Origin of the sequence: Streptomyces sp. NBC_00377, assembly GCF_036075115.1 — a bacterium.
GTDB lineage: Bacteria > Actinomycetota > Actinomycetes > Streptomycetales > Streptomycetaceae > Streptomyces.
Map to the genome: position 1 here is coordinate 7,041,159 of NZ_CP107958.1, position 457,807 is coordinate 7,498,965.

Below are 457,807 nucleotides of genomic sequence, written 5' to 3' on the forward strand. Positions count from 1 at the left end.
CCGAGCAGCTTCTGGAGCTCGGCCATTCCCTTCGAGGTCTGGCTCTTCACCGTACCGACCGAGACCCCGAGGGCGAGCGCCGTGTCCTTCTCCGAGAGGTCGAAGGCGTGCCGCAGCACCACACAGGCCCGTTTGCGGAACGGCAGTCTACGCAGTGCCGACCGGACGTCCACCGCGCCGGCGATGTCGGGGTTCTCCGTCTTCTCCTCGCGCTGCGACCAGAACAGGGCGACCCTGCGGCGCTCACGGACGGCGCTGCGGATGCGGGTGCGTGCGAGGTTGGCGACGACGCCACGGGCGTACGCCACCGGGTGGTCGGCCGCGCGCACCCGGTCCCAGCGGTTCCACAGCGCGAGAAGGGCGTCCGCCGCGAGATCGTCGGCGGCGTCCGGCTCACCGGTCAGCAGATGGGCGAGGCGGGACAGTTCGGCGTAGTGGCGGTCGAAGAAGGCATGGAATTCCACGGAGGCGGCGTCGTCGACGACTGTGCCCACGGGTGACCTCCTCTCGGTACGACTGGTACGGCTGGCAGGGCGGGTACGGCCGGCGGGGCTCGTGGCGCCCGACGGGCCCGCCTGTGCGTGTCATGCGAATGACATGGGGAGGCTCCGGGGAGGCGGCCGGGGCGAGATCGGGAAGCGTAGCAGTGAACGACTGCTCGGCTTGGTGCGGGGGTTCGAACATCATGTGGCAGGCCGAACGACTCCGGAGCCCGATTCCGTAACACGGCGAAAACCTGAGCACGGTTCAACGCGTGAACAATCCAGCCAGCATCCGCACCCAGATCCTTCAGGCACCTAGGAGCACCAGCCATGTCCGAGACGAAGAAGGCGGCCGGCCGGCCGAGCACCTCGCCACCCGCGGCGAGCAGCGTCGACCGGTTCTTCCGGATCACCGAGCGGGGATCCACCTTCGGCCGGGAGATACGCGGCGGCTTCGCCACGTTCTTCACCATGGCCTACATCCTTGTCCTGAACCCCATCATCCTGGGCAGTGCCAAGGACAAGTTCGGGCACCAGCTCGACACCGTCCAACTCACCACCGCCACCGCCCTGGTCGCCGCGGTCATGACGATCGTCATGGGCGTGGGCGGCAACCTGCCCCTGGCACTCGCCGCGGGCCTCGGCCTGAACGCGGTCGTCGCCTTCCAGATAGCCCCGCTGATGAGCTGGGACGACGCGATGGGCCTCATCGTCCTCGAAGGACTGCTCATCTGCGTGCTGGTGGTGACCGGTCTGCGCGAGGCCGTCATGCACGCCATCCCGCAAGGGCTGAAGCAGGCGATCAGCGTCGGCATTGGTCTGTTCATCGCCTTCATCGGCTTCGTCGACGCCGGTTTCGTCAGCCGTATCCCGGACGTGGCGGGCACCACCGTCCCCGTGCAGCTCGGGGGTACCGGCACCCTCACCGGCTGGCCGGTGCTCGTCTTCTGCCTCGGCGTGCTGCTGACGATCGGACTGCTGGCCCGCAAGGTCAAGGGCGCGATCCTGATCAGCATCGTGACGATGACGGTCCTCGCGATCGTCATCGACTCCCTCGCGGACATCAAGTCCTGGGGCCTGACCACACCGTCGTTGCCCGACAGCGTCGTCGACACCCCGGACTTCGGGCTGATCGGTCACTTCAGCCTGTTCGGCGCGTTCGGCGAGACCGGCGTCATCACGGTCGTCCTGCTGATCTTCACCCTGGTCCTGTCGGACTTCTTCGACACCATGGGCACCGTCGTCGGCATCAGCGCGGAGGCCGGCCTCCTGGACGAGAAGGGCGACGTTCCCCACCTCGGCCGGGTGCTGCTCATCGACGGCGCGGCGGCGGTGGCGGGCGGCGCCGCCTCGTCGTCCTCCGCGACCTCCTACATCGAGTCGGCCGCGGGCGTCGGCGAGGGGGCGCGCACCGGCTTCTCCAACCTGATCACCGGCGGCCTGTTCGCCCTCGCCCTGTTCCTGACCCCGCTGCTCACCATCGTCCCCCTCCAGGCCGCCGCCCCGGCCCTGGTCGCCGTCGGCTTCCTGATGATGACCCAGGTCAAGAGCATCGACTGGGACAAGTACGAGATCGCCATCCCGGCGTTCCTCACCATCGCCGTGATGCCGTTCACGTACTCGATCACCAACGGCATCGGCGCGGGCTTCGTCGCCTACGTCGTCATCAAGACCGTGCTCGGCAGGGCGAAGGACGTCCACTGGCTGCTGTGGGGGGCTTCTGCGCTGTTCGTGGTGTACTTCGCGATCGACCCGATCAAGCAGATCCTCGGCGTGAAGTAGACGCCCCGAAGAGGCGCGCGGGAAACCGCGTGAGCGGCCCACGGCGGACCCGTGGGCCGCTCACGCGGGCCACCTCAACGCTTCAGTGCCGCTTGCATCATCGCCTTCGCCACCGGAGCGGCCAGCCCGTTGCCGCTGACCTCGGAGCGCGCCGCGTCGGACTGTTCGACCACGACCGCCACGGCGACCTCCTTGCGGGAGGAGCCGGACTTCCCGTACGACGTGAACCAGGCGTACGGCGCCTTGCTGTTGTTCTCGCCGTTCTGGGCGGTGCCCGTCTTGCCGCCCACCGTGACGCCGTCGATGAGCGCGTTCGTGCCCGTGCCCTTCTCGACCACCGTCTGCATCGCCGACTGCAACTGCTCGGCCGTGGAGGCGCTGACGACCTGGGTGGCCGACGCCTTGTCGTCGTAGTCCTGGAGGACGTCGCCTCCGCCGTCGGTGATCTGCGCGACCATGTGCGGCGAGACGAGCTTGCCGCCGTTGGCGATGGCGGCCGACACCATGGCCATCTGCAACGGCGTCGCGGTCACGTCGAACTGGCCGATCCCGGTCAAGGCCGTGGAGGAGGCGTCCATGCCGGACGGGTACACGCTCGGGTACGCCCGCACCGGCACGTCCTGGCTCTCGTCGTCGAAGCCGAACTTGTCGGCCGTCGCCTTCAGCTTGTCCTGCCCGAGCTGGACCGCCATGTGCCCGAACACGGTGTTGCAGGAGTACTGCAACGCGACCCGGATCGTGGCGTCCTCGCAGGGCGCGGACGTGTTCTCGTTCCTCAGGGGCGTCCGTGTGCCCGGCAGGGTGTACGGGGTCGGGCTGTCCGTCTTCTCGTCCACCGACGAGTACAGCCCGTCCTCCAGCGCGGCCGCCGCCACCACCAGCTTGAACGTCGAGCCCGGAGCCAGCGGCTGGCGCAGCGCCCGGTTGGTGAGCGGCTTGTCGGAGTCCGCGTTGAGCTTCTTCCAGGCGGTCCCTGCGGTGTTGGCGTCGGTCAGCGACGACGGGTCGTACGACGGGGTCGACACGACCGCAAGGATCCGGCCCGTCGCCGGGTCGATCGCGACGGCCGCGCCCTTCTTGTCGCCGAGCGCGTCGTACGCCGCCTTCTGCACGGCCGGGTCGATCGTGGTGAGCACGTCGCCCGGGTCCGCCCGCCGGCCGGTGACCGTGTCCAGCGCGGTCTTCAGACGGATGTCCGTGCCGTTGAGCAGGTCCGCGTAGATGCCCTCCAGCTGGGTCGGCGCGTAGCTCTGCGAGGCGTAGCCCGTCACCGCCGCGTACAGCTCGCCGTTCGTGTATGTGCGCTTGTATCTGAGGTCGCCGCCCGTGGTGACGGCCGAGCCGGTGATCGCCTTTCCGCCCACGATGATGTTCCCGAGCGGCTCCGCGTAGGTCAGAATCGCGTTGCGCCGGTTCTTCTTGTCGTCCGCGAGTGCCTGGCCCTCGAAGAACTGCACCCAGGTCGCCCGGAGGAGCAGGGCGAACACCAGCAGCAGCGCGAAGACCGAGGCGCGCCTGATCGTCTTGTTCATTGCGAACAGGTAGACGAACGGGACGGTGGAGATCGTTCCCTTCGCCCGGCATTCTCATCGTGCACTCATCCGGGACCGGACCGGGCGACGGCCGGCCGCGACCGGCCCGGAACCGAGCCGCTGACGTGCCGGCCGGTGACGACGGGTCCAGACGTCGGCGCTGCGGCCGCGGCGGGTCCGGGCCGGCCGGTGTGTCCGCGGCCGGTTCAGGTCTCCAGGCGCAGCACGATCTCCTCGATCTCGCCGCCACGCGCCTGGGCGTAGCCGGTGGCCCGGGCGGTGGGCCGGAAACCGCACTTCTCCAGGACCCGGAGAGAGCCGGCGTTGTCGGCCGCCGCCCGCGCGAACAGCGGCCGCTCCGGGACCTCGGACACCAGCGCCCGCAATGCCTGTGTGGCGATGCCGAGGCCCCAGTAGGCACGGTCCACCCAGTACGTCACCTCGCGCTCGCCCGGCTCCCCGTACACCGCGGCGCTGCCCACCACGTCCCCGTCGGCCAGGATCGTGCGCGGCACGGCGGACGAGGCGCGGATCTTCTCCCAGTGGGCGTCGAAGGCGTCCCGGTCGGCCGGTTCCTTCGCGGTGAACGCGGCCATCCGCAGGGATTCGGGGTCGTTCTGCTGCCGGAAGAACACCGGCAGATCGCTGTCGTGGACCTGGCGCAGGGTGATCAGCATGCGTCAGAGCCTACGGGTCGCCAGGGTGAGCCGGTCGCGCGCGTCGAACAGCGCGTCCTTCACCAGCTGCTCGTGCGCGGGGGTGAGCCTCGCCACCGGCACCGAGCAGCTGATCGCGTCCCGGGCCGGCGTGCGGTACGGGATCGCCACGCCGAAACAGCGCAGGCCGAGCGTGTTCTCCTCGCGGTCCACGGAGAACCCCTGGTCGCGGATCTGGTGGAGCTCCTCGATGAGCTTCTCGCGGTCCGTGATCGTGTGCTCGGTCAGCGCCGGCAGCGTCTCCGGCAGCAGCTTGCGGACCTGCTCGTCGGTGTACGTGCTCAGCAGCGCCTTGCCCAGGGAGGTGGAGTGGGCGGGCAGCCGGCGGCCGACGCGGGTGAAGGGGCGCAGGTAGTGCTGGGACTGGCGGGTGGCGAGGTACACGACGTTCGTGCCGTCGAGCCGGGCCAGGTGGATGGTCTCGGTGGTGTCGTCCGAGAGCCGGTCGAGGGTGGGGCGGGCGGCGGCGACCACCTCGTCGCCGTCGATGTAGGAGGTGCCGACGAGCAGCGCCCGCACTCCGATGCCGTACCGCGTGCCCGTCGCGTCCGTCTCCACCCAGCCCAGCTCCACCAGGGTGCGCAGCAGCATGTAGAGGCTCGACTTGGGGTAGCCGACGGCCTCCTGGACCGACGCGAGTGAGTGCATTCCTGGGCGGCCGGCGAAGTATTCCAGCAGCTCAACCGTCCGCACCGCGGACTTGACCTGTGCTCCGCCCCCCGTCTCGCCAGCCGACATCGCCCTTGACCCCTTCGTTCGACGGGAAATACGCTCCGACAGCATATTCATCATCAGAGACAGCGTTCAGTATATCGAACAACCCTGGTGAATGAGCCAGTACCAAACGTGGTCAGAACCAAGCGTGGAGGGACCCGCGGTGGCAGCAGCACCAGTCTGGAGTGTCGACCCCCGAACCGGGAAGCAGCGTGAACAGGTTGCGGTGGAGGCCACGGCCCAGGAGGTCGACGCCGTCGTGCGCGCCGCCCAGGACGCGCGCGGCTTCCTCGCCGACCGTACCGTCCGCGCCGCCTTCCTGCGTTCCGCCGCCGACCGGCTCCAGGCGGCCAAGGACACGCTCGTCGAGGTGGCCGACGCCGAGACCGCGCTCGGTCCGGTCCGGCTGACCGGTGAGCTCGCGCGCACCTGCTACCAGCTGCGCGCGTTCGCGGACATCGTCGACGAGGGCGCGTTCCTCGACATCGTCATCAACCACCCCGACGACACCGCCACCCCGCCCATCCCCGACCTGCGCCGCTACAAGGTGCCGCTCGGGGTGGTGGCCGTGTACTCGGCGTCCAACTTCCCCTTCGCGTTCTCCGTCGCCGGCGGTGACACCGCGAGCGCGCTCGCGGCGGGCAACCCGGTCGTCGTCAAGTCGCACCCCGACCACCCCGGCCTGTCCGAACTGGTCGCCAAGGTGGTGCGCACGGCCGCCGCCGAGCACGGCATCCCGGCGGGCGTGCTGGGTCTGGTCCACGGCTTCGAGGCCGGCGTCGAGCTGATCAAGCACCCGCTGGTCGCCGCGGCCGGCTTCACCGGCTCGATCCGGGGCGGGCGCGCGCTGTTCGACGCGGCCGCGGCCCGGCCGGTGCCGATCCCGTTCCACGGCGAGCTGGGTTCGCTGAACCCGGTGGTGGTGACCGAGGCGGCCGCCGCGGAGCGGGCGGAGGCGATCGGGACCGGCCTCGCCGGATCCATGACGCTGGGCGTCGGCCAGTTCTGCGTGAAGCCCGGACTGGTGCTCGTGCCGTCCGGCGCGGCGGGCGACGGGCTGGTCAAGTCGCTCACCGACGCGGTCAGCGACACCGACGCGGGCGTGCTGCTCGACCACCGGATGCGTGACAACTTCATCGCCGGGGTCGCCGAGCGGGCCGGGCTGCCCGATGTGGAGTCGCCCGTGACGCCCGGTGCGGGCGGGGAGCACACCGTCAGCGCGGGCTTCCTGACCGTGCCCGCCTCGCGGCTGGCCGCCGAAGGCGCGCACGACCTGCTGCTCGAGGAGTGCTTCGGCCCGGTCACCGTCGTGGTCCGCTACGACGACGAGGGCGAGGTCAAGGCGGTGCTGTCGCGCCTGCCCGGCAACCTCACGGCGACCGTCCAGCTGTCCGAGGAGGAGGCCGCGGGCGAGGGCCGGGGCGGGGAGATCCTCGCCGAGCTGACCCCGCTGGCCGGACGCGTGCTGGTGAACGGCTGGCCCACGGGTGTCGCCGTCGCGCCCGCCCAGCATCACGGCGGGCCCTACCCGGCCACCACCTCCACGTCCACCTCGGTGGGCGGAACCGCCATCGAGCGGTGGCTGCGGCCGGTCGCCTACCAGAACGCTCCCGCGGCGCTGCTGCCGGTGGAGCTCCGGGACGACAACGAGCTGGGTCTGCCCCGCCGGTTCAACGGGCGTCTGGAGCGGTAACGCTCCACCCGGTGCCGTCGGGCACCGTGGGGGGCGCGGTGGTTCGGCGCAGACACGTCCGTCGTGGCTTGTCGCGCAGTCCCCGCGCCCCTTGGCCTCTCGGCTCCCCTGAGATGATGAGGCCATGGACGTTTCCCTTCCCGAACTGCCGTTTCCCCTCCGCACCTACGGGCCCGACGGTCACTGGTCCCATGAACACGGGGTGCTCACCGGGTGGGCCGGGGCCCGGCAGGACCGGTTCGTGCCGCCCACCGGGGACGGGGTCGACCCCGCGGCCGACGCGCCGCGGCTGCTGGGGGCGCCGGAGGGCGACTTCCAGCTCATCGCGCGCGTCACCGTCGGCTTCAACTGGGCGTTCGACGCGGGGGCGTTGTACGTCCATGTCGGTGAGCGGGCCTGGGCCAAGCTCTGCCTGGAGTACTCCCCGGACGTGGCCACCGTCTGCACCGTGGTCACCCGTGGGCACTCGGACGACGCCAACTCCTTCATCGTGGAAGGGAGTTCCGTCTGGCTCCGGGTGAGCAGGACCGGGCGCGCCTTCGCCTTCCACGCCTCCCGGGACGGCCGGCGCTGGACCTTCGTCCGGCTGTTCACGCTGGGGGAGGAGAAGGAGACCGGCGCGGCCCTGGTCGGTTTCATGACGCAGTCCCCGATGGGCGAGGGATGCGTCGTGACCTACGACCACCTCGAGTTCAGGACCGAGTGGCCGGACGATCTCAGAGACGGAAGCTAGTGCCGCGGCGGGCAACGTTTGCCCGTCAAGGAGCGGCGTCCGGTGCGTGCTCTCGGCGTGCCGGCCGGAAGTCCTCGTACTGGACGTACCTGGGCTTTCGGCCGGTGCGGCGAGAGTGCGTGCCGGGCGTCGCGACGGGGCGAACGTTGCCTGTCGCGGCACTAGACCGCACGGTTCCCGGCCGCCCGGAACCGGCGACACGGCCGCCCCGTCCTTCCCTGCATGATCGAAGAACGCGAGACCGGACACCGGACGATCCGCACCGCCGTCCCCGCCGAGGCCGAGAAGGTCGCCGCGCTGCACGCGCGTGCCCGGGCCACGTACTACCCCGACGGGCTCCCGCAGGACGGCACCGACTGGCTCGCCGTCTGGCGCACCGCCATCGAGCGGTCCGACGGCCAGGTGCTGTGCGTGGTCGAGCGGGGCCAGATCGTCGGCCTCGCGTCGTTCCGCACGCCGGAGGGCGCTCCCGCCGACACGGTCAAGCTGTTCCAGTTCCACGTCGACCCCGGCCACTGGCGGGCGGGGATCGGGACGGACCTGCACGTGGCCTGTGTCGAGCAGTGGCGGGCGGACGGCCGACGCACGGCCCTGCTGGACGTGCACGTCGACAACCGGCGCGCCCAGGCCTTCTACGCACGCCAGGGCTGGCGTCCGGACCCGGACAACCCGCCGGCCGAGGGTGACCACCATCTCTGGCTGAGGTTCGAGGTGACCGGGGAATGAACCGTCCTGCTTGAACGTTCATGCACTCGGCGGAGGGAACCTCCGTGCGGGCCCCGCCGGGAGTCCCCGTACCAGTCGCACGACCTGGAGAGAGCCGAGACATGCGCGTCGAGATCTGGAGCGACATCGCCTGCCCCTGGTGCTACGTGGGCAAGGCCCGCTTCGAGAAGGCGCTCGAGGCCTTCCCGCACCGCGACCAGGTCGAGGTGGTGCACCGCTCCTTCGAGCTGGACCCCGGCCGCGCCAAGGACGACATCCAGCCCGTGCTGACCATGCTCACCAGGAAGTACGGGATGAGCGAGGCGCAGGCGCAGGCCGGCGAGGAGAACCTGGGCGCCCAGGCCGCCGCCGAGGGGCTCGACTACCGCACCCGGGGCCGCGACCACGGCAGCACCTTCGACATGCACCGCCTGCTGCACTTCGCCAAGGTGCAGGGCAGGCAGGACGAGCTCATCCAGATCCTCTACCGGGCCAACTTCGCCGAGGAGCGGTCCCTCTTCTCCGAGGGCGACGACCGGCTCGTGGAGCTGGCCGCCGAGGCCGGTCTCGACGCCGGCGCCGCCCGCGAGGTCCTCGCCGACCCCGACCGCTATGCCGACGAGGTTCGCGCCGACGAGAGCGAGGCCGGCCGGCTCGGTGCGAACGGCGTGCCCTTCTTCGTCCTCGACCGTGCCTACGGCGTCTCCGGCGCCCAGCCCGCCGAGGTCTTCGCGCAGGCCCTCACCCAGGCCTGGGGCGACCGCTCCCCGCTGAAGCTGATCGACGACGGCGGTGCGCAGGCCTGCGGTCCCGACGGGTGCGCGGTGCCGCAGCACTGAGATACCGCAGGTGAGGGCACATCCATAAGCGATCCTTGGCGGAATCACGTAGGAATCGGCAATGGACGAGGGGAGGCCGGGGTCCCACAGTGGACCCATGGAAACCTTCGAGAGCCTCGTCCGCGCCGAGTTCACCCCGAAGACCACATACCTGAACACGGCGAGCAACGGCCTGCTCCCGGCCCGCACCGTCGCCGCCCTTCACGAGGCGGCGCTGCTGCGCGCCGAGGGCAGGCCGCTGACCCCGCTGCACGAGGACGTGGAGGCGTGCCGGGCCGCGTACGCCCGGCTGGCCGGCGTCCCCGCGAGCCGGGTGGCGCTGGGTGCCTCCGTGGCCGCCCACACCGGCGTGATCGCCGCCTCGCTTCCCGCGGGCGCCGAAGTGCTCACCGCCGAGGACGACTTCACCTCCGTGCTGAACCCGTTCCATGTCCGCGGGGACCTCAAGGTGCGCGCCGTCCCGCTGGAACGGATCGCCGAGGCCGTGCGCCCCGGCACGGCGCTGGTCGCGGTCAGCGCCGCCCAGTCCGCCGACGGCCGGCTCGCCGACCTGACCGCCCTGCGCGAGGCGGCCCGGGCACACGGCGCCCGCACCTACGTGGACTTCTCGCAGTCCGCCGGCTGGCTCCCGACCGACGCGGACGCCCACGACTTCTCCGCCGCGGTCTCCTTCAAGTGGCTGCTCGGCCCCCACGGTGCGGCCTTCCTCGTGGTGCCTGAGGACTTCGGCGGGCTGTCCCCGGTCCTCGCGGGATGGGTCGCCGGCGAGCGGCCCTGGGACAGCTGTTACGGCCCGGTGGCCGAACTCGCCCACTCGGCACGCCGCTTCGACCTGACGCACGCCCTGTTCAGCTACGCCGGGCTGCGCCGCTCCCTCGAACTGGTGGAGGAACTCGGTGTGGCGGCGATCGGCGCCCACGACCTCGCCCTCGCCGACCGCTTCCGCGCCGGCCTGGCCACGCTCGGCCACCGCCCCGTCCCGGCGCCCGGCTCCGCGATCGTCTCGGTGCCCGGACTCGGCTCCCGCCAGCCGGAGCTGGCCGAAGCCGGCATCCAGGTCTCCGACCGCGCCGGTCATCTGCGGGCCGCCTTCCATCTGTTCAACACGCCGGCCGACGTCGACCGCCTGCTGGACGCCCTGGCCTGAGACCGGGGCGTCCGGTGCTCGACGGGCCCGGGCCCCCTCACCCGCATCGGGGGGAGGGGGCCCGGGCCCGTCGGCGCGTCCGGCGCGGGACAGGAAATTCAGCGCACCGGCGTGAAGTCCCGTGCGCCGATGAACTCCGGCCTGCGGATCGGCGCCGCGAACGGCTCCACGGCCGTGTTCTCCACGCTGTTGAACACGATGAACACGTTGCTGCGCGGGAACGGGGTGATGTTGTCGCCGGACCCGTGCATGCAGTTGCAGTCGAACCAGGTCGCCGAACCGGCCCTGCCCGTGAACAACTTGATGCCGTGGTCGCCGGCCATCGCGGTCAGCGCCTCGTCCGACGGGGTGCCCGCGTCCTGCATCTGGAGCGACTGCTTGTAGTTGTCCTTCGGCGTGGCGCCCGCGCAGCCGAGGAACGTCCGGTGCGAGCCCGGCATGATCATGAGCCCGCCGTTGGTGTCCAGGTTCTCGGTCAGCGCGATCGACACGGACACGGTCCGCATGTTCGGCAGGCCGTCCTCGGCGTGCCAGGTCTCGAAGTCGGAGTGCCAGTAGAAGCCCCCGGCCCCGAAGCCCGGCTTGACGTTGATCCGCGACTGGTGGACGTACACGTCCGATCCCAGGATCTGCCGGGCCCGCCCGACGACCCGTTCGTCACGGACCAGGGCGGCGAAGACCTGGCTGAGCCTGTGCACCTCGAAGACGGACCGGATCTCCTTGGAGCGCGGCTCGACGATCGACCGCTCGTCCGCCCGGATCTCCGGGTCGGCGACGAGGCGCTCCAGCTCACGCCGGTACACGGCGACCTCGTCGTCGCCGATCAGTTGCTCGACGGTGAGGAAACCGTCGCGCTCGTACTCCTGGAGCGCGGTCGTCGGGATCGGGCCAGGCGTGTCGGGGGAGCCCCACAGGACGGGGTCCTTGCGGGGGACGGACACCTCGGTGGTGCCACGGGTGGGATAGAGATCGGTCGGGGTGGTCACGACGCTCACACCTCCTCGGGCTCGGTCAGCAGGGGGTACACGCCGTTCTCGTCGTGGTCCTCCCGCCCCGTGACGGGCGGGTTGAACACGCAGATGCAGCGGAAGTCCTCCTTGACGCGGAGCGTGTGCCGCTCGTGCCCGTCGAGGAGGTACATGGTGCCGGGCGTGATGCGGTGCGTGAGCCCGCTCTCGTGGTCGGTCAGCTCGGCCTCGCCCTCGACGCAGACGACGGCCTCGATGTGGTTCGCGTACCACATCGACGTCTCGGTGCCGGCATACAGAATCGTTTCGTGCAGGGAGAACCCGACCCGTTCCTGGGCGAGCACGATGCGCTTGCTCTCCCAGGTGCCGGACGCCGCCCTCACATGCCGGTCGGTGCCTTCGATGTCCTTGAACGAACGGACGATCACGGTGCTGCGATGCCTCCTAGGTCGGGGAAGGATGAACGGGGCCCGAGGGCGTCAGACGGTCTCCCGTACGGCGCGGGCGACGACGCTGAGGCCCTCGTCCAGTTCCTCGGGGGTGATGGTCAGGGCCGGCAGCAGTTTGACGACCTCGCTCTCCGGACCGGACGTCTCGATCAGCAGCCCGAGTTCGAAGGCGCGCTGCGCGACCCGCCCGGCCCGCGCCTTCTCGTGGAACTCCAGGCCCCACACCAGGCCGCGGCCCCGGTACTCCTTGATGTCGGCGAGGTTCTCCTCGGTGATCGAGATCAGCCCCTGCTCCAGCTGCTCGCCGCGCGCCCGGGTCTGCTTCTCCATGGCGGACCCGTCGGCCCAGTAGGTCTCCAGGGCGGCGGTGGCGGTGACGAAGGCCGGGTTGTTGCCGCGGAAGGTGCCGTTGTGCTCACCCGGCTCCCACACGTCCAGCTCGGGCCTGAACAGGCAGAGCGACATGGGCAGTCCGTAGCCGCTGATGGACTTGGAGACCGTCACGATGTCCGGGACGATGCCGGCCTCCTCGAAGGAGAAGAAGGCCCCGGTGCGCCCGCATCCCATCTGGATGTCGTCGACGATCAGCAGCATGTCCTGCCGCTCGCACAGCTCCTTGAGCGCCCGCAGCCACTCCGGCCGCGCCACGTTGATGCCGCCCTCGCCCTGCACCGTCTCGACGATCACCGCGGCGGGCTTGTTGAGCCCGGAGCCCTGGTCCTCGAGCAGCCGCTCGAACCACAGGAAGTCGGGGATCTGGCCGTCGAAGTAGTTGTCGAACGGCATCGGCGTGCCGTGCACCAGCGGGATTCCGGCACCGGCCCGCTTGAAGGCGTTGCCGGTCACGGCGAGCGACCCGAGGGACATCCCGTGGAAGGCGTTGGTGAACGACACGATGGCCTCGCGTCCCTTCACCTTCCGCGCCAGCTTCAGCGCGGCCTCCACGGCGTTGGTGCCGGTCGGGCCCGGGAACATGACCTTGTAGGGCAGGTCGCGCGGCCGCAGCACCAGGTCCTGGAAGGTCTGGAGGAAGGACCGTTTGGCGACGGTCGACATGTCGAGCCCGTGCGTGACCCCGTCCCGCATCAGATAGTCGACCAGCGCCCGTTTCAGCACGGGGTTGTTGTGGCCGTAGTTGAGGGAGCCGGCGCCGGCGAAGAAGTCCAGGTACCGGTGACCGTCCTCGTCGTACATGCGGCTGCCCTGCGCGCGGTCGAAGACGGCGGGCCAGCCGCGGCAGTAGCTGCGCACCTCGGACTCGAGGGTCTCGAAGACGCTGAGGTCGGGCTGGGTGATGGTCACGACGAAAAACACTCCTCGGTGGGGGTCGGAAGGAGGGCGGGAAGGCTGCGGGGCGTTGCGGGAGGCGCGGAGGTCAGAAGGAGAGGGGGCCGATGCGGTACAGGACCTCGGGGTCGTGCGGGCCGTCGGGGAACAGCCCGGCGTCGAACAGCACCTCGCGGGTGACGGTCGCCCCGTGCCGCTCGGCGTACGAGGCGAACAGCCGCTCGGAGGCGGTGTTGCCCGGCGTGATCGTGGTCTCCACGGTGGTGAGCGGGCGTTCGGCGGCGAGCCGCGCGGTCAGTTCGTCCAGCAGCGCGGCGGCGAGGCCGCGACCGCGCTGCGCCGCGTCGACGGCCACCTGCCAGACCAGCAGGGTGTGCGGGTCCTCCGGGCGCACGTACCCGGTGACGAAGCCGACCGGCTCGCCGCCTTCGGCGCGTGCCACGGCCGAGGTGGCGGCGAAGTCACGGCACCACAGCAAGTAGCTGTAGGAGGAGTTCAGGTCGAGCGTTCCGGATTCCTTCGCGAGACGCCAGAGTGCTGCTCCGTCTTCCACCGACGGTCGGTCGATAAGTAGGTCTGCTTGTGCGGCAGTCATGCGGCTTGAACTTACCCAGCGGAATCAAAAAAGGCATGGAGAGGCCGTGGTGATTCCGTGATGCCGCAGGGACGTGTCACCGTTTCATCCCTTTTTGCACCGCACAAAAAGTGCATATTACTCTGCTTGTGCAATGCGTCACGCGCTGGTGACCCACTCGAAATTCCCTGCGTTTAGGTCAGGGAAATCCGGGCAGGAGAACTCGGGAACGCTATCGCCGAGAAAGTGACGGAGAGGATTGCCGAGGGAATACGAGGGGAAATTCACAAATCATCGTGAATTCAGGCTCCGGTAACCCGTCGATGAACTCACCGAGAATGCCCGCGTGACCGTCGCGCCGGGCGTACTTCCCGATCATTTCGATCATGTGGAGCACACCCGGCGGAATGCGGCCGGGCGCCGGGCGGTCGGGCGGCCGGCCGGTCGTGGGGGCGCCTAGGGCGTGTCTGACAATTCCCGCCGGACGCCGCGCGCCCGGCGGGAATTGTCAGACACGCCCTAGCGCCAGGCGGCTTCCACGCCACGGCGGGCTGCCGCGAGGTCCACGTCCTGTCCCCGCTCCGCCAGTGCCGCGCCCAGCGCCGCCAGGCACCCCTGCACCACGCCGACGGTCGCATCGCCGCCGTAGTGGTTGACCCGGATCATCTCCTCGGCCAGCGCGCCCCCGCCCGCGGCCAGCGGCAACGCGGGGTCGCTCGCCAGCGCCCGGGCCACCAGCTCCGAGGCCACCACCCCCGGCGGCGTCCGCAGCGTCGTGGCGACGGGCGCCGCCTCCGCCGCGTCGCGCACGTACGGCTCCAGACCGCCGCCCAGCGCCACCGCGCCCGCCCGGGTCGCGGCGGCCGCGGACGCGTGGCGGGCCATCACCGTCTCCAGCCCCTGCGCCTCGATCCGCTCGACGCACGCCTCCAGCGCCAGCATCTCCAGCTGCGCCGGGGCGTGCAGCAGCGCCTTGCGACCGCCGTCCACCCACCGCTGCTTCCAGTCCAGCAGGGACAGGTACGAGCGGCGCGGAGCCCCCGGGTTCGCGGCCATCAGCGCCCACGCCCGCTCACTCACCGACACCGCCGAGACGCCCGCCGGGCCGCCCATCGCCTTCTGTGCGCCGATCACGCACAGGTCCACGCCCCACGCGTCCGGCAGCACCGGCTCCGCACCGATCGAGGCCACCGCGTCCAGGTAGAACAGCGCGCCGTGCTCCCGCACCACGTGGCCGATCTCCGCGACCGGGTTGGTGTTGCCGGTCGCCGCCTCCGCGTGCACCAGCGACACGAAGTCGATCTGCGGGTGCTCGGCGAACGCGTCCCGGACCTGCGCGGCCGTCACCGCCGTGTGGAAGGGCACCGCGAGGTCGATCACCGTGGCGCCGCAGTCGCGCAGCCAGTCGCCGAAGGTCTGCCCGTACGGGCCGGTGATCACGTTCAGCGCGGTCGTACCGGGTCCGGCCGTACCGCGGATCGCGCCCTCCAGCGGCAGCAGCGCCTCGCCCTGCATGATCACGACGTCCTGCCGGGTGTCCAGCAGCCGGGCCACCCGGTCCTCGATCGAGGCGAAACGCGCGGCGCTCAGCGGTGCGAGGTCCAGGAACGGGTGTGTCACGGCGGTGCTCTCTTCACTCACGGGGTAGAGGTGACGAGACTAACCGGCACGCACCCCACCCTCCCCGCCCTCCCCACTGACCACCACCTCGCCCCCTCACCGGTGACTTCCCAGGCCGAACGACCTCGTAGCCATCGGTTTGGTTTGAGAGCCTCAAACTTCTCCTTATAATCGGAACCCATAGTTCTCTTACAGGAAGGCCCGCCGTGAACACCCACCCCGGCCGCCGGACCCGCGTCCTGGCCGCCACCACCGTGACGGCCGGGCTGCTGCTCGTGGCCGCCTGCACCTCCACCGATGACGGCGGCAGCGGGTCCAAGACCGCCGCCGGCGGGGTCGAGCTCGCCAAGGCGGGCCAGCTCACCACCTGCACCCACCTGCCCTACCCGCCGTTCCAGTCGGAGATCGACGGCAAGGTGCAGGGCTTCGACGTGTCCCTGATCGACCTCGTCGCCAAGAACCTGGGGGTCGAGCAGGAGATCCTCGACACCCCCTTCGAGAATTTCAAGACCGGCGCCTTCCTCAACTCCGGCACATGCGACCTGGCCGCCGCCGGCATGACCATCACCGACGAGCGCAAGAAGAACGTCGACTTCTCCGACCCCTACTTCGACGCCACCCAGGCGGTCCTGGTCGACAAGGGCGCGGGCGTCACCTCGCTCGCCGACGTGAAGGCCAAGGGTGTCAAGCTGGGCGCCCAGGCCCAGACCACCGGCGAGGACTACGCCAAGAAGCAGGGCTTCGACCCGGTCTCCTTCGAGTCCTCCGACGCCGTGCTCAACGGCCTGCGCACCGGCCAGGTCAAGGCCGTGATCATCGACTACCCGGTCGTCCAGGGCTGGCTGAAGACCAAGGCGAACGCCGACGCCTTCAAGGTCGTCGACAACCTCAACACCGGTGAGCAGTACGGCTTCACGGTGAAGAAGGGCAACACGAAGCTGGTCGCCGCGATCAACAAGGCACTGGCGGACGCGAAGGCCGACGGCACCTACAAGAAGCTGTACGAGAAGTGGATCGGCCCCTACGACGAGTCGGCCGCGTCCCCGTCGGCCGCCGCCTCGGCCTCCTGACCCCATGGCCGGTACCGACGTACGACTCCAGCCGAGGAAAAAGGGCCTGACCCGACGTCAGAAGCGCCGCCTCTCACGCGGCGCGCAGTACGTCGTCTTCGTCGCCGCCGTGATCGTCTTCGCGGTCACGGCGGACTGGGGCCGGCTGAAGAACCAGTTCGCGCAGTGGGACATCGCCCGGCAGATGTTCCCCGACGTCATCACACTGGCGCTGAAGAACACCGTGCTGTACACGGCGTCCGGCTTCGTCCTCGGTCTGGTGCTCGGGCTGGTCATCGCGCTGATGCGGCTGTCCTCCGTGGGCCCCTACCGCTGGCTGGCCGGCGTCTACATCGAGATCTTCCGCGGTCTGCCCGCCCTGCTGATCTTCGTCTTCATCGGCGTGGCCGTGCCGCTGGCCTTCCCCGGCACCGAGATCGTCGGTGGCACCTACGGCAAGGCGGCCCTCGGGCTCGGCCTCATCGGGGCCGCCTACATGGCGGAGACGTTCCGCGCCGGCATCCAGGCCGTGCCCAAGGGGCAACTGGAGGCGGCCCGGTCGCTGGGCTTCACGCCCGCGCGCGCGATGGTCTCGGTCATCATTCCGCAGGCGTTCCGGATCATCCTCCCGCCGCTCACCAACGAGCTGATCATGCTCTTCAAGGACTCCTCCCTGGTCCTGCTGCTCGGAGTGACGCTGGAGGAGCGCGAACTGTCCAAGTACGGCCGTGACCTGGCCAGCACCACCGCCAACTCCACGCCGATCCTGGTCGCCGGCCTGTGCTACCTGCTGGTGACCATCCCGCTCGGCTTCGTCGTGCGGCGCATGGAGGCGAAGGCCCAGGAGGCCGTGAAATGAGCCGACCGGAGATCGAAGTCCGCGACCTGCACAAGTCGTTCGGCACCAACGAGGTGCTGCGCGGCATCGACCTGGAGATCGGCCAGGGGGAGGTCGTCTGCGTGATCGGCCCGTCCGGATCCGGTAAGTCGACGCTGCTGCGCTGTGTGAACCTGCTGGAGGAGCCGACCAAGGGCCGGGTTCTCGTCGGCGGCACCGAACTCACCGACCCCGACGTCGACATCGACGCCGTACGCCGCCGTATCGGCATGGTCTTCCAGCAGTTCAACCTGTTCCCGCACCTGACCGTGACCGAGAACCTCACGCTGCCGCAGCGCCGGGTGCTCGGGCGCGGCAAGGCGGAGGCGGCGAAGGTGGCAGCCGAGAACCTGGAGCGGGTGGGACTGTCGGAGAAGGCGGGAGCCTACCCCTCCTCCCTCTCCGGCGGGCAGCAGCAGCGCGTCGCGATCGCCCGCGCGCTGGCCATGGGCCCCGAGGTGATGCTGTTCGACGAGCCCACGTCGGCGCTCGACCCGGAGCTGGTCGGTGATGTGCTCGCGGTCATGCGCATGCTCGCCGACGAGGGCATGACGATGATGGTCGTCACCCATGAGATGACCTTCGCCCGCGAGGTCGCCGACCGGGTCGTCTTCATGGACGGTGGGGTGATCGTGGAGGACGGCGCCCCCGACGAGGTCATCGGCAACCCCCGTCACGAGCGCACCCGCCATTTCCTCTCCCGGCTGCTGGACCCGGCGATGGCCCGGCTGGCCGAAGCGGGGGAGGACTCCCCGGGCCAGGTGGGCGACCACAAGGGCGAGCCGGAGCAGTAGCTAGTGCCGCGGCGGGCAACGTTTGCCCGTCAAGGAGCGGCGTCCGGTGCGTGCTCTCGGCGTGCCGGCCGGAAGTCCTCGTACTGGACGTACCTGGGCTTTCGGCCGGTGCGGCGAGAGTGCGTGCCGGGCGTCGCGACGGGGCGAACGTTGCCTGTCGCGGCACTAGGGTGCACCGCATGAGCGATCGCGCGGTGCTGCACGTGAAGGGCCGGATCCTGACGGGATCCGACGAAGTCCGCGACGCGTTGTGGGTCGTCGACGGTCGGATCTCCTACGACCGTCCCGTCGGCGCCCACGACGTCCGGACCGTCGAGGGCTGGGCCCTGCCCGGCCTGGTCGACGCCCACTGCCATGTGGGACTGGGCGCGCACGGCCCCGTCGACCGGGACGTCGCCGAGAAGCAGGCGCTGACCGACCGCGAGGCGGGCGCCCTGCTGATCCGTGACGCCGGCTCGCCCTCGGACACCCGCTGGGTCGACGACCGCGAGGACCTGCCGAAGATCATCCGGGCCGGCCGGCACATCGCCCGCACCCGCCGCTACCTCCGCGGTTTCGCGCACGAGATCGAGCCCGACGACCTGGTCGCGTACGTCGCGCAGGAGGCCCGGCGCGGCGACGGCTGGGTCAAGCTGGTCGGCGACTGGATCGACCGCGAGGTGGGCGACCTGGCCCCCAGCTGGCCGCGGGAGGCCGCCGAGGCGGCCATCGCGCAGGCCCACAGCCTGGGCGCGCGGGTCACTGCGCACTGCTTCGGCGAGAACTCGCTGCGCGACCTGGTCGAGTCGGGCATCGACTGCGTCGAGCACGCGACGGGCCTCACGGACGACCTGATCCCGCTGTTCGCGCAACGCGGTGTCGCGATCGTGCCGACCCTCGTCAACATCGCCACGTTCCCGCAGCTCGCGGCGGGCGGCGAGGCCAAGTTCCCGCGCTGGGCGGCCCATATGCGCCGCCTCCACGAACGCCGTTACGACACCGTCCGCTCCGCCCACGACGCCGGCATCCCGGTCTTCGTCGGCACGGACGCCGGCGGCACACTGCCGCACGGTCTGGTCGCCGCCGAGGTCGCGGAACTGGTGACGGCGGGCATCCCCGCGGTGGAGGCGCTCTCGGCCACCACCTGGGGCGCACGCGCGTGGCTCGGGCGCCCCGGTCTGGACGAGGGCGCCCCGGCGGACCTGGTGGTCTACGAGACGGACCCGCGCGCCGACGTGCGGGTGCTGGCGGCCCCGCGCCGGGTGGTGCTGAACGGCACGGTGGTGAGCTGAGAGCGGTGCGCCGCGGGCGGCCACAGGGAACGTACGTGCCGATGGATTCGAAAGCATGCACGGAAAGCCCGCGCTGGAGTGAACCACCCCCGGCGCGCTGGCCGTTCACCCCTTGTACGTAACTCTTGCGGGCGGGTCCGGGCACCTCCGCTGCCGTTGCCGCTGCCACCGCCGTTGCAGCTGCCCCTGCCCCTGCCCCTGCCCCCGCCCCTGCCCCTGCCCCCGCCCCTGCCCCTGCCGCTGGCGGAGCCCTGCCGGGGGCCTGCGCGGTTCCCGCCCGTGTTCGGACTGCGCCTTGGCCCGGGACCGTGTCCGGGCCCTGCGCGGGCTCGTGCCCGTCGGTGTCCGGACCGCGCACTGCTCAGGGCCCCTGTCCGGTTCCGTGCCCGTCGGCGCCCGGGTCCAGCCCGGCCGAGGCATCCCCCGTCAGCTGCCCGTCCTCACCCCCGGGTCAGGGCCAGAGCCTGGTCCAGTGCCTGGAGGAAACGGTTCACCGTCGCCCGGTCCCGGACCGCAAGCCGCAGCCACTCCTCGTCGAGACCCGGAAAGGTGTCCCCGCGCCGGACCGCGAACCCCAGCGTGCGCAGCCGTCGGCGGACGGCGTCGGCCCGGGGCAGCCGTACGAGGACGAAGGGGCCCTCGGCGGGTTCGGCCACCCGCACCCCGTCGACGCCGAACTCCTCGAGCCCGGCCACGAGATGCGCCCGGTCCGCGGCGACCCGGTGGGCGGCGTGGGCGGCCTCCGCCAGCGCCTGGGGGCCCATGCACGCCTCCGCCGCCACCAGTGCCGGCGTGGACACCGGCCACAGCGGTTGCGCCCGTTCCAGGTCGGCGATCGTCTCCGGGGCGGCGAGGACGTAGCCGATCCGCAGTCCCGCCAGCCCCCAGGTCTTGGTCAGACTGCGCAGCACGACCAGACCGGGCACGTCCGTGCACCCGGCGAGGGCCTCCCGCTCGCCCGGCACCGCGTCCATGAACGCCTCGTCGACCACCAGCGTCCGCCCGGGCCGGGCCAGCCGCCGGATCGTGTCCGCCGGGTGCAGCACCGACGTGGGGTTCGTCGGATTGCCGATCACCACCAGGTCGGCCTGTTCGGGTACGGCCGCCGGATCCAGCCGGAACCCGTCCTCCTCGCGCAGTACCACCCGGTCCACGCTGTGCCCGGCGTCCCGCAGCGCCGCCTCCGGCTCCGTGAACTGAGGGTGCACGACGACGGGCCGCCGGACCTTCGGGGCGCGCGCCAGCAGCACGAACGCCTCGGCCGCGCCCGCCGTCAGCAGCACCCGCTCGACGGGAAGTCCGTGGCGCGCCGCGACCGCCGCCCGGGCGGCCCGCCCGTCCGGGTAGGCCGCGAGGCCGCCCAGGGACGCGGCTATGCGCTCCCGCAGCCAGCGCGGGGGCGTGTCCGCGCGGACGTTCACCGCGAGGTCGACGAGCGCCGAGCCGTCGTCGCGCACCTCGGCGTCCCCGTGGTGACGCAGGTCGTGGCCGCCCGCGCCCCCCTGGGCGGCATCCTGCCGACCGCCGGGGTGCCCCTCGGCGTCCCCTTCAGTGCGCATGGGAGTGCGCGTGTCCGTGATGGTGGTGGCCGTCGTGGTGGCCCTCGTCGTCCGGGTGGAAGTGCGGCTGCTGCGGCTGTCCCACCTTGTCCTCGAAGCCCGGCAGCGCGATCCGGTACACGCACGAGTCGCAGTTCATCCGCAGGTCGCCCTTGACGGCCTCCTCGTACCGCTCCATCACCAGGTCCAGCAGCTCCGGTTCGGGACCGATGACGTCCGCCGACCGCACCTCGACCTCGGGATGCGCGGCCGCCCAGTCCTCGGTCTGGTGCCGCACCCGGTCCGGCAGGATCCCGGTGAACAGGAAGTAGGGCAGGACGACGATCCGCCGCGCCCCGAGCTTCACGCAGCGGTCGAGCCCGCTCGGCACGTCCGGCGCGGCCAGCGACACGAACGCTGTCTCCACGCCCGCGTACCCGCGTCCCTCCCACAGCAGCCGCGCCGCCTTGTGCACCTCGGCGTTGGCGTCCGGGTCCGTCGAGCCGCGCCCGACCAGCAGCACGGTGACGTCGGCCAGGTCCTCGGAAGTGCGGCTCCCGGCGCCCAGCGCCTCGTCCAGCCGCCGCTCCAGCACGTTCAGCAGCGCCGGGTGCGGCCCCAGCGGGCGCCCGTAGGTGTAGGAGATGCCGGGGTGCCGCTCCTTCTCGCGGGACAGTGCCGCCGGGATGTCGCCCTTGGCGTGCCCGGCGGACACCAGCATCAGCGGAACGGCGGCGAACCGCCGTACGCCACGCTCCACCAACTCCGTCACCGCGTCGCCGAGCGGCGGCGGGGACAGCTCGATGAAGCCGCCCGCGACGGGCAGTTCGGGGTGGCGGCGGCCCAGCTCCCGTACGAAGTCACGGAACGCCTCGGCTCCGGCCTCGTCCCGGGTGCCGTGGCCGGCGATGAGCAGGGCGGGCGGCGGGGTGGTCACTGTTTCTCCTCGGAGGACGAAGCGGGGGACGAAAGGGCGGTGTACAGGAGGGCGTTGAGGGCGGCGGCGGCGACCGCCGAGCCGCCCTTCTCGGACACGTTGCTCACGGCGGGCAGCCCGCTCTCGCGGAGCGCGGCCTTCGACTCGGCCGCCCCGACGAAGCCGACGGGCAGGCCGATGACCAGCGCGGGGGAGGCGTCCAGCGTCAGCAGCTCCTCCAGGGCGGTCGGCGCGCAGCCGATCACCCAGAGGGCGCCGGGCCCGACCTCCTCGTAGGCCAGCCGGATCGCGTGGGCGGACCGGGTCAGCCCGGGTCCGGCCGTGGCGTCCTTCAGACGGCAGACGGTCTCCCGCCGGGTGATTCCCGCGGCCACCATCTCCACGTCGACGACGACGGGCGCTCCGGCGTGCAACGCGCGGTGCGCCTTCGCCAACTCGCTCTCGTCCAGCACGAGATCGCTCGCGTACTCCAGATCGGCGGCGGAGTGGATGACCCGCTCCACCACCGCCCGGCTGAGCGGCGCGAAGCGCGAGGTGTCCAGGCGGGCACGCAGCCGCCGGAAGGACTCCTGCTCGATCGGATGGACCACACGGTTCACAGGGCGCCCTCCGGGGAGCTGTCCTGAGCGCTGTCGGGCGAGCTGTCGGAGGAGTTCTCCTGCCAGCGGTAGCCGCGGGGCGTGACCATGCGCCCCGCGATGTTCCGGGTCGCCGTGTTGCCCACGGTCACGACCGTCATCATGTCGACCCACGCCGGGTCGAGTTCCCCGAGGGTCGTCAGCCGTGCGGTCCCGTCCGGGCGCGAGGCGTTGCGCACGACGCCCACCGGCGTCGTCGGCTCCCGGTGTTCCGCGAGGATCGACAGCGCCTTGGGCAGCTGCCAGTCACGGCCCCGGGAACGGGGGTTGTAGAAGGTGACGACGATGTCCGCCTCGGCCGCCGCCCGCACCCGCCGCTCGATGACCTCCCACGGCGTGTGCAGATCGGACAGGCTGATCGACACGTGGTCGTGGCCCAGCGGCGCGCCGAGGATCGCGCCGGCGGCGAGCGCGGCGGTCACCCCGGGGACTCCGACCACGTCGATGTCGTCGGACGCCTCGGCGAGCGCCGGGGAGGCCATCGCGTACACGCCCGCGTCCCCGCTGCCGATCAGCGCGACGCTCAGCCCGCGCCGGGCCTGCGCCACGGCGGTCCGGGCCCGCTCCTCCTCGGCGCCGAGCCCCGACTCCAGGATCCGGGTGCCGGGGCGCAGCAGGTCGCGGATCTGGTCGACGTACTGGTCGAGGCCGACGAGCACCGAGGCCCGTTCCAGCTCGGCCTTCGCGCGGGGCGTCAGCAGGTCCCGCGCGCCGGGACCGAGCCCGACGACCGCGAGCCGCCCGCGCGCGGGGCGCCGTACGACGGCACAGGTGGCCATCGCGGGCCGCCCGTCCGCCCGTTCCGACTTCCGCTTGGGAACGAGGAGTTCGCCCCCGCCGACCAGGGCGGCGGCCTCCGCGACGGAGGGTGTGCCGACGGCCGTGAGGGGAGCGTCCGAGGGGTTCGGCACCTCGACGGCGGCCAACTCCTCGGCGGAGTACGTCACCACGGGCACGCCGAACCGCCGGGCCGCCTCGACGATCCCCGGCTCCTCGGCCTTGGCGTCGACACTGGCCAGCTCGGCGATGCTCGCGGGAGACAGTCCCGCGTCCCGCAGGGCGCCCGCCACCAGGTCGAGCACCTCGTCGACCGGGGCGCCCCTGGACGCGCCGACCCCGACGACGAGGGACGGCGGACGCAACAGCACCTCCCCGGCCGCGGGTTCGACCGCACGGTCCGTCAGCCGCACGGTGTACGACCCCCGCTCCGCGAACGGCACCGGCGGCAGCGGCCACGGCACCTCGGCGGCCAGCACGACCGGTTCGCCGTCCAGCAGAGCCCGGGTCACGCCGGCCACATCGCCCTCCACCGGGAGGCCGAGCGTGTCGAGGCCGGGGATGCCGACGGCGTCCGTGGCCGTGGTCACCACCGGCAGCGCGCCCAGCAACTCGCCGACAGCCAGGGCGAGTTCGTTGGCGCCCCCGGCGTGCCCGCCGACCACCGGGACGGCGAACCGCCCGGCCTCGTCCACGCACACCACACCCGGGTCGGACGTCTTGTCGGACAGCAGGGGCGCGACCAGCCGGACGACCGCCCCGGTCGCCAGGAAGCACACCAGCTGCTCGCACTCGGCGAACGCCCGCCGGACGGCGTCCCCGACCGGGCCGTCGTACACGCGCGTGCGGTCCGGCCAGGCCGCGGCCAGCCGGTCGCGTGCCGCCGCCCCCGCCGCGGTGGCGGAAATGAGGCCGATCACAGGGCTACTCCTTCTCGATGGACAGGGTGCGCGCCGACGGCGTCTCTGACACCCCACAGCAGGAAAACGGGATTGGTCGCGGCCAGCCGGGTCACCTCGCCCGGCAGCGGAGCGAGCCGCGAGGAATGCAGCAGCACACCGCCGCAGTCGAACCCGGCGTCGCCGAGTGCGGCACGCACCGCCGGGACCCGGTCCAGCGCGGCCATCGCGACGACCACGCTGCGCCGGGCCCGCCGTGCGCACTCGGCGACGATGCCGGGCAGCTCACGCCCGCCGCCGCCCACGAACACCGCGTCGGGATCGTCGAGTCCGGCCAGCGCGCCGGGCGCGCCGCCGTGCACCACGTGCACGTCGACGCCGTGCGCCTCGGCGTTGGCGCGGATCCGCTCGACGCCGTCCGCCGCCTTCTCGACCGCGCTGACGGCGGCGCCGAGCCGCGCGCACTCCACGGCCACCGACCCCGACCCGGAGCCCACGTCCCAGACCAGGTCGCCGGGGCGCGGCCCGAGCCGGGCCAGCGCCAGCGCCCGCACCTCGAACTTGGTGATCATCGAGTCGCGGTGGGCGAACGCGCCCTCGTCCAGGGCCCACCCGGCGGGCCGGATCCCGGGCCCGGCCAGCGTCCGTACCGGACCGAGCGCCCGCGCCTCGTCCAGACAGAGCACGACGCTCACCGCCGTGCCCCAGTCGCGTCCGGCGGCCTCGTCGGGGGAGACGCGCTCCACCCGCTCGCCCGCCGGGTCGCCGAGCGCGCAGGCCACGACGAGCACCCGCCCGGGCGCGCTGCGCGCGAGCGCGGCGCCCAGTTCGGCAGGTCCTGCGCCCGGACCGGTCAGGACGGCGACCTTCGGATGCGCCCGGCAGACATTGACGGCCGTCCGCGGATCGCGCCCGTGCGCGCTCACGACGACGGCGTCGTCCCAGGTCAGTCCGAGCCGGGCGAAGGCGGTGGCCACGGAGGAGACACCGGGCCGGACGTCCAGCAGCTCCGGCCCGAACCGTTCGGCCAGCGCCCGCACGATCCCGAAGAACCCGGGGTCGCCGGAGGCCAGCACGACCACGCGCCGGTCCGTCTCGACGTACCCCGCCATGGCGTCCAGGGCCGGCGCGAGCGGACCGAGCACGATCCGCTCGACCGACGCGGGCAGTCCCGCGGCCTCCAGGTGCCGCCGTCCGCCCACGACGAGCTCCGCGCCGGCGAGGACCTCCCCGCCGGGCGCCGTCCCCGTGCCCGTACCGACGACGGTGATCAGCCCTCTCACGTACTGGCACCCCGGGTCCGCAGCGCCCGGCGCGCCTCCGGGTCGGCCTTGCGGTAGCCGTGGAAGTGCCCCGGGTGGTACAGGTGCGAGCGGGTGCCGTGCGCGTCGAGGGCCGGGCCGACCAGGAAGAGGGTGTGCTTCCAGAGCTTGTGCTCCTTGACCGTCTCCTCCAGCGTCTCGATCGTGCACTTCACGACCAGTTCCTCCGGCCAGGTCGCCTGGTGGGCGATGACCACCGGGGTGGCGGTCGGATAGCCGCCCTCCAGCAGCTCCCGCACCAGCTGCCCGCTGCGCGCGGCCGACAGGAAGATCGCCATGGTCGTGCCGTGCCGGGCGAACTCCCGCACCTCCTCGCCGGGCGGCATCGGCGTCTTGCCGCCGCCCAGCCGGGTGAGGACGACCGACTGCGCGACCTCGGGGATCGTCAGCTCGCGCCGGGCCAGGGCGGCGACGGCCGAGAAGGAGGACACACCGGGCACGATCTCGGTCTCGACGCCGATCTCCTCGCACCGGTCCAGCTGTTCCTGCGTACCGCCCCAGAGCGCGGGGTCGCCGGAATGGATACGGGCGACCTTCAGCCCCTCCCGGCGGGCCCGCTCGTAGACGGTGACGACGTCCTCCAGGGACATGGTCGCCGAGTCGAGGATCTCCGCGCCCTCGCGCGCGTGGTCGAGAACCTCCGCCTGGACCAGGCTCGCGGCCCAGATCACCACGTCGGCGTCGGCGATGGCACGCGCCGCGCGGAACGTCAGCAGGTCGGCGGCGCCGGGGCCGGCACCGACGAAGGTCACCTTGCCGGTGGGGGCATCGGCCATGGATTCAGGTCCTCTCATAGCGGGCTTTGTCCGTGTTTTCCGGGGTCAACCGAGAGCGCGGATGTGCGCGATCGGGGGTTGATCGGATAGCAAGGGCCTATGGCGGTCTTCGTCGCGCTCGGCGCGTTCCTCATGACGCTGGCCGGCGGCTGGACGGCACAGCGCGTCACCGACCGCCGCCACCTGGTCCTGGGCCTGGCCGGCGGCCTGATGCTGGGCGTCGTCGGCCTCGACCTGCTGCCGGAGGCCCTGGAGGCGGCCGGTACGGAGGTCTTCGGTGTCCCGGCCGCGCTGCTGCTCTTCGTGGCGGGCTTCCTGGTGGCCCATCTGGTGGAACGGCTGCTGGCGGCACGCCAGGCCGCGCACGGCGCCGAGGAGCACGCCTGCCCGGTTCCGCCGCACGAGCACTCCGGCCGGGGCGTCCCCGGCGGCCGGGCCCCCGAGGTCGGTCTGACGGCGGCCGCCGCGATGGTCTTCCACAGCGCCATGGACGGCGTGGCGATCGGCGCGGCCTTCCAGGTGGGCGGCGGCATGGGACTCGCCGTGGCCCTGGCGGTCATCGCCCACGACTTCGCGGACGGATTCAACACCTACACGATCACGAGCCTGTACGGGAACGCCCGCCGCAGGGCCCTGGCCATGCTGTTCGCGGACGCGGCGGCGCCGGTCCTGGGCGCGGCCGCGACGACCTTCGTCACCATCCCGGAGCAACTGCTCGGCGGCTACCTGGGCTTCTTCGGCGGCGCGCTGCTGTATCTGGCGGCCGCCGAGATCCTCCCCGAGGCCCACCACGAACACCCCGCCCGGTCGACCGTGCTGTGCACCGTCGCGGGCGCGGCCTTCATCTGGCTGGTGGTGGGCCTGGCCTCGTGACCCGGGACCCCGTGACCCGGAAGCGGACGGACTCACAGCTTGCCGCCCCGGCCGCCCTCGCGCCGCGCGGGCGCGATGAGCGTGGAGAGGTAGGGAAGCGGCTCGCCGTCCAGCTCCCCGGCCGGCCGGATGGACTCCTCGGCGAGACCCAGAGCCGATCCCCACACGGCGTCCCCGAGCCGCCCGGTCTCCCGCAGCGCCTCGGCGACCTCCGCGGCCTGCCGTCCGAACTTGTACGCGACGACGGTCCCCGGCCCGGCGAGCGCGTCCTTCAGCACCGCCGAACCCGCGGTCACCGGCACCAGCGTCAACGGCTCGGTGCCCTCCGTCAGCACGGCGCCCGACCGCGCCGCGAGATCCTGCATGGCGGTGATCCCCGGGACCGTCTCGATCACCACGCCCGGCACCGACTCCGCGACGGTCTGCGCGAGATACGTGAAGGTGGAGTACACGTTGGGATCGCCGATGGTCGCGAAGGCCACGCTGCCGTGCTGCCGCAGCAACCCGGCGACCCGTTCCCCGGCCGCGTCCCAGGCGGCCTCGCGCCGCGTGCGGTCGGTCCGCTCGTTGAGCGCGAAGACGACCCGGACGACCTTCTCCTGCGGCACGTAGTGCAGGACGGTGGCCTCGGCCCGCCCCCGTTCCCCGCCGTCCATCACGGGCACGACGACGATCTCGGCGGCCCGCAGCGCGTTGACGCCCTTGACGGTCACCAGCTCGGGATCGCCGGGCCCCACCCCGACTCCGACCAGTCTGCTGTCGCTCATGACGTCCGGCACCTCTCCACGAACCGACGGGCCACACCGGGCTCGGACGCCCAGTGCGTGTGCAGATAACTCGCGTGCACACCGCGTTGCACAAAGCCTTCGACCTGCCGCGGGACCCGCACCCCCCAGGCGGGAGCCGCCCCCGAGCCGGGCTCGACGACGGTCCGGTGGAACTCGTGCCCCCGCATCCGTGTCCCGGCCACGGCCAGCACACTGTCGCTCACGGCCACGGCGTCCCGGTAGCCGAGCGTGAGCCGTTCGCTCATCCGCGCGGTGGCGTCGAGCACCCCGCACATGGGCCGCCCGTCCAGTTCCCGGCACAGGTAGAGCAGTCCGGCGCACTCGGCGGCGACCGGAGCGCCGGAGTCCACCAGCGCGGCGACCTCCTTGCGCAGCGGCTCGTTCGAGGACAGCTCGGCGGCGTACACCTCGGGAAACCCACCCCCGATGACCAACCCGGCGGTCCCTTCCGGGAGCCGCTCGTCCCGAAGCGGATCGAAAACGACGACCTCGGCCCCGGCGGCCCTGAGCAACTCGGCGTGCTCGGCATAGGAAAAGGTGAACGCGGCCCCGCCCGCAACGGCAACCACCAGGCCGTCCGGCGTTTGAGGACGAGGCCCGTTCGGGGCCGACAGCTGGGGGCTGGGGGCGGCAGCCCCCAGGGCCGGGACGGGAAGGGGCGGCGGGGGCGAGGCGACAAGCGCCTCGGCCGCGTCCCACGCCGTACCCGGCAACACCCCCGCCGACCGCGCCAGCGCAGCCAGAGCCTCGAGATCGCACCCGTGCGAAACCTGCGCGGCCATGGCCGCAACCGCCTCCACCGCGGCGGCCCGCCGCTCGGCGACCGGCACCAGCCCCAGATGCCGGGACGGCGTGTCCACCTGGGCCACCCGCCGCAGCACACCCAGCACCGGCACCCCGGCCGACTCGAGCGCCTCCCGCAACAACTCCTCGTGCCGGTCGGAAGCGACCTTGTTCAGGATCACGCCCCCGATCCGCACCTGTGGATCCCAGGAGGCGAACCCGTGCACGAGCGCGGCCACGGACCGCGACTGCGACGAGGCGTCGACCACGAGGACGACCGGCGCCCGCAGGAGCTTCGCCACCTGCGCGGTGGAGGCCAGTTCGCCTTCCCCGGCGGCCCCGTCGAACATCCCCATCACACCCTCGATCACGGCGATGTCGCACCCGTGCGCCCCGTGCGCGAACAGCGGCCCGACCAGGTCGGGCCCGCACAGATAGGCGTCGAGGTTGCGCCCGGTCCGCCCGGTCGCGAGCGAGTGGTAGCCGGGGTCGATGTAGTCCGGCCCGACCTTGTGCGGGGACACGGTGAGCCCCCGCGCGGTGAGCGCGGCCATCAGCCCGGTGGCGACGGTGGTCTTGCCGCTGCCGGAGGAGGGCGCGGCGATGACCAGCCGGGGCACGGAGCACGCCGACGCCGATGACGCCGGCGACGAGGAGGAGTTCAGCACGGCGTCACCACTCGATACCTCGCTGCCCCTTCTGCCCCGCGTCCATCGGATGCTTGACCTTGGACATGTCGGTCACGAGGTCGGCGCACTCGACCAGCTTCCCGGGCGCGTTGCGCCCGGTGATCACGACATGCTGGGTGCCCGGCCGGTCCCGCAGCACGGAGACGACCTCGTCTACGTCGACCCATCCCCAGTGCATCGGATAGGCGAACTCGTCGAGCACGTACAGCTTGTACGTCTCGGCGGCGAGATCGCGTTTGACCTGCTCCCAGCCCTCGCGGGCCTTCTCCTCGTTCGTGGAGTTGTCACCTTGGAGGTCCCGCTGGACCCAGGACCACCCCTCGCCCATCTTGTGCCAGTCGACGGAACCGCCCTCGCCGGAAGCACCCAGCACCCGCAGCGCGTTCTCCTCGCCGACCTTCCACTTCGCCGACTTGACGAACTGGAACACCCCGATCGGCCACCCCTGGTTCCAGGCGCGCAGCGCCAGCCCGAACGCGGCGGTGGACTTGCCCTTGCCCACCCCCGTGTGCACGACGACCAGCGGCCGGTTACGGCGCTGCCGGGTCGTCAGTCCGTCGTCCGGCACCACACTCGGCTGTCCCTGAGGCATTACGCGGCCCTCCTCGAAGTCCCCTGCACGTCCCTGACCAACCCGGCGATGGAGTCCGCCCGCAGCTCGTCCAGCGTCACCGCCGTACCCGCCAGCTCGCCCGCGAGCCGCCCCGCGAGTCCCAGCCGCACGGGCCCCGACTCGCAGTCGACGACCACGGACGCGATCCCCTCGGCGGCGAACAGCCGTGCCGCCCGACCGGCGAGAGCGACCGGCTCGGGACCGCCGGTCGCCCGCCCGTCGGTCACCACGACGACCAGGGGCCGCCGCGCGGGATCGCGCAGCCGCTCCACCCGCAGCACGTCGTGGGCCTTGAGCAGCCCGGCGGCGAGCGGCGTCCGACCACCGGTGGGCAGCGACTCCAGCCGTACGGCGGCCGCGTCCACCGACGAGGTGGGCGGCAGCGCGACCTCCGCGGCCGCCCCCCGGAAGGTGACGAGACCGACCTTGTCGCGCCGCTGGTAGGCGTCGAGCAGCAGCGACAGCACGGCGCCCTTCACCGCGCTCATGCGCTGCCGGGCGGCCATCGACCCGGAGGCGTCCACGACGAACAGCACGAGGTTGCCCTCGCGGCCCTCCCGGGTCGCCTGACGCAGATCGTCCCGGCGCACCACGAGTCCCGGCCCGGACCGCCCCCGCGTCCGCTGATGCGGGGCGGCGGCCTGCACGGTCGCCGCCAGGTGAAGCTTGGTGAGGGCGCCCCGGGGCCGTCGGGCCCCGGTGGTCCGACCGTGCTCGGTCCGCGCCCGAGACCGCCGTCCGGTGGCGCCCTCGCCGATCCCGGGCACACTCAGCACCTTCGTACGGAACGGCTCGGCGGCCCTCACCGCGGACTGCTCCCCGGCCCCGGAACCGGCCGGCTGCGGCTGCCCGCCCTCGCCGGCCCCTTCGCTCCCGCCGGCCTCCTCGGCCTCGGGAGCGGCGCCGGTGTCGTCGCCCTGGGGACCGTCACCGTCGCTGCGCGGCGGCGGCCCGCCGTCCCCGCCGCCCGGCCCGTCGGGGTCGGGATCGGGCTCCTCGTCGTCCGGGCCCGCGAACTCCTCCAGGGTCTCGTCGAGCTTGTCCTCGTCGAGCCCGGGCGCGTCGAACGGGTTGCGGCGCCTGCGGTGCGGCAGCGCGAGCAGCGCCGCCTGCCGTACGTCCTCGGCGAGCACGTCGGTCCGCCCGGCCCAGGCGGCCAGCGCGACCGCGGTCCGTGCCATCACGATGTCGGCCCGCATACCGTCCACCTCGAAGGCGGCGCAGGTCGCCGCGATCTGCCGCAGCGCGCCGTCGCCGAGCCGAACCGACGGCAACAGTCGGCGCGCGGCCACGATCCGCCCGCGTACGGCGCTCTCCTCCTGCGCCCACCGCGCGGCGAACCCGTCCGGATCGTCGTCGTAGGCGAGCCGCCGCCGGACGACCTCCACCCGCTGGTCGGGCTCGCGCGAGGCGGCCACCTCCACCGTGAGACCGAACCGGTCGAGCAACTGCGGCCGCAGTTCGCCCTCCTCCGGGTTCATGGTTCCCACGAGCAGGAACCGCGCGGCGTGGCGCACGGAGACGCCCTCGCGTTCCACGTACGAGGCGCCCATCGCGGCCGCGTCGAGCAGCAGGTCGACCAGGTGGTCGTGGAGGAGGTTGACCTCGTCTACGTAGAGGATCCCGCGGTGCGCGTCCGCGAGGAGCCCCGGCTCGAAGGCCTTGACGCCCTCGGCGAGCGCCCGCTCGATGTCGAGGGCGCCGACGAGCCGGTCCTCGGAGGCGCCGACGGGCAGCTCGACCATCCGGGCCGGCCGGGTCTCGAACGCGCCCGGCTCGTGCGGGCCGTCCGGGCAGGCCGGGTCGGGGGAGTCCGGGTCGCAGGAGAACCGGCAGCCGGCGATGACGTCCAGCGTGGGCATGAGCGCCGACAGGGCGCGCACGGCCGTGGACTTGGCGGTGCCCTTCTCACCGCGGACCAGCACACCGCCCACCTTCGGCGAGACGGCGTTCAGCAGCAGCGCGAGCCGCAGGTCGTCCTGGCCGACGACGGCCGTGAACGGGAACGGGGTACTCACTTCTCGTCGCCCTCCAAGTCGCCTTCCAGCTCCAGGTAGGTGGCGCGCAGCCGCTCGATCGTCTCGGCGTCCGGCTCGGCCCACAGCCCGCGGTCGGCGGCTTCGAGGAGCCGCTCGGTGATGCCCCGCAGGGCCCACGGGTTGGACTTCTTCATGAAGTCCCGGTTCTCCGCGTCGAAGACGTACTCGGCGCTGAGCTTCTCGTACATCCAGTCGTCGACCACCCCGGCCGTGGCGTCGTAGCCGAAGAGGTAGTCGACGGTCGCCGCCATCTCGAAGGCGCCCTTGTAGCCGTGCCGGCGCATGGCCGCCATCCAGCGCGGGTTGACCACCCGGGCCCGGAAGACCCGGTGCGTCTCCTCGCCCAGGGTGCGTGTCCTCACCTGGTCCGGCGTCGCCGAATCACCCACGTACGCCTCGGGGCTGGCGCCCGTGAGGTGGCGGACCATGGCGACCATGCCCCCGTGGTACTGGAAGTAGTCGTCGGCGTCGACGAGGTCGTGCTCGCGGGTGTCCACGTTCTTGGCGGCGACGGCGATCCGCCTGAACGCCGTCTCCATGTCCCCGCGCGCGGCCCGTCCGTCGAGTCCGCGCCCGTAGGCGTAGCCGCCCCAGACGGCGTACACCTCGGCGAGATCCGCGTCCGAGCGCCAGTTGCGGGCGTCGATCAGCGGCAGCAGCCCCGCCCCGTAGGCCCCCGGCTTGGAGCCGAAGACCCGGGCCGTCGCGCGCCGCCGGTCGCCGTGCGCGGCGGCGTCCTCGTCCACGTGGGCGCGCACGAAGTTGGACTCGGCGGGCTCGGCCAGCTCGGCCACCGCCCGCACGGCGTCGTCGATCAGCCCCACCACGTGCGGGAACGCGTCCCGGAAGAAACCGGAGATGCGGACGGTCACGTCGATGCGCGGCCGGCCGAGCTCCGCCAGCGGCACCACCTCGAACCCGGTCACCCGGCGCGAGGCGTCGTCCCACACCGGGCGGCAGCCGAGCAGCGCCAGGATCTCGGCGATGTCGTCGCCCTGGGTGCGCATCGCCGAGGTGCCCCAGACGGTCAGGCCGACGGACTTGGGGTACGCGCCGGTGTCCTGGAGGTAGCGCTGCACGAGGGAGTCCGCGAGAGCCTGCCCGACCTCCCAACTCAGCCTGGACGGAATGGCCTTGGGGTCGACCGAGTAGAAGTTGCGCCCGGTCGGCAGCACGTTGACCAGCCCGCGGGTCGGCGAGCCCGACGGGCCGGCCGGGACGTAACCGCCGTCCAGGGCCTTCAGGATGTGCCCGATCTCGTCGGTGGTACGGGCGAGCCGCGGCACTACCTCGGAGCACGCGAACTCCAGCACCGCGACGGCGTCCGGGAGTTCGACGCCCAGCACCTCACGCACGAGGTCCCGGCTCCCCGAGACCTCCCACCCGCGTTCCTCCGCGCCCTCCGCGATCCGCCGGCACAGCTGCTCCAGCAGGTCGACGGCGTCGGCGCCGGTACGCGCGGGCCCCTCGACGAGGTCCGTCAGCTCGACCGGCACCTTCACCGGCGCACCCGGCTCGGCGAGCAACTCCTTCTCGGCCAGCCCGAAGTGCGCGGCCAGCGCGGCCCGCAGACCCGGCAGCGCGTTCGCCTGCCCGCCCCACACCTGTGAGGCGCGCAGCACCGCCAGCACGAGGTTGACCCGCGCCTCGCCGACCGGACCGCCACCGAGGATGTGCAGCCCGTCCCTGATCTGCACGTCCTTGATCTCGCACAGATAGCCGTCGATGTGCATGACGAACGAGTCGAAGTCGTCGTCGCCCGGCTGCTCCTCCACATGCAGGTCGTTGTGCAGCTCCGCCGCCTTGACCAGCGTCCAGATCTGCGCGCGCACGGCCGGCGCCTTCGTCGGGTCCAGGTCGGAGACGAGCGCGTACTCGTCGAGGAGCTGCTCCAGCTTGGCCAGGTCGCCGTAGGTGTCGGCGCGCGCCATCGGCGGCACGAGATGGTCGACGACGGTGGCGTGCCCGCGCCGCTTGGCCTGGGTGCCCTCACCGGGGTCGTTGACGATGAAGGGGTAGACGAGCGGCAGATCACCGAGGACGGCGTCCGGGGCACAGCCCCCGCTCAGCCCGAGCCCCTTGCCCGGCAGCCACTCCATCGTGCCGTGCTTGCCCATGTGGACGATCGCGTCGGCGCCGAAACTGTTCTCCAGCCAGCGGTAGGCCGCCAGGTAGTGGTGCGAGGGCGGCATGTCGGGGTCGTGGTAGATCGCGATCGGGTTCTCGCCGAAGCCGCGCGGCGGCTGGATCATCACGACGACGTTCCCGAACCGGAGGGAGGCCAGCACGATGTCGTCCCCGTCGACGTACAGCGAACCCGGCGGCTCGCCCCACGCCTGGAGCATGCCGTCGCGCAGCGCGGGGTCGAGCTTGTCGAACCACGCCCGGTAGTCGGCCAGCGGCACCCGCGCGGGCGCGGCGGCCAGCTGCTCCTCGGTGAGCCATTCGACGTCGTGACCACCGGCGTTGATCAGCCGGTGGATCAGCTCGTCGCCGTCGTCGGGGTGCCCGCTGACGCCGTAGCCCGCGTCCCGCAGCGCGTCGAGGACCCGCACCGCCGAGGCCGGGGTGTCGAGGCCGACCGCGTTGCCGACCCGCGAGTGCTTGGTCGGGTAGGCGGTGAAGACGAGCGCGAGTTTCTTCTCGCTGTTCGGCTTGTGCCTCAGCCGGGCGTGCCGGACGGCGATCCCGGCGACGCGTCCGGCCCGCTCGGGGTCGGCGATGTACACCGGGACGTCGTCCGGGCCCTGCTCCTTGAAGGAGAAGGGGACCGTGATGATCCGCCCGTCGAACTCCGGGATCGCGACCTGCATCGCCGCGTCCATGGGGGAGAGGGCGGCGTCGGACGCCTCCCACGCGCTCTTCGACGAGGTGAGGCAGAGCCCTTGCAGGACGGGGACGTCGAGGTCGGCGAGAGCGCCGATGTCCCAGGCCTCCTCGTCCCCGCCCGCCGAGGCATGCGAGGCGTGCGTGCCGCCGGCGGCCAGGACGGTGGCGACGAGGGTGTCGGTCCGCCCGAGGATCTCGTACAGCCCCGGGTCCGCACCGCGCAGCGAACCGCAGTACACGGGCAGGGCGTTGGCACCGCGCGCCTCGACGGCGTCGCACAGCGTGTCCACGAACGCGGTGTTGCCGCTCAGTTCGTGCGCCCGGTAGAAGAGCACCCCGACGGTCGGCCGGCCTTCCACGAAGGGACGCTCGCCGTGGACGCCGTACTCGGGCATCTTCCGCGGCTCGACGAACCCCTCGCCGGTCAGCAGCACGGTGTCGGAGAGGAAGCGCGCCAGTTCGGTCAGGTTGGCCGGGCCGCCCTCCACGAGATAGCGCAGCGCCTCCGCCACCACACCGGCGGGCGCCGACGACTCGGCCATCAGCTCCGCGTCGGGCACGGTCTCGCCGCCCAGCAGCACGGTCGGCACGCCGGACGCCCTGAGCGCGGCGAGCCCGTCCTCCCAGGCGCGCTTGCCGCCGAGCAGCCGGACGACCGCGATGTCCGCGCCGTCGAGGAGCGCGGGGAGTTCCGCGGCGACGTCCACCCGGGTCGGGTTGCCGATCCGGTACGAGGCACCGGTGGCGGCCCTCGCCGCCAGCAGATCGGTGTCGGCGGTCGACAACAACAACACTGTGCTCATGCGGGCGCTCCCGGTGGAATGAAAGGCAGTCCTTGTGGCGCGCCCGACTCGATGAGCCGCCAGAGCGCGTCGGTGTCCGCGTGCTGTTCGATCAGGTCGCCGAGCCGGTCGAGCTGCTCCTCGCGCAGCGCGGCGAACGAGGTGTCGGCGGCGGGCACGAAACGACGGCCCGCGGCGGCCGCCACCTCGCGCAGGAAGGCCCGCCGGAATCCGTCCGACTCCAGTGAGCCGTGCCAGTGCGTGCCCCAGGTCTGCCCGACCCGGCAGCCGTCCAGGGCCTGCCCGCGGCCGTCGGAGAGGAACGGCTCCCCGCCGGTGACGTCGGCGACCCCGTGATGGATCTCGTACCCCTCGACCCGCTCGCCGAGGGCTTCCCCGACCGGCCGGGTGAGGGTCTTCTCGCGGGCGAACCGCACCCGGACCGGCAGGACTCCGAGGCCCTCCACCTGTCCGAGCCGGCTCTCGACCTCGTCCTCGATGTGCTCGCCGAGGATCTGGAAACCCCCGCAGATGCCGAGGACGGGCCGCTGCTCGGCGACCCTGCGCAGGACGGCCTCGGCCAGCCCCCGCTCGCGGAGCCACTCCAGGGCGCGCACGGTGCCCCGGGTCCCCGGGATCACCACCAGGTCCGCGTCGGCCAGTTCCTCCGGCCGGTCCACGAACCGCACGACCACGCCGGGTTCGGCGGCCAGCGCGTCCACGTCCGTGAAGTTGGACATGAGCGGCACCGCGCAGACGGCGACCCGCAGCACGTCCTCACCGACGGGCGGGGCGGTGTTCGACTCCCGCACGGTCCCCCGCAGCGACACCCTCAGGCCGTCCTCCTCGTCGATCCCCAGCCCGTGCCGGAACGGCAGTACGCCGTAGGTCCGCCGGCCGGTGAGCCCGTGCAGCATGTCCAGGCCCGGCTCCAGCAGGGAGACGTCCCCCCGGAACTTGTTGACCAGGAACCCGGCGACCAGCTCCTGGTCCTCGGGCGAGAGCAGGGCGACGGTCCCGAAGAAGGAGGCGAAGACGCCCCCGCGGTCGATGTCGCCGACGACGAGCACGGGCAGCCGCGCGCCGCGCGCGATCCCCATGTTCACGATGTCGGTCCGCCGCAGGTTGATCTCGGCCGGACTGCCCGCCCCCTCACAGATCACCGCGTCATACGTGCCCCGCAACTCGGCGAGGCAGTCGAGAACGGTTCCGAGGAGCCGTTGCTGCCGCCCGCCGTGGTAGCCACGGGCGCTCATCTCGCCCACCGGCTTGCCGAGCAGCACGACCTGGCTGCTCTGCTCTCCGCCCGGCTTGAGCAGCACGGGGTTCATCAGCGCGGTCGGCTCCACCCGGCAGGCCTGCGCCTGCATGGCCTGCGCCCGCCCGATCTCGGCGCCCTCCCGCGTCACGAACGAGTTGAGGGACATGTTCTGTGCCTTGAACGGTGCGACCTTCACCCCCTGCCGCACCAGCCACCGGCAGATACCGGCCGTGACGACGCTCTTGCCGGCGTCGGAGGTGGTGCCGGCGACGAGGAGACCTCCGCCCGGACCCCCGCTCATGACGTACCGCCCTTCAATGGGTCCTTCGTGACGGAGCGCGTGGCGGCGACGCGTGGGGTGACCGCTCGCGCGGCGACGGTCACGCCGAGCGCGAGCAGGCCGACGCGGCGGGAGAGCCGTGCGGCGCGTTCGATGTCGCGGACGACGACGGGCCGCCCGGCGGTCCCGTTCAGGACGGGCCGGTGTTCCACCCGCCCGGCGTACGACAGGGTCCCGCCCAGCCGCACTCCCAGGGCGCCCGCGAAGGACGCCTCCACCGGCCCCGCGTTGGGACTCGGATGCCGGCGGGCGTCGGCACGCCAGGCGCGCAGCGCGCCCCGCGGATCGTCCCCGGCGACGGCGGCGAGCGCGGCGGTCAGCCGGGCTCCGGGCCAGCCGGCGACGTCGTCGAGGCGGGCGGCGGCCCACCCGTAGCGCAGATACCTCGGCGAGCGGTGCCCGACCATGGCGTCCAGGGTGTTGACGGCCCGGAACCCCAGCAGCCCCGGCACCCCGCCCACGGCGCCCCACACCAGGGCACCCACGACGGCGTCGGAGGTGTTCTCGGCGACGGACTCCACGACCGCGCGGGCGATCCCGTCGGCGTCCAGTGCCTGCGGGTCACGTCCGCACAGATGGGGCAGCCGCTCCCGGGCGGCCTCGAGATCCCCCGCCTCGAGGGCCCGTCCGACGGCCCGGGCCTCGCGGACGAGGGAACTGCCCCCGACGACGGCCCAGGCGGCGGCGGAGACGAGAGCGACGGAAGCGGCGGGGGAGCGCCGTACGGCCTTCTCGGCCACGGCTCCCAGGCCCGCGGCCCCACCGGCGCAGACGACGGCGTGGAGGGCGCCCCATCCCCGGTGGTCACGCCACAGCAGCCGCTCCACGGCGCCGGCGGCCCGCCCGAACGCGGCGACCGGATGCCCGCGGCGCGGATCGCCGAGCAGCAGGTCGCCCAGAAGGCCGGTGGCGGCGCCGTACGCGTAGAGGCGATCGGCACGCATCGGCTCAGCCGGCCGTGCGGTCGGGCAGCGACCTTGCGGGGTACCTCAACGGCCCAGCGAGCATGGCGATATGTCCTCACTCAGGGTGTCCACGCCCTGGTTCGACGAGACCGGCGGCGAGAGTTCCTGGCTCCCGGGGGTTTCTACCCCGGTGACAGTGGCGGGACCGCGCCGGATTCACACCGGCTTCCTCTTCTGCCGCCGTACATGGCCCGGGCAGTCCACCACGGGCCCGGAAGGGCCGTCAACTTGCTGTTGACCTGCGGGGGGAGAGTGTGCAGAACCCCACACGGGCCCGATCGGCGGGGTCACAGGCAACGGGTCACGACGAACGAGGGGTGCGGGACGGTGATCCGTCCCGCACCCCTCGCTCGTCGATGTGATGTGTCAGGCGACGATCAGTGAGATCCCGTAGGCCACCGCCGCCGCGCAGGCCGCGAAGCACGCGTACGCGCCGGTCACCGCGAGGGTGGCCGAGCCGCCCTCGGCCGTCGCCCGTTCCTGCCGCGACAGGCCCATGACGCCGAGGGTGAACAGGGCCACGAGGCCCACGGTGACCACGAGGCTGACGCCGAAGACGGAGCCCAGGGCTGCCCAGTCGATCTTCATGCTGCTTCTCTTCCTTCGTACCGGGTGCGCGGACTCAGACGGCCGCGGCCGGGGGAGCGGCGGGGGTCGCGGGCTCGACGGCGGGGCCGGGGATCGTGGCCGTCAGGTCCGTGGCGAGGTCCTCGGCGAGGATGCCCACGGGCGGCGGGGTGACGACGGCGATCGCCGTCGTGATGACGCCCGCCGGCTCCTCGGCCGCGTTGACGTTCGAGGCGTCGACGACCTCGCGCCGGGAGATCTTCCAGATGGCCGCGCTGGAGGCGATCAGGAAGACCGCGACGACGGCCGTGCCCCAGTCGCCGAGGTCGGTGACGGACTCGGCGAGCGCGCCCACCAGGGCCGCGGCCGGGAGCGTCAGACCCCAGGCGACGAACATGCGGGTCGCCGTCGACCAGCGGACCACACCGCCCTTGCGGCCCAGTCCCGCGCCCATCACCGCACCGGAGACCGAGTGGGTGGTGGAGAGGGAGAAACCGAGGTGGGAGGAGGCCAGGATGACCGTGGCCGCGCTGGTCTGGGCGGCGAAGCCCTGCTGCGGCTGGAGGTCGGTCAGGCCCTTGCCCATGGTGCGGATGATGCGCCAGCCGCCGAGGTAGGTGCCGAGGGCGATGGCCATGCCGGCGGAGAGGATGACCCAGGTGGGCGGGTCGGAGTCGGGGGCCACGGCGCCGCCGGCGACCAGGGCCAGGGTGATGATGCCCATCGTCTTCTGCGCGTCGTTGGTGCCGTGCGCGAGGGACACCAGGCCGGCCGAGGCGATCTGGCCCGTGCGGTAGCCCTTGGCCGCCGCCTTGCCGTCGGCCTTCTTGCCGAGGGTGTAGGACAGGCGGGTCGCGAGCATCGCCGCGACTCCCGCGACGATCGGTGCCGCGATCGCCGGGATCAGCACCTTGGTGACCAGGGCGTCACCGTGCACCGCGCCCGTACCGGCCGAGGCGATGGTGGCGCCGATCAGACCGCCCATCAGGGCGTGCGAGGAACTGGAGGGCAGGCCCACCAGCCAGGTCAGCAGGTTCCAGAGGATCGCGCCGACCAGGGCGGCGAAGATGACCTCGGGACGGATGCCGGTCTCGTCGACGAGACCCTTGGAGATCGTGTTGGCGACCTCCACCGAGAGGAAAGCGCCCACAAGGTTCAGCGCGGCGGACATGGCCACCGCGACCTTGGGCTTGAGTGCACCGGTCGAGATGGTGGTGGCCATCGCGTTGGCGGTGTCGTGGAAACCGTTCGTGAAATCGAACGCGAGTGCGGTTACGACCACAATCGCGAGGATCAGCGAGAAGCTTTCCATTTACCCAGGCAATCGTTCGAAGTCATTGGCAGGTCGACCGTAGGCAATCTGGGTGAACGGAAGATGAACTGAGCAGGGCGTCCGGGTGTCCGTGCGAGGGGGTCGGCGGGAGCGCCCCGGCACCCGGCGCGGGACGGGGCAAGCGCCGTACGGACGCCTGCCTTTCGCGAACCCCGACGGCTCGCTCCAACGGCACCCCGAGAGACATCGGTCACCCCGTGACGGGCCGCCCACAGGGCGTGATCCGCGGCGCACCGACCCCCTGGGAGCGGCTGCCCGTCCGTGCGGCGATCCCGCCGTCCCGGCGCCGGCCGACGCCACCGCCTTCGCGGCCGCAGCCACCGCATGACGGGACCGCCGCCCTCGTGCATGAGGCCCCTGTCGTCGTGTCGGGTCCGCGCCCGTCGTGTACGAAACGACGTGTCCCGGGCTCCGTGTCCGAGCTCCCCTCCGGCAGGGCGGCGCAGCAGGCGGCCGGGAACAGCGAGGCGGCCGCTTTCCGGCCCGCACACCCACGGCCGGCGGCAGCCCCCTGCGGCTCCTGGCAGGATCGCGGCATGGCTGAGCAGCGACGCGAGCAGGGGGACACCCGGGATCACCGGGACGGCGTACCGGGCACGGACGGGCGGCGCGGCAGACACGCCGTCCCCGAGGAGGCACGGGCCTGGGAGGCGCTCGTGACGGCGGCCCGCCGCACCGTGGCCGACCGGCTGGTCGTCGGCACCTCGGGCAACGTCTCGGTACGTGTCGGCGACACCGTGCTGGTCACCCCGTCGGGCGTGCCCTACGACCGGCTCACCCCGGACGACGTGACGGGCGTCGACCTCACCGGCCGGCAGGTGCTCGGCGGCCTGCGCCCGACGAGCGAGCTGCCCATGCACCTGGCCGTCTACCGCACCACGGACGCCGAAGCGATCGTCCACACCCACGCCGTCCACGCGACCGCCGTCTCGACCCTCGTCACCGAGCTCCCCAGGGTCCACTACATGGCGGGCGCGCTCGGCGGCCCGGTCCGGGTCGCCCCCTACGCGCTCTACGGCACCGACGAGTTGGCCGAGAACGTGCTCCGGGCGCTCGAAGGACGCAGTGGCTGCCTCCTTCAGAACCACGGCACGCTCACCCACGGCACCACCCTCGACCAGGCCTACGACCGCACGGCCCAACTGGAGTGGATGTGCCGCCTGTGGCTGACGGCCGCGTCGGTACCGGGCCTGAGCCCCTCGCTCCTGACGGAGGAACAGATCGGGGAGGCGGGCGAACGGCTGCGCGGGTACGGGCAGCGCCACTGACCCGCCGCCCGGCCGCCCGGACAGGCGCGGACGAGCGGTCCTCACCCGGCCGCGCCCGGCCGCGCCTGCCCCCGGGCCCCTTCGGCCGGGCTCCACCACTGGCCGGGAGGAGGGCGGGCCAGGACACTGGACGCGTGCGCACTGTCAGAGCGACGGCCGCCGCCGTCACCGCAGCCCTGGCCGCGGGAGCCGCCAGCGTCGCCGCCGGCCGGCTGGCCAGCGACGCCGCGCTGAAGGCACCGCCCGGCCGGCCCCTGCCCACCGAACCCCGGCTCACCGTGCACGGCACGGCCGCCGGCCAGATCACCCTCACCCGTGACCTGGCCACGCTGCGCCCCGGCACCTACGGCCTCTCCGGCAAGGGCTCCCACGCGGTCCTGGGCCCCCTCCTGCCCACCGCCCCGCACTCCGCCGACACCGTCGTGCGCCGCCTGGAGCGGGTCACCCACGGCAGCCTGAACCCCGGCGACGCGGTCTGGCTCACCCCCAACCTCCATGTCGGCAACCCCTCCAGCGCCCTCGGGCTCGACCACGCCGACGTCGACATCCCGGGCGAGCTGGGCAACCTGCCCGCCTGGTTCGTACCCGGGGCGCGCAACACCTGGGTGATCGCCGTGCACGGCCTGGGCACCACCCGGGAACACGCCCTGAACCTCATGGGCTTCCTGCACCGCCGCCACTTCCCCGTGCTCGCCCTGGCCCACCGCGGCGACCTCGGCGCACCCCGTTCCCCGGACGGCCTCAACCACCTGGGCGAGACCGAGTGGCGCGACCTGGACGCCGCGATGCGGTACGCCGTCCGGCACGGCGCCCGACGCGTCGTCCTGCTCGGCTGGTCCACCGGGGCCACCATGGCGCTGCGCGCCGCCGCCGACTCCGGGCTGCGCGACATCGTCTCCGGGCTGGTGCTGGACTCCCCGGTCCTCGACTGGCGGACGACGGTGCGCGCCCTCGCCGCCGCCCGGCACACCCCCGGCGCGCTGCTGCCGCTGGCCGTCCGCGCCGCCGAGGGCCGCACCGGCCTGCACACCGGCCCCGGAGGCCGGGGCCCCGGTGGTCACGCCGACACGGCCGCCGACCCCGGCCGGCTGAAGGTCCCGACCCTCGTGCTGCACGGCCCCGACGACGCCGTCGCTCCCTGGAGCGCCTCACGCCGCCTCGCCGCCCGCCGCCCCGAGCTGGTCACCCTGCACACCGTCCGCCACGCCCCGCACGGCGCCATGTGGAATCCCGACCCCGCGGCCTACGAGGAGGCACTGCGCCGCTTCCTGACCCCGCTGATGTGATCCGGCGCCGTGCGTGGGGCTCGTCCGTGAGTCCGCTCCGGTGGGTTCGCGACGGGTTCCTCGACCGCTGCCGACGGTTCCGTTCAAGCCCGTACCACTGGCCTGAAGGCGTCTCCCCGTCCCGCGCGAGAGCCGGTGCCTTGGCCAGTCCCGTAGCCCGCCGTGACATTCCGTTTGGGTTTTCGGACCGTCAACCGGAAGACTGCACCCGTGACGTCCCGTATCCCGCGCGACTCCAGGCTTCGACTCGTCCGCCCGCGACCCCTGGCCGCCGCACCCTCAGCTGTGAACGAGCGGCGCCCGCGCCGCCCCGCCCCCCGCCCCCCGGAGGGCACCCCGGCCCCGGCGGAGCTGGCCAGAATGGCGCGCTCCGGACTGGCCGCCGCCGCCCGCGTCGCCCGCTGGGCCGACAACGCCCTCGGCCCCGGCCGGGACGCGGCCACGGCCGACGGCAAGGCCACGCTCTCCGACGCGACCGCCGAACGGGCCGCCGCCGATCTGGGCCTGACCACGGATCGGATCCGCGCCGACTGGGACACCGCACGCCTCGCCGGGCTCGTCGAGGTGCACGGCGACAGCGCCCGGCCCGGCTGGCGGCTGCGCGCCTGGAACCGCGACGACAGCGCCGTCCTGCGCGGCTGGGTCGCCCTGTTCGACGCGTGGTCGCTCGCCTCCCCGGAGCCGGAGGACCAGGAGCCCGGCGCCGTCGCCGAGGTCGTCTCGGCCATGCCCCAGGTCCTGTCCTTCCTCCAGCTCTCCGCCGGGCCCGTCCCCGTCGAGCAGCTCCTGGACCTGCTCCGCCAGCGCGTCACCGAACTGCGCACCGAGCGCTGCGAGGTGCCTTACAGCGCCGGCTCGGAACCCGCGACGCCGATCGCCCCGGTCCTCTCCGCCGACGCCGACCCGGCCGAGCCCGCCCAGGACGCCGAACTCGCCCCCCTCCTCGACTGGGCGCTGCACGCCCTCGCCGCCGTGGGCGCCCTCACCTGCGGCGGCGGACAGGCCACGCTCACACCGCTGGGCAGCTGGGCGGTCTGGGTCAAGCTGGAGCAGATCTGCGTCGCCGCGCAGAGCCCCGCCGGCAACATCGAGCAGTCGGCCGAGGCCATGCTCCGCGGCTGCGCCCAACTGCGTCCGAACGCGGCCCGAGCCGAGTACCGGGCCTGGCTCGCCGCCCGTACCGTCGGCAGCGCCGTCGCCGAACTGCTCCTCGCCGCCCGCGGCGACGACGCCCTGCTGCGCGGCCTCGCCTTCGAGGCCTTGCGCGTCGTCGGCGCCCCCGCCGAGCCCGATGTCCGCGCGGTCGTCGACGAACCGGCCCTGCGGCCCTACGCGCTGCTCTGGCTCGCCGAGCACGACGGAGTCGACCCGGAGGACGCCCACGAGGTGCTCACCCGCCAGGAGGCCACCTGGCTGTGGGTGGACACCGCCGCGGCCGTCGCCGACCACGGGGAGGCGCCGATGCTCGTGCGTCACCTCGAGTCGGCCTTGCAGCCGACGGTCCCCGCGCTGCTGACCGAGGTGCGGGCCGTCGGGCATCCGCGCACGGTGCAGGTACTGGTGGCACTCGCCGCCGCGCACCCCGACCCGGCGCTGGCCAAGGCCGTACGCCGGGCCGCCTTCCAGGTGCACACCGGAGGCAGCTGAATCAGTTCCGCACCCGCCTCCGCACGCTCGCGGAGCGGCCCGCTGGGGCTCCGGAGCGGTCGTCAGCCCTGTATCTCGGGGGCGTAGGTGCCGAAGCTCCAGATGTTGCCCTCGAGGTCTCTGGCCATGTAGTCCCGGGAGCCGTAGTCCTGGTCCGTCGGGGGCATGAGGATCTCCGCGCCGTGCTCCACGGCCCGCCGGTGGTGTGCGTCCACGTCGTCCACCACGACGTACACCCCGGCCGGACCCGCGTCCTTCATCGCCGTGTCGAAGACACCGCCGCGGCCCTTCGAGCCGAGCATCACCGCGCCGTTGCCCTGCGCCAGCTCGGCGTGCACGATCGAGCCGTCCTCGCCCTCGTACACGGACAGCTCCGTGAACCCCAGGGCCTCCGTGAGCTGTCTGACGGCCGCCTTCGCGTCGGCGTACAACACCGTCGGGCAGATGCCGGGCCGCGCGCTGGTCGTGCCTGCCATACGGATCACTCCCTCGTGATCGATGCCGGTTTCGTCACCCGCTGCCCAGTCTCGCACCCCCCACCGACAACGCCGCCGGGACGGGAATCCGGCAGGAGCACGGAAACCGGACGCAGGGAGAAGCGGACGCCGGAAGCGGACCCACGGGGAAGCGGCGGCCCGTGAAGATCGAACACCTGAACCCAGAAAAAGTGCTTGCACGATCCCGTTAGACTGGCCTCATGGCCATTCTCCTCGCGCACTAGACGGCGGGAACGTCCTCAGCCGCCCAACCCGCCAACGACCTTCGCACTGGAGTCTGTCCGTGATCTCCGCCTCCGGCATCGAGCTGCGCGCCGGTGCCCGCATCCTCATCGAGAACGCCTCCTTCCGTGTGGCCAAGGGCGACCGCATCGGTCTGGTCGGGCGCAACGGCGCCGGCAAGACCACGCTGACCAAGGTCCTGGCCGGTGAGGGCATCCCGGCCGCCGGGCAGGTCACCCGCTCCGGCGAGGTCGGCTACCTCCCGCAGGACCCCCGCACCGGCGACCTCGACGTGCTGGCCCGCGACCGCATCCTCTCCGCCCGCGGCCTGGACGTCCTGATCCGCAAGATGCGGGAGAACGAACAGCGGATCGCGAACGGCTCGGGTGCCACCCGCGACAAGGCGATGCGTCAGTACGAGCGCCAGGAGACGGAGTTCCTCACCAAGGGCGGGTACTCCGCCGAGGCCGAGGCCGCCACCATCGCCGCCGCGCTCAACCTGCCCGACCGGGTGCTCGGCCAGCCGCTGCACACGCTCTCCGGCGGTCAGCGCCGCCGCGTCGAGCTCGCCCGCATCCTGTTCTCCGACGCGGACACGCTCCTCCTCGACGAGCCGACGAACCACCTCGACGCCGACTCGATCGTCTGGCTGCGCGACTACCTCAAGACGTACCGCGGCGGTTTCATCGTCATCAGTCACGATGTCGACCTGGTCGAGACGGTCGTCAACAAGGTGTTCTACCTGGACGCCAACCGCTCCCAGATCGACGTCTACAACATGGGCTGGCGGCTCTACCAGCAGCAGCGCGAGTCCGACGAGAAGCGCCGCAAGCGCGAGCGGCAGAACGCCGAGAAGAAGGCCGCCGCACTGCATTCGCAGGCCGACAAGATGCGTGCCAAGGCCACCAAGACGGTCGCCGCGCAGAACATGGCCCGGCGTGCCGACAAGCTGCTCTCCGGCCTGGAGGCGGTCCGCCAGTCCGACAAGGTCGCCAAGCTCCGCTTCCCCGAGCCCGCGCCCTGCGGCAAGACGCCCCTGATGGCCGAGGGCCTGTCGAAGTCCTACGGCTCGCTGGAGATCTTCACCGACGTCGACCTGGCCATCGACAAGGGTTCGCGCGTCGTCATCCTCGGCCTGAACGGCGCCGGCAAGACGACCCTCCTGCGGCTGCTCGGCGGCGCCGAGAAGCCCGACACCGGCGAGGTCGTCGCAGGCCACGGCCTCAAGCTCGGCTACTACGCGCAGGAGCACGAGACCCTCGACCCGGAGCGCACGGTCCTGGAGAACATGCGCTCCGCCGCCCCGGACCTGGATCTGGTCGAGGTCCGCAAGACGCTCGGCTCGTTCCTGTTCTCCGGCGACGACGTCGACAAGCCCGCCGGCGTCCTCTCCGGTGGTGAGAAGACCCGGCTGGCGCTCGCCACCCTCGTCGTCTCCTCGGCCAACGTGCTGCTGCTCGACGAGCCCACCAACAACCTCGACCCGGCCAGCCGCGAGGAGATCCTCGGCGCGCTGCGCACCTACAAGGGCGCGGTCGTCCTCGTCACCCACGACGAGGGTGCCGTGGAGGCGCTCCAGCCCGAGCGGATCATCCTGCTGCCCGACGGTGTCGAGGACCTGTGGGGCGCCGACTACGCGGATCTGGTCGCCCTGGCCTGACCGGGCACCGGCGGGGGGCCGTCAGGCGGTCCGCCCAGCGGTCCGCCGGAGGGTCCGCCGCGTGCCCCGCACGGTGGTTCGCCGCGTGATCCACGGGGGTGGATCATTCGTCTGGATCATTCGGCCCACCGGTGATCCATCATCTGTGTGAGATCTCCTCGTATCGAGGTGTGTCCTACATCGATTTCACGGCCGATCCCTTTGTCGACAAGGGATCGGCCGTCGCGCGTCTCTGACCTGCCACTTCGCAGGAGAACCCGTTCGGCCCCACGAACAACACCCGTTGGAATCACAGGTTCCGTTTGTGGGGACGCGCTCCTGTCGTCAAAAGCCTGTGGCACGGACCTTGCCGAATGGGTGGCCATCGCGAGCCGGAGGGGTGATCATGAGGAGGACCAGAGCGCACTTCCCATGAGGAGGCACGGGTGGCCGAGACTCTGAAGAAGGGCAGCCGGGTGACCGGCGCCGCGCGCGACAAGCTCGCGGCAGACCTGAAGAAGAAGTACGACTCCGGTGCGAGCATCCGGGCGCTGGCCGAGGAAACCGGTCGCTCGTATGGCTTTGTTCACCGGATGCTCAGCGAGTCGGGCGTCACGCTGCGTGGGCGTGGCGGGGCGACCCGAGGCAAGAAGGCCGCCTCGTCCTGATCCGGGACGGCTCAACGCCTTCGGTGACCACCCGGTCGTTCTCCCTCCTGGCCTTGAAGGGGCCCGGCGGGACATCGGATCGACCGGGTGGTTACTGTGCAGTCACTTAGCCGACCGCTAGCTGACCGCACCATCGGAGGCGCCTCATGGCCACGCCCGGCCAGGAACTCGTTCCCCTGCTCGACAAGGACGGCGTACGGCTCACCGTGGACGACGCGCTCGCCACGGTGACGCTGGCCAACCCGGCCAAGCGCAATGCGCAGAGCCCCGCGATGTGGCGGGCGCTCGCCGAGGCCGGTCGGCTGGTGCCGGGCTCCGTCCGCGTGGTCGTGCTCCGCGGCGAGGGCAAATCCTTCTCCGCAGGGCTCGACCGGCAGATGTTCACGCCCGAGGGGATCGACGGCGAGCCGTCCTTCATCGAGCTCGCACGCAGTGGCGACGCCGAACTCGACGCCGCCATCGCCGGGTTCCAGGAGGGCTTCACCTGGTGGCGGCGCAACGACCTCGTGTCCATCGCCGCGGTCCAGGGCCACGCCATCGGTGCGGGCTTCCAGCTGGCACTCGCCTGTGACCTGCGCGTCGTCGCCGACGACGTGCAGTTCGCCATGCGCGAGACCAGCCTCGGCCTGGTACCGGACCTCACGGGCACGCACCCCCTCGTCTCCCTGGTCGGCTACGGCCGCGCGGCCGAGATCTGCCTGACCGGCCGGTTCGTGCACGCCGAGGAGGCGGTGAGTTCCGGGCTCGCCAACCTCGCCGTGCCCGCGCAGGAGCTCGACACCGCCGCTCACGAGCTGGCCGCGGCGATCCTGGCCGCGCCCCGCGAGGCCGTCATCGAGACCAAGGCGCTGCTGCGCGGCGCCGGGGACCGGACCTACGACGAGCAGCGCGCCGCCGAGCGCGCCGCCCAGGGCCGCCGCCTGCGGGACCTGGCCGGCATCGGCGAGTGAGCCGGGTCCTCGCGGACCCCGGTCACTCCACCGCCGTGACCAGCACGGTCACCGTCGGGTGATCCCGTAGCACCTCCGACACCACCCTGCGCACCTCCCGGGCCACGTCCACGGCCCGGTGGTGCGCGTTCACCGCGATCTCCACGCGCGCGTGACGGCGCGGCAGGGCGGTCGCGTGCTCCCGCTCCTCGATGCGTACCGCCCTGCCGATGACATCGGTCAACCGGGTCACCCCCGGCACGGACAACGCGGCGACGGTCGCACGCGCCTCGTCGCCGTGCTGTGCCGTCCTGACGGGCGGCGGCTCCGGAGCGGGCTGTGCCGCCTCGGGTTCCGGGTCCTCGTCCAGCAGGGCCGTCACCCGCAGGTCCACCTTCGACACCGCCAGACCGAGGCGCTCCGTCGCGGCCGCCGCCAGCGCCGAGCGCAGACGCGACGCCGTCGCCGGCAGCGGCTCGGACGCGTACGCGGCGATGTCGGCCGTCACCCGCAGCGGCCCGGGCGGCAGGGCGCCGGGTGGGGGCGGCACCGCGGGCTCGTACACCCCCGCCGGGTCGGCCCCCGCGATCTCCAGCGTGCCCAGCCGCACGCCCTCCACGCTCCGCGCCGCCCGCCGCAGCACCGCCTCGGCCGCGACCCCCGTGATCCACGCGCCGTCCCGCGGCCCGCCCAGCGGCAGCAGTCTGCCGAGGGCCAGCTGATGCCGTACCGCGCTCGTCCATCCGTCCGCCGTCATTGCTCCAGCCTGCCGCATCCCCGGGGCGCATCGGGGCAACCGCGCTTACCGTGGTCGAAGGGGAACGAACGAACCGGACGTAAGGACGTACGGCGATGACCGAGGCAACGGAGCAGCAGCGGACGCAGATGCCCGACGGAGGCACCGAGCCGCTGGGGACCCGCAAGACGACCAGACGCGGCGGTGGGGACCCGTCCACCCGAGGACGGACCACCATCGCAGACGGGGTCGTGGAGAAGATCGCCGGCCTCGCGGCGCGGGACGTCCTGGGCGTCCACGCGATGGGCAGCGGACTGAGCCGCACCTTCGGCGCCGTACGGGACCGCGTGCCCGGCGGTTCGAAGTCGGTGACCCGAGGCGTGAAGGCCGAGGTCGGCGAGGTGCAGACCGCGCTCGACCTGGAGATCGTCGTCGACTACGGCGTGGCCATCGCCGATGTCGCCCAGGCCGTGCGGGAGAACGTGATCGCGGCCGTTGAGCGGATGACAGGACTGGAGGTCGTCGAGGTCAACATCGCCGTGAGCGACGTCAAACTGCCCGACGAAGAGGACGAGGAGCCGGAGCCCCGGATCCAGTGACGCACGGACGGCCGGGTGACCGGACCGCCGAGGGGAGATCACCTTGAGCATGGCCGTGGCCGGCATGATCGCCGGCATGGCACTGGGCTTCGCCGGATACTTCGGCGGGTTCGGGGCCTTCCTGCTGGTGGCGGCACTGGGCGCCATCGGGTCCGTCGTCGGCCGGTTCCTCGAAGGGGACCTGGAACTCGGCGACTTCTTCCGCACCCGCGATGACCGGCGCCGGTGACCCCCGTGGACGAGGGGAGCGTCGCCGCGGGGCGACGCCCGTCCGCCGTTCCCCCGGGCGAACGCGGCGCGACCCGCATCGCCGACCGGGTCGTGGCCAAGATCGCGGCCCAGGCCGCGCGCGAGGCGGTGGGCCCCCTGCCGGGCGCCGCCGCCGGCCCGCACGCCACCGTTGTCGTCCACCATGAGGCCGCACGCGTCCGGGTCCACCTCGAACTCGGCTACCCGACCGATATCGGCGGACGCTGTCACCGTGTGCGTCGGCATGTCACCGAGCGGGTAGGCGCGTTGGTGGGAATGGAGGTTCCGGAGGTCGCCGTCCAGGTGGAGCGGCTGCACCTGACAGAGACCTCCGGCGTGGCGCACGGGAGGACGCGATGAGCGAGCCCGGAGGCTTGCAGGGCACAGTGCCCGTTCTGGAGAAACCCACGCAGGACGACGGCCCCGGCGCGCCGGGTCCCGCCGAGCACCGCTTCTGGTCGGCGCGTCGCGTTCCGGCCGGTGTCGTCGCGGCACTGCTGCTGGTCGTCGCCGGGGCCTTCCTCTACGACGTGGCCGCCGTCCGCGCCCACCGCTCGGCGTCGGCCTGGCGGAGGGGACTCGCCCGGCAGCTCGCCGAGCGTCCCCTCGACGACATCTGGGTACTGGTGGGCGCCGGTGTCGTGGCGGCCCTCGGGCTGTGGCTGATCCTCCTGGCCGCCACCCCGGGCCTGCGGGATCTGCTGCCGATGCGCCGTACCCACCCGGACGTCCGGGCGGGCCTGCACCGGGGCGCGGCCTCACTGGTGCTGCGCGACCGGGCCATGGAGGTCGCCGGCGTGCAGTCGGTACGGGTGCGCACGGGCCGCCGCAGGGCCGACGTCCGCGCGCTCTCCCACTTCCGCGACCTGGAGGACGTCCGCGCCGACCTGGACGCCGTCCTCGACGACGCGATCCGCGGTCTGGGACTGGTCAGGCCGCTCAACCTGACCCTCCACGTACGGCGACCGGCGAAGAAGAGGTGAGGATGATGCCGGGAACCGTGAACCGCGTGCTCCTCGCACTCGTCGGACTGGTGCTGCTCGCCGTGGGCGGCGCCGTGCTGGCCGTGGGCCTGGGCGTCCCGGCGCCGTCCTGGTGGCTGCACGACGGACCCCACGACCGCCTGCTCACCGCCGCCGAACGCACCCGCTGGCGCGCCGACGCCTGGTGGTGGCCGACGGTGATCGCGGTCCTCGCCCTTCTCGTCCTGCTGGCCCTGTGGTGGCTGACCGCGGTTCTGCGCCGTCGTCGCCTCGGGGAGCTCCTGGTCGACACAGGCGACGGCGCGGGAGCGCTGCTGCGGGGCCGCGCCCTGGAGGGCGTACTCGCGGGCGAGGCGGGGCGACTGGACGGCGTGGCCCACGCCCAGGTGGCCCTGACGGGCAGCAGGGAGGCGCCCGCCGCGCGGGTCCGCCTGCTGCTGGAGCCCCACGTGGACCCGGCGACGGCCCTGGACCACCTGACGGCGCGGGCCCTGACCCACGCCCGGGAGTCGGCGGCGCTGGCGAGGCTCCCGGCGGAGGTGCGGATGCGGGGCGCCGGACACAAGGCGCCAAGGGTCAGTTGAGGGACCTGGACACAAGACCCGAAGGGTCGGTCGAGGGACCTGGACACAGGGCGCAAAGGGTCGGTGGAGGCACCCCTGAGCGCGGGGCTGCGCACGTCCGGGGGCAGGTGAGCCGCCCCCGGAGCGCGGAGCGGCGTCGGCGGCGGACCGTCAGAAGCCGTGCCGCATCCCGCCGTCGACCGGCACCATGAGGCCCGTCAGGTAGGAGGCGGCCGGGGACAGCAGGAACGCGGCCGTCCGGCCGAACTCCGCCGGGGTCCCGTACCGCCGCAGCGGGATCCGGGACTCGTTCGCGGCCCGGGTGGCCTCCGGGTCGGCCGACAGCCCGTCCAGCTCCCGCACGCGGTCGGTGTCGATCCGGGCGGGCAGCAGGCCCACGACCCGGACACCCCTCGGCCCGAGTTCGTCGGAGAGCGACTTCGCGAACCCGGCCAGTCCCGGCCTCAGGCCGTTGGAGATCGTCAGCCCGGGAATCGGTTCGTGCACCGACCCCGACAGCACGAACCCGATGACGCCGCCCGCCTCCAGCTCGGCGGCGGCCGCCCGCGCCAGCCGGACCGCCCCGAGGAACACCGACTCGAACGCGGTCTGCCACTGCTCGTCCGTGTTGTCCGCGACGAACCCGGGCGGCGGACCGCCCACGCTCACCAGCACCCCGTCGAACCCGCCGAAGGCGTCCCGTGCCGTCGCGATCAGCCGTGCCGCCGCGCCGGGGTCGGCGTTGTCCACGGCGACCCCGACCGCGTTCGGCCCCAGTCCGGCCGCGGCGTCGGCGACGCTCTCCTCGTTCCGCCCGGTGAGGACGACCTTCGCGCCGTCCGCCACGAGCTCGCGCGCGGCGGCGTGGCCGAGGCCGCGGGTGGCCCCGGTGACGACGTACACCCGGTCCTTCAGTCCAAGATCCATGGCTCCTATCCTGCCCCCTCGTCACCGAACAGGGCGAGGGCGGTGTTCACCAGACCGATGTGACTGAAGGCCTGCGGGAAGTTGCCGAGGTGCCGGCCGGCCGTCGGGTCGTACTCCTCCGCCAGCAGCCCGACGTCGTTGGCCAGGCCCACCAGACGATCGAACAGGGCACGTGCCTCGTTCGTCCGGCCCGTCATGTGCAGCGCGTCCGCGAGCCAGAACGAGCAGGCCAGGAAGGTGCCCTCGTCGCCCGGCAGGCCGTCGACGGCCGCGCCGTCCGTGCTGTAGCGGCGCAGCAGACCGCCGTGCCCGAGCTCCTCGCGGACCGCGTCGACGGTCCCGACCACGCGCGGGTCGTCCGGCGGCAGGAAGCCGACGCGTGGGATGAGCAGCAGCGAGGCGTCCAGCTCGTGCGAGCCGTAGTACTGCGTGAACGTGCGCCGCACCGGGTCGTAGCCCTTCTCGCACACCTCGCGGTGCACCTCGTCGCGCATCGCCCGCCAGCCCTCCAGATCGCCGCGCAGCCCGGGGTACTCCTCCAGTGCGCGCACGGCCCGGTCGGCGGCCACCCACACCATCACCTTGGAGTGCACGAACTGGCGACGGCCGCCGCGTACCTCCCACAGTCCCTCGTCCGGCTGCCGCCAGTTCTCGCAGAGCCACTTCATCAGCGCGCACTGAAGCGACCACATGTGCGGCCTGGGGGACATGCCCGCCGTCCTGGCCAGCGACAGCGAGTCCATGACCTCGCCGTAGACGTCCAGTTGCAGCTGGCCCACGGCTCCGTTGCCGATGCGTACGGGCCTGGAGTCCGCGAAGCCCGACAGCCAGGGCAGCTCGCACTCGGGCAGCCGGCGCTCGCCCGCCAGCCCGTACATGATCTGTAGGTCCGCCGGATCGCCCGCGACGGCGCGCAGCAGCCAGTTGCGCCAGGCCTCGGCCTCGTCCTGGTAGCCGGCCGCCAGGAGGGCGCCGAGGGTGAGGGTGGAGTCGCGCAGCCAGCAGTAGCGGTAGTCCCAGTTGCGGACCCCTCCCGGCTCCTCGGGCAGCGAGGTGGTGAGCGCGGCGACGATACCGCCGGTGGGAACGTAGGTGAGCGCCTTGAGGGTGATCAGGGAGCGTACGACGGCGTCCCGGTGGGGCCCGTCGTAGCGGCAGCGGGCGGCCCACGCCTGCCAGTCCTCGACGCTGACCCGCAGTGCCTCCCACGGGTCGACGAGCGGCGGGCGGGACTGGTGCGAGGGATGCCAGGTCATCACGAAGGCCACCGACTCGCCCTCGGCGACGGTGAACTGCGAGTGGGTGCCGAAGTTCTCGCCCCAGGTGGGCACCTCCGGCACGCTGCGGAACCAGACCGCGTCGGGACCGCCGATCGCCACCCGGTGCCCGTCGGAACGGCGCATCCACGGGACGACCCAGCCGTAGTCGAAGCGCAGCCGCAGCGTGCTGCGGACGGTGACCCGGCCGCGCAGCCCCTGCACGATGCGTACGACGTCCGGGGCCCGGTCGCGCTGGGGCATCAGGTCGGTGACGCGGATCGCGCCCTCGTCGGTCTCCCACTCGGTGTCCAGGACCAGGGTGTCGGGCCGGTAGGCCCGCCGTGTGCAGGGACCCTGCACGCCCTTGGGGGCGATGCGCCAGTGGCCGTTCTCCTCGTCGCCGAGGAGGCGTGCGAAGCAGGCTCCGGAGTCGAAGCGGGGCAGGCAGAGCCAGTCGACGGAACCGTCCGTGCCGACCAGGGCGGCGGTCTGTTCGTCACCGATGAGCGCGTAGTTCTCGATGCGGGGGTGCACGCAGTTCCGGGTGCCCGGCGGGCCCGGAGCACAATCAGGGCTGCGGCCGGGCGGGTGAGGGCGGGCCCACCCCTGCACCGGTGCCCCGTAGGACGCCCCCCGGGTCCGGCGGGGCCTGGTTCCGTTCCCGGGCGATGACGGGCGCACCTGCGTCCGCGGGCCGCCGGATCCGCCGGCCGGCCGGGCGGGACGGCGGCCACGACCTCCGACGGCGGCGAACACACCCGACGGCGGCGACGCCGTCCGACCCGGCGTCAGACCGGCGCAGGCTCCGCCCGCTCGGTCTCGCGGGCGGCTGCCTGGGCCCGGTCGCGGGCCTCGCGGCGGACCAGGATCACCCAGCCGACGGGCACGCCCGCGGAGAACAGCCACCACTGGATGGCGTAGGCGTAGTTCAGGGCCGCGTCCTCGCTGCCCGGCCGGCCGACCAGCTCCGGGCTGTCGCCCTTGGGCTCCGGCGCCGTCTGTGCGATGTAGCCGCCGAGCACCGGGACGCCGAGGCGCCGGGCCTCCTGCTCGCTGTTGATCAGCATGACCTGCCGGTCCGGCAGTCCCTTGAGGTCCTTGATCCCGCTCGCCGCCGTCGTCTCGTCGGGCATCAGCCGCCCGGTGACGGTGACCTGGCCGCGCGGCGGCGCGGGCACCTTGGGGAACGCGGTCTGACTCGGAGCGTCCGCGGGGATCCAGCCCCGGTTGACCAGCAGCACCTTGCCGTCCGTCAGGACGAACGGGGTGAGCACGTGGAAGCCGACCGTCTCGTCGGCGTTGACCCGGCGCCTGACGACGACCTCGTGCGCGGTGTCGAAGGAGCCCGTGGCGGTGACGCTCCGGTACCGCTCGTCGCGGGTGACGGTGTGCCCCGGGGTGGTCAGCCGCTCCACGGGCACCGCCTCGGCGGTCAGCGCGTCGGAGACCAGCTGGTTGCGCGCGGTGCGCTCTTCGTAGCGATGCATCTGCCAGAAGCCCAGCCTGATCATCGTGGGGATGAAGAGGAGGGAGACCAGCGTGAGGATCACCCACTGCCGGGACAACAGGAAGCGGTACACCCCACGACCGTACAACTCGGTCGTGGGGTGCCTGCGCCCGGGTACCGGAAGCGGGCCCTCCGGTGCCGGGCCCCGGAGCCTCCTGGGCCGGGCCCGTCCGGGCCGGCTCACACCTTGTCGACGATGCCCACCCTGCCCTCCGCGCGGGCGCAGTGCGCGCCGCAGTACCAGTGACCCTCCACCTCGACGCCCTGGCCGATGATCTGCACCCGGCAGTGCTCGCAGATGGGGGCCATGCGGTGGATCGCGCAGGAGAAGCAGTCGAAGACATGGATCGCGCCCTGCGCGTGCACTTCGAAGGTCATTCCGTAGTCATTGCCGCAAACTTCGCATCTCGCCATGCGCCACAGGGTGAGCCGTCGCTTCCCCGGGGGCGAGCGGACGGCGGGCGAGTCGCGCGGCAATCACCCGTACGCACGGGTCGCGGGCCGGCTTCGCGTACAGCCTCGCGTGCTGCTCCAGGTATGCGTGTACGGGTCACCCGTCGGCGGGCTCCACGTCCCGCAGGAGCTGCCCGAAGGCCGCCTCGTCGACGACCGGGGTCCCGAACTGCCGCGCCTTCACCACCTTCGACGTGCCCGAGTCGGGGTCGTTGGTGACCAGCAGACTGGTCAGCCGGGACATGCTCGTGGCGACGTGCAGTCCGGCCTCGGCGGCCCGGTCCTCCAGCAGTTCGCGCTCGACCGACGTGTCACCCGAGAAGGCGACCCGCATGCCCTGCTTGAGCCTTTTGCCGTCTTCGTACCGGCCCGGGTTGGGATGCGGACAGGCGGGCCTCTTGCGTGACGGCCGCCAACTGCCGGGCCGGTAGCTGCCGTAGCCGCCGCCCGGACCGCTCGCCTGCCGGCCGATCAGCGCCGACGGCCGGTCGGCCCACTCGGTGAGCGGCCGGCACTCGAGCAGGGGCAGCCGCACACCGCCCGCCGCCGCGGCCCGCAGGCTGGGACGGAACGCCTCCGCCAGCACGCGCGCGTCGTCCAGCGCGTGGTGCGCCCGCTGCTGCACGACACCGAAGTGGGCCGCCAGCGACTCCAGCTTGTGGTTGGGCAGCGGCAGCGCCAGCTCCTTGGAGAGCGCGATGGTGCACAGCCGCTGCCGTACCGGGGCCTCACGCTCCGCGCGCGCGTACTCCCGGGCGATCATCTGCCAGTCGAAGACCGCGTTGTGCGCGACGAGCACCCGTCCGTCGAGCCGGACGGCGAACTCCTCCGCCACGTCCCGGAAGAGGGGCGCGCCCTCGAGTACCTCGCTCGTCAGGCCGTGGATCCACACCGGGCCCGGGTCGCGCTCCGGGTTGACCAGCGTGTACCAGTGGTCCTCCACCTCGCCGCGCGCGTCCAGCCGGTAGACGGCGGCCGAGATGATCCGGTCGTCCCGGGCCAGGCCGGTGGTCTCCACGTCAACGACCGCGTACCCCTGGGGATACGCGGTCGGCCACTCCGTGGGGGAGGACGCTGTCGTCGTGTGGTCTTCGAGCATGGTCACTGAGGATACGGGCCCCCACCGACACCCCGCCGCACCCGCCCCGAAGAGGAGGCGCGCGAAGCCCTCACCGGCGTACGGCAGTTCGCGAGGCGCACACGCGCGTGAGGATGGCCATCGGCTGACGCCCGGCCAACTCCGTCCCCTCGCGGGGTGATTCGCCCCTGATGAGCCTATTGACCTCAATGTCGCCCGGTGCAGGCCCACCGTGCCTTCTTCCGTGAGCGTCGGTGCTGCGACCCTGCCCGCCCGGGTGCCATCCTCCGTCCTGTGACGGAACCCACCCACGCCGAGGCCCACAGCGGCTCGCTCGGATCACGGCTGAACTGGCTTCGCGCGGCGGTCCTCGGCGCGAACGACGGCATCGTCTCCACCGCCGGCCTCGTCGTCGGCGTGGCCGGCGCGACGGACGACCGTTCGGCCCTGGTGACGGCGGGCCTCGCCGGTCTGCTCGCCGGGTCGATGTCCATGGCGGCGGGGGAGTACGTCTCCGTGTCGACCCAGCGGGACTCCGAGAGGGCCGCTCTCGCTCTGGAGCGGCGGGAGCTGCGCGAGCAGCCGGAGGCGGAACTGGAGGAACTGACCGACCTGCTGGAGGAGCGCGGACTGTCCAGGGGCGTCGCCAGGGAGGCCGCCGTCCAGCTCACGGAACGGGACGCCCTGAAGGCGCACGCGCGCGTGGAGCTCGGCATCGACCCCGACGACCTCACCAACCCCTGGCACGCGGCGTGGGCGAGCTTCCTCGCCTTCACGGCCGGCGCCCTGCTGCCCCTGCTCGCCATCGTGCTGCCCCCGGCGGACCTGCGCCTGCCGGTGACCGTCGCATCGGTCCTGGTGGCGCTGGCCGGGACGGGGTGGAGCAGCGCACGCCTCGGAGCGGCGGCGCCGGGACGTGCGGTGCTGCGCAACGTGGCGGGCGGGGCGCTGGCGATGGGCGCGACGTATCTGGTCGGATCGTTGCTGGGGGCGGCGGGGGTGTGAGGCGCGGGCCGCCGGCGTGGCCCCGCGCCGCGGGGGAGCGGTCGCCCCGCCGGGGCCTTGCGCCGCGGACGCCGGTTGGCGGAGATCGCCAACAAGCAAGCGCATACCGTCGGTAATACTTGTGGGTAACAACGTCTAGCCGCAGCCCACCAGCGGTTCTACGGTGCCAGCATGCCGAACCTGCCCGATGTCGTGCTGTGGTCGATACCCGCATTCGTGCTGCTCACCGTGATCGAGGTGATCAGCGTCCGGCTGCATCCCGACGAGGATGCGGCCGGATACGAGACGAAGGACGCCGCGACGAGCGTCGGCATGGGGCTCGGAAGTCTCGTGTTCGACTTCGTCTGGAAGATCCCGATCGTCGCGATCTACACGGCGATCCACGAGCTGACCCCGCTCCGGGTCCCCGTCCTGTGGTGGACGGTCCCGCTGATGCTGCTCGCGCAGGACTTCTTCTACTACTGGTCCCACCGCGGACACCATGTCATCCGCGTGCTGTGGGCCTGTCACGTCGTCCACCACTCCAGCGAGAAGTTCAACCTCACCACCGCGCTGCGGCAGCCCTGGACCTCGTTGACCGTCTGGCCGTTCTACGTCCCGCTCGTCGCCCTCGGCGTCCACCCGGCCGCGCTCGCCTTCTGCTCCTCGGCGAACCTGGTCTACCAGTTCTGGATTCACACCGAGCGGATCGACCGGATGCCCCGGTGGTTCGAGTTCGTCTTCAACACGCCCTCCCACCATCGCGTCCACCACGCGTCCCAGGGCGGCTACCTGGACCGTAACTTCGGCGGCATCCTCATCGTCTGGGACCGGATCTTCGGGTCGTTCGTGCCCGAGGTCGACCGGCCCGTCTACGGGTTGACCAAGAACATCAACACGTTCAACCCGATCAAGGTGGCCACGCACGAGTACGTCGCCATCGTCAAGGACGTGAGGGCGGCGAGCGGTTGGCGCGAGCGGACGGGTCGGGTGTTCCGGGGGCCCGGCTGGCAACCCGCGTCGGCGTCGGCGTCCCCGTCCGTGTCAGGGGCGCCGGCGCCCGCTCCCGCACCCGCGGCCACCGCCGCCCCGGCCGAGGAGAGCACGGCCGCGTGACCCGCTCCCGAGCCTCCCGCGTCCTCCTCGGCGCGTTCGTCCTCGCGGCGGCCGTCGACCTGGTCGCCCTCGCGGTCGGCGCCGACGCCGGGCACACGGCCGCCAAGCCCCTGCTGATGCCCCTCCTCGCCGTCTGGGCGGTGCTGCGCGGCGCGCCACGCCTGCTCGTCGCGGCCCTCCTGTGCGGCTGGGGCGGCGACGTCATGCTGCTGCTCGACGCCGACCCCGCGTTCCTCGCCGGCATGGCGTCCTTCGCCGTGGGCCACGTCTGCTACCTGACGCTGTTCGCCCGCACCGGCCGGCCGGGCACGCGCGCCGCCCTCCTGGCCCCCTGCTACGCCATCGCCCTGATCGCCACCGTCGCGCTGCTGTGGCGGGACCTTCCCGCGGACCTGCGCCTCCCCGTCGCCGTCTACAGCACCCTGCTCACGGCCATGGCGTACTCCGCCGCCACCCGGTCCGGTCCGGTCGCGGGCGTCGGGGGAGCGTTGTTCCTGCTCTCCGACACCCTCATCGCCACCGGTGTCGCCGACTGGCCACAGCCGCCCCGGCCCGACCTGTGGATCATGCTCACCTACATCGCCGCACAACTCCTGCTGGTACTCGGTGGAACGAGCCGTCGAAAGGGCTTCCGCCATCGGCCTTGCGCCCCCGGCCTTCGGCCGCTGACGTCCAGCCCCTGACCTCAGCCCCTGCCGGGCAGCGGCAGCGCCGTCAACAGGCCCGACACCGCGACCACCACGCCCAGCGCGACGATCTCCACGCGCGCGGGCGAGCAGGCGGCCAGCGGGTCGGGGGCCCGGCGCAGCCTCGTTCGCGCCCACAGGGCGAGCAGGGCGACCGCGACCACGACGAGCACCTTGGCGAGCAGCACCCGCCCGTAGGCCGTCGTGGTGAGCTGGTCGAGCACCGCGTCCGACGGCAACCTGCGCAGTGAACTGCACAGTCCGGTCACGGTGACCCCGGCGAACAGGACGGCCGCCACGCGCGCGTAGAGCCCGAGCAGCGCGGCGCCCGTATCGGCGCCGCCCCACAGCCGAAGGGTGCGGAGCGCGCTCAGCAGTCCGCCCGCCCACACGGCCGAGCAGGTCAGATGCACCACCGTCAGCCCGGAGCCGATCAGCGGCGTGTGTTCGGTCGGCGGGTGCGCGCGCAGCGCCTCCGCGAGGACCACCGCCGCGAGCGGCCACACCTGACGGTTCGGCCGGCGGGTGAGCGCGCACAGCCCCGCAAGGGCGAACGCGATCGCCTCCAGAAGTGCGAGGACCCCGCTCCGCGAGCCGTGACCGTGCGGCGCCAGCTCCCCGGCGGCCGCCGCGGCCGCGGAGCCCACGACCGCCGCGTACGGCGCCCAGGCGACAGGGAGGTGGGGCGGGGCGTCGGGCACCCGACGGATGAGACCGGCCGTGAACAGCTCTCCCACCTGCACGCACAGGGCCGCGAACAGCAGCGTCCGCAGCAGTGCGACCAGCCCGGTGTGCGCGGTCGTGGACTCCCCGGTGCCGTGCGCGGCGACGGACGGCCCGAGCAGCGGGACCAGGGCCGCGAGCGCCACCAGGACGAGCAGCGTCACCGCCCGGCCGGGGCCGCCGGTACGGCGTGCGGATGTGGTTGCTTCTACTGCTTCGGTCGGTCGTATGAGGGCCATGGCAGGATCTTCACCACGTCCGTCATATCGGGCAACTCATCATGAATCGCAATGAATCATCCGAATGGTCAGGACACTCGGGCGGGAGCGGGCCGCCCGGGGGCTCAGAGCCAGCGCGCCGGATCCGACCCCCAGGGCCCCGGCGGACGCGCCCAGTCGCTCGGCCCGCCGTCGAAGGACACCGGCGGAAGGGCATGCCGCAGCCGCCCGAGAGGGCTTCCGGCCTCCGTGAGCCAGGGCTCCGCGCCGTGGCGCTCGTCGGCGCTCACCCCCGGCGCCACCGACTTGGTCATCCCTTTGCCCACCCCTTGGTCCATCCGGACACCTACGCTCCGGAGGCCCTCGCCCTCGCCCTCGCCCTCGCCGTCGCCCTCGCCCTCACCCGCCCCGGCTCCGTCGGTGAGCCAGGCCGCCGTCCGGGCCAGCGCCAGCCGAACGGACCGGCCGCCGCCGTCGTGCGACTGCTCGGTCAGTGCCCGTAGTACGGCCGCCGCGAGGAGATAGCCGGTGCCGTGGTCGAGGGCCTGGGCGGGCAGCGCGCCGGGCCGCTCCGAGGAGCCCTCGACGGCGGCGATGCCCGTGGCCGCCTGGACCAGGCTGTCGAAGCCGCGCCGCTCGCCCCACGGTCCGTACGCGCCCCACGCCGAGACCTGCGCGACGACCAGCCCGGGCCGGCGCTCGGCCAGCGCCTCGGGCGAGAGTCCGAACCGGTCCAGGGTGCCCGGGCGATAGCCGGTGACCACGACGTCCGCCGCTGCGAGCAGCTCCTCGAAGGTGCGCCGGTCCGCCGTCAGGTCCAGCAGCGCGGAGCGCTTTCCGAAGCCCGTGTCGGCGTGCTGGTCGGGCAGTTCCGGCAGCTGGGGCGCGTCGATGCGCAGGACGTCCGCGCCCAGCAGGCCGAGGGTGCGAGTGGCGACCGGGCCGGCGAGGACCCGGGTCAGATCCAGGACGCGCAGCCCGGCGGCGGCCAGCAGTGGACCGTCCTCCAGTGGCGCGAACGTGCGTGCGCGTGCCCCGTCCACCCGGCCCCGTTCGACCAGGGGGCGAGCGGCGATCGCGGACGACTGCTCGTGCGCCGCCCATTCCTCGGGTGTACGCGAGGCGACGGCCAGGCCCCCGGCCGCGTACACCGCGTCCTCCACGTCCAGGGCCGAGCGCTGGGTGAGCGATGCCCCGACGGCTGCCGGTGCGGCGTCCTCGGGCAGGGTCAGCGCCCTGAGCAGCCGCTCCCGGTGGTGCGGGTAGTTGGCGTGGGTGCGCACCCATCCGTCGGCCGTCCGCCAGAACCGTGACAGCGGGGCGAAGGCGACCGGCGCCCGTCCGTCGATCAGCAGGTGCCGCTCGCTGAGGAAGGCGGCGGCCACCGCCGCGTCGTCCACCCGCACGCCGGGCATCCGCGCCGAACCGGCCCGCCGCGCGCCCAGTTCGGCAGCGGCCAGCGCGCACACGCCCACGCAGGCGCGCGCCAGCTCCCGCACGGGCAGGCGCGCCGGAAGCGTGTCCTCCCGTACGACGGTCGACAGGCGCGCGAGGAGGGCGGGATCGCCGCCCAGCTCCGACCAGGCATACTTGATTCCAGTCATGACTGCACTATGCATCATTGATGCAATCAATATATGGCCGGGACGTGATCGGCCGGAGGCGCAGGAAGGGCCGGGCGGAAGTCCGCCCGGCCCTGGAACCGCCCGTCAGGAGTGCCTGCTCGCAGGCTTCTACTTCACGGCACGCAGCGCGTTCACGACACCGTGGCCGAAGAAGCCGTTGACGTGCTTGCCGCCCACGCAGGTCGCGTCCACGACCCCGTCACCGTTGCCGTCGTACGGTCCGGCCGGGCACGCCGTGCTGTCGGCCTGGAGCTTGAGCAGCTCCTGGAGTTCGGCCGCGTTCGCGCGCGGGTGCGTCGACTTCAGCAACGCGGCCACACCGGCGACGTGCGGGGACGCCATCGAGGTGCCCTGAAGGAAGCCGTACGCGTTGTTCGGCAGCGTCGACAGGATGCGGCCGTTGGCCGACGGGGTGTCCGGGATCTGGTACTTGTCGCCACCCGGAGCCGCCACGTCGACGACGCCCAGGCCGTAGCTGGAGTAGTACGACTTGGTGCCCTTGACGCCCGTCGCGCTCACCGTGACGACGCCCGGCAGCTGGGTCGGGACGTCGAAGCACTCGTGCGGGTCGACGGTCCGTTCGACCGGCGTGGAGTCGTCCGGGCTGGAGGCGTCGACCAGCGAGTCGGAGTCCAGGTCGTGGTTGGAGTTGCCCGCCGAGGCGACGTTGATCGTGCCCTTCTTCTGGGCGTACAGCTGGGCCCTGTTGACCGCGTCGACGATCGCCTTCTGGTCGGGGTCGTCCATGCAGTTGTACAGCCACGGGTCGACGTAGTAGCTGTTGTTCGTGACCTCGACGCCGTGGTCGGCGGCGAACACGAAGGCGCAGACGACGTTCTCCGGGTAGAAGAGGCCGTCCTTGGGGTCGCTCACCTTGATACCGGCGACCTTCACGCCGGGCGCGACACCCGCCACGCCGATGCCGTTGCGGGCGGCGGCGATCTCACCGGCCACATGGGTGCCGTGGTAGTCCTCGGTCGGGTTGTACGGGCGCCAGGCGCCGGGGGTGGTGTCCGCGACGCCGCCCACGCAGTTCGCCGACTGGGACGCGGAGAAGTTCGGCGCGAGGTCCGGGTGGGTGTCGTCGACCCCGGTGTCGATGACGGCGACCGTCACCTTCTTGCTGCCGGGGTTGATCGTGGCGGCCTTGTCGGCGCCGATCGCGCGCAGGTCCCACTGGTCGGCCTCGAGCGGCTCGCTCTGGCCCGCCGCGTCGGACGCCTTCTCGACCTTCGCGGCCTCCGCCTTGGTGAGGACCTGGGCAGCCCCCTCGTCGGTGGTCCCGGCGGCGCTGAGGGGCGCCGTGCGGGTGGCGCCGGCCGACTGCACGCCGCGCACCGCGCGTATCTGCGGGCCGAAGTCGGGATTCGCCGAGTGGACGACGAGCACGCCGATCTTGTCGTAGGTCGCGACGACCGTGCCGCCGGCCTCGGTGATCGCCTGCGTCACCTTCCGGATCGTGCTGTGGTTGGCCTTCACGTTGACGACGTACGCCAGGGTTCCGGCATCGGCCGCCTGGGTGGCGGAGGTCGTCACGGGGGCCGCGGAGGCCCCCGTCGGCAGGAAGCCGAGGGAAGCGGTCAGCGACAGCACGACGGGCACCGCGAGTGCGAGGCGGCGTCTGGAAGGCAGATGAGCCATGGGGTCTCCACATCATCCGGAAAGGGGACCTGACCCGAGCACAGGTGCTGCTGGGCAGGTACATGACGGGTGGTGCTGGCCCCGAAGCTATCTCCCTGACTCACCGGCCAGCAATGACTTCCAGGCGGCGAGTTTGCCGGCCCATGACCTGACGCTGCCCCTGATCGTTGGTCATGACCTGCCGGAGGTCACTTCGACAAACCCGTCCGACGCGTTGAACCCGCCCTCGTGCGGCGCCGTGACCTTGGGCAGGGAGCGAGAGGACACTCGCCTCCTTCGCCGTCCGACCCGCGTCCGCAACGAGGAGACTTCGTGGCCACCGAGACACCGCCCCCCTCGAAATCCCCAGCCCAACTCCCTGCCACCGAGGAGTTCGTCGCGGTGCAGGAGAGCGCGGAGTTCGGTGAACTGCGCAGCTCCTACCGAAACTTCGCCTTCCCGCTGACCGCCGCCTTCATCGTCTGGTACCTGCTGTACGTCCTGCTGTCCAACTACGCGGGCGACTTCATGGGCACCAAGCTGTTCGGCAACTTCAACGTGGCCATGACCCTCGGCCTCGGCCAGTTCCTCACCACGTTCCTCATCGCCTGGTGGTACGCGAGGACCGCCGCCGCGCGGTTCGACCCCAAGGCCGAGGCGATCAAGTCCCGGATGGAGGGCGGAGCATGAGCCCCGCACAGCAGACCCTGATCGCCGCGGGTGAGGCGAGCGAGCACCGCACGCTGATCATCATCCTGTTCTCGGTGTTCGTCGCCGCGACCCTCGTCATCACCGTCTGGGCAGGCCGCCAGACCAAGGACGCGGCCGACTTCTACGCCGGCGGCCGCCAGTTCACCGGCTTCCAGAACGGCCTCGCCGTCTCCGGCGACTACATGTCCGCCGCGTCCTTCCTCGGCATCGCGGGCGCCATCGCCCTCTTCGGCTACGACGGCTTCCTCTACTCGATCGGCTTCCTCGTCGCCTGGCTGGTCGCCCTGCTCCTGGTGGCCGAGCCGCTGCGCAACTCCGGCCGCTACACGATGGGCGACGTCCTGGCGTACCGCATGCGCCAGCGGCCCGTCCGCACGGCGGCCGGCACCTCCACCATCGTCGTCTCGATCTTCTACCTGCTGGCCCAGATGGCCGGCGCCGGCGTCCTCGTCTCGCTCCTGCTGGGCATCACCAGCGACAGCGGCAAGATCGGCATCGTGGCGCTGGTCGGCGTGCTGATGATCGTCTACGTGACGATCGGCGGTATGAAGGGCACCACCTGGGTCCAGATGGTCAAGGCGGTCCTGCTGATCGCCGGCGCCCTCCTGCTCACCTTCCTGGTCCTGCTGAAGTTCGACTTCAACATCTCCGACCTGCTGGGCTCGGCCGCCGACAACAGCGGCAAGGGCGCGGCCTTCCTGGAGCCCGGTCTGAAGTACGGCGCCACCGGCACCACCAAGCTGGACTTCATCTCCCTCGGCATCGCCCTGGTCCTGGGCACCGCGGGCCTGCCGCACATCCTGATCCGGTTCTACACCGTGCCCACCGCCAAGGCCGCCCGGAAGTCGGTCCTGTGGGCCATCGGCCTGATCGGCGCCTTCTACCTGATGACCCTCGCCCTCGGCTTCGGCGCCGCCGCGCTGATCAAGCCGGACGAGATCACCGCCTCCAACAAGGCCGGCAACACCGCGGCGCCCCTGCTGGCCCTCCATCTCGGCGGCGTCGACTCCAGTTGGGGCGCGATCCTGCTGGCCACCATCTCGGCGGTCGCCTTCGCCACCATCCTCGCGGTGGTCGCGGGTCTCACCCTCGCCTCCTCCTCATCCTTCGCCCACGACATCTACGCCAACGTCATCAAGAGGGGGACCGCCACCGAGAAGCAGGAGATCAACGCGGCCCGCTACGCCACCGTCGGCATCGGCGCCGTCTCCATCCTCCTGGGCGCGCTCGCCCGCGACCTGAACGTCGCCGGCCTGGTCGCCCTGGCCTTCGCGGTCGCCGCCTCCGCCAACCTCCCGACCATCCTCTACAGCCTCTTCTGGAAGCGGTTCACCACCTCCGGAGCCCTGTGGTCGATCTACGGCGGCCTGGTCACCGCGGTCGGCCTGGTGCTGTTCTCGCCGGTCGTCTCGGGCAAGCCCAGCTCGATGTTCCCGGACGTCGACTTCCACTGGTTCCCGCTGGAGAACCCCGGCATCATCTCGATCCCGGTCGGCTTCCTGCTGGGCGTCGTGGGGACCCTGCTGTCGAAGGAGGAGCCCGACAAGGCCAAGTACGCCGAACTGGAGGTCCGCTCCCTCACCGGCACCGGAGCACACTGAGCAGCCTCCGGCCACGCTCCCTTCACGCGGCCGTGTCGTAGATCCCTACGACGCGGCCGCGTCCTGCCGCACGGGATCCGGTGGGATCGGGCCCTGTCGTTGTCACCGGTGTCACGTAGGCTCGCAAGGGACGGAGAAGAACACCCGATCGCTACGAGGGAGGGGGCCCACGTGCTCATCGACACCTACGGCCGAGTGGCCACCGACCTGAGGGTCTCGCTGACCGACCGGTGCAACCTGCGCTGCACCTACTGCATGCCCGAGGAGGGTTTGCAGTGGCTCGCCAAGCCCGACCTCCTCACGGACGACGAGATCGTCCGCCTGATCGGCGTGGCGGTCTCCACGCTCGGTGTCGAGGAGGTCCGCTTCACGGGCGGCGAACCCCTGCTGCGCCCGGGCCTGGTCGGCATCGTCGAGCGGGTGGCGGCCCTCGCTCCCCGCCCCCAGATGTCCCTGACGACGAACGGCATCGGCCTGCGCCGCACCGCCGCGGCCCTGAAGGCCGCGGGTCTGGACCGGGTCAACGTCTCCCTCGACACCCTCCGTCCGGACGTCTTCAAGACGCTCACCCGCCGGGACCGGCACAAGGACGTCCTCGAAGGCCTCGAAGCCGCCCGCGAGGCCGGCCTGACCCCCGTGAAGGTCAACTCGGTCCTGATGCCGGGCCTGAACGAGGACGAAGCCCCGGATCTCCTCGCCTGGGCGGTCGAGAACGACTACGAGCTGCGCTTCATCGAACAGATGCCCCTGGACGCCCAGCACGGCTGGAAGCGCGAGGGCATGGTCACGGCCGGGGACATCCTGGCCTCCCTGCGCACCCGTTTCGACCTCACCGCGGAAGGCGAGGGGGAACGCGGCTCGGCCCCGGCCGAGCGCTGGCTGGTGGACGGCGGCCCGCACCGCGTGGGCGTCATCGCCTCCGTCACCCGCCCGTTCTGCGCCGCCTGCGACCGCACCCGCCTCACGGCCGACGGCCAGGTCCGCACCTGCCTCTTCGCCCGCGAGGAGACGGATCTGCGCGCGGCCCTGCGCTCCGGCGCACCGGACGAGGAGATAGCCCGCATCTGGCGCCTGGCGACCTGGGGCAAGAAGGCGGGCGCCGGTCTGGACGACCCGTCGTTCGTCCAGCCGGACCGCCCGATGTCGGCCATCGGCGGTTAGGACGAGCCTGCCTGTCCGCCTGCCTTACGGGCGGGCGGACCGGTGTCGGCGACCGGCCGGTCAGGATGCCTCCGGTGACTCCCACTCGGTCAGCAGCACGACGTCCTTGAGGAAGCCTCGCACGCCGAGGAACTGCGAGAGATGCTCGCGGTGCTCCTCGCACGCGAGCCACGTCTTGCGCCGCTCCGGTGTATGGATCTTCGGGTTGTTCCACGCCAGTACCCAGACCGCGTCGGCACGGCAGCCCTTGGCGGAACAGATGGGGGTCTCGTCACTCACGCAGTCGTCTCACCACACGCACACAAAGGCGACGCCGAGCAGCCACGGGGGGAGCTGCCCGGCGTCGGTCCGTCGCTCCGACGGGGGATGCGGAGCGCGTACGAAGTATGTCACGGCCCGCCACTCGGACGGCACTGGAACAACATGATTGATCTGAGCTTTTCCTGAGCTTGGCGCACAGTCCGCTCAGGGCCGGCTCATGGTTTCCGTTCGGCCGGATCGGGCGCCGGTTCCCTCCGGAAGGGTTCCGTGAAGCCCTCCTCTTGCGGAGCTCGCGGGCCGGGGTCCGGCTCCTCGTCCTGTGCGCGAGGCGGAGCGATCATGGTGCGCACCGGCACGCTCAGGAACGTGGAGGGGAGCGAGGGCACGTTCTCCCGCCCCGCGTTGGCGATCACCACCGAGACATAGGGGAGTACCACCCCCAGGACCAATGCCACGATCGCCACGTGCCGTTCCACGTTCCACAGTGTCGCCGCGAGGATCACGGACACCGTACGGATCGACATCGAGATGATGTACCGCCGTTGCCGGCCCCGTACATCGTCCTGGAGCCCTTGACGCGCACCGGTGATCCGGAACACCTGAACGTTCCCGCCGCCGCCCTGCTTCCGCATCGCATTCCACCGTCCGCCCGCATCGACCTCGCTCGGCCCCGGTCCGGCCCGCACCCGATCGGGGAGCCGCGCCCGGACACCGTCCACGGTACGCCGCGACTGCGCCGCCTTCGAGACCGGGTCGCCTCCCGTCAGGGCGAACGCTCTGCGCCGTCCCGCGTACGGCCGTACCCGACATGCGCCGTACGGCGAGCGGACCGAGACTGAGGGGCAATGCTCACGTAGAGGTGTACGAGGAGGCGGCCATGGGCTGGTTGTGGGCGATCATCGTGGGATTCGTGCTGGGTCTGATCGCGAAGGCGATCATCCCGGGCAAGCAGCACAGCCCGCTCTGGCTGACCACCATTCTCGGCATGCTGGGCGCGATCGTGGGCAACTCGATCGCCCGCGCGGCAGGGGTCGAGTCCACATCCGGGATCGACTGGAGCCGCCACGCCTTCCAGCTGATCGCCGCGATCATCCTTGTCGCCCTGGGCGACATGCTCTACATGGCGACGCTGGGCAAGAGGAAGTACCACGCCTGAGCCGGGCGCCCGAGAGGGGCGCGGGGAACTGCGCGACAAGCCACGGACGAAGCCACGGCCGACGGCAATCCCGCACCACTCCCTACGCGCACCCCTCCCTACGCGCACCCCTCACGGCGCACGCTCTCCGCACCACCGCAGGGCGTGAGCGCGCCGCTCAGACGTCGGTGACCTCGACGGCGGCCAGGTTCTTCTTCCCTCGCCGCAGTACCAGCCACCGCCCGTGAATGAGCTCCTCCTTCGCCGGGACGGCGTCCTCCGCGGTGACCTTGACGTTGTTCACGTAGGCCCCGCCCTCCTTCACGGTCCGCCGTGCGGCCGACTTGCTGGGCGCCAGGCCGGCCTCGGTCAGCAGGTCCACGACCGGACCGAGCTCGGCGACCCGGATGTGCGGCACCTCGGAGAGGGCCGCGGCCAGCGTCCGGTCGTCGAGGTCGCCGAGCTCGCCCTGGCCGAAGAGGGCCTTGGACGCGGCGACCACGGCGGCCGTCTGACCGGCGCCGTGCACCAGCGTGGTCAGCTCCTCGGCCAGTGCGCGCTGGGCGGCCCTCGCCTGCGGACGCTCCTCGGTCTGCCGCTCCAGCTCCTCGATCTCCGCATGGGACCTGAAGCTGAAGATGCGCAGGAACTTCGAGACGTCCCGGTCGTCCGCGTTCAGCCAGAACTGGTAGAACGCGTACGGCGTGGTCATCTCGGGGTCGAGCCAGACCGTGCCGGACTCCGTCTTGCCGAACTTGGTGCCGTCGGCCTTGGTGATCAGCGGGGTGGCCAGCGCGTGCACCACGGCGTCGGGCTCCGCCCGGTGGATCAGGTCGGTGCCCGAGGTCAGGTTGCCCCACTGGTCGCTGCCACCGGTCTGGAGCGTGCAGCCGTACCGCCGGAACAGCTCCAGGAAGTCCATGCCCTGGAGGATCTGGTAGCTGAACTCGGTGTAGCCGATGCCCGCCTCGGAGTTGAGCCGCCGGGAGACGGCCTCCTTGGCGATCATCTTGTTGACGCGGAAGTACTTGCCGACGTCCCGCAGGAACTCGATGGCCGACAGCCCCTGCGTCCAGTCGAGGTTGTTGACCATGACCGCCGCGTGCGGGCCCTCGAAGTCGAGCAGCGGCGCGATCTGCGCGCGCAGCCGCTCGACCCACTGGGCGACGACCTCGGGCGCGTTCAGCGTCCGCTCCGCCGTGGGCTTCGGGTCGCCGATCAGACCGGTGGCACCCCCGACCAGGCCCAGCGGACGGTTGCCCGCCTGCTGGATCCGGCGCATCGTCAGGATCTGCACGAGGTTGCCGAGGTGCAGGCTGGGTGCGGTCGGGTCGAAGCCGCAGTAGAACGTGACGGGACCGTCCGCGAACGCCTTGCGCAATGCGTCCTCGTCAGTGGAGAGGGCGATCAGCCCGCGCCACTTCAGTTCGTCGACGATGTCCGTCACGGTTCTCGTATCTCCTTGATGATCTTCAGGCGGTCCGCTGACCGTCTTCGGGCGGTCGAGCGACCACCGGCTACGAGGTTATACGCCCTGACTGACAGAGCTCATATTGAAGTCCGGCACCCTCAGCGCGGGCATCGCAGCCCTAGTGAACCAGTCGCTCCACTCCCGGGGCAGCGTCTTTTCGGTGCGCCCCGCCTCCGTCGCCCGCCCCAGCAGGCCGACCGGTGACTCGTTGAACCGGAAGTTGTTCACCTCGCCGACGACCTCGCCGTCCTCGACCAGGTAGACACCGTCGCGGGTGAGACCGGTGAGGAGCAGCGTCGCCGGGTCGACCTCGCGGATGTACCACAGGCACGTCAGCAGCAGCCCGCGTCCGGTGCCGGCGACCATCTCCTCCAGGGAACGGTCCTCGCCGCCGTCCAGGATCAGGTTGTCGGCCCCGGGCGACGCCGGAAGACCGGTCAGGGCCGCACTGTGCCGGGTGGTCGTGAGGTGCTTCAGCTCACCGGCCGCGATCCACTCGGTGGGCCGCACGGGCAGACCGTTGTCGAAGACCGACTGGTCGCCGCCCGAGGAGTGCGCGATGACGAACGGCGGGGACTCCAGCCCAGGCTCGTTCGGGTCGCTGCGCAGCGTCAGCGGCAGGTCGGACAGCTTCTCCCCGAGCCGGGTGCCGCCGCCGGGCTTGGAGAACACCGTCCGGCCCTCGGTCGCGTCCCGGCCGGACGCCGACCACATCTGGTAGATCATCAGGTCGGCCACCGCGGTCGGCGGAAGCAGTGTCTCGTAGCGCCCGGCGGGCAGCTCGATCCGCCGCTCCGCCCAGCCCAGCCGTACGGCCAGCTCGGCGTCGAGCGCCGCCGGGTCGACGTCCTTGAAGTCCCGGGTCGAGCGCCCCGCCCACGCCGAACGCGTCCGGTCCGGGGACTTGGCGTTCAGCTCCAGCGTCCCGTTCGGCTGGTCGTGCCGCAGCCGCAGCCCGGTCGACGTACCCAGGTACGTCGACACGAGCTCATGGTTGGCGAACCCGTACAGCTCGCGGCCGCCCCCACGCGCGCGTGCGAACGCCTCGCCCAGCGCGGGCGCGAAGTCCGCGAACACCGCCGACGAGGTCTCCGCGGGCGCCTCGGTGAATTCGGGCGACCGGTCCACACCACTGACCAGCGGCTGAGCGTCCTCGGCCGGACCCGCGCCCCGCGCGGCGGCCTCGGCGGCCCTGACGAGGGACTCCAGCTCGTCCGCGGTGACGGCGGCCCGCGAGACGACACCGGAGGCGGTGCCCTCCTTGCCGTCGACCGTGGCGATCACGGTCAGCGTGCGCCCGCGCGTGACGCCGTTGGTGGTGAGCGCGTTGCCGGCCCAGCGCAGGTTCGCCGTGGACTGCTCGTCGGCGATGACGACACAGCCGTCCGCCCGCGACAGCTCGAGGGCGCGCTCGACGATCTCGTGCGGCTTCTGCGCCTTGTTCCCCGCGCTCATCGACCGGCCTCCTGCGTGGTGTTGAGGATGTTGACTCCCTTGAAGAGGGCGGAAGGGCAGCCGTGCGACACCGCCGCCACCTGGCCCGGCTGGGCCTTGCCGCAGTTGAAGGCGCCGCCGAGGACATAGGTCTGCGGGCCGCCGACCGCCGCCATCGAGCCCCAGAAGTCGGTGGTCGTCGCCTGGTAGGCGACGTCCCGCAGCTGGCCGGTGATCCTCCCGTTCTCGATCCTGAAGAACCGCTGGCCGGTGAACTGGAAGTTGTAGCGCTGCATGTCGATGGACCAGGAGCGGTCGCCGACGACGTAGATGCCGCGGTCGACGCTGCCGATGAGACCCTCGGTCGACATACCGGCCGGATCCGGCCGCAGTGACACGTTGGCCATGCGCTGCACCGGCACGTGGCCGGGGGAGTCGGCGAAGGCGCAGCCGTTGGACCGCTCGAACCCGGTCAGCTTCGCGATCCGCCGGTCCAGCTGGTAGCCGACGAGCGTGCCGTCCTTCACGAGGTCCCAGGACTGGCCCTCCACGCCCTCGTCGTCGTAGCCGACGGTCGCCAGCCCGTGCTCGGCGGTGCGGTCACCCGTGACGTTCATCAGGTCCGAGCCGTAGCGCAGCTTGCCGAGCTGGTCGAAGGTGGCGAACGAGGTGCCGGCGTAGGCGGCCTCGTAGCCGAGGGCCCGGTCCAGCTCGGTGGCGTGCCCGATGGACTCGTGGATGGTCAGCCACAGGTTGGACGGGTCGACGACCAGGTCGTACAGTCCCGGCTCGACGCTCGGCGCCCGCATCTTCTCGGCGAGCAGCTCCGGGATCCGGTCGAGCTCCTCGTCCCAGTCCCATCCGGTCCCCGTGAGGTACTCCCAGCCGCGTCCCACGGGCGGCGCGATCGTGCGCATCGAGTCGAACTCGCCGCTCGACTCGTCGACCGACACCGCGTTCAGTGCCGGGTGCAGCCGGACCCGCTGCTGGGTGGTCACCGTCCCGGCCGTGTCCGCGTAGAACTTGTTCTCGTGGACGGTGAGCAGCGAGGCGTCGACGTGGTTGATCCCGTTCGCCGCCAGCAGCCGCGCGCTCCAGTCCGCGAGCAGCGCCGCCTTGTCCTCGTCCGGGACGGTGAACGGGTCGATCTCGTAGGACGAGATCCACGTCTTCTCGGCGTGCACCGGCTCGTGCGCCAGCTCCACCCGCTCGTCGGAGCCGGCGGCCCTGATCACCTGCGCGGAGAGCTTGGCCATCGCCACGGCCTGCGAGGCGACCCGCGCCGCCGCGTCCATCGTCAGATCCACGCCCGACGCGAACCCCCATGTACCGCCGTGCACGACTCGCACCGCGTACCCGAGGTCGGTCGTGTCGGACGATCCGGCGGGCTTGGCGTCCCGCAGCCGCCAGGACGCGCTGCGCACCCGCTCGAACCGGAAGTCCGCGTGCTCCGCCCCGAGCGCACGCGCGCGTGCGAGAGCGGCGTCGGCGAGGGCGCGTAGGGGTAGGGCCGTGAAACTCTCATCGATGCTATGGGGCACCTACGTCTCTCCCTGGTGTCGTCACGTGTGAAGGCCTCGATCATGTCGCGCCCGGCGGCCCCCGGACCACACCTTTCCGCCGCGCTTGCGCAAACTTTCTGTAGGGACCCCACAGCCAGTCCGGTGAGCCACTGTCGGTGCCCGAATGTCCGTCGCCCGAAGCGGACCGATAGGTTTCGAGGGAAGTCACCTGCCATCCAGTGTTCGGGCGGGTGCGTCAGATCCCTATCGAAAGGGTGATCCGTTGAGCCGCTCGGTTCTCGTCACCGGAGGAAACCGGGGCATCGGCCTCGCCATCGCCCGCGCGTTCGCCGACGCCGGCGACAAGGTCGCGATCACGTACCGCTCGGGCGAGCCACCGGCCGCCCTGACGGAGCTGGGCTGCCTGGCGGTCAAGTGCGACATCACCGACACCGAGCAGGTGGAGCAGGCCTACAAGGAGATCGAGGCACAGCACGGCCCCGTGGAGGTCCTGATCGCCAACGCCGGCGTCACCAAGGACCAGCTCCTGATGCGCATGTCCGAGGAGGACTTCACCTCGGTCGTCGACACCAACCTCACCGGCACCTTCCGTGTGGTCAAGCGCGCCAACCGCGCCATGCTGCGGGCCAAGAAGGGCCGTGTCGTCCTGATCTCGTCGGTCGTGGGACTGCTCGGCTCCGCCGGGCAGTCGAACTACGCCGCCTCCAAGGCCGCGCTGGTCGGCTTCGCGCGTTCCCTCGCCCGTGAGCTGGGGTCGCGCAACATCACCTTCAACGTCGTCGCGCCCGGCTTCGTCGACACCGACATGACCAAGGTGCTCACCGACGAGCAGCGCGCGGGCATCGTCTCGCAGGTCCCGCTCGGACGGTACGCGCAGCCGGAGGAGATCGCCGCGACGGTGCGGTTCCTCGCCTCGGACGACGCCTCGTACATCACTGGAGCCGTCATCCCTGTTGACGGCGGACTGGGAATGGGTCACTGATCACCATGAGCGGAATCCTCGAGGGCAAGCGCGTCCTGATCACCGGTGTGCTGATGGAGTCCTCCATCGCCTTCCACACCGCCAAGCTGGCCCAGGAGCAGGGTGCCGAGATCATCCTGACCGCGTTCCCGCGGCCCACGCTGACCGAGCGCATCGCCAGGAAGCTGCCGAAGCCCACCAAGGTCATCGAGCTCGACGTGACGAACGACGAGCACCTCGGCCGGCTGGCCGACATCGTCGGCGAGGAGCTCGGCGGCCTCGACGGCGTCGTGCACTCCATCGGCTTCGCGCCGCAGGACGCCCTCGGCGGCAACTTCCTCAACACGCCTTTCGAGTCGGTCGCCACGGCCATGCACGTCTCGGCGTTCTCCCTGAAGTCGCTGACCATGGCGTGCCTGCCGCTGATGCAGAACGGCGGCTCGGTCGTCGGCCTCACCTTCGACGCCTCGTTCGCCTGGCCGCAGTACGACTGGATGGGCCCCGCCAAGGCCGCCCTGGAGGCCACCAGCCGCTACATGGCCCGTGACCTGGGCAAGCAGAACATCCGCTGCAACCTGGTCGCGGCGGGTCCGATCGGCTCGATGGCCGCCAAGTCCATCCCGGGCTTCGCCGAGCTGGCCGCGGTCTGGGACGAGCGTTCCCCGCTGGAGTGGGACCTCAAGGACCCCGAGCCCGCCGGTCGCGGTGTCGTCGCGCTGCTGAGCGACTGGTTCCCGAAGACCACCGGCGAGATCGTGCACGTGGACGGTGGCCTGCACGCCATCGGAGCCTGAACCCCGGCACGTCGTCGACGCCCCGTTCTCCCGCCCGCGCGCGGGGAGCGGGGCGTCACCCGTTCGGCTCACCCGGCCGGGCGGGGGAGTGCCGCGGGGAGGCAGTCTGAAGTGCGGGTTCCTTACCGCGCTTTCCTCCCCAGCACGGCCGAGGAGGTCCCCTTGTGCGCCTGTCTCGCAGCCTGGCCCCAGTGACCGTCGCCGTCTGTCTCGTCCTGTCGCTGCCGTACGACGCGATGCCGCACGCACGCGTGGCGGCCCGGCCAGCCATCGCCGCGCCGGCCGAGGAACCCTTCGGCGCGGAGTGCCGCACCGAGGTCCGCGGCTCCCGTGTCGTCGCCTACTGCCACAACCCCTACGCCGACACCGACCGCGTCCGTCTGCACATCGAGTGCGACCGCTGGTGGGACCTCGACACCGACGGCACCCCTGCCGACGTGGGCCCCGCCCGGACGGTCCGGCTCACCGGCCGCTGCTGGAAGGAGGTCCGCTCGGCGTGGATCAGTCACCGGAAGGGGTGAACCGCCCGGGGCGGCACACCAGCGGATAGCCGGCCGCCTCGACGGCGGCGGCCTCCGCGTCGCCCGCGCGGATCGCGTCCACCAGCCGCGTGTGGTCCATGTACGTCTCCGGCGTGAGCTCGTCGCCGACGTCCTCGCGCAGCCAGTCCCGCAGCACCTCGCCGAGGTCCGCGTACATCGCCGTCATGACGTCGTTGTGGGAGGCCGCCACCACCGCCAGGTGGAAGGTCGCGTCCGCCGTCACGAACGTCTCGGCGTCACCCGACTCCCATGCCTCCTCGCGCCGCAGGAGGAGCGCGTCCAGCTGCTTGAGGTCCTTCTCCGTGCGGCGTCCGGCAGCGAGCTTCGCCGCGCTCGACTCCAGCGTGGAGCGCAGCTCGGCGATGTGCCCCGGATCGGCGTCGGCGAAGCGGCGGTGCATGACGCCCGCCAGCTCGCTGGTCGCCACGACATACGTGCCCGAGCCCTGCCTGATGTCCAGCAGCCCGTTGTGCGCGAGCGCGCGGACGGCCTCGCGGACCGTGTTCCGGGCGACTCCCAGCTGTTCGACCAGCTCGGGCTCCGTGGGGATACGCGCGCCGACCGGCCATTCGCCCGAGGTGATCTGGTTGCGCAGCGCGGCGATGACCTGCTCGGACAGTGCCGAACGGCGGGGATGGCTCAGTGGCATGGCACACCTTCGCACGGGCGGGGCGGTCGAGGGGGACCAGGGGATGGACAACCAATCATCCCATGATTCTATGATGGGTGGCATGGCGAGCGAGCAGACCCGGACGAAGACATCCCCGCCCCCGCGCCCTCCGCAAGAGGGTGAGCCGCCCCGAACGGCCACGCGCGCGGGGCGCCGGGGCGCACGGCTGCTCGTCGTCGGCATCGTGCTGGCCGCCCTCAACCTCCGGCCCGGCATCACGAGCCTCGGCGCCCTCCTCGAAGAGGTCCGTGACGGGCTCGGCATGAGCGGCAGCGTGGCCGGGCTCCTCACGTCCGTGCCCCCGCTCTGCTTCGCCGTCTTCGGCGTCACGGCGCCCCGGCTGGCCCGCCGCTTCGGGCCGGGCGCGGTGGTGTGCGCCGGCATGGCCGCCATCGCGGCGGGACTGCTGCTGCGCCCGTACGCGGGCGGCACGGCCGGGTTCCTCGCCGCCAGTGCCCTCGCCCTCATGGGCATCGCCGTCAGCAACGTCCTGATGCCGGTCATCGTCAAGCGCCACTTCCCCGACCGGGTCGGCTCCATGACCGGCCTGTACTCGATGGCCCTCGCCCTCGGCACCTCCACCGCCGCGGCGATCACCGTGCCCATGACCGAGGCGCTGGGCGGCAGTTGGCGGACCGGGCTCGCTCTGTGGGCGGCCTTGGCGGCCGCGGCCGTCCTGCCCTGGGTGCCGCTCGCCCGCAATCGTGGGACGGGGACCGCAGCCGACGGCGGCGCGGGCCCGGCGGGGGAGCGACGGACGGCACGGGAGCAAGGGACTGCGGGGGAGCAACGCAAGCAGGACCCGCAGCGTGCCGAGCCCGCCCCGCAGGGCCCCGAGCCCTCCCCGCCGGCCCACGGCCCGGGCCGGCAGCCCCACGCGCGGGTTCCGCAGGCGGACCCGGTTGTCCCGCAGCCCCCCGGGTCCCACGCGCGCGTGCCGCAGCCCGACGCGTCCGCCCCGCAGTCCCACGCCGCTGCACCGCAACCCCACGCGCGCATGCCGCAGCCGTCGGCGGCCCCGCTGCGCGTCACCCGCAGCCGGACCGCCTGGGCGCTCGCCGTCTTCTTCGGCCTCCAGGCCACCGCCGCGTACATCACCATGGGCTGGATGCCGCAGATCTTCCGGGACGCCGGGGTACCCGCGAGCACGGCCGGGCTGCTCCTCGCACTGACGATGGCCATGGGGGTGCCGCTGGCCTTCGTCATCCCGCGCGTCGCCGCGAGGCTGCCGCACCAGGGCCCGATCGTGGTTGCGCTGGGCGGCTGCGGCCTCGTCGGATACGCCGGCCTGTACCTCGCGCCGTCCGGCGGCGCCTGGGCCTGGGCCCTGCTGCTCGGCATCGCCAACTGCGCCTTCCCGCTGGCTCTCACGATGGTCGGGATGCGCGCCAGGACCGGCCCGGGAGTGGCGCAGCTGTCGGCGTTCGCACAGAGCACCGGCTACCTGATCTCCATCCCCGGGCCGCTGCTGGTCGGGGTGCTCTACCAGCACAGCGGCGGCTGGGGACTGCCCCTCGCGCTCATGGCGGCCCTGATGGTCCCGCAGACGGTCGTGGGCGTCCTGGCGGGCCGTGACCGCACGGTCGAGGAGGAAGCCGCCCGCTGACCCCGGGAGGACCGCCGCGAGGGCGGGGTGGGAGACTTGCCGTATGCCAGTGCTCGATCCGAACCCGCGCAACGGCCAGAAGAAGATGCTGCTCGTCTTCGGCTCGTTCCTCGCCATCTTCGTCGTCATCGCCGTGATCGCGACCATCGCCTCTCCCTGACGGGCCGGCCGTGACGACCCTGCCGAGCCCCTCGGCTCAGGGCCGGGGGTAGGGCTGGCACCCCCTCCCCTAGGGGGCCAGGGTCAGGGTCAAGTGGGTGGCTCTCCGGATGGGTTGGGGGCCGCCGATTACGTAACTTCGAGGGGTGACCGCGGCGCGCGGCTCACCTGCCGAGGTCCACGGACCACTCGAAGTCAGCGGAGGCACCCATGTCGGCCCCTACGCACACCCGGCCCCACCCGGCCGTCCAGGGCGGCGTCGACTCGCGGCTGCCCTGGTGGGCCCTCGCCCTGCCGATGCTCGCCTTCACCGTGCTGTTCGTGCTGATCCTGAACCCGGCCGACGCCCAGGCGGCCACCGGAGACCCGGCGATCACCCATCTCGTCGAGCGGGTGCAGCAGCTGGTCACACGCTAGGGCGAAGCCCGGGACCGCTGGTGAGGCCGCATGTCAACTCCCTGCGCCCCATGGCCTGTTTCATGCGAAGCTGGGACTCATGAGCGTCGCTGAACCCCGCAGGATCGTCCTCTTCCGCCATGCGAAAGCCGACTGGCCACAGGTGACCGACCATGAGCGTCCGCTCGCTGAGCGGGGCCGAAAGGACGCCGCCGTCGCCGGACGCAGACTGGCCGACACCGGCATCCCCATCGACCTGGCCCTCTGCTCCACCTCGACCCGCACGCGCGAGACATGGAAGCTCGCCGTGCAGGAGTTCCCGCAGCGGCCGAAAACCGTCTACGAGGAGCGGATCTACGAGGCCTCGCCCGGTGAGCTGATCGCCCTGCTCAACGAAACCCCCGACGACGTGCGCGACGTCGTCCTGATCGGCCACAACCCGGGCATCCAGGGCCTCGCCGACATCCTGTCCGGACAGGCCGAGGGCGACGCGGGCGAGCGGATGCAGCGCCGCGGCTTCCCGGCGGCGGCCTTCGCCGTCCTCACCCACGACGGTTCCTGGAAGTCCCTGGAACCGGGCGTGGCCACGCTGCGCGACTACTGGGCGCCCGAGGAGTAACCACCCGGCACGCGAGAGGGCCCGGCACCGCGACGGCGCCGGGCCCTGTCCATGATGTCGGTGTGCCCCGGCGCCTGTGGGCGCAGGTGACCCGTGGCTGCGTCCCGGTGCCCGGCCATCCGCCCGTGAGGGCGTCCCGGTCCCAAGGCATCCGCCTGCCAGGGTGCCCCGGTCCCCGGGCGTCCCGGTCCAACAGGGCATCCGCCTGCGCGGGTGTCCCGGTCCCCGGGCGTCCCCGTGTCAGGGCGTCCGGTACGGCCGTCGCCGGTGCTACCGCTCGTCGTGCGTCTCGGCGGCCTCGACCTCTTCGCGGGTGATCCCGAGCAGATACAGGACGGTGTCCAGGAACGGCACGTTCACCGCCGTGTGCGCCGCCTCGCGCACGACCGGCTTGGCGTTGAAGGCGACCCCGAGTCCGGCCGCGTTCAGCATGTCGAGGTCGTTGGCGCCGTCGCCGATCGCCACGGTCTGGGAGAGCGGTACGCCCGCCTCCGCGGCGAACCGGCGCAGCAGCCGCGCCTTGCCCGCACGGTCCACGATCTCGCCGGTGACCCGGCCGGTCAGCCTGCCGTCGACGATCTCCAGCGTGTTGGCCTGGGCGAAGTCCAGCCCGAGACGTTCCTGAAGGTCGTCGGTGACCTGGGTGAAGCCGCCGGAGACGACCCCCACCTGGTACCCGAGCCGCTTCAGCGTCCGGATCAGCGTGCGCGCCCCCGGCGTAAGCCGCACCTCGGTGCGGACCTTGTCCACGACCGAGGCGTCCAGCCCCGCCAGCAGCGCCACACGCGCGTGCAGCGACTGCTCGAAGTCGAGCTCACCGCGCATCGCGGCCGCCGTCACCTCGGCGACCTCGTCCTCGCAGCCGGCGTGCGCGGCGAAGAGCTCGATCACCTCGTCCTGGATCAGCGTGGAGTCGACGTCCATGACCACGAGCCGCTGGGCCCGCCGGTACAGGCCGGCGTCGACCACCGCGACGTCCACCCCCAGCGCCGCAGCGTCCGTGACCAGGGCGGTGCGCAGCGGCTCGGTCTCCACCCCGGAAACGGCGAACTCCACGGCGGTCACGGGGTATTTGGCGAGCCGGAAGATGCGGTCGATGTTCCCGCCGGCCTTGGTGATCTTCGCGGCGACCGCCGCCGTGGCCTCCGCGGTGAGCGGATGCCCGAGCACGGTGACCAGGGACCTGCCGAGGCCTCGCGGCCGGTTGTCACCGATACCGGAGATGATCTCGGCCTGCATCTTCATCGACTCGGCCCAGCTGTGGACCGTCGACCGCAGCTCGCCCTCCAGACCGGAGGACGGCTCGGTGACCAGGGCGCACAGCACCATCCGGCCTCGGGTCACGACCTGCTCGATGTCGACCACGTCGACGGAGAAGGCGGCGAGGGTGTCGAAGAGGCCGGCCGTGATGCCAGGCCGGTCCTTGCCGAAGATCTTGACAAGGAGCGTGGGGACGTCGGAGGACGAAGTCTGCGAAGCGCTCATGGTGTACCCACCGTATCCGGCACTCCGTGCCGCCCGCCGCCGAGGTCCGCCTGACGGACGGGTAACAGTGGAAGTCAGCGAGGTGGCGTGCACCTGGACGGCCGGTCTCGGGTTCAGCGGCGGGGGCCTCTCATCGGGACCCCCCGGGCGCTTTGGGCCCCCTCGGAGGGGCGGGCGGAGGCGGTGGCGGGGGCGGTGGGCCCTCCTCCGGGCCGGGCGGCGGTCGTTCCCCGGCGCGCGGCCCGGGCCGCGGGGCGGCGGGCCGGCGCGGTGAACGGGGCGGCGGCCCCATCGGCCGTACCACCGTCGGGGCGCCGTAGACGTCGTCCGGTCCCGGCGGCACGGCGGGAAGCCGCCCGCCACCCCGCCGGACCGCCGGCGGGGCACCCGACGGCGGCTCGCTCCGCCGGGAGCTCTCGTACGGCCTCGACGGCCCGGCCCCGTCGCCACCTGCCCGATCGGGCCGGGCGTCCTGAACGTCCCGCCCCTCCCGCAACTCCTCCGGCACCCGCAGGTAGGGGTTGGTCGCCGGGTTCGGCGGACGGTACGAGGGCGCCCCCGGTCCGTACGGCCCCGCCCGTCCGCCCGGGGGACCCGACGGCCCGCGGCCCCCGCCGGGGCCCGCCGCGCCGCCCCCCGCGTCACCCCGTGCCGGCGGTGCCGTCCGCCGTCCCGCGGCCCCCGTGGCCCAGGCCGACAGCGCACCGACGGCCCCTGCCCCCGCGCCCCACACGGCGCCCAGCAGCAGCGCCACACCGAGGTGCCCGCGCAGCTCGATCCCGGCCCCGAAGGCGTCGAACCCCAGCACGGACAGCGAGGCGTCCACGGACACGTTCGTCAGCCAGGCGATCAGCGGCAACGCCAGTCCCGTCGCCATCCCCAACCGCAGGGCGCAGCGCCCCACGAACCCGGCCACACCGACCCCGCGCCCGCCCGGTCCCGCCCCGGCGACCGACCCCGATCCCGCGCCCGCTCCCGAGGCCGGCGGAAATACCGGCGCCACCGGTGTCCGCACGGCCGTCAGCACCCCCGCGAGCAGCATCATCAGCGCCGCCGCCACGCCCAGCAGCCACACCCGTCCGTCCAGCCCCGCGAGGCGGTGCAGGGTCACCGACTGTTCGGTTCCGGCGCTCAGCAGATCGTCCAGGGGGTCCGGGAGGACGCCGGTCAGCGCGCCCGTCGCCCGTCCGTCCCACGGGACGAACAGACCGATCGGGATGCCCAGCCAGACCCCGTTCGGCGCGCCGAGCAGCGCCGCCCCCGTGATCCGCCTCGGGTGGTCGTCGCCGATCGCCGCGTACGCCGCCGCCGCGAACCCGGCCGCCACGGCCACCAGCAGCACGGTCACGACGGCGGACACCGCGGGCCTCACCACGCGGTGCACCGCCTCCCAGCCGGGCGGCAGCGGAGTGCGCCGCGAGGCCAGCAGGGCGATCAGCAGGATGCCGAGCGACCAGCCGAGACCACCGAGCAGCGTGGGTGCCGTGTCGACGGTGAAACCGACCGCGGCCTTCGCGTCGACGAGGTCGCCGAGCCGGTCGGGCAGCAGTCCGCCGATGTCCCCCAGGCCCGGGACCTCCAGTCCGCCACCGCCCCCGCCGCCCCCACCGGGCAGGTCGTCCAGTCCCAGCGCGCCCCCGTCCAGTGTGATGACGTCGTGCCCCGCCCAGGCCAGCCCGCCCAGCATCGCCACGTACAGCGCCACCACCGCGCCCACGCGCGCGAGGAGTTCGGCGGGGGCGATCACCGCTCCGGCCCCGCGCAGCGACCGCAGGAAGAACCACGACAGCAGCAGCGCGCCGACCAGGCTCACCCCCAGTGGCGTGATCTCGATGGCGGTGTTCGCCTCCGCGCCCGTGAGCCCGAAAGCGGACACGTCACCCGACGGAGTCACCGAACCCCCGGCGCCCAGCGCCACCACCGCTGCGGTCATCGGCCCCAACGAGCCCGCGGAGTCCGCCTCCAGCAGGTGCAGCCCCAGCGCCGCCGTACCCGCCATCCCGATCAACGCCCAGCTCACCGCGGCGATCGCGGCCAGCAGCACGTCCGTCCACGGCACGCCCCTGCCGCGCGCCACGCTCCCACTGCCTTCGACACCCGTACCGGCACTCATGCAGACCCCCCGATCCGCGGCGCGCGGCGGCGAAGATCGCCGCTTCCGTCCCCCTCGCGTGCTTTACCACTCTCCGGGCCGGTTTCAACCCCGTCAACGGGAACGGCCGATACGCTCGCACCCGCTCCGCACAAGGCCCGACTTTCGGTCAGGGGGCCGCTACTGAAATAGTTCCCCCCGATGTTCGACATCCCTAGACTCCCCGTTGATGGGGCTGCATCGGGGGACAACTCAGTGGGGCTGGAGTGCCGGAACTCGTACTGGAATTGAACGGACGCACCTGGACGCTCGATCCGTCCAGGCAATACACCCTCGGACGTGATCCGCAGGGGGACATCGTCTTCGACGACGCCAGGGTCTCCTGGCGCCATGCCACCGTCAGCTTCAACGGGCGCAGTTGGGTCGTCGAGGACCACGGGAGCACCAACGGCACGTTCACGCAGGGGCAGCGGATCCACCAGCTGGACATCGGTCCCGGCACGGCGCTGCACCTGGGCAACGCGACCGACGGACCGCGGGTGAACGTCTCGGGAGCGCAGGCGCCCGCCGCGCAGCCCCAGCAGCAGCCGTACGCCGCGCAGGCCGCGAACCCGGGCTGGGCCCAGCAGGCCCCGCAACCGCAGTCGCCGCAGGCCGGCTGGCAGCCGCCGCAGCAGGGCGCGCCGCACGTCCCGCAGCAGCAGGGGCCGGGCGAGCCGTATGTGCAGAAGGTGCCCGGCGGAGGCGCGGGGGCGCCGCCGGTCTACGGAGACCGCAGCCCGACCACGTTCCACCAGTTCTCCCTCGGCCGGGTGATGCGCATCGGCCGTGCCCTCGAGAACGAGCTGGTCGTCTCCGACCTCCAGGTCTCGCGTCACCACGCCGAGTTCCACTCGACGCCCGACGGCCGGATGGAGATCCGGGACCTCGGCTCGCACAACGGCACCTACGTCAACGGCCAGCCGATCCCCAAGGGCGGCTCGGTCCAGCTGGGGCCCACCGACGTCGTCGGCGTCGGCCACTCGACGTTCCGGATCGTCGCGGACCGGCTCGAGGAGTTCGTCGACACCGGTGAGGTCTCCTTCTCGGCCCGCCACCTGACCGTCACGGTCGACGGCGGCAAGCAGATCCTCAAGGACGTCTCCTTCGGCGTCCCGGAGAAGTCACTGATCGCGGTCATCGGACCGTCGGGTTCCGGCAAGTCGACCCTGCTCAAGGCGCTCACCGGCTACCGGCCCGCCAACCAGGGCGACGTCCTCTACGACAACCGGAACCTGTACAAGCAGTTCGCTGAGCTGCGTCAGCGCATCGGCCTGGTTCCGCAGGACGACATCCTGCACAAGGAACTGACCGTCAAGAAGGCCCTGAAGTACGCGGCCAAGCTCCGCTTCCCGGCCGACACCACGGCCGCCGAGCGTGACGCCCGCATAGACGAGGTGCTGCGCGAGCTGAAGCTGGACATCCACAAGGAGAAGAAGGTCACCTCCCTCTCCGGTGGCCAGCGCAAGCGCGTCTCGGTGGCCCTGGAACTGCTCACCAAGCCGTCGTTGATCTTCCTGGACGAGCCGACCTCCGGCCTCGACCCGGGCATGGACCGCGATGTGATGCAGTTGCTGCGCGGCCTCGCCGACGACGGCCGCACGGTCCTGGTCGTCACCCACTCGGTGGCCGAACTCGCGATCTGCGACAAGCTGCTGGTGATGGCTCCGGGCGGTGCCGTCGCCTACTTCGGCCCGCCCGAGGAGGCGCTGAACTTCTTCGGCTACGACACCTGGGCCGATGTCTTCTCCGCCTTCGAGAACTACCGCGACTACGACTGGGCGGGCCGCTGGAAGGGCTCGCAGCACTACCAGATGTACGCCGCGGACATCGACGCCATCGCGCCGCAGTCCGTACAGATGCCGCCGATGCAGGCGATGAAGCCGCCGAAGCCGCAGGGCTGGATGTCCCAGTTCGTCACGCTGGTGCGCCGCTACGCCTCGGTGATCGCCTCCGACAAGGGCTTCCTGGCCCTGACGGTGATCCTGCCGGCCGTCCTCGGCGCGGTGAGCCTGCTCATCGACTCCGGCAACAGCCTGCTGCCCAACCCGGTCAACCCGAAGACCGGCCGGATCATCCCCAACGGCACGGCCACCACCGTCCTGCTGATCCTCGCGGTCGGCGCCTGCTTCGCGGGCGCGGCCAACTCGGTCCGCGAGCTGATCAAGGAACGGGTCATCTACGAGCGGGAACGTGCCACCGGTCTGTCCCGCTCCGCGTACCTGATGTCCAAGGTGTTCGTGCTCGGCGTGGTCACCCTGCTCCAGGGCCTGATGGTCGGCGTCATCGGCTTCGCGAGCCGGGAGATCCCGAAGGAGGGCCTGGTCCTCGGCAGTGCCACCATGTTCGAGCTCTCCATCCCGATCATGGCGCTGGGCTTCACGTCGATGATGTTCGGACTGGTCATCTCGTCGCTGGTGAAGACGGCCGAGAAGACCATGCCGCTGCTGGTGATGTTCGCGATCATCCAGGTCGTCTTCACCGGCTGCCTGTTCACCCTGAACGGCGCGGTCGGCGTCAACGAGTTCTCGTATCTGATGCCCTCGCGCTGGGCGGTCGCCGCCGCGGGCGCCACGCTGGACTTCAACAAGATCAGCCCGCCCAAGGACGGCGGTGCGACGGACCCGCTGTGGGAGCACAGTGTCGGAGTCTGGGGCCTGGACATGGCCGCGCTGATCGTCCTCGGTGTGATCTGCGGCTTCTTCGTGGCCCGCTTCCTGCGCCGCCACGAGCCCGAGGTCATGCGCAAGTAGTCCCTTCGCCGTACGCCGATGGGCGGCACCCCTGGTACGGGGTGCCGCCCATCGGCGTACGGAGAGCGCTCGGCGCGCGGTCGCTCGGTACGCGGTCGCTCGGTACAGGATCGCTCAGTACGCGCTGTCGACGTTGTCGATCGTGCCGTACTTGTCGGCCGCGTAGTTCGCCGCGGCGGTGATGTTGGCGATCGGGTCGTAGATGTTCCAGGACGTCCCGGCGACGTGGTACGCGGCGAAGGTCGGCGGGATCACCTGGAGCAGGCCCTTGGAGGGGATGCCGTTGATGGCGTTGATGTCCCAGTTGTTGATCGCCTTCGGGTTGCCCGAGGACTCCCGGATGATGTTGCGGTGCAGGCCGCTGTAGGAGCCCGGGATGCCCTTGGACTTCATGATGGCCAGGGAATGCTTGATCCAGCCGTCGAGGTTGTTGGCGTAGCGCTTGACGGTGACCTGCTTGACCGCGGCGCGCTTGGCGGAGCGGCTCGCCGCCTCCTTGGCCTTGTGCGCGGCGGCGGCCTTGTGCGCGGCGGCCGCCTTGTGCGCGGCGGCGGACTTCTTGGCGGCGGCCTTGTGTGCGGCGGCGGCCTTCTTGGCGGCGGCCTTGTGCGCGGCGGCGGCCTTGTGCGCGGCGGCCGCCTTGTGCGCGGCGGCGGACTTCGCGGCGGTGGACTTCGCGGCGGCCGCGGCCGCCTTCTTCTTCGCCTCGATGGCGTCGATCTTCACGCTCTTCGCTGCCAGCTGGTCGGTCACGTCGGCCTTGACGTTCTGCACCGGCGCGGAGCTGTAGGCGACCCGGGCCGAGGAGACGGCGTCCGTAGTGGTCGTCTGCGCGTCGGCCGGCACCACGGAGAAGGCGAGGGCGGCGGCACCGAGCGTGGCTGCACCGGCGATCGCGATCTTGTGAGTGTTCTTGGGCATGCGGAAGGACCTCTTCGAATAGCGCGGAGGTCGCTCTCTTCGTCCGACGTCGGACAGCGGGTGCTTTCGGCACGAGCGCCGGAGGTGAACCCGCGGCGCTGAGCGACGTGAGCCATTCTTAGCGGCCGCAAAAAGGGCAGGCAAAGGTGTGACGTACGATCCTCGATAGTGGATCGGGGAAGGGCAAATCGGGACAGATAGAACCATCTGCCCCGTTCACCGCGTCCCCTTTGACTCCTATTGCCCGTAGTACGTGATCCGCGCCCTATGTGCGGGCTCACACGGTCGCCACCCCGTTCTCACGGATAGTTGCCCGAGCAATGCTCTGTGTCAGGACTCGTCGGGCGGCAGGAGGAGGTGCACGTCCCCGAACTCGTGCCACAGGTAGCGCCCTTCCAGCGCCGCGCCGTACCCACGGTCGATCGCGTCCCCTCCCGCCACCGCCTCCAGCATCAGCAGATGCGAGGCCTCCGGCTCGTGCAGCCCGGTCAGCAGCCCGTCCACCGCCCGCACTCCACGCTCGGGAGTGACGACGAGATCCGTCCAGCCCGCACACGCGCGTACGACGCCGCCGGCCCCGGCCGCCGACTCCACGGCCCGTACAGCGGTGGTCCCCACCGCGATCACCCGCCCGCTCGCCCGCCCGCCACCGGTACCCCGCACGGCATTGATCAGCCGGGCCGACGCCTCGGGCACCGCGAACCGCTCCGGATACGGCGGCTCGTGCACCTCCGCCGAGGCGACCCCGGTGTGCAGCGTGATCGGCGCGAACTGCACCCCCCGGCTGACCAGCTCCGCCACCAGCCCCGGAGTGAAGGGCCGCGCCGCACTCGGCATCTCCGCACTGCCCGCACCATCGGCCGAGGGCAGAGCGAACACCGTCTGGTACACGGACAGCGGCTGGTCCCGCTCGGTGTAGGAGTAACGGATGGGCCGCCCGTACGCCCGCAGCAGCCCCGGCACCGCCCCGGCCGGAGACACCCGGGCCCACCACAGCCGCCCGCTCCCCGGACTCAGCGGCTCCTCCGGCACCAGCCGCACACCACCGGCCAGCCGCACCTCGGACCCCACGGGCCCTCCGGCACGCGCGCGTGTGGTGCCGCTGCCGTCCGGATCACGCAGTTCGACCGCCCACCGTCCGTCGTCACCGCGCGTGGAGAAGTGCACCACCACACGCGCGTGCCCGACCCGTCCGTCCACGGCCGCCGCCAGCGTCGGCGAGGTGTTCACCACGAGCAGGTCCCCGGCCCGCAACAGCCCCGGCAGCTCCCGGAACCCGTGATGCGCCACCTCCGTCCCCCGCGACACCAGCAGCCGTACGTCGTCCCGGTCCCGCCCCGGCTCGCGCTGCTCGGCCGGCACCCGCGCCGACAGCTCCGCGGGCACCTTCCACCGCCCCCGGCTGCGCGCGTGCCCGAACACCCCCGTGGCCGGCGTCATCGCCCTTCCTCCAGCAGCGCCGTAGCCGTGTACCGCCCGCTCGCCGGACGCGCGTCCAGCAGCCGCAGGAAGGCCGGCGCCACCCCGGCCGGATCCGGCCGGGGACCGTGGTCGTCCGGTACGGCGGCCGCGTACAGGTCCGTGGCCATGTCCCCGGGATCCACCGCCCACACCCTCAGCCCCGGCTCCTCCTCACCGAGCACCGCCGCGAGATGGTCCAGGGCCGCCTTGGACGCCCCGTAGCCGCCCCAGGTCCCGTACGCCTCGGCGGCCGCGTCGGAGCTGACGGTGATCACCGAGCCCGCCCGCGCCCCGCGCAGCAGCGGCAGCGCCTCCTGGACGAGCCCCAGCGCCGCCACGACGTTCACCTCCAGCGCCCGTCGCAGCCCGTCCAGGGGCAGTTCCGCCAGCCGTACCAGCGGCTCGGCGCCCAGCGCGCTCGCGTTGTTCACCACCAGGTCGCAGCCCCCGAGCCCCCGCGCGGCCGCCACCAGCTCGGCCCGGTGCGCCGCATCCGTGACGTCCCCCGGGCGGGCCTCGACCCGCGTCCCGTGCGAGGCCACGGCCGCCGCCGTCTCCTTCAGCGGCTCCGGGGTCCTGGCGTCGAGCACCAGATCCCACCCCCGCGCGGCCAGCGCCCCGGCCAACGCCCGCCCCAGCCCCTTCGAGGCTCCCGTGATGATCGCTACCGGCATGACAACCGTCCCCTCGTCCGATCCGCCGCCGTCCGGCGGTGATCCCAACCTAGGAACGGGCTCGTGCCCGCCGCCTCGGACGCGGGACGCAAGCCGGGAGGGCCCTTCGTCCTACGCCCGCACACCCGGCCCCTCGCCCTGAGCCGCCGTACCGGGGACCTCCGACCTAGGACTTCCGCCCCGGTCCACGGCCGTCACAGGTCCGATCCGCGCTGTCACACCCCGCCGGTACCGTGAGGACATGAGTCAAGGCCCCCGGTCCGGCCTCGCCGCGGTCAGCACCGCGCTGCTGGCCATGAGCAGGCACCTCGAGGTCCGTGACGTCCTCAAGACGATCGTCGCCTCCGCCCGCGAACTGCTGGACGCGCAGTACGCCGCCCTCGGCGTCCCCGACGACCACGGCGGCTTCGCCCAGTTCGTCGTCGACGGCGTCAGCGAGGAGCAGTGGAAGGCCATCGGCCCGCTGCCGCGCCAGCACGGCATCCTGGCGTCGATGCTCCAGGAGGCCCGCTTCGAGCGGCTGGCCGACGTGCGCCAGGACCCCCGCTTCGAGGGCTGGCCGTCCGCGCACCCCGAGATGTCCGACTTCCTGGGCCTGCCCGTCCGCGACGGCGACGAGGTCATCGCCGCCCTGTTCCTGGCCAACAAGAACTGCGCCAGGCCCGAGGGCGGCTGCGGCTTCACCGAGGACGACGAGGAGCTGCTCTCGATCCTCGCGCAGCACGCCGCCATCGCCCTCACCAACGCCCGCCTGTACGAGCGCAGCCGCGAACTGACCATCGCCGAGGAACGCTCCCGGCTGGCCCATGAACTGCACGACGCGGTCAGCCAGAAGCTGTTCTCCCTGCGCCTGACGGCTCAGGCCGCCGCCGCTCTCGTCGACCGCGACCCCGCGCGCGCCAAGGACGAACTGCAGCAGGTCGCCGCGCTCGCCGCAGAGGCCGCCGACGAACTGCGTGCCGCCGTCGTGGAGCTGCGCCCCGCCGCCCTCGACGAGGACGGACTCGTGGCCACCCTGCGCACCCACATCCAGGTGCTGGACCGCGCCCACACCGCGCGCGTGACCTTCACCGGTCAAGGCGTCCGAGCGCTGCCCGCAGCCCAGGAGGAAGCCCTGCTGCGGGTCGCGCAGGAGGCCCTGCACAACGCGCTGCGGCACTCCGGTGCGCAACGCGTCGAGGTGACCCTCGGCAGACGCGGCCCCGACACGTTTCTGCGTGTCACCGACGACGGCGGCGGCTTCGACCCGACGACGGTCCGCCGGGCCGGCCGTCACCTCGGTCTGGTCTCGATGCGGGACCGGGCGAGCGGTGTCGGCGGCAGACTCACCGTGCGCTCGGCGCCCGGCGAGGGCACCACGATCGAGATGGAGGCTCCCGGTGGCTGACGCAATCAAGGTGCTGCTCGTCGACGACCACCAGGTCGTCCGCCGGGGCCTGCGCACCTTTCTCGAGGTGCAGGACGACATCGAGGTCGTCGGCGAGGCCGCCGAGGGCGCCGAAGGGGTCGCCCTCGCCGAGGAGCTCAAGCCCGACGTGGTCCTGATGGACGTCAAGATGCCCGGCATGGACGGGGTCGAGGCCCTGCGCAGACTCCGTGAACTGGACAACCCCGCGCGCGTGCTGATCGTCACCAGCTTCACCGAGCAGCGCACCGTGGTCCCTGCCCTGCGCGCCGGCGCCGCCGGGTACGTCTACAAGGACGTGGATCCCGATGCCCTGGCCGGCGCCATCCGCTCGGTCCACGCCGGCCACATCCTGCTCCAGCCCGAGGTCGCCGTCGCGCTCCTCTCCCAGGAGGAGGGCAACTCGGGTCAGGGCAGAGGCGGCGCGCTCACCGAACGGGAGCGCGAGGTGCTCGGCCTGATAGCGGACGGCCGTTCCAACCGCGAGATCGCCCGCGCCCTGGTGCTGTCGGAGAAGACCGTCAAGACTCACGTCTCGAACATCCTGATGAAGCTGGACCTCGCGGACCGCACACAGGCCGCGCTGTGGGCCGTACGCCATGGTCTGACCCGCTGAAACACGCTCCGGCGCACCACCGGCAGCGTCGCGGGGCGCTCCGGCCGGGCAACGCGGAAGGTTAACTTCCGATCCGAGATTCATACCGTCGTGGGAATGTCCCCCGGATGGCGCAACCTTCGTGGCCCGCCGCCGTTCTCCAGTGCGTGCCGCGGCGACTGCCGCGGCGATCGCTAGGAGGGCTCAGAAGTGAAGAACCTGAAGAAGGCAGCGGCCGTGACGATGGTGGCCGGTGGGCTGATGGCCGCAGGTGCCGGCATGGCCTCCGCCGCCGACGGCGCCACGGCCCTCGGCGAGGCCAAGGGCTCGCCGGGCGTCGTCTCGGGCAACCTCGTCCAGGCCCCGGTGGACGTCCCGGTCAACGTGGTCGGCAACAGCGTGAACGTCGTCGGCGTGCTGAACCCGGCCTTCGGCAACCTGGGCCTCAACCACTGAGGTCCGGTTCGCACCCTCGGTGACCCCCGGCCTCCCCTCGGCCCCCACCGGGGGAGGCCGGTCTGCTTGTCGCTCCAATGATCCGAACGAGGTGTCTTCCCGGCAGCCCCCGCACCGCCCCGAGCACTGCCGCGTTGGGCAGCGCACGACCCGCGGCCGGGTCGGACACGCAACCGCAGGAGGAACGCTTCTCATGAACATCGCCAAAAAGGCCGCCGTGGCCCTCACCGTCGCCGGTATCGCCGCGGGCGCCTCGGCCGGTGCCGCCGTCGCCGACGCGGGCGCCGAGGGCGCGGCCGTGAAGTCGCCGGGCGTCGTGTCCGGCAACGTCGTCCAGGTGCCGGTACATGTCCCGGTCAACCTCTGTGGCAACACGATCAACGTGGTCGGCCTGCTGAACCCGGCGTTCGGCAACACCTGCGTCAACAACTGATCCCGAAGCAGCACCACGGAGGGGCCCACCCGTCGACGACGACGCGTGGGCCCCTCCGCGCGCCGGAGAATCAGCCCGTCCGGCCTTGAGGACAAGGCCCTTTCAGGGCCGAAGAGGGCTGGGGGCCCAGCCCCCGCAGACGCTCGCTCCGCCTCACGCCGACCAAGAAGCCCCCCTCACCGAACCCCCCGCTCCCGCTCCTCCACAACGGAGTTGTACGCGGCGACCAGAGCCCGCCGAGCCGTCCGCTCCACCGGCCGCAACGCCTCCGCACGCACCACCATCTCCGCCGAGCTCACCGCACCCCCGGGCCCGTTCTCCCGGGCCAGGGACACCAGCAGCCCGACCCGCTGCGCCAGCTCCAGCACCCGCACCGCCCGAGGCGGATACCCGGGCGCCAGCACCTCCCGCCCCTGTTCGGCCCGCGCCCGGTACGCGTCGATCGCCGCCTCCGCCGCCGGCCCCGACCCTGCCAGGTCCAGCCGTGACAGCACGGCCGTGGCGTCCCGCAGCGCCTCCGCCAGTTCCCGCTCCGCCTCGCCCAACGACGGCACATCGGCCGGCGGAGCCTCCCGCACCGGCAGGCAGTGCCACACGACCTCGACATGCACATCACCGTCGGGCCCCGCCTCGTACACCTCGGGCACGAGCCCGTACCCGGCGCCGTGGCAGACCACCGCTTCCTCCGCCTCCAGCGCCCGCTTGTTGAACTCCGGCGGTCCGCTCAGCCCCAGCGGATGCCCCGGAGCAGGCAGCGCCACCCGCAGTCCGTTCACTCCGAGCGCCCGCAGCCGACCCAGCGCGAGCGTGAGTCCGACCGGCGCGGCCTCGCCGGGCAACCCCTCCACCCGGTGCACGGCGTCCTCACCGACGACGGCGATCACGGCGTCGTCCGGCGAGACAATTCCGGCCAACAAGGCATTTCCCCAAGCGGCGAGGCGACCAGAGCGCGGTTCCGAGAACATGCCTCCACCCTAAGGACCGGACCGATGGAACGGGCCGCCCGACCGGTGGCGTAGATTTTCCCGGAGAGCCGCGCCCACCCACGCGCGGCGGACCGAGCCACCGGCGCCCGCGACAACCGACCGGCCGCACTGCAAGGGGAGACAACGCGCTCATGAGCGATGTTCTGGAGCTTCAGGACGTATCCGTGGTCCGTGAGGGCCGGGCTCTGGTGGACCAGGTCTCCTGGTCGGTCAAGGAGGGCGAGCGCTGGGTCATCCTCGGTCCCAACGGGGCCGGCAAGACGACCCTCCTGAACATCGCCTCCACCTACCTCTTCCCCAGCGCGGGCACCGTCTCCATCCTCGGCGAGACCCTCGGCAGGCCCGGCACCGACGTCTTCGAGCTGCGCCCGCGCGTCGGCATGGCCGGCATCGCCCTCGCCGACAAGCTCCCCAAGCGGCAGACCGTCCTCCAGACCGTGCTGACCGCCGCGTACGGCATGACGGCCGGCTGGCAGGAGGAGTACGAGGACGTCGACGAGCAGCGCGCCCGCGCCTTCCTCGACCGCCTCGGCATGAGCGACTATCTCGAACGGAAGTTCGGCACCCTCTCCGAGGGCGAGCGCAAGCGCACCCTCATCGCCCGCGCCCTGATGACCGACCCCGAGCTGCTGCTCCTCGACGAGCCCGCCGCCGGCCTGGACCTCGGCGGCCGGGAGGACCTCGTCCGCCGCCTCGGCCGCCTCGCGCGCGACCCCATCGCCCCCTCGATGATCATGGTGACCCACCATGTCGAGGAGATCGCCCCCGGCTTCACCCACGTCCTCATGATCCGCCAGGGCAAGGTCCTCGCCGCCGGCCCGGTCGAACTCGAGCTCACCTCCCGCAACCTCTCGCTCTGCTTCGGCCTCCCGCTCGTCGTGGAACAGGTCGGCGAGCGCTGGACGGCACAGGGCCTCCCGATGGCCTGACCGCTCCCCGTGCGCCCTGTCCCCGGCAGGACATGCGGCTCTACCATGACGGTGTGAACGACATCGACGCGTGGGTGTGGTGGCTCGTCGGCGCGGCAGCGCTCGGTATCCCCCTCGTGGTGACCGCGATGCCCGAGTTCGGCATGCTCGCGGTCGGCGCGGTGGCCGCCGCCGTCGCGGCAGGTCTGGGCTTCGGCGCCGTTGCCCAGGTGCTCGTCTTCATCGTCGTCTCCGTCGCCCTGATCGCCGTGGTACGCCCGATCGCGACCCGGCACAGCAGACAGCGTCCGCAACTCGCCACCGGCATCGACGCGTTGAAGGGCAAACAGGCCGTCGTGCTGGAGCGGGTCGACGCCTCGGGCGGCCGTATCAAACTCGCCGGAGAGGTCTGGTCGGCGCGCGCACTCGACACCGATCGCGCCTACGACGTGGGCCAGGAAGTCGACGTCGTGGACATCGAGGGGGCCACGGCGATCGTCATCTGACCTTGTACAACTCCCGCACCACGCAAGTGAACAGAACACCTCCCGAGCCGTACGACGGTCTGTCACACTCGACCAGCAAGATCTTCAACAGGCATAAGATCTTCCGAAAGCGCCGAGGCGGAGAAAGGTACGGGGAGCCGCGATGGAACCGGTCATCATCGTCCTGGTCATTCTGGTGGTGTTGGTCTTCATCGCCCTGATCAAGACGATCCAGGTCATCCCGCAGGCGAGTGCCGCCATCGTGGAGCGGTTCGGCCGCTACACGCGGACACTCAACGCGGGCCTCAACATCGTGGTCCCGTTCATCGACACCATCCGCAACCGCATCGACCTGCGCGAACAGGTCGTCCCGTTCCCGCCGCAGCCGGTGATCACCCAGGACAACCTGGTCGTGAACATCGACACGGTCATCTACTACCAGGTGACCGACGCCCGGGCCGCGACCTACGAAGTCGCCAGCTACATCCAGGCGATCGAGCAGCTCACCGTCACCACGCTCCGCAACATCATCGGCGGCATGGACCTGGAGCGGACCCTGACCTCCCGCGAGGAGATCAACGCGGCGCTGCGCGGCGTCCTCGACGAGGCGACGGGCAAGTGGGGCATCCGCGTCAACCGCGTGGAACTGAAGGCCATCGAGCCACCGACCTCCATCCAGGACTCGATGGAGAAGCAGATGCGCGCCGACCGTGACAAGCGCGCCGCGATCCTCACCGCCGAAGGCACCCGCCAGGCCGCCATCCTCACCGCCGAAGGCGAGAAGCAGTCCCAGATCCTGCGCGCCGAGGGTGAGGCCAAGGCAGCCGCGCTGCGCGCCGAGGGCGAGGCCCAGGCCGTGCGTACGGTCTTCGAGGCCATCCACGCCGGCGACCCGGACCAGAAGCTCCTCTCCTACCAGTACCTCCAGATGCTCCCGAAGATCGCCGAAGGCGACGCCAACAAACTCTGGATCGTCCCCAGCGAAATCGGTGACGCCCTCAAGGGGTTGTCCGGCGCGATGGGCAACTTCGGTAACTTCGGCGGCGGTTCCGGCGGCAACAACGGCAACAACGGCGGTAACGGCGGCGGTTCGGAGCGCCGCGAGAAGCCCTCGATCGACTGACTCGGCCTCCGCACGACACAGGTTCCCCGCCACCCTCCAAGGGGTGCGGGGAACTGCGCGACCAGTCACAGCGGGCCCGCGGACAGAAGGCCGGCCCCGCGCGGAGCGCTACGCGGCCTCTCCGGCCAACCAGTGCGGCAGGGCGGCGAAGTCGTCCTGCCCCAGGGCCAGGAGCATCGCGTCAGCAGGCGTCGGCTCGAACGGCTGCCGCAGCAACGGCATCTCCGCCTGCTCCGGAGTCCGGTTCGCCTTACGGTGGTTGTCCTCCGCGCACGAGGCGACCGTGTTCAGCCACACGTCCTGACCGCCCTGCGCCCGCGGCACCACGTGGTCGACGGTCGTCGCCCGGCGACCGCAGTACGCGCAACGGTGCCGGTCCCTTATCAGCACACCCCGCCTCGACCACGGAGCTTGTCTTCGGAAGGGCACCCGTACGTACCTGCACAGCCTGATCACACGAGGCGCCGGGATGTCGACCTCGGCTCCGCGCATCCGCAGTTCGGGGTGGGCCTGCTCGACGACGGCCTTGTCCTGGAGCACCAGAACGACGGCTCGGTTCAACGTCACCGTCGACAGCGGCTCGAAGCTCGCGTTCAGTACCAGCGTGTCCCGCATACCAGCCCACCTCCTGTGTGCACCGGCCCACCCCCTGGCGGGCTGGGATCAACTCTGGCCGGGCACGCCGAGATGGACAACGCAATATCTGCTGCTCCACGGGAGGTGACCCCCGCGACCCCCGGCAACAAAAATGCCCGCCTCTGATCACTTCCAAGACCAGAGGCGGGCAAACGTTCAATGAACGATGAGCTGACTCATCACTCCGCCGGAACTTCGTACTCCCCGATCAACTGCGCGCGGGCGAGCGTGTGGAACCGCAGATTGAACCCCACGGCCGCGGGCGAGGCGTCGGAGTCCGGACCGAGCTTCTCCTGATCCACCGCGTACACCGTGAAGACGTACCGGTGCGGCCCGTCCCCGGGCGGCGGCGCGGCCCCGCCGAAGTCCTTGCTGCCGTAGTCGTTGCGCGCCTGCACGGCACCCTCCGGCAGCCCCTCGAACTTACCGCTGCCCGCACCCGCCGGCAGCTCGGTCACCGAGACCGGGATGTCGAACAGCACCCAGTGCCAGAATCCGCTGCCTGTGGGGGCGTCGGGGTCGTAGCAGGTCACGGCGAAGCTCTTGGTCCCGGACGGGAAGCCCTCCCACCGCAGCTGCGGCGAGGTGTTCCCCGCCGCGTGGACCTGGGCGTCATCCAGCGTCGCCCCCTCCCGCACATCCTCGCTCGTGACCGTGAACGACGGCACCGGCGGATGGAAATCGTGGGGCAGTGGCCGCCTTTTCAGCTCGGTCACGTCGACACCTCCTGATCGATCGGAAAGGCACTCCCTTCGGAGCCTACGACCTTCACGTCCGGCGCGAGCACGCGCAGAGGGCCCGGAGCGCCGTACGGCACTCCGGGCCCTCTCTCCGCGCGTGTCAGAACCAGTTGCGCTTGCTGCCGACCTCGGACAGCCACTGGTTGAGGTACGCCGCCCAGTCGGTCGCCCGGTAGTCGTTCAGACCCACCTGGAACGAGCGGAAGGTGTCACTGCCCTCGCTGAACAGCCCGGGCTTCTTGTCCATCTCCAGCACGACGTCCATCGTGTGCTCGTCGGCCACGAAGCTCAGCTCGACCTGGTTCAGCCCCCGGTACTGCGACGGCGGGAAGAACTCGATCTCCTGGTAGAACGGCAGCTTCTGCCGCGTACCGCGGATGTGCCCGCGCTCCAGGTCCGCGTTCTTGAAGCGGAAGCCCAGCTGGATGAAGGCGTCGAGGATCGCCTTCTGCGCCGGCAGCGGGTGGACGTTGATCGGGTCCAGGTCGCCGGAGTCCACGGCGCGGGCGATCTCCAGCTCGGTGGTCACACCGATGTGCATACCGCGCAGCGTCTGGCCGTCGATCGTGGTGACCGGCGTCTCCCAGGGGATCTCGAGCCCGAACGGCACCGCGTGCACAGCGCCGGCCTGGAGCTCGAAGGCGCCCCCGAGCCGCAGCTTGGTGAACTCGATGTCCTGCTTGTACTCCTGGTCGCCGCTCTCGACCTCGACCTTGGCCTGAAGCCCGACCGAGAGCCCCTCGATCTGCTGGTTGACGGACCCGCCCTGGATCCGCACCTCACCCTGGACGACACCGCCCGGAACGACGTTGACCTCGGTCAGCACCGTCTCGACCGAAGCCCCGCCGGCCCCCAGACTCGCGAGCAGCTTCTTGAACGCCATGTCTCTCCCTCTACGACCTTCTTCTTACGGGATCCCTCGACCCCTACATACGCGATCCCGGCGTGACCGGTTCCGCGTCCCACACCCTGGCAAGCCGGACGCCCGCTGACCACCCCGACGCACCCACACGTCTGCATTACGCTCGGAGGGCATGATCGCGACCCCCGACCGTACGCCCCTGCCCAGGACCTTCTTCGACCGCCCTGTCCTGGAGGTGGCCCAGGATCTGCTCGGCCGCCTCCTCGTCCGTACGACCCCCGACGGTCCGATCGCCCTGCGCCTCACGGAGGTCGAGGCATACGACGGTCCGAACGACCCCGGCTCCCACGCCTATCGCGGCCCCACGGCCCGCAACGGCGTCATGTTCGGTCCGCCCGGACATGTGTACGTCTACTTCACCTACGGCATGTGGCACTGCATGAACCTCGTCTGCGGTCCCGACGGCAGGGCGAGCGCGGTCCTGCTCCGCGCCGGTGAGATCGTCGAAGGGGCCGAAGCGGCCCGCAAACGTCGACTCTCGGCCCGAAATGACAAGGAACTGGCCAAAGGACCCGCCCGCCTGGCCACCGCCCTGGGCGTGGACCGGACCCTCGACGGTACGGACGCCTGCGCCGCGGGCGACACCCCCCTGAGGATCCTGACCGGGACCCCGGTCCGGTCCGACCAGGTACGCAACGGCCCGCGCACCGGAGTCTCCGGCGACGGATCGGTCCACCCCTGGCGGTACTGGGTGGCCGACGACCCGACGGTGAGCCCCTATCGCGCCCACGTCCCCCGGCGCCGTCGAAGTTGACTCGCTGTTGGCCGGCGCGTAACGTAGCCCGAGTCGCTTGAACCGGGTACGGCAATTGCCTGCAGCCGGAAGCGGCCAACCCACTACCTACGACGCCCCTCAGCGGGAGCGAATTCGGCATGCCCGCATGCCCGAATTCCAACCCGGTGGAACTCGATTATGAGTTGCGGAGGGAATCGGCTAACGTAGTGAATGTCGAAAGGCCGACAGGCGAAAGTCCAAAGCCGAAAGACAATCCCGCCGACAGGGAATCGGATCGCGAAAACGATCTGATAGAGTCGGAAACGCAAGACCGAAGGGAAGCGCCCGGAGGAAAGCCCGAGAGTATCGGGTGAGTACAAAGGAAGCGTCCGTTCCTTGAGAACTCAACAGCGTGCCAAAAATCAACGCCAGATATGTTGATACCCCGTCCCCGGCAGTGATAGCCGAGGATGAGGTTCCTTTGAAACAAAACACAGCGAGGACGCTGTGAACGGCCGGGCTTATTCCGCCTGGCTGTTCCGCTCTCGTGGTGTCGTCCCGATTACGGGAAAACATTCACGGAGAGTTTGATCCTGGCTCAGGACGAACGCTGGCGGCGTGCTTAACACATGCAAGTCGAACGATGAACCACTTCGGTGGGGATTAGTGGCGAACGGGTGAGTAACACGTGGGCAATCTGCCCTTCACTCTGGGACAAGCCCTGGAAACGGGGTCTAATACCGGATAATACTTCCACTCGCATGGGTGGAGGTTAAAAGCTCCGGCGGTGAAGGATGAGCCCGCGGCCTATCAGCTTGTTGGTGAGGTAATGGCTCACCAAGGCGACGACGGGTAGCCGGCCTGAGAGGGCGACCGGCCACACTGGGACTGAGACACGGCCCAGACTCCTACGGGAGGCAGCAGTGGGGAATATTGCACAATGGGCGAAAGCCTGATGCAGCGACGCCGCGTGAGGGATGACGGCCTTCGGGTTGTAAACCTCTTTCAGCAGGGAAGAAGCGAAAGTGACGGTACCTGCAGAAGAAGCGCCGGCTAACTACGTGCCAGCAGCCGCGGTAATACGTAGGGCGCAAGCGTTGTCCGGAATTATTGGGCGTAAAGAGCTCGTAGGCGGTCTGTCGCGTCGGATGTGAAAGCCCGGGGCTTAACCCCGGGTCTGCATTCGATACGGGCAGACTAGAGTGTGGTAGGGGAGATCGGAATTCCTGGTGTAGCGGTGAAATGCGCAGATATCAGGAGGAACACCGGTGGCGAAGGCGGATCTCTGGGCCATTACTGACGCTGAGGAGCGAAAGCGTGGGGAGCGAACAGGATTAGATACCCTGGTAGTCCACGCCGTAAACGGTGGGAACTAGGTGTTGGCGACATTCCACGTCGTCGGTGCCGCAGCTAACGCATTAAGTTCCCCGCCTGGGGAGTACGGCCGCAAGGCTAAAACTCAAAGGAATTGACGGGGGCCCGCACAAGCAGCGGAGCATGTGGCTTAATTCGACGCAACGCGAAGAACCTTACCAAGGCTTGACATACACCGGAAACGGCCAGAGATGGTCGCCCCCTTGTGGTCGGTGTACAGGTGGTGCATGGCTGTCGTCAGCTCGTGTCGTGAGATGTTGGGTTAAGTCCCGCAACGAGCGCAACCCTTGTTCTGTGTTGCCAGCATGCCCTTCGGGGTGATGGGGACTCACAGGAGACTGCCGGGGTCAACTCGGAGGAAGGTGGGGACGACGTCAAGTCATCATGCCCCTTATGTCTTGGGCTGCACACGTGCTACAATGGCCGGTACAAAGAGCTGCGAAACCGTGAGGTGGAGCGAATCTCAAAAAGCCGGTCTCAGTTCGGATTGGGGTCTGCAACTCGACCCCATGAAGTCGGAGTTGCTAGTAATCGCAGATCAGCATTGCTGCGGTGAATACGTTCCCGGGCCTTGTACACACCGCCCGTCACGTCACGAAAGTCGGTAACACCCGAAGCCGGTGGCCCAACCCCTTGTGGGAGGGAGCTGTCGAAGGTGGGACTGGCGATTGGGACGAAGTCGTAACAAGGTAGCCGTACCGGAAGGTGCGGCTGGATCACCTCCTTTCTAAGGAGCACTTCTTACCGATCCCCACGGGGTGAGGTCAGAGGCCAGTACATCGGCGTACGTCCGATGCTGGTTGCTCATGGGTGGAACGTTGATTATTCGGCATTCTCAGTCATCTCGGGCTGCAAGTACTGCTCTTCGGAGCGTGGAAAGCTGATCATGAGTGGCGAGGGTGCCGGGCACGCTGTTGGGTATCTGAGGGTGCGGCTGTGAAGCCGTCCTTCTGATGCCGGCCCCAGTGCACTCCAGCTCAGGTTGGGGGTGATGGGTGGCTGGTCGTTGTTTGAGAACTGCACAGTGGACGCGAGCATCTGTGGCCAAGTTTTTAAGGGCGCACGGTGGATGCCTTGGCACCAGGAACCGATGAAGGACGTGGGAGGCCACGATAGTCCCCGGGGAGTCGTCAACCAGGCTTTGATCCGGGGGTTTCCGAATGGGGAAACCCGGCAGTCGTCATGGGCTGTCACCCATACCTGAACACATAGGGTATGTGGAGGGAACGCGGGGAAGTGAAACATCTCAGTACCCGCAGGAAGAGAAAACAACCGTGATTCCGGGAGTAGTGGCGAGCGAAACCGGATGAGGCCAAACCGTATACGTGTGAGACCCGGCAGGGGTTGCGTGTGCGGGGTTGTGGGATCTCTCTTTCACAGTCTGCCGGCTGTGAGACGAGTCAGAAACCGTTGATGTAGGCGAAGGACATGCGAAAGGTCCGGCGTAGAGGGTAAGACCCCCGTAGTCGAAACATCAGCGGCTCGTTTGAGAGACACCCAAGTAGCACGGGGCCCGAGAAATCCCGTGTGAATCTGGCGGGACCACCCGCTAAGCCTAAATATTCCCTGGTGACCGATAGCGGATAGTACCGTGAGGGAATGGTGAAAAGTACCGCGGGAGCGGAGTGAAATAGTACCTGAAACCGTGTGCCTACAAGCCGTGGGAGCGTCGCGCATCGAGCTTGCTTGGTGCGTCGTGACTGCGTGCCTTTTGAAGAATGAGCCTGCGAGTTTGCGGTGTGTTGCGAGGTTAACCCGAGTGGGGTAGCCGTAGCGAAAGCGAGTCCGAACAGGGCGTTTCAGTAGCACGCTCAAGACCCGAAGCGGAGTGATCTAGCCATGGGCAGGTTGAAGCGGAGGTAAGACTTCGTGGAGGACCGAACCCACCAGGGTTGAAAACCTGGGGGATGACCTGTGGTTAGGGGTGAAAGGCCAATCAAACTCCGTGATAGCTGGTTCTCCCCGAAATGCATTTAGGTGCAGCGTCGTGTGTTTCTTGCCGGAGGTAGAGCACTGGATAGGCGATGGGCCCTACCGGGTTACTGACCTTAGCCAAACTCCGAATGCCGGTAAGTGAGAGCGCGGCAGTGAGACTGTGGGGGATAAGCTCCATGGTCGAGAGGGAAACAGCCCAGAGCATCGACTAAGGCCCCTAAGCGTACGCTAAGTGGGAAAGGATGTGGAGTCGCACAGACAACCAGGAGGTTGGCTTAGAAGCAGCCACCCTTGAAAGAGTGCGTAATAGCTCACTGGTCTAGTGATTCCGCGCCGACAATGTAGCGGGGCTCAAGCGTACCGCCGAAGTCGTGTCATTGCAGCAATACGCCCAACGGCGGCTGTGATGGGTAGGGGAGCGTCGTGTGCCGGGTGAAGCAGCACCGGAAGGTAGTTGTGGACGGTTCACGAGTGAGAATGCAGGCATGAGTAGCGATACACACGTGAGAAACGTGTGCGCCGATTGACTAAGGGTTCCTGGGTCAAGCTGATCTGCCCAGGGTAAGTCGGGACCTAAGGCGAGGCCGACAGGCGTAGTCGATGGATAACCGGTTGATATTCCGGTACCCGCTGTGAAGCGTCAAACATCGAGCATCGTGATGCTAAGGCCGTGAAGCCGTTCCGGACCCTTCGGGGAAAGGAAAGTGGTGGAGCCGCCGGCCCAAGCGGTTAGTAGGTGAGTGATGGGGTGACGCAGGAAGGTAGTCCATCCCGGGCGGTGGTTGTCCCGGGGTAAGGGTGTAGGACGGTGTGTAGGCAAATCCGCACGCCATATAGTCTGAGACCTGATGCCGAGCCGATTGTGGCGAAGTGGATGATCCTATGCTGTCGAGAAAAGCCTCTAGCGAGTTTCATGGCGGCCCGTACCCTAAACCGACTCAGGTGGTCAGGTAGAGAATACCGAGGCGTTCGGGTGAACTATGGTTAAGGAACTCGGCAAAATGCCCCCGTAACTTCGGGAGAAGGGGGGCCATGTCTGGTGAGAGGACTTGCTCCTCGAGCTGGGTGTGGCCGCAGAGACCAGCGAGAAGCGACTGTTTACTAAAAACACAGGTCCGTGCGAAGCCGTAAGGCGATGTATACGGACTGACGCCTGCCCGGTGCTGGAACGTTAAGGGGACCGGTTAGTCACTCTTCGGGGTGGCGAAGCTGAGAACTTAAGCGCCAGTAAACGGCGGTGGTAACTATAACCATCCTAAGGTAGCGAAATTCCTTGTCGGGTAAGTTCCGACCTGCACGAATGGCGTAACGACTTCTCGACTGTCTCAACCATAGGCCCGGTGAAATTGCACTACGAGTAAAGATGCTCGTTTCGCGCAGCAGGACGGAAAGACCCCGGGACCTTTACTACAGTTTGATATTGGTGTTCGGTTCGGCTTGTGTAGGATAGGTGGGAGACTTTGAAGCGGCCACGCCAGTGGTTGTGGAGTCGTCGTTGAAATACCACTCTGGTCGTGCTGGATGTCTAACCTGGGTCCGTGATCCGGATCAGGGACAGTGTCTGATGGGTAGTTTAACTGGGGCGGTTGCCTCCTAAAGAGTAACGGAGGCGCCCAAAGGTTCCCTCAGCCTGGTTGGCAATCAGGTGTTGAGTGTAAGTGCACAAGGGAGCTTGACTGTGAGACCGACGGGTCGAGCAGGGACGAAAGTCGGGACTAGTGATCCGGCGGTGGCTTGTGGAAGCGCCGTCGCTCAACGGATAAAAGGTACCCCGGGGATAACAGGCTGATCTTCCCCAAGAGTCCATATCGACGGGATGGTTTGGCACCTCGATGTCGGCTCGTCGCATCCTGGGGCTGGAGTCGGTCCCAAGGGTTGGGCTGTTCGCCCATTAAAGCGGTACGCGAGCTGGGTTTAGAACGTCGTGAGACAGTTCGGTCCCTATCCGCTGCGCGCGCAGGAATATTGAGAAGGGCTGTCCCTAGTACGAGAGGACCGGGACGGACGAACCTCTGGTGTGCCAGTTGTTCTGCCAAGGGCATGGCTGGTTGGCTACGTTCGGGAGGGATAACCGCTGAAAGCATCTAAGCGGGAAGCCTGCTTCGAGATGAGTATTCCCACCCCCTTTGAGGGGTTAAGGCTCCCAGTAGACGACTGGGTTGATAGGCCGGATGTGGAAGCCCAGTAATGGGTGAAGCTGACCGGTACTAATAGGCCGAGGGCTTGTCCTCAGTTGCTCGCGTCCACTGTGTTAGTTCTGAGGCAACGACTGTTGCCGGCTAGAGCTCGAAACAAGTGAAAAGTGTGCTTGTTCGCTCGAAACCATTAGGGTTTCGGTGGTCATAGCGTGAGGGAAACGCCCGGTTACATTTCGAACCCGGAAGCTAAGCCTCACAGCGCCGATGGTACTGCAGGGGGGACCCTGTGGGAGAGTAGGACACCGCCGAACAATCTTTGGAAGGACCCCTGGTCCCAGCGTTCAGCTGGGGCCAGGGGTCCTTTTGTTTTTCCGGAGCGCGCCGGGTACCCGGGTGCGCGAGAATGTTTGCGGTACCGAAGACAGGAGTTACCGATGTCCACCAACTCTCCCGACGACCGACCGGAGCGCGACCAGCGGCGACGGGACAATGGTGGGGACCGCGACAACCGCGGCGGCTTCCGGCGCGAGAACGACCGGGGTGGTGCCGGCCGCGACGACCGGGGCCGTACCGACCGTGGTGAGCGCGGGGGTTTCCGGCGTGACGAGCGTCGGGACGACCGGCGTGACGACAGCCGTGGTGGGTTCCGGCGTGACGACAACCGCGGTGGGTTCGGTGACCGTGACCGCGGGGGACCGGCCCGCCGTGACGATCGCCGTGACGGCGACCGCGGTTCCCGTCCGTCGTTCCAGCGTGACGACCGTGGCCCGCGCCGCGACGACCGCGGCGAGCGTCCCCCCTTCCGCCGTGACGACCGTGGTGAGCGTCCCGCCTTCCGGCGTGACGACGACCGTGGTCCGCGTCGGGATGACCGGGGCGACAACCGGGGCGGTGGCTACGGCCGTCGGGACGACCGGCGTGACGACAGCCGTGGTGGGTTCCGGCGTGACGACAACCGCGGTGGGTTCGGTGACCGTGACCGCGGGGGACCGGCCCGCCGTGACGACCGCCGTGACGACCGCCGTGACGGCGACCGCGGTTCCCGTCCGTCGTTCCAGCGTGACGACCGTGGCCCGCGCCGCGACGACCGCGGCGAGCGTCCCCCCTTCCGCCGTGACGACCGTGGTGAGCGTCCCGCCTTCCGGCGTGACGACGACCGTGGTCCGCGTCGGGATGACCGTGGTGAGCGTCCCCCCTTCCGCCGTGACGACCGTGGTGAGCGTCCCGCCTTCCGGCGCGATGACGACCGTGGTCCGCGTCGGGATGACCGTGGCGAGCGTCCCCCCTTCCGGCGTGACGATGACCGTGGTCCGCGTCGGGATGACCGTGGCGAGCGTCCCGCCTTCCGTCGGGATGACCGTGGTGAGCGTCCCGCCTTCCGGCGTGACGACGACCGTGGTCCGCGTCGGGATGACCGTGGTGAGCGTCCCCCCTTCCGCCGTGACGACCGTGGTGAGCGTCCCGCCTTCCGGCGCGATGACCGGCGGGACGACCGCAGGGACGACCGTCGTGATGACCGTCGGGGTGACGACCGTGGTGGTTTCGGTCGGCGCGATGACAGCCGGGGCGACCGTGGTGGGTTCCGTGGTCCTCGGGACGACCGAGGTGCCCGCGGACCCCGTCGGGACGACCGTGGTGGACGTCCCGGTGGATTCCGGGGCCGTGACGGGCGTGACGACCGGCGGGGCGGCGGGGATCGGTTCCGTGACGAGCGGGAACGTGAGCCGATCAAGCGGCTGCCGATCCCGGAGGACGTCACCGGTGACGAGATCGACAAGGATGTGCGGCAGGAGCTCCAGAGCCTGCCCAAGGGGCTCGCGGAGGATGTCGCCAAGAACCTGGTGATGGTCGCCCGGCTGATCGACGAGGACCCCGAGGGCGCCTACGGGTACTCCAAGGTGGCCCTGCGGCTCGCTTCTCGTGTCGCCGCCGTGCGGGAGGCGGCCGGCTTCGCCGCGTACGCCAACCAGAAGTACAGCGAGGCGCTCGCCGAGTTCCGCGCCGCGCGACGGATGAGCGGCGGTGTCGAGCTGTGGCCGGTCATGGCCGACTGCGAGCGTGGGCTCGGGCGGCCGGAGAAGGCGCTGGAGATGGCCGGGGCTCCCGAGGTGAACAAGCTCGACAAGGCCGGCCAGGTGGAGATGCGGCTCGTCGCGGCCGGCGCCCGGCGCGACATGGGGCAACTGGACGCGGCCATCGTGACCTTGCAGAGCCCCGAACTCGCCGCCGGCTCCGTCCAGCCGTGGACCGCGCGGCTGCGGTACGCGTACGCCGACGCACTGCTCGCCGCCGGCCGTGAGGGCGAGGCGCGCGAGTGGTTCGCCAAGGCTCTCGAGGCCGACCGCGACGGCAGCACCGACGCCTCCGACCGGCTCGCCGAGCTGGACGGGGTCGACTTCGTCGACGCCCTGGGCGAGGACGACGAACTCGACGAGTCCGAGTCCGACTCGGAGTCCGCGGTGACCGTCGTCGAGAAGGCGACGGAAGCGGCTGACGCCGGGGACCCGGCCGAGGACGAGGCCGGACCGGACGAGGTCGAGTTCGGTGCGGTCGATCGTGACGAGGACTGACGCAGGCCGGTAGCAGCGGCGAGGGGCGGGATCCGGTACCACCGGGTCCCGCCCCTTTCGTGCGTTCGGGGGTGTGCGTTCAGAGGTCCAAGGCGCGCAGGACCAGACCGGACGCGGGCTTCGGGCCGAACGACGTCGACTTGCGGGGCATCGTGACACCCTGGCGGGCGAGATCTCGGACGACCTCCTCGCGGACGGGGTGCAGGAGTACCGCAGTACCGCCGTCGCGTTCCGCCTTGCGTACCGTCGCGGCGGTGTCGTGGATGTAGGCGATGCGGGTGGGGTCGTCCTCGGGGATGTGCCAGACGTGCTCGAGGAGTGTGGCGTGCAGGACCGTCGCGTCCAGGGTGCGCCAGGCCTCGGGGAGATCGGCGGGGACCGTGCGCTCGACGAGCGCCGGGTCGGGCCGGTCGACGAGGTGGAAGGCGCCGTCGCCCGCCAGGAGGAACGCATTGCCCGGGCAGGCCGCGTCCGCCAGGGCGGCGAGAGCTTCCTGGAGGTCGGCGTCCAGGCGCCGGACGCGGAACCGGCCGTCGAGCGCGGCCAGCGCCTCCGCGACCGGCAGGCCGTGCAGGAGGCGGTGGATGGCGCGGACGCGCAGGGGATAGCGGGCCGTGTCGACCAGGAGGACCAGGCCGTGGTCCCAGGGGCTGGGGGACGGGTGCTCCGCGCGAAGGCGCAGGTACGTCGCCCAGCGGTGGTGGCCGTCGGCGATGAGAGCCTGGTGGCGGGAGAGGTCCGCCTGCACGCGGGCGGTCTCGGCGGGGTCGGTGATCGCCCAGAGCCGGTGGCTGTAGCCGTCCTCCGTGGTGGTGGACAGGAGCGGGGGGTGCTCCGCCGCGCGGTCCACGATCTCGGCCGTCGTGCCGTCGCCGCGGTAGGTGAGCAGGAGGGGTTCGAGGTTGGCGTGGGTGGCACGCATCAGGGCCGCGCGGTCCGCGACGATGTGCGGCATGACGTCCTCGTGCGGAAGGACGATTCCTTCCGACGGTTCCGAGACGCGCAGGGTGCCGATGAGGCCCCGCTGGAGCATGCCGTCCGCGTGCCGCTGCTCGTAGACGTACAGGGCGGGCTCGGGGTCGGTGGTCAGGACGCCCTCGGACAGCCAGCGGCGCAGGGTGTCGGCGGCCTGTTCGTTGCGGGCGGCGGGGGTGGTGGCCTGGGGGAGGATCAGGCGGACGATGTTGTGCGGATCCGCGTCCTGGAGGTGGTGCAGGCCGTCGGGGCGGACCACGACGTCGTACGGCGGGGAGGTGACGGCGGCGAGGCTGCCGACCCGGTCGGGGTCGTAGCGCAGGCCTCGGAACGGGGTGAGTTCCAGGCCTCGGGGCGCCGTTGCTTCCGAGTGACCTGCTGAGTTCATCCCGGCATCGTACGTCTGCCGGTGGCATGCGGGATGATCGGGGGAAAGCGGAGCGAACGAGGAGCGATGTGCAATGAGCCGGAGCGTCAGGACGAGGCCCGAGGGCAGTGGGCAGGCCCTGAGCGAGGCGTACGACACGGCGTTGCTCGACCTGGACGGGGTGGTGTACGCGGGCGGCAACGCGATCGCGTACGCCGTCGAGTCGCTGGCCACCGCCAGAGCCGGCGGGATGCATCTCGCGTACGTCACCAACAACGCGCTGCGGACGCCGGACGCGGTGGCCGGTCATCTGACGGAGCTGGGGATACCGACGGGCGCCGACGATGTCATCACCTCGGCGCAGGCCGTCGCGCGGCTGATCAGTGAGCAGGTGCCCGCGGGGTCGCGGGTGCTGGTGATCGGCGGGGAAGGGCTGCGGGTCGCGCTGCGCGAACGCGGGCTCGAGCCGGTGGAGTCGGCGGACGACGATCCGGCGGCCGTGGTGCAGGGGTTCGGCGGGCCCGATCTGCCGTGGGGCCGGTTCGCGGAGGCTTCGTACGCCGTCGCGCGCGGGGTGCCGTGGTTCGCGTCCAACACCGACCTGACGATTCCCAGCGGGCGCGGCATCGCACCGGGCAACGGGGCGGCGGTGGAGGTCGTGCGGATCGCGACCGGTGCCGAGCCGCAGGTCGCGGGCAAGCCGTTGCCGCCCATGCACCGGGAGACGATCCTGCGGACGGGCGCGCGACGGCCGTTGGTCGTGGGGGACCGGCTCGACACGGACATCGAGGGGGCGTTCAACGGGGAGGTCGACTCGCTGCTGGTCCTCACCGGTGTCACCGACGGGCCGCAGCTGCTCGCCGCGCCGCCGCAGCACCGGCCGACGTACGTCGACGGCGATCTGCGGGGGATGCTCACCGGCCAGCCGGAGGTCACCGGGGACGGTGGCGGGTTCCGGTGCGGTGGCTGGACCGCGACCGCGGGCACCGAAAGCCTGGAGCTGACGGGGGACGGCGAAGCCCTGGACGGGCTGCGGGCGTTGTGCGCGGCGGCCTGGACGGCGGCCGGTGAGGGGACCTGTGAGCTGGACGGAGGGAAGGCGCTGGCACGGCTGGGTCTGTGAACCGGCGGCCCGGACGACGGGTGGGCGGGGAGACCGCGCAGCGGTGGAGCCGGTACCAGGGATCGGGGCGTCTTGGCAGGGTAGGCTAACCTAACTGCGTGTTGGTCGACAGTGTTCCCGAACAGCGCGCGGAGACCGCCCCCGCGCCTCCTCGACGTCCGGCGATACGTTCCGTCGGGCTGCTCGCCGCCGTGGTGGTCCTGCTGCTGGTCGCGGTGGCGAGCATCGCCGTCGGAGCCAAGGAACTGTCCGTCGCCCAGGTCCTGCACGGGCTGTTCGAGAACTCGGGGACGTACGCGGACGTCGTCGTCGACGAGCGGTTGTCGCGGACCGTGCTCGGGCTGCTGGTGGGGGCCGCGCTGGGACTGTCGGGCGCCGTGCTCCAGGCGCTGACGCGCAATCCGCTGGCCGACCCGGGGTTGCTCGGGATCAACGCGGGCGCCTCGGCGGCCGTCGTCACCGCCATCACCTTCTTCGGCGTCACCAGCCTGAACGGCTATGTGTGGTTCGCCTTCTTCGGAGCGGCCGCCGTCGGTGCGCTGGTCTGGTTCCTCGGCGGCAGCCGCGGGGCCACCCCGGTGCGGCTCGCGCTCGCCGGCACGGCGATCAGCGCCGCGCTCTACGGCTATCTCCAGGCCGTGATGATCATGGACGGCGCGGCGCTCGCCAGGATGCGGTTCTGGACGGTCGGTTCGCTGTCCTCGGCGACCGCCGAGACCATCCGGCAGGTACTGCCCTTCCTGGTCGTCGGCGCCCTGCTCGCGTTCGTCCTCGCCCGGCCGCTTAACGCCGTGACGATGGGCGACGACACCGCCAAGGCGCTCGGCGCCGACCTCAACCGCACCCGGGCGCTGTCGATGCTGGCGGCGACCGTGCTGTGCGGGGCCGCGACCGCCGCCTGCGGGCCGATCGTCTTCGTCGGACTGATGGTCCCGCACATCGTCCGCTCGTTCACCGGGCCGGACCTGCGCTGGATCATGCCGTACGCGGCCGTCCTGTCGCCGGTGCTGCTGCTCGGCTCCGACGTGGCCGGCCGGGTCGTCGCCCGCCCCTCGGAGGTCCAGGTCGGCATCATCACCGCGATCATCGGCGGACCGGTCTTCATCTTTCTCGTACGACGGCGGAGGACGGCCCAGCTGTGAAGAGCGCGCCCAAGATCTCCCACGGACGCCCCCGGACGCTGCGCACCCCGGGCGGGTTCTCCGTCCGGCTGGAGCCGCGGACCCTGATCGTCGTCGTCCTTCTGGTGGTGGTCGCGATCGCCGCGAGCGTGGTGCTGATCGGGACCGGCGACTTCCCGATACCGGCCGGTGACGTCCTGAAGACGCTGCTCGGCGACGGCAACGCCGGCCAGGAGTTCATCGTCAACGAACTGCGGCTGCCGCGGGTCCTCGTGGGCCTGCTCGTCGGCGCCTCGCTGGGGCTCGGCGGGGCCCTCTTCCAGGCCGTGTCGCGCAATCCGCTGGGCAGCCCGGACGTCCTCGGGCTCGGGCAGGGCGCCACCGCCGGCGCGCTCGTGATGATCGTGCTGTTCTCCGGGAGCGCCGCCCAAGTGACCGTCGGCGCACTGGTGGGCGGTCTCGTGACGGGGGCGCTCATCTATCTGCTGGCGTGGAAGCAGGGGGTGCACGGGTACCGGCTGGTGCTCGTCGGCATCGGGGTCTCGGCCGTCGCCACGGCGGTCAACGGCTATCTGCTCACCAAGGCCGACTTCGTCGACGCGGCACGGGCGGTCGTGTGGATGACCGGCACGCTGGACGGCCGTGACTGGAAGCAGGTCTGGCCACTGCTCGTCCTGGCCGGTGTGCTCGTGCCGCTCGTTCTCGCCAACGCGCGCGGGCTGCGGATGATGGAGATGGGCGACGACGTCTCCCACGCGCTGGGCGTGCGCGTCGAGCGCGTCCGGCTGCTGCTGATGGTCTCCGCCGTGCTGCTCACCGCGGCCGCCACCGCGGCCGCAGGGCCCGTCAGCTTCGTGGCGCTCACCGCGCCGCAGCTCGCCCGGCGGCTGACCCGCTCGCCCGGGCCCAACCTCGTGCCGTCCCTGTGCATGGGCGCCGCCCTGCTGGTCACCGCGGACTGGGCCTCGCAGCGCCTCTTCGGCGGCGGGCAGCTGCCGGTGGGCGTGGTGACCGGAGTGCTGGGTGGGGTCTACCTGCTCTGGCTGCTCGTCACCGAGCGCAGGGCGGGGCGGATATGAGCGGCGCGCTCGGTGACGGCGGCCGCCGATCCGATCCGAACAACCGAAGGAGCACCGTGAACCGCCTGTCCGCCGAGAACGTCACTCTCGCCTATGACCAGCGGGTCATCGCCGAACAGCTGACGGTGGAGATACCGGACGACTCCTTCACGGTGATCGTCGGCCCCAACGCCTGCGGCAAGTCGACGCTGCTGCGGGCGCTGTCGCGGATGCTGAAGCCGAGCCGGGGCCGCGTGCTGCTCGACGGGCAGGTCATCCAGTCGATGCCCGCGAAGAAGGTCGCGCGGACGCTGGGGCTGCTGCCGCAGTCGTCGATCGCGCCCGACGGGATCACCGTCGCCGACCTCGTGGGCCGCGGCCGCTACCCGCACCAGGGCATCCTGCGCCAGTGGTCGGCCGAGGACGAGCGGGTCGTGCAGGAGTCCATGGCGCAGACCGGGGTCGCCGAACTCGCCGACCGGTACGTCGACGAGCTGTCCGGCGGGCAGCGCCAGCGTGTGTGGATCGCGATGGCCCTCGCCCAGCAGACGCCGCTGCTGCTGCTCGACGAGCCGACGACGTACCTCGACATCCAGCACCAGATCGACGTCCTCGACCTGTGCGCGCAGCTGCACGAGGAGCAGGGGCGCACGCTCGTCGCCGTCCTGCACGACCTCAATCACGCGGCCCGGTACGCCACGCACCTGATCGCGCTGAAGGGCGGCGAGGTCATCGCGCAGGGCGCGCCGAACGACATCGTCACGGCCGGGCTGGTGGAGGAGGTCTTCGGACTGCGCTGCCAGGTCATCGACGACCCGGAGACGGGAACGCCGCTGGTGGTGCCCGCGGCGCGCAAACCCCGGGTGCGGGCCCGGCGGGCGGTCGCTACAGAAGTGTCCTGAGCTGGAACAGATCGCGCAGGCCCGCGTCGAGCTTCACCCGCCCCGAACCCCAGGCCTTCGCGAAGTTCAGGTCGCCGTCGACCAGCGCGACCAGGTCGTCGCCGGTCATGGTCAGCCTGATCTGGGCCTTCTCCACCGGCGGCCCCTGAAGGGTCTCCTGCACGACGATCCTGCCGCCCGTCATTCTGCCGACGAAGGTGACGTCCAGGTCGGTGATCCGGCAGCTCACCGATCTGTCCAGGGCCGCGGCCGCACGGACGTCCCCCTCGGTGTCGCCCATGCTGTCGGAGAGCTTCTCGAGTGCGGCGCGGCACTCCTCGGTCGTGGCCATTGCGACCGACGGTACCCCAGGCGTTCGGAGTACCGTCTTGGCATGAGCGACACACCGCCGCAGACGGGGACGGAGACCGCGCCGCAGGAGCGGGAGCACGATCCCGCCGCCCCCGCCCCGCTGGACATCTCCCGCGCCCCGACCGGGAACGCCGAGGTGGATGTGCTGCTGGACCGGCTGGCCGACGCGGACCACCTCGCCACCGACGGACACGTCGAGGTGTACGAGGATGTACACAGGGGGCTGCGCGACGCGCTCACGGCGCTCGACGCCCGCCCGGGACCCCCGTCGCCCGCCCCTCACCCGACCACCCCCCGATGAGACCCTTCGGGGCACACCTTTCGACCGGCGTATGGCAATAGGAGCTGAACCGAACGTGGCAGGAGTCGCACGACGCCGTCTGGACGCGGAGCTGGTCCGCCGCAAGCTCGCGCGCTCGCGTGAGCACGCCGGCCAGCTGATCGCCGCCGGGCGGGTCAGCGTCGGCAGGACCGTGGCGACCAAGTCCGCCACCCAGGTCGAGACGGCGGCCGCGATCGTCGTGGCCGCCGACGGTGACGACCCCGACTACGTGTCCCGGGGCGGCCACAAGCTCGCGGGCGCGCTCGCCGCCTTCGGGCCGCAGGGGCTCGCGGTGGAGGGGCGGCGGGCGCTGGACGCCGGCGCGTCGACCGGCGGGTTCACCGATGTGCTGCTGCGGGCGGGAGCCGCACACGTGATCGCCGTCGACGTCGGATACGGACAACTCGCCTGGTCTCTTCGCAGCGATGAACGCGTCACCGTCAAGGACCGTACGAACGTACGCGAGTTGACGCTTGAAGCGATCGATGGGAAGCCTGTGGATCTTGTCGTGGGGGACTTGTCCTTCATCCCGCTGGGGCTGGTGCTGCCTGCCCTGGCACGCTGCACCGAGCCGGAGGCGGACCTGGTGATGATGGTCAAGCCGCAGTTCGAGGTGGGGAAGGAACGGCTCGGCAGCGGGGGTGTCGTACGGAGTCCGCAGCTGCGGGCGGAAGCCGTGCGGGGCGTGGCCGGGAAGGCGTGGGACCTGGGGCTCGGCGTGCGGGGTGTGACGGCCAGCCCGCTGCCCGGACCTTCGGGCAACGTCGAGTACTTTCTGTGGCTCAGGGCCGGGGCGCCTGCCCTCGACCCGGCCGACGTCGACCGTGCAGTTGCGGAGGGGCCGCGTTGACCCAGAACCGAGCTCGTACTGTTTTCCTGCTCGCCCACACCGGGCGGCCAGCGGCCATCCGCAGCGCCGAACTGGTCGTCAAGGGCCTGGTGCGTGAGGGCATCGGGGTGCGCGTCCTGGAGTACGAGGCCGCTGACCTGCCCCTGCCGGAGGAGGTGGAGCTGGTCTCCGAGGCCACTCCGCAGTGCCTGGAGGGGTGCGAGCTGCTCATCGTCCTCGGCGGCGACGGCACGCTGCTGCGGGGAGCGGAGTTCGCACGGGCGTCCGGGGTGCCGATGCTCGGCGTCAACCTCGGCAGCGTCGGCTTCCTCGCCGAGGCCGAACGCGACGACCTCGACAAGGTCGTCGACCGGGTGGTGACCAAGGCGTACGAGGTCGAGGAGCGGATGACCGTCGACGTCGTCGTGCATCGCAACGGGGACATCGTGCACACCGACTGGGCGCTCAACGAGGCGGCGGTGCAGAAGGCGGGCGCCGAGAAGCTGCTCGAAGTGGTCCTGGAGATCGACGGGCGGCCGGTCACCGGTTTCGGCTGCGACGGGATCGTGCTGTCGACGCCGACCGGGTCCACGGCCTACGCGTTCTCGGCCGGCGGGCCCGTGGTGTGGCCCGAGGTCGAGGCGTTGCTGATGGTGCCGATCAGTGCCCACGCGCTGTTCGCGAAGCCGCTCGTGACCTCGCCGAACTCGGTGCTCGCCGTGGAGCTGCTGCCCCACATTCCGCCGGGCGTCCTGTGGTGCGACGGGCGGCGGACCTTCGAGCTGCCTCCGGGGGCCCGTGTCGAGGTGCGCCGGGGCGCTGTGCCCGTCCGGCTCGCCCGGCTGCACCACGCTTCGTTCACGGACCGGCTGGTGGCGAAGTTCGCGCTGCCGGTCGCAGGCTGGCGCGGGGCCCGGCACTAGCCGGTCGCCCGCACAGGGGTGGTGGGGGACCCGCGGCGGACGCGGGTCCCCCGGCCGGTCGCGTGGTTCCCGGTTCTTCTCGTCCCCGGGCAACCTCACTCACCCGGGTGACAGGGTGCCTCGCACTTTCCGGCCCCGACCTCGTAAGGTCTTGTCCGTGTTGGAGGAGATGCGGATACGGTCGCTCGGAGTCATCGACGACGCGGTCGTCGAGCTGTCGCCAGGCTTCACCGCGGTCACGGGTGAGACAGGCGCGGGCAAGACCATGGTGGTGACCAGCCTCGGGCTGCTGCTGGGCGGACGCGCGGATCCCGCGCTCGTGCGGATCGGCGCCGAGAAGGCGGTCGTGGAGGGGCGCATCGCCCTGCCCTCGGACGCCTCGGTGGTGATTCGGGCCGAGGAGGCCGGGGCCGAGCTCGACGACGGGGCGTTGCTCATCAGCCGTACCGTTTCCGCCGAGGGACGGTCGCGGGCGCACGTGGGCGGGCGGAGCGTGCCGATGGGCGTGCTCGCCGAGCTGGCCGACGAGCTGGTGGCCGTCCACGGGCAGACCGACCAGCAGGGGCTGCTGAAGCTGTCCCGGCAGCGGCAGGCGCTCGACCGGTACGCGGGCGACGCGGTGACCGTGCCGCTCGCCAAGTACACCGAGGCGTACCGGCGGCTGCGGGCCGTGGCCGTAGAGCTGGACGAGATCGTCACCCGCGCGCGTGAGCGGGCCCAGGAGGCCGATCTGCTGCGCTTCGGGCTCGACGAGATCGCCGGGGTCGAACCGCGTGCCGGGGAGGACGTGGAGCTGGCCGAGGAGGCCGAGCGGCTCGGGCACGCGGAGGCGCTGTCGTCGGCCGCCACGGCCGCCCACGCCGCTCTCGCCGGCAACCCGGAGGACCCCGAGGGCATCGAGGCCACCACGCTCGTCGCGGGCGCGCAGCGGGCCCTGGAGGCCGTCAGGTCGCACGATCCGGCGCTGGCCGCGCTCGCCGACCGGATCGGGGAGATCGGGATCCTGCTGGGTGACGTGGCGGGGGAGCTCGCCGGTTACGCCGACGACCTGGACGCCGATCCGCTGCGGCTGTCGGCCGTGGAGGAGCGGCGGGCCGCGCTCACCGGGCTCACCCGCAAGTACGGGCAGGACGTGGACTCCGTGCTCGCCTGGGCGGAGCGGAGCGCCGCCCGGCTCACCGAGCTGGACGGCGACGACGAGCGCATCGACGAGCTGACCGCCGAACGGGACGCGCTGCGCAACGAGCTCGGCGGGCTGGCGCAGGCGCTGACGGACGCGCGCACGGAGGCCGCGGAGCGGTTCGCCGCCGCCGTGACCGCCGAGCTTGCCTCGCTCGCCATGCCGCACGCGCGTGTGTCGTTCGACATCCGGCAGACGGAGGACCCGGAGGGCGTCGAGGTCGGCGGCCGTCCGGTCGCCTACGGACCGGCCGGTGTCGACGAGGTCGAGCTGCTGCTCGCACCGCACCCGGGCGCGCCGCCGCGGCCCATCGCCAAGGGCGCGTCCGGCGGTGAGCTCTCACGTGTGATGCTCGCCGTGGAGGTCGTGTTCGCCGGCACGGATCCCGTCCCGACCTACCTCTTCGACGAGGTCGACGCGGGTGTGGGCGGCAAGGCGGCGGTGGAGATCGGGCGGCGCCTCGCCCGGCTCGCGAGGACCGCCCAGGTGGTGGTCGTCACCCACCTTCCCCAGGTCGCGGCCTTCGCCGACCGGCAGCTGCTGGTCGAGAAGACCAACGACGGGTCGGTGACCCGGTCCGGCGTGAAGGTCCTGGAGGGTGAGGAGCGCATCAGGGAGCTGTCCCGGATGCTGGCCGGCCAGGAGGACTCCGAGACTGCCCGGGCGCACGCGGAGGAGCTGCTCGCCACGGCCCGGGCGGACGGCTGACCGCGACAGGGCGCAGGCCCCCGGGGTTCCGCTCCGGGGTGAGGGCACGCTCCGGTTCACCCCGGAGGGGCCGGTGCACGCCGAGGGGGGCGGGGTCCGGTGGGGTCCGGCGTCCGTGGCGGCGGCCGGGCCCGGGGCGACGGCGGCGGTCCGCGCGCCGCGGAACGCGGGGGGCGGGCGCGCACGCGGGAGCGCGCGCACGACGCGGGGCGGACGGACGTTCGGTGTCCCGGTGACCCACTGTCCCGGTGACCCACGATTTCGGTGACCCACTGTCCCGGTGACCCACCATTCCGGCGTCCCGGCGCCCCGGCGGCCGTTCTGGTCGCGGCGGCGCTGCGAGGGAGCTGTCCGCCGTCGCGGTGCGAGCCGCTTCGGTCGGCAGGTGGCGCTTGCCGGCGCGCCTCTGCCCGCGGATCCGGCCGGGCGGGCGGGACGCCCGGCGGGGCGGGGCACACGCACTCGGCGTGCTGCCCGGGCGGTGGTGGCCGTCGGCGGCGGCCGTGGATGCCGTGCGGGCCGGGTCGCGCACGCCGGCGCCGTCGCGCGCGGCGTGGTGTTCGGGGGCAGGTGGGCGAGGCGACGAGGCCGACGCTCGCGTAATCGAACGGAACCCCGACTTCCCTCACCCGTGTGGGTGATGCAGAGGTGCTCATGACCGGGTGTCAGGGCGCTCGACGGCACGGAACACCCGTACGTCCTGGCATCCTTGGGAGCAGTGCGTGGAGGAACGCCAGCGGTCCACCCCTCCGCCCGGTCCTTCTGTACGTTTCTTCGTGACCGTCCGACGCCGAACCAGGAGCCCCGGCCACGTGAGCAGCCACTCACCGCACGGCCAGTCGTCGCTGCGCACCGTGCAGGTGCTGGGCGGCGGCAACGCCGGCAGCAGCGCGCACGTGCGCTCCCTGGCCGCGGGGCTCGTCGCGAGGGGCGTGCGAGTGACGGTGTGCGCCCCCGACGAGGCGGACGACACCTACGACTTCACGGGCGCCGGGGCCGAACACGTGCATGTGCCGCGCAGCAGCGATCCGGGGTCCGTGGCGGTGCTCCGGGCGGCCTGCACGGACGCCGACCTCGTCCATGCGCACGGACTGCACGCCTCCTTCCGCGCCGTGCTGGCGCTCAGCGGCCGGCGCACCCCGCTCGTCGTGACCTGGCACAACCGTGCGCACGCCGAGGGGGCCCGCGCCCATCTGCTGCGGCTGCTGGAGCGGCGGGTCGCGCGGGCGGCGACCGTGGTCCTCGGCACCACCTCCCATCTCGTCGACCGGGCCCGCAGGACCGGCGCGCGCGACGCACGGCTCGCGGCCGTGGCGCTGCCCCGGCGGCGCCGGGCCGAGGGGAGCGAGGAGGCCGAGCCGCCTTCGCCCAAGCTGCGGGCCGAACTCGGTGCCATGGGCCGCCCGTTGTTCGTGGCCGTCGGCTCGCTGGACCGCCACCGCGGCTACGGCCTCCTGCTCGACGCCGCACGCGGGTGGCGCGCGCTGGATCCCCTGCCGCTGGTCGTGGTCGCGGGGGAGGGGCCGCAGCGGGCGGAGCTCCAGCGGCGTATCGAGGACGAGGCGCTGCCCGTCCGGCTTCTCGGGCGACGGGACGACGTGAGCGAGCTGCTGGCCGCCGCCGACCTCGCGCTGCTGCCCGGCGCCGGTGAGTCACGGTCGGTGGTGGCGCAGGAGGCCCTGCACGCGCGGGTGCCGCTCGTCGCGGCCCTCGCCGACGGGGTCCGCGAACTCGTCGGCGACGCGGCCGAACTGGTCCCGCCGCACGACCCGGAGGCCTTCGCCGCGGCCGTCGTACGTCTCCTCGACGATCCGGGGAGGGCCGAAGCCCTGCGCGACCTGGGCACCCGGCAGGCGGCCGGCTGGCCCACCGAGGACGAGACGGTGGCCCAGGTCCTCAGCGTCTACGACGAGCTGACGCAGCCCCAGCCGATGATCTGAGCCTCACGGCACGTGCCGCCGCGCCCGCAGGGCCAGGCTCAACGCGAGGACCGTCTGCGGGTCGTCGAGGTCGGTGCCGAGCAACTCGCCGATACGGGCGAGGCGGTTGTACAGCGTCTGGCGGTTCAGATGCAGCTCCCGTGCCGTCTCCGCCTTGCGGCCGGCGTGCGCCAGATAGGTCTCCAGGGTGGGCAGCAGCGGCGGCTTGGCGCGGTGGTCGTGGTCGCGGACCGGACCGATCGCACGGTCCACGAAGGCCGCCAGGTCGGGATGGTCACGCAGCCGCCACAGCAGGAGGTCGATGTCCAGCCGACGGGCGTCGTACCAGGGGCGGTCCGGCAGACCCTGTGCGGCGGTCGCCGTCTCCGCCGCGTGCCGCAGGCCCGCCGAGGCCGCCGCCCAGCCGCCCGCCACCCCGACCACCACCACCGGCGGCTGGGCTCCCGGCCGTTGCATCCCGGCCCGTTCCACCCCCGCCCGCAGCGCCGCCGCGACCCGGTCCGCCACCGCCGACCGCTCCGACTCCGACCGCAGGCCCAGCAGCAGCGGCACCCGGCCCTCCACCGGCCGTACCCCGAGCAGCACGGGCACGCCGACCGACGCCAGCTCCTCCGCGACCGCCCGCGCCAGCACCGCCCAGCCGCCGCCGGGGGCGAGGCCGTCGCCCAGCCGCATGACGACCGGGAGCAGGGGAGCGGCGGCGGGCTTGAAGCCGAGGACCCGCGCCTGCGCAGGGGCGTCCTCCGCGGCGATCCGGCCCTCGGCGAGGTCGGTGAGGAAGTCGCCCCGGCCGCGAGCCGCGAGCTCCTCCTCCTGGCGGGCCTGCATCAGCACCACGGCCAGGATCCCGGCCGCCCGCTCGGCGGCGATCCGGTGCACGGGGGCGAGTGGGGCGCGCACGGGCAGCAGGACGAGCCGGGCGCGCACCGAACCCGTCCCCGGGCCGCCCCCCGGCACGTCCACCAGCACCGAGCCGGCCGGCGGCGGCGCGTCCTTGTGCGGCCCGCGCAGCCCTTCCCACACCTGGAGCGGGTCCGCGCCCTCGGGGCCGGCTCCGGCGGCGTACAGAAGCTGGCCCTCGGTGGTCTCCAGGAAGACGGGGTTGCCGCCGAAGTCCGCGAGGATGCCCAGGACCTGCGGTATGCCGCCCCCGCCGAGCAGGGCTTCCGTGCAGCGCCGGTGCACTTCCTCGGCCTGCTGGAGCAGCGCGTAGTGACCGTTGACGATCTCGGTGTGGATCTCCTCCGTGACCGTCACGAACGGCACCTCGCGGTGCAGTTGGACGAGGGGGAGCCCGGTCGCGCGGGCCGTCTCGACCAGGGCCGCGGGGAGACGGGTGAAGCGCGGGCCCAGCTCGATCACCAGGGCCGCGATGCCCCGCTCGGCCAGGGTGCGCACGAACACCCGCTGCTCGGCCGGACGGGTGCCGAGGCCGTAGCCCGTGGTCAGCAGCAGCTCGCCGCCCTTGAGCAGCGAGGCGATGTTCGGGACCTCGCCCGCGTGCACCCAGCGCACCGTGCGGCCCAGCCGGTCGGCGCCCGCGAGGATCTCCGGGAGGCCGCTGCGCAGGCCGGGCAGCTCCAGCGCGCGGCGCACGGTGATGCCGGCGCTGCGGCTGTCGAATCGGTGGTCGGGGCGGCTGTCCATGCAGCGGACGCTACCCGCGCGGACGTTGCGGCGACATCCGCACCCCGCATGCGGCGGGTGCCGCCGGGGAGCGGCCGCTCACGGAGTCCGGTGTGGCCGCCGCGGCCCGTGAGGACGACAGCCCGGCCAACGAGCCGCTGCGGGTCGCGGCGCTCGCCGACCGGCTGGGCCACCGGGGGGGGGTGTGAGCGGGCGGAGGGCCGACCTGGGACGCCTTCGTCCTCGCCGCGGCGCTCGGCCGCGTCACCGACCGGGCCGTGCTCACTGCGGGCCCGGTTCGGGCGTCCGTGCGCGACCCGTACACCCTCGCCCGGAGCGCCGCCGGCAGCCGCCGTCACCCGTGGTCGGCCGTCACCCGTGGCGGGGCCGTCGGGCGCGCCGAGGCCGGCGCCGACCGCGCCGAAGTGGTCCGCGCCCTGCCCCCGGCGGTGGCCGCCACCGTCGGACCGGTCGGCCCGCTCGGCGCGGTGCGCTCCCGCATCGACGCCCCCGCCGAGGCGGGGCTCGACGAGATCGCGCTGGTCCCGGCGACGGGCGCCGGTCCGGCGGGGAGCGGACGCCGACGGCGCCGGCCGCGACGGCGGGGCTCGGGACGGGCTGACCGGCGGGGCGGGCAGCTCTCAGGCCGGCTTGATGTTGTGGTTGAAGCGGAACACGTTGTCGGGGTCGTACCACCGCTTCACGTCGGCGAGCCGACGGGCGTTCGCCTCGCCGACGCCCGCCACGACCCGGTCGGCGCCCTCGTCGCCGATGAAGTTGAGGTAGACCGCGCCCGTGCTCCACGGCTGTACGTCGGCCCGGACGTCCCGGACCCACTGGATGCACCGCTCGTCGTCCGCCGGGTCCGCCCACAGTCCGAAGGGGTGTACGCCCCACGGCGCGTCGCGGTAGGGCACGGGGTACTCGTGCGAGCCCGTGCCGATCGCGCCGCCCTGCGGGAACAGCGCGTGCAGCGTGCCGGTCGGCACGGGCATGGCCCGGCCGCGCGCGCAGTACACGTCCACGAAGTCGTCCGGGGCGCCGGTCAGGTACTCCGCCGACCAGTAGTTCCGCATCCCTGGCGGATCGTCGAGCATGCACTGGACGTCGGCGTACGGCATCGCCCCGACGACCTCCGCCTCGTGCGGCAGCGCCAGCAGCGGCTGGGCGAGCTTGCGCATGTCCTCCTCGGCGCCCGCGTACGTCAGCAGCGCCCCGCACAGCAGCGAGCCGACCAGGTGCGGCGGGACGAACTCCTCGGGCGGGCCCGCCACGTAGAGCACCGCGCCGCCCGCTTCGTCCGGGCCGGCCGTGATCACGTCCCGGTAGGTGCGGGTGACCTCGGGGCCGAACTCCGGCAGGTAGAGCAGCAGCGCGATGGAGAACTCGGGCATCTCGTGCAGCTTCAGGGTGAGCGAGGTGGCGACGCCGAAGTTGCCGCCGCCGCCGTGCAAGGCCCAGAACAGGTCCGGGTTCTCGTCGGCGCTCGCGTGGACCCGGTGGCCCTCCGCGGTGACCAGCTCGACGCCGAGCAGGTTGTCGACGGCCAGGCCGTACCGGCGGTCCAGCCAGCCGGTGCCGCCGCCCAGGACGAAGCCGCCGACGCCGGTGGTGGAGGCCCGTCCGCCGGTCGTGGCCAGGCCGTGGGGCTCGCAGGCGCGGTCCAGGTCGCTCATGGTGGCCCCGCCCGCGACCCGTACCGCCCGGGCGACGGGATCGACGGTGACTGTGCGCATGTGACGCAGGTCCACCACCACGGCTCCGTCGCCCAGTGCCATGCCGGCGACGCTGTGGCCGCCGCCGCGCACCGCGACCGGCAGGTCCAGGTCCCCGGCGAAGCGCACCGCCCGCACCACGTCGGACTCGTCCACGCACTGGGCGATCACGGCCGGACGGCGGTCGATCATCGCGTTGAAGACCGTCCGGGCCTCGTCGTAACCGGGGTCCTGCGGGGCGAACACGTCGCCGACCAGATCCTCGCGCAGCGCGGCCAGAGCCGCGCCCGCCTTCGATGGGGATGCCATGAGGCGCCCCCTTCCGGAAAGGGGCTGTTGTCGGCTCCCAGCCTAGGCGGGCGGGCGGCGCCGGTCCTGTTCAGCCGCCGTAGGCCCCCGACGCCGTCAGGCGCAGGGCCGTGTCGATCAGCGGGACGTGGCTGAAGGCCTGCGGGAAGTTGCCGACCTGGCGCTGGAGGCGCGGGTCCCACTCCTCGGCGAGCAGACCGAGGTCGTTGCGCAGGGAGAGCAGCTTCTCGAACAGCTTGCGGGCCTCGTCCACCCGGCCGATCATCGCGAGGTCGTCCGCCATCCAGAACGAGCAGGCCAGGAAGGCGCCCTCGTCACCGGGCAGACCGTCGACGCCCTCGTCGCCGCCCGAGGTCGGGTAGCGCAGGATGAAGCCGTCCGGGGTGGACAGCTCGCGCTGGATCGCCTCGATGGTGCCGATCACGCGCTTGTCGTCCGGGGGGAGGAAGCCCATCTGCGGGATGAGCAGCAGGGACGCGTCCAGCTCCTTCGAGCCGTAGGACTGCGTGAAGGTGTTGCGTTCCTTGTCGTAGCCCTTCTCGCACACGTCCCGGTGGATGTCGTCGCGCAGCTCGCGCCACTTCTCCAGCGGTCCGTCGGCGTCGCCGGACTCGATCAGCTTGATCGTCCGGTCCACGGCGACCCACGCCATGACCTTGGAGTGCACGAAGTGGCGGCGTGGCCCGCGCACCTCCCAGATGCCCTCGTCCGGCTCGTCCCAGTGGTCCTCGAGGTAGCGGATCAGCTTCAGCTGGAGCAGGGAGGCGTAGTCGTTGCGGGCCAGGCCCGTCATGTGGCCCAGGTGCAGGGCCTCGGTGACCTCGCCGTACACGTCCAGCTGGAGCTGGTGGGCGGCGCCGTTGCCGACCCGGACCGGGCCGGAGTTCTCGTAGCCGGGCAGCCAGTCGAGCTCGGCCTCGCCCAGCTCGCGCTCGCCCGCGATGCCGTACATGATCTGGAGGTTCTCGGGGTCGCCGGCGACGGCGCGCAGCAGCCACTCGCGCCAGGCGCGGGCCTCCTCGCGGTAGCCGGTGCGCAGCAGCGAGGACAGTGTGATGGCCGCGTCGCGCAGCCAGGTGTAGCGGTAGTCCCAGTTGCGGACGCCGCCGATGTCCTCGGGCAGGGAGGTGGTGGGCGCGGCGACGATGCCGCCGGTCGGGCCGTACGTCAGCGCCTTGAGCGTGATCAGCGAGCGGATCACGGCCTCGCGGTAGGGGCCGTGGTACGTGCAGTGCTCGACCCACTCGCGCCAGAAGTCCTCGGTGGCCTGGAGCGACTGCTCGGGTTCCGGGAGGGCGGGCGGCTGCTTGTGCGAGGGCTCCCACGAGATCGTGAACGCGATCCGGTCACCCGGCGCGACCGTGAAGTCGGCGTACGTGGTCAGCGACTTGCCGTAGGTCTCGCACTCGGTGTCGAACCAGACGGAGTCGGGGCCGGCGACGGCCACGGTGCGGCCCTCGTGCTTGTGCACCCACGGCACGACCCGGCCGTAGGAGAACCGCATCCGCAGCGCGGAGCGCATCGGGACGCGGCCCGAGACGCCCTCGACGATCCGGATCAGCTGGGGAGCGCCGTCACGAGGGGGCATGAAATCGGTCACGCGGACCGTGCCGCGCGGGGTGTCCCACTCGGATTCCAGGATCAGCGAGTCGCCCCGGTAGGTGCGCCGGGCGGCGCGCGGCGGGGGCGCGTCGGAGGCGTGCGCGGGGCCGAGGCGCCAGAAGCCGTGTTCCTCGGTGCCGAGCAGACCTGCGAAGATCGCGTGCGAGTCGAAGCGGGGCAGGCACAGCCAGTCGACTGTGCCGTCCCGGCAGACCAGTGCGGCGGTCTGCATGTCTCCGATGAGTGCGTAGTCTTCGATGCGCCCGGCCACGTGCAACTCCAGTCGAACGGCCACGTCACCCCCGTCAGGAACGGGGGCTGTCGCTAGTGCGGTCAAGGGGTCGTTTGTATTGCGTCGTTGAGCGCTGAAGCAAAGCAGCCGCTCAGCCATATAGGCAAAACGCCGATTCATGCTCAACGAACTGACGAGCTCTCGTTGTTCCGGTGGGGGTACGGGCGGGGGTGTGCCGTCTTGCCGACCGGGCTCGGCAGTGAGTGTCCGAGCAGGATACGACGCACGTAGATGATCTGCGTGCCGCTCCCGGCAACGCGAGTGGGCCGAACGGGTGAGCAGCCGGTGGGAAACCGGTGCTCGGGGGCCACCCGTGTCGACCCGTGCGCGGAGAGTGGCCGGAAGCCATCTCTCCGAGGCGCTGATACCCTGGTAGCCCGTGGACCGGTGGTCTCGAAGCCCCCGAACCGCACCTCCGAATCGCGACCACGGGAGCCCCCTCTTGGCCATGACGCCCAAATCCACGACGACCAAGCACATCTTCGTCACCGGGGGTGTCGCCTCCTCGCTCGGCAAGGGTCTGACGGCCTCCAGCCTCGGCATGCTGCTGAAGGCACGGGGACTGCGGGTCGTGATGCAGAAGCTCGACCCGTACCTGAACGTCGACCCGGGCACGATGAACCCCTTCCAGCACGGTGAGGTCTTCGTCACCAACGACGGCGCCGAGACCGACCTGGACATCGGGCACTACGAGCGCTTCCTCGACCGTGACCTCGACGGCTCCGCCAACGTCACCACGGGCCAGGTCTACAACACGGTGATCGCCAAGGAGCGGCGCGGCGAGTACCTGGGAGACACGGTCCAGGTCATCCCGCACATCACGAACGAGATCAAGCACCGCATCCGCCGCATGGCGACGGACGAGGTCGACGTGGTGATCACCGAGGTCGGCGGCACGGTCGGCGACATCGAGTCGCTGCCGTTCCTGGAGACGGTCCGCCAGGTCCGGCACGAGGTCGGCCGGGACAACGTCTTCGTGGTGCACATCTCTCTCCTGCCGTACATCGGCCCCTCGGGCGAGCTGAAGACCAAGCCGACCCAGCACTCGGTCGCCGCGCTCCGCAACATCGGTATCCAGCCGGACGCGATCGTGCTGCGCTGCGACCGCGAGGTGCCGACCGCGATCAAGCGCAAGATCTCGCTGATGTGCGACGTCGACGAGGACGCGGTGGTGGCCTGTCCCGACGCCCGCTCGATCTACGACATCCCGAAGACCGTCCACGGCGAGGGCCTGGACGCCTACGTCGTCCGCAAGCTGGACCTGCCGTTCCGCGATGTGGACTGGACGACCTGGGACGACCTGCTCGACCGCGTCCACAACCCCGACCACGAGGTCACCCTCGCGCTGGTCGGCAAGTACATCGACCTGCCCGACGCCTATCTCTCGGTCACCGAGGCGCTGCGGGCCGGCGGCTTCGCCAACAAGGCCCGCGTGAAGATCAAGTGGGTCACCTCGGACGACTGCAAGACCCCCGCGGGCGCCAGGGCGCAGCTCGAGGACGTCGACGGGATCTGCATCCCGGGCGGCTTCGGCGACCGCGGTGTGCTCGGCAAGGTCGGCGCGATCCGCTACGCCCGCGAGAACCGCATCCCGCTGCTCGGCCTGTGCCTGGGTCTGCAGTGCATCGTGATCGAGGCCGCGCGCAACCTGGCCGACATCGGCGACGCCAACTCCACCGAGTTCGACCCGGCCACCGCCCACCCGGTCATCTCCACCATGGCCGAGCAGCTCGACATCGTGGCCGGCGAGGGCGACATGGGCGGAACGATGCGCCTGGGCATGTACCCGGCCAAGCTGGCCGAGGGCTCCATCGTCCGTGAGGTGTACGACGGCAAGGAGTACGTCGAGGAGCGGCACCGTCACCGCTACGAGGTGAACAACGGCTACCGGGCCGAGCTCGAGAAGAAGGCGGGCATCCTGTTCTCCGGCACCTCGCCGGACGGCAAGCTCGTCGAGTACGTCGAGTACCCGCGTGACGTCCACCCCTACCTGGTGGCCACGCAGGCCCATCCCGAGCTGCGCTCGCGGCCCACGCGTCCGCACCCGCTGTTCGCCGGCCTGGTGAAGGCGGCGGTGCAGCGGACCGTCGAAGCGGGGCGGAGTTCGAAGTAACACACCAGTTGTACGGTGGCCGGGGTGCAAACCTTCAAGGGTGGGTACCCCGGTTTTCGTTTGCGCACGTGGCACGTGGAAGGACGCATGGCATGACGATCAAGGACACCGCCGAGGCGTGGGAGATCCGGTCCAGCGAGACGCCCTTCGTCGGCAAGAAGACTGCCGTCCGCACGGACGAGGTGGTCATGCCCGACGGCTCGGTGGTCCGCCGGGACTACCAGGTCCACCCGGGGTCCGTGGGCGTCCTCGCCCTGGACGACGACGACCGTGTCCTGCTCATCAAGCAGTACCGCCACCCCGTGCGGATGAAGCTGTGGGAGGTACCGGCCGGGCTGCTCGACGTGCCCGGCGAGAACCCGCTGCACGCGGCCCAGCGCGAGCTGTACGAGGAGGCGCACGTCAAGGCCGAGGACTGGCGGGTGCTGGCCGACGTGTACCCGACGGCGGGCGGCTGCGACGAGTCGGTGCGCATCTTCCTGGCCCGCGGCCTGTCCGAGGCGGACGGGGAGCGCTTCGAGGTGGAGGACGAGGAGGCCGACATGGAGCACGCACGCGTGCCGGTCGACGAGCTCGTCCGGGGTGTGCTCGCGGGGGACCTGCACAGCAACTGCCTCGTCGTGGGTGTCCTCTCCCTGGTCGCCGCGCGCGCCGGCGACGGGCTCGACGCGCTGCGCCCGGCGGAGGCGCCCTGGCCGGCCCGCCCGTTCGAGGCGTGACGCGCCGTCCTGCACCCCTCCGGAGACCGTCCCGTCCCCGTCCCGTTTCCCCGTCCGGTGTGACGATCGGCTGATCCGATCGGGGGATGTCTCGTGGTCCCCGCCGTGCTCCTCCCGGAACGTCGCAGAGCGTGAACTAGGCTCGGGAATCGCCCGATCCGGAGTCCCGGCGGGCTTGCGCGTGCGGTAGGACGGGAGTGTGGCCCGTGACGGACCAGGCAGTGGACACAGGCGGCGTGCAGCTGTCGGGACACGCTGCGACGGAGGGCCATTTCCTGGGCCGTACCCGGGAGTTGAAAGAACTGCGCGCCGACATCGAGCGCGCCGGGCTGGACACCATCTCCGGGCGGAAGGCCCCACGCGCGCGCGTGCTCCTCATCGCCGGCCGGCCCGGCTCCGGACGCACGGCGCTCGCCGAGGAGCTCGTCCGCCAGGTCGGCGACCGCTACGAGGACGGCGTCCTGCGCGCCCGTCTCGCGGAGCCCGACGGCACACCCGTGCCGGTCGAGCGAGCCGCCCGAGAACTGCTCGCCGCGCTGGACGTGCCGGCCCCGCCCGGCGCCGACGAGGACGAGCTCGCGGCCCTCCTGCGCCGAGCCCTCGCCGAGCGCCGCGTGCTGCTCCTGCTGGACGACGCGGCCGGCGCCGAACAGGTCGACGCGCTGCTCCCGGACGCCCCCCAGTGCCTGCTCGTCGCCGTCTCCGCCGGACCGCTCACCGGCATCGCGGACGTGCGCCCCTGCACCCTGGGCGGCCTGGACACCAAGTCCGGCCTCGAACTGCTGACCCGGTACACCGGCTCGGTCCGTATCACCGTCGACCCGCGCTCCGCCGAGGGTCTCGTGGAGGCCTGCCAGGGGCATCCCGCCGCGCTGAACCTGGCCGGCGGCTGGCTCGCCGCCCGTCCCCAGGCGGCCGTCGCCGACCTCGCCAAGCAACTCCACGCGGAGGGCGACGAGGGGACCCCCCTCAGCCGGGTCTTCCGGCTCGTGCACGCGGCGCTGCCCGCGCCCGCCGCCCGGATCCTGCGCCTGCTCTGCCTCGCCCCCGCCGGCCTCGCCGACCCGCACACCGCCTCCGCCCTCGCCGGCTGCTCGGTGGGCGCCGCCCGCACCACCCTGGACGACCTCGCCGCTCTGGGCCTGCTGCGGCCCCTGGACTCGCCGCTGCCCCAGTACGAGGTCCCCGGATGCCTGTACCCCCTGCTGCGCGCCGCCGCCGAGACGCTCGACCGCCCGGCCGAACTCCAGCTGGCCCGGGCCCGCATGCTGGAGCGGACGGTACGGCTGCTCCAGTCCTGCCGGGCCGTCACGGAGACCGACAACCCCCAGGCCCGCGAGAAGCTCCAGGGCATGCCCAGCGCCGTGCGCTTCCCCACCCCGCGCGCCGCCGCCGAGTGGCTGCGCGCCCGCCGGCCCGCCCTGCTCGCCTCGGCCCGTCTCGCCGTCGGCGACGGGGAGCTGGACACCCTGGCCCGCCGGCTGATGTCCCAGCTGGTCAGGGCGATGGTCGCGCACTTCGGCACCCAGGCGGCGGCGCCCGACCTGTACGGCATCCACCAGCTCGTCCTCGACGTGGCCGAGCGCCGGAACCTGCCCCGTGAGAAGGCCGCCGCCCTGCTGAACCTCGCCGACGTCGATGCCAGGACCGGCCGCACGACGGAGGCGCTGGTGCGCTACCGGGCCGCGCTGGACGCCGGACGGGAGGCGAGCGACCCGTACGCGATCGGCCGCGCGATGGAATCCGTAGGCGGTGCGCACCTCCAGCTCGAGGACCACGACAGGGCCGCCGACTGGTTCGGCCGGGCCCTCGCCCAGCGCCTGGCCCGCGACGAGCGCGCGGACGCCGCCCGGCTCTACGGCCGCATCGCCACCGCCCACACCTACGCGGGCCGCTACGGGGAGGCGCAGCGGGCCTGGCGGGCGGCGGCGGCGGGACACCGCAAGAACGGTGACGTCGGCGCGTACGCGCGGGCGCTGAGCGAGCTGGCCCGGGTGCAGGAGTACGCGGGACGCCCCGAGGAGTCGCTGCGCACCTGTCAGGAGGCCGTGGAGTGGGCCCGGCGCGCCGAGGACACCCGCCTCCAGGCCGCCGTACAGCTGAGGCTGGCCGACACCCTGGAGCGCCTCGGCGATCCGGTGGCGGCCGGCCTGCACCGGAGCGCGGCCGAGCGCATCCTGGGAGAGGAGCTCCCGGACGGCGAGCCGAAGGCGGACCCGCGGCCGACGTCGGATCCGGAGCCGCAGCCGGGCGCCGGGCCGCAGCCGGGTGCCGGGCCGCGGTCGGAGACGAAGGCGGATGCGGGGCCTGATGCGGGGCCGGAATCGCAGGCGAATGCGGTGCCGGAACAGCCCGGTCACCTGGAACACCGCGCTAACACCTGCGAAATCCGCAGTACATCCGCAGAAGATTGATGCAATGAAAGGCTAGACAGCGGGAACGCCTTCATTAAACTGGCTCTGCCGCACGTTCTCCTGCGGTGCGTCCCGGTGTGCCCCGTATCTCCGGGAATGTCTTGCTGTGCCCCCACACCCTCTGAGCCAAGGACCGTGATCCACGTGAAGGTCGGCATCCCCCGCGAGGTCAAGAACAACGAGTTCCGGGTGGCCATCACCCCCGCCGGTGTGCACGAACTGGTGCGCCACGGCCACCAGGTCGTCGTCGAACGCAACGCCGGTGTCGGCTCGTCCATCACGGACGAGGAGTACGTGGCCGCCGGTGCGCGCATCCTCGGGACCGCCGACGAGGTGTGGGCCACGGCCGACCTGCTGCTGAAGGTCAAGGAGCCCATCGCCGAGGAGTACCACCGCCTCCGCAAGGACCAGACGCTGTTCACGTACCTGCACCTGGCCGCGTCCAAGGAGTGCACGGACGCCCTCGTGGAGTCCGGCACCACGGCGATCGCCTACGAGACCGTCGAGCTGCCGAGCCGTGCGCTGCCGCTGCTCGCCCCGATGTCCGAGGTCGCGGGCCGGCTGGCGCCCCAGGTCGGCGCCTACCACCTGATGCGCGCCAACGGCGGCCGCGGTGTGCTGCCCGGTGGTGTGCCGGGCGTGCTGGCCGCCAAGGCGGTCGTCATCGGCGGCGGGGTCTCCGGCTGGAACGCGGCGCAGATCGCCATCGGCATGGGCTTCCACGTGACCCTGCTCGACAAGGACATCAACAAGCTCAAGGAAGCCGACAAGATCTTCGGCACGCGGATCCAGACGGTCGTCTCCAACGCCTTCGAGCTGGAGAAGGCCTGTCTGGAGGCGGACCTCGTCATCGGCGCCGTCCTCATCCCGGGCGCCAAGGCCCCCAAGCTGGTCACCAACGAGCTGGTGTCCCGGATGAAGCCGGGAAGTGTCCTTGTCGACATCGCGATCGACCAGGGCGGCTGCTTCGAGGACTCCCGTCCGACCACCCACGCCGAGCCGACCTTCCCGGTCCACGAGTCGGTCTTCTACTGCGTCGCCAACATGCCCGGCGCGGTCCCCAACACCTCGACCTACGCGCTCACCAACGCCACGCTGCCCTACATCGTCGAACTCGCCGACAAGGGCTGGGTGGAGGCGCTGCGCCGCGACCCGGCGCTGGCCAAGGGCCTCAACGCCCATGACGGCAAGGTCGTTTACCGCGAGGTCGCGGAGGCGCACGGCCTGGAGCACGTGGAGCTGGACTCCCTGCTCGGCTGAGCCCCGGCCCACGCGGCCGGCCAAGTGACCCAAGGAAAAAGGCGATACGTCAACACGGTCGTCAACCCCGCGCACCAGGCCGGACCTTGCCCGACAAGGTCCGGCCGGATGTGTGTATGGTCACTTTGCGGCTCTCGGCCAACTCGCCTCGAACGTAACGCTTCGACCGATTCGTACACCGGCGAAACCTGCCGTGCGACGGCCGTACGCCCTTGACAGCGGGATGTTTCATTGCCGACACATCGGGCCGGGTCCGGCGGATTGTGTTGCTGCGGACACCCGACACGCCATAGAGTCGCCAACCGTCGGCATGGTGCCACGCTGACCTTGTCTAGAAGTTTCCTGGTCACCAAGGAGGTAAGACGACTTGTGAATGAGTCGACATTTGCTCCCGGGGGTGGTCAACCAGGAATGCCGACGCGGGCCCAGGTTTCCGCGGGGCCCGAGGCTGTCGGCTCCGTCGCTGTCCGAACCTTCGCAGCCCACCAGAGCCAGCGCAGCCCTCATATGGCTCTGTCAGCACACCAGAGCATGGATGGCCATTACGTGAACGCCATGGCCGGCGACGGAAGTGGCGCGCCCCACAACCAACTCGCCGACTACGACGAACTGCCCGAAGGGCACTTCTACGATCCCGATGCCGAGTACGAGCCGGACCCGGAATACGCGGCCACGCTCGCGCCCGACGCGGCCCGACAGCGCCGTGAGCGCGTCGGTCCGACCGGACGCCCGCTGCCGTACTTCCCGATCCCGGGCCCGCTGACCCAGCACGGCCCCGCGACGATCATCGCGATGTGCAACCAGAAGGGCGGCGTGGGCAAGACGACGTCGACCATCAACCTGGGTGCCGCGCTCGCGGAGTACGGCCGGCGCGTGCTGCTCGTGGACTTCGACCCGCAGGGCGCGCTGTCGGTCGGTCTCGGCGTCAACCCGATGGAGCTCGACCTCACCGTCTACAACCTGCTCATGGAGCGGGGCATGGCGGCGGACGAGGTGCTCCTCAAGACGGCGGTCCCGAACATGGACCTGCTGCCCAGCAACATCGACCTGTCGGCCGCCGAGGTCCAGTTGGTCTCCGAGGTCGCGCGCGAGTCCACGCTCCAGCGTGCGCTCAAGCCGCTGATGGACGACTACGACTACATCGTCATCGACTGTCAGCCCTCGCTCGGCCTGCTCACCGTGAACGCCCTGACGGCCGCTCACAAGGTGATAGTGCCGCTGGAGTGCGAGTTCTTCGCCCTTCGTGGTGTGGCGCTGCTGACCGAGACCATCGAGAAGGTCCAGGAACGGCTCAACCCGGAACTGGAGCTCGACGGGATCCTCGCCACGATGTACGACTCGCGCACCGTGCACAGCCGTGAGGTGCTCGCGCGGGTGGTCGAGGCCTTCGACGACCACGTCTACCACACGGTCATCGGGCGCACCGTCCGCTTCCCGGAGACCACGGTCGCCGGTGAGCCGATCACCACGTACGCCTCCAACTCCGTCGGCGCCGCCGCCTACCGTCAGCTCGCCAGGGAGGTGCTCGCCCGGTGTCACGCCGAGTGAGTCTGCCGGGGGCCGACGAACTCTTCCGTACGACAGGGGGAACGGCGCTTCAGCCGTCCGCGCCCCGGCGTCCCGCCAACGGCGAGGCCCGGGTGCCCGCGCCGGCCGGCGAGAGCGACGGGGTGGCGGCCGGCGGCGCGGAGGACGCGCCGCAGGCCGTGCCCGCGCAGGGCGGTGACGGCGGGGGCGCCGAGCACGTGGCGGCCGACTCGGGCCGGACCGACGCCGGGGAGTCCCGCACCCGGGGTGCGCCCGGAGAACGCTCCGAGGGCCGTCAGGGCCCGCAGGAAGGTTCTGCCTCCGCCGCCGCCGACAGCCAGGCGCGCAAGCGCGCACGGCAGGCGGCCCGCAGGCCCAGCGGCCGGGAGCGGCACGACGAGAAGATCACCGTCTATGTCTCCGCCGAGGAGCTCATGGACCTGGAGCACGCCCGGCTGGTGCTCCGCGGCGAGCACGGGCTGGCCGTGGACCGGGGGCGCATCGTCCGCGAGGCGGTCGCCGTTGTCCTCGCCGACCTGGAGAGCCGCGGGGACGCCAGCATCCTCGTACGACGACTTCGCGGGCGGTAGCGGTAGCCTGCGGGGCCATGACCTCGAACGACGCTCCCGCATCTGCCTCCGGCGGCTCAGCCGGCCGCAGGCGTGCGCTGGGGCGCGGGCCGGGGCCGGCTCCGCCGGAGCCGGTCGCCACGCCCGAGGCGCCCGAGGTGGTGTCCCCGGCGCCTGCCGCGCCGCCGGCCGAGCCCGCCGCTCCCGCCGACGAGCGGGGCGGCGGCGGGCCCGAGGGACGGCAGCCGTTCGACGCCGGGCCCTCGGGGCCTCCCGGGCCCTCCGAGCCCCCCGAATCCCCTGACGGGGTCTTCACGGTCCGGCTCGCCAACTTCGAGGGGCCCTTCGACCTGCTGCTTCAGTTGATCTCCAAGCACAAGATGGACGTCACCGAGGTCGCGCTGTCGAAGGTCACCGACGAGTTCATGGCGCACATCCGCGCGATGGGCCCCGACTGGGACCTGGACCAGACGACCGAGTTCCTCGTCGTCGCCGCCACCCTGCTCGATCTCAAGGCGGCCCGGCTGCTGCCCGCCGCGGAGGTCGAGGACGAGGCGGACCTGGCGCTGCTGGAGGCACGGGATCTGCTGTTCGCCCGGCTGCTCCAGTACCGGGCCTACAAGCGGGTCGCCGACATCTTCACGCAGCGGCTGGAGAGCGAGGCCCGCCGCTATCCCCGTACCGTCGGACTCGAGCCGCACCACGCGGAGCTGCTGCCCGAGGTCGTCATCAGCATCGGCGCGGAGGGGTTCGCGCGGCTGGCGGTCAAGGCCATGCAGCCCAGGGCCAAGCCGCAGGTGTACGTGGACCACATCCACGCCCCGCTGGTGAGCGTGCAGGAGCAGGCCGGGATCGTCGTCGCACGGCTCAGGGAGCTCGGCGAGGCGAGCTTCCGCACGCTGGTGGAGGACACCGACGACACCCTGACCGTCGTGGCCCGTTTCCTGGCGCTGCTCGAGCTGTACCGGGAGAAGGCCGTGGCCCTCGACCAGGAGAGCGCGCTCGGCGAGCTGCTGGTGCGCTGGACCGGTGGCGACGGGGAGGCACAGCCGGTGGTCACGGACGAGTTCGACCGGCCGCCCGAGGAGCCCGAGAAGGAGACGAAGACGTGACCGAGGAGACCGTCGCCGCACTCGACCTCAAGCCGGCCCTGGAGGCCGTCCTGATGGTCGTCGACGAACCCGCGACCGAGGAGCACCTCGCGAAGATCCTCCAGCGGCCGAGGCGCAAGGTCGCGGACGCGCTGCGCGAGCTGGCCGACGAGTACACCGTGCAGGGGCGGGGCTTCGAGCTGAGGCTCGTCGCGGGCGGCTGGCGGTTCTACTCCCGGCCCGAGTACGCGGCCGCCGTGGAGGGCTTCGTGCTCGACGGCCAGCAGGCCCGGCTCACCCAGGCGGCGCTGGAGACCCTGGCGGTCGTCGCCTACCGCCAGCCGGTCAGCCGCAGCCGGGTCTCCGCGGTGCGCGGAGTGAACTGCGACGGCGTGATGCGCACCCTGCTCCAGCGCGGTCTGGTCGAGGAGGCGGGCGCGGAACCCGAAACAGGTGCGATCCTGTACGTGACGACGAACTACTTTCTGGAGCGGATGGGCCTGCGCGGTCTGGACGAGCTCCCGGAGCTCGCGCCCTTTCTCCCCGAGGCGGAGGCGATCGAGGCCGAGATGCAGGAAGGGGTCCCGTCGTTCGATCCGGACGCACCGGATGCAGATGCAGACGACACGACGACGACGGAACTTTGATGCGAAGCAGTGGCAGCGGCAGTGGCAGGAACAACGGGCGCGGCAAGCCCCGGGGCGCCGGTGGGGGCGGTTCCCAGTCGAGGGGCGGCTCGGGAGGCCGCGACGACAGGTCGAGGGGCGGCTCCGGAGGCCGTGACGACAGGTCGAGGGGTGGCTCCGGAGGCCGTGACGACCGGCCCCAGGGCGGGGGAGGGCGCGACGACAGGCCGAAGCGCCCGAGCAAGCCCCGTCCCGAGGAGCGCCGCTACGACGTAGGCCCCGGCGCCACCCACGAGGGCCCGAAGGCCGGACGCGGCGGAGCGGCCCGCGGCGGCGCCAAGGGCGGCCCCAGGCAGGGCCAGCAGCGCGGCGGACGCACGGAGCCGGCGCGCTCCCGCGAGTACGAGACGCGCGCCGAGGAGCGCAACCGGGACCGGTACGCGGGCAAGCCGGAGATCAAGCTCCCCAAGACCTTCCCGGGCGCCGAGCAGGAGGGCGAGCGGCTTCAGAAGGTCCTCGCGCGTGCGGGTTACGGCTCCCGGCGTGCCTGTGAGGAGCTGATCGAGCAGGCCCGCGTCGAGGTCAACGGTGAGATCGTCCTGGAGCAGGGCAAGCGGGTCGACCCGGAGAACGACGAGGTCAAGGTCGACGGTCTGACGGTCGCCACCCAGTCGTACCAGTTCTTCTCGCTGAACAAGCCGGCCGGCGTCGTCTCCACGATGGAGGACAACGAGGGCCGTCAGTGCCTCGGCGACTACGTGACCAACCGCGAGACGCGGCTGTTCCACGTGGGGCGGCTGGACACCGAGACCGAGGGCGTCATCCTGCTCACCAACCACGGCGAGCTGGCGCACCGGCTGACCCACCCCAAGTACGGCGTGAAGAAGGTCTACCTCGCGCACATCGTGGGCCCGATCCCGCGTGACCTGGGCAAGCAGCTGAAGGACGGCATCCAACTGGAGGACGGGTACGCGAAGGCGGACCACTTCCGGGTCGTCGAGCAGACCGGCAAGAACTACCTGGTCGAGGTGACCCTGCACGAGGGTCGCAAGCACATCGTGCGCCGGATGCTGGCGGAGGCCGGGTTCCCGGTCGACAAGCTGGTCCGCGTCGCCTTCGGTCCGATCACCCTGGGCGACCAGAAGTCGGGCTGGCTGCGACGGCTGTCCAACACCGAGGTCGGCATGCTGATGAAGGAAGTCGACCTGTAGGACTGGTGAAGCTCCGGCGCCGGGAACTCCCGGGGCTCCGGGGCCTTGTGCGCGACCGCACCCCCTATTTATAGTCGAGATGACTATTAAGAGGGGGTGTTCGTCGTGCGGGGTTATGACAAGTACGCCCACGAACCCTTCGCCGTCACCGTCGATCTCGCCGTCCTCACCCTCCGCGCGGGCGCACTGCACGTGCTGCTCGTCGAGCGGGGCCAGGAGCCGTACGCCGGCCGGTGGGCGCTGCCCGGGGGCTTCGTGCGGCCGGACGAGTCCGCCGAGACGGCCGCCCGGCGCGAACTCGCCGAGGAGACCGGCCTGAAGGACGTCCGCGGACTGCACCTGGAGCAGCTGCGCACCTACAGCGAACCCGGCCGCGACCCCCGGATGCGGGTCGTGTCCGTCGCCTTCGCCGCACTGCTGCCCGACGCCCCCGAGCCGACGGGCGGCGGCGACGCGGCCCGGGCGGCCTGGCTGCCGCACGACGACGCGGAGCCGCTCGCCTTCGACCACGACCGGATCCTCGCCGACGCCCACGACCGGGTCGGGGCCAAGCTCGAGTACACCTGCCTCGCCACGGCCTTCTGTCCGCCCGAGTTCACCCTCGGAGAACTCCAGCAGGTCTACGAGACGGTGTGGGGGACGGAGCTCGACCGCCCCAACTTCCGTCGCAAGGTGCTCGCGAGCCCCGGGTTCGTCGAACTCGTGCCCGGCGCCGTACGTCTGACCGGCGGTCGCGGAAAGCCCGCCGCCCTGTACCGCGCGGGCACCGCCACCGCGCTCCACCCGCCCCTGCTGCGACCGCCCCGGGAAGGACGATCCGCATGACCACCTCGACCACCGTCAGGAAGCGCGCCACCGGGTCCCTGCTGGGACTCGCGCTGGGGGACGCCCTCGGATTCCCCACCGAGTTCAACGACGTTCCGTCGATCGTCGCCAAGTGCGGCCCCTGGCGGCAGATGGAACTGCCCGCGCGCGCATTCGTGTCCGACGACACCCAGATGACCCTCGCGGTCGGGCGGGCCATGCGGACCGCCATGGACCGGGGGCTGCTCGTGCCCACGGCGCTGGCCCGCCCGCTGCGGGAGGAGTTCGTGGCCTGGTACCGGTCGCCGGACAACAACCGGGCCCCGGGACGGACCTGTCTGACCGCCTGCGAACTGCTCGAGGACGAGCGCCGCGACTGGCGGGACGCCAGTCAGGCCGGCTCCAAGGGCTGCGGCGCCAACATGCGCGTCGCCCCCGTCGGCCTCGCCCCCGGGCTCAGCGAGGAGCAGCGCGCGGGCGCCGCCCAGCTCCAGTCCGCCCTCACCCACGGGCACCCCACCGCGCTCGCCGCCTCCGACCTCACCGCCCACGCCGTACGGCTGCTGACCCAGGGCGCCGAGCCGGCGGCCCTGACCGGCCTCCTGCGGACGTACGCCCTCGACAACCGTTCGCGCTACCACCACCGCTGGCTCGGCGACCTGTGGACCCGCAGCCAGGACCCGAGCCCGGAGCAGTTCATCGCGCGCGGCTGGGACGACTGCCTGGGCGTGCTGGAGCGTCTCCAGGAGGCCCTGCGCGACCCCGCGCCCGAGAGCGACCCGTGTCTGGCCACCGGGGCGGGATGGATCGCCGAGGAGGCCATGGCCACCGGCCTGCTGTGCTTCCTGCTCTTCCCCGACGAACCGGTGGCCGCGCTGCGCCGGGCCGCCTGCTCGTCCGGGGACTCCGACTCCATCGCCTGTCTGGCGGGCGCCTTCGCGGGCGCGTACGCCGGGGCCGACGCCTGGCCGACGGCATGGGCGGACCGGATCGAGTACCAGGGGGAACTGGTGACGCTCGGGGCGCTCTGGGACCAGTGACCGCCGCCGGGCTCAGGCCAGGTTGATCGCGCCGCCCTCGACCGTGATGTTCTTCGCGGGCAGCGGCTTGGGCGCCGGGCCGCCGGCCACCGAGCCGTCGGCGATGCGGAACTCGCTCTTGTGGCAGGGGCAGTGGATGATGCCGTCGGCGATGCTGCCGACGGTGCAGCCCTGGTGGGTGCAGACCGCGGAGAACGCCTTGAAGTCGCCCTTCGCGGGCTGGGTGACGACGACCTTCTCCTCCGCGAAGATCTTGCCGCCGCCGACGGGGATGTCGGTCGTCTTCGCCAGTTCCTGGCCGGCGGAGGCGTTCGAGGACTGCTGGGACGACGAGTCGTCCTTGCCGCCGTACTCGCCGCAGCCCGTGGCGAGCGCTGCTGCCGCGCCGCCCGTCGCCAGGAGAACCGTGCGCCGTGTCGCGGGGAGGGTCATGTCGTCACTCCGAAGGTGCGGAAGAACCAGAGGGCCGAGGTCAGCCAGATGATCGTCAGGACGGCGAGGACCAGCCCGCCGACGATCGGAAGCAGCCAGCCCGGGAGTCGCTCCGAACGGAGCAGCAGCATCTTGGCACTGAATGCGCCGAAGAAGAAACAACCCAGGAGGGAGTGCCACAAAACGCGCGTTTCGTATGTCTGATAGCCAAGCGCGTACAGGCAGTGCACCGCAACCGGGACCGCGATCAGAAAGGCCGCGCGGCCGGACCAGCGGTGCAGCGTGCCGGACCAGGCGGGCCCCGGCAGCTTTCCGTACAGCATCAGCGCCGAGACCAGCTGGATCAGCGCGAAGGACATCGCGGTCGTCGCCAGCCACGACTTGACCGCGCCCGTGCTGCTGAAGCCGGCCAGATTGAAGGCCGTCCCGGCCGGGTCGTGGACCTTGCCGTACACGCCCAGGGCGAGCGCCACCGCGGCGGCGACGAGCGCCGGGACCAGGTAGCGGGCCGGATGCGGATCGTGCCGCGCGGGCCCCGGGAATCCCTGGGTGGCGGCGTTCGGGTCGACGGTCATGATGGCTCCCTGCTCGAAGGGGGTCAGGGGGTTGCGGGGCGGGCCGTGAGCCGCTGTCCGTCGACCGTCACCGCGCCGGTCTCCGGGTCGATGCGGGGCGCGGGGGCGGGCTCGCCGTCGCGGGTGACGATGCCGACCTGGGTGCCGTCCTTCAGCACGATCCAGCCGCCGTCGATCTTCGCGGAGCGCACGGTGGCCGTCGCCCGCCACAGCCCGGACGGCTTCTTCGCCCGGTCCGCCGAGAAGGCGTGCCGCCCGCCGCCCACGCTGACCGTGCCGTCGACGCTCCTGCCCTCCTGGAGCGTGCCGTCGAGTGTCGCCCCGTGCTCGCCGGTGAGCCGCAGCGTGCCGTCGTCCTCCACGTCGCCCCTGAGCCAGGACTCCTTCGTGCGGCCGTCGCAGAAGTAGGCGATCGCCTTGCCGTCGCGGACGGAGACGGCGATCGCCGCCGCGTCGTCGTCTGTGCGGCCCGCGTAGTCGGCGTCGGCGGCCGGGACCCGGGAGGGCGAGGGGGTGGCAGTCGGTGAGGGGGAGGCCGCGCTCCGGGCGGGGAGCGGGCTCGGCGACTTCTCCTCGTACGAGGACGAGGCGGTCCTCGTCCCCGTGGTCGCGTTCAGTGTCAGCAGGCACAGGCCGAGCACCAGTCCCGCGAGAAGGGTGAGCAGGGGTCCTGGACGCTTCATGTCGGGCCTTCCCCGGTGCGGGCGTGCTGCCGTCGAGTGCCATGAGAGCGCAGGCCGCACCCGACGTAAAGGGCGTACGGGGGCGTACCCGTCTCGGCAAGCGGGCGGCGCGCCCCGGACCGGCGGGGGCTGACTAGGCTGGCTGCGTCAGGAGCCGTAGCCGGCACACCGGTGCCGGACTGCGTGAGTACGTGACTACGTGACTACGTGACTACGTGAGCAAGGAGCAGCGCCGTGGCGGTACGAGCGGTCCGGGGAGCCGTGCAACTCGAGCGGGACGAGGCGGGCCACATGGACGAGCAGGTCGGGGCCCTGCTCACCGCCGTCCTGGAGCGCAACTCGCTCAGCGCCGACGACCTGATCAGCATCTGGTTCACGGCTACACCGGACCTGCACAGCGACTTCCCGGCGGCCGCGGCCCGCAAGCTGGGCATCGTCGACGTGCCGCTGATCTGCGCCCAGGAACTCGACATCGCGGGCGCCATGCCGCGCGTCGTCCGAGTCCTCGCCCACGTCGAGTCCGACACGGCGCGCGCGGACATCAGCCATGTCTACCTCGGCGCAGCCGCCGCCCTGCGCAGGGACATCGCGCAGTGAGGACCGCGCTCGTCCTCGGAACCGGCCTGATCGGCACGTCCGCCGCCCTGGCCCTCGCCCAGCGGGGCGTCGTCGTGCACCTCGCCGACCACGACCCCGGACAGGCCCGCACCGCGGCGGCGCTCGGCGCCGGCACCGACGAGGAGCCCGAGGGCCCGGTCGACCTCGCGATCGTCGCCGCCCCGCCCGCCCATGTGGCCGGCGTGCTCGCCGACGCCATGCGGCGGGGGGTGGCCCGCGGATACCTCGACGTGGCCAGCGTGAAGGGCGGCCCGCGCCGCGAACTCCAGGCGCTCGGCCTCGACCTGTCGGCGTACATCGGCACGCACCCCATGTCCGGCCGGGAGAAGTCGGGCCCGCTGGCCGCGACCGGCGACCTGTTCGAGGGCCGCCCCTGGGTGCTGACACCGACCAGGGACACCGACACCGAGGTGCTGAACCTCGCCCTGGAGCTGGTCTCGCACTGCCGTGCCGTCCCGGTGGTCATGGACGCGGACGCCCACGACCGGGCGGTGGCGCTGGTCTCCCACATGCCCCACCTGGTCTCCAGTCTGGTCGCGGCGCGCCTGGAGCACGCCGAGGAGGCCGCCGTCCGGCTGTGCGGGCAGGGCATCCGGGACGTCACCCGGATCGCCGCCTCCGAACCCGGCATGTGGATCGACATCCTGTCCGCGAACCCGGGCCCGGTCGCCGACCTTCTCACCGACGTCGCCTCCGACCTGGAGGAGACGGTCCAGGCCCTGCGCTCCCTCCAGTCCTCCGACGATGCCAAGCGGCGCGAGGGCGTCGGCGGCATCCAGGACGTGCTGCGCCGCGGCAACGCGGGCCAGGTCCGCGTCCCCGGCAAGCACGGGGCCGCTCCGCGGGCGTACGAGGTGGTGGCGGTGCTCATCGACGACCAGCCCGGCCAGCTGGCCCGCATCTTCGCCGACGCGGGACAGGCCGGGGTCAACATCGAGGACGTACGCATCGAACACGCGACCGGGCAGCAGGCGGGTCTGGTGCAGCTGATGGTCGAGCCGAAGTCCGCGGTGGTGCTGTCCTCGGCCTTGCGTGAGAGGGGCTGGGCGATCCGGCAGTAGGCGCGTCCCGCGTCGCGGGCGCCCGGTGCGGAACGGGTACCGGCCGGACGAGTGACGCGCGGCCGGTAACCTGGTGCGGGGCACAGTCGCGCCCCGTACCTCCACCGCCTCGCACCAGGAAGGTGTCCCTCCGTGGAAAACGGCGCCGCCCAGCCCGTGATTGTCGCCATCGACGGCCCCTCGGGCACGGGCAAGTCGAGCACGTCCAAGGCCGTGGCCGCCCGGCTCGGGCTGAGCTACCTGGACACCGGCGCCCAGTACCGGGCGATCACGTGGTGGATGGTGAACAACGGGATCGACATCGAGGACCCCTCGGCGATCGCCGCCGTCGCCGACAAGCCGGAGATCGTCTCCGGCACCGACCCGGCCGGTCCGGTGATCACGGTCGACGGCACCGATGTGGCCGGACCGATCCGGACTCCGGAGGTCACCGCCAAGGTCAGCGCGGTGAGCGCCGTACCGGAGGTGCGGGCCCGGATCACCGAGCTCCAGCGCTCGCTGGCGGCCTCCGCCGAGCAGGGGATGGTCGTCGAGGGCCGGGACATCGGTACGACCGTGCTGCCCGGCGCCGACCTGAAGGTGTTCCTCACCGCGTCCCCGGAGGCCCGTGCCGCCCGGCGCAGCGGTGAGCTGAAGGGCGCGGACGTCCACAGCACGCGCGAGGCGCTGATCAAGCGGGACACGGCCGACTCCTCGCGCAAGACCTCCCCGCTCGCCAAGGCGGACGACGCCGTCGAGGTGGACACCACCGAGCTGACGCTGAACCAGGTCATCGAGTGCGTCGTCACCCTCGTCGAGGAGAAGCGGGCGGCGAAGTGACTTCTGGGTCCACGCCCTCGCTCAAGGGCGCCGAGGTCGGGCGGCGCATCGGCGTCGGCCTGATGTACGGGCTGTTCAAGCCGCGTGTGCTGGGTGCCTGGAAGGTGCCGGCGAGCGGCCCGCTGATCTTCGCGATCAACCACTCCCACAACGTCGACGGCCCGATGGTGATGGGCGTGGCGCCCCGGCCGACGCACTTCCTGATCAAGAAGGAAGCGTTCATCGGCCCTCTCGACCCGTTCCTGACCGCCATCGGCCAGCTCAAGGTCGACCGCGACACCACCGACCGGACGGCGATCACCCGCGCGCTGGGCGTGCTGGAGAACGGCGGAGTCCTCGGGATCTTCCCGGAGGGCACGCGCGGCGAGGGCGACTTCGCCGCCCTGCGCGCCGGTCTCGCGTACTTCGCGGTGCGCGGCGGGGCTCCGATCGTGCCCGTCGCCGTGCTGGGAAGTTCCGAACGGAGTGGACGGTTGATAAAGGCACTGCCACCGCTGCGCTCCCGTGTCGACGTCGTCTTCGGCGAGCCGTTCGAGGCGGGCGACGGCAGCGGGCGGCGTACCCGCAAGGCGCTGGACGCGGCCACCGAACGCATCCAGAAGCAGCTTGCCGCACACCTGGAAAACGCCAGGCGCCTGACCGGGCGCTGAGCGACACTGAATAACCGAGTAGTGGATCAACCCGCACAAAACGGCTGCTCCACCGATCACCACGAATGAACGACGAGGTACGGACTTCATGAACGACCACATCCAGCCCGACGGCTCGGAAGCCTTCGAGCACGATCACGGGGCGCTCGGCGACGCCGAGTACGCGGAGTTCATGGAGCTCGCCGCCGTCGAGGGCTTCGACATCGAGGACGTCGAGGGGGCGATCGAGGAGGCCGGCCACGGGCCGCTGCCCGTGCTCGCCGTCGTCGGCCGCCCCAATGTCGGCAAGTCGACCCTGGTCAACCGGATCATCGGCCGCCGCGAGGCCGTCGTCGAGGACAAGCCGGGCGTCACCCGGGACCGGGTCACCTACGAGGCCGAGTGGTCGGGCCGCCGCTTCAAGCTCGTCGACACCGGCGGCTGGGAGCAGGACGTCCTCGGCATCGACGCCTCCGTGGCCGCACAGGCCGAGTACGCGATCGAGGCGGCCGACGCCGTCGTGTTCGTCGTCGACGCCAAGGTCGGCGCCACCGACACCGACGAGGCGGTCGTACGGCTGCTGCGCAAGGCCGGCAAGCCCGTCGTGCTGGCCGCCAACAAGGTCGACGGCCCGAGCGCCGAGGCCGACGCGGCCTACCTGTGGTCCCTGGGCCTCGGCGAGCCGCACCCGATCTCCGCGCTGCACGGCCGCGGCACCGGCGACATGCTCGACGCCGTCCTGGAGGCCCTTCCGGAGGCTCCCGCCCAGACCTTCGGCACCGCGGTCGGCGGCCCGCGCCGCATCGCGCTCATCGGCCGCCCGAACGTCGGCAAGTCCTCGCTGCTGAACAAGGTGGCGAACGAGGAGCGTGTCGTCGTCAACGAGATCGCGGGAACCACCCGTGACCCGGTCGACGAGCTGATCGAACTCGGCGGCGTGACCTGGAAGTTCGTCGACACGGCGGGCATCCGCAAGCGCGTCCACCTCCAGCAGGGCGCCGACTACTACGCCTCGCTGCGCACCGCGGCCGCCGTCGAGAAGGCCGAGGTGGCGGTCATCCTGATCGACGCCTCGGAGTCCATCTCGGTCCAGGACCAGCGCATCGTCACCATGGCCGTCGACGCGGGCCGCGCCCTCGTCATCGCCTACAACAAGTGGGACACCCTCGACGAGGAGCGCCGCTACTACCTGGAGCGGGAGATCGAGACCGAGTTCGCGCAGGTCGCCTGGGCGCCCCGGGTGAACGTCTCGGCCCGCACCGGCCGGCACATGGAGAAGCTGGTCCCGGCGATCGAGGCCGCCCTGGCCGGCTGGGAGACCCGCGTCCCGACGGGCCGCCTCAACGCCTTCCTCGGCGAGCTGGTCGCGGCCCATCCGCACCCGGTCCGGGGCGGCAAGCAGCCGCGCATCCTGTTCGGCACGCAGGCGGGGACCAAGCCCCCGCGGTTCGTCCTCTTCGCCTCCGGCTTCATCGAGGCGGGCTACCGGCGCTTCATCGAGCGCCGGCTGCGCGAGGAGTTCGGCTTCGAGGGCACCCCGATCCACATCTCGGTGCGGGTGCGGGAGAAGCGCGGCGCCAACAAGAAGAAGTAGCACGGTACGGCTGGAGGGCGGCACCCGCGTCGGGTGCCGCCCTCCAGCCGTGTCCGCCGGTCAGAAGGTCCGCCGGGATCCCGGGGGGAGTGCCGCCGGGATGTGGTGCAGTGCGGTGGGTGCGGGCTGCTGGCCGAGCTGTCCCACCCGCTGCCACTGGGACTGCTGCCCGGACCCGTGCCGTGCGCTCTGCGCCCCCGCGCTGTAGGCGCTGTACGAGCTGCTGAACGATCCCGGGCGGGGCGCCGGGTAGGAGCTCGTGTGGTGCGGGATGTTCCCGAACGCGGTGAACCCCAGGTCTTCCTCGCCGCTGCGGTCACCCGGCAGCGAGCGGAACGCCTTGACGTACTCGGCGTAGAGCGCGTCGTAGATCGGCGTGGCCGATGGGCCGCCCTGGGAGTCCTGCGCGGGTCGCGCGGACGGGATCGACTGGAAGGACGGGCGGCGGGGGACGTCGTAGGTGTGCACGTATGTCCAAACGACGTGGCACAGGAAGGGATGCGGCTCCGCGGCCGGCCTCGGGGGGCGCGCAACCGCGTTCGGACACGGCCGGCCCGCGCCGGCGCGGACGCCGGCGAACGCACCCGGCCGCCGTCCGCCGACAGCCGCGGATGCGACCGCCGTCCGTGCACGGCTGCTGACCTGCCAGGGGCACCGCGGTGCTCAGCCGTCGTGGGCGTCGCCGGTCGCGTATGCGTCCTGCGGATGCGACCGCCGTCCGTGCACCACCCCTCCGGGCGCCGTGTGGCCCGCAGCCCCGCCTCGGCGGCCCGACTCAGGTCCCGGCGAGCGGGAGGGCGGCTCCGACCAGTTGTCCGTTGGCGGCGGCCTTGTCCAGGGCGTCCCGCAGCAGGTCCTCCCGGGGCTGACGGCCGATGGAGCCCACCGGCGCCGCGAACATCAGCACTTGCTGGTGCTTGTTGGCGGCGGCCCGCCACCCTTCCGTCACCTGCAACGGCTGGTGCGCCTGCCACCAGGCGATCGGCTGCCCGCCGTTCGCAGAGGGCTGGAGAACCGCGTGCAGCTGGCCCATCGCCAGCAGTACGGACCAGCCGTGCTGCACCGGCGGCACCTCGGTCAGCTGGGACAGCGGCATGAAGCCCTGCTCGATGAGCAGCGGCAGGAAGTCGTCACCGGCGCCGGTCGCGCCGGGCCGCACGATGGGCGCGGTCGGCTCGACGACCAGGGCCGGGTGCAACTCCCCGGCGATCAGCACGAGTCCGCTGGTGACGCCGAGCACCGCCTGCTCGGGTACGACCTTGCCGGGGTCCAGGTCGACGGTGTCGCCGCTGATGGAGCGGACCGCGCCCTGGAGCTGCTCCTCGGTGACCTGGACGACCTGCGAGGGCAGGCAGGTCGAGTGGGCGAAGGCGAGGACGGCGGTCTCGTCCCCGATGAACAGGACGGTGCTGGTGTGCTCGTTGTCGGAGTCGCCCGGGGTGCGGCAGGACGTGCAGTCGTAACTGCCCGGGGCGTTGTCTCCGGCGAGCAGCCGGTCGGCTTCTTCGTCGCCGATCTCGGCGCGTACCTCGTCGCTGACGTCGAGCATGCGCGGCACGGGTGACTCCCTCGGATGCGGTGCTTGGGCGAGGCGGGTGGCTCCCGGCTCGTGATCCGGGTCGGTCCCCGGCTCATGAAGAAGACAACGGGCGATCTGTGGCCAGGGTCACGCTGGACGGCGAACGGAATCGAACCATCCTGCGCGCGCGGTCACGATGTGTGCGGAATCCGCCACTCCATGTCAAGTAACGGCGAGGTCACGGAAGTTGATTCGGTGAGCTGACTCACAGACGGGGCAGGTGCCCGACCGACAAATCAGGAAATGGAGGAACGAATGAGGTGGCCTGAAATCGTCGCTACCTACGGTAACCAGTAACTGGCCTGGGGCGACGGCCGCTTGGTTGATAACGACCCGTCAGCTGCCTAGATTGCTCCGCCGTGTGCAACGAGCACCGCTCGGGTACGTCCGCCGGCCGCGCAGAGCCAGACACAGCGCAGCACCACCGCCGTCGGACGGGGCCGAGCGCGACGACCGCGTCCTCGCGCGGACGGCGCGCTCCGGCCAGGGGGAGCCTGGGTTCGTAGAGAGGGACCCACATGTCCGAATGTGCCGATATCCACACCCGCACGTCGTCGCGCAGGACGGCGGTCCTCGCCGGGGCGATACTGCTCGCCCCCCTCGGACTGCTGTCCGCGACCGGCAACGCCTCGGCGGCCGACAGCGGGGTGTGGGACCGTATCGCCCAGTGCGAGAGCGGCGGCAACTGGTCGATCAACACCGGCAACGGCTACTACGGCGGGCTCCAGTTCTCCGCCCAGACCTGGCGCGCGTACGGCGGCACCGCCTACGCGCCGACCGCCGACAAGGCCGGCAAGGCACAGCAGATCTCCGTCGCCACCAAGGTGCAGAACGCCCAGGGGTGGGGCGCGTGGCCGACCTGCTCGGCGCGCGCCGGAGCGTCCGGAAGCGCACCGGGGAGCGGATCGTCCTCCGCCGAGTCGAGCTCCGCCAAGTCGAGCTCCTCGAAGTCCGGTTCCTCTTCCTCTTCCTCGAAGCACTCGCAGTCCACGAAATCCACGAAGCACGCGCAGTCCTCGCGATCGGGTGAGTCGAGGGCGCCGGAGCGCTCGGCGGACCAGACGTCCCGCGGTGCGACCCGTGAGGACTACACCGTCCGGGCGGGGGACACTCTCAGCACCATCGCGGCCCGCAACGGGCTGACCTGGCAGCGGGTCTACGCCGCCAACAGGGCCGTCGTCGGCGGTGACCCCGACCTGATCGTGCCCGGACAACGCCTCATGCTCTGAGCGCCCCCTCGGAGGACACGGTGGCCCCACCCGGCGGGACGGCCGGGCGGGGCCACCGCGCGCGCCGTGAGCCACACTGTGCGCATGCTGGAGACCTCCGCCCGACTGCTGCGCCTGCTGTCCCTTCTCCAGGCCCACCGTGAGTGGTCCGGCTCCCAGCTCGCCGACCGGCTGGGCGTCACCGCGCGCACGGTGCGCCGGGACGTGGACCGGCTGCGCGAACTGGGCTATCCGGTCAACGCCAGCCCCGGCACCGGAGGCGGTTACCAGCTCGGCGCCGGCGCCGAGCTGCCCCCGCTGCTGCTGGACGACGACGAGGCCGTCGCCGTCGCGGTGGGGCTGCGCACGGCCGCCGGACAGGGAATCGAGGGCATCGGCGAGACCTCGGTACGAGCGCTGGCGAAGCTGGAGCAGGTGCTGCCGCACCGGCTGCGCCGCCGGGTGGGCGCCCTGAACGCCTTCACCGTGCCGATGCTGCGCGGCCCTCGGCCCGGCGGCATCGACCCGGCCGTCCTCACCGAGCTCGCCCACCTCTGCCGGGACGCCGAACGCCTGCGGTTCGACTACCGGGGGCACGACGGTACGGCGACCCGCCGCGCGGTCGAACCGCACCGCCTGGTGTGCACCGAGCGCCGCTGGTACCTGGTCGCCTGGGACCTCGACCGCGCGGACTGGCGTACGTTCCGCGTGGACCGTCTCACCCCGAGGCCGCCGCACGGGCCGCGCTTCGAACCGCGCGAGCCGCCCGCCGAGGACCTCGCCGCGTACGTCTCGCAAGGCGTCTCCACGCACGCGTACGCCACCCGGGCCACCGTCCGGCTCCTGGTGCCGCTGGCGGAGGCCGTCGAACGGATCTCGCCCTCGGCCGGGACGCTGGAGCCCGACGGCGACCGGGCCTGCGTCCTGCGCACCGGGGCCGCGAGCCTCGACGTGATGGTGATCCACGTGATGCTGACCGGCTTCGCGTTCGAGGTCGTGGAGCCCGTCGAGCTGATCGAGGCGATCAGGGCGGCCCGTGACCGGCTCGACGGCGCTCTGGCCCGGGCCGCGCGGACCGGGCCGTCCGGCGGCGCGTAGCGCGTCCGACCGCCCGGTCCGGTCGGCCCGCACCCGCCCCTTCCGACGCCCTGGGTCGGGCCCGCTGTCGCCCCGGCGGTGCGCGGAGGGTGTGTGGAGGAGCCGTGCATTTCCTATGGGCAGTCAGCTCTCGCGAAGGGGCGCGGAATCTTTGTGCGGCGGTGCCGGAAGGCGGCTGTCCGCGCGCTTTCCGCCCGGCAATTCAGGGACCCGACAAGGCGAGCGGGAATTGCGTTCGAATACGCGCGGAAGGCGTATGGAACCGCTCATACGTGTGATGGAGTTCGACCGAAACGCATGTCGTGATCCTGTGACAGAAGTGTGACCCGGGCGTTCCGCATCGCCGGCCCGGGGTTCCCGGAGCCGGGCTCGCGCCCTAGCGTGGCGGTATGGCACCGAATCCCGCTCCGCCAGCGGAGCCCCAGGACAATCCGGACGGATACGTCGGCCTCGACGTCGCACGGGCCGAGCGGCTCGCGCGGGAACGGGGGTGGTCGACGGTGCGTTCGCTGGAGCCCGGCACGATCCTCACCATGGAGTACCGCTTCGGGCGGCTGAACTTCGAGGTGCGCGAGGGGCGTGTGGCGCGCGCCTGGAAAGGCTAGGCCGCTCGGGGAGTACCGGACGGGCACGGCGAAGGCCCCGGTTCCTTGACTTCGGAACCGGGGCCTTCGGTGCGGAACCGGGTGGTGCGTACCGGGGTCCCGCCGCGGGAGTGGCCTGCGCGCAGGCGTCCGGGGAGGTCAGCCGCCGGTGAGCGGGCGGGCCGTCGAGGCCGCCGCGCCGCGGGGAAGACGGTCCGAGTGAGGTGGCCGGCGGCTGCCGACCGGGGTGACCGGGGTGCGCTCCGAGCGGGTGGAGTGCGGGCCGGGCGCCAGATAGACCGGCGCGCGCGGCGAACGGGCCGGAGCCGCCGCCTCGCGGGCCGCGGCGGCCTCGGCCTGGGCCGTTGTCGCCGTCGCGGCCGACGTGAACGACACGGGCACGGCGACGGGGGCGGCCGGGGACGGGGCCGTTCCGGTGCGGCGCTCGCGCCAGCGGTCGCGCAGGTCGAAGATCGCGACCTCGGCGCGCGCGATCAGCGGCTCGCACCAGGGCAGCGCCAGCAGGATCAGCAGACCGGCGGCCCAGCCGAGGACCACGTCGCTGAGCCAGTGCGTGCCGAGGTACACCGTGGCGAGGCCGACGCCGAGCGAGGTCACCGCGGACAGGGCGGACAGCCAGCGGCGGGCCCTCGGCGTGGAGGCCAGATACGCCAGGATTCCCCAGGTCACGACCGCGTTGGCGGTGTGGCCGCTGGGGAATATATCGCCGCCGAGGCCCATTTCGTTGGAGCCGATGGTCGTCGCGTAGTGCGGTCCGAGCCGGCCCATGCCGAGCTTCGCGGCACCGACGGTGATGTTCAGCAGCAGCAGAGAGGCGCCCAGCGTGAGGAGCGGGCGCAGGGTGTGCTGCCGCCAGGATCTCCAGCCGAGCCAGGCGGCGACCATCACCGCGGTGGGACCGCGCTGGCCGAGCACCACGTAGTAGTCGACGAACCAGTGGATGCCGGACCACTGCTGGTAGGGCCGGAAGAACATGACGAGCCAGTCGAGGCGGACCAGCCACGAGGTGATCACCACGAGCCACACGATCGCCAGATAGAAGGCCAGGGTCGCCGAGAACAGCGCGATCCGGTGCCTGCTCATCTTCGGCACGTCGATGTGTGCCGGTCGTTCCGGCTCCCGGTCCAGCCTGGCGAACACCCGGTCCAGACGGGTGAGGTTTCGTTCGGTACGCACCTAAACGACGTTACAGCGAGTGAGCTCGAGACCCGGCCGATTCCGCTGGTTTGTGATGACGATGTGATGTGGGATTGCTCTCAGAAGGGCAATTATTCCTACGGATTCAGCAATCGTCGAACACTGTTCCCTTCAATTCCTTTGATCATTCGAGGGGATAGTTTTAGAGAACGTAGAAAGGTTTCCCGAAAAGCCGGATTGCCCTTACGGGGGACCGCTGCCGTTCAGCCACCACGCGCCGTACGCGGCGGACGCCGCCGCGAGGCACCCCACCACCGCCGCGGACCTGGACGTCCGCAGCCGTGCCAGGGACCGGGCGGGGGGCAGCAGCAGCGGGAAGGCGGGCAGCAGCAGCCGCGGCTTGGAGCCGAAGTAGCTCGACGCGCACAGCGCGAGCACGAGGACCGCACCCGCGTACACCAGCAGCGGGAGCGGCTGGCGCTGCCGCACGCAGACGGCGTACAGCCACAGCAGCAGAGCCACTCCGACGATCAGCCCGAGGCCGGCGAGGGCCGACGGAAAGGACGTGAACTTGTCGGCGACGAAGCGGGCGAAGGCGTAACCGCCGTCGAAGCCGTTGCGCCATCCGGCTTGGACGTCGAGGTAGCCGAGGGGGCCCCCGCCCGTGCGGTGGCCGACCCAGAGGACGTATCCGGCGGTGCCGAGGGGGGCCAGGAGCATGCCAAGGGCGCGCGTGGCCGGTGAGGCGCGCCGGCCGGTGTGCGCGCCGGGCCCGGGCGCCGTCGCGCGGCTCGGCTCGAACGGGGGCGCCCGGCGAGCCTCCCGGTTGCGGCGGAAGGACATCGCGCCCGCCACCCATACGGACGCGACCACCGCGAGCCCCACCGGGCGGGTCAGCCCGGACAGCGAGGCGAGCACTCCCGCGGCCACCCACCGGCCGGTGAGCACCGCGTACAGCGACCAGGCGGCCAGCGCGGTGAACAACGACTCGCTGTACGCCATCGACTGCACGATCCCGACGGGCAGGACGGCCCACACCAGGACCGCGTACACCCCGGCGCGGCGGCCGTACACATGGTCGGCGACCGCGAAGACGCCCCAGGCCGCGGCGAGCGAGGCGAGCAGGGACACGACGAAACCGGCGTCGGCGAAGGACAGCGGGGTCGCCGCGTGCAGGAGCCTCTCCAGCCAGGGCAGCAGGGGGAAGAAGGCGAGGTTGGAGTGGATGTCGCCGTTCGGCAGGCGGACCCGGTAGCCGTACCCCAGCTCGGCGACCCTGGTGTACCAGAGGGCGTCCCAGCGGGCGGTCAGCAGCGTGTACGCGCTCTTGTCGCGGGCGGCGCTCCACAGGACCAGGGCGAGCAGACCCAGGGCGCGCACGGCCGCGTACCCCAGGAGGGCGGGGGCCGCCCGGCGCAGGGTCGCGGCGCCCGGGGGCCTCACGCGCGTCTCGAGATCGGTCACGGGCCCGATTATCGACGGCGTGCCCGGCGCCCGGGACCGCCGGGCTGCGGGGGCGGCCCGGGAAGGGGGCCCGGAGAAGGGGTACGGGGATGGGCGGGGGAGTGGCGCCGGAGTGACGGGGGAGTGGCGTACGCCACATGGTTGCCCCAGGACGGTGAGAGGTCCGCCACGTGGCCCCGGCGCGAACTCGCGTACGCTGCCTTCCACTCGTGTTCGTCTGCGCGGGCCGGAGATCACCGCTCCTCTCCGGCCGAGCCCCGGGGAGTCCCCACCCCGTGAGCCCGCCGAACCGAGGGATCACCTGGGAGGTACGTACATGTCCGGGACGACCACGGCCGCCGCTGGGCTGCGCCGTCGGGCGGCCGGGGCCGGTGCCAACCGCTGGGTCGTCCTGGTGGTGCTGTGCGTCAGCCTGCTGCTGGTCGCCGTCGACGCGACCGTGCTGCACGTCGCGGTGCCCGCCGTCACCGAGGACCTGCGGCCCGGCGCCATCGAGCTGCTCTGGATCGTCGACACCTATCCACTGGTCTGCGCCTCGCTGCTGATCCTCTTCGGCACGCTCGGCGACAGAGTGGGCCGCAGACGGATCCTGCTGCTCGGGTACGCCCTCTTCGGTGTCGCCTCCGCGCTGGCGGCGTTCGCCGGGAGCGCGCAGACCCTGATCGTGGCGCGGGCGCTGCTGGGCGTCGGCGGCGCGATGATCATGCCGGCCACGCTGTCGATCCTGCGCCAGGTGTTCCCGGACCGGCGTGAGCGGGCGCTCGCGATCGGCATCTGGAGCGCGGTGGCCGCGGTGGGCGCCGCGATCGGGCCCCTTCTCGGCGGCTTCCTGCTCGAGCACTTCTGGTGGGGCTCGGTCTTCCTCGTCAACATCCCGCTGATGCTGGTCAGTCTGCCGGTGGGACGACTGCTGCTGCCCGAGTCCCGGGGCACGGCGGACGGCCCCTGGGACGTGGTCGGCGCGCTGCTGGCGGCGGTCGGCCTGTTCGGCGTCGTGCTGGGCGTGAAGCAGCTGGGAGGCGGGGAACTCGGGCCGCTCACCGTGGTCCCGCTGCTGGTGGGCGCGGTGCTGATCGTGCTGTTCGTCCGACGTCAGCGGCGTCGCCGCCATCCGCTGGTGGACCTGCGGATGTTCCGCCGGCCGGCGTTCAGCACGTCGGTCGGCTGCATCGTGCTGGCGATGCTGGCGCTGGTGGGTCTCGAGCTGATCGCCGCGCAGTACTTGCAGCTGGTGCTGGGTCTGTCCCCCCTGGAGACGGGTCTGCGGCTGCTGCCCCTGACCTTCGCGGCGATGGCGGCCGGGCTGGCCGGGGCACGGCTGCTCCGGCAGGTCGGCCCGCGCCGGATGGTGTGCGGGGGGTTCGTCCTCACGGCGGTGGCGGTGCTGACGCTGACCGCGATGGGCGGGTCGGACAACACGGGACTGCTGCTGTTCGGGTTCCTGCTGCTGGGCTTCGGCCTGGAGACGACCCTGTTCGCGGCGTACGAGTCGATGCTGAGCGAGGCTCCGCCGGAGCAGGCGGGCGGGGCGGCGGCGATCGGCGAGACGTCGTACCAGCTGGGAGCGGGGATCGGGATCGCGCTGCTGGGAAGCGTGATGAACGCCGCGTACGCGCCCGGACTGAGGTCGGTGCCGGGAGTGCCGGCGTCGGCGTCGGACGCGGCCGGGCATTCGCTGGGCGAGGCGTACGAGGTCGCCGGGCAGCTGGGCGGGCCGGTCGGGGTCGCGCTGCGGCGGGTCGCGAGGGACAGCTTCGTGCACGGTCTGCACGTCACGCTGCTGGTGAGTGCCGGGCTGCTGCTGCTGGGGGCGTTGATGGCGTTGCGGCTGCCGCGGGTCATGCAGTGCGAGTCGCCTCCGGTGGGGGTGGAGCTTCCCTCGCCCCGGGAAGTGATGGAGTCCCGCGTCTCCGCGTGAGCCCCCGCCCGAGCGCCGCTCGTGGTCGGCCGACGGGCGAACGTTTCCGGTGGGGTGCTCCGCAGGCGGCGGCGTGCGGTAGCGTCGGACGGTAGTTAGCGGTGCTAGTTTTAGTGTGGCGGAGGGTTTGCCGATGTCTGCGTCCTCGAAGTTGCCCCCGTTCGACCCCGCCGACCCGCTCGGGATCGACGATCTGCTCGAACCGGAGGATCTCGCGATCCGTGACACCGTGCGGAGCTGGGCCGCCGACCGGGTGCTGCCCCGGGTCGCCGAGTGGTACGAACGCGGGGAGCTGCCGGAGATCCGGGAACTGGCGCGCGAGCTCGGCGCCATCGGCGCCCTCGGGATGTCGCTCAGCGGATACGGGTGCGCGGGCGCCAGCGCCGTGCAGTACGGCCTCGCCTGTCTCGAACTCGAGGCCGCCGACTCCGGAATCCGGTCCCTCGTCTCCGTCCAGGGCTCCCTCGCCATGTACGCCGTGCACCGCTTCGGCAGCGAGGAGCAGAAGCGGACCTGGCTGCCGGGGATGGCCGCGGGGGAGATCATCGGGTGCTTCGGGCTCACCGAACCCGATCACGGCTCCGACCCGGCCGCCATGCGGACGTACGCCAAGCGGGACGGCTCCGACTGGGTGCTGAACGGCCGCAAGATGTGGATCACCAACGGCTCCGTCGCCGGGGTGGCCGTCGTCTGGGCGCAGAGCGACGACGGCATCCGCGGGTTCGTGGTGCCCACCGCGACTCCCGGGTTCTCCGCGCCCGAGATCAAGCACAAGTGGTCCCTGCGGGCCAGCGTGACCAGCGAGCTCGTGCTCGACGACGTGCGGTTGCCCGCCGACGCGGTCCTGCCGGAGGTCACCGGGCTGCGCGGACCGCTGAGCTGTCTGTCCCACGCGCGCTACGGCATCGTGTGGGGCGCGATGGGAGCGGCACGCTCCTGCTTCGAGACCGCTGTCGCGTACGCGAAGACCCGCGAGCAGTTCGGGCGGCCCATCGGCGGGTTCCAGCTCACCCAGGCGAAGCTCGCCGACATGGCGGTCGAGCTGCACAAGGGGATTCTGCTCGCCCATCACCTCGGGCGGCGCATGGACGCCGACCGCCTGCGTCCCGAGCAGGTCAGCTTCGGCAAGCTCAACAACGTACGGGAGGCGATCGAGATCTGCCGGACCGCCCGTACGATCCTCGGCGCCAACGGGATCTCGCTCGAATACCCCGTCATGCGGCACGCCACCAACCTCGAGTCGGTGCTCACCTACGAGGGCACCGTCGAGATGCACCAGCTCGTGCTGGGCAAGGCGCTCACCGGACTCGACGCCTTCCGCTGACCCGGCCCGGAAGCCGGGGCAGGGCCGGTGAGCGGCCCTGCCTCAGCTCTGATTGAAGAAACCGTCCGTCCGGTGCGCGGACGGGTCCCCGTTCACGATCTCCGTGTTGGCGGGGCTCAGCAGGAACACCCGGGTGGACACCCGCTCGATCGAACCCCGCAGGCCGAAGATCAACCCGGCCGCGAAGTCGACCACGCGCTTGGCGTCGCCGGCCTCCATGGCCGTCAGGTTCATGATGACCGGCACGCCCTCGCGGAACAGTTCCCCGATCGCCCGCGCGTCCCGGAAGCTGTCCGGGGTGACGGTGCCGATGCGGCGGCCCTTCTCCTCGGCCGTGTCCGTCGCCACCTTCACGCGGGGGTCGGTCACCCAGGCGTCGCCGGAGTCGGTCCCCTCGGAATAGTCGTCGTCGTAGTAACGCTCGTCATCGTTGTCGTCGACGAGGCCAAGCCAGGCACTCGCCTTGCGCACCGATCCCATGGACGCCTCCTCTCACAGCGGTCTTTCTGCTTTCCGCATTCCCCATGGTCGTCCATGATGCGGATGTCGCGCCAAGTGGATAGACGCCGCGCGGGGGGTTTGTGACGGTACTGGTGCACAGCGGATCCGTCGAGAGCCCGCGTCTCCCAAGGGTCGTACCGGATACGGCTGCTGACTGTGAGTGAAATATGATTCTTTGTGGCGGATGGGTGACGGACGGTGCGTCCGGGTGAATCGAGTACCCCTCATCCGGCGCGACAATCGGTCGATAGCATGCGGCAGCTCAATGTCCCAAGGACGACGGGGGTTGTCGTGTTCGGAATCGTCAGGCCGTGCAGTCACCGGCTCGGAGAAGGTCTCAAGACCCAGTGGATGGCCCACCTGTGCGGGCTGTGTCTCGCGCTGCGCGGCGACCACGGGCAGTTCGCGCGGGTCGTCACCAACTACGACGGGCTGCTCGTATCGGTTCTGACGGAGGCTCAGGCGCCCCGCGTCACGGCCGACGGGTGGCGGCGCACGGCGGGACCGTGCCCGCTGCGCGGGATGCGTACCGCGTCCGTCGCGCAGGGCGAGGGCGCCCGGCTCGCGGCAGCCGTCTCGCTGGTCCTCGCCTCGGCCAAGGTGCGCGACCACGTCGCCGACGGGGACGGGCTGCTGGCGCGGCGGCCCGTCGCCGTGGCCGCGCGCCGGATCGCCGCGAGCTGGGGGCGGGCCGGGGAACGCGGCGGAGCCGCCGTCGGGTTCGACACGGCCGTCCTCGTCGACGCCGTGGACCGGCAGGTCGGCATCGAGGCGCTCGCCGGGCCCGGCACCTCGCTGACCGCCGTCACCGAGCCGACCGAGACCGCGACCGCGGCCGCCTTCGCGCACACCGCCCTCCTGGCGGGCCGTCCGGGCAACGCCGCGCCGCTCGCCGAGGCGGGCCGCCTCTTCGGCCGGCTGGCGCATCTGCTGGACGCGGTCGAGGACCGGGAGGCCGACGCGGCGGCCGGCGCCTGGAACCCGCTGACGGCCACCGGCACCCCGCTCACGGAGGCCCGCCGGCTCGCCGACGACGCCCTGCACGGCATCCGGCTCGCTCTGCGCGACGTCGCCTTCGTGGACGGCAGGCTCGCGCATCTGCTGCTGGCGCACGAGCTGGAGCGTTCGGTCGACCGGGCGTTCGGGACACAGTCGTGCGGACACACGCACACGCCGGAGGGCGCCTTCGGGCCGCCGACCGGGCCGTACGCCCCTCAGGGGCCGGTGGATCCACACGCGCCGGGCAACCCCTACGGGGGCAACCCCTTCGGTGGTGAGCCGCCCCGGCCAGGGAAGCGCGGCTTCTGGGCCGGCTGCGCGGTCGCCCTCGGACTGTGCTGCACCTGCAAGGCCTGCTGCGCCGACGAGTTCGAGGGGCCCTGGTCGCGGAAGAAGCGCGAGGGCTGGTGCCGCGACGGCTGTGACGGCTGCGATTGCTGCGACGGGTGTCAGTGCTGCGAGTGCTGTGAGTGCTGCTCCTGCGACTGTTCCTGCTGACACGGCGTCACTGATGCTGCCCGTGGCGCCCCGTGTGGGGCGCCACGGTGAGCGACGGGCATCCCCGGAACGTATCTCTGCTCGAGGACGCGGACTTCGTAGGGCCGTCCATCGGGACCGGCGGTCGGCCGTTCGCGCGCCGGAAACCCGCGGAGCCACCGCTCCGGATGCTCGAAAGGATCAATGATCATGCCCGGGCGCTCTGACAAAACCGTTCCGCTCGCCGTGAAGATCGTGGTGAGCGGTGGGCTCGGGGTCGGTAAGACGACCTTCATCGGGGCCGTCTCCGAGATCGACCCGCTGGACACCGATGCGCCGATCACCCAGGTGTCGGTCGGGGTCGACTCGCTCGAGGGCGTGGAGTCCAAGACCACCACCACCGTGGCGCTCGACTTCGGACGGATCACCCTCGACCATGCCATCGCGCTGTACCTGTTCGGCACGCCGGGGCAGGACCGGTTCGCCTTCCTGTGGGACGACCTCGTGGAGGGAGCGCTCGGAACGGTGGTCCTCGCGGACACCCGGCGGATCGAGGAATGCTTCCCTGCCGTCGACTACTTCGAGGCCCAGGGCGCGCCGTTCGTCCTCGCGGTGAACCGCTTCGACGGGGCCGAGCACTTCGAACTGGCCGAGGTACGGGCGGCGTTGGGACTGAGCGCCGAGGTGCCCGTGCTGGAGTGCGACGCGCGCGAGCGTGGCTCCGTACGGGACGTGCTGGGGGCGTTGATGGATCGAGTGGTCGGATTTCGCGCCGCCGCGGGGCGCAGCGCGATCGGGGCGCGCTGATCGCCGCAGGGCAGCGTGAGGTGCGGAGAAAGCGGTGGAGAAGGCGCATGTCGAGGGGAGGGCGCGGAGGTGAAGGCGGAGCTGCGGTGAGGGCAGAACGCGAGAAGGGCGCCCCGGGAGCGGGGGCCGCAGTGGGTCAGCTCAACAGGAACAGGACCACACGCGACCGAAGTCGATGTGGGAGCGGGTGACCAGACACTGCTGCGGATGCATGGGTCAAGTGGAGCAGGTCTCCGGTGGTGCGTCAACCGACGTGAGACGTACCGCTCACACTGTGGACAGCCTTGACAGTGAGCGGAAACGCCCACGTACTCTCGCCGCACGGCCCTGCTGAGGGGCTAGGCCGTATCCGCGCCGCGGCGCGCTTCTCATCCGGTGTGTGAAGGCACCTGCCCGTGTTCGATCCCAGCTGTCACGGAGCCTTCGCATGCCTTCCGAAACCCTCGACCCCGAAGCACCCGCCACCCTCGTGATCGTCGGGGCCGGGCCGCGGGGGACCGGCCTCATCGAGCGGATCGCCGCCAACGCGCCCGAGCTGTACGCCGGTTCGGGGCTAGAGATCCATCTCGTCGACCCGCATCCGCCGGGCGCCGGACGCATCTGGCGCGCCGCCCAGTCGCCGCTGCTGTGGATGAACTCGCACGCCGAGGACGTCACCATGTTCACCGACGAGTCGGTGCGGATGGCCGGGCCGGTGCGGCCGGGGCCGACCCTGCACGAGTGGGCGGGCATCGACGGGCAGACCTTCGCCGACCGGCAGATCCAGGGCTCCTATCTGCGCTGGGTGCACGAACAGGCCGTCGCCGCGCTGCCCCCGGAGATCACGGTCCGGCACCATCCGGGGCGCGCCCTGCGGGTGAGCGGCCCCCGGGAGGGGCGCCAGCAGATATGGCTGGAAGGCCGGGACCGGCCCCTGGTCGCCGACCTCGTCGTCCTCGCCCTCGGTCACCTCGACGCCGAACTGGACCAGGAACAGAGCGAGTTGGCGGCCTACGCGGCTGAGCACGGGCTCGTCCACCTGCCGCCGGACTTCACGGCCGACAGCGACCTGTCGGCGCTGGTGGCGGGTGAGCCCGTGCTGGTGCGCGGCTTCGGGCTCGCGTTCGTCGACCTGATGGTGCTGCTCACCGAGGGGCGCGGCGGCCGCTACGAAGGCGACACGTATGTGCCCTCCGGGCGGGAACCGGTGCTGTACGTCGGCTCGCGGCGCGGAGTGCCGTACCACTCGAAGATCGGCTACGACTGGACCGGCGAACGGCCGCCGCTGCCCCGGTTCCTGGGGCCCGCCGAGATCGACGGGCTGCTCGCCCGGCCCGGGGGCTTCGACTTCCGGCGGGACGTGTGGCCACTGGTGGAGAAGGAACTGGGCTTCGCCCACTACCACCGGCTGTTCACGGCCCACGCCGAGCGGACCGCGATCGCCTGGACCGACTTCGAGGAGAAGTACGAGGCCGCGTCCGCGGGCGCCGAGCGGGAGGCCCTGGTGGCGGCCGCCGTGCCCGACCCGCGTGACCGGCTCGACCTGGCCGCGCTCGACCGGCCGCTGGACGGGGTGACGTACGCGTCCTTCGAGGAGTTCCAGGAAGGGCTGCGCGGATATGTCGAGGGTGACCTGAGCCGCCGTCACGACCCCTCGCACAGCACCGACCTGGCCGTCTTCCTGGGGCTGCTGTCCGTGTACGGGCAGTTGGTCCGGCTCGGGGACATCGGCTCCTGGTGGCACGGGTTCTTCAGCTACCTGGCCTCCGGGCCGCCCGGACCCCGGTTGGGACAACTGCTCGCGCTGTCCCGGGCGGGGATCCTGAACTTCGTCGGCGCCGGCATGGCCGTCCACGCGCGGGACGGGGTGTTCCGGGCGTCGAGTGCGACCGTGCCGGGCTTCTCGGTCGAGGCGCGGGCGCTGGTCGAGGCCCGGCTGCCGGAGCCGACGCTCCGGCGCGCCCTCGACCCGCTGCTGCGGGAGCTGCACGCCGACGGCGCGGGCGAGACCCCGGACGGGCTGCTGCGGGTGGACCGGGCCGACGGGCGGGTCCTGGACCGGGACGGCCGGCCGCATCCACGGCGCTTCGCGCTCGGGCCGCACACCGACGGCCGTACGCCGGGCGCGTTCACCCGGCCGCGCACCGGCGGCCCCGCGTTCCGGCAGAACGACGCCACCGCCCGGGCCGCCCTGGTGTTCCTGCGGGACCTGGGCGCCGATGCCGTCGGGTGAACCGTCCCCCTTCGAAGCGTCACGGAAGAAAGGGTTCTCCCCCATGACCTCATCGCACGGCCGGGGCCCGCTGCACCTGGCCGCCGCCGTCGACCTGCCCGGGGTGTCGGACGCCGGTCCCCATGTCGAGCTGGCGCGGCTCGCCGAACGCGGCGGGCTGGACTTCGTGACGCTGGACGACACCTTCGCCCGGCCCGGGCCCGACGCGTCGGCCGTGCTGTCCCGGGTGGCGCCCGCCACGCGACGCGTCGGACTGGTGCCCACCCTCAGCACCACCCACACCGAGCCCTTCCACGTGCAGGCCACGGTCGCCACGCTCGACTGGGTCAGCCGTGGCCGGGCCGGCTGGCGGATCGACGTCTCCACCAGCGAAGGGGAGGCCCGTCTCTTCGGCCGCCGGTACGCCGCGCCGCCGGACGCCCTGTGGCGGGAGGCCGGTGAAGTCGCCGACGTGAGCGCGAAGTTGTGGGACAGCTGGGAGGACGACGCCGAGATACGGGACGTGTCCACCGGCCGTTTCGTCGACCGGGACAAGCTGCACCACGTCGACTTCACCGGCTCGGCGTTCTCGGTGAGGGGCCCCTCCACCGTGCCGAGACCTCCGCAGGGGCACCCCGTGCGGGTGGTCGACGCCACCGAGGGGCCCGCCCGGTCCACCGCCGCCCGCCACGCCGACGTGGCCCTCGTACGCGCGGCGGGTTCCGCGCAGGCCCGTGACGTGCGCGACCGGCTGCGCGCCGACGCGGCCAGGTCGGGACGCGACCCGAACTCCCTGCTCGTCCTGGTGAGTCTGCTGATCGACCTCGGGGACGGCGAGCACGCCGCCGAACCCGGCCACGGCGGGGGCGGCCCCCGGCAGACGGCGCGGGGCCCGCTCTACCGGGGCGGGCCCGTCGACCTCGCCGACCTGATCGCCTCCTGGTACGAGGACGGGGCCACCGACGGCTTCCACCTCATCCCCGTCGAACCGCGCCGCGACCTGGAACGGCTGGTCAACGGGACGGTGGCACTGCTCCAGCACCGCAGCCTGTTCCGCACCTTCTACCCGGGCAGCACGCTCCGCGAGCACCTGGGGCTGGCCCGGCCCGCCAACCGGTACGCGGGGGGAGCGGCATGAGCGCCCGGCAACCCGGCGGTCCGCGGCCGCCCGGCAGACGCCTGCACCTGGCCGCACTCTTCCCCGGCGCCGGCGACACCACGGTCTGGGCCGATCCCGACGCCAAGTCGCAGATCGAGTTCTCCTCCTTCGAGCGGTTCGCCCGGACCGCGGAACGCGGCCTGTTCGACTTCCTCTTCCTTGCGGAGGGGCTGCGGCTGCGCGAGCACAGGGGCCGTATCCACGACCTGGACGTGGCGGGACGGCCGGAGTCCCTCACCGTCCTGAACGCGCTCGCCGGGGTCACCGAGCACCTGGGGCTCGCCGCCACGGTCGACGCCGCCTTCAACGAGCCGTTCGAACTCGCCCGCAGACTGGCCACCCTCGACCACCTCAGCGGCGGCCGGGCGGCCTGGAACGTGGTGACCTCCGCGGACGCCCTCACCGGCGAGAACTTCCGCCGCGGTGGCTACCTCGACCACGCCGACCGGTACGACCGGGCCGCCGAGTTCGTCGCCACCGCGCGGAAGCTGTGGGGCTCCTGGACACCGGACGGGGTGCCCCGGCCGTTCGCTCACCGGGGCCGGCACTTCGACATCGCCGGGGAGTTCACCCTGCCGCGCTCGCCGCAGGGGCACCCGGTGGTGATCCAGGCGGGGGACTGCGGTGAGGGACGGGAGGCCGCCGCCGCCACCGCCGACATCGTCCTCACCCGGCACGGCACGCTGGAGGCCGGGCGGGCCCTCTACGCCGACGTCAAGGGGCGGCTGGCCAAGTACGGCCGCGGCCCCGGCGATCTGAGGGTCATGCCCGGCGTCACCGTCGTCCTCGGGGAGACCGCCGCCGAGGCGCAGGAACGGGCCGCCACGATCAGACGGCAGCAGATCTCCCCGCAGAACGCCGTCCTCGCCCTGGAGCAGATCTGGGGCCTCGACCTGTCGGGGTACGACCCCGACGGGCCGTTGCCCGAGATCGACCCGGTGGCAGGCTCGGGGCTCACGCGGGGCCGCACCCGGCGCGGGGACGCCGTCGCGACGGCGCGGAGGCTGCGGGCGCTGGCGAAAGAGAAGGGGCTGTCCCTCCGGCAGACCGTGATCGAGACGAGCGCCCGGCAGTCCTTCGTCGGCACGCCCGAGGCGGTCGCCGCCGGACTGGAGGAGTTCGTGCGCGAGGACGCCGCCGACGGCTTCGTCCTCGAACCGCATCTCGCGCCCGGCGGCCTCGACGGGTTCGTCGACCGGGTGGTGCCACTGCTCCAGGAGCGCGGCGTGTTCCGTACGGAGTACGAGGGAAGCACCCTGCGCTCACACCTCGGGTTGCCCGACCCCGTAGCCCCCTAGGGCGTGTCTGACAATTCCCGCCGGGCGCGCGGCGTCCGGCACGGCACCTCGCCGCGTTGTCGCATCACCCGAGTACATCCAGTACGCGGGCGATGCTCCGCCTTGCGATGCACCGCACCGCACCGGACGCCGCGCGCTGATCCGACGCGAATTGTCAGACACGCCCTAGCCCGGTAGCCCTCTAGGAGCTCTCTTACGGATCATGAGCGGAGATCCGAGTGCAGACCTGCTCGCGTTGGCAGAACTGCCGCCTGCAACGATGCGTCTGTGAGCTATGACCTTGCTGTATGGGACGGTGACCGTCCAGTCGACGACCGCCAAGCGGGCTCGATGTATGACGGGTTCTACGAGCGCTACCTGGAGTCGGACGATGTCGTTGTGCCTCCGGCGCCGCGCATCGTGGCGTACGTGGATGCCCTCGTCGCGCGGTATCCAGATGACGTCGACCACAACGTCGTGTGGGCGTCGACACCGGTCATCGATGAGGCATCGGGCCCGATCGTGTACTTGGTCATGTCTTACGCCAGGGCCGAGGAAGTGTCCGAGTACGCCGCTGAACTGGCGCGCGAGCACGGCCTCGTCTGCTTCGATCCGCAGAGCGAATGTCTCCGCCCCTGAGCTGGCTGTTGATCAGCGGGCGGACCAGAGGAAGATGCCCGCAAGGAGGAGGCCGGCGCGGTAGACCGTGGCGGTTTTCTCGTAGCGGGTAGCCAGGCCGCGCCACTGCTTGAGGCGATTGATGCAGCGCTCGACGGTGTTGCGCTGCTTGTAGGCTTCGCGGTCGAATCCGGGCGGGCGCCCGCCGCTGCGACCCTTGCGCTGGCGGTTGGCGATCTGGTCGGCAGGCTGCGGGATCACAGTCCGTACTCCGCGCCTTCGCAGAAGGTCCCGAATAGCTCGTGACGAATACGCCTTGTCGGCCAGCACCATGAAGGGCCTGGTCCTGGGCCTACCGATACGACGTGGGATCCGGATGGCAGCCATCACGTGATCGAACGCCGGCGCGTCTCCGGCCTGGCCGGGCGTGAGCACGAAACACAGCGGGCGACAGCGACTGTCAGCGGCGAGATGGATCTTCGTGGTCAGTCCACCACGCGACCGTCCGATCGCGTGGTCGGCGGGCTCATCAGCCGGGGCCCCTTTTTACGGGCCCCGGCGCCGTTCTGGTGCACGCGCACAACCGTGGAGTCGACCGCGACGACCCAGTCCAGCTCGCCGTCCGCATCGGCTTGGGCGAGCAGGGCAGTGAAGACGCGATCCCAGGTGCCATCGATCGCCCAGTTCCTCAACCGTGTGTAGACGCCTTTCCACGAGCCGTACTCCGCGGGGAGGTGCACCCATTGTGAGCCAGTCTGGAACTTCCAGGCGATCGCGTCGATCACCTGTCGGTGATCGCGCCACCGCCCGCCGCGCCTCGGTGTCCGGTCCGGCAACAACGGCTCTATCCGCGCCCACTGCGCGTCAGTCAACGGCACGGCCAGACCAACGATCCGATGATCGGTAAGAAACGCCCTAGCCCGGTTGGCGGCTCGGCGGCTCGGCGGCTCGGCGGCTCGGCGGCTCGGTGGGCCGGTAGGGGACCGGCGCGTCGCACGACGACAAGACGATCGCATGACGACAGAAGACGATCCCATGACGACAGGACTGATCCCATGACAACGGACACGGCGAAGGACCCGGCGACGGACGCCTCGGATGACTGGAAGCGGTGGCACGAGCGCCGCGTCGCGGCGGTCTCGGCGCCCTACGGGCCGCTCGGGCTCGTCGGCACCTACTGGCTCGAGGACTTTCCGGACGGCCGACTTCCGGACACCCCCGGGACCTGGGTGGCCGAGGGGGATGCCGTGGTGCTCACCGCGGGCGGCTCCGACGGGCTGACCGTGGACGGGAAGCCGTTCAGCGGGCGGACACGGCTCGGCGCCGACACGGGACCGGTGGACGCGGCCCGCGTCGCCCACGGTGGGCGGCGGCTGGTCGTGCTGGTCCGCGAGGGTGTCGTGGGGGTGCGCGACCACGATCCGGACTCCGCGGCCCGGCGCTGGTTCGCCGGCATCGACGCGACCCCGTACGACCCCCGCTGGTCGGTGCCGGGCCGCTTCACCCCGTACGGCGAGGAACGCACCGTACGGGTGCCGAACGCCGACGGGCGGGAGCGTGGTCTCGGGCTCGGTGGGGAACTGGCGTTCGTCCTGGACGGGCGGCGGCACACCCTTCGGGTGAGCGTGCAGGGGGACGGTTCGCTGTGGGCGGTGTTCGCCGACGCCACCAGCGGGGTGAGCAGCTATCGCTTCCGGTTCCTGTACTCCGGCGCACCCGATGCGGACGGACGCACGACGGTCGACTTCAACCGGGCCGTACTGCCTCCGTGCGCCTTTGTGGATGCATTCCTCTGCCCGTTCCCGCCGCCGGGGAACACATATGACGTGGCGGTCGAGGCAGGAGAGCGCAACCTGGTCTGAGCTGGGACAAGAGGCTGTAAGGGGGATCAACTCACGCAGTTCGTCGAAGGTCTGACGGCCGAAAGGCGCCCTTGCGCCGACCGGCCGTTCGGCCGAATACTCCCCCTCAGCGCTTGTCAGGGTCACGGCGTGTCCGAAATCCGGACGAATGCCTGTCCCTGGCTGCGCCTCACGGGCCCCGACCCCACACCACGGGCCCCCGACTTCCCCTGGGAGGGAACGAAACGTGAGGATCAAGCGCACCACCCCCACCACCCCCACGCGCGGTATCTCGAGACGGACCCGGCTGACCGCCGTGGCCACCGGACTCGTGGCCGCAGCCGCCATCGCCATCCCCCACGCGAGTGCGGCCGACAGCGCCACCTTCAGCAGCGCCCAACTCAAGAGCGCCGGAAACTCGGTGCTCCAGGCGGACGTCCCGGGCACCGCCTGGGCGGTCGACGCCAAGACCAACCGCCTCATGGTCACCGTCGACAGCACGGTCTCGGACGCCGAGATCGCGAAGATCAAGGAGCAGGCGGGCAGCAACGCCGGCGCGCTCACGATCAAGCACACCCCGGGCAGGTTCAACAAACTGATCGGCGGCGGCGACGCCATCTACGGCGGCGGCTACCGCTGCTCGCTCGGCTTCAACGTCGTCAGCGGGAGCACCTACTACTTCCTGACCGCCGGGCACTGCGGCGAGGTCGCCTCGACCTGGTACTCCAACTCCGGACAGACCACCGTGCTGGGGACGAACTCCGGCTACAGCTTCCCGACCAACGACTACGCGCTGGTCCGCTACACCAACACCTCGGTCGCCAAGGCGGGCACCGCCGGCAACACCGACATCACCAGCGCCGGCAACGCCACCGTGGGCCAGTCGGTCATCCGGGACGGCTCCACGACCGGTATCCACACCGGCCGGGTGACCGCCCTGAACGCGACCGTCAACTACGGCGGCGGTGACGTGGTCTACCAGATGATCCAGACCAACGTCTGCGCCGAGGGCGGTGACTCCGGAGGGGCGCTCTACACCTCCGGCGGTGTCGCGCTGGGTCTGACCTCCGGTGGCAGCGGCAACTGCTCCTCGGGCGGTACGACCTTCTTCCAGCCCGTGACCGAGGCCCTGAGCCGTTACGGCGTCAGCGTCTTCTAGTCCCAGGAGTCCCGGCACAGGAGTCCCGGCACACGAGTCGCCGCGCAGGAGTCCCGGCGCAGGGGTCCGGTGCAGGACCGCTCCACCTGGCCTGCGGCCGATCACGGGCGAGCCCCCGTACGCAACCGGCGTGCGGGGGCTCGCTCTTGCCCGGAGGGCGGGGTTACCGTCGGAGTACAGGGCAGTGATGCGAGGCAGCGCTGCGGGCAGTGCTGTGGACCCTTGGGGGCCGGCATGGTCGAGGAGCTGATGGCGGCGGGAGTCACGCTCGTGGCCGCCGGGGCGGTGTACGTGGCGGCGGCGGCGCGGGTCGTCAAGCAGTACGAGCGGGGCGTGGTCCTGCGGCTCGGGAAGCTCCGGCCCGAGGTGCGCGGCCCCGGGCTCGCGCTGATCCTGCCGGGCATCGACCGGCTGCGGAAGGTCAACATGCAGATCGTCACGATGCCGGTGCCCGGGCAGGAGGGCATCACCCGGGACAACGTCACCGTGCGCGTGGACGCCGTCGTCTACTTCAAGGTGACCTCGCCCGCCGAGGCGGTCATGCGGGTGGAGGACTACCGGTTCGCGGTCTCGCAGATGGCGCAGACCTCGCTGCGGTCCATCATCGGCAAGAGCGACCTGGACGATCTGCTCTCCGACCGCGAAAAGCTCAACCAGGGCCTGGAGCTGATGATCGACAGTCCGGCCATCGGCTGGGGGGTGCAGATCGACCGGGTGGAGATCAAGGACGTCTCGCTGCCGGAGTCGATGAAGCGGTCCATGGCGCGGCAGGCCGAGGCCGACCGTGAGCGGCGGGCGCGGATCATCAACGCGGACGCCGAACTCCAGGCGTCGAAGAAGCTCGCCGAGGCGGCGAAGGAGATGTCCGAGCAGCCGGCCGCGCTCCAGTTGCGGCTGCTCCAGACGGTGGTGGCGGTCGCCGCGGAGAAGAACTCCACGCTGGTGCTGCCGTTCCCGGTGGAGCTGCTGCGCTTCCTGGAGCGGGCACAGCAGCAACCGCTTCCTCCGACGTCCTCCACACCCGCGACGACTTCGACACCTCCGGCGGCCGGAGCGGAGTCGGGTTCAAGCCAGGACTAGACCTGTCGCCCCGTAAGTGGTTACTCACGCGTAGCGTTTGCAGTGCGAATTCTCCTGTGCCGACCGGGGGCCAGCCCGGGGTGGTGAAGGCGCGGAGGGCGCACGGTGTTCACCCTGTGCGCGTCCTGAAGTCGACCTTGTGTGCTCCCTGAGCGGTTCGGAAGAGTGGGCGCCCGTCGACCACCCTTCCGGCCCTGAGCGGTCCCCATAACCGCCCGGGCCGACCCCCCACAGGAGGACGCGAGTTGAAGCACCGACGCATATCCGGGCGGCGGACGGTCATGGCGGGCGCGGGTGTCGCCGCCCTCGTCGCGGCCGGAGTGACATTCCAGACTGCGAACGCCAGTGAGCCTGCGAAGGCCCCGCGGCCCACCCTCCTTTCGGCCCTCGCGGCCGGAAAGCTCGCCTCGACGCTCGGCCGGGACCTCGGCGCCGACGCGGCGGGCACGTACTACGACGCCAAGAGCAAGAGCCTCGTGGTGAACGTCCTCGACGCGGCCGCCGCGAAGACCGTCGAGGCGGCCGGCGCCAAGGCCAGAATCGTCGAGAACTCCCTCGCGGAACTGACCGGCGCCCGTACGACGCTCAAGGCGGACGCGTCCCTCCCGGGCACCGCCTGGGTGACCGACCCGACCACCAACAAGGTCGTCGTCACCGCCGACCGCACCGTCTCCGACGCCGGGTGGGCGAAGCTCGGCAAGGTGGTCGACGGGCTCGGTCAGGTGGCCGAACTCCAGCGCACCAAGGGAGAGTTCAAACCCTTCATCGCCGGCGGTGACGCCATCACCGGCGGCGGCGGGCGCTGTTCCCTCGGATTCAACGTGGTCAAGGGCGGTCAGCCGTACTTCCTGACCGCCGGGCACTGCACCGACGCCATCTCCACCTGGTCGGACACCTCGGGCGCCGAGATCGGGGCCAATGAGGTGTCCAGCTTCCCGGACAACGACTACGGCCTGGTCAAGTACACCGCCGGCGTCGACCACCCGAGCGAGGTCGACCTCTACAACGGCTCGGCCCAGCAGATCACCGGCGCGGCCGAGGCCACCGTCGGCATGAAGGTCACCCGCAGCGGCTCGACCACCCAGGTGCACTCCGGCACGGTCACCGGCCTGGACGCGACGGTGAACTACGGCAACGGCGACATCGTGAACGGGCTCATCCAGACCGATGTCTGCGCCGAGCCCGGGGACAGCGGCGGCTCCCTCTTCTCGGGCGGCAGCGCCGTCGGCCTGACCTCGGGCGGCAGCGGCGACTGCACCTCCGGCGGAGAGACGTTCTTCCAGCCGGTGACGGAGGCGCTGTCGGCGACGGGGACGCGGATCGGCTGACCCGCTGACGTGACCCGACGGAGGTCCCGCCCCGTGCGCGAGGGGCGGGGCCTCTCGCGTGCCGAGGGCCGCCGGGGGAGCCGTCGGGCGGGTCGGCGCCCATGGTCTGTTTCGTGTCCGCACCGGCCGCTATGTCATGTTCGCGCGGACCGGGGGCGGGGGTGTTTCCGCAGGTGGGAGGCGTCCGAATGGTTGTCGTACAGATGTTCGGGAATTGGTCTATGGTGGGGGTGGGAGAGCTGGGAACTGATGTTCGATTACGTGGGAGGTGCGGATGCCGGGGTTCACGCATCTGCACACCGTCTCCGGGTTCTCCCTGCGCTACGGCGCCTCGCACCCGGAGCGGCTGGCCGAGCGCGCCTCCGAACGGGGCATGGACGCCCTCGCCCTCACCGACCGTGACACCCTCGCCGGCACGGTGCGTTTCGCCAAGGCCTGCGCCAGGGCGGGCGTGCGCCCGCTGTTCGGGGTGGACCTGGCGGTGGCGCCCCCCGAGCGGCCTCCGGGCGACGCGTCCGTACGACGGGACAGGCGCCGCACCCCGGTGCGCGGCGGCGTCTTCGTCGACGAGTCGGCACCCCGTGTCACCTTCCTCGCCCGTGACGGCGCCCGGGGCTGGGCGGACCTGTGCCGGATCGTCACGGCGGCGCACGCGGGCGAGGGTGTCCCGTCGCTGCCCTGGGCCGGGAACCACGGCGCCGGGCTGACCGTCCTGCTCGGCCCCGCCTCCGACGTCGGCCGCGCGCTCGCCGCGGGCCGCCCGGACCGTGCGGCGAAGCTTCTCGTCCCCTGGCGGGAGGTGTACGGCGACGCCCTGCGCCTGGAGGCCGTCTGGCACGGGCGGACCGGCACCGGATCCGGGTCCCTGCGGCTGGCCGCGCGCACCGTCGGCTTCGCCGCAGAGCAGCGGATCCGGCCCGTCCTCAGCAACGCCGTCCGGTATGCCGACCCCGGTCAGGGCCCGGTCGCGGACGTCCTGGACGCCGCTCGCCGGCTCGTCCCCGTCGACCCGGCGAAGGGTCTGGACTCCGGGGAGGCCTGGCTCAAGGACACGGGCGCGATGCTGGGCGCGGCCGAACGGATCGTCGAGGCCGCGGGCTACCGGCGCGGCACCGCGCACCACCTGCTGGAACAGACGCGGGCGACGGCCGCCGAGTGTCTGGTCGACCCCGAGGACGACCTCGGCATGGGTGCCGTCCACTTCCCCGAGCCGCACCTCGTCGGCGCGGGCCGCCGCACCGCCCAGCGGACGCTGGCCTCCCGGGTGGTGGCCGGGATGGTGCGGCACGGCCACTCCGGGAAGCACGCCTACTGGGAGCGGATGCACCAGGAGCTGGACATCATCGCCCACCACGGCTTCGCCTCGTACTTTCTGACGGTCGCCCAGGTCGTGGACGACGTACGGAAGATGGGCATCCGGGTCGCGGCCCGCGGCTCCGGTGCGGGATCGCTGGTGAACCACCTGCTCGGCATCGCGAACGCCGACCCGGTCGAACACGGGCTGCTGATGGAGCGCTTCCTGTCCAAGGAGCGGGTCGTGCTGCCCGACATCGACATCGACGTGGAGTCCGCGCGCCGGCTGGAGGTCTACCGGGCGATCATCGACCGGTTCGGCACCGAGCGGGTCGCGACGGTCGCGATGCCGGAGACGTACCGGGTGCGGCACGCCGTCCGGGACGTGGGCGCGGCCCTGTCCATGGACCCGGCCGACATCGACCGCGTCGCCAAGTCCTTCCCGCACATCCGGGCGCGCGACGCCCGGGCGGCACTGGAGGAGCTGCCCGAACTCAGGTCGCTGGCAGGGGAGAAGGAGAGGTACGGGCGGCTCTGGGAGCTGGTCGAGGCCCTCGACGCCCTCCCGCGCGGAGTCGCCATGCATCCGTGCGGGGTGCTCCTCTCCGACGCCTCCCTGCTCTCCCGTACGCCGGTCATGCCGACCAGCGGGGAGGGGTTCCCCATGGCCCAGTTCGACAAGGACGACGTCGAGGACCTCGGGCTGCTCAAGCTGGATGTGCTGGGCGTGCGGATGCAGTCGGCGATGGCGCACGCGGTGCGCGAGGTGGCGCGGGCGACGGGCGAGCGGATCGACCTGGACACGCTGGAGGCCGGCGATCCGCAGACGTACGGGCTCATCCGGTCGACCGAGACGCTGGGCTGCTTCCAGATCGAGTCGCCGGGGCAGCGGGACCTGGTGGGGCGGTTGCAGCCGGCCACCTTCCACGATCTCGTCGTCGACATCTCCCTCTTCCGGCCCGGTCCGGTCGCCGCCGACATGGTGCGGCCGTTCATCGAGGCGCGGCACGGGCGGGCACCGGTCCGGTATCCGCACCCGGACCTGGAGGAGTCGCTGCGGGACACCTACGGGGTCGTCGTCTTCCACGAGCAGGTCATCGACATCGTCGCCGTCATGACCGGCTGCGGGCGCGGTGAGGCGGACCGGATCAGGCGCGGGCTGTCGGACCCGGAGTCGCAGGGGCGGATCAAGGTGTGGTTCGCGCAGCACGCGGCGGCCCGCGGATATGACGCAGAAACGATTCAGCGGACCTGGGGGATCGTCGAGGCGTTCGGCTCGTACGGCTTCTGCAAGGCGCACGCGGTCGCCTTCGCCGTACCGACGTACCAGTCCGCGTGGCTGAAGGCGCACCACCCGGCCGCCTTCTACGCCGGGCTGCTCACGCACGACCCCGGGATGTACCCGAAGCGGCTGCTGCTGGCCGACGCGCGGCGGCGAGGGGTGCCGGTGCTGCCGTTGGACGTGAACAGGTCGGCGGTCGCCCACCGTATCGAACTGGTGTCTGATTCGAACTCGGGGGAGGCGCGAGGTCCGGGGAGTCCGCAGGCCCCGGGGGGTCCGGGGATCTGGGGACTGCGGCTCGCCCTGTCCGACGTGTACGGCATCACCGAGGCCGAGGCGGCTCGGATCGCGGACGGGCAGCCGTACGCCTCGCTGCTGGACTTCTGGGAACGGGCCCGCCCGAGCCGCCCGCTCGCCACCCGGCTCGCCCAGGTCGGCGCACTGGACGCGTTCGGCGCCAACCGGCGTGACCTGCAACTGCACCTGACCGAACTGCACCGGGGCGCCCGGGGCGCGGGTGGCGGCCAACTCCCCCTGGCGGGCGGGCGCAGGACCGGCCCGGCCGGGCTGCCCGACCTGTCCTCGGCCGAGAAACTCAGCGCCGAGCTGGGCGTGCTGTCCATGGACGCCTCGCGCCATCTGATGGACGACCACCGTGACTTCCTCGACGAACTGGGCGTGCTGTCGGCGCGCCGGCTGCGCGAGACCCGGCACGGCGAGACGGTTCTCGTGGCGGGCGCCAAGGCGGCCACCCAGACCCCGCCGATCCGGTCCGGCAAACGGGTCGTCTTCACCACCCTGGACGACGGCACCGGCCTGGTCGACCTCGCCTTCTTCGAGGACTCCCACGACGCCTGCGCGCACACCGTCTTCCACTCCTGGCTGCTGCTGGTGCGCGGGGTGGTCCAGCGACGCGGCCCGCGCAGCCTCAGCGTGGTGGGCGCCGCCGCCTGGAACCTCGCCGAACTGCTGGAGGTGCGCCGGGAGGAGGGGCTGGAAGGGGTCGCGGCCCGCCTGGCCGACCCCGGCGGCGCCCCCGACGCGGGCGCCGACGGCGACGGCCCGGCACGCAGCCGGCTCGCCGGTTCGGAAGGGCTGCCCGCACCGGCGGGTTCGGCCGCCCAGGACGCGATGGAACGGCGTCGCATCCACCTGTCCACGGGGTACGAGATGCACCCCTGGGCCGATCTGCGCCCCGCGGGTGAAGGGCCCGCGGTGGGAAGGAAGTTGTGGCACCAGAGTCCGGGGAGTGCGGGATGACCATCCTCTGCGTACGTTTCCAGCTGCCTCTGACGCACGAGGCCGCCCTGCCGGGGCTGCTCGGGCTGCTGGAGGAGTTCACGCCGGTCGTCGAGGCGTTGCCGCCGGACGGGGCGCTGGCCGATCTGCGCGGCGCCGAACGGTACTTCGGGCGCAGCGCGGTCGAGCTGGCGTCGGTGATCAGGGTGCGCGCGCTCGCGCTGCACGGGGTCGACTGTGTGATCGGCGCGGGCCCGGGCCCCCTGTCGGCCCGCACGGCGCTGCGGGACGCCAGGCCCGGGGTGACGTGCGCGGTCCCCGACGACGGGGTGCGGGAGTTCCTCGCGGACAAGCCCGTCGTCGCGCTGCCCGGTGTCGGTACGGCGACCGCCCGCACCCTGTGCGAGTACGGCCTCGACACCCTCGGCCGGGTCGCGGCCGCGCCCCTGTCCACGCTCCAGCGTCTGGTCGGCGCGAAGGCGGGCCGGGAGCTGCACGAGAAGGCGAACGGTGTCGACCGCGGCCGGGTCGTACCGAACTCCGTGTCGCGGTCACTGGCCGCCGAACGCCCCTTCGATCGCGACGAGTTGGACCCCGTCCTGCACCGGCGCGCCCTGTTGTCGGCCGCCGGGGAGCTGGGCGCCCGGCTGCGGGCCGTGGAGAAGGTCTGCCGCACCCTGACCCTCACCGTGCGCTACGCCGACAGATCCTCCACCACCCGCAGCCGCACCCTCGGGGAGCCGACCGCGCATTCGGCGGCCCTGACGAGAACGGCGTACGGCATGTACGAGGCGCTCGGGCTGCAACGCGCCCGGGTCCGCGCGATCGCCCTGCGCGCCGAGGCGCTCGGCCCTGCCGAACACGCCTCCCACCAGCTCACCTTCGACCCCGTCGACGAGAAGGTCCGCCGGGTCGAGGAGGTGGCCGACCGGGTGCGGGCGAAGTTCGGCCCGGATGCGGTGAAACCCGGGACGCTGGCGGCGTGAGGGGCGGGACGAGGGGCGGCGGTCGGGGACGGGGTCAGTTGGCCCACGGGGGAGTGATCCGGGTCCCGTCGGCCAGCACGGCCTCCAGGCCGATGGACGTGGTGACCCAGGAGAGCGCGGTGTGATCGGTCGGGTTCTCGACGGCCAGGGTCGCGCCCGGGTTGACGATCACCGTGTCGCCGGCCGTGACGCGCTCGGCGCGGCCGTCGAGCGTGAGGATCAGCTCACCGACGAGCAGATGGAAGATCTCCTCCCGGTTGACGGTGTGCGCGGGCGCCTTCGTCCCGGCGGGGATCTCGCCCCGCCAGGCGCACAGCTCCTTGCTGCCGGTGAGGGGAGTGGCGTACGAGACGAAGCGGGCGCCGTGGATCTCGTGGGTGACGGCGTCGGACGAACGGATGACGGGCACGGGGCCTCCTGATGGCTCTGCGGGCGATGAGAGGGATGCGGGCGACCGCGAGCGAAGGCGGTCGAAATTAGTCAAGCTGCTTGACCAGTTCCTCGATGGTCAAGCAGCTTGACCGATCTGTCAAGGATGTTTCAATGCAGACGTGCAGAACTCCGAGGCCATCGCCCTGACCGCCGCCCTGCTCGCCGCCGCGGGCGAGCTCACCCAGCGCATCAACGACGGGGTGGTCGCCCGCGGATTCGAGGGGCGGCCCGCCTACGGCTTCGCCTTCACCCGGCTCGCCCCGGACGGCGCCACGATCACCGAACTGGGCGTCCACCTCGGGGTCACCAAGCAGGCGGCCAGCCAGCTCGTCGAGGAACTCGTGCGTAAGGGGTACGTCGAGCGCCGGGCGCACCCCGACGACGCACGGGCCCGGCTGGTCGTCCTCACCGAACGCGGCTGGGAGTGCACCCGGGCGGCCGAGGAGGCGGCGGCCGAGGCGGTGCAGAGGTGGGTCGAGGTGCTCGGTGAGGGTGAAGTGCGCCTTTTGCGTGACCGGTTGACGCGCATTGCCCCCTATGGCCCCATCCGGCCCGCTTGGTGACGTCATATCAGTCGCACCGGGCGTCCGTGACTATCACTGGAAGTTTTTACTGACGCGTAACTTCACAGTTCAGCTACTCGCCCGTAACTTGACAAGTGAACAGCATCCCGTGATCCGGGTCACAGGGCGTAAGGCCATCGCACCTCCCCTTGAGCCGCAAGGAGATCACCCGATGCTGCCCTGGAAGCGCGTGCTCGGACCACTCACCGCACTGCTGCTGGCCGCCGCGGCCGCCACCGTCCCCACCACCGCCGCCCATGCCGACTCCGCCACCACCGCCTCGGCGAGTGGCTGGAACGACTACGGCTGCAAGCCCTCCGCCGCACACCCCCGCCCGGTCGTCCTCGTGCACGGCACCTTCGGGAACTCGATCGACAACTGGCTGGCCCTCGCCCCCTACCTCACGGTCCGCGGGTACTGCGTCTTCTCCGTCGACTACGGCCAACTGCCGGGCGTCCCCCTCTTCAACGGCCTCGGCCCCATCGACAAATCGGCCGCGCAGCTCTCCGCCTTCGTCGACAAGGTGCTCGCCGCCACCGGCGCCGCCGAGGCCGACCTCGTCGGCCACTCGCAGGGCGGCATGATGCCGCGCTACTACCTGAAGTTCCTCGGCGGAGCCGCCAAGGTCAACGCGCTCGTCGGCATCGCCCCCGACAACCACGGCACCACACTGGGCGGACTCACCAACCTGCTGCCCTACTTCCCGGGCGCCGAGGACCTGCTCTCGGCCGCCACACCCGGCCTCGCCGACCAGATCACCGGATCGGCCTTCCTCGCCAAACTCAACGCGGGCGGCGACACCGTCCCCGGTGTCCGCTACACCGTCATCGCCACCAAGTACGACGAAGTGGCCACACCGTGGCGCACCCAGTACCTGAGCGGGTCCGACGTGCGCAACGTCCTGCTCCAGGACCTGTGTCCGCTGGACCTCTCCGAGCACGTGGCGATCGGGCTGTTCGACCGGATCGCCTTCCACGAGGTGGCCAACTCGCTCGACCCGGCCCACGCCACCGCCACCACCTGCGCGTCGGTCTTCAGCTGACGCACGGGTGTTCCGCCGGGGCCTGTCCGACCTGAGCCGCCGGTCAGGCCCCGGAGTCCTGCGCGGGCGACGGCTCAGCGGCCGTGCCGCCCGCCGCTCGTCGCCCGTCGGCGCACCGAACCGAACAGCAGCGCCGAACCCAGCGCCAGGACGGCCGCGCCGCCCACCGCGAGATACGGGGCGCTGCCGTCGCCGCCGGTCTCCGCGAGGCTCTCGCCGGAGGCCGGGCCGGCGCCGGCCGCCCTCGGCTCGTCGGCGCCGACGGACACCCCGGCCGGGGACGGCGCGTTCCCCATCGGGTCCGTCGTCGGGTCCGTCGTCGGGTCGGTCGTCGTGGTGGCGTCGTCGTCCCCGTGGCCGTGGTGCTCGATCGTCGACTTGTCGGCACCGTCCTCGATCTGCTCCTCGGAGGGCGCGGAAGCGGACGGCGCGGCACCGGTCCCCGAGCCCGAGCCCGTGCCCGAGCCCGCCCCCGACCCCGACCCCGCGCCGGCGTCCGTCCCCCCGAACGTGACGTCCGAGCAGGAGTAGAACGCCTCCGGGCTGTCCGAGCGCTGCCAGATCGCATACAGCAGTTGCCTGCCGGAACGCTCGGGCAGGGAACCGGAGAAGGTGTAGAAGCCGCCCGCCGCGACCGGGTCGGTGGCCGTCGCCACCGGATGCTCCAGATCCAGGTCGGACCAGCCCAGCGGCTGTGTCGGGTCGTAACCGGACTTGGTGAGATAGACCTTGAAGGTGCCCTTGTGCGGAGCGGTCACGCGGTACCTGAAGGTGTACGGGCCGCTGCCCACACCGGTCGCCGGCCAGTCGGCGCGGGCCAGGTCCAGTCCTTTGAACTCCGCGTTGTCCGCGCTGCACAGACGGCCGTCCGGGATCAGCTCCTGGTGCCGTCCGTTCGCGTCGCCGATCCGGATGCCGTTCCAGTCGTACAGCGCCTGTGTCCCGCCCGCCGCGACCGCCGCCCTGCACGCGGCAGACCTCGGGCTCTCCGGGCCTTCCGCGTAGCACTGCGCGACCCGGCTGACCGGATCGCCCATCGACCCGTGCGCGGCGGCGGGCGCGGCCGACAGCACGGTCAGGACCGACGGGAGCAGCCCGGTGACGGCGACGACGACGACGGCCTTGCGGCGTGCGGGCATGGGGGAACTCCTCGGAACCGGAACAGGTGGTGGCCTGATGTGCGCCGGTACCAAGAAACCGCGAAATCGCCTGCTGGGGACGGTCCTCGGCGATCTTTAGGGTCGCCTTAAGGAAGTGCTGAGGCTGGGATCAGGTAGGTAGCGTTCCCCTATGACGAGTGAGGAGATCCGGCCCGCCACGGCGGCCGACGTACCGGCAGTGAAGGCCGTGACGGACGCGGCGTACACGGGCTACATCGAGCGGATCGGGCAGGCGCCGCAGCCCATGCGGGCGGACCACGCGGCGGACGTGGCCGCGGGGAAGGTGTTCGTGACCGGGGACCCGGTCGGTGGCGAGGTGGTGGGCCTCGTGGTGGTCGAGGCGTTCGCGGACCATCTGTTCCTCGACAGCATCGCCGTCCGTCCCGACGCCCACGGCAAGGGCGTCGGGCGGCGGCTGTTGCACTTCGTGGAGGCACACGCGCGTGCGCTGGGCCTGCCGGAGGTCAGGCTCCACACGCACGCGATGATGTGGGAGAACCAGAAGATCTACCCGAAGTACGGCTACGAATCCGTGGGACGGTGGGTCGACGGGCCGTACGAGCGCGTCCACTACCGCAAGCGGCTCGGCTGAGCACGGCTCGGTGAACGGGACTCGACGCAGGCGGCGGTCAGCCGTCCGGCCACCAGGTCCGGGCGATGTCCTTGCGCACCTCGGGGCGTCCGGCGGGCCGTTCTTCGGCCTCTTCGCGGATCCGGCGGGAGTCCGTCTTCTTCAGGGGCTTCTGCACGGTCGTACGGCGCATGGCTGCCTCCTTCAGGTGCTACCGGGTTCCGCGTTCTCGCGGAGGTAGACCATTTCGGGGAGACTTCCTCATCGGCGCCTGTTCTGTCAGTGGCGGCTGTCACGATTCGACTGTCAGTGGTGGGTGTCACTCTGGGGCACATGAGTGAAAAGAGTGACGAAACGACTCCGCCGCGTGTGGCCCGGGACAGGGGCCGGGGTAGGGACTGGGACGCGGCCGCGGCCGCCTTCGACGAGGAGCCGGACCACGGCCTGCGCGACCCCGGGGTGCGCGCCGCCTGGGCCCGGCGGCTGCGCGGCTGGCTGCCGGAGCGCGCCGGTGACGTTCTCGACCTGGGCTGCGGTACCGGCAGTCTGTCGCTCCTCGCGGCCGAGCAGGGACACCGGGTCACCGGGGTCGACCTGTCCCGGGCCATGATCGACCTGGCCCGCGCGAAACTGGCCGGGCGTGACGCGGTGTTCCTGCTCGGTGACGCCGCGGAGCCGCCGGTCGGTGAGCAGCGTTTCGACGCCCTGCTCGTGCGGCACGTGCTGTGGACCCTGCCCCGGCCCGAGCGGGCCCTGCGGCACTGGCGCGGTCTGCTGCGGCCCGGGGGCCGGCTCGTGCTGGTCGAGGGCGTGTGGGGGACCGTCAGCCCGGTGGGAATACCGGAGGACCGGCTGACCGCCCTGCTGGCCCCGCTGTGCGACCACACGCGCGTGGAGCGGCTGTCGCAGGACGCGGAGCTGTGGGGCGGCCCGGTGCCGGACCAGCGGTACGCGGTGGTGGCGACGGTGTGAGCACCGGGCCGGGCGGGCCGGCGCCCGGCCCTCTCAGGTCAGCAGGGACTCCAGGCCGCCCACGGCCCTGGCGAGCGCCTCCAGTTCGTCGAGGGCGGTCAGCGCGGCCGCCGCGGCCGCCGGGTCCCGTTCGGCCAGCCCGCTCTCCTCGAACTCGTCCTCGTCCAGTCGCCGTACGTCCGTGCCGTCGGCGGAGCGCCACAGGTCCAGGTCGAGATCCTCGACGACCAGCTCGCCCCCGGACAGCGCGGCCGGGCGGGTGACGTCGCAGTACCAGCCCTTCAGCGCGCCCGTCGCCGTACGGACCTCCTTGACCGAGTACCAGCGGTCGCGCCAGTAGTACTCGGTGAAGACGTCACCCGCCTCGAACCGTACGAAGCCGAAGTCGCGTACGCCGTCACCGGCCCAGGGGGCGCGCACGGCGATCCGGGTGCCGTCGTCGGACAGCAGTCCGGCCGTGTAACGGATCTTCGTCCGGCCGCCCTTGAGGAGGACCACCTCCACGGGGCGCGCCGGTTCAGCCGAGTTCACGGACATGCCGTACCTCCGTCGCGCGGATCTCGTACCCGAACCACCTGTTGATCGCGAGCATCGGCTCGTTGTCCGCGTCGTTGCCGGTGTACGCCTCCGTGTACCCCGCGGCGCGGGCCCGGTGCAGCGAGTGGTTCTTGGCGAGCCTGGCCAGGCCCCGGCCCCGGTAGGCGCGGGCGGTGCCGGTCATGGCGGTGCTGTACCTGCCGGGGTTGTGGGCGTGGGTGTGGGCGACGCTGAAGGCGACGGGGCGGCCGTCGGCCACGGCGACCGAGGTCAGCTCGGCGTTCAGGTGGGGATGCCGCCAGTACTCGTCGACCCACGCCCGGTAGTCGGTGAACTCGGTGGCGATGTCGCCCGGTTCGTCCGAACCGGCCTCCGCGTCCAGGGCGAACAGCGGGCGCGGGTCGTCGGCGAAGTCGGCGGCGGTGCGCAGTTCGACGCCGGGCGGGGGATCCTGGAGCGGCGGCAGCGCGGCGCGCGCGAGGTCCAGGTGGAGGAAGTGCGCGGAGCGGCTCGGCCGGTAGCCGTGTCCTTCGGCGAAGGCCCGGTCGCCCGGTTCGTCCAGGACCCAGGTGAACAGCTTCACCGCGCCGTGGGCCGCCAGGTGCTCCTCGGCGGCGCGGACCAGCAGGGTGCCCGCGCCGCGCCCGGTGCGCGCGGGGTCCACATAGACGTTCAGGGTCCCCTGGCCGGGCTCGGGGCTGTCGTGGGCGAGGCTCACCTGGGCCGTGCCGATGATCTCGTCGTCCTCCACCGCGACCAGCTTGCGGGCGTGGGCGCCGGGGTGGGACAGGGACAGGCCGTGCAGCACGGAGGCCGGGCTGAAGGACACATGAGGCAGCGCGTGGTGCCGGACCCGGATGAAGCCCTCGATGTCGGCGGGCGTGCCGGGGCGCAGGTCGCGCACGATGACGGTCATATGCGTGCACGCTACGGTCGGACGGAGCCCGGGTGCCTCCCATTTTCGGCGTCGGTCCGCGCCCCCGTCCGCCGGAGGGTGCGGGACAATCGGCCCGTGACCTTGAAGATCCACATCGATGAGAGCGCCGCCCCCTACGAGCAGGTGCGGGCGCAGATCGCCGAACAGGCGCGGTCGGGAGCGCTGCCGGTCGGGTACCGGCTGCCGACGGTGCGGGGACTGGCCGAGTCGCTGGGCCTCGCCGCGAACACCGTCGCCAAGGCGTACCGGGCGCTGGAGGGGGACGGGGTGATCGAGACCCGGGGGCGCAACGGCACGTTCGTCGCCGCCGCCGGACCGGCGGCGGAGCGGGAGGCGGCGGGCGCCGCGCAGGCCTATGCCGAGCGGGTGGTGCGGCTGGGACTCACCGAGGAGCAGGCGTCGGCCGCCGTACGGGACGCCCTGCGGGCGGCCTACGAACGGTGATCACGGTGTCCCGCGGGAGGTGACATCAGAGGCGTTCAGCGGACGCCGAGAGCGGGCGGACGCCGAGAGCGGGCGGGCGGTGCGCGAGGCGTGGTGAGCGGTGTGCCGTGCGCGCTATGGGTGCTGTGGCGCCGGGGCTTCGGGTGCGGGCGGAACCCGGCGCGTCCGGGTGCGGCAGGGGTGGCCGAACGGCGTGGTGCTCAGTGGGGTGCGGCGAGCACGCCCCGTGTACGCGTCACCCGCAGCCCGGCCCGTTGCGCGGTCCGCCCGAACAGCGCCGCGTTCTCCACCGCCGCGCCGCCGGGGTCGTTGTTGAAGTACGTGTACACGTCGGCGTCGTCCGGCCAGGTCGTCGCGATGCGGTCCAGCCAGGTCTCCAGGGCACGGCGGCCGTAGTGCGGCCAGGGGTGGGCCCGCCCCTGGTGGAAGCGGACGTACCCCCAGTCCGCGGTGCGCCACAGCGGGGTGACGGGGCGGGAGCGGACGTCCGCCCAGCACAGGGCCGCGTTCCTGGCATCGAGGACGCCCCGTACCTCGGGTGTCCACCACGACTCGTGCCGTGGCTCCACCGCGACGCGGGTCCCCGGCGGGAAACAGGCCAGACAGGCGTCCAGCAGCCGGGCGTCGGCCCGCAGGGTCGGCGGCAGCTGGAGCAGCACCGGGCCGAGGCGGGCGCCCAGGCCGGCCGCGTGGCTCATCAGGCGCTGCACCGGCTCCTCGGGCTCCTTGAGCCGCTTGATGTGGGTCAGATAGCGGCTCGCCTTCACCGCCACCACGAAGTCGGGCGGGACACGCTCGGCCCAGGCCGCGAACGTCTCCCGTGACGGCAGCCGGTAGAAGGCGTTGTTGATCTCGACGGTGGCGAAGTGCCCGGTGTACTCCTCCAGCCACCGCCGCACGGGGACGTCGGCCGGGTACAGGACGCCCTTCCAGTCCTTGTACTGCCAGCCCGACGTGCCCACGTACAGGGTCATACGTCCATCAAAACACCTACAGGTACAGTCCCGCGTCCGCCCGCCCCCGGGGCTCCGGCAGCGAGGTCGGGGAGATGCCCCGGCGCAGTGCGTACAGCTCCGCGAGCGTCGCGCCCTCGCTGCCCACGGTGTCCTCCCGGCCGACGGCCTCGGCGCCGAGCCAGTCCACGGCCTCCCGGCGGGTCAGCCGGCCGACCTCGATGCGGGCCAGACAGCGGCCGGGGCGGACGACGGCGGGGTGCAGGCGCTCCAGGTCCTCGTTCGTCGTGACCCCGACCAGGACGTTGCGGCCCTGGCCGAGGAGGCCGTCGGTGAGGTTCAGCAGCCGGGACAGGGCCTGGCCCGCCGTGTGCTTGGCCTCGCCGCGGATCAGCTCGTCGCAGTCCTCCAGGAGCAACAGCCGCCAGCGGCCCTTTCCGGTGCCGTCCTCCTCGCCGATCGCGATGTCCATCAGATAGCCGACGTCGGAGAAGAGGCGTTCGGGGTCGAGGACGCAGTCCACCTGGCACCACTCGCGCCAGGACCGGGCCAGGGTGCGCAGTGCCGAGGTCTTGCCGGTGCCGGGCGGGCCGTGCAGCAGGAGCAGCCGGCCCGCGATGTCCTGCGGGGTCGTGCCCATCAGCTGGTCCATCGCCTCGGCGACGGGCGCCGTGTAGTTGGGGCGCACCTCGTCCCAGGTGCCGGCCGAGATCTGGCGGGTGGTGCGGTGCGGGCCGCGCCGCGGCGAGACGTACCAGAAGCCCATGGTGACGTTCTCCGGCTGCGGATCGGGTTCGTCCGCCGCCCCGTCGGTGGCCTCTTCGAGAACCCGCGCGGCCAGTTCGGCGGTGGTCGCGGTGACCGTCACGTCGGCGCCCCGGTTCCAGCGGGAGACCAGCATCGTCCAGCCGTCGCCCTCGGCCAGGGTGGCGCTGCGGTCGTCGTCGCGGGCGACGCGCAGCACGCGGGCGTGCGCCGGCAGCAGGGTGGCGCCGGAGCGTACGCGGTCGATGTTCACCGCGTGCGAGTAGGGCTGCTCGCCCGTCGCGAAGCGGCCGAGGAACAGTGCGTCGACGACGTCGGACGGGGAGTCGGAGTCGTCGACGTTGAGCCGGATCGGCAGAGCTTCGTGCGGGGGTGCGGACATGCCGCCATGATCCGGCACAGGAGCGTCGTCCGCACCCGGTTTCCGCAGTGCGCGAGGTACGCCCGGTGTGTCGGACGTGCCGGATGTGTCGGACGTGCCGGATGCCGGGAGCGGGTCCGGTCCCTCGCACGTGGCCCCGGCCCGGTCCGGCCGGGGCCACCCCTCACACCGTTCGCCGGAGTCCCCGGGTCCGCCGCACCACCGCGTACCCCTTGGTCAGCGCCCGGTCCCGTGCGAACGTCCGGCCGATCGCCCTGCCGTCGACGAGCCGTTCGAACTCCTCGGTGTCCGTGGTGCGCCGTACCGTCACCCGCCGCAGGGCGTACGGCCCCTGGGCGCGGCGGGCGAGGGAGTTGCCCACGGCGAGCGCCTGGGCGAACCCCTGTCCGCGCACCGCCGTGCGCACCCGGCGGCTGGAGTAGCCGTACGGGTAGGCGAACGACACGGGATGGGAGCCCAGTTCGTCGGCGACGAGGTCCCGGCAGCGGCTCAGCTCGGTGCGCAGCCGGGTGTCGTCGAGACGGTCGAGCTGCGGGTGGGTGTGGCTGTGGCCGCCGATCTCGACGCCGGCGTCCGCCAGCCGGCGCACCTGCCGCCAGTCCAGCATGGTGTCCGGGCCGCCGCCGGTGTCGTGGGCGCCCCGGATCCAGCCGGTGGTCACGAACAGGGTGGCCGGGAAGCCGTGTTCTGCCAGCGCCGGGAGGGCGTGCCGGTGCACGCCCTCGTAGCCGTCGTCGAAGGTGATCAGGACCGGGCGGACCGGCAGCGGCCGGCCGGTCCGCCAACGGGCCGCCAGTTCGGCGGTGGTGAGCGGGGTCAGCCCGCGGTCCGCGATCACCGCCAGCTGCTCGGCGAACGCCTCGGGTGTGACCGAGAGCGTGCGGGTGGCGTGGTTGGGTTCGGTGGCGACCGAGTGGTACATGAGGATCGGCACACGTGTCCCCGTCATGCGGCACGCTCCACCCGGTCCGCGGGGATCGGCACCACGGCGAACGTCGTCCCGGCCCGTCGCGCCCGCAAGCTGCCGACCGCGTACCCGCCGGCCGCCGTCAGCACCCCGGCGACGATCGCGGCCGCCCGCCGGGCCCCGCCGGGGCGGGCCAGCAGCTGGTCGCGCAGTCCGCGGACCACACCGGCCGGCAATACCCGGGTGGCGTAACGGCGTTCGGACTCGAGCCCCTTGTCGGCGCCGACGCTGCGGGCGACGAGCGCCTTGGACAGGCCCTCGGCGTAGGCGCGGGTGCGGAAGTACCCGAAGTGCTCGCGCGCCTCGGGCACCTTGTGATGGATCACCGCGCGGTCGTCCATCAGCAGGATCGCGTCGGGTCTCGCGCGGCTGAGCCGGATGCACAGGTCCGTCTCCTCGCCGCCCATCGGGCGTTTGCTGCCGTCGCGTCCGATGCCGCTGGCGAAGCCGCCCACGAAGTCGAACGCGGTACGCCGGAACGAGGCGTTCCCGCCGAGGATGTTGCGCACCCGGACCCGGCCGGGCGGCAGGCCCCGGTAGGAGCAGCCCACCACCCAGTCGAACTCCTCGGGGAACCAGGCGGGACGCCGGCCGGAGGACCAGACGGGTACCGCCCGGCCGCCGACGGCGAGGACCCGGGGATCGGAGTAGGGGTCGGCGAACCGGCGCAGCCAGTCCCGTTCGGCGACGGCGTCGTCGTCGAGGAAGGCGATGATCTCGCCCCGGGAGGCGGCGATCCCGGTGTTGCGGCCGGCCGACAGACCGCGCGGGCCCGCGTTGGGCAGCACCCGCACCTCGTAGGTCTCCTTGTACTCGCTCCGCAGCCGGTCCAGGAGCGTCGGGTTGTGGTCGACGACGAGCAGGGTCTCCAGGGCCGGGTGGGTCTGCGCCCGCACCGAGGCGACCGCCGCGAGGATGTCCTCCCAGCGGTCCTCGGTGTACACGCAGACGACGACGGAGACGCCGACGGCGCTCAAGACGTCTCTCCCGGGACCGGGTCGAGCAGCGGGGAGCGGCGGCCCGGGCGGCGCAGGGCACGCCGGTTGGACCGCTCCTGGAGGATCACCCGCAGCACGCGCAGGCCGTCGCGGACGGCACGCAGATTGCTGACGCCGTGGATGCGCAGGTACTCGTGGCTGGGGATCTCCTGCACCTTCAGACCGGCCTTGACGACCCGGATGTTCATCAGGGTCTCGACCTCGAAGCCGGTGCAGTCCAGTTCGATCTTGTCCAGGCAGTGCCGCCAGAACGCGTTGTAGCCGTAGCACAGGTCGGTGTACCGGGCGCCGAACTTGCGGTTGACGACGGCGCACAGCACCCGGTTGCCGAGCCACCGGACGAAGGTCATGTCGTCGGTGCCCCCGCCGTTGGCGAAACGGGAGCCCTTGGCGAAGTCCGCGCCCGAGACGAGGGCGGAGACGTACGACACGATCTCGTTGCCGTCGGCCGAGCCGTCCGCGTCGACCATCACGATGATGTCGCCGCTGCACGCCTCGAAGCCGGTGATCAGGGCGTCGCCCTTGCCCCGGCCCTGCTGCCCCACGACCTTGACCCCGGGCCACAGTGCACGCGCGACCCGCACGGTGTCGTCGGTGGAGTTGCCGTCGACCAGGACCACTTCGTGGATCCAGTCCGGCAGGGTCTTGAACACGTACGGAAGGTTCTCGGCCTCGTTCATCGCCGGGATGACCACGCTCACCGGCGGTGTGATGGCCAGGTGCGAGGTGATGGGCCGGTACTTGCCGACGGTCGACGGGTCTTGGAGATCCCCGCCCGAGGTCGCCGGCTGCAGAACGGAACTCATGAGTCTGGTCCCTCTCGTCCGGTGGGCCGCCCTCCCCTGGGCGGCCTGGAATTCACGTCCGGTTCGAAAGGGGGGTTTCTCACCCATGGCGGAGTGATCTCCGCGCAGACACGGGTGAGCTGGCAAAGCTGATCGGCCACCGGTCGGAAGACGGCGGCCGAGCGCGCGGCACGGCCCGGTCACCAGTGCGGTCACCGAGCACGGCACCCCCCTACCGCGCTCCCGCCCCGATACCGCCGCGGTCCCTGAGCCCTCCCCTGGAGCCGATGCCGACGGTCCGGTGCGAGTGAGATGTATGACGGTATTGACGATTACGCCCGGATGGCAAGCCCTTGATGGTCTGCTTACCTTTTTGTTCGTTTGACCGTTACGAAACGATGCGCCCAGTTAGCAGGAACGGACACAAGTGCTCCCCGGACGTCAAAGTGGGGCGCGGGAAAGGGCGTTGACGAGCGAGCCCGCCCCCTGTACCCCCTCGCCTCCCGGCGCCGGAAGTTTTGGCATGGACACTTCCGATCAACGCGCGTAGTTGCTACGACAGTTATGGCAGAGATCCTGCTAAAGGAGGTTCCATGAGATCTTCCCGACTTGTCGTGTTCGTGAGCTCACTCCTCCTCGCCCTCGGCACCGCCCTCACCGGGGCGGCCTCGGCCCACAGCGCCCAACTCGCGGCGAGCGGTGGGTATGTGGCGCTGGGGGACTCCTACTCCTCCGGCGTCGGCGCGGGCAGCTACATCAGCTCCAGCGGCGCCTGCAAGCGCAGCACCAAGGCGTACCCGTACCTGTGGAACGCCGCCCACGCCCCGTCGTCGTTCACCTTCGCGGCCTGCTCGGGCGCCCGAACGGATGAAGTTCTGGCAAGTCAGCTCGGCGGCCTGAACAGCTCGACCGGTCTGGTCTCCATCACCGCAGGCGGCAACGACGCCGGCTTCGCCGACGTCATGACGACCTGTGTCACCGGCTCCGACAGCACCTGTCTCTCCCGCATCGCCACCGCCCGGGCCTACGTCGACTCGACGCTTCCCGGCAAGCTCGACACCGTCTACTCCGCCATCAGCGCCAAGGCGCCCGACGCGCACGTCGTCGTCATCGGCTACCCCCGCTTCTACAAGCTCGGCACGGTCTGCCTCGGCCTGTCCGAGGCCAAGCGTTCCGCCATCAACAGCGCGGCCGACTACCTCGACGCCGCCACCGCCCGGCGGGCCGCCGCCCACGGCTTCGCCTTCGGTGACGTCCGCACCCCGTTCGCCGGCCACGAGATCTGCTCCGGCAGCTCCTGGCTGCACAGTCTCAACTGGCTGAACATCGGCGAGTCCTACCACCCGAACGCGTCCGGCCAGTCGGGTGGCTACCTGCCGGTCCTGAACAGCGCCGCCTGATCCGTCACTCCGAGGAGGAAGGCGAGGGGGAGGCCCCGCCCGTCGGGGTCTCCGTCTCGCAGGTGACCGAGAACGGAACCGAGTCGGACCTCTTCGTCACCGGATCGCGCACCTCGACGGCGATCGAGTTCCGGTACGTCCCGCTCTCGGCGTACGTCGACAGGATGACCTTGTCCTGCTTGGACTTCCCGCCGCCCGAGGGGAAGTCGAGCGTCTTCCAGGTCTGCCCGGAGAGCTCCCCCTCCTTCGAAACCCAGCGGTAGGACACGGTCGCGGGCAGCCGCCCGACCGTGATGGTCGCGGTGAACGCGGGCGCGTCCGCGTCCGGCGGCGGACAGCTGCCGGAATAGTCGGTGTGCGCGCCGCTGACGGTGACCGAGACGGACTGCGCCGGGGCCTCGGAGCTCTCGCTCTCGCTGGGACTCGCGCTCGGCGGTTCGCTGCTCTCCTCGCTGGTCTCCGGCTGAGTCGCAGGCGAACTCACGATCTCCGAACCGCTGTTGGTGATCCCACCGCCCGTGTCGTCGCCGCCGCCGTCGTCGTGCAGCAGCCCGTACGTCAACCCGGCGACCGCGAGCGCGAGTACCGCCACACCGGCGACGAGGACGACACCGGCACGCCTGCTGCGGTCCGGCTCCGGCGAGGCGGTCGTCGCCGGAGCGGCGGTCCACGGCTGGGGCGGGGTCGCGGCCGCCGGCACCTGACGGAACGGCTCGGACGGGGTGGACACCGTCGGCGGATACGGTGTGAACGGCGACGGCGGCGTCGAACGGAGCGTGCCGCCCTGCGGCGTACCGCCCGCCGCGACGAGCCGCAGGTCCTGCTCGGCCCGGTCGGCCGGCAGCCGCTCGGCGGGGTCCTTGCGCAGCAGGCCCTCGATGACGGGCGCGAGCGGTCCGGCCCGGCGCGGCGCCGGCAGCTCCTCGTCGACGATCGCGCGCAGCGTGCTCAGCGGGGTGTCGTGGCGGAAGGGTGAGTTGCCCTCGACCGCCGCGTACAGCAGTACGCCCAGCGACCACAGGTCCGACTCGGGCCCGGGCGTGCGCCCCAGCGCCCGCTCCGGCGCGAGGAACTCGGGCGAGCCGATGACCTCGCCGGTCATGGTCAGCGCCGAGGTGCCCTCGACGGTCGCGATGCCGAAGTCGGTGAGCACGACCCGGCCGTCGTTCGACATCAGCACGTTCGCCGGCTTGACGTCCCGGTGCAGCACTCCGGCCTCGTGCGCGGCCCGCAGCGCGGACAGCACCTCGGCGCCGATATGCGCGGCCCGCGCCGGTTCGAGCGGCCCCTCGGCGTCCAGCAGCTCGGCCAGGGAGATCCCCCGCACGATCTCCATGACGATCCACGGCCGCCCGTCCTGCGTGGCCACGTCGTACACCGTCACGACGTTGCGGTTCGCGACCCGGGCCGCGGCCCAGGCCTCCCGCTCCAGCCGGGCGTACATCCGCTCGACGTCCGAGGCGGCCAGCCCGTGCGGGGCGCGCACCTCCTTGACGGCGACCTCACGGTGCAGCACCTCGTCACGGGCCCGCCACACCGTTCCCATGCCGCCCTCGCCCAGCGGGGTCAGCAGGCGGTAGCGGCCCGCGATCAGACGTTCACTGCCCGGTTCTTCGGACACCGCGCCCCCATTTCGCACTTCGTATCCGGGCGAAAACCTCCGCAACCCCACAAACGTAGCTCAGCCGAGTACGGATGCGGCCCCCTTGAGCACGAGTCCGGCGCCGAGAGCGACCACGAGGAACGCGGACCACAGGGGCAGGTTCCGCCGGACCAGGTTCACGACAGGATGGGCCGTCCAGCGCGGCTGCCGGTCCAGGAGACCGGTCGCCCGGGCGCCCAGCCTGACGACGGCGAACCCCGCGGCCGTGAGGGTCAGCGCGAGTCCGACGCCGTACGCGACGACGAGCAGCAGCCCGAACCAGGCGTGCCCGAGTGCCGCCGCGCCGACCAGCACGACCACGGCGGACGGGCTGGGAACCATGCCACCGGCGAAGCCGAGGAGGAGCGTGCCGCGAAGGGTGGGGGCCACGGCGTGGGTGTGGGTACGGCCGCCGTGGCTGTGGGTGTGGGTGTGGGTGTGACCGTGATCATGACCGTGGTCGTGGTCGTGGTCGTGACTGTGCTGGTGGTCGTGACCGTGGTCGTGCGCGGGTCCGTGGTCGTGGCCGTGGTCCTGATGGGCATGGGTGTGCGGGGTGGGGGCACCGACGAGGGCGAGTTGACGATCAGCAGTCTTCGCCGGCTCGGAGGGGTGGGAGTGACCGCCGTCAGGGCCCGTGTGCGGGTGGGGATGCGGGTGCGGGTGGGGGTGACCGTGCGCGCTGCCCGGGTCCCGGCCCCGCCAGGCCCGTCGGGCGAGGGTCGCGCCCGCGAAGAGCACCAGCGCGCCGCTCGCCAGCCCCAGCCAGGCGATCACCGAGGGCGCGGCGGCCGAACCGGCGGTGACGAGCAGACCGAGGGCGACGACGCCCAGGGTGTGGGTGACGGTGACCGAGGCGGCGAGCGGGAGGACGTCCTTCATCCGGGCCTTGCCGCCCCGGGCGGCCGCTGTCGCCGCCATGATGGTCTTCCCGTGGCCGGGCGCGACCGCGTGCATCGCACCGAGGACGACGGCGATCACCAGGGCCAGCGCGGCGAAGCCGACGGTGAGGTCCTGCCGGGCGACCAGGTTGTCCAGAGCCCGTGTCCAGCGGTCGGCGCCGCGCGGCAGCACGGACGCGGCCGGCGCGTCCCGGTCCTCCTCGACGAGGGCGGCGCCACCGGGCCGCACCCGCACGGACGCGGTCGAGGTGTCCGCCGGGGAGGAGAGCAACTCCTTGGGATAGCTGCTGAGCTCGCCCGAGACCGACTTCTTCGGCACGTCGGAGCCGGTGAGTGTCATCCGGTCGCCACGGGCGGTGATCTCCCGCCAGCCCGGCCCGGAGGAGGCGCCCTCGCTGTGGAAGGCGAGGGAGACGGTGTCCCCGTCGGAGACCTCGGGCAGCGGAGCCGTCAGCCGGCACTCCACCCGCAGGGTGTCGAGCCCCGCCTGCCCGGGCCTGACGACGGCCTTGGCGGCGCCCGCCGTCAGGGTCACGGCACGGCCGTCCACGGTGAGCCTGCTGCCGCTCGCGGCCGTCGCGCACCGCTGCCGGGCCCACTCGGTCATCCCCAGCCGCTCGATGTCCGGCTTCGCCTGGGTGGCGGGGATCTCGGCGAGGTCCTCGACGTGGTCGACCCGGAGCTGTCCCGGGGCGGCGACCAGACCGTCGTAGCGGTTGACGGTGAAGTTGCCGAGGGGATGCGCGCTCGCGCTGGCGGAAGGGACCAGCACGAGCGCGCAGCCGGCCGTGAACACGGCCGCGCAGGAGGCGAACAGACGACGGGACATCACTTGCTCGCCTCCAGCGTCTTGAGTGCCGTACGGGCCTGGCGGGCACCCAGCGGGGAGAAGCCGGGGTTCAGCTTCAGCGCGGCGGCCAGGTGGGTACGAGCGTCGGCCGGGTGGCCGGTGGCCTTCTCGATCACACCGCGGTGGTAGAGGAAGGCCGCACTGCGGTAGCCGGTGGCGGTGGCCTGGCGGGCGTAGGGGAGGGCCTCGGCGTCCTTGCCGTTGACGTGCAGGGCCCAGGCGAGGGCGTCCGCCGTGTGCACGGTGTGCCGACGGCCCCAGTCGTCGCGGGCCGCGCGCAGGGCCGTGGCCCGGTCGCCGTGGTCGGCCGCGGCCAGGGCGGTGTCGAGGTCGGCGTTCACGCCGTTGGCGCGGGCGATGGCCGTCCACGCGTCGACCAGGAGGTACTGGTTCTTCGCCTTCGCCGCGTCACCCTCACCGCCCCGCGCCTCGTACAGCTCGCCCAGCTCCACCAGCGGTCCGGGAAGCGGGTATCGGGCGACGATCAGCTCCAACCCCTTGATCGCCTCCGCCTGTTGTCCGCTCGCCGCCTGGGCACGGGCCCGTCCCTCCAGCGCGGGGAGGTAGTTCTCGTCGGCGGCGAGGGCACGGGCGTAGTGGGTGAGGGCCGCGCTGTAGTCGCCCTGGTTCCAGGCGAGTTGACCCAGCTGACTGGCGACGTAGGCGATGTCGCCGGGCGAGGTGGACGCGGCGAGCGCCCGGTCCAGGACCTGGCGGGCGGTGGTGACGTCGCCGCGCAGTTCGTGGACGTACGCGTACCGGGTGAACACCGGTACGCCCGGCCGTCGCTGATCCGCCGTGTTCACGGCTTTCTCGGCGTCGCCGTAGCGGCCGAGCTCGACGAGGGCGTCGATACGGGAGCACAGGGCGCGCTCGCTGTAGGGGTTCTGCTCGAGCGCCCGGTCGGCGAAGCGCAGGGCGTTCGCGAAGTCGTGCCGGGCGGCGGCGAGAGCGGCCCGGCCGGCGAGCGCCTGGTCGTTGTCCGGGCGCAGTGAGAGCGAACGCTTGAGGGCCTGTTCGGCCTGCGGGTAGCGGGAGGGGTCGCCCTTGGTGCGGGCCTGCTCGACGTAGGCCAGCCCGAGGGTGGCCCAGCCGCCGAAGTCCTTGGGCTGTGCGCGCAGATGGGTCTGGAGTGCGGTGATGCCGGAGTCGAGGTCGCCACTGGCGAGCAGTCCGGGGGAGACCGCGGCAGCGGTCGCGACGGGCACGTTCCGCCCGTCGCGCGCCGCCCCCAGCGCGACCGCCCCGGCGGTGAGCGCCACGGCCAGCATGGCCGCACAGGCGGTGAGCTGAGCGGCCCGCCAACGACGGCCGGCGGCACCGGCCCGCCGCACTGCGGCCACACGGTCGTCGCCGCCCCCGGAGTCGCCGCCCTCGCTCGCGCCCACAGCGCCGTGGTCGCCGGCGTCACCGCCGGTCCCGGCAGCGCCCTCGGCCTCGGCCCCCGCGCCGGTGTCACCGTCACTGTCGGCGTCGGCGTCGGCGTCGGCGAAGGGGACGGCCGTCTCGGCCTCGGCACCGGGCTCGGTGTCAGCGGCCCCGGGCTTCCCCTCCGTCACGATCTCCGTGCCGAAGGCCTGCGTGCCGGAGTCCGGTTCGCCGGGAGCCGCAGCGCCGGGGGCCGGTGCCGGTCGGGCGATGGCCGGTCGGGTGGGCTCCGGTTCGCCGTCGTTCGTGCGCGGGGACATGCCCTCTCCTAGGTCGCCTGGGGTCGTTCAGCCTGCTCGCACAGGGGCGGCGCGGCCCGCGCCGTGGGGGATTGGAACGCGGGCCGCGCCAGTCGGTGGGACAGGGCCGGGGAGTGCAGGATTCTCCCCGGCCCGCTCATGGGCAGGGCCTAGTAGGCCCGCCGCCGCCCGCGCCACCACATCAGCCCGCCGCCGATGAGGAGGATGCCCGCCGCACCGGCGCCCGCGGAGGACGCGATCAGCGTGGTGTTGTCGGTGGAGCCGGTCAGGGCGTCACCGAGCTGGCTGCGGACGTCGGCACCGCTCTTGGCGGTCGCGCCGCGCGAACCCTCGGTGGGCAGGGCGACGTAGGGGAAGGCCTTCTCGAAGTCCTTGTCGTTCTTGTCGACCGCGTCACCCAGGTCGTTCTTGGAACCGACCAGCTCACCCTCGACGACCTGGAGCGAGGCGTCGATCACGTCGTCGGTGAGGCGACGGCCGTTCGGGAAGCCCGCGTTGTCGCCGTCGAGCACGCCCAGCCGCTTCGGGTGCATGCTCGGCTTGATCGAGGTGTTGAGGCGCAGCTCCTCCGACGGCGTCACATACGGGGGCTGGTTGAGGCCCTTGACGCCCTTCAGGAACACGTCGACGAGGTCGTTGCGCGGCTCGGCCGGCGCCTTGATCTTGTAGATCGCCTCGATGAGCTTCGGCAGCTCGGGGTTGGTGACGTTCTTCAGGAACTGGCCGTCGTCCTTCGGCTCGGACGCGTTGAACTTGTCCTTGTCCTTGATCGGGTTGACGACCTCGTTGACCAGCGGGTTACCGAGGCGCGAGACCTGCGAGTAGTAGCCCTGGGCGTTCTTGCGCTGGGTCGTCGACCAGATGCCGACGATCGGCTGATTCTTCGACTCGGCGATCATGTCGCTCGGGACCTGAAGGGCGATCGAGTTGACGTTGTAGCCCTTGAGCGTGTCGTTGCCGACCTCGGAGAGGTCACCGCCGTACAGCAGGTCGAAGACGCGCAGGTCCAGGAAGAACGGGTCGTCGGCCTGGCCGGCGAAGGTCTTGGCGCCGTTGGGGAGCTTGTAGATCGCGTGGTCGCGCAGCTTCTTGTAGTCGGGCATCGACGCCTTGCCCACGTTCGACGGCGCCACCGGCACGTCGTCCGCGATCTTCGTCTCGTGCTCGACCTTCCCCTTCCTCGACTTGATGAGTTCGAGGTCGTAGGTCTGCGTGACGTTCAGGTCGGCGTCGTCCAGGCTCTCGACAACACCCGTGTTGTAGAGGAACGTCTTCTTGTTCTTCACATGCGTCTTGAACGTGTAGCGGAAGGTCAGATCCTCCTTCGCGTCGGCGTTGTTGTCGATGTGCAGGTCGTACTGGGCGTCCTCGGCGAACGGGAAGAAGTTGGGGCCACCGGCCGGGTCCTCGAAGGGGATCCAGTTCGCGACGATCGTCGTCGTGTCCGGGTGGTCCGGGCTGACGAACGCGTACACGTCCGTGTTGTCGTACTGCGGGGTTCCCGAGATGAGGGGGGCCTCGCGGTGGCTGGAGGCGTAGGCCGCCCCCGGCATCAGCGTGGCCACGCCGGCGGCTGCGAGCCCCCCGGCGGCCAACGCACCGCAGACGAGTGTCGCGACGCTCCTGCGTCCGTTGCCGCTCCTGGAGAAAGCTGTCATGCCGTCCGTCCTTCGTACCAAGTTGCCTGACGGACAGTGATACGGAGCGGGAGGTGGGTTCGGATTGGTCGAAACCAAAAAACTTTTTCTTTCCTGCTCACCCGCGTTTTCGGCCCTTCGCTACGTATCCCCCTGCCGGAGGTGTGTTCGTTGCGAATGCCTGGTGTGACGGGGCGGCCCGGGTGCGGCGGCCGCAGAGAGGGGGACCGCATGGAGGCGGACGAGCTTCTGGTGCTCGTGGCGGGAGGCGACCAGCAGGCGTTCGAACGGCTCTACGGACTTGTCTCCGGCCCGGTGTTCGGGCTCGTGCGCCGCGTCGTCAGGGATCCCGCGCAGTCGGAGGAGGTCGCTCAGGAGGTGCTCCTGGAGGCCTGGCGCTCCGCGGGCCGCTTCGATCCGAGCCGCGGCACCGCCCTCTCCTGGATCCTCACCCTCGCGCACCGCCGCGCCGTCGACCGGGTGCGCAGCGCCCGTGCGGCCGTGGACCGCGAACAGCGCGAGGCCAGCCGCTACCACGACCCCGCCTTCGACCAGGTGGCCGAGGAGGTCGAGGCGGGCCTGGAACGCCAGTTGGTCCGCCGCTGCCTCGACCGGCTGACGGCGCTCCAGCGCCAGTCCGTCACCCTCGCCTACTACGACGGGTACACGTACCGTGAGGTGGCCGACCGCCTCTCGCTGCCGCTGGGCACGGTGAAGACCCGGATGCGTGACGGACTCACGCGGCTGCGCGACTGCCTGGGAGGTGCCGCATGAGTGTGCTCGGCCTGTTCCGCCGCGAGGATCTGCACTCGCTGGCCGCTCCCTACGCGCTCGACGCCCTCGAACCCGACGAACGCCGCCGCTTCGAGAAGCATCTGACGGGCTGCCACCGCTGCTCGGCCGAGGTGCGGGCGCTGGCCGAGGACGCCGTCCGGCTCGCCTGGTCGCAGGCCGCGCCGCCGCCGGCCGCCATGCGCACCCGGGTGCTGGCGGCCGTGCAGAGAACGCCGCAGGAATCCTCCCGGGCTCCGGTGCGAGAGCACTCTCCGCAACTTCCCCCGCACGTGTGGGGCGCGCAACCGCCGCCCGGACGCTCCAGGAGCACCGCCCACGCGTTCGGCCGTGGGGCGACGCCACGTGCGCGCCGTCCGCTGTTCGTGCCGTTCGCCACGGCCACCGCCGCGGCGGCCCTCGTGGTCGCCTCGCTCTTCGCGGTCCAGGCGGGCCGTTCACAGGACGAACTGAAGGCCGCCCGCGCCCAGGCGCGTGAGATCGCCCACGTTCTCTCGGCTCCGGACGCCCGGGCGGGCACCGGGAAGGACGCGCAGGGCCGCAGTATCGGAGTGATCGCCTCCGCCGCGGAGGGACAGGCGGTCGTCACGCTGAGCGGATACGGCGTGCTGCCCACCGGACAGGTGCATCAGCTGTGGCTCATGCGCCCCGGCGCGCAACCGCGCTCCCTCGGCCTCTTCGACGGCGACACGCCCTTGGTCGCCACCGGTCTCGAGAAGACCGCGACATCACTCGCTGTGACCGTCGAGCCCGACGGGGGATCACCACGGCCCACCACACAGCCGGTTGTCCAACTCACCCTGAATTCGGTTGGATTCGGAGAGTGATCGGACACGCTTCGTCAACCCCCTTACGGGGAAGGTGAATCCTGTGAGCTCGATACACGTGTGCCTCGACGGGGCGATAGGGTTACCCTGCCCGGGCCGGGTGGACTCGTACGGGTGGGGAGTGACATGGAACAGATAACGATGCACAGCAGCAGGGCACGCGTCCCTGCGATCACCTGCGGGAGCAGCGCGACCAGTTCGCGCCTCGACCGCCATCTCTCGGTGCTGGCGGGCCCCGCCATACCGCAGCGCGAGACGCTCGAGGCGACCTCGCTCATGCGGGAGCTGACCGCGCGTGAGCCCCTGCGCGACCACGGGCCGAGGACGACGCGGGCTCGCGTGAGCCGTGTCTCGCTCTTCGCGCCCCTGCGCCGACTGCGCCGTTCACTGTTCGGAGGCAACAAGCACTGACCGGCCGGCACGCCCTCACGTACTGAGTCCCGCGCTCAGGCGGCCACACCGTCCCGGCACAGCGCTGCGATCTCCTCGTCCGTCATCCCCACGGCACGCAGCAGCGCTTCGGTGTGCTCCCCGAGCGCGGGCACGTCTCCCATCCGCGACTCCGCCCCACCCGGCAGTGTGATCGGCGGTAGCAGCGCCCGCAGTGGCCCGACCGGCGTCCCCACCTCCCGCCACCGCCCGCGGGCCGCCAGCTGCGGATGATCCGCCAATTCGTGCAGATCCCTCAGGCGTGCGCACGCGATGCCCGCGCCCGTCAGCCGCGCAAGCGCCTCGTCGGTGTCCAGGGCGCCCAGCGCCTCCGCCACCAGTATGTCCGTGCGGTCCCGGTTCATGACCCTTGCCGCGTTCGTCGCGTACGCCGGATCCGTACCCAACTCGGTTCGGCCCATGACCTGTTCGGCCAGCCGTCGCCATTCCCGGTCGTTCTGCACGGAGAGCAGCACCCGCCCGCCGTCGGCGGTGGGGTAGGCGTCGTACGGCGCGATCACCGCGTGTGCCAGGCCGGTCCGGGCCGGGGGAGTCCCGCCGTGCATCGCGTGGTGCAGCGGATGCCCCATCCACTCGGCGAGCGACTCCAGCATCGACACCTCCACCGGCCCGCCCCGCCCGGTCGTGCCCCGCCGCACCAGCGCCGCCAGCACGCCCGAGAAGGCGTACATGGCCGCCGCGATGTCCGCCGCCGGGATTCCCGCCTTCACCGGCCGCTCGGGCGTCCCGGTCACCGACACGAGACCCGCCTCGCACTGCACGAGCATGTCGTAGGCCCGCTTGTCCGCGTACGGTCCACTCGCCCCGTACCCGGAGATGTCGACGGCCACCAGTCGCGGATGTTCCGCGCACAGGGTGGCCGCGTCCAGCCCCAGCCGGGCCGCCGCCCCCTGGGCGAGGTTCTGCACGAAGACGTCCGCGCCGGCGATCAGCCGCCGTACGACGTCCAGACCGCGCGGATCCTTGAGGTCGAGGGCGATGGACTCCTTGCCCCGGTTGCACCACACGAAGTGTGAGGCGAGTCCGCCGGCGGCCGTGTCGTAGCCGCGTGCGAAGTCACCGCCGTCGATCCGCTCGACCTTGATCACCCGAGCGCCGAGGTCGGCGAGCTGCCGGGTGGCGAAGGGGGCCGCGACGGCCTGTTCCACGGCGACGACCGTGAGGCCGTCGAGAGGCAGCGGCAGGGGCGGCTGCGGCGGGGGAGGCTGGTCCGCGGGGTCCGCGGGGTCTGCGGGCTCGGTGGTGTCCGTGGTGTCCGTGGCGTCCATGGAGTGGATGCTAGTGCCGCGGCGGGCAACGTTTGCCCGTCAAGGAGCGGCGTCCGGTGCGTGCTCTCGGCGTGCCGGCCGGAAGTCCTCGTACTGGACGTACCTGGGCTTTCGGCCGGTGCGGCGAGAGTGCGTGCCGGGCGTCGCGACGGGGCGAACGTTGCCTGTCGCGGCACTAGATCAGGGCGAACTGACCCTCCGGGCCCTCCTCGTGGTGGTCCAGGACCGTCGCCGGACGGCGTGCCGAGTCCGGGACCGGCAGGACGCCCGCCCCGCGCAGTTCCCTCACGGTGACCGTGTCCGGCACGGTCAGCTCCTCCTGCGCCGCGCGCGCCTGCGCGAGCAGCGCCAACACGGTGATCAGCTCCAGGAGTTCGGACGTCCAGGTCTGCGGCCAGGTGGTCGGGCGGATCGCGGACAGGGTGCCCGGTTCGGGCTCCGCCGTCCGCGCCGCGAACCACTGCTCCAGGACGCGGAGCCCGCCCGCCTCGAAGTCCCAGGCCGCCGGCGGGACCGGGGAGACCCGGCCGCCGTCGAGGTGCAGGGTCTCCTCGTCGCGGTCGTAGTGGAGCGTCAGGGGCCGGGAGGGCAGCGGGGCACGCACGTAGGGGCGGCGGCCGCCGGGGAGCCGGGGACGGTCACCGTCGCGCCGGAGCAGCCACAGGGCGCGACGGCCCAGCTCCACCCCCCGGGCCCAGAGTCCGGGGTCCCGGGTCAGGGGGACCGTGAGGTCGGGGCGGACCGCGGTCAGGGTCCAGGCCAGGAAGTCCACCGGATCGGGGGAGTGGCCGAGGTGCTCCAGCAGACCCGGCGCCAGGTTGGGTTCCGTGCCGCCGGGGCGCCGGTACAGCGGGCGGATACGGCCGGGGCGCGCGAGCGGGATCAGCGAGGTCGCGAGCAGGGGCGGTCCCGGCGGGGAGGGTGTCTCCACCACGAAGACCTGGCTCTCGTCCGCCACCCGCCACAGCTCCGGGCGCGCCGCGTCGATCAGCCGGTGGTCGGGGATCAGCCACTGCTCGTCGAACGGCCGGGCCAGCACCCGTACCGGCTCCGGGCAGGGGCCCGAGGCGCGGATCAGCTTCTCCGTGCCGCCGGACAGCCCCGGCAGCTGCCCGACCGAGGTGTGCGGGGTGCGGGAGCGCGTCGGCTGGAACAGGGCCTCGCGGCCTTGGCCCTCGGCCTTGACCAGGGCGTCCCAGCGGGCCTTCAGAGCTGCCGGGTCCGGGTCCGTCGGCCACCTCCGGCCGAGCCGCGGCGGTGCGACGGACCACGGCATGAGGTCCGCCAGCGGCGGAGCGTCGTCGGGCGTCACGCTGGGCATCGTACGACGCGTCGACCGCGGCGGGTCACGTCGCGTCGAGGGTGACGGTGAAGGAGAAACGGTCGCCCCGGTAGTGGATGACGGCCGCGTCGAGAACCCGCCCGCGGGTGTCGTAGGTGACGCCCGTGTAGTGCAGGATCGGGCTCAGCAGCGGGACCCGCAGCAGCCGGGCGGTCTCCGGGTCCGCCAGCCGGGCCTCCACCGTGTCCGTGATCCGGCTGATGTCCGCGCCCACGAGGTCCCGCAGCACCTTCGTCATGGGCCGGCCGACCAGGTCGTCGGGGTCGATGCGGGCGGCGAGTTCGGGCCGGACGTAGTTGCGCGCGTGGTTGGTCGGTTCGCCCGTCTTCGCGTCGCTGCGCAGCCGGTGGTACGTGGCCACCTCGGTCAGGTCCGGGAAGTGCTCGGCGACCTCGGCCGGAACGGCCGTACGGCCGTGGTCGAGAATCTCCGTGGCCATGCCGGACTGCTGGGCCACGATCGCGTCGACCGAGCCGAGGAGCCGGACCGGGGCACCGCGCAGCGCGGTCGGCTCGATGAAGGTGCCCCGCCGGCGGTGCCGGGTGATCAGCCCCTCGTCCTCCAGCTCCTTGAGCGCCTGGCGCATCGTCAGCACGCTCACTCCGTAGTGACCCGCCAGCTGCTCCTCGGTGGGCAGCCGGAGCGGGTCCTGCGGCGAGCGGCCGAGTATGGAGGCCCGCAGCGACTGCGACACCTGGTACCAGAGCGGCAGCTTGCGGGTGAGGACGATCGAGTCCGGGGCGAAGGAGGTCACGGCCTATCCGTACCGGTCGGCAACGTTCAGTGCAATGTTCCGCCGGAAGGACGGAAGTGGCGTTGGAGACCCTGCCAGACGTCGTCGTAGCGCGGTTGCAGATGATCCGCGCCGGCCGCCCGCTGAGTGAGGGTGAGCGGCCACCGCGTCTCGAACATGAACGCCAGCCCGTCGTCGATCTTCTGCGGCTTCAGCTCGGCGGCGCTCGCCCGGTCGAACGTCTCCCGGTCCGGGCCGTGCGCCGACATCATGTTGTGCAGCGAACCGCCGCCCGGCACGAAGCCCCCCTTTCCGGCCGTCTTGGCGTCGTACGCGCCCTCGATCAGACCCATGTACTCGCTCATCACGTTCCGGTGGAAGTACGGCGGCCGGAAGGTGTCCTCGCCGACCAGCCAGCGCGGCGCGAAGACCACGAAGTCGACGCCGGCCAGACCCGGGGTGTCGGACGGGGAGGTCAGCACCGTGAAGATCGACGGGTCGGGGTGGTCGTAGGAGATCGTCCCGATGACGTTGAAGCGGCGCAGGTCGTAGACGTAGGGCAGATGGTTGCCGTGCCAGGCGACGACGTCGAGCGGGGAGTGGCCGTAGGTCGCGCTCCAGAGGTGGCCGCAGTACTTGTTGACGACCTCCACCGGGCCCTCGACGTCCTCGTACGCGGCGACGGGCGCGCGGAAGTCACGGGCGTTGGCGAGGCCGTTGGCGCCGATCGGGCCCAGGTCGGGGAGGCGGAAGTGCGCGCCGTAGTTCTCGCAGACGTAGCCGCGGGCCGAGCCGTCCAGGAGGTCGACGCGGAAGCGGACCCCGCGCGGGATCAGCGCCACCTCGCCGGGCTCGGCGTGCAGCAGCCCGAACTCCGTGCGCAGCAGCAGGCCGCCCTGCTCGGGGACGATCAGCAGTTCGCCGTCGGCATCGCTGAACACACGGTCCATGGAGGCGTTCGCGTGGTACAGGTGCACGGCCATGCCGGTGCGCTGGGTGACGTCGCCGTTGCCGCCGAGGGTCCACAGGCTGGCGAGGAAATCCGTGCCGGCCGGCGGTTCGGGCAGCGGGTCCCAGCGCAGTCGGTTGGGGTCGGGGACCGTCTCCGTGAAGGGGCCGGTGCGCAGTGCGCCGTCGTCGAGACGGGTGAACGCCGGGTGCGCGGCCGACGGGCGGATCCGGTACAGCCACGAGCGGCGGTTGTGGGCGCGCGGCTCGGTGAACGCCGTACCGCTGAGCTGCTCCGCGTACAGGCCGAGGGGTGCGCGCTGCGGCGAGTTGCGGCCGTCGGGCAGGGCGCCCGGAACGGCCTCGGAGGCGTGCTCGTTGCCGAACCCGGAGAGATAGGTCAGGCCCTCGGCCGTCTTGCGTGCGTCCCCGCTGCTCATGATCGCTCCCTCCGGCGCCCCGCGGGTGCGCCTGCTGATTCCTATGCATCACCGTAGGATTGCGATTTCTCCCGCGCAAGAGGTGCGCGGGTCCTCCTCCTGGAGGACGATCAAGTCGGCCGGAACCAGACCCCAGGGGGATCCGCGTGTCGGGCTGCTGTTCTACGCTCCCTCGCATGTCATGGACGCGCACAAGCCTTGCCGTGGCGGCGCTCTGTGTCCTGTTGCTGACCGGATCCGCCGGCTGCGGCACCAGTGACGCCCGCGAACGGGGGGACACGACGTCCGCGGCGTCGCCCTCCACCTCGCCGGTGGGCAAGGTCCTGGGGGAGACGGACGAGGAGGGGCGGCACTACCGCGAGGTGGGGAAGAAGGGGGCGCCCGAGGTCGGGGTCGAGGTGCAGCCCGAGGCCGACGGCAGCTGGGACGTCCGTCTGAAGGTGGAGAACTTCCGGTTCACGTCCACCGGGGCGAAGGCGCGGGCGGTCCACGGGCGCGGCGCCGCCCGCCTCTACGTGGACGACCAGCCGGTCGCCGACCTGCGTACGCCCTCCTACCGCATCCCGGCCGGCTACCTCCCGCACGGCACCCACCAGGTCACCGCCCGGCTGTGCGCCGACGACGGCACGGTGTGGGCGGTGGACGGCAAACCGGTGGAGAGCACGGCGTACATCACGGCATCGGAGCCTTCCCCCTGACCCCTCCACCAACGGCTCCACCGGTGCCCCGGCCTCCCAGGCTCCCCGGTTCCCCGAGCTCCCCGGCCTCCGGGCCTTCCGGCTCCCGGGCCCCGGCTCCCGCCCTCGCCGGGGCCATCGGCTACCAGATTCACGAGCCCCCTCCCGGCCCCCGGGCCCCCGTCCCCTCCGGGCCTCCTGGCCCCCTGACCCCTGGCCCCCGACCTCCTGGCCCCCGACCTCCGGGCCCCCGACCTCCTGGCCCCCGACCTCCGGGCCCCCGACCTCCGGGCCTCCCGGCCTCCGGGCCTCCGGGCCCCCGGGCCTCCCGGCCTCCCGGCCTCCCGGCCCCCGGCCCCCGGGCCCCCGACCTCCGGGCCTCCGGGCCTCCGGGCCCCCTGGCCTCCCGGCCCTCCGGGCCCCCGGCCCTCCCGCCCTTCCGGCCGCAGGCCCCCGCCTCCCAGGCTTCCGGCCGCAGGTCCCCGAGCCCGGGGGCCTGCGGCCCGCCGACGCCGTCCGCCCCGCGTCCGAGCGTTGAGTGTGGTGGGCATCTTTCTTCGTACTGAGGGGTGAGGTTCACCCGAACGCGGCGGAAAGGCATCATGAGGTCCGTGCCCCAAGCGACATCACTCCGTCGTGCGCCCGTGCAGCGGCGCAGTGCCGAACGGCTGACCAGAATTCTCGACGCCTGCGCCGACCTGCTGGACGAGGTCGGCTACGACGGCCTGAGCACCCGGGCCGTCGCCGAGCGCGCCGGAGTCCCCATCGGCTCCGTCTACCGCTTCTTCGGCAACAAGCGGCAGATGGCCGACGCGCTGGCGCAGCGCAACCTCGAGCGCTACTCCGAACGCGTCACCGAGCGTCTGAAGGGGGCGCGCCGGGGCGACTGGCGGGCGGCCATGGACGCCGTTCTCGACGAGTACCTGGCCATGAAGCACACCGCGCCCGGGTTCTCCCTCGTCGACTTCGGCAACCAGATCCCGGTCGGCGCCCGGCACGAGGAGCCCAACCACCGGGTCGCCGACCGTCTCACCGACCTGCTCTCCGACTACCTCGGCCGCGAGCCCGACGACGACCTGCGGCGCACCTTCCTGATCGCGGTGGAGACCGCGGACACCCTGGTCCAGCTGGCCTTCCGGGTGGATCCGGAGGGCGACCCGAAGGTGATCGACGAGGCCCGCGAGCTGCTGCGCGCCTATCTGGCGCGGACCCTGGACTGACGGTCGGGGCCGACCCCTCCCCAGGAGCCATACCGGTCGGTATGCTCGCCTGGAGAAGGCAATGCCGCCCCCAGGAGGACCCGTGTCCCGCACCGCCCTGCGAATCTGCCCGTTGTGTGAGGCCACCTGCGGGCTGACGCTCACCATCGAGGGGACGAAGGTCACCGGCGCCCGCGGCGACCGGGAGGACGTCTTCAGCAAGGGCTTCATCTGCCCCAAGGGTGCTTCCTTCGGCGCGGTGGACGGCGACCCCGACCGGCTGCGGACCCCCCTCGTGCGCAGGGACGGGGAACTGCGCGAGGCCACCTGGGAGGAGGCCTTCGACGCGGTGGCCGCCGGGATCCGGCCGGTCGTCGAGCGGTACGGCGCGAACTCCGTGGGAGTCGTCCTCGGCAACCCCAACGTGCACACCATGGCGGGCGCGCTCTACCCGACCGTGCTGCTCGCCGGTCTCGGCACCCGCAGCCTCTTCACCGCGTCCACGGTCGACCAGATGCCCAAGCACGTCTCCAGCGGACTGCTGTTCGGCGACGCCAACGCGATTCCCGTGCCGGACCTGGACCACACCGACCACCTGCTTCTCATCGGCGCCAACCCCCTGGAGTCCAACGGCAGTCTGTGCACCGCCGCCGACTTCCCCGGCAAGCTGAAGGCGCTCAAGGCCCGCGGCGGCACCCTCACCGTCATCGACCCACGCCGCACCCGTACCGCCAAGCTCGCCGACCGGCACATCGCGATCCGGCCGGGCACGGACGCGCTGCTCCTCGCGGCCATGGCGCAGGTGCTGTTCGAGGAACTCCTCGTCGACCTGGGCGAGTTGGCCCCGCACGTCGAGGGCATCGAGCAACTCTCGGAAGCCGTCCGGGAATTCACCCCGGAAGCGGTCACCGCGGCCTGTGATGTGGACGCCTCGCTGATCCGCACCCTGGCCCGCGAACTCGCCGCCGCCCCCACCGCCGCCGTATACGGCCGCATCGGCAGCTGCACGGTCCCGTACGGCACCCTGGCCAGCTGGCTCGTCGACGTCCTCAACATCCTCACCGGCAACCTGGACCGGCCCGGCGGCGCGCTCTTCCCGCAGGCAGCCACCGACCGCACGCCCCGGCCGGCCGGCCCCGGCCACGGCTTCCGGCTCGCCCGCTGGCACTCGCGGGTGAGCCGGCACCCCGAGGCCAAGGGCGAACTGCCGCTGTCCGCGCTCGCCGAGGAGATCGACACCGCGACGTCGGAGGGCGAGCCGATCCGCGCGCTCGTCGCCGTGGCCGCCAACCCCGTCCTGTCCGCCCCGGACGGCGACCGGCTCGACAAGGCGCTCGACTCCCTCGACTTCATGGTCAGCGTCGACCCCTACCTGAACGAGACCTCCCGCCACGCCGGCGTCGTCCTGCCCCCGCCGCCGCCCTCGCAGAGCCCGCACCACGACTTCGCGTTCAACACCCTCGCCGTGCGCAACCAGGTCCGTTACAGCCGCCCGGCCGTCCCGCTCGAGCCCGGCCGGATGGCCGAGACCGAGATCCTCGCCCGGCTGATCCTGGCCGCCACCGGGATGCACGGCGCCGACCCGTCAGCTGTGGACGACCTGGTCATCGGGCAGACCCTCGGCAAGGCGGTCGGGGAAGCGCACTCGCCCGTGCACGGCCGCGACCCGCAGGAGCTCGCGGCGGCCCTCGACGGGGAGACCGGTCCCGAGCGCCGGCTGGACATGATGCTGCGCCTCGGCCCCTACGGCGACGGCTTCGGCGCCCGGCCGGAAGGGCTCGGCCTGACCCGGCTGCTCGACCGTCCGCACGGCATCGACCTCGGGCCGCTGGGCCCGCGCCTGCCCCAGCCGCTGAAGACGCGCAGCGGTCGGATCGAGCTGCTGCCGCAGCCGATCGCCGACGATCTCCCGCGGCTGCGCGAGGGCATGCGGCAGCGGACGGACGGGCTGGTCCTCGTCGGCCGGCGCCATCTGCGCTCCAACAACAGCTGGATGCACAACGTCCCCGCCCTCACCGGCGGCACCAACCGCTGCACCCTGCACATCCACCCCGAGGACGCCGAACGGCTCGGTGTGCGGGACGGCGCGCCGGTCCGGGTGAAGGGCGCCGGGGGAGAGGTGACCGCACCGGCCGAGATCACGGACGGCGTGCGCCGGGGTGTCGTCAGCCTGCCGCACGGCTGGGGTCACAACCGCCCCGGCACCCGTCTGAGCCACGCCGCCACCGACCCCGGCGTCAACGTCAACCAGCTTCTCGACGGCAGCCTCCTGGACCCGCTGTCGGGCAACGCGGTGCTCAACGGAGTGCCGGTGGAACTTGCCCCGGTAGCGGCCCGCTGACCTGAGCAAAGCTGTGACCTGGACTTTTGCGCTTATTGCTCGCACGTCAACGTCTTGTTAACACCGTTTGAACGGACCTAACGTCAACGCACCGCCGACCCCCAGGTGGGATGTTCAAGGGCGAACGTTAGGTATCCATTCATGTTGACCATCCTCGGCTTCGCCATGATCGCGACCTTCCTGGTCCTGATCATGCTGAAGAAGATGTCGCCGATCGCGGCGCTCGTGCTGATCCCGGCACTGTTCTGCGTGTTCGTCGGGAAGGGCGCCAAGCTAGGTGACTACGTCATCGACGGCGTCACCAGCCTCGCCCCCACGGCGGCGATGCTCATGTTCGCGATCGTCTACTTCGGTGTGATGATCGACGTCGGCCTCTTCGACCCGGTCGTGCGGGGCATCCTGAAGTTCTGCAAGGCCGACCCGCTCCGCATCGTCATAGGAACGGCGCTGCTCGCCGCGATCGTCTCCCTGGACGGCGACGGCTCCACCACCTTCATGATCACCGTCTCGGCGATGTACCCGCTGTACAAGCGCCTGAAGATGAGCCTGGTCGTGATGACGGGTGTCGCGGCCATGGCCAACGGCGTGATGAACACGCTGCCCTGGGGCGGCCCGACCGCCCGGGCCGCCACCGCGCTCAAGCTCGACGCCAGCGACATCTTCGTGCCGATGATCCCGGCCCTGGCCGTGGGCCTGCTCTTCGTCTTCGTCCTCTCCTACGTCCTCGGCCGCCGCGAGCGCGCCCGGCTCGGCGTGCTGACGCTGGACGAGGTACTGGTCGAGGACGTCGAGGAGAAGGACACCGAGACGGTCCTGGTGGGCGCCGGCGGCTCTGCGGGCACCGGCCACGGCAAGGCCCCCGTGCGGACGGGCGGTTCCGGCTCCGGTACCGACGCCGACGCGCGCGACGACGGGGCGGACGAGGACGAGGACGACGGCTTCCAGGGCCTCGACCCGCACCGGGCCACCCTGCGCCCCCGGCTGTACTGGTTCAACGCGCTGCTCACGGTCGCCCTGCTGACCGCCATGATCATGGAGTACCTGCCGATCCCGGTGCTGTTCCTGATCGGCGCCGCGCTCGCCCTCACCGTCAACTTCCCGCACATCCCGGACCAGAAGGCCCGGCTCGCCGCCCACGCCGACAACGTCCTCAACGTCTCCGGCATGGTCTTCGCCGCCGCCGTCTTCACCGGCGTCCTCCAGGGCACCGGCATGGTCGACCACATGGCCAGGTGGATGGTGGACGTCGTCCCCGAGGGCATGGGTCCCCACATGGCCCTCGTCACCGGTGTCCTGAGCCTCCCGCTCACGTACTTCATGTCGAACGACGGCTTCTACTTCGGCGTCCTGCCGGTCCTGGCCGAGGCCGGCGCCGCCCACGGGGTCACCCCGCTGGAGATGGCCCGGGCCTCGCTCGTCGGCCAGCCCCTGCACATGTCGAGCCCGCTCGTGCCGGCCGTCTACGTCCTCGTCGGGATGGCGAAGGTCGAGTTCGGCGACCACACGAGGTTCGTGGTCAAGTGGGCCGCCTGCACCTGCCTGGCGATCCTCGGCGCGGGCATCCTGTTCGGGATCATCTGACCGTCCCATGGAGGAACTTGTGAGGCCCGGTAGGAACCGCGGCTGGCTGCTCCGTCTCGTCATCGCCTTCGGCTTCGCGCAGGGGGCGGTGTCGATGGCCCGGCCCGCCGTCTCCTACCGGGCCCTCGCGCTGGGAGCGGACGAGCGGGCGATCGGCGTCATCGCGGGCGTGTACGCGCTGCTGCCGCTCTTCGCCGCCGTACCGCTCGGCCGGCGTACCGACCACGGCCGCTGCGCGCCCCTGCTGCCCTTCGGCGTGGTCCTGATCTCCGGCGGGTGCGTGCTGAGCGGTGCGGCCGGTTCGCTCTGGACGATGGCCCTGTGGAGCGGGGTCATGGGCCTCGGCCATCTCTGCTTCGTCATCGGCTCGCAGTCGCTCGTCGCCCGGCAGTCCGCGCCGCACGAACAGGACCGCAACTTCGGCCACTTCACCATCGGCGCCTCCCTCGGCCAGCTGGTCGGCCCGATCGCGGCCGGAGCGCTGATCGGCGGTGACGACATGGCGCGCAGCAGCGCGCTGGCCCTGCTCGTCGCGGGCGCCGGCTGCGCGGTCGCGTTCACCTCGCTGTGGCGCATCGAAGACCGCGGGACGACGCCCAAGTCCAGTGGCGGGCAAGGCCGGCGTGTGCCCGTCGGCCGGATCCTGCACACCCGGGGTGTCCCCGCGGGCATCCTGGTCAGCCTCTCCGTGCTGTCCGCGACCGACATCCTCACCGCCTATCTGCCGGTGGTCGGCGAGCACCGGGGCATCGCGCCGTCCGTCATCGGAGTCCTGCTGAGCGTCCGCGCGGCGGCCTCCATAGCCTGCCGCCTCGTCCTCACCCCCCTGCTGCGGCTGCTTGGCCGGACGCTGCTGCTCACCGTGACCTGCCTGCTGGCGGCCCTGTTGTGCGCGGGGATCGCGCTGCCGGTGCCTGTCTGGGGGCTGGCCGTGATCCTCGCCGCCCTCGGCTTCTGCCTCGGCGTCGGACAGCCCCTGTCGATGACGACGGTCGTCCAGGCCGCTCCCGACGGCGCCCGTTCCACCGCCCTCGCGCTGCGCCTCACCGGCAACCGGCTCGGCCAGGTCGCCGCGCCCGCGGCCGCGGGGCTGGTGGCCGGCGCCGCGGGCGTGGCCGCGCCGTTCGTGATGCTGGGGGTGTTGTTGCTGGTGTCGTCGGGTGTCGCGGTGCGGTCGCCGGGGGACCCGCGCGCGGACGCGGGAGCCGGGACGGCAGCGCCCGGCGCCGGTCCGGGCCGCGGTTGCGCCGGTCGAGCGATGTCTGACGGCGCGTCGGGCGGAGCTCCCACAGTCCCGGGCGCCGATGTGAAAGAGAGTCAGGAGCAAGAACGATTTGTATGAAAATCGTCCTGACTCGGAGGAATGCGCATGTCCAGCTCGACGCTCCCGTCCGCCCTCGGCTCCCGCCTCGGCGTCACGGCCCTCACCGTGCTCGCCGCGGCGGGGTTCACCACTCTCTCGGCGCCGTCCGCCATGGCCGTGGGGGAGGCCGGTGACATCAGGATCCACCGCGAGCAGGTACCCCCGGGCGTCTCCAAGGACGACCCGGTGGCCTGCCGGTTCTACCTCGACGCCGCCAACTTCGGCGAGCTGCCGACCGTCGCCTACACCATCAAGGCGCGGCCCCCGGCCCTCGACACCGCCACCGTCACCGGCAACATCACCCTGACCCAGGGCGCCGGGCACACCGACACCCTGGGGCTGGCCGAGGGGTCGTACACGTTGGAGTGGACCATTGCCGCCCGCGGGGACGTCCCGGTCCCCTCGCCCAAGGTGAAGGTCTTCAAGATCAGTTGCTCCGAGGGTCGCGGCGGGAACGAGGGCCCGAACCAGCCGATCACGGACGACGGCCGTGAAGCCGCCGCGCCGAACGGCCAGGGCGGTGGCGGCCAGGCCGACGGCGGTCAGAACGGCACCGCGCAGAACGGCACCACCCAGGGTGGCACCGCGCAGAACGGCACCACCCAGAACGGCACGGCGCAGAACGGCACGGCGCAGAACGGCGCCGCGCAGAACGGCGCCGCGCAGAGCGCCGGCGGGCGTGAGGGCGGCGCTCAGGGCGGCGGCGCCTGGAGCGGGGAGAAGGGCAGCGGCGCCTGGAGCGGGGAGAAGGGCGGCGGCGCCTGGAGCGGGGAGAAGGGCAGCGGCGCCTGGAGCGGCGAGAAGGGCGGCCCCGAGGGCGGCGTGCACGCGGGCGGCGGCGGCCTCGCCGGCACCACGCAGTCCTTCACCCCGCTGGCCGGAGCCGCGGCCGTCGGGCTGGTGACCGTCGGGGGATTCGCCTACTTCCGACTGATCCGCCGGCGCACCCATGGTGCCGCGTAGGCGCCTACGCAGGCCCTGGCACCGGACCCGCGCCTACCGCCTCACCAGGACGGCCGTGCTCACGGTCGTCCTGGTGACGGTCGGGGTCCAGTGCGGGGGGCGCGACGGCCCGGTCACGTCCGCCCGGGCCGGCGGGACGGCCGTGGGCGGGGCGCAGGCCGACCCGGCCCCCGGGGACGACGCCGACCAGGAGCGCCGGGCGGCGCGAAACGAGGCGTCCGCGAGCCCCACGCCCCCGCCCCGTCCGCTGCCGCGGTCCCCGGCGACCACCCTGCGCGTACCCTCCCTCGGCATCGTCGCCACGATCGTCCCGCTCCGGCTCGGCCCTGATCGGCACCTCGGGACCCCCCCGCTCGAGCGGCCCAAGCTGGTCGGCTGGTACGCGGGCGGCCCCACACCCGGGGAGCGGGGCACGGCCGTCGCCGTCGGACACCGCGACACCAAGACCGGCCCGGCGGTTTTCGCCGGCCTCGCGCGGGTGGCCAGGGGCGCCCGGATCGAAGCCCGGCGCGCCGACGGCCGCACCGCCGTCTACACCGTGGACCGGGTCCGCGTCTTCGACAAGGCCACCTTTCCCGACAAGGAGGTGTACGGGCCGACCCGCCGCCCCGAACTGCGCATCCTCACCTGCGGGGGCCTGTTCCGGCAGGCGACGGGATACACCAGCAACGTCGTCGTCTTCGCCCACCTGACGGCGACCCGCTGACCCGCCGCGGTGCCGCCTCCGCCGTCCGCGGCCCCCGGGCCGCCGCCCGTTGAACCAGACCGTCCGGTTTCTCACCAGTCGGACGGGAGCGTCCGATCCCGGCCCTTCTCTTCCCCCGGGTGCGCACTGTCCGTTAACTTCCGTGACTCACAAGCCCCGTTCGAGCCGCACGGGGCAGGTCGGACAGCGAAGTACCGGCCGGGCCCGCCCGGCACACGAGTCCCCGGGGACACTTCTCATGACACGCGCCATCTCGTTGCACGACGTCAGCAAGGTCCACGACCGAAACGTCCGGGTCGTGGACCGGCTGTCGCTGGACATCGCGCCCGGCGAGTTCCTGGTCCTGCTGGGCCCCTCCGGCTGCGGCAAGTCCACCGTCCTGCGCATGATCGCCGGCCTGGAACAGATCACCGAGGGGGAGTTACGGCTCGACGGCGACTACGCCAACGACCTGGCGCCCTCGGGGCGGGACATCGCCATGGTCTTCCAGAACTTCGCCCTCTACCCGAACATGACCGGCCGCGACAACATCGGTTTCCCGCTGCGCATCGAGGCCCCCGGCGCCGACCCGGGCCCCCGCGTGGACGCCACCGCCCGGATGCTCGGCATCGAGGACCTCCTCGACCGTTTCCCCGGCCAGCTCTCCGGCGGCGAACGCCAGCGCGTCGCCATGGGCCGGGCCATCGCCCGGCACCCCTCCGCCTTCCTGATGGACGAGCCGCTGTCCAACCTCGACGCCAAGCTCCGCAACCACCTGCGGGCCGAGATATCCAAGCTGACCAGGGAACTGGGCGTCACCACCGTCTACGTCACGCACGACCAGGCCGAGGCCATGTCGCTCGGCGACCGGGTCGCCGTGCTGCGCGGCGGCGTCCTCCAGCAGGTGGGCACCCCGCGCTCGGTCTACGCCCTGCCGCGCAACGTCTTCGTCGCCGCCTTCATCGGCACCCCGCGCATCAACCTCCTGCGCGGCCTGGTCCGCGCCCCGCTCGACGGCGCCATGACGATCAGCCTCGGCAAGCAGGCGCTGCGGCTGCCCGAACCCCACTGTCTGGACCACAAGCTGCTGCGCGTGCAGCAGGGCCGGGAAGTGATCGTCGGGCTGCGCTCGGAGGCGGTCCGCATCGCCACTCCCGCCGAGGCCCGGCCCGGCGAGACGCACATCACCGGGCTGGTGGAGCACGTGGAGTTCCAGGGTCACGAGGTGCTGGTGCACTTCAACACCGGCTCACGGCTCGCGGTCGTGCCGGAGCTGGAGGCGCCCCGCCCCGCCCAGCGGCCGATTCGGCGGCGGCGCCGCGAGGGCGGTGTCCTCGGCCGGCTCCGCAAGGGCGCGGGCGGCCTGCGGTCCGGTCCGGTCGGGGTCCTGGACGAGCCGCAGGAGCAGGACCGGCCGGTGACGTCCACGGAGGGCCGCCCCCTCGGCGACCTCGTCGTGCGCACCACACCCGACTTCGACCTCCGGCACGGCATGCAGGTCCCGCTGCTCGTCGACATCGCCCATCTCTTCGTCTTCGACCAGCACGGCGAGCGCATCAGCCCGGCCCCGGCCCGGCTGCCGGACCTGGACGAGTGACGAGGCGCCCGCCGTGTCCGGGCCCGCCCGTCCGCCGCCGCGGGAACACCGTCTCCGGGCCGCGCCCGTCCCGTGCCGGGCCGCGCCCGTCCCGTGCCGGGCCGCGCCCGTCCCGTGCCGGGCCGTGCCCGTCCGTCCCGTGCCGGGCCGTGCCCGTCCGTCCCGTGCCGGGCCGTGCCCGTCCGTCCCGTGCCGGGCCGTGCCCGTCCGTCCCGTGCCGGGCCGTGCCCGCCCGCCCCGTGCCGGGCCGCGCCCGTCCGTCCCGTGCCGGGCCGCGCGTTTGTGCGGGGTGGCCGTCCCCGGAGTCCGTCGTGTCCCTCTGGTGCCGGAAAACTAACAACGCTAGTTTAGGGCGCGGACGACGAGCCCCGCCGAAGGGAACGCGATGAAGGCACACGACGGCATCTACCTCGACGGCGTCTGGCGCCCGGCCGCGGGACGGGAAGTGATCGAGGTCGTCAACCCGGCGGACGAGCAGGTGATCGGCCGGGTCCCCGCGGGCGACGCCGAGGACGTCGACGCGGCGGTACGGGCGGCCCGCGCCGCACTGCCGGCCTGGGCCGCGACCCCGCCCGCCGAACGCGCGGCCCGGCTGACGGCCCTCCGGGACGCCCTGACCGCCCGCAAGGACGAGATCGCCGAGACGGTCACCGCCGAACTCGGCGCCCCGCTCTCCTTCTCCCAGGCCGTCCACGCGGCGCTGCCGATCGCGGTGGCGGGTTCCTACGCCGAGCTGGCGGCGACCCACTCCTTCGAGGAGAAGGTCGGCAACTCGGTCGTCCACCACGAGCCGATCGGTGTGGTCGGCGCGATCACCCCCTGGAACTACCCGCTGCACCAGATCGTCGCCAAGGTGGCCCCGGCCCTCGCCGCGGGCTGCACGGTGGTCCTGAAGCCCGCCGAGGACACCCCGCTCACCGCCCAGCTGTTCGCCGAGGCGGTCCACGAGGCGGGCGTCCCGGCCGGCGTCTTCAACCTGGTCACCGGCCTCGGACCGGTCGCGGGCCAGGCCCTCGCCGAACACCCCGGCGTCGACCTCGTGTCCTTCACCGGCTCCACGGCCGTGGGCAGGCGGATCGCCGCGACGGCCGGCGCGGCCGTCAAGAAGGTCGCCCTGGAACTCGGCGGCAAGTCCGCCAACGTCATCCTGCCGAGCGCCGATCTGGCCAGGGCGGTCAACGTCGGCGTCGCCAACGTGATGTCCAACTCCGGCCAGACGTGCAGCGCCTGGACCCGGATGCTCGTCCACCGCGACCAGTACGAGGAGGCGGTCGGGCTCGCCGCCGCGGCGGCCGAAAAGTACGGCGACCGCATCGGCCCGGTCGTCAACGCCCGGCAGCGGGAGCGGGTGCGCGGGTACATCGAGAAGGGCGTGGCCGAGGGGGCACGGCTGGTCGCGGGCGGCCCCGAGTCCCCTCGCGAGCAGGGCTACTTCGTCAGCCCCACGGTCTTCTCCGACGTCACCCCCGACATGACGATCGCCCAGGAGGAGATCTTCGGCCCGGTGCTGTCCGTGCTGCGCTACGAGGACGAGGACGACGCCCTGCGGATCGCCAACGGCACGGTCTACGGGCTCGCGGGCGCCGTCTGGGCCGGTGACGAGGCGGAGGCGGTGGCCTTTGCCCGCCGGCTGGAGACCGGCCAGGTGGACATCAACGGCGGCCGCTTCAACCCGCTGGCGCCCTTCGGCGGTTACAAGCAGTCGGGCGTCGGCCGCGAACTCGGCGTGCACGGTCTCGCCGAGTACCTCCAGACCAAGTCCTTCCAGTTCTGAGGGAGTCACCCGAACATGGCTGTCCGCGCCGCTGTACTTCCCGCCGTCGGGGCTCCGTTGGAGATCACGCGGATCGAGCTTCCCGACCCGGGACCCGGCCGGGTCCGGGTCCGGCTCGCCGCCGCCGGCGTCTGTCACTCCGACCTTTCGCTGTCCGACGGCACCATGCGGGTACCGGTGCCCGCCGTCCTGGGCCACGAGGGCGCGGGCACGGTCGTCGCCGTGGGCGAGGGGGTCGAGCACCTGGCGCCCGGCACCGGGGTCGTCCTCAACTGGGCCCCCTCCTGCGGCACGTGCCATCCCTGCTGGCTCGGGGAGGTGTGGCTCTGCGTGAACGCCCTCAACGGGGCGGCCGAGGTGTACGCCCGCACGACGGACGGCACCGACCTCCATCCGGGGCTGAACGTGGCCGCCTTCGCCGAGGAGACGGTCGTCCCGGCCTCCTGCGTCCTCCCGCTGCCGGACGGCATCCCCCTCACCGACGCGGCCCTGCTCGGCTGCGCCGTCCTCACCGGCTACGGCGCCGTCCACCACTGCGCCCGGGTCCGCGCCGGTGAGACGGTCGCCGTCTTCGGCGTCGGCGGGGTCGGACTGGCCACCCTCCAGGCAGCCCGGATCGCCGGCGCCTCGACCATCGTCGCCGTGGACGTCTCCCCGGAGAAGGAGGAGCTGGCACGTGCGGCGGGCGCCACGGAGTACGTGGTCGCCTCCGAGCGGACCGCCCGCGACATCCGCGCCCTCACCGGCAAGCAGGGGGTCGACGTGGCCGTCGAGTGCGTGGGCCGCGCGGTCACCATCCGGACGGCCTGGGAGTCCACCCGGCGCGGTGGCCGCACCACGGTCGTCGGCATCGGGGGCAAGGACCAGCAGGTCACCTTCAACGCCCTGGAACTCTTCCACTGGGGCCGCACCCTCTCGGGCTGCGTCTACGGCAACTCCGACCCGGCGAAGGACCTCCCGGTCCTCGCCGACCACGTCCGGGCGGGCCGCCTGGACCTGGGCGCTCTGGTGACGGAACACATCACCCTGGAGGACATCCCGGGAGCCTTCGACAACATGCTGGCAGGCAAGGGCGGCCGCGCCCTGATCGTCTTCTGAGCCCGAGCCCCCGGGCGCCGCGGCCGCCCGGGAACCGGACCGCAGACCGACGGTCCGCGCTGCGTCCCGGAGGCTCCCGCCCGGTCCGGCCGGGCGGTGTCAGCCTGCCCGGGGGCCGACCTCCCGGTCGGGCCCCGGCCCGGGAACCCCCGCTTCCCGGGCCGCCCGGGAACCGGACCGCAGACCGACGGTCCGCGCTGCGTCCCGGAGGCTCCCGCCCGGTCCGGCCGGGCGGTGTCAGCCTGCCCGGGGGCCGACCTCCCGGTCGGGCCCCGGCCCGGGAACCCCCGCTTCCCCCGCCCCCGCCGCCTGCGCGGTCCCCGTCCGCGGCACTCGAGGCCTCGACCGTGACACGGCCACACCGGCGAGACACAGCACTCCACCGGCCAGCGTGAGCGCCCCCGGCACCTCGCCCAGCGCCAGCCACGACATCAGGACGACCAGGGCGGGAACGGCGTACGTCGTCGCACCCATGCGGCTCGCCGACGTCCGGGCCAGGGCGTACGCCCACGTGGTGAAGGCGAGCGCGGTCGGGAAGACACCCAGGTAGACCATGTTGAGCGTCGCGGAGACGGGCGCGTCGGCCGCCTCGTGGACCAGCTGTCCCGCGAACGGCAGACAGACCACCGCCCCGATCACACACCCGAACGTCGTGACCTGGAGCGCGCTCGCCCGGCCCAGCGCCGGCTTCTGCGCGACGACCCCGCCCGCGTAACCGAACGCCGCGAGCAGGCACAGCACCACCCCGAGCACGGACGATCCGCCCTCGCCCGACATCGACAGTCCCACCGCGACCGCGCCCGCGAACGACACCGCCATCCCGGCAAGCAGCCGCGGCGGCATCACGTCCCCGAGCAGCCGCGCGCCGAGCAGGGCGATGAGTATCGGCCCGATGTTCACCACCAGCGCCGCCGTCCCGGCGTCCACCTGCTGCTCGCCCCAGTTGAGCACGACCATGTAGAAGCCGAACCACAGCACGCCCGACACGGCGATCCCGCGCCAGGCGGACCTCGGCGGCCGTCCCGCGCGCCGGACGGCGCAGATGACCCCCAGCACCAGCGCCCCGGAGGCCAGCCGCCCGAGCGCCAGCGCTCCCGGCGAGTACGCGTCGCCCGCACTGCGGATCGACACGAAGGCGGACGCCCACAGCACGACGGTCACGGTCGCCGCACCGGCGGCGAGCAACTCAGTACGGCGTTCGGTACGCCGGGGGCTGTTCATCATTCTCCTCAGGCTAGGCAGACGAGCGGATCGAGAGCTCGCGATTTTCGGACGAGGGATCTCCGGACGAGAGGCAGGTGGGGCGGCCCGGCGCGGGAGCCGGCCAGGGGCCCGTCAGTGCAGCGCCGCCGGCTCGATGCCCAGCAGCTCGGCCAGTACGCGCTCGCCGGCCGCCGTCACCTTCACCGCCCGTTCCGAGCCGATGCGCACGCACCACCCCGCGTCGAGGGCGTGCCGGCACAGGGCCGCGCCCGCCGCCCCCGCCAGGTGGGGCCGACGCTCGGTCCAGTCCAGGCAGGCACGGGCGAGCGGCCGCCGGGTGGTGCGGTCGAGCGCGATCCCGTTGTCGTGGAACCAGCGCAGCCCCGCCCCGGTCAGCGCGAACCCGGTGGCCCGCTCCTCGGACGCCGACCCCCCGAGTTCTCCAGCGCTCAGCCACTCCGTCCCCGGCCCCGCCCCCGCGTCTCGCGGCGGAGTCCCCGGCGCCCCCGGGCCCGCGTCGCCGTCCTCCCCGTCGATCCGTTGCTCCGGCCCGCTCGCCGGGCTCAGCAGTCGGTGGGCGGTCAGCGCGTCGGTGACGGTGATGCCGAGGCGGCCGGCGAGGTGGTCGTAGCAGGTGCGGCCCCGGGCCATGGCCGAACCGGCGCTCGCGGCACGCAACGTGCGCGGCCGACGCGCGGGACGCGGGTCGACCTGGGCGGCGAGGTCCTCCACGAGCTGGGCGACCCGGGCGCCTGCGAGCCGTACGTACCGGTGCCGCCCCTGCCGTTCCTCGGCCAGCAGCCCGCCCGCGACCAGTTTGCCCAGATGCTCGCTGAGCGTGGACGCGGCCACGCCCGCGTGCCGGGCCAGCTCACCGGCGGTCCACGCCCGCCCGTCGAGCAGCGCCAGCAGACAGGCGGCCCGCGTCTCGTCGGCGACCAGCCCGGCGAGAGCGGCCAGCCCCGGCGCCCGTACGTCCCTGTCGTTCCCGGTGTCCGTGATGCTCACGGCCCCAGCATGCGCGACGCACACTTCGGTGCCCGCCGAACCGTGCTAGGGCAACTGCGCGAACTGCTGGGCCAGACCGTCCAGCAGGGCGGTCAGCCCGGTCTCGAAAGCCCGCTCGTCGATCTTCTCCTGCTGCTCGGCGAGCAGGTGGGCCTGGCCGAGGTGCGGGTAGTCGGCCGGATCGTAGGCGCTCACGTCGTCGACGAAGCCGCCGGCGAACGAGCCGAGCGCGGAGCCCATCACGAAGTACCGCATCAGCGCGCCGATGGAGGTGGCCTGTGCGGGCGGCCAGCCGGCGCGGACCATCGCGCCGTACACCGCGTCGGCGAGCCGCAGCCCGGCGGGCCTGCGGCCGGGGCCCTGGGCGAGCACGGGGACGATGTGCGGGTGGTCGCGCAGGGCGGCACGGTACGAGACGGCCCAGTCGTGCAGCGCGGTCCGCCACTCCCGGCCGTCCTCGAACATCGAAAGGTCGACCTGCGCGCTGACCGAGTCCGCGACGGCCTCCAGGATCTCGTCCTTCGTGCGGAAGTGGTTGTACAGCGAGGGCCCGCTCACCCCCAGCTCGGCGGCGAGCCGCCGCGTGGAGACGGCCGGCAGGCCCTCCGCGTCCACGAGCGTCCGTGCGGTCTCGATGATCCGGTCGGTACTGAGAAGGGGCTTGCGCGGTCGGGCCATGGCGCACATAGTAGGGCTGCGTAATGGAAACTAGCAGTGCTAATTAAACGGTGAACGGCAACGGTCTTCCCTTGTGAGGTGGTCTCGTGGTGAATCTGGCGCTCAGCGAGGAACAGGAGGCCGTCCGACGGCTCGCCAGGGACTTCGTGGACCGCGAGGTCGCCCCGCACGTCGTCGCCTGGGACCGCGCGGAGGACATCGACCGGTCCCTGGTCAAGAAGCTCGGCGAGGTCGGCTTCCTCGGCCTGACGATCGACGAGGAGTACGGCGGCTCGGGCGGCGACCACCTCGCGTACTGCCTGGTCACCGAGGAGCTGGGCCGCGGGGACTCGTCCGTGCGCGGAATCGTCTCCGTCTCCCTCGGGCTGGTCGCCAAGACCGTCGCCGCCTGGGGGAGCGAGGAGCAGAAGCGGCGCTGGCTGCCGGGACTGACGTCCGGCGAGTACGTCGGCTGCTTCGGCCTGACCGAACCCGGCACCGGCTCGGACGCCGGCAACCTCGGGACCCGCGCGGTCCGCGACGGCGACTCCTATGTCATCAACGGCACGAAGATGTTCATCACCAACGGCACCTGGGCCGACGTGGTCCTGCTCTTCGCCCGCTCCACGGACGCGCCGGGCCACAAGGGCGTCTCCGCGTTCCTCGTCCCCACCGACACCCCCGGTCTGAGCCGCCGCGCGATCCACGGCAAGCTCGGCCTGCGCGGCCAGGCGACCGCCGAACTGGTCCTGGACGACGTCCGGGTCCCCGCCTCGGCGATGCTGGCGCCCGAGGGCAAGGGCTTCTCCGTCGCCATGTCGGCGCTCGCCAAGGGCCGCATGTCGGTCGCGGCCGGCTGCGTCGGTATAGCGCAGGCCGCCCTGGACGCGGCGGTGCGCTACGCGGGCGAACGCGAGCAGTTCGGCAGGAGCATCGCCCACCACCAGCTCGTCCAGGAACTGATCAGCGACATCGCGGTCGACGTCGACGCGGCCCGGCTGCTGACCTGGCGGGTCGCCGACCTCGTCGACCGGGGCCTGCCCTTCGCCACCGAGTCCTCCAAGGCCAAGCTGTTCGCCTCGGAGGCCGCCGTCCGCGCCGCCAACAACGCCCTCCAGGTATTCGGCGGCTACGGCTACATCGACGAGTACCCGGCGGGCAAGCTCCTGCGCGACGCCCGGGTGATGACCCTCTACGAGGGCACGAGCCAGATCCAGAAACTGCTCATCGGGCGGGCCCTGACCGGGGTTTCGGCGTTCTGAGTACCTTCTGAGTAGGCGGACGGATGTGCCGGCGGCCGGTTCGGCCGAAGCTTCTCCTCATGAGTGAGACACCGGTCAAGCAGAACACCGCCGCCTTCTACGGCCAGGCGGTCGCGTCCTTCGCCGTGGCCATGGCGGCGACCGCCGTCGGCATCTTCAAGCTGAACGCCGACGCCTGGGTGCGCGCCTTCCTCGCGATCGCCGTCCTCTACCTCGTCACCTCCGCCTTCACCCTCGCCAAGGTGATCAGGGACAAGCAGGACGCGGCAGCGCGGGTGTACAGCCCCTTCGAGAAGCTCTGAGCGGGCACGCTAAGCGGGCGCTCACCTTCGGCGGTATGGTGTAGCTCCTTGTACCGAGAGGGGCGAACGAGTCATGAGTACGGCGGAGGAGACGGCCGGCGGCGAGATCGAGCCGTGGGAAGAGGTCACCCCTGACGCGGCCCGGCGACTGCTGGTCGCCGCCGTGGAGGCCTTCGCCGAGCGCGGCTACCACGCGACGACGACCCGCGACATCGCGGGCCGCGCGGGTATGAGCCCGGCCGCCCTCTACATCCACTACAAGACCAAGGAAGAGCTGCTGCACCGCATCAGCCGGATCGGCCACGACCGGGCGCTGGGCATCCTGCGCGCGGCGGCCGCCGGTGAGGGCGACGCGGCCGGCCGTCTCGCGGACGCCGTCAGCTCCTTCGTCCGCTGGCACGCCGGACGGCGCACCACGGCCCGGGTCGTCCAGTACGAACTGGACGCGCTCGGCCCCGACGCCCGCGCCGAGATCCTCGACCTGCGCCGACAGGTCGACGCCGAAGTGCGCGGGATCATCGAGGACGGGGTCGCGAGCGGCGAGTTCGCCGTGCTGGACGTGCACGGCACGACGCTCGCCGTGCTGTCCCTGTGCATCGACGTGGCCCGCTGGTTCAACGTCGACGGTCCCCGCACCCCCGACGAGGTCGGCGCGCTGTACGCCGACCTCGTACTGCGGATGGTCGGCGCGGCGAAGTAGGCGTCCGGTGGCGGGGTCCGGCGGCGGCCGGACCTGCCCTTGGTGCGGGCCTGACGGCGGCCCGGGCTCGACGGAAGCCCGGGCTCACCGGTGCCGCGGTTACAGGTAGTAGCGCGAAACCGACTCCGCCACGCAGACGGGCTTGTCCCCGCCCTCGCGCTCCACGCTGAAGGCGACGGCGACCTGGACGCCGCCGGTCACGTCCTCGACGCCGGTGATCGTCGCAGTGGCGCGCAGCCGGGAGCCCACGGGTACCGGGGCAGGGAAACGGACCTTGTTCGTCCCGTAGTTGACGCCCATCTTCACGTTCTCGACCTTGATCAGCTGCGGGCCGAAGAGCGGCAGCAGGGACAGGGTGAGGTAGCCGTGCGCGATGGTGGTGCCGAAGGGGCCTGCGGCGGCCTTCTCCGGGTCCACATGGATCCACTGGTGGTCACCCGTGGCCTCCGCGAAGAGGTCGATCCGCTTCTGGTCGACCTCCACCCAGTCGGTGTACCCCAGCTGCTCGCCCACCGCCGCCTTCAGGTCGTCGGCGGACGTGAAGATCCTCGGCTCTGCCATGTCTGCGGCCCTCTCGCCTCACTCGCTGCCCATGTCACCATGCCATAGGTCTAAGCAACTGCTTAGCATGCTCGGGTGCGGGGTCGATGTCAACGGACCCGGGGGTGCGGCGATGGGTAGGGTTCGAGGGGTGCCCCAGATTCCCGAGAAGATCCACGAGCTCACGGTCGGCCAGCTCGCCGCGCGCAGCGGCGCCGCCGTCTCCGCCCTGCACTTCTACGAGTCGAAGGGGCTGATCAGCAGCCGCCGCACGGCGGGCAACCAGCGCCGCTACCACCGCGACGCGTTGCGCCGCGTCGCCTTCGTCCGCGCGGCGCAACGCGTCGGCATCCCGCTGGCCACGATCCGGGAGGCCCTCGCCGAGCTCCCCGAGGAGCGCACCCCGACCCGGGAGGACTGGGCCCGGCTCTCCGAGGCGTGGCGCGCGGAACTGGACGAACGCATCAAGCAGCTCAACCGCCTGCGCGACCACCTCACCGACTGCATCGGCTGCGGATGCCTGTCCCTCGCCACCTGCGTTCTGTCCAACCCGGACGACGCCTTCGGTGAACGTGCCTCCGGATCGCGGCTGTTGGTGGAGAAAAGCGCGCGGCGCAAGTCCGGGACGGGGCACGCCGGCAGGGGCGGCAGGCTCGCGGTGCAGGGCGCCGACGCGGGAGCGCCCGGATCGCAGACGCAGGCGGGCACGGGCCGGGCGGGCGGGGTGACGGCGGGCGCCGCAGGAGCACGCGCCGGGGAAGACACGGCCGCCTGCTGCTGACCGAACCGACAGCGGGCGCCCCGGACACGGGCCACTCGGGCTCCCCGCGCCCCCCGCGCCCCAGCGCAAACCCGCCCCGGGCCGCCCGCCCGGGCTTCCCCGGACCCCGGCTCACCACCGTCCCCGGGCCGCCCGCCCGGGTTCACCCGCCCCCGGCATGACCCCGGCCGCCGCCCGCCCCCGGACCCCGGCTCACCACCGTCCCCGGGCCGCCCGCCCAAGTTCACCCGCCCCCGGCATGACCCCGGCCGCCGCCCGCCCCTAGACCCCGGCTCACCACCGTCCCCGGGTCGCCCGGGTCACCCGGACCGCGACGTAACCCCCGGCCCGGGCGGGCGGCGGCCCCGGCCGGGGGAGGAGACTCGTCCTCACTCGTACTCGGTTCCGCCCTTGCGGGTCAGATACGCACCGCTGACCGCCTTGGCGATCGCCCTGCCTCCCGTGACCGGGCTGTAGCGCTCGACGGCCGGCCGGATCACCACGCCCTCGCGCAGGTGCAGCCCGCGTCCGGACACCGTCTCCCGGCCGGAGGCGATCTCCAGGACCCGCTCGCTGTCGTAAGGGCCCTCGAACAGCCGCGGAACGAGAGGCAGTTCACCGTCCAGGAGGTGTGCCGCGTCCAGCCAGCGCACCGTGCCGTCGATGTCCGCGGACACGTCGAACACCGCGTAGCCGAGGGTGTCGCGCCGGCCGTCCGCGCCGTACGTCAGGTCCTGGACCCCCGCCCCGAACACCTCCCCGAAGACACCGATCCGGCGCGCGCCCAGCCGCTCCGCCAGACGGGCCGCGGCCTCGGGTACGCCATGGCCGCGCACGGCCCGCCAGTAGAGGTTCTTCGGGTCCTCCTTCAGGGCGAGGGACTTGGCGCCGAAGCCCTTCGAGGAGACGTACACCCGCTCCTCTTCCGCGACGTACGTGAGCAGACAGGCCGAGCCGTGCAGCTTCTCGGTCAGCACCACGGGCTCGCCCGGCGCGAAGAGGTCGGGATAGCGCTGGATGTTCTCGATGTCGACCCACGGCAGCAGATCCGGCGCCGTTTCGACGTCGCCGTTCATGGTCGGCGGGATCGGCGGCACCCACTTGACGATGCCGAGCCGCTCCGCGAAGTCCGTGCCCTGCGCGGCGGCCAGCGCCAGGTCGACGTCGGCCAGCGCCTTCGGCCGGCACACGATTCCCTGGGACAGCTCGCCCCGCAGCCGTACCGCCTTCACGCGGTCCGCCCCGCTGCCGGCCAGCCGCCCGGTCAGCCCCAGCTCCTCGATCAGTGCGGTGGGAAGCACCGACTGCTCGGGGATGTACAGGGCGGCCTCGCCCGTGCGGTACGCACCCTTGGCGACGACGGCACGGTACAGGCCGACCTGCGCCAGTTCGAGGGCGTCGGCGTCGGGGTGTTCGTGGACGGTCAGCACTTCGGCGGTGACGCGCAGCGTCGACATGTCGGGCTCCTTCAAGTCCGCGGGCTGGTGCCTCAGTTGGGTTTCATCACGCCCAACTCTCCCCGCCGGAAACAGGTGGAGCGAACCGATTAGCGCCTGCTACCGTCACCCGCTTCGGCCGCCCCGGAGCCACCGCGCACGGACCCCGGACGAGACCGACTCCCTTGCCCGCAACCGCCCTTGTGCGGCATCGGCAAGCCTTGAGGACTGCGCTCACCAGGACTGTGCCGGCCGACCGGGGCGAGGCAGGTTCGGGGGTGCGGCATCCCCGGCGCACCCCCGCGGTGTTCACAGGCCGGCCGCGGGCCGGCCTTGGGAAGAGCTCAGGCCGGTGTCAGGCCGACACCAGCAGTCGTCCGCCCCTGGCGTACGCCAGGGCCTCGGCCGTGAGCACGGGACGCGGTACGAGAATTCCGCAGTCCGCGCAGACCGGACCCGCCGACGGTTCGTGATCCAGGTCGTACTTCCAGGGCAGCCGCTCACCGCCGCACACCGGGCAGCCGGAGCCCGGCGCGCGCTCCAGCGCGGCGATCAGCCTGCGCAGCACCTCGGCCAGCGGCTCACGGGGGTGCAGCCGCGGGTCGTCGCACCAGGCGACGCCGAAACCGCCCCAGGTCAGCCGGTGCCAGTCGTCCACGGTGCCGGGCCTGCGCAGCCCGTCGTGCTTCTCCTTCTTGCGGCGCTCGGCGAACTCGACCTCGTAGGCCAGCCACACCGCCCGCGCCTCCTCCAGCTCGTCCAACGCGGCCACGAGCCGCGCAGGATCGGGGGAGCGGTCCTCCGGACCGAACCCGGCCCGCGAGGAAAGATGGTCCCAGGTCGCCCTGTGCCCGTAGGGAGCGAACCGCTCAAGGCACTTGCGCAGCGAGTACCGCCGCAGCGCCAGATCGCAACGCGGGTCTCGCACCTGTCTCGCCAGACTCCGGAAACCGGCCATCGCCTTGCACCTCCGTCACATCTGCACCTGAACTTCGGTCACTTCGGCGTCGTCGTACGGACGTCGTCGAATAGACGTATCGACATGCGATTCGGCTCCATCCGATCTCCGATGACCTCCACCTGCCGAAAACTTGACGCATGTTCATCTTCAATACCGGGGATACCGGCGGTAACCTTCCGGCCACCCCCGTCGCTAGGAGCAGCCGATGCCTCGGCGAACCCCACGCACCACTCTCGACAGACTGAGAACTCCCGGCAGATTCCCCGGGTTCCTGAAGACCGCATCCGTATGCGCCCTGATCGCCGGTCTTTTGTCGCCCATTACCCAAGTGGCGGCAGCCGCCGAGGTCACGGCCGCGAACGACTACTGCGGCGGCCAGTGCTCCGACATCCTGCCGCCCGGTGAGAACGGGAACGCCACCCTCGCGCAAGTCCTCCTCAACCAGGCATTCGGCACCCAGCCCGACCACGCCGAGGACCAGCTCGGGCCCTACGCCAACCTGGCCAAGGGCTACCCGACGCTCACCAACGCCACGATCAACACGTTCTTCAACGACGCGTCGTTCGGTGTCGCCTCCGATCAAGTCGCCTCCACCCTGAGCCCCGCGGGCCGCAGCGACGTGACGATCGTCCGCGACAAGAAGACGGGTGTGCCGCACATCACCGGCACCACCCGGTACGGCACCGAGTTCGGCGCCGGGTACGCGGCGGCCCAGGACCGGCTGTGGCTCATGGACGTCTTCCGGCACGTCGGCCGCGGCCAGCTCACCGCCTTCGCGGGCGGCGCCCCCTCCAACCAGGGGCTCGAGCAGCAGTTCTGGCGCAACGCTCCGTACACCGAGGCAGACCTCCAGGCCCAGATCGACAACGCCGTCGCCACCAACGGCACCCGCGGCCAGCAGGCGCTCGCCGACGCCAACGCCTACCTCGCCGGCGTCAACTCCTACATAGACACCTCCGACAGCGGCCGCTACTTCCCCGGTGAGTACGTCCTCACCGGCCACAAGGACTCAATCACCAACGCCGGCACCATCGACCACTTCAAGATCACCGACCTCGTGGCGCTGGCCTCGGTCATCGGCTCGCTGTTCGGCTCGGGCGGTGGCGGCGAGGTCAACAACGCGGTGTCGCTGCTCGCCGCGCAGGAGAAGTACGGCGTGCAGCAGGGCACCGAGGTCTGGGAGGCGTTCCGCGAACGCAACGACCCCGAGGCCGCCCTCACCGTCCACAACGGCCAGAGTTTCCCGTACGCGGCCAAGCCCGCGAGCCCGCAGGGCGAGGCACTGCCCGACGCCGGCTCGCTGACCACGCAACCACTGGTCTACGACGCCACCGGCACCGGCGGCGACCAGAACGCATCCGCCGCGTCCGCCACGGCGACCGCGACCGCGCTCAGCTCGGCCAGGCGGGGCATGTCCAACGCCCTCGTCGTCAGCGGCCAGGCCACCGCGAGCGGCCACCCGATCGCCGTCTTCGGCCCGCAGACCGGCTACTTCGCCCCGCAGCTGCTCATGCTCCAGGAGATCCAGGGCCCGGGCATCAGCGCCCGCGGCGCCTCCTTCGCGGGCCTGAGCATGTACGTCGAACTCGGGCGCGGCCAGGACTACGCGTGGAGCGCCACGACCTCCGGCCAGGACATCATCGACAGCTACGCGGTCGAACTCTGCCAGGACGACTACCACTACCTGTACCACGGCGTCTGCACGGCCATGGACGTGGTGGAACAGAAGAACGCCTGGAAGCCGACCACCGCCGACGGAACGGCCGCCGGTTCGTACACCATGCGGGTGTACCGCACGAAGTACGGGCCCGTGCAGTACCGGGCGACCGTGGGCGGCAAGAAGGTCGCCTACACGAACCTGCGTTCGTCCTTCATGCACGAGGCCGACTCGATCATCGGCTTCCAGATGCTGAACGACCCGGACTACGTCAAGAGCCCGCAGACCTTCCAGAGCGCGGTGCAGCACATCAACTACACCTTCAACTGGTTCTACGCCGACTCCGCGCACACCGCCTACTACAACAGCGGCGACAACCCGGTGCGGGCGAGCGGTGTCGACGCCGAGTTCCCGGTGTGGGCGCAGGCGGCGTACGAGTGGAAGAACTGGGTGCCTGCCACCAACACGGCCGACTACACCCCGGCCTCGGCGCATCCCAACTCCATCGACCAGGACTACTACATCTCCTGGAACAACAAGCAGGCCAAGGACTACGCGACGGCCTCCTGGGGCGACGGGTCCGTACACCGCGGCAACCTGCTCGAGGACCGGGTGAAGAAGCTGGTCGCGGCCGGCGGCGTCACGCGCGCGTCCCTGACGAAGGCGATGGCGGACGCGGCGCTCGCGGACCTGCGGGCCGAGGACGTCCTGCCCGACCTGCTGAAGGTGGTCAACAGCTCCACGGTCACCGACTCCACGGCCGCGGCCGCGGTGACCAAACTCCAGACCTGGCTGACGGCGGGCGGCAAGCGGACGGAGACGACGGCCGGTTCGAAGACGTACGCCAACGCCGACGCGGTCCGCATCCTGGACGCCTGGTGGCCGCTGCTGGTGAAGGCCGAGTTCGAACCCGGCCTCGGCACCGGCCTGTACACGGCGCTGACGGCCAACCTGCCGATCGACGAGACCCCGTCGGCCGCCCACGGGCCGACCGGGGCCCACGCCGGCAGCTCCTTCCAGTACGGCTGGTGGAGCTATGTCGACAAGGACATCCGGGCCGTGCTCGGCGAGACGGTCCAGGGCGGGCTGACGCAGAAGTACTGCGGCGGCGGCACCCTCACCGGCTGCCGGGACGTCCTCATCAGCACCCTGAAGGAGGCGGCCGGCAAGACCGCGGCCCAGGTCTACCCGGGCGACACCCTGTGCGCGGCGGGCGACCAGTGGTGCGCCGACTCGATCGTCCAGCGCACCCTGGGCGGCATCAAGCACGGCAACATCAGCTGGCAGAACCGGCCCACCTTCCAGCAGGTGGTGGAGTTCACGTCCCACCGGTAGTCCGCACGACGGCGGGCCGCGTCCCTAACGGATGCGGCCCGCCGCCAGCACCAGCCGCGCCAGCTCGGGGTGCACGATGTCACTGTGCGCCCCGGCGGGCGCTCCACCGCGCCGGACCACCGCCGCCGCGTCGACGTTCACGCACCCCGAGGCCGGCAGCGGCCCGGAGAGCGCGTCGGCGAGCACACACGCGTGTGTGCCCGGGACGGCCTGGACCCCGTCGTGTCCCATGGCGCCCCATGTGGCGCCCAGCATCTCGCCGACGAGCCCCCGGGAATCGCCCGCCATCCGCGAGGCCAGCGGGTACATCGTGCTCAGCGCCTGGTCGAATCTCGAGTAACAGCACACCAGAGGGCCGTCGATCCGGTCCTGCCGGCCCTGGAGCACCCCTTGCGCGGCGAACGCGTAGTGCGAGAAGGCCCCTTGGAGCAGCGTCACCGACTTCACCGTGCGCACCCCCTCCGGCAGGCCCCGCAGCGCGAACGACACCAGCCGCCCGCCGAAGCTGTGTCCCACCAGATGCACCCGCACGGCCGGCGCCACCGCCGCCAGCCGCCCGAGGAAGGGCCCGAGTCCGTGCTCGCCCACCGTTCCGGCGCGCCGCTTCATCGCGTAGTACGTCGCCTGCCGCAGCAGCTCGTGCGCCCCGTCCCACGGGTCGGGCAGCGTGAACTCCGGCGCCGGCGACGCGCTTTCCAGGCCGGCCAGAGCCTGCGCGAACTCCTCGCAGGCCGTCGCCGTCGAGCAGGCGAACATCTCCGGTCCGGCCCGCGTCGTCCCCTCCGCCAGGGTGTCCGCCGCGCACAGCGCCTGTGGTCCCGTCGGAGCCACGTCCACCAGCAGCCGCACCTGCCGCCCGAACTCGTCCAGCGCGGCTTCCCCGGGCGGCCGCCGCTCCAGCAGCCCCGCGATCCGGTCGACCTCCGCGGCCCGGCCGGGGAACGTGGCGAGCAGCGCCCGACGGGTGTCCGCGTCCAGTGCAGGGCGCCCGAGCCGTGCGGCCGCCGCGGAGTGCGGGAAGTCCGGGATCGGCTCGTCGGAGAAGCGCATCGACGGCCACACCACGCCCACGTACCCGATCCGTGCCGCCGGGGCGAGCGCGGGGACCGGCGCGAAGAAGCTGCTGTAGAGCCTGGTCGCGCCGGAACGGTCGCTGTTCCAGCCGTGCGAGAAGACGATCAGGTCGCGGACCCCGCGCCGTCCCACCTCGCCGAGCAGCCGGTCCCGACGTGTGCCGTCGATGTCTCCGTCGGCGTCGAAGGTCAGCTCCCAGTAGGGCGTCACGCTCATCGCCGGATCCGCCATGACAGGCCCCCTCGTGCCCCGCAGGGATGCGCCCGGTGCGGGCATCGTCCTGCGGAACGGGGCAATTGGCCATACGTCACGGCTCATCCGTACAAGATGTAATCCTGGCACGGTCGCCGGAGCCGACGGCGATCCCCGGGTAACCCTTCCGCCGCAACATACCGACTGGTTAGTCTGGCGGTAGAGCCGATTCGTGCCGCAGTCGCGTCGAAGGAGACCGATGGTGGAAGCCGTGCAGGATGCCCGAGTGGTCGTGACCGGAGCGGGGGGCGGTATCGGAGCCGCGCTGGCCCGCCGCTACGCCGCCGAGGGAGCCCGGGTCGTCGTCAACGACCTGGACGCGGACCGGGCGCGGTCCGTCGCCGACGAGATCGGCGGGATCGCCGTCCCGGGCGACGCCTCCACGATCGTCGAGCAGGCCCGTGAGGCGCTCGGCGGCACCGTCGACGTGTACTGCGCCAACGCCGGGGTCGCCTCGGGCGGTTCCGAGTCGGCCGAGGAGGCCGTCTGGGCCCTCGCCTGGGACGTCAACGTCATGGCCCACGTCCGGGCGGCCCACGCGCTGCTCCCGGGCTGGCTGGAGCGCGGGCGCGGCCGGTTCGTGTCGACCGTCTCCGCAGCCGGGCTGCTCACGATGATCGGCGCCGCCCCCTACAGCGTCACCAAGCACGGCGCGTACGCCTTCGCCGAGTGGCTTTCGCTGACCTACCGCCACCGCGGGATCAAGGTGCACGCGATCTGTCCCCAGGGCGTCCGCACCGACATGCTGGCCGCCACCGGCAGCGCGGGCGACCTGGTGCTCAAACCGACCGCGATCGAGCCGCAGGACGTGGCGGACGCCCTGTTCAAGGGCATCGCGGAGGACCGTTTCCTGATCCTTCCGCACCCCGAGGTCGCCGAGTACTACCAGGTCCGGGCCGGTGATCCCGACCGCTGGCTGTCGAACATGAACCACCTCCAGCAGAAGTGGGAGGCCGCCGGATGACCGCGCCCGCCTCCCGTTACGCGGCCACACCGTGGGTGGCCCTCCTCGACGAGGTCCAGCGGGCCCCGATCGACCCCGCCGACTCCCTGGTGCACGCCTTCCGCAGGTCCGTCGCCGAGGCGCCCGACCGGACCTGCCTGGCCTACTTCGACGGCCGGCTCAGCTACCGCGAGGTCGACGAGTTCAGCGACTCCGTGGCCGGTCACCTCGCAGCCCGCGGCCTGGAGCCCGGTGACCGGGTCGCCGTCCTGCTGCAGAACTCCCCGCACTTCGTCCTCGCCCTGCTCGGCGCCTGGAAGGCGGGCGCGACCGTCGTCCCCGTCAACCCGATGTACAAGTCGGGGGAGGTCGGTCACGTCCTGCACGACGGCGAGGTGGCCGCGCTGATCTGCTCCGACCGCGCCTGGGACGCGTATCTGCGCGACGCCGCAGCCGACTCGCCGGTGCGGATCGCGCTCACCGCCTGCGAGCTGGACTTCCAGACCCGCGGCGACGCGCGCGTCCTCGGCTTCGAACGCCTTCCGCAGGCGCCCGACACCGACGACCTCACAGCCGTCGCCCGAGCCGGCCACAAAGCGCCCGGGGGCCGTGACGCCGCCCCCGCGGACATCGCCCTGATCAGCTACACCTCGGGCACGAGCGGTGCACCCAAGGGCGCCACCAACACGCACGGCAACATCATGTACAACGCCGAACGGCAGCGCACCGGACTGCGCCTGCCCGAGGCGCCCGTCTACTACGCGCTCGCACCGCTGTTCCACATCACCGGCATGGTCTGCCAGCTCGGCGCCTGTCTGAACAGCGCGGGCACGCTCGTACTGACGTACCGCTTCGAGGCGGGCGTCGTCCTGGAGGCGTTCGCCGAGCACAAGCCGCACTACACGGTGGGCCCGTCCACCGCCTTCATGGCGCTGGCCGCCCGTCCCGAGGTCACGCGGGACCACTTCGCGTCCTTCGTGAACATCTCCTCCGGCGGCGCCCCGGTGCCGCCGGCCCTGGTGGAGAAGTTCCGGGCGGGCTTCGGACCGTACATCCGCAACGGCTACGGACTCACCGAGTGCACGGCGCCCTGCGCCTCCGTCCCGCCCCAGCTGGAGGCGCCGGTCGACCCGGCCTCCGGGACCCTCGCCGTCGGTGTCCCCGGGCCCGACACGATCGTCCGCATCGTCGACGAGCAGGGCGCCGAGGTGCCCTTCGGCGAGCAGGGCGAGATCGTCGTGCGGGGCCCGCAGGTGGTCCCCGGGTACTGGCGGCGGCCCGAGGCCACCGCAGAGACCTTTCCCGGCGGCGAACTGCGCACCGGCGACATCGGGTTCATGGACGAACAGGGCTGGCTGTACGTCGTCGACCGCAAGAAGGACATGATCAACGCGTCCGGTTTCAAGGTGTGGCCGCGCGAGGTGGAGGACGTGCTGTACACCCACCCGGCCGTGCGCGAGGCGGCCGTCGTGGGGGTGCCGGACGGCTATCGCGGGGAGACCGTCAAGGCGTACATCAGCCTGCGTCCCGGCGCCGACACGGATGCCGATACGCTCGCGGCCTACTGCAAGGACAGGCTGGCCGCCTACAAGTATCCGCGCCAGGTGGAGATCCTGCCCGACCTGCCCAAGACGGCGAGTGGGAAGATCCTCCGGCGGGAACTGCGTTCGCGCCCGCACGACAGCCGGTAGCGGACAAGCAGCACGACAGCAGCAAGTCGGCACGACAGCCGGTAAGGCTCGCCGATAAGGCATCGAGGAAGGCAGGTGGCGGCAGTGCCCAGGACCACGGACGGTGACGGGACACCCGTGCCGCAGCGGCTGCTGGCCGCCGCCACCCGGCTCTTCGCCGAGCGGGGCTACGACCGCACCTCGGTGCAGGAGATCGTCGAGGCGGCAGGCGTCACCAAGGGCGCGCTGTACCACTACTTCGGCTCCAAGGACGATCTGCTGCACGAGGTGTACGCGCGCGTCCTGCGCGTGCAGCAGGAGCGTCTGGACGCCTTCGCCAACGCCGACGAGCCGATCGAGAAGCGGCTGCGGGGCGCGGCGGCGGACGTCGTCGTCACGACCATCGAGAACCTCGACGACGCGATGATCTTCTTCCGCTCGATGCACCACCTGAGCCCGGAGAAGAACAAACAGGTGCGCGCGGAGCGCCGCCGCTACCACGAACGCTTCCGCGCCCTCGTCGAGGAGGGTCAGCAGGCCGGTGTCTTCTCCACGGCGACCCCGGCCGACCTGGTCGTGGACTACCACTTCGGGTCCGTCCACCATCTGTCGACCTGGTACCGGCCGGACGGGTCGATGGGGCCGAAGGAGGTCGCCGACCACCTGGCCGACCTGCTGCTGCGGGCCCTGCGGCCCTGAGATCGGCACTGATGATCGAGAGCGCCGAGGAGTTCGTCCGCCTGCGGACGAGCGGCGACAGCGCCGACCTCCGGCGGACCAAGCAGGAGGACGCGCCGCTCGACGTCTGGCTCGACCTCGTGCAGAACCACCCCGACATGCGCTTCTGGGTGACGTTCAACCGGCATGTCCCGCCGGAGGTGTTGCGCCTGCTGGTGCGTGACGACGACTGGCGGGTCAGGGCGAACATCGCCAGCCGCAAGGGGGTGCCGCAGGACGTCCTGGACGCGCTGTCCCGTGACGACCACGACGCCGTCGTCTCGTCGACGGCGTCGAACCCTGGGACTCCGACGGACGCGCTCACGCGACTCTCCCGGCACTCCTGGGAGGACGTGCGGGAGAGGGCGCTCGAGCAGCTGGAGGAGCGGCGGAAGAAATAGCCTGTGACAAAGGCCCCGGCGTTGCCGGGGCCTTTGTCGTTCCGTCTGTCCCTACAGGTGCTTCTTCAACTCCCGTCGCGCCAGCGACCGCTGGTGCACCTCGTCCGGCCCGTCGGCGATCATCAGCGTGCGCGCTCCGGCGTACAGCTCCGCCAGCGGGAAGTCCTGGCTGACGCCACCCGCGCCGTGCAGCTGGATCGCGCGGTCGAGGATGTCGACCACCGCGCGGGGCGTCGCGATCTTGATGGCCTGGATCTCCGTGTGGGCGCCCCGGTTGCCGACGGTGTCCATCATCCAGGCGGTCTTCAGCACCAGCAGCCGCAGCTGCTCGACCGTCACGCGCGCGTCCGCGATCCAGTTGTGGACCACGCCCTGCTGCGCCAGCGCCTTGCCGAAGGCGTCACGGGAGACGGCCCTGCGGCACATCAGATCGATCGCCCGCTCCGCCATCCCGATCAGCCGCATGCAGTGGTGGATACGGCCGGGGCCGAGCCGGGCCTGGGCGATGGCGAAGCCGCCGCCCTCCTCGCCGATCAGGTTCGTCACCGGCACCCGCGCCCCGTCGAAGACCACCTCGGCGTGACCGCCGTGGGAGTGGTCCTCGTAGCCGAAGACCTTCATGGCCCGCCTGACCGTGACACCCGGTGTGTCGCGCGGGACGAGCACCATGGACTGCTGACGGCGCGGGTCGGCGCCGTCCGGGTCCGTCTTGCCCATCACGATGAAGATCTTGCAGTCCGGGTTCATCGCCCCGGAGATGTACCACTTGCGGCCGGTGACGACGTAGTCGTCCGTGCCGTCGGAGGCCCGCTCGATGAGCGTGGTGATGTTGGTGGCGTCGGAGGAGGCCACCTCCGGCTCGGTCATCGCGAACGCCGAGCGGATCTCGCCCGCCAGCAGCGGCTCCAGCCACTGCTTCTTCTGCCGCTCGTCGCCGAACTGGGCGAGCACCTCCATGTTCCCGGTGTCCGGGGCGGCGCAGTTCAGAGCCGTCGGCGCCAGCTGCGGGGAGCGGCCGGTGATCTCGGCCAGCGGCGCGTACTGGAGGTTCGTGAGGCCGGCGCCGTGCTCGGCGTCGGGAAGGAACAGGTTCCACAGGCCCTGCCTGCGCGCCTCCGCCTTCAGCTCCTCGACCACGGCCGGGGTGTCCCACGGCGAGGCGAGCAGCGCGCGCTGCTCCTCGGCGACGGCCTCGGCCGGGTAGACGTACTCGTCCATGAAGGCGAGCAGCCTGGCGCGGAGCTCCTCGGTGCGTGCGTCGAACGCGAAGTCCATGCCGGTCAGCCTTCCTGGAGAGTGGTCAGTCCGTGCTCGATGAAGACGGGGACGAGCTCCCCGATACGGTCGAAGCCGCGCCCGACCGTCTGGCCCAGCGTGTACCGGTAGTGGATGCCCTCCAGGATCACGGCGAGCTTGAACCAGGCGAACGCCGTGTACCAGGAGACCGCCGAGACATCACGTCCGGAGCGGGCCGCGTACCGCTCGATCAGCTCGGCGGGCGACGGGTGACCGGGGGCCGAGGCCGTCGTGGAGATGGGCGAGTTCGGCAGTCGCAGCGGCACGCTGTACATCACCAGCAGGCCCAGGTCGGTCAGCGGGTCGCCGAGCGTCGACATCTCCCAGTCGAGGATCGCCAGGATCGAGTCGTCCGCGCCGATCAGGACGTTGTCGAGCCGGTAGTCGCCGTGCACCACCGCGGGCGCGGGAGAGTGCGGCAGCCCGCGGCCGAGCGACGCGTGCAGTTCGTCGATCCCGGCCAGCTCCCGGCTGCGGGAGGCGTCCAGCTGCTTCCCCCAGCGCCGCAGCTGCCGGTCCAGGAAGCCCTCGGGCCGGCCGAAGTCGGCGAGGCCCACCTCGGCGGGGTCCACCGCGTGCAGCTCCACCAGCGTGTCCGCCAGTGACAGCACCGCGTCCCGGGTGCGCTGCTCGCCGAGGGGGGCGAGCTCGTCGGCGGTGCGGTAGGGCGTGCCCTCGACGAACTCCATGACGTAGAAGGGCGCCCCGGGCGCGGCCCCGTTCTCGGGGTCCTCGCACAGCAGCACCGGGCGCGGCACCGGCACGCTCGTCGGGTACAGGGCGCTGATCACCCGGTGCTCGCGCCGCATGTCGTGCGCGGTGGCCAGGACGTGGCCGAGCGGAGGCCGCCGCACGACCCACTTGGTCGCGCCGTCGGAGACCGCGTAGGTGAGGTTCGACCGTCCGCCCTCGATCAGCCGGCCGGTGAGGGGGCCGCCGACCAGACCGGGCCGCTCGCGCTCCAGCAGGGCGCGCAGCCGGTCGAGGTCGAGTCCGGGCGGGTGGTCGGGGCTCATGCGTCGCTCCTGTGGACGGGACGGTGAATCAGCACATGCACCATGATGCCGACCGGTCGGTATGCCGTCCAGTGGTCGCGCCCAACGTGATCGGGGCCACGATAGGACGACGATAGGGGCGACGGCTCCCCGGGCAGAACCCGGCACGCCCTCCCGAGGCCTTTCCCGCCACCGAGGCCGCGTGGTTGCGCACCGCCACGCTCCGGTGGCTCACGCCGACCAGCTGTCGCCCTCCGGACAGTCGCCTTCCGTCGCCTTCCGGACCGTCACCGGTCGTCCGCCGCACGCCGGTGGCCGCCTGCGGGGCGGCTCGGGCCTCCGCGGAACCCGCGGGTCCGGTCGTTCCGCTTGCGTGGCGTTGCCGTACCCCGGAGGGTCGGACCATGAAGGCCATCAGCTACTCCCGCTACGGCGGCCCCGAGACGCTCGTGTACGGGGACGTCCGCGAGCCCAAGATCGGCCCCGACTCGGTGCTGGTGAAGGTACGGGCGGCGGCTGTGAACCCCGTCGACTGGAAGGCCCGCGAGGGCTACCTGGATCCGATCCTCGACGCCGTCTTCCCCGTGATTCCCGGCTGGGACGTGTCCGGGGTCGTCGTCCAGCTCGGGGTGTCCGTCGCGGAGTACGCGGTCGGCGACGAGGTCATCGGCTACGTCCGCGAGGACTTCCTCTCCCGCGGCACGTTCGCCGAGTACGTCGGCGCCCCGTTGCGCACCCTCGCCCGCAAGCCGCGCAACCTCACCTGGGAGGAGGCCGCGGGCCTTCCGCTGACCGGCCTCACCGCCTACCAGGTGCTGACCAAGGTCCTCCAGGTGAAGCGGGGCGAGACCGTGCTGGTGCACGCGGCCGCGGGCGGGGTCGGCTCCATCGCCGTACAGCTCGCCCGCCATCTCGGCGCACGGGTGATCGGCACGGCCAGTGAGGGCAACCACGACTTCGTGCGCTCGTTGGGCGGTGAGCCGGTGAGCTATGGCGAGGGGCTGTACGAACGGGTGCGCGGGCTTGCCCCCGAGGGGGTGGACGCGGCCTTCGACACGGTCGGCGGCGACACCCTGAAGGTCTCCGCCAACCTGCTGACCCCGGAGGGCCGTCTGGTGTCGATCGCCGACGGGGACGTCGTCGGGTACGGCGGCCGGTACTACTGGGTCCGGCCCGACGCCGACGACCTCACCCGTCTGTCGGAACTCGCCGAACAGGGCGTGGTGTCCGTGCACGTCTCCGAGACCTTCCCGCTGGAACGCGCGGCGGACGCCTACCGGCTGAACGAGCAGGGCAGTACCCGGGGCAAGATCGTGGTGACGGTGGACTGGACGGACGAGACCGCGGAGACCGGGGAGACCCGGGAGACCGGGGATACCGGGGAGAGAGACGAGCCGTGAAGCGGGGAACCCGGACAGGGCTCTGAGCCGGGCGGGCGACGTGGGCCAGGCGGTCGAGGGCGTATGAGGGACGGCCCGGCCGAGGGCGGGGGAGACCGTGGACCAGGTCCCGGCCCCGGGCGGGAACCCGAGGGGGAAGTGCAGCCCCGGACGAGGTGCTAGACCACCACCAGCGTCGCGGCGCACACCGCTGTCGCCACCGTGCACAGGACCGCCGCGGTGGCGTGCCTCGGCGCGAGGGCAGCCGGGCTCGCCGTGCCGGACAGAACGTGGATCCGGCGGTGGGCCAGCAGCAGGAAGGCCAGCCACAGGCCGCAGCACACGGCACCGGCGACCATCCCCGACGCCGACACCCCGCCGTGCAGCGCCGCCTTCACGCCCAGTACGGCGGCCACCGTGCTCGCCAGCGTCGTACGCCGCCAGGCGAGCCGGGTCCGTTCGGGCTGGAGACCGGGGTCGCGGTCGGGCCCCGTACCGCGGTCGCCCGTCGGCCGCATCCCCTCGCTCATCCCTCCCACCCCACCAGCACGACGACGACCATCGCCACGGCCACCACCGCGACCAGCACCCCCAGCAGCGCCGGAAAACGGGAGGCCGGCAGGTCCTCGCCGCGGCGCATGGCCCGCTCGCAGCGGATCCAGTGATTGACCGCGCGCAAGGAGCACAGCACGCCCGCCGCCAGCAGGGCGAGCGCCAGCCCGACCCGCCAGCCCCAGCGCAGGTCCGGCAGGAACTGGTCCACCGCGAAACCGCCGCCGATCAGCGCGAGCGCGGTGCGCAGCCAGGCCAGGAACGTCCGCTCGTTCGCCAGCGAGAACCGGTAGTCGGGCGTGCGGCCCTCCTCCCTGACCTGCTCGGGAGCGAACCACAACCGGACGTTCTGCACGAACTCCATCACCTGGAGGACCCTACCCGCAGCCCGCCGACGCCCCGGATCCCGATGCGGCCCGGACCCCGGGGCGGGGGCGATCGCCGATCCCGGCACCGCCGGGGCTCCCTCACCCGCGCCCCCCGCCCCTTCAGCCTCCCGCCCGGTACTCCCTGAGCCGCTCGTACGCCGCCAGCCCGTCCGGTACCCACTCCCACTCGGACAGCCGCCGTTCGACCTCCTCCTCGGGGAGGAAGCCGTGCCAGGCGACCTCCTCCACCTGCGGGTCCACCGGCAGGTCGCAGCGGACCTCGTAGACGGCCGACCACCAGCTCCCGTCGGCGCCGGCGTCGTAGAGGAACTTGAAGAGGAACTCGGGGCGGGGCAGGCCGCTCACGCCCAGCTCCTCCTCGGCCTCCCGCAGAGCTGCGTCGTCGTAGGTCTCTCCCGCGCCGACCACACCGCCGACGAACATGTCGTACAGCGACGGGAACACCAGCTTGGTGGGGGTCCGGCGGTGGACGAAGATCCTGCCCCTCGCGTCCCTGGCCCGGACGAAGACGCAGCGGTGGCGCAGTCCCTCCGCGTACGCCCGGCCCCGGGGGGACTGCCCGACGACCACGTCGTTCTCGTCCACGATGTCGAGGATCTCGTCAGCAGCGCTCATGCGCCCATCCAAGCAGCCCGCCGACGGCGTCGACGGCGTACCGCCGCCGCCTCGCTACTGGGGCAGGAGGTCCGGGACCTGTTCCCGCGGCGCCGTGCCCCGCGGCATCGCCGGGTGCAGCCCGAGGAGCACGATGCCCGCGACGATCGCTGCCAGCCCCGCCGCCTCCAGGGCCAGCGCGCCGGTGTCGGTGCGCAGCCGGTCGCCGAGGAAGCCGACCCCGCAGATGATCCCCGCGAGGGGCTGCGCCGCCGTCAGCGCGGGCAGCGACATGCGCAGCGGCGCCGTCTCGAACGCGCTCTGGACCAGCACGAGGCCGGTGACGCCGAGGGCGAGCACCGCGTACGGCTGCCAGCCGGTCAGCAGTTCGCCCAGGCCGCCCGACCCGAAACGCTGCCCGCTGACCCTGGTCAGCGCGTCCTGGACGCCGTACAGCAGACCGGCAGCGAGGGACAGCAGCACCGGGCCGGAGCTCAGCCGGGAGCGTTTGGCGTACGTGGTGAGCAGCAGGGCCAGGCCCACCATCACGCCGATGATCAGCCAGTGCCGCAGCGGATCCGAGACCGCGCTGCCGCCGTGCGGCTCGCCCGCCACGATGAAGGTGGTCACCCCGCCCGCGAGCAGCGCCAGGCCCGCCCAGCCCTGACGGCCGAGCGACTGCTTCGTCTGATGGCGGGACAGTGCGAGGGCGAAGAGCAGATTGGTCGCGAGCAGCGGCTCCACCAGGGAGATCTCGCCCTGGCCGAGTGCGACCGCGCCCAGCGCCATGCCGACCACCATGAGGCCGATGCCGCCCAGCCAGCGCGGCACCTTCATGAGGTCGAGCAGCAGGCGGGGGGAGAGGAAGTCGCCCAGCGGTGCCTTCTGAGCCGCGTTCTGCTGGAGCACGAACCCGAAGCCGAGGCAGCAGGCGGCACTCACGGCGAGAACCAGAACCAGAACCGACACGCTGCCTACCTCGATCATCCGGTCGGGCCACGGACGGGGTGCGTAGTGGCCGACTGTAGCGTCCCGGCGGCCTCCGTGCCGCCGGGAGTGCCCGAACCGTTCGTTCCGGGGCCCGCCCCGGAACGCTGCTTTCCGGGAGTACCCCGCAACCGGGCGGGTGACTCGGCCGCGGGCACCCGCGGAGAGGCCGGGGATGCGGGGCGACCTACCGCCATGGTGTGGCCTGCGGCCGAGCCGCGCCATGGCGTACGCCACACCGCAGGCGGCCGGGACCCCCGTCGCAGCGGTCCCACCAGGGCCGGCCGGACACCGGATTCCCCGAGCCCGCACCGGGTCCCGTGCGGGTCCGGCACAGGAGTCCCGTGCGGGTCCGGCACCGGTTCCTCGTGCGGGCCCGGCACCGGGTCGTGCGGGTCCGGCATCGGACTCCCACCTGGGCCTGGCACCCGATTCCTGAGCGGATACGGACCGGAGTCCGGTGCCGGCCCGGGACCAGACTCCGGAGCTGATACCGAGCGGATACGGACCGGATGGCGATGTCGGCCCGGCACCGGACGCCCGTGCGGTTCCGGCACCGGTTCCTCGTGCGGGCCCGGCACCGGGTCGTGCGGGTCCGGCACCGGGTACCCGGGCCGCGCGGTGCTCGCCGCCTCGCGTCCCGCCCGGCCCCGGCGGTGAGCGCCGGCGAGGGGCGGCTCCGCCGATCGACCGGTCGCAGGCCATGAGAGCGCGGTAAGAAGTGGTTACCGAAATCTGACGGCCGCCCGGGATCCCTGGCCCCGGCGGGCCCCCGAGTGCTCGAATGGGAAGGTGAACCCCGAACCACCCGAGGCGCCCGAGCCGTCCGAACCGCCCGAGCCGCGCGACGCCCGACCGGCGGCGCCGCCCGGGCAGTCCCGGCCGTCCGAACCGGTCGTGGAGCCCGCGGAGCGTGGCACACCCGTCGGCCGGCGGGTCTTCCTCGGCACACTCGCCCTCGGCGCACTGGGGGTCGTCGCAGCGCCCCCGCTCCAGCGCGGCATGGAGGCGTTCCTCGGCAGCGCCGCCGACAAGGACCCCACCGGCCTCACCGGACTGCTCCCCAACGGCGGCGGCTTCCGCTACTACTCGGTGACGTCCTCGGTCCCGCACAGGAACGCCACGAACTACCGCCTCACCGTGGACGGTCTCGTCGACCGCCCCGCCACCTACACGCTGGCCGACCTCAGGGCCATGCCCCAGACCCGGGTGGTCAAGGACGTCCAGTGCGTCACCGGCTGGCGGGTGCCGGGCACGCCCTTCGAAGGCGTCCGGCTGTCCGCCCTGCTCGACGCGGCCGGAGTGCGCGGCGAAGCCGGCGCGATCCGCTTCACCTGCTTCGACGGCGCCTACACCGAGAGCCTCACCCTCGCCCAGGCCCGCCGGGCCGACGTCCTGGTCGCTTTGCGCATGCAGGACAAGGACCTCGGCCACGACCACGGCGGCCCCGTCCGTCTCTATGTGGCGCCCATGTACTTCTACAAGTCCGCCAAGTGGCTCTCCGGCATCACCGTCACCAAGAAGGTGCGGCCCGGCTACTGGGAGGACCGTGGCTACGACGTCGACGCCTGGGTCGGCCGCTCGAACGGACGGGACGATGAGCCTACGAGCTGAGGCGCCGCCGGCGACCACCGAGATCCCCCGCTTCACCCGCGCCGAACGGTGGGTGCACCGCACCACGGCCCTCCTGATGGGCGTGTGCGTGCTGACGGCGGCCTTCCTCTACATCCCCGAGTTCGCCCAGCTCGTGGGCCGCCGCGAACTGGTGGTCCGGGTCCACGAATGGGCCGGGCTGGCCCTTCCCGCGCCGGTTCTGGCGGGCCTCGCCTCCCGCGCGTTCCGCGCCGACCTCAGGCACCTCAACCGCTTCGGCCCGCACGACCGCCGCTGGCTGGGTGCCGCCCTGCGCCGGGACAAGCGCCGGGAGTCGCGTCCGGCGGCCAAGTTCAACGCCGGACAGAAGATCTACGCGGCCTGGATCGCGGGGGCGACCCTGGTGATGCTCGGCACCGGCCTGCTCATGTGGTTCACCCACCTCACCCCGATCATGTGGCGGACCAGTGCGACCTTCGTCCACGACTGGCTCGCGCTCACGATCGGCGTCGTCCTGGCCGGCCACATCGGCATGGCCCTGGGCGACCCGGAGGCCCGCCGGGGAATGCGCACGGGCTCGGTGAGCCCGGAATGGGCCCGCCGAGAACACCACCTGTGGCGCCCCTAGCCGCCCCCGCCCGATTCCCGCGACCTGGTGGTCCTCGCGGCCGGTGGACGTCGCGGCCCTGGGGGCCGGTGGTCCTCGCGGCCCTGGGGGGGCCGGTGGACGTCGGGGCCTGCGGGCCCGGCGGTCGCGCGGCCCGGCGGTCGCGCGGCCCGGTGGTCCTCGCGGCCCTGGGGCCTGCGGTCCCGCTGCCCGGTGATGCTTGCGGCCTTGCGGCCTTGCGGCCTTGCGGCCTTGCGGCCTTGCGGCCTTGCGGCCTTGCGGCCTTGCGGCCTTGCGGCCTTGCGGCCTTGCGGCCTTGCGGCCTCGCGGCCTTGCGGCCTCGCGGCCTTGCGGCCTCGCGGCCTTGCGGCCTCGCGGCCTTGCGACCTTGCGGCCTCGCGGCCCGTGGTCCGGTGGACCCGCAGCGCGCCGGAGCTCGGGGCGCAGCGGTCCTGTGGCCCGCCGGGGCCCGGCCGGGTGACCTGCGGCCGGCGGCCGCCTCCCTCAGCTCTCGAAGTCCAGCAGTACCTTGCACGAGCGGGCGCGGTCCGCGGCGAGTGCGAACGCCGGCTCCGCGTCCCGTACGGGTACCACCGCGCTGATCAGTGCGTCGAACGCGGGCTCGGCCGCGAGCAGGCGCAGGGCCGCGTCGAACTCCGTGTCGAAGCGGAACGCCCCGCGCAGCTCGATCTCCCGGCTGACCAGCAGGTTCCCGGCGAACGGGCTCGGCCCGGGCGGGAGCATGCCGAGCTGCACGACGACTCCGCCGCGCCGCACCAGCCGTAGGCAGGTGTCGAGCCCGGCGGCCGCCCCGGACGCCTCGACGGCCACGTCCACCTCCGACGGCCACCCGGGATCCGCCGGATCACCGGCCCGTACGGCTGTGTCGGCGCCGACGGTACGCGCGTACCCGAGCGCGGTGGGCAGCAGGTCGGTCACGGTGACCCGCGCCGCGCCGGCCGCCTTCGCCGCCGCGACCACCAGGCAGCCGATGGGACCGGCGCCCGTGACCAGGACATGCCGTCCCGATACCGGGCCCGCCCGTCGCACCGCGTGCAGCGCCACGGCCAACGGCTCGGCGAGCGCGGCCCGCCTCGGTGGGAGCCCGTCCGGGAGCGGTCGTACCTGTTCGGCCGGGACGACGATCGCGGCCGCGAACCCGCCCCGCACATGGGGCGTCCGGGCGGCGCTGCCGAGGTAGCGGGTGTCCCGGCAGATGTTGCGGCGCCCGCCCGCGCACTCGGGGCACACCCCGCACGGGGTGGCGGGGTGCACGGCGACCGCGGTGCCGGCGGGAGGACCGGCGGGGGAGGGGGAGCCGTACGCGACGACCGTCCCCACCACCTCGTGCCCCAGCACCATGGGTTCCTTCAGCCGGAAGTCACCCACCCCGCCGTGCCGCCAGTAGTGCAGATCGGAGCCGCAGACCCCGCCGTAGCGGACGGCGACGAGCACCTCGCCCGGCCCCGGCGCAGGAGCCGCCAGCTCCTCGACGCGCAGGTCGTCCCGACCGTGGATCACACAAGCGAGCATCCGTCGTCACGCCCTTTCGGAAGACACTGGTCACGTCACAAGGCATCGGTCACCGCGCACTGCTCACCGCGCACGGGTCACAGCACGCTGGTCATGCCGCCGTCGACGTACAGCACCTGCCCGCCGACGAAGTCCGCCGCGGGCGAGGCCAGGAACAGCAGCCCGCCCACGAGGTCCTCGGTGCGGCCCCACCGTCCCGCCGGGGTGCGGCGCCGCACCCAGGCGCTGAACTCCTCGTCCTCCACGAGGGGTCGGGTCAGTTCGGTCTCGATGTAGCCGGGGCCGAGGCCGTTGACCTGGACGCCGTGCGGTCCCCAGTCCGCGCACATGCCCTTCGTGAGCATCTTCAGCGCGCCCTTGGTGGCCGCGTAAGGAGCGATGCCCGGGCGGGCCACCTCGCTCTGGAGGGAGCAGATGTTGATGATCTTTCCGTGGCCGCGTTCCGTCATCCGACGGGCGGCCTCCCGGCCGACGAGGAACGCGCTGGTGAGGTTGGTGTCCAGCAGCCGGTGCCAGTCGGAGTCGGCGAACTCCAGGAGCGGGGCGCGCAGTTGCATTCCCGCGTTGTTGACCAGGATGTCGAGCGGTCCGGCCCGGTCCTCGACCTCCGCGATCCCGGCGGCCACCGAGGCGCCGTCGGTGACGTCGAACGCGCTGGTGTGAACCTCGCCGGGCAGCTCGGCGGCCGCCCGCGCGAGGCGGCCGGCGTCCCGTCCGTTGAGGACCACCGTGCAGCCGGCCTCCGCGAGGCCCCGGGCCAGGGCGAGACCGATGCCCCGGCTGGAGCCGGTGACCAGGGCGGTCCGGCCGCTGATGTCGAACAGGGGATGACTCATTCCCGTATTCCTCTCTCCTCCTTCTCCTTCTTCTCCCCGTGACCTAGAGGATCAGTGAGAGGAGCAGGACCAGCCCGCCGGCGACCACGGAGATGATGGTCTCCATGACCGACCAGGTCTTGATGTTCTGGCCGACGGTGAGCCCGAAGTACTCCTTCACCAGCCAGAACCCCGCGTCGTTGACATGGCTGAAGAACAGCGAGCCGGCGCCGATGGCCAGGACCAGCAGGGCCGTGTGCGTCGTCGACATGTCGGCCGCGAGCGGCGCGACCAGACCGGCCGCCGAGATCGTCGCCACGGTCGCCGAGCCGGTTGCCAGCCGGATGACCACGGCGATCAGCCAGGCCAGCAGCAGCGCCGGGATCGACCAGTCCTTGGAGATGTCGAGGACCATCCGGCCCACACCGCAGTCGATCAGCGTCTGCTTGAACCCGCCGCCCGCGCCGACGATCAGCAGGATGCCCGCGATGGGCGCGAGGCCCTTCTCGACCAGCCCCGATACCCGGTCCTTGGCGAACCCGGCGGGCCTCAGCAGGGTGAAGATGCCGACGAGCACGGCGGTGAGCAGGGCGATCAGCGGAGATCCGACGACGTCGAAGACGCGCTGCACGGTCTGCTCGGGGTCGTCCACCACGATGTCGACCAGTGCCTTGGACAGCATGAGCACGACGGGCAGCAGGATGGTGGCGAGGGTGGCGACGAACCCGGGCCGCCGGTCCAGGTCCTCGGAGGCCCGCTGGGGGATCATGCGGTCGGGGGCGGGGACGTCGACCCAGCGGGCGGCGACCCGCGAGAACAGCGGACCCGCGACGACGACCGTCGGAACGGCGACGAGCACTCCGAGCGCCAGGGTGACGCCCAGGTTGGCGCCGACCGCGTCGATCGCGACGAGCGGGCCGGGGTGCGGCGGGACGAGGCCGTGCATCACCGAAAGTCCGGCCAGCGCCGGGATGCCGATCCGCATGAGCGAGTAGTTCCCGCGCTTGGCGACCATCAGCACGACCGGGATCAGCAGCACCACGCCGACCTCGAAGAACAGCGGCAGGCCGATGACGGAGGCGATCAGCACCATCGCCCACGGCATGGAACGGCCGCCCGCCCTGGCGAGGATCGTGTCCACGATCTGGTCGGCGCCGCCGGAGTCCGCGAGCATCTTGCCGAGGATCGCGCCCAGCGCGATCAGCACGCCCACCCCGGCCACCGTGGCGCCCAGCCCGGTGGTGAACGAGGCGATGGCCTTGTCGAGCGGCGCCCCGGCGAACGCGCCGAGCGCGAGCGAGCCGATGGTCAGCGCCAGGAACGCGTGGAGCTTGAACTGGGTGATGAGCAGGACGATCACGGCTATGCCCGCCAGAACGGCGATGCCCAGCTGTGCGTGGCCGGCCGAGGTGATCGGCTCGACGGTGTCCGCTGCCAGCATCTCGACACTGAGTCTGGTCACGGGAATCCCTTGCAGGTGTCAGGAACGGGGGAGAGAGGGGAGGGGGTGGTGGAGCCGGATGGACTACCCGGCCGGTGAGGGAAGGGCCTCAAGCGCCGTCACGGCCCGTCCGGTGATGGCCTCCGGGCTGCCGGAGACGTCGACGACGACACCCGCCTCGTCCTGCTGGAGGGGCTGGAGCGTGGCGAACTGGGAGTCGAGCAGCGCGGTCGGCATGAAATGACCCCGCCGGTGCGCCATGCGGTCCTCGATCAGCGCGCGGTCGCCCGCGAGGTGCACGAAGACGACCCCGGTGGCCGTGGCCCGCAGCCGGTCGCGGTACGACCGCTTCAGCGCCGAGCAGCTGACCACCCCGCCGAGGCCGGCCCGCTGGTCCGCCCAGGCGCCGATGGCGTCGAGCCACGGCCACCGGTCGTCGTCCTCGAGCGGCGTGCCGGCCGACATCTTGGCGATGTTGGCCTGCGGGTGGAAGTCGTCGCCCTCGGCGTAGGGAACGCCCAGCCGGGCGGCGAGCAGGGGACCGATGGTGGTCTTGCCCGTGCCGGCGACGCCCATCACCACGACGACGTGGGGGGTACGCATCTCTGCCTCGCTGTCTTCGCGCTGTCTTCTCGACGTCAGGCGTCAACGGACGCCGGACGACACTGAAACCGATTAGGTACGACTAATCAAGAGTGTGTGACAAATAAGTCTGACTTTTTGGCGCGGTGATCTACCCCGTACTCTGTGTGCATGACCACTCCGGGCCGGGGTCTGCACGGCCGAGTCCTCGACACCCTGGGCCCCGCCATCACCGCGGGTGAGTACCCGCCGGGCAGTGTGCTGCGCACCGACGAACTGGCCCAGCGCTTCGACGTCTCCCGGTCGGTGATGCGCGAGGCGGTCCGCGTCCTGGAGTCCATGCACCTGGTCGAGTCCCGCCGCCGGGTGGGCGTGACGGTCCGCCCCAGGTCCGAGTGGAACGTCTACGACCCGCAGGTCATCCGCTGGCGGCTGGCCGGCGCCGACCGCCCGCGCCAACTGCGTTCGCTCACCGTCCTGCGCTCGGCGATCGAGCCGGTCGCGGCGGGCCTGGCGGCGAAACACGCCACGGCGGAGCAGTGCGCCGAGCTCACGGAGTGCGCGCTCGGCATGGTGGCCAACTCACGCGGCCACCGGCTGGAGGGCTACCTCGTCCACGACGTCGCCTTCCACCGGGTGGTCCTCGCCGCCTCGGGCAACGAGATGTTCGCCCGCCTCGGTGACGTCGTCGCCGAGGTGCTGGCGGGCCGCACGCATCACGAGGTCATGTTCGAGGACCCCGATCCGGCCGCCGTCACCCTCCACGTCCAGGTGGCGGAAGCGGTCCGCGAGGGCGACGCGGCGCGCGCGGAACAACTCACGCGGGAGATCACCACAGGCGCCCTCCAGGAGCTGGACATCCTGGCGCCGTAGCGTGCGGTGACCGCCGCACGCCCTACTCGGGGAACTCCCCGTCCACGTACACCCAGGCCCCGGCCACCCGCTCGAACCGGCTGCGTTCGTGCAGCGCGCCGCCCCGGTAGGACGCGCGGAACTCCACACTCCCGGTGGTGTGGAAGGCGGTCCCGTCCGCCGTCCCGAGGATCTCCAGGCCGGTCCACCGCATGCCCGGGTCGAGTACGAGCCGCTCCGGCCGCGTCCGGGGATGCCAGGTCCGCAGCAGATACGGGGCGTCGCCGCGCACGAAGGCGCTGTAGCGCGACCGCATGAGCGCCTCGGCGGTCGGCGCGGTCACGACCCCGGCCTCATCGCCCGCGTGATAGCGCCCGCAGCACCCCTCGTACGGCTCGGGAAGCCCGCACGGACAGCCCACGAAGACACCCTGCCCCGGACGAGCGATACGACGACCCATCCCCCCATTGTGCCCACCCACGAAAACACCCCTCCCACCGAACCACCCGAACGCAGGCCCTCGGGTCCCCGCAAAGGCGCACCCAGCCCTCCGGCCCGCGGATCCCCACGACGCTCCCACCGAACCGCCCGAACGCAGGGCCCCGGGCCCCCGCAAAGGCGCGCGGGGAACGGGGCGCCCAGCCCTCCGGCCCGCGGATCCCCACGACGCTCCCACCGAACCGCCCGAACGCAGGGCCCCGCAGGCCCCGAAGGGGCGCGGGGAACTGCGCGACAAGCCCCCACCGCCCCGAGGGGAACCACCGACCCGCAGGTCGATCACCCTCCCCGCGGAGCACTCCACTCACCCGAGTACACCGGAAGCGGCGGCAGCTCCGTCCCGTACACCCACGCGTCGAACAGCTCGTCCAGCGGTTCCGGCGAGAAGCGCGCCGCATGAGCGGTGAGCGTCGAGGTCGACACCACCCCGCCCCGGTGCAGCTGGAGCCACACGCGCAGCATCCGGAAGAACGCCTCGTCACCCAGCGCGCAGCGCAACGCGTGCACGGTGAGCCCACCACGCCCGTAGAGCCGGTCGTCGAACATCGACCTACGGCCGGGGTCGGCGAGGCACAGATCCTGCGGCAGCGAGGACAACGCCCGGTGCGCCGCGGCCGCGAGCTGCTGCGCGCTGCGCCCGCCCGACCGCTCCGACCACAGCCACTCCGCGTACTTCGCGAACCCCTCGTTCAGCCAGATGTGCCGCCAGTCGGCGATGGACACGCTGTTGCCGAACCACTGGTGCGCCAGCTCGTGCGCCACCAGCCGCTCCGAACCCCGGGCGCCGTCCAGGTGGTTGGCGCCGAACAGCGACAACCCCTGGGCCTCGACGGGGACATCGAGCTCCTCCTCCGTCACCACGACCGCGTACTCGTCGAACGGGTAGGGCCCGAAAAGCTGCTGGAACAGGTGCATCATCCCGGGCTGGCGGGCGAAGTCCCGCGAGAACTCCGACAGCAGCTCGGCCGGGAGGTGCCCGTGCTGGGGGACGCCTCCGAGTCCCGGGTCGCCCAGCAGGACGGTCTGGTACTTCCCGATCGCCAGACCGACCAGATAGCTCGACGTCGGCGCCGACTGCTCGTACACCCACGTCGTCGTCGAGGCCTTCGTGGTCCGCGTCAGCAGCCGGCCCCCCGCCACCACCGAGTACGCCGACGGCGTCGTGACCGATATCAGGTACGACGCCTTGTCCGCGGGCCGGTCGTTGCACGGGTACCAGGAGGGCGCCCCGACGGGCTGGCTGGCCACCAGCGCCCCGTCGTCCAGTTCCTCCCAGCCGAGCCCGCCCCACGGGCTGTTCACCGGCTTGGGATTGCCCGACCACTGCACCTCGACGGTGAAGGCGGCCCCGGCGCGCAGCGGCTTCGCGGGCCGGATCCGCAGCCGGCCGCCACGGTGGGTGTAGTGCGTCGGCCTGCCGTCCACCCGGACCCGGCCGATCTTGAAGTCGGCCAGGTTCAACTGGAACTCGGGCAGCGCCGAACGTCCCGCGATGGCGTTGATCCGCGCCGCGCCCGAGAGCCGGTTCGGACCGGGCCGGTAGTCCAGCGTGAGTTCGTAACGGTGCACCCGGTAGCGGGAATCACCGTTGGCCGGGAAATACGGGTCCGGCCCGACCGACTGCTGAACTGCCACTTCCCCGTCCGCTCCCTGACCTGTGCTCGAACCGCCCGCCGCCGGTGCGCCGCTCCCCACCGACTCCGGGTAGCCCCTTCTCAGGGACGCCATGCCTCGATCGGGTTGCCGAGCCAGCGGGTGTCGTCGGGGACGGACTCCGCGGCCATGACGAGCGACGCGGGACCCAGGGTCGTACGGGCCCCGATCGTGCTGCCGGGCAGCACGATCCCGCCAGGGCCCAGCGTGGCACCCTCACGGAGGACCACAGTATCCGTCCGCAAGATCCGGTCGTGGAAGAGGTGAGTTTGCAGGACGCAGCCGCGGTTGACCGTCGCCCCGTCCCCGAGCGTCACGAGGTCCGACTCGGGCAGCCAGTAGCTCTCCACCCACGCGCCCCTGCCGATGTGGGCGCCGAGGCCGCGCAGCCACGCCGTCATCACCGGCGTGCCCGGCACCGCGCCCGCCAGCCACGGCACGGCCACCACCTCCACGAAGGTGTCCGCCAGCTCGTTGCGCCACACGAAGCCGCTCCACAGCGGATGCTCGCCGCTGCGGTGGCGCCCGACGAGGAGCCACTTGGCGACGATCGACACCAGGGCCGCCGCGGCTCCCGCCCCCAGCAGCACGAGCCCGCAGAGCAGTGGCGCCCAGACGCCGAGCGCGCACAGCGCCGCCACCGTCAGCACGGCCAGCCCCGCCGAGCAGAAAACCGGCACGATCCGGCACAGTTCCACCAGGGCGCGCGCCCACAGCAGCCGCGCGGGAGGCTCGTACGTCCGGCTCTGGTCACCGCCGGTCGTGTTCCGCGGCAACTTCACCGGCGGCAGCCCCAGGTACGAGCTGCCCTTCTTCGCCTTCTTCGGCGTCGCCGACAGCACTCCCACCAGGCCGCCGTCCGGCACGCTCCGGCCCGGCGCGGTCATCCCCGAGTTGCCGAGGAACGCCCGCCGCCCGATCTCCGCGCGCCCGATCCGCATCCAGCCGCCGCCGAGCTCGTACGGCGCGGTCAGCGTGTCGTCGGCGAGGAAGGCGCCCTCGCCGACGGTCGTCAGGCTCGGCAGGGCGAGGACGGTCGACACCTCGGCGCCCTTGCCGATCCGCATCCCGAGCAGCCGCAGCCACACCGGCGTGACCAGCCCCGCGTACAGCGGGAAGAGGGTTTCACGCGAGTGGTCCATGAGCTGGGTGACGGTCCAGGCCTGCCAGCCGATCCTGCTGTGCGTGGGATGCGTCCCCTCGCGCAGACCGAGACTCAGCAGCCGCACGGCGACCAGCAGCAGCACGGCGTACGCCAGACCGAAGGCGAGCGTGGCCGGGACCAGGGCGAGCGCGGCGCCCCGCAGGGCCGTATTGAGCCCGGCGTCAGGGCTCACGAAGCGGCTCGCCACCAGCAGGGCGGCCCCCGCCGCCAGCACCGGCAGCGAGGTCAGCGCGAGACCGGACAGGCCGTACGCCACGCGCCAGCCCGTGCCCCGCGCCGGCCGCTCCTTGGGCCAGTTGCGTTTGGCCTTGCCGAGCTTGACCGCGGGCGCGCCCGCCCACCGCTGACCGGTGGGGATCTGACCGGTGACGGCGGAGCCCGGCGCCACCTCGGCGCGCTTGCCGACCCGGGCGCCGGGGAAGAGCATGCTGCGCGTGCCGACGACGGCGTTCGCGCCCACCTTGATCTGCCCGATCTCCAGCCGGTCGCCGTCCAGCCACCAGCCGGACAGGTCCACCTCGGACTCCACCGCCGCGCCCCGGCCCAGCTTCAGCATGCCGGTCACCGGCGGGAGCGAGTGCAGGTCCACGTCCGGGCCGACCTTGGCGCCGAGGGCCCGCGCGTAACGCTCCAGCCAGGCCCCGGTCAGGGAGGTCGCCCCGCTGAACTCGGCCAGCCGCTCCGCCGTCCACAGCCGCAGGTGGACGCCGCCGCCGCGCGGGTGCCGCCCCGGCTGCACACCGCGCAGCAGCAGCCGCGCCCCGCCCGCGGCGATCGCGAGCCGTCCGGGCGGGCTGAACAGCAGGAGGGCGGCGGACCCGACCAGCCACCACGGGCCGGTGGGAAGCCAGGTGTAGGTGGGCAGCAGGTTGCCGGCGGCGGTCAGCGGCACCGTCCAGCGCAGCCCCAGCAGCGTGAACAGCGGAAGGAGCAGCAGCAGCTGGACGACCCCGGCGCGCGCGGGCACCGGGGCGACGACGCGGGCCGCCCCGTCGTCCTGCGCGGACCGCTCCATGTGCCGGGCCAGCTTGCGCAGGGTGGGCTGCTGGTAGATGTCGAGGACGGCCGCGCTGGGGTAGCGGGTGCGCAGCCGGGTGGTCAGCTGGGCGGCGGCGAGGCTGCTGCCGCCGATCGCGAAGAAGTCGTCACGGGCGCTGGAGACGGGGATGCCGAGGACCTCCGCCCACTGCTCGGCCAGCCATGCCTCGGTGCCGTAGAGCTGCTCGGCAGGGCCGCCCGTCTCCAGGCCCTCCAGGGGCCACGGCAGGGCGTTGCGGTCGACCTTGCCCGAGGTCCGGGTGGGCAGGTCGGCCACCGGCGCGAGCAGCGGCACCAGGGCGGCGGGCAGCTCGGCGCGCAGCCGCCGAACGGCCGCCGCCTGGTCCCAGCCGTCCTGCGTCACGACGTAACCGACCAGGAGCTGGTTGCCGCTGCGGGCGGCCCGCACGGCGGCGGCGGCCCCGGCTACCCCGGGCAGCGCCTGGAGGGCCGCGTCCACCTCGCCCAGCTCGATCCGCCGTCCGCCGAGCTTGATCTGCTCGTCGGCCCGGCCGAGGAAGACGAGCCCTTCGGCGTCGGCGCGCACGAGGTCACCACTGCGGTACGCCCGCTCCCAGCCCAGCGACTCGAGCGGCGCGTACTTCTCCGCGTCCTTCTCGGCGTCGAGATAACGGGCGAGCCCGACCCCGCCGATGACCAGTTGTCCGCTGCCGCCCAGCGGCACGGGCTCGCCGGCCTCGTCCACGACGGCCAGTTCCCAGCCCCTGAGCGGCAGTCCGATCCGGATCGGCTCCTCGCCGGACATCAGCGAGGCACAGGCGACGACGGTGGCCTCGGTCGGCCCGTAGGTGTTCCAGACCTCCCGCCCCTCCGTCACCAGCCGCTGCACCAGCTCGGGCGGACATGCCTCACCGCCGAAGATCAGCAGCCGTACGTCGTTGAGGGTCTCGGGCTCCCACAGCGCGGCCAGCGTCGGCACCGTGGAGACGACCGTGATCTCCTGCTCCACCAGCCAGGGTCCGAGGTCGGCGCCGCTGCGGACCTGCGAGCGGGGCACCGGCACGAGACAGGCCCCGTACCGCCAGGCCAGCCACATCTCCTCGCAGGAGGCGTCGAAGGCCACGGAGAGCCCGGCCATGACCCGGTCGCCCGGCCCGATCGGCTCCTCGGTGAGGAACAGGGCCGCCTCGGCGTCCACGAAGGCGGCGGCGCTGCGGTGACTGACGGCGACGCCCTTGGGCTTCCCCGTGGAGCCGGAGGTGAAGATGATCCAGGCGTCGTGTTCGGTGCCGGGGCGGGCGGCGGCGGCCTCGGACGCGCCGTGGACGGTGATCTCGTGGCCGGCGCCGACGACGGCCCGTACGTCCGCCTCCCCGAAGACCAGCTCGGCCCGCTCGTCCGGGTCCTCGGCGTCCACCGGGACATAGGCGGCGCCGGCGGCGAGGACGGCCAGGACCGCCACGTAGAGGTCGTTGGTGCCGGACGGGACGCGCACGCCCACCCGGTCGCCGAGGCCGACCCCGGCGCCGGCGAGCCGGCGCCTGAGGTTCTCCACCTCGACGGCGAGAGCGCGGTAGGTGAGGGGGGTGCTGCCGTCGTCCAGGGCGAGCTCGTCCGGGAACGACCGCACGGACGCGTCGAAGACGTCGACAAGGGTGCGCGGAGAGGCGGCGGGACCGCCGGAGAAGCGTGCGGTGTTGCCGAGTTGTGCGTGGATCTCTTCGTCGAGCAGGCCGAGAGCACTGCTCTCGTGTATGGCTGCCATCGGTCCTCGCGTCTCGAGCCCGGAAGCCCCGGGGCGCCGGCGGGCCCGCAGGTCTGCCTGGGGTTGTCCGGTCCAGCTCCGTAACAAGCCGGAAATTTTAGTACGAAGCTAGGCTCGCCCGCCTGCGTCGGCCACTCGGGGAGGCCGTCCGGGGTCGACAGGAAGATCATTGGCCATGCCCTGACCTGCGGGTCTCCGGGACGGCGAGATTTGCCCCACATCGGCGCGAAGGGCGCGTAGAGGGCGGCGCGGGCGGGCCGGCGGGAGCGGGAACGGTGACCGCGGTCGACTCCGTCCTCGAAGGGCTCGCGCGCCGGGTGCCCGCCGCGCCCCGGAGTCCCCGGCGTGGCTCGCGGCTCCGGCAGTCGTATGGTTTGGGGTGATTTATGGTGACTCAAGCAGTATGCCCCTACCGGAGGTGCAATGATGCGCGCCGCGGCAGCGACCGTCTCCCTGGCTGTCGGCGTGGCGCTCATCGTCGCGACATCGGCCTGTGACCAAGGCGGGTCGCGGTCGTCGAACCCTTCCTACGGCGACTGCCCGGTCTCGGGACACCACGGGGAGTTCCACCTGTCACCCGAGACGGCGGGTGCCCTCACGGTCAAGACGACCCTGCCCGCGCCCGGCTGGTGGAACGGCGACACACCGGACTCCGTCAAGAGCGGATACGAGTACTGCATGGCCGCCAACATCGCCTACCGCTCCGGACTCGACCGGGTGAAAGTGGAGAACGCCCCCTTCCCCGACGTCGTGTCCGGCCGGACCGACGACTTCGACCTGGCTCTGGCGCAGATCACGATCACTCCGCAGCGGAGCAAGGTCGCCGCGTTCTCCCCGCCCTACCTCTCCTCGACCCTGGGAGTGCTGATCAGGGACGGTGAGAAGATCGACGAGGGCAATCTCCGTGACGTCCGCATCGGAGTGGCCGAGGGCACCACGGGCGAGGAGTTCGTCAAGAACCGCCTCAAGCCGACCGAGCCCGTCACCGCCTTTCCCAACGACCCTGAGATGGTCGAGGCGCTGGAGGCGGGACGGATCGACGCGGTCGTCCACGACACGACGATCCTGCTGGCGTACCCCCAGAAGCGGGCGGGCAGGGTGCGCCTCGTGGGCCAGTACAGGACCGACCAGGGTTACGGCGCCCTGTATCCGAAGGGGTCACCCGACAAGGACGAGCTGGACCGCATCATCAGGCAGCTGATCGACGACGGGACGCTCACCAAACTGTCGGCCGTCTATCTCGGGGCCGCCTTCGGCCAGGACCCGGCCAAGATCCCGTACTTCAAGGTCACCGACGGCTCCTGAACGCTCCGGGCCCGCGCACCCCCGGGGCGGGGGACGGTCCGGATTCCGTGCGGCCTCACAGGTCCGCCGTCAGCGGACCGCTCACGTCCCCGGCGGCTCCGGCGTCGAGCGCCTGTTCAGCCCAGATGATCTTGCCTCGGTCGGTGTACCGGGTCCCCCAGCGGCGGGACATCTGCGCGACGAGGAACAGACCACGGCCCCCCTCGTCGGTCAAGGTCGCGCGGCGCAGGTGCGGGGAGGTGCTGGTGCCGTCGCCGACCTCGCAGATCAGGCTGTCGCGGTCGCGCAGCAGCCGCAGACGGATGGGGCCCCTCCCGTACCGGACGGCGTTCGTCACCAGTTCGCTGACGATCAGCTCGGTCGTGAAAGCGGTCTCGCCCAGGCCCCAGGATTCCAGCTTGCGGGTGGCCTCGGCGCGCACCCGGGGGACGGCCGCGGGGTCGTCGGGCACCTCCCACTCCTCGACCTGCGCCGGGTCCAGCAGCCGGGTGCGGGCGACGAGCAGGGCGACATCGTCGATCGACCTGGTGCGCAGCATCGCGTCGAACACCGCCCGGCAGGTCTCGTCCGGGGTGGCGCCGTCCGTAGCGGCGAGCGCCTCCCTCAGCATGCCGAGCCCGACGTCGATGTCACGGTCGCGGGCCTCGACCAGGCCGTCGGTGTAGAGGACCAGCCGGCTGTCGGCGGCCAGCCGGAGTTCGGCCGTCTCGACGGGCAGACCCCCTCCCACCCCGAGCGGCGGGGCAACGGGGACGTCGGGGAAGGTCACGGAGCCGTCGGGCGAGACCAGCGCCGGACCGGGATGACCGGCCCGGGCGAGAACACACCACCCCGAGACCGGATCGTAGACCGCGTACAGGCAGGTGGCACCGGTGACGGCCTCGGTGTTCCCCTCGGCTGCCGCGTCCTGGTCGATCCGGGTGATCAGCTCGTCCAGATGCATCAGAAGTTCGTCCGGAGGCAGGTCCAGGGCGGCGAAGTTGTGCACCGCGGTCCTCAGACGGCCCATCGTCGCGGCGGCGTGCAGACCGTGTCCGACGACGTCGCCGACGACCAGGGCCACCCGGGCCCCCGGCAGCGGGATGACGTCGTACCAGTCGCCGCCCACCCCCGCCTGGGCGGGCAGGTACCGGTGCCCCACCTCCAGGGCGGACAGCTCGGGGAGCGCCCCGGGCAGCAGGCTGCGCTGGAGGGTGACGGCCGTGGTGTGCTCGCGGGTGTAGCGGCGCGCGTTGTCGATGCACACGGCCGCCCGGGCGGCGAGTTCCTCGGCGGGGGACAGGTCGTCCGGCTCGAAGGGGTCCTGCTCCGCACGCCAGAACGCCACGACCCCCAGCAGTTGGCCTCGGGCCCGGAGCGGCGCCGAGATCATGGAGTGGACCCCGTATTCGATGACCTTCCGGGCCCGCTCGGGGTTCTGGGCCCGCCAGCCGTCGGCCGTCGCGAGGTGCGTCACCAGGACCGGCCGGCCGGTGGTCATCCCGAGGGCCACGGGGTTGTCGGGCGCGTAGCGCATACGCGTCCCGACGGGGTAGAGGGGCACGTCGTCCCGGATTCCCGCGGCTGCGACGCGGCGCATGTCCCCGCTCGCCCCCGTCGGCTCACCACCGCGCAGCACGGGCTCCACCAGCTCGATCGTGGCGAAGTCGGCGAAACGCGGCACCGCCACCTCGGTCAGCTCCTCGGCGGTGCGCTTCATGTCGAGGGTGGTGCCGATCCGTGTGCTGGCCTCGTAGAGCAGTTGCAGGCGGCCGCCCGCCACGTCCGCCCGGCCCGCGAGGGCGCGCAGCTCCGTGGTGTCCCGCAGGGTGGCCACGCTGCCTCCCTTGGGGCCCACCGGCCGCACGTTGACCGCGAGCAGGATGTCCCCGGCCAGGAAGACCTCGTCCGTGGCGGCCCGGCCTGATCCCAGCAGTCCGGCAAGGGCCGGGCTCAGCCCGAGTTCGGTGACCGGTCTGCCCTCGGCCTCAGGCGGCAGCGCGAGCAGCCGGCGCGCCTCGTCGTTGACCAGCAACAGCCTTCCGTCACCGGCCAGAATGATCACGCCTTCGCGGACCGCGTGCAGCACCGCGTCGTGGTGCTCGTACATGCGGGTCATCTCCACCGGCCCCAGACCCCGGGTCTGGCGCCGCAAACGCCCGCTGACCAGTGCCGACCCGCCCGCGGCCAGCAGCAGCGCGACACCGCCGGCGGCGAAGATCACCGGCAGTTGGTTCTGCACCACGCTGGTCACCTTGTCCACCGTGACCCCCACGGTGACGAGGCCGACCGCGGTCCCCTTCTTGTCGAAGACGGCCACCGTCGAGTCGACCGCCTTCCCCAGACTGCTGTCGAACGTGGTCTGGTGGGGCTCTCCCCCGAGCGCCTCGCCGTAGGAGGTGGAGACGTGCTTCCCGATCTGGTCCGGGTCCGGGTGCGTCCACCGGAAACCGTAGGGGCTCAGCGCCACGACGTAGTCGACCCCGGTCTTCTTGCGCACCGCCTCGGCGGCCGGCTGGAGGGCCGCCGTCGGGTCGTCGCTCTGCATCGCCTGCGCGGTGCCCGGGGCGTTCGCGAACGACTCGGCCGCCACCAGCGACCGGTCGCCGGCCTCCTGGATCGCGCGGTTGCGGTCCTGGATCACGAGCACCACGACGGCCGTGGCGATGAGCAGCAGGACGACCACCAGTTGCAGCAGGAAGACCTGACCGGCGACGCTGCGCGGCTTCAGCGACGACAGCAGACGCCGGCCGCCCGAATGGTGACCTGCCTCCGGGTCGGCTTCCGGCGGTCCGGTCTTCGACAGCGTGCGGTCGTCCCGTCGGCTCGCCGGGGCGAATCGCCCGAGTTTGCCCATTTCCTCAGTATCGGTGACGGGCCCGGCGGGCGCGGCTCAGGACGGGCCCGCGCCGGGATCCACCGGAACCCCGGCCGTGTCGAGGCCCTGGGTGACCCGGAGGTCCCAGGAACAACGAAAACCGGCCGAGTCATATGACTCGGCCGGTTTTCGTGAACGTATCGACGATCCCGTTCTCTTCTGTGTCCGAGGGGGGACTTGAACCCCCACGCCCGATAAAGGGCACTAGCACCTCAAGCTAGCGCGTCTGCCATTCCGCCACCCGGACAAGGTGTCTGTCGTGCGGGGTTTCCCTCGCGGCGACGTCGTAAACATTACCAGGCTTTCCGGGGTGCCCGATCACGGGCGGTCGCCCCGCACGGGTGCCTCACCCCGCGTGAACGGCGTGTGACGGGCCGGGACCGGTCTTGGGCGGGGCCCGGAGGAGAGGGAGGATGAGGGGGACCCACCAGCAGTGACAGCGGGAGGAACCAGCGTGAGCGCGACGGACGACACGGCCAGGAGCGTCACCGGCGAGGACGAGGTCGTGGACCTCTGCCGCGAGCTGATCCGGATCGACACCAGCAACTACGGCGACCACTCGGGGCCGGGCGAGCGCAAGGCGGCCGAGTGGGTCGCGGAGAAGCTCGCCGAGGTGGGGCTCGAACCGGAGATCTTCGAGTCGCACCCGGGCCGCGCCTCCACGGTGGCCCGCATCGAGGGCGAGGACCCGTCCCGGCCCGCGCTGCTCATCCACGGTCACCTCGACGTCGTCCCGGCCAACGCGGTCGACTGGACGCATCACCCGTTCTCCGGCGAGGTCGCCGACGGATGCGTGTGGGGCCGGGGCGCCGTCGACATGAAGGACATGGACGCGATGACACTGGCGGTCGTGCGCGACCGGCTGCGCTCCGGGCGCAGGCCGCCGCGCGACATCGTCCTCGCGTTCCTCGCCGACGAGGAGGCCGGCGGCACCTACGGCGCCCGGCACCTCGTCGACAACCACCGCGACCTGTTCGAGGGTGTCACCGAGGCGATCAGCGAGGTGGGCGGGTTCTCGTTCACGGTGAGCGAGGAGCGGCGGCTCTACCTCATCCAGACGGCCGAGAAGGGCATGCACTGGATGAAGCTGACCGTGGCCGGCACCGCCGGACACGGTTCGATGATCCACCGGGACAACGCCATCACCGAGCTGTCGGAGGCGGTCGCCCGGCTCGGCCGGCACACCTTCCCGGTGCGGGTCACCAAGACGACCCGGGCCTTCCTCGACGAACTCGGCGACGCGCTGGGCACCCCGCTGGACCCCGAGGACATGCAGTCGACGCTGGCCAGGCTCGGCGGCATCGCCAAGCTGATCGGCGCGACCCTGAGCAACACCGCCAACCCGACCCAGCTGGGCGCCGGCTACAAGGTCAACGTCATTCCGGGCGAGGCCACCGCGCACGTCGACGGGCGGTTCCTGCCGGGTCACGAGGACGAGTTCCTCGCCGATCTCGACCGGATCCTCGGCCCGAAGGTGCGCCGCGAGGACGTGCACTCGGACAAGGCGTTGGAGACCTCCTTCGACGGGGCGCTGGTCGAGGCCATGCAGTCCTCGCTGCTCGCCGAGGACCCGACCGCCAAGGCCGTCCCCTACATGCTCTCCGGCGGTACGGACGCCAAGTCCTTCGACGACCTCGGGATCCGCGGCTTCGGCTTCGCCCCGTTGAAGCTGCCGCCGGAGCTGGACTTCGCCGGGATGTTCCACGGCGTGGACGAACGCGTCCCGGTGGACGGGCTCAAGTTCGGCGTGCGGGTGCTCGACCGCTTCATCGACGCCTCCTGAACCGTCCCGGTGGAACGGTCTTTCACCGGGCGTCGGAAATCGGCCGCCTGTACGGGCGCGACTGGGAAGAGTGAATGCGCCGATAAGCGCGTAGCCTCATTAATTCCTCCTCGTTACTGGTGATGCGATCCGCTGCTTGGGATCGCATTGCCAACAAGGAGGAATAATGATCAAGAAGGTCGTCGCTGCTGCGGCTGCCACTGGTGGGCTGGTTCTCGCGGGCGCGGGTCTGGCTGTTGCCGACGCCGGCGCGCAGGGTGCTGCCGTGCACTCCCCGGGTGTCGCTTCCGGCAACGTGATCCAGGTGCCCGTGCATGTCCCGGTGAACGTCTGCGGCAACACGATCTCGGTGATCGGGCTGCTGAACCCCGCCTTCGGCAACACCTGCATCAACAAGTGACGTCGACCCGCTGAGGGGTCGTCCACACCGTCGGCCCCGGAGTGCGCGCCATGCGCTCCGGGGTCGACCGGTCTTTTTCCGAAGGAAAAGCCGAAGAAGTCGAAAAACCCGAGATGAATCGAACAGCTGCCATGCTGCGAGCGAATTCGGGACGCATGACGAGATCGAAAGCAGGGATTCAGTAATGCGACAGGTCACCCGCAAAAGCCTCATGACCGTGGCGGCTGCGACGGGGGTGATCGCCGCCGCGGGCGGCTACGCCCACGCCGACTCCGGCGCGAACGGCGCCGCCACGGACTCGCCCGGCGTCCTGTCGGGCAACTCGGTGCAGGCGCCGATCAACGTTCCCGTGAACGTGTGCGGCAACACCGTCGACGTGATCGGGGCACTCAACCCGACCTTCGGCAACTCCTGCGCCAACAAGGGCGGCGGCGCCCAGCCGGGCGGCTACGGCGCCCACCGGGGCGGCGGTGCGCAGTCGGGCGGACACGGCGACCACCAGGGCGGGTACGGCGACCAGGGTGGATACGGCGACCACCAGGGCGGGGGCGGCCGGGGCGGGAGCCACGGCGGAGGCCAAGGCGCGCACGGCGGCGGGAGCCATGGCGGAGGTCACGGCGGCTCGGGCGCGCACGCGGGCGGGTACACCGGCGGATCGCCCGGCGTCGGCTCCGGCAACCACGTCCAGGCGCCGATCGACGTGCCGGTGAACGTGTGCGGCAACAGCATCGACGTCGTCGGGATCCTCAACCCGTCGTTCGGCAACGACTGCGCCAACGACGGCGGTCCCGCCGCCCACACGCCGCCGTCCCGCGGCCACGAGACGCCGGGCAAGCCCGGAGAGCAAGGCCCCGGCAAGCCCGGCAAGCCTGGCGGGCACAGCCGCCCCACCCCGTCCCGCCCCCAGGGCGTGCCGTCCACCCCGGACCACGTGACGCCGGTCGGCTCCTCCGCCGTCCAGGTGCCCGCCGCCCACGCCGCGCAGCTCGCGCACACCGGCAGCGGACTGCCGGTGGGCCTCGTCCTGCCGGCCGGCGCGGGCGCGCTGCTCGCGGGCGCGGTGCTCTACCGCAAGGCGCGCGCCTCGGCGTGAGCCTTCGGGATGTCCACGACGGAGGGGCCCCGCCATGGCGGGGCCCCTCCGTATCCGTCGTCTCACCTCACCACGTGGCACGCACCTGGCGGATGATCCGCCGGCGCAACCGCACCCTGCGGCTGCCGTCACGCAGCAGGCTCAGGCGGTCCAACTCCCAGTGTCCGTACTCGGCATGGTCGGTCAGCAGTCGGGTCGCGTCCTTGCGGGAGACCCCGCGCGGTACGTAGACGTCGACGAATTCGTATTCCGGCATCGCATCTATTGTGCGGTCTGGGGTCCGGTACGGATAGCGTCTGCACTATGTCTGATGCTGCGCAGCCCACCGCTGCCGAGGTACGCGCCGCCGCCGAGGCGGTCAAGACCGCGCTCGACCGCCACCTGGCCGCGGTCGAACGCAGGACGGGAGAGGACGACCCGGGCGTCTACGAGGCGTTCAACGAGCTGGCCGCGGCCGCCGAGGTCTACGACGAACTGCTCTACGACCGCTACGACGAGGTCACGCCCTTCGAGATCCCAGGCGCGGAGGACTCGCTGCCGCCGTACGGGGGCCCCGAGGAGCCGCACGCGCTGAGCGTTCTGATCCGCCGCGACTACGCCGTCGCGGAGCCGCAGCGGCTGCTGGCGCAGGCCCGACGGGTAGAGGCGGCGGACGACGAGGGCGTGGGCGCGGCGGTCTCGGACACGGTGCACGGGGCCCTGGGCATGCTGTTCGGTGAGTTCGAGGCGGACGAGATCGCCTCCCGGCACAAGGAGTTCGGCCTGGAGGAGGGCGACTCCACGCTGTGGGTGCTGGCGGCCGAGGAACCCGCCGAGCCGGGCGAGTGGCTGGAGGCGCCGTTCGAGGAGGCCGACCCGGGACGGGTGGTCTGCCGCTTCGACGTCAGCTCGGTCTTCGACGAACTCGACGGCGACGACGGCGACGACGGTGATCTCGTGGACGACCTCGACGACGAGGAGCTGGAGCCGCTGGACGCGGACCGCTAGGCGGCGACCGGCGGGGACCGGCAGCGGACGGCCTCCGGGAGCGGCGACGGCGGCGGTCGTGAAGGGGAGACCCTTCACGACCGCCGCCGTCCGCGTCACTCCACGGCCGCCGGGACCTGGGTGCGCAGCAGCACCGGCAACCGCGTCGTGCGGGGCTTGGCCGGGACCTCGGCGACGGCCTTCGCCAGGGCCTGGTCGACCCCGTGCACCACGGACAGGTGGCGCTCCGCCCGGCCGAAGGCCGTGTACACCCACGGACGGGAGAGGGACTGCCCGGCGTCGCCGGGCAGGACCACGACGGCCGCGGGCCACCGGATGCCGACGGCCTGATGCGCGGTCAGCGCCCACCCATGCCGCACGGTCTGCTCCACCCGCTCCCTCGGCACGACCACCGTCTCGCCGGCGCAGGACAGGTGCAGCCCGTCCCCGTCCGCGGTCACCACCCGGCCCTGCACCGCACGGCCCGGAGCGGCCGAGTAGGCGATCCGGTCGCCGGGGTCGAATCCGCCGAAACGGCCGGGGCCGGGATTGAGCCGTTCCTTGAGGGCGGCGTTCAGCGCGCGGGTGCCGGCCGCGCCACCGTGCCCGGGGGTGATCGCCACCGTCTCCTCGGGAGTGATCCCGAACGCCCGCGGCACCGAGTCGGCAACCAGCTGCACGGTCCGGTGCACAGCCTCGCCCGCATCGCGCACCGGCACGATCACGATCTCCTTGCCGGGCGCGTCGACCTGGTTCAGCTCGCCGATACCGACCCCGGAGACGAGCTCCCCGATCGGCCCCCCGTCAGGGGTTCGCGAGGCGATCTGCGGACAGACGCCCGCCGCGAGCAGGTCGGCGAAGACCCGGCCGGGCCCGGCCGACCACAGCACCGCGGGATCCCCGCTGAGCACCAGCCGCGCCCCGTCCGGCAGGGACTCCGCCAGCATGGCGGCGCTCTCCACGTCCAGTTGGGGCGCGTCGAGCAGGACCAGCAGGTCGAGGGCGAAGGCTCCGTCGGCGTCCCGCCCGGGCCCCTCGGCGCCGGCGAGGAGGCCGGGGACGGTGACCACGGCGCCGTCCCCGGCCTCCTCGCCGAGGAGAGCCGCGAACCGCTGCCGTCCGTCCGGCGTGTGGCAGGCCGCGACCGCGCGCAGGCCCAGGGCCCGGGCCGCGGTGAGCAGGGCCGCCGGTTCGGCGCGGGCGGCCTCGCCGCCGGTGTGCAGCACCAGACCGTGCCCGGCGACGGCGCGCAGCAGTTCGGCCGTGCTTCCGGAGGCGCCGGCCGTCACCGGCTCCCACGGCGCGGCGGCCTCCTTGGCCAGGGAGTTGACCACCCGGGCCAGCGCGTCGGCGAGGCTCTCCTCGGCGAGCGCGTACCGCTCCAGACCGACCAGGACACGAACCGGCCGGGTCTCCTCGCCGTCTTCGCCCTCTTCGCTCTCCTCTGCGGGTTTCGCCCCCGTGCGGCCCGTGCCGGGCGCGTCCAAGGCGTCCTGGAAGGCGAGGGCCTCGCCCTCGGACAGCGTGCTCTGTACGGCCGCGTCGGCGTCCGGCACGGCCTGCCGGCCGAGGGCGGCGGTGAGCGTCGGCAGCTCCAGGGCGGTGTGTCCGGCCAGGGCGGCCTGCTCCAGCAGCCAGACGGTCAGGGCGCGGCCGCGCCGTTCGTCGTCCGGGGCGCACTCCGGGCCGAGCAGCGCCCGTGCGAACCCGTCGGCCTGCTCGGGCCGTACGCCGGCGACGCGCAGCAGCTGCCACGGGTCCTCGCGCAGCAGTGCATCGGCGCCCTCGCCGAGCGCGGCGGCGGCCTGGTGCGCGAGGACGTCGGGTGCGCCGCCGTCGGCCAGCACGCGCCGCACGCCCTCGACCGCGTCCGCCGCGGGTGCCGGGGCCGCGGAAGCGGCCGCCGCCGGCTGAGGCCGCCGGACCGGTTCGGGCGCGGGACGGCGCGGTGCGGGAGCCGGGTCGGCGAAGACGGTGGCCGGGGGCTTCGCCCCGCCCTCCACCGCACGTACGGCCGCCAGCAGATCGGCGGCCTTCCCGCTGAGCTTGGCCCCGCTGGTGATGGGCTCCGCCTTCTCGGCCCTGCGCCGCTCGATCCGCTCCCGCTCGACCTTCTGCGCGGCGAGCTCGGCCTCCGCCTCGGAGAGCTGTGCGGCGGTCGGGCCGCCGTCGGCTTGCGAGGCGCCGCCGCCCCCGTCGGCTTCCCCTCCGCTGTCCTGCGAGCCCGAGCCCGAGCCCGCCCCGCCGACGCCCGCTGCTGCCTCTGCCCCGGCCTCTGCGGCGAGCGTCTCCCCGGCTCCGCCGCCCGTTCCGCCGCCGTCCGCGCCCGGGTCCTCGTCGTCCGCCCCCGCGGCAGGAGCGTGATCGTCACCCGTGGCGGCGCCGTCGGCGGCCGGCTCCTGACCCTCGGCGGTGTCGTCCGGGGCTCCGGGCTCCCCGGCGGCGTCCGGCGTCGCCGGTCCGGCGGTCTCGGTGCTCTCCGGGGGAACCGGCTCCGTGCTCACAGCGTGCTCCAGTCGTGATCGGGATAGCGGTGCACGGGCGCCGACACGTCGTCGAGGGCCCGGCAGATCTCGTCAGGAAGACTAAGGGCCTCCACTGACAACGCCGCCGTGAGCTGCTGCGCGTTGCGCGCGCCGACGATCGGGGCGGCGACGCCGGGTCTGTCGCGGACCCAGGCGAGCGCGACCTGGAGCGGCGTCACCGCCAGCCCGTCGGCGGCGGTCGCCACGGCGTCCACGATGCGGCTCGCGGTGTCGTCGAGGTATGGCTCGACGAAGAGGCCGAAGTGGTCCGAGGCGCCGCGCGAGTCTGGCGGCAGGGCGTCGCCCCGGTACTTGCCGGTGAGGACGCCGCGCCCCAGCGGAGAGGACGGCAGCAGTCCGACGCCCAGATCCAGCGCGGCCGGCAGCACCTCGCGCTCGATGCCGCGCTGGAGCAGCGAGTACTCCATCTGCGTCGCCGCGAGACGGGTGCGGGCGCCCGGTGCGGAGAGCTGCCAGGTGGCCGCCTTGGCGAGCTGCCAGCCGCAGAAGTTGGCCACCCCCGCGTACCGGGCGCGGCCGCTGGTGACGGCGATGTCGAGGGCATGGAGGGTTTCCTCCAGCGGGGTGTCGGCATCGTAGGCGTGCACCTGCCACAGATCGACGTGGTCGGTGCCCAGCCGGGCGAGCGAGGCGTCCAGGGCGGCGAGGAGGTGGCCCCGGGAGCCGTCGGAGCGGCGGTCCGGGTCGGGGACGCTGCCCGCCTTCGTGGAGATGATCAGGTCCCGGCGCGGCACCAGGCCCTCCATCAGCCGTCCGAGCAGGTACTCGGCGTCCCCGTCGCCGTACACGTCGGCCGTGTCGACCAGGGTCCCGCCCGCCTCCCAGAACGTCTTCATGACGTCCGCGGCGTCGTGCTCGTCGGTGCCGCGGCCCCAGGTCAGGGTGCCGAGTCCGATGCGGGACACGCGCAGGCCGGTGCGGCCGAGATGCCTCTGCTCCATGGACGCCGAGATTACTGGCCAGAACTGGGCAGTGGGTTGCCTGTGGATAACCGAGTTTCCTCCGGCCGGAGGGCGGTTCCGCAGGCCGGGACCCCGGCCTGCGGAACGCGCGACCCTCGCCACACCGCCCTCCCCCCGGCACCGGCCCCCGCGCTATGGTCTCCGCAACAGCGTCGTTACTGATCAGTAAGGGGATCGGCCATGCAGCTCGGGATCAACCTCGGCTACTGGGGTGCCGGAATGGACGGCGACAACCTCGCCGTCGCCCAGGAGGCCGACCGCCTCGGATACGCCGTCTGCTGGGCCGCCGAGGCATACGGCTCCGACGCCGCCACGGTGCTCACCTGGGTGGCCGCACAGACCGAGCGCATCGACGTCGGCTCGGCCATCTTCCAGATCCCGGCCCGCCAGCCGGCGATGACCGCGATGACCGCCGCCACCCTCGACTCGCTCTCCGGCGGCCGCTTCCGCCTCGGACTCGGCGTGTCGGGCCCCCAGGTCTCCGAGGGCTGGTACGGCGTCAAGTTCGACAAGCCGCTGTCCCGCACCCGGGAGTACGTCGAGATCGTCCGCAAGGCGATGACGCGGGAGCGCCTGTCGTACGAGGGCGAGCACTGGACGCTGCCGCTGCCGGGCGGCCCGGGCAAGCCGATCAAGCTGACCGTGCACCCCGAACGCGAGCACATCCCGCTGTACATCGCCGCGATCGGCCCGAAGAACCTGGAGCAGACCGGCGAGATCGCCGACGGCGCGCTGCTCATCTTCCCGTCCGCGGACCACCTCGAGGACACCGCGATCAAGCATCTGCGGGCCGGGCGTGAGAAGGCCGGCAAGACCCTGGAGGGCTTCGACGTCTGCCCGACGCTGCCGCTGGCCGTCGGCGACGACAAGGACGTCGAGCGGCTCGCCGACACCTTCCGCCCCTACACCGCGCTGTATGTCGGCGGTATGGGCAGCCGCAAGCAGAACTTCTACAACCAGCTCGCGCGCCGCATGGGCTACGAGGCCGCGGCCGACGAGATCCAGGACAAGTACCTGTCGGGCGACAAGCAGGGCGCCGCTGCCGCCGTACCGCACGAGCTGATCGACCGGACGACGCTGCTGGGTTCCGTGGAGCGGATCGCGGACCGGATGAAGGCCTACGCGGCGGCCGGAGTCACCACGCTCACCCTCGCTCCCGCGGGCTTCACCCTGGACGAGCGCCTCGCCTCGCTGCGAGCCGGCTCCGAGGCCCTGGAACTCGCCGGACTGGGATAGCCGGGACCGGCGGATTCCGGAAGTTTCAGCGGCCGTGGTGGGGGCTCGGGGGTCTTCCCCGCCACGGCCGTCACACGGAACAACGCACCGCGCGGCGCGTGGTTACGCTCCCGGCCCGACTCCTGGGTTCCCTCGTTCGGCGGAGCCGTCCGACACAGCTGTTGCAGCGCCTCCCGTGCCGCATTTGACTCGTTCCTTGCGGAATGCTGCGGAATCCTGCGCGATGCGGAGAGGTGCCCCACGATGCTTTCGGCCAAGAATCTGTTCCAGGAGATCGTCGACGACGACGAGTCCTTCGCGCTCTTCTGTTCCATCGCCGCCGGCGGCGAGTCGCAGGGCGGCTGGGAGAACGCGCGGATCGCCGCGCTCGTCCCGGAGGACGAACGCGGCCTCGCCCCCAGGATCACCCGCCACGGCGCCGACGAGGACAAGCACGGGCGGATCTTCAACGCCCTGATGAGGAAGCGCGGCCTCGCTCCGGTCCCCGTACCGGGCGACACCGACTACACGATGCTCCTGGAGCGCGCCGGCATCGGCCTCGCGCACGAACGGCTCAGGACCGACGAGCCGCTGACCGTGCAGGACCTCGTCACCTACCTCGCGCACAGCCGGGTCACCGAACAGCGGGCCGCCGAACAGATGCGGCTGCTGAGCATGCACTTCGGCGACCACCCCGACCTCGGCCGCGCGGTGCGGATGATCTCGGACGACGAGGACAACCACCTCGCCTACTGCCACGAGGAGCTGCTGCGCCTGGCCCGCGCGGGACACGGCCGGGCCATCCAGAGGACGCTGCGCGCCTGCGCGCTCGCCGAGATCCGGATCTACCGGGACGTGAGCCTGGCCGTCATGGCCCACATGGGAGACATCCTCGGGTGGACCAGGGCCAGGTCGGCGCTGTTGGCCGCCGGGATCCACGCCGTGTACGCGTGGGAGCGCTTCGCGGGCTGGCGGCGGATGGTCTCCCTGGAGATGCCCGAGCGCCGCGACCCCCTCGGCGGCCCGGCGGCCCCGGCTCCCGAGTTCGCCTGAGCGGACCGGGCGGACCGGGCGGACCGGGCGGACCGGGCGCACCGGGCGGGCCCGGCGGGCAGGGGAGGTCCCGCTCCCGGTTGGCCCGAGCCCACCCGCGGGCAGGCCGACGCCCCCGGCCCTCTGCGCTCCCTACAGCCAGCCCCGCCGCTTGAACGTCCGGAACAGCAGCACCTCGAGCAGGGCCATCAGCGCGATCACCGCCGGATACGACCACACCCACCGCAGCTCCGGCATGTGCTCGAAGTTCATGCCGTAGATCCCCGCGATCATCGTGGGGATCGCGGCCATCGCCGCCCACGCCGAGATCTTCCGCATGTCGTCGTTCTGCCGCACGCTCATCTGCGCCAGATGCGCCGACAGGATGTCCGTGACCAGCCGGTCGAGCCCCTCCACGGAGTCGTTCACGCGCGTGAGGTGGTCGTTGACGTCCCTGAAGAAGGGCCGCGCCTTCTCGTTCACGAACGGCACGCCGGAGCTGGAGGCGCTGGTGCCCGCCAGCCGGGTCAGCGGCGGCCCCAGCGGACCGGTGGCCCGCCGGAACTCCAGGATCTGCCGCTTGAACTGGTAGATGCGCGACGCGGTGTTCCGTGAGCCGCCGCCGTCCGGCGAGAACACCTCCGTCTCCAGCTCCTCCAGGTCCGTCTGGAGCTCCGTCGCCACGTCCAGGTAGTGGTCCACGGTGGCGTCGGCGATCGCGTACAACACCGCCGTCGGCCCCTTGGCGAGCAGCTCGGGCTCGTCCTCCAGCCGGTGCCGAACGGCGGCCAGCGGCGCGCCCTCGCCGTGCCGGACGGTCACCACGAAGCCGTCGCCGAGGAAGACCATCACCTCGCCGGAGGAGACCTCGTCGCTCTTGGGCTCGTACACGACCGGCTTGAACACCAGGAACAGCGAGTCGTCGTAGACCTCCAGCTTGGGCCGCTGGTGGGCCTTCAGGGCGTCCTCGACGGCGAGTGGGTGCAGGGCGAACTCCCGTGCGACGTGGTCGAACTCCTTCTCCGTCGGCTCGTGCAGCCCGATCCATACGAAGCCCCCGGCGGCCCGTGCGTCGTCCAGGGCGTCCGAGAAGTCCTCCGGACCCTCCACACGGTGCCCGTCGCGGTAGACGGCGCAGTCCACGATCACTCGTCGCCTCCTTCCTTCGGGCGCTCGCCGGTGTACGCGCGCGTGCGCCTACGCTGGGCCGCATGCCCACGTTGATCCTCGTCCGGCACGGCCGGTCCACCGCCAACACCTCCGCAGTGCTCGCCGGCTGGACGCCCGGCGTCGCCCTCGACGAGCGGGGAACCGTCCAGGCCGCCGCACTGCCCGGGCGGCTCGAAGGGCTGCCCATCGCCGAGGTCGTCGCGAGCCCCCTCCAACGTTGCCAGGAGACGCTCCGGCCGCTCCTCGACGCCCGCCCCGGTCTGCGCGCGCACACCGACGAGCGGATCGGGGAGTGCCACTACGGCGACTGGTCCGGACGCAAGCTCGCCGAGCTGATGGACGAGCCCCTGATGGAGGTCGTGCAGGCGCACCCGTCCGCCGCCGCCTTCCCCGGCGGCGAGTCCATGCGGTCCATGCAGACCCGGGCCGCCGAGGCGGTGCGTGAGTGGAACGCGCGCGTGGAGCGCGACCACGGCGCCGACGCCGTCTATCTGATGTGTTCCCACGGCGACATCATCAAGTCGCTCGTGGCGGATGCCCTCGGGCTTCATCTCGACCTCTTCCAGCGGATCTCTGTAGAACCGTGTTCCATCACCGCGATCCGTTACACCCGGCTGCGCCCCTTTCTGGTGCGCCTCGGCGACACCGGGGACTTCGCGTCCCTCGCCCCGCGCGAGGAGCCGCCGGCCGGGGACGCGACGGTGGGGGGCGGTGCGGGCGCACCGTGATCGTCGGCCGCAGTAGGGTGAAGCGGTCCGCGAACGCGCGCGTACCCGCAGGGACGTTCCCCCATCCGTTCCCCGGCCCACGATGACCCCCGATTCCCATGGAGACAGGACGTGTCCCGTCAGGTGTTCCTCTACGACCCCCCGGACCGCTTCGTGGCCGGTACGGTCGGACTGCCCGGGCGCCGTACCTTCTTCCTCCAGGCCACCGCCGGCTCCCGAGTGACCAGCGTGGCCCTGGAGAAGACCCAGGTCGCCGCGCTCGCCGAGCGCATGGACGAACTGCTGGACGAGGTCGTACGCCGTAGCGGCGGCAGCGCCCCCGTGCCGGCCATGTCGCCCGCCGAGAACACCGACACGGCCCCCCTCGACACGCCGATCGAGGAGGAGTTCCGGGTCGGCACGATGGCCCTCGCCTGGGACGGCGAGGAACAGCGCATGATCGTCGAGGCGCAGGCCCTGGTGGAGCTGGACGCGGACTCCGAGGAAGACCTCGCCGAGGCCGAGGAGAAGCTCCTCCAGGACGAGGAGAACGGGCCGCCCATGCTGCGGGTCCGGCTCAGCGGCGCGCAGGCGCGGGCCTTCGCCAAGCGCGCCCTCGACGTCGTGAACGCGGGCCGGCCGCCGTGTCCGCTGTGCAGTCTGCCGCTCGACCCGGAAGGACATGTATGTCCGCGCCAGAACGGATACCGCCGGGGGGCGTGACCACCGACGACCCGGCCTTCGCCGAAATCCTCGCGCGCGGTGAGATCACCGTTCGCGGACGCATCCGCGACGCGTCGAACGCCGCCCTGTACTGCACGGTCGCGTACGAGGGCCGTGAGGCCGCCTGCGTCTACAAGCCGGTCGCGGGGGAGAGACCGCTGTGGGACTTCCCCGACGGGACGCTCGCCCAGCGCGAGGTCGCCGCCTACGCGGTCTCCGAGGCGACCGGCTGGGGCCTGGTGCCGCCCACCGTGCTGCGGGAGGGACCCCACGGCGAGGGCATGTGCCAGCTGTGGATCGAGACGGCGCCGGAGTCCGAACTGCTCGCCCTGGTGGACGCGGAGGAGCCCGAGCCGGGGTGGAAGGCGATCGGCTTCGCCGAGGTCGGCGAGGGCCGGACCGCGCTGCTGGTGCACGTCGACGACGAGAGGCTGCGCCGGCTCGCCGTCCTCGACGCGGTGATCAACAACGCCGACCGCAAGGGCGGCCATCTGCTGCCCACCGCCGAGGGCCGGCTCTACGGCATCGACCACGGGGTCACCTTCAACGCCGAGAACAAGCTGCGCACCCTCCTGTGGGGCTGGGCGGGGGAGCCCCTGACCGGGGAGGCCGTCGAGGTGCTCAAGGGGCTCAGGACGGCCCTGGAACCTGCCGGGCGGCTCGCGCTCACCCTGGGCGCGCTCATCACCCCCGCCGAACTCGACGCCACACGCGCGCGTACCGACGCGCTGCTGGAGGCCGGCACCCACCCGGAGCCGAGCGGCGACTGGCCGGCGATCCCCTGGCCCCCGGTCTGACCCCGACAGGCGCGCCCCGCCCCGGTACGGGCCCCCGGGGAGCGGCCCCGGCAGACCCGGCCCGGACAAGCACGCCCCGCCCCGGTTCGGCCCCCAGGAACGGCCCCGGCAGGCCCGGCCCGGACAGGCACCGACTGTCGCGGTTCGGCCTCGGCAGGCCCGGCCCGGGACAGGCACCCCTGCCCCGGTACGGGGTCCCCGGGAGCGGCCCCGGCAGGCCCGGCCCGGACAGGCACCCCTGGCCCGGTACGGGGTCCCCGGGAGCGGCCCCGGCAGGCCCGGAGGCACGCCCCGCGCCGGGGACGGCCCCCGGGAGCTAGTGCCGCGGCGGGCAACGTTTGCCCGTCAAGGAGCGGCGTCCGGTGCGTGCTCTCGGCGTGCCGGCCGGAAGTCCTCGTACTGGACGTACCTGGGCTTTCGGCCGGTGCGGCGAGAGTGCGTGCCGGGCGTCGCGACGGGGCGAACGTTGCCTGTCGCGGCACTAGCCCCGGCAGGCCCGGCCCGGACAGGCACCCCTGGCCCGGTTCGGCCCCCGGAAGCGGCCTCGGCAGGGCCGGCCCGGGACAGGCACGCCCTGCGCCGGTTCGGGGTCCCCGGGAGCGGCCCCGGCAGGCCCGGAGGCACGCCCCGCGCCGGGGACGGCCCCCGGGAGCTAGCCCCGGCAGGCCCGGCCCGGACAGGCACCCCTGGCCCGGTTCGGCCCCCGGAAGCGGCCTCGGCAGGGCCGGCCCGGGACAGGCACGCCCTGCGCCGGTACGGGGTCTCCGGGAGCGGCCCCGGCAGGCCCGGAGGCACGCCCTGCGCCGGAGACGGCCCCCGGGGGCAAGCCCCGGCAGGCCCGGCCCGGACAGGCACCCCTGGCCCGGTTCGGCCCCCGGAGGCGGCCTCGGCAGGGCGGGCCCGGGACAGGCACGCCCTGCGCCGGGGACGGCCCCGGCGGCCTGGTCGGCCCCGGGAGGGGCGCCTTCCCCCGGTCGCGGTGCCGTCAGGCATGTCGGGCGGGATCGCACAAGACGGCCTTCCCGGCCATCCGGCCTGCTCCGGTTCGTACACGCCACTTCCGTCCGGTTACGCTCATGACATGCATGCCTGGCCCGCTTCCGAGGTCCCCGCCCTGCCTGGTCAGGGCCGCGACCTGAGGATCCACGACACCGCGACCGGCGGCTTGGTCTCCCTCGACCCCGGTCCCGTCGCCCGTATCTACGTCTGCGGCATCACGCCGTACGACGCGACCCACATGGGTCACGCGGCGACCTACAACGCGTTCGACCTCGTCCAGCGCGTGTGGCTCGACACCAAGCGGCAGGTTCACTACGTCCAGAACGTGACCGACGTCGACGACCCGCTCCTGGAGCGGGCCGAACGCGACGGCGTCGACTGGGTCGCCCTCGCCGAGAAGGAGACGGCGCTCTTCCGCGAGGACATGACCGCCCTGCGGATGCTGCCGCCGCGGCACTACATAGGCGCCGTCGAGGCGATACCCGGCATCGTTCCGCTCGTCGAGCGGCTGCGGGACGCCGGCGCCGCCTACGAGCTCGAGGGCGACATCTACTTCTCCGTCGAGTCCGACCCGGACTTCGGCCGGGTCTCCGGCCTGGACGCGGCCGCCATGCGGCTGCTCTCCGCCGAGCGCGGCGGCGACCCCGACCGCTCGGGCAAGAAGAACCCGCTCGACCCCATGCTCTGGATGGCGGCCCGCGAGGGCGAGCCCAGCTGGGACGGCGGCTCGCTCGGCCGCGGCCGGCCCGGCTGGCACATCGAGTGCGTGGCCATCGCCCTGGACCATCTGGGGATGGGCTTCGACGTACAGGGCGGCGGCTCCGACCTCGCCTTCCCGCACCACGAGATGGGCGCCTCGCACGCGCAGGTGCTGACCGGCGAGTTCCCCATGGCGCAGGCGTACGTCCACGCCGGCATGGTCGCCCTGCACGGCGAGAAGATGTCCAAGTCCAGGGGCAACCTCGTCTTCGTCTCGAAGCTGCGCCAGGACGGCGTCGACCCCGCCGCCATCCGGCTCACCCTCCTCGCTCACCACTACCGGGCCGACTGGGAGTGGACCGACCAGGTCCTCGCGGACGCCGAGGCCCGGCTCGGGCGCTGGCGCGCCGCCGTCTCCCGGCCCGACGGGCCGCCTGCCGAGGCGCTCGTCGAAGAGATCCGCGAGGCCCTCGGGAACGACCTCGACGCCCCGGCCGCACTCGCGGCCGTCGACCGCTGGGCGGCGCTCCAGCAGGAGCGGGGCGGCACGGACATCGGTGCTCCCGGTGTCGTGTCGCGGGCCGTGGACGCCCTGTTGGGCGTGGCCCTGTAGCCGTAGGCGCCCGTGCACCGGGTATGACCAGGGGCGGTCCGCTTCGGCGCACCGCCCCTGTCCGGTTCTCTGTCCCGCTCCCCGGTTCTATTCCTCCGACGAATCACTGTCGTCGGAAGTGTCACCGCTCGGCTTCGGCGGCTTCGGGGGCCGGGTCCGCTCCCCGGGGTCCGGCGGGCCCCCGCCGTCCCGGCGCCGGAGGTAGCGCTCGAACTCGCGGGCGATCGCCTCGCCCGACGCCTCCGGCAGCTCCGCGGTGTCCCGTGCCTCCTCCAGCGTCTGCACGTACTCGGCGACCTCGGTGTCCTCGGCGGCCAGCTGGTCCACACCCACCTGCCACGCGCGCGCGTCCTCAGGCAGCTCGCCCAGGGGGATGCGTACGTCGATCAGGTCCTCCAGGCGGTTCAGGAGGGCCAGCGTCGCCTTGGGGTTCGGCGGCTGCGAGACGTAGTGCGGCACGGCCGCCCAGAGGCTCACCGCGGGCACCCCCGCGTGCGTGCACGCTTCCTGGAGAACGCCGACGATGCCCGTGGGGCCCTCGTACTTGGTCTCCTCCAGGTCCATCCGCTGGGCCAGGTCCGCGTCGGACGTGGTTCCGCTGATCGGCACCGGGCGGGTGTGCGGGGTGTCACCGAGCAGGGCGCCCAGGATGACGACCAGTTCCACGCCCAACTCGTGCGCGAAGCCCAGCAGCTCGTTGCAGAACGAGCGCCAGCGCATGGAGGGTTCGATGCCGCGCACGAGCACCAGGTCGCGCGGCTTGTCGCCGCCCACCCGGACGACCGACAACCTTGTCGTCGGCCACGTGATCTTCCGCACGCCTGCGTCCATCCACACCGTGGGGCGGTTCACCTGGAAGTCGTAGTAGTCCTCGGCGTCCAGCGCCGCGAACACCTCGCCCTTCCACTCCCGCTCCAGGTGCCCGACCGCGGTGGAGGCGGCGTCGCCGGCATCGTTCCAGCCCTCGAACGCGGCCACCATGACCGGGTCGATCAGCTCGGGAACCCCCTCGAGCTCGATCACCCAGCGCCTCCTTCCGACGTGCCCTCGCTTGACCACCCAACCTTACGGCGTTCCGCGGGAGCGCTCGCAGCCCCCTTGCACGGGGGAGTGAACGGATCACTGCCCCGTTCGCCGCCCCCGGACACCCCTCGCCGGACCCGACTCACGGCGCCCGCTCACAGTCGCCGCACAGGGATGTCCCACCGGGCGGCTCCACCGCGCGGGGGGCACGCGCGGGCTGCCGGCGGCCACGAGCGGCGCGCGCTCACAGCGTCGAGCGCAGCCACTGCTCCACGCTCGCGATGTGCACCGTCGCCCAGGACCGCGCCGCCTCGGCGTCCCGGTCGCGCAGGGCCGCCAGGATCGCCCGGTGCTCGCGCAGCGTGCCGGCGACGGCGTCCTCCTGCGTCAGACCGCGCCAGATCCGGGCCCGGGTGGTGGGCCCGGACAGCCCGTCGAGCAGCGAGCACAGCACCGAGTTGCCGGCGCTCTGCACGATGCCGCGGTGGAACTCCAGGTCGCCCGCGACCAGTTCCTCCACCGAAGGCTCGGCCCCGAGCTTGTCCAACTGGGCGTCGAGCGCGTCCAGCTGCTGTTCGCTGATCCGCAGGGCGGCCATCGCGGTGGCGGCCGGCTCCAGGATGCGGCGCACCGCGAGGAACTCCAGGACCGTGTCGTCGCGGTGGAAGTCGACGACGAAACTCAGCGCCTCCAGGAGCAGTTGAGGGTCGAGACTGGTGACGTAGGTGCCGTCGCCCTGCCGCACGTCCAGGATCCGGATCAGCGACAGGGCGCGCACCGCCTCCCGCAGGGAGTTGCGGGACAGGCCCAGCTCGGCGGCCAGTTCACTCTCCTTGGGCAGCCGGTCCCCGGGGCGCAGCGCACCCGAGACGATCATGCCCTTGATCTTTTCGATCGCCTCGTCGGTGACTGCCATGACCGTCCTCCCTGTGGTTCATCACTCGCCCCGGCATCGGTATCCGCCGCCGATTCGGCCTCGGATCCAGACATCGGATGTCTTGGTGACATTATGCGGCCAGATCACAGGACTGCCTCCAGATCTGCGATCACCGCCCGCTCGTCGAGCCTGGTGAGCCCACGATCGCGCATCAGCACCCGCCCGTCGACGACGGTGTCGCGCACGTCCGGGGAGTGCGCCGCGTACGCCAGCGTCGACCAGGGATCGTGGCGCGGCCGCAGATGAGGTGCGTCCAGGTCGAGGACGATCAGGTCGGCCCGCTTGCCCGCCTCCAGCGAACCGAGCTGATCCCCGAGCCCGAGCGCCCGCGCGCCCTCGATCGTCGCCATCCGCACGGCCTGCTCGGCGCCGACCGCCGTCGGGTCGCCGCCCGCCTTGTGCACCAGGGCCGCCTGCCGCACCGCGCCCAGCACGTCCAGCGAGTTGGAGCTGACGGCGCCGTCCGTGCCCAGCCCCACCGTCACGCCCGCGCTCAGCAGCCGCGGCACGGGCGCGATCCCGCAGCCCAGCTTCAGGTTCGACACCGGACAGTGGGCGACGGCCGTACCCGTGCGGGCCAGCGCCGCGATCTCCGGTCCGGTGAGGTCGACGGCGTGGGCGAGCAGCACGTCGGGGCCGAGCAGTCCGAGGGAGTCCAGCAGCTCCACCGGCCGTTTCCCGTGCCGCTCCTCCACGGTCGCGACCTCGGTGGCGTTCTCCGCCGCGTGTATGTGCACCAGCGCCCCGAACTCCCGGGCCAGCGCGAACACCTCGGTCAGCTGCGCGGGGGAGAGGGTGTACGCCGAGTGTGCGAAGACGACCGGCCGGTGTCCGGGCCGGGCCGCGCCGCGTGCCTCGAGGTCCCGCCGCGCCCACCCGAGCCGTCCCTCGTACGCCATGCCGTCCGGCAGCCCGGGCACGTCCATGAAGGTGGGCCCGGTGTGCAGCCGCCAGCCCGCCTCCCGGGCCGCCCGCTCGGCCGCCTCGTGGAACCAGTACATGTCCAGCGCCGAGGTCACCCCGGCCCGCAGACTCTCCGCGACCGCCAGCCGTACCGCCGCCGCCACGTTCTCCGGCGTCAGCAGCTCCGCCTCCCACTTCAGGACCCGCTCCAGGAAGCCCTGGAGGGTGACGTCGTCGGCGCGGCCGCGCAGCAGGGTCATCGCCAGATGGGTGTGCGCGTTGATCAGGCCCGGGAGGACGAGACAGCCCGCGGCGTCGATCTCCTCGGCGGCGGTGTGGCGCTCGCGCAGCTCACGGGCCGGGCCGACGGCGAGGATCACGCCGTCGTGGACCGCGACCGCCCCGTCCCGCACGACGGTTCCGGCGTCGTCCACCGTCAGGACGTCGCCGCCGTGCACCAGCAGGTCGATGCTCACGCCTGCTCCCCTTCCGCCTCGGCGAGCAGCCGCAGCGCCTCCAGGGAGACCACCGCGCCCCGTTCGACGCCCGCCGCGACGACCTCGCGGTGCGGGTCGTAGCCGCCGGTCGCCTGCTCGTCGACCAGTTCGTCGGCGTTCGCCCCGTCGATCACCACCACACCACCCGCGACCAGGCCCCGCAACGAGGCCGTGACCAGCAGCGCGGACAGTTCCATCTCGATGGCGGCGAGACCGGCGCCGGCGTAGGAGAACAACGGGAGCAGGCCCGGCTGGAAGGCCGCCCGGGTCCACACGATGCCCCGGTGGTGCGGGGCGCCGGCCTCGCGGGCCGCGCGCTGGAGGGCGAGCACCGCCTCGGGCGCGGACACCGCCGGGTACTCCGGGGGCAGCAACTGCTGGGTGACGCCGTCGTCGCGGACGGCCGCCTCCGCGATGACCAGGTCGCCGTCCCCGATACCCGGCTTCATCGCGCCCGCCGTGCCGAACCGCAGAAAGGTGCGCACGCCGGCGTCCGCCAGCTCCTGGAACAGCAGAATCGCGCCCGGCGCGCCCACACCGTGCGAGGCGACGACGACCGGCACGCCCTTCCAGCTCCCGCCGAACACCCGGTACTCGCGGTGGTACGAGATCTCCTCGGCGCCGTCCAGCAGCGCGGCGACGACCGCGGCGCGGGCCGGATCGCCGACGACCACGGCGTGCGCCGGGAGACCGGCGCGCGGGATGCGGGTGACGGGCATGAGGTCGTGCGTCATGGGGCGGCTCCGGTGGTACGGGGGCGGCGACGGTGGCGGGCCGTCGTGGGGCAGGGGCGCCGGGCGTGACGGCGCAGGACGCGGCACCGTCACGCCCGCTGCGGCAGACCGAGACCCTGGAGGCGGAACCCGGCCGCCTCGGCGAGCCCGTGGACGGCAGCGCGGCCGAGCAGGACGCCCAAGGGCGCGGCCCGGCATGACGGCCACGACAGCGATCCAATCACGGCCCGCCGTCATGTTCCCCGTGAACAGCGTGACGTCCCTGGCGGGAGCTGAGTCGACCTCCGCCACACCTTCATGACCGGCGCCCAGGCCCTCCTGCGCGGCGGTCTGCACACCGGCAGCGTCATGGTCGGCACCCGCCAAGGCGCCTTTGTCGTACGGGGTCTTCGACCCCGAGTTCTCCTTCGTCGGACCGTCGGCCACGACCTCGGCCTGTACTGGGCCAACGCGCTGGTCGCGGAGGAGCGGGCCCGTGCCCTCGGCGCCCTGTCCGACCACGCCGACCAGCTCCGTCTGTCCTGGGAGGCGTTCGAGGCCGAGTTCCGCAGACTGTGGCCGACCCGGGTCGACACGTCTTCGACGATGCCTGTCCGGACCGCTTCCTGCGCCGCGTGTGGACCGACTCCGTCGGTTACGCCGGCGGGCGAGATCGTCCGCCGCATCATCGGTTTCGCGCACCTGACCGACCTGACGACCCTGCCGGACCCGGTGCCCGCGTCCCGGCGCGCACTGCTTCTGGGCCGCGAACCGATCGTCCGCCGCGAGGAGCTGACGGACGTCGAGGCGGTCCGGGCGGTCGTGGAGTCGCTCGGCTGACCGGCCTCAGGCCGTGTCGAACCACTCCTTGCCGGCCGCCCAGTGAGCGACCCAGTCCGCGAAGCCGGGCGCGGAGGCCGCGTGCCCGGACTCCGCGCCGAACGGCATGGCCCCCACGTCGGTCACCAGCCAGATCCGCCCCCGCTGGGGGCCGGTGACGACGAGGTGCCAGTTCATCGCGCAGCCGTCCGTTCCCAGCACGACGGAACCGTGGTCGAGCACCCGCTCCATGGCCGCTTCGGGGTCCTCGTACGGCCCGTCGTCCTCCTCCCACAGCCACTGCTCCGTGAGCGGGAACGGCTTGGACAGGTCGCGGGCCGTGCCGTCCCCGCCCCAGTCCGAGGGCAGCTCGGCCAGCCCTACGAGACCGTACTCCGGCGGCCCCTGGAACGATCCGTCGGAGATCTCGGCCACGAACGTGCGGTAGGGCTCCGGCAGCACCACCCCGTGTTCCGCCTCGAAGGCGCGCACCGCCGCCCAGCCGAGCGCCGACTCCCCGCCGTCGTCCACGGCGAAGGCCGCCCGCAGGGCCGCCAGTTCGGCGGGATCCGCCCGATCGATGTCCATGTCCCCATGGAAGCACCCGGCACTGACAACGGGACCACGAAGGCGGCCGGGCATGCGGAAGGGGCGGCTCCATAGGGGTGGAGCCGCCCCTTCCCGGTTCCGGCCCCGGTACGGAGGGGCCGGCCCCTGACGCCGGCCCCGGTCAGGGGAACGGGCCGGCGCCACGGGGTGCCTGCCGCGGACCTACTTCTTGTCGAGCAGGTCCTGCACCTTGCCGCGGACCTCGTCCGTGGCGAGACCGCGGATCGTCAGCGTCGTACGGCGGCGCAGCACGTCGTCCGCCGTCTGCGCCCACTCGTTGTCGCGGGCGTACACGACCTGCGCCCAGATCTCGGGGGCGTCCGGGTGGACGCGCTCGCGCAGCTCGGGGTTGTCGTTGGCCAGCCGCGCGATGTCGAACGCGAGCGAGCCGTAGTGGGTGGCCAGGTGCCTGGCGGTGTCGGCCGCCATGCGCGGGCCGGGCGCCGGGTTGTCGACGAGCAGCCGGTGCGCGACCGCGCGCGGGTTGGCGACGCCGGGCAACGGCAGCTTCTTCGGCAGCGAGGAGATCGGCTCGAAGTCGTCGCCCAGCGGGTGGCCCGGCAGCGCCTCCAGCTTCTGCATGACCGTACGGCCGATGTGCCGGAAGGTCGTCCACTTGCCGCCGGCGACGGACAGCATGCCGCCCCTGCCCTCGGTCACCACCGTCTCGCGCTTGGCCTTCGCCGTGCTGCCGGGCCCGCCCGGCAGCACGCGCAGGCCCGCGAAGGCGTAGGTGATCAGGTCACGGTCGAGCTGCTGGTCACGGATGGAGAACGCGGCCTCGTCGAGTATCTGGGCGGTGTCCTTCTCGGTGACCGAGACGTCCGCCGGGTCCCCCTCGTACTCCTCGTCGGTCGTGCCGAGCAGCAGCATGTCCTCCCAGGGGAGGGCGAAGGTGATGCGGTACTTGTCGATGGGGGTCGCGAGCGCGGCCCGCCAGGGGGCGGTGCGCTTCAGGACCAGGTGCGCGCCCTTGGAGAGGCGGATGGACGGAGCCGCGTTCGGGTCCTCCATCCTGCGCAGGTGGTCGACCCACGGGCCGGTGGCGTTGAGCACCAGCCGGGCGTCGACGCCGAACTCGTCGCCGGAGAGCCGGTCGCGCAGCTCGGCGCCGGTGACCCGGCCCTTGGTGAAGCGCAGACCGGAGACCTCGGCGTGGTTGAGGACGACGGCGCCCGCCTCGACGGCCGCGCGGACCGTCATCAGCGCCATGCGCGCGTCGTTCATCTGGTCGTCGCCGTACACGGCCACGGCCTTGAGGTTGTCGGTGCGCAGCTCGGGCACGTCCTGCGCGGCCTTGGCCGGGGACAGGAGGTGACCGACGCCGTCGCCGAACGCCGACAGCGCGGAGTAGGCGAAGACGCCCGCCCCGAGCTTCGCCGCGCCGTGCGGCCCGCCCTTGTACACGGGGAGGTAGAACGTGAGCGGGTTCGCCAGGTGGGGAGCCACCTGACGGGAGACCGCACGGCGCTCGAAGTGGTTCTCCGCCACCAGCTTCACCGCGCCGGTCTGGAGGTAGCGCAGACCGCCGTGGAGAAGCTTGGAGGAGGCGGAGGAGGTGGCGCCGGCGAAGTCGCCGGCGTCGACCAGAGCCACCCTGAGGCCGGACTGCGCGGCGTGCCAGGCGGTGGAGATGCCCAGGATGCCGCCGCCGATCACGAGAAGGTCGTACGACGCCTTGGAGAGCTGCTCCCGGGTCTCGGCGCGGCTCGGGTTGGAGCCGGACGCCGGGCGCGTCCCCAGGGCAGGCACGGACTGCAGGGTGGACTGACTGGTCATTTCGGGTCTTACTCCTCGTCCTCGAGCCAGCCCATGGTCCGCTCGACGGCCTTGAGCCAGCTCTTGTACTCACGGTCGCGGGTGTCCGCGTCCATGCGGGGGGTCCACTCGGCGGCCCTGCGCCAGTTGGCGCGCAGGTCGTCGGTGCTCGTCCAGAAGCCGACGGCGAGGCCGGCGGCGTAGGCGGCGCCGAGGCAGGTGGTCTCGGCGACCATCGGGCGCACCACGGGGGCGTCCAGGAAGTCCGAGAGGGTCTGCATCAGCAGGTTGTTGGAGGTCATGCCGCCGTCGACCTTGAGGGCCGCGAGCTCGACGCCGGAGTCCTTCGTCATGGCGTCGGTGATCTCACGGGTCTGCCAGGCCGTGGCCTCCAGGACGGCGCGCGCGAGGTGCGCCTTGGTGACGTACCGGGTGAGGCCGGCGATCACACCGCGGGCGTCGGAGCGCCAGTACGGGGCGAACAGGCCGGAGAAGGCCGGAACGAAGTAGGCGCCGCCGTTGTCCTCGACCGAGAGCGCGAGCGTCTCGATCTCGGCGGCCGTGGAGATGAGGCCCATCTGGTCGCGCATCCACTGCACCAGCGAACCGGTGACGGCGATGGAGCCCTCGAGGGCGTAGACCGGCTTCTGGTCACCGATGCGGTAGCCGACGGTGGTCAGCAGGCCGGAGTACGAGTTGATGATCTTCTCGCCGGTGTTCAGCAGCATGAAGGTGCCGGTGCCGTACGTCGACTTGGCCTCGCCTTCCGCGAAGCAGGTCTGGCCGAACAGGGCTGCCTGCTGGTCGCCGAGCGCGGAGGCGACCGGGATGCCGCCGAGCAGGTCTCCGAGCCGTCCGCCGGTGACCTCGCCGTAGATCTCCGCGGAGGAGCGGATCTCGGGGAGCATCGCCATCGGGACGCCGATGGACTCGGCGATCTTCTCGTCCCACTCCAGCGTGTGGAGGTTCATCAGCATGGTGCGGGAGGCGTTGGTGACGTCGGTGTAGTGCTTGCCGCCGTCGACACCGCCGGTCAGGTTCCAGATGACCCAGCTGTCCATGGTGCCGAAGAGGATGTCGCCCGCCTCGGCGCGCTCGCGCAGGCCCTCGACGTTGTCGAGCAGCCAGCGCGCCTTCGGACCGGCGAAGTACGAGGCCAGGGGAAGGCCCGTCTCGCGGCGGAAGCGGTCCTGGCCGACGTTGCGGCCGAGTTCCCGGCAGAGCGCGTCGGTGCGGGTGTCCTGCCAGACGATGGCGTTGTGGACGGGCCGGCCGGTGTTCTTGTCCCACAGCAGCGTGGTCTCACGCTGGTTGGTGATGCCGATGGCCTTGATGTCGTCACGGGTGATGCCGGCCTTCTCGATGGCTCCGGCGACGACTTCCTGGACGTTGGTCCAGATCTCGTCGGCGTCGTGCTCGACCCAGCCCGGCTTGGGGAAGATCTGCTCGTGCTCCTTCTGGTCGACGGAGACGATACGGCCGTCCCGGTCGAAGACGATGCAGCGCGAGGAGGTGGTGCCCTGGTCGATGGCGGCGATGAAGGGGCCGGCGGTGTGCGCGTCGGTCACGGTGTGCTCCTGGGGTTTCCGTGGATGAGGGCCGTGCGTACGGTGCTTTTACTACGCGGTGCGGCTGGTGCTCTCAAGCAAAAGCGACGTTGTAGATGCCCGCGGCGATCGCGCCGCCGACCAGCGGGCCGACCACCGGTATCCAGGCGTAGCTCCAGTCGGAGCCGCCCTTGTTGGGCAGGGGCAGGAGTGCGTGCACGATGCGCGGGCCGAGGTCGCGGGCCGGGTTGATCGCGTAGCCGGTCGGGCCGCCGAGGGACAGACCGATCGAGACCACCACGAGCGCGGTGATCAGCGCGCCCAGGGTGCCGAGGCCGTTGCCCTTGTCGTTCAGGCCCTGGGTGAGGACGGCGAGGACCAGCACGATGGTGCCGATGATCTCCGTGGCGAGGTTCTGCCAGACGACCCGGATCTCGGGACCGGTGGAGAAGACGCCCAGGACCGGTCCTGCGCCCTTCTCCCGCGCCTCGACGGACTTGGCGGCCGCGGGCTCCGCGGCCGGGTCGCCGACGATCTCCTTGTCGGTGAGGTGCGCGTGGAACTGACCGTAGTAGGCGACCCAGACCAGGGCGGCGCCGATGGCGGCGCCGAGCAGCTGCCCGGCCCAGTAGACCGGAACGTTGCTCCAGTCGTCGTCCTTGATCGCGAGTGCGAGGGTGACCGCCGGGTTGAGGTGGGCGCCCGAGAGCGGCGCCGAGGTGTAGACAGCCGTCAGAACGGCGAAACCCCACCCGAAGGTGATGGCGAGCCAGCCGGCGTTGCGGGCCTTGGAGGCCTTCAGCGTGACGGCGGCGCAGACGCCACCGCCGAGCAGGATGAGTATGGCGGTACCGATGGTCTCGCCGATGAAGATGTCGGAGCTGGACACCCGCGACTCCTTTGTCCTTCGTCCAGGGAAGCCGAACCCCGGGTCCCACCGGGGGTTCGAGCGCCCTCGGGGGTGAGAGCGATGCCGGCCTTTGACGTTGTCACACTCTAGCGCGTATTGCCGTCAGGTGTTCGACAATGTCGACCGATGGACGGGAGTCTTGCTCCGGGGTTACGTGTGCGTCAAGAGTGTTGTTCTCGAAAGCGCGATCGTTATTGATCGCGGTGTGTTGTCGATCTTCGCGCCGGTGCACACCCGCTCACGCCGCGTGTCCGTTTCGGACTGGTAGCGCCTGTTACGGCATATGGCCGAGGCCGGAGACGTCGTACGACGTCTCCGGCCTCGGCCATATATCTCTCGGGAGCGGTGGGCCGCTCAGAAGCGCCCGGCGCCCAGGTCCCGCGACACCGCGCGGGCGCAGTCGCGCACCGCGGCGATCAGTTCGGGGCGCACCTCACCGTCCCTGCCCAGCCGTTCCACGGCGCCGGTGATGCCGACCGCGCCCACGGGCATGCGCCGACGGTCGTGGATGGGCGCCGCGATCGAGGCGACGCCCTCCCAGGTCTCCTCGACGTCCGCCGCCCAGCCCCGCGCGCGCGTGAGGTCGAGCATGCGCTCGAAGGCGTCCGGCTCGCACACCGTGCGGTCCGTGAACGGCTTGCGCTCGGCCTCCAGGACCTCGCTGTGGGCGACCGGATCGTAGGCCGACAGCACCTTGCCCAGGGCCGTGGAGTGCAGCGGCTGCATGGCCCCGATCTCCAGCACCTGCCGGCTGTCGTCGGGCCGGAAGACGTGGTGCACGATCAGCACGCCCTGCTGGTGCAGCACCCCCAGGTGGACGCTCTCGCCGCTGGACCTGGCCAGGTCGTCCGTCCACACCAGGGCACGCGCGCGCAGCTCGTGCACGTCCAGGTAGGTGGTGCCGAGGCGCAGCAGCTCCGCGCCCAGCTGGTACCGCCCCGACGCGTCGTCCTGCTCGACGAAGCCCTCCTGCTGGAGGGTGCGCAGGATGCCGTGGGCGGTGCCCTTGGCCAGGCCCGTGGACGAGGCGATGTCCGACAGGCCCAGTCGCCGTTCGCCACCCGCGAGCAGCCGCAGCATCGCGGCCGCGCGTTCGACCGACTGGATGTTCCGTGCCATCGCCGTCCTGCCTCCGTCCCCTTCGGCCGTCCACGCGCGGCATCCGCCGCCGTCGTTCGGCAATGTCGAACACTACCGGTCCATGCCGACCTCCCGCTAACGTTCGGCCGATCCGTGTTACGCCACTCGCCTTCCCCCGGTGACACGGACGTCGCACGGCCGTGCGCCGGTCGAGCGCCGCTCCAGCCCCGCTCGTGATCCGCTGGTGCGCGACCGCCACACCCGTCCGTCCCGTGGACGCCCCCGACCATAAGGCCTCCGTCCCGGCTACCCTGACGACGTGCGCTCTCCCCGGGAAGCCTTCCTGCCCGCATTCCGGGGGCGACGCAAAGCCGACAGCCGTCGCACCTGAGGGAGCCCTTTCATGGCCTCTGTGCCGCCGACCCCTTCCGCCGACAGCCGGACCCGTGTGTCCGCGCTCCGAGAGGCCCTGGCCACCCGTGTGGTGGTGGCCGACGGAGCCATGGGCACCATGCTCCAGGCCCAGGAGCCCACCCTCGAGGACTTCGAGAACCTCGAGGGCTGCAACGAGATCCTCAACATCACCCGTCCGGACATCGTCCGCTCCGTGCACGAGGAGTACTTCGACGCGGGCGTGGACTGCGTCGAGACCAACACGTTCGGCGCAAACCACTCGGCCATGTCCGAGTACGACATCCCCGAGCGGGTGTACGAGCTGTCCGAGGCCGGCGCCCGCATCGCCCGTGAGACCGCCGACGCCTTCGCCGGACGCGACGGACGCACCCGCTGGGTACTGGGCTCGATCGGCCCCGGCACCAAGCTGCCCACCCTCGGCCACATCGCCTACGGCACCCTGCGCGACGGCTTCCAGGCCAACGCGGAGGGCCTCCTCGCCGGCGGTGCGGACGCCCTGATCGTGGAGACCACCCAGGACCTCCTCCAGACGAAGTCGTCGGTCCTGGGCGCCAAGCGCGCGATGGAGGCGACCGGCGTCCACGTGCCGCTGCTGGTGTCGATGGCGTTCGAGACGACCGGCACCATGCTGCTCGGCTCGGAGATCGGCGCGGCCCTCACCGCCCTCGAACCGCTCGGCATCGACATGATCGGCCTGAACTGCTCGACGGGCCCGGCCGAGATGAGCGAGCACCTGCGCTATCTGGCCCGCCACTCCCGCACCCCGCTGCTGTGCATGCCGAACGCCGGTCTGCCGATCCTCACCAAGGACGGCGCGCACTTCCCGCTCGACGCCGAGGGCCTGGCCGACGCCCAGGACACCTTCGTGACCGACTACGGGCTGAACCTCGTCGGCGGCTGCTGCGGTACGACGCCCGAGCACCTGAGGCAGCTCGTGGAGCGGGTCCGCGGAGCCTCGCCCGCCGAGCGCAGCCCCCGGCCCGAGCCGGGCGCCGCCTCGCTCTACCAGACCGTGTCGTTCCGCCAGGACACCGCGTACATGGCCATCGGTGAGCGCACCAACGCCAACGGCTCGAAGAAGTTCCGCGAGGCCATGCTGGAGGGCCGCTGGGACGACTGCGTCGAGATGGCCCGCGACCAGATCCGCGAGGGCGCGCACATGCTCGACCTGTGCGTCGACTACGTCGGCCGCGACGGCGTCGCCGACATGGACGAGCTGGCCGGCCGCTTCGCCACCGCCTCCACCCTGCCGATCGTCCTGGACTCCACCGAGGTCCCGGTCATTCAGGCGGGCCTGGAACGGCTCGGCGGGCGCGCGGTCATCAACTCCGTGAACTACGAGGACGGCGACGGACCCGAGTCCCGCTTCGCCAAGGTCACCGCGCTGGCCAGGGAGCACGGTGCCGCGCTGATCGCGCTGACCATCGACGAGGAGGGCCAGGCCCGTACCGTCGAGACGAAGGTCGCCATCGCCGAGCGCCTCATCGAGGACCTGACGACGAACTGGGGCATCCAGGAGTCGGACATCCTCATCGACACCCTGACCTTCACCATCTGCACCGGCCAGGAGGAGTCCCGGGGCGACGGCGTCGCCACCATCGGGGCGATCCGCGAGCTCAAGCGCCGCCGGCCCGACGTGCAGACCACCCTCGGCCTGTCGAACATCTCCTTCGGCCTCAACCCGGCCGCCCGCATCCTGCTCAACTCCGTCTTCCTCGACGAGTGCGTGAAGGCGGGCCTGGACTCGGCGATCGTCCACGCGTCGAAGATCCTCCCCATCGCCCGCTTCAGCGAGGAGGAGGTGACCACAGCCCTCGACCTGATCTACGACCGCCGGCGCGAGGGCTACGACCCCCTCCAGAAGCTGATGGCGCTGTTCGAGGGCGCCACCACCAAGTCCCTCAAGGCCGGCAAGGCCGAGGAGCTGGCCGCGCTGCCGCTGGACGAGCGCCTCAAGCGCCGGATCATCGACGGCGAGAAGAACGGCCTGGACGCCGACCTCGCCGAGGCGCTCCGGTCCCGCCCCGCCCTGGACATCGTCAACGAGACCCTCCTGGACGGCATGAAGGTGGTCGGCGAGCTGTTCGGCTCCGGCCAGATGCAGCTGCCGTTCGTGCTCCAGTCCGCCGAGGTCATGAAGACCGCGGTCGCCTATCTCGAGCCGCACATGGAGAAGTCGGACGCCGAGGGCAAGGGCACCATCGTCCTGGCCACCGTGCGCGGCGACGTCCACGACATCGGCAAGAACCTCGTCGACATCATCCTGTCCAACAACGGCTACAACGTCGTCAACCTCGGCATCAAACAGCCGGTCTCCGCGATCCTGGAGGCCGCCCAGGAGCACCGGGCCGACGTCATCGGCATGTCGGGCCTGCTGGTCAAGTCCACGGTGATCATGAAGGAGAACCTGGAGGAACTGAACCAGCGCAAGATGGCCGCCGACTACCCGGTCATCCTCGGCGGCGCCGCCCTGACCAGGGCCTACGTCGAGCAGGACCTGCACGAGATCTACCAGGGCGAGGTCCGCTACGCCCGCGACGCCTTCGAGGGCCTGCGTCTGATGGACGCCCTGATCGGCGTCAAGCGGGGCCTGCCCGGCGCGAAGCTGCCCGAGCTGAAGCAGCGCCGGGTCCGCCCGAGCGCCACCGTCGTCGAAGCCGAGGAACGCCCGCAGGAGGGCCACGTCCGGTCCGACGTGGCCACCGACAACCCCGTCCCCCGGCCGCCGTTCGAGGGCACCCGGGTCATCAAGGGCATCCAGCTCAAGGAGTACGCGGCCTGGCTGGACGAGGGCGCCCTCTTCAAGGGCCAGTGGGGCCTGAAGCAGACCCGCGCCGGCGACGGGCCGAGCTACGAGGAACTCGTCGAGACCGAGGGCCGCCCGCGGCTGCGCGGCCTGCTCGACAAACTCCAGACCGACAACCTCCTGGAAGCGGCCGTCGTCTACGGCTACTTCCCCTGCGTGTCCAAGGACGACGACCTGATCGTCCTGGACGAGCAGGGCAACGAACGCACCCGCTTCACCTTCCCCCGCCAGCGCCGCGGCCGCCGTCTCTGCCTGGCCGACTTCTTCCGCCCCGAGGAGTCGGGGGAGACGGACGTCGTCGGCTTCCAGGTCGTCACCGTCGGCTCCCGCATCGGGGAGGAGACCGCCCGGCTCTTCGAGGCGAACTCCTACCGCGACTACCTAGAGCTGCACGGCCTGTCGGTACAGCTGGCCGAAGCCCTCGCCGAGTACTGGCACGCGCGGGTGCGCGCCGAACTCGGCTTCGCCGGCGAGGACCCGGCCGACGTCGAGGACATGTTCGCCCTCAAGTACCGCGGCGCCCGCTTCTCCCTGGGCTACGGCGCCTGCCCCGACCTGGAGGACCGCGCGAAGATCGCCGAGCTGCTCCGGCCCGAGCGGATCGGGGTCCACCTCTCGGAGGAGTTCCAGCTCCACCCCGAGCAGTCCACGGACGCCATCGTGATCCACCATCCCGAGGCGAAGTACTTCAACGCACGGTGACGCACGTGCGCCACTGAGCATGCTGATCGGATAAGTCGTACACTGGTCGGTCCACTGAAGGCCGGTTCCCCGCAGCGGGAACCGGCCTGCTCGTCCCTCAAGGAGGTACGTGGATGACCAGCACGGTTCCCGCGCCACTCACCCGCACGGCCGAAGGCTCCGCCCTGGAGGCCGTGCTGCTCGACATGGACGGCACCCTGGTGGACACCGAGGGTTTCTGGTGGGACGTCGAGGTCGAGATCTTCGCCGGCCTGGGCCACACCCTCGACGACTCGTGGCGTCACGTCGTGGTCGGCGGACCGATGACCCGCAGCGTCGGGTTCCTGATCGAGGCGACCGGGGCCGACATCGCCCTCGCCGACCTCGCCGTCCTGCTCAACCAGGGGTTCGAGGACCGCATCGCCCGGGCCCTGCCCCTGATGCCCGGAGCCGCCCGGCTGCTCGCCGAGCTGGCCGAGCACGAGGTCCCCACCGCCCTCGTCTCCGCCTCCCACCGGCGCATCATCGACCGCGTCCTCGCCTCGCTGGGTGCCGAGAACTTCCGCCTGAGCGTGGCGGGCGACGAGGTCGCGCGGACGAAGCCCTACCCCGACCCCTACCTCTTCGCGGCCGCCGGACTCGGCGTGGACCCGGTGAGATGCGCCGTCATCGAGGACACCGCGACCGGGGTCGCCTCGGCCGAGGCGGCGGGCTGCCATGTCGTGGCGGTGCCTTCCGTGGCGCCGATCACGCCGTCCCGCCGACGCACCGTCGTCCCCTCGCTGGAACAGGTCGACCTGGCATTCCTGCGGGACCTGATGCCGCTCCGATGATCGGTACCGCGATCATCGGTGAGCACCGATGGCCGAAAAGCGATAGGCGTTCACCCAGCGTGCACCGCCGATAACCAGGAATTCGCCGAGTATGCGCGCGGGGGAATTCCGATCTTCGCCGACGCCCCCGCGGCGGCCGAATTCAACCCCACACGCCCCCGATACGGCGTGTGAGGTTCCCCACCCGTCCGGGCCTCGACAGTTGACTCTCCGTGTGCATTCTGTCGTCGCGGGGCGGCTTCGGGCGCGTCCTTGTGTCCCGATTGATGAGTCACTGTACGAATCCTTCCGCTGACGGCTGTTCAGTGCGTCCGCGGCCGGTTTCGCAGCGTGATGGGGCTTCAACTCCGGTGAACGCGAGCCGTAGTGCTGGTGCGGACTAATCTCGTCGCGAGAACATCGCCCTTACCCCGTGATCCGCCGCGACACCCCTGCATGCCGGGTACACGGACTCGACAGCTCTGGAGAAACTCGAGCATGAACCGCAAGACTTTGGTGCTGCCGGCCGTGGTGAGTCTGCTCGCGCCCGTACTCGCCGCCTGCGGCGCGTCCGACGGCGGAAGCGGCAGTGGGGACGCCATCGTCATGGGCACCACCGACCGGTTCACCGCCACCAAGGACGCCCCGGCGCCGCTCGACCCGGCGTACTCCTACGACGTCGGCACCTGGAACATCCTGCGCCAGACCGTGCAGACCCTGATGATCCAGCCCAAGGGCGAGGGCGAACCCGTCCCGGAGGCGGCCCAGAGCTGCGGATTCACCGACACCGGCAACGAGCGCTACGCCTGCAAGCTGCGCAGCGGCCTGAAGTTCGCCAACGGCGACGCCGTCACCGCCAAGGACGTCAAGTTCTCCATCGAGCGCGCCCGCACCATCAAGGCCGACTCCGGCGTCTTCGCCCTGCTCTCGACGATCGACACCATCGAGACGCAGGGTGACAACGAAGTCATCTTCCACCTCAAGACCGCCGACGCCACTTTCCCCTTCAAGTTGTCGACTCCGGTCGCCGGCATCGTCAACCCCGACGACTACGAGAAGAACAAGCTGCGCGACGGTTTCGAGGTCGACGGCTCCGGCCCGTACACCCTCAAGGCCGAGACCGACGGCGACGAGATGACCAAGGCCGTGTTCACCAAGAACCCCAACTACAAGGGGACCCTGGAGGTGAACAACGGCCAGGTCGACATGGTCTCCTACGAGGACGCCGACGCCATGGACACCGCCCTCGAGAAGGGCGACATCGACCTGATGACGCGCACCATGTCGCCGGAGCAGATCCAGAAGCTCTCCGAGTCCTCCGCGACCGGGGACATCGGCCTCGTCGAGCTGAACGGCCTCGAGATCCGCTACCTGGCCTTCGACACCACCGACCCGTCGGTCAAGTCCAAGGCCGTGCGCCAGGCGATGGCCCAGGTCGTCAACCGCAGCGCGCTGGTCTCCGAGGTGTACGGCACCCAGGCCGAGCCCCTGTACTCGCTGGTCCCGGCCACCATCACCGGCCACTCCAACTCGTTCTTCAACACCTATGGCGACCCGAACGTCACCAAGGCCAAGGCCCTGCTGGCCGACGCGGACATCACCGCCCCGGTGAAGCTGACGCTGAACTACACGACCGACCACTACGGTCCGGCCACCAAGCAGGAGTTCGAGGTGCTGAAGAAGCAGCTCAACGACAGCGGCCTGTTCGACGTCAGCATCAAGGGGTCTCCCTGGGAGACGTTCGTCCCGGCCGAGCGCAAGGGCGAGTACGCCGTCTACGGCATGGGCTGGTTCCCCGACTTCCCCGACGCGGACAACTTCGTCGCCCCGTTCCTCGACGCGGACAACTTCCTCAAGTCGCCGTACGCCAACAAGACCATCATCGACAACCTGATCCCGGCCTCCCGCCGCGAGGCCGACCGCCTCAGCGCCGCCAAGAACCTCACCGAGATCCAGGACATCGTCGCCAAGGACGTTCCCATCCTGCCGCTGTGGCAGGGCAAGCAGTACGTCGCCGCCAACAACGACGTGACCGGCACGGCCTACGTGCTGAACTCCTCCGCGACCCTCCAGCTGTGGGAGCTCGGCCGCGGTGTGAGCAACTGACACACCCCCTGCCGGGGCCGGGACGGCGCCCGGTGTGCACGGAACAACGACAAGGCATTGAGTGAATCTGCGTAACCAGTGGCCGGTCCTGCCGATCGTGGCGGGACTGGCCCTCGGCCTGTTGACCGGCTGCGGCACCCAGAGCGGAGGATCCGGCGGCGACGCCTCCTCCCTGGTCCTCGGGATGTCCGACGACGTCCTCGCCACCGACCCCGCCTCCGGCTACGACCCGGGCTCCTGGCTGCTGTTCAACAACGTCTTCCAGTCACTGCTGAGCTTCCCCACCGGCGGCACGGAACCCCGGCCGGACGCGGCCCGGGAGTGCTCCTTCACCGACACGCGGACCCAGGTCTACACGTGCACCCTGAAGGACGGCCTGAAGTTCAGCAACGGCGACCCGCTCACCTCCGAGGACGTCAAGTTCTCCTTCGACCGCATGCTGAAGATCGACGACGACGCCGGCCCGGCCCTCATGTTCCCCATGCTCGACAAGGTGGAGACACCCGACGCCAAGACCGTCGTCTTCAGGCTCGCGGTCCCCGACGCCACCTTCCCGAGCAAGATCGCCTCGGGTGCCGGCTCCATCGTCGACCACCGGCAGTACGACGCCGACCACCTGCGCGAGGACGGCGGAGCCGTCGGCTCCGGCCCCTACAAGCTGGACTCCTTCGGCGACGACGAGGCCGTCTTCTCCGTCAACGACAGCTACCGGGGCAGCGCCGACGCAGCCAAGAACACCGGCATCACCCTCAAGTTCTTCGGCGGCGACCAGAAGGCCCTCAGGCAGGCCCTGCTCGCGAACGAGATCGACATCGCCTACCGGGGCCTCACCTCCGCCGACGTCGCCGACATCCAGCGCAGCACCGACGACACCGGCGCCAAGGTCGTCGAGGGCAGCAGCGCCGAGGTCCAGCACCTCGTCTTCAACATGGACGACCCGGTCGCCGGGAAGCTCGGCGTGCGCCGGGCCATCGCCCACCTGATCGACCGCGAAGCCCTGATCAGGGACGTCTACGAGGGCACCGCCGACCCGCTCTACTCGATCGTCCCGGCCGGGATCGCGGGCCACAACACCGCCTTCTTCGACCGCTACGGCGCCCGCCCCTCCCGGTCCGCTGCCGCCGCCGCGCTCGCCGACGAGGGCATCACCGGCAAGGTGAAACTCACCCTCTGGTCCACCCCGACCCGCTACGGCCCTGCCACCGACCAGGAACTGAGGGCCGTCGCGGCCCAGCTCGACGCGAGCGGCCTGTTCGACGCCGACGTGAAGTCCGTCGCCTACGGCCAGTACGAGAAGGACATCGCCGCCGGCAAGTACGGCGTCTACGTGAAGGGCTGGGTGCCCGACTACCCGGACGCCGACAACTTCACCTCGCCCTTCTTCGGCAAGGGCAACGTGCTCGGCAACAACTTCGCCGACACCGCCATCACCGGCACGCTCATCCCGCGCACTGCCGCCCAGGTCGACCGCACCGCAACCGACGCGGACTACGCGGAGCTCCAGAACATCGTCGCCGCGCGACTGCCCGTCCTGCCGCTCTGGCAGGCCAAGCAGTACGCGGTCGTCGGCGAGCACGTCTACGGCCTGGAGAACTGCCTGGACGCCTCCACGGTGTTCCGCTTCTGGGAACTCAGCAAGAGCTGACGCCACGCCACGCCCGCGACCGGCCGCACGCCGCCGGGCGCGGGCCGTGGCGGGCCGACGCCGCCGCCGCACGCCGCACGCCGCACGGAAGAAGGCGCCCCCGAGGGGGCGCCTTCTCCTTGTTCTCCGTACCTGTGCCGACTGCTGACGCCCTACTGCGCGCCGGGACGCACCAGACCGCTCTCGTACGCGTACACCGCGGCCTGCACCCGGTCCCGCAGCCCCAACTTGGTCAGCACGTGCCCCACATGCGTTTTCACCGTGGTCTCGCTGACGAACAGGTCGGCGGCGATCTCGGCGTTCGACAACCCCCGCGCCACCAGCTTCAGCACCTCCACCTCACGGTCCGTCAGGGTGTGCAGCGTGTCCGGCACCGGATCGTCACCGGACGGCAGATGCGTGGCGTACTTGTCGAGCAGCCTGCGTGTGATGCTCGGCGCCAGCAGGGCCTCACCCGCGGCCACCACCCGGATCGCCTGCACCAGTTCATTGGCGGGCGCGTCCTTCAGCAGGAACCCGCTCGCCCCGGCCCGCAGGGCCTCCACCACGTACTCGTCGAGGTCGAAGGTGGTCAGCACCAGCACCTTCGCGGGCCCGTCCCGCCCCGGTCCGGTGATCTGCCGGGTCGCCTCCACCCCGTCCATCCGCGGCATGCGGATGTCCATCAGCACCACATCGGGCTGCAACGCCCGCACCTGGTCGAGAGCCTGAAGGCCGTCTCCGGCCTCGCCTACGACCGCGAGATCCTGCTCGGCCTCCAGGATCATCCGGAAGCCGGTGCGCAGCAGCGGCTGGTCGTCGACCAGTAGGACGCGGATGGCCACGTATGTCTCCTTCTCTAGCCCGGCCCCATTCTGCCCTGCGCCTCGTCCTCGGACTCCGCCGCCCTCACCGGCAGCGTCACCGGAAGCGGGTACGGCGGGGGAGTACCGCCGAACTCCGGGCAGTGTGCCTGGTGGTCGCACCAGCCGCACAGCTTGGTCGGCCGGGGCCGCCACTCGCCCGTCTCCGTAGCCAGCCGGATCGCGTCCCAGAGCGCGAGCAACTTGCGCTCCACGCGCTCCAGATCGGCCAGGACCGGGTCGTACGTCAGCACATCGCCGCTGCCCAGGTACACGAGTTGAAGCCGCCGCGGCACGACGTTCTTCAGCCGCCACACCACGAGGGCGTAGAACTTCATCTGGAACAGCGCGCCGTCGGCGTACTCCGCCCGGGGCGCCTTGCCCGTCTTGTAGTCGACGATCCGCACCTCGCCGGTGGGCGCCACATCGACCCGGTCGATGATCCCGCGCAACCGCAGCCCCGACTCCAGCTCCGCCTCGACGAACAGCTCCCGCTCGGCGGGCTCCAGCCGTGTCGGATCCTCCAGCGTGAACCAGCGCTCGACCAGCCGCTCCGCCTCGACCAACCAGCCGGCCAGCCGCTCGCCCTCCGGGTCGTCGGCGAACAGCTCCCCGACTTCGGGCCGCGTCTCCCGCAGCCGGTCCCACTGGCCCGGGATCAGGGACTTGGCCCGCGGCGCGGTCCGCTCGGCCGCCGGGGCGTCGAACAGCCGCTCGAGGACCGCGTGCACCAAGGTGCCCTTCGTGGCCGCCGGGCTCGGCTTCTCGGGCAGCCGGTCGATCACCCGGAACCGGTACAACAGCGGGCACTGCATGAAGTCACCGGCGCGCGAGGGCGAGAGCGAGGCGGGAGCCGAGGGCGAGCGCGGGGCGGGGGCCATGGCGGCGACGGCCGCGACCACCGACTCCGGCCCGACCGACTCCACCGCGCCCGTCTCCACCGCAACCGTCTGCGGGACGCCCGCCTCAGGGACGCCCGCCTCAGGGACGCCCGCCTCCATAGGTGCCGGAACGGTGGGCGCCGGATCCTCCCCGACACCGCCGTCGCCCGTCCGGGCGACGCCCTCGCTGCTGCTCTCCATGACCCCAGACCTTACGGCCCACCACTGACAGTCACCCAGCCGCGCGCATCACTTCGCCCCGAACACCGGCGACGAGCGGGGAAACACGGGGGGTGCCGGGGCGGAACCCGTCACGACCGCCGCATACCATCGGTCCGGGACCCTCCTTCCCGGCATGGGCGGGAGACGCTTCGATCGAGGGGAAACCGTGGTGGAAAGCGGCGGGAGCGGGCGGTCGCGGCCGGACAACGAGCAGTCGGCCGAGCACCCCGCGACACCTGCGTCTCCGGCCACCGACCTCGCGCAGGCCCCGGACCCGGGCACCGCCGGCCCTGCCACGCCCGACGGGGAACCCACGCCCCGCCCCTCCGGCACACCGCAACCGAGCGAAGCCGCCCCCGCCGAAGCACCGTCCGCCCAGGATCCGCCCGCCGGAACCGCCCCCGCCGAAGCCCGGCCGGCCGACGACGAGGGCGCTCCGCAGACGCCGCCCGCGTCCGACGACGACAGCCGCACCGCCGCCGGCGACGGGAACGCGAACGCGAACGGCACAGCCGACCCCGGGACCGGCGCGCAGGACGCACCCGACGCAGGCCCGGAAGCCGAGCCCGGGACCGGACGACCGACGACCTCCGCGTCCACCCCCGCCCCGGCGGCCCCGGCTCCTGTCCCCTCCCTCCCCAAGGGCCCCCCGCCCCAGCGCCCCCCGGAGCAGCCCCGCGGCGGCCTCCTCATGGGCCGCCCCTTCGGTGTGCCCGTCTACGTGGCTCCCAGCTGGTTCCTCGTCGCCGCCCTGATCACCTGGGTCTTCGGCAACCAGCTCGACCGTGTCCTCCCCGAGCTCGGCGCCCTGCGCTACCTCGTCTCCCTCTTCTTCGCGGTCGCCTTCTACGCCTCCGTCCTCATCCACGAACTCGCCCACACCATCGCCGCCCTCCGCTTCAAACTCCCGGTCCGCCGCATCCAGCTCCAGTTCTTCGGCGGCGTCTCCGAGATCGAGAAGGAGGCCGAGACCCCCGGCCGCGAGTTCTGGCTCGCCTTCGTCGGCCCCTTGCTCTCCCTCGTGCTCGCCGGCGTCTTCTACCTCGCCATGCAGCCCGTGGAACGCGGCACCGTGCCCGGCGTCCTGCTGGCCGGCCTGATGATCTCCAACCTGATCGTGGCGATCTTCAACCTCCTCCCCGGCCTCCCCCTCGACGGCGGCCGCATGCTCCGCGCCGTCGTCTGGAAGATCACCGGCAGGCCCATGAGCGGCACCGTCGCCGCCGCCTGGGTCGGCCGCGCCCTCGCCGTCTCCGTCCTCATCGGCCTGCCCCTGCTCACCCAGTCCGGCGCGCTCGGCTCCGGCGCCGAGGACAGCGTCGGCATGGACACCGTCACCGACGCCCTGCTCGCGGCCATCCTCGCCGCCATCATCTGGACCGGCGCCGGCAACAGCCTGCGCATGGCCCGGCTGCGCGAACACCTCCCCGAGCTGCGCGCCCGCACCCTCACCCGCCGCGCCGTCCCCGTCGAGACCCACACCCCCCTCTCGGAGGCGCTGCGCCGCGCCAACGACGCCGGCGCCCGCGCCCTCGTCGTCGTCGACGCCAACGGCGAACCGCTCTCGCTCGTCCGGGAGGCCGCCATCGTCGGCGTACCCGAACACCGCCGCCCCTGGGTCGCCGTCAGCGGCCTCGCCCAGGACCTCAGCGAGGGCATGCGCGTCTCCGCCGAGCTCGCCGGCGAGGATCTCCTCGACGTCCTGCGCGCCACCCCCGCCACCGAATACCTCGTGGTCGAGGAGACCGGCGAGATCTTCGGCGTGCTGTCCGCCGCCGACGTCGAGCGGGCCTTCGTCAAGGCCATGGCCAGGCCGTCCTAGCCGCCTCCCGGCCGGCCCCCGCCCGTGGTCGGCGGCCCCCGCAAACCCCGGTAGGCTGTTCACATGTCCGAACCGACCGGTGCCGCCCGCAGGCGCGGGCCCTTCAAGGTCGGGGACCAGGTTCAGCTGACCGATCCCAAGGGCCGCCACTACACGTTCACGCTCGAAGCCGGGAAGAACTTCCACACCCACAAGGGTTCCTTCCCGCACGACGAACTGATCGGCGCTCCCGAGGGCAGCGTTGTCCGCACCACCGGGAACGTCGCCTACCTCGCGCTGCGCCCCCTGCTCCCCGACTACGTCCTGTCCATGCCCCGCGGGGCAGCCGTCGTCTACCCGAAGGACGCGGGGCAGATCCTCGCCTTCGCCGACATCTTCCCCGGCGCACGCGTCGTCGAGGCCGGCGTCGGCTCCGGCTCGCTGAGCAGCTTCCTGCTGCGCGCCATCGGCGACCAGGGCATGCTGCACAGCTACGAGCGACGCGAGGACTTCGCCGAGATCGCCCAGCAGAACGTGGAGCGCTACTTCGGCGGCCCGCACCCCGCCTGGCAGCTCACCGTCGGCGACCTCCAGGACAACCTGTCCGACACCGACGTCGACCGCGTCATCCTCGACATGCTCGCCCCCTGGGAGTGCCTCGAGGCCGTCTCCAAGGCGCTGGTCCCCGGCGGCATCCTGTGCTGCTACGTCGCCACCACCACCCAGCTCGCACGGACCGTCGAGTCCATCCGCGAGATCGGCTCCTTCAACGAGCCGACCTCCTGGGAGTCGATGATCCGCAACTGGCACGTGGAGGGCCTCGCAGTCCGCCCCGACCACCGGATGATCGGCCACACCGGCTTCCTGCTCACCGCCCGTCGCCTCGCCGACGGCGTCGAACCGCCCATGCGCCGCCGCCGCCCCGCCAAGGGCGCCTACGGCGAGGACTACACCGGCCCCAACGCCGACGGGGGCAGCGGCCGCTGACGCGGTCCCAGCGCAGCGCCCAACGACAAGGCGCCGTGAACGAGTTCCGGACCGACCCGGAACTCGTTCACGGCGCCTTCCCGTTGCTCCCGATGCCACCCCGCCGGACACGAACGCACACCCCGCCGGACACCCGTCACCGCGATGACAGGCGCGCCCCGGCACCCGGCGCGGGCCCGTCCGATATCCCGTACCCCGCCGTTCCCACACCCTGTGACGTGTGGCACGATGCTGGCGGATCCCCCCACCCCCACCGGCACAGCCACCACAGGAGACACTGCCAGTGCAGCAATCCGCCGTCCCGGAACTGGCACACACCCACACCCGGCCGATCCACTGGCTTGCGACCGCCACCGCCCTCGCCGGAGTCGTCGCCCTCTCCTCGCTCCTGCAACCCGGACCCGCGACAGCCGCCCAGGCGACCGGCCCGGACACCGGGCCCGCCCACGTGGCCACCGCGGCGCCCGCCACCACCGGAGTCGACTTCCCCCTCGACTGCGGCCCCGTGCAGGCCCTCGTGGTCAAAAAGGCCTCCGGCGACCTCGACGGCGACGGCATCCCCGAAACGGTCGTCGTCGTCCACTGCGACGCCCCCATGGGCACCCCGCCCGACGCCGTCTACGTCCTCACCCACGGCACGGACACCGCTCACGCGCGCGTGGTCGCCACGCTCATCGACCCCAAGGCCCGCAACACCGTCACCAGCCTCTCCGTCACCCACGGAGCCGTCCTCGCCACCCTGCTCGGCTACTCGACCGCCGACGTGCCCAGTTGCTGCCCCGACATCAAGGACAGCGCCAAGTGGCAGTGGAAGCACGACACGTTCACGCGCACGACACCGGCGGGCGCCCACAGCGTCTGACCCCGGCCACCGGCCTGTGAGAAATCAGACAGCCGCCACGCTCCGTACCCGCAACCTCACTCCGCGTCCGGACCGTAGACCTCTACGCTGTCCGAAACCCGTCGCACATGAATACAGTCACCCGGGCACTCCCGTGCCGAGTCCACGACATCCGTCAACAGCGGCAACGGCACCGGCGTCGTAGCGCCCTTGGCCAGCAGGAGCTCGTCGTCCGCGCCCTTGACATAGGCCAGGCCGTCGATGTCCAGCTCGAACACCTCAGGTGCGTACTGCGCACAGATTCCGTCGCCGGTACAGAGATCCTGGTCGATCCAGACCTCCAGAGCCTCGCCGCCGACACCGGCCTCCTGCTGCACGCCCATAGCTCCTGCCGTTTACTGTCGAGCCGCAAGGGAACCATGCAGGCTCTGACGGGTGTTGAACACTTCGACCCTACCTCCGGCGGCTTCCCGAGGGTGTTCGGTGGGTATTCCCCTGGCGTGAGGGAGAGCGCAAGGGTGAAGATCGGACACACCCCGACAGTCTTTGTGATCTAGGGGTTTCAATCGACACCCACCCAGGTAGGGTCTGGAAGCGTCCAGCTCCCCTTGGAGGAGGTGAGGACCGTGGCAGCCCACGACGACGACATGAACCGCGGCATCCGCCCGGGACGAGGGTCCGACGACCCGTCCGGGCAGATTGCCTACCTTGAGCAGGAGATCGCCGTCCTGCGACGCAAGCTCGCCGACTCTCCGCGACACACGAGGATTCTCGAAGAGCGGATCGTCGAGCTACAGACGAACCTGGCCGGCGTGTCCGCCCAGAACGAGCGACTCGCCAACACGCTCCGTGAGGCCCGCGACCAGATCGTGGCCCTCAAGGAGGAGGTCGACCGGCTCGCGCAGCCGCCGGCCGGCTTCGGTGTCTTCCTCTCGGCGAACGAGGACGGCACGGCCGACATCTTCACCGGAGGCCGCAAACTCCGGGTGAACGTCAGCCCCGGCGTCGAGCTCGAGGAGCTCCGGCGCGGCCAGGAAGTGATGCTCAACGAAGCACTCAACGTGGTCGAGGCCATGGAGTACGAGAGCGTCGGCGACATCGTCACCCTCAAGGAGATCCTCGAGGACGGCGTACGCGCCCTCGTACAGGGGCACACCGACGAGGAACGGGTGGTCCGGCTCGCCGAACCGCTCCTGGACGTCGTCATCCGCCCCGGCGACGCCCTCCTGCTCGAACCCCGCTCCGGCTACGTCTACGAGGTCGTCCCCAAGAGCGAGGTCGAGGAACTCGTCCTCGAAGAGGTCCCCGACATCGGCTACGAGCAGATCGGCGGCCTCGGCGGACAGATCGAGATGATCCGCGACGCGGTCGAGCTCCCGTACCTCTACCCCGACCTCTTCAAGGAGCACGAGCTGCGCCCGCCCAAGGGCGTCCTGCTCTACGGACCGCCCGGATGCGGCAAGACGCTCATCGCCAAGGCCGTCGCCAACTCGCTGGCCAAAAAGGTCGCCGAGGTCACCGGCCAGGCCACCGGCAAGAGCTTCTTCCTCAACATCAAGGGCCCCGAGCTCCTCAACAAGTACGTCGGTGAGACCGAGCGGCAGATCCGCCTCGTCTTCCAGCGCGCCAGGGAGAAGGCCTCCGAGGGCACCCCCGTCATCGTCTTCTTCGACGAGATGGAATCCCTCTTCCGCACCCGCGGCTCCGGCGTCAGCTCCGACGTGGAGAACACCATCGTCCCGCAGCTCCTCGCCGAGATCGACGGCGTCGAGGGCCTCCAGAACGTGGTGGTCATCGGCGCCTCCAACCGCGAGGACATGATCGACCCCGCCATCCTGCGCCCCGGCCGCCTCGACGTGAAGATCAAGATCGAGCGCCCGGACGCCGAAGCGGCCAAGGACATCTTCCAGAAGTACCTCACCGAACGCCTTCCCCTGCACTCCGAGGACGTGGGCGAACACGGCGGCGACAAGACCACCACCGTCCAGAGCATGATCCAGACGGCTGTGGAACACATGTACGCCGAATCCGAGGAGAACCGCTTCCTGGAAGTCACCTACGCCAACGGCGACAAGGAAGTCCTGTACTTCAAGGACTTCAACTCCGGCGCGATGATCGAGAACATCGTCGGCCGTGCCAAGAAAATGGCCATCAAGGACTTCCTCGACCACAACCAGAAGGGCCTTCGCGTCTCCCACCTCCTCCAGGCATGCGTGGACGAGTTCAAGGAGAACGAGGACCTGCCCAACACCACCAACCCCGACGACTGGGCCCGGATCTCCGGAAAGAAGGGCGAACGGATCGTGTACATCCGCACCCTCATCACCGGAAAGCAGGGCGCGGACACCGGACGCTCCATCGACACGGTGGCGAATACCGGACAGTACCTGTAGGGACAGGGCGGCTGCGGGTGCCCACCACGGGTACCCGCAGCCGACTGCTTTCCGGGCCACGGCTGGAGCAAGGCAATGACGCAAATGATCTCCCCACCAGCGCGGAGGCGTTCTAGGCTCTCTCGTACCGCCGGGTCGCGCAGTGCGGGGACGGGCACCGCACACGCACCGGAGCACCACCGGTATCTGAGCGGCGCCCACGACCGAGGGTGCCGCCGGGCAAGGAGGGCCGCATGACCGTACGGCGAGTAATGGGCATCGAGACGGAGTACGGCATCTCCGTCCCCGGCCACCCCAACGCCAATGCCATGCTCACCTCGTCCCAGATCGTCAACGCCTACGCGGCGGCGATGCACAGGGCCCGCCGGGCCCGCTGGGACTTCGAGGAGGAGAACCCGCTGCGGGACGCGCGTGGCTTCGACCTCGCCCGCGAGGTCGCCGACTCCAGCCAGCTCACCGACGAGGACATCGGCCTCGCCAATGTCATCCTCACCAACGGCGCACGTCTCTACGTCGACCACGCGCACCCCGAATACAGCGCCCCCGAGGTCACCAACCCCCGCGACGCCGTCCTCTGGGACAAGGCCGGCGAACGGATCATGGCCGAGGCCGCCGAGCGCGCCGCCGCGCTGCCCGGCGCCCAGCCCATCCACCTCTACAAGAACAACACCGACAACAAGGGCGCCTCCTACGGCACGCACGAGAACTACCTGATGAAGCGGGAGACCGCCTTCTCGGACATCGTGCGCCACCTCACGCCCTTCTTCGTCTCGCGCCAGGTGGTCACCGGCGCCGGTCGCGTCGGCATCGGCCAGGACGGCCACGAACACGGCTTCCAGCTCAGCCAGCGCGCCGACTACTTCGAGGTCGAGGTCGGCCTGGAGACGACACTGAAGCGCCCGATCATCAACACCCGCGACGAGCCGCACTCCGACGCGGAGAAGTACCGCCGCCTGCATGTGATCATCGGCGACGCGAACCTCTCCGAGATCTCGACCTACCTCAAGCTCGGCACGACGGCCCTGGTCCTGTCGATGATCGAGGACGGCTTCATCGCCGTGGACCTGGCGGTCGACCAGCCGGTCCGCACCCTCCACCAGGTCTCCCACGACCCCACCCTGAAGCGCCTGGTCACCCTGCGCAGCGGTCGCACACTCACCGCCGTCCAGTTGCAGATGGAGTACTTCGAGCTGGCGCGCAAGTACGTGGAGGAGCGGTTCGGCTCCGACGCCGACGACCAGACGAAGGACGTCCTCGCGCGCTGGGAGGACACCCTGAACCGCCTGGAGAACGACCCCATGAGCCTCGCCGGCGAACTGGACTGGGTCGCCAAGCGGGAACTCATGGAGGGCTACCGGCGCCGTGACAGCCTCGACTGGGACGCGGCGCGCCTGCACCTCGTCGATCTCCAGTACGCCGACGTGAGGGCCGACAAGGGCCTCTACAACCGTCTCGTGGCCCGCGGCCGCATCAAGCGTCTCCTGGACGAGGGAGAGGTCGAGAGGGCGGTCACGAAGCCCCCGGAGGACACGCGCGCGTACTTCCGCGGCCGCTGTCTGGAGCAGTACGCCGACGACGTCGCCGCCGCTTCCTGGGACTCGGTCATCTTCGATCTGCCGGGCCGGGACTCGCTCCAGCGCGTCCCAACCCTCGAACCGCTTCGCGGAACGCGAAATCACGTCAAGGAGCTCCTGGACCGCTGCCGTACGGCAGAAGACCTGGTCAGGGTCCTCTCGGGCGGCTGACCGGCCGGCTGGACGGAACCTGCCGGACGGGTGGAAACGCCTCCGTCCGGGAATCATCGAGGTGGCTCCCGTACGTTGTGGCAACTGCGGGGCCGATGTCGGACCCGGCTTGTAGGGTCTGATCATCACCGATCGGCAGGAATGCCGACCTGTCGACCATGTCGGGCGAAAGAGCGGGGTGAGGGTTATGGCGACCAAGGACACCGGCGGCGGCCAGCAGAAGGCGACGCGCTCCACGGAGGAGACCGAGGAGCAGGCGCCCGAGGCGCAGGCGTCTGAGGACCTCAAGGAGCGTCAGGAGAAGCTGAGCGACGACGTGGACTCGGTTCTTGACGAAATTGACGATGTACTCGAGGAGAATGCCGAGGATTTCGTGAGGTCATTCGTTCAAAAGGGTGGACAGTAGACACATCCGTGAACGATCGGCGATCGAAGAAGTGCTCAGCCTGCCAGCAGGTTCTCTTGATCGGCGCATTCGCGAGCAACAGCTCCAGACCTGATGGCCTTCAGGTCAACTGTCGCGAATGCGCCGCGGCGTACTACCGGCGTCGGCAGGAGGCTCAAGGCAAGACGGTCCGTGTGAAGGTGCCGACGCCTCGAGGGCACAAACGGTGCCCTCAGTGTGAAACGGTGAAGCCTCACTCCGAGTGGGAGCGCAACAAGTCCTCGTCGGACGGTTGGGCAAGCTACTGCCGCGCGTGCCGGGCGGAGCGGAACCGGATCAGCTATTTCCAACGCAAATACGGTCTGAGCCCGGCCGAGTTGGACGCGATGGTTGCGGAGCAGAGGGGCATCTGCTGTATCTGCCTTGCTGCTCCCGCCGAGCATGTGGATCACTGCCATCAGACGGGTAGGGTCCGAGGCGTACTGTGCTTCAGCTGCAATGCCGCACTGGGGCAGTTCAAGGATCGGCCCGATGCCATAAGGCGGGCTGCTGCTTACGTGGAAGGAATCGCGTGGAAGCCAACACTCGTAGCACCGGGCGTCTACCGGCTGCCTTCCTGACGCCCGGGTCCTCGTCCTTCATGGACTTTCTCTCCGACCACCAGCCGGAGCTGCTGCCCGGCAAGCGGCAGCTGCCTCCGACGCAGGGTGTGATCGAGGCGCCGCACGGCACGACGATCGTCGCCGTGACGTTCCCCGGTGGTGTCGTGCTCGCAGGTGACCGCCGCGCCACGATGGGCAACGTCATCGCCCAGCGGGACATCGAGAAGGTCTTCCCGGCCGACGAGTACTCGGCCGTCGGTATCGCCGGCACCGCCGGCCTGGCCGTCGAGATGGTGAAGCTGTTCCAGCTGGAGCTGGAGCACTTCGAGAAGGTCGAGGGGGCGCAGCTCTCGCTCGAGGGCAAGGCGAACCGGCTGTCGACCATGATCCGGTCCAACCTGGGCATGGCCATGCAGGGGCTGGCGGTCGTGCCCCTCTTCGCCGGCTTCGACGTGGACCGGGACAGGGGCCGGATCTTCTCCTACGACGTCACGGGCGGCCGCTCCGAGGAGCACAACTACGCCGCCACCGGCTCCGGCTCGATCTTCGCGCGCGGGGCGATGAAGAAGCTCTACCGCAACGACCTGTCCGAGGAAGAGGCCACGACTCTCGTGGTCCAGGCCCTCTACGACGCGGCGGACGACGACTCGGCGACCGGTGGTCCCGATGTCGCGCGCCGGATCTACCCCATCGTCACCGTGATCACCGAGGACGGTTTCCGCCGGCTCACCGAGGAGGAGTCGTCGGAGATCGCCCGCTCGATCCTGGCGCGTCGCCTGGAGCAGCCGGACGGCCCGCGCGCCGCCCTGCTGTAACCGGCGGCCCCGTTCTCATCCCAGGTGATCCAGTGACTTCGACAGAAAGGGACGGATAACCGGTGTCGACGCCGTTCTATGTCTCACCCCAGCAGGCGATGGCCGACCGCGCCGAGTACGCCCGTAAGGGCATCGCGCGCGGCCGCAGCCTCGTTGTGATCCAGTACGCCGACGGCATCGTGTTCGTCGGTGAGAATCCGTCCCGTGCGCTGCACAAGTTCAGCGAGATCTACGACCGGATCGGCTTCGCGGCCGCCGGCAAGTACAACGAGTACGAGAACCTGCGGATCGGCGGTGTGCGGTATGCCGATCTTCGTGGTTACACCTATGACCGTGACGATGTGACCGCTCGCGGTCTGGCCAATGTGTACGCCCAGACGCTGGGCACGATCTTCTCCTCGGCCGGTGAGAAGCCGTACGAGGTGGAGCTGGTGGTGGCCGAGGTCGGTGCCACGCCGGACGGGGACCAGATCTACCGGTTGCCGCATGACGGTTCGATCGTGGACGAGCACGGTTCGGTCGCGGTCGGTGGCAATGCCGAGCAGATCAGCACCTATCTCGACCAGCGTCACCGGGACGGGATGAGTCTGGCCGAGGCGCTGAAGCTGGCGGTGCAGGCGTTGTCACGCGACACCAACGGCACCGAGCGGGAGATTCCCGCGGAGCGTCTGGAGGTGGCGGTGCTGGACCGTACCCGGCCCCAGTCGCGCAAGTTCAAGCGGATCGTGGGCCGCCAGCTGGGCCGTCTTCTGGAGACGGACGGCGCGTCCACGGAGGCGGAGAGCTCCGAGGAGGAGTAGCGCCGGCAGGAGTGACAGCACCGGAACCTGGACCGGCGCTGTCGCCGTGTGACCCCTTGTGCGCCCCGGTCGATCGAGTCGGCCGGGGCGCAGGGCGTCTCAGGAGGCGTTGGGCGGTGCCGTGGAGGCCCGTACGACGAGTTCGACGGGGATGTCCCCGTCGTCGGGTGTGCGGCCCTCCAGGACGGCGAGGAGGGCTTGCATGCCTCGTTCGCCGAACAGTTCGGAGTCCAGCCGTACGGTGGTCAGCTCGGGGTCGAGGGCGGTGGCCAGGGCGAGGTCGTCCAGGCCGGTGACGGAGACGTCGTCGGGTACGCGCAGGCCGAGGCGGCGCAGGGCCTTGTAGACGCCGGCCGCCAGTTTGTCGTCGTCGCAGACGACGGCGGTGGGGCGCGTTCCCGGGCGGCTGAGCGCCGCCTCGGCGGCGCTCAGGGCGCCGTCGATGGAGATCGGGGCGGGGGCGGTGCGCAGCGATGTCCCCGGTGTCGCGCCGACTCGTGCGGCGAGTTCACGCGCGCGTACCTCGAAGGTCCAGGAGGGGATGTCGGCCGCTAGGTGCAGGAAGTGCCGGTGGCCGAGGCTCAGCAGGTGGTCGGCGACCTGTCGGACGCCGTCGGTGATGTCGAGGTTGACGGTGGCGGCGCCGAGGCTGCCGTGGGGGTCGCTGTCCAGCATCACGAGGGGGAGCTGGTCGCCTCGGATGGCTGTCAGGGCGTCGGCGGCCATGGAGGAGGCGAGGACGCCGTCGAGGGCTGCCTGGGCGGAGGCGAAGGGGTCGCGGGCGGGGCCGACGCCTTCGGGGGAGGGGTAGAGGACGACTCCGAAGCCGTGCTCGGCGGCCACCCGGGCGGCTCCTGTGTAGACGCCGGCGAAGAACTCGGTCGTGAGTGCGGGGACGACCAGGAGGACGGTGCGGGTGCTGCCGAGGCGGAGGTTGCGGGCGGCGAGGTTGGGCCGGTATCCGAGTTCGCGGGCCGCTTGCCGTACGCGCTCCGCGGTGGTCTCGGCGACACGGCCGCGCCATTTGTCGCCGAGGACGAGGGAGACGGCGGCCTGCGAGACTCCCGCGGCCTGGGCGACGTCACGGCTCGTCGGGCGGGTGCTGGCTCGTGCCACCGTGGGGCTGCTCCTTCGTCTGGACTGGTGAACAGCGCACATGGTACGTATGACGAAGGACGTTATACGTAAAACCTCGGGGGCTGACCGCCTGGGGCGAGCCGACGGAGGCGGGACATTGGCCGCGGGATACCTGGAGATCCTCAGGGCGAGGCACGCCGCCCGGCTGCTGACCGGCACGCTCGTCGGCCGGCTGCCCAACGCCACGGCCGCCATCGGGATCGTTCTGTTCGTGCGCGCGCAAGGGGGCACCTACAGCCTCGCGGGTGCGCTGGCGGCCGTGTACGGCGTCGCCAACGCCGTCGGCCAGCCCCTGCTGGGGCGGCTGGTCGACGTCCACGGACAGCCGCGGGTGCAGCTGCCCGCGGCGCTCGCGTCCGCCCTGGCCATGGCGGCCTTCGCCTTCGCGGGTACGGACCCGCTGCCGCTCGCGTACGCCGCGGTGGCGGCCGCCGGGCTGTTCACGCCGCCCCTGGAGGGGGGTCTGCGGGCGCTGTGGCCGGCGGTGCTGCGGCGCGAGGACCAGGTGCACACGGCCTACGCGATGGACGCCGTGGCGCAGGAGGTGATGTTCACCGTCGGGCCGCTGCTGGTGACGCTGTGCGTCGCGCTGTGGTCGGAGCAGGGGGCCCTGCTGGTGCTGAACGCGGTCGGGGTGCTGGGCGCGTTGTCGGTGGCCGTGTCGCCGCCCTCGCGCGCGTGGCGTTCGGCGCCGCGTGAGGCGCACTGGCTGGGCGCGCTGCGGTCGCCCGGGCTGCTGGCCCTCCTCGGCGCGTTCCTGTTCGTCGGTGTCGCGCTCGGTTCCATCACCGTGGCGTCCGTGCCGTACGCGGACGGCCACGGCGGTGACGCGGTGTACGGCTGGCTGATGGCGGCGCTGGGCCTCGGCGCGCTGGCCGGCGGTCTGGTCTACGGGGCGCGGCGGTGGGTGGGGGCGCCGGAGCGGCGACTGCGGGGCCTGGTGGCGCTGCTGGCGGTGTGTTACCTGCCGCTGATGCTGTTGCCGGGCGCGGTCGCCATGGTGGCGCTGACGGCGCTCGCGGGCGTGTTCCTGGCGCCCGCTCTCGCGTGTGCGTTCGTCATCGTGGACCGGCACGCGCCGCGCGGGACGGTGACGGAGGCGTTCTCCTGGCTGGTGACGACCTTCACGGTCGGGGCGTCGGTGGGAACGGGTGTGGCGGGTCCGGTCGTGGAGGCCGGTGGCGCGCTCTGGGGGTTCGCGGTGCCGGCGGTCGCAGGCGCCGTGTCGCTGGTGGTTTTGCTGGCCACGGGGCGGGTAATGGCAGTTCCGGCCGGAAGCGGAGTTGTTGCGGCTTCATCGGAAAATGATCCAAACCGTGCTGCCGAACCCCGTTTCAGTTCAGGGGATCGGGCGTAATGTTCACTCATGGACCGCCGCATTTTCGGGCTGGAGAACGAGTACGGCGTCACATGTACGTTCAGGGGACAGCGTCGACTGTCTCCCGACGAGGTGGCGCGGTACCTCTTCCGCCGTGTCGTGTCATGGGGCCGAAGCAGCAATGTCTTTCTGCGAAACGGCGCACGCCTCTACCTCGACGTGGGTTCGCATCCGGAATACGCGACACCGGAATGTGACAACGTGACCGAGTTGGTCACCCACGACAAGGCCGGCGAGCGTATTCTCGAAGGACTCCTGGTGGACGCGGAACGACGCCTGCACGAGGAAGGAATCGCGGGCGACGTCTACCTCTTCAAGAACAACACGGACTCGGCGGGCAACTCCTACGGTTGCCACGAGAACTACCTGGTGGCCCGGCACGGGGAGTTCTCCCGGCTCGCGGACATCCTGATCCCGTTCCTGGTGACCCGCCAGCTGCTGTGCGGTGCGGGCAAGGTGCTCCAGACGCCCCGCGGGGCGGTCTACTGCGTCAGCCAGCGGGCCGAGCACATCTGGGAGGGGGTCTCCTCCGCGACGACCCGCTCGCGGCCCATCATCAACACGCGCGACGAGCCGCACGCGGACGCCGAGCGTTACCGCCGTCTGCACGTCATCGTCGGCGACTCGAACATGTCCGAGACGACCATGCTGCTGAAGGTCGGGGCGACCGACCTGGTGCTGCGCATGATCGAGGCGGGCACGGTGATGCGGGACCTGACGCTGGAGAACCCGATCCGGGCGATCCGGGAGGTCAGTCACGACATCACGGGCCGGCGCAAGGTGCGTCTGGCCAGCGGCCGCGAGGCCTCCGCGCTGGAGGTGCAGCGGGAGTACTACGAGAAGGCCGTGGACTTCGTGGAGCGCCGGGGTGTCCGCACCGGCACCGTCGACCAGGTCCTGGAGCTGTGGGGCCGCACGCTCGACGCGATCGAGGCGGAGGACCTCGACCGGATCGGGACCGAGATCGACTGGGTGATGAAGTACAAGCTCATCGAGCGGTACCGGGCCAAGCACAACATGACCATGTCCCACCCGCGGGTCGCGCAGATAGACCTCGCCTACCACGACATCCACCGTCGTCGGGGTCTGTACTACCTGCTGGAGCGCAAGGGCCAAGCGGCGCGGATCTGCAACGACTTGAAGATCTTCGAAGGCAAGTCGGTGCCGCCGCAGACCACCAGGGCGCGGTTGCGCGGCGACTTCATCCGCCGTGCGCAGGAGCAGCGCCGGGACTTCACGGTGGACTGGGTGCACCTGAAGCTCAACGACCAGGCGCAGCGCACCGTGTTGTGCAAGGACCCGTTCCGGTCGGTGGACGACCGGGTGGAGAAGCTGATCGCCGGCATGTGAGCGAGGGGTTCCGCGGGTGCTTCGGGCCCGGTGCGGAACGCAACACGGGCACCGTACGTTTCCCGTACGGTGCCCGTCTCACGTCGTAGAGTTGCGCGCACGCCATCAGAAGATCGACCGATTACGAGGCTTACATCGTGCGCCGACGCTCACTCATCCTTGCCGCCGTACCCGCTGGACTGGTCACTCTCGCCGCGTGCGGTGACGACAAGTCCGACACGAGCAAGGCGAGCGACGGGGGGTCGCCCTCCGCGGGGGCGTCGTCCGCGGCTCCTCCGCCGAAGATCGTGGACGGCCCGCTGCCGGCCATCACCGCGGGGGTGAAGTTCGGGGAGAAGCCGACGGTCGCCAAGGGCAGCGGGGACCCCTCGAAGGACCTGGCGGTGAAGACGGTGATCGCGGGCAGCGGCCGGACGGTCGCGGAGAACGACTACATCCAGGCCAACTGTCTCGGCCAGATCTGGGACAGCGCGAAGGTCCTCCTCAACACCTACGACACCAAGAAACCGCTGTTCACCCAGCTCGCGCAGGGCGGCACGATCGATGGCTGGCGTTATGCGCTGACGGGCAAGAAGATCGGCAGCCGGGTGTTGTTCTCGGTGCCTCCGACCTGGGGTTTCGGCAAGGACGGCGACGCCGAGACGGGCATCAAGGGCACCGACACGCTGGTGTTCGTGTTCGACATCCAGAACACGTTCAACTCGAAGAGCTCGGCCAAGGGCAAGGACGTCCCGCAGGAGTCCGGTGTGCCGAAGGTCGGCACCAACACCGACGGCAAGGCGCCCTCGATCGAGATCCCGAAGACGAAGGCACCGGCCAAGCTGGTGTCGAACTACGTGATCGAGGGGGACGGCGCCGAGCTCGCGGCGGACGACACCGTGCTGGTGCAGTACAAGGGCGTCGTCTGGGAGACGGGCAAGGAGTTCGACTCGACGTACGGCCGCAACGCGCTGACGTCGTTCTCTCTCCAGCAGGTGGTCAAGGGCTGGGCGCAGGGTCTGACCGGCAAGAAGGTGGGCAGTCGCGTCGTCATCGTCGTACCGCCGTCGCTGGGTTACGGCGACAGCCCGCCGAGCGGCAGCGGCATCGAGAAGGACTCCACGATGGTGTTCTCGGTGGACATCCTGGCAAAGGCGTGAGGCGCTCCAAGGTGTAAGACTGTCCGTGTTGTTGCCTTTCCGTGAGACATGCAGGAGCCAGTGACGTGAGCATTGACAAGCCCGAGATCGACTTCCCGGACGGCGAGCCCCCGGCGGACCTCGAGATCAAGGACATCTGGGAGGGCGACGGCGAGGTGGCGCAGGCCGGCCACAACGTCAGCGTCCACTACGTCGGCGTCGCCTTCAGCACCGGTGAGGAGTTCGACGCCAGCTGGAACCGCGGGACGCCGTTCCGCTTCCCGCTCGGCGGCGGACGGGTCATCAAGGGCTGGGACCAGGGCGTGCAGGGCATGAAGGTCGGCGGCCGTCGCCAGCTGACCATCCCGGCGCACCTCGCCTACGGCAACCAGAGCCCGACCCCGGCGATCAAGCCCGGTGAGACGCTGATCTTCGTGGTGGACCTGCTCGGGGTCTGACCGTCGTACGACCGGTGTCGATCATCTGGGGTCCATGCCTGCCCGGGCATGGGCCCTCGGCTTTTGTCCGGGCGGCGCGGGACGGTACGGTCGTCGATCGTAAGCACCATAGGGGAGGCGAAGGGCGTCGATGGCCATTGCCAAGGCCGAGCGGCTGATGAACCTGGCGCTGTGTCTGCTCGGGACGCGGCGGCCGCTCAGCAAGCGCGAGCTCCGCGACTCCATCGAGGCGTACGTCGAGACCTTCCGGTCCGGGAACGGGTCGGCGTCGGACGACTCCTTCAACCGGATGTTCGAGCGGGACAAGGACGATCTGCGGGAGCTCGGCCTGGTCATCGAGACCGTGGAGAGCCTGGACGGCGAGATCGGCTACCACGCCCGCCGCGACAGCAACCGGCTGCCGCCCATCACGCTCGACGCCGAGGAGGCCGCGGCGCTGGGGCTGGCGGCCAAGGTGTGGCAACAGGCGCGGCTGGCGGGGGCCGCGAGCGGCGCCCTACAGAAGCTGCGCGCGGCGGGCCTCCCCGAGGACGTCGACCCGTACGAGGCGCACGGCGCCCTGGAGCCCCGGATCCCGGTGCACGAGGCCGCGTTCGAGCCGCTGATGCTGGCCTGCCGCGACCGCCGGCCCGTGATGTTCGACTACCGCAAGGCCACCGCCGCGCACCCGGAACCCCGGCATGTCGAGCCCTGGGCGCTCGAGTGCTGGCGCGGCCACTGGTACCTGGCGGGCTTCGACCGCGACCGGGGCGCCGAGCGCGTCTTCCGGCTGTCGCGGATCACCGGGCGGGTGCGCACGCGCGGGACGGGATTCACGGCACCGGTTCCCGATGTCGTCACCGTCCGTGAGACGGTGGCCAGCTGGGCGGGGGAGACCGCCGACCGCAGCGCGCTGATCCGGCTGCGGACGGGCGCCGGGTACCCCTTGCGGGCGAAGGCCACCGCGGTCCGGGAACTCGGGGACGGCTGGGACGAGTTGGAGATTCCGTACGGGCACGGGCTGGACGCCTGGCTGGTGGAGTTCGGGCCGGACGTGGTGGTCCTGGACCCCGCCGAGCTGCGCGCGGACGTCGTGGACCGGCTACGCGCCGTGGCCAAGGGCTGAGGGGGAGCGAGCAACACAGTGGCAGGCAAACCGGTCAGGCCGGCGAACGCCATCGACCAGACGCGGCGGATGCTCTCCCTGGTGACGTATCTCAGGGAGCGCCCCGGGGCGCGGATCGAGGACGTGGCGCGCGCCTTCGGGATCACCGAGGACGAACTGGTCTCGGACCTCGATGTGCTGCCCATGTGCGGCACCAGCTTCCGCGGCGGCGACCTCCTCGACATCGACACCGACGGCGAGCGCATCTGGTGGCACAACCCGGCCGCCCTGGGCGCGGACGCCGCCGAGCCGCTGCGGCTGGCCGCCGACGAGGCGACCGCGCTGCTCGTGGCGGCCCGGGCGGTCTCCACGCTGCCCGGCCTGCGCGAGGGCGACCGGCAGGCCCTGCTGCGGGCGACGGCGAAGGTGGAGGCCGCGGCAGGTGAGGCGGCGGGCGCCAGCGCGCGGCTGTCGGTGACGTTCGAGTCGGAGGGCGGGGTCTTCGCCGACGTCGACCGTGCGATCTCCGAGCGGCGCCGGCTGTGGATCCGCTACTACTCGCCCGCTCGCGACGAGGTCACCGAGCGCGAGATCGACCCGATCCGGCTGGTCAGCGTCGGGCACACGTACGTGGAGGCCTGGTGCCGCCGCTCGGAGGCGCGCCGTACCTTCCGCCTGGACCGGGTCGCCGAGATCAAGATCCTCGACGAGCCGTCCGCGCCGCCCGAGATCGAGCTGCGGGACCTTTCGGAAGGGCTGGTGCAGCCGGCCGCCGAGGACCCGGAGGTCGTCGTCGAGGTCGGCCCGGGCGGCCGCTGGGTCGCCGAGTACTACCCGCACGACAGCGCCGATGAGCTTTCCGACGGCGGACTGCGTATCACTCTGCGCACACCCGAACCCGCCTCGCTCAGGCGGCTGGCGCTGAGGCTCGGCCGCGACGGCCGGATCGTCTCACCGCCGGAACTCGCCGACAGCGCGCGGCTGGCGGCCCGTGAGGCGCTGGCCGCGTACGACGGGATCGAGGTGGCGAGCGCGGCCGGCGGGCCGCACGCGGTTCACGGCGAGCGGCCGGGACGGCGGGGCGAGGACCGGTTCGACGGGCGGGAGCAGGGGCTTTGAGCGAGACGACGGCGCCGGGTGTGCGGGGCCTCTCGGTGGCTTCCGCGTTCGCGGGCATGCGGAGCGTGGGCCCGGTGCGGTTCAGGGCGGGCTGCCCGGACTGCCGGGGCGCCTTCGAGCTGGCCGCGAGTGCCCTGCGCCTGGCGATCGGTGCGTCCAGCCGGACCACCTTCTACTCCTTCACCTGCCCCGACTGCGGTGCGGCCGTGCGCAAGCCGGCCGGCGAGCGGGTCGTCGAACTGCTCACCGGCGGCGGGGTCAGGACCCTGCGGCTGCACGCCCCTTAGGACGGTCTAGGCTCGGCCCATGTTCTGGCCGATGTTCGCGGTGATGATGGGTTTTGCGGGTCTCGCCGTTCTTGCGGTGTTCGCCGTGCGGGTCTTCGTGCAGGCGCGGCTTCTGAGTCGGCAGGTCGCGGAATCCGCACGCCGTATCGACCGGGCGGCCCAGGATCTGGAGCGGGCCGCCGTGCGTGCGGCCCGCGCCGTGGACCCTCTGTGACGGGTGGGGCGGCGACGCCCGGGTCCGCTGTGTCGTCCTGTGAGTCCTGGGGCGAATGCGTTTTGGGCCACTTCGCCCTCCCGTCGCGGCGGGAGGGACAGGTACGCTGCTGGTCGCGGCCCGCAGAACGAGGCACGGACCGCTGACCGGGAGTACGCACAGGGATTGCCTCACGTTTACCCCTGAGCGTTACGATCGCTGTCAACACGATTGTTCGGACGGGTGTCCGACCGGTCGGACGGCATCCCGCCCCCGCAGCCTCGGTGAGAAGGTAAAGACTTATGTTCGGAAGGCTCGGCGCCCCCGAGATCATTCTCATCCTCGTCGTCGTCATTCTGCTGTTCGGCGCCAAGAAGCTTCCCGACATGGCGCGCTCGCTCGGAAAGTCCGCTCGCATCCTCAAGAGCGAGGCGAAGGCGATGAAGGAAGACGGCGGCAGCACGGCCACTCCGGCCGGCCCGCCCAACGACGGCGAGCAGACCCCTGCTCAGCGCACCATCCAGGCCGCCCCCGGCGACGTGACCAGCTCCCGTCCGGTCACCGAGCCGACGGACACGACCAAGCGCTGACGCAGGGCCGGTGACCTCCGGCCCGCCGCACGAGATGGGAACGTGGGTTGCTGAAGCCTGCCCGCAAAGAGGAGAAGGACCCCGAGGGGCGGATGCCCCTCGCGGATCACCTTCGTGAGCTCCGCAACCGGCTCGCGAAGGCGATGCTGGCCATCGTCGTCGTCACGGTCGTGGCCGCCTTCTTCTACAACGACATCATCAACTTCCTCACCAAGCCGATTCTCGACTCGGTCGGCTGCGGGAAGACTTTCGAGGAGATCGCGGGCCAGCTCAGGTCGGGCGACTCCAGCAACAAGTGCGCGAGCATCACGATCAACGGTCTGCTCGCACCGTTCACGCTGGCCCTCCAGGTCTCCCTGATGGCGGGAGTCGTCTTCGCCTCGCCGGTCTGGCTCTACCAGCTGTGGGCCTTCATCGCCCCCGGCCTGCACAACCACGAGCGCAAGTACGCCTACGCCTTCGTCGGCATGGGCGCCCCGCTGTTCATCGGCGGCGGCTACTTCGCCTACCGGGTGCTGCCGACCACCGCGAAGGTGTTGATCGACTTCACCCCGGGTGGCGTCGCCAACCTGCTGCCGCTGGACGACCTGCTCCAGCTCGTCACGCGCATGGTCGTCGTCTTCGGCCTCTCCTTCGAGCTGCCGCTGCTGCTGGTCTTCCTCAACCTCACCGGCATGGTCACCGGCAAGCGCATGCTCGGCTGGTGGCGGGCCATGATCATCGGCATCACGGTGTTCGCCGCCGTCGCCACCCCCAGCACCGACCCCGTGTCGATGCTGGCGCTCGCCGGACCGATCTGGGTCCTGTACTTCGGCGCGACCGCCTTCTCGCTGCTGAACGACCGCCGCAAGCGTCGCCGCGACGCCCTGGGGCCGGCCGACGACGAGGCCTCCGAGCTGGACCTCAGCCCCGAGGACATCGGCGAGGTCGAGTCGGTGAGCGCGAGCCGCGCGCTGCCCGAACAGTCGAGCACGGACCGGGTCAACGGTTATGACGACGTGACCTGAGGGACGTCGGAGAACTCGTAGGGTCATCCCCGTGACCAGCGAGATCACCCTCTTCGTCAACCCCGCGGCGGGCCGCGGCCGGGGCGCTCTGGCAGCGCGGCCGGCCGCTTCCGCGTTGCGGGAGGCCGGCTACAGCGTGCGCACCGTCCTCGGGACGGACGCCGAGGACGCCCTTGTCCGCGCGCGTGCCGCCGTCGCGGGAGGGACCGGCGCCCTGATCGCCGTCGGCGGCGACGGACTGGCGCACCTCGCGCTCCAGGCCGTCGCCGGCACCCGCACCCCGCTGGGCCTGGTCGCCGCCGGAACCGGCAACGACCTCGCCCGCGCGCTCGGGCTGCCCGTCCGCGATCCGGCCGGCGCGGCCCGGCTGGTGGCCGACGCCCTCAAGGGCGCCCGGATCCGCGACATCGATCTCGGGCGGGCGGGCGACCGCTGGTTCGGCACGGTCCTGGCCTCCGGCTTCGACTCGCGCGTCAACGACCGCGGCAACCGCATGCGATGGCCCGCCGGACGCGTCAAGTACGACCTGGCGATGCTCGCCGAACTCGCCGCGTTCCGCCCCTTCCCCTACCGGATCACCCTCGACGACGGAGCCGTGCGCGAGGTCGAGGCCACCCTCGTCGCCGTCGGCAACGGATCCTCCTACGGCGGCGGCATGCGGATCTGCCCCGGCGCCGACCTCGCCGACGGGCTGTTCGACGTCACGGTCGTCGGGGACTGCAGCCGCACGACGCTGCTGCGGGTCTTCCCGAAGGTGTACCGGGGGACGCACGTCGGCCACCCCGCGGTCAGCGTCCACCGGGCGGCGAAGGTCGAGATCGCCGCCGCGGGGGTCTCGGGATACGCGGACGGCGAGCGGCTGGGCGCACTGCCGCTCACCGCCCGGTGCGTACCGGGCGCGGTGCGGGTCATAGGTCCCTGAGGCCGCCCGCCCGCGCCCCCGTGAGCTGGGCGTACCGAGGTTTGGAGTTACCGGATCCGGATAATGATCGTCCTGTTGTCAGTGCGGCCCGGTACGCTCGAAAGCACGATGACAGAGGATCTCTCACCGGCCGAGCGGTACGCGGCAGCACGTAAGCGCGCTGTCGAGCAGGCCACCTCGCTCGCGTCCTTCCGCGAGATGTACGACTTCGGTCTCGACCCCTTCCAGATCGAGGCCTGCCAGGCGCTCGAGGCGGGCAAGGGCGTCCTGGTGGCCGCCCCCACCGGCTCGGGCAAGACGATCGTGGGCGAGTTCGCCGTCCACCTCGCCCTCCAGCAGGGCAAGAAGTGCTTCTACACGACCCCCATCAAGGCGTTGTCGAACCAGAAGTACGCCGATCTGAGCCGGCGCTACGGCAGTGACAAGGTCGGCCTGCTCACCGGAGACAACAGCGTCAACTCCGACGCCCCCGTGGTCGTGATGACCACCGAGGTGCTGCGGAACATGCTGTACGCCGGCTCGCAGACCCTCCTCGGCCTCGGTTACGTGGTGATGGACGAGGTGCACTACCTCTCCGACCGCTTCCGGGGGGCCGTGTGGGAGGAGGTGATCATCCACCTCCCCGAGTCGGTCACCCTGGTCTCGCTGTCGGCGACCGTGTCGAACGCCGAGGAGTTCGGCGACTGGCTCGACACCGTGCGTGGGGACACCGAGGTGATCGTCTCCGAGCATCGGCCCGTGCCGCTGTTCCAGCACGTGCTCGCCGGACGGCGGATGTACGACCTGTTCGAGGAGGGCGAGGGCCAGCGCAGGGCCGTCAACCCCGATCTCGCGCGGCTGGCCCGCATGGAGGCGAGCCGGCCCTCGTACCAGGACCGCAGACGCGGCCGCAACGTGCGTGAGGCCGACCGTGAGCGCGAGCGCAGGCAGCGCTCACGGGTGTGGACGCCGGGCCGGCCCGAGGTCATCGAGCGACTCGACGCGGCGGGGCTGCTGCCCGCCATCACGTTCATCTTCAGCCGTGCCGCCTGTGAGGCCGCCGTCCAGCAGTGCCTGTACGCCGGGCTGCGGCTGAACGACGAGGACGCGCGCGCCGAGGTCCGCGCCCTGGTGGAGGAGCGCACCGCCGCCATTCCCCAGGAGGACCTTCACGTCCTCGGCTACTACGAGTGGCTGGAGGGCCTGGAGCGCGGCATCGCCGCCCACCACGCGGGCATGCTCCCGACCTTCAAGGAGGTCGTCGAGGAACTGTTCGTGCGCGGCCTGGTCAAGGCCGTCTTCGCGACCGAGACGCTCGCCCTCGGCATCAACATGCCCGCCCGCTCGGTGGTGCTGGAGAAGCTCGTCAAGTGGAACGGCGAGCAGCACGCCGACATCACCCCCGGCGAGTACACCCAGCTCACCGGCCGCGCGGGCCGGCGGGGCATCGACGTCGAGGGGCACGCTGTCGTGCTGTGGCAGCGCGCGATGAGCCCCGAGCACCTGGCCGGGCTCGCGGGCACCCGCACCTACCCGCTGCGTTCCAGTTTCAAGCCGTCGTACAACATGGCGGTCAACCTGGTCGAGCAGTTCGGGCGGCACCGCTCGCGCGAGCTGCTGGAGACCTCCTTCGCGCAGTTCCAGGCCGACCGGTCGGTGGTCGGGATCTCCCGGCAGGTCCAGCGCAACGAGGAGGGGCTCGAGGGCTACAAGGCCTCCATGACCTGCCACCTCGGCGACTTCGAGGAGTACGCGCGGCTGCGCCGCGACCTGAAGGACCGCGAGACCGAACTGGCCAAGCAGGGCGCGGCCCAGCGGCGCACCGAGGCCGCCGTGGCCCTGGAGAAGCTGAAGCCGGGGGACATCATTCACGTGCCCACCGGCAAGTACGCCGGGCTGGCGCTGGTGCTCGACCCGGGCCTGCCCGCCGGCCGGGCCAACGGCCACCGCGGCTTCGACCACCAGGACGGGCCGCGCCCGCTGGTCCTTACCGCCGAGCGGCAGGTCAAGCGGCTGGCCGCGATGGACTTCCCGGTGCCGGTCGAGGCGCTGGACCGGATGCGGATCCCGAAGACCTTCAACGCGCGCTCGCCGCAGTCCCGCCGCGATCTCGCCTCCGCGCTGCGCACCAAGGCCGGGCACATCCCGCCTGAGCGGGCCCGCAAGCAGCGTTCCCAGGCCGCCGACGACCGTGAGATCGCCCGGTTGCGCACCGCGATCCGCGCGCACCCCTGCCACGGCTGCTCCGACCGGGAGGACCATGCCCGCTGGGCCGAGCGCTACCACCGGTTGCTGCGGGACACCTCACAGCTGGAGCGACGGATCGAGGGACGCACCAACACGATCGCCCGTACCTTCGACCGGATCGTGGCGCTGCTGACCGAGCTCGACTATCTGCGGGGCAACGAGGTCACCGAGCACGGCAAGCGGCTCGCCCGGCTCTACGGCGAGCTGGATCTGCTCGCCAGCGAATGCCTGCGTGCGGGCGTGTGGGAGGGGCTGGCCCCCGCCGAACTGGCCGCCTGTGTATCGGCGTTGGTCTACGAGTCCCGGTCCGGCGACGACGCCATGGCGCCGAAGCTGCCCTCGGGCAAGGCGAAGGCGGCGCTCGGCGAGATGGTGCGGATCTGGGGTCGGCTGGACGCCCTGGAGGAGGACTTCAGGATCAGCCAGACCGAGGGCGTGGGGCAGCGTGAGCCCGATCTCGGGTTCGCCTGGTCGGCCTATATGTGGGCCTCGGGCAAGGGTCTCGACGAGGTGCTCCGCGAGGCGGAGATGCCCGCCGGTGACTTCGTGCGCTGGTGCAAGCAGGTCATCGACGTGCTGGGGCAGATCGCGGCTGCGGCTCCCGCCTCCAGCGGGGGCTCGACGGTGGCGAAGAACGCCCGCAAGGCGGTCGAGGAGCTGCTGCGGGGCGTCGTGGCGTACTCCTCGGTCGGCTGACCCGGCTGACCCGGCTGACACCGGAGGCGGAGGGTCGGCCGGGTCCTGGGCTGTCCTCCTGGGACGGCCCGGGGACCCGCGGTCGAGCAGGCCGGTGTGCCGGGAGGCCGGTGTGCCGGGCGGTTGTGGTGGTGAGCGGGTGTCCGTCGTGAGCGGGTGTCCGGGCGTGCGGGGATGAGGCAGGCCTCGGACGTGGGCGGGCCGGGAGGACGTTCGCAGCCTGGGCGTCACCGCCCTGTCCTGTGTCCGCCTGTCTGCTCTGTCTGCCGGCAGGCGGCGCAGCCGGACGTACCGGCTGCGCCAAGGGAGTGGGGGGCGCAGCCGGCGTCCCCGTCAGCGGGTCAGGTAGGCCCGCCAGCCTCCGTATGCCGTGATGTCCTGCGCGTCGGTGAGGCCGGAGGGCTCGCAGAGGAAGCCGGGGGTGCGGCTGCCGTCCGCCAGTTCCACGCTGCCCAGGGCCATCGGACGGGGGAGCGAGGCTAGGAGGCGGCCGAGGCCCTCCGCGGGGAGGCGCCAGACCTCCACCTCGATCGCCGCCCCGCCCTCGCCCACGTGCACCAGCCCCGGCTTCGGCGGGGCCGTGCGAAGGGCGTGCAGTCGGTAGACCGGGGACGTCGTGGTCGTACGGTCCAGCACCGCGCCCAGGGACAGCAGTTGGGAATTGAGGGGCTGGCCCGTCAGGTGGGCGCCGACCACGGCGAGGTGCACCTGCGGCCGCAGCAGATCCGCGATCCGCGCCAGCCGTTCGTCCGTGAAGGCCGGGCCGACCAGCATCACGCCGAAGGGCAGGCCGTCCACCTCGCCGGCCGGGACGGCCGCCGCCGCGAGGTCGAAGAGATTGGTGGAGTTGGTGAAGCGGCCCAGGCGGGCGTTGGCTCCCAGTGGATCGGCGGCGACCTCGGCGAGGGTGGGGTGGCCGGGCGTGGTGGGCAGCAACAGGGCGTCCGCGTCGGCCAGTTCGGCCAGGGCGCGGGTGCGCAGGACCGACAGGCGTTCGGTGTCCGTGTAGAGCCGGTGGGCCGGGATGTTCCGGGCCCGGGTGATGATGCCCGCGACCGTCGGGTCCAGTCCCTCGCCGCCCTCCGCCATCAACTTGTCGACAAAGCTGCCCACGGCGGTGTAGCGCTCGGCTACGAACGCGCCCTCGTAGAGCATCGCGGCCGCCTCGGTGAACGGCGTGAGGTCGAGGGAACGGATCTCGGCCCCGGCGGCCTCGACCTGTCGTACCGCCGCCTCGTAGGCCTGCGCCCAGCCATGGTCCAGCTCACCCAGCTGAGCGAGGGGCGGGACGGCGACGCGCCAGGGGCCGGGCTTCCGTACGGGGAGCGCGGGAAGGGAGCGGCCAGCCGGGGACGCCATAAGGGCGAGGGCCTGTTCGGCTTCGGGGAGCGTGCGGGCGAACACCGTCACGCAGTCGATCGAGGCGCAGGCCGGGACGACCCCTTCGGTGGGGACCAGCCCCCGGGTGGGCTTGAGGCCGACGATGCCGTTGAAGGCGGCCGGGACCCGCCCCGAACCGGCCGTGTCCGTGCCCAGGGCCAGGTCGACGATGCCGAGGGCCACCGCGACGGCCGAACCGGAGCTCGAGCCGCCGCTCACCCGCGCCGGGTCGACGGCGCCCCGGACCGCGCCGTGGGGGGAGCGGGTGCCCACCAGGCCGGTCGCGAACTGGTCCAGGTTCGTGGTGCCCAGCACCAGCGCGCCGGCCGCGCGGAGGCGGGCGACCACGGGGGCGTCCTCGGCGGGCCGGTAGGCGTACGCCGGGCAGCCCGCGGTGGTGGGCAGCCCGGCCACGTCGATGTTCCCCTTGACGGCGAGGAGACGGCCGGCGAGCGGGAGGCGCTCGCCCCGCGCCAGTCGCTCGTCGAGCCCGCGGGCCTCCGCCTCGACGTCCGCCCGCGGCCGCAGGTCGATCCAGATCTCGGGACGGTCCGTGGCCTCGATGCGGGAGTAGGCGGCGCGGACGCGGGACTCGGTCGTGGACATGGGTGCTCCTTGCAGGGTGTCGGCTCGGTCCATGGTGTCGGCTCGGTCAGCTCGCGGCCGGGGCCAGCACGAGCAGCGCCGTGCCCGCCTCCACCTGGTCGCCCGGTCGAGCCAGGACCTGTGCCACCACGCCGTCGACCGGCGCGTGCACCCTGGACTCCATCTTCATCGCCTCCAGGGCGAGCAGCGGCTGGCCCGCCGTCACCTCGTCGCCGGGGGACACGTTCAACTGCCAGACGGAGGCCGCGAACTCGGCCTCGACCAGGCGGCCGCCCGGCGGCAGCGCCACCTCGGCCGGGGGTGCGGGCGGCGCGGCGGCGGCCGCAGCCCGTGCGAACTCGCCCGCCGTCTCCCAGGCGTCCCGCTCCGCGGCGAACGCGCTCTGCTGACCCGATCTGAACTCCGCTATCGAGGAGGCGTGTTCGGTGAGGAAGGCCTGGTACTCGGCGAGCGAGAAGGTGCCCTCCTCGATGCGGGGCACAAAGCGGCCCGAGGTGATGTCCGCCCGCAGCTCCAGGAGTTCGTCCGCTTCGACCGGGTACCAGCGGATCCGGTCGAAGAAGCGCAGCAGCCAGGGCGAACCGGGTTCGAACGCGCCGCGCTGCTGCCAGGGCGACCACACCTGGGTCGTCCGGCCCACGAACTGGTAGCCGCCGGGCCCCTCCATGCCGTAGACGCAGAGATAGGCCCCGCCGATGCCGACCGAGTTCTCGGCCGTCCAGGTGCGCGCGGGGTTGTACTTCGTCGTCACCAGGCGGTGGCGCGGGTCGAGAGGGGTGGCGACCGGGGCGCCGAGGTAGACGTCTCCCAGCCCCAGGACCAGGTACTCCGCGGCGAACACCGTGTCGTAGACGTCGGCCACCGTGTCCAGGCCGTTGACCCGGCGGATGAACTCGATGTTCCAGGGGCACCAGGGGGCGTCGTCGCGGACGCCCGCCATGTAGCGGGCGATGGCCTCGCGGGTCGCGGGGTCGTCCCAGGACAGCGGCAGGTGCACGGTGCGGGAGGGCACGACCAGCTGGTCCGTGGGCGGCAGGGCCGCCGTCATCTCCCGCACGACCGCCAGGAGTTCGTGCTGCGGTAGGCGGCTCGGGTCGGTCTGGATCTGGAGCGAGCGGATGCCCGGGGTGAGGTCGGTGACGCCCGTCAGGTCCGCCGCCGCCACCGCCTCCATCAGCGCGTGGACCCGCATGCGCAGCGCCAGGTCCAGCTGCAACGGCCCGAACTCCACCAGCAGGTTGTCGTCGCCGCTGCGCCGGTAGGTCACATCACCGTCCCGGGCCAGCACACCCCCGTCGACGATCGTGGGGCGCGGCGCGCCGTCCACGTCCACCGGCTCGAAGCGGACCGTGTCGCCCGGCCGCAGCTGGCCCAGCTTCCAGCGCTCGGAGCTGAGGACCGTGGCCGGGCAGACGAACCCTCCGAGTGAGGGGCCGTCCGGGCCGAGCAGCACCGGCATGTCGCCCGTGTAGTCGACGGCACCGACGGAGTAGGGCGTGTCATGGATGTTGGAGGGGTGCAGCCCCGCCTCACCGCCGTCGGTGCGGGCCCAGCGCGGCTTGGGGCCGACGAGGCGCACACCGGTGCGGGCCGAGTTGAAGTGGACCTTCCATTCGGCGGCGTAGAAGTCGCGGATGTCGTCCTCGGTGAAGAACTCCGGCGCCGCGTGCGGACCCTCGACCGTGCCGATGTGCCAGACGGGGGCGAACCGCGGACGGTCGGACTCCGACGGGCCGGGGACGGGAGCGGCGGAGCCCTGGGCGAGCGTTCCGCAGTGCAGGACGTCCCCCGTCCGCAGGGCCCGTCCGCCGTGGCCGCCGAACCGGCCCAGGGTGAACGTGCTCGAGCTGCCCAGGAAGGCCGGTACGTCCAGGCCGCCCGCGAACAGGACGTACGTGCGCAGGCCGTGCTCGCTGGGCGCGCCGATCTCCAGCAGGGCCCCGGCCGGCACGGTCACGGGCTCCCACTGCGCCACCGCGGTGCCGTCGACGGCGACCGGCGCGGGTGCGCCCGTCACACAGACCGCCGTGGCGTGGGTGAAGCGCAGGGCCGGCCCCTGGAGGGTGCACTCCAGGCCCGGGGCGCCCTCGGGGTTGCCGAGCGCCCGGTTGCCGAGGCGGAAGGAGCGGTCGTCCATGGGCCCGGACGGCGGGACGCCGACCTGCCAGTGTCCGGTGCGGCCGGGCCAGTCCTGCACGGTGGTGAGGGTGCCGCCGGAGACGACCTCGACGCGGGGGGTCGGGTCCGTGACGGTGGCGAGGGTCGCCGTCGAGTGGGCCGCCGTCACGAAGCGGGAGTCCGCCAGCGCCGCCCGGACCAGCCCGAGGTTCGTCTCGATGCCGTCGACGCGGGTCCTGGCCAGCGCCTCGTCGAGGCGGCGCAGCGCGTGCTCCCGGTCCGGGCCGTAAGCGATCACCTTCGCGAGCATCGGGTCGTACGACGTGGTGACCTCGGTCCCCGTCTCCACCCAGCCGTCGACGCGCACCCCGTCCGGGAACTCCACCCGCGTCAACAGACCCGCGCTGGGCCGGTGTTCGCGGCTCGGGTCCTCCGCGTAGAGACGTGCCTCGACGGCGTGGCCACGGGGCCGTCCCGGGTCGCCGACGACGTCCCGCTCGCCGCGTGCCAGACGCAGCATCCAGGCGACGAGGTCGACGCCGTAGATCTCCTCGGTGACCGGGTGCTCCACCTGGAGGCGGGTGTTGACCTCCAGGAAGTAGGCCTCCTCGCGGGCGGCGTCGTAGACGAACTCGACGGTCCCCGCGGAGCGGTAGTCGACCGAGGCGCACAGGTCGCGTGCGCTGCGGGCGAGTTGCTCCCGTATGTGTGCGGGCAGGCCGGGGGCCGGGGCCTCCTCCACGACCTTCTGGTTGCGGCGCTGGAGGGAGCAGTCGCGGTCGCCGAAGGTGACGACCCGGCCCGCGCCGTCACCGAAGACCTGCACCTCGACATGGCGGGCGTGCTCCACCAGCCGTTCCAGGAAGACGCCGGCGGAGGAGAAGGAGGCGGCGGCCACGCGCTGGACGCGCTCCCAGGCGTCGGTCAGTTCGCCGGCCGAGCGGCACGCCGACATGCCGATCCCGCCGCCGCCGCCGGTGGCCTTGAGCATGACCGGATAGCCGATGAGCCGGGCCCGTTCCAGCGCCTCCGGCAGGTCCGCCAGGAGTCCGGTGCCGGGAGCCAGCGGTACACCCGCGGCCTCCGCCGCCGCCCGCGCCGTGTGCTTGGCGCCGAACAGCTCCAGCTGCTCGGGGGTCGGGCCGACGAACACGATCCCGGCGTCGCCACAGCGGCGCGCGAAGGCCGCGTCCTCGGAGAGGAAGCCGTAGCCCGGGTGGATCGCGCCCGCGCCGGTGTCCTTGGCCGCCTTGAGGACCAGGTCCGCGTCGAGGTACGACTCCTTCGCGGGGGCCGGGCCGAGCCGTACGGCCTCGTCGGCGAGCCGGACGTGGGGTGCCGAGCGGTCGGGGTCGGAGTACACCGCGACGGTGCGCAGGCCCAGCGCGCGGGCCGTGCGGATGATCCGGACGGCTATCTCGCCCCGGTTGGCGATCAGCAGCTTGTCGAAGGTCATGCCGGGTCCTCGATGCCGTGGGGTGCGGTGATCGTCATCTCCACCGCCGTCGGCTCGAAGCCGTTGCAGGGGTTGTTGATCTGGGGGCAGTTGGAGACCAGGACCAGGACGTCCCGTTCGGCGCGGAGCGTGAGTGAGAGGCTCGGTGCGGAGAGGCCGTCGACGATGCCGAGGGTGCCGTCCTTCTCGACGGGCACGTTCATGTACCAGTTGATGTTGGAGACCAGGTCCCGTTTGCCGAGGCCGTGCCGGGCGCCCTCGGCGAGGAAGTTGTCCACGCACGCGTGCTGGGAGAAGGTGTGGTGGCCGTAGCGAAGGGTGTTGGACTCCTTGGAGCAGGCGCCGCCGACGGTGTCGTGGCGGCCCACGGCGTCGGCGGTCACCGTCATCAGCGCGGTGTGCTCGTTGGACATCAGCACACTGCCCGTGGTGAGGAAGATGCCGCCCTGGGCGTGGATGGTGTCGGGCGCGCTGTAGCGCACGGACGTGTCGTGGGCGTCGTAGACGAGGAAGTCGACGGCCTGGTTGCCGTGCAGGTCGGTGATGGTCAGCGTCTCGCCCTCGCGGACGACCGAGGACCAGGCGGCGCGGGCCGCGACGACTGTCTTCGTGCTCATGCGAGCCCCCTCGCGGTGAGGAATTCGGCGGTGTTGAGGAAGGCGCGGCGGCCCTCGGGCGTGGCGTCCCACAGCTGATCGCCCGGCCCGGTGGGCGCCGCCCGCCAGGCGAGGACCTCCAGCGGGGTGCTGACATAGCGCGGCCGGTCGTCGGCCGGGTGCGGCACGTTGGCGATCAGGACCGTCACGTCCTGTTCCGCGCGCAGGGTGACGCTCGCGCCGGGGCCCGCCGAGCCGGTGAAGTCGAGGCTGCCGTCGCCCCGCACCTGCACTCCCTGGAAGAAGGAGAGCGAGGGCGGCAGGTCGCGGGGCTCCAGGCCGTTCTTGGCGGCGGCCAGCTTGAACAGCTCCCGGCCGGCCGGGGAGGGGGACTGCGGGCTGCCGTCGCCGTAGCGCTCGGTGTTGCGGACGAGGGTGGAGGTGCCGCACAGGGCGTCGTGCCGGCCGGAGGTGTCGGCGACGACGGAGGCGAGCACGCGGCCCTGGTCGGACAGGAGCAGCACCCCCTCGCCGAGGTAGGCGTTCCACTGGACCTTGACCGTGTCGGCGACGTTCAGCCGCTCCCAGGGCCGGCCGTCCACGTAGAGGAGCAGGTGGGCGCAGGCGTCGCCGTGCAGGTCGGTCAGGCGCAGCTCGGTGCCGCGCGCGAGGACCCGGTGGGTGTAGTTGCCACCCGCGACCGTCTCGGCCCACACCAGGTGGCCCGCCTCGCAGGGCGGGTCCTGCCAGTCCCGGGCCGGGACGACCGGCATGGCCTCGGCCCGGGCGCCCTCCTGCGCCCGGGCGTGGACGCGTGCTCCGTACGTGGTCGCTGTCGCCGCCATTGCGGACCTCCGCAGCTCGGTTCCGTCGCTGTCGCCGTATTTCTGTCGCCCGACAGAAATTAGGTCCGGGCCGGGTCGCCGCCGTTGCCCCGGGGTTGCGGGCCGGTTACCGACTCCTCACCGGTCCGCCGGAAGATCGCCGCTCGGGGGCCGTGTGCGAGGATCGAACGCATGGGGACGAGCAGCGGACGCCGAGTGGGCCGCCCGCGGGCCGCGCAGCGCCCGGACAGCGGGCTCGCGCCGCGCGCCGAACTGCTGCTGGCCGCGGCGGAGTTGTTCACCACGCGTGGCTATGCCGCCACCACCACCCGGGCCGTCGCCGAGCGCGCGGGGATGCGTCAGGCCTCCATGTACCACTACGTCTCCGGCAAGGAGGAGCTGCTCGCCGCACTGCTGGAGTCGACGGTCACGCCCTCGCTGACCTGTGCCCGTGAGCTGCTCGCGGACGAGACGCGGACGGCCGAGGAACGGCTCCGGGAGCTGTGCCGCACCGACGTCGAGCTGCTGTGCGGCGGCACGCACAACCTGGGCGGCCTCTACCTGCTGCCCGAGGTGCGCACCGAGCGGTTCGCCGGCTTCCATGCCGTGCGCGCCGAACTCAAGGACGCCTACCGTCAGTTGATCGCCGCGACGGCCGCGGGCGGCGCACTGGAGAAGAGCGGGCTGGATCTGCGCACCGACCTGGTCTTCGGTCTGATCGAGGGCGTCATTCTCGTGCACCGCTCGGACCCCGACCGCTCCGTCTCGGAATTCGCCCGCGCCACCGCCGACGCGGCGCTGCGCATCGCGGGGAACTGACCGCCTACCGAGGCCACTTGGGCGTGCCCGCCGCATGGTGCGGGCGCCCGTCTCATCCGTCCCGGTGAACTGTTCCGCACACTCGTCCCGCATTACTAAGCGTGTTCGAATGAATACCATGCGTGTAAATGGCCTGAGGTTACTCCACGTGTGGAAGTGGTTTCAGGCGGTTGCCGAATATGACACGGCGATGATCCGGTCGGACTAAGCTCGCCCGCGGCGCACCGAGTTGAGGTGTATTCGTGCGCTTGTTCCCCGAATTTCCCGAAAATGCCGACACATCCCTACAGAGGGTGCCCACATGGTGAGTGTTCAGTCCCCACCCGGTCGCCGAGAACTTCCCTACGCGCGCGTGCTGTTGCTGCCGGCGATACTGATGGCCGCGGTGACCGGAGCCGCGGTCGCCCTGGTGGCGACGCAGGCCCGGCTCGCCGTCGGCATCTGCGGAACCGTCGCCACCCTTCTCGTGACCGCGGCAGGGGCCGAATCGGTGCGCCGTGGGCGGCGCCTGCGGGAGCTCCGCGCGGAGAACGGCCGGCGCATCGCCCACCTGGAGCAGCGCGTGGCCGGCCACGCGCAGGAGAACCGCCGGCTCGCCGTGGAGTTCGTGCCCAACGCCGTGGCCTGGCTGCGCGCCGGGAATTCCCCCAGGGAGGTGATGCGCGACCTCAGCGAGGGTGATCCCGACTTCCGCGCACTGGACGACGCGCAGCGCGCCGTGGTCAGGAAGATCCTCGACATCGTCGACCACGAGGAGTCCCTGCGCGACTCCGCCCAGCGCTCCTTCGTCAGCATCGCCCGCCGGATGCAGGCCATCGTCCACCAACAGGCTGCGGAACTGCGCGAGATGGAGGAGGACCACGGCCGCAACCCCGAGGTCTTCGACGACCTGCTGCGCATCGACCACGGCACCGCGCTGATCGGCCGCCTCGCCGACTCCATCGGCGTGCTCGGCGGCGGCCGGCCCAGCCGCAACTGGCCCCAGCCCGTCCCGCTGTACAGCGTGCTGCGCGGCGCCATGTCCCGCATCCTGGAGTACCGCCGCATCCAGCTGGACTCCATCGCCAAGGTGAACATCCGCGGCCTCTCCGTCGAGCCGCTCATCCACGCCCTCGCGGAACTCCTCGACAACGCCACCCGCTACTCGCCCCCGCAGAGCAAGGTGCACGTCAACGCCGTCGAGGTGCAGACCGGCATCGCCATCGAGATCGAGGACGCCGGCGTCAGCCTCAGCGAAGAGGCCCGCGCCAAGGCCGAACGCATGCTGGAACAGGCCATGGCGGGCGTCGACATCCAGGACGTCGGCGGAACCCCGCGTCTGGGGCTCGCGGTCGTCGGCCGTCTGTGCACCTCGTTCAACCTCCAGGTCTCGTTGCGCACCTCGGCCTACGGCGGCGTCCGGGCCGTCCTCGTCGTGCCGAGCGAGATGCAGACCCTGGACCCCGCCCCCGGCTTCGCGCACGGTATCGGCGCCACCGCCGTACCGCAGATCGACCTGAGCACGATCGGCGAGGGCCCCAAGCGCCCGCCCAAGAAGCGCCGCCCCACCAACGCGCGCATCCCGGCCGGGATCTCCCTGACCGACGACGAGGTGCCCGAGGTCACCGAGTGGACCGAGCAGGGGCTGCCGCAGCGCCGCAGCAAGACCACGATCCCGATCACCCAGCGCTATGCCGAGGCGTACGCCGCTCAGGAGGCCGAACGCCTGGGCAAGCCCGACCCGTTCGCGCGGCGCCGGCCGGAGCCCGAACCCGAACCCGTGAAGCGGGCCGAGCCCGGCCTGGCGTTCGAGGCCTTCTGGGACGGCCTGGTGAAAGCGGCCCCGCCCGGTGTGCACCCCACCGACTTCACCCGCAATCCCACCGCATACCTGCATCTGCTCGAGGACAAGGCCGAGACCGAGGCCGACGATGAAGGGGACCTCACGTGATCCAGCAGCGCCAAAACTTCGACTGGCTGCTCAAGGAGCTCTACGACGGGGTTCCGGGCATCGAGATGATCGTGGTCCTCTCGGCCGACGGACTGCGCATCGCCCGCTACGCCGGCGACCCCGACGCCGCCGACCGGGTCGCCGCCGCCTGCGCGGGCCTGCAGAGCCTGGCCGCCGCCGTCGGTCAGGAGATCCACTCCAGCAGCGGCGAGATGGACATGGTCGTCATCGACCTCAGCGGTGGCTACTTCTACATGATGTCGGCCGGCGCCAACGCCTACCTCGCGGTCCTCGCCGACGTGCGCTGCGAGGCGGGCCGGATGAGCGGCATGATGCGTGACCTCGTGGTCCGTATCGGCGCCCATCTGACCAGTCCGCCCCGGCGTAACGGGCAGAGCGTATGACGCCTCCGCAACGCCGTCGGCGACAACCGCTGCCGCAACCGCCCCCGCCACCTCCGCCGCCGTCCGCGAAGAAGGGCCAGGAGGGCCACGAGGGCCAGGAGGGGGAGGGCAAGAACCCCGAGCGGCTGTACATCATCACGGGCGCGGACGGCGAGCGCGCGCCCGTCGACCTCGTCACCCTGATCGTGGCGCGTGCGGAACCCCCCTCGTCCGCCACCCCGGAACAGACGGCGGTGCTGCGGATGTGCGCCGCCCCGCTGTCGGTGGCCGAGATCTCGGCCTATCTGCGCCTGCCGTTCAGTGTGGTGACGGTGCTGCTCACCGAGATGCTGGCGGCCGAACTCGTCCAGGCACGCGCCCCCATCGTCCGGCAGCAGCTCCCGGACCGTTCCCTTCTCGAAGCGGTGATGCATGGACTTCAACGGCTCTGACACGATCCCCGGCCCACGGGCCGAGGACCATCTGCCGCACACCACCACCGCCGCGGCGAAGATCGTCATCGTGGGCGGCTTCGGCGTCGGCAAGACGACCATGGTCGGCTCCGTCAGCGAGATCAGGCCGCTGACCACCGAGGAGACCATGACCCAGGCGGGCATCGGGGTCGACGACAACTACGGCTCCGAGACCAAGACCGCCACCACCGTGGCCATGGACTTCGGCCGCATCCGCATCACCGAGCAGGTCGTGCTCTACCTCTTCGGCACACCCGGCCAGGAACGCTTCTGGTTCCTGTGGAACGGCCTGTTCGAGGGCGCGCTCGGCGCGGTCGTCCTGGTCGACACCCGCCGCCTCGAGGTCAGCTTCGAGGTCATGGGCCGGCTCGAGGAGGGCGGAGTGCCCTTCGTCGTCGCCGTCAACACCTTTCCCGACGGCCCCCGTTATCCCATCGACGACCTGCGGGCCGCCCTCGACCTGCCGCCCGAGATCCCGATCGTGGAGTGCGACGTGCGCCGCCGCGCCTCCAGCCGCGACGTCCTGATGACCCTCATGCGCTTCCTGCACTCCCTGGCCCTGGCCCGCAGCCTCACCTGATCCGCACCGCTCACCCGAACCGACCCGCACCGCGGTACACCGACCCACACCCGATACAGCACAGTTTCGGAGCGACCCCCTGTGACTGCCGAACACCCCACCCCGACCGGTCCGCGCGATCTCGCCCTGGACCCGCCGCCCGGCTGCCCCGCGCACGTCCGAGGCCCCGGCGGACTGGCCCGTCTCTACGGTCCCGGCGCGGAGGATTTGAACGAACTGTACGAGCGGCTGCGCGAGGAACACGGCCCCGTGGCGCCGGTCCTGATCCACGACGACCTGCCGATGTGGATGGTCCTCGGACACGCCGAGAACCTGCGCATGGTGCGCACACCCTCGCACTTCACCAAGGACAGCCGCATCTGGTCGCAACTGCTGGACGGCAGGGTCAGGCCCGACCACCCGCTCATGCCGCACATCGCCTGGCAGCCCATCTGCGCCCATGCAGAGGGCGACGAGCACAAGCGGCTGCGGGGCGCGGTCAACTCGGCCATGGCGACCATCGACGACCGCAGCGTGCGCCGTTACATCAACCGCTCCAGCCAGCGACTGGTCAACCGCTTCTGCGAGGAGGGCCGCGCCGATCTGGTCGGCGACTTCGCCGAGCACCTGCCGATGGCCGTGATGTGCCACATCCTCGGCATGCCCGACGAGTACAACGACAAGATGGTGCACTCCGCCCGCGACGCGCTCAAGGGCACCGAGACCGCGCTCGCCAGCCACGAGTACGTCGTGCAGGCGCTCGCGCGGCTCACCGCCCGCCGCCGCGCCGAACCCGAGGAGGACTTCACCAGCCACCTCGTCACCCACCCGGCCGGTCTCACCGACGACGAGGTCAGGGAGCACCTGCGCCTGGTGCTCTTCGCCGCCTACGAGAACACGGTCAACCTGCTCTCCAACGTGCTGCGCATGGTCCTCACCGACCCGCGCTTCCTCGCCCAGCTCAACGGCGGCCAGATGACGGTGGCGGAGGCGGTCGAGCAGTCCCTGTGGGACGAACCCCCGTTCAGCACCATCTTCGGCTACTTCGCCAAGCAGGACACGGAGCTCGGCGGTCAGCGCATCCGCCGGGGCGACGGCCTCTTCTTCGCCCCCGCGCCCGGCAACGTGGACCCCCGGGTGCGCCCCGACCTGTCCGCCCACATGCAGGGCAACCGCTCCCACCTCGCCTTCGGCAGCGGCCCGCACGAGTGCCCCGGCCAGGACATCGGCCGCGCCATCGCCGACGTCGGCGTGGACGCGCTGCTGATGCGGCTGCCGGACATCCAACTCGACTGCGAGGAGGAAGAGTTGCGGTGGACGATGTCCATCGCCTCGCGGCACCTGGTGGAGCTCCCGGTCCGTTTCGAGCCCAAGGACCAGCAGGACGTCAAGCACAAGCCGAGCCACGCCCCGATCCCGCCGCAGCGCCTGACCCGGCCGGTGAGCACGCGGTCCCAGGCCGCGCCGGCGCCCGCCCCCGAGCCGGCGCTCGCCCCCGCGCCCGAGCCGGTGGCCGCCCAGGCGCCCGCCCCGGCGCCTGCGCCGCAGGCCGCGGCGCCCGCCCCGCAGCCGACCCGCAGGCCGAACGCCTGGCGGCGCTTCCTGTCCTGGTGGCGCGGCTACTGAGCGGCACCCGCCGACGTGGTGGCGGCGGCCCAGGCGTCGTACGACGTCCAGGCCTCGAGCACCCGACCACTGCGCAGCCGGTGCTCCCTCCCCGTGACCGGATCGGTGAACTCCAGCTCCCGCGCGAGCAGTTGCAGCGGGCGCCGAAAGTCACCGGCCGGCACGGGGGCGGCCACCTCCGGGTAGAGCGGATCGCCGAGGATGGGCACACCGAGCGCGTTCATGTGGACGCGCAGCTGATGCGTCTGACCGGTGGCGGGCAGCAGCCGGTACCGGCCGAGTCCCCGCGCACCGTGCTCGACGAGCTCGACGCGGCTCACGGCGTTCGGCTCGCCCGCCACCTCGTAGGCGGCCAGGACACCGCGTTCCTTCACGATCCGGCTGCGCACGGTCCTGGGCAGCGCGAGCCGCGGGGCGTACGGCGCGACGGCCTCGTACACCTTGCGCACCAGGCGGTCGCGGAACAGCGACTGGTACACGCCGCGCTCCTCGGGGCGCACGGTGAACAGCACCAGCCCGGCGGTGAGCCGGTCGAGCCGGTGGGCGGCGCCGAGCGCGGGCAGGTCCAGCTCCCGCCGCAGCCTGGCCAGCGCGCTCTCGGTGACATGGCTGCCGCGCGGGGTGGTGGCCACGAAGTGCGGCTTGTCGACGACGACGATGTGCTCGTCGCGATGCACGATCTCCAGCGGGAACGGCACGGGTACCTCCGGCGGCAGTTCGCGGTGGTACCAGACGTACATCCCCGGCACATAGGCCGTGTCCGGCGCGACCGCCCGTCCGTCGGCGCCCACCACCTGCCCGGCCGCCAGCATCGCGTCCACGACGCCGGCCCGCGCCGGACCCAGCCGTTCCAGCAGGTGCTCCCGCACGGTGGCCCAGGCGCCCACGCCGGGCAACCGCACCCGCACCGGATCGACCCCGTCGCGCTGCGGCAGCGGGGAGGGCGGGGGAGGCGTACGGCGTCTCATCGGGTCAAGCCTACGGGCCCGGAAAAACCCGTTGGCCGGGTCGTGGCCCGTTGGCAGGATGCGGATCATGCCCTTCACCGCCAGCATCGTCCTGCCCGCCGGAACTCTCTCGGGCATCGCGCAGCCCGTGCTCCGTACCGACGACGGACTGCTCCTGCGTCCCTGGCGGGCCGAGGACGTCCCCGCCGTGTACACCGCCTTCCAGGACCCGGCCATGCACCAGTGGCACATAAGGGCCGCGGACTCCGAGGAGGAGGTGGCCGGATGGATCGAGGAATGGCGGACGAACTGGGCGCAGGAGCGCAACGCCCAGTGGGCCGTCGTCGACGCGGACACCGGGGACCTGCTCGGGAGGGTGGCGCTGCGCAGCATCGTGCTCACCGAGGGCGTGGCCGAGATCGCCTACTGGACGACCGGGGCGGCCCGCGGCCGGGGAGTCGCCCCCCGGGCCACGACCGCCCTGACCCGCTGGGCCTTCGACGAGATCGGCTTCCACCGCCTCGAGCTGATGCACGCCGTCGCCAACGAGGCCTCGTGCCGCGTCGCCGCCAAGGCCGGCTTCACCCTGGAGGGCACCAGGCGCAGCGCCGCCCTCCACCAGGACGGCTGGCACGACATGCACCTCCACGCCCGCGTCGTGGGTGACTGAACGAGGCCCGCCGACGTCGCCGGCGTGCTCGTCCGTGTCGTGTGGCTGTCCGGCAGGGGCGACGGGCCCCGTCGGTCTACGCGGTGGCCGTCTCCGGTACGGCCGGGGCGGGGGCCGGGGTGCGCTTGCGGTACGTGCGGTAGGCCACGCCGGTCGCGAGGGTCGCGGCGAGGAACAGCACGGTGAACCACTGGAAGTACCAGTGACCGCCGGCCGGGTCGTACACCGCCGCGCGCGGCCAGGCCAGGTTGACCGTCATCAGCAGCCCGTAGAGGAGGGCGAGGGCGTTCACCGGGACGCCCCAGCGGCCCAGGGAGAACAGGCGGGCGCCCGTCTCGTCGGTGCCGGCGGACGAGAATTCACCGCGGAGCCGGCGGACCAGCAGCGGGCCGGTGACCATCGCGTAGGCCAGGTACAGCATCACGATGCAGGTCGTGCCGATGGCCAGGAACGCCTCCGGCGAGGCGAAGTTGAGCAGCAGCAGGGCCGCGGCCAGACCGCCGACCACCAGCGCGGGGGCGCTCGGCATTCCGGTGCGCGGGTTCACGCGCGCGAGGCGGCCGGAGAACGGCAGCCGGCCGTCGCGGGCCATGGAGAACAGCATCCGGCAGGCTGCCGTCTGGATCGCGAGCGTCGCCACCGCGATCGCGACCACCACGTCCGCCAGGAGCGCCTTGCCGACCCCGTCCCCGAGGCTGCTGGTGAGGACGTAGCTGAGCCCGTCGACCCCGAGGCGTCCGTCGGTCAGACTGGGCGCGGCCAGCAGGCCGCCCAGCACGATCAGCCCGCCGAGCAGGCCGGCCGCGCCGAGCGCGGTGAGGATCGTGCGGGGCGCGGTGCGTCGCGGGTGATGCGTCTCCTCGCTCATCTCGCCCGCGCTGTCGAAGCCGATCATCACGTAGGCGGCGGTGAACGACCCGACGAGCAGTGCGCCGAACAGGCTGTTCTGCGCGGCCCCTTCGGTGTGGAAGGTGATCCCGGGGGTGCGCTCGGAGTGGGTCAGCAGCAGGACGACGATCAGCACCGCGCCGATGATCTCGGCCGTCACTCCGACCCGGTTGATCACCGACATCACACGGTTGTCCAGGACGTTCACCAGCGTCGTCAGCGCCAGCAGGATCACGCCGAGCAGTGCCGCGTTGGCCGCGCCGTCCGGCGAGGTGGGCGCAGGGTCGGTGCCGATCAGCTGGAAGCCCGACCAGATGGCCGGCAGCACCATCTGGAGCGCGAGCGCGGCCGCGGCGACGACGACGATCTGCCCGATCACCATGATCCAGCCCGCGAACCAGCCGAACGAGGGCGTCGACAGCCGCGACGCCCACTGGTAGATGGCGCCCGAGATCGGGTAGCGCGCCGCCAGCTCCGCGAAGCACGCGGCGACCAGCAGCTGACCGACCAGCACGACGGGCCAGGCCCAGAAGAAGACCGGGCCGCCGAAGGCGTATCCGAAGGCGAAGAACTGGAAGACGGTCGTCAGGACGGAGATGAAGGAGAACCCGGCGGCGAACGAGGCGTACCGGCCGAGGCTGCGGTGCAGCTCCTGGCGGTAGCCGAACTCGGCGAGGGAGCCGTCGCCCGCGTCGGGGAGTTGCGGCGGGTCGGGGCGTACGTCGGAGGGGGTCGTTGTCGTCACGGCGAAACCTGCCTTGGTCCCAGTGAACTTGATTCCTGTCGGGCGACAGAAATTAGGGACGGGCTGTTTCGTACGCGTCACGCCGCCGTGTCCGGGGCGGGCCCAAGTTCTCACGTCGTCACGGGTCGCAGTGCATCGCGTTGTATCGCGTCTTGATTCCTGCTCCTCCGCCGGTGCTCGTGACGGCCGGTGACCGCCGGTGATGCGGAGCGGCAAGAATGCCCCCACCCCGTCAGTTCCCGTCGCTCACGGCCGAGTTGGACATGCTCCGGCCGGCTCCCGACAGGGGCACCGCCCCCGTCCGGGCCGGCGGACGGTGCGACACGGGGCCGGTGCGCTTCAGGAGAGGGCCGGCGAGGCGGCCCTCTCTTCGGGTGCCGGCCGCTTCCGCCGGGTCACGCGGCCGGCGCCGCGCCTTCCTGTTCCGCCTCCACGCGTGCGTTCCAGTCCCGCTTCGCGGCCTGCCAGCCGTCCTCGTCGTGGCCGAGCCGCCAGTAACCGGAGACCGACAGGTCCTCGCGCGGGATCCCCAGCTCGACGCGCAGGAGTTTGCGCAGGTCCTTCACGCAGGCGGCCTCACCGTGCACGAACGCGTGCAGGCGGCCCGCGGGGAACTCCAGCGTCCGGACGGCCTCGACGAGCCTCTCGCCGATCGGCCGGTCGCCGCGGTGCAGCCAGACGACCTCCACGTCGGAGTCGATCTTCTGCTCCTCCTCCGGGCCCGCCACCTCGATGAAGGCGTGGACGACACTGCCGGCGGGCAGCGACTCCAGGGCGGCCGCGATGGCGGGCAGGGCGCTCTCGTCGCCGGCCAGCAGATGCCAGTCGGCAGCCGTGTCGGGTGTGTACGCGCCGCCGGGACCCATGAAGCGGACGGTCTCGCCCGGCTGGACGCGCGCCGCCCACGGCCCCGCCAGCCCCTCGTCGCCGTGGATCACGAAGTCGAGGGTCAGCTCGCGGTGTTCGGCGTCCCAGTGGCGCACGGTGTACGTCCGGGTCACGGGCCACTGGTCACGGGGGAGCTCGGCCCGGATGCGCTCCAGGTCGAAGGGCTCGGGGTAGGTCACGCCCTCGGGGCCGAAGAGGAGTTTGACGTAGTGGTCTGTGCAGTCGCCCGCCGTGAACTCGGCCAGGCCCTCGCCGCCGAGCACGACGCGCTGCATATGGGGGGTCAGCCGTTCGGTGCGGACGACCTGCGCGGAGTGGGGCTTCCGCGGCTTCCGTGCCGGACGTTCTGCCATGACGGCCTCCCATGCCAAAGGTTAGGTATACCTAAGTTAGCATCCTCGCCCCCGCTGATGCCCTCCCGTGCGGGAGATCGGCCGACCTCCCGCACGGATCTCGTCGCAGGACGAGTCCCGGTTCCCCGGTGAAGTCATTCCTCCACGCGAGAAGAACGCTCACGCCGGCGGCGCGCCCAGCGTCGCCAGCAGCCGTTGCAACGACCCGCCGAGTCCCCAGCGCTGCGCCAGTGCCTCAAGTGTCGCCCCGTCCCGCGGCGCACGGGGCAGCGCGGTGTCCACGTCCGGCAACGGCACGTCGTCGGCGACCTCGACCACCTTCGGCGCGACGGCGAGGTACGGCCTCGCCTCGTCCAGCCGCCGCCGCTGCGACGGAGTCAGCTTCGCCCTCGGGTCGTCGACCGCCGCCACGATCCCGGCCAGGTCACCGAACTCGGCCAGCAGCTTGGCCGCGGTCTTCTCCCCGATGCCGGGCACGCCCGGCAGACCGTCGCTCGGGTCGCCGCGCAGCAGCGCCAGATCCGCGTAACCGCTCCCGTCCACGCCGTACTTGCCGCGCAGCCACGCCTCGTCCGTCAGTTGCAGCGTGCCGACGCCCTTCAGCGGGTACAGCACGCGCACCCCGCGCGCGTCGTCCACCAGCTGGTAGAGGTCGCGGTCGCCGGTGACGATGTCGACCGGACCCTTCGCCCGGCCCGTGAACGTGCCGATCACGTCGTCCGCCTCGTAGCCGGCGACGCCCACGCGCGCGATGCCGAGCGCGTCCAGGACCGCTTCGATGATCGGCACCTGCGGCGAGAGCGTGTCCGGCACCTCCTCCTCGTCCGGGCCGCTCTCGCGCTCCTCGGCGACGCGGTGCGCCTTGTAGGAGGGGATGAGGTCGACCCGCCACTGGGGGCGCCAGTCGGCGTCCATGCAGGCGACCAGCTCATCCGGCCGGTGGTCCTTCACCAGCCGGTCGATGAAGTCCAGCAGCCCGCGCACGGCGTTCACCGGAGTGCCGTCCGGCGCCTTCACGGAGTCCGGGACGCCGAAGTAGGCGCGGAAGTAGAGCGAGGCGGTGTCGAGGAGCATCAGTCGTCCGGTCACGCCTCGCATCATGCCGCACGAGTGCCCGGGTGACCGGACCGCAGTCACTCCCGCGGCACTCGTGAACCCCGAAGAGGCCCGGGGGCTGGAGAGCGCCCGGGGCAGGGAGGGGGGGCGGTGCGCACGGCGTCGCCGGGCCGGCGGAGGCGGGAGCCGGACCTGGTCCGGACCTGACGGAAGGAAAGTCGCCTCTGGCCGGGAAGGGGGTTCCGGCGGCCGATTCGGGGCAGGAAAGCCGGGCGGCCGGGTGACCTGACAGCACCGGGACCGTCCGACGAGGGGCGGGCACCGACATACGGCCCCCCGGGGCCTGTGAAGGGGCCCGCCCTCCGTGTGGTCACGGCGTCTTCCGGCTGCCGGCCGCCCCGCCGGGCGCTCCCCCTCCCGGCCCGGACGGCACCTCGGCACCGTAAGGATCCGGCCAAGTATGCAGAGCTACGCCCATGCCCGAACCCCGGCTCCGGGAACCGGGGGACGAGCGGGAACATGCGCGGCCCTTCGCGCATTGAACGGGAGAGTCCCGCGACGGATACGCGCCCGGTGTGTCCGGGGCCCGATCGGCTGGCGCGAACTGTCGGGTCCGCTGTCACCCCGTGTGTCCTCGATGTGACGGGCGCATGAAACGGTTTGCCGAACATGCGTAGGGTGCAGACAACTCCTCGGAGGAAGCAGAGGACGCAACCGTACCGACGAGCGAAGGAGGGAGCCGGAGCGATGGGCGACCACAAAGAACAGCCCCTGCGGGTGGGCGCGGCCGTGCGGCGCCGACGCCGGTCCCTCGAACTCACCCTCGCCGTCGTGGCCGAGCGCAGCGGTCTGTCGGTCCCGTTCCTCAGCCAGATCGAGAACGACCGCGCGCGGCCCAGCACCGGCTCCCTGGAGAAGGTCGCCGACGCCCTGCGCACCACGGCCGTGGAGCTGCTGGCCGCCGCCGACCCCGCCTGTAGCGTGGACGTCGTGCGCGCCGAGGTGCCCGAGCCGGTGGCGGGCCCGGTTCCGGAGCCGCGCTCGCGTTCCCTGGTGCGCGGCCACCATCAGATGCACGCCTCGGAGTTCACCGGCGACCACGAGGCGGGCCGTGAGTTCCAGTACCGCAACGACCAGTTGATGTACGTGGCCGACGGCGCCGTGGAGATCGAGGCGGAGGGGCGCGCCTACCGCCTCGGCCGCGGCGACACCCTGTACCTCACCGGCGGCGTCCGGCACCGCTGGCGGGCGACCGTGCCGGACACCCGGGTGGTCGTCGTCGCCGTGGCGGAGCACATCGAGGCGGTACGGGACCGGGACCGGGGCAGGAAGCGGTAGTGCGGATCGTCTCGCTGGTGCCCTCGCTCACCGAGGCGGTGGCCTCCTCCGTGCCCGGCGCCCTGGTCGGCGCGACCGACTGGTGCACGCACCCTGCGGACCTCGACGTCACCCGGATCGGCGGCACCAAGAACCCCCGGATCGACCGGATCGTCGCCCTCGCCCCCGACCTGGTGATCGCCAACGAGGAGGAGAACAGGGAACCGGACCTGGCCGCTCTGCGCGCCGCCGGCATCGAGGTCCTGGTGACCGTCGTCCGGGACGTGCCGCAGGCCTTCCGCGAGCTGACGCGGGTGCTCCGGGCGTGCGGGGCGCCCTCGCGACCGCAGTGGCTGGCGGACGCGGAGGAGGCCTGGGCGGCACCGCCGTCGCTCGAGGACCGACGGACGGCCGTCGTACCGATCTGGCGCCGGCCCTGGATGGTGCTGGGCCGCGACACCTTCGCCGGTGACGTGCTGGCCCGCCTGGGCGTCGACCACCTCTACGCCTCGCACGCCGAACGCTATCCGCGGATCGCGCTCGGGGAACTGATCGCCGCCGCACCCGGCCTGGTCGTACTGCCGGACGAGCCCTACCGCTTCACCGCAGGCGACGGCCCCGAGGCCTTCCCCGGGCTGCCCTGCGCGCTCGTCAGCGGACGGCACCTGACCTGGTACGGTCCGTCGCTGGCCGAGGCGCCGAAGGCGCTGGGCGAGGCGCTGCGAGCAGCACACCGCTGAGCAGCCCGCGGACGGTGTGCGCGGCGGCGACCGCCCACACGACGACGAGCACGGCGTACAGCACGCAGGCGAGCGCGTCGTAGACGACCAGCCCGGTGTGCCGGGCCAGCGCCGCCGCTCCGGTCACACAGGTGCCGACCGGGAAGGTGAACGCCCACCAGGTCATCGCGAAGCCCATGCCGTGGCGACGGGCCCGCGCCACATGCGCCGTGGCCAGACACAGCCACAGCAGCGCGAACCCCATGACGGGCACCCCGTACAGCACGGCCAGCACGGCGAAACCGCTGCTGACCCGGCCGGGCAGGACCCCCGGAGCGACGTCGGCGAACTTCCCCACGGCGGTGGTGGACTGCCCGAGCGGACCCAGGACCAGGAACAGGGTCGGGGTGAGGACGAGGGGCAGCGGCCCGCCGGTCAGCAGTCGCGCGAACACGACCGGCAGCATGACGAACGTGGCGAGCAGGCTCAGCCCGAACAGCGCGAAGCAGGCCAGGAGCAGGGTCTGCCGTGGCTGCCCGGCCGGCAGATACGGCACCAGCAGCGGCCCCAGCGCGGCGGACACCATGGGGGCCACCAGCGGCAGCAGCCACACGGGCGTGGCCTCGCAGGCCGCCACCCGGTGGCGCACGGCCATGAGATACGGGACGGCGACTGCGGCCGCGAGCGCGAGGACCGTACCGACGGTGAACAGCACGGCGTCGAGGGCGACCGCGGCCCTGGTGCCGATCAGGTCCTCGCCGACGGTGAGGGCGCCGCCCCCCACGGCGAGCAGCGCCATCGCCGAGCAGCCGTGGAAGGGCGCCGTCGCCGGATCCAGGAGATGGGCACGGGCCTGGTCGCTGTGATGGCGCCAGTGCAGTGCGCGGGCGCAGAGCAGGACCAGCATCAGAACCAGGGCGAGGACCCAGCAGGCGGTGAGGAGCGTCCGCAGCCCCGGCACCCGGACGGGCAGCGCGGCTCCCGCCGTGGCGAGGATCGCGGTCCCCATGACCGTGGCGTACCAGTTCGGTCCGAGGTGACGGACGGCGCCGGCGCGCGAACGGGGGAGGGGGTACAGAGGGTGGGCGGCGGTGACCATGGCTCCACCGTCGCCCGGTCGACCGCCCGCGACCAGGGAGTACGGCTCTATGGGGACATAAGCTGGGCTTATGGGGAGCGTCGAGGAACAGCCCGCGGACACCACGACGGGTTCGATCGCGCACCGGGTCCCGGACCTGGGCGCGCTGGAGCTGCTGCTCGCGGTGGCCCGGCTGGGCAGTCTGGGCGCGGCCGCGCGGGAGCTGGGCATCACCCAGCCGGCCGCGAGCAGCCGCATCCGTTCCATGGAACGCCAGTTGGGGGTGGCCCTGGTGGACCGCTCGCCGCGCGGCTCCCGGCTCACGGACACCGGCGCACTGGTCACGGACTGGGCGGGGCGGATCGTCGAGGCGGCGCGGGCGTTCGACGCGGGCGCGCAGGCGCTGCGCGTGCGCCGTGACTCACGGCTGCGGGTGGCGGCGAGCATGACGATCGCCGAGTACCTGCTGCCCGGCTGGCTGCTCGCGCTGCGCGCCGGGCGGCCGGACACGGCGGTATCGCTGCTCGCGGGGAACTCGGCGGCCGTCGCCGAGCGGCTGCTCGCGGGGGAGGCGGACCTCGGCTTCGTGGAGGGACTCACCGTGCCGACCGGCCTGGACTCCACCGTGATCGCTCACGACCACCTGATCGTCGTCGTCGCGCCCGGCCACCCGTGGGCCCGTCGGCGACGGCCGCTGCCCGCGTCCGAGCTGGCCTCGACGCCGCTGATCCTGCGGGAGAAGGGCTCGGGAACCCGTCAGGTCCTCGACACGGCGCTGGGCGGCCTGGCCCGGCCGCTGATCGAGCTCTCCTCCACGACCGCGGTCAAGGCGGCGGCGGTCAGTGGGGCGGGGCCGGCGGTGCTGAGCGAGCTGGCGGTGGGTGAGGAGCTGGGACTGCGGCGGTTGGTGACGGTGCCGGTGGAGGGGGTCGCGCTGGCCCGCGATCTGCGGGCGGTGTGGCCGACCGGGCATCGGCCCGCGGGGCCGGCGCGGGAGCTGCTGTCGCTGACGCGGGGGTAGGTATCCCGCCCCCACCTGCGCCTCCCCTTCTCTTCCCTTTCCGGCCCTGGGGACTGTGCCCCCGGACCCCCCTCGGCCTTGGGCGGGCCTCGTCTCAAGCGCCGGACGGGCTGCGTCCTGCCGCTTCCACCAGGGCGCGCACGACCCGTACGTCCTCGGCCATCTCCGGATGCCACTGGACGCCCAGGACCCAGGCCGCGGTCGGCAGTTCCACCGCCTCCACCGTGCCGTCCGTCGCGTAGGCCGACGGGATCAGGCCGGTGCCGAGCCGGTCCACGGCCTGGTGGTGGTAGGCCGGGACGGAGGTCTCCTCCTCGACGGCCGCGGCGTACCGCGTGCCGGGGACCGGCTTGACCGGGTGCGTGCCGAACGCGCCGACGACCTCGGCGTGTCCGTCGATGTGCTGCGTCAGGGTGCCGCCGAGCGCCACGTTCAGCAGCTGCATGCCGCGGCAGATGCCCAGCAGCGGGACGTCCGCGGCCAGCGCCGCCTCGATCAGGGCCAGCTCCCAGGCGTCCCGCTCCCGGGCCGGCGGACCGGTGCGCGGGTCCGGCTCGGCGCCGTAGCGGACCGGTTCGACGTCCGGGCCGCCCGCGATCACCAGGCCGTCGAGGCGGGCCACGGCCGCCGCAGCGTGCTCGGGAGCGTCCGGCGGGAGCAGGACGGCCAGCCCGCCGGCCCGCTGCACCAGCCGCGGGTACCCGACGGGCAGCAGCACGGCGTCCAGCGCCCACACACCCCAGCGCGTCGCGGACTCCAGATATGTGCTGACGCCGATCAGCGGCCGTGCGCCGTCCGTCATGTGCCCTCCGCCTTCCGCAATGGATCGTGTGCGTACCATTTCATGCCAGGAAGCCCCTGAGCAGGGCCGCCGTCCCCGCGCAGTGCTCCCGCATCATCTCCCGCGCGCCATCCGGGTCCCCGTCCAGGACCGCCTCGACCAGCGCCATGTGCTGACGCTGCGAGTGCTCCAGGTTGCGCACGAGGAGCGGGATGCAGTCGAGCAGGTCGTTCACCGTGGCCCGGACCGCCGCGTACCGTGCGGTCAGCGAGGGTGAGCCGCACAGCTCGGCCAGGGTGAGGTGGAGCATCGTGTCCAGTCGGCGGTAGTCGGCCAGCGGCGCGTCGGCCGTGCGGGCCAGTGCCTCACGCAACCGGCCGGCCTGCTCGTCGTCCAGGCCGTGCGCGGCGCACAGGCCCGCCGCACCCACCTCGAGCACCTCGCGGAAGCGCAGCACGTCCTCCACGTCGACCTCGGCGATCCGCCGCCGCAGCTCGTCCTCGCCGCCCGCGTCCGTACGCGGCAGCACGAACGTTCCGCCGTACCGGCCCCGGCGCGACTCGACCAGCCCCTGGTCCTGGAGGACCTTCAGCACCTCGCGCAGCGTCACCCGGCTGATCCCGAGCCGTTCCGCCAGGTCGCGCTCGGCCGGCAGCCGCTCCCCGCCCGGCACCAGCCCCAGCCGCACCACCTGGAGAATCTGCTCCAGCGCCTCCTCGAAGCCGTTCCCGGCCCGCACCGGCCGCAGCACCGGCGTGAGCCGGTCCTCCGGTCCGCCGTCAGCGTCCACCGACATCCGGCCGCGCCCCCTTCCCAAGCAATGGTTCTCCGCAATACCTTATGGCTCCCGGCCCGCCCGAAGAAGACGGGGGAGCCGGGGAAGCCGAAGGAGGCCCTTCCCGTGGCAGACCGCACACCCCCGCTCGGCGTCGACGAGCTGCACGCTCACGTCGCGAGCGGCGAGATCGACACTGTCGTCCTGGCCTTCCCCGACATGCAAGGGCGTCTCCAGGGAAAGCGCTTCGCCGCCCGGTTCTTCCTCGACGAGGTCCTCCGGCACGGCACCGAGGGCTGCAACTACCTCCTCGCCGTCGACACGGAGATGAACACCGTCGACGGCTACGCCATGTCCTCCTGGGACCGCGGCTACGGCGACTTCGCCATGCGCCCCGACCTGTCCACCCTGCGCCGCGTGCCCTGGAACGCCGGTACCGCCCTGCTCATCGCCGACCTGGCCTGGAACGACGGCTCACCCGTGGTCGCCGCCCCGCGCCAGATCCTGCGCCGCCAGCTGGAGCGCCTGGCCGGGCACGGCTTCACCGCCCAGGTGGGCACCGAGCTGGAGTTCATCGTCTTCAAGGACAGCTACGAGGCGGCCTGGGACGCGAACTACCGCGGCCTCACCCCGGCCAACCAGTACAACATCGACTACTCGGTCCTCGGGACCGGGCGGATCGAGCCCCTGCTGCGCCGCATCCGCAACGAGATGGCCGGCGCCGGACTGACCGTCGAGTCCGCGAAGGGCGAGTGCAACCCCGGCCAGCACGAGATCGCCTTCCGCTACGACGAGGCCCTGGTCACCTGCGACCAGCACGCGATCTACAAGACCGGCGCCAAGGAGATCGCCGCCCAGGAGGGCGTCTCGCTGACCTTCATGGCCAAGTACAACGAGCGCGAGGGCAACTCCTGCCACATCCACCTCTCGCTCACCGACGCCGACGGCACCAACGTCATGGCCGGCGACGGAGAAGGGGGGATGTCCGACGTCATGCGCCACTTCCTCGCCGGGCAGCTCGCCGCCCTGCGCGACTTCTCCCTCCTCTACGCCCCCAACATCAACTCCTACAAGCGGTTCCAGCCCGGCTCCTTCGCCCCGACCGCCGTCGCCTGGGGCCACGACAACCGCACCTGCTCGCTCCGCGTCGTCGGCCACGGCCGCTCGACGCGCTTCGAGAACCGGCTGCCCGGCGGTGACGTCAACCCCCACCTCGCGGTCGCGGGCCTGGTGGCGGCCGGGCTGTACGGCATCGAGCAGAAGCTGGAGCTGCCCGAGGCGTGTCCCGGCAACGCCTACACCGCCGACTACGCGCACGTCCCCACCACCCTGCGCGAGGCCGCCGAGCTCTGGTCGGCCAGTCCGATCGCGCTCGCCGCGTTCGGCGAGGAGGTCGTCGCGCACTACGCCAACATGGCCCGCGTCGAGCTGGAGGCCTTCGACGCCGCGGTCACCGACTGGGAGCTGCGCCGCTCCTTCGAACGTCTCTGAGACACCCGCGATGCACCCGCCCGCGAAAGGCCCTTCCTTGTCAGGTCCGACCCCCTCCGCCTCTGCCCCGCCCGACCCGTACCCGCGCGAGCTGACCGTTCTCAACCCGGCCACCGAGGAGGTCGTGGCCGTCGTCCCGGCCGCCGACGCGTCCGACGTGGACCGCGCGGTCGCCCGCGCGGGCGCCGCCCAGGCCGCCTGGGCCGCCGCCGCCCCGGCCGACCGGGCCCGGCTGCTGCGCCGCTTCGCCGACGTCGTCGACGCCCACCTCGAGGAACTGGCGCTGCTCGAGGTCCGCGAGGCCGGTCACCTCCTCGGCAACGCCCGCTGGGAGGCCGGCAACGCCCGCGACCTGCTGCTGTACGCGGCCGGTGGCGTCGAGCGGCTCCTGGGCCGGCAGATCCCCGTACCCGGCGGCTGGAACATCACCTTCCACGAGCCGCTCGGCGTGGTCGGTGTGATCGCCCCCTGGAACTTCCCGATGCCGATCGCCGCCTGGGGGTCCTTCCCGGCCCTCGCGGCGGGCAACGCCGTCCTCCTCAAGCCCGCCGAGACCACCCCGCTCACCGCCCTGCGCCTGGCCGAACTGGCCCTGGAGGCCGGTCTGCCCGAGCACCTCTTCCAGGTGCTGCCCGGCCACGGCGCCGTCACGGGCCGCGCACTCGTCGACCACCCGGGCGTGGCGAAGATCGTGTTCACGGGCTCCACCCGCACCGGCCGCGAGGTCATGGAACGCTGCGCCCGCCAGGTCAAGCCGGTCACCCTGGAACTCGGCGGCAAGAGCCCCAACATCGTCTTCGCGGACGCCGACCTGAAGACGGCGGTCGATCCCTTCTCCTTCCTCGACAACTCCGGCCAGGACTGCTGCGCCCGCACCCGCATCCTGGTCCAGGAATCGGTGTACGACGAGGTGGCCGACCACCTGGCACGGGAGCTGGCCGCGGTGACCGTCGGCGACCCGGCCGACGAGAAGACGCGGATGGGCCCCCTGATCTCCCGTCAGCAGGTGGACCGCGTACGGTCGTTCGTGCCGGACGACGCCCGGGCGCTGCGCGGGACCGCCCCTGACGGGCCCGGCTTCTGGTTCCCGCCGACCGTCCTCACCGGGGAGCGGCCCGACTCCGACGCGGCCCGCGAGGAGATCTTCGGGCCCGTGGCCGTGCTCCTGCCCTTCACCGACGAGGCGGACGCGATCCGGCTCGCCAACGACACCCCCTACGGCCTCTCCGGCTCCATCTGGACCCGGGACGTCGGCCGCGCGCTGCGCGTCTCCCAGGCCGTCCGCGCCGGCAACCTGTCGGTCAACTCCCATTCCAGCGTCCGCTACTGGACCCCCTTCGGCGGCTACAAGCAGTCCGGCGTCGGCCGGGAACTGGGTCCGGACGCCCTGGCCGCCTTCACCGAGACCAAGAACGTCTTCATCAGCACGGAGGGCCCCGCACAGTGACCGCATCGCCTGACGAGATCATCTGCCGCCGTCTGGTCGGCCGCACCGCCGTCATCACCGGAGCCGGCAGCGGCATCGGCCTCGCCACCGCGCGCCGGCTCGCCTCCGAGGGCGCGCACGTCGTCTGCGGCGATGTCGACGAGACCCGCGGCAAGGCCGCCGCCGAGGAGGTCGGCGGCACCTTCGTGAAGGTCGACGTCACCGACCCCGAGCAGGTCGAGGCCCTGTTCAAGGCCGCCTACGACACCTACGGCAGCGTCGACATCGCCTTCAACAACGCGGGCATCTCCCCGCCGGACGACGACTCCATCCTGGAGACCGGCCTCGAGGCATGGAGGCGCGTCCAGGAGGTCAACCTGACCTCCGTCTACCTGTGCTGCAAGGCCGCGATCCCCTACATGCGGCGCCAGGGCAGGGGCTCCATCATCAACACCGCGTCCTTCGTGGCGCGGATGGGCGCCGCCACCTCGCAGATCTCGTACACGGCGTCCAAGGGCGGCGTCCTCGCCATGTCCCGTGAGCTCGGGGTGCAGTTCGCGCGGGAGGGCATCCGGGTGAACGCCCTGTGCCCCGGCCCGGTCAACACCCCGCTGCTGCGGGAGCTGTTCGCCAAGGACCCGGAGCGGGCCGCCCGCCGTCTGGTCCACATCCCCGTCGGCCGGTTCGCCGAGGCCGAGGAGATCGCCGCCGCCGTCGCCTTCCTGGCCAGCGACGACTCCTCGTTCGTCAACGCCAGCGACTTCCTGGTGGACGGCGGCATCTCCGGGGCGTACGTCACCCCGCTGTAGGACCCGTGCCGGCCGCCGCCCACGCCGCCCGCCGCCCATGCCGGGCGGCGCGCGGCGGCCGGCCTACAGGAAGGTCCGGCCCTCGCCCCGGTAGGTCGGCACCGTCGCCGTCACGGTGTCCCCCTCGACGAGGTGCAGCACGTCGAACCGCTCGCACAGCTCACCGGCCTTCGCGTGCCGGAACCACACCTTGTCGCCGATCAGCAGATCGTCGGCGGGGGAGCCGAGCAGCGGCGTCTGTACCTCGCCCGGCCCCTCCTGGGGGTCGTAGCGCAGCCCTTCCGGCAGGTACGGCACGGGCAGCCGGTCGGGCCCGGCGGCACCGGACGCGGGATACCCGCCGCCGAGGACGGTCACGATCCCCACCCCCGGCCGCCGGACGACGGGCTGGGCGAAAAGCGCCGCCGGACGCCCGCTGAACGACGTGTAGTTGTCGAACAGACGCGGCACGTACAGTCCCGACCCGGCCGCGATCTCCGTGACCGCGTCCTCCGCGGCGGTGTGCTGCACACTGCCGGTGCCGCCGCCGTTGACGTACTCGAGATCCGGTACGACGGCCCGCACCGCGCGTACGACCGCGGCGCGGCGCTCGGCGAGTTCGCGCCGGGCGGTGGACTGCATCAGCCGGATCGCCCGGGACCGGAAGGGCCGCCCGGCGACCGCGTCGCCGACCCCGGCGATGTGCCCCTCATAGGCCATGATCCCCACGAGCTTGAACCCCGGTCGCCGCGACACCGCCCTCGCCACGTCGGCGACCTGGGCGGGCGAGTGCAGCGGCGAACGCAGGGCGCCGACCCGCACCCGGCCGCCGAACAGCTTCAGAGCGGTGTCCAACTCCAGGCAGACCCGGATGACTTCGCTTCCCTCGCCGCGCGCCCCGTCGATCAGGTCGAGCTGCGAGACGTCGTCCACCATGACGGTGACGGCGGCGGCGAGCTTGGGGTCGGCGGCCAGCTCGGCGAAGGCGGCACGGTCGGCCGACGGATAGGCGAGCAGGATGTCCTCGAACCCGGACCTGGCCAGCCACAGGGACTCGGCGAGGGTGAAGGACATGATGCCGGCGAAGCCGTCCTTGGCCAGGACGCGCTCCAGCAGCGTCCGGCAGCGTACGGACTTGCTGGCGACGCGGATCGGCTTGCCGCCGGCCCGGCGGACCAGGTCCTCGGCGTTCGCGTCGAAAGCGTCCAGGTCCACGAGGGCGAGAGGGGCGTCGAGATGGGCGGTGGCCCGGTCGTAACGGGCCCGGTCGGCGGCGCGCGCAGTCATGAACGAAGCCTGCCAGACAGGATTACCGCAGGGTAGGGGGACGTTCCGGGCAGAAGCCCCGGGCGTCGCGGACCGGTTCCCGATTGCCGGTCGACAAGCCGTAGAGTGACGCGCACGCATGGCGGAACGGATCGGCCGGGGCACCCGCGCCGGGATGCCGGTCCGCGCGTGTGGGTATGCGTGCCCGAACGGACCACCGCGTCCGCGCGGGCCGCCCGGGCACGAGACCGACCGCCCGCGTACCAGAACGACGGCCCGGGGACGAGGAAACGGGGGGTGCATGAGCACGGAAGCACGCCGCGCCTCGGTCCCTCCGCGCCCGGACGTGCCGCCCCATCCCGGCGTCCCCCCGCGGCCCACCACTCCTCCCCGCCCGGCCCAGCCGCCGGCGGACCCGGAGACCGGCGGCCGGGCCCCGGCCCAACCCCCGCATCCCGATCCCGCCCGCAGCCCGGCCCCCGGCCCGCAGCGGCAGGACCCCACGCAGCCCAGGCCCCCCAGCGGTCCGCCACGACAGCAGCCCGAGCACGGCACGCGGCCGCGGGCGACCACCGGCCCGCCGCGGCAGAAGGCCCCGGGCGGGGCGACTCCCGGCCAGGGTGAGCCGGCCGGCGCGCGTCGGGCGTCCGCCGACGAGGCGGGAGCTCCCGCTTCCACGGGCGAGCGCACGGCCCGCGACGCCTTCTCCTCCCCGGACACGGCTTCCCCCGTTCCCCGCACCGCACCCCGCTTCACCGGCCTGCGGGCCCAGCACACGGACGCCATGACCCCACCCCCGCCGCCCGCGTCGGCCCGCTTCCCCGACACCCCGCCGCCCGCCCGCCCGGCTTCCGCCCCGGGGCGCGAGGACAGCGGAACGCCCGCGCGCGCCGAAGACCGTCCGGCCACCCCGCCCGGTCCCCGCCCCGCCCCGCCCCACGACTTCCGCCGCGCCGCGCGCCCCACCCGGCCGGCTCCCGGCCCCGCCTCCCCGGACCGTCCCGCCGCCACGGGCGGCGCCCGCCCCACCGATCCGAGCGCGTACGCCGCAGGTCCGAGCACCCGTCCCGCCGAATCCGGCACCCGCCCCGAGGAGGCGGGAACGTCCTCCCGTCCCGCGGACTCGGTGGGGGCCGCGGTGCCCGAGTCCGGCGGGGTGTGGTCGCCGTTGCCTCGAAGCTGGGTGCCTGCGCCTGGGCGGAGCCCGCGCGAGACACCGGCCGGTCCGCGCGACGACTCTCCTTCGGCCCCGGCCCCGGCGGCGGACGACGGTCCGGCCTGGAGCCCCGGTACGTCCGTCCGGCAGCACGCATTCGCCGTGCCGTCCGCGCCGCCGAAGCCGCCCACGCCCCCGGCGCCGGAGGCCCCCCAGCGGCCCGGCGTCATCCCGGACGGGGCCGGCGGTCCCGACCCGTCGCTCTCCTGGAGCGCCCCCATGACTCCGGGCGGTGCCCTCGGCGCCACCCGGCCCGTGGTGACGTTCGCGCGGCCCGAGAGGTACCGGGAGACGTCCCGGACCCTCGGCAGACGGGGTCGCGCCGCGGCGGCCGCCGTCTGCGTCGTCCTCGGGATGGGGCTCATCGGCGGTGCGGTGACCGGCAGCTGGCTGGCGGGGGACTCGGCGGACGCCGCCGAGCGCAGCACCTACGCCACCGCGGGCGGCCTGTGGCACAACGTGCCCGTCGATCAGCTGTTCCCGCCCACGGTCGACGGACAGGGCGCGGGCCCCGGCGGCGCCGACCGCACCTGGACGCGGATCGCCGTCGCCCCGGACGGCGGCTGCGCCGACGCCTTCGACCCGCTGCTGCTCAGGGCCCTCGCCCCGGTCGGCTGCCGGCGGCTGCTGCGCGCCACCTACACCGACGCCACCCAGAGCTATGTGACCACCGTCGGCCTGCTGTTCACCACCGCCGACGCCGCGGCCATGCGTGCGCTCGACACCCGCTTCGCGAAGGAGGGACTGGCGGCGCGGGCGGACCTCGTGCCCAAGCCCTACGCCGCGAAGGGCACCGTGGCGGCCGCCTTCGGCGACAAGCAGCGCGCCGCGTGGACGGTCTCCGTCCTCACGGACGCGCCCGTCGTCGTCTACAGCGTCTCCGGCTGGGCCGACGGCCGCGCCGTCGACACCCCGCAGCCCGCCCCGGCGGCCACCGCGACCGGCGCCACCACGGCCCCCGCCCAGGCCGGCCTGGGCAACGAGGCCCAGGGCCTCGCCGACCGCATCGAGCGCGGCCTGCGCAAGACCGCCGTCACGCCCTCGGAGCAGCCCTCATGAGCACCCGTACGACCCGCAGGGCCGGGCTCCTGTGCTGCCTCCTCGCCGCCACCGTCGCCCTCGTGCCGCCCTCCACCGCCTACGCCGACGGCATCCGGGCCAAGCAGTGGGCCCTGGAGGCCCTGCACACCCAGCAGGCCTGGCAGACCACGAAGGGCGCCGGCATCACCGTCGCCGTCCTGGACACCGGTGTCGAGGCCGACCATCCCGACCTCGCCGGCAACGTGCTCGCCGGCAAGGACATGGTCGGCTTCGGGGCCGGGCCGGGTGGCCGTGCGTGGGCCCGCCACGGCACCGCGATGGCCGGCATCATCGCCGGTCACGGCCACGGCTACGGCAACGCCGACGGCGTCCTGGGCATCGCCCCGGAGGCGAAGATCCTGCCCGTCCGGGTGATCCTGGAGGACGGCGACCCGCAGCGCACCAAGGCCCGCAACACCCGCGGCAACGCCCTCGCCGAAGGCATCCGCTGGGCCGCCGACCAGGGCGCCGACGTCATCAACCTCTCCCTCGGCGACGACTCCGTCTCCGCCCACCCCGAGCCCGCCGAGGACGAGGCCGTCCAGTACGCGCTGAAGAAGGGCTCGGTCGTCGTCGCCTCGGCCGGCAACGGCGGTGAGAAGGGCGACCACATCTCCTACCCGGCCGCCTACCCGGGCGTCATCGCCGCGACCGCCGTCGACCGCTACGGCACCCGAGCCTCCTTCTCCACCCGCCGCTGGTACGCCACGGTCAGCGCGCCCGGCGTCGACGTCGTCATCGCCGACCCCGACCACAAGTACTACGAGGGGTGGGGGACCAGCGCCGCCTCCGCCTTCGTCTCGGGGGCCGTGGCGCTGGTCAAGGGCGCCCGTCCGGGCCTCACCCCGGCCCAGATCAAGAAGCTCCTGGAGGACACCGCCCGCAACTCGCCGACCGGGGGCCGCGACGACTCCCGGGGGTTCGGCTTCATCGACCCGGCCGCCGCGATCAAGGCCGCCGCCCGCCTCGAGCCGGAGGGCCTCCAGTCCGCGGCCTACGGCGAGGGGTACTTCGGCTCCGGCCCGGACGAGCCGAAGACGGACGACGGCACGTCGAGCGGGGCGGGTCTGCTCGCGGGCGGTTCCGGGGGAGTACTGCTGGTGGCGGCGGTCGTGCTGTGGCGCGGCCGCCGCGAACGCGACCGCCACGAGACCTACGAGACCCTCTAGCACCCCGTCCGCCCGGTCCACCCGGCCGGCCCGTCTGTCCATTCTGCCCGTCGGTCCGTGCTCGGTTCCGGGTCGGCCGGGTGCTCCACGCCAGGGCCGGCTATTCGGCGGAGGCCGACCGGGATGCCGACGGGGACGCGGAGGGCGATGCCGATACGCCGTCACTCCGGAACACCGACACCGCCGCCCGTGCCACCTGCTCGACCAGCGCGATGCCGGAAGCCTGCGTCGCATTGCCGTTCGACAGCACGGCCACCAGGCAGTCGTGCCCGCCGACGGTCACCCGGCCGATGCTGTTGACGTCCCACAACCCCGTCGTGCTGCGCGCCAGCCAGCCGTTCTTCAGCGCCCAGGCGGATCCGTCGGCCGCCGCCGAGACACCCCAGCGCTGGCCGGCGGCTATCTGTCCCATGAGGCGCCGGACATACGTCCGCGACGCCTCGCTCAGTCGCGAGTCGTCCCCGAAGACCTGCTGGAGCAGGGTGAGCTGGTCGGCGGCAGTGGTCTGCGTGAGCCCCCACAGCATGTCGTCGCCGCCCGCCGTGTCCGTCAGCCCGAACCGCTCGTTCGCGGCGTCGAGCCCCTCGGCCTTCCCGATGATCCGCCACAGCGCCGACGCCGAGTCGTTGTCGCTGTTCTCGATCATCGCGGTGGCGTACGCCTTCTCCGCCGAGGTCAGATGCCGGTCCGCGTCCTGCGCCTGGAGCAGCAGCGTCGCCAGGACGTCCACCTTGACGATGCTCGCCGTGTCGAACGTGTCCGCGCCGTACGCGGCGCCTTCACCGGAGTCCAGGTCCAGCACCGCCGCGGACACGGACGCGTCGCCCGGCACGGTCACCGACTTCAGCGCCGACGCCAGCAGCGCTTCGTGGTCCTTCTCGGGCGTCGCCACCGTCTCCACCGACACCTTCCCGCTCCCCGAACCGGACGCCGACGCCGGGGCCGACCGCGTCGCGGAGGACGACGATACGGCTCCCGTGCCCGTACGCGCCTGGGCCTTCACATAAACGGTCCCGCCCGCCGTCGCGCCCAGGACGGCGACCGTGGTGAGCGCTGTGCCGAGGAGCGGACGGCGCCGGGAGGTGCGAGCGCGAGCGCGACGTGCTCTGGAGGACTCCATGACGGTCGATGCTCGGGGCGGCGACTGTGCACCCCGTTAGACGGAGGTTAGAGGTGCGTCAGGGATGTCTGAGAATCCCGTGAAAGGCGTCACCGCCGTGTTTCGGGCCCCGCACAAGCCCAGCAGCATCCCCCCGATAGGGTCGACGACCGTGGCGAACAAGAACATTCCCGACTCCGGCTTCCCCGACGACGACGGCTCCGCCGACCCCCGGCTGAGCGCGGCGCTCGCCGCCTGGGCCGAGGACCGCACCGCAGTGGGCCCGGTCCTCGCGGCCCTCGAGGGCGCTCGGCTGCTCGTCCCCGTGGTGGCCGTGCTGGGTGAGGTGGAGGAGGACGAGAAGGGACTGCGCCGCGAGAAGACGAGCGACATGGCCGTGCCCACGCTGAAGGCGGGCGCCCGCACCGCGCTGCCCGCGTTCACCTCCACGGACTCGCTCGCCCGGTGGGACCCCGAGGCCCGGCCTGTCGCCGTGCCGCTGCACCAGGCGCTTCAGGCCGCCGCCCACGAGAAGGCGGACACGGTCGTCCTCGACCTGGCCGGACCGGTGGCCTTCGAACTGACAGGACCGGCGCTGCTGGCGCTCGCCGAGGGCCGTACGTCGGCCGACCCGCTCGCCGATCCTGCCGTGGTGGCGGCGGTACGGGCCGCGGTGGCCGCCGAACCGGAGGTACTCAGCGCCCACCTCGGGCCGGGACAGGCCGACGGCACCCTCGCCCTCGTCCTCGACCCGGCGGCCGTCCCCGCCGAGGCCGCCCGGGCGGTGGCCCGGCGTCTGGCCGCCGACGAGACACTGAGGGCCCGCCTGGTGCGCGGCCTCGACCTGGCGGTACTGCCGGCCGGGACGACGCCTCCTGGCGAGCCCTTGTTCGTGAGGAACTGACGCGTCGTGCCGGGGCCGCCGGCCACGACGGCTCAGCCGTAGACGGGGCCCGTGTACTTCTCGCCCGGGCCCTGGCCCGGCTCGTCCCGGACGAGGGACGCCTCGCGGAACGCCAGCTGGAGCGACTTCAGACCGTCGCGCAGCGGCGCCGCGTGGAAGGAGCTGATCTCGGTCGCGCTGCCGTCCAGCAGTCCGGCGAGGGCGTGGATCAGCTTGCGGGCCTCGTCGAGGTCCCTGTACTTGTCGCCCTCCTCGGTGAGTCCCAGCTTCACGGCGGCGGCGCTCATCAGGTTGACGGCGACCGTCACGATCACCTCGACGGCGGGGACCTCGGCGATGTCGCGGGTCATCTCGTCGAAGTCGGGAGTGCCGGGGGTCTCGGCGGAGCCGGCGGGGGAGGTCTCACTCATGCCCCACACGATAGGCGCAGGCCGGCCCGGACCTCGTACCGAGGCTCGATTGGCTGTTCCTGGCGCGGACTGGTAATCTCGTGTAACGACCGGTCGGACACGCGTGCCCCTCAGCAGGCGGATCCGGCCCACAAGTGGAGGCTCCGAACTCCCACCCGACTGTCTCCAGGGACGGCGGGTCACCCCGGTCAGGCGGCCACCATCGTTCCGTACGGACGATGGAGTCGCCCGGTAGTGCGCCCCGCGATCCTCGCGGCGGTGCTCCGGTAGTGCTTGGAGCCCCGCATGTGATCGTTCGGGGCATTTTTTGTGCTTCGGCGTGGTTATCAGACTACCGAACACAGACGTTACGCGGCCGTCCGCCAGACTGCCGTGTGGTGCTACCAAGGAGGATCCATCAGCACCGAGCCCCGCATCAACGACCGGATTCGCGTTCCCGAAGTGCGACTTGTCGGTCCCAGTGGCGAGCAGGTCGGCATTGTGCCGCTTGCCAAGGCACTGGAGCTTGCGCAGGAGTACGACCTCGACCTGGTCGAGGTGGCGGCGAGCGCACGCCCGCCGGTCTGCAAGCTCATGGACTACGGGAAGTTCAAGTACGAGTCGGCCATGAAGGCCCGTGAGGCGCGCAAGAACCAGGCGCACACGGTCATCAAGGAAATGAAGCTCCGGCCGAAGATCGACCCGCACGACTACGACACCAAAAAGGGTCACGTCGTCCGGTTCCTCAAGCAGGGCGACAAGGTCAAGATCACGATCATGTTCCGTGGTCGCGAGCAGTCCCGGCCGGAGCTCGGCTACCGACTGCTGCAGCGTCTCGCGTCGGACGTCGAGGACCTCGGCTTCATCGAGTCGAACCCGAAGCAGGACGGCCGGAACATGATCATGGTTCTCGGCCCGCACAAGAAGAAGACCGAGGCCATGGCCGAGGCGCGCCAGGCGCAGGAGGCCCGCAAGGCCGAGGCGAAGGCCAACCCCGGCCGTTCGCAGAACGCCGCGGACGCCGACGCCGTGAACGCCGAGGGTGACGTCGAGGTCGAGGGTGACGTCGAGGTCGAGGATGACGTCGAGGTCGAGGCTGACGCCGAGGCCCCTGCCGAGGCTTCCGCCGAGGCGTGATCCGCGGGACGCGAGTCCCGAGGACATCAACCGATTCAAGCGACGTTCCACCGTGCCCGGTTTCACGACCGGGCACCGGAACGCCACCGACGAGGAGAGAACGGCGCTATGCCGAAGAACAAGTCGCACAGCGGTGCCAGCAAGCGCTTCAAGATCACCGGCTCCGGCAAGGTGCTCCGTGAGCGCGCCGGCAAGCGCCACCTGCTCGAGCACAAGTCGTCCCGCGTGACGCGCCGCCTCACCGGCAACGCCGAGATGGCCCCGGGCGACGCCGCGAAGATCAAGAAGCTTCTCGGCAAGTGACGTCGGGCGCGTGAACACGCGCCCGAGCTCAGACCGGGACCCCATCGATTCCGGGTCGTGTGAGTCCAACCACGGCCCCGCTACAAGGAGTTAAACAAGTGGCACGCGTCAAGCGGGCAGTCAACGCCCACAAGAAGCGCCGGGCGATCCTCGAGGCGGCCTCCGGCTACCGCGGTCAGCGTTCGCGCCTGTACCGCAAGGCCAAGGAGCAGGTCACCCACTCGCTGGTCTACAACTACAACGACCGCAAGAAGCGCAAGGGCGACTTCCGTCGGCTGTGGATCCAGCGCATCAACGCGGCTGCCCGCGCCAACGGCATCACGTACAACCGCTTCATCCAGGGCCTGAACGCCGCGAACATCGAGGTCGACCGCAAGATCCTCGCCGAGCTGGCCGTGAACGACGCCACCGCGTTCGCCGCGCTGGTCGAGGTCGCGCAGAAGGCCCTCCCGGCGGATGTGAACGCGCCCAAGGCCGCGTGACGCTGCGCCGGCTCTGAGCCGACGTGACTGGACCCGCAGGTTTTCCTGACCTGCGGGTCCTTTGCTGCTCACGTTCTGGCCGTCGTTCGGGGGCGGACCGTGGTGGGCTGATCGCGCAGTTCCCCGCGCCCCTGAAAGCCCCTTACCGAAGGTGAACGAGTACATGTCCTCCGCCAGCCCCGAGCTGATCTCCCCCCGTTCCCCCCGTGTCTCGGCCGCCCGGCGGCTCGCCCGGCGGAACTTCCGGGGGAAGGAGCGGCTGTTCCTCGCGGAGGGACCGCAGGCCGTGCGGGAGGCGGCCGCGCACCGGGCCGGGGGCGAGGCGACCCTCGTGGAGCTGTTCACCACCGTCGAGGCCGCCGAACGGTACGCCGACATCCTCGGCGAGGCCCGCGCCGCAGGCGCCCGCGTGCACCTCGCCGCCGAACAGGTCATCGAGGACGTCTCCACCACCGTCACCCCGCAAGGGCTGGTCGGGATCTGCCGGTTCCTGGACACGCCCTTCGAGGAGATCCTCGCCGCCCGGCCCAAGCTCGTCGCCGTCCTGGCCCATGTGCGCGACCCCGGCAACGCCGGCACCGTCCTGCGGTGCGCCGACGCCGCGGGCGCCGACGCCGTCGTACTGACCGACGCCTCCGTCGACCTCTACAACCCCAAGGCCGTCCGCGCCTCCGTCGGCTCCCTCTTCCACCTCCCCGTGGCGACCGGGGTCCCCGTCGAGCGGGCCGTGGCCGGGCTGAAGGACGCCGGGGTCCGGATCCTCGCCGCCGACGGCGCCGGGGACGACGACCTCGACGACGAGTTGGACAAGAAGACGATGGGCGGCCCCACGGCCTGGGTGTTCGGCAACGAGGCCTGGGGGCTCCCCGAGGAGACGCGGGACCTCGCGGACGCCGTCGTACGGGTCCCGATCCACGGGAAGGCCGAAAGCCTGAACCTCGCGACCGCCGCCGCCGTATGTCTCTACGCATCGGCCCGTGCACAGCGCGCCTCCGGAGGGTGCCGCTCCGTCACCGTCAGCTAGTAGGGTGACCAGCTCGGGGGCCCCTCAGCCGTCTGAGAGGTGGGGTACGGGGAATGAGCGTCGGCATGAGCGGTACACGGGATGCGCGCATCGCGCCCGACGGCTCCGCGCCCCGGCCGGCCGGTGACCTCGCCGGCCTCGGCATCGACCCCGACGACCTGCCCGACGGGCTGGTCGTCGCCGACGAACACGGCCACGTCGTCTGCTTCAACGCCGCCGCCCAGCGCATCACCGCCGTCCGCGCCGAGGACGCCCTCGGCGGGCGGCTCGACAAGGCGCTGCCGCTGGAGGACCTCGAAGGCCGCCGCTGGTGGCAGCTGACCGACCCCTACGGGGGCCTCGCCATCCGCGTCGGCCAGCCCGAGCGCAATCTGCTGCTGCCGGGCGGACGCGAAGTGCTCGTCTCGGTGCGCTACGTCCGCACCGAACCCACCGGACCCGTCCGCCGGGTCGTCGTCTCGCTCCGCGACACCGAGGCCCGTCGCCGCACCGAACGCAGCCACGCCGAGCTGATCGCCACCGTCGCCCACGAGCTGCGCTCGCCCCTGACGTCGGTGAAGGGCTTCACCGCCACCCTGCTCGCCAAGTGGTCGCGGTTCACCGACGACCAGAAGCGGCTGATGCTGGAGACCGTCGACGCCGACGCGGACCGGGTCACCCGCCTCATCGCCGAACTGCTCGACATCTCCCGCATCGACTCCGGGCGGCTGGAGGTGCGCCGCCAGCCCGTCGACATGGGCGCGGCCGTGGGACGGCACATCCAGGCGTACGTGGCCGCCGGACAGCCCGCCGACCGGTTCCTGCTGCGCCTCGAACAGCCGCTGCCCGCCCTGTGGGCCGACCCCGACAAGGTCGACCAGGTCCTCAGCAACCTCCTCGAAAATGCGGTGCGGCACGGCGAGGGAACCGTCACCATTGACATCACGCCCGCCGCGTCCCCCCGTGAAGGGGAGGAAACCGGCACATCGGTCACGGTGAGCGACGAGGGCGCAGGCATCCCGGAGGAATCCATGAACCGTGTCTTCACCCGCTTCTGGCGGGGCAGCAAGCGCGGCGGCACCGGCCTCGGGCTGTACATCGTCAAGGGCATCGTCGAAGCCCACGGCGGCGTCATCACGGTCGGCCGCGCCCCGGGCGGCGGCGCCGAGTTCCGATTTACGTTGCCCGTGAGCGCCCCGGCATATCTCAGCTGAACCGGCCGGGCGGCCCGCGGGCGCATGCGTACACCTCCACCCCGTTAGACTCGGCCTTTGGCACCCTTGTGTCCCATGGACGGCCCTCTGACCTCTGCGTGAGTCGGTGACGGGGACCTTCAGCCTGGGGATACCTCCCAGCGGTAGCTGGGGGACAATCGGAAGCACGGGAAGAGATGTCGGCACCGAACAAGTCGTACGACCCGGTAGAGGTCGAGGCCCTGAAACCGGAAGAGATCGAGCGCATGCGGGACGGCGCGCTCGCCGCCTTCGCCGCAGCGAGCTCCCTCGACGCGCTCCAGGAGGCCAAGGTCGCCCACACCGGCGGCACATCCCCGCTGGCCCTGGCCAACCGCGAGATCGGCGCGCTGCCCCCGCACGCCAAGGCGGCCGCCGGCAAGCTGGTCGGCCAGGCACGGGGCGCCGTGAACAAGGCCCTCGCCGCCCGTCAGGAGGAGCTGGAGGCCGAGCGCGACCAGCGGGTGCTGGTCGAGGAGGCGGTGGACGTCACCCTGCCGTACGACCGTGTACCGGCCGGCGCCCGCCACCCGCTCACCACCCTGTCGGAGCGCATCGAGGACGTCTTCGTGGCCATGGGCTACGAGGTCGCCGAAGGCCCGCAGGTCGAGGCGGAGTGGTTCAACTTCGACGCCCTCAACATCGGCCCGGACCACCCGGCCCGCGGCGAGGCCGACACGTTCTTCGTGCAGGGACCGCAGGGCGGCACCGAGTCCGGCGTCGTACTGCGCACCCACACCTCGCCGGTCCAGATCCGCTCGCTGCTCGGCCGTGAACTGCCGGTGTACGTGATCTGCCCCGGCCGCGTGTACCGCACCGACGAGCTCGACGCGACGCACACCCCCGTCTTCCACCAGGTCGAACTGCTGGCCGTGGACGAGGGCCTGACCATGGCCGACCTCAAGGGCACCCTGGACCACATGGTCCAGTCGCTGTTCGGCGAGGGCATGAAGACCCGGCTGCGGCCGAACTTCTTCCCGTTCACCGAGCCGTCCGCCGAGATGGACATGGTCTGCTACGTCTGCCGCGGCGAGTCCGTGGGCAACCCCGACCGCCCCTGCCGCACCTGCTCCAGCGAGGGCTGGATCGAGCTCGGCGGCTGCGGCATGGTCAACCCCAAGGTGCTGGCCGCCTGCGGCGTCGACCCGGAGAAGTACAGCGGGTTCGCCTTCGGGTTCGGCATCGAGCGGATGCTGATGTTCCGCCACAACGTCGAAGACATGCGAGACATGGTCGAGGGTGACGTCCGGTTCACCCGGCCGTTCGGGATGGAGATCTGATGCGGGTCCCGCTTTCCTGGCTGCGGGAGTACGTCGACCTGCCGGCCACCGAGACCGGCCGTGACGTGCAGGCCAAGCTGGTGTCGGCCGGCCTCGAGGTCGAGACGGTCGAGCACCTCGGAGCCGACCTCAAGGGCCCGCTCGTCGTGGGCCAGGTGCTCACCATCGAGGAGCTCGAAGGCTTCAAGAAGCCGATCCGCTTCTGCACCGTCGACGTCGGCACCGCCAACGGCACCGGCGAGCCGCAGGAGATCGTCTGCGGCGCCCGCAACTTCGCCGTCGGCGACAAGGTCGTGGTGGTCCTCCCGGGCGCCGTCCTGCCCGGCAACTTCGCCATCGCCGCACGCAAGACCTACGGCAAGACGTCCCACGGCATGATCTGCTCCGGCGACGAGCTGGGCATGGGCGACGACGGCAGCCACGGCATCATCGTGCTGCCGCCGGAGACCGAGGTCGGCAAGGACGCGATCGAGCTGCTGGAGCTGGTCGACGAGGTCCTCGACATCGCCGTCACCGCCAACCGCGGCGACTGCCTGTCCATCCGCGGTGTCGCCCGCGAGGCCGCCATCGCCTACGGTCTGTCGCTGCGCGACCCGGCGCTGATCGACGTGCCGGCGCCGAACGCCTTCGGCTACCCGGTGCAGATCTCCGAGCCGATGGGCTGCGACCGCTTCACCGCCCGCACCGTCACCGGTCTGAGCCCCGAGGCACGCTCCCCGATCTGGCTGTCGCGCCGGCTCCAGAAGGTCGGCATGCGCCCGATCTCGCTGGCCGTCGACATCACCAACTACGTGATGATGGAACTCGGCCAGCCGCTGCACGCCTACGACCGTTCGCTGGTCCAGGGCACCATCGGTGTGCGCCGGGCCAATGAAGGCGAGCGGATCGTCACCCTCGACGGGGTGACGCGCGAGCTGCACGCCGAGGACCTGGTGATCACCGACGACCGCGGGCCCATCGGCCTCGCCGGCGTCATGGGCGGCGCGAACACCGAGATCGCCGACCACGACAGCGTGGAGAGCCTGACGACCGACGTGGTCATCGAGGCCGCCCACTTCGACGCGGTGTCGGTCGCGCGGACGGCCCGCCGCCACAAGCTGTCCTCCGAGGCGTCCAAGCGCTTCGAGCGCGGCGTCGACCCGCAGGCCGCGGCGGCCGCCGCGCAGCGCACGGTCGACCTGCTGGTACTGCTCGCCGGCGGCACGGCCGACGCGGGCGTCACGGAGATCATCGCCCCGTCCGCCCCGCACACGATCAGCGTCCCGGCCGACCACCCGGACAAGGTCGCGGGAGTGGAGTACGGGCGTGAGACCGTCGTCCGCCGCCTCCAGGAGATCGGCTGCGACGTGTACGGGCAGGACGAGCTGATCGTCACCGTCCCGTCCTGGCGGCCCGACCTCGCCGAGGCCAACGACCTGGCGGAGGAGGTCATCCGGCTGGAGGGCTACGAGAGCCTGCCCTCCACGCTGCCCAAGCCGCCCTCCGGCCGCGGTCTCACCCACCGCCAGCGTCTGCACCGCCGCGTCGGCCGCGCGCTGGCCGGGGCCGGCTACGTCGAGGCGCCGAACTACCCGTTCATCGGAGAGCAGGTCTTCGACCAGCTCGGCCTGGCCGCCGACGACCCGGCCCGCCGGGTCGTGAAGCTCACCAACCCGCTCAACGACGAGGAGCCCGCACTCCGTACGTCGCTGCTGCCGGGGCTGCTGGCCGCCCTGCGGCGCAACGACGGCCGTGGCTCCCACGACCTGGCGCTGTTCGAGACCGGCCTGGTGTTCCTCCCCCAGGAGGAGCAGCGCGTCGCCGGGCACCTGCCCGTCGACCGCCGCCCCACCGACGAGGAGATCGCGGCCCTGGACGCCGTGCTCCCCGCGCAGCCGCGCCACGTCGCCGCCGTCCTCGCGGGCGCCCGCGAGCAGGCCGGCTGGTGGGGCAAGGGCCGTCCCGCGGACTGGGCCGACGCGGTCGAGGCGGCGCGTACCGTCGCCCACGAGGCCGGGGCCGAACTGACCGTCCGCAGCGGCCAGTACGGGCCGTGGCACCCGGGCCGGTGCGCCGAACTGGTCGTCGTCGTCGACGGCGCCGAGCGCGTCGTGGGCCACGCGGGCGAGCTGCACCCGCGGGTGCTGAAGGCACTGGGGCTGCCCTCGCGGACCTCCGCGATGGAGCTGGACCTCGATGTCCTGGAGCAGGTCGGCGACGACACACCCCAGGCGCCGCGCATCTCCGCGTTCCCGGTCGCCACGCAGGACGTCGCCCTCGTCGTCGACGCGTTCGTGCCGCACGCCGAGGTCGAGGCGGCGCTGCGCGAGGGCGCGGGCGAACTGCTGGAGGGCATCCGGCTGTTCGACGTGTACGAGAACGCGGAGCAGCTCGGTGACGGGCGCAAGTCGCTCGCGTACGCGCTGCGTTTTCGCGCGAGCGATCGGACGCTGACCGTGGACGAGGCGTCGGCCGCACGGGACGCCGCGGTTGCCCTCGCGGGCGAGCGGACGGGAGCGGTGCTGCGCGGCTGACGCCGGTGGCGCAGGCCCCCGCCGCCCGCCCACGGGCAGCGGCGGCTGCGCCCCTGCGCCCGGGATGTTGTGGGTCGGCTGCGGGTCCGCTGTGGCCGGTCGCGCAGTTCCCCGCGCCCCTTGGGGTGCGGGGCTGTGCCCCTGAGCCCGGGGTGAGGCCGCGTGTTGGCTGCGGGCCCGCCGTGGCCGGTCGCGCAGTTCCCCGCGCCCCTGCATCCGGGTTGAGGTTGTGGGTCGGGGGGCGGAGCCGCCCGGGGTGCAGGGGGCGAAGCCCCCGCACCCCGGGGGCGCGGGGAACTGCGCGACCAGCCCCCACGGACCCGCACTCGAAGTCGGCTGAACCCGCGGAGCCGCAGTCGGCTGAACCCGCGGAGCCGAAGTCGGCTGAACCCGCGGAGCGACACCGCCGGGCCGTCGTTCATGAGGGGGAGCCGACGGCCCGGCGAACCTCTTGCGAGGTATTCCAGTCAAGCGGTCGGAAACGCTCCGCGACAGCGCGCGCACGCTGCGGATGCGCGTACTTCGTTCACACCCCGTGTGAAGACGGACCCACTAGTGTCTTACGGGACCGAGGTACCGGGGGGGGGCACCCAATGCAGCCCAACTCTCTGCTCGACGCGATCCTGGACGAGGCGGGCGTCTCGCACGCGGGCCTCGCCGCCCACGTCAACCAGGCCGGACGCACCCGCGGACTCGCGCTGCGGTACGAGCACACGGCGGTGGCCCGGTGGCTGAAGGGCCAGCGCCCGCGGGGCCAGGTGCCCGACCTGATCTGCGAGGTGCTCGCGGTACGGCTGCACCGCCCGGTCACCCTCGACGACATCGGTCTCGGCGTGCCGGGCGAGCCGTCCAGCCCGCACGGCACCTCGCTCTCCGGCTTCGTCGAGCGAGCCACCGCCCTGTGGCGCTCCGACGAGCAGCAGCGCCCGCACCTCCTCGGAGCGCCCGCCCTCACCGGCACGCCGGCCGTGATGCCGGTGTGGGAGTGGGAGAACCCGCCGGAGGACGTCGACGTCTCGCGGGGCGGCCGGCATCCCGTCACCTCGGCCGACATCGAGATGCTGCGGTCCGCCCGCGCCCACTACGAGCAGATGTACCGCAAGGCGGGCGGCATCGCGACCCGCAGCCGGATCGTCGGCTTCCTCAACGCGGAGGCGGCGCCCCTGCTGCGCGGCAGCTACACGGACGAGAGAGGCCGGCAACTGCACCGCGCGACCGGCGGGTTGGTCGCGGTCGCCGGGATCTGCGCTTATGACTCGGACGCGCACGGCCTGGCCCAGCGCTACTTCCACCAGGCGCTCAGACTGGCAAAGGCCAGTGGCGACCGGGGACTCGGGGCGTACGTCATAGCGCTGCTCGTCAACCAGTCGCTGTTCATGCGGGAGTACCGGCAGGCCGTCGCCTTCGCGGAGGCCGCGCTGCGGGCGGCGGGACGCCACATCACGCCCGCCCTCTCCTCCGATCTGTACGCGATGCAGGCGAAGGCGTACGCCCACCTCGGCGACGGCACGAGTGCCCTGTCGTCCATCCGGCGTGCCGAGACGGCCGCCGATCACATCCGGCGCGGACACGAGCCCGACGAGACCGGCTATGTCCAGCCGGGGCTGGTCAACGTCCAGGTGGCGGAGGCACTGCTGTGTCTCGGTGACCTCACCGCCGCCGCCGAGCATGCCGCGGCCGCCGTAGACACGCCGGCGCACGACCGGGGGCGCGTGCACCGGCTCGCCATGCTCAGCACGATCGAACTGCGCCGGGGCAACACCGACAAGGCGGTGGTCACCGCGGTCCGGATGGCCGAGCAGGCCCGGGGGATGGAGTCCCAGCGTCTGCGCGACAGACTCCGGGCGGTGCGCGAGCACCTGGCGCGCAGCGGCTGCGCGGGAACGGCCGAGGCCGCCGAACTCATCGACGGGGCACTGCGCGTACCGCTGTAGGCGGCAGGCCGCGGTGTCGGGCACGAACACCGGCCAGGGCACCGGCACAACGGCACAGGCGCCGGTCATGGCACGGGCACAACAACACCGGCACGGGCACGACAACACCGGCACGACAACTCCGGCGGCTACGCGGACGCTGCATAGTTCCTGCTGCGATATTGCCACTCACTCGACGGAAGGTGGCAGAACCGTGCAGTGGACGAAACAGAACGAGCAAACTGTGTACGAAAACCGCTGGTTCAGCGTCAACCTGGCAGATGTGGAGCTGCCGGACGGCCGGCACCTCGACCACTTCCTCATACGGCTGAGGCCGGTCGCGGTGGCGACGGTCGTGAACGACGACAACGAGGTGCTCCTGCTGTGGCGCCACCGCTTCATCACCGACAGCTGGGGGTGGGAGCTCGCGGCGGGCGTCGTCGAGGACGGCGAGGACGTCGCGCGCGCGGCCGCCAGAGAACTCGAGGAGGAGACCGGCTGGCGGCCGGGGCCGTTGCACCACCTCATGAGCGTGGAGCCGTCGAACGGGCTCACCGACGCCGTCCACCACATCTACTGGTCGCACGACGGCGAGTACGTCGGACACCCGGTCGACGACTTCGAGTCGGACCGCAGGGAATGGGTCGCGCTCGAACTCGTTCCCGGCATGGTCGCCCGGGGGGAGGTCCCCGCCGCCAACATGGCGGCCGCGCTGATGCTGCTGCACCACCTCAGGAACCCCAAGGCCTAGCGGGCGCCGGCCGGGGTGCGCAGCTCGTCGAGTGCCGAGGGGAGAAGCGTGCGGGCGGGCGGGTACGGCCCGAGCGCACACGGTGCGTGGACGTCTCGGGCCCGGCGCTCCGAGGAGCACCGGGCCCGAGAGGAACACCGCCGGTGTCAGTACGTCAGTACGTGTAGAAGCCCGAGCCGGTCTTGCGGCCCAGCCGGCCCGCGTCCACCATGCGCTGGAGCAGCGGGGGAGCGGCGTACAGCGGTTCCTTGTACTCGTCGTACATGCTCTGCGCCACCGAGGCGACCGTGTCCAGGCCGATCAGGTCGGACAGCTTCAGCGGGCCCATCGGGTGGGCGCAGCCCATCTCCATGCCGTTGTCGATGTCCTCGCGGCTGGCGATGCCCGTCTCGAACATCCGGATCGCGGAGAGCAGGTAGGGGATCAGCAGCGCGTTGACCACGAAGCCGGACCGGTCCTGGGCGCGGATCGCGTGCTTGCCCAGTACCTTCTCGGCGAACAGCTGGGCCCGGCCGAGCGTGCCCTCGGAGGTGGTCAGCGCCGGGATCAGCTCGACCAGCTGCTGCACCGGAGCCGGGTTGAAGAAGTGGACGCCCACGACGTGGTCGGGCCGCGAGGTGGCGACCGCCAGCTTCACCAGCGGGATGGAGGAGGTGTTGGAGGCGAGGATCGCGTCCGGGCGGGTCACGACCTGGTCGAGGACCTGGAAGATCTCGGTCTTCACCTGCTCGTTCTCGACCACGGCCTCGATCACCAGGTCGCGGTCGGCGAACTCGCCGAGATCGGTGGTGAAGCTGAGGCGCGCGAGCGCCGTGTCCCGCTCCTCCTCGGAGATCTTGCCGCGTTCGGCGGCCTTGGCCAGGGAGTTCAACAGCCGGGTACGGCCGATCTCCAGGGCCTCGCCGGTGGTCTCGGCGACCTTGACGTCAAGACCGGCGCGGGCGCAGACCTCCGCGATGCCCGCCCCCATCTGGCCGCAGCCCACCACTCCGACCCGTGAGAGATCTCCCGCTGGGGTGCCCGTCACATCGTCCCTTTCGCCGCGCTGACTCTGATGGCCGGTGCAGATCCGCCGGGTTGCGGCCGCCCTGCTCCGATCGTGCACGTTACTAGCAAGTATCGATGATCGATCGCCGGGGTGGGGGCATGCTGGGCCCCGAAACGATCCGTGACCGAGCGGATCCGCGGAGTAGGTGGGATGTGTGCGATGGGGCGACTGACACGGCGGGCGTTCGCGCTGGCAGCGCTGTCGGCGTTCACCACGACGGGCGCGGCGGCCGCTCCCGTGAGGGAGCGGCGGGCGGCGACGGAGATGCGGGGGATGTGGCTGGCGACCGTCGGCAACCGCGACTGGCCCTCCCGCCCCGGGCTGACCGCCGCCGCGCAGCGCGCCGAGCTGATCGGCCTTCTCGACCTGGCGGTGAGCCGGCGGCTCAACACGGTGATCTTCCAGGTGCGGCCCACGGCCGACGCGCTCTGGCCCTCCCCGTACGAGCCCTGGTCGCAGGTGCTCACCGGCACCCAGGGGAAGTCGCCGGGCTGGGACCCGCTGGGCACGGCCGTCGAGGAAGCGCATGCGCGAAAACTGCAACTGCACGCCTGGTTCAACCCGTACCGGGTCGCGACCCACGGCGACCCCGCGAAGCTCGTCGCCTCCCACCCGGCGCGCAAGCACCCGCGGTGGGTGGTCCCGTTCGGCGGGAAGCTCTACTACAACCCGGGCCTGCCCGAGGTCCGCGCCTTCGTCCAGGACGCGATCCTCGACGCCGTCAAGAAGTACCCCCTGGACGCCGTGCACTTCGACGACTACTTCTATCCGTACCCGGTGGCCGGCCTGACCTTCGACGACGAGGCCGCGTACGACGCGCACGGCGGCGCCTTCTCCAGCAGGGCCGCCTGGCGGCGCGACAACGTCGACAGGCTGGTGCTGGAGACGGCCGCCCGGATCAAGGCCGTGCGCCCGGCCACCCAGTTCGGGATCAGCCCCTTCGGGGTGTGGCGCAACGCCTCCACGGACTCACGCGGCTCGGACACCAGGGCGCTCCAGTCGTACGACGACATTTACGCGGACAGCCGCAAGTGGGTGCGGAAGGGCTGGATCGACTACGTCGTCCCGCAGCTCTACTGGAACATCGGACTGTCGGCGGCCGACTACGCCAAACTCGTGCCCTGGTGGGCCGGGGTGGCGAAGGGCAGCCGCACCCGTCTCTACCTCGGCGAGGCCCTGTACCGGGCGGGCGATCCGACGCAGTCCGCGGCCTGGCAGGCCCCTGGTGAACTGTCGGACCACCTCGATCTGGCCGCCGCCCATCCGCAGGTGCGCGGGCATGTCTTCTTCGCCGCCAAGGACGTGCGGACGGACCGGATCGGGGCGATGGCGCGGGTGGTCGCCGACCACTACCGGCAGCGGGCGGACCCCCCGCGCTGATCTGTTCCTACCGCTGTTCTTCGGCCATCCTGTGCCGGATCTCGGTGTCCGGGCCGGGCGAGCAGACGCCCACGTGCCCGTCCGTGAAGCGGACGCGGTACGGGGGATTCCCTCTCTGGCCGAGTACTTCGACGATCACGCCGACCTTGTCGTGTTGCCCGACCACCCTGCCGTGCTGGACAAGCTGGTCGCCCGTGGTTGCGCGCATCTGCGAGGCCTCCTCACCGGGTTCGGGAGCGGTGGTGCCTTCCGTCGTGGCTAGCCGCGGGCCCGCTGGGTGACGGTGATGCAGACGAGCACGGCGGCAGCCGTCAGCGGAGCGGCGGGCGTGAGGTGCTCGCCCAGCAGCAGCACCGACCACACCAGTGTGAGCAGGGGCTGCGCCAACTGCAACTGGCTGGCCCTGGGAATGCCGATGGCGGCCATACCCCGGTACCAGACGACCAGGCCGAGGAACTGCGATCCGGCCGCCACCCACAGCAGCCCGGCCACGCTGTGCGCGGTCAGCTGGACGGGCTCGTGGGCCAGGGCGAGCCCGGCGGCGGGCACGGTGAGCGGCAGGCAGAACACCAGGGCCCAGCCGATGACCTGCCAGCCGGGCATGACCCGGGCCAGCCGGCCCCCCTCGGTGTAGCCGGCCGCGCACACCAGCAGCGCCCCGAACAGATACAGGTCGGCGCCGGTCAGGGCCCCGCCGCTCTGCTGCACGGTGAACGCCGCCACCGCGGCGGCGCCGGCCAGCGCGGCCGCCCAGAAGGTGCGGGAGGGGCGGGTCCCCATGCGCAGGGCGGACAGCAGCGCGGTCGTGAGCGGGAGCAGGCCGACCACCACGGCGGCGTGCGCGGTGGTGGACGTGCGCAGCGCGAGCGTGGTGAGCAGCGGGAAGCCGACGACGACCCCGGCGGCCACGACGGCGAGTCCCGCCCAGTGCCGCCGGGCGGGCGGCGGAACACGCAGGACGAGCAGGCACGCACCCGCGATCAACGCGGCCAGGACACTGCGCACGGCGACCAGCGCCCAGGGACCGAACCCCTCCAGACCCCAGGCGGTCGCGGGGAAGGTGAGGGAGAAGGCCACGACACCCAGGGCGGCCATGAGGGTGCCGAGGCCACCCGTCCGCGGGAGGGCGGCCGGGGTGCCGACCGCTATCGCGGGCTGCGCAGTAGCGCTACTCTGTGTCTTCATGCAAGAGCGTAGCAGCGTGAGTGAGCTGGCAGATCAGCTGCGGCGGGAGTTCGACCGCTACTCTCCGGGTGGAAAGCTTCCGTCGAGCCGAACCCTGGTCGAACGGTTCCGGGTGAGCCCCGTGACCGTCTCCCGGGCGCTGGCGCAGCTCGCCGCCGAGGGGCTGGTGGTCACCCGGCCCGGTGCGGGCGCCTTCCGGGCCCGGCCCTCGTCCGCCGCGGCCGCCCCCGTCGGCGACACCTCCTGGCAGGAGGTCGCACTGAGCGCGGACGGCGCCGCCGACCTCGTCCCGCGCTCGGTGGACGCGGCCGGCGTCACCGTCTCGCTGGCGGCCCCGCCCCCCGGTGTGATCGAGTTCAACGGCGGGTATCTGCACCCCTCCTTGCAGCCTGAGCGGGCGATGGCCGCGGCCCTGGCCCGGGCCGGGCGGCGGCCCGGAGCGTGGGGCCGGCCGCCCATGGAGGGCCTGCCCGAGCTGCGCGAGTGGTTCGCGCGGGCCATCGGCGGCTCCCTCACCGCGGCCGAGGTGCTGGTCGGCGGAGGCGGTCAGGCCTCCCTCACCACCGCCCTGCGTGCCCTCGCCCCGCCCGGCGCACCCGTCCTCGTCGAGTCGCCCACCTACCCGGGCATGCTCGCGATCGCCCGGGCGGCGGGGCTGCGACCGGTACCGGTCCCCGTCGACCCGGACGGGGTCAGGCCCGAGCTGCTCGCCGACGCGTTCCGGGCGACCGGCGCCCGGGTCTTCGTCTGCCAGCCGCTGTTCCAGAACCCGACCGGCGCGGTGCTCGCGGCGGACCGTCGCGCGCAGGTGCTGCGCATCGCGCGGGAGGCGGGCGCGTTCGTGATCGAGGACGACTTCGTGCGGCGGCTCGCGCACGAGGACGCCGGACAGCTGCCCCGCCCGCTCGTCGCCGACGACCCCGACGGCGTCGTCGTGCACGTCGGCTCGCTGACCAAGGCGACCTCGCCGAGCTTCCGGGTCAGCGCCCTGGCCGCCCGCGGCCCGGTGCTGGAACGCCTGCGCGCCATCCAGGTCGTCGACTCCTTCTTCGTGCCCCGGCCGCTTCAGGAAGCCGCCCTCGAACTCGTCGGATCGCCCGCCTGGCCCCGTCATCTGCGGGCCGTCGCAGCCGCGTTGAAGGCCCGGCGGGACGCGATGACCGCGGCACTGCGGCTGAGGCTGCCCGAACTCGCCCTCCCGCACATCCCGTCCGGCGGTTACCACCTGTGGCTGCGGCTGCCCGACGGCGCCGCGGGCGCCCTCGGGTCGTTCGGCTCGGGGGGAGAGAGCGCGTTCACGGCCGCGGCCCTGCGCGCGGGCGTCGCCCTCACCCCGGGCCGCCCCTACTTCAGCGCCGAACCGCCCGCCGCCCATGTGCGGTTGAGCTTCGCGGCCGTCGGCGGGACGGAGGAGATCGCGGAGGGGGTGCGCCGGCTGCGGTCCGCGTGCGACGAGGTGTTCCCCGCAAACCGTTCGACATGACGAGGGAGGTCTTGTGAGGATCCGGCCATGAACGCCATCGACGCCACCCCACCCCTCGCCGAGGGCTACGAGATCTCCGCCGACACCGCCCGGATCGACGTCGACCGGGTCCACCACTGGCTCTCCACGGACGCGTACTGGGCGGTCGGACGCGAGCGGGAGAAGCAGGAACGGGCGATCGCCGGTTCGCTGAACTTCGGCGTCTACGACACGGCCTCGGGCGAGCAGGTCGCCTACGCGCGGGTCGTGACCGACCTCGCGGACTTCGCATGGCTGTGCGATGTGTACGTGGACCGGTCCGCACGCGGCAAGGGCGTCGGGACCGCTCTCGTCGCCGCCGTCCGCGACCACCTGCGGCCCTACCGGCTGCGTCGCATCCTGCTCGCCACGCACGACGCGCACGGCGTCTACGAGCAGGTCGGCTTCGAGGCACTGGAGAAGCCGGACCAGTGGATGGCGCTCATCTTCGCGAAGGCCCGGTCGGTGTGAGCGGGGAGCTGGTTATCTGGGGACTTGTCCGGCAGATCCCGACCCGCCGGTAGGTTTTCTTCCGGCCGTGGCCCGACACCCCTTGACCTGCCCAGGAGTGCGGCTCACCATCACCGCATGCCACTAAGGGTCACGTTCGTCGCCGCCGCTCGCAGCTCCGCGCTGCTCGCGGAACGCTTCGAGGACGACCGGCCGCTGGACCAGGAAGGCTGGGGTGAGGTGTTGCAGGTGGCCGACGCCCTGCTGCCCCTCGCGGCCGCCGAGCTGCGCTACTGCTCGCCCACCCCGCGCAGCCGTGCCACCGGGGACGCGCTCGGCTACGCCCCGCTGGTGCAGCTCGCTCTGCGGGACTGTGACATGGGCCGCTGGCGCGGTCTCACGCTGGGCGAGGCGATGGCCCGCGAACCGGAAGCCGTGGACGCCTGGCTGTCCGATCCGCTCGCCACCCCGCACGGTGGGGAGTCGCTGTTCGCGTTCATCACCCGGGTCGCCGGCTGGCTCGACACCCGCCCGGTGGGCGACGGCGGCCGGATCGTCGCCGTCGCCGAGCCGAGCGTGATCCGTGCGGCCCTGGTGTACGCGCTGAAGGCGCCGCCCGCGACGTACTGGAACATCGACGTCCGCCCGCTGTCGACGACCACCGTCACGGGCCGGGCCGGCCGCTGGAACCTCCGCCTCGAAGGGGCCTCGGCTCAGCCCACCCGTGCGTAGTCGGTGGTGAGCAGCAGGTTCTTGGCGGGGCCCGCCACCCGCCAGACCGTCCGCCAGTGGTCCGGGTCCCGGACGGTGAACTCTCCCCGGTAGAGATCCGCGGAGCAGGGATGGTCGGCCACGTGCCGCCCGGTCGTCAGGCTCAGGTCGTGGAAGGGGCGGCCGTCGGCGAACCGTACGTCCGCGGTGCCGGGCGTCGGCCCGGGCAGGAAGCGCAGGGTGCGCTCGGCGGGCCGGGGGACGCCGAGCCAGACGAACGTGCCGGACTCCCGGTGCAGCAGGCCGCCCTCGTCCAGCGGGCTGAACACTGTCACGCCCTTGAAGCGGCCCTCCTCGGCGCTGCCCAGGTCCCGCACCGACCGCTCCACTCGCCAGCTCCCCGCCAGGTACGCCAGCACGTCCGGTACTGGCCGGAACTCGCTCATCGGGTGCCGCCCCTCGTCACATCCGTCGCCGTGGGCCCCATTGACGCGTCCCGGCCTCCTCCCTATCTTGCCGTTCGAAGTGCTGATCGCCGTTCTGTATATCGAACATTCGATAGTCCACTGACATACAACTCGCATCACTGAGCCGCGGAGTTATCCATGTCACGCAGCACCACCGGCACCACCCGCACGCGCTGGAGAATCGGCCTCTGCGCCACCGCCCTGCTGACGGCCGCGGGCCTCGTCCCCGCCCCGGCGCACGCCGAGGCCGTGACCGACTACGCCGTCACCGTCGATCCCACCGCCAAGGGCGCGAAGATCGACGACACGATGTACGGCGTCTTCTTCGAGGACATCAACCGGGCGGCCGACGGCGGACTGTACGCCGAACTCGTGCAGAACCGGTCCTTCGAGTACTCCACCGTCGACAACAGGTCGTACACCCCGCTGACCTCCTGGGCGGTCGACGGCACCGCACGGGTCCTGGACGACGCCGGCCGTCTCAACGACCGCAACCGCACCTACCTCTCCCTGGGTGCGGGGTCGTCCGTGACGAACTCCGGTTACAACACCGGGATCAGGGTCGAGCAGGGCAAGAAGTACGACTTCTCGGTGTGGGCCCGCGCGGAGGGCGGCAGCGCCCTCACGGTGAGCCTCCAGGACGCCGGTGGCTCCCTGGCCACCGCCCGCCAGGTCACCGTGCGCAAGGGAGGCTGGGCGCGGTACCGCGCGACCTTCACGGCGGCCCGCACCAGCAGTGACGGCCGACTGACGGTCGCCTCCCCGGCCGGGGCCGCCCTCGACATGCTGTCGCTGTTCCCCCGTGACACCTACCGGCACGAGCCCAACGGGCTGCGCAAGGACCTCGCCGAGAAGATCGCCGCCCTGCACCCGGGCTTCGTGCGCTTCCCCGGCGGCTGTCTGGTGAACACCGGCTCGATGCAGGACTACAGCGAGGCCTCCGGCTGGCAGCGCGCCCGCTCCTACCAGTGGAAGGACACCGTCGGCCCCGTCGAGGAACGGGCCGTCAACTCCAACTTCTGGGGCTACAACCAGAGTTACGGCCTCGGCTACTACGAGTACTTCCGCTTCGCCGAGGACGTCGGCGCGATGCCGCTGCCCGTCGTGCCGGCCCTGGTGACCGGCTGCGGCCAGAACAGGGCCGTCGTCGACGACGCGCTCCTCAAGCGGCACATCCAGGACACCCTGGACCTCATCGAGTTCGCCAACGGCCCCGTCACGTCGACGTGGGGCAGGAAGCGCGCCCAGATGGGCCACCCCGCACCCTTCCGCCTCACGCACCTCGAGGTCGGCAACGAGGAGAACCTGCCCGCCGAGTTCTTCGCCCGCTTCGAGCAGTTCCGCGCCGCGATCGAGGCGAAGTATCCGGACGTCACCGTCATCTCCAACTCCGGTCCTGACGACTCGGGTCCGACCTTCGACACGGCCTGGCAGCTCAACCGGGACGCGGACGTCGCGATGGTCGACGAGCACTACTACAACAGCCCGCAGTGGTTCCTCCAGAACAACGACCGCTACGACTCCTACGACCGGGGCGGCCCCAAGGTCTTCCTCGGCGAGTACGCCTCCCAGGGCAACGCCTTCAAGAACGGTCTCGCCGAAGCGGCCTACATGACCGGCCTGGAGCGCAACGCCGACGTCGTGAAACTCGCCTCCTACGCGCCGCTGTTCGCGAACGAGGACTATGTGCAGTGGCGCCCGGACCTGGTGTGGTTCAACAACCACGCCTCCTGGAACTCGGCCAACTACGAGGTCCAGAAGCTGTTCATGACCAATGTCGGCGACCGGGTGGTGCCCTCGGCGGCCACCGGAACGCCGTCCCTCCAGGGCCCTGTCACCGGAGCCGTCGGCCTGTCGACCTGGGCCACCAGCGCGGCCTACGACGACGTGACGGTGACCGGCGCCGACGGCGGCACGCTGCTGGGCGACGACTTCTCCGGCGACGCCTCGCAGTGGACGCACACGGGTGGCGGCAGCTGGTCACTCCAGGAAGGGCAGTACGTGCAGACCGACACCGCCGCCGAGAACACCATGGTCTCGGCCGGTGACACCGCCTGGCACGACTACGACCTGCGGGTGAAGGCCACCAAGAAGTCCGGCAAGGAGGGCTTCCTGGTCGCCTTCGGAGTCAAGGACACCGGCAACTACTACTGGTGGAACCTGGGCGGCTGGAACAACACCCAGTCCGCCGTCGAGCAGGCCGTGGACGGCGGCAAGTCGACGCTGATCTCCAAGGCCGGCTCCGTCGAGACGGGCCGCACCTACGACATCGACGTCAAGATCCGTGGCCGCCAGGTCACCCTCTACCTCGACGGCCAGGAGTGGGGCAGCTTCACCGACGACAAGCCGGCCGAGCCGTTCCGCCAGGTGGTCACCGAGGATCGCAAGACCGGCGATCTGATCGTCAAGGTCGTCAACGCCCAGTCCTCGGACGCCCGTACGGCGATCGACCTCGGCGGCGCCAGGGTCGCGTCCCGGGCGAAGGTGACCACGCTGGCCGCCGCGCCGGACGCGGTCAACACGGAGACCGGGACCGCGGTCGCGCCCGTGACCTCCACCTTCACCGGAGTCGCCGGCCGGTTCACCTACACCTTCCCGGCGAACTCGATCACCTTCCTGCGGATCAGGCAGCGATAACGGCTCGCGACGGGCGTGGGCGGCCCCGCTCACGCCCGCCCGCTGACCGGTGGTCCCGTCACCGCTGTTGTCGCCGACGACCATTGCGATGTGGGACATGAGGCTGGTGTCTGTGGCGCCATGCCGGTGCGCAACCGCGTTGACAGCGAACCGGGTCGTTTCTACGGGATGGTGAGCAGGATGCGGCCGTGGCCACCGCCGGCGTCGACGTGGTCGTGGGCCTTGACGATGTCGTCCAGCGGGTATCGGTCGCGGACGTCGACGGTGAGGGCGCCGACGGCGGCTGCGGAGGTGAGGTCGCGGGCTGCCTGACGCTTGGTTTCGGCAGGGAAGTCGTCGCTGCCGAGCAGCCGCAGGGTGACGTTGTTGAACAGCAAGGGCCAGAAGGGGATCTCGGTGCGGTCCGCGCGGGTGGCGTAGGCGGCGATGACGGCGTTGTTGGCGGCGACGGCGTTGTCGAGACCGGCGTTGTCGGACAGCGCGACCTCGATGATCCGGTCGACGCCCCGCGGCGCGTACGAGCGGATGGCGGCGGCGGGGTCGCCGGTATCCAGGGCGACGGCGTGGGAGACGAGGGCCGCGTCGACGCGGCTGAGGTCCGCGGTTCGGCGGACGGTCGCGATCACGGTCGCGCCGGCCCAGTGGGCGAGCTGGGCGGCCAGGGAGCCGACGCCGCCGAGAACTCCGTGGACCAGGACCAGTTGGCCGTCGACCGGGCCGTCGGCGAAGACGGTGCGGTGGGCGGTGATGCCGGGGATGCCGAGGCTCGCCCCCAGCTCGTCACTCAGATGATCTGGCAGAGGTGCGGCTTGGTGGTCAGGTACGACGGTGTACTGGGCGGCTGTGCCGAAGGGGCGGTAGGACTGGGCGCCGTATACCCAGACCCGCTGTCCGACGCGGTGGACGTCGACTTCGGCGCCCACCGCGTCGATGACTCCGGCGGCGTCGCTGTGCGGGATCACCCGCGGGAAGGGCATGGACGAGCCGAGCCAGCCGCGCCGTTTCTTGGTGTCGCCGGGGTTGACGCCCGAGACGGTGACGCGGACGCGGACCTCGCCGGGGCCGGGGACGGGATCAGGGAGTTCACCGACGTGCAGGACATCGGCGGCGGGTCCCTGGTCGTCGTACCAGGAAGCAAGCATGGGGGTACCTCCGTGGGCGGTCAGCTCGCGGGAGCGGCGGGCGCATGCGGATCGCTGTCGGTGCATGCGGTGTCGAATACGGGCGCCTTCTCCCCGAGGGCCTCGCGCAGCCAGGTCCGTTCGGCGCGACTGGTGGCGCGGGCGGTGAGCAGCATGCCCCGCCGGTAGGGGTCGGCGATTTCCTCGGCGGGCAGGGGCCGCTCGTTGTCGTAGAAGAAACTCGCCGGTTCTTCCAGGAACTCCAGCCGTCTGCGCAGCACCGCGTGCCGTTCGGCCACGTCGGGCAGGTGGGAGAGGAAGGCCAGGACGACGTAGAACCGGGTGAAGTCGGTGATCTCGTGGTCGGCGGGCTTGCGCAGACGCTGAAGCATGTCGGCCCGCCCGGCCGCAGTCAGGCTGAGCACGTACCGGGCCGCCCCCGCGGCCGGGTCGGCGCGTCGCTCGATCAAGCCCGCCCTGGTCAGACGATTGATCGCCGGATACAGGCTGCCGTCACTGACCGGCCGCGTATAGCCGGTCAGCTGTGAGACGCGGCGACGCAGCTCGTGTCCAGGCAGGGGTCCCTCGGCGAGGAAGCCGACTATCGCGAGTTCCAGCATGAGGCCATCCTCGCACGCCTGACATCGAATCGATGTAAACATCGATTCGATGTTAGGCTCTCAGGTATCCACCCATCGTCTTTTGAGAGGCACAGCAAGATGCCGGCGCAGTCCACCGAGTCAGTGATGAACCGCTTCGTCGAGTTCATCAACACGGGCGACGAGGGTCTCGCTCGCGAGGTCATTTCTCCGGACGCGGTGTTCCACGCACCCAGTCACCCGGAACCGCTGCGGGGGCCCGACGGGTACATGGAAGTCCTCGGGATGATGCGCAGTGCCTTCCCGGACGTCCAGTGGACGCTGGAGGAGACGGTCACCGAAGGTGACACGGTCGCCGCGCGGTTCACCATGCGGGGAACCCACGACGGCGAATTCTTCGGGATCCCGGCGACCGGCAACAAGATCTCGGTGCAGGCCATGAACTTCTACTATCTGGCCGACGGCCGGATCGTCGGCGAGCGGGGGCAGCCCGACCTCCTTGGGGTGATGCAGCAGATCGGTGCCGTACCGGGGCCGTGAGCCCAGTCGCGCTGGGTACCTCTTCATGTGCGGAGCTACCGCTCCCAGGGGGCCCGTACATCGCCGTGGCGGAGGGCGAAGGCACACACGGGCGCGGGCGGCCCTCTCGCTGGCGGGGCTTCACGTGAAGACCGCACAGTAGAGAGGCGGGGCCGCTGCCCTGCCCGCCATCTGAGCCGCTCGGATCCGCCAGGTCGGATGCTCGGCCGCCAGATCGGCTGCACAGTCACAATCAGTCGGGCGTCGCCCCCTGCATGGATTGCATAAACGTGCATCGAAACGTATAGTCATGCCATCCAGGAGGAGGAGTCATGGTGGTACGTGCGGCGGTGGCCGGAGCGAGCGGGTACGCGGGCGGAGAGCTGCTGCGCCTGCTCCTCACGCACCCCGGGGTCGAGATCGGCGCCCTGACCGGCAATTCCAACGCCGGCCAGAAGCTGGGCGCGCTCCAGCCCCACCTGCTGCCGCTGGCCGACCGGGTCCTCGAGGAGACCACCGTCGAGGTCCTCGCCGGACACGACGTCGTCTTCCTCGCCCTGCCGCACGGTCAGTCCGCCGCCGTCGCCGAACAGCTCGGCCCGGAGGTCCTCGTCGTCGACATGGGCGCCGACTTCCGGCTGAAGGACGCGGCCGACTGGGAGCGGTTCTACGGTTCCGCACACGCCGGGACCTGGCCCTACGGCCTCCCCGAACTGCCGGGGGGCCGCGCCGCGCTGGAGGGGTCCAAGCGCATCGCGGTCCCCGGCTGCTACCCCACCGCAGTCACACTCGCGCTGTTCCCGGCGTACGCGGCGGGCCTCGCCGAGCAGGAGGCCGTGATCGTCGCAGCCTCCGGCACCTCGGGCGCCGGCAAGTCGCCCAAGACGCACCTGCTCGGCTCCGAGGTCATGGGCTCCATGTCCCCGTACGGCGTCGGCGGCGGCCACCGGCACACCCCCGAGATCGTGCAGAACCTCAGCGCGGCGGCCGGGGAGCCGGTCACCGTCTCCTTCACGCCGACCCTCGCGCCGATGTCCCGCGGCATCCTCGCCACGTGCAGCGCCAGGGCCAGGGCCGAAGTCACCGCCGAGTCCGTCCGCGCGGCCTACGAGAAGGCCTTCGCCGACGAGCCCTTCGTGCACCTGCTGCCCGAGGGCCGATGGCCCGCCACGGCGTCCGTCCATGGTTCCAACGCCGTTCAGGTGCAGGTCGCGTACGACGAGGCCGCGGGGCGCATCATCGCTGTCAGCGCCATCGACAACCTGACCAAGGGCACCGCGGGCGGCGCCCTCCAGAGCATGAACATCGCCCTCGGCCTCGACGAGACCACCGGGCTTTCGACGATCGGAGTCGCACCGTGAGCGTCACGGCAGCCAAGGGATTCACGGCAGCGGGCATCGCCGCCGGGATCAAGCAGAACGGCAACCCGGACCTGGCCCTGGTGGTCAACAACGGGCCCCGCCGCGCGGCCGCCGGCGTCTTCACCTCCAACCGCGTCAAGGCCGCGCCGGTGCTGTGGTCCGAGCAGGTCCTCAAGAGCGGACAGCTGTCCGCCGTGATCCTCAACTCCGGTGGCGCCAACGCCTGTACGGGACCGAAGGGCTTCCAGGACACCCACGCGACCGCCGAGAAGACCGCCGAGGTGCTGGGTCTTGGCGCGGGCGAGGTCGCCGTCGCCTCCACCGGCCTCATCGGCGTCCTGCTGCCGATGGACAAGCTGCTCCCGGGGGTCGAGGCGGCCGCCGGTCAGCTCTCCGAGCACGGCGGCGAGAAGGCCGCCATCGCCATCAAGACCACCGACACCGTCCACAAGACGTCCGTCGTCACCGGGGGAGGCTGGACCGTCGGAGGCATGGCCAAGGGGGCGGGCATGCTCGCCCCGGGCCTCGCCACCATGCTGGTCGTCCTCACCACCGACGCCGACCTCGACAGCGAGACCCTGGACAGGGCGCTGCGCGCCGCCACCCGGGTCACCTTCGACCGCGTCGACTCCGACGGCTGCATGTCGACCAACGACACCGTGCTGCTGCTCGCGTCCGGAGCCTCCGAGGTCACCCCGCGGTACGAGGAGTTCGCCGCCGCCGTACGGACGGTCTGCGACGACCTCGGCCAGCAGCTGATCCGGGACGCGGAGGGCGCGAGCAAGGACATCAAGATCGAGGTGGTCAACGCGGCGAGCGAGGAGGACGCCGTGGTGGTGGGCCGCTCCATCGCCCGCAACAACCTCCTCAAGTGCGCGATCCACGGCGAGGACCCCAACTGGGGCCGGGTGCTCTCCGCCATCGGCACCACCCGCGCCGCCTTCGAGCCGGACCGGCTCAACGTCGCCATCAACGGCGTCTGGGTCTGCAAGAACGGCGGCGTCGGCGAGGACCGCGAGAAGGTCGACATGCGCTACCGCGAGGTCCGCATCACGGCGGACCTCGCGGCAGGCAATGAGTCTGCGGTGATCTGGACCAACGACCTGACGGCCGACTATGTCCACGAGAACAGCGCGTACTCGTCTTGACGTGCCCGCTTGGTTGTCACGGGTCCTCGTCGTCGCCGACGAGGGTTCCTGTTTCATCCGCGACAGCTCGCCCCGGACGAGTCCGGGTTGAGTCTTACACCGCCTCTGCTGGCCAGCACCGCCCGCCCGGCGGCTGATCCGAGATCTTTCGAAAGTCGGCTATGACCGTCAATCACTCAGAAGAGCGAAAGTCCCCGACCCGCAAGCACACCGCGCTCCCCAAGGCCCAGATCCTCATCGAGGCACTGCCCTGGCTGACCCGCCACAACGGCAGGACCGTCGTCATCAAGTTCGGCGGCAACGCCATGATCGACGACGACCTGAAGGCCGCCTTCGCCCAGGACGTCGTCTTCCTGCGGCACGCCGGCCTCCATGTCGTCGTCGTGCACGGAGGCGGCCCGCAGATCAGCGCCGCCCTCGACAGACACGGCATCGTCAGCGAGTTCAAGGCCGGCCTGCGCGTCACCACCGAGGACGCCATGGACGTCGTACGGATGGTGCTCGCCGGACAGGTCCAGCGCGAGCTGGTCGGGCTGCTCAACCAGCACGGGCCGCTCGCCGTCGGACTGACCGGCGAGGACGCCCACACCATCACCGCCACCAAGCACCAGCCCGAGATCGACGGCGAGTTGGTCGACATCGGACGGGTCGGCGAGATCACCGCGATCGACACCGGCGCCATCGAGGCGCTGCTCGCCGACGGCCGTATCCCGGTCGTCTCGTCGATCGCCCGCTCCCAGGACGACGGACATGTCTACAACGTCAATGCTGATACGGCGGCTGCGGCACTCGCTGCGGCACTTGGCGCCGAAACCCTCATGGTCCTCACGGACGTCGAGGGCCTCTACGAGGACTGGCCGAACAGCGATGAGGTGATCAGCCGCCTCACCGCCTCCCAACTGGAGAAGCTGCTGCCGGAGTTGAGCTCCGGGATGGTCCCGAAGATGGAGGGCTGCCTGCACGCCGTACGCAACGGCGTGAACACCGCCCGGGTCATCGACGGGCGGGTCCAGCACTCGATCCTGCTGGAGATCTTCACGGACGAGGGCATCGGCACGATGGTCGTGCCCGACGAGAAGCCGCACGCAGAGCCGGCCGCTCAGCCGGACGCACAGGGGGAGCCGTCATGAGCAACGAGGAACTGACCGCGCGGTGGCAGGGCGCGCTCATGAACAACTACGGCACCCCGCTGCTGCCCCTCGTGAGCGGCGCGGGCAGCCGGGTCAGGGACGCCGACGGCAAGGAGTACCTCGACTTCGTCGGCGGCATCGCCGTCAACGCGCTCGGCCACGCCCACCCGGCCGTCGTCGAGGCCGTGAGCCGGCAGATCGGCTCCCTCGGCCACATCTCCAACTTCTTCATGGCCGAGCCGACCGTCACGCTCGCCGAACGGCTGCTCCAGCACTTCGGCCGGGACGGCCGGGTCTTCTTCTGCAACTCGGGCGCCGAGGCCAACGAGGCCGCCTTCAAGATCGGCCGGCTGACCGGGCGCACCCACGTCGTCGCCACCGAGGGCGCCTTCCACGGCCGCACCATGGGCGCCCTCGCGCTCACCGGCCAGCCCGGCAAGCGGGACCCGTTCCTGCCGCTGCCCGGCGACGTCACCCATGTGCCGTTCGGCGACGCACAGGCGCTGGCCGCCGCGGTCACCGAGGAGACGGCCCTCGTCGTCCTCGAGCCGATCCAGGGCGAACTGGGCGTGGTGGTGCCGCCCGCCGGCTACCTCAAGGCCGCCCGAGCGATCACCGCGGCGACCGGCGCACTGCTCGTCCTCGACGAGGTACAGACCGGCGTCGGACGGACCGGGCACTGGTTCGAGTACCAGGCCCACGAGGGCGTCCTGCCGGACGTCGTCACGCTGGCGAAGGGCCTCGGCGGCGGGCTGCCGCTGGGCGCGACGGTCGCCTTCGGGCGGGCCGCCGAACTGCTTCAGCCGGGCCACCACGGCACCACCTTCGGCGGCAACCCGGTCGCCTGCGCCGCCGGACTCGCCGTGCTCGACACCATCGAGAACGAGGGGTTGCTGGAGAACGTCAAGCGGCAGAGCGAGAAGTTGCGCGACGGAATCGAGGGTACGGGCCACTCGTTGATCGATTATGTCCGGGGCGCGGGCCTGCTCCTGGGTATCGTGCTCACCGAGCCCCGCGCACCCCAGGTGCGGTCGGCGGCTCAGGAGGCCGGATTCCTGGTGAACGTGCCCGCCCCCGACGTCGTCCGGCTGATGCCGCCGCTGAACCTCGGCGACGACGAGGTGGAGGCGTTCCTCGGGGCGCTGCCCGGCATCCTCGACGCAGCCGCGGCGAGCGGGGAGTGACGATCCGGAGAACCGGAGAATGAGACGACGATGAGCCACGCGCAGGACCATGAGCAGGCCGGGGTCAACGGGCCCGCCGTGCCGCAGACCCGCACCGCGCGTCACCGCCGGATCGTGGACATCCTCAACCGGCAACCGGTGCGGTCGCAGAGCCAGTTGGCGAAGCTGCTGGCCGACGACGGGCTGAGCGTCACACAGGCGACGCTGTCGCGGGACCTGGACGAGCTGAACGCGGTCAAGATCCGCAACAACGACGGCGACCTGATCTACGCCGTGCCCAGCGAGGGGGGTTTCCGGACCCCCCGGGTGCCGCTGGGGGAGTCGGCGAAGGAGGAGCGGATGCGGCGGCTGTCGCAGGAGCTGCTGATCTCCGCGGAGGCTTCGGCGAACCTGGTGGTGCTGCGCACCCCGCCGGGCGCCGCGCAGTTCCTCGCCTCGGCGATCGACCAGGCCGAGCTGCACGACATCCTCGGGACGATCGCGGGCGACGACACGCTGCTGCTGATCAGCCGGGAGCCGGCGGGTGGGCAGGCGTTGGCGGATCACCTGCTGCGGCTGGCTCAGAACGGTCACTAGCGGCTGGCGCCGGGCCTGAGGGGCCGGGCGGCGCGGCCGGTCCCGTCGGCGTCCGGTGCGCGGGCGCCGAACCCGCGGCCCCCGGAGGGGGCTATCCGATGTGTGCCGGGTGCGGGTGAGCGGTGCCCGTCGCGCGGTTCCCCGCAAGCACAGCCGGGTCGGGTGCGGGCATCCGCGTGTACGCGGGGTGCGGGCATCCGGGTGTGGGTGCGTGGTGGTTGGCCGCGCGGTTCCCCGCGCCCCTGGGGGCGGGTGCCGGTGTGTGCCGGGTGCGGGTGCGTGGTGGCTTGTCGCGCGGTTCCCGCGCCCGCCCCTGTGTGGGTGTCGCTGGCCGGGGGGTCAGCCCAGGCGGCGGGCCAGTCCGCCCGTGCATCGGACCTCGTCGCCCGCCGTGATCAGCAGTGCCTCCACGTCCGGCAGCGACTCCAGCCAGCCCAGCGCCTCCCGCGAGCCCATCGCGAAGGCTGCCGTCGCCCAGCAATCCGCCCAGGTCAGCTGTGGCGCCACCACGGTCACGGCGACCAGGTCCGTCACCGCGGAACGGCCCGTGCGCGGGTCGACGATATGGGCGCCCCGCTCCGCCGTGCCCGAGGTGGCGACCGCCAGTTCGTCGGCTCCGGCCGCCGACACCACCGCCGCCAGACCGCCCGGCCGCAACGGATCGGACACCCCGACCCGCCACGGCCGCTCGGGTCCGGGGACGCCCAGCAACTGCACGTCCCCGCCGCCGTTGACGCTCACCCCGCTCACGCCCGCCGACGCGACCAGCCGGGCGGCGCGCTCGGCGGCCCAGCCCTTAACGACACCGGTCGGGTCGAGCCGGCCCTCGTAGCGCATGCTGAACCAGCCGTCGCTCACCCGCTCCGCCTCGGCGCCCAGCGCCAGCACCTCGGCCACGTCCGGATCGCACTCCTCGACGGTCAGCTCACCGCGTACCAGCCGGGAGACCTGGCTGTCCTCGCGGTAGGTGCTGAACACCTCGTTCACCCGGTGCAGCGAGGCGATCGCCTCCTCCAGCGCCGCCCGCACCGCCCCGGCCTCCCCGCCCCGTACGTCGAACGAGAAGACGGTCCCCATGACCTCTTCCGCATGACGCACCACGGCGGGGGCCGCCGCCGACTCGGCCACGGTGTCAGCCACCAGCCTGGTCCAGCGCCGACTGGAGGGACTTCTTGTAGCCCTCGCTGGTGTAGGTGGCGCCGGAGACGGAGTCGATGTCGGCGCTGCCCGCGGCGACGGCCTCCTGGTTGAGCTTGGGGACGGAGAGTTCCGTCTTCTCGGAGCTGGTGCCGCCCTTGGGCGCCTGCACGGCCTCCGCCTTGGTGATCTTCCCGCCCGCGACCGTGATCCGGACCTGGACCGGCCCGTACTGCGTCTGCGCGACGCTGCCGGTCACGGTCTTGGCCTGCGCGGCCCCCGAGGAGGCCCCCGCCCCGGAGCCCGACGACGAACCCGCGCCGGCCTTCGCCTTGTCCAGCGCCGACTGGAGGGACTTCTTGTAGCCCTCGCTGGTGTAGGTGGCGCCGGAGACGGAGTCGATGTCGGCGCTGCCCGCGGCGACGGCCTCCTGGTTGAGCTTGGGGACGGAGAGTTCCGTCTTCTGGTCGCTGGTGCCGCCCTTGGGCGCCTGGACGGCCTCGGCCTTGGTGATCTTCCCGCCGGCGACCGTGATCCGGACCTGCACGGCCCCGTACTGCGTCTGGACCGCGTCACCGGTGAAGGCGCCGGAGGCCTGCGCGCTGCCCGACCCCTGGGAGGACCCGGAACCGGATCCCGCGCTCGCGTTCGCCTTGTCGATCGCCGACTGGAGGGACTTCTTGTAGCCCTCGCTGGTGTACGTGGCGCCCGAGACCGTGTCGACGTTCGCGCTCTGCTTGGCGACCACGTCGGCGTTGAGCTTCGGGACCGCCAGCGCGGTCTTCTGGTCGCTCGTGCCGCCCTTGGGCGCCTGGACGGCCTCGGCCTTGGTGATCTTGTTGTCGACGACGGTGATCCGGACCTGCACGGCCCCGTACTGGGTCTGCGCGGCATCACCGGTCATCGTCCCCGAGACGGCCGCCCCGGACCCGCCCTGCGCCGCATCCTGCGCCGCCGCGCCCGCGCCCGCGCCGGCCGCCTGGGCGGCGCCCGGGTCGGACGACGGCTTCAGCGACAGCAGCAGCACGATCCCGGACACGGTCGCGGCGGTGGCGAGTACGACGCGCCGAAGAGGGTGGCTCTTCCTCATCGCTTTCTGAGCTCCTGATTCCCGTAGGTGGCGAGGTTCCCGTGAGTGCGGGTCGCTCACATCTCGAACGACTCGTGGTGGATGCGGCGGGCGGGGACCCCGGCGCCGCGCAGTGCCTCGAACACCCCTTGGGCGAAGCCGTTCGGTCCGCACATGAAGACGTCGTGGCTGTCGATGTCGGGGATCTTGCGCTGGAGGGACTCCGCCGAGATGTCGGGGCGCTCCCCGTCGGGGCTGTTCACGGCGTACATCAGCCGCGCCCCGCGCTCGTCGGCGATCTTCGCCAGCTCGTCCCACAGGGCCAGGTCCTGGGTGCTGTTGGCCCGGTAGAGCAGGGTGATGTCACCGGCCGCGCCCGGCAGCGTCTCGAACAGCGCCCGCATCGGCGTGATGCCGACCCCGCCGGCCACCAGCAGCACCTTGCCGCGGCTGCGCCGGGAAGCGGTCATCGCTCCGTAGGGACCCTCGGCCCACACCTTCGTGCCCGGCTGGAGCTCGCGCAGCGCGGCGCTGTGGTCGCCGATCGCCTTGACGGTGATGCGCAGCAGGTCGGGGCGGGGGGCCGCCGACAGGGAGTACGGGTGGGAGCTGAACCGCATGCCCGGTGACAGGAACCGCCACCGGAAGAACTGCCCGGCCTCCGCGCCCATCCGGTGCAGCTTGCGCCCGCCGATCAGCACCGACACGATGCCCGGAGTCTCCTCGATGACCGCCTCGACGCGCAGCCGGTGCCGCAGGTTGAGCCGCACCGGGGCGATGACGCGGTACCAGATGACCAGCGCGGTGACCGAGCCGTACAGCGCGTACCAGACGGTCTTCGCCGTCGGTTCGATCGCGAAGTCGTTGCCGGTGGTGATCTGGTGCCAGAAGGTGAGGAACACGGCCGCGTACGTCATCAGGTGGATGTGGTACCAGGTGTCGTACGGCATCCGGCGCCGCACCGGTCCGATCGAGACCAGCCCGATCAGCAGGAACAGGCCGGTGCCGATCGCCGCCTTGCCCATGTCCGGCAGCTGGTTGATGGAGTCGATCGTCTGCTGGACGATGTCCCCCAGCGACTTGCCGGCCTGGAGCGCGTACCCCCACATGATCAGGAAGACGTGCGCGAAGACCAGGCAGAGCGTGTACCGGCCGCTCATCGCGTGCCAGCGGGCGACCCGGTCGGAGCCCACCCGCCGCTCCAGCGCGGGCACCCGGGCCATCTGGAGCACGACGAGCGCCATCAGGTACCCGGCGAGCAGCCCGGTGATCCGTCCCGCGTTGAGGATCTTGCTGTTGTCGTCCGCGATGTTCGGCGTGTTGGCCCACCACAGCCACAGCACGCCCGCCGCGCCCGCCCACACGGCGAGCAGCAACGGGACGGCCGGTGAGCGGCGCGGGCGGATGCGGCGCATCGTCTGGCGGCGGGCGGCACGGCCGCCGGCGATCGTCGTCGTCACTGTTCCTCCGTGGATACGGACCCTTGGCCCTCAGATACGGGCCGGGGACGCGGAGTGTTCAGCGTCGTGGCGAGACGGTTCCGGGGGCGACCGCCGGTAACCCCCGGCCGTGCCGACGGGCTGCCGGCGGTCGTTGCGCGGGCGCGCACGGCGGGGCTCAGTAGCGGGTGATCGCCGTCCGCCCGCCGGCCGTGCCGATCGCGATGTGCGGCCGTCCCGCCGGCCGGACCCAGGTCAGGATCCGGCGCATCGCCGCCGCCGGCACCGACACGCAACCGGCCGTCGCCCCACGGCCGTCGACGTGCAGGAAGATCCCGGCCCCGCGGCCGCGCACCGGCTTGCCGTAGTTGAACCCGATGACCAGAGCGTGGGCGTACTGCGTGCGGTAGGTGACCAGGTGTTCGGACTCGGCGGCCCGGCAGTGCGCCGGCCGGGGCTCGGTCCACCGGTTGTAGGCGAGAGAGTCGTTGTCCTGACACCACCAGGAGTCCCGGCCCACCGGGCGGTAGGCGTACGACGTCCCGCGGGGCGCCGGCCGGATACCGAAGGCGTACGGGAGGCCGTACAGGCCGGTCGGCGTGGTGTACGTGCCCTGTCGGCGCGAGAGGCCCTCGACCAGGCCCCTGGCGCCGAACCGCGCGGGCGTGGTGCCGGTGGGCGCCCAGCGCCCGTTGCGCAGGTCCCACCAGGTGAGCGTGCCCGAGGTGGAACCGGCCCTGGGGGCCGTGGCGGTGATCAGCTGGGTGCCGCCGCCCGTGTCCGCCATCCGCGCGGGCAGTGGCGCGGCGGCCCCGGTGTCCGGAGCCGCACCGAGCAGGGCGAGGCAGGCGCAGACGAGGGCGATGGCGACGACACGGGGGCGCATGCTCAGACGCTAGGCGCGGACGGCGGCACCGGCAGGCCGGGTGGGCCGACCGTGCGCGGTGCCGCCGCCCGCACCGGCCGGCTCAGGTCACCGGGCCCAGCGGGTTGAGCTGGTCCGCCCGTCCCTCGAAGGCGTACAGCAGCAGGTCGGTCATCTCGAAGACGTCCCGGGAGTTGCGCTCCTCGACCGGACTGAGGAAGGGCCGCCAGAACGGGTCGCGCACGATGGAGTGCCGGCTGCCCTCGATGGCCCGGTGGAACACCTCGGCGACGATGCGGCCGCCGACGCCGGTGAGCTTCCCGTCGCCCCGCACCTCGGCCTCGCGCAGGACGTAGAACCACAGCGGTGCGCGCTTGGCGACCGCGTCCAGGAGCCCGGCGGAGAGCTGTGCCCCGCTGCCCTGCGCGAACTGGGCCGAGGTAGGTGAACCCCGACGGGACCCCCGGCTGGTCGGGCTGGTCCCGCTCAGGGTCCGTCATGGCCCTGGCCAGCTCGGTGCGGGCGTCGCGGTCGAGCTGCTGGCAGCGGAACTTGCGCAGGTCCGCCACCGTGCCGGCCGTCAGCGGCTCCGCGGGGCCGCCGTCCCGGGACTCGGCGAGGATGCCCTCGCCGACGACGTAGTAGGAGGAGCGGACATGACGTTTGCTCTGTGGTTCGCGTGCGGGTCGGAACATGTATCCCCCATGTTTTCGCGCCTGCGCGAGAGCGCATGCGTGAGTCACGCTAGGGGACGCAAGCGACGGAAGGGGGGATTCCGTCAAATGCCCCAAGATGCACAAGAGTTGACTGTCTGTACAGTTAGCATATGCACGTCAAATCGGGCGCAGGGGCAACGGCAGTCCGGGCAGTCCGTCCATGCTCGTGGCGATGTGCTCCTTCTTCGCGAAGTACGCGCTGAGCGACTCGTCGTCCTCCCGCGAGAACCGCTTGGCGTGCAGGTCGCGGTCCTCGTCGTACGTCATGAAGGGCACCGCGTACCCACAGGTGTCCCGGACCAGTTCGGCGTGCACCAGGATGATCGCGCGCAGCCCGTGCCGCGTCGGGTCCAGATCGGTGAAGCGGGCCAGCAGTTCCCCGAAGCGGGGGTCGTCACGGAAGACCGGTTCACCGCGACCGTGCACCCGCACGATGTTCGGCGGCCCCTGGAAGGCGCACCACATCAGCGTGATCCGGCCGTTCTCCCGCAGGTGTGCGACCGTCTCCGCGTTGGAGCCGGCGAAGTCGAGGTAGGCCACGGTGTGTTCGTCCAGGACGGCGAACGAGCCCTTGAGGCCCTTGGGGGAGAGGTTCACCGTGCCGTCGCCGGACAGGGGGGCGGTCGCGGTGAAGAAGAGGGGCTGCTGCTCGATGAACGTACGGAGTCGTCCGTCGATGCGTTCGTAAGTCTTTCCCATGTCTAACGATTATCCGGGAAAGCCTTTCGTGTGTCTAAGGAAATACCGGATTCCGCTCGGGAGGCGGGAGGAGGCGGGGTGCCGGACCGGAGGGGCGTGTTGGCAGGCTGCGGACACGCCGCGGCGGCCGCCCCGGTCGGCGTTCTCGGGGCGGCCACCGTGCCTGTCACGTCACTTGTTCAACGTGCAGGCGGCCAGGGCGTCGAGACCCTGCGGCTTGGTGCCCTTGCGGCCGATCGAGATGGCGATGCGGTCGATCGTGGACACCCGCTTGTCCTTCAGGGGGCCGAGGATCGCGTTCTGCACGAAGTTGGCGCCACCCTGGCCGACCGTGTTCTGGAGCCGGGTGTTGGCCTCGCTGATCTGCGTCTGGAGCAGCGTGAGGTTGCGGTCGACCTCGGCCTGCGCGGTGGCGGGGATCGCGGGGAGCTGCGAGGCGACGTCCGGGCAGGTGATCGTGCCGACGCCGTTGGCGCCACCCGCGTTCCCGGCGTTGTTCCCGGCGTTGCCCGTGTTCGCGTTGTTGCCCGCGTTGCCCGCGTTCCCGGCGTTGCCCGCGTTCCCGGCGTTGCCGGTCGCGCCGCCGGCGTTCGCCGCGCCGCCCGCGTTGAGGGCGCAGCCGGCCAGGGCGTCGAGGCCCCGCGGCTTGGTGCCCTTGCGGCCGATCGAGATGGCGATGCGGTCGATCGTGGACACCCGCTTGTCCTTCAGGGGGCCGAGGATCGCGTTCTGCACGAAGTTGGCGCCACCCTGGCCGACCGTGTCGACCAGCCGCTTGTTGGCCTCCGCGATCTGTGTCTGGAGCAGCGCGAGGTTGCGGTCGACCTCGGCCTGCGCGGTGGCGGGGATCGCGGGAAGCTGGGAGGCCACGTCCGGGCACGAGATCGTGCCCGGGCTGGCGAGCGTCTTGGCGTTGGTGGTGCCACTGCTCTTGGACTCCCCGGCGAGGGCGGAGTTGACGACCACCGCGCCGGTCAGTGCCAGAGCGGCGGCCGCGCCGATGACCACCACGCGACGCTTGTTGTACTTAGGAAGAGCCCTGGACATGCGGAAGCCTCACTTGGGTCAGGAGTGGGTTGACAAACGCGGCGCCGGCGTTCAGTCGTGAGTACGGGTAAGCGGTTGCCGTTGTTCAAACTCCCTTCAAAAACTTCTCGGACCGGGAACCGGGCGACATCGGGAGGTCGAATTGACGATTCATGCAGAGCGCTGCATAATCATGCATGTCGGTGAGCGCAGTCGTGAGGAGCAACGCAAGTGAGCAGCAACAGCGGTGACGTACGGCTCTGGGGCGGGCGTTTCGCGGACGGTCCCGCCGAGGCCCTGGCGAAGCTGTCCGCCTCCGTCCACTTCGACTGGCGGCTCGCGCCCTACGACATCGCCGGTTCGCGTGCCCACGCCCGCGTGCTGCACAAGGCGGGCCTGCTCACCGAGGACGAGCTCACCCGGATGATCGCGGGCCTCGACCGGCTCGAGGCGGACGTCGCCGACGGCTCCTTCGTGGGCACGATCGCCGACGAGGACGTCCACACAGCCCTGGAGCGCGGCCTCCTGGAGCGCCTCGGCGCCGACCTGGGCGGCAAGCTGCGCGCCGGCCGCTCCCGCAACGACCAGGTCGCCACCCTCTTCCGGATGTACCTGCGCGACCACGCCCGCATCATCGGCGCCCTGATCGCCGAGCTCCAGGACGCCCTGATCGGCCTGGCGGAGGCCCACCCGGACGTGGCGATGCCCGGCCGGACCCACCTCCAGCACGCCCAGCCGGTGCTCTTCGCCCACCACGTCCTCGCGCACGTGCAGTCGCTGTCCCGGGACGCGGAGCGCCTGCGGCAGTGGGACGAGCGCACGGCCGTGTCGCCGTACGGCTCGGGCGCGCTGGCGGGTTCCTCCCTCGGCCTGGACCCCGAGGCCGTCGCGAAGGACCTCGGCTTCGAGCGCGGCAGCGTCGGCAACTCCATCGACGGCACGGCGTCCCGCGACTTCGTCGCCGAGTTCGCCTTCATCACCGCGATGATCGGGGTGAACCTCTCCCGGATCTCCGAGGAGATCATCATCTGGAACACGAAGGAGTTCTCCTTCGTGACGCTGCACGACGCGTTCTCCACGGGTTCGTCGATCATGCCGCAGAAGAAGAACCCGGACATCGCGGAGCTGGCGCGCGGCAAGTCGGGCCGTCTGATCGGCAACCTCACCGGTCTCATGGCGACGCTCAAGGCCCTGCCGCTCGCGTACAACCGCGACCTCCAGGAGGACAAGGAGCCGGTCTTCGACTCCTGCGACCAGCTCGAGGTCCTCCTCCCCGCCTTCACCGGCATGGTCGCCACCCTCACCGTCAACCGCGAGCGCATGGAGGAGCTGGCCCCGGCCGGGTTCTCGCTCGCCACCGACATCGCCGAGTGGCTGGTCAAGCAGGGCGTGCCGTTCCGGGTCGCGCACGAGGTGGCCGGCGAGTGCGTCAAGGTGGCCGAGGCCGACGGCAAGGAACTCGACGGCCTCACCGACGAGCAGTTCGCGAAGATCTCCGCCCACCTCACGCCCGAGGTGCGCTCCGTCCTCAACGTCGCCGGCGCACTCGCCTCCCGCGACGGCCGGGGCGGCACGGCGCCCAGCGCGGTCGCCGTCCAGCTCGCCGAGGTCAAGGCGGACGTGGCGACCCAGCACGCCTGGGCGACCGCGAAGGACGCGAAGTAGGGCGACCGGTACGCGGGTCCGCGCGCGGGGCCTTCGAGGCACGCGCGCGCAGGGCTTTTCGCGCACACGCGCGCGTGAAGCGACGGCATCGCGGATACGTTGGTCGGGAACCGTCAAGGAGCCGACCGAACGGAGCCCGGGATGCCCTTCGCCCGCCTCGCCTCAGCGACGACCCCCACCTGCCACCTCGGCCTGGGTCTCGCCGCCGTCGGCCGCCCCGGCTACATCAACCTCGGCCGGCACGAGGACCTCGGAGAGGACCGCAGCGTCGAGGTGCTGCGCGCCCGCACCCACGAACTCCTCGACGCGGCGTACGCGCAGGGGGTCCGCTACTTCGACGCGGCCCGCTCCTACGGCCGCTCCGAGGAGTTCCTCGCCGGCTGGCTTAAGGCCAGGCCGGACGCCGCCGACGTCGTGGTGGGCAGCAAGTGGGGCTACACCTACACCGCCGACTGGACCACGGACGCGGAGCGGCACGAGGTCAAGGACCACGGCCTCACGACCTACGAGCGTCAGCGCGCCGAGACGGCCGGCCTGCTCGGCGACCGGCTCGACCTGTACCAGATCCACTCGGTGACCCCGGACAGCCCCGCCCTCACCGACAAGGAACTCCATGCGAGGCTGGCCGAGGCGGCGGCGCTGGGCCTCACCGTCGGTTTCTCCACCAGCGGCCCCGCCCAGGCCGACGCGATCCGCGCCGCCCTCGCCGTGACGGTCGACGGGGAGCCCCTCTTCCGTACCGTCCAGTCGACGTACAACGCGCTGGAGCCCTCGGCCGGACCCGCCCTCGCGGAGGCCCACGACGCCGGCCTCACGGTGATCGTGAAGGAGGGCATGGCCAACGGGCGCCTCGCGCCGTCCCATGCGCCGGACGCCCTCAAGGCCGTGGCGGCGGAGACGTCCCTCGGCTGTGACGCGGTCGCCCTCGCGCTGGTGCTGCGGCAGCCCTGGGCGGGCGTCGTCCTCTCCGGCGCCGCGACCGCGAGCCAGCTGGCCTCCAACCTGCACGCGGCGGTCGTGGACCTGGACGACGACCAGGTGGACCGGCTGACCGCGCTGGCCGAGGACCCGCGGACGTACTGGGAGCGGCGCGGCAGCCTGCCCTGGCACTGAGTTGTCCGCGAGCGGCGCGGCCACCTGTCCCGGCGCCGAAGCGGTCCGCAGGAACCATGAGCGTGAGTCGCACACGCCCCGGATGAGACATTCATGTCTCACATGGGTTACTCTTGTCTCATGACTGTCGATCGTGCTCATGTGCTCCGCAGTGCCGCGGCCCTGCTGACCCGTAGATCCACCGCGACGATGGACGAGGTCGCCAAGGCGGCCGGGATCAGCCGGGCCACCCTGCACCGGCACTTCGCGGGCCGCGACGCGCTCGTGCGCGCCCTGGAGGCCCTCGGTATCGAGGCGTGCGAGACCGCCCTGGACGCGGCGCGACCGGACGACGGGCCGGCGCGCGACGCCGTACGCCGACTCGTCCGCGAGTTCGAACCGGTCGCCGGCCTGCTCGCCTTCCTCTACACGGAGAACCAGCTGTTCGAGGGCGAGGAACAGGACCAGGGCTGGACCCGCATCGACGACCGGATCTCCGCCCTCTTCCGGCGCGGACAGCTCGGCGGCGAGTTCCGTATCGACCTCACCCCGGCCTGGCTCACCGAGGCGCTGTTCGGCCTGCTGGCCTCCGGCGCCTGGATGGTGCAGAGCGGCAAGGGCGCACCCAAGGACTTCCAGCACATGATCACCGAGCTGCTGCTCGGCGGCGCGCTGAGGCCTCCCACACAGGAGACCGCCGCTCCGGAGCCCACCGAGCGGTAGGGCCCGGCACGACGCACCCCGGCACCACGGATCCCGGCGCGCCCGGGCCCTCCGCGGGAGAGTCCCGGGGCACGCGGACCCGTGCCGCCGAACCCCGGAAGACAACACAGGACCACGCACCACCGAGAGAGGAACCATGACCAGCACCCTGCGGCCGGCTGCCACGACCGGGGCGGTGAGGCGCCCCGACCGTTGGCTCGCGCTCTCCGTCCTCGTGCTCGCCGTGCTGCTGGTGGCCGTCGACGCGACCGTCCTCGGTCTCGCGACCCCCTACATCAGCGAGGACCTCGAACCCTCCGGCACCCAGCTCCTCTGGATCGGCGACGTCTACTCCTTCGTCATCGCCGGCCTGCTCGTCTCGATGGGCAGCCTCGGCGACCGCATCGGCCGCAAGCGGATCCTGCTCATGGGCGCCACCGCGTTCGGGCTGATATCGGTCCTCAACGCCTACGCGAGCACCCCGGAGACGATGATCGCGGCCCGGGCCCTGCTCGGCGTCGCCGGCGCGACCCTGATGCCCGCCACCCTCGCCCTCATCCGCAACCTCTTCCACGACCCGCGCGAACGCAGTCTGGCGGTCGGCATCTGGGGCGCGACGGCCTCCGCGGGCACCGCGGTCGGACCGATCGTGGGCGGGTTCCTCCTCGAACACTTCTGGTGGGGCTCGGTCTTCCTCATCAATCTGCCGGTGATGGTCGTCCTGGTCGTCGTCGGCGTCAGGACGCTCCCCGAGTCCCGCACGCCGAACCCCGGACCGTGGGATCTGCCGAGCGTGCTGCTGTCGCTGGCGGGCATGATCGGCATCGTCTACGGGGTCAAGGAGGCGGCCACGCACGGCGTCACCTGGGTGTCGTTCGGCACCGGCCTGCTGGGCGCGGCCGCCCTCTACGGCTTCGTCCGCCGACAGTTGACCCTCCCGGCCCCGCTGCTGGACATGCGCCTGTTCCGCCACCGCGGCTTCAGCGGCGCCGTCCTGGCCGACCTGCTGACCATCCTGGGCCTGTCCGGCCTGGTGTTCTTCCTCTCCCAGTATCTGCAACTCGTCCAGGGCAGGCGCCCGTTCGAGGCAGGACTGGCCGAACTGCCCGCCGCCGTCGGCGCGGTGGTGTCCGGTCTGATCGCGGGTCGGGTGGCGCGCCGCTTCTCGGTACGGGCCGTGGTCTCGGGCGGCCTCGCGGCGATCGGCCTGGCGCTGGCGGCACTGACGCTCATCGACCGGAACACCGGCTACCCGATGCTGGGAGCCGCCCTGCTGGTGGTCGGCGTGGGCGCCGGCTTCTCCTTCACGGTGACCTCGGACGTCATCCTGAGCTCGGTACCGAAGGACCAGGCGGGCGCCGCGTCCGCGGTCTCCGAGACGGCGTACGAACTGGGCGCGGCCCTGGGCATCGCCGTACTCGGCTCCATCGTGACGGGCGTCTACAGGGGCTTCGCCGCCCCGGCGGGCACACCGGCGGGCGCCCACGAGTCACTGGGCGGAGCGGTGGAGGCGGCGGGACACATGTCGCCGTCCTCGGCCGAGACGATGCTGTCGTCGGCGCGGGAGGCGTTCGTCGACGGCATGAGCGTGGCGTCCGGGACAGGCGCGGCGGTCCTGCTGGCAACGGCGGCAGCAGCATGGTTCCTGCTCAGAGCCCAAAGCCTGGAAACCGCCGACTAGGCGGTTTCGTCTGGATCAGCGGGATTGATCTGGGCATGTCACGGATCGGGGCCAGGCTCACCCGAGGGAGTGAAGATCGGGAACTCGTCGAATCAGAGGGCCGTTGTGGACCGGGTGTACTGCGCCCGGAGTGCAGGACGGCCGCGCGCCACCAGGCCCGGGGCATCACCCGCCCGGGCCTGGTGGCGCCTGACCCGCCCGGCTTCGCGGCGCCACACCTGCTCGTAGACGCCGTTGCCGCTACAGGACGAACTGCGCAAGACCCACAACGCACCCGCACTCGTGAACTCAGGCGCGCGATTCGGGGGCGCGGGGAACTGCGCAAAACCCGGAGAGGCGCCCGCACCCGAATCCGGCCAACCGCCGGAGGCGCTACGCGGCTTTCGCCTTGGTGGCGTACATGTCCACATACTCCTGCCCCGACAGCCGCATGACCTCGGTCATCACCGAGTCCGTCACGGCCCGCAGGACATAGCGGTCCCGGTCCATGCCCTCGTACCGGGAGAACTCCATCGCCTCACCGAACCGGACGGTGACCCGCCCCGGGCGGGGCATCCCCGCACCGCCCGGCTGCAACTTGTCCGTGCCGATCATCGCGAACGGCACCACGGGCGCCCCGGTCATCAGCGTCAGCCGGGCGATACCGGTCCGCCCCCGGTACAGCCGGCCGTCGGGCGACCGCGTCCCCTCGGGGTAGATCCCGAAGACCTTCCCCTCCTCCAGCACCCGCCGTCCGGTCATCAGCGCCGCGACACCGCCGCGGCCGCCGTCGCGGTCGACCGGGATCATGCCGACGCCGGTGAAGAACCAGGCCATGAGCCGGCCCTTGAGGCTCCTGCCGGTGACGTACTCGTCCTTGCCGATGAAGAAGACCTGCCGGTCGCAGACCAGCGGCAGGATCATCGAGTCGATGAAGGTGAGGTGGTTGCCGGCCAGGATGACGGGGCCGTCGCCGGGGATGTGCTCCGCGCCCTCGACCCGGGGGCGGAACATCAGGCGCATGACCGGGCCGAGCACTGCCTTGATGAGCACGAAGCGGGACAACGAGCCCTCCGATGTCAAGGGAAAACGGTATGAAGTCTGTGCAGGTGAGGACGATACTCGCGGCCCGGGGGGTGACGCACATCGGGTCACCCAGGTCTTACGTACTGTTGACGTACGTTTACCTGTGCGGGCGTACCGTCGCCCGTCCGACACGCGGCCGGAACGAGACGGGCGGCGGCGTCGCGCTCAGCTGCTGCTGACCGGCTTCCCCGGTGCGCTCCACCCAATCAGCCGAATCCGACGGCCCGTCACATACTCGTACGGTACGCGCCATCCACCGTCACCCGCGTGTTGGCACCGAGGTCTCCCGGTGGTCATGTCCACGCCCCTACGATCGGCCCGCACGGACGAGCCGACCGCAGGAGGCCCCTCATGGGAACGCAGGGCACACACGGCACACAGGAGTCGAACCAGCAGACGGGCGCGGGCGCCACCGGACGGCGGGCGCTCCTCGGCGCGGCCGTGCTCGGTGCCACGGGAACGGTCCTCGGTCTGTCGGGCCCCGCCAGAGCCGCGGAGCCGTCCCGCTCCGGCAAGGGCCTCCAGGGCCTGCCGGTGCCCACGATCATCGGTCACCGCGGCGCCAGCGGCTACCGGCCGGAGCACACCTTCGGTTCCTACGAGCTCGCCCTGGACCTGGGCGCCGACATCGTCGAGGCGGGGGACCTCGTCCCCACCAGGGACGGCCACCTGGTGTGCCGGCACGAGCCGGAGATCGGCGGCACGACGGACGTCGCCGACCATCCGGAGTTCGCCGGCCGCAGGACGACGAAGGTCCTCGACGGCGTCTCCACGACCGGCTGGTTCACCGAGGACTTCACGCTCGCCGAGCTGAAGACCCTCCGGGCGGTCGAGCGCATCCCGGCCAACCGCCCGCACAACACGCTCTACAACGGCCGCTGGGAGATCCCCACCTTCGAGGAAGTCCTGAAGTGGCAGGACGAGCAGACCCGCAAGCGCGGCAAGCAGGTCTGGATCTACCCCGAGACCAAGCACCCCACCTACTTCCGCAGGCTGGGCCTGGGCCTGGAGGAGCGGGTCGCCAAGCTGCTCCACAAGCACGGCAAGGACAGGAAGAACTCGCCGGTCATCGTGCAGTCCTTCGAGCCGAGCAGCATCCAGCGCCTGAACAAGCTCGTCGACAACCCCCTCGTGGTGCTGCTGTCCGGCGCGACCTCGCGCCCCTGGGACTTCGTCGAGGCGGGCGACCCGCGCACGGTGGCGGACCTGGTCACCCGGGCGGGCCTCAGGGAGATCGCGGGCTACGCCCAGGGCATCGGCCCGACCCTCGACCTGGTGATCCCGAAGGACGCGGCCGGAAACCTCACCACCCCGACCACCCTGGTGAAGGACGCCCACGCGGTCGGCCTGATCCTGCACCCCTACACCATGCGCAACGAGAACCCCTTCCTGCCGACCGGCTTCCGCAAGGGCACGGACGCCGACGCCTACGGCGACTCCTTCGGCGCTTTCCGTACCTACTTCGCGACCGGCATCGACGGAGTCTTCACGGACAACCCGGACACCGGACTGCTGGCCCGCGCGGACTTCGTCAACGGCTGAGTCCTCGTTGGAGTGACAGTCGGCCGCCCGGGCAACCAGCCAGCCGGGCGGCCGCATCGTGTGGCACATGACGCACGACCTGGTGACCACCCTGCGCCCGCTCCTCACCGCGGAGGCCGCCGCCGAGGCCCATGCCACCGGAACCGAGCCCGGCGACCTCGAACAGGCGGTCTGGCTCCGTCTGCTGGAGCGCCTGGCGACGGACGGTCCGCCCCCCGACCCCCATGGCTGGCTGCGCGGGGCCGTCCGTGCCGAGGCCCGCCGCACCCGCCGTACGGCCCGCAGGGAACAGCCCTACGGGAGCGATCCCGCCGACGACAGCGAGCGCGGCCCCGAGCAACTGGCGCTCACCGCCGCACGGCACCGCGCCCTGAGGCAGGCGGTGCACCGGCTGCCCGGCCGCTGCTCCCGCATCCTCCAAGCGCTCCTGTCGCCCCGGGACCTCACCTACCGCGAGATCGCGGGGGAGTTGGGTATCTCACAGGGCAGCCTCGGACCGGAACGTGCCAGATGTCTGGGATGTCTGCGGCGATTGCTGGCGCCGGAGGTTGCGGCCCGTCAAGCGCGGGGATAGGAGTGAAGGACCACAGGCGATCAGGTGAGCGGGAGGCGTGCGCACATGGGCATGAGCGTGACCATCTCGGTGGCGACCGAGCAGGATGCCGAGCAGATCTTCAGATTGCAGTACCTGTGCTTCCAGAGGGAAGCCGCGCTGTACGCCAACTACCGCATCGCCCCGCTCGTCCAGAGCCTCGACTCGGTCCGGCAGGAGCTCGTCACCGACTGTGTCTTCGTGGCCCGCCTGGGCGACGAGGTGGTCGGCTCGGTGAGAGGCAGCCTGACGGAGGACGGCGCCGCCGCCATCGGCAAGCTCTGCGTCCACCCGCGTCTCCAGGGGCACGGCATCGGCGCGCGACTGCTCCGCGCGGCCGAGGCGGCGCTGGCGGAGGAGCGCGGCGCCAAGAAGTTCCGCCTGTTCACCGGTCACCGCAGCGAGGGCAACCTCCGCCTCTACCGTCGGGTCGGCTACGAGACGGTCGGCACGTCGCAGGGCACGGACGGCGTACCGATGATCGTCCTCGAGAAACAGGCGGGGGAATACGCGGCTACCGCGTAGCCGTACGGGACTTCCGCAGCCAGTACAGCGCCGACAGCGGCAGCAGCACCGGGATGAACACGTACCCCATCCCGTACTCGGACCACACGGTCGAGTCCGGGAAGGCCGACGGCTCCACCAGGGTCCAGGTGCCCACGATCAGCACCCCCGCCAGCTCGGCGGCGCAGCACACCTGCGCCGCCCTGCGGGCCCTCTCGCCACCCCGTACGAGCGAGTACGTGATGAACCCGTACACCACGCCCGCCACCGCCGACAGCGTGTACGCCAGCGGTGCCCGGTCGAAATCGGTCGCGATCTGGTACACCGACCGCGACACGGCCCCGACCACCATCACGCCGTAGAACCACACCAGCAGGATCCCGGGCCCGCTGATGAGCCGGTCCGGTTCGTCCTCCACCGGTGTCATCTCAGCCTCCCCAGATGTCGTAGAGCCGCACTTCGAGCACGGCGAGCACCACACCGCCCGCGGCGGCCGTCACCGAACCCCAGCGGGTCCGCTCGGACAGCGACATGAACCCCGCCGCCGGAACGCACGCGAACGCGCCGAGCAGATACGCCACGAAGATCGTCGTACCCTGCGCCGGCTTTTCGCCCCGGGCCAGCTGCACGACCCCGACCACCAGCTGGACCGCGGCCAGCAGGGAGACCACGGCCATCCCGATGAAGTGCCAGTCCTTCGTCGGCTGGTCGCGGTAGGCGGCCCAGCCGCACCAGGCGGCGAGCAGCAACGCGGCGACGCCGGTCACCAGCGTCAGGGCATCAAGCATGCAGCGACCCTATTACGGCGGAATCGGCTTCCCGCGATCGGCCCCGGCCCCGGCGCGAGGGCACGGCGCGGGGTCCCCGAGCGGGTCCGGCACCGCCGGGTCCCCGGGTCCGGCGATCGTGGTGTCGACCACAGCCTGCCCCTCATGCCCGCACGGCGGTCTCCTCGCGGCGTCGGCCCCCTCCGCCTTGTCGGTGCTGGTCACGGGCGGGGGCGTGCCGGTCGCCGTACGAGGCCGGGGGGAACCCGACGGCTGTCCGCGGCTGTCCACGGCTGTCCACCATCCGGACAGCGGTGTCTTGGTCAGGACCGTACTTCTGCTTTACTGATGCTCATGACCACGACGAGCAGCCGCACCCTTGCGACCGAGGCGACCATGACGCCCGGTGCTCGTTGTACGTGTCGAATGTGCGCCTTCTAGAGGGCCCCCGCACCACACCCGAGCTCGCGCCCCGAAGCGAGACGCCGTGGCACGTCCGTACGCCGCATGCCCGCCGTACGTGACGCAAGCCGCGCCCCGCGCACATGTTTCTCCCCGGTTCCACGCCATGGCGAGAACCGTGTCGCGTCCTGACAGCCCGCACCCGTGCGCCCGGGCACACCCACGCCCGCGCACTCGACAGCGACGGAAACCCACGTGATCACCACCACGGGCCTCACCAAGGTCTACCGCTCGCGCGGCCGTGACGTCACCGCCCTCGACGGCGTCGACCTCCACGTCCGCGAAGGCGAGGTGTACGGCGTCATCGGCCAGTCCGGCGCCGGCAAGTCCTCGCTCATCCGCTGCGTCAACCTCCTGGAACGACCCACTGCCGGCACGGTCACCGTCGCCGGACAGGACCTCACCGCGCTCGCCGGGCGCGGGCCCCGCGCCGGCAGGGAGCTGCGGCAGGCGCGCAGCCGGATCGGGATGGTCTTCCAGCACTTCAACCTGCTGTCCTCGCGGACCGTGCGGGACAACGTGGAACTGCCCCTCGAGATCCTCGGCGTCTCAGGGCAGGAACGTTCCCGCAAGGCGCTGGAGCTGCTCGACCTGGTCGGCCTCGCCGACAAGGCGAAGTCCTTCCCGGCCCAGCTCTCCGGCGGTCAGAAGCAGCGCGTCGGCATCGCCCGCGCGCTCGCAGGCGACCCCAAGGTGCTGCTCTCCGACGAGGCCACCAGCGCACTCGACCCGGAGACCACCCGCTCCATCCTCCAGCTGCTGCGCGACCTGAACCGGCAGCTCGGCCTGACCGTCCTGCTGATCACCCACGAGATGGACGTGGTGAAGTCGGTCTGCGACTCCGCCGCGCTGATGGAGAACGGCCGGGTCGTCGAGTCCGGCACGGTGAGCGAGCTGCTCGCGACCCCGGGCTCCGAGCTCGCCGACGCGCTGTTCCCGGTCGGCGGCCACGCGACCGGCGAGGACCGCACCGTCGTCGACGTCACCTTCCACGGCGAGGCCGCCACCCGCCCCGTCATCTCGCAGCTGTCGCGCACCTACAACATCGACATCTCGATCCTCGGCGCCGCCATCGACACCGTCGGCGGACTCCAGGTCGGCCGGATGCGCATCGAACTGCCCGGCCGCTACGAGGACAACGTCGTGCCGATCGGCTTCCTGCGCGAACAGGGCCTCCGGATCGACGTCGTGAAGAACACCGCCCACCAGTCCGCGCTGCTCAAGGAGGGCGCCCAGTGACCTGGTCCCAGATGCAGCCCCTGCTGTCCCAGGCGTGTTGGGACACCCTCTACATGGTCGGCTGGTCCACGCTCATCGCCGTCGTGGGCGGCCTCCCGCTCGGCGTGCTGCTGGTCCTGACCGACCGGGGCGGCCTGTTGCAGAACCTGGTCGCGAACAGGGTGATCGGGCAGATGGTGAACGTCGCCCGCTCGCTGCCCTTCATCATCCTCATGGTCGCGCTGATGGACTTCACCCGCACGATCACCGGAACGACCATCGGCCGCGAGGCAGCGATCGTGCCCCTCGCCATCGGGGCCATCCCGTTCTTCGCCCGACTCGTCGAGACGGCTGTCCGTGAAGTGGACGGCGGACTCGTCGAGGCCGTGCAGGCGATGGGCGGTAACACCTGGACGATCGTGCGCAAGGTCCTGGTGCCGGAGTCCCTGCCCTCGCTCATCGCCAGCACCACGACCACGATCGTCGCCCTCATCGGCTACTCCGCCATGGCCGGCACGGTCGGCGCCGGAGGACTCGGCGACATCGCCATCCGCTACGGCTACCAGCGTTTCGAGACCGAGCTGATGTGGATCACCGTGGCGATCCTCGCCGTCGTCATCTCGCTGATCCAGTTCGCCGGCGACCACGCGGCCCGCTCCCTGCACCGCCGTGGAGGCCGCTCGGGCCCCGCGCCGAAGCTCCGCCTCCTGAAGGCCGAGGAGCCGGCGGCCGCGGACATCAGCAAGGTCGCCTGAGCCCGCCCCGGGCCACCCCACCGACTCCCCGCACACCCCACGCGGGGCCGCAACACCCCTCAGGAAAGGCACTTTTCGTGCGTAACACCGCCAAGGTCACCACTGCCGCCCTCGCCGCCGGAGCCCTCACCCTCGGACTCACCGCCTGCGGCTCGGACAAGAACTCCGCCTCCGACACCAGCGGCCCGCTGGTCGTCGCCGCGAGCCCGACCCCGCACGCCGAGATCCTGGACTTCGTCAAGGACAACCTGGCGAAGAAGGCGGGACTCGACCTCGAGGTCAAGGAATTCACCGACTACGTCACGCCGAACACGGCGACGGAGGACGGCTCGGTGGGTGCCAACTACTTCCAGAACCAGCCGTACCTCGACGACTTCAACAAGAAGAACGGCACCCACATCGTGCCCGTCGTCACCGTCCACCTGGAGCCGCTCGGCCTCTACTCCCACAAGGCCAAGAGCGCCGACGCCCTCAAGAGCGGCGCGACGATCGCCGTCCCGAACGACAGCGTCAACGAGGCCCGCGCCCTCAAGCTGCTCGCCGCGAACAAGCTCATCACGCTCAAGGACGGCGTGGGCAACGCGGCCACCCCCGCGGACATCACCGACAACCCGAAGAAGCTCCAGTTCAAGGAGCTGGAGGCGGCCCAGACGCCGCGCTCCCTGGACGACGTGGACGCCGCCGTCATCAACGGCAACTACGCCATCGAGGCCGACCTCGAGCCCGCGTCGGACGCCCTCGTCCTGGAGTCCGCCAAGGACAACCCGTACGGCAACTTCCTCGCCGTCAAGGACGGCGACGAGAACGACCCGCGGGTGAAGAAGCTCGCCGCTCTCCTCACCTCCGCCGAGGTCAAGAAGTTCATCCAGGACAAGTACGCCGGTTCCGTCATCGCCTCGTTCTGAACCCACCCGCCGACCGGGAAACCGGTGACCGCGCACGGGGTCCGCACCGTCACCCGGTGTGGCCCCCGTGGTGTGGTTCCGGCTCACATGCTGCATGCTGGGCAGTTCAGCGGGCCCTGACGGGCCGGCAGGTCACACCCCGAAGTATCGAAGGTTACGGAGCGGCGCATGGCAAGCACCTTCCCCACCATCTCCATCAGCACGGAGCGGTTGGTGCTGCGTCCCCTCGACGAGGACGACGTGCCCGCCCTGGCCGACATGATGAACGACGAGCAGGTCGGGGCCTGGACCGCCGCGCCCCAGCCCTACAGCGAGGCCGCCGCCCGCCGCTGGATCACCGAGTACGCGCCCGCCGAACGCACCGCGGGCCGCGGCCTGGACCTCGCCGTCACCGAGTTCCTCACCCAGCGTCTGGTGGGCGTCGTCCAACTCGCCAAGACCGACTGGCACGTCCGCTCCACCGAACTGTCGTACATCATCGCGCCCTGGGCGCGCGGCGAGGGCTACGCCTCCGAGGCGGCGCTGGCCACCGCCCAATGGCTGCTCAACGAGCAGAAGTTGGAGCGCATCGAGCTGCGCACGGCCGCCGACAACACCGCCTCCCAGCAGGTCGCGCAGAAGATCGGCTGTATCAGCGAGGGCGTGCTGCGGGGTGCCTGCATAGCGCGCGCCCGCACCGAGGACGGCGCCTGGACCGAGGTGCGCACCGACTACATCGTGTGGAGCCTCCTCCCGGAGGACCTGGAGGGCGCCGGGGAGCACTTCGCGGAAAGCGGCGGTTTCACGTCGTACGCCGACTGGAACTGACCGCCGCGCGCGTGCCACCACCGTTGCCGTGACCCACCGACCAGGTACCCTCACGAAGCCCGCTGCCTGCGTGAACCCCGGGGGAGACTGACGACGATGGCCGACCGCGTCACGGTGATCGGCTGGGACGGCTCGCCGCTGACCGCAGCGGCCCGCTCGGCCCTGGGAGCCGCCACGCTGGTGGCCGGCGCCCCTCACCATCTGGCGCTGCCCGAGGTGCCGCCCGCGGCGGAACGCGTCCGGCTCGGCAGTGTCTCCCTCGCCGCCCGCCGGATCGCCGGCCACCGCGGCAGCGCCGTCGTCCTGGCCGACGGCGACCCCGGCTTCTTCGGCGTCGTACGGACCCTGCGCGCCCCCGAGTTCGGCCTGGAGGTCGAGGTCGTCCCGGCCGTCTCCGCCGTCGCCGCCGCCTTCGCCCGGGCGGGCATGCCCTGGGACGACGCCCACGTGGTCGTCGCACACCGGCGCACCCTGCGCCGCGCGGTGAACGTGTGCCGTGCCCACACCAAGGTCGCCGTTCTCACCTCCCCGGGCGCAGGCCCCGCCGAGCTCGGCCTGCTCATGGAAGGTGTGCACCGCACGTTCGTCGTCTGCGAGGAACTCGGCACCACCCGCGAACAGGTCAGCGTCCTCACCTCCGACAAGGCCGCCGACCACACCTGGCGCGACCCCAACGTCGTCATCGTCATCGGTGGCCCCACCGGACCGGCCGTCTCCGGGGACAGCGGCTGGTTCGCCGGCCGCGACCCGAGCGCCGGCCCGCGCGGCTGGGCCCTGCCCGCCGAGGAGTACGGCGGCGGACTGGGCGAGGGAGAGGCGGAGCTGCTGCGCGCCGCACAACTCGCCCGGCTGGGTCCACGCGTCGGCGACCTCGTCTGGGACATCGGCTGCGGCAGCGGCGCCTTCGCGACCGAGGCGGCGCGGGCCGGTGCCGCCGTCATCGCCGTCGACCGGGACATCGAGGCGTGCGCCCGCACCGACAGCTCCGCGCGCCGCCACGGCGTCCAGCTCCAGATCGTCCACGGCACCGCCCCGCACGTCCTGGAGAACCTGCCCGAACCGGACGTCGTCCGGATCGGCGGCGGGGGAGCGGCCGTGGTCTCCGCGGTCACCGACCGCCGCCCGCAGCGCATCGTCACCCATGCCGGGACCCGCGACGCCGCCGAACTCGTGGGCCGCGACCTGTCCGAACACGGCTACCGCGTCGCGTGCTCCCTCATCCAGTCCGTCGAACTGGACACGCGGGCCTGGACGGAGCGGGAACGCAGTGTCGCGTTCCTCCTCACCGGAGAGATCGTGCGGAGCGCCTCACCCCGCTGAGGTGACGGACGACCGGCCGACCACCGACGCGGGAGCGGCGGTCCCTCCCGGGGAGCGGCGAGGGCCCGGGGTGCGACGAGGGCCCGGGCGACCCGGCCGGGCCGTTCGCCGGCCCCAAGACCGGGCCACGGCCTGGTCTTTCCGAGTATCGATCGCGACGCTTTCCGACCGTCGATCGTGACCCCCCGCGCCCAACCCGTGATCCCTTTGTCGTACCGCGCGCGGTAGGCTGGCCGATCGTCGTACCGCTTTCGTTCGCCCGGCACTTCGTCGGTCAATGTCCTGAAAACGCATCCCTTTTGGGGTGGGTGTGGTACGGCAGAACCGGAGGGCGCGCAACGTGGCGCAGTCCACAGCGGGGCGTCGCGGATCAAGCTGTCGCGACGCGACTACGACCGGGACAATGCCACTGAATGGCTTTGTCGCTATTTCGGGCGGGTCGTTCGTGCCGCTGGGCACGGACGCTCGTTCTTCACTGGGGGCGGTCGGTGCGCCGCTCCGGGTGAGCTGGTCGTAGAAGCACTAACCGATGGGCGAGGGGTACGCATGACCGACACCGGCCAGGTTCCGGGCGAGGGACTGCCGGAGAACGCAGGCATGGTGGAACAGCCGGGCGCCCCCGCGCACGGTGCGTACACCTACCTCTCCGAGACCACCGCCGAGGACGAAGACCTGTTGCTGCTGCCGGGCGCCCAGAGCGCATGGGGCAACGAGGTGGCGCCACCTCCCCCGGAGCCGGTGGTCGAGGCGGTGCACGAGCCGGGCCCGCACGAGACGGGCGGCCGTGACAGCGGTTCGGTCGACCTCAGCGGCGTCCGTCTGCCCGGCCCGTCGGCGCCGCAGTCGGCCCCGCGCCGTCCGCTGCACCTCGGTCCGCCGATCCCCGACACCTCCGCCAGTCCGGTCCGCTCACTCGCCGACCGGGGTCCCGCGGGCGCGCCGGTACGACAGGCCGGTCCGACCGCGTCCGGCCCCGAGTACCTCGACGCCCCGCACCTGCGGGATATGCCTCCGCAGGGCGCGGCCCCCTGGGGCGCCGCGCAGGCCACGGCCCAGGTGACCGCCCAGGCGCCGGTCGCGCACGGGGTGACGGCCGCTGAAACGGTTGTTCCGGCGCCCGTCGCCGCACCGCAGCCGCCCGAGCCGGCCGGCGTCGCCCAGGCCGTCGTGGCCCGGGTCGCGACCGAGGCGATCGCCGCGACCGCCCCGCAGGAAGCCCAGGCGGCTGAGGAGGCCCCGGAGACCGAGGGCGCGCCGGATGCACGGGAGACCGAGGCCGCCGGCCACGCCACGGGACCTGACGGCGGGGCGCCGGCGCGTCAGCAGGCCGCCTCGGCCTACGGGGTCGTCGACCCTGGGGAGTTGCTCGGCGCCGCGATGATGGCGGAGGCGGAGCAGGCTTCCGCCGCCGAGGGCGCGGAGCCCGCACAGGACGCGGCCGGCGTTGCCTTCTCCGGCGGCGACGAGAGCCACGGAGAGCACGCCGAAGAGAGCGTCGAAGAGAGCGCTGAGGCGGGCGCCGCGCCGGTCGTCGAACCGCCGGTGGAAGCGGCGCAGATGCCTGAAGCGGCACAGGACGCCGGATCCGCGTACACGGAGCAGCACGACGGCGCCGCCGAGGACACCCTGCCGAGCGAGCCGGTCGCGGCCGAGGTGGCGGAGCCGGCCGGCACTGCGGACACCGCCGAGGTGGCAGAGCCCTCGCAGGTTCCCCGGACGTACTTCGTGGACGCGGCCGTCGCCCAGGCGGCCGAGGCCGCCCAGGCGAGCCCGGCCGAAGAACCACAGCAGCCGGAGTCCCGGCACGCGGAGCTTCAGCAGTCGGAGCTCCAGGGGTTCCAGCAGCCCCACGGCGACACGCCGGCCCAGGGCCCTGAGGCACCCGCCGCGGACACGGTCCCCGCCGCTGAACCCACCTCCGCGTCCCATTCGGCGGAGGTCCCCGGGCTCGCACCCGATCCCACCCCCGCGCCCGGAGCCGCTCAGGCTCACGAGCCCGCGGTGGCGGCGACCCCCGGCGTGTCCGAACCGGCGGCGCCCGTGCGGGAGCCGGCCGCCTCCGCGCCTGAGGCAGGCGCGCCCGGAGCGCCTTTCGCACCGGAGTCCGCAGAGGTCTCCGCGCCGACGCCCGGCTCCGATGCCGATGCCGAGGCCGATGCCGAGGCCGTTCAGGTCGTCGGTGCCTCCGTGGCCCCCGTCGAGGCCGCCCCCGTCGAGCCGACCGCCCAGCCGGCCGACCCCGAGTCCGTCCGGTCGGTGGAATCCGGACCGGAGCAGCTCGGGCAGCCGACCTCTGACGTCGAGTCGGCAACGCGGTCCGAGCGGCCGGCGGAGTCGGAGCCGCAGGCGGAGTCGGTGTCCGGGCCGCCGTCGCAGGCGCAGCCGGCGCCGGCGGTGGAGGACTCGGACGAGCTCGCCACCCCCGTCAGCCACATCGCGGACGCCGCATCCCGCATCGCGGATGCCCCGGCGCCTTCGGAGACGGTTCCGCACCCCGAACCCGAACCCCAGCCCGATCCCGAAGCGGAGACGGCCGCACCCGAGGCCTCAGACCTCACCGAAGTTCCGCAGCCCGCCCCCGCCGTATCCCTTGCGGACCCGGACCCGGACCCGGACCCGGACCCGGACCTGGACCCGGAGTCAGGGCCGGAGCCGACTCCTCAGCCGGAGCCGACTCCTCAGCCGGAGCCGACTCCTCAGCCCGAGCCGACTCCTCAGCCGGAGCCGCCGACAGCGCAGTCACCGGCCTCCGAGTCACCCGCCGAGGCGCCCGCGCCCGCTGCGCCCACGGCAGTCCCCGTGGACGCCTCGGCCGTCCCGCAGCAGGTGCCCGCGCACCCGCAGCCCGTCGAGGCCCCGGTGGCCGTTCCCGCGCCGCCCGCCGAGGCACCCGGCGTGGAACTCCTCTCCACCGCCGTCCCCTCGGCGCAGGCGGACCACGGGGTCGAGCCGGGCCGCGCCGGCCACGCCGACCGGAACGACCTCCCGGAGCCGGCGCACCGGGCGGAGCAGCAGCCCGGCGCCGACCACGCGTCGAGCCGGTCGCTGGGCCGGTTCGTGCAGGTCGAGGGCACGGTACCCTCCACTCCGCACCTCGCCCCGACCCCGCCGCACCCCCAGGTGATTCCCGCAGACGAGCAGGTTCCCGGCACGGCGGCGGAGCAGCCGCAGGCCGTCGAGGGGGACGCCGCGCCGTCCACCGTCACGGTCCCCGCCCCCCGCGGCGCCGACCCCGCTCCCGCCCCGGCGATCCCGGACACGGAGCACGAGACCGACATCGACCCCGACGTCGCACAGAGTCCGGAGGACCTGGAGACCAGGGCCGCCGACCAGGAAGAGAGCCCGGCCGCAGTGGAAGAGGTCCAGGAGTCCACCGGCCCCGCCGCGCCCGCGTACGACGACGCCGAGCGCGAGGCCGTGCTGAAGGTGATGCGCGAGCGCCGGGACATCCGCAACGGCTTCCGCGCCGACCCGATTCCGCACGAGGTGCTGCTGCGCGTCCTGGAGGCCGCGCACACCGCGCCCTCCGTCGGCCACTCGCAGCCGTGGGACTTCGTCGTCATCCGTTCCGCCGACACCCGGCGCGCGATGCACGAGCTGGCGACCCGTCAGCGTGACGCGTACGCGAAGTCGCTGCCGAAGGGCCGCGCGAAGCAGTTCAAGGAACTGAAGATCGAGGCCATCCTCGACACCCCGGTGAACATCGTCGTCACCGCCGACCCGACCCGCGGCGGGCGGCACACCCTCGGCCGCCACACCCAGCCCCAGATGGCTCCGTACTCGTCCGCGCTCGCGGTCGAGAACCTGTGGCTCGCCGCCCGCGCCGAGGGCCTCGGCGTCGGCTGGGTCAGCTTCTTCGACGAGCGGGAGATGGTCCGCGCCCTGGGCCTGCCCGAGCACCTCGAAGTGGTCGCCTACCTCTGTGTCGGCTACGTCGACGAGTTCCCGGACGAGCCCGAGCTGATGCAGGCCGGCTGGGCCAAGCGCCGTCCGCTGTCCTGGGTCGTCCACGAGGAGACGTACGGCCGTCGCGCGCTGCCCGGCGAGGACCCGCACGACCTGCTCGCCGAGACCGTCGCCAGTGTCCGCCCGCTCGACGCCAAGGCGCTCGGCGAGGCCTGGGAGCGCCAGAAGCGCATGACGAAGCCCGCCGGGGCGCTCGGCATGCTGGAGATCATCTCGGCGCAGTTGTCCGGCCTGTCCCGCCAGTGCCCGCCGCCGATCCCGGAGCCCGCGGCCGTCGCGATCTTCGCCGGCGACCACGGCGTGCACGCGCAGGGGGTGACCCCGTGGCCGCAGGAGGTGACGGCCCAGATGGTCGCCAACTTCCTCGGCGGGGGAGCGGTCTGCAACGCCTTCGCCACCCAGGTGGGCGCCGAGGTGTGCGTGGTGGACGTGGGCGTCGCCGCCGACCTCCCCTCGACCCCCGGTCTCCTGCCGCGCAAGATCCGCGCGGGCACGTCCGACATGACCACCGGCCCCGCGATGACCCGCGAGGAGGCCAAGCAGGCCATCGAGGTCGGCATCGAGACCGCCCGCGACCTGGTCGCCGCCGGCAACAAGGCCCTGCTCACGGGCGAGATGGGCATCGCGAACACCACGGCGTCCGCCGCCCTCATCTCGGTCTTCACGGGCGCGGACCCGGCCGAGGTCACCGGCCGCGGCACCGGGATCAACGACGAGACGCTCGCCCGTAAGACCGAGGTCGTGCGCCGCGCCCTGGAGGTCCACCAGCCGGACCCGGCCGACCCCATCGGCGTCCTGGCGGCGATCGGCGGCTTCGAACACGCGGCCATGGTCGGCCTGCTCCTCGGCGGCGCCTCCCTGCGTACGCCGGTGATCCTGGACGGCGTCAGTGCCGGCGCCGCCGCCCTGGTCGCCCGCGCCATCGCACCCGAGGTCCTCGCGGCCTGCATCGCGGGCCACCGCAGCGCCGAACCCGGCCATGTGGCCGCTCTGAACAAGCTGGGCCTGCGACCCCTGGTCGACCTCGACCTCCGCCTCGGCGAGGGAACGGGCGCCCTGCTCGCCCTGCCGCTGGTGCAGAGCACGGCCCGCGCCATGCACGAGGTGGCCACGTTCGATTCGGCGGGTGTGACCGAGAAGTAGGGCCCGCTCGGGGGCCGGCGGGCACGCGCTTGTGCTGCCCCCGGCCCCGCCCCATGCTGAATCCACCTCTAAAATGCGCACGTCAGGGCCGCTCCAGAGCCGCAGCGCCCACCTCCTGCTCTCTGCCCGTACGAGGAGCCGCACCCTCATGGCCGAACACCCCGCCTACCCCGTAGGTCTTCGCCTCGCCGGCCGCCGGGTCGTCGTCCTCGGCGGCGGCCAGGTCGCCCAGCGTCGGCTGCCCGCGCTGATCGCGGCAGGCGCCGACGTCCACCTCGTGTCCCCCGAGGCGACGCCCTCGGTGGAAGCGATGGCCGACACGGGCGAGATCACCTGGTCGAGGCGCCCGTACGCCGACGGCGACCTCGCCGAGGCCTGGTACGCACTCATCGCCACGAGTGACGCCGAGGCGAACGGCCGGGCCTCCGCGGAGGCCGAGGCGCACCGCGTCTGGTGCGTCCGCTCCGACGACGCCGACCGGGCCACCGCCTGGACCCCGGCGACCGGCCACAGCGAAGGGGTGACGGTGGCCGTGCTCACCACCGACGCCCGCGGCCGCGACCCACGCCACACCGCGGCCATCCGCGACGCGGTCGTCGAGGGCCTGCGCGACGGCACGCTCGTCGCCCCGCACCACCGCACCCGCACTCCCGGGGTCGCGCTGGTCGGCGGCGGTCCCGGCGACCCGGATCTGATCACGGTCCGCGGGCGCCGTCTCCTCGCCGAGGCGGACGTCGTCATCGCCGACCGACTCGGCCCGCGCGACCTGCTGGCCGAACTCCCCCCGCATGTCGAGGTGATCGACGCGGCGAAGATCCCCTACGGCCGGTACATGGCGCAGGAGGCCATCAACAACGCGCTGATCGAGCATGCCAAGCAGGGCAAGTCGGTCGTCCGCCTCAAGGGCGGCGATCCGTATGTCTTCGGCCGCGGGATGGAGGAGCTCCAGGCCCTCGCCGAGGCGGGTATCGCCTGCACGGTCGTGCCGGGCATCTCCAGCTCGATCTCGGTGCCGGGCGCGGCGGGCATCCCGGTCACCCACCGGGGCGTCGCCCACGAGTTCACGGTGGTCAGCGGGCATGTCGCCCCCGACGACGAGCGTTCCCTGGTCGACTGGCCCTCCCTGGCGAAGCTGACCGGCACGCTGGTGATCCTCATGGGCGTCGACAAGATCGGGAAGATCGCCGAGACGCTCGTCGCGCACGGCAAGTCGCCCGACACCCCGGTCGCCCTCGTCCAGGAGGGCACGACGGCCGCCCAGCGCCGGGTCGACGCGACCCTCGCGACGGTCGCCGAGGAGGTCCGCGTCCAGGAGGTCAGGCCCCCGGCGGTGATCGTCGTCGGCGCGGTCGTCGCCGTCGGCTCGCGGACCTCCGAGTAACCGCCGGTAACACAACCGTTCCGAGCCGTTGGCACCACACCCAGGACAAGGCAGTATCACCCTGTGGCCGATCTCATCACCGTTGAGGACCCCGACGACCCGCGCCTGCGCGACTACACCGGCCTGACCGACGTCGAGCTGCGCCGCAAGCGCGAGCCCGCCGAGGGCCTGTTCATCGCCGAGGGCGAGAAGGTCATCCGCCGGGCCAAGGACGCCGGGTACGAGATGCGCTCGATGCTGCTCTCCGCCAAATGGGTCGACGTCATGCGCGACGTCATCGACGAGCTCCCGGCACCGGTCTACGCCGTCAGCCCGGAGCTCGCCGAGCGGGTCACCGGCTACCACGTCCACCGGGGCGCGCTGGCCTCGATGCAGCGCAAGCCGCTGCCGGACGCCGCCGAACTCCTCGTGACCGCCCGCCGGCCCGTCGTCCTCGGGGACCCCCAGGACGGCGCGGGCGAGCGCGTCGCGATCTTCGAGGGATTCGTCGATCACGCGAATCTCGGTGCGGCCTTCCGCAGTGCCGCCGCGCTCGGCATCAAGGCGATCCTGCTGTCACCGGACTGCGCGGACCCCCTCTACCGACGGGCGATCAAGGTGTCGATGGGCGCCGTCTTCTCGGTCCCCTACGCCCGTTTCGAGGCATGGCCTGCGGGACTCGACGTCGTGCGCGACGCCGGGTACGACATCCTCGCCATGACCCCGGACGAGAAGGCGACCCCCCTCGACAAGCTGCACCCTGAGCGCTTCGACCGGTGCGCCATCATGCTCGGGTCCGAGGGGCACGGGCTGTCCACGTACGCGCTGCGGGCCGCGGACGAATGGGTGCGCATCCCCATGTCCGCCGGGATCGACTCCCTCAACGTGGCGGCCGCTTCCGCCGTGGCGTTCTACGCGACCAGGCCGAGGCCCGCCTGAGCGACGTGCCCGGGGCGGAGCCGGTGAGGGCCGCGGGGCGCGCGTGCGGCCCTCGCCCCGCGGCCTCGGCGGTCAGCGGTGGTGGCACTCCCAGTGCCCCTTGACCCAGTGGTTCTCCCAGTGGCCGGGCACGTGGACCCACTTGTAGGAGTAGTGGTGCTCCCAGTGGCCGTGGTGCCAGATCTTGTGATCGACCCGCTTCTTCTCCCAGTGGCCCTTCACCCACTTCTTCTCCCAGTGCCCCTTCACCCAGTGGCAGTGGCCGTCGTGGCCGGTCACCACACTCGCGGCGGACGCGGGAGCGGGAGCGGCGGTCGCCGCGCCGGACATACCGAGCACGGCCCCTCCGGCCAGCAGGCCCGTCGCGGCGGCGCCGGCCACCAGACGCCGGGCTCTCAGGAAAGCGGTCATCGGACACATCTCCCTCGAAGATCAGCGAAGAGCACGTTCGACGAGGTGACGCCCTTCCCCGCCCCGGTCGCGCCGGTCGCGCGCCGACGTACGGAAGGGGGACCGTCTCCCGTCTCGCTGTGCCGGACGCGGGGGATTCGGACCCGACGGCCGCACGGATGACCGGAGAGCCGGAAAAAATCGTCGAGGCCCTTTCCGGGGCTGTGACCGACCGTGCCGGAACACGCCGGGCGCCGCTCGCCCGCCCGGGTGACAACCTGCGGCTTTCCGTGTGCACCACCGAGGCATCCGCGTGCCCTGCGGCTACGAATTCCCCGCGAGACGAAAGCGGTCCCGGACGAGTCGTGAGGGAGCGGTCAGTGCCGCACAGCTTCGATCCGCATGCCCGGGTGGAGGGTCTGCTGGCTCGTGTGGCCGGTGGCGACCAGGACGCCTTCACCGGCGTGTACGACGCGCTGTCCGGCAGCGTGATGGGACTGGCCTGCCGGATCCTGCGGGATGTCGCCCAGGCGGAGGAGGTGACCCAGGAGGTCATGATCGAGGTCTGGCGCACGGCGGACCGCTACCGCCCGGAGCGGGGAACGGCGAAGGCATGGGTGCTCACCGTGGCGCATCGGCGGGCGGTGGACCGGGTCCGCTCCGCCCAGGCGGGCGCGGAACGCGAGCAGCGTACGGGTGTCCTCGAGCCGGAGCGGCCCTTCGACGAGGTGGCCGAGACCGTCGAGGACCATGACGAGCAGCGGCGGCTCCACCGCTGTCTCACCTCGCTGTCCCGCAAGGAGCGGGTGCCGCTGATCCTCGCCTACTACCAGGGGCTGACCTGCCTCGAGGTCGCGCACGCTCTCTCCACCCCCGAAGGCACGGTGAAGTCCCGCATGCGCGCGGGCCTGCGGCGACTGCGGGCCTGTCTGGAGACCGGCACATGACCCCCGGGGAAGACCCTCACCAGGCCGTCGGCGCGTATGTCCTGCACGCCCTGTCGCCCACGGAGGAGACCGCGTTCGAGAACCATCTCGCCGGTTGCGACGCGTGCCGCCGGGAGGCCGCGCACCTCCTGGAGACCACCGCTCGCCTCGGGGGCTCGGCGCGGAGCGTCCCGGTCACCTCGCAGGCACGCGCCCGCACCCTCGACACCGTCGCCCGCACCCGTCAGGACCGGGCGCCGCAGCGCCCGCGCGCCCCCGGACAGCGGCTGCTGCGCTGCGCGCTCGCCGTGAGCATCGCGGCCGCCGCGGCACTCGGCGGAGTCGCGGTCCACCAGCACACCGAGGCCGACGACGCGCGGACCCGGGCGGCGCGTGCCGAGCAGCGGGCCGCCACCGCGAGCGCCGTGATCACCGAGGTCCTCACCGCCTCCGACGCCACCGTCCACACCGCGAGGCTCACCGACGGGACGCCCGCGGCCGTGGTCGTCTCCCGCGCCCGGGAACACGCGGTCTTCGCCGCCCATGACCTGCCCGTGCTGACCGGCGGCAAGGTCTACGAGCTCTGGTACGCGGCCGAGGCGGGCGGTCTCCGCCCGGCGGGCTTGCTGACCGGCGGCACGGCGAACGACTCCCGGGTCCTGAAGGGCGCCCCCGCCGGGGCCGTCGCCGTGGGGATAACGGTCGAACCGGCCGGCGGCTCACCCCAGCCCACCACCCGGCCCCTCGGCATCATCCCCATCGCGGCCTGACCGGCGTCCTGCGCGGCGCCCGCAGGCGCTGTCCCGGGTCAGTCCCCGAGCGGGTCGCCCGGCTGCGGCCGCGGGTACTGCTGCTCATGCCGTACGACGCCGTCCGGGCCGCCGAGCCCGCGCGCGGGACCCTCGCAGCCCTGGACGACGGCGATGCCGAGCGCGACGAGCAGGGTCACGACGACGAACACGAACAGCCGCTGGCGCAGCAGCCGCGGGTTGGCGGGCCGCCGTCCGGACCCCGTGGCCCTCGGCCCCGGACGCCCGGCCCCGCCGCGGGACACCGGCCGGCCGCCGCCACCGGAACGGGTGTTGCGCGAGGCGGGAGCAGGCCGGGTCCCGGATCGTGACGACGAGGCGCCCCCGGCGCGTGCGGTGCCGCTGCCGCGAGCCGGCGCAGCGCCCCGCGGAGGAACCGGACCGCGCGAGGAAGGCGCCCCGCCCCTCGGCGGTGGAGTGCCGGGCCCGGACTGGTGGCGCAGCGTGCGCTCGGGGTGGCCGGGGTCGGAGAGCCGGCCCGTGGGACGGTCCGCCTCGGCCGCCCGCGGCGCCGGGGGGCGCGCGTCCGCCAGCCCTTGGGCCTCCCGGGTCGCGATCTCCTTCAGACGCAGTGAGAGATCGAGGGTGCTGGGCCGTTCCTCGGGATCCTTCGCCAGACAGGCCCGCACCAGCGGGGCCAGCGCGTCCGGTACGCCGTGCAGCTGCGGCTCCTCGTGCACCACGCGGTACAGCATCACCTCGGAACTGCCGTGCCCGAAGGGGGAGTCGGCGGTGGAGGCGTAGGCGAGCGTGGCGCCGAGCGAGAACACGTCCGTGGCCGGGGTGACCAGGGCCCCGCGCACCTGCTCCGGCGCGAGGAACCCGGGAGAGCCGACCGCCGTACCCACGTGCGTCAGGGTGGAGGCGCCCGTCGCCCAGGCGATCCCGAAGTCGATGATCCGCGGGCCTTTGGGGGAGAGCAGGATGTTCGAGGGCTTCAGGTCGCGGTGCACGACCCCGGCCTCGTGGACGGCGACGAGCCCCTCCGACAGCGCGGCCCCGATCGAGGCCAGTTCGGCGGCCCCGAGCGGCCCCTCGTCGTTGACCTTGTCGTGGAGGGAGGGGCCGGGCACGTACTGGGTGGCGAACCAGGGCCGGTCGGCGTCCAGATCCGCCGCGACCAGCCGCGCCGTGCATCCGCCCCGGATCCGGCGGGCGGCGGACACCTCGCGCGCGAACCGCGACCGGAACTCCTGGTCCTCCGCCAGATCGGGCCGGATCACCTTGAGCGCGACCCGCTGGCCCTTCTTGTCGGAGCCCAGATAGACGACGCCCATACCGCCCGCGCCGAGCCGTCGGTGAAGCCTGAACGAGCCGACGACGCGCGGGTCCTCGCGCCTCAGGCGCATCATCGCCATGTTCATCCCCGCTGCCCGGTCCGTGTGACGTGGCACAGCTTACGTTTCCACGGCCGTTCGCGCGCAGAGGCCGCGCCCTCTCGTACCGATCGATTGTCCGGGCCCTCTGACGGACTTGAAGGGTGGTCAGGAAGCCTGCGGGCAGGCCCGCCTTGGCCTTCCGAAAGGCTCAACCACCTCTCCCGGGAGGTGGGTTGGGCCCGCCTCGGGTGACCGGGCCGAGAGCCGCGCCGATGCCGGCGGCACGACGCGCACCCATGAGCCGATGGCCGGCCGGGCACGTCGCCGAGCGGCGACGGGGGCCGGGCGCAGGGCGGTGGAGTGAGTGAAGTCACGCCCGGGCCGGCCCCGGACCCCGGTCCGGTGCGGGAAAACCGGACCGGACCGGACAGCCCCTCCGGGAAGACCCTCAGACCCGCGCCCACGTCTCCACCCAGGGGAGTACTCCGCAGGTCATGGCTCATCCTCCGGGAGGCCCGGCAATCGGTACGAGGGCATGACGTGCGAAGGCGGCCACCCGCCTAGATTTGAAGTCAAGCGGCGGGTGCAGCACTCGTCCCCCGAGGTCAGACACCCGCCGCTGCCAACGACAACTGATCAGGTCAGGAGAGGGACCATGGCCCTTACGGCACCGCGGACGATGATCCGCACAACGGGACGCGGTACGCGTCCTCGTCGCACGGGCCGCCGCCACCCCCTGGTGGCGACACTGATGGCCCTTCCTCTGGCGGTCCTGCTCCTCGTGGTCTTCGACGGCTGGGAGACAGTGGCCACACAGGCGTCGTCCGTGGGAGTGATGCTGGGGCGCTGAGCGGCGACCCCAGGCCCGGAAGAGCGGTCCGGGCGGGGACATCCACCCATGAAACCCCGTGGGGACGGGGGTGCGGCGGACGGCAAATAATGCAGGCGCAGCTGGGGAGCTGCGCCTGCATTGCTTTTCCCCGCCGCACGGCTTCGACGGCCCCGGCTGCGTACCCTCGCGAGGAGACCCGCCCGCCGCCGCCCAGGGAGCCCCGTGACCGCGCACCCCCTGCTCACCGAGCTCACCCTCACGGCCGGGGCCCTGGCCCACGAGGGCACGACGGCCTGTCCCTGCGGCGCGGCCGTCCTCGCCGACCGCCCCGACGCCACCGTCGTCCGGCACGCGGACACCGTGGCGAAGGCCCACGCTCCCGGAACCGACGCCACCGGTCTCGCGCCGCGCCTCGCCCTGGCCGCGCGCCTCCCCGGCATCCTCCTGCCGCCGCTCACCCCGACCGCGACGTCGCTCCACGGCCGCCTCGTCACTTTCTGGCCGTACGGCACTCCGGTCGATCCGGACGACCCCGACACGGCTCCCTGGGAGGCCGCGGGCATCCTGCTCGCCCGGCTGCACCGCACGCCGGCTCCGGCAGCCCTGCCCGGGATGCGCGGCCCCGCCAAGGCCGCCCACGCCGTGGCCCGCCTCCGCGCGGCCGGAGCGCACCCCGCCGTCGCCCCCGTCCTGAGCGCCTGGCGCGCGCTCCCGGCCTGGGCCCGCGCCGAAGCCCCCATGCCCGACACCACCACCCTCTGCCATGGCGACCTCCACCTCGGCCAGCTCGTCCGCCACCCGGCCCCCGACGGCCCCTGGCGCCTGATCGACGTCGACGATCTCGGCGTCGGTGTCCCGGCCTGGGACCTCGCCCGGCCCGCCGCCTGGTACGCCTGCGGTCTGCTCCCGCCCGAGGAGTGGACCCGGTTCCTGGCCGCCTACCGGGCCGGGGGCGGCCCCGCGGTCCCCGAGGACGGTGACCCCTGGGCGGCCCTCGACGTCCCCGCCCGCGCACTCACCGTGCAGACGGCGGCGCGCGCTGTCACCAAGTCGGTCGCGCAGGAACGGGCGTTGGACGAGGTCGAGCAGTGCCTCGTCGACGCCTGCGCGCGAATGGGTTCCGTCCCCCCGCAGTTGACGGCGGACTTCGCGAAGTAGGGTGCAACCGACCGCGGCCGGACAGTGTCTGTCCTGGCGGCAGGCGAAACAGGACCGACCGGCGAGGAGTTGAGCCGAACCATGCAGTGCCCGAAGTGTCACGCTCAGATGCACACGTACAACCGCAACGGTGTCCAGATCGAACAGTGCAGCAACTGCCGTGGGATCTTCCTCGACTACGGCGAGCTGGAGGCGCTGACCCGCGTCGAGTCCCAGTGGTCCCAGCCGGCGCCGCCGCCCCCGGGTGCCCCGCAGGCGTACCCGGCCCCGGCCGCTCCCGCCTGGGGCGCCCCGCACGGGGGCGGTCACGGCGGTGGTCACGGTGGTGGTCACTACGGCGGCCATCACCGCCACAAGAGCTTCGGCCACATGCTGTTCTCCAGCTGAGCCGGCAGACGACAAGAAGCCCCCGACCGCTAAGGCGGCCGGGGGCTCTCGGTGTGTGGACGATACTGGGATTGAACCAGTGACCTCTTCCGTGTCAGGGAAGCGCTCTCCCGCTGAGCTAATCGTCCTCGGGGCCACGGCCCGAAGGGCGTGGGCGCTGCGTGCGCGATACTGGGATTGAACCAGTGACCTCTTCCGTGTCAGGGAAGCGCTCTCCCGCTGAGCTAATCGCGCGGGTACGGATCTTCGAAGAGATCCAGTGGACGATACTGGGATTGAACCAGTGACCTCTTCCGTGTCAGGGAAGCGCTCTCCCGCTGAGCTAATCGTCCTTGGAGGTGGAGACGGGATTTGAACCCGTGTAGACGGCTTTGCAGGCCGTTGCCTCGCCTCTCGGCCACTCCACCAGGAGTGTAGGGGACCGGGAAGACCCCTTGTTCCTTCGAGCGGACGACGAGGCTCGAACTCGCGACCTCAACCTTGGCAAGGTTGCGCTCTACCAACTGAGCTACGTCCGCCTGTCGGTTCGGTCGGCTCACGCGTCCCGGCGACGTGTTGAACTCTAGCGGATTCCCGGGCCAGTACAAAAACGCGTTTGTGCAGCGTGCTGCGCTGTGTCCACGCGCGGGCCTGGTCAGGGCCCCTGGCCGGGACAATGCGGGACATGCCCGGACCGCGTCACGGGTGTGCCGCCCTACACTCGACCACGTGCTCGACCTCCCGCCCCTCGCCCGTTTCGGCACCCGTGTCGCCACCGGCCTCCTCGACGTGACCAGCGATCCCGCGGCCCTCGACGGCGCCGGGTTCTGGGCCGTCTGCGCCGACTTCGAGGGCCGTCCGGTCTGCGCGCGCTTCGCCGACGTACGCGAGGAGGCCGTGCCCGCCCCCGTGCCCGGGGCATGGCGAGGACCCTCGGCCGGTGACTGGACGTCGTCCCTCGACCGCGCCGCGTACACGGCGGGCGTCCGCCGCATCCGTGAGCACATCGCGGCCGGCCGGGTGTACCAGGCCAACCTCTGCCGTGTCCTGACCGCGCCGGTGTCGCCCGGCGCCGATGTGGACGCACTGACGGCCCTGCTGGCTCTGGGCAACCCGGCGCCCTATGCAGGAACGATTCGTCTCCCGGCGCACGGCATAGAGACAGCCACCGCGTCGCCCGAACTCTTCCTGCGCCGGGACGGCCGGGTCGTCGAGTCCGGGCCCATCAAGGGCACCGGGCGCACCGAGGCGGATCTCCTCGAGAAGGACTACGCCGAGAACGTGATGATCGTGGACCTCGTCCGCAACGACCTGGGGCAGGTCTGCGCCACGGGCAGCGTGACCGTCCCCGACCTGTGCGCCGTCGAGAAGCACCCGGGTCTGGTCCACCTCGTGTCCACGGTCCGCGGCGAGCTGCGTGACGGCGTCGGCTGGCCGGAACTGCTCGACGCCGCCTTCCCGCCCGGCTCGGTCACCGGCGCCCCCAAGTCCAGCGCCCTGCGGATCATCGACGCGCTGGAGACGGCGCCCCGCGGCCCCTACTGCGGTGGTATCGGCTGGGTCGACGCCGACCGCGGCACGGGCGAGCTGGCCGTCGGCATCCGGACCTTCTGGATCGACCGGGCCCGCGGCGGCTCCGCCGTGCTGCGCTTCGGCACCGGCGCGGGCATCACCTGGGGTTCGGACCCCGAGGCCGAGTGGGCGGAGACCGAACTGAAGGCGTCCCGGCTGCTCGCGATAGCGTCGGGAGCGTACGAGGCCACGGGAACGGACGAGGCCGAGGGAGAGGGACTGACGTGAAGATCTGGCTCGACGGCGGGCTGAAGGACAGCGAAACCGCCCGCGTCTCCGTCTTCGACCACGGACTGACCGTGGGCGACGGCATCTTCGAGACCGTGAAGACGGTGGACGGCACGACGTTCGCGCTGACCCGCCATCTCGACCGGCTGACCCGCTCCGCGCGCGGTCTCGGCCTGCCGGACCCCGACCACGACGAGGTCCGCCGCGCCTGCGCCGCCGTCGTCGAGGCCAACCCGGTGCCGCTCGGCAGGCTGCGCATCACCTACACCGGCGGCCACGGCCCCCTCGGCTCCGACCGCGGAGACCAGGGCCCCACCCTCGTCGTCGCCCTCGGCTCGACCGCCCGGCGCGCCGACTCCACGGCCGTCATCACGGTCCCCTGGACCCGCAACGAGCGCGGCGCGCTCACCGGCCTGAAGACGACCTCCTACGCCGAGAACGTCGTCGCCCTGGCCCGAGCCCACCAACAGGACGCGACCGAGGCGCTGTTCGCCAACACCGTCGGGCAGCTCTGCGAGGGCACCGGCTCCAACGTGTTCGTCGTCCTGGACGGCGAGATCCACACCCCGCCGCTCGCCTCCGGCTGCCTCGCGGGCATCACCCGCGAACTGACCGTCGAGTGGACCGGAGCCAGGGAGAGCGACCTGCCGCTGGACGTGCTGGAGCGTGCCGAGGAGGTCTTCCTCACCTCCACCCTGCGCGACGTCCAGGCCGTCCACCGCGTCGACGGCCGCGAACTTCCGGGCACGCCCGGCCCGGTGACCGCCAAGGCGATGCGGATCTTCGCCGAGCGGGCCGGCGACGACCTCGACCCGTAGGATCCCGGCCCCCGGATCCCGAAGGCCGGGAAAATGGGCTGACGCGGCTCCCCGAGGTGGGTAGAAAGCCCCTGATGACCACGACCCTGCGGCCGACCGAGCCGCTTCAGCACGCCGCCGACGGGGCACTGTCACGCCACTACCGGGTGTGCGTGAACAGCCGTCCCGTCGGAGCGGTCCACCTCTCGACGTCCCTGGCTTTCGGGCCCGGCGTCGCCCAGATCGAAGGACTGCGCATCGAGGAACCGGACCGCGGGCGGGGCCGGGGGACGGTGGCCGCGCTGGCCGCCGAGGAGGTGGCGCGGGGCTGGGGCTGCAAGCGGATCGACGTCAGGGTGCCCGCCGACGCGGAGGCAGCCCTGCGGCTGGCGACGGCCCTCGGCTACGTCCACCGCAACCGCGGCATGGAGAAGCCCCTCGGCGCCACCGCCCCCCGACTGCCCGAGGGAAGCCGGGGCAGGCCGATGACACAGGCCGAGTACGCGCCCTGGTACGAGCGCGGCCTCGCGGAGTACGCCCGGGACTGGAGCGAACGCGGGGTGCCCGAGGACGAGGCGTGGGCCAAGTCGCGCCACGACAACGAAAGCCTGCTGCCGCAGGGCCTGGCGACGCAGAACATACTGCTCAGCGTCCTGGAGCACGAGGGCGCCCGGGTCGGCATCCTCTGGGTGGCGTTCACCGCCGACAAGGCGTTCGTGTACGACGTCGAGGCCGACGAGGCTTTCCGCGGCCGGGGCCACGGGCGCTCACTGATGCTGCTGGCCGAGAGCCAGGCGATCGCGGCGGGCAAACGCGTTCTCGGCCTCAACGTCTTCACCGGCAACACCCCGGCCGAGCGGCTGTACGACTCGCTCGGATACCGGCCCGTGCACTACTCGATGTACAAGAACCTGCTCTGAGCCGGCCGGCGCGGAGCCCGCCTCACGCCTGGTCGGCCAGCAGCCGGTCGGCGATCTCCTCGATGCGTTCGCGCAACCCCTCCTGGCTCTTGCCGCCGTCGAGACGCTCGCCGCCGATGACGTAGGTCGGGGTGCCGGTGACGCCGATCGCCTTCCCCTCGGCCTGGTCGGCGTCCACGATCAGGATGTGCCGACCGTCGATCAGGGCGGTGTCGAACTCCTCGGCGTCGAGACCGAGTTCCGCGGCGGTCTCGACCAGGAACGGTTCTCCCGCACGGCCCAGCTCCTCGACCCGGCCCAGCACCGCCTCGACGTACGGCCATCCCTGTCCCTGTTCCAGGGCTTCCTCGGCGGCCTGGGCGGCGGCGAAGGCGTGCTTGTGCTTCTCCAGCGGGAAGTGCCGCAGCCGTACGTCCAGCCGGTCCCCGTACCGCTCGCGCAGGGCGCGCAGGTCGTCGAGCGCACCTCGGCAGTCCGGGCACTGGAGCTCGCACCAGACGTCGAGGACGACGGCGGGACGGGGGGCCGCCGTACCGGGCGCGGGCGCGGGTGCGGAGTCCGGCGCCGGGGCGGCGGAGGAGGTCGGGGACGAGTCGCTCATGGCACCAGTCTCCCAGTCCGGGCCCGGCCGCCCCAATCCGGACCACCGGCCGACCGGACGGACCGGGAGCCCGCGTCCGGAACATCGACCGGGTGGGCGTGGAGCCCGCGTCCGGACCGGGGTCATGGGCCCGGTCCGGACGGTCCTTGCGGCACGGTCCGTACGGCACCTGCGGAGGAGCGGACCCGGAGATGTCCCTGATGTCCGGCCGGAGCATGGCCCGCGAGCGGTGCGCAGGTGCAGGATGGAAGGGACGAAGCGCGGGCCCGTCGGACCCGGTGCCGCGTCGATGTGACATCTGTCCGAGTGAGTCGACGCCTGGAGGACCGGATGATTGCCGAGACGGTCTGTTCCGCCGTGGCCGCGGCAGGCCTGGGCCTCGCGGTGGTCACGGCCTACCGCAAGCGTTTCCTGGCGGCCGCCCGCATCGCCGCCTACGCCCTGGTGCCGCTGGGCCTCGTGATGACCGGCATCGTCGACTGGATCGCCGACACCGCCTTCAGTCCGACGGCGTGGGCGGGCTTCGTCGTGCTCGGCGGGGCCTGGGCACTGTTCGCCACCACCCGCGCCGTGGAGCGCCGCCGTGGTGGCACCCGCAAGGAGCGCAGGGCGGCGGCCCGAGCCGCGCAGGCCGGGGCAGTGGCCCCCGCCGCGTCCGCGCCCTCCCTGGGCCAGGCCTCTCGTCCGGCGGCCCGTCCCGCGCCCGCACCCCGGGCGACCGGCGCTTCCGACGACTTCAGCGACATCGAGGCCATCCTGAAGAAGCACGGTATATGAAACGCGCTGCTCGAAGCCCCGGGGCCCGACACACGGCTCTGGGAAGGGGCGCACGCGCGGGGGCCGAGCCGGCAGCGGCCGGCGCGCGCCTTCACCACGACAGTGATCGCCGAGCCCTGATCGCCGACCCGCCCCCGTGACCGGCGGTTGAAACGACACAGTCGGCCTGTCCGTGCGCGGAAGTGATCACCGCCTGAAAGCGGTGTCACGGATTCCGGCGAACTCCCGCTCAAACCGCGCGGGTGATCGCGTCGGAGGCGTCCGCTGCGTCATCATCACCCGCGAGATGCTGGACACGACACAGAGCGACGCCGCGCCGCCGCAGGACGAGCCGCGCGGGTGCCTCTTCGCCCTTTCCCAGCCACCGCTGATGATCTTTCTTGCGGTGATCGGGTGTCTGCTGCTCATGGCTTCGCTGCATGATCTGCTGCTGCTCTGAGCCGTACCCGCGGTCCCCGGCGCCACCCGCCGGGGCCGCGTCGGCATCGAGGATCGTTCTGTCCGGAACCCGGAACCCGGAACCCGGAACCCGGAACCCGGAACCCGGAACCCGGAACCCGGAACCCGGAACCCGGAACCCGGAACCTGTTCTGCTCGGCGCGGCCGGACTCAGCCCGCCGCCTCCTTGCGGCGCGCCCGGTAGGCGGCCACATGAAGGCGGTTGCCGCAGGTGCGGCTGTCGCAGTACCGGCGGGACCGGTTGCGGGAGAGGTCGACGAAGGCGCGCCGGCAGTCCGGGGCCTCGCAGCGCCGAAGCCGCTCCTGCTCCCCGGCCACCACGAAGAACGCCAGCGCCATGCCGCAGTCGGCCGCGAGATGGTCGGCGACCGAGGCGCCGGGCGCGAAATAGTGCACGTGCCAGTCGTAGCCGTCGTGATCCGTGAGGCGTGGCGTGGTGCCCGCGGCTGCGACGAGCTCGTTGATCGCCGCGGCGGCGGTCCGCGGCTCCGGGGCGGCGAAGATGCCGGCGAACCGGCCACGGACCCTGCGCACCGCGGACAGATCGAACTCGGACAGCACACCGACATCGCTGATCTCGTGCTTTCGTACGAAATCAGCGAGAGCGGCGACATCCGGTAGCGCGTCCGGAGTCAGGTCGTCCTCCGGTGCGGTGTTCACCAGTTCCACGACGGCATCGAGCGCGCACCGGGTGTCGTGGGTGATCAGCACATTTCGCTCCCTGGCCTGGGGGTCGGGCGGGCGCCCGCCGATGCTGGCCGATGGTAGCCGCACCGGGCCGCCGGGTGAGGGCCGCTCGCGGACCGGATTGCCCGGGCGCCGGACGCCGGGGGCCCGGGGAGACCTGCCCGCACCTGCGCGCACGGACCGCACGCACGCCGACGCCGCCCCACGGCAGCCCGTGGCGCGGCGTCGGCGCATGCCCTATTCGGTTGTCCTGGCCCGAGCCGTCTCCCCGAGTGGACGGCGCCGGGCAGCTCGGTGTGAGCCTCGCCCTAGCTCTCCGCCAGGATGTGCGAGAGCTCCTGATCGAGATCGAAGTGCCGGTGTTCCGTGCCCGGGGGCACGGCCGCGTCCGTCCGCTTCAGGAAGGACTCCAGGGCCCGCGCAGGGGCCTCGAGCAGGGCTTCGCCCTCGGGAGAGCTCAGGGCGATGCAGACGACGCCCTGACCGTGACTGCGCGACGGCCAGACACGGACGTCGCCGGTGCCCGTGGGCCGGTGCAGGCCCTCGGCGAGCAGGTCGCGGGCGAACACCCACTCGACGGTCTCCTCGGCACCGGTGTGGAAGGTGGCGTGCACGGCGTAGGGGTCGGCCGTGTCGTACCGCAGGCCTGCGGGGACAGGCAGGGATGACTCGCTCGACACAACGAGGCGCAGGTGCAGCTCGCAGCTGACCGTGGTGTTCATAAGCGCCAGGGCCTTTCGCTCAGTGTGCGCTCGGGGATTCGCACGTCGGCGAAATCGACATGCCACCTACGGTGGCGTTGTAAACCCCTCTGAGTGTTTTGCGTGCGTTTACGTAACTCTTCCGGCCGACACCGTGTACGCCCCGTACCACCATTCCGGTGACCGGATTCTCTCGGGTAGGGTCAGGCTGTATGAACACGGGGAGTGACGAGCCGGGCGAGGCGGTCATGGCGGCGGACAGGTCGGAAACGGGCGAGGACGGGGACGGCCATCCCGGGCAGGGACTCGGCTCAAGGGCGCCCGAATTCGTCAAGGCGCGCCGCATGCTGCACCTGAGCTGGCAGGTCGGGGTCTTCGTGATCGGCCTCGCCGTCGTGGTCGCCGGCATCATCATGCTGCCGCTGCCCGGTCCCGGCTGGGTCGTCATCTTCGGCGGCATGGCGATCTGGGCGACCGAGTTCGTCTGGGCGCAGCTGGCGCTCCGCTGGACCAAACGCAAGGTCACCGAGGCGGCCCAGCGGGCGCTGGACCCGAAGGTCCGCCGCCGCAACATCACTCTGACCGTGATCGGCCTCGTGATCATCTCCGCACTCGTGGGTGTCTACGTGTGGAAGTTCGGCTTCGAGATGCCCTGGAAGATCAAGGATCAGTGATCCGCCGCTGCGGTGCGGGGGAGGGCCGGCCGTGGTCACGGCCGCACCCTGACATGGGGTAATGTTCTTCCTGCGTCCGGGCGATTAGCTCAGTGGGAGAGCGCTTCGTTCACACCGAAGAGGTCACTGGTTCGAACCCAGTATCGCCCACCCGGAACGTCGGCCCGTCTGCGAGAACGCAGACGGGCCGACGTCGTTCACGCGGCAGTCGCCCCCCGGCGTCAAGAACACTTCGCCCCCGGCTCTGCTCCCGGCCCGGGTTCCCGACTCCCGACCCGGCTCCCGACTGCCGACCCAGGTTCCCGACCCCGGCTCCCGACTGTCGTCAGTCCGGCTTTCCACGTGCCCGGTCGTCCGTATCCACCGACCCGCTGTGTCCTGCCGAACGCAGTCCCACCATGCTCCCCTTCCTCGGACAACTCTTACTCCGCCAGGCAGATTCCACTCTCCGGCTCGCGTTCCTGACGACCGATCACCGGTTCGGCAGTTCGAACGCGCCTCCCTCACCTGCGAGTTCGTCCAAGAGATGCGCAGAAGCGGTCCTCGCGGCCGCGGTTCGCCGCCGGGCTCGCACGCAAGAAATTCCTGTCCGAATCATTGACGCTCTCTCAACCCCCTCGTACCTTGTGCCAGCAAGCGCTTTCTTGAAACGATTCATGCAAGCGGCAACGACGCTGCGGGGAGGGCCCGACTGTGGGAACCAGCAGGAATGTTGAGAGGCGAACGATCCTGAAGGCCGCGGGGGCGACGGCGGCCGCACTGGGCCTGGCCGCGACCACCGGGTGCGGGGGAGACAGCGGCACCTCGGCGGACGGAACGGTGACGATCCGTTACGCCTGGTGGGGTTCCGAGGACCGTGCGGGGCGTATCAACAAGACCATCGCGCTCTTCGAGAAGAAGTATCCGAAGATCAAGGTGAAAACGGACTTTCAGCCCTATGGCGACTTCTGGAAGAAGTTCAACACTCAGGCCTCCGGCGGGAATCCGCCGGACGTCTTCCAGAACGCGATTGGATTCCTGCGGAAATACGACGCGAAGAACGTGCTGCTCGATCTCGGCGCGCAGGTCAAGGCGGGCAACCTCTCCATGGACGGCTTCCGGGCCGGGCTGGACAAATTCGGCGAGGTCGACGGCAAGCTCCTCGGAGTCCCGGTCGGTTCCAACTCGATGGCCCTGGTGATCGACAAGCCCGTCTACACCAAGGCAGGTGTCAAGCCCGTCCACGGCTGGACCTGGGACGATTTCGACGCGGCGATGAAGAAGATCCGCGACAAGGCGGGGCGTGCCGGCGACAGCGGCATGTACGGCGTGATGTACCTGTACGACCTCTATCTGCGCCAGAACGGCAAGGCGTTCTTCTCCCAGGACGGACTCGGTTTCACCGAGGCGGATCTGACGGACTGGTGGACCAAGGCCAAGAAGGGCGTCGAGGAGGGCCTCTACGCCGATCCCAAGAAGGTCGCCCAGATCAAGCCGAAGTCGGCGGTCTCCGGGGAACTCGCCGGCAGTGAGTTCACCTGGGACAACTTCACCGTCCGCTACACCTCGGAGGGCAAGAGCGAGTACGGTCTCGCGCCCATTCCGACGACGGACGGCAAGAAGACCGGTCAGTACCTCGGATCCCTGATGCTCAGCGCCTCCAAGCGGACACAACACCCCAAGGAGGTCGCCCAGTTCATCGACTTCATGGTGCATGATCCCGAGGTCGCCAAGATCATGGGCTACGACCGCGGTGTGCCCGCGACGCAGGCCCAGTTCGACGCGTTCAAGCCGACCGACGAGGTCAACAAGGCGATCGCCGCCTACGAGACGTCCCTCGTCTCCTCGGGCGTCCTGGAGCCCATCACCCCGCACCCGAACGGTGCCGACATCTGTGAGTCGGCCTTCCTGCGCATCGCCGAGGAGCTCGCCCTGGGCACGCGCTCGGTGAGCGAGGCCGTCAAGCAGTTCTTCACCGAGTCGAAGACGGCTCTCGGCAGCTGATGGGAACCACCGTGACACACGCCCCTGCGACGGAGGACCTGTTCAAGGACTCCGAGCCGCGGCACGGTCCGGTCGACACCCCGCGCCCCGCCGCCGTCAAGCGGCGGGGCCGCCGGGAGAACCTGGCCGGCTATCTCTTCATGTCCCCGTGGATCGCCGGATTCCTGCTGCTGACAGCGGGCCCGATGGTCGCCTCGCTCTACTTCGCGTTCACCGACTACAACCTGTTCGACGCGCCGAAGTGGATCGGGCTCGACAACTTCTCCGAGATGTTCGGCGACCCGCGCTGGCGCCACTCGGTGAAGGTGACGCTCTGGTACGTGGTCGTCGGCACGCCGCTCAAGCTGCTCCTGGCGCTCGCAGTGGCGCTGCTGCTCGCGCAGAAGCGGCGCGGCCAGGCCTTCTACCGGGCCGCCTTCTACGCGCCCTCGCTGATCGGGGCGAGCGTCTCCGTCGCGATCGTCTGGAAGGCGATCTTCTCGGACGACGCGATCGTCGACCGTACCCAGAAGGTCTTCGGGATCGATGTCGGCGGCTGGACCGGCGACCCCGAGATGATCATCTACAGCCTGGTGGCGCTCACCGTCTGGCAGTTCGGCGCTCCCATGGTCATCTTCCTCGCCGGGCTCAAGCAGGTGCCTCGTGAGCTGTACGAGGCCGCCGAGGTCGACGGAGCCGGCAGGCTGCGCCGGTTCTGGAACATCACCCTGCCGATGATTTCGCCGGTCCTCTTCTTCAACGTCCTGCTGGAGACGATCCACTCGTTCCAGATCTTCAGCTCGGCGTACATCGTGGGCGGCGGCGCCGGCAGCAACGCGTGCGGTCCCGCCGACGGTTCGATGGTCTACACCTGCTACCTCTATGTCCAGGGCTTCGAGAACAGCCGGATGGGCCTGGCCTCCGCCATGGCCTGGATGCTGCTCGTCGCGGTCGCCCTGGTGACGGCGGTGCTGTTCTGGTCCCAGAAGCGCTGGGTGCACTACGAGGAGGGCGCCCGATGAGCGCGCAGGCCACCGACGTCACGCCGGCGCGATCCACGAAGGGCAGCCTCCGTCGCAGACTGCCCGGATCACTCGCCTGGCACCTGGGGTCGCTCGCGGTCCTCGCGGTGATCCTCTACCCGGTGATCTGGGTCATCGGCGGCTCCTTCAAGAAGAGCGAGGACATCGTCGGGAGTCTGGACCTCCTGCCGGGCGACCCGATCCTCGCGAACTACAAGGGGCTGGCCGACGGCATCGCGGACATTCCGATCTCTACGTTCTTCGTCAACTCGCTGCTGCTCGCGGTCGGTTCCGTCGTCGGCATCGTGGTGTCCTGCTCGCTGACCGCGTACGCCTTCGCGAAGATCAGGTTCGCGGGCCGCAATCTGCTGTTCACGCTGATGATCGGCACCCTGCTGCTGCCGTACCACGTGCTGCTGATCCCGCAGTACGTGCTGTTCCGCAACCTGAACATGATCAACACGTACGCCCCGCTCCTGCTGGGGAAGTACCTGGCCACGGAGGCGTTCTTCGTCTTCCTGATGGTGCAGTTCATGCGCAATCTGCCCAGGGAACTCGACGAGGCGGCCCGCCTCGACGGCTGCGGGCATCTGCGCATCTACTGGTCGATCGTGCTCCCGCTGTGCCGGCCGGCCCTGATCACCAGCGCGATCTTCACCTTCATCAACTCCTGGAACGACTTCATGGGCCCGCTGATCTACCTCAACGAGCCCGACAAGTACACGGTCTCCCTCGGGCTGAAGATGTTCGTGGACCAGGAGGGCCTGGCCAACTACGGCGGCATGATCGCGATGTCGCTGGTCGCGCTCCTGCCGGTGCTCGCTTTCTTCGTCGCCTTCCAGCGCTATCTGATCGACGGCATGGCGACGTCCGGACTGAAGGGCTGACCCGGCATGGCCGAGGTACGCGTCAGGGCCAGGGCCCCGCGGGGCGAGTCCGCCTTCGCGGAACGGTTCGCGGTGTTCGCCGAGTGTCTCCTGACCGGGGTGTGGATCGCGGTGGCCTCGCTGGGCGTGGTCACCTACCCGGCCGCCTTCGCCGCGGGGTCGCGTCATCTGCGCCGGCGCATCGCCCACGAGGCGGGCGGATGGCGGGAGTTCGCCGCGGACTTCCGGTCGGCGGTGCGCGGCGGATGGCTCGCCGGGCTCGCCGGGTGGGCGGCGCTCGCCGCGGTCTGGGTGGACGTGCAGGCCGTGCGGGCCGGGATTCCCGGCGGTCCGCTGGTAGGGGCCGTCGGCGTGTTCGCGCTGATCGGGCTCGCCGTCGCCGGACTCCGCGCGGCGGCCGTGTGGACACCGGACGGCACCTGGCGGGCGCTGCTCGTTGAGGCAGGCCGACGGACCGTGCTCGACCCGGCGGGCTCCTTCCTGATCGTCGGGGGCCTGGCCGTGGTCGCCCTGTCCGCGTGGTTCGTCGCTCCGCTGGCGGCCCCCGTGCTCGGTGCCGTCGCGGCGGCCGCCGTCGCGGTGGAGGAACGCCACCGGCGTCGCTGAGGGCGGCGCCCCTCCTCTCGGGCCGGCGCCCAGGCGCCACGCCTTCCTCTGTCATGCCCCTGACATTCACACCTTCATTCCCGCACCGCCTCCCGCACCGCCTCCCGCACTGCTCCCGCACGGAACGGAAAGGCTGTATCGCTATGTCCCCCATTCCCCGCAGGTCCCTCCTCAAGGCGGCGGCCGTCGCCGGCGCCGCCGCACAGTTCAGCTGGGCGCTGGGCGCGAAGGACGCCGAGGCCGCACCGAGAGCCGCGGCGGCGGACGCGGATCCGGTGACCCTGGACTGGCTGGAGGAGGGCGGCCTCGGCGCCGCCCCCGGCTCCACACTCGGCGTGCCCTGGCCCATGGGCACGTATCAGCAGGACCAGACCTTCGCGCTGACGGACGCCGCCGGCAAGGACGTCCCCGTGCAGTCCTGGCCCCTCGCGTACTGGCCGGACGGCTCGCTGAAGTGGACGGCCCACGCGGTCGGTTCGGGCTCCGGCAAGCTCACCCTCGCCGCCGGTACCCCCGCCGCACCCGCCAAGAAGGTCACCGTCGACAAGCGCGGCGGCACCATCGACGTCTCGACGGGTGTCATCACGGCGAAGATCGGCACGTCCGGGGCGACCCTCATCAAGTCCGTCACCCGCGGCTCCACCGAGATCGCCCGGAACGGCCGGCTGGTGCTGATCCGGCAGCCCGAGATCGAGGACGAGGACCAGGGCACCGTCAAGACCGAGCGCTTCGAGGGCGCCATCGGCGGCGTCACCGTCGAGCAGACCGGCCCGATCCGCGCGGTCGTCCGCATCGACGGCAAACACCGCAAGGGCAGCCGCAGTTGGCTCCCGTTCTCCATCCGCCTGTACTTCTACGCGGGCGCCGACTCCTTCCGCATGGTGCACACGATCACCTACGACGGGAAGCAGGAGCCCGGCAAGGCGAGCGGCGACTTCATCCGGGGGCTGGGCGTCCGCTTCACCGTCCCGATGCGCGACGAGTCCTACGACCGTCACATCCGCATCGGCGGTGAGGGCACCGGTCTGCTGCGCGAGGCGGTCAAGGGCATCACCGGGCTGCGCCGTGACCCCGGGGCGGCGGTGCAGGCGGCCCAGTACGCGGGCCAGAAGCTCCCCGACCCCGCCACCTGGGACCAGCGGGTCACCACCCGGCTCCAGTACATCCCCGAGTGGGGCGACTACACCCTCTCGCAGCTCTCCGCCGACGGCTTCACGCTCCGCAAGCGCACCAAGAAGGGCCACGGCTGGATCGGCGCCGGCGGCGGGAAACGCGCCTCCGGCTTCGGATACGTCGGAGGGGCGAGCGGCGGATTCTCCTTCGGCCTCAGGGACTTCTGGGAGAAGCACCCCGCCCAGCTCGACATCCGCGACGCGCACACCGACGAGGCCGAGGTCACCCTCTGGCTCTGGTCGCCCGAGGCGCAGCCCATGGACCTGCGCTTCTACCACGACGGCATGGGCCAGGACACCTTCCCCGAACAGCTCGAGGGCCTCAACATCACCTACGAGGACCACGAGCCCGGCTTCGGCACCCCCTACGGCATCGCCCGCACCTCCGAACTCCTCTTCTGGGCCAACGAGTCCACGCCCGCCCCGGAGAAGCTCGCCGAACAGGTCGAGGCCGTACGGGTGCTGCCCCAGCTCGCCGCCCCGCCCAAGCAGCTCATCAAGGCCAAGGTGTTCGGTCCGGGCCTGTACTCCGAGCCGGACCGGTCCACTCCCGCCAAGGCGAAGATCGAGGACCACCTCGACTTCCTCTTCACCTACTACAAGGGCCAGGTGGAGCAGCGCCGCTGGTACGGCTTCTGGGACTACGGCGACATCATGCACACCTACGACACCGTCCGGCACCAGTGGCGGTACGACATCGGCGGCTACGCCTGGGACAACTCGGAGCTGTCGCCGGACCTCTGGCTCTGGTTCGCCTACTTGCGCAGCGGCCGCGCGGACATCTTCCGCTTCGCCGAGGCGATGACCCGGCACACCGGCGAGGTCGACGTCTACCACCTCGGCCAGTGGGCCGGGCTCGGCACCCGGCACGGGGTGCAGCACTACGCGGACAGTGCCAAGCAGCAGCGGATCGCCAACACCACCTACCGCCGCTACTACTACTTCCTCACGGGCGACGAACGCGTCGGCGACCTCATGCACGCCAACGTCGACTCCGACGAGACGTTCCTCGCCCTGGACCCGCTGCGCAAGATCCGTACCGAGCCGTACACGCCCGACCGGCACGCCCTGTCCATCGGCTTCGGCACCGACTGGAGCGGCCTGGTGTCGGCGTGGTTGACCGAGTGGGAGCGCAAGGGTCCCAAGTGGGAGAAGGCCAAGGCCCGCGTCCTGTCCACCATGGAGACGATCGGCGCCCAGCCCAACGGCTTCGTCCAGGGCAGTGGCCTGTACGACCTCGACACCGGCCGGTTCGCGGTGGCCACGGCGCCGGTCGTCGGCGTTTCGCACCTGTCCGCGGTGTTCGGCCTCAACGAACTGTGCGCCGAGCTGATCCACCTGGTCGACGTACCGAAGTTCAAGGAGGCGTACCTCGACTACTGCCGCTACTTCAACGCCACCAAGGCGGAGCAGGCGGCGCGCTACGGCAGCAACTTCGGCTCACTGCTGCTCTTCCAGGGCCACTCGCGGCTCGACGCGTACGCAGCCGTCCAGACCGGCGACGCCGCGCTCGCCAAGCGGGCGTGGACGAAGTTCTACAGCTCCGACGGCTACACGGAGTCCTCGCCGTGGAAGACGGAGCCGGTGAGCGGCCCCGCCGCCCTGGTCGCGGGCAGCGAGGCCGCCTGGGTGGCCACCAACGACACCGCCCTGTACGGCCTCGCCGCCATCGAGAACCTGGCGCTGCTCGGCGACAAGATGCCGTGACCGGAGGTGACCGGAGGGTAGGGCCTGTCGTTCTGGATCAAGTCGCGCGTCGCGGGGTGCGGTGCCGGCCTGCAAGGCACCGTGAGTCAGGCCGATCCGATCCAGACGACAGGCCCTAGTTCATCCTTCCCAGGACCTCCCGCACCCGCCGGACGTCGCGCAGACGCTGCTCGTACGTGGCACCGAGGGCGAGCAGCAGCAGCCCGGCGAGGGCGGGAGGCACCCAGCGGGGCAGGGCGTCGGTCACCTGGAGCAGGTAGGGGGCGAGCTCGTGCAGCGCGTCCAGGGCGAGCACCGAGCCGCCCAGCACGAGCGGCGCCCTGAGCCGGTGCCGGGCGCCCAGCAGCGTGAGCAGCAACGCGGCCGCCCCCAGCAACAGCGGGCGGGTCCACTCGACGTCCCCCCATGCCGTGGCGAGGCTCGGCAGCAGCGTGACGGTGAGACCGGGGCCGTACGCCGTCCAGGAGGAGGCCGCCGGGTCGCGGCGGCGGCGCAGCGCTCCGACGAGCAGCGCCGGGACCGTGACCGGCAGCGTGTACGCCTCCGGGACCACCACCTCCCAGGCCGCCAGCCGGACCCACATGGCCAGCACGAAGAGGGCGACGGCCGCGTAGCCGACGTGACGGCGGTCCGGGCGCACGGCCGTGCCCGCCGCGATCACCGCGCACAGGGACAGCACCAGGGCCAGCAGCGGCGGGTCGGTCACCGCCAGGCCGATGGCGACGAGCCCGGCGACGGTCCCCGCCGCCTCGACCGTCCACGTCGTCACCGGGTCGCCGAGCCGTGCCGCGACCAGGGCGGCGACCACCGGGACGACGAGCACCAGCAACGCGATGTACTCCGGCCGCCACCCGGCGGACGCGCCCGCGGCGCAGGCCAGGGCCGTGGCGTGGCCGAGGGAGGCGGCCGCGTACACCGGCGCCTGCCGACCGCGCCACGCGGCCACCGCGAACACCCCGGTCAGTGAGGCGAGGACGGCGAGGGTCGCCGGCTCGGTGGCCAGGGAGAGGGCGGCGAGGCCGAAGGAGGTGAGCAGAGCGAGTGCGCCGGCCGTCCGCGCCGTCAGTACCGTGCGACGGCCCACGACGACCAGGGCCACGAGGGCCGCCACCGTGAACCCGTGGACCGACAGTGCGGCGAGGTAGGGGAGTTGCAGCGCCGCGGGAGTGACGAGCGCGGCGCCCCAGGCCGCCGTCAGCGCGGCGGTCAGCGCCTGCGGACGCCACTGCTCGCTGCGCACCGCCGTCGCCAGGACCACGGCGACCGCGGCGAGGACCAGCGGCGCCGTCACGGCGTGCGACGGCCAGGAGACGTCGGTCGTCACCGCGGCACGGGCGTCGCCCGGGGCCCCGGACCAGATGTGCCCGAGCCACGACGCCGGTCCCAGCAGCGTGATACCCACGGCCGGAAGCGCCCACAGCACCGCGCCCGCCTGTACGGCGCCGGAGGCCAGGGCGACACCCCGGCGCACCGCTTGCGGGCCCCGTACGGCGGCCGACAGCGCGATGCCGCAGGCCAGGTAGGCCGGCACCGCCCAGTCGGCGGGAACCGACACCCGGAGAACGCCGCCCAGGCCGGCCACCGCGCACAGGGCGGCGGTCGCCGCCATGCCCGTCGTGAGCTCCGGCCGGGGCGCGGAGCGGGCCATACCCAGGGCGATCACCGCCGCGAGGAGGAGGAGCGCCGCCGCACGGACGGCGGCGCTCGGACCGGACGCTCCCAGCGAGAGCAGACCGGCCGTCAGGACACCCCAGCCGCCGGCGCCGAACGCGCACACCATGGCGACCGGGCGCACCGGCTGCTCGGACACCCGCAGCGCCACCACGGCGTCGAGCGCCGCCGTCAGCAGCACCGCGCAGGTGACCATGTGCGGCCCGCCGCCGAGGGCGATCGTCCAGAGGACCAGCGGGAGTTGCGCGACCACCAGGGCGGCCGGGCGCGGCAGTCGCAGCGTGACCGCGCCGGACAGCGCGGCGAGCGCCGTGCCGTACGCCGCCCACACCGCCGCGAGCGCCGTCGACACGGCCGCCGCGTACGTCGTACCGTCCGCCGCCGTGAACACCACCTCGTGCAGGGCGTACGCGTCGAGCACCGTCAGCGCCAGGCCGAGACCCGCGACCGACTCGGCCGTCGAACGCAGCCCCCTGTTCAGCAGCGCCACGGGCGCGCCGAGCACCGCGAGCGTGACCGCGCCGAGTACCAGCGAACGGCCGGTGATCCCCAGGTGACCCCAGCTGACCAGCGTGAACACCATCGCCGCGATGGTGAGCAGGATGCCGCCCAGCAGCAGGAGGACGTTCTGCACACCCGGGGCGGTGGTCTCGGGGCGGCCGGACGGTCCCGCCGGCGCCGGGCCGTTCGGCCACACCGGCGCGGCCGGCCGCGCCGCCTGCTGGAGCATCGTGACCAACCAGGCGCGGCGGGCCAGCAACTGGGCGCGACGGGCGTCCAGTTGCCGGAGCTCATTGTCGAGGAACCAAAGCTCCTGGGCCGGGGGCGGAGAATGCGTCATGCGTCGGAGTGTGGTCCGCGTCACGAACGGCGACATGAGCGCACGTACTCAGAACGTACTCAAATGCCGTCTGCGGTGTCCCCGCGAGGGAACACTCCGCCCATGGACTGGACCCGTTACCGCTTCCGCAGCCTGTGGGCCCTGCCCGCCCCGCCCGCCCGTGTGTACGAGGCGCTGGAGCGGGTCGAGGAGTATCCCCGCTGGTGGCGCCAGGTGCGTGAGGTGAAGCGGATCGACGACGCGACCGGCGTCATCCGCATCCGCTCCCTCCTTCCGTACGACATGACCTTCACCGCGCGAGAGGAACGGCGCGACCCGGCGGCCGGGATCCTGGAGAGCTCCTTCTCGGGCGACATCGACGGCTGGGCGCGCTGGACGATCACGGCCCGGGGCTCCGGCACCCTCGCCCGCTACGACCAGGTGGTCCGGGTCGGCAAGCCGCTGCTCAGGGTGTTCGCCGTCCCCGGGCGGCCGGTGTTCCGCCTCAACCACCGGCTGATGATGCGTGCCGGCCGCCACGGCCTGACCGCGTACCTGGAAGCGGTTTGAAGGAAGCCCGCGAAGCCCTGTATTGTTCGGTGCGTTCCCGGGCGATTAGCTCAGTGGGAGAGCGCTTCGTTCACACCGAAGAGGTCACTGGTTCGAACCCAGTATCGCCCACCGGGAAGGGCCGGTCCGCATCACGCGGACCGGCTTTTTCGTGTCTGCGGCGCCGTGTTCCGCGGCGCCGTGTCGGCCGACGCCGCCTACGCCGCCGCCGGGAGCTCCGGGCGCAGCGGCCAGGAGGTGTCCACCGTCTCCGGCGTGCCGCTGCGCGCGAACCACGCCTGGAGCCCGCGCGCCTGCGCGGCATGCCAGGCCGTCTGTAGCGCGTGCAGGTCGGCGGGGGAGAGACGTTCCAGCCGGGCCGCGAACCGCCGGGCCAGCGCCCGGACGACCTCCAGCGCGGCCAGTGCGTCCGCCGCCGCGTCGTGCGCGTCGGCCAGCGTCACGTCGTAGTGCGCGCACAGGTCGGTGAGCGTGCGCCGGCCCTTGCGATAGCGGTCCAGATGCTTGTCGAGGACCCGAGGGTCCAGCACCCGCAGTGGCGCCGCGCCCAGCCAGTTGTCCAGCGCCGAGGCCCGGTGCCTGCGCAGCTCACGGTCGAGCAGCGTCAGGTCGAACGGCGCGTTCATCACCACCAGCGGGCGCCCCGCGGCGGCCTGCTCGGCGAGCAGCTCGGCTATCTCGAACATGACCGGGGCCGGCCAGCGGCCGTTGCGCTGGAGATGATCCTCCGTCAGCCCGTGCACCTCCGTCGCCCCGGCCGGCACCGGCACGCCCGGGTTCACCAGCCAGCGGCTCACCCGCGGCCGCGCACCCGGCGCGTCCTGGACGACGAGGGCGGCCGACACGATCCGGTCGGTCTCCACGTCGACGCCCGTCGTCTCCGTGTCAAAGGCGGCCAGAGGCCCCTCGTACCAGTACGTCATACCCACACAACCCCTCGTTCACCCACGGCAGCTGACGCCCCGTCTTCTGCCTGTTTGGTGATACCCGGGCTGTTTGCGCCGTACGCCGGAAGGACACAACACGAGTACGGGTCATCGCAGTTCAGCGGCCCGTCACGGGGACTGGCTTTGCGTGGAAGGCTGTTGGTCATGGCGATAGCGCAGCCCGAGCGGAGCGGGCTGCTGCCCGAACGCGAGGGGCTTCACCGCGGCACGCTCGCCACCACCGCCTGCATGGAGACCCTCCAGGTCGGCTATCTGCACGCCGTCGCGGCGGCGGCGGGCTGCTCGCTGTCCCAGCCGTTCCCGGACAACGGCATCGACTGGCACGTCAGCCACAGCGCACCCCAGCACACGGTCGACGACGAGGTCACCATCAAGGTGCAGCTGAAGGCCACCTACCAGATCCGGCCCGACCCGCCGGGCCGCTTCTTCTCCTTCACGCTCGACAACGACCACCTGCGCAAGCTCGCCCGCACCCCGGTGTCGGTGCACAAGATCCTCGTCGTGATGCTCGTCCCGCGGTCCCAGGACCAGTGGCTGCGCGCCGGCCACGACCGCCTCGACCTGCGGCACTGCTGCTACTGGGTCAATCTCGCCGGCCACCCGATCACGGGCCGGACCCGGACCACCGTGCGGATACCGACCACACGCATCTTCGACGACCGGGCGCTGTGCGAGATCATGACGCGGGCCGGGACGGGAGGCAGACCATGACCCACCGCCCCCTCGACGAGCCACTACGGCCGGTACGGCCGCATCCCGAGGCCCACTGGAACCAGCCCCCCGAGCCCGGTCAGGTCGATCCGGTCGTCCTCGGCGTCCTGCTGCGCCGGCACGGCTGGCAGCGGCGCGGCGGCGCCGCCGGCCGCTACGGCCGCTGGACCCCGCCCGGACCGGGCGGCGGCGGGACCAGCCTGCTCGTGCCCGAGAGCAGGGCCTTCCCCGACAGCGACGACCTGCTCGGCGAGGCGCTCCTCGCGCTGACCCGCAGCGGCACGCCCTCCGCGCGCGAGGTCCTCGTCGCCCTCGCCGTACCGAGCGACGAGATCCGCTGGTGGCGGGACGCCCCGACCGGGCCCGCCGGGGCCGCGTCGTGGGCCGTCGAGGAACAACTGCGCGGCGCCGCCCGCCAGATGCTGCTGGCCGGCGCGCTCGCCACACGCGCGCGTGCCGGCTACTACGGGGCCCGGCACCGGCGGGCGGCCCTCGCGACACTGGAGAGCGTCCTGGTCGGCTCCGCGTCCGGCGGGCGCCGCCTGACGGCCTTCGCGCCCGTCGCGGGCGCCCGCCCTCTCGCCGTACGCCTCCACCAGGCCCTGTACGCGGTCCGTGAGGCCATCGACTACCAGCGGGCCACCGGCGGCATGGACGCCTTCGACGGGGCCGTGGAGGCCGGCGCCAGCCGTGAGCTCACCGAGGCCCTGATCGTCCTCGTCCGGGGCGCCGAGGGCGCCCGGATCTGCGTCGAGTGGGCGCCGGCCGCCGGGGTCCCCGAGGCGTGCGCCGCGGGTGGCGACCCGGTCGAGTTCTCGCCCGGCGACCTGCCCGTACTGCGCGCGGCGGGGGCCCGCTATCTCCGCGAGGAGCCCCCCGTGCCCGTCAGGGTCACCGGCACGGTCGTGCGGATGCGCAGGTCGGGGCCGCGCGGTGAGGGCAGCGTACGGCTGCGGGTGCTGGCCGGTGCCGAGATCCCGCACGTCCGGCTCACCCTCGACGAGGAGGACTACCGCATCGCCGGACAGGCCCACCTGGTCGGGCTGCCGGTGCGGGTGCAGGGCCGGCTGGAGAGCAGGGGCGGCTTCCGCCGGCTCACCGGCGCCTGCGGGGTCGTACCCGTGCAGGTGGACGAGGCGGAGCGGGACCGGCTGATGAAGTCGCTACAGGAGAATCTCGACTGCTTCGAGGAGGCCTGCGGAGGGGAGCAGCTCGGGGACTGATTTCGCGGTGGGCGGGTGCGGGTCGGTACGATCGCCTCTTGCGCGCGCTCACGGTATGGCGCCGCACCCCCTTCAGTCAGGAGAGACCGGTGTCAGACGTCCGTGTGATCATCCAACGCGATTCCGAGCGGGAAGAGCGCACGGTGACGACGGGCACCACGGCCGCCGACCTCTTCGCGGGCGAGCGCTCCGTCATCGCCGCGCGCGTGGCCGGCGAGCTGAGGGACCTGTCGTACGTGCTCGCGGACGGCGAAGAGGTCGAGGGCGTCGAGATCTCCTCCGAGGACGGTCTGAACATCCTGCGCCACTCCACCGCGCACGTGATGGCCCAGGCCGTGCAGGAGCTCTTCCCCGAGGCCAAGCTGGGCATCGGCCCCCCGGTCAAGGACGGCTTCTACTACGACTTCGACGTCGAGAAGCCGTTCACGCCCGAGGACCTCAAGGCCGTCGAGAAGAAGATGCAGGAGATCCAGAAGCGGGGGCAGAAGTTCGCCCGCCGGGTGGTCACCGACGAGGCCGCCCGCGAGGAGCTCGCCGACGAGCCGTACAAGCTGGAGCTCATCGGCATCAAGGGCTCGGCCTCCACCGACGACGGCGCGGACGTCGAGGTCGGCGCCGGCGAGCTGACGATCTACGACAACCTGGACGCCAGGACCGGTGACCTCTGCTGGAAGGACCTCTGCCGCGGTCCCCACCTGCCCACCACCCGCAACATCCCGGCGTTCAAGCTGATGCGCAACGCGGCCGCCTACTGGCGCGGCAGCGAGAAGAACCCCATGCTCCAGCGCATCTACGGCACCGCCTGGCCCTCCAAGGACGAGCTGAAGGCCCACCTCGACTTCCTCGCGGAGGCCGAGAAGCGCGACCACCGCAAGCTGGGCAGCGAGCTGGACCTCTTCTCCATCCCCGAGCAGATCGGTTCCGGCCTCGCCGTCTTCCACCCCAAGGGCGGGATCATCCGCCGGGTCATGGAGGACTACTCGCGCCGCCGCCACGAGGAGGAGGGCTACGAGTTCGTCTACACCCCGCACGCGACGAAGGGGAAGCTCTTCGAGACCTCGGGCCACCTGGACTGGTACGCCGACGGCATGTACCCGCCCATGCAGCTCGACGAGGGCGTGGACTACTACCTCAAGCCCATGAACTGCCCGATGCACAACCTGATCTTCGACGCGCGCGGTCGCTCCTACCGCGAACTGCCGCTGCGCCTCTTCGAGTTCGGGACCGTGTACCGGTACGAGAAGTCGGGCGTCGTGCACGGCCTGACCCGCGCGCGCGGCTTCACCCAGGACGACGCGCACATCTACTGCACCCGCGAGCAGATGGCCGACGAGCTCGACAAGACGCTCACCTTCGTCCTCGGCCTGCTGCGCGACTACGGCCTGGACGACTTCTACCTGGAACTGTCCACCAAGGACCCGGAGAAGTTCGTCGGCTCGGACGAGGTGTGGGAGGAGGCGACCGAGACGCTCCGCCAGGTCGCCGAGAAGCAGGGCCTCCCGCTCGTTCCCGACCCGGGCGGCGCCGCCTTCTACGGCCCGAAGATCTCCGTCCAGACGAAGGACGCCATCGGCCGGACCTGGCAGATGTCGACCATCCAGCTCGACTTCAACCTGCCGGAGCGCTTCGACCTGGAGTACACCGGCCCGGACGGCGCCAAGCAGCGTCCGGTGATGATCCACCGTGCCCTCTTCGGCTCGATCGAGCGGTTCTTCGCGGTGCTCCTCGAGCACTACGCGGGCGCCTTCCCGGCGTGGCTGGCCCCGGTCCAGGCGCTCGGCATCCCCATCGGCGACGCGCACGTGGAGTACCTGGAGAAGTTCGCCGCGGCCGCGAAGAAGAAGGGGCTGCGGGTGGAGGTGGACTCCTCCTCCGACCGGATGCAGAAGAAGATCCGCAACGCCCAGAAGCAGAAGGTGCCCTTCATGGTCATCGCGGGCGACGAGGACATGGCGGGCGGCTCGGTCTCCTTCCGTTACCGCGACGGCTCCCAGGAGAACGGCATCCCGCTCGACGAGGCCATCGCGAAGATCGCGAAGGTCGTCGAGGAGCGGACGCAGGTCTGATCCGTCGTACGCGGGCCCCCGGGGAGTCACCTCTGCGGGGGCCCCTCGCCGTTGCGGGCGCCCGGGGAACCCTGCGGGCCAGGGATGCTCGCGGTCCCGTCCTCACGGGAGAACACCTGGATCAGCCAGGACGAGAACGACCCGGTGACCGCGCCCAGCAGGGCAAGCCCGCACGCCATCATGCCGACCGCGATCAGCCGGCCCGCGGAGGTGACGGGGGTGACGTCGCCGTATCCGACGGTGGTGAGCGTCTCGCAGGTCCACCAGAGGGCGTCGCCGAACGTCTTCATGGTCGCGCCCGGCGCCCCGCGCTCCTGGTCGTAGACGGCGAGCGCGCCGGAGAAGCCGAGCAGCCCCGTGGACAGCCCGGCGTAGGCGATCACGCGCGCGTGCAGCGTGAACCGCGGCTCTCCGCGACGGCGCTGCACCGTCTCGGAGAGCTTGACGATCCGCAGCGGGCGCAGCAGGGGGAGCAGGACGACCAGTCCGTCCAGCCAGTGGGTCCGTACGTAGCGCAGCCGCTGCCCGCTGAGCCGCCAGCGCACGGCGAAGTCCACGGCGAACAGCACCCACGCCGTGAGCATCACGGCGAAGCAGAGGTCCCGCCAGACGGCGTCGATGTTCTGGGCCAGGACGTGGATGGCGTACCCGGCGAGGAAGGCGAGGGAGGCCAGGAAGAGGGGGACCTCGGCGAGCTGCTCCCAGCGGAGCGTCCGGCTGTCTTCGTCCATCGGCCCAGCTTGGCCCGCCCGGCATTTCGCGCAGCCCCGCCGACACGCCGCGAATGGGCGAAGCCATATGCTGCCTAGCATGACGAGTGAGCCGGAACAGCAGATCGGAGTGGGCACGCAGGACGCGTTCCAGCGTCTGTGGACGCCCCACCGGATGGCCTACATCCAGGGTGAGAACAAGCCGACCGGCCCGGGTGCCGACGACGGCTGTCCCTTCTGCTCGATCCCGGCCAAGTCCGACGAGGACGGGCTGGTCGTCCGGCGCGGCGAGCACGTGTACGCGGTGCTGAACCTGTACCCGTACAACGGCGGCCATCTGATGACCGTCCCCTACCGGCACGTGGCCGACTACACCGACCTGACGGTGCCGGAGACCGCCGAGCTCGCCGAGCTGACCAAGCAGGCGATGACGGCCCTGCGCACCGCGTCCGGCGCGCAGGGTTTCAACATCGGGATGAACCAGGGGTCCGTCGCGGGCGCCGGGATCGCCGCCCACCTGCACCAGCACATCGTGCCCCGCTGGGGCGGCGACACGAACTTCATGCCGGTGGTGGGCCACACGCGCGTACTGCCGCAACTCCTGGCGGACACGAGGAAAATGCTGGCGGACGCCTGGCCGGCGACGGCCCGCTAGCAGCCGGCCTGCCCGGCCGGGAGCTCAAACCCCGGTCGACTCGACCAGCCCCGTCCGCAGTTCGAGGACGAGCCCCTTCAGGGCCGGAGCGGGATCCGGGGGCGCATGCCCCCGGGAACGGTCACCACACCCCACCCGCGCGCCCCGCCGGAGGCTCACGCGTCATACGTGTCGGCCTTCCGCGGCGACACGTCCTGAACCGCGCCGCTGAGCACCGACGAGCGCGAGCTGAACTTCTCGATGTCCACGTCGTGCTCCTTGAGCACCTTGAGCGCGGCCGTGTGCACCACCCGCAGCACCGGCGTGGCCGCGCGCAGCGCGTCGTCGGCCATGAAGCGGTGCCGCCAGGGCTGGTCGGCCCAGGCGTGCCGCAGACCGAAGGGCTCGGGCAGGCCGATCGAACCGCCCAGCCACTTCAGCAGCGGCGGATACCAGCTGATCGTGGCCCGCGCGGCCAGCCGGACCACCTCGTCGGCGGTGACCAGCGGAAGCTTGACCGTCCGGGTCTCCCAGAACCGGACGCTCTTGGCCACCTCCTTGACGGGGGCCTCCGACTTCGTGGTGAACAGACCGTTGACCGGGCCCAGGGCGTGCCCGGTGACTTCGATACGGAGCGTCTCGTGCAGGACCGTCACCGTGATCAGCATGGTGATGATCAGCTGGCCGTCCCAGAGCGGCCACTGCACGCCGAGGTAGTGCCGGTCGCCGCCACCGAACTGCTGGCTGTTGCAGATGTCCTCGATGGCCCTCGGCTTGACCTGGTACGCCTCCACGTCGGTGCCCTCCGGCCGGGCGACCGCCTTGGCGTTCTCACCGACCGGGGTGACGATCCAGTGGCGGACCGTGGGCGGCGGGAAGCCGCCGGTCTTCAGGCTCTGCCGGGGCAGCAGGTTCAACTGGTCGTGGATGGCCCGGACGACGGTCCAACTGCGGAACTCGTGGACGCCCTTCACCGGGTCGAGCGGCGTCAGCTCCTCGGCGAGCTGCCAGGCGCCCCAGCGCGTGCCCATGCCGAGTATGCCCTTGGGGCCGGCGTAGAAGACCGAGTTCGACTGCTGTTCGGCGCTGAGCCGGGCCAGGGACTGACGCAGCTGCTCGGCCGCCGTCTGGTTCGGGCTGGTCGGCACCGCCTCGGGGACCTTGGCGCCGACGCTGCTGCCGGACAGCAGGCTGTCCCAGCGCCCGCGCAGGTCCGTCGCGGTGCTCTCGCAGATCCGCTTGGCCAGGAACCAGCCGGCCACGGGCGCCACGACGCACCCGCGCGCGTACCAGCCCGCCACACCGCCGAACGGCATTTTGACCAGGAAGAGCACGGCGAGGGCGCCCACGGCGACGAGCAGGCCGGTGCCGACGCCGGAGACCCGCTTGCTGTCCAGCTTCCCCACGGTCGCCCGAAGCTGGAAGACCAGCAGCCACACCAGGAGTCCGGGCAGGAAGAGCACACCGCACAGCAGCATCACGCCGGTCAGCTTCTGGTCGCGCTCCCGGCGGATGCGGTTGGCCGCGAGGCAGTGCTCGACGACCGCCTGGGGTTCGCTGCCGAACGACTGGATGAGCGGCTTGCGGCCGACGCCCAGCATGCGGTCGATCACCGCCTGGGAGAACGCCTCGCCCAGGTTCGGCCGGAAGATCCTGGCCCAGCTGCGGCCGGGGTTGACCGCGGTCTGGTGCCACTCGTTGTCGGCCTTCTTGATGTCCTCGACCGGGTTGTCCCGGTAGGCCGCCGAGGCCAGGGCGAAGGTCGGCGTCTGTCCGCCGTCGCCCGTCTGCGGCACCTGTGGTCCGAAGATGTCCGCATAACCGCTGCCAACGGTCATTCCCGCCCCCGATCGCCGCCGCTCCCGCTTCTGCGGCTTTCCCGACTTCCGTACTTCGCACACCTGTTGATCAGGTCATCAGCGTATCCGCAGGCACCGGTGTCCGTCGGCGGACGGCCGAAGACGCCCGCCGAATCGGAGGGAAACGTTCCACTGTGCTGCCACAGCGGCCACTTGAGGGCCGCCGGGCATCAACCGTCAGCTGTCCTGAGCCTGTTGGCGGACCTTCTCGGCGACCTGGGCCGGCATCGGCTCGTGCCGGGCGTAGGCGCGGTCGAAGCGGGCCGTGCCGTGTGAGAGGGAACGCAGGTCGACCGCGTACCGGCCGATCTCGATCTCGGGCACCTCGGCCCTGACGAGGGTGCGGCCGCCGCTGGTCTGCTCGGTGCCCAGGACCCGCCCGCGCCGCCCCGACAGGTCGCTCATCACGGCGCCCACGTAGGAGTCGCCGACCAGTACGGTCACCTCGGCCACCGGTTCCAGCAGATGGATCCTGGCGTCGGCCGCCGCCTCCCGCAGGGCGAGCGCGCCGGCCGTCTGGAACGCGGCGTCGGAGGAGTCCACCGAGTGCGCCTTGCCGTCGAGCAGGGTGATCCGCACGTCGACCAGCGGGTGCCCGGCCGCCAGGCCCTTGACCGCCTGCGCCCGGACGCCCTTCTCGACGGACGGGATGAACTGGCGGGGCACCGCGCCGCCGACGACCTTGTCCACGAACTCGATGCCCGAGCCGCCCGGCAGCGGTTCCACCTCGATCTCGCAGACGGCGTACTGACCGTGTCCGCCGGACTGTTTGACGTGCCGCCCGCGTCCGGTGGACTTCGCCGCGAACGTCTCCCGGAGGGGAACCCGGTGCGGCACGACGTCGACCTGGACGCCGTAGCGGGTCCGCAGCCGCTCCAGGGCCACGTCCGAGTGGGCCTCGCCGAGACACCACAGGACCACCTGGTGAGTGTGCTGGTTCTGTTCCAGGCGCATCGTCGGGTCCTCGGCGACCAGCCGGCCCAGGCCCTGCGACAGCTTGTCCTCGTCGGCCTTGCTGTGGGCCTGGATGGCGAGCGGCAGCAGCGGGTCGGGCATCCGCCAGGGCTCCATGAGCAGCGGGTCGTCCTTGGCGGACAGGGTGTCGCCGGTCTCCGCGCGGCCGAGCTTGGCCACGCACGCGAGGTCGCCCGCGATGCAGTGCGTCAGGCTCCGTTGCTGTTTGCCGAACGGCGCGGACAGGGCGCCGACGCGCTCGTCGACGTCGTGGTCCTCGTGGCCGCGGTCGGCGAGACCGTGACCCGAGACATGGACGGTCTCGTCGGGGTGGAGCGTGCCGGAGAAGACCCGGACCAGTGAGACCCGGCCCACGTAGGGGTCGGAGGAGGTCTTCACGACCTCCGCGACCAGTGGCCCGTCCGGGTCGCACGAGGTCAGCTCGCGCGGCTCGCCGTCGACCGTCGTCACGCGCGGCGCCGCGCGCTCCAGCGGCGTCGGGAAGCCCCGGGTGACCAGTTCCAGCAGCTCGACCGTGCCGAGGCCCTGCCGTGCGCCCTCGCCCGCGGGCGCGGCCGCGAGGACGGGGAAGAACGTGCCGCGTGCGACGGCCCGCTCCAGGTCCTCGATCAGTGTCTTGACGTCGATCTGCTCGCCGCCGAGATAGCGGTCCATGAGGGTCTCGTCCTCGCTCTCGGCGATGATCCCCTCGATCAGCCGGTTGCGGGCGTCCTCGATGCCGGGCAGCTGGTCCTCACCCGGCTCGGACACCGTGCGCTCACCGGTGGAGTAGTCGAACAGTTTCCGGGACAGCAGCCCGGTCAGTCCCGTCACGGGCGCGTGTCCGTCGGGCCCCTCGGGTCCGCGCAGGGGCAGGTACAGCGGAAGGACCGCGTCCGGGTCGTCGCCGCCGAAGGCCTCCGCGCAGATCCGTGTCATCTCCTCGAAGTCCGCGCGGGCGGCCTCCAGATGGGTCACGACGATCGCGCGGGGCATGCCGACCGCAGCGCACTCGTCCCACAGCATGCGGGTCGAGCCGTCCACGCCGTCCGACGCCGAGACGACGAAGAGGGCCGCGTCCGCGGCCCGCAGACCGGCCCTGAGCTCTCCGACGAAATCGGCGTATCCGGGGGTGTCGAGAAGATTGACCTTGATGCCGTCCCATTCGACGGGCACCAGGGACAGCTGGACCGAGCGCTGCTGACGGTGCTCGATCTCGTCGTAGTCGGAGACGGTGCCGCCGTCCTCCACGCGGCCCGCCCGGTTCACCGCTCCCGCTGTCAGCGCGAGAGCCTCCACCAAGGTCGTCTTGCCCGATCCGCAGTGGCCGACCAGCACCACATTCCGTACGGACGCGGGGTGGTCGGCCGCTGTAGCCCTGCCGGCGGCTCCGGGGTGTGCGTTCGCCTTGTCGCCCATGTTCCTTGCCTCCCGTACACGGTGAGGTCACTGGGGGCGCGGGCACGACGGCCCCGCGTGCGATGGCGGCTCCGGCGACGCCCGCGGTCCTTCGAGCTTTCCACTCCCGTCACGGCTCGTCCATACGGCGGACGCGACCCGGCCGTGACCCGGATGCCGTCGGGCCGTGACACGGGGGTGCGGGTGCCCGACCGTCGCACACACGCGCGCGTGGCTACGATGGGCCAGCCGGCGGCCAGCAGGGGCCGCGCGGCGACACCGACCCTCGGGAAGGCCATGCTGAACAAGTACGCGCGTGCATTCTTCACGCGTGTCCTCACACCGTTCGCCGCGTTTCTCGTCCGCCGGGGGGTGAGCCCCGACACGGTCACGCTCCTCGGCACCGCCGGCGTGATCGCGGGCGCGCTGGTCTTCTACCCCAGGGGCGAGTTCTTCTGGGGCACGATCGTGATCACGCTGTTCGTCTTCTCCGACCTGGTCGACGGGAACATGGCCCGCCAGCTCGGCCGCTCCAGCCGCTGGGGCGCCTTCCTGGACTCCACCCTCGACCGGGTCGCCGACGGCGCGATCTTCGGCGGGTTCGCCCTCTGGTACGCGGGCAACGGTGACGACAACGTCCTGTGCGCCGTCTCGATCTTCTGCCTGACCAGCGGCCAGGTGGTGTCGTACACCAAGGCCCGGGGCGAGTCGATCGGCCTGCCCGTCGCCGTCAACGGGCTCGTGGAGCGCGCCGAGCGGCTGGTGATCTCCCTCGTCGCGGCCGGCCTGGCGGGTCTGCACAAGTTCGGCGTGCCGGGCATCCAGGTGCTGCTGCCGATCGCGCTGTGGATCGTCGCCGTCGGCAGCCTCGTCACGCTGATCCAGCGTGTCGTCACGGTCCGGCGGGAGTCGGCCGAGGCGGAGGCCGCCGCGGGCGAGGAAGCCCAGAGACCCGCCCAGGGACACGAGGTGCAGGGACACGAGGTGCAGGGACACGAGGCCCGGGGGAGCGAGGCCGCGAAGTGAGCGCCCAGGAGCGCCTGACCGACGCGCTGTACGGCCTCGGCTGGAGCACCGTCAAGAAGCTCCCCGAGCCCGTCGCGGTACGCCTTGGCCGCAGCGTGGCCGACCTCGCCTGGAAGCGGCGCGGGAAGGGCGTGCGGCGCCTGGAGAGCAACTACGCGCGCGTGCTGCCGGACGCGAGCCCCGAGCGCCTGGCCGAGCTCTCGCGCGTGGGGATGCGCTCCTACCTGCGCTACTGGATGGAGTCCTTCCGGCTGCCGGCCTGGAGCGCCGAACGGGTCGCGGGCGGCTTCGAACCCAAGGACCTGCACCACCTCACCGACGGCATCGACTCCGGCCGGGGCGTCGTCCTCGCCCTGCCGCACATGGCGAACTGGGACCTGGCCGGCGCCTGGGTCACCACGGCGCTGCGGACGCCCTTCACCACCGTCGCCGAACGCCTCAAGCCCGAGACGCTCTACGACCGGTTCGTCGCCTACCGGGAGGGCCTCGGCATGGAGGTGCTGCCGCACAGCGGCGGTACCGCCTTCGGGACCCTGGCCCGGCGGCTGCGCGACGGCGGGCTGGTCTGCCTGGTCGCCGAGCGCGACCTGTCCGCCTCCGGCGTGGAGGTGGACTTCTTCGGGGACACCGCCAGGATGCCCGCCGGGCCCGCCCTGCTCGCCCAGCAGACCGGCGCGCTGCTGCTCCCCGTCACCCTCTGGTACGACGACTCGCCCGTCATGCGGGGCCGCGTGCATCCCCCGGTCGAGGTACCCGCGACAGGTACCCGGGCCGAGAAGACGTCTGTCATGACACAGGAGCTGGCGGACGCCTTCGCCACCGGCATCGCCGACCACCCGGAGGACTGGCACATGTTGCAGCGCTTGTGGCTCGCGGACCTGGAACCCCGCCCGTCGGACGGGGACGCCGCGTGAGAATCGGCATCGTCTGCCCCTACTCCTGGGACGTTCCCGGCGGCGTCCAGTTCCACATCCGCGACCTCGCCGAGTACTTCATCCGGCTCGGCCACGAGGTGTCCGTGCTGGCCCCGGCCGACGACGACACCCCGCTGCCCCCCTACGTCGTCTCGGCCGGCCGCGCGGTCCCGGTTCCGTACAACGGCTCCGTGGCGCGCCTCAACTTCGGCTTCCTGTCGGCCGCGCGCGTGCGGCGCTGGCTGCACGACGGGGCGTTCGACGTCGTCCACATCCACGAGCCGACCTCGCCCTCGCTCGGCCTGCTGACCTGCTGGGCCGCCTCGGGCCCGATCGTGGCCACCTTCCACACGTCCAACCCGCGCTCGCGGGCCATGATCGCCGCGTACTCCATCCTCCAGGCCGCCCTGGAGAAGATCAGCGCGCGGATCGCGGTCAGCGAGTACGCCCGGCGGACGCTGGTGGAACACCTCGGCGGGGACGCGGTCGTCATCCCCAACGGCGTCGACGTCGACTTCTTCGCCAAGGCCGAGCCCCGTCCCGAGTGGCAGGGCGGCACCATCGGCTTCGTCGGACGCATCGACGAGCCCCGCAAGGGCCTGCCCGTGCTGATGCGGGCCCTGCCGAAGATCTTCGCCGAGCGCCCGGACGCCCGGCTGTTCGTCGCCGGCCGCGGCGACGAGAAGGAGGCGGTGGAGAACCTGCCGAAGGAGCTCCACGCGCGCGTGGAGTTCCTCGGCATGGTCAGCGACGAGGACAAGGCGCGGTTCCTGCGCAGTGTCGACCTGTACGTCGCGCCCAACACCGGCGGCGAGAGCTTCGGCATCATCCTCGTCGAGGCGATGTCGGCCGGGGCCCCGGTGCTCGCCTCCGACCTGGACGCCTTCGCCCAGGTCCTCGACCAGGGAGCGGCCGGTGAACTGTTCGCCAACGAGGACGCGGACGCCCTCGCCGAGGCGGCGGTGCGGCTCCTGGGCGACCCGGAACGCAGGGCCGAGCTGCGGGAGCGGGGCAGCGCGCACGTACGGCGCTTCGACTGGTCGACCGTCGGCGCGGACATCCTGTCGGTGTACGAGACGGTCACGGCGGGCGCGGCGGCGGTGGCGGCCGAGGACGACCGGGGATCGGTGGGTCTGCGGGCCAGGCTCGGGCTGGCACGGGACTGACCGGTCCGCCCCCGTAGGGGTCACGGGTAGCCTTGCCGCCCGTGACCGCAACCCTGATCTGGACCCTGGTCGTCCTCGTCGCGATCGGCCTCTACCTGAGCTGGACGGCGGGGCGGCTGGACCGGCTGCACGCCCGCATCGACGCCGCCCGCGCCGCACTGGACGCGCAACTGCTGCGCCGGGCTTCCGTGGCCCAGGAGCTGGCCACCTCCAAGGTGCTCGACCCGGCCGCCTCGATCGTCCTGTACGAGGCCGCGCACGCGGCGCGGCAGGCCGAGGAGGAGCAGCGGGAGGTCGCCGAGAGCGACCTCAGCCAGGCCCTGCGGGCCGTCTTCGCGGACGCCCGGCAACTGGACTTCGTGCGCGAGGCGCCCGGGGGAGACGCGGCGGCCCGTGAGCTCACCGAGGCCGTCCGCCGGGTCCCCATGGCCCGCCGCTTCCACAACGACGCCGTGGGCGCCGTCCGCAGACTGCGCCAGCACCGCAAGGTCCGCTGGTTCCGGCTGGCCGGCCACGCCCCGTTCCCGATGGCGTTCGAGATGGACGACGAACCGCCGGCCGCCCTGGCGGACCGCTCGGTCTGAGCCCGGGGGCGACGCGGTCGCCAGGGGCCGGTCCGCGTGATCGAACCAAAAGGATCCACGGGCTTGCCATTGGCCCTTGCTGTGGACTGGTCCACTCGCGTTTCCTCAGTGCTGCACAAATCCTCTTTTTCGACGAGTGAGGTCACCCGTGTCCAGCACGATCTCCGACAACCAGACCCCCGAGACCGGCACCGCGCGCGTGAAGCGCGGCATGGCCGAGCAGCTCAAGGGCGGCGTGATCATGGACGTCGTCACGCCGGAGCAGGCGAAGATCGCCGAGGACGCGGGCGCCGTCGCCGTCATGGCGCTGGAGCGGGTCCCGGCCGACATCCGCAAGGACGGCGGCGTGGCCCGGATGTCCGACCCGGACATGATCGAGGGCATCATCGAAGCCGTCTCGATCCCGGTCATGGCGAAGTCCCGTATCGGCCACTTCGTCGAGGCGCAGGTCCTCCAGTCGCTCGGCGTCGACTACATCGACGAGTCCGAGGTCCTCACCCCGGCCGACGAGGTCAACCACAGCGACAAGTTCGCGTTCACGACCCCGTTCGTCTGTGGCGCCACCAACCTGGGCGAGGCCCTGCGCCGCATCGCCGAGGGCGCCGCGATGATCCGCTCCAAGGGCGAGGCCGGCACCGGCAACGTCGTCGAGGCCGTCCGTCACCTGCGCCAGATCAAGAACGAGATCGCCCGTCTGCGCGGCTACGACAACAACGAGCTGTACGCCGCCGCCAAGGACCTGCGTGCCCCCTACGAGCTCGTCAAGGAGGTCGCCGAGCTCGGCAAGCTCCCCGTCGTGCTGTTCTCCGCCGGTGGTGTGGCCACCCCCGCCGACGCCGCGCTGATGCGCCAGCTCGGCGCCGAGGGCGTCTTCGTCGGCTCCGGCATCTTCAAGTCCGGCGACCCGGCCAAGCGCGCCGCCGCCATCGTGAAGGCCACCACCTTCTACGACGACCCGAAGATCATCGCGGACGCCTCCCGCAACCTGGGCGAGGCCATGGTCGGCATCAACTGCGACACCCTCCCCGAGGCCGAGCGCTACGCCAACCGCGGCTGGTAACGACCCCATGAGTCACGAAGTCCCTGTCATAGGCGTCCTGGCACTCCAGGGCGACGTGCGGGAGCACCTCGTCGCCCTGGCCGCGGCCGACGCCGTGGCCAGGCCGGTGCGGCGCCCCGAGGAACTCGCCGAGGTCGACGGTCTCGTCATCCCCGGCGGTGAGTCCACCACCATCTCCAAGCTGGCCGTCCTCTTCGGCGTGATGGAGCCCCTCCGCGCGCGCGTGCGGGACGCAATGCCCGTCTACGGGACCTGCGCGGGCATGATCATGCTCGCCGACAAGATCCTCGACCCGCGCTCGGGCCAGGAGACCGTCGGCGGCATCGACATGATCGTGCGCCGCAACGCCTTCGGACGTCAGAACGAGTCCTTCGAAGCCGCCCTCGAGGTGAACGGCATCGCGGGCGACCCCGTCGAGGGCGTCTTCATCCGCGCCCCCTGGGTCGAGTCCGTCGGCGCCGGGACAGAGGTGCTCGCCGAGCACGAGGGCCACATCGTCGCCGTCCGCCAGGGCAACGCGCTCGCCACGTCGTTCCACCCGGAACTGACCGGGGACCACCGGGTGCACGGCCTCTTCGTGGACATGGTGCGGGCGAACCGCAGAGCGGCGTCCTTGTAGGATCTGGGGGTCCCCCTCAGGCTCCGCGAGCCCGGGGAGTTCGTCCAGGTTGGGTTACGCGAAGGAGACAGGCAGATGTCCGGCCACTCTAAATGGGCTACGACGAAGCACAAGAAGGCCGTGATCGACGCCAAGCGCGGCAAGCTCTTCGCGAAGATGATCAAGAACATCGAGGTCGCGGCGCGTACCGGTGGCGCGGACGTGTCCGGCAACCCGACGCTGTTCGACGCCATCCAGAAGGCCAAGAAGAGCTCGGTCCCGAACAAGAACATCGACTCCGCGGTCAAGCGCGGCGCCGGCCTCGAGGCCGGCGGCGCCGACTACGAGACGATCATGTACGAGGGCTACGGTCCGAACGGCGTCGCGGTGCTCATCGAGTGCCTCACCGACAACCGCAACCGCGCCGCCTCCGACGTCCGCGTCGCCATGACCCGCAACGGCGGCTCCATGGCCGACCCGGGCTCGGTGTCGTACCTCTTCAACCGCAAGGGCGTCGTCATCGTCCCCAAGGGTGAGCTGGGCGAGGACGACGTGCTCGGCGCGGTCCTCGACGCGGGCGCCGAGGAGGTCAACGACCTCGGTGAGTCCTTCGAGGTCCTCTCCGAGGCCACCGACCTGGTCGCGGTGCGCACCGCGCTCCAGGAGGCCGGCATCGACTACGACTCCGCCGACGCCAACTTCGTCCCGACCATGCAGGTCGAGCTCGACGAGGAGGGCGCCCGCAAGATCTTCAAGCTGATCGACGCGCTCGAGGACAGCGACGACGTGCAGAACGTCTTCGCCAACTTCGACGTCAGCGACGAGGTCATGGAGAAGGTCGACGCGTAGCGCCGCCGCGCGCTGAGCGGATCGTCGGGCCGGTGGGACACGTCCTACCGGCCCGACGTCGTTGTCGGTGGCACCGGATAGCCTGGCGATTGTCGGAGATCACCGGCCACGGACCGCGGCGGCGGTTCAGCCGCGAGGAGGGGAAGGCGCGTGCGGGTATTGGGGGTGGACCCCGGGCTGACGCGATGCGGTGTCGGTGTCGTCGAGGGGGTCGCGGGCCGGCCGCTCACCATGCTCGGCGTGGGCGTCGTACGCACGCCCGCGGACGCCGACCTGGGCCGGCGCCTGGTCGGCATCGAACAGGGCATCGAGCGGTGGCTCGACGAGTACCGGCCCGAATACGTCGCCGTGGAACGGGTGTTCAGCCAGCACAACGTCCGCACGGTCATGGGCACCGCCCAGGCCAGCGCCGTCGCCATGCTGTGCGCCGCCCGCCGGGGCATCCCCGTCGCCCTGCACACCCCGAGCGAGGTCAAGGCCGCCGTCACCGGCAGCGGACGCGCGGACAAGGCCCAGGTCGGTGCGATGGTCACCCGGCTGCTGCGGCTCGACGCGCCCCCCAAGCCGGCCGACGCCGCCGACGCCCTCGCGCTCGCCATCTGTCACATCTGGCGCGGTCCCGCGCAGAACCGACTCCAGCGGGCCGTCGCCCAGCACGCGGCCACCGCACCGACCACATCGAAAGGCCGTACGGCATGATCGCCTTCGTCAGCGGCACGGTCGCCGCACTCGCTCCCGACGCGGCCGTGGTCGAGGTGGGCGGCGTGGGCATGGCCGTCCAGTGCTCGCCGAACACGCTGTCCACGCTCCGGCTCGGCCGGCCGGCCAAGCTCGCCACCTCCCTCGTCGTACGGGAGGACTCGCTGACCCTGTACGGCTTCGTGGACGACGACGAGCGTCAGATCTTCGAGCTGCTCCAGACGGCGAGCGGGGTGGGCCCCCGGCTCGCCCAGGCCATGCTGGCGGTGCACGCGCCGGACGCCCTGCGCCGCGCGGTCGCCACGGGTGACGAGAAGGCCCTCGTCGCGGTGCCGGGCATCGGCAAGAGGGGCGCCCAGAAGCTGCTCCTGGAGCTGAAGGACCGCCTGGGCGAGCCGCTCGGCGCGCCCGCGGTCGGCGCACCGGTCACCAGCGGCTGGCGCGACCAGCTGCACGCCGCCCTGATCGGCCTCGGCTACGCGACCCGCGAGGCCGACGAGGCGGTGGCCGCCGTCACCCCGCAGGCCGAGGCCGCCGACGGCGCGCCCCAGGTGGGCCACCTTCTGAAGGCTGCCCTTCAGACCTTGAACCGCGCCCGCTAGGAGACGTCAGTGAACTGGGACGACACGACCGAAGAGACCGCCCCCGAGCGGCTGGTCGGCTCTGTCGCCGACCGCGAGGACCAGGCCGTCGAAGCCGCCCTGCGCCCCAAGGACCTGGGCGAGTTCATCGGCCAGGAGAAGGTCCGCGAACAGCTCGACCTCGTCCTGCGCGCCGCACGCGCGCGGGGCGCCACAGCCGACCACGTGCTGCTCTCCGGCGCCCCGGGTCTCGGCAAGACCACCCTCTCGATGATCATCGCCGCCGAGATGGGCGCCCCGATCCGCATCACCAGCGGCCCGGCCATCCAGCACGCGGGCGACCTCGCGGCGATCCTCTCCTCCCTCCAGGAGGGCGAGGTCCTCTTCCTCGACGAGATCCACCGCATGTCGCGGCCCGCCGAGGAGATGCTCTACATGGCGATGGAGGACTTCCGCGTCGACGTCATCGTCGGCAAGGGCCCCGGCGCCACCGCCATCCCGCTCGAGCTGCCCCCGTTCACCCTGGTCGGGGCCACCACACGGGCGGGTCTGCTGCCGCCCCCGCTGCGCGACCGCTTCGGCTTCACGGCGCACATGGAGTTCTACGAGCCGGCCGAACTCCAGCGCGTCATCCACCGCTCGGCCGATCTCCTCGACGTGGAGATCGACACCGACGGCGCCGCCGAGATCGCCGGCCGCTCCCGGGGCACCCCCCGGATCGCCAACCGGTTGCTGCGCCGGGTACGCGACTACGCGCAGGTCAAGGCCGACGGGCGGATCACCCGCCGGATCGCGGAGGCCGCGCTGAAGGTCTACGAGGTCGACGGGCGCGGTCTCGACCGCCTCGACCGAGGAGTCCTGGAGGCCCTGCTGAAGCTGTTCGGCGGCGGCCCGGTCGGCCTCTCCACCCTCGCCGTGGCGGTCGGGGAGGAGCGCGAGACCGTCGAGGAGGTCGCCGAACCCTTCCTGGTGAGGGAGGGGCTGCTCGCGCGCACCCCGCGGGGGCGGGTGGCGACCCCGGCCGCGTGGGCGCACCTCGGCCTCACCCCGGCCCGGGGAAGTGGACAACAGGACCTGTTCGGGGCGTGACGCGCGAAGCCGCGGCTCAGGCATTGGCCGGGTCAGGAACCCAGGTGCCATGCTGGGCGTTGTTCCCTGCGCGCGGACTCGCTTAGACTCCGCCGATGCCGCCGTTGTCGGCAGCACACAACCCCCATCATCCATCAGGCCGCTCAACCATCGCGGTCGTCTGAAGGAAGTCCGTCCCGTGAGTCCTGTGACCCTCCTCCCGTTCATCGTGCTCATCGGGGCCATGTTCCTGATGACCCGGTCGGCCAAGAAGAAGCAGCAGCAGGCCGCCGCCATGCGCAGCGACATGCAGCCCGGCAGTGGTGTCCGCACCATCGGGGGCATGTACGCGACGGTGAAGGAGGTCAACGAGGACACGGTCCTCCTCGACGCCGGTCCGGGCGTCGACCTGCTTTTCGCGAAGAACTCCATCGGTGCCGTCCTGACCGACGACGAGTACAACCGCATCGTGCACGGCATCGAGCACGACCTGAAGTCCGACTCCGACGTCGTCCCCGACGACGCCTCCTCCCTCACCGGGTCCGCCGAGAGCGACGACTCCGTCGACGAAGCTGCCGCCTCCGACGACAAGGCCGTCGACCTCGGCAAGAAGGACGCGCACGACGAGGCGCCGGAGAAGGCCGCCGAGGCCGACGCAGAGCCGAAGAAGACCGACGGCGACTCCGACGCGCAGAAGTAGCACCGTCCCCGGCGTCCACGGGTCCCACCCGTCCGCGCCGGGGCGCGCTCATCTCGCCAGGGGATCCCGACACCATGTCATGGCCGCTGCCGCGCTGACCCGGCGTGAGGCGGCCCGAGAGGGAGTACGAGAAGGTGGCAGCACCTAAGAAGGGCCGGAGCGCGAGTGCCCAGAGCAAGCCAGGGCGCTCGCTGGCCCTGATCCTGATCGCCATCGTGGGGCTCACCGCAGGCATGTTCGCCTCCGGTCACACCACTCCGCGTCTCGGCATCGACCTTGCCGGCGGTACCAGCATCACGCTGAAGGCGAAGTCGGACCAGGGAACCGCGATCAACAAGGCCAACATGAACACCGCGGTCGAGATCATGAACCGCCGTGTCAACGGGCTGGGCGTCTCCGAGGCGGAGGTGCAGACCCAGGGCGACGACAACATCATCGTCAACATCCCCAAGGGCACCAACTCCGAGAAGGCCCGGCAGCAGGTCGGCACCACCGCCAAGCTGTACTTCCGTCCGGTCCTGGCCCAGGAGGCCACCGGCCCCGCCGGCGCCGCCTCGCCGAGCGCGTCCCCGAGCGCGAGCGGCTCCTCCAGCGCCTCTCCGAGCCCCACGACCAGCGCCTCCGGCACCGGTGAGAAGGCGACCTCCTCGTCCTCCCCGTCTGCCTCCGCGACCTCGCAGGGCCGCGCGGTCAGCGACGCGCTGAAGGCCGACTCCACCCCGTCGGCCTCCGCGAGCGCCAAGGCGGGCTCCTCCGCCAGCCCGTCGGCCTCCGCGAGCGGCGGTGCCGCCGTCTCCCAGGGCGACGCCGCCCTCCAGGCCAAGTACGCGGCCCTCGACTGCTCCAAGGAGTCGGTCCGCAACACGGCAGGCGACGGTGTCAAGCCGGGGGACGCGACCGTGGCCTGCGGTGAGATCGACAAGGTCTGGTACAAGTACCTGCTCGGCCCGGCCGCCGTCGACGGCACCGACGTCGACAAGGCCCAGGCCGTCTTCGACACGCAGGGCGCCGCGGGCTGGCAGGTCACCATGACCTTCACCAAGCAGGGCGGCAAGAAGTTCGCCGACATCACCGGCAAGCTCGCGCAGAACCAGCAGCCCCAGAACGAGTTCGGCATCGTGCTCGACGGCAACGTCGTCTCCAGCCCGTTCGTGCAGAACTCGATCACCGGCGGCCAGGCCCAGATCTCCGGCAGCTTCACGCAGACGGAGGCCCAGGGCCTCGCCAACATGCTGTCCTACGGTGCGCTCCCCCTCTCCTTCGAGGAACAGAGCGTGACCACGGTGACGGCGGCCCTCGGCGGCGACCAGCTGCACGCCGGTCTGCTGGCCGGAGCCATCGGCCTCCTGCTGGTCGTGATCTACCTGGTGGCCTACTACCGTGGCCTGGCGATGATCGCGCTCGCGTCGCTCCTGGTGTCCGCGGCCCTCACCTACGTGCTCATGGCGCTGCTCGGCCCGGCCATCGGCTTCGCGCTGAACCTGCCCGCAGTCTGTGGCGCGATCGTCGCCATCGGCATCACGGCCGACTCGTTCATCGTCTACTTCGAACGCGTCCGCGACGAGATCCGCGAGGGCCGCACCCTGCGCCCCGCCGTCGAGCGGGCCTGGCCGCGCGCCCGGCGCACCATCCTCGTCTCGGACTTCGTGTCGTTCCTGGCCGCCGCGGTGCTCTTCATCGTCACGGTCGGCAAGGTCCAGGGCTTCGCGTTCACGCTGGGCCTGACCACCGTCCTGGACGTGGTGGTGGTCTTCTTCTTCACCAAGCCGCTGATGACGCTCATCGCTCGGCGGAAGTTCTTCGCGAGCGGCCACAAGTGGTCCGGCCTCGACCCGAAGAGCCTGGGTGCGCAGCCGCCGCTGCGCCGCACCCGCCGTCCCGGTGGCCCCGCCGCCGGCCCCGTCGAGACGAAGGAGGCCTGAGCGATGTCGAAACTCGGTAACCTCGGCGCCCGGCTGCACCGTGGCGAGATCAGCTACGACTTCATCGGTCACCGCAAGCTCTGGTACGGCATCTCGATCCTGATCACCATCACGGCCATCCTGGGCCTGGCGGTGCGCGGCCTGAACATGGGCATCGACTTCCAGGGCGGCGCCGTCTTCACCACCGAGAAGACGAGCGTCTCCGTCTCCCAGGCCGAGGAGTACGCGAAGTCGGCGTCCGGCCATGACGCGGTCGTGCAGAAGCTGGGCAACGGCACGCTGCGCATCCAGATCGCCGGCATGGACATCAAGCAGTCCAACGAGATCAAGAAGGACCTGGCCGACGACTTCAAGGTCGACCCGGAGACGATCACCGGTGAACTGGTCGGCCCCAGCTGGGGTGACCAGATCGCCAGTAAGGCCTGGCAGGGCCTGGCGATCTTCATGGTCCTGGTCGTGATCTATCTGGCGATCGCCTTCGAGTGGCGGATGGCCATCGCCGCCCTCGTCGCCCTGATCCACGACATCACCATCACGGTCGGCATCTACGCCCTGGTGGGCTTCGAGGTCACGCCGGGCACGGTGATCGGTCTGCTGACGATCCTCGGTTACTCGCTGTACGACACGGTCGTCGTCTTCGACTCCCTCAAGGAGCAGACGAAGGACCTCACCAAGCAGACCCGCTTCACCTACAGCGAGATCGCCAACCGGTCGATCAACGGCACCCTGGTCCGCTCCATCAACACCACGGTCGTCGCGCTGCTGCCGGTGGCGGGCCTGCTGTTCATCGGCGGCGGCTTCCTCGGCGCGGGCACGCTCAACGACATCTCGCTGTCGCTGTTCGTCGGCCTCGCGGCCGGCGCCTACTCGTCGATCTTCATCGCCACGCCGCTCGTCGCCGACCTCAAGGAGCGCGAGCCGCAGATCAAGGCGCTGCGCAAGCGCGTCCTGGCCAAGCGGGCCCAGGCTTCGGCCGAGGAGGCGCCGGCTCACAACCGCGGCCCGGCCGGCTACGACGACGAGTCCGAGGGCGCCGAAGCAGCCGTCGTCGGGCCGCCGCGCGACCAGCCGTCGTCCCGGGGCCGCGGCCGCGGCCGTCCGTCGGGGAAGCGCCGATGACCGAGCTGACCGACATCACGGCGCTGCTCCTGAGCCGCATCCGTGACGTGGCCGACCACCCGGAGCCGGGGGTGATGTTCAAGGACATCACCCCGCTCCTCGCGGACCCGGTGGCGTTCACCGCGCTCACTGACGCGTTCGCCGAGGTCGCGGAGCGCACGGGCGCCACCAAGGTCGTCGGTCTGGAGGCCCGGGGCTTCATCCTGGGCGCCCCGGTAGCCGTCCGCGCCGGCCTGGGCTTCATCCCCGTGCGCAAGGCAGGCAAGCTTCCCGGAGCCACCCTCGGCCAGACCTACGACCTCGAGTACGGCTCGGCCGAGATCGAGATCCACGCCGAGGACCTGAACGCCGACGACCGGGTGCTGATCGTCGACGACGTCCTCGCCACCGGCGGCACCGCCGAGGCGTCGATCCGGCTCATCCACCGGGCCGGAGCCCAGGTCGCGGGCGTCGCCGTCCTGATGGAACTGGGCTTCCTGGCCGGTCGCCCCCGTCTGGAGGCGGCCCTCGGCGGAGCGCCCCTGGAGGCGCTGCTCCGGATCTGAGCACGGTCCGCAAGCCGCCGTACGCCACAGGGGCGGGCCCGGAGGAATCCGGCGCCCGCCCCTGGTGTTTCCCGGGGGACGGCCCTCACATCGGCCTGAAGGCGATCCCCGAGCCCAGGATCGCTACGATGGGTGCTCCGGAGCCTGACCGGGGACCCGGATCGCGCACGAGGAGTCCTCTTGCCAGACGAGGCCCAGCACCTGACCGCCGCCAAGCCCGAGTCCGCCTCGGGCTCCGCGGCCACGCCCGCGTCGCAGGCGAAGGACGACGGCCGCGCGGCGGTCGAGCACGACCGCTCCGCGCCCGTCGACAAGCCGGCCGAGCAGCCCCGGCCCAAGCCGGCCCAGCCCGAGAACGGCTCGGCCGCGCCCGCCGACCGCCCGGCCGCCGCGCCGTCGGCCCGCTCCGGCTCCTCCAACCGCGTCCGTGCCCGCCTCGCCCGGCTCGGCGTCCAGCGCCAGAACCCGTACAACCCGGTCCTGGAACCGCTGCTGCGGATAGTGCGCAGCAACGACCCCAAGATCGAGACGGCGACGCTGCGTCAGATCGAGAAGTCCTACCAGGTCGCCGAGCGCTGGCACCGCGGTCAGAAGCGCAAGAGCGGCGACCCGTACATCACGCACCCGCTTGCGGTGACCACGATCCTCGCCGAGCTGGGCATGGACCCGGCGACGCTCATGGCGGGCCTGCTGCACGACACCGTCGAGGACACCGAGTACGGCCTGGAGGACCTGCGCCGTGACTTCGGCGACCAGGTCGCCCTGCTGGTCGACGGCGTCACCAAGCTGGACAAGGTCAAGTTCGGCGAGGCCGCGCAGGCCGAGACCGTGCGCAAGATGGTCGTCGCCATGGCCAAGGACCCGCGGGTCCTGGTCATCAAGCTCGCCGACCGTCTGCACAACATGCGCACCATGCGCTACCTCAAGCGCGAGAAGCAGGAGAAGAAGGCGCGCGAGACCCTCGAGATCTACGCGCCCCTCGCCCACCGGCTCGGCATGAACACCATCAAGTGGGAGCTGGAGGACCTCGCCTTCGCGATCCTCTACCCCAAGATGTACGACGAGATCGTACGGCTGGTGGCCGAGCGGGCACCGAAGCGTGACGAGTACCTGGCCATAGTGACCGACGAGGTCCAGGCCGACCTGCGCGCCGCCCGCATCAAGGCGACCGTCACCGGCCGCCCGAAGCACTACTACAGCGTCTACCAGAAGATGATCGTCCGCGGCCGCGACTTCGCGGAGATCTACGACCTGGTGGGCATCCGCGTCCTGGTGGACACCGTCCGGGACTGCTACGCGGCCCTGGGCACCGTGCACGCGCGATGGAACCCGGTCCCCGGCCGGTTCAAGGACTACATCGCGATGCCGAAGTTCAACATGTACCAGTCGTTGCACACGACGGTCATCGGCCCCAACGGCAAGCCCGTCGAACTCCAGATCCGCACCTTCGACATGCACCGCCGTGCCGAGTACGGCATCGCCGCGCACTGGAAGTACAAGCAGGAGGCCGTGGCCGGCGCCTCCAAGGTGCGCTCGGACCAGCCGCGGACCACCGGCAAGGACGACCACCTCAACGACATGGCGTGGCTGCGGCAGCTCCTCGACTGGCAGAAGGAGACCGAGGACCCGGGCGAGTTCCTGGAGTCGCTGCGCTTCGACCTGTCGCGCAACGAGGTCTTCGTCTTCACACCCAAGGGCGACGTGATAGCGCTGCCGGCCGGTGCCACCCCCGTGGACTTCTCGTACGCGGTGCACACCGAGGTGGGCCACCGCACCATAGGAGCCCGGGTCAACGGACGCCTCGTCCCGCTGGAATCGACCCTGGACAACGGCGATCTGGTGGAGGTCTTCACCTCCAAGGCGGCCGGCGCCGGGCCCTCCCGCGACTGGCTGAACTTCGTCAAGTCGCCGCGCGCCCGCAACAAGATCCGGGCCTGGTTCTCCAAGGAGCGCCGCGACGAGGCCATCGAGCAGGGCAAGGACGCCATCGCGCGTGCGATGCGCAAGCAGAACCTGCCGATCCAGCGCATCCTCACCGGCGACTCGCTCGTCACGCTCGCCCACGAGATGCGCTACCCGGACATCTCCTCGCTGTACGCGGCGATCGGCGAGGGCCATGTGGCCGCGCAGAACGTCGTGCAGAAGCTGGTGCAGGCGCTCGGCGGCGAGGAGGCGGCCACCGAGGAGATGGACGAAGCGGTTCCGCCGTCCCGCACCCGGGGCCGCAAGCGCCGCAGCAACCAGGACCCCGGTGTCGTGGTCAAGGGCGTCGACGACGTGTGGGTCAAGCTGGCCCGGTGCTGTACGCCCGTACCCGGCGACCCGATCATAGGGTTCGTGACGCGGGGCAGCGGCGTATCGGTTCACCGCAGCGACTGCGTCAACGTGGAGTCGCTGTCCAGGGAGCCGGAGCGCATCCTCGAGGTCGAGTGGGCGCCCACCCAGTCCTCGGTCTTCCTGGTCGCCATCCAGGTCGAGGCACTGGACCGCTCCCGCCTTCTCTCCGACGTCACACGGGTGCTGTCCGACCAGCACGTCAACATCCTGTCCGCGGCCGTCCAGACCTCCCGCGACCGGGTCGCCACCTCGCGCTTCACCTTCGAGATGGGCGACCCCAAGCACCTGGGGCACGTACTGAAGGCCGTACGCGGGGTGGAGGGCGTCTACGACGTGTACCGGGTGACATCGACGCGCAGGCCGTAGCCGAGCACCGCAGAGGCCCCCGTACGCGATGTACGGGGGCCTCTGGTGTGCAACGGGGTCGGCCGGGATCAGCCGCCGAACTCCTGAAGGCCCTTCAGGGCCTGGTCGAGCAGCGCCTGACGGCCCTCCAGCTCCCGCTCCAGCTTGTCGGCCTTCGCGGAGTTGCCCTGGGCGCGGGCCTGGTCGATCTGCGACCGCAGCTTGTCCACGGCGGCCTGGAGCTGGCCGGTCAGACCCGCGGCACGCGCGCGTGCCTCGGGGTTCGTCCGGCGCCACTCGGTCTCCTCGGACTCCTGCATCGCCCGCTCCACGGCGTGCATCCGGCCCTCGACCTTCGGCCGGGCGTCCCGCGGAACGTGGCCGATGGCCTCCCAGCGCTCGTTGATCGAGCGGAACGCGGCACGCGCCGCCTTCAGGTCGCCGATCGGCAGGAGCTTCTCGGCCTCCTCGGCCAGCTCCTCCTTGAGCTTCAGGTTCTCCGTCTGCTCCGCGTCCCGCTCGGCGAACACCGAGCTGCGGGCGGCGAAGAAGACGTCCTGGGCGCCGCGGAAGCGGTTCCACAGGTCGTCCTCGTGCTCGCGCTGGGCGCGGCCCGCGGCCTTCCACTCCGCCATCAGCTCGCGGTAGCGGGCCGCCGTCGGACCCCAGTCCGACGAGGCGGACAGCGCCTCGGCCTCGGAGACCAGCCGCTCCTTGGTACGGCGGGCCTCCTCGCGCTGGGCGTCCAGCTGCGCGAAGTGCGCCTTGCGGCGCTTGGAGAACGCCGAGCGCGCGTGCGAGAACCGGTGCCACAGCTCGTCGTCCGACTTGCGGTCGAGGCGCGGCAGACCCTTCCAGGTGTCCACCAGCGAGCGCAGCCGTTCACCGGCGGCCCGCCACTGGTCGGACTGAGCCAGCTGCTCCGCCTCGGTGACCAGGTCCTCCTTGGCCTTGCGGGCCTCGTCGGACTGCTTGGCCCGCTGCTGCTTGCGCTCCTCGCGCCGCGACTCGACGGTCGCCACCAGCTTGTCCAGCCGGTTCCGCAGGGCCTGGAGATCACCGACCGCGTGATGCGCGTCGACCTGTTCGCGGATGTGGTCGATGGCGACCTGGGCGTCCTTGGTCGACAGATCGGTGGTCTTCACCCGCTTCTCGAGGAGGCCGATCTCGACAACCAGGCCCTCGTACTTGCGCTCGAAATAGGCCAGCGCCTCCTCGGGGGAGCCTGCCTGCCAGGAACCGACCACCTGCTCGCCGTCGGCCGTACGCACGTACACGGTCCCCGTCTCGTCGACGCGGCCCCACGGGTCGCTGCTCACAGCGCCTCCTCCACATGATGCCTCCGAGGGGCTTCAGCGCCCCTGGGCATCGTCCACAGTTTCGTCACGGCCAACATAGGCGACCGGCGGGCCGGCTGTCCGCATCCAGCGCGACCGAAATTGCGCAGTTGACCGGCCTTTGGTCGCCGGAACGCCGTCAGGACTTCGAGACCGTCGCCTTGTTGATCACGACCGTCGCGTTCGGGGCGCCGTCACCGGCTCCCGTGTTCTCACCCGCGGCGGCGATCTTCTTCAGGACCTTCATGCCGTCGGCCGACACCGTTCCGAAGGGCGTGTAGCTGGGCGGCAGCTGGCTGTCCTGGTAGACGAGGAAGAACTGGCTTCCGCCGGTGTGCGCCTGACCGGTGTTGGCCATCGCGATCGTGCCCGCCGGGTAGGTGTTCTTCTTGAGGCTCGCGTCCTTCAGGTTCTCGTCCGGGATCGTGTAGCCGGGGCCGCCACTGCCGCTGCCCGTCGGGTCGCCGCACTGGAGCACGTAGATGCCGTTGGTGGTGAGGCGGTGGCACTTGGTGTGGTCGAAGTAGCCCTTGCCGGCGAGGAAGTCGAACGAGTTCACCGTGTGGGGCGCGGCCTTCGCCTTCAGCGCTATGCCGATGTCGCCGCAGGTCGTCGCGAGCGTCATCGTGTACTTCGCCGACGTGTCGATCGTGACCGCCGGCTCCTTCTTCCAGGTCTGCGTCTTGACCGAGCCCGTGGCCGGCTTCTCGCACGGGTCCTTGGCGGCGCTGGGCGTCGGGGACGGCGTCGTCTCCGAGCTCGCGTTGGCCTTGTCGTCGTTCTTCAGGACGCCCGTCGTGTACAGCGCCACACTTCCGATGATGATCACGCCGAGCACCGACGCGATCACCGAGTTGCGCACGCGCGCCTTGCGCCGCGCGGAGGTGCGCCGCTGCTGCTGGCGCAAGAACTTCTCCCGGGCGAGCTGACGCTTCCGCTGTTCCTGGGTGACCACCGGGTTCTCTCCTCGTGCGTCTCGTACGTCGACTGGGACGCGTGCGTCTTGTGAGCCGACCGCCTGCGTGTGCCCCGTACCGTATATGGGTTCGCTGAGGAATCGGCAGCGCCGGTAGGCTCTGACCACTGGCGCAGCCGCCCAGAAGCCCACGCGTATCGACACAAACGAAGGACGATCGTGCTCATTGCCGGGTTCCCCGCCGGGGCCTGGGGGACGAACTGTTATCTCGTCGCCCCCGCCGCCGGTGAGGAGTGCGTGATCATCGACCCGGGCCACCAGGCGGCCCCCGGAGTCGAGGAAGCGATCAGGAAGCATCGGCTCAAGCCCGTCGCCGTCGTCCTCACCCACGGCCACCTCGACCACGTGGCCTCGGTCGTCCCGGTGTGCGGAGCGCACGGCGTACCGGCATGGATCCACCCCGCGGACCGCTACATGATGAGCGACCCGGAGAAGGCGCTCGGCCGGTCCATCGGGATGCAGCTGATGGGCGAGCTGACGGTGGGGGAGCCGGACGACGTCCGTGAGCTGACCGACGGCGCCGCTCTCGACCTGGCGGGTCTGGAGTTCTCCGTCGCGCACGCGCCGGGCCATACCAAGGGGTCGGTGACCTTCCGGATGCCCCAGAAGTCCGACGTCCCGTCGGTCTTCTTCTCCGGGGATCTGCTGTTCGCCGGCTCCATCGGACGCACCGACCTGCCCGGCGGCGACATGGCCGAGATGCTCGAATCGCTGGCCCGCGTGTGCCTGCCCCTCGAGGACTCGACCGTGGTGCTGTCCGGCCACGGCCCCCAGACGACCATCGGCCAGGAGCGCGCCACCAACCCGTATCTGCGGCAGGTGGCGGCCGACGGCCAGGGAGCGGGTTCGCACACCCCTCCCCGACGAGGAATGTGACGAGAGACCTTCCGTGAGCACCTTCCAGGCCCCCAAGGGCACCTACGACCTGATTCCGCCGGACAGCGCGAAGTACCTCGCCGTCCGCGAGGCCATCGCCGCGCCGCTGCGCAACTCCGGCTACGGCTACATCGAGACACCCGGCTTCGAGAGCGTGGAACTCTTCGCACGCGGTGTCGGTGAGTCGACCGACATCGTGACGAAGGAGATGTACGCCTTCGAGACCAAGGGCGGCGACCGGCTCGCGCTGCGCCCCGAGGGCACGGCGTCCGTGCTGCGCGCCGCGCTCGAGGCCAACCTGCACAAGCTGGGCAACCTGCCGGTCAAGCTCTGGTACTCCGGCTCGTACTACCGCTACGAGCGTCCCCAGAAGGGCCGCTACAGGCACTTCTCCCAGGTGGGCGCCGAGGCGATCGGCGCGGAGGACCCGGCGCTCGACGCCGAGCTGATCATCCTGGCCGACCAGTCGTACCGGTCGCTGGGCCTGCGCGACTTCCGCATCCTTCTCAACAGCCTCGGCGACAAGGAGTGCCGCCCGGTGTACCGGGAGGCGCTCCAGACCTTCCTGCGGAGCCTGGACCTCGACGAGGACACCCTGCGCCGCGCCGACATCAACCCGCTGCGGGTCCTGGACGACAAGCGCGAGTCGGTCCAGAAGCAGCTCGGGGACGCGCCGCTGCTGCGCGACTACCTCTGCGACGCCTGCAAGGCGTACCACGAGGAGGTCCGCGA

Annotated in this window: 405 protein-coding genes, 8 tRNA genes, 3 rRNA genes, 4 pseudogenes and 1 riboswitch (2 of these 421 only partly in view); of the genes and pseudogenes, 252 read left to right on the forward strand and 168 right to left on the reverse strand. The window is 71.8% G+C overall.

The features are described from left to right. On the reverse strand, positions 1 to 494 hold the 5' portion of the coding sequence (locus tag OHS71_RS31250) for a SigE family RNA polymerase sigma factor (RefSeq protein WP_328482667.1). 76 nt of this gene lie to the left of the window's left edge; 494 of the gene's 570 nt are visible here — the first part of the coding sequence; its start codon is at positions 492 to 494; its stop codon lies beyond the left edge, outside the window. 318 nt (positions 495 to 812) lie between these two features. Here OHS71_RS31250 and OHS71_RS31255 point away from each other — a divergent pair, with 318 nt between their 5' ends. Beyond that, positions 813 to 2,264, forward strand: a complete 1,452-nt coding sequence (locus OHS71_RS31255) for an NCS2 family permease (protein WP_328482668.1) — start codon at positions 813 to 815, stop codon at positions 2,262 to 2,264. A gap of 74 nt (positions 2,265 to 2,338) precedes the next feature. Here OHS71_RS31255 and OHS71_RS31260 read toward each other — a convergent pair whose 3' ends face one another. The 3 genes from OHS71_RS31260 to OHS71_RS31270 all read right to left on the reverse strand — a co-directional run bounded on the left by OHS71_RS31260 (position 2,339) and on the right by OHS71_RS31270 (position 5,250). Further along, on the reverse strand, positions 2,339 to 3,796 hold the full coding sequence (locus tag OHS71_RS31260) for a peptidoglycan D,D-transpeptidase FtsI family protein (RefSeq protein ID WP_328482669.1): 1,458 nt from the start codon (positions 3,794 to 3,796) through the stop codon (positions 2,339 to 2,341). Between the two features lie 206 nt (positions 3,797 to 4,002). Beyond that, a complete protein-coding gene (locus tag OHS71_RS31265) occupies positions 4,003 to 4,473 on the reverse strand; it encodes a GNAT family N-acetyltransferase (protein ID WP_328482670.1) in 471 nt (156 codons plus the stop codon). A gap of 3 nt (positions 4,474 to 4,476) precedes the next feature. Further along, the gene (locus tag OHS71_RS31270) at positions 4,477 to 5,250 is read right to left on the reverse strand and encodes an IclR family transcriptional regulator (protein WP_328482671.1); all 774 of its coding nucleotides are present in this window, start codon (positions 5,248 to 5,250) and stop codon (positions 4,477 to 4,479) included. Between the two features lie 139 nt (positions 5,251 to 5,389). Between OHS71_RS31270 and OHS71_RS31275 the strand changes: the two genes are divergently transcribed. From OHS71_RS31275 to OHS71_RS31295, 5 genes are all read left to right on the forward strand, one after another. Further along, complete coding sequence (locus OHS71_RS31275) at positions 5,390 to 6,919, forward strand: aldehyde dehydrogenase (NADP(+)) (RefSeq protein WP_328482672.1); 1,530 nt, start codon at positions 5,390 to 5,392, stop codon at positions 6,917 to 6,919. Between the two features lie 124 nt (positions 6,920 to 7,043). Continuing rightward, positions 7,044 to 7,652: a DUF1349 domain-containing protein gene (locus OHS71_RS31280; RefSeq protein WP_328482673.1), complete on the forward strand. Its 609-nt coding sequence runs from the start codon at positions 7,044 to 7,046 to the stop codon at positions 7,650 to 7,652. Between the two features lie 222 nt (positions 7,653 to 7,874). Further along, complete coding sequence (locus OHS71_RS31285; protein WP_328482674.1) at positions 7,875 to 8,378, forward strand: GNAT family N-acetyltransferase; 504 nt, start codon at positions 7,875 to 7,877, stop codon at positions 8,376 to 8,378. A gap of 101 nt (positions 8,379 to 8,479) precedes the next feature. Continuing rightward, positions 8,480 to 9,196: a DsbA family oxidoreductase gene (locus tag OHS71_RS31290; RefSeq protein ID WP_328482675.1), complete on the forward strand. Its 717-nt coding sequence runs from the start codon at positions 8,480 to 8,482 to the stop codon at positions 9,194 to 9,196. Positions 9,197 to 9,293: 97 nt separating this feature from the next. Beyond that, entirely contained in the window at positions 9,294 to 10,343 is a 1,050-nt protein-coding gene (locus OHS71_RS31295; protein ID WP_328482676.1) for an aminotransferase class V-fold PLP-dependent enzyme, read from the forward strand. Positions 10,344 to 10,441: 98 nt separating this feature from the next. Here the strand turns inward: OHS71_RS31295 and thpD are convergent, their stop codons facing one another. From thpD to OHS71_RS31320, 5 genes are all read right to left on the reverse strand, one after another. Further along, complete coding sequence (gene thpD / locus OHS71_RS31300) at positions 10,442 to 11,329, reverse strand: ectoine hydroxylase (protein ID WP_328482677.1); 888 nt, start codon at positions 11,327 to 11,329, stop codon at positions 10,442 to 10,444. Between the two features lie 5 nt (positions 11,330 to 11,334). After that, the gene (locus tag OHS71_RS31305) at positions 11,335 to 11,739 is read right to left on the reverse strand and encodes an ectoine synthase (protein WP_200729165.1); all 405 of its coding nucleotides are present in this window, start codon (positions 11,737 to 11,739) and stop codon (positions 11,335 to 11,337) included. Between the two features lie 51 nt (positions 11,740 to 11,790). Next, a complete protein-coding gene (gene ectB, locus OHS71_RS31310; RefSeq protein WP_328482678.1) occupies positions 11,791 to 13,062 on the reverse strand; it encodes a diaminobutyrate--2-oxoglutarate transaminase in 1,272 nt (423 codons plus the stop codon). 73 nt (positions 13,063 to 13,135) lie between these two features. Beyond that, positions 13,136 to 13,642, reverse strand: coding sequence for a diaminobutyrate acetyltransferase (gene ectA, locus OHS71_RS31315; RefSeq protein WP_328482679.1), 507 nt, complete (start codon positions 13,640 to 13,642; stop codon positions 13,136 to 13,138). 498 nt (positions 13,643 to 14,140) lie between these two features. Then, positions 14,141 to 15,262: a pyridoxal-phosphate-dependent aminotransferase family protein gene (locus OHS71_RS31320; protein WP_328482680.1), complete on the reverse strand. Its 1,122-nt coding sequence runs from the start codon at positions 15,260 to 15,262 to the stop codon at positions 14,141 to 14,143. Positions 15,263 to 15,447: 185 nt separating this feature from the next. On the opposite strand from OHS71_RS31320, the gene OHS71_RS31325 reads away from it, so the two are divergent. The 4 genes from OHS71_RS31325 (at position 15,448) to OHS71_RS31340 (ending at position 19,232) form a co-directional block, all read left to right on the forward strand. Continuing rightward, positions 15,448 to 16,311 (forward strand): transporter substrate-binding domain-containing protein, encoded by an 864-nt coding sequence (locus tag OHS71_RS31325; protein ID WP_328482681.1) that lies wholly within the window; start codon positions 15,448 to 15,450, stop codon positions 16,309 to 16,311. 4 nt (positions 16,312 to 16,315) lie between these two features. After that, positions 16,316 to 17,149 (forward strand): amino acid ABC transporter permease, encoded by an 834-nt coding sequence (locus tag OHS71_RS31330; RefSeq protein ID WP_328482682.1) that lies wholly within the window; start codon positions 16,316 to 16,318, stop codon positions 17,147 to 17,149. Then, complete coding sequence (locus OHS71_RS31335) at positions 17,146 to 17,961, forward strand: amino acid ABC transporter ATP-binding protein (RefSeq protein ID WP_328482683.1); 816 nt, start codon at positions 17,146 to 17,148, stop codon at positions 17,959 to 17,961. The genes OHS71_RS31330 and OHS71_RS31335 overlap by 4 nt, the downstream gene beginning before the upstream one ends. Before the next feature lie 179 nt (positions 17,962 to 18,140). Next, positions 18,141 to 19,232: an amidohydrolase family protein gene (locus OHS71_RS31340; RefSeq protein WP_328482684.1), complete on the forward strand. Its 1,092-nt coding sequence runs from the start codon at positions 18,141 to 18,143 to the stop codon at positions 19,230 to 19,232. Positions 19,233 to 19,672: 440 nt separating this feature from the next. Here OHS71_RS31340 and cobC read toward each other — a convergent pair whose 3' ends face one another. The 6 genes from cobC to cobM are packed head-to-tail and all read right to left on the reverse strand — an operon-like array spanning position 19,673 to position 26,119. Next, entirely contained in the window at positions 19,673 to 20,791 is a 1,119-nt protein-coding gene (gene cobC, locus OHS71_RS31345) for an Rv2231c family pyridoxal phosphate-dependent protein CobC (protein WP_328482685.1), read from the reverse strand. Beyond that, a complete protein-coding gene (locus OHS71_RS31350; protein ID WP_328482686.1) occupies positions 20,781 to 21,707 on the reverse strand; it encodes a sirohydrochlorin chelatase in 927 nt (308 codons plus the stop codon). Before OHS71_RS31350 ends, cobC begins: the two co-directional genes overlap by 11 nt. Beyond that, complete coding sequence (locus tag OHS71_RS31355; protein ID WP_328482687.1) at positions 21,704 to 22,306, reverse strand: precorrin-8X methylmutase; 603 nt, start codon at positions 22,304 to 22,306, stop codon at positions 21,704 to 21,706. Before OHS71_RS31355 ends, OHS71_RS31350 begins: the two co-directional genes overlap by 4 nt. Further along, positions 22,303 to 24,042, reverse strand: a complete 1,740-nt coding sequence (gene cobJ / locus OHS71_RS31360; RefSeq protein WP_328482688.1) for a precorrin-3B C(17)-methyltransferase — start codon at positions 24,040 to 24,042, stop codon at positions 22,303 to 22,305. Before cobJ ends, OHS71_RS31355 begins: the two co-directional genes overlap by 4 nt. Next, positions 24,039 to 25,295, reverse strand: a complete 1,257-nt coding sequence (cbiE, locus tag OHS71_RS31365) for a precorrin-6y C5,15-methyltransferase (decarboxylating) subunit CbiE (RefSeq protein WP_328484704.1) — start codon at positions 25,293 to 25,295, stop codon at positions 24,039 to 24,041. The genes cobJ and cbiE (OHS71_RS31365) overlap by 4 nt, the downstream gene beginning before the upstream one ends. Positions 25,296 to 25,300: 5 nt before the next feature. Further along, a complete protein-coding gene (cobM, locus tag OHS71_RS31370) occupies positions 25,301 to 26,119 on the reverse strand; it encodes a precorrin-4 C(11)-methyltransferase (RefSeq protein ID WP_328482689.1) in 819 nt (272 codons plus the stop codon). Between the two features lie 99 nt (positions 26,120 to 26,218). On the opposite strand from cobM, the gene OHS71_RS31375 reads away from it, so the two are divergent. After that, entirely contained in the window at positions 26,219 to 26,992 is a 774-nt protein-coding gene (locus OHS71_RS31375; RefSeq protein ID WP_328482690.1) for a ZIP family metal transporter, read from the forward strand. A 32-nt stretch (positions 26,993 to 27,024) separates the two neighbouring features. Here OHS71_RS31375 and cobI read toward each other — a convergent pair whose 3' ends face one another. The 9 genes from cobI to OHS71_RS31420 form a co-directional block, all read right to left on the reverse strand. Next, the gene (cobI, locus tag OHS71_RS31380) at positions 27,025 to 27,771 is read right to left on the reverse strand and encodes a precorrin-2 C(20)-methyltransferase (RefSeq protein ID WP_328482691.1); all 747 of its coding nucleotides are present in this window, start codon (positions 27,769 to 27,771) and stop codon (positions 27,025 to 27,027) included. Then, positions 27,756 to 29,228 carry a cobyrinate a,c-diamide synthase gene (locus tag OHS71_RS31385; protein ID WP_328484705.1) on the reverse strand — a complete coding sequence of 491 codons (1,473 nt, stop codon included), beginning with the start codon at positions 29,226 to 29,228 and terminating at the stop codon, positions 27,756 to 27,758. The genes cobI and OHS71_RS31385 overlap by 16 nt, the downstream gene beginning before the upstream one ends. A gap of 7 nt (positions 29,229 to 29,235) precedes the next feature. After that, positions 29,236 to 29,844 carry a cob(I)yrinic acid a,c-diamide adenosyltransferase gene (cobO, locus tag OHS71_RS31390; protein WP_328482692.1) on the reverse strand — a complete coding sequence of 203 codons (609 nt, stop codon included), beginning with the start codon at positions 29,842 to 29,844 and terminating at the stop codon, positions 29,236 to 29,238. Then, positions 29,844 to 31,883, reverse strand: a complete 2,040-nt coding sequence (locus OHS71_RS31395) for a putative cobaltochelatase (RefSeq protein ID WP_328482693.1) — start codon at positions 31,881 to 31,883, stop codon at positions 29,844 to 29,846. Before OHS71_RS31395 ends, cobO begins: the two co-directional genes overlap by 1 nt. Then, a complete protein-coding gene (gene cobN / locus OHS71_RS31400; RefSeq protein WP_328482694.1) occupies positions 31,880 to 35,536 on the reverse strand; it encodes a cobaltochelatase subunit CobN in 3,657 nt (1,218 codons plus the stop codon). The genes OHS71_RS31395 and cobN overlap by 4 nt, the downstream gene beginning before the upstream one ends. Next, positions 35,533 to 37,077, reverse strand: coding sequence for a cobyric acid synthase (locus OHS71_RS31405; RefSeq protein ID WP_328482695.1), 1,545 nt, complete (start codon positions 37,075 to 37,077; stop codon positions 35,533 to 35,535). The genes cobN and OHS71_RS31405 overlap by 4 nt, the downstream gene beginning before the upstream one ends. Then, positions 37,074 to 38,060: a cobalamin biosynthesis protein gene (locus tag OHS71_RS31410; RefSeq protein WP_328482696.1), complete on the reverse strand. Its 987-nt coding sequence runs from the start codon at positions 38,058 to 38,060 to the stop codon at positions 37,074 to 37,076. The genes OHS71_RS31405 and OHS71_RS31410 overlap by 4 nt, the downstream gene beginning before the upstream one ends. Positions 38,061 to 38,161: 101 nt before the next feature. Beyond that, a riboswitch (cobalamin riboswitch) is annotated at positions 38,162 to 38,301 on the reverse strand. Between the two features lie 146 nt (positions 38,302 to 38,447). After that, positions 38,448 to 38,669 (reverse strand): hypothetical protein, encoded by a 222-nt coding sequence (locus tag OHS71_RS31415; protein ID WP_328482697.1) that lies wholly within the window; start codon positions 38,667 to 38,669, stop codon positions 38,448 to 38,450. A 34-nt stretch (positions 38,670 to 38,703) separates the two neighbouring features. Continuing rightward, the gene (locus OHS71_RS31420; protein ID WP_328482698.1) at positions 38,704 to 39,960 is read right to left on the reverse strand and encodes an inorganic phosphate transporter; all 1,257 of its coding nucleotides are present in this window, start codon (positions 39,958 to 39,960) and stop codon (positions 38,704 to 38,706) included. 557 nt (positions 39,961 to 40,517) lie between these two features. On the opposite strand from OHS71_RS31420, the gene OHS71_RS31425 reads away from it, so the two are divergent. The 3 genes from OHS71_RS31425 (at position 40,518) to OHS71_RS31435 (ending at position 44,182) form a co-directional block, all read left to right on the forward strand. After that, positions 40,518 to 41,249 carry a class II aldolase/adducin family protein gene (locus tag OHS71_RS31425; RefSeq protein ID WP_328482699.1) on the forward strand — a complete coding sequence of 244 codons (732 nt, stop codon included), beginning with the start codon at positions 40,518 to 40,520 and terminating at the stop codon, positions 41,247 to 41,249. A 134-nt stretch (positions 41,250 to 41,383) separates the two neighbouring features. After that, positions 41,384 to 42,535, forward strand: a complete 1,152-nt coding sequence (locus OHS71_RS31430; RefSeq protein WP_328482700.1) for an alpha/beta hydrolase — start codon at positions 41,384 to 41,386, stop codon at positions 42,533 to 42,535. Between the two features lie 210 nt (positions 42,536 to 42,745). Beyond that, positions 42,746 to 44,182 (forward strand): hypothetical protein, encoded by a 1,437-nt coding sequence (locus tag OHS71_RS31435; protein WP_328482701.1) that lies wholly within the window; start codon positions 42,746 to 42,748, stop codon positions 44,180 to 44,182. 62 nt (positions 44,183 to 44,244) lie between these two features. On the opposite strand, the gene OHS71_RS31440 is transcribed toward OHS71_RS31435, so the two are convergent. Next, positions 44,245 to 44,658 (reverse strand): VOC family protein, encoded by a 414-nt coding sequence (locus tag OHS71_RS31440; RefSeq protein WP_328482702.1) that lies wholly within the window; start codon positions 44,656 to 44,658, stop codon positions 44,245 to 44,247. A 304-nt stretch (positions 44,659 to 44,962) separates the two neighbouring features. Between OHS71_RS31440 and abc-f the strand changes: the two genes are divergently transcribed. The 3 genes from abc-f to OHS71_RS31455 all read left to right on the forward strand — a co-directional run bounded on the left by abc-f (position 44,963) and on the right by OHS71_RS31455 (position 48,158). Beyond that, entirely contained in the window at positions 44,963 to 46,561 is a 1,599-nt protein-coding gene (gene abc-f, locus OHS71_RS31445) for a ribosomal protection-like ABC-F family protein (RefSeq protein ID WP_328482703.1), read from the forward strand. A 425-nt stretch (positions 46,562 to 46,986) separates the two neighbouring features. After that, entirely contained in the window at positions 46,987 to 47,208 is a 222-nt protein-coding gene (locus OHS71_RS31450) for a helix-turn-helix domain-containing protein (protein WP_004002281.1), read from the forward strand. Between the two features lie 146 nt (positions 47,209 to 47,354). Then, positions 47,355 to 48,158 carry an enoyl-CoA hydratase/isomerase family protein gene (locus OHS71_RS31455; RefSeq protein WP_328482704.1) on the forward strand — a complete coding sequence of 268 codons (804 nt, stop codon included), beginning with the start codon at positions 47,355 to 47,357 and terminating at the stop codon, positions 48,156 to 48,158. Between the two features lie 22 nt (positions 48,159 to 48,180). Here the strand turns inward: OHS71_RS31455 and OHS71_RS31460 are convergent, their stop codons facing one another. Next, positions 48,181 to 48,894: a nucleopolyhedrovirus P10 family protein gene (locus tag OHS71_RS31460; RefSeq protein WP_328482705.1), complete on the reverse strand. Its 714-nt coding sequence runs from the start codon at positions 48,892 to 48,894 to the stop codon at positions 48,181 to 48,183. 95 nt (positions 48,895 to 48,989) lie between these two features. Here OHS71_RS31460 and OHS71_RS31465 point away from each other — a divergent pair, with 95 nt between their 5' ends. Genes OHS71_RS31465 through amaP form a run of 5 tightly spaced genes read left to right on the forward strand, consistent with a single transcriptional unit; the run spans position 48,990 to position 51,288 of the window. Then, complete coding sequence (locus OHS71_RS31465) at positions 48,990 to 49,472, forward strand: Asp23/Gls24 family envelope stress response protein (protein ID WP_328482706.1); 483 nt, start codon at positions 48,990 to 48,992, stop codon at positions 49,470 to 49,472. Between the two features lie 43 nt (positions 49,473 to 49,515). Next, positions 49,516 to 49,701: a hypothetical protein gene (locus OHS71_RS31470; protein WP_328482707.1), complete on the forward strand. Its 186-nt coding sequence runs from the start codon at positions 49,516 to 49,518 to the stop codon at positions 49,699 to 49,701. Further along, positions 49,698 to 50,081 (forward strand): Asp23/Gls24 family envelope stress response protein, encoded by a 384-nt coding sequence (locus OHS71_RS31475; protein ID WP_328482708.1) that lies wholly within the window; start codon positions 49,698 to 49,700, stop codon positions 50,079 to 50,081. The genes OHS71_RS31470 and OHS71_RS31475 overlap by 4 nt, the downstream gene beginning before the upstream one ends. Beyond that, the gene (locus tag OHS71_RS31480) at positions 50,078 to 50,704 is read left to right on the forward strand and encodes a DUF6286 domain-containing protein (RefSeq protein WP_328482709.1); all 627 of its coding nucleotides are present in this window, start codon (positions 50,078 to 50,080) and stop codon (positions 50,702 to 50,704) included. The genes OHS71_RS31475 and OHS71_RS31480 overlap by 4 nt, the downstream gene beginning before the upstream one ends. Before the next feature lie 5 nt (positions 50,705 to 50,709). Continuing rightward, the gene (gene amaP / locus OHS71_RS31485; protein ID WP_328484706.1) at positions 50,710 to 51,288 is read left to right on the forward strand and encodes an alkaline shock response membrane anchor protein AmaP; all 579 of its coding nucleotides are present in this window, start codon (positions 50,710 to 50,712) and stop codon (positions 51,286 to 51,288) included. Between the two features lie 150 nt (positions 51,289 to 51,438). Here amaP and OHS71_RS31490 read toward each other — a convergent pair whose 3' ends face one another. The 5 genes from OHS71_RS31490 to OHS71_RS31510 form a co-directional block, all read right to left on the reverse strand. Next, positions 51,439 to 52,194, reverse strand: coding sequence for an SDR family oxidoreductase (locus OHS71_RS31490; protein WP_328482710.1), 756 nt, complete (start codon positions 52,192 to 52,194; stop codon positions 51,439 to 51,441). A gap of 5 nt (positions 52,195 to 52,199) precedes the next feature. Further along, positions 52,200 to 53,987 carry a glycoside hydrolase family 15 protein gene (locus tag OHS71_RS31495; protein ID WP_328482711.1) on the reverse strand — a complete coding sequence of 596 codons (1,788 nt, stop codon included), beginning with the start codon at positions 53,985 to 53,987 and terminating at the stop codon, positions 52,200 to 52,202. Positions 53,988 to 54,241: 254 nt separating this feature from the next. Then, entirely contained in the window at positions 54,242 to 55,033 is a 792-nt protein-coding gene (locus OHS71_RS31500; protein WP_328482712.1) for an SURF1 family cytochrome oxidase biogenesis protein, read from the reverse strand. Between the two features lie 107 nt (positions 55,034 to 55,140). Beyond that, a complete protein-coding gene (locus tag OHS71_RS31505) occupies positions 55,141 to 55,374 on the reverse strand; it encodes a hypothetical protein (protein ID WP_319170027.1) in 234 nt (77 codons plus the stop codon). A 136-nt stretch (positions 55,375 to 55,510) separates the two neighbouring features. After that, positions 55,511 to 56,512 (reverse strand): DEDDh family exonuclease, encoded by a 1,002-nt coding sequence (locus OHS71_RS31510; protein WP_328482713.1) that lies wholly within the window; start codon positions 56,510 to 56,512, stop codon positions 55,511 to 55,513. Between the two features lie 273 nt (positions 56,513 to 56,785). Between OHS71_RS31510 and OHS71_RS31515 the strand changes: the two genes are divergently transcribed. The 3 genes from OHS71_RS31515 (at position 56,786) to OHS71_RS31525 (ending at position 59,274) form a co-directional block, all read left to right on the forward strand. After that, positions 56,786 to 57,496 carry a VIT1/CCC1 transporter family protein gene (locus OHS71_RS31515; protein WP_328482714.1) on the forward strand — a complete coding sequence of 237 codons (711 nt, stop codon included), beginning with the start codon at positions 56,786 to 56,788 and terminating at the stop codon, positions 57,494 to 57,496. Positions 57,497 to 57,667: 171 nt separating this feature from the next. Then, the gene (locus OHS71_RS31520) at positions 57,668 to 58,591 is read left to right on the forward strand and encodes a sterol desaturase family protein (RefSeq protein WP_328482715.1); all 924 of its coding nucleotides are present in this window, start codon (positions 57,668 to 57,670) and stop codon (positions 58,589 to 58,591) included. Beyond that, on the forward strand, positions 58,588 to 59,274 hold the full coding sequence (locus tag OHS71_RS31525; RefSeq protein ID WP_328482716.1) for a lysoplasmalogenase: 687 nt from the start codon (positions 58,588 to 58,590) through the stop codon (positions 59,272 to 59,274). Before OHS71_RS31520 ends, OHS71_RS31525 begins: the two co-directional genes overlap by 4 nt. Before the next feature lie 2 nt (positions 59,275 to 59,276). Here OHS71_RS31525 and OHS71_RS31530 read toward each other — a convergent pair whose 3' ends face one another. From OHS71_RS31530 to OHS71_RS31540, 3 genes are all read right to left on the reverse strand, one after another. After that, positions 59,277 to 60,239, reverse strand: coding sequence for a CopD family protein (locus tag OHS71_RS31530; protein WP_328482717.1), 963 nt, complete (start codon positions 60,237 to 60,239; stop codon positions 59,277 to 59,279). Positions 60,240 to 60,343: 104 nt separating this feature from the next. Beyond that, positions 60,344 to 61,822, reverse strand: coding sequence for a CoA transferase (locus OHS71_RS31535; protein ID WP_328482718.1), 1,479 nt, complete (start codon positions 61,820 to 61,822; stop codon positions 60,344 to 60,346). Between the two features lie 129 nt (positions 61,823 to 61,951). Next, positions 61,952 to 63,484: a S8 family serine peptidase gene (locus tag OHS71_RS31540; RefSeq protein ID WP_328482719.1), complete on the reverse strand. Its 1,533-nt coding sequence runs from the start codon at positions 63,482 to 63,484 to the stop codon at positions 61,952 to 61,954. Positions 63,485 to 63,796: 312 nt separating this feature from the next. Between OHS71_RS31540 and OHS71_RS31545 the strand changes: the two genes are divergently transcribed. The 3 genes from OHS71_RS31545 to moaA all read left to right on the forward strand — a co-directional run bounded on the left by OHS71_RS31545 (position 63,797) and on the right by moaA (position 66,936). After that, positions 63,797 to 64,153, forward strand: a complete 357-nt coding sequence (locus OHS71_RS31545; RefSeq protein WP_328482720.1) for a DUF485 domain-containing protein — start codon at positions 63,797 to 63,799, stop codon at positions 64,151 to 64,153. Beyond that, positions 64,150 to 65,775 carry a solute symporter family protein gene (locus tag OHS71_RS31550; protein WP_328482721.1) on the forward strand — a complete coding sequence of 542 codons (1,626 nt, stop codon included), beginning with the start codon at positions 64,150 to 64,152 and terminating at the stop codon, positions 65,773 to 65,775. The genes OHS71_RS31545 and OHS71_RS31550 overlap by 4 nt, the downstream gene beginning before the upstream one ends. A 171-nt stretch (positions 65,776 to 65,946) precedes the next feature. After that, complete coding sequence (moaA, locus tag OHS71_RS31555) at positions 65,947 to 66,936, forward strand: GTP 3',8-cyclase MoaA (RefSeq protein WP_328482722.1); 990 nt, start codon at positions 65,947 to 65,949, stop codon at positions 66,934 to 66,936. Positions 66,937 to 66,996: 60 nt separating this feature from the next. Here the strand turns inward: moaA and OHS71_RS31560 are convergent, their stop codons facing one another. Together OHS71_RS31560 and OHS71_RS31565 are read right to left on the reverse strand one after the other, a co-directional pair. Then, positions 66,997 to 67,215, reverse strand: coding sequence for a hypothetical protein (locus OHS71_RS31560; protein WP_328482723.1), 219 nt, complete (start codon positions 67,213 to 67,215; stop codon positions 66,997 to 66,999). Between the two features lie 197 nt (positions 67,216 to 67,412). Continuing rightward, a complete protein-coding gene (locus OHS71_RS31565) occupies positions 67,413 to 67,829 on the reverse strand; it encodes a DUF3099 domain-containing protein (protein WP_328482724.1) in 417 nt (138 codons plus the stop codon). 245 nt (positions 67,830 to 68,074) lie between these two features. Here OHS71_RS31565 and OHS71_RS31570 point away from each other — a divergent pair, with 245 nt between their 5' ends. After that, positions 68,075 to 68,353, forward strand: coding sequence for a GlsB/YeaQ/YmgE family stress response membrane protein (locus OHS71_RS31570; RefSeq protein ID WP_328482725.1), 279 nt, complete (start codon positions 68,075 to 68,077; stop codon positions 68,351 to 68,353). Positions 68,354 to 68,510: 157 nt separating this feature from the next. Here the strand turns inward: OHS71_RS31570 and tyrS are convergent, their stop codons facing one another. From tyrS to OHS71_RS31585, 3 genes are all read right to left on the reverse strand, one after another. Further along, the gene (tyrS, locus tag OHS71_RS31575) at positions 68,511 to 69,779 is read right to left on the reverse strand and encodes a tyrosine--tRNA ligase (RefSeq protein ID WP_328482726.1); all 1,269 of its coding nucleotides are present in this window, start codon (positions 69,777 to 69,779) and stop codon (positions 68,511 to 68,513) included. 78 nt (positions 69,780 to 69,857) lie between these two features. After that, positions 69,858 to 71,258 (reverse strand): metallopeptidase TldD-related protein, encoded by a 1,401-nt coding sequence (locus OHS71_RS31580; protein ID WP_328482727.1) that lies wholly within the window; start codon positions 71,256 to 71,258, stop codon positions 69,858 to 69,860. Continuing rightward, entirely contained in the window at positions 71,255 to 72,778 is a 1,524-nt protein-coding gene (locus OHS71_RS31585) for a TldD/PmbA family protein (RefSeq protein ID WP_328482728.1), read from the reverse strand. Before OHS71_RS31585 ends, OHS71_RS31580 begins: the two co-directional genes overlap by 4 nt. A 244-nt stretch (positions 72,779 to 73,022) precedes the next feature. On the opposite strand from OHS71_RS31585, the gene fabG reads away from it, so the two are divergent. From fabG to OHS71_RS31600, 3 genes are all read left to right on the forward strand, one after another. Then, a complete protein-coding gene (fabG, locus tag OHS71_RS31590; protein ID WP_328482729.1) occupies positions 73,023 to 73,742 on the forward strand; it encodes a 3-oxoacyl-[acyl-carrier-protein] reductase in 720 nt (239 codons plus the stop codon). Between the two features lie 5 nt (positions 73,743 to 73,747). Further along, complete coding sequence (gene fabI, locus OHS71_RS31595) at positions 73,748 to 74,515, forward strand: enoyl-ACP reductase FabI (protein ID WP_328482730.1); 768 nt, start codon at positions 73,748 to 73,750, stop codon at positions 74,513 to 74,515. A gap of 164 nt (positions 74,516 to 74,679) precedes the next feature. Next, on the forward strand, positions 74,680 to 75,036 hold the full coding sequence (locus tag OHS71_RS31600) for a hypothetical protein (RefSeq protein ID WP_328482731.1): 357 nt from the start codon (positions 74,680 to 74,682) through the stop codon (positions 75,034 to 75,036). Here OHS71_RS31600 and OHS71_RS31605 read toward each other — a convergent pair. Next, on the reverse strand, positions 75,017 to 75,706 hold the full coding sequence (locus OHS71_RS31605) for a FadR/GntR family transcriptional regulator (RefSeq protein ID WP_328482732.1): 690 nt from the start codon (positions 75,704 to 75,706) through the stop codon (positions 75,017 to 75,019). The two genes, OHS71_RS31600 and OHS71_RS31605, sit on opposite strands and share 20 nt — an antisense overlap. An 82-nt stretch (positions 75,707 to 75,788) precedes the next feature. Between OHS71_RS31605 and OHS71_RS31610 the strand changes: the two genes are divergently transcribed. The 4 genes from OHS71_RS31610 to OHS71_RS31625 all read left to right on the forward strand — a co-directional run bounded on the left by OHS71_RS31610 (position 75,789) and on the right by OHS71_RS31625 (position 78,507). After that, a complete protein-coding gene (locus OHS71_RS31610; protein WP_328482733.1) occupies positions 75,789 to 77,333 on the forward strand; it encodes a CynX/NimT family MFS transporter in 1,545 nt (514 codons plus the stop codon). A gap of 43 nt (positions 77,334 to 77,376) precedes the next feature. Further along, the gene (locus OHS71_RS31615) at positions 77,377 to 77,493 is read left to right on the forward strand and encodes an SGM_5486 family transporter-associated protein (protein ID WP_267926429.1); all 117 of its coding nucleotides are present in this window, start codon (positions 77,377 to 77,379) and stop codon (positions 77,491 to 77,493) included. Between the two features lie 209 nt (positions 77,494 to 77,702). Next, positions 77,703 to 77,909 carry a hypothetical protein gene (locus OHS71_RS31620; RefSeq protein ID WP_328482734.1) on the forward strand — a complete coding sequence of 69 codons (207 nt, stop codon included), beginning with the start codon at positions 77,703 to 77,705 and terminating at the stop codon, positions 77,907 to 77,909. Positions 77,910 to 77,988: 79 nt separating this feature from the next. Beyond that, on the forward strand, positions 77,989 to 78,507 hold the full coding sequence (locus OHS71_RS31625; RefSeq protein ID WP_328482735.1) for a SixA phosphatase family protein: 519 nt from the start codon (positions 77,989 to 77,991) through the stop codon (positions 78,505 to 78,507). Positions 78,508 to 78,777: 270 nt separating this feature from the next. On the opposite strand, the gene serB is transcribed toward OHS71_RS31625, so the two are convergent. Further along, entirely contained in the window at positions 78,778 to 79,992 is a 1,215-nt protein-coding gene (serB, locus tag OHS71_RS31630) for a phosphoserine phosphatase SerB (protein ID WP_328482736.1), read from the reverse strand. 130 nt (positions 79,993 to 80,122) lie between these two features. Continuing rightward, positions 80,123 to 82,105 carry a streptophobe family protein gene (locus tag OHS71_RS31635; protein WP_328482737.1) on the reverse strand — a complete coding sequence of 661 codons (1,983 nt, stop codon included), beginning with the start codon at positions 82,103 to 82,105 and terminating at the stop codon, positions 80,123 to 80,125. A 245-nt stretch (positions 82,106 to 82,350) separates the two neighbouring features. Between OHS71_RS31635 and OHS71_RS31640 the strand changes: the two genes are divergently transcribed. Further along, positions 82,351 to 84,876: an ABC transporter ATP-binding protein/permease gene (locus OHS71_RS31640; RefSeq protein WP_328482738.1), complete on the forward strand. Its 2,526-nt coding sequence runs from the start codon at positions 82,351 to 82,353 to the stop codon at positions 84,874 to 84,876. Positions 84,877 to 84,990: 114 nt separating this feature from the next. On the opposite strand, the gene OHS71_RS31645 is transcribed toward OHS71_RS31640, so the two are convergent. The 3 genes from OHS71_RS31645 to OHS71_RS31655 all read right to left on the reverse strand — a co-directional run bounded on the left by OHS71_RS31645 (position 84,991) and on the right by OHS71_RS31655 (position 87,932). Continuing rightward, the gene (locus OHS71_RS31645) at positions 84,991 to 85,797 is read right to left on the reverse strand and encodes a transglycosylase SLT domain-containing protein (RefSeq protein WP_328482739.1); all 807 of its coding nucleotides are present in this window, start codon (positions 85,795 to 85,797) and stop codon (positions 84,991 to 84,993) included. A 330-nt stretch (positions 85,798 to 86,127) separates the two neighbouring features. After that, complete coding sequence (locus OHS71_RS31650; RefSeq protein ID WP_328482740.1) at positions 86,128 to 87,237, reverse strand: S-adenosylmethionine:tRNA ribosyltransferase-isomerase; 1,110 nt, start codon at positions 87,235 to 87,237, stop codon at positions 86,128 to 86,130. Next, positions 87,234 to 87,932: an SDR family NAD(P)-dependent oxidoreductase gene (locus OHS71_RS31655; RefSeq protein ID WP_328482741.1), complete on the reverse strand. Its 699-nt coding sequence runs from the start codon at positions 87,930 to 87,932 to the stop codon at positions 87,234 to 87,236. The genes OHS71_RS31650 and OHS71_RS31655 overlap by 4 nt, the downstream gene beginning before the upstream one ends. Before the next feature lie 241 nt (positions 87,933 to 88,173). Between OHS71_RS31655 and OHS71_RS31660 the strand changes: the two genes are divergently transcribed. From OHS71_RS31660 to OHS71_RS31675, 4 genes are all read left to right on the forward strand, one after another. After that, positions 88,174 to 89,319, forward strand: coding sequence for a GAF domain-containing sensor histidine kinase (locus OHS71_RS31660; RefSeq protein ID WP_328482742.1), 1,146 nt, complete (start codon positions 88,174 to 88,176; stop codon positions 89,317 to 89,319). Further along, on the forward strand, positions 89,312 to 89,953 hold the full coding sequence (locus OHS71_RS31665) for a response regulator transcription factor (RefSeq protein WP_328482743.1): 642 nt from the start codon (positions 89,312 to 89,314) through the stop codon (positions 89,951 to 89,953). Before OHS71_RS31660 ends, OHS71_RS31665 begins: the two co-directional genes overlap by 8 nt. A 189-nt stretch (positions 89,954 to 90,142) precedes the next feature. Beyond that, the gene (locus OHS71_RS31670) at positions 90,143 to 90,388 is read left to right on the forward strand and encodes a chaplin (protein WP_328482744.1); all 246 of its coding nucleotides are present in this window, start codon (positions 90,143 to 90,145) and stop codon (positions 90,386 to 90,388) included. 193 nt (positions 90,389 to 90,581) lie between these two features. Next, positions 90,582 to 90,821 (forward strand): chaplin, encoded by a 240-nt coding sequence (locus OHS71_RS31675; protein ID WP_328482745.1) that lies wholly within the window; start codon positions 90,582 to 90,584, stop codon positions 90,819 to 90,821. 176 nt (positions 90,822 to 90,997) lie between these two features. On the opposite strand, the gene OHS71_RS31680 is transcribed toward OHS71_RS31675, so the two are convergent. Continuing rightward, on the reverse strand, positions 90,998 to 91,786 hold the full coding sequence (locus OHS71_RS31680; protein WP_328482746.1) for a hypothetical protein: 789 nt from the start codon (positions 91,784 to 91,786) through the stop codon (positions 90,998 to 91,000). Positions 91,787 to 91,938: 152 nt separating this feature from the next. On the opposite strand from OHS71_RS31680, the gene OHS71_RS31685 reads away from it, so the two are divergent. From OHS71_RS31685 to OHS71_RS31695, 3 genes are all read left to right on the forward strand, one after another. Further along, positions 91,939 to 92,736 carry an ABC transporter ATP-binding protein gene (locus OHS71_RS31685; RefSeq protein WP_328482747.1) on the forward strand — a complete coding sequence of 266 codons (798 nt, stop codon included), beginning with the start codon at positions 91,939 to 91,941 and terminating at the stop codon, positions 92,734 to 92,736. A gap of 53 nt (positions 92,737 to 92,789) precedes the next feature. Continuing rightward, complete coding sequence (locus OHS71_RS31690) at positions 92,790 to 93,221, forward strand: NfeD family protein (RefSeq protein ID WP_328482748.1); 432 nt, start codon at positions 92,790 to 92,792, stop codon at positions 93,219 to 93,221. A 142-nt stretch (positions 93,222 to 93,363) separates the two neighbouring features. Next, a complete protein-coding gene (locus OHS71_RS31695; protein ID WP_328482749.1) occupies positions 93,364 to 94,323 on the forward strand; it encodes an SPFH domain-containing protein in 960 nt (319 codons plus the stop codon). Between the two features lie 108 nt (positions 94,324 to 94,431). On the opposite strand, the gene OHS71_RS31700 is transcribed toward OHS71_RS31695, so the two are convergent. From OHS71_RS31700 to OHS71_RS31710, 3 genes are all read right to left on the reverse strand, one after another. Further along, positions 94,432 to 94,938 (reverse strand): HNH endonuclease, encoded by a 507-nt coding sequence (locus tag OHS71_RS31700; protein WP_328482750.1) that lies wholly within the window; start codon positions 94,936 to 94,938, stop codon positions 94,432 to 94,434. A 200-nt stretch (positions 94,939 to 95,138) separates the two neighbouring features. Next, a complete protein-coding gene (locus tag OHS71_RS31705) occupies positions 95,139 to 95,675 on the reverse strand; it encodes a YbhB/YbcL family Raf kinase inhibitor-like protein (RefSeq protein WP_328482751.1) in 537 nt (178 codons plus the stop codon). A 124-nt stretch (positions 95,676 to 95,799) separates the two neighbouring features. Next, positions 95,800 to 96,582: a sporulation protein gene (locus tag OHS71_RS31710; RefSeq protein WP_328482752.1), complete on the reverse strand. Its 783-nt coding sequence runs from the start codon at positions 96,580 to 96,582 to the stop codon at positions 95,800 to 95,802. 151 nt (positions 96,583 to 96,733) lie between these two features. Here OHS71_RS31710 and OHS71_RS31715 point away from each other — a divergent pair, with 151 nt between their 5' ends. The 6 genes from OHS71_RS31715 to OHS71_RS31740 all read left to right on the forward strand — a co-directional run bounded on the left by OHS71_RS31715 (position 96,734) and on the right by OHS71_RS31740 (position 105,353). After that, positions 96,734 to 97,375, forward strand: a complete 642-nt coding sequence (locus tag OHS71_RS31715; RefSeq protein ID WP_328482753.1) for a DNA-3-methyladenine glycosylase — start codon at positions 96,734 to 96,736, stop codon at positions 97,373 to 97,375. A gap of 536 nt (positions 97,376 to 97,911) precedes the next feature. Beyond that, positions 97,912 to 99,437: ribosomal RNA gene (locus tag OHS71_RS31720) — 16S ribosomal RNA — on the forward strand. Positions 99,438 to 99,752: 315 nt separating this feature from the next. Continuing rightward, positions 99,753 to 102,876, forward strand: a 23S ribosomal RNA gene (locus tag OHS71_RS31725). Positions 102,877 to 102,977: 101 nt separating this feature from the next. Beyond that, a 5S ribosomal RNA gene (gene rrf / locus OHS71_RS31730) occupies positions 102,978 to 103,094 on the forward strand. The 16S, 23S and 5S rRNA genes sit together here, the layout of an rRNA operon. Positions 103,095 to 103,383: 289 nt before the next feature. After that, positions 103,384 to 104,628, forward strand: coding sequence for a hypothetical protein (locus tag OHS71_RS41415; RefSeq protein WP_443061144.1), 1,245 nt, complete (start codon positions 103,384 to 103,386; stop codon positions 104,626 to 104,628). Next, the gene (locus tag OHS71_RS31740; RefSeq protein ID WP_328484707.1) at positions 104,565 to 105,353 is read left to right on the forward strand and encodes a hypothetical protein; all 789 of its coding nucleotides are present in this window, start codon (positions 104,565 to 104,567) and stop codon (positions 105,351 to 105,353) included. Before OHS71_RS41415 ends, OHS71_RS31740 begins: the two co-directional genes overlap by 64 nt. Positions 105,354 to 105,432: 79 nt before the next feature. Here OHS71_RS31740 and OHS71_RS31745 read toward each other — a convergent pair whose 3' ends face one another. Further along, positions 105,433 to 106,716 (reverse strand): DUF1015 domain-containing protein, encoded by a 1,284-nt coding sequence (locus tag OHS71_RS31745; protein ID WP_328482754.1) that lies wholly within the window; start codon positions 106,714 to 106,716, stop codon positions 105,433 to 105,435. Positions 106,717 to 106,789: 73 nt separating this feature from the next. Between OHS71_RS31745 and OHS71_RS31750 the strand changes: the two genes are divergently transcribed. The 4 genes from OHS71_RS31750 to OHS71_RS31765 all read left to right on the forward strand — a co-directional run bounded on the left by OHS71_RS31750 (position 106,790) and on the right by OHS71_RS31765 (position 110,899). Beyond that, positions 106,790 to 107,818, forward strand: a complete 1,029-nt coding sequence (locus tag OHS71_RS31750; RefSeq protein WP_328482755.1) for an HAD hydrolase-like protein — start codon at positions 106,790 to 106,792, stop codon at positions 107,816 to 107,818. A gap of 98 nt (positions 107,819 to 107,916) precedes the next feature. Beyond that, a complete protein-coding gene (locus tag OHS71_RS31755; RefSeq protein WP_328482756.1) occupies positions 107,917 to 108,960 on the forward strand; it encodes a FecCD family ABC transporter permease in 1,044 nt (347 codons plus the stop codon). Then, positions 108,957 to 110,018: a FecCD family ABC transporter permease gene (locus OHS71_RS31760; RefSeq protein WP_328482757.1), complete on the forward strand. Its 1,062-nt coding sequence runs from the start codon at positions 108,957 to 108,959 to the stop codon at positions 110,016 to 110,018. Before OHS71_RS31755 ends, OHS71_RS31760 begins: the two co-directional genes overlap by 4 nt. Next, positions 110,015 to 110,899, forward strand: a complete 885-nt coding sequence (locus tag OHS71_RS31765; protein ID WP_328482758.1) for an ABC transporter ATP-binding protein — start codon at positions 110,015 to 110,017, stop codon at positions 110,897 to 110,899. The genes OHS71_RS31760 and OHS71_RS31765 overlap by 4 nt, the downstream gene beginning before the upstream one ends. On the opposite strand, the gene OHS71_RS31770 is transcribed toward OHS71_RS31765, so the two are convergent. Beyond that, complete coding sequence (locus OHS71_RS31770; RefSeq protein ID WP_328482759.1) at positions 110,883 to 111,230, reverse strand: SCP2 sterol-binding domain-containing protein; 348 nt, start codon at positions 111,228 to 111,230, stop codon at positions 110,883 to 110,885. The two genes, OHS71_RS31765 and OHS71_RS31770, sit on opposite strands and share 17 nt — an antisense overlap. A gap of 42 nt (positions 111,231 to 111,272) precedes the next feature. On the opposite strand from OHS71_RS31770, the gene OHS71_RS31775 reads away from it, so the two are divergent. From OHS71_RS31775 to OHS71_RS31795, 5 genes are all read left to right on the forward strand, one after another. After that, positions 111,273 to 111,551 (forward strand): hypothetical protein, encoded by a 279-nt coding sequence (locus OHS71_RS31775; protein ID WP_328482760.1) that lies wholly within the window; start codon positions 111,273 to 111,275, stop codon positions 111,549 to 111,551. A 55-nt stretch (positions 111,552 to 111,606) separates the two neighbouring features. Continuing rightward, positions 111,607 to 112,422: a TlyA family RNA methyltransferase gene (locus OHS71_RS31780; RefSeq protein ID WP_328482761.1), complete on the forward strand. Its 816-nt coding sequence runs from the start codon at positions 111,607 to 111,609 to the stop codon at positions 112,420 to 112,422. Beyond that, entirely contained in the window at positions 112,419 to 113,324 is a 906-nt protein-coding gene (locus OHS71_RS31785) for an NAD kinase (protein WP_328482762.1), read from the forward strand. The genes OHS71_RS31780 and OHS71_RS31785 overlap by 4 nt, the downstream gene beginning before the upstream one ends. A 169-nt stretch (positions 113,325 to 113,493) precedes the next feature. Further along, a complete protein-coding gene (gene recN, locus OHS71_RS31790; RefSeq protein ID WP_328484708.1) occupies positions 113,494 to 115,212 on the forward strand; it encodes a DNA repair protein RecN in 1,719 nt (572 codons plus the stop codon). Between the two features lie 812 nt (positions 115,213 to 116,024). Further along, positions 116,025 to 117,152, forward strand: a complete 1,128-nt coding sequence (locus OHS71_RS31795) for a glycosyltransferase family 4 protein (RefSeq protein ID WP_328482763.1) — start codon at positions 116,025 to 116,027, stop codon at positions 117,150 to 117,152. A 3-nt stretch (positions 117,153 to 117,155) separates the two neighbouring features. Here the strand turns inward: OHS71_RS31795 and OHS71_RS31800 are convergent, their stop codons facing one another. From OHS71_RS31800 to OHS71_RS31810, 3 genes are all read right to left on the reverse strand, one after another. Then, positions 117,156 to 118,799, reverse strand: coding sequence for a PucR family transcriptional regulator (locus tag OHS71_RS31800; RefSeq protein WP_328482764.1), 1,644 nt, complete (start codon positions 118,797 to 118,799; stop codon positions 117,156 to 117,158). A 620-nt stretch (positions 118,800 to 119,419) separates the two neighbouring features. Continuing rightward, a complete protein-coding gene (locus OHS71_RS31805) occupies positions 119,420 to 120,802 on the reverse strand; it encodes an FAD-binding oxidoreductase (RefSeq protein ID WP_328482765.1) in 1,383 nt (460 codons plus the stop codon). A 70-nt stretch (positions 120,803 to 120,872) separates the two neighbouring features. Next, positions 120,873 to 122,675: a glycoside hydrolase family 15 protein gene (locus OHS71_RS31810; RefSeq protein ID WP_328484709.1), complete on the reverse strand. Its 1,803-nt coding sequence runs from the start codon at positions 122,673 to 122,675 to the stop codon at positions 120,873 to 120,875. Between the two features lie 469 nt (positions 122,676 to 123,144). Between OHS71_RS31810 and OHS71_RS31815 the strand changes: the two genes are divergently transcribed. The 11 genes from OHS71_RS31815 (at position 123,145) to OHS71_RS31865 (ending at position 136,070) form a co-directional block, all read left to right on the forward strand. Further along, positions 123,145 to 124,809: a CTP synthase gene (locus tag OHS71_RS31815; protein ID WP_328482766.1), complete on the forward strand. Its 1,665-nt coding sequence runs from the start codon at positions 123,145 to 123,147 to the stop codon at positions 124,807 to 124,809. 92 nt (positions 124,810 to 124,901) lie between these two features. Next, positions 124,902 to 125,528 (forward strand): NUDIX hydrolase, encoded by a 627-nt coding sequence (locus OHS71_RS31820; RefSeq protein ID WP_328482767.1) that lies wholly within the window; start codon positions 124,902 to 124,904, stop codon positions 125,526 to 125,528. Positions 125,529 to 125,734: 206 nt separating this feature from the next. Next, positions 125,735 to 127,942 (forward strand): tetratricopeptide repeat protein, encoded by a 2,208-nt coding sequence (locus tag OHS71_RS31825; protein ID WP_328482768.1) that lies wholly within the window; start codon positions 125,735 to 125,737, stop codon positions 127,940 to 127,942. 135 nt (positions 127,943 to 128,077) lie between these two features. Next, positions 128,078 to 129,202, forward strand: a complete 1,125-nt coding sequence (ald, locus tag OHS71_RS31830) for an alanine dehydrogenase (RefSeq protein ID WP_328482769.1) — start codon at positions 128,078 to 128,080, stop codon at positions 129,200 to 129,202. Positions 129,203 to 129,613: 411 nt separating this feature from the next. Next, positions 129,614 to 130,750, forward strand: coding sequence for a ParA family protein (locus tag OHS71_RS31835; protein ID WP_328482770.1), 1,137 nt, complete (start codon positions 129,614 to 129,616; stop codon positions 130,748 to 130,750). Further along, positions 130,735 to 131,319, forward strand: coding sequence for a hypothetical protein (locus tag OHS71_RS31840; protein ID WP_328482771.1), 585 nt, complete (start codon positions 130,735 to 130,737; stop codon positions 131,317 to 131,319). Before OHS71_RS31835 ends, OHS71_RS31840 begins: the two co-directional genes overlap by 16 nt. 17 nt (positions 131,320 to 131,336) lie before the next feature. Beyond that, positions 131,337 to 132,410 (forward strand): segregation and condensation protein A, encoded by a 1,074-nt coding sequence (locus OHS71_RS31845; protein ID WP_328482772.1) that lies wholly within the window; start codon positions 131,337 to 131,339, stop codon positions 132,408 to 132,410. Positions 132,411 to 132,463: 53 nt separating this feature from the next. Further along, positions 132,464 to 133,036, forward strand: a complete 573-nt coding sequence (scpB, locus tag OHS71_RS31850) for an SMC-Scp complex subunit ScpB (protein ID WP_328484710.1) — start codon at positions 132,464 to 132,466, stop codon at positions 133,034 to 133,036. Further along, a complete protein-coding gene (locus OHS71_RS31855; RefSeq protein WP_328482773.1) occupies positions 133,036 to 134,226 on the forward strand; it encodes a pseudouridine synthase in 1,191 nt (396 codons plus the stop codon). The genes scpB and OHS71_RS31855 overlap by 1 nt, the downstream gene beginning before the upstream one ends. A gap of 96 nt (positions 134,227 to 134,322) precedes the next feature. After that, complete coding sequence (locus tag OHS71_RS31860; RefSeq protein WP_328482774.1) at positions 134,323 to 135,051, forward strand: NUDIX hydrolase; 729 nt, start codon at positions 134,323 to 134,325, stop codon at positions 135,049 to 135,051. After that, on the forward strand, positions 135,048 to 136,070 hold the full coding sequence (locus OHS71_RS31865; RefSeq protein ID WP_328482775.1) for an ADP-ribosylglycohydrolase family protein: 1,023 nt from the start codon (positions 135,048 to 135,050) through the stop codon (positions 136,068 to 136,070). Before OHS71_RS31860 ends, OHS71_RS31865 begins: the two co-directional genes overlap by 4 nt. A gap of 12 nt (positions 136,071 to 136,082) precedes the next feature. Here OHS71_RS31865 and OHS71_RS31870 read toward each other — a convergent pair whose 3' ends face one another. Genes OHS71_RS31870 through OHS71_RS31880 form a run of 3 tightly spaced genes read right to left on the reverse strand, consistent with a single transcriptional unit; the run spans position 136,083 to position 137,760 of the window. Continuing rightward, positions 136,083 to 136,502: a Rieske (2Fe-2S) protein gene (locus OHS71_RS31870; RefSeq protein WP_328482776.1), complete on the reverse strand. Its 420-nt coding sequence runs from the start codon at positions 136,500 to 136,502 to the stop codon at positions 136,083 to 136,085. Next, positions 136,499 to 137,077 carry a DUF6529 family protein gene (locus OHS71_RS31875; protein ID WP_328482777.1) on the reverse strand — a complete coding sequence of 193 codons (579 nt, stop codon included), beginning with the start codon at positions 137,075 to 137,077 and terminating at the stop codon, positions 136,499 to 136,501. Before OHS71_RS31875 ends, OHS71_RS31870 begins: the two co-directional genes overlap by 4 nt. 23 nt (positions 137,078 to 137,100) lie before the next feature. After that, positions 137,101 to 137,760, reverse strand: coding sequence for a hypothetical protein (locus OHS71_RS31880; RefSeq protein ID WP_328482778.1), 660 nt, complete (start codon positions 137,758 to 137,760; stop codon positions 137,101 to 137,103). A 234-nt stretch (positions 137,761 to 137,994) separates the two neighbouring features. On the opposite strand from OHS71_RS31880, the gene aroH reads away from it, so the two are divergent. The 5 genes from aroH (at position 137,995) to der (ending at position 142,481) form a co-directional block, all read left to right on the forward strand. Further along, a complete protein-coding gene (aroH, locus tag OHS71_RS31885; protein WP_328482779.1) occupies positions 137,995 to 138,357 on the forward strand; it encodes a chorismate mutase in 363 nt (120 codons plus the stop codon). After that, the gene (locus OHS71_RS31890; protein ID WP_328482780.1) at positions 138,354 to 139,439 is read left to right on the forward strand and encodes a prephenate dehydrogenase; all 1,086 of its coding nucleotides are present in this window, start codon (positions 138,354 to 138,356) and stop codon (positions 139,437 to 139,439) included. The genes aroH and OHS71_RS31890 overlap by 4 nt, the downstream gene beginning before the upstream one ends. Before the next feature lie 132 nt (positions 139,440 to 139,571). Then, a complete protein-coding gene (cmk, locus tag OHS71_RS31895) occupies positions 139,572 to 140,258 on the forward strand; it encodes a (d)CMP kinase (protein ID WP_328482781.1) in 687 nt (228 codons plus the stop codon). A gap of 62 nt (positions 140,259 to 140,320) precedes the next feature. Next, positions 140,321 to 140,908 carry a lysophospholipid acyltransferase family protein gene (locus OHS71_RS31900; protein ID WP_328484711.1) on the forward strand — a complete coding sequence of 196 codons (588 nt, stop codon included), beginning with the start codon at positions 140,321 to 140,323 and terminating at the stop codon, positions 140,906 to 140,908. A gap of 88 nt (positions 140,909 to 140,996) precedes the next feature. Further along, on the forward strand, positions 140,997 to 142,481 hold the full coding sequence (gene der / locus OHS71_RS31905; protein WP_328482782.1) for a ribosome biogenesis GTPase Der: 1,485 nt from the start codon (positions 140,997 to 140,999) through the stop codon (positions 142,479 to 142,481). 60 nt (positions 142,482 to 142,541) lie between these two features. On the opposite strand, the gene OHS71_RS31910 is transcribed toward der, so the two are convergent. Next, positions 142,542 to 142,949, reverse strand: coding sequence for a hypothetical protein (locus OHS71_RS31910; protein WP_328482783.1), 408 nt, complete (start codon positions 142,947 to 142,949; stop codon positions 142,542 to 142,544). 307 nt (positions 142,950 to 143,256) lie between these two features. Continuing rightward, positions 143,257 to 144,039, reverse strand: a complete 783-nt coding sequence (locus OHS71_RS31915) for a hypothetical protein (RefSeq protein WP_328482784.1) — start codon at positions 144,037 to 144,039, stop codon at positions 143,257 to 143,259. 539 nt (positions 144,040 to 144,578) lie between these two features. Between OHS71_RS31915 and OHS71_RS31920 the strand changes: the two genes are divergently transcribed. The 3 genes from OHS71_RS31920 (at position 144,579) to OHS71_RS31930 (ending at position 146,971) form a co-directional block, all read left to right on the forward strand. Then, entirely contained in the window at positions 144,579 to 145,289 is a 711-nt protein-coding gene (locus OHS71_RS31920) for a LysM peptidoglycan-binding domain-containing protein (RefSeq protein ID WP_328482785.1), read from the forward strand. An 84-nt stretch (positions 145,290 to 145,373) separates the two neighbouring features. Then, a complete protein-coding gene (locus OHS71_RS31925) occupies positions 145,374 to 146,366 on the forward strand; it encodes a helix-turn-helix transcriptional regulator (RefSeq protein WP_328482786.1) in 993 nt (330 codons plus the stop codon). 389 nt (positions 146,367 to 146,755) lie between these two features. Beyond that, positions 146,756 to 146,971, forward strand: coding sequence for an I78 family peptidase inhibitor (locus tag OHS71_RS31930; RefSeq protein WP_328482787.1), 216 nt, complete (start codon positions 146,756 to 146,758; stop codon positions 146,969 to 146,971). A gap of 138 nt (positions 146,972 to 147,109) precedes the next feature. Here the strand turns inward: OHS71_RS31930 and OHS71_RS31935 are convergent, their stop codons facing one another. Then, on the reverse strand, positions 147,110 to 148,147 hold the full coding sequence (locus OHS71_RS31935) for a phosphatase PAP2 family protein (RefSeq protein WP_328482788.1): 1,038 nt from the start codon (positions 148,145 to 148,147) through the stop codon (positions 147,110 to 147,112). Positions 148,148 to 148,351: 204 nt separating this feature from the next. Then, positions 148,352 to 149,572, reverse strand: a complete 1,221-nt coding sequence (locus tag OHS71_RS31940; RefSeq protein WP_328482789.1) for a hypothetical protein — start codon at positions 149,570 to 149,572, stop codon at positions 148,352 to 148,354. A gap of 316 nt (positions 149,573 to 149,888) precedes the next feature. Here OHS71_RS31940 and OHS71_RS31945 point away from each other — a divergent pair, with 316 nt between their 5' ends. Continuing rightward, positions 149,889 to 151,490: an MFS transporter gene (locus OHS71_RS31945; protein WP_328482790.1), complete on the forward strand. Its 1,602-nt coding sequence runs from the start codon at positions 149,889 to 149,891 to the stop codon at positions 151,488 to 151,490. Between the two features lie 133 nt (positions 151,491 to 151,623). Further along, positions 151,624 to 152,814, forward strand: coding sequence for an acyl-CoA dehydrogenase family protein (locus OHS71_RS31950; RefSeq protein WP_328482791.1), 1,191 nt, complete (start codon positions 151,624 to 151,626; stop codon positions 152,812 to 152,814). A gap of 42 nt (positions 152,815 to 152,856) precedes the next feature. Here OHS71_RS31950 and OHS71_RS31955 read toward each other — a convergent pair whose 3' ends face one another. Beyond that, positions 152,857 to 153,294, reverse strand: a complete 438-nt coding sequence (locus tag OHS71_RS31955; RefSeq protein ID WP_310435202.1) for a cell division protein SepF — start codon at positions 153,292 to 153,294, stop codon at positions 152,857 to 152,859. 312 nt (positions 153,295 to 153,606) lie between these two features. On the opposite strand from OHS71_RS31955, the gene OHS71_RS31960 reads away from it, so the two are divergent. The 6 genes from OHS71_RS31960 (at position 153,607) to OHS71_RS31985 (ending at position 160,864) form a co-directional block, all read left to right on the forward strand. After that, positions 153,607 to 154,812 (forward strand): DUF5685 family protein, encoded by a 1,206-nt coding sequence (locus tag OHS71_RS31960; protein WP_328482792.1) that lies wholly within the window; start codon positions 153,607 to 153,609, stop codon positions 154,810 to 154,812. Between the two features lie 189 nt (positions 154,813 to 155,001). Beyond that, complete coding sequence (locus OHS71_RS31965; protein ID WP_328482793.1) at positions 155,002 to 155,598, forward strand: GTP-binding protein; 597 nt, start codon at positions 155,002 to 155,004, stop codon at positions 155,596 to 155,598. A gap of 427 nt (positions 155,599 to 156,025) precedes the next feature. Further along, the gene (locus OHS71_RS31970) at positions 156,026 to 157,810 is read left to right on the forward strand and encodes an FAD/NAD(P)-binding protein (RefSeq protein ID WP_328482794.1); all 1,785 of its coding nucleotides are present in this window, start codon (positions 156,026 to 156,028) and stop codon (positions 157,808 to 157,810) included. A gap of 43 nt (positions 157,811 to 157,853) precedes the next feature. Next, on the forward strand, positions 157,854 to 158,927 hold the full coding sequence (locus OHS71_RS31975) for an LLM class flavin-dependent oxidoreductase (RefSeq protein ID WP_328482795.1): 1,074 nt from the start codon (positions 157,854 to 157,856) through the stop codon (positions 158,925 to 158,927). Continuing rightward, positions 158,924 to 160,246 (forward strand): NtaA/DmoA family FMN-dependent monooxygenase, encoded by a 1,323-nt coding sequence (locus OHS71_RS31980; RefSeq protein WP_328482796.1) that lies wholly within the window; start codon positions 158,924 to 158,926, stop codon positions 160,244 to 160,246. The genes OHS71_RS31975 and OHS71_RS31980 overlap by 4 nt, the downstream gene beginning before the upstream one ends. Before the next feature lie 267 nt (positions 160,247 to 160,513). Next, positions 160,514 to 160,864, forward strand: a complete 351-nt coding sequence (locus tag OHS71_RS31985) for a hypothetical protein (RefSeq protein ID WP_328482797.1) — start codon at positions 160,514 to 160,516, stop codon at positions 160,862 to 160,864. 12 nt (positions 160,865 to 160,876) lie between these two features. On the opposite strand, the pseudogene OHS71_RS31990 reads toward OHS71_RS31985, so the two are convergent. After that, positions 160,877 to 161,736, reverse strand: a pseudogene (locus OHS71_RS31990) (IS5 family transposase). A 162-nt stretch (positions 161,737 to 161,898) separates the two neighbouring features. On the opposite strand from OHS71_RS31990, the gene OHS71_RS31995 reads away from it, so the two are divergent. The 6 genes from OHS71_RS31995 (at position 161,899) to OHS71_RS32020 (ending at position 171,051) form a co-directional block, all read left to right on the forward strand. Beyond that, positions 161,899 to 162,705, forward strand: coding sequence for a DUF1684 domain-containing protein (locus tag OHS71_RS31995; RefSeq protein ID WP_328482798.1), 807 nt, complete (start codon positions 161,899 to 161,901; stop codon positions 162,703 to 162,705). 226 nt (positions 162,706 to 162,931) lie between these two features. Further along, positions 162,932 to 163,843, forward strand: coding sequence for a S1 family peptidase (locus tag OHS71_RS32000; RefSeq protein WP_328482799.1), 912 nt, complete (start codon positions 162,932 to 162,934; stop codon positions 163,841 to 163,843). 222 nt (positions 163,844 to 164,065) lie between these two features. Beyond that, positions 164,066 to 164,923 (forward strand): slipin family protein, encoded by an 858-nt coding sequence (locus OHS71_RS32005; RefSeq protein ID WP_443047106.1) that lies wholly within the window; start codon positions 164,066 to 164,068, stop codon positions 164,921 to 164,923. Positions 164,924 to 165,168: 245 nt separating this feature from the next. Continuing rightward, entirely contained in the window at positions 165,169 to 166,251 is a 1,083-nt protein-coding gene (locus OHS71_RS32010) for a S1 family peptidase (RefSeq protein ID WP_328482800.1), read from the forward strand. Positions 166,252 to 166,525: 274 nt separating this feature from the next. Then, positions 166,526 to 170,086, forward strand: coding sequence for a DNA polymerase III subunit alpha (locus OHS71_RS32015; RefSeq protein ID WP_328482801.1), 3,561 nt, complete (start codon positions 166,526 to 166,528; stop codon positions 170,084 to 170,086). Next, positions 170,083 to 171,051, forward strand: coding sequence for a DNA polymerase Y family protein (locus OHS71_RS32020; protein WP_328482802.1), 969 nt, complete (start codon positions 170,083 to 170,085; stop codon positions 171,049 to 171,051). The genes OHS71_RS32015 and OHS71_RS32020 overlap by 4 nt, the downstream gene beginning before the upstream one ends. A gap of 34 nt (positions 171,052 to 171,085) precedes the next feature. Here the strand turns inward: OHS71_RS32020 and OHS71_RS32025 are convergent, their stop codons facing one another. Beyond that, positions 171,086 to 171,460, reverse strand: a complete 375-nt coding sequence (locus tag OHS71_RS32025) for a cupin domain-containing protein (RefSeq protein WP_328482803.1) — start codon at positions 171,458 to 171,460, stop codon at positions 171,086 to 171,088. Positions 171,461 to 171,602: 142 nt separating this feature from the next. Between OHS71_RS32025 and OHS71_RS32030 the strand changes: the two genes are divergently transcribed. Both OHS71_RS32030 and OHS71_RS32035 read left to right on the forward strand, forming a co-directional pair. Next, positions 171,603 to 172,046 (forward strand): MarR family winged helix-turn-helix transcriptional regulator, encoded by a 444-nt coding sequence (locus OHS71_RS32030; protein ID WP_328482804.1) that lies wholly within the window; start codon positions 171,603 to 171,605, stop codon positions 172,044 to 172,046. A gap of 172 nt (positions 172,047 to 172,218) precedes the next feature. Then, a complete protein-coding gene (locus tag OHS71_RS32035) occupies positions 172,219 to 173,088 on the forward strand; it encodes an alpha/beta fold hydrolase (RefSeq protein ID WP_328482805.1) in 870 nt (289 codons plus the stop codon). 74 nt (positions 173,089 to 173,162) lie between these two features. Here the strand turns inward: OHS71_RS32035 and OHS71_RS32040 are convergent, their stop codons facing one another. After that, positions 173,163 to 174,227 (reverse strand): lytic polysaccharide monooxygenase auxiliary activity family 9 protein, encoded by a 1,065-nt coding sequence (locus OHS71_RS32040; RefSeq protein WP_328482806.1) that lies wholly within the window; start codon positions 174,225 to 174,227, stop codon positions 173,163 to 173,165. A gap of 151 nt (positions 174,228 to 174,378) precedes the next feature. Between OHS71_RS32040 and OHS71_RS32045 the strand changes: the two genes are divergently transcribed. After that, positions 174,379 to 174,840 carry a GNAT family N-acetyltransferase gene (locus OHS71_RS32045; protein WP_328482807.1) on the forward strand — a complete coding sequence of 154 codons (462 nt, stop codon included), beginning with the start codon at positions 174,379 to 174,381 and terminating at the stop codon, positions 174,838 to 174,840. Positions 174,841 to 174,877: 37 nt separating this feature from the next. Here OHS71_RS32045 and OHS71_RS32050 read toward each other — a convergent pair whose 3' ends face one another. Continuing rightward, positions 174,878 to 175,012, reverse strand: coding sequence for a hypothetical protein (locus OHS71_RS32050; RefSeq protein ID WP_328482808.1), 135 nt, complete (start codon positions 175,010 to 175,012; stop codon positions 174,878 to 174,880). A gap of 140 nt (positions 175,013 to 175,152) precedes the next feature. On the opposite strand from OHS71_RS32050, the gene OHS71_RS32055 reads away from it, so the two are divergent. Then, positions 175,153 to 175,791 (forward strand): class I SAM-dependent methyltransferase, encoded by a 639-nt coding sequence (locus tag OHS71_RS32055; RefSeq protein WP_328482809.1) that lies wholly within the window; start codon positions 175,153 to 175,155, stop codon positions 175,789 to 175,791. Positions 175,792 to 175,824: 33 nt separating this feature from the next. Here OHS71_RS32055 and OHS71_RS32060 read toward each other — a convergent pair whose 3' ends face one another. Together OHS71_RS32060 and OHS71_RS32065 are read right to left on the reverse strand one after the other, a co-directional pair. After that, positions 175,825 to 176,328 (reverse strand): DUF402 domain-containing protein, encoded by a 504-nt coding sequence (locus tag OHS71_RS32060; protein ID WP_328482810.1) that lies wholly within the window; start codon positions 176,326 to 176,328, stop codon positions 175,825 to 175,827. Beyond that, positions 176,309 to 177,244 carry a GNAT family N-acetyltransferase gene (locus OHS71_RS32065; RefSeq protein ID WP_328482811.1) on the reverse strand — a complete coding sequence of 312 codons (936 nt, stop codon included), beginning with the start codon at positions 177,242 to 177,244 and terminating at the stop codon, positions 176,309 to 176,311. Before OHS71_RS32065 ends, OHS71_RS32060 begins: the two co-directional genes overlap by 20 nt. A gap of 96 nt (positions 177,245 to 177,340) precedes the next feature. Between OHS71_RS32065 and OHS71_RS32070 the strand changes: the two genes are divergently transcribed. After that, positions 177,341 to 177,709 carry a GntR family transcriptional regulator gene (locus tag OHS71_RS32070; protein WP_328482812.1) on the forward strand — a complete coding sequence of 123 codons (369 nt, stop codon included), beginning with the start codon at positions 177,341 to 177,343 and terminating at the stop codon, positions 177,707 to 177,709. Positions 177,710 to 177,909: 200 nt separating this feature from the next. Here the strand turns inward: OHS71_RS32070 and OHS71_RS32075 are convergent, their stop codons facing one another. The 5 genes from OHS71_RS32075 to OHS71_RS32095 all read right to left on the reverse strand — a co-directional run bounded on the left by OHS71_RS32075 (position 177,910) and on the right by OHS71_RS32095 (position 182,580). Next, positions 177,910 to 178,683, reverse strand: a complete 774-nt coding sequence (locus tag OHS71_RS32075; protein WP_328482813.1) for a DUF72 domain-containing protein — start codon at positions 178,681 to 178,683, stop codon at positions 177,910 to 177,912. 16 nt (positions 178,684 to 178,699) lie between these two features. Next, positions 178,700 to 179,809, reverse strand: coding sequence for a DUF5925 domain-containing protein (locus tag OHS71_RS32080; protein ID WP_328482814.1), 1,110 nt, complete (start codon positions 179,807 to 179,809; stop codon positions 178,700 to 178,702). 163 nt (positions 179,810 to 179,972) lie between these two features. Then, positions 179,973 to 180,758, reverse strand: a complete 786-nt coding sequence (locus OHS71_RS32085; protein ID WP_328482815.1) for a polysaccharide deacetylase family protein — start codon at positions 180,756 to 180,758, stop codon at positions 179,973 to 179,975. Next, a complete protein-coding gene (locus OHS71_RS32090; RefSeq protein WP_328482816.1) occupies positions 180,755 to 181,753 on the reverse strand; it encodes a glycosyltransferase family 2 protein in 999 nt (332 codons plus the stop codon). The genes OHS71_RS32085 and OHS71_RS32090 overlap by 4 nt, the downstream gene beginning before the upstream one ends. Further along, positions 181,750 to 182,580, reverse strand: coding sequence for a glycosyltransferase family 2 protein (locus OHS71_RS32095; RefSeq protein WP_328482817.1), 831 nt, complete (start codon positions 182,578 to 182,580; stop codon positions 181,750 to 181,752). Before OHS71_RS32095 ends, OHS71_RS32090 begins: the two co-directional genes overlap by 4 nt. A 572-nt stretch (positions 182,581 to 183,152) precedes the next feature. On the opposite strand from OHS71_RS32095, the gene OHS71_RS32100 reads away from it, so the two are divergent. After that, positions 183,153 to 183,959, forward strand: a complete 807-nt coding sequence (locus OHS71_RS32100) for an SGNH/GDSL hydrolase family protein (RefSeq protein ID WP_328482818.1) — start codon at positions 183,153 to 183,155, stop codon at positions 183,957 to 183,959. Between the two features lie 4 nt (positions 183,960 to 183,963). Here the strand turns inward: OHS71_RS32100 and OHS71_RS32105 are convergent, their stop codons facing one another. The 4 genes from OHS71_RS32105 to OHS71_RS32120 form a co-directional block, all read right to left on the reverse strand. Beyond that, the gene (locus tag OHS71_RS32105) at positions 183,964 to 185,580 is read right to left on the reverse strand and encodes a serine/threonine-protein kinase (RefSeq protein ID WP_328482819.1); all 1,617 of its coding nucleotides are present in this window, start codon (positions 185,578 to 185,580) and stop codon (positions 183,964 to 183,966) included. Positions 185,581 to 185,640: 60 nt separating this feature from the next. After that, entirely contained in the window at positions 185,641 to 187,335 is a 1,695-nt protein-coding gene (locus tag OHS71_RS32110) for a HoxN/HupN/NixA family nickel/cobalt transporter (protein ID WP_328482820.1), read from the reverse strand. After that, positions 187,332 to 189,041, reverse strand: a complete 1,710-nt coding sequence (locus OHS71_RS32115; RefSeq protein WP_328482821.1) for a tetratricopeptide repeat protein — start codon at positions 189,039 to 189,041, stop codon at positions 187,332 to 187,334. The genes OHS71_RS32110 and OHS71_RS32115 overlap by 4 nt, the downstream gene beginning before the upstream one ends. A 149-nt stretch (positions 189,042 to 189,190) precedes the next feature. After that, positions 189,191 to 190,699 (reverse strand): DUF4331 domain-containing protein, encoded by a 1,509-nt coding sequence (locus OHS71_RS32120; protein WP_328482822.1) that lies wholly within the window; start codon positions 190,697 to 190,699, stop codon positions 189,191 to 189,193. A 210-nt stretch (positions 190,700 to 190,909) separates the two neighbouring features. On the opposite strand from OHS71_RS32120, the gene OHS71_RS32125 reads away from it, so the two are divergent. The 3 genes from OHS71_RS32125 (at position 190,910) to OHS71_RS32135 (ending at position 192,708) form a co-directional block, all read left to right on the forward strand. Next, the gene (locus OHS71_RS32125; protein ID WP_328482823.1) at positions 190,910 to 191,452 is read left to right on the forward strand and encodes a sigma-70 family RNA polymerase sigma factor; all 543 of its coding nucleotides are present in this window, start codon (positions 190,910 to 190,912) and stop codon (positions 191,450 to 191,452) included. Continuing rightward, positions 191,449 to 192,297 carry an anti-sigma factor gene (locus tag OHS71_RS32130; protein WP_328482824.1) on the forward strand — a complete coding sequence of 283 codons (849 nt, stop codon included), beginning with the start codon at positions 191,449 to 191,451 and terminating at the stop codon, positions 192,295 to 192,297. The genes OHS71_RS32125 and OHS71_RS32130 overlap by 4 nt, the downstream gene beginning before the upstream one ends. Positions 192,298 to 192,423: 126 nt before the next feature. Then, entirely contained in the window at positions 192,424 to 192,708 is a 285-nt protein-coding gene (locus tag OHS71_RS32135) for a hypothetical protein (protein ID WP_328482825.1), read from the forward strand. Between the two features lie 35 nt (positions 192,709 to 192,743). Here the strand turns inward: OHS71_RS32135 and OHS71_RS32140 are convergent, their stop codons facing one another. The 4 genes from OHS71_RS32140 to hmgA form a co-directional block, all read right to left on the reverse strand. Continuing rightward, positions 192,744 to 194,015 carry a CaiB/BaiF CoA transferase family protein gene (locus OHS71_RS32140; RefSeq protein WP_328482826.1) on the reverse strand — a complete coding sequence of 424 codons (1,272 nt, stop codon included), beginning with the start codon at positions 194,013 to 194,015 and terminating at the stop codon, positions 192,744 to 192,746. Positions 194,016 to 194,190: 175 nt separating this feature from the next. Continuing rightward, positions 194,191 to 195,336, reverse strand: coding sequence for a type ISP restriction/modification enzyme (locus tag OHS71_RS32145; RefSeq protein ID WP_328482827.1), 1,146 nt, complete (start codon positions 195,334 to 195,336; stop codon positions 194,191 to 194,193). A gap of 25 nt (positions 195,337 to 195,361) precedes the next feature. Continuing rightward, positions 195,362 to 196,111: a GntR family transcriptional regulator gene (locus tag OHS71_RS32150; RefSeq protein ID WP_328482828.1), complete on the reverse strand. Its 750-nt coding sequence runs from the start codon at positions 196,109 to 196,111 to the stop codon at positions 195,362 to 195,364. A gap of 26 nt (positions 196,112 to 196,137) precedes the next feature. Further along, a complete protein-coding gene (gene hmgA, locus OHS71_RS32155) occupies positions 196,138 to 197,478 on the reverse strand; it encodes a homogentisate 1,2-dioxygenase (RefSeq protein WP_328482829.1) in 1,341 nt (446 codons plus the stop codon). Between the two features lie 176 nt (positions 197,479 to 197,654). On the opposite strand from hmgA, the gene OHS71_RS32160 reads away from it, so the two are divergent. The 5 genes from OHS71_RS32160 (at position 197,655) to OHS71_RS32180 (ending at position 204,618) form a co-directional block, all read left to right on the forward strand. After that, positions 197,655 to 198,176 (forward strand): hypothetical protein, encoded by a 522-nt coding sequence (locus tag OHS71_RS32160; protein ID WP_328482830.1) that lies wholly within the window; start codon positions 197,655 to 197,657, stop codon positions 198,174 to 198,176. A 581-nt stretch (positions 198,177 to 198,757) separates the two neighbouring features. Further along, positions 198,758 to 199,375, forward strand: a complete 618-nt coding sequence (locus tag OHS71_RS32165; RefSeq protein WP_328482831.1) for a TetR/AcrR family transcriptional regulator — start codon at positions 198,758 to 198,760, stop codon at positions 199,373 to 199,375. Between the two features lie 82 nt (positions 199,376 to 199,457). Then, the gene (locus OHS71_RS32170; RefSeq protein WP_328482832.1) at positions 199,458 to 201,695 is read left to right on the forward strand and encodes a molybdopterin oxidoreductase family protein; all 2,238 of its coding nucleotides are present in this window, start codon (positions 199,458 to 199,460) and stop codon (positions 201,693 to 201,695) included. 141 nt (positions 201,696 to 201,836) lie between these two features. Then, a complete protein-coding gene (locus OHS71_RS32175; protein WP_328482833.1) occupies positions 201,837 to 203,276 on the forward strand; it encodes a CitMHS family transporter in 1,440 nt (479 codons plus the stop codon). A 19-nt stretch (positions 203,277 to 203,295) separates the two neighbouring features. Beyond that, positions 203,296 to 204,618 carry an MFS transporter gene (locus tag OHS71_RS32180; protein ID WP_328482834.1) on the forward strand — a complete coding sequence of 441 codons (1,323 nt, stop codon included), beginning with the start codon at positions 203,296 to 203,298 and terminating at the stop codon, positions 204,616 to 204,618. Between the two features lie 636 nt (positions 204,619 to 205,254). Here OHS71_RS32180 and OHS71_RS32185 read toward each other — a convergent pair. Continuing rightward, positions 205,255 to 205,590, reverse strand: a pseudogene (locus OHS71_RS32185) (hypothetical protein); the annotation flags it as partial. On the opposite strand from OHS71_RS32185, the gene OHS71_RS32190 reads away from it, so the two are divergent. The 4 genes from OHS71_RS32190 (at position 205,589) to OHS71_RS32205 (ending at position 210,756) form a co-directional block, all read left to right on the forward strand. Next, a complete protein-coding gene (locus tag OHS71_RS32190) occupies positions 205,589 to 206,308 on the forward strand; it encodes a class F sortase (protein ID WP_328482835.1) in 720 nt (239 codons plus the stop codon). The pseudogene OHS71_RS32185 and the gene OHS71_RS32190 overlap by 2 nt on opposite strands. 238 nt (positions 206,309 to 206,546) lie before the next feature. Next, on the forward strand, positions 206,547 to 207,884 hold the full coding sequence (locus tag OHS71_RS32195) for an ABC transporter ATP-binding protein (protein WP_328482836.1): 1,338 nt from the start codon (positions 206,547 to 206,549) through the stop codon (positions 207,882 to 207,884). A gap of 385 nt (positions 207,885 to 208,269) precedes the next feature. Next, positions 208,270 to 209,658: an aldehyde dehydrogenase family protein gene (locus OHS71_RS32200; protein ID WP_328482837.1), complete on the forward strand. Its 1,389-nt coding sequence runs from the start codon at positions 208,270 to 208,272 to the stop codon at positions 209,656 to 209,658. 15 nt (positions 209,659 to 209,673) lie between these two features. Further along, positions 209,674 to 210,756 carry a Zn-dependent alcohol dehydrogenase gene (locus OHS71_RS32205; RefSeq protein WP_328482838.1) on the forward strand — a complete coding sequence of 361 codons (1,083 nt, stop codon included), beginning with the start codon at positions 209,674 to 209,676 and terminating at the stop codon, positions 210,754 to 210,756. 237 nt (positions 210,757 to 210,993) lie between these two features. Here OHS71_RS32205 and OHS71_RS32210 read toward each other — a convergent pair whose 3' ends face one another. The 3 genes from OHS71_RS32210 to OHS71_RS32220 all read right to left on the reverse strand — a co-directional run bounded on the left by OHS71_RS32210 (position 210,994) and on the right by OHS71_RS32220 (position 213,645). After that, positions 210,994 to 211,980 carry a DMT family transporter gene (locus OHS71_RS32210; protein ID WP_328482839.1) on the reverse strand — a complete coding sequence of 329 codons (987 nt, stop codon included), beginning with the start codon at positions 211,978 to 211,980 and terminating at the stop codon, positions 210,994 to 210,996. A gap of 111 nt (positions 211,981 to 212,091) precedes the next feature. After that, entirely contained in the window at positions 212,092 to 212,961 is an 870-nt protein-coding gene (locus tag OHS71_RS32215) for an ArsR/SmtB family transcription factor (protein WP_443047179.1), read from the reverse strand. Positions 212,962 to 213,012: 51 nt separating this feature from the next. Continuing rightward, entirely contained in the window at positions 213,013 to 213,645 is a 633-nt protein-coding gene (locus OHS71_RS32220) for a TetR/AcrR family transcriptional regulator (protein WP_328482840.1), read from the reverse strand. 89 nt (positions 213,646 to 213,734) lie between these two features. On the opposite strand from OHS71_RS32220, the gene OHS71_RS32225 reads away from it, so the two are divergent. The 3 genes from OHS71_RS32225 (at position 213,735) to OHS71_RS32235 (ending at position 215,888) form a co-directional block, all read left to right on the forward strand. Continuing rightward, entirely contained in the window at positions 213,735 to 214,886 is a 1,152-nt protein-coding gene (locus tag OHS71_RS32225; protein ID WP_328484714.1) for an acyl-CoA dehydrogenase family protein, read from the forward strand. Positions 214,887 to 214,945: 59 nt separating this feature from the next. Continuing rightward, on the forward strand, positions 214,946 to 215,188 hold the full coding sequence (locus tag OHS71_RS32230) for a YiaA/YiaB family inner membrane protein (RefSeq protein ID WP_057579722.1): 243 nt from the start codon (positions 214,946 to 214,948) through the stop codon (positions 215,186 to 215,188). Between the two features lie 73 nt (positions 215,189 to 215,261). Then, positions 215,262 to 215,888 (forward strand): TetR/AcrR family transcriptional regulator, encoded by a 627-nt coding sequence (locus OHS71_RS32235; protein ID WP_328482841.1) that lies wholly within the window; start codon positions 215,262 to 215,264, stop codon positions 215,886 to 215,888. Positions 215,889 to 215,987: 99 nt separating this feature from the next. Here the strand turns inward: OHS71_RS32235 and OHS71_RS32240 are convergent, their stop codons facing one another. Continuing rightward, complete coding sequence (locus tag OHS71_RS32240; protein WP_328482842.1) at positions 215,988 to 216,449, reverse strand: MaoC family dehydratase; 462 nt, start codon at positions 216,447 to 216,449, stop codon at positions 215,988 to 215,990. 130 nt (positions 216,450 to 216,579) lie between these two features. Between OHS71_RS32240 and soxR the strand changes: the two are divergent. Beyond that, positions 216,580 to 217,059 (forward strand): annotated as a pseudogene (gene soxR, locus OHS71_RS32245) (redox-sensitive transcriptional activator SoxR); the annotation flags it as partial. Positions 217,060 to 217,577: 518 nt separating this feature from the next. Here soxR and OHS71_RS32250 read toward each other — a convergent pair. Together OHS71_RS32250 and OHS71_RS32255 are read right to left on the reverse strand one after the other, a co-directional pair. Continuing rightward, positions 217,578 to 218,645 carry an RNA ligase (ATP) gene (locus OHS71_RS32250; RefSeq protein ID WP_328482843.1) on the reverse strand — a complete coding sequence of 356 codons (1,068 nt, stop codon included), beginning with the start codon at positions 218,643 to 218,645 and terminating at the stop codon, positions 217,578 to 217,580. Between the two features lie 334 nt (positions 218,646 to 218,979). Then, on the reverse strand, positions 218,980 to 219,582 hold the full coding sequence (locus OHS71_RS32255; protein WP_328482844.1) for a hypothetical protein: 603 nt from the start codon (positions 219,580 to 219,582) through the stop codon (positions 218,980 to 218,982). A gap of 208 nt (positions 219,583 to 219,790) precedes the next feature. On the opposite strand from OHS71_RS32255, the gene OHS71_RS32260 reads away from it, so the two are divergent. Beyond that, on the forward strand, positions 219,791 to 222,577 hold the full coding sequence (locus tag OHS71_RS32260) for a penicillin acylase family protein (RefSeq protein WP_328482845.1): 2,787 nt from the start codon (positions 219,791 to 219,793) through the stop codon (positions 222,575 to 222,577). Between the two features lie 24 nt (positions 222,578 to 222,601). On the opposite strand, the gene OHS71_RS32265 is transcribed toward OHS71_RS32260, so the two are convergent. Continuing rightward, positions 222,602 to 223,882, reverse strand: coding sequence for a serine-threonine protein kinase (locus tag OHS71_RS32265; protein ID WP_328482846.1), 1,281 nt, complete (start codon positions 223,880 to 223,882; stop codon positions 222,602 to 222,604). Positions 223,883 to 224,102: 220 nt separating this feature from the next. On the opposite strand from OHS71_RS32265, the gene OHS71_RS32270 reads away from it, so the two are divergent. From OHS71_RS32270 to OHS71_RS32285, 4 genes are all read left to right on the forward strand, one after another. Next, positions 224,103 to 224,867, forward strand: a complete 765-nt coding sequence (locus tag OHS71_RS32270) for an SDR family oxidoreductase (RefSeq protein WP_328482847.1) — start codon at positions 224,103 to 224,105, stop codon at positions 224,865 to 224,867. Beyond that, positions 224,864 to 226,537, forward strand: coding sequence for a class I adenylate-forming enzyme family protein (locus OHS71_RS32275; RefSeq protein ID WP_328482848.1), 1,674 nt, complete (start codon positions 224,864 to 224,866; stop codon positions 226,535 to 226,537). The genes OHS71_RS32270 and OHS71_RS32275 overlap by 4 nt, the downstream gene beginning before the upstream one ends. 84 nt (positions 226,538 to 226,621) lie before the next feature. Next, on the forward strand, positions 226,622 to 227,215 hold the full coding sequence (locus OHS71_RS32280; RefSeq protein WP_328482849.1) for a TetR/AcrR family transcriptional regulator: 594 nt from the start codon (positions 226,622 to 226,624) through the stop codon (positions 227,213 to 227,215). A gap of 11 nt (positions 227,216 to 227,226) precedes the next feature. Then, entirely contained in the window at positions 227,227 to 227,634 is a 408-nt protein-coding gene (locus OHS71_RS32285; RefSeq protein WP_328482850.1) for a hypothetical protein, read from the forward strand. 51 nt (positions 227,635 to 227,685) lie between these two features. On the opposite strand, the gene OHS71_RS32290 is transcribed toward OHS71_RS32285, so the two are convergent. Continuing rightward, on the reverse strand, positions 227,686 to 228,909 hold the full coding sequence (locus OHS71_RS32290; RefSeq protein WP_328482851.1) for an acyl-CoA dehydrogenase family protein: 1,224 nt from the start codon (positions 228,907 to 228,909) through the stop codon (positions 227,686 to 227,688). A gap of 5 nt (positions 228,910 to 228,914) precedes the next feature. Continuing rightward, positions 228,915 to 229,946 carry a phosphotransferase family protein gene (locus OHS71_RS32295; RefSeq protein WP_328482852.1) on the reverse strand — a complete coding sequence of 344 codons (1,032 nt, stop codon included), beginning with the start codon at positions 229,944 to 229,946 and terminating at the stop codon, positions 228,915 to 228,917. Between the two features lie 383 nt (positions 229,947 to 230,329). On the opposite strand from OHS71_RS32295, the gene OHS71_RS32300 reads away from it, so the two are divergent. Next, on the forward strand, positions 230,330 to 231,325 hold the full coding sequence (locus OHS71_RS32300; protein WP_328482853.1) for an NADP-dependent oxidoreductase: 996 nt from the start codon (positions 230,330 to 230,332) through the stop codon (positions 231,323 to 231,325). A gap of 158 nt (positions 231,326 to 231,483) precedes the next feature. Here the strand turns inward: OHS71_RS32300 and OHS71_RS32305 are convergent, their stop codons facing one another. The 4 genes from OHS71_RS32305 to OHS71_RS32320 form a co-directional block, all read right to left on the reverse strand. Beyond that, positions 231,484 to 231,834 carry a DUF202 domain-containing protein gene (locus tag OHS71_RS32305; protein ID WP_328482854.1) on the reverse strand — a complete coding sequence of 117 codons (351 nt, stop codon included), beginning with the start codon at positions 231,832 to 231,834 and terminating at the stop codon, positions 231,484 to 231,486. Then, complete coding sequence (locus tag OHS71_RS32310) at positions 231,831 to 232,223, reverse strand: YidH family protein (RefSeq protein WP_328482855.1); 393 nt, start codon at positions 232,221 to 232,223, stop codon at positions 231,831 to 231,833. The genes OHS71_RS32305 and OHS71_RS32310 overlap by 4 nt, the downstream gene beginning before the upstream one ends. 121 nt (positions 232,224 to 232,344) lie before the next feature. Further along, positions 232,345 to 232,860: an NUDIX hydrolase gene (locus tag OHS71_RS32315; RefSeq protein WP_328482856.1), complete on the reverse strand. Its 516-nt coding sequence runs from the start codon at positions 232,858 to 232,860 to the stop codon at positions 232,345 to 232,347. 54 nt (positions 232,861 to 232,914) lie between these two features. Then, positions 232,915 to 233,808 (reverse strand): DMT family transporter, encoded by an 894-nt coding sequence (locus OHS71_RS32320; protein ID WP_328482857.1) that lies wholly within the window; start codon positions 233,806 to 233,808, stop codon positions 232,915 to 232,917. Positions 233,809 to 234,618: 810 nt separating this feature from the next. Between OHS71_RS32320 and OHS71_RS32325 the strand changes: the two genes are divergently transcribed. Both OHS71_RS32325 and OHS71_RS32330 read left to right on the forward strand, forming a co-directional pair. Then, complete coding sequence (locus OHS71_RS32325) at positions 234,619 to 235,440, forward strand: molybdopterin-dependent oxidoreductase (RefSeq protein WP_328482858.1); 822 nt, start codon at positions 234,619 to 234,621, stop codon at positions 235,438 to 235,440. Next, positions 235,424 to 236,047: a cytochrome b/b6 domain-containing protein gene (locus OHS71_RS32330; protein WP_328482859.1), complete on the forward strand. Its 624-nt coding sequence runs from the start codon at positions 235,424 to 235,426 to the stop codon at positions 236,045 to 236,047. Before OHS71_RS32325 ends, OHS71_RS32330 begins: the two co-directional genes overlap by 17 nt. Positions 236,048 to 236,530: 483 nt before the next feature. Here the strand turns inward: OHS71_RS32330 and OHS71_RS32335 are convergent, their stop codons facing one another. From OHS71_RS32335 to OHS71_RS32350, 4 genes are all read right to left on the reverse strand, one after another. Continuing rightward, positions 236,531 to 237,559, reverse strand: a complete 1,029-nt coding sequence (locus OHS71_RS32335; protein WP_328482860.1) for an L-idonate 5-dehydrogenase — start codon at positions 237,557 to 237,559, stop codon at positions 236,531 to 236,533. Between the two features lie 77 nt (positions 237,560 to 237,636). Beyond that, positions 237,637 to 238,395 carry an SDR family oxidoreductase gene (locus OHS71_RS32340; protein ID WP_328482861.1) on the reverse strand — a complete coding sequence of 253 codons (759 nt, stop codon included), beginning with the start codon at positions 238,393 to 238,395 and terminating at the stop codon, positions 237,637 to 237,639. A gap of 43 nt (positions 238,396 to 238,438) precedes the next feature. Then, complete coding sequence (locus OHS71_RS32345) at positions 238,439 to 239,836, reverse strand: GntP family permease (RefSeq protein WP_328482862.1); 1,398 nt, start codon at positions 239,834 to 239,836, stop codon at positions 238,439 to 238,441. Between the two features lie 63 nt (positions 239,837 to 239,899). Continuing rightward, a complete protein-coding gene (locus tag OHS71_RS32350) occupies positions 239,900 to 240,418 on the reverse strand; it encodes a gluconokinase (protein ID WP_328482863.1) in 519 nt (172 codons plus the stop codon). Positions 240,419 to 240,568: 150 nt separating this feature from the next. On the opposite strand from OHS71_RS32350, the gene OHS71_RS32355 reads away from it, so the two are divergent. Continuing rightward, positions 240,569 to 241,270, forward strand: coding sequence for a FadR/GntR family transcriptional regulator (locus OHS71_RS32355; RefSeq protein ID WP_328482864.1), 702 nt, complete (start codon positions 240,569 to 240,571; stop codon positions 241,268 to 241,270). A gap of 22 nt (positions 241,271 to 241,292) precedes the next feature. On the opposite strand, the gene OHS71_RS32360 is transcribed toward OHS71_RS32355, so the two are convergent. The 3 genes from OHS71_RS32360 to OHS71_RS32370 all read right to left on the reverse strand — a co-directional run bounded on the left by OHS71_RS32360 (position 241,293) and on the right by OHS71_RS32370 (position 247,329). Then, the gene (locus OHS71_RS32360; protein WP_328482865.1) at positions 241,293 to 241,709 is read right to left on the reverse strand and encodes a YchJ family protein; all 417 of its coding nucleotides are present in this window, start codon (positions 241,707 to 241,709) and stop codon (positions 241,293 to 241,295) included. A gap of 317 nt (positions 241,710 to 242,026) precedes the next feature. Further along, the gene (locus tag OHS71_RS32365; RefSeq protein ID WP_328482866.1) at positions 242,027 to 243,382 is read right to left on the reverse strand and encodes a M1 family metallopeptidase; all 1,356 of its coding nucleotides are present in this window, start codon (positions 243,380 to 243,382) and stop codon (positions 242,027 to 242,029) included. Between the two features lie 80 nt (positions 243,383 to 243,462). Beyond that, a complete protein-coding gene (locus OHS71_RS32370; RefSeq protein ID WP_328482867.1) occupies positions 243,463 to 247,329 on the reverse strand; it encodes a Pls/PosA family non-ribosomal peptide synthetase in 3,867 nt (1,288 codons plus the stop codon). 423 nt (positions 247,330 to 247,752) lie between these two features. Here OHS71_RS32370 and OHS71_RS32375 point away from each other — a divergent pair, with 423 nt between their 5' ends. Continuing rightward, positions 247,753 to 248,634 (forward strand): ABC transporter substrate-binding protein, encoded by an 882-nt coding sequence (locus OHS71_RS32375; protein WP_328482868.1) that lies wholly within the window; start codon positions 247,753 to 247,755, stop codon positions 248,632 to 248,634. Positions 248,635 to 248,689: 55 nt separating this feature from the next. On the opposite strand, the gene OHS71_RS32380 is transcribed toward OHS71_RS32375, so the two are convergent. Next, positions 248,690 to 251,470 (reverse strand): SpoIIE family protein phosphatase, encoded by a 2,781-nt coding sequence (locus tag OHS71_RS32380; protein ID WP_328482869.1) that lies wholly within the window; start codon positions 251,468 to 251,470, stop codon positions 248,690 to 248,692. 183 nt (positions 251,471 to 251,653) lie between these two features. Beyond that, a tRNA-Leu gene (locus OHS71_RS32385) sits at positions 251,654 to 251,738 on the reverse strand. A 207-nt stretch (positions 251,739 to 251,945) separates the two neighbouring features. Between OHS71_RS32385 and OHS71_RS32390 the strand changes: the two genes are divergently transcribed. The 3 genes from OHS71_RS32390 to OHS71_RS32400 all read left to right on the forward strand — a co-directional run bounded on the left by OHS71_RS32390 (position 251,946) and on the right by OHS71_RS32400 (position 254,767). Next, entirely contained in the window at positions 251,946 to 253,274 is a 1,329-nt protein-coding gene (locus OHS71_RS32390) for a M20/M25/M40 family metallo-hydrolase (protein ID WP_328482870.1), read from the forward strand. 166 nt (positions 253,275 to 253,440) lie between these two features. Next, complete coding sequence (gene chpH / locus OHS71_RS32395) at positions 253,441 to 253,674, forward strand: chaplin ChpH (protein WP_028806602.1); 234 nt, start codon at positions 253,441 to 253,443, stop codon at positions 253,672 to 253,674. Positions 253,675 to 253,858: 184 nt separating this feature from the next. Beyond that, on the forward strand, positions 253,859 to 254,767 hold the full coding sequence (locus OHS71_RS32400; protein ID WP_328482871.1) for a chaplin: 909 nt from the start codon (positions 253,859 to 253,861) through the stop codon (positions 254,765 to 254,767). Between the two features lie 67 nt (positions 254,768 to 254,834). On the opposite strand, the gene OHS71_RS32405 is transcribed toward OHS71_RS32400, so the two are convergent. After that, positions 254,835 to 255,023 (reverse strand): DUF5703 family protein, encoded by a 189-nt coding sequence (locus OHS71_RS32405; protein ID WP_005485166.1) that lies wholly within the window; start codon positions 255,021 to 255,023, stop codon positions 254,835 to 254,837. Positions 255,024 to 255,070: 47 nt separating this feature from the next. Between OHS71_RS32405 and OHS71_RS32410 the strand changes: the two genes are divergently transcribed. Continuing rightward, positions 255,071 to 255,754 (forward strand): hypothetical protein, encoded by a 684-nt coding sequence (locus OHS71_RS32410; RefSeq protein WP_328482872.1) that lies wholly within the window; start codon positions 255,071 to 255,073, stop codon positions 255,752 to 255,754. A gap of 95 nt (positions 255,755 to 255,849) precedes the next feature. Here the strand turns inward: OHS71_RS32410 and OHS71_RS32415 are convergent, their stop codons facing one another. Next, entirely contained in the window at positions 255,850 to 258,237 is a 2,388-nt protein-coding gene (locus tag OHS71_RS32415) for a helix-hairpin-helix domain-containing protein (protein ID WP_328482873.1), read from the reverse strand. Then, a complete protein-coding gene (locus tag OHS71_RS32420) occupies positions 258,234 to 259,220 on the reverse strand; it encodes an aldo/keto reductase (RefSeq protein WP_328482874.1) in 987 nt (328 codons plus the stop codon). The genes OHS71_RS32415 and OHS71_RS32420 overlap by 4 nt, the downstream gene beginning before the upstream one ends. Before the next feature lie 201 nt (positions 259,221 to 259,421). On the opposite strand from OHS71_RS32420, the gene OHS71_RS32425 reads away from it, so the two are divergent. Together OHS71_RS32425 and OHS71_RS32430 are read left to right on the forward strand one after the other, a co-directional pair. Further along, a complete protein-coding gene (locus OHS71_RS32425) occupies positions 259,422 to 260,477 on the forward strand; it encodes an LLM class F420-dependent oxidoreductase (protein ID WP_328482875.1) in 1,056 nt (351 codons plus the stop codon). Between the two features lie 243 nt (positions 260,478 to 260,720). Further along, positions 260,721 to 261,509 carry a ferritin-like domain-containing protein gene (locus OHS71_RS32430; RefSeq protein WP_328482876.1) on the forward strand — a complete coding sequence of 263 codons (789 nt, stop codon included), beginning with the start codon at positions 260,721 to 260,723 and terminating at the stop codon, positions 261,507 to 261,509. A gap of 132 nt (positions 261,510 to 261,641) precedes the next feature. Here OHS71_RS32430 and corA read toward each other — a convergent pair whose 3' ends face one another. Further along, positions 261,642 to 262,637 carry a magnesium/cobalt transporter CorA gene (gene corA, locus OHS71_RS32435; protein WP_328482877.1) on the reverse strand — a complete coding sequence of 332 codons (996 nt, stop codon included), beginning with the start codon at positions 262,635 to 262,637 and terminating at the stop codon, positions 261,642 to 261,644. 62 nt (positions 262,638 to 262,699) lie between these two features. Here corA and OHS71_RS32440 point away from each other — a divergent pair, with 62 nt between their 5' ends. The 4 genes from OHS71_RS32440 (at position 262,700) to mshC (ending at position 267,196) form a co-directional block, all read left to right on the forward strand. Continuing rightward, positions 262,700 to 263,386, forward strand: coding sequence for a histidine phosphatase family protein (locus OHS71_RS32440; RefSeq protein ID WP_328482878.1), 687 nt, complete (start codon positions 262,700 to 262,702; stop codon positions 263,384 to 263,386). Between the two features lie 111 nt (positions 263,387 to 263,497). After that, complete coding sequence (locus OHS71_RS32445; protein ID WP_328482879.1) at positions 263,498 to 264,088, forward strand: DUF3090 domain-containing protein; 591 nt, start codon at positions 263,498 to 263,500, stop codon at positions 264,086 to 264,088. Then, complete coding sequence (locus OHS71_RS32450) at positions 264,052 to 264,885, forward strand: SCO1664 family protein (RefSeq protein ID WP_328482880.1); 834 nt, start codon at positions 264,052 to 264,054, stop codon at positions 264,883 to 264,885. The genes OHS71_RS32445 and OHS71_RS32450 overlap by 37 nt, the downstream gene beginning before the upstream one ends. A 1,081-nt stretch (positions 264,886 to 265,966) precedes the next feature. Next, positions 265,967 to 267,196, forward strand: a complete 1,230-nt coding sequence (gene mshC, locus OHS71_RS32455; RefSeq protein WP_328482881.1) for a cysteine--1-D-myo-inosityl 2-amino-2-deoxy-alpha-D-glucopyranoside ligase — start codon at positions 265,967 to 265,969, stop codon at positions 267,194 to 267,196. An 87-nt stretch (positions 267,197 to 267,283) separates the two neighbouring features. Here mshC and OHS71_RS32460 read toward each other — a convergent pair whose 3' ends face one another. The 4 genes from OHS71_RS32460 to OHS71_RS32475 all read right to left on the reverse strand — a co-directional run bounded on the left by OHS71_RS32460 (position 267,284) and on the right by OHS71_RS32475 (position 271,290). Beyond that, positions 267,284 to 268,219 carry a PAC2 family protein gene (locus OHS71_RS32460; protein ID WP_328482882.1) on the reverse strand — a complete coding sequence of 312 codons (936 nt, stop codon included), beginning with the start codon at positions 268,217 to 268,219 and terminating at the stop codon, positions 267,284 to 267,286. A 244-nt stretch (positions 268,220 to 268,463) separates the two neighbouring features. Then, complete coding sequence (locus OHS71_RS32465; RefSeq protein ID WP_328482883.1) at positions 268,464 to 269,135, reverse strand: FadR/GntR family transcriptional regulator; 672 nt, start codon at positions 269,133 to 269,135, stop codon at positions 268,464 to 268,466. A gap of 104 nt (positions 269,136 to 269,239) precedes the next feature. Beyond that, the gene (locus tag OHS71_RS32470; RefSeq protein WP_328482884.1) at positions 269,240 to 270,535 is read right to left on the reverse strand and encodes an amidohydrolase; all 1,296 of its coding nucleotides are present in this window, start codon (positions 270,533 to 270,535) and stop codon (positions 269,240 to 269,242) included. Further along, entirely contained in the window at positions 270,532 to 271,290 is a 759-nt protein-coding gene (locus tag OHS71_RS32475) for a phosphorylase family protein (protein ID WP_328482885.1), read from the reverse strand. The genes OHS71_RS32470 and OHS71_RS32475 overlap by 4 nt, the downstream gene beginning before the upstream one ends. A 65-nt stretch (positions 271,291 to 271,355) precedes the next feature. Here OHS71_RS32475 and OHS71_RS32480 point away from each other — a divergent pair, with 65 nt between their 5' ends. Continuing rightward, positions 271,356 to 271,490, forward strand: a complete 135-nt coding sequence (locus OHS71_RS32480; RefSeq protein ID WP_328482886.1) for a hypothetical protein — start codon at positions 271,356 to 271,358, stop codon at positions 271,488 to 271,490. A 79-nt stretch (positions 271,491 to 271,569) separates the two neighbouring features. Then, positions 271,570 to 272,109 (forward strand): annotated as a pseudogene (locus tag OHS71_RS32485) (S-methyl-5-thioribose kinase); the annotation flags it as partial. Between the two features lie 6 nt (positions 272,110 to 272,115). Here the strand turns inward: OHS71_RS32485 and OHS71_RS32490 are convergent. From OHS71_RS32490 to OHS71_RS32510, 5 genes are all read right to left on the reverse strand, one after another. Then, on the reverse strand, positions 272,116 to 272,676 hold the full coding sequence (locus tag OHS71_RS32490; protein ID WP_328482887.1) for an SMI1/KNR4 family protein: 561 nt from the start codon (positions 272,674 to 272,676) through the stop codon (positions 272,116 to 272,118). Between the two features lie 183 nt (positions 272,677 to 272,859). Next, positions 272,860 to 274,476: a glycerol-3-phosphate dehydrogenase/oxidase gene (locus OHS71_RS32495; protein WP_328482888.1), complete on the reverse strand. Its 1,617-nt coding sequence runs from the start codon at positions 274,474 to 274,476 to the stop codon at positions 272,860 to 272,862. A gap of 8 nt (positions 274,477 to 274,484) precedes the next feature. Continuing rightward, the gene (glpK, locus tag OHS71_RS32500; protein ID WP_328482889.1) at positions 274,485 to 276,023 is read right to left on the reverse strand and encodes a glycerol kinase GlpK; all 1,539 of its coding nucleotides are present in this window, start codon (positions 276,021 to 276,023) and stop codon (positions 274,485 to 274,487) included. A gap of 73 nt (positions 276,024 to 276,096) precedes the next feature. After that, positions 276,097 to 276,891, reverse strand: coding sequence for an MIP/aquaporin family protein (locus OHS71_RS32505; RefSeq protein WP_328482890.1), 795 nt, complete (start codon positions 276,889 to 276,891; stop codon positions 276,097 to 276,099). A 375-nt stretch (positions 276,892 to 277,266) separates the two neighbouring features. Next, entirely contained in the window at positions 277,267 to 278,031 is a 765-nt protein-coding gene (locus OHS71_RS32510; protein WP_328482891.1) for an IclR family transcriptional regulator, read from the reverse strand. Between the two features lie 364 nt (positions 278,032 to 278,395). Between OHS71_RS32510 and metH the strand changes: the two genes are divergently transcribed. The 4 genes from metH (at position 278,396) to OHS71_RS32530 (ending at position 286,456) form a co-directional block, all read left to right on the forward strand. Next, positions 278,396 to 281,914 (forward strand): methionine synthase, encoded by a 3,519-nt coding sequence (gene metH, locus OHS71_RS32515; protein WP_328482892.1) that lies wholly within the window; start codon positions 278,396 to 278,398, stop codon positions 281,912 to 281,914. Positions 281,915 to 282,027: 113 nt separating this feature from the next. After that, positions 282,028 to 282,726 carry an HAD family hydrolase gene (locus tag OHS71_RS32520; protein ID WP_328482893.1) on the forward strand — a complete coding sequence of 233 codons (699 nt, stop codon included), beginning with the start codon at positions 282,028 to 282,030 and terminating at the stop codon, positions 282,724 to 282,726. A gap of 477 nt (positions 282,727 to 283,203) precedes the next feature. After that, entirely contained in the window at positions 283,204 to 284,811 is a 1,608-nt protein-coding gene (locus tag OHS71_RS32525; RefSeq protein ID WP_328482894.1) for an ABC transporter substrate-binding protein, read from the forward strand. 61 nt (positions 284,812 to 284,872) lie between these two features. Beyond that, positions 284,873 to 286,456, forward strand: coding sequence for an ABC transporter substrate-binding protein (locus OHS71_RS32530; RefSeq protein WP_328482895.1), 1,584 nt, complete (start codon positions 284,873 to 284,875; stop codon positions 286,454 to 286,456). 152 nt (positions 286,457 to 286,608) lie between these two features. Here the strand turns inward: OHS71_RS32530 and OHS71_RS32535 are convergent, their stop codons facing one another. Both OHS71_RS32535 and OHS71_RS32540 read right to left on the reverse strand, forming a co-directional pair. Beyond that, on the reverse strand, positions 286,609 to 287,280 hold the full coding sequence (locus tag OHS71_RS32535; RefSeq protein WP_328482896.1) for a response regulator transcription factor: 672 nt from the start codon (positions 287,278 to 287,280) through the stop codon (positions 286,609 to 286,611). 14 nt (positions 287,281 to 287,294) lie between these two features. Beyond that, entirely contained in the window at positions 287,295 to 288,380 is a 1,086-nt protein-coding gene (locus OHS71_RS32540) for a RecB family exonuclease (RefSeq protein WP_443047110.1), read from the reverse strand. A gap of 154 nt (positions 288,381 to 288,534) precedes the next feature. On the opposite strand from OHS71_RS32540, the gene OHS71_RS32545 reads away from it, so the two are divergent. The 3 genes from OHS71_RS32545 (at position 288,535) to OHS71_RS32555 (ending at position 292,051) form a co-directional block, all read left to right on the forward strand. Further along, positions 288,535 to 290,223, forward strand: coding sequence for a site-2 protease family protein (locus tag OHS71_RS32545; protein WP_443047111.1), 1,689 nt, complete (start codon positions 288,535 to 288,537; stop codon positions 290,221 to 290,223). 63 nt (positions 290,224 to 290,286) lie between these two features. Continuing rightward, a complete protein-coding gene (locus OHS71_RS32550) occupies positions 290,287 to 291,189 on the forward strand; it encodes a tRNA (adenine-N1)-methyltransferase (RefSeq protein WP_046261810.1) in 903 nt (300 codons plus the stop codon). Positions 291,190 to 291,472: 283 nt separating this feature from the next. Then, positions 291,473 to 292,051, forward strand: coding sequence for a hypothetical protein (locus OHS71_RS32555; RefSeq protein ID WP_328482898.1), 579 nt, complete (start codon positions 291,473 to 291,475; stop codon positions 292,049 to 292,051). Positions 292,052 to 292,107: 56 nt separating this feature from the next. Here OHS71_RS32555 and OHS71_RS32560 read toward each other — a convergent pair whose 3' ends face one another. Further along, positions 292,108 to 292,413, reverse strand: coding sequence for a ferredoxin (locus OHS71_RS32560; RefSeq protein WP_328482899.1), 306 nt, complete (start codon positions 292,411 to 292,413; stop codon positions 292,108 to 292,110). Positions 292,414 to 292,656: 243 nt separating this feature from the next. Here OHS71_RS32560 and arc point away from each other — a divergent pair, with 243 nt between their 5' ends. The 6 genes from arc (at position 292,657) to prcA (ending at position 298,770) form a co-directional block, all read left to right on the forward strand. Next, positions 292,657 to 294,423 carry a proteasome ATPase gene (gene arc, locus OHS71_RS32565; protein WP_189926428.1) on the forward strand — a complete coding sequence of 589 codons (1,767 nt, stop codon included), beginning with the start codon at positions 292,657 to 292,659 and terminating at the stop codon, positions 294,421 to 294,423. A 233-nt stretch (positions 294,424 to 294,656) separates the two neighbouring features. Next, positions 294,657 to 296,168 carry a depupylase/deamidase Dop gene (gene dop, locus OHS71_RS32570; protein ID WP_398149537.1) on the forward strand — a complete coding sequence of 504 codons (1,512 nt, stop codon included), beginning with the start codon at positions 294,657 to 294,659 and terminating at the stop codon, positions 296,166 to 296,168. Positions 296,169 to 296,355: 187 nt separating this feature from the next. Next, complete coding sequence (locus OHS71_RS32575; RefSeq protein WP_328482900.1) at positions 296,356 to 296,574, forward strand: ubiquitin-like protein Pup; 219 nt, start codon at positions 296,356 to 296,358, stop codon at positions 296,572 to 296,574. 224 nt (positions 296,575 to 296,798) lie between these two features. Continuing rightward, entirely contained in the window at positions 296,799 to 297,173 is a 375-nt protein-coding gene (locus tag OHS71_RS41420; protein WP_398149662.1) for an endonuclease VII domain-containing protein, read from the forward strand. Beyond that, the gene (prcB, locus tag OHS71_RS32585) at positions 297,125 to 297,970 is read left to right on the forward strand and encodes a proteasome subunit beta (protein WP_328482901.1); all 846 of its coding nucleotides are present in this window, start codon (positions 297,125 to 297,127) and stop codon (positions 297,968 to 297,970) included. The genes OHS71_RS41420 and prcB overlap by 49 nt, the downstream gene beginning before the upstream one ends. A gap of 62 nt (positions 297,971 to 298,032) precedes the next feature. Beyond that, entirely contained in the window at positions 298,033 to 298,770 is a 738-nt protein-coding gene (prcA, locus tag OHS71_RS32590; protein WP_328482902.1) for a proteasome subunit alpha, read from the forward strand. A gap of 99 nt (positions 298,771 to 298,869) precedes the next feature. Here the strand turns inward: prcA and OHS71_RS32595 are convergent, their stop codons facing one another. Then, positions 298,870 to 299,886, reverse strand: a complete 1,017-nt coding sequence (locus OHS71_RS32595; protein WP_328482903.1) for a LacI family DNA-binding transcriptional regulator — start codon at positions 299,884 to 299,886, stop codon at positions 298,870 to 298,872. Between the two features lie 118 nt (positions 299,887 to 300,004). On the opposite strand from OHS71_RS32595, the gene OHS71_RS32600 reads away from it, so the two are divergent. The 12 genes from OHS71_RS32600 to OHS71_RS32655 all read left to right on the forward strand — a co-directional run bounded on the left by OHS71_RS32600 (position 300,005) and on the right by OHS71_RS32655 (position 312,335). Then, on the forward strand, positions 300,005 to 301,264 hold the full coding sequence (locus OHS71_RS32600) for an MFS transporter (RefSeq protein ID WP_328482904.1): 1,260 nt from the start codon (positions 300,005 to 300,007) through the stop codon (positions 301,262 to 301,264). A gap of 9 nt (positions 301,265 to 301,273) precedes the next feature. After that, the gene (gene pafA / locus OHS71_RS32605) at positions 301,274 to 302,635 is read left to right on the forward strand and encodes a Pup--protein ligase (protein WP_057607036.1); all 1,362 of its coding nucleotides are present in this window, start codon (positions 301,274 to 301,276) and stop codon (positions 302,633 to 302,635) included. A 137-nt stretch (positions 302,636 to 302,772) separates the two neighbouring features. After that, positions 302,773 to 303,774, forward strand: coding sequence for an FKBP-type peptidyl-prolyl cis-trans isomerase (locus OHS71_RS32610; RefSeq protein WP_328482905.1), 1,002 nt, complete (start codon positions 302,773 to 302,775; stop codon positions 303,772 to 303,774). A 65-nt stretch (positions 303,775 to 303,839) separates the two neighbouring features. Then, the gene (locus tag OHS71_RS32615) at positions 303,840 to 304,211 is read left to right on the forward strand and encodes an FKBP-type peptidyl-prolyl cis-trans isomerase (RefSeq protein WP_328482906.1); all 372 of its coding nucleotides are present in this window, start codon (positions 303,840 to 303,842) and stop codon (positions 304,209 to 304,211) included. A 130-nt stretch (positions 304,212 to 304,341) separates the two neighbouring features. Beyond that, complete coding sequence (locus OHS71_RS32620; protein WP_328482907.1) at positions 304,342 to 305,316, forward strand: helix-turn-helix transcriptional regulator; 975 nt, start codon at positions 304,342 to 304,344, stop codon at positions 305,314 to 305,316. A gap of 18 nt (positions 305,317 to 305,334) precedes the next feature. Further along, a complete protein-coding gene (locus OHS71_RS32625; protein ID WP_328482908.1) occupies positions 305,335 to 306,414 on the forward strand; it encodes a helix-turn-helix transcriptional regulator in 1,080 nt (359 codons plus the stop codon). After that, a complete protein-coding gene (locus OHS71_RS32630) occupies positions 306,411 to 306,701 on the forward strand; it encodes a hypothetical protein (protein WP_328482909.1) in 291 nt (96 codons plus the stop codon). Before OHS71_RS32625 ends, OHS71_RS32630 begins: the two co-directional genes overlap by 4 nt. Before the next feature lie 19 nt (positions 306,702 to 306,720). After that, positions 306,721 to 306,915 (forward strand): hypothetical protein, encoded by a 195-nt coding sequence (locus tag OHS71_RS32635; protein WP_328482910.1) that lies wholly within the window; start codon positions 306,721 to 306,723, stop codon positions 306,913 to 306,915. 281 nt (positions 306,916 to 307,196) lie between these two features. After that, positions 307,197 to 307,484, forward strand: a complete 288-nt coding sequence (gene tatA, locus OHS71_RS32640) for a Sec-independent protein translocase subunit TatA (RefSeq protein WP_328482911.1) — start codon at positions 307,197 to 307,199, stop codon at positions 307,482 to 307,484. A 47-nt stretch (positions 307,485 to 307,531) separates the two neighbouring features. Then, entirely contained in the window at positions 307,532 to 308,491 is a 960-nt protein-coding gene (gene tatC, locus OHS71_RS32645; protein ID WP_328482912.1) for a twin-arginine translocase subunit TatC, read from the forward strand. A 31-nt stretch (positions 308,492 to 308,522) separates the two neighbouring features. Beyond that, positions 308,523 to 309,413, forward strand: a complete 891-nt coding sequence (locus OHS71_RS32650) for a diacylglycerol kinase (protein WP_328482913.1) — start codon at positions 308,523 to 308,525, stop codon at positions 309,411 to 309,413. 63 nt (positions 309,414 to 309,476) lie between these two features. After that, positions 309,477 to 312,335 carry a DEAD/DEAH box helicase gene (locus tag OHS71_RS32655; protein ID WP_328482914.1) on the forward strand — a complete coding sequence of 953 codons (2,859 nt, stop codon included), beginning with the start codon at positions 309,477 to 309,479 and terminating at the stop codon, positions 312,333 to 312,335. Positions 312,336 to 312,668: 333 nt separating this feature from the next. Here OHS71_RS32655 and atzF read toward each other — a convergent pair whose 3' ends face one another. The 4 genes from atzF to OHS71_RS32675 are packed head-to-tail and all read right to left on the reverse strand — an operon-like array spanning position 312,669 to position 319,336. Beyond that, a complete protein-coding gene (gene atzF / locus OHS71_RS32660; protein WP_328482915.1) occupies positions 312,669 to 314,321 on the reverse strand; it encodes an allophanate hydrolase in 1,653 nt (550 codons plus the stop codon). Positions 314,322 to 314,367: 46 nt separating this feature from the next. Next, on the reverse strand, positions 314,368 to 317,895 hold the full coding sequence (locus tag OHS71_RS32665; RefSeq protein ID WP_328482916.1) for a 5-oxoprolinase/urea amidolyase family protein: 3,528 nt from the start codon (positions 317,893 to 317,895) through the stop codon (positions 314,368 to 314,370). Continuing rightward, positions 317,892 to 318,512 carry an urea amidolyase associated protein UAAP2 gene (locus OHS71_RS32670; protein WP_328482917.1) on the reverse strand — a complete coding sequence of 207 codons (621 nt, stop codon included), beginning with the start codon at positions 318,510 to 318,512 and terminating at the stop codon, positions 317,892 to 317,894. Before OHS71_RS32670 ends, OHS71_RS32665 begins: the two co-directional genes overlap by 4 nt. Beyond that, complete coding sequence (locus OHS71_RS32675; RefSeq protein WP_328482918.1) at positions 318,509 to 319,336, reverse strand: urea amidolyase associated protein UAAP1; 828 nt, start codon at positions 319,334 to 319,336, stop codon at positions 318,509 to 318,511. Before OHS71_RS32675 ends, OHS71_RS32670 begins: the two co-directional genes overlap by 4 nt. A 171-nt stretch (positions 319,337 to 319,507) precedes the next feature. Between OHS71_RS32675 and OHS71_RS32680 the strand changes: the two genes are divergently transcribed. The 6 genes from OHS71_RS32680 (at position 319,508) to OHS71_RS32705 (ending at position 325,105) form a co-directional block, all read left to right on the forward strand. Continuing rightward, positions 319,508 to 320,134 carry a TetR/AcrR family transcriptional regulator gene (locus tag OHS71_RS32680; protein WP_328482919.1) on the forward strand — a complete coding sequence of 209 codons (627 nt, stop codon included), beginning with the start codon at positions 319,508 to 319,510 and terminating at the stop codon, positions 320,132 to 320,134. A gap of 301 nt (positions 320,135 to 320,435) precedes the next feature. Next, positions 320,436 to 322,064: a sensor histidine kinase gene (locus OHS71_RS32685; RefSeq protein WP_328482920.1), complete on the forward strand. Its 1,629-nt coding sequence runs from the start codon at positions 320,436 to 320,438 to the stop codon at positions 322,062 to 322,064. Next, entirely contained in the window at positions 322,061 to 322,468 is a 408-nt protein-coding gene (locus OHS71_RS32690) for a roadblock/LC7 domain-containing protein (protein WP_256909876.1), read from the forward strand. The genes OHS71_RS32685 and OHS71_RS32690 overlap by 4 nt, the downstream gene beginning before the upstream one ends. Continuing rightward, positions 322,465 to 322,899: a DUF742 domain-containing protein gene (locus tag OHS71_RS32695; RefSeq protein ID WP_328482921.1), complete on the forward strand. Its 435-nt coding sequence runs from the start codon at positions 322,465 to 322,467 to the stop codon at positions 322,897 to 322,899. Before OHS71_RS32690 ends, OHS71_RS32695 begins: the two co-directional genes overlap by 4 nt. Next, positions 322,880 to 323,500 (forward strand): GTP-binding protein, encoded by a 621-nt coding sequence (locus OHS71_RS32700; RefSeq protein ID WP_328482922.1) that lies wholly within the window; start codon positions 322,880 to 322,882, stop codon positions 323,498 to 323,500. The genes OHS71_RS32695 and OHS71_RS32700 overlap by 20 nt, the downstream gene beginning before the upstream one ends. Positions 323,501 to 323,581: 81 nt before the next feature. Then, on the forward strand, positions 323,582 to 325,105 hold the full coding sequence (locus OHS71_RS32705; protein WP_328482923.1) for a cytochrome P450: 1,524 nt from the start codon (positions 323,582 to 323,584) through the stop codon (positions 325,103 to 325,105). Here the strand turns inward: OHS71_RS32705 and OHS71_RS32710 are convergent. Continuing rightward, the gene (locus tag OHS71_RS32710) at positions 325,099 to 326,073 is read right to left on the reverse strand and encodes an RluA family pseudouridine synthase (RefSeq protein ID WP_328482924.1); all 975 of its coding nucleotides are present in this window, start codon (positions 326,071 to 326,073) and stop codon (positions 325,099 to 325,101) included. The genes OHS71_RS32705 and OHS71_RS32710 overlap by 7 nt on opposite strands. A gap of 67 nt (positions 326,074 to 326,140) precedes the next feature. On the opposite strand from OHS71_RS32710, the gene OHS71_RS32715 reads away from it, so the two are divergent. Continuing rightward, positions 326,141 to 326,722, forward strand: a complete 582-nt coding sequence (locus OHS71_RS32715; RefSeq protein ID WP_328482925.1) for a GNAT family N-acetyltransferase — start codon at positions 326,141 to 326,143, stop codon at positions 326,720 to 326,722. A 76-nt stretch (positions 326,723 to 326,798) separates the two neighbouring features. Here the strand turns inward: OHS71_RS32715 and OHS71_RS32720 are convergent, their stop codons facing one another. The 3 genes from OHS71_RS32720 to OHS71_RS32730 form a co-directional block, all read right to left on the reverse strand. Beyond that, positions 326,799 to 328,355, reverse strand: coding sequence for an amino acid permease (locus OHS71_RS32720; protein ID WP_328482926.1), 1,557 nt, complete (start codon positions 328,353 to 328,355; stop codon positions 326,799 to 326,801). 395 nt (positions 328,356 to 328,750) lie between these two features. After that, complete coding sequence (locus OHS71_RS32725; protein WP_328482927.1) at positions 328,751 to 329,596, reverse strand: siderophore-interacting protein; 846 nt, start codon at positions 329,594 to 329,596, stop codon at positions 328,751 to 328,753. Between the two features lie 159 nt (positions 329,597 to 329,755). Beyond that, entirely contained in the window at positions 329,756 to 330,694 is a 939-nt protein-coding gene (locus tag OHS71_RS32730; protein ID WP_328484718.1) for a 5'-3' exonuclease, read from the reverse strand. A 705-nt stretch (positions 330,695 to 331,399) separates the two neighbouring features. Between OHS71_RS32730 and OHS71_RS32735 the strand changes: the two genes are divergently transcribed. After that, positions 331,400 to 331,990, forward strand: a complete 591-nt coding sequence (locus OHS71_RS32735) for a helix-turn-helix domain-containing protein (protein ID WP_328482928.1) — start codon at positions 331,400 to 331,402, stop codon at positions 331,988 to 331,990. Next, positions 331,990 to 332,709 (forward strand): helical backbone metal receptor, encoded by a 720-nt coding sequence (locus OHS71_RS32740; RefSeq protein ID WP_328482929.1) that lies wholly within the window; start codon positions 331,990 to 331,992, stop codon positions 332,707 to 332,709. Before OHS71_RS32735 ends, OHS71_RS32740 begins: the two co-directional genes overlap by 1 nt. Here the strand turns inward: OHS71_RS32740 and OHS71_RS32745 are convergent. Then, entirely contained in the window at positions 332,621 to 333,787 is a 1,167-nt protein-coding gene (locus tag OHS71_RS32745) for a TDT family transporter (protein WP_328482930.1), read from the reverse strand. The genes OHS71_RS32740 and OHS71_RS32745 overlap by 89 nt on opposite strands. A gap of 70 nt (positions 333,788 to 333,857) precedes the next feature. On the opposite strand from OHS71_RS32745, the gene OHS71_RS32750 reads away from it, so the two are divergent. Beyond that, complete coding sequence (locus OHS71_RS32750; protein WP_328482931.1) at positions 333,858 to 334,787, forward strand: LysR family transcriptional regulator; 930 nt, start codon at positions 333,858 to 333,860, stop codon at positions 334,785 to 334,787. 94 nt (positions 334,788 to 334,881) lie between these two features. Here the strand turns inward: OHS71_RS32750 and OHS71_RS32755 are convergent, their stop codons facing one another. Both OHS71_RS32755 and OHS71_RS32760 read right to left on the reverse strand, forming a co-directional pair. After that, complete coding sequence (locus OHS71_RS32755; protein WP_328482932.1) at positions 334,882 to 335,589, reverse strand: gamma-glutamyl-gamma-aminobutyrate hydrolase family protein; 708 nt, start codon at positions 335,587 to 335,589, stop codon at positions 334,882 to 334,884. Between the two features lie 40 nt (positions 335,590 to 335,629). Continuing rightward, on the reverse strand, positions 335,630 to 336,364 hold the full coding sequence (locus OHS71_RS32760; protein WP_328482933.1) for a FadR/GntR family transcriptional regulator: 735 nt from the start codon (positions 336,362 to 336,364) through the stop codon (positions 335,630 to 335,632). 105 nt (positions 336,365 to 336,469) lie between these two features. Here OHS71_RS32760 and OHS71_RS32765 point away from each other — a divergent pair, with 105 nt between their 5' ends. From OHS71_RS32765 to OHS71_RS32775, 3 genes are read left to right on the forward strand one after another with little or no spacing between them, the layout of a single operon-like run. Further along, positions 336,470 to 337,834, forward strand: coding sequence for a glutamine synthetase family protein (locus OHS71_RS32765; protein ID WP_328482934.1), 1,365 nt, complete (start codon positions 336,470 to 336,472; stop codon positions 337,832 to 337,834). Positions 337,835 to 337,871: 37 nt separating this feature from the next. Further along, on the forward strand, positions 337,872 to 339,281 hold the full coding sequence (locus tag OHS71_RS32770) for an aldehyde dehydrogenase family protein (RefSeq protein ID WP_328482935.1): 1,410 nt from the start codon (positions 337,872 to 337,874) through the stop codon (positions 339,279 to 339,281). Continuing rightward, complete coding sequence (locus OHS71_RS32775) at positions 339,278 to 340,069, forward strand: 3-oxoacyl-ACP reductase (RefSeq protein ID WP_328482936.1); 792 nt, start codon at positions 339,278 to 339,280, stop codon at positions 340,067 to 340,069. Before OHS71_RS32770 ends, OHS71_RS32775 begins: the two co-directional genes overlap by 4 nt. 63 nt (positions 340,070 to 340,132) lie before the next feature. Here OHS71_RS32775 and OHS71_RS32780 read toward each other — a convergent pair whose 3' ends face one another. Further along, the gene (locus OHS71_RS32780; RefSeq protein ID WP_328482937.1) at positions 340,133 to 341,335 is read right to left on the reverse strand and encodes an amino acid deaminase/aldolase; all 1,203 of its coding nucleotides are present in this window, start codon (positions 341,333 to 341,335) and stop codon (positions 340,133 to 340,135) included. Positions 341,336 to 341,615: 280 nt separating this feature from the next. Between OHS71_RS32780 and OHS71_RS32785 the strand changes: the two genes are divergently transcribed. Beyond that, on the forward strand, positions 341,616 to 343,589 hold the full coding sequence (locus OHS71_RS32785) for a hypothetical protein (protein ID WP_328482938.1): 1,974 nt from the start codon (positions 341,616 to 341,618) through the stop codon (positions 343,587 to 343,589). Continuing rightward, the gene (mycP, locus tag OHS71_RS32790; RefSeq protein ID WP_328482939.1) at positions 343,586 to 344,779 is read left to right on the forward strand and encodes a type VII secretion-associated serine protease mycosin; all 1,194 of its coding nucleotides are present in this window, start codon (positions 343,586 to 343,588) and stop codon (positions 344,777 to 344,779) included. Before OHS71_RS32785 ends, mycP begins: the two co-directional genes overlap by 4 nt. A gap of 100 nt (positions 344,780 to 344,879) precedes the next feature. Here the strand turns inward: mycP and OHS71_RS32795 are convergent, their stop codons facing one another. Beyond that, a complete protein-coding gene (locus OHS71_RS32795; RefSeq protein WP_328482940.1) occupies positions 344,880 to 345,899 on the reverse strand; it encodes a serine hydrolase in 1,020 nt (339 codons plus the stop codon). A gap of 151 nt (positions 345,900 to 346,050) precedes the next feature. On the opposite strand from OHS71_RS32795, the gene OHS71_RS32800 reads away from it, so the two are divergent. Then, entirely contained in the window at positions 346,051 to 346,782 is a 732-nt protein-coding gene (locus tag OHS71_RS32800) for an SseB family protein (protein WP_328482941.1), read from the forward strand. 32 nt (positions 346,783 to 346,814) lie between these two features. Here OHS71_RS32800 and OHS71_RS32805 read toward each other — a convergent pair whose 3' ends face one another. After that, the gene (locus tag OHS71_RS32805; RefSeq protein ID WP_328482942.1) at positions 346,815 to 347,192 is read right to left on the reverse strand and encodes a DUF1844 domain-containing protein; all 378 of its coding nucleotides are present in this window, start codon (positions 347,190 to 347,192) and stop codon (positions 346,815 to 346,817) included. 372 nt (positions 347,193 to 347,564) lie between these two features. On the opposite strand from OHS71_RS32805, the gene infC reads away from it, so the two are divergent. The 9 genes from infC to OHS71_RS32850 all read left to right on the forward strand — a co-directional run bounded on the left by infC (position 347,565) and on the right by OHS71_RS32850 (position 357,785). Next, positions 347,565 to 348,308: a translation initiation factor IF-3 gene (infC, locus tag OHS71_RS32810; protein ID WP_328482943.1), complete on the forward strand. Its 744-nt coding sequence runs from the start codon at positions 347,565 to 347,567 to the stop codon at positions 348,306 to 348,308. 108 nt (positions 348,309 to 348,416) lie between these two features. Beyond that, a complete protein-coding gene (gene rpmI / locus OHS71_RS32815; protein WP_003977225.1) occupies positions 348,417 to 348,611 on the forward strand; it encodes a 50S ribosomal protein L35 in 195 nt (64 codons plus the stop codon). Positions 348,612 to 348,709: 98 nt separating this feature from the next. Then, the gene (gene rplT / locus OHS71_RS32820) at positions 348,710 to 349,093 is read left to right on the forward strand and encodes a 50S ribosomal protein L20 (protein ID WP_020132316.1); all 384 of its coding nucleotides are present in this window, start codon (positions 348,710 to 348,712) and stop codon (positions 349,091 to 349,093) included. 163 nt (positions 349,094 to 349,256) lie between these two features. Then, positions 349,257 to 350,117: a TrmH family RNA methyltransferase gene (locus OHS71_RS32825; RefSeq protein ID WP_328482944.1), complete on the forward strand. Its 861-nt coding sequence runs from the start codon at positions 349,257 to 349,259 to the stop codon at positions 350,115 to 350,117. A gap of 53 nt (positions 350,118 to 350,170) precedes the next feature. Further along, positions 350,171 to 351,310 carry a sensor histidine kinase gene (locus OHS71_RS32830; protein ID WP_328482945.1) on the forward strand — a complete coding sequence of 380 codons (1,140 nt, stop codon included), beginning with the start codon at positions 350,171 to 350,173 and terminating at the stop codon, positions 351,308 to 351,310. 176 nt (positions 351,311 to 351,486) lie between these two features. Next, a complete protein-coding gene (gene pheS / locus OHS71_RS32835) occupies positions 351,487 to 352,608 on the forward strand; it encodes a phenylalanine--tRNA ligase subunit alpha (protein WP_328482946.1) in 1,122 nt (373 codons plus the stop codon). After that, entirely contained in the window at positions 352,608 to 355,121 is a 2,514-nt protein-coding gene (pheT, locus tag OHS71_RS32840; protein WP_328482947.1) for a phenylalanine--tRNA ligase subunit beta, read from the forward strand. The genes pheS and pheT overlap by 1 nt, the downstream gene beginning before the upstream one ends. 593 nt (positions 355,122 to 355,714) lie before the next feature. Then, positions 355,715 to 357,055 (forward strand): transcriptional regulator, encoded by a 1,341-nt coding sequence (locus OHS71_RS32845; RefSeq protein WP_328482948.1) that lies wholly within the window; start codon positions 355,715 to 355,717, stop codon positions 357,053 to 357,055. 193 nt (positions 357,056 to 357,248) lie between these two features. Then, positions 357,249 to 357,785, forward strand: coding sequence for an NUDIX hydrolase (locus OHS71_RS32850; protein ID WP_328482949.1), 537 nt, complete (start codon positions 357,249 to 357,251; stop codon positions 357,783 to 357,785). Between the two features lie 154 nt (positions 357,786 to 357,939). On the opposite strand, the gene OHS71_RS32855 is transcribed toward OHS71_RS32850, so the two are convergent. Beyond that, positions 357,940 to 358,812: a 3-hydroxybutyryl-CoA dehydrogenase gene (locus OHS71_RS32855; protein WP_328482950.1), complete on the reverse strand. Its 873-nt coding sequence runs from the start codon at positions 358,810 to 358,812 to the stop codon at positions 357,940 to 357,942. Positions 358,813 to 358,992: 180 nt separating this feature from the next. Between OHS71_RS32855 and OHS71_RS32860 the strand changes: the two genes are divergently transcribed. Next, on the forward strand, positions 358,993 to 360,213 hold the full coding sequence (locus OHS71_RS32860; RefSeq protein WP_328482951.1) for a glycoside hydrolase family 10 protein: 1,221 nt from the start codon (positions 358,993 to 358,995) through the stop codon (positions 360,211 to 360,213). A gap of 7 nt (positions 360,214 to 360,220) precedes the next feature. On the opposite strand, the gene OHS71_RS32865 is transcribed toward OHS71_RS32860, so the two are convergent. Both OHS71_RS32865 and OHS71_RS32870 read right to left on the reverse strand, forming a co-directional pair. Continuing rightward, complete coding sequence (locus tag OHS71_RS32865) at positions 360,221 to 360,421, reverse strand: DUF1918 domain-containing protein (protein ID WP_328482952.1); 201 nt, start codon at positions 360,419 to 360,421, stop codon at positions 360,221 to 360,223. 50 nt (positions 360,422 to 360,471) lie between these two features. Next, positions 360,472 to 361,398 (reverse strand): DMT family transporter, encoded by a 927-nt coding sequence (locus OHS71_RS32870; RefSeq protein ID WP_328482953.1) that lies wholly within the window; start codon positions 361,396 to 361,398, stop codon positions 360,472 to 360,474. Between OHS71_RS32870 and OHS71_RS32875 the strand changes: the two genes are divergently transcribed. From OHS71_RS32875 to OHS71_RS32885, 3 genes are all read left to right on the forward strand, one after another. After that, positions 361,397 to 362,881 carry an aminotransferase-like domain-containing protein gene (locus OHS71_RS32875; RefSeq protein WP_328482954.1) on the forward strand — a complete coding sequence of 495 codons (1,485 nt, stop codon included), beginning with the start codon at positions 361,397 to 361,399 and terminating at the stop codon, positions 362,879 to 362,881. The two genes, OHS71_RS32870 and OHS71_RS32875, sit on opposite strands and share 2 nt — an antisense overlap. A gap of 27 nt (positions 362,882 to 362,908) precedes the next feature. After that, positions 362,909 to 363,370, forward strand: coding sequence for a GNAT family N-acetyltransferase (locus tag OHS71_RS32880; protein WP_443047113.1), 462 nt, complete (start codon positions 362,909 to 362,911; stop codon positions 363,368 to 363,370). A gap of 117 nt (positions 363,371 to 363,487) precedes the next feature. After that, complete coding sequence (locus OHS71_RS32885; protein ID WP_328482955.1) at positions 363,488 to 364,081, forward strand: histidine phosphatase family protein; 594 nt, start codon at positions 363,488 to 363,490, stop codon at positions 364,079 to 364,081. On the opposite strand, the gene OHS71_RS32890 is transcribed toward OHS71_RS32885, so the two are convergent. Further along, the gene (locus tag OHS71_RS32890) at positions 364,063 to 364,506 is read right to left on the reverse strand and encodes a DUF6314 family protein (RefSeq protein ID WP_328482956.1); all 444 of its coding nucleotides are present in this window, start codon (positions 364,504 to 364,506) and stop codon (positions 364,063 to 364,065) included. The genes OHS71_RS32885 and OHS71_RS32890 overlap by 19 nt on opposite strands. Positions 364,507 to 364,665: 159 nt before the next feature. Here OHS71_RS32890 and OHS71_RS32895 point away from each other — a divergent pair, with 159 nt between their 5' ends. Then, positions 364,666 to 367,164, forward strand: a complete 2,499-nt coding sequence (locus tag OHS71_RS32895) for an alpha-L-arabinofuranosidase C-terminal domain-containing protein (RefSeq protein ID WP_328482957.1) — start codon at positions 364,666 to 364,668, stop codon at positions 367,162 to 367,164. A 161-nt stretch (positions 367,165 to 367,325) separates the two neighbouring features. Here the strand turns inward: OHS71_RS32895 and OHS71_RS32900 are convergent, their stop codons facing one another. Both OHS71_RS32900 and OHS71_RS32905 read right to left on the reverse strand, forming a co-directional pair. Continuing rightward, the gene (locus tag OHS71_RS32900; RefSeq protein ID WP_328482958.1) at positions 367,326 to 368,306 is read right to left on the reverse strand and encodes an NADPH:quinone reductase; all 981 of its coding nucleotides are present in this window, start codon (positions 368,304 to 368,306) and stop codon (positions 367,326 to 367,328) included. Between the two features lie 20 nt (positions 368,307 to 368,326). After that, the gene (locus OHS71_RS32905; protein WP_328482959.1) at positions 368,327 to 368,905 is read right to left on the reverse strand and encodes a PadR family transcriptional regulator; all 579 of its coding nucleotides are present in this window, start codon (positions 368,903 to 368,905) and stop codon (positions 368,327 to 368,329) included. Positions 368,906 to 369,031: 126 nt separating this feature from the next. On the opposite strand from OHS71_RS32905, the gene OHS71_RS32910 reads away from it, so the two are divergent. The 6 genes from OHS71_RS32910 to OHS71_RS32935 all read left to right on the forward strand — a co-directional run bounded on the left by OHS71_RS32910 (position 369,032) and on the right by OHS71_RS32935 (position 374,802). Further along, complete coding sequence (locus OHS71_RS32910; RefSeq protein WP_328482960.1) at positions 369,032 to 369,424, forward strand: ester cyclase; 393 nt, start codon at positions 369,032 to 369,034, stop codon at positions 369,422 to 369,424. A 311-nt stretch (positions 369,425 to 369,735) separates the two neighbouring features. Next, complete coding sequence (gene argC, locus OHS71_RS32915; protein ID WP_328482961.1) at positions 369,736 to 370,764, forward strand: N-acetyl-gamma-glutamyl-phosphate reductase; 1,029 nt, start codon at positions 369,736 to 369,738, stop codon at positions 370,762 to 370,764. Continuing rightward, complete coding sequence (gene argJ / locus OHS71_RS32920; protein ID WP_328482962.1) at positions 370,761 to 371,912, forward strand: bifunctional glutamate N-acetyltransferase/amino-acid acetyltransferase ArgJ; 1,152 nt, start codon at positions 370,761 to 370,763, stop codon at positions 371,910 to 371,912. The genes argC and argJ overlap by 4 nt, the downstream gene beginning before the upstream one ends. A 161-nt stretch (positions 371,913 to 372,073) precedes the next feature. Next, a complete protein-coding gene (gene argB / locus OHS71_RS32925) occupies positions 372,074 to 373,042 on the forward strand; it encodes an acetylglutamate kinase (RefSeq protein ID WP_328482963.1) in 969 nt (322 codons plus the stop codon). Further along, positions 373,039 to 374,226 carry an acetylornithine transaminase gene (locus OHS71_RS32930; RefSeq protein ID WP_328482964.1) on the forward strand — a complete coding sequence of 396 codons (1,188 nt, stop codon included), beginning with the start codon at positions 373,039 to 373,041 and terminating at the stop codon, positions 374,224 to 374,226. Before argB ends, OHS71_RS32930 begins: the two co-directional genes overlap by 4 nt. Before the next feature lie 30 nt (positions 374,227 to 374,256). Continuing rightward, positions 374,257 to 374,802 (forward strand): arginine repressor, encoded by a 546-nt coding sequence (locus OHS71_RS32935; protein ID WP_328482965.1) that lies wholly within the window; start codon positions 374,257 to 374,259, stop codon positions 374,800 to 374,802. A 339-nt stretch (positions 374,803 to 375,141) separates the two neighbouring features. Here OHS71_RS32935 and OHS71_RS32940 read toward each other — a convergent pair whose 3' ends face one another. The 7 genes from OHS71_RS32940 to OHS71_RS32970 form a co-directional block, all read right to left on the reverse strand. After that, positions 375,142 to 375,942, reverse strand: a complete 801-nt coding sequence (locus OHS71_RS32940) for an FAD:protein FMN transferase (RefSeq protein ID WP_328482966.1) — start codon at positions 375,940 to 375,942, stop codon at positions 375,142 to 375,144. Beyond that, entirely contained in the window at positions 375,935 to 377,029 is a 1,095-nt protein-coding gene (locus OHS71_RS32945; RefSeq protein ID WP_328482967.1) for an FMN-binding protein, read from the reverse strand. Before OHS71_RS32945 ends, OHS71_RS32940 begins: the two co-directional genes overlap by 8 nt. A gap of 56 nt (positions 377,030 to 377,085) precedes the next feature. Next, complete coding sequence (locus OHS71_RS32950; RefSeq protein WP_328482968.1) at positions 377,086 to 378,468, reverse strand: ferredoxin reductase family protein; 1,383 nt, start codon at positions 378,466 to 378,468, stop codon at positions 377,086 to 377,088. 157 nt (positions 378,469 to 378,625) lie between these two features. Beyond that, positions 378,626 to 379,333 (reverse strand): L,D-transpeptidase family protein, encoded by a 708-nt coding sequence (locus tag OHS71_RS32955; protein ID WP_328482969.1) that lies wholly within the window; start codon positions 379,331 to 379,333, stop codon positions 378,626 to 378,628. A gap of 82 nt (positions 379,334 to 379,415) precedes the next feature. Beyond that, on the reverse strand, positions 379,416 to 379,646 hold the full coding sequence (locus OHS71_RS32960; protein WP_328482970.1) for a hypothetical protein: 231 nt from the start codon (positions 379,644 to 379,646) through the stop codon (positions 379,416 to 379,418). Between the two features lie 499 nt (positions 379,647 to 380,145). After that, positions 380,146 to 380,727 (reverse strand): pyridoxamine 5'-phosphate oxidase family protein, encoded by a 582-nt coding sequence (locus OHS71_RS32965; protein WP_328482971.1) that lies wholly within the window; start codon positions 380,725 to 380,727, stop codon positions 380,146 to 380,148. 171 nt (positions 380,728 to 380,898) lie between these two features. After that, a complete protein-coding gene (locus tag OHS71_RS32970; protein ID WP_328482972.1) occupies positions 380,899 to 381,774 on the reverse strand; it encodes a hypothetical protein in 876 nt (291 codons plus the stop codon). 210 nt (positions 381,775 to 381,984) lie between these two features. On the opposite strand from OHS71_RS32970, the gene argH reads away from it, so the two are divergent. The 4 genes from argH to OHS71_RS32990 all read left to right on the forward strand — a co-directional run bounded on the left by argH (position 381,985) and on the right by OHS71_RS32990 (position 386,893). Beyond that, positions 381,985 to 383,418: an argininosuccinate lyase gene (argH, locus tag OHS71_RS32975; RefSeq protein ID WP_328482973.1), complete on the forward strand. Its 1,434-nt coding sequence runs from the start codon at positions 381,985 to 381,987 to the stop codon at positions 383,416 to 383,418. Positions 383,419 to 383,559: 141 nt separating this feature from the next. Next, entirely contained in the window at positions 383,560 to 384,531 is a 972-nt protein-coding gene (locus tag OHS71_RS32980) for an aldo/keto reductase (protein ID WP_328482974.1), read from the forward strand. Between the two features lie 120 nt (positions 384,532 to 384,651). Then, entirely contained in the window at positions 384,652 to 385,233 is a 582-nt protein-coding gene (locus tag OHS71_RS32985; protein WP_328482975.1) for a TetR/AcrR family transcriptional regulator, read from the forward strand. Between the two features lie 136 nt (positions 385,234 to 385,369). Further along, positions 385,370 to 386,893 carry an MFS transporter gene (locus OHS71_RS32990; protein ID WP_328482976.1) on the forward strand — a complete coding sequence of 508 codons (1,524 nt, stop codon included), beginning with the start codon at positions 385,370 to 385,372 and terminating at the stop codon, positions 386,891 to 386,893. A 372-nt stretch (positions 386,894 to 387,265) separates the two neighbouring features. On the opposite strand, the gene OHS71_RS32995 is transcribed toward OHS71_RS32990, so the two are convergent. Beyond that, on the reverse strand, positions 387,266 to 387,937 hold the full coding sequence (locus tag OHS71_RS32995; protein ID WP_328484720.1) for a lysophospholipid acyltransferase family protein: 672 nt from the start codon (positions 387,935 to 387,937) through the stop codon (positions 387,266 to 387,268). A gap of 372 nt (positions 387,938 to 388,309) precedes the next feature. Here OHS71_RS32995 and OHS71_RS33000 point away from each other — a divergent pair, with 372 nt between their 5' ends. The 3 genes from OHS71_RS33000 (at position 388,310) to OHS71_RS33010 (ending at position 390,617) form a co-directional block, all read left to right on the forward strand. Then, positions 388,310 to 389,500 carry a glycerophosphodiester phosphodiesterase gene (locus OHS71_RS33000; protein ID WP_328482977.1) on the forward strand — a complete coding sequence of 397 codons (1,191 nt, stop codon included), beginning with the start codon at positions 388,310 to 388,312 and terminating at the stop codon, positions 389,498 to 389,500. Between the two features lie 67 nt (positions 389,501 to 389,567). Further along, on the forward strand, positions 389,568 to 390,074 hold the full coding sequence (locus OHS71_RS33005) for a sigma-70 family RNA polymerase sigma factor (protein WP_328482978.1): 507 nt from the start codon (positions 389,568 to 389,570) through the stop codon (positions 390,072 to 390,074). Positions 390,075 to 390,119: 45 nt separating this feature from the next. Beyond that, the gene (locus tag OHS71_RS33010) at positions 390,120 to 390,617 is read left to right on the forward strand and encodes a GNAT family N-acetyltransferase (RefSeq protein ID WP_328482979.1); all 498 of its coding nucleotides are present in this window, start codon (positions 390,120 to 390,122) and stop codon (positions 390,615 to 390,617) included. On the opposite strand, the gene OHS71_RS33015 is transcribed toward OHS71_RS33010, so the two are convergent. Further along, positions 390,607 to 391,023, reverse strand: coding sequence for a hypothetical protein (locus tag OHS71_RS33015; RefSeq protein WP_328482980.1), 417 nt, complete (start codon positions 391,021 to 391,023; stop codon positions 390,607 to 390,609). The genes OHS71_RS33010 and OHS71_RS33015 overlap by 11 nt on opposite strands. Before the next feature lies 1 nt (position 391,024). After that, positions 391,025 to 391,384: a hypothetical protein gene (locus OHS71_RS33020; RefSeq protein WP_328482981.1), complete on the reverse strand. Its 360-nt coding sequence runs from the start codon at positions 391,382 to 391,384 to the stop codon at positions 391,025 to 391,027. 636 nt (positions 391,385 to 392,020) lie between these two features. On the opposite strand from OHS71_RS33020, the gene OHS71_RS33025 reads away from it, so the two are divergent. The 8 genes from OHS71_RS33025 (at position 392,021) to OHS71_RS33060 (ending at position 404,238) form a co-directional block, all read left to right on the forward strand. Continuing rightward, on the forward strand, positions 392,021 to 393,064 hold the full coding sequence (locus OHS71_RS33025) for a methionine ABC transporter ATP-binding protein (RefSeq protein WP_328482982.1): 1,044 nt from the start codon (positions 392,021 to 392,023) through the stop codon (positions 393,062 to 393,064). Beyond that, positions 393,061 to 393,798: a methionine ABC transporter permease gene (locus OHS71_RS33030; RefSeq protein ID WP_328482983.1), complete on the forward strand. Its 738-nt coding sequence runs from the start codon at positions 393,061 to 393,063 to the stop codon at positions 393,796 to 393,798. The genes OHS71_RS33025 and OHS71_RS33030 overlap by 4 nt, the downstream gene beginning before the upstream one ends. A 77-nt stretch (positions 393,799 to 393,875) precedes the next feature. Further along, positions 393,876 to 394,703: a MetQ/NlpA family ABC transporter substrate-binding protein gene (locus OHS71_RS33035; protein WP_328482984.1), complete on the forward strand. Its 828-nt coding sequence runs from the start codon at positions 393,876 to 393,878 to the stop codon at positions 394,701 to 394,703. Between the two features lie 168 nt (positions 394,704 to 394,871). After that, positions 394,872 to 395,510 (forward strand): GNAT family N-acetyltransferase, encoded by a 639-nt coding sequence (locus OHS71_RS33040; RefSeq protein WP_328482985.1) that lies wholly within the window; start codon positions 394,872 to 394,874, stop codon positions 395,508 to 395,510. Between the two features lie 96 nt (positions 395,511 to 395,606). Further along, positions 395,607 to 396,830, forward strand: coding sequence for a precorrin-6y C5,15-methyltransferase (decarboxylating) subunit CbiE (cbiE, locus tag OHS71_RS33045; RefSeq protein WP_328482986.1), 1,224 nt, complete (start codon positions 395,607 to 395,609; stop codon positions 396,828 to 396,830). Between the two features lie 546 nt (positions 396,831 to 397,376). Further along, the gene (gene cobT, locus OHS71_RS33050; RefSeq protein WP_328482987.1) at positions 397,377 to 401,939 is read left to right on the forward strand and encodes a nicotinate-nucleotide--dimethylbenzimidazole phosphoribosyltransferase; all 4,563 of its coding nucleotides are present in this window, start codon (positions 397,377 to 397,379) and stop codon (positions 401,937 to 401,939) included. A 148-nt stretch (positions 401,940 to 402,087) separates the two neighbouring features. After that, on the forward strand, positions 402,088 to 403,320 hold the full coding sequence (gene cobA / locus OHS71_RS33055; protein ID WP_328482988.1) for a uroporphyrinogen-III C-methyltransferase: 1,233 nt from the start codon (positions 402,088 to 402,090) through the stop codon (positions 403,318 to 403,320). Positions 403,321 to 403,383: 63 nt separating this feature from the next. After that, positions 403,384 to 404,238: a TrmH family RNA methyltransferase gene (locus tag OHS71_RS33060; RefSeq protein ID WP_328482989.1), complete on the forward strand. Its 855-nt coding sequence runs from the start codon at positions 403,384 to 403,386 to the stop codon at positions 404,236 to 404,238. A gap of 72 nt (positions 404,239 to 404,310) precedes the next feature. Here the strand turns inward: OHS71_RS33060 and OHS71_RS33065 are convergent, their stop codons facing one another. After that, positions 404,311 to 404,649 carry a hypothetical protein gene (locus tag OHS71_RS33065; RefSeq protein WP_328482990.1) on the reverse strand — a complete coding sequence of 113 codons (339 nt, stop codon included), beginning with the start codon at positions 404,647 to 404,649 and terminating at the stop codon, positions 404,311 to 404,313. Between the two features lie 359 nt (positions 404,650 to 405,008). On the opposite strand from OHS71_RS33065, the gene sigK reads away from it, so the two are divergent. After that, on the forward strand, positions 405,009 to 405,575 hold the full coding sequence (gene sigK / locus OHS71_RS33070) for an ECF RNA polymerase sigma factor SigK (RefSeq protein WP_328482991.1): 567 nt from the start codon (positions 405,009 to 405,011) through the stop codon (positions 405,573 to 405,575). Beyond that, positions 405,572 to 406,324: an anti-sigma factor gene (locus OHS71_RS33075; protein ID WP_328482992.1), complete on the forward strand. Its 753-nt coding sequence runs from the start codon at positions 405,572 to 405,574 to the stop codon at positions 406,322 to 406,324. The genes sigK and OHS71_RS33075 overlap by 4 nt, the downstream gene beginning before the upstream one ends. Positions 406,325 to 406,362: 38 nt before the next feature. Here OHS71_RS33075 and OHS71_RS33080 read toward each other — a convergent pair whose 3' ends face one another. Continuing rightward, a complete protein-coding gene (locus tag OHS71_RS33080; protein WP_328484721.1) occupies positions 406,363 to 407,727 on the reverse strand; it encodes a serine/threonine-protein kinase in 1,365 nt (454 codons plus the stop codon). A 610-nt stretch (positions 407,728 to 408,337) separates the two neighbouring features. Between OHS71_RS33080 and OHS71_RS33085 the strand changes: the two genes are divergently transcribed. The 3 genes from OHS71_RS33085 (at position 408,338) to OHS71_RS33095 (ending at position 410,059) form a co-directional block, all read left to right on the forward strand. After that, positions 408,338 to 408,532 carry a hypothetical protein gene (locus tag OHS71_RS33085; protein WP_328482993.1) on the forward strand — a complete coding sequence of 65 codons (195 nt, stop codon included), beginning with the start codon at positions 408,338 to 408,340 and terminating at the stop codon, positions 408,530 to 408,532. 204 nt (positions 408,533 to 408,736) lie between these two features. Then, complete coding sequence (locus OHS71_RS33090) at positions 408,737 to 409,672, forward strand: phosphotransferase family protein (RefSeq protein ID WP_328482994.1); 936 nt, start codon at positions 408,737 to 408,739, stop codon at positions 409,670 to 409,672. Positions 409,673 to 409,753: 81 nt separating this feature from the next. Next, positions 409,754 to 410,059, forward strand: coding sequence for a TFIIB-type zinc ribbon-containing protein (locus OHS71_RS33095; RefSeq protein ID WP_328482995.1), 306 nt, complete (start codon positions 409,754 to 409,756; stop codon positions 410,057 to 410,059). Between the two features lie 56 nt (positions 410,060 to 410,115). Here OHS71_RS33095 and OHS71_RS33100 read toward each other — a convergent pair. The 5 genes from OHS71_RS33100 to OHS71_RS33120 form a co-directional block, all read right to left on the reverse strand. After that, positions 410,116 to 410,187, reverse strand: a tRNA-Val gene (locus OHS71_RS33100). A gap of 34 nt (positions 410,188 to 410,221) precedes the next feature. Next, positions 410,222 to 410,293: transfer RNA gene (locus OHS71_RS33105), tRNA-Val, on the reverse strand. A 26-nt stretch (positions 410,294 to 410,319) separates the two neighbouring features. Continuing rightward, positions 410,320 to 410,391, reverse strand: a tRNA-Val gene (locus tag OHS71_RS33110). Between the two features lies 1 nt (position 410,392). Then, positions 410,393 to 410,466: transfer RNA gene (locus OHS71_RS33115), tRNA-Cys, on the reverse strand. 38 nt (positions 410,467 to 410,504) lie between these two features. Next, a tRNA-Gly gene (locus OHS71_RS33120) sits at positions 410,505 to 410,577 on the reverse strand. A 190-nt stretch (positions 410,578 to 410,767) separates the two neighbouring features. On the opposite strand from OHS71_RS33120, the gene OHS71_RS33125 reads away from it, so the two are divergent. From OHS71_RS33125 to OHS71_RS33135, 3 genes are all read left to right on the forward strand, one after another. Further along, complete coding sequence (locus OHS71_RS33125) at positions 410,768 to 411,838, forward strand: chorismate-binding protein (protein WP_328482996.1); 1,071 nt, start codon at positions 410,768 to 410,770, stop codon at positions 411,836 to 411,838. After that, positions 411,835 to 412,656: an aminotransferase class IV gene (locus tag OHS71_RS33130; protein WP_328482997.1), complete on the forward strand. Its 822-nt coding sequence runs from the start codon at positions 411,835 to 411,837 to the stop codon at positions 412,654 to 412,656. Before OHS71_RS33125 ends, OHS71_RS33130 begins: the two co-directional genes overlap by 4 nt. 74 nt (positions 412,657 to 412,730) lie before the next feature. Next, positions 412,731 to 413,555, forward strand: a complete 825-nt coding sequence (locus OHS71_RS33135; protein WP_328482998.1) for a GNAT family N-acetyltransferase — start codon at positions 412,731 to 412,733, stop codon at positions 413,553 to 413,555. Between the two features lie 22 nt (positions 413,556 to 413,577). Here the strand turns inward: OHS71_RS33135 and OHS71_RS33140 are convergent, their stop codons facing one another. Further along, the gene (locus tag OHS71_RS33140; RefSeq protein WP_328482999.1) at positions 413,578 to 414,156 is read right to left on the reverse strand and encodes a DsbA family protein; all 579 of its coding nucleotides are present in this window, start codon (positions 414,154 to 414,156) and stop codon (positions 413,578 to 413,580) included. 330 nt (positions 414,157 to 414,486) lie between these two features. Here OHS71_RS33140 and OHS71_RS33145 point away from each other — a divergent pair, with 330 nt between their 5' ends. Together OHS71_RS33145 and OHS71_RS33150 are read left to right on the forward strand one after the other, a co-directional pair. Next, complete coding sequence (locus OHS71_RS33145) at positions 414,487 to 414,933, forward strand: hypothetical protein (protein WP_328483000.1); 447 nt, start codon at positions 414,487 to 414,489, stop codon at positions 414,931 to 414,933. A 172-nt stretch (positions 414,934 to 415,105) separates the two neighbouring features. Then, the gene (locus OHS71_RS33150) at positions 415,106 to 415,372 is read left to right on the forward strand and encodes a hypothetical protein (protein ID WP_328484824.1); all 267 of its coding nucleotides are present in this window, start codon (positions 415,106 to 415,108) and stop codon (positions 415,370 to 415,372) included. A 170-nt stretch (positions 415,373 to 415,542) separates the two neighbouring features. Here the strand turns inward: OHS71_RS33150 and OHS71_RS33155 are convergent, their stop codons facing one another. Further along, positions 415,543 to 416,103, reverse strand: a complete 561-nt coding sequence (locus OHS71_RS33155) for a CGNR zinc finger domain-containing protein (protein WP_328483001.1) — start codon at positions 416,101 to 416,103, stop codon at positions 415,543 to 415,545. A 284-nt stretch (positions 416,104 to 416,387) separates the two neighbouring features. Then, entirely contained in the window at positions 416,388 to 416,801 is a 414-nt protein-coding gene (locus OHS71_RS33160) for an SsgA family sporulation/cell division regulator (RefSeq protein ID WP_004002642.1), read from the reverse strand. 191 nt (positions 416,802 to 416,992) lie between these two features. On the opposite strand from OHS71_RS33160, the gene OHS71_RS33165 reads away from it, so the two are divergent. The 7 genes from OHS71_RS33165 (at position 416,993) to OHS71_RS33195 (ending at position 424,810) form a co-directional block, all read left to right on the forward strand. Continuing rightward, positions 416,993 to 417,454, forward strand: a complete 462-nt coding sequence (locus OHS71_RS33165; protein WP_328483002.1) for a TIGR02611 family protein — start codon at positions 416,993 to 416,995, stop codon at positions 417,452 to 417,454. 78 nt (positions 417,455 to 417,532) lie between these two features. After that, positions 417,533 to 417,604, forward strand: a tRNA-Val gene (locus tag OHS71_RS33170). 543 nt (positions 417,605 to 418,147) lie between these two features. After that, positions 418,148 to 419,437 (forward strand): ABC transporter substrate-binding protein, encoded by a 1,290-nt coding sequence (locus OHS71_RS33175; RefSeq protein WP_328483003.1) that lies wholly within the window; start codon positions 418,148 to 418,150, stop codon positions 419,435 to 419,437. Then, positions 419,437 to 420,438, forward strand: a complete 1,002-nt coding sequence (locus OHS71_RS33180; protein WP_328483004.1) for a carbohydrate ABC transporter permease — start codon at positions 419,437 to 419,439, stop codon at positions 420,436 to 420,438. The genes OHS71_RS33175 and OHS71_RS33180 overlap by 1 nt, the downstream gene beginning before the upstream one ends. Next, positions 420,435 to 421,325, forward strand: a complete 891-nt coding sequence (locus tag OHS71_RS33185) for a carbohydrate ABC transporter permease (RefSeq protein ID WP_328483005.1) — start codon at positions 420,435 to 420,437, stop codon at positions 421,323 to 421,325. Before OHS71_RS33180 ends, OHS71_RS33185 begins: the two co-directional genes overlap by 4 nt. Positions 421,326 to 421,331: 6 nt before the next feature. Beyond that, on the forward strand, positions 421,332 to 421,931 hold the full coding sequence (locus OHS71_RS33190; RefSeq protein ID WP_328483006.1) for a hypothetical protein: 600 nt from the start codon (positions 421,332 to 421,334) through the stop codon (positions 421,929 to 421,931). Between the two features lie 143 nt (positions 421,932 to 422,074). Further along, entirely contained in the window at positions 422,075 to 424,810 is a 2,736-nt protein-coding gene (locus OHS71_RS33195; protein ID WP_328483007.1) for an exo-rhamnogalacturonan lyase family protein, read from the forward strand. Between the two features lie 115 nt (positions 424,811 to 424,925). Here OHS71_RS33195 and OHS71_RS33200 read toward each other — a convergent pair whose 3' ends face one another. Next, positions 424,926 to 427,358: an SCO7613 C-terminal domain-containing membrane protein gene (locus OHS71_RS33200; RefSeq protein ID WP_328483008.1), complete on the reverse strand. Its 2,433-nt coding sequence runs from the start codon at positions 427,356 to 427,358 to the stop codon at positions 424,926 to 424,928. Positions 427,359 to 427,424: 66 nt separating this feature from the next. On the opposite strand from OHS71_RS33200, the gene OHS71_RS33205 reads away from it, so the two are divergent. Continuing rightward, the gene (locus tag OHS71_RS33205; protein WP_328483009.1) at positions 427,425 to 427,871 is read left to right on the forward strand and encodes an SRPBCC family protein; all 447 of its coding nucleotides are present in this window, start codon (positions 427,425 to 427,427) and stop codon (positions 427,869 to 427,871) included. A 39-nt stretch (positions 427,872 to 427,910) separates the two neighbouring features. Then, positions 427,911 to 427,982 (forward strand) — tRNA-Val (locus tag OHS71_RS33210). Positions 427,983 to 428,068: 86 nt separating this feature from the next. On the opposite strand, the gene OHS71_RS33215 is transcribed toward OHS71_RS33210, so the two are convergent. After that, positions 428,069 to 428,794, reverse strand: coding sequence for an exonuclease domain-containing protein (locus tag OHS71_RS33215; RefSeq protein ID WP_328483010.1), 726 nt, complete (start codon positions 428,792 to 428,794; stop codon positions 428,069 to 428,071). A 168-nt stretch (positions 428,795 to 428,962) separates the two neighbouring features. Between OHS71_RS33215 and OHS71_RS33220 the strand changes: the two genes are divergently transcribed. From OHS71_RS33220 to thrS, 3 genes are all read left to right on the forward strand, one after another. Next, on the forward strand, positions 428,963 to 429,529 hold the full coding sequence (locus tag OHS71_RS33220) for a DUF4365 domain-containing protein (protein WP_328483011.1): 567 nt from the start codon (positions 428,963 to 428,965) through the stop codon (positions 429,527 to 429,529). Beyond that, a complete protein-coding gene (locus OHS71_RS33225; protein ID WP_328483012.1) occupies positions 429,526 to 430,752 on the forward strand; it encodes a hypothetical protein in 1,227 nt (408 codons plus the stop codon). The genes OHS71_RS33220 and OHS71_RS33225 overlap by 4 nt, the downstream gene beginning before the upstream one ends. Positions 430,753 to 430,841: 89 nt before the next feature. Next, positions 430,842 to 432,818: a threonine--tRNA ligase gene (gene thrS / locus OHS71_RS33230; RefSeq protein ID WP_328483013.1), complete on the forward strand. Its 1,977-nt coding sequence runs from the start codon at positions 430,842 to 430,844 to the stop codon at positions 432,816 to 432,818. Between the two features lie 26 nt (positions 432,819 to 432,844). Here the strand turns inward: thrS and OHS71_RS33235 are convergent, their stop codons facing one another. Next, complete coding sequence (locus OHS71_RS33235) at positions 432,845 to 433,549, reverse strand: potassium channel family protein (protein ID WP_328483014.1); 705 nt, start codon at positions 433,547 to 433,549, stop codon at positions 432,845 to 432,847. Between the two features lie 67 nt (positions 433,550 to 433,616). Here OHS71_RS33235 and OHS71_RS33240 point away from each other — a divergent pair, with 67 nt between their 5' ends. Beyond that, positions 433,617 to 434,183, forward strand: a complete 567-nt coding sequence (locus OHS71_RS33240) for an HIT family protein (protein ID WP_328483015.1) — start codon at positions 433,617 to 433,619, stop codon at positions 434,181 to 434,183. Positions 434,184 to 434,338: 155 nt separating this feature from the next. Here OHS71_RS33240 and OHS71_RS33245 read toward each other — a convergent pair whose 3' ends face one another. Next, on the reverse strand, positions 434,339 to 436,000 hold the full coding sequence (locus OHS71_RS33245; RefSeq protein WP_328483016.1) for a hypothetical protein: 1,662 nt from the start codon (positions 435,998 to 436,000) through the stop codon (positions 434,339 to 434,341). A 198-nt stretch (positions 436,001 to 436,198) separates the two neighbouring features. After that, positions 436,199 to 438,394: an elongation factor G-like protein EF-G2 gene (locus OHS71_RS33250; protein ID WP_328483017.1), complete on the reverse strand. Its 2,196-nt coding sequence runs from the start codon at positions 438,392 to 438,394 to the stop codon at positions 436,199 to 436,201. Between the two features lie 219 nt (positions 438,395 to 438,613). On the opposite strand from OHS71_RS33250, the gene pgsA reads away from it, so the two are divergent. From pgsA to OHS71_RS33325, 15 genes are all read left to right on the forward strand, one after another. Next, positions 438,614 to 439,399, forward strand: coding sequence for a phosphatidylinositol phosphate synthase (gene pgsA, locus OHS71_RS33255; protein ID WP_328484722.1), 786 nt, complete (start codon positions 438,614 to 438,616; stop codon positions 439,397 to 439,399). Beyond that, on the forward strand, positions 439,396 to 440,313 hold the full coding sequence (locus OHS71_RS33260; RefSeq protein WP_328483018.1) for a phosphatidylinositol mannoside acyltransferase: 918 nt from the start codon (positions 439,396 to 439,398) through the stop codon (positions 440,311 to 440,313). The genes pgsA and OHS71_RS33260 overlap by 4 nt, the downstream gene beginning before the upstream one ends. Further along, positions 440,310 to 441,479 (forward strand): glycosyltransferase family 4 protein, encoded by a 1,170-nt coding sequence (locus tag OHS71_RS33265; protein ID WP_328483019.1) that lies wholly within the window; start codon positions 440,310 to 440,312, stop codon positions 441,477 to 441,479. The genes OHS71_RS33260 and OHS71_RS33265 overlap by 4 nt, the downstream gene beginning before the upstream one ends. Before the next feature lie 32 nt (positions 441,480 to 441,511). After that, positions 441,512 to 442,063, forward strand: coding sequence for a hypothetical protein (locus OHS71_RS33270; RefSeq protein WP_328483020.1), 552 nt, complete (start codon positions 441,512 to 441,514; stop codon positions 442,061 to 442,063). Between the two features lie 148 nt (positions 442,064 to 442,211). Further along, the gene (gene pdxS, locus OHS71_RS33275; RefSeq protein WP_328483021.1) at positions 442,212 to 443,123 is read left to right on the forward strand and encodes a pyridoxal 5'-phosphate synthase lyase subunit PdxS; all 912 of its coding nucleotides are present in this window, start codon (positions 442,212 to 442,214) and stop codon (positions 443,121 to 443,123) included. A gap of 7 nt (positions 443,124 to 443,130) precedes the next feature. Then, positions 443,131 to 443,742: a pyridoxal 5'-phosphate synthase glutaminase subunit PdxT gene (gene pdxT / locus OHS71_RS33280; RefSeq protein WP_328483022.1), complete on the forward strand. Its 612-nt coding sequence runs from the start codon at positions 443,131 to 443,133 to the stop codon at positions 443,740 to 443,742. 75 nt (positions 443,743 to 443,817) lie between these two features. After that, a complete protein-coding gene (locus OHS71_RS33285; RefSeq protein WP_328483023.1) occupies positions 443,818 to 444,570 on the forward strand; it encodes a YebC/PmpR family DNA-binding transcriptional regulator in 753 nt (250 codons plus the stop codon). Positions 444,571 to 444,720: 150 nt separating this feature from the next. Next, positions 444,721 to 445,269: a crossover junction endodeoxyribonuclease RuvC gene (gene ruvC, locus OHS71_RS33290; RefSeq protein ID WP_328483024.1), complete on the forward strand. Its 549-nt coding sequence runs from the start codon at positions 444,721 to 444,723 to the stop codon at positions 445,267 to 445,269. Continuing rightward, positions 445,266 to 445,871, forward strand: a complete 606-nt coding sequence (gene ruvA, locus OHS71_RS33295; RefSeq protein ID WP_328483025.1) for a Holliday junction branch migration protein RuvA — start codon at positions 445,266 to 445,268, stop codon at positions 445,869 to 445,871. The genes ruvC and ruvA overlap by 4 nt, the downstream gene beginning before the upstream one ends. A 9-nt stretch (positions 445,872 to 445,880) precedes the next feature. After that, complete coding sequence (ruvB, locus tag OHS71_RS33300; protein ID WP_328483026.1) at positions 445,881 to 446,939, forward strand: Holliday junction branch migration DNA helicase RuvB; 1,059 nt, start codon at positions 445,881 to 445,883, stop codon at positions 446,937 to 446,939. Positions 446,940 to 447,117: 178 nt separating this feature from the next. After that, the gene (gene yajC, locus OHS71_RS33305) at positions 447,118 to 447,618 is read left to right on the forward strand and encodes a preprotein translocase subunit YajC (protein ID WP_328483027.1); all 501 of its coding nucleotides are present in this window, start codon (positions 447,118 to 447,120) and stop codon (positions 447,616 to 447,618) included. Between the two features lie 134 nt (positions 447,619 to 447,752). After that, positions 447,753 to 449,540, forward strand: a complete 1,788-nt coding sequence (secD, locus tag OHS71_RS33310) for a protein translocase subunit SecD (protein ID WP_328483028.1) — start codon at positions 447,753 to 447,755, stop codon at positions 449,538 to 449,540. Between the two features lie 3 nt (positions 449,541 to 449,543). Further along, positions 449,544 to 450,659: a protein translocase subunit SecF gene (gene secF / locus OHS71_RS33315; RefSeq protein WP_328483029.1), complete on the forward strand. Its 1,116-nt coding sequence runs from the start codon at positions 449,544 to 449,546 to the stop codon at positions 450,657 to 450,659. Further along, positions 450,656 to 451,204, forward strand: coding sequence for an adenine phosphoribosyltransferase (locus tag OHS71_RS33320; RefSeq protein ID WP_328483030.1), 549 nt, complete (start codon positions 450,656 to 450,658; stop codon positions 451,202 to 451,204). Before secF ends, OHS71_RS33320 begins: the two co-directional genes overlap by 4 nt. Positions 451,205 to 451,384: 180 nt before the next feature. Then, complete coding sequence (locus OHS71_RS33325) at positions 451,385 to 453,907, forward strand: RelA/SpoT family protein (RefSeq protein WP_328483031.1); 2,523 nt, start codon at positions 451,385 to 451,387, stop codon at positions 453,905 to 453,907. A gap of 68 nt (positions 453,908 to 453,975) precedes the next feature. Here OHS71_RS33325 and OHS71_RS33330 read toward each other — a convergent pair whose 3' ends face one another. Together OHS71_RS33330 and OHS71_RS33335 are read right to left on the reverse strand one after the other, a co-directional pair. Beyond that, positions 453,976 to 455,205 (reverse strand): DUF349 domain-containing protein, encoded by a 1,230-nt coding sequence (locus OHS71_RS33330; protein ID WP_328483032.1) that lies wholly within the window; start codon positions 455,203 to 455,205, stop codon positions 453,976 to 453,978. Positions 455,206 to 455,362: 157 nt separating this feature from the next. Beyond that, a complete protein-coding gene (locus tag OHS71_RS33335) occupies positions 455,363 to 456,178 on the reverse strand; it encodes a peptidylprolyl isomerase (protein ID WP_328483033.1) in 816 nt (271 codons plus the stop codon). 180 nt (positions 456,179 to 456,358) lie between these two features. Between OHS71_RS33335 and OHS71_RS33340 the strand changes: the two genes are divergently transcribed. Both OHS71_RS33340 and hisS read left to right on the forward strand, forming a co-directional pair. Beyond that, on the forward strand, positions 456,359 to 457,075 hold the full coding sequence (locus OHS71_RS33340) for an MBL fold metallo-hydrolase (protein WP_328483034.1): 717 nt from the start codon (positions 456,359 to 456,361) through the stop codon (positions 457,073 to 457,075). A gap of 13 nt (positions 457,076 to 457,088) precedes the next feature. Continuing rightward, positions 457,089 to 457,807, forward strand: partial view of a histidine--tRNA ligase gene (gene hisS, locus OHS71_RS33345; RefSeq protein ID WP_328483035.1) — the 5' portion only. It continues 544 nt past the right edge of the window; 719 of the gene's 1,263 nt are visible here — the first part of the coding sequence; its start codon is at positions 457,089 to 457,091; its stop codon lies off the right edge, out of view.

Bases quoted from the DNA above. Each gene is read 5' to 3' on its own strand.
- OHS71_RS31945 (WP_328482790.1), top strand. From the start codon at position 149,889: ATGTCCGGGACGACCACGGCCGCCGCTGGGCTGCGCCGTCGGGCGGCC.
- OHS71_RS32285 (WP_328482850.1), top strand. From the start codon at position 227,227: ATGATCGAGAGCGCCGAGGAGTTCGTCCGCCTGCGGACGAGCGGCGAC.
- OHS71_RS32545 (WP_443047111.1), top strand. From the start codon at position 288,535: ATGGGCGGGAGACGCTTCGATCGAGGGGAAACCGTGGTGGAAAGCGGC.
- OHS71_RS31405 (WP_328482695.1), bottom strand. From the start codon at position 37,077: ATGAGCGGGGGTCCGGGCGGAGGTCTCCTCGTCGCCGGCACCACCTCC.
- OHS71_RS31340 (WP_328482684.1), top strand. From the start codon at position 18,141: ATGAGCGATCGCGCGGTGCTGCACGTGAAGGGCCGGATCCTGACGGGA.
- OHS71_RS31770 (WP_328482759.1), bottom strand. From the start codon at position 111,230: ATGGCCACGACCGAGGAGTGCCGCGCCGCACTCGAGAAGCTCTCCGAC.
- OHS71_RS32210 (WP_328482839.1), bottom strand. From the start codon at position 211,980: ATGATGAACAGCCCCCGGCGTACCGAACGCCGTACTGAGTTGCTCGCC.
- OHS71_RS31285 (WP_328482674.1), top strand. From the start codon at position 7,875: ATGATCGAAGAACGCGAGACCGGACACCGGACGATCCGCACCGCCGTC.
- OHS71_RS31295 (WP_328482676.1), top strand. From the start codon at position 9,294: ATGGAAACCTTCGAGAGCCTCGTCCGCGCCGAGTTCACCCCGAAGACC.
- OHS71_RS33245 (WP_328483016.1), bottom strand. From the start codon at position 436,000: ATGACCGTTGGCAGCGGTTATGCGGACATCTTCGGACCACAGGTGCCG.
- OHS71_RS32805 (WP_328482942.1), bottom strand. From the start codon at position 347,192: ATGAGTGAGACCTCCCCCGCCGGCTCCGCCGAGACCCCCGGCACTCCC.
- OHS71_RS31490 (WP_328482710.1), bottom strand. From the start codon at position 52,194: ATGGATCTTGGACTGAAGGACCGGGTGTACGTCGTCACCGGGGCCACC.
- OHS71_RS32015 (WP_328482801.1), top strand. From the start codon at position 166,526: ATGCCGGGGTTCACGCATCTGCACACCGTCTCCGGGTTCTCCCTGCGC.
- OHS71_RS33220 (WP_328483011.1), top strand. From the start codon at position 428,963: ATGGCGATAGCGCAGCCCGAGCGGAGCGGGCTGCTGCCCGAACGCGAG.
- recN (WP_328484708.1), top strand. From the start codon at position 113,494: ATGCGGATACGGTCGCTCGGAGTCATCGACGACGCGGTCGTCGAGCTG.
- fabI (WP_328482730.1), top strand. From the start codon at position 73,748: ATGAGCGGAATCCTCGAGGGCAAGCGCGTCCTGATCACCGGTGTGCTG.
- OHS71_RS31410 (WP_328482696.1), bottom strand. From the start codon at position 38,060: ATGCGTGCCGATCGCCTCTACGCGTACGGCGCCGCCACCGGCCTTCTG.
- OHS71_RS32330 (WP_328482859.1), top strand. From the start codon at position 235,424: ATGAGCCTACGAGCTGAGGCGCCGCCGGCGACCACCGAGATCCCCCGC.
- OHS71_RS32550 (WP_046261810.1), top strand. From the start codon at position 290,287: ATGTCCGAACCGACCGGTGCCGCCCGCAGGCGCGGGCCCTTCAAGGTC.
- OHS71_RS33005 (WP_328482978.1), top strand. From the start codon at position 389,568: ATGACGCACGACCTGGTGACCACCCTGCGCCCGCTCCTCACCGCGGAG.
- secF (WP_328483029.1), top strand. From the start codon at position 449,544: ATGTCGAAACTCGGTAACCTCGGCGCCCGGCTGCACCGTGGCGAGATC.
- OHS71_RS32095 (WP_328482817.1), bottom strand. From the start codon at position 182,580: ATGAGTTCCGTTCTGCAGCCGGCGACCTCGGGCGGGGATCTCCAAGAC.
- OHS71_RS31615 (WP_267926429.1), top strand. From the start codon at position 77,377: ATGCCAGTGCTCGATCCGAACCCGCGCAACGGCCAGAAGAAGATGCTG.
- OHS71_RS32955 (WP_328482969.1), bottom strand. From the start codon at position 379,333: ATGCGCCCCCGTGTCGTCGCCATCGCCCTCGTCTGCGCCTGCCTCGCC.
- OHS71_RS31900 (WP_328484711.1), top strand. From the start codon at position 140,321: ATGTACGGGCTGTTCAAGCCGCGTGTGCTGGGTGCCTGGAAGGTGCCG.
- OHS71_RS31970 (WP_328482794.1), top strand. From the start codon at position 156,026: ATGCCTTCCGAAACCCTCGACCCCGAAGCACCCGCCACCCTCGTGATC.
- serB (WP_328482736.1), bottom strand. From the start codon at position 79,992: ATGAGCGCTTCGCAGACTTCGTCCTCCGACGTCCCCACGCTCCTTGTC.
- OHS71_RS32405 (WP_005485166.1), bottom strand. From the start codon at position 255,023: ATGCCGGAATACGAATTCGTCGACGTCTACGTACCGCGCGGGGTCTCC.
- metH (WP_328482892.1), top strand. From the start codon at position 278,396: ATGGCCTCTGTGCCGCCGACCCCTTCCGCCGACAGCCGGACCCGTGTG.
- OHS71_RS31535 (WP_328482718.1), bottom strand. From the start codon at position 61,822: ATGACTGGAATCAAGTATGCCTGGTCGGAGCTGGGCGGCGATCCCGCC.
- OHS71_RS32260 (WP_328482845.1), top strand. From the start codon at position 219,791: ATGCCTCGGCGAACCCCACGCACCACTCTCGACAGACTGAGAACTCCC.
- pheS (WP_328482946.1), top strand. From the start codon at position 351,487: ATGTCGGCACCGAACAAGTCGTACGACCCGGTAGAGGTCGAGGCCCTG.
- OHS71_RS32575 (WP_328482900.1), top strand. From the start codon at position 296,356: ATGGCGACCAAGGACACCGGCGGCGGCCAGCAGAAGGCGACGCGCTCC.
- OHS71_RS32145 (WP_328482827.1), bottom strand. From the start codon at position 195,336: ATGCCCAGCGTGACGCCCGACGACGCTCCGCCGCTGGCGGACCTCATG.
- OHS71_RS31280 (WP_328482673.1), top strand. From the start codon at position 7,044: ATGGACGTTTCCCTTCCCGAACTGCCGTTTCCCCTCCGCACCTACGGG.
- cobM (WP_328482689.1), bottom strand. From the start codon at position 26,119: ATGGCCGATGCCCCCACCGGCAAGGTGACCTTCGTCGGTGCCGGCCCC.
- ectA (WP_328482679.1), bottom strand. From the start codon at position 13,642: ATGACTGCCGCACAAGCAGACCTACTTATCGACCGACCGTCGGTGGAA.
- OHS71_RS33165 (WP_328483002.1), top strand. From the start codon at position 416,993: ATGAACACGGGGAGTGACGAGCCGGGCGAGGCGGTCATGGCGGCGGAC.
- OHS71_RS32985 (WP_328482975.1), top strand. From the start codon at position 384,652: ATGACTGTCGATCGTGCTCATGTGCTCCGCAGTGCCGCGGCCCTGCTG.
- OHS71_RS33140 (WP_328482999.1), bottom strand. From the start codon at position 414,156: ATGAGCGACTCGTCCCCGACCTCCTCCGCCGCCCCGGCGCCGGACTCC.
- OHS71_RS31980 (WP_328482796.1), top strand. From the start codon at position 158,924: ATGAGCGCCCGGCAACCCGGCGGTCCGCGGCCGCCCGGCAGACGCCTG.
- OHS71_RS32115 (WP_328482821.1), bottom strand. From the start codon at position 189,041: ATGTCCCCGCGCACGAACGACGGCGAACCGGAGCCCACCCGACCGGCC.
- OHS71_RS31820 (WP_328482767.1), top strand. From the start codon at position 124,902: ATGACGATCAAGGACACCGCCGAGGCGTGGGAGATCCGGTCCAGCGAG.
- OHS71_RS31520 (WP_328482715.1), top strand. From the start codon at position 57,668: ATGCCGAACCTGCCCGATGTCGTGCTGTGGTCGATACCCGCATTCGTG.
- OHS71_RS31875 (WP_328482777.1), bottom strand. From the start codon at position 137,077: ATGACCGTCGACCCGAACGCCGCCACCCAGGGATTCCCGGGGCCCGCG.
- OHS71_RS31745 (WP_328482754.1), bottom strand. From the start codon at position 106,716: ATGAACTCAGCAGGTCACTCGGAAGCAACGGCGCCCCGAGGCCTGGAA.
- OHS71_RS33225 (WP_328483012.1), top strand. From the start codon at position 429,526: ATGACCCACCGCCCCCTCGACGAGCCACTACGGCCGGTACGGCCGCAT.
- OHS71_RS32055 (WP_328482809.1), top strand. From the start codon at position 175,153: ATGAGTGAAAAGAGTGACGAAACGACTCCGCCGCGTGTGGCCCGGGAC.
- OHS71_RS31870 (WP_328482776.1), bottom strand. From the start codon at position 136,502: ATGACCCTCCCCGCGACACGGCGCACGGTTCTCCTGGCGACGGGCGGC.
- OHS71_RS32860 (WP_328482951.1), top strand. From the start codon at position 358,993: ATGGGGCGACTGACACGGCGGGCGTTCGCGCTGGCAGCGCTGTCGGCG.
- OHS71_RS31425 (WP_328482699.1), top strand. From the start codon at position 40,518: ATGGCTGAGCAGCGACGCGAGCAGGGGGACACCCGGGATCACCGGGAC.
- pheT (WP_328482947.1), top strand. From the start codon at position 352,608: ATGCGGGTCCCGCTTTCCTGGCTGCGGGAGTACGTCGACCTGCCGGCC.
- OHS71_RS32300 (WP_328482853.1), top strand. From the start codon at position 230,330: ATGAAGGCCATCAGCTACTCCCGCTACGGCGGCCCCGAGACGCTCGTG.
- OHS71_RS32675 (WP_328482918.1), bottom strand. From the start codon at position 319,336: ATGGCGGCGACAGCGACCACGTACGGAGCACGCGTCCACGCCCGGGCG.
- cobO (WP_328482692.1), bottom strand. From the start codon at position 29,844: ATGCCTCAGGGACAGCCGAGTGTGGTGCCGGACGACGGACTGACGACC.
- OHS71_RS32685 (WP_328482920.1), top strand. From the start codon at position 320,436: ATGGTGAGTGTTCAGTCCCCACCCGGTCGCCGAGAACTTCCCTACGCG.
- OHS71_RS32560 (WP_328482899.1), bottom strand. From the start codon at position 292,413: ATGGGCGTGCAGCAGGAGGCCGGTGTCGGCGGCGAGGCTCTGGAGGTC.
- OHS71_RS32350 (WP_328482863.1), bottom strand. From the start codon at position 240,418: ATGCGTACCCCCCACGTCGTCGTGGTGATGGGCGTCGCCGGCACGGGC.
- OHS71_RS31750 (WP_328482755.1), top strand. From the start codon at position 106,790: ATGAGCCGGAGCGTCAGGACGAGGCCCGAGGGCAGTGGGCAGGCCCTG.
- OHS71_RS31465 (WP_328482706.1), top strand. From the start codon at position 48,990: ATGACCGAGGCAACGGAGCAGCAGCGGACGCAGATGCCCGACGGAGGC.
- OHS71_RS32465 (WP_328482883.1), bottom strand. From the start codon at position 269,135: ATGGCAGTCACCGACGAGGCGATCGAAAAGATCAAGGGCATGATCGTC.
- OHS71_RS33040 (WP_328482985.1), top strand. From the start codon at position 394,872: ATGGCAAGCACCTTCCCCACCATCTCCATCAGCACGGAGCGGTTGGTG.
- OHS71_RS31660 (WP_328482742.1), top strand. From the start codon at position 88,174: ATGAGTCAAGGCCCCCGGTCCGGCCTCGCCGCGGTCAGCACCGCGCTG.
- OHS71_RS32100 (WP_328482818.1), top strand. From the start codon at position 183,153: ATGAGATCTTCCCGACTTGTCGTGTTCGTGAGCTCACTCCTCCTCGCC.
- OHS71_RS31580 (WP_328482727.1), bottom strand. From the start codon at position 71,258: ATGAGCGCGGGGAACAAGGCGCAGAAGCCGCACGAGATCGTCGAGCGC.
- OHS71_RS32665 (WP_328482916.1), bottom strand. From the start codon at position 317,895: ATGACCTTCGACAAGCTGCTGATCGCCAACCGGGGCGAGATAGCCGTC.
- OHS71_RS32865 (WP_328482952.1), bottom strand. From the start codon at position 360,421: ATGCGCGCAACCACGGGCGACCAGCTTGTCCAGCACGGCAGGGTGGTC.
- OHS71_RS32520 (WP_328482893.1), top strand. From the start codon at position 282,028: ATGACCAGCACGGTTCCCGCGCCACTCACCCGCACGGCCGAAGGCTCC.
- OHS71_RS32700 (WP_328482922.1), top strand. From the start codon at position 322,880: ATGGACTTCAACGGCTCTGACACGATCCCCGGCCCACGGGCCGAGGAC.
- der (WP_328482782.1), top strand. From the start codon at position 140,997: ATGAACGACCACATCCAGCCCGACGGCTCGGAAGCCTTCGAGCACGAT.
- OHS71_RS32270 (WP_328482847.1), top strand. From the start codon at position 224,103: ATGGTGGAAGCCGTGCAGGATGCCCGAGTGGTCGTGACCGGAGCGGGG.
- OHS71_RS33180 (WP_328483004.1), top strand. From the start codon at position 419,437: ATGGGAACCACCGTGACACACGCCCCTGCGACGGAGGACCTGTTCAAG.
- OHS71_RS32175 (WP_328482833.1), top strand. From the start codon at position 201,837: ATGTTGACCATCCTCGGCTTCGCCATGATCGCGACCTTCCTGGTCCTG.
- OHS71_RS32430 (WP_328482876.1), top strand. From the start codon at position 260,721: ATGCTTTCGGCCAAGAATCTGTTCCAGGAGATCGTCGACGACGACGAG.
- OHS71_RS31290 (WP_328482675.1), top strand. From the start codon at position 8,480: ATGCGCGTCGAGATCTGGAGCGACATCGCCTGCCCCTGGTGCTACGTG.
- OHS71_RS33080 (WP_328484721.1), bottom strand. From the start codon at position 407,727: ATGAACATGGCGATGATGCGCCTGAGGCGCGAGGACCCGCGCGTCGTC.
- OHS71_RS32250 (WP_328482843.1), bottom strand. From the start codon at position 218,645: ATGTCGACGCTGCGCGTCACCGCCGAAGTGCTGACCGTCCACGAACAC.
- pdxT (WP_328483022.1), top strand. From the start codon at position 443,131: ATGAGTCACGAAGTCCCTGTCATAGGCGTCCTGGCACTCCAGGGCGAC.
- OHS71_RS32190 (WP_328482835.1), top strand. From the start codon at position 205,589: ATGGTGCCGCGTAGGCGCCTACGCAGGCCCTGGCACCGGACCCGCGCC.
- OHS71_RS32420 (WP_328482874.1), bottom strand. From the start codon at position 259,220: ATGGAGCAGAGGCATCTCGGCCGCACCGGCCTGCGCGTGTCCCGCATC.
- OHS71_RS31855 (WP_328482773.1), top strand. From the start codon at position 133,036: ATGCGAAGCAGTGGCAGCGGCAGTGGCAGGAACAACGGGCGCGGCAAG.
- OHS71_RS33075 (WP_328482992.1), top strand. From the start codon at position 405,572: ATGACCCCCGGGGAAGACCCTCACCAGGCCGTCGGCGCGTATGTCCTG.
- OHS71_RS32910 (WP_328482960.1), top strand. From the start codon at position 369,032: ATGAACCGCTTCGTCGAGTTCATCAACACGGGCGACGAGGGTCTCGCT.
- OHS71_RS32825 (WP_328482944.1), top strand. From the start codon at position 349,257: ATGTCCTCCGCCAGCCCCGAGCTGATCTCCCCCCGTTCCCCCCGTGTC.
- OHS71_RS33235 (WP_328483014.1), bottom strand. From the start codon at position 433,549: ATGGACGAAGACAGCCGGACGCTCCGCTGGGAGCAGCTCGCCGAGGTC.
- OHS71_RS32410 (WP_328482872.1), top strand. From the start codon at position 255,071: ATGTCTGATGCTGCGCAGCCCACCGCTGCCGAGGTACGCGCCGCCGCC.
- OHS71_RS31565 (WP_328482724.1), bottom strand. From the start codon at position 67,829: ATGCGGAAGCAGGGCGGCGGCGGGAACGTTCAGGTGTTCCGGATCACC.
- OHS71_RS31460 (WP_328482705.1), bottom strand. From the start codon at position 48,894: ATGACGGCGGACGGATGGACGAGCGCGGTACGGCATCAGCTGGCCCTC.
- OHS71_RS32220 (WP_328482840.1), bottom strand. From the start codon at position 213,645: ATGGCCCGACCGCGCAAGCCCCTTCTCAGTACCGACCGGATCATCGAG.
- OHS71_RS32080 (WP_328482814.1), bottom strand. From the start codon at position 179,809: ATGTCCGCACCCCCGCACGAAGCTCTGCCGATCCGGCTCAACGTCGAC.
- OHS71_RS31685 (WP_328482747.1), top strand. From the start codon at position 91,939: ATGAGCGATGTTCTGGAGCTTCAGGACGTATCCGTGGTCCGTGAGGGC.
- OHS71_RS32965 (WP_328482971.1), bottom strand. From the start codon at position 380,727: ATGGGAAAGACTTACGAACGCATCGACGGACGACTCCGTACGTTCATC.
- OHS71_RS32450 (WP_328482880.1), top strand. From the start codon at position 264,052: ATGTCCGCGCCAGAACGGATACCGCCGGGGGGCGTGACCACCGACGAC.
- OHS71_RS32400 (WP_328482871.1), top strand. From the start codon at position 253,859: ATGCGACAGGTCACCCGCAAAAGCCTCATGACCGTGGCGGCTGCGACG.
- OHS71_RS32495 (WP_328482888.1), bottom strand. From the start codon at position 274,476: ATGACCAGTCAGTCCACCCTGCAGTCCGTGCCTGCCCTGGGGACGCGC.
- OHS71_RS32490 (WP_328482887.1), bottom strand. From the start codon at position 272,676: ATGGACATCGATCGGGCGGATCCCGCCGAACTGGCGGCCCTGCGGGCG.
- OHS71_RS31930 (WP_328482787.1), top strand. From the start codon at position 146,756: ATGGCACCGAATCCCGCTCCGCCAGCGGAGCCCCAGGACAATCCGGAC.
- amaP (WP_328484706.1), top strand. From the start codon at position 50,710: ATGCCGGGAACCGTGAACCGCGTGCTCCTCGCACTCGTCGGACTGGTG.
- OHS71_RS32695 (WP_328482921.1), top strand. From the start codon at position 322,465: ATGACGCCTCCGCAACGCCGTCGGCGACAACCGCTGCCGCAACCGCCC.
- OHS71_RS32045 (WP_328482807.1), top strand. From the start codon at position 174,379: ATGACGAGTGAGGAGATCCGGCCCGCCACGGCGGCCGACGTACCGGCA.
- OHS71_RS32425 (WP_328482875.1), top strand. From the start codon at position 259,422: ATGCAGCTCGGGATCAACCTCGGCTACTGGGGTGCCGGAATGGACGGC.
- OHS71_RS32635 (WP_328482910.1), top strand. From the start codon at position 306,721: ATGTTCTGGCCGATGTTCGCGGTGATGATGGGTTTTGCGGGTCTCGCC.
- OHS71_RS32200 (WP_328482837.1), top strand. From the start codon at position 208,270: ATGAAGGCACACGACGGCATCTACCTCGACGGCGTCTGGCGCCCGGCC.
- cbiE (WP_328482986.1), top strand. From the start codon at position 395,607: ATGGCCGACCGCGTCACGGTGATCGGCTGGGACGGCTCGCCGCTGACC.
- OHS71_RS33240 (WP_328483015.1), top strand. From the start codon at position 433,617: ATGCTGCCTAGCATGACGAGTGAGCCGGAACAGCAGATCGGAGTGGGC.
- OHS71_RS32370 (WP_328482867.1), bottom strand. From the start codon at position 247,329: ATGGCAGCCATACACGAGAGCAGTGCTCTCGGCCTGCTCGACGAAGAG.
- OHS71_RS31330 (WP_328482682.1), top strand. From the start codon at position 16,316: ATGGCCGGTACCGACGTACGACTCCAGCCGAGGAAAAAGGGCCTGACC.
- OHS71_RS31920 (WP_328482785.1), top strand. From the start codon at position 144,579: ATGTCCGAATGTGCCGATATCCACACCCGCACGTCGTCGCGCAGGACG.
- OHS71_RS33095 (WP_328482995.1), top strand. From the start codon at position 409,754: ATGCAGTGCCCGAAGTGTCACGCTCAGATGCACACGTACAACCGCAAC.
- OHS71_RS32240 (WP_328482842.1), bottom strand. From the start codon at position 216,449: ATGGCAGAGCCGAGGATCTTCACGTCCGCCGACGACCTGAAGGCGGCG.
- OHS71_RS32875 (WP_328482954.1), top strand. From the start codon at position 361,397: ATGCAAGAGCGTAGCAGCGTGAGTGAGCTGGCAGATCAGCTGCGGCGG.
- OHS71_RS33200 (WP_328483008.1), bottom strand. From the start codon at position 427,358: ATGTCGCCGTTCGTGACGCGGACCACACTCCGACGCATGACGCATTCT.
- OHS71_RS31655 (WP_328482741.1), bottom strand. From the start codon at position 87,932: ATGCCGGTAGCGATCATCACGGGAGCCTCGAAGGGGCTGGGGCGGGCG.
- OHS71_RS31480 (WP_328482709.1), top strand. From the start codon at position 50,078: ATGAGCGAGCCCGGAGGCTTGCAGGGCACAGTGCCCGTTCTGGAGAAA.
- OHS71_RS32935 (WP_328482965.1), top strand. From the start codon at position 374,257: ATGAGCCACGCGCAGGACCATGAGCAGGCCGGGGTCAACGGGCCCGCC.
- OHS71_RS33185 (WP_328483005.1), top strand. From the start codon at position 420,435: ATGAGCGCGCAGGCCACCGACGTCACGCCGGCGCGATCCACGAAGGGC.
- OHS71_RS33015 (WP_328482980.1), bottom strand. From the start codon at position 391,023: ATGACACCGGTGGAGGACGAACCGGACCGGCTCATCAGCGGGCCCGGG.
- OHS71_RS33065 (WP_328482990.1), bottom strand. From the start codon at position 404,649: ATGACCGCTTTCCTGAGAGCCCGGCGTCTGGTGGCCGGCGCCGCCGCG.
- OHS71_RS31605 (WP_328482732.1), bottom strand. From the start codon at position 75,706: ATGCCACTGAGCCATCCCCGCCGTTCGGCACTGTCCGAGCAGGTCATC.
- OHS71_RS32795 (WP_328482940.1), bottom strand. From the start codon at position 345,899: ATGGAGTCCTCCAGAGCACGTCGCGCTCGCGCTCGCACCTCCCGGCGC.
- OHS71_RS32845 (WP_328482948.1), top strand. From the start codon at position 355,715: ATGCAGCCCAACTCTCTGCTCGACGCGATCCTGGACGAGGCGGGCGTC.
- OHS71_RS33145 (WP_328483000.1), top strand. From the start codon at position 414,487: ATGATTGCCGAGACGGTCTGTTCCGCCGTGGCCGCGGCAGGCCTGGGC.
- OHS71_RS31260 (WP_328482669.1), bottom strand. From the start codon at position 3,796: ATGAACAAGACGATCAGGCGCGCCTCGGTCTTCGCGCTGCTGCTGGTG.
- OHS71_RS31965 (WP_328482793.1), top strand. From the start codon at position 155,002: ATGCCCGGGCGCTCTGACAAAACCGTTCCGCTCGCCGTGAAGATCGTG.
- OHS71_RS32885 (WP_328482955.1), top strand. From the start codon at position 363,488: ATGCCACTAAGGGTCACGTTCGTCGCCGCCGCTCGCAGCTCCGCGCTG.
- OHS71_RS32750 (WP_328482931.1), top strand. From the start codon at position 333,858: ATGGGGAGCGTCGAGGAACAGCCCGCGGACACCACGACGGGTTCGATC.
- OHS71_RS32235 (WP_328482841.1), top strand. From the start codon at position 215,262: ATGAGTACGGCGGAGGAGACGGCCGGCGGCGAGATCGAGCCGTGGGAA.
- OHS71_RS33000 (WP_328482977.1), top strand. From the start codon at position 388,310: ATGGGAACGCAGGGCACACACGGCACACAGGAGTCGAACCAGCAGACG.
- OHS71_RS32745 (WP_328482930.1), bottom strand. From the start codon at position 333,787: ATGGTCACCGCCGCCCACCCTCTGTACCCCCTCCCCCGTTCGCGCGCC.
- OHS71_RS31995 (WP_328482798.1), top strand. From the start codon at position 161,899: ATGACAACGGACACGGCGAAGGACCCGGCGACGGACGCCTCGGATGAC.
- OHS71_RS31540 (WP_328482719.1), bottom strand. From the start codon at position 63,484: ATGGCTCATCTGCCTTCCAGACGCCGCCTCGCACTCGCGGTGCCCGTC.
- OHS71_RS32275 (WP_328482848.1), top strand. From the start codon at position 224,864: ATGACCGCGCCCGCCTCCCGTTACGCGGCCACACCGTGGGTGGCCCTC.
- cobA (WP_328482988.1), top strand. From the start codon at position 402,088: ATGGCCGAACACCCCGCCTACCCCGTAGGTCTTCGCCTCGCCGGCCGC.
- OHS71_RS32945 (WP_328482967.1), bottom strand. From the start codon at position 377,029: ATGAGGAAGAGCCACCCTCTTCGGCGCGTCGTACTCGCCACCGCCGCG.
- OHS71_RS31420 (WP_328482698.1), bottom strand. From the start codon at position 39,960: ATGGAAAGCTTCTCGCTGATCCTCGCGATTGTGGTCGTAACCGCACTC.
- mshC (WP_328482881.1), top strand. From the start codon at position 265,967: ATGCATGCCTGGCCCGCTTCCGAGGTCCCCGCCCTGCCTGGTCAGGGC.
- OHS71_RS33320 (WP_328483030.1), top strand. From the start codon at position 450,656: ATGACCGAGCTGACCGACATCACGGCGCTGCTCCTGAGCCGCATCCGT.
- OHS71_RS32890 (WP_328482956.1), bottom strand. From the start codon at position 364,506: ATGAGCGAGTTCCGGCCAGTACCGGACGTGCTGGCGTACCTGGCGGGG.
- OHS71_RS33160 (WP_004002642.1), bottom strand. From the start codon at position 416,801: ATGAACACCACGGTCAGCTGCGAGCTGCACCTGCGCCTCGTTGTGTCG.
- OHS71_RS32905 (WP_328482959.1), bottom strand. From the start codon at position 368,905: ATGCTGGAACTCGCGATAGTCGGCTTCCTCGCCGAGGGACCCCTGCCT.
- OHS71_RS31700 (WP_328482750.1), bottom strand. From the start codon at position 94,938: ATGCGGGACACGCTGGTACTGAACGCGAGCTTCGAGCCGCTGTCGACG.
- OHS71_RS31680 (WP_328482746.1), bottom strand. From the start codon at position 91,786: ATGTTCTCGGAACCGCGCTCTGGTCGCCTCGCCGCTTGGGGAAATGCC.
- OHS71_RS32130 (WP_328482824.1), top strand. From the start codon at position 191,449: ATGAGTGTGCTCGGCCTGTTCCGCCGCGAGGATCTGCACTCGCTGGCC.
- OHS71_RS31695 (WP_328482749.1), top strand. From the start codon at position 93,364: ATGGAACCGGTCATCATCGTCCTGGTCATTCTGGTGGTGTTGGTCTTC.
- OHS71_RS32780 (WP_328482937.1), bottom strand. From the start codon at position 341,335: ATGACTGCGCGCGCCGCCGACCGGGCCCGTTACGACCGGGCCACCGCC.
- OHS71_RS33085 (WP_328482993.1), top strand. From the start codon at position 408,338: ATGGCCCTTACGGCACCGCGGACGATGATCCGCACAACGGGACGCGGT.
- OHS71_RS32510 (WP_328482891.1), bottom strand. From the start codon at position 278,031: ATGGCACGGAACATCCAGTCGGTCGAACGCGCGGCCGCGATGCTGCGG.
- OHS71_RS32830 (WP_328482945.1), top strand. From the start codon at position 350,171: ATGAGCGTCGGCATGAGCGGTACACGGGATGCGCGCATCGCGCCCGAC.
- OHS71_RS32880 (WP_443047113.1), top strand. From the start codon at position 362,909: ATGAACGCCATCGACGCCACCCCACCCCTCGCCGAGGGCTACGAGATC.
- OHS71_RS32290 (WP_328482851.1), bottom strand. From the start codon at position 228,909: ATGGACTTCGCGTTCGACGCACGCACCGAGGAGCTCCGCGCCAGGCTG.
- OHS71_RS31925 (WP_328482786.1), top strand. From the start codon at position 145,374: ATGCTGGAGACCTCCGCCCGACTGCTGCGCCTGCTGTCCCTTCTCCAG.
- OHS71_RS32340 (WP_328482861.1), bottom strand. From the start codon at position 238,395: ATGAGTCATCCCCTGTTCGACATCAGCGGCCGGACCGCCCTGGTCACC.
- OHS71_RS31270 (WP_328482671.1), bottom strand. From the start codon at position 5,250: ATGTCGGCTGGCGAGACGGGGGGCGGAGCACAGGTCAAGTCCGCGGTG.
- OHS71_RS32900 (WP_328482958.1), bottom strand. From the start codon at position 368,306: ATGCTTGCTTCCTGGTACGACGACCAGGGACCCGCCGCCGATGTCCTG.
- OHS71_RS32305 (WP_328482854.1), bottom strand. From the start codon at position 231,834: ATGAGCGAGGGGATGCGGCCGACGGGCGACCGCGGTACGGGGCCCGAC.
- OHS71_RS33195 (WP_328483007.1), top strand. From the start codon at position 422,075: ATGTCCCCCATTCCCCGCAGGTCCCTCCTCAAGGCGGCGGCCGTCGCC.
- OHS71_RS31510 (WP_328482713.1), bottom strand. From the start codon at position 56,512: ATGCTCGAAGACCACACGACGACAGCGTCCTCCCCCACGGAGTGGCCG.
- scpB (WP_328484710.1), top strand. From the start codon at position 132,464: ATGGTCGTCGACGAACCCGCGACCGAGGAGCACCTCGCGAAGATCCTC.
- hmgA (WP_328482829.1), bottom strand. From the start codon at position 197,478: ATGAGCAGCGGGGACGCACGCAAGACGGCCGAGGGCCTGACCTATCTC.
- OHS71_RS31865 (WP_328482775.1), top strand. From the start codon at position 135,048: ATGACCACCTCGACCACCGTCAGGAAGCGCGCCACCGGGTCCCTGCTG.
- OHS71_RS32140 (WP_328482826.1), bottom strand. From the start codon at position 194,015: ATGGACGCCACGGACACCACGGACACCACCGAGCCCGCAGACCCCGCG.
- OHS71_RS31715 (WP_328482753.1), top strand. From the start codon at position 96,734: ATGATCGCGACCCCCGACCGTACGCCCCTGCCCAGGACCTTCTTCGAC.
- OHS71_RS32785 (WP_328482938.1), top strand. From the start codon at position 341,616: ATGAGCACGGAAGCACGCCGCGCCTCGGTCCCTCCGCGCCCGGACGTG.
- OHS71_RS31845 (WP_328482772.1), top strand. From the start codon at position 131,337: ATGACCTCGAACGACGCTCCCGCATCTGCCTCCGGCGGCTCAGCCGGC.
- OHS71_RS31550 (WP_328482721.1), top strand. From the start codon at position 64,150: ATGAGCCCCGCACAGCAGACCCTGATCGCCGCGGGTGAGGCGAGCGAG.
- OHS71_RS31415 (WP_328482697.1), bottom strand. From the start codon at position 38,669: ATGAAGATCGACTGGGCAGCCCTGGGCTCCGTCTTCGGCGTCAGCCTC.
- pafA (WP_057607036.1), top strand. From the start codon at position 301,274: ATGGACCGCCGCATTTTCGGGCTGGAGAACGAGTACGGCGTCACATGT.
- OHS71_RS32760 (WP_328482933.1), bottom strand. From the start codon at position 336,364: ATGTCGGTGGACGCTGACGGCGGACCGGAGGACCGGCTCACGCCGGTG.
- ruvA (WP_328483025.1), top strand. From the start codon at position 445,266: ATGATCGCCTTCGTCAGCGGCACGGTCGCCGCACTCGCTCCCGACGCG.
- OHS71_RS32730 (WP_328484718.1), bottom strand. From the start codon at position 330,694: ATGCGAGGCGTGACCGGACGACTGATGCTCCTCGACACCGCCTCGCTC.
- OHS71_RS32360 (WP_328482865.1), bottom strand. From the start codon at position 241,709: ATGGGTCGTCGTATCGCTCGTCCGGGGCAGGGTGTCTTCGTGGGCTGT.
- OHS71_RS33250 (WP_328483017.1), bottom strand. From the start codon at position 438,394: ATGGGCGACAAGGCGAACGCACACCCCGGAGCCGCCGGCAGGGCTACA.
- OHS71_RS32060 (WP_328482810.1), bottom strand. From the start codon at position 176,328: ATGTCCGTGAACTCGGCTGAACCGGCGCGCCCCGTGGAGGTGGTCCTC.
- OHS71_RS31625 (WP_328482735.1), top strand. From the start codon at position 77,989: ATGAGCGTCGCTGAACCCCGCAGGATCGTCCTCTTCCGCCATGCGAAA.
- OHS71_RS31650 (WP_328482740.1), bottom strand. From the start codon at position 87,237: ATGACGCCGGCCACGGGGGTGTTCGGGCACGCGCGCAGCCGGGGGCGG.
- OHS71_RS32355 (WP_328482864.1), top strand. From the start codon at position 240,569: ATGACCACTCCGGGCCGGGGTCTGCACGGCCGAGTCCTCGACACCCTG.
- OHS71_RS32020 (WP_328482802.1), top strand. From the start codon at position 170,083: ATGACCATCCTCTGCGTACGTTTCCAGCTGCCTCTGACGCACGAGGCC.
- rpmI (WP_003977225.1), top strand. From the start codon at position 348,417: ATGCCGAAGAACAAGTCGCACAGCGGTGCCAGCAAGCGCTTCAAGATC.
- OHS71_RS32725 (WP_328482927.1), bottom strand. From the start codon at position 329,596: ATGGCAGAACGTCCGGCACGGAAGCCGCGGAAGCCCCACTCCGCGCAG.
- OHS71_RS31530 (WP_328482717.1), bottom strand. From the start codon at position 60,239: ATGGCCCTCATACGACCGACCGAAGCAGTAGAAGCAACCACATCCGCA.
- OHS71_RS31440 (WP_328482702.1), bottom strand. From the start codon at position 44,658: ATGGCAGGCACGACCAGCGCGCGGCCCGGCATCTGCCCGACGGTGTTG.
- OHS71_RS32035 (WP_328482805.1), top strand. From the start codon at position 172,219: ATGCTGCCCTGGAAGCGCGTGCTCGGACCACTCACCGCACTGCTGCTG.
- OHS71_RS32065 (WP_328482811.1), bottom strand. From the start codon at position 177,244: ATGACCGTCATCGTGCGCGACCTGCGCCCCGGCACGCCCGCCGACATC.
- OHS71_RS32075 (WP_328482813.1), bottom strand. From the start codon at position 178,683: ATGACCCTGTACGTGGGCACGTCGGGCTGGCAGTACAAGGACTGGAAG.
- OHS71_RS32710 (WP_328482924.1), bottom strand. From the start codon at position 326,073: ATGAGACGCCGTACGCCTCCCCCGCCCTCCCCGCTGCCGCAGCGCGAC.
- OHS71_RS32050 (WP_328482808.1), bottom strand. From the start codon at position 175,012: ATGCGCCGTACGACCGTGCAGAAGCCCCTGAAGAAGACGGACTCCCGC.
- OHS71_RS31835 (WP_328482770.1), top strand. From the start codon at position 129,614: ATGCCGACGCGGGCCCAGGTTTCCGCGGGGCCCGAGGCTGTCGGCTCC.
- pgsA (WP_328484722.1), top strand. From the start codon at position 438,614: ATGGGCCAGCCGGCGGCCAGCAGGGGCCGCGCGGCGACACCGACCCTC.
- OHS71_RS31455 (WP_328482704.1), top strand. From the start codon at position 47,355: ATGGCCACGCCCGGCCAGGAACTCGTTCCCCTGCTCGACAAGGACGGC.
- OHS71_RS31645 (WP_328482739.1), bottom strand. From the start codon at position 85,797: ATGCCCAAGAACACTCACAAGATCGCGATCGCCGGTGCAGCCACGCTC.
- OHS71_RS31265 (WP_328482670.1), bottom strand. From the start codon at position 4,473: ATGCTGATCACCCTGCGCCAGGTCCACGACAGCGATCTGCCGGTGTTC.
- OHS71_RS32755 (WP_328482932.1), bottom strand. From the start codon at position 335,589: ATGACGGACGGCGCACGGCCGCTGATCGGCGTCAGCACATATCTGGAG.
- tatA (WP_328482911.1), top strand. From the start codon at position 307,197: ATGTTCGGAAGGCTCGGCGCCCCCGAGATCATTCTCATCCTCGTCGTC.
- OHS71_RS31335 (WP_328482683.1), top strand. From the start codon at position 17,146: ATGAGCCGACCGGAGATCGAAGTCCGCGACCTGCACAAGTCGTTCGGC.
- OHS71_RS31570 (WP_328482725.1), top strand. From the start codon at position 68,075: ATGGGCTGGTTGTGGGCGATCATCGTGGGATTCGTGCTGGGTCTGATC.
- OHS71_RS32125 (WP_328482823.1), top strand. From the start codon at position 190,910: ATGGAGGCGGACGAGCTTCTGGTGCTCGTGGCGGGAGGCGACCAGCAG.
- OHS71_RS32990 (WP_328482976.1), top strand. From the start codon at position 385,370: ATGACCAGCACCCTGCGGCCGGCTGCCACGACCGGGGCGGTGAGGCGC.
- OHS71_RS32135 (WP_328482825.1), top strand. From the start codon at position 192,424: ATGGAACAGATAACGATGCACAGCAGCAGGGCACGCGTCCCTGCGATC.
- OHS71_RS33215 (WP_328483010.1), bottom strand. From the start codon at position 428,794: ATGACGTACTGGTACGAGGGGCCTCTGGCCGCCTTTGACACGGAGACG.
- OHS71_RS33205 (WP_328483009.1), top strand. From the start codon at position 427,425: ATGGACTGGACCCGTTACCGCTTCCGCAGCCTGTGGGCCCTGCCCGCC.
- OHS71_RS33010 (WP_328482979.1), top strand. From the start codon at position 390,120: ATGGGCATGAGCGTGACCATCTCGGTGGCGACCGAGCAGGATGCCGAG.
- OHS71_RS31675 (WP_328482745.1), top strand. From the start codon at position 90,582: ATGAACATCGCCAAAAAGGCCGCCGTGGCCCTCACCGTCGCCGGTATC.
- OHS71_RS33285 (WP_328483023.1), top strand. From the start codon at position 443,818: ATGTCCGGCCACTCTAAATGGGCTACGACGAAGCACAAGAAGGCCGTG.
- OHS71_RS32040 (WP_328482806.1), bottom strand. From the start codon at position 174,227: ATGCCCGCACGCCGCAAGGCCGTCGTCGTCGTCGCCGTCACCGGGCTG.
- OHS71_RS32970 (WP_328482972.1), bottom strand. From the start codon at position 381,774: ATGTCCAGGGCTCTTCCTAAGTACAACAAGCGTCGCGTGGTGGTCATC.
- OHS71_RS32440 (WP_328482878.1), top strand. From the start codon at position 262,700: ATGCCCACGTTGATCCTCGTCCGGCACGGCCGGTCCACCGCCAACACC.
- OHS71_RS32315 (WP_328482856.1), bottom strand. From the start codon at position 232,860: ATGAGCGCTGCTGACGAGATCCTCGACATCGTGGACGAGAACGACGTG.
- OHS71_RS32620 (WP_328482907.1), top strand. From the start codon at position 304,342: ATGGCCATTGCCAAGGCCGAGCGGCTGATGAACCTGGCGCTGTGTCTG.
- OHS71_RS32980 (WP_328482974.1), top strand. From the start codon at position 383,560: ATGCCCTTCGCCCGCCTCGCCTCAGCGACGACCCCCACCTGCCACCTC.
- chpH (WP_028806602.1), top strand. From the start codon at position 253,441: ATGATCAAGAAGGTCGTCGCTGCTGCGGCTGCCACTGGTGGGCTGGTT.
- argB (WP_328482963.1), top strand. From the start codon at position 372,074: ATGACCGTCAATCACTCAGAAGAGCGAAAGTCCCCGACCCGCAAGCAC.
- argC (WP_328482961.1), top strand. From the start codon at position 369,736: ATGGTGGTACGTGCGGCGGTGGCCGGAGCGAGCGGGTACGCGGGCGGA.
- OHS71_RS31765 (WP_328482758.1), top strand. From the start codon at position 110,015: ATGAGCGGCGCGCTCGGTGACGGCGGCCGCCGATCCGATCCGAACAAC.
- OHS71_RS31710 (WP_328482752.1), bottom strand. From the start codon at position 96,582: ATGGCGTTCAAGAAGCTGCTCGCGAGTCTGGGGGCCGGCGGGGCTTCG.
- OHS71_RS31880 (WP_328482778.1), bottom strand. From the start codon at position 137,760: ATGAAGCGTCCAGGACCCCTGCTCACCCTTCTCGCGGGACTGGTGCTC.
- OHS71_RS31255 (WP_328482668.1), top strand. From the start codon at position 813: ATGTCCGAGACGAAGAAGGCGGCCGGCCGGCCGAGCACCTCGCCACCC.
- OHS71_RS32120 (WP_328482822.1), bottom strand. From the start codon at position 190,699: ATGACAGCTTTCTCCAGGAGCGGCAACGGACGCAGGAGCGTCGCGACA.
- OHS71_RS32715 (WP_328482925.1), top strand. From the start codon at position 326,141: ATGCCCTTCACCGCCAGCATCGTCCTGCCCGCCGGAACTCTCTCGGGC.
- OHS71_RS32205 (WP_328482838.1), top strand. From the start codon at position 209,674: ATGGCTGTCCGCGCCGCTGTACTTCCCGCCGTCGGGGCTCCGTTGGAG.
- OHS71_RS32165 (WP_328482831.1), top strand. From the start codon at position 198,758: ATGAGGTCCGTGCCCCAAGCGACATCACTCCGTCGTGCGCCCGTGCAG.
- atzF (WP_328482915.1), bottom strand. From the start codon at position 314,321: ATGTCCACGACCGAGTCCCGCGTCCGCGCCGCCTACTCCCGCATCGAG.
- OHS71_RS31635 (WP_328482737.1), bottom strand. From the start codon at position 82,105: ATGAGTGCCGGTACGGGTGTCGAAGGCAGTGGGAGCGTGGCGCGCGGC.
- OHS71_RS32540 (WP_443047110.1), bottom strand. From the start codon at position 288,380: ATGGAGAGCAGCAGCGAGGGCGTCGCCCGGACGGGCGACGGCGGTGTC.
- OHS71_RS32335 (WP_328482860.1), bottom strand. From the start codon at position 237,559: ATGCTCGCTTGTGTGATCCACGGTCGGGACGACCTGCGCGTCGAGGAG.
- OHS71_RS32265 (WP_328482846.1), bottom strand. From the start codon at position 223,882: ATGGCGGATCCGGCGATGAGCGTGACGCCCTACTGGGAGCTGACCTTC.
- OHS71_RS33020 (WP_328482981.1), bottom strand. From the start codon at position 391,384: ATGCTTGATGCCCTGACGCTGGTGACCGGCGTCGCCGCGTTGCTGCTC.
- OHS71_RS31375 (WP_328482690.1), top strand. From the start codon at position 26,219: ATGGCGGTCTTCGTCGCGCTCGGCGCGTTCCTCATGACGCTGGCCGGC.
- OHS71_RS32870 (WP_328482953.1), bottom strand. From the start codon at position 361,398: ATGAAGACACAGAGTAGCGCTACTGCGCAGCCCGCGATAGCGGTCGGC.
- OHS71_RS32735 (WP_328482928.1), top strand. From the start codon at position 331,400: ATGGGCGACCACAAAGAACAGCCCCTGCGGGTGGGCGCGGCCGTGCGG.
- OHS71_RS32895 (WP_328482957.1), top strand. From the start codon at position 364,666: ATGTCACGCAGCACCACCGGCACCACCCGCACGCGCTGGAGAATCGGC.
- OHS71_RS32930 (WP_328482964.1), top strand. From the start codon at position 373,039: ATGAGCAACGAGGAACTGACCGCGCGGTGGCAGGGCGCGCTCATGAAC.
- OHS71_RS31955 (WP_310435202.1), bottom strand. From the start codon at position 153,294: ATGGGATCGGTGCGCAAGGCGAGTGCCTGGCTTGGCCTCGTCGACGAC.
- OHS71_RS31950 (WP_328482791.1), top strand. From the start codon at position 151,624: ATGTCTGCGTCCTCGAAGTTGCCCCCGTTCGACCCCGCCGACCCGCTC.
- OHS71_RS32085 (WP_328482815.1), bottom strand. From the start codon at position 180,758: ATGACGGGGACACGTGTGCCGATCCTCATGTACCACTCGGTCGCCACC.
- OHS71_RS31975 (WP_328482795.1), top strand. From the start codon at position 157,854: ATGACCTCATCGCACGGCCGGGGCCCGCTGCACCTGGCCGCCGCCGTC.
- OHS71_RS32375 (WP_328482868.1), top strand. From the start codon at position 247,753: ATGATGCGCGCCGCGGCAGCGACCGTCTCCCTGGCTGTCGGCGTGGCG.
- OHS71_RS31775 (WP_328482760.1), top strand. From the start codon at position 111,273: ATGAGCGACACACCGCCGCAGACGGGGACGGAGACCGCGCCGCAGGAG.
- cobC (WP_328482685.1), bottom strand. From the start codon at position 20,791: ATGCGCACTGAAGGGGACGCCGAGGGGCACCCCGGCGGTCGGCAGGAT.
- OHS71_RS31800 (WP_328482764.1), bottom strand. From the start codon at position 118,799: ATGGACAGCCGCCCCGACCACCGATTCGACAGCCGCAGCGCCGGCATC.
- cobT (WP_328482987.1), top strand. From the start codon at position 397,377: ATGACCGACACCGGCCAGGTTCCGGGCGAGGGACTGCCGGAGAACGCA.
- OHS71_RS31505 (WP_319170027.1), bottom strand. From the start codon at position 55,374: ATGGCGAGATGCGAAGTTTGCGGCAATGACTACGGAATGACCTTCGAA.
- OHS71_RS32295 (WP_328482852.1), bottom strand. From the start codon at position 229,946: ATGAGCCCCGACCACCCGCCCGGACTCGACCTCGACCGGCTGCGCGCC.
- OHS71_RS33135 (WP_328482998.1), top strand. From the start codon at position 412,731: ATGACCACGACCCTGCGGCCGACCGAGCCGCTTCAGCACGCCGCCGAC.
- OHS71_RS32195 (WP_328482836.1), top strand. From the start codon at position 206,547: ATGACACGCGCCATCTCGTTGCACGACGTCAGCAAGGTCCACGACCGA.
- OHS71_RS31620 (WP_328482734.1), top strand. From the start codon at position 77,703: ATGTCGGCCCCTACGCACACCCGGCCCCACCCGGCCGTCCAGGGCGGC.
- OHS71_RS31610 (WP_328482733.1), top strand. From the start codon at position 75,789: ATGGCGAGCGAGCAGACCCGGACGAAGACATCCCCGCCCCCGCGCCCT.
- OHS71_RS32670 (WP_328482917.1), bottom strand. From the start codon at position 318,512: ATGAGCACGAAGACAGTCGTCGCGGCCCGCGCCGCCTGGTCCTCGGTC.
- OHS71_RS32255 (WP_328482844.1), bottom strand. From the start codon at position 219,582: ATGGCCGGTTTCCGGAGTCTGGCGAGACAGGTGCGAGACCCGCGTTGC.
- OHS71_RS33190 (WP_328483006.1), top strand. From the start codon at position 421,332: ATGGCCGAGGTACGCGTCAGGGCCAGGGCCCCGCGGGGCGAGTCCGCC.
- OHS71_RS32525 (WP_328482894.1), top strand. From the start codon at position 283,204: ATGAACCGCAAGACTTTGGTGCTGCCGGCCGTGGTGAGTCTGCTCGCG.
- cobN (WP_328482694.1), bottom strand. From the start codon at position 35,536: ATGAGCACAGTGTTGTTGTTGTCGACCGCCGACACCGATCTGCTGGCG.
- OHS71_RS32680 (WP_328482919.1), top strand. From the start codon at position 319,508: ATGGGGACGAGCAGCGGACGCCGAGTGGGCCGCCCGCGGGCCGCGCAG.
- OHS71_RS32380 (WP_328482869.1), bottom strand. From the start codon at position 251,470: ATGGGCAAACTCGGGCGATTCGCCCCGGCGAGCCGACGGGACGACCGC.
- OHS71_RS32475 (WP_328482885.1), bottom strand. From the start codon at position 271,290: ATGACGCACGACCTCATGCCCGTCACCCGCATCCCGCGCGCCGGTCTC.
- OHS71_RS31805 (WP_328482765.1), bottom strand. From the start codon at position 120,802: ATGGCATCCCCATCGAAGGCGGGCGCGGCTCTGGCCGCGCTGCGCGAG.
- dop (WP_398149537.1), top strand. From the start codon at position 294,657: ATGACCGTACGGCGAGTAATGGGCATCGAGACGGAGTACGGCATCTCC.
- OHS71_RS32655 (WP_328482914.1), top strand. From the start codon at position 309,477: ATGATCGTCCTGTTGTCAGTGCGGCCCGGTACGCTCGAAAGCACGATG.
- OHS71_RS31815 (WP_328482766.1), top strand. From the start codon at position 123,145: ATGACGCCCAAATCCACGACGACCAAGCACATCTTCGTCACCGGGGGT.
- OHS71_RS32160 (WP_328482830.1), top strand. From the start codon at position 197,655: ATGTCATGGACGCGCACAAGCCTTGCCGTGGCGGCGCTCTGTGTCCTG.
- OHS71_RS32230 (WP_057579722.1), top strand. From the start codon at position 214,946: ATGAGTGAGACACCGGTCAAGCAGAACACCGCCGCCTTCTACGGCCAG.
- mycP (WP_328482939.1), top strand. From the start codon at position 343,586: ATGAGCACCCGTACGACCCGCAGGGCCGGGCTCCTGTGCTGCCTCCTC.